This window comes from Novosphingopyxis iocasae (assembly GCF_014334095.1).
Classification (GTDB): Bacteria; Pseudomonadota; Alphaproteobacteria; order Sphingomonadales; family Sphingomonadaceae; genus Novosphingopyxis; species Novosphingopyxis iocasae.
In genome coordinates this window covers 765,926-1,217,965 of record NZ_CP060495.1, presented here as the reverse complement: position 1 = coordinate 1,217,965, position 452,040 = coordinate 765,926, and the positions used below count along the sequence as shown (strand labels likewise).

The following is a 452,040-nucleotide window of genomic DNA, read 5'->3' as shown; positions in this document are numbered from 1 at the left end:
CATGACACCAGAGCCGCAAGCTATTCTCGATGTTGCGCCTAGTGCGTCGTGCGAGCGCGTTCGGGCTGTCCGGCTAATCATGGATGCTTCTTCACTATGTAAAGGGCCGCATTCGCTTTGTAGTGAGGGATGGAACTGGCGGCAGTGGCCCGAATTGGGCGGGCCGTAATGTCTCATTTGAGCCAAGAGACGGAAGGATCCCCATGACGGTAACCATGTTTGGTATAGGTAACTGCGACACGATCAAGAAGGCGCGCAAATGGCTGGAGGCGCGGGGCGTGGAGTATGAATTTCACGACTATAAGAAAGCCGGGATCGACGAGGCGCGGTTGAACCGTTGGATCGGCGAGGTGGGGCATGAGGTGCTGCTGAACCGTCGCGGCACGACCTGGCGTAGGCTCTCCGATGAGGACAAGGCCGATATTGACGATGCCAAGGCGGCGCGGCTGATGGCGGCGCATCCCTCGATGATCAAACGCCCGGTAATCGAAGGCGCGGGCGATCTGATCGTGGGGTTCGACGAGGCCGCCTATGCGGAGCGGATGGGTTAGCCTTTCTGCCGGGCGTTCTGCGCGTTGCGGGCCGAATCGATGAAGCCGAACCTGTCCTACGAACCCGCCTCTGGGCTATGACTTGCGCGATGGATGCCCGCCGATCCTCCCGTCAAGATGCTTCGGACATGATAGTCGCCAGCGGAGGAGAAAACAGGGGGGGACGTATGCGGACCATCGCGACTTTCCAGATGAACGTCGGCGCATGATGGCCCCGAATCTCCTCGCCATCGCGCTCGGCCTGTTTTCCGCGATCACGCTCGCGGCGGCCAATTACAGCGTGAAGGCAGGCAGCGATATTCTGGCCAGCCGCGCGATCCTGCAGGGCAGCGCGTCGCTGCTGATGGTGCCGGTGGTGCTGTTCGTGGTGCCGCCGCCGAGCCCGGCCGTCTGGGGTGCGCTGGCGATCACGGTGCCGGTGCATTTTCTCTACCAGCTCGCCCTGATTTCGGCGCTGTCGCGCGGCGATCTCAGCCTCGTTTTCCCGATCATGCGCGGCGGCGCACCGATGCTGACGGGGATCAGCGCGTTCCTGCTGCTGGGCGAGACGCTGCCGCCAATCGAGATTGCGGGGCTGCTGGTCGCCACTCTTGCCGTGCTCCTGTTCGCCTGGCCGCCCAAGGGGGTGAGGATCGCAGCGCATCCGGATCGACGCGCGCTGGGGTTCGCAGCGCTGACGGCGGTGGGCATCGCGCTCTACAATGTCACCGATGCGCGCGGCGCGCGGCTGGCGGCAGAGCCGTTCACCTTCATCGCCTGGCTGTTCGTGTTTGATTGTGTGGGCATTCTCTGCCTTGCCGCCGTCCGGCGCCGAGGGCAGTGGCGCGAAGCGATCCGCCTGCGCTGGCGCTATGGTGTGGCCGGCGGGGCGCTGTCGATCCTGAGCTATGGCGCGGCGCTTTATGCGTTCACCTTGATGGAAACAGCCAAGGTCTCCGCGCTGCGCGAGACATCGGTGTTGTTCGGCGCGTTGATGGGCGCGATGCTGCTGAAGGAAGGGTTCGGCGCGCGCCGGATCGTCGCTGCGGCGGTGCTCGTTATCGGCCTCGCGCTCATGCAATTGGGATGACGCCGGAGCGGATGCGCCGCGGCGGCGTTGGCTGGTCGGATCGATCGAAGGAGTAGACAATGAAAGCGATGTGGAAGGGCCAGGTTTTGGCCGAAAGCGACGATATCGTGACCGTTGAGGGCAATGCCTATTTTCCGGCCGCGAGCATCAATGAGCGCTATTTCGAAGATAGCGACACCACCAGCGTCTGCCCGTGGAAGGGCACCGCCTCTTACAAGTCGATCACGGTCGACGGCGAAACCAACAAGGATGCCGCCTGGTATTATCTCGACCCGAAGGAGGCCGCTTCGGAGATCGCAGGGCGCTACGCATTCTGGAAAGGCGTAGAGGTGAGCGCTTGAAATGGCAGGGAGTACTCTTGGTGGCGCTGGGCGCGCTATCGCTCGGCAGCTGCGCGACGGTGGAGCCTGTGATGTCGGCTAAACCCGCAGCAATGACCGACTTCGCCATTATCGCGCATCGCGGGGCGAGCGGGGACCGGCCCGAACATACGCTTGCCGCGTACAAGCTGGCGATCGATCAGGGCGCGGACTTTATCGAGCCCGATCTGGTGTTGACCAAGGACGGCGTCCTGGTTGCGCGCCATGAGAACGAGATTTCTGGGACGACCGATGTGGCGGATCATCCCGAATTTGCGGACCGGCGCACCACCAGGACGATCGATGGCGTCGAGACCACTGGCTGGTTCACCGAGGACTTCACGTTGGCCGAACTGAAGACGCTGCGCGCCAAGGAGCGGCTGCCCGAACTGCGGCCCGCCAATACCCGCTATGACGGTCAGTTCGAGATCCCGACCTTCGACGAGATCATCGCCCTCGCGAAGAGCGAAGGCGCGCGGGTGGGCCGCACCGTCGGCGTGTATCCGGAAACCAAGCATTCGGGCTATTTCGCCTCGATCGGTCTGCCGCATCAGGCCCCGCTTCTGGAGGCGCTGGCTAAGGCGGGTTGGAACGCGGCGGATGCACCCGTGTTCGTGCAAAGCTTCGAGGTTGGCAATCTGAAGGCGTTGAACGCGGCAAGCGATGTGCGGCTCGTGCAGCTGGTAGAGGAAGACGGCGGTCCCGCCGATCTGCCCGATATCAGCTATGCCAATATGCTGACCGAGGGCGGCGTCGCGGCGATCGCCTCTTACGCCGATGCCATCGGCCCGCAGAAGTCGCTGGTGATCCCGATCGGCGAGAACGGCCAGCTCGATGAGCCGACCGACCTGGTCGAATGGGCGCATCGGGCGGGTCTACTGGTGCATCCCTGGACCTTTCGGGCCGAGAATGCCTTTCTGCCCGGCAACCTGCGGCGCGGCGACCGGCTGGACCAGCGCGGCGATCTGGCGGGTGAAATCCAGGCTTTCATCGCCGCCGGGATCGACGGGCTGTTTTCCGATCAGCCGGGGCTGGCCGTCCAGGCCCTGGAAGGAGCCGAGCGACCGGACAAGGAATAGCTTACTCCTCCCGGTTGCGCTTTTCCCTCTCGCCGTCGGTGCTTCCGGTCACCTCCTCACGCGCTTCGGTGCGGATGCCCTTTTCGATAATCTCGTTGGCTTCCTTCAGATCTTCGCCTTCGATCGCCTCGGGTTCTTCGTTCACCCGTTCGCCGACGGCAGGTGCCAGGCACATCTGGGCGATGATCGGCAGATGGTCGGAGCCTACTTTGCCGAGCACTTCCAGCCGGTCGATCGAGAACTCCTCGGTGAAGTAAATCTGGTCGAGCGGCCAGCGAAAGGCGGGCAGGCTGGCGGGGAAGGTGGCGTAGAAGCCGCGGCCGATCCGCGGATCGAGATAGGTGCCCACCCGCTTGAAAAGCTCCGATGTGTCCGACCAGGCGACGTCGTTGAAATCGCCCATGGCCAGCACCGGCAGGCCCGCCTTGGCGGCGATGCGCGCGCCCACCGCGATCTCGGCATCGCGCTCCTGCGTGTCCGTGCCCACCTGCGGAGGACGCGGGTGAAGGCCGATATAGCCGAAGCGGCGTCCTGCCGGCGTACGCAGCCGCGCGAAGATGGACGGAATATCGTTCTCGATCAGCCGGTGCACGGTCAGTTCGTCGGTCGGCAGCCGCGTCATGAAGACCAGGCCGTAGGTGTTGTCGATCGGCACGTTGCGAACATGGGGGTAACGCGTGCTCACCGGTTTCAGCGCATCGACCCAGCCCTGATCCGTCTCCAGCAGCAGCACCATGTCGGGATCGTAGCGCCGGATGAGATCGAGCGATCGGCCATATTGCCGGTTGTGCTGCAGCACATTCAACGAAAGAACGGAGAAACATTGGTCGGCCGGGACCTGCGCCCCGGCTTCGATAAACTGCACCTCCGGTTTGGCGATCAGGGTGTAGCGATGGATGCGATAACCCTGCCATAAAGTGACCGCGAGCAATGTTCCCGCGATCACCCAGCGTCGTTTGCCGCGCAGCGTGAAGCCGCTCACCAGAAACAGCAGCCCGGCGATGGTGAAGATCGCGAGTCGAGGATAGTCCCAGAGGCGGATCCACCAGTCGTTGAAATTGGTAAAGCTGGCGATGGTGACGAGCGCCAGAAATACTGTTGCGATGACCAGGAGGCCGAAGGCGATTTTGCGAAACATGCCGGGTCTCCGGGAACGCGAAGGTTAGGGGTGCCCAAAAACCGTGGGCCGGTGCGTCGTTGCGCAGTCGATCCGGAAAGGCAACCCTGCCGCTTGCCGCCGCCGGGTTGCACCGCTAATCGGCTGGCCCATGACCGACCACAGCGCCGCGCCCGCCATCACCCCCGAAATCGTTGCCGAGCACGGCCTCAGCGAAGAGGAGTATCAGCGCGTTCTAGGCGCGCTGGGGCGTGAGCCCAATCTGGTGGAGCTCGGCATTTTTTCGGTGATGTGGTCCGAGCATTGCAGCTACAAAAGCTCCCGCCTTCACCTGAAAAAATTGCCGACCGAGGGACCGCAGGTGATTTGCGGGCCAGGCGAGAATGCCGGCGTGATCGACATCGGGGACGGGCAGGCAGCCATCTTCAAGATGGAGAGCCACAACCACCCCAGCTATATCGAGCCCTATCAGGGCGCGGCGACGGGTGTGGGCGGCATCCTGCGCGACGTTTTTACGATGGGCGCGCGCCCGGTTGCCAATATGAATGCGCTGCGCTTCGGTTCGCCCGATCACCCCAAGATGAAGCATCTGGTGAAGGGCGTGGTCGCCGGCATCGGCGGCTACGGCAATTGCGTGGGCGTTCCCACCGTGGGCGGCGAAACCAACTTCCACCGCGCCTATGACGGCAATATCCTGGTGAACGCGATGACGGTGGGCGTCGCCGACCAGGACAAAATCTTCTATTCGGCGGCATCGGGCGTCGGCAATCCGATCGTTTATGTCGGCGCCAAGACGGGACGCGACGGCATCCATGGCGCTACTATGGCGAGCACCGAATTCGGCGAGGATAGCGAGGAGAAGCGCCCCACCGTGCAGGTCGGCGATCCGTTCACCGAAAAGCTGCTGATCGAAGCTTGTCTGGAATTGATGGCGACCGACGCGATCGTGGCGATCCAGGACATGGGCGCGGCGGGGCTCACCAGCTCCAGCGTCGAGATGGCATCGAACGGCGGCGTCGGCATCCGGCTCGATATGGACGCCGTGCCGCAGCGCGAGGAGGGCATGACGCCCTATGAAATGATGCTGTCGGAAAGCCAGGAGCGCATGCTCATGGTGCTGAAGCCAGGCCGTGAGGCAGAGGCCGAAGCGATCTTCCGCAAATGGGAGCTCGATTTCGCCGTGATCGGCGAAGTGACCGATACCGGCCGCATGGTGCTGGACCATGGGGGGCAAACGGTGTGCGATATCCCGCTCGGGCCGCTCGCCGACGATGCCCCGCTCTATGATCGCCCGCATGAGCCGACCCCGGCTCCCGCGCCGCTGTCCGACATTCCGTCGAGCGGAGATATCGGCGCGGATCTTCTGACGCTTATGGCCTGTCCGGATCTCGCATCACGCGCCTGGATCTGGCGGCAATATGATAGTCAGGTCGGCGGCGATACCGCGCAGCGCTCCGGCGGGGATGCGGCAGTCGTGCGCGTCCACGGCACAAATAAGGCGCTTGCGATCACCACCGATTGCACGCCGCGCTATTGCTTCGCCGATCCTGTCCAAGGCGGGCGTCAGGCGATTGCAGAAGCCTGGCGCAACATTTGCGCGGTGGGCGGCAAGCCGCTGGCAGTAACCAACTGCCTCAATTTCGGCAGCCCACAGAACCCCCGGATCATGGGTCAGATCGTCGGCTGCCTCGAAGGCATGAGCGAGGCCTGCATCGCGCTCGACATGCCGATCGTGAGCGGAAATGTCAGCCTGTATAACGAAAGCAAGGCGACGGGCGGCGGCTCCGCCATCCTGCCCACGCCCGCTATCGGTGCAGTCGGGCTGCTCGACGACGTGACGCGCATGGCGACGATCGCGTTCAAGGCGGAGGGCGAGACGCTGCTGCTGATCGGCCATAGTGCAGGCCATGTCGGCCAGTCTCTATGGCTGCGCGAATGCCATGGACGCGAAGAAGGTCCGCCGCCGCCGGTCGATCTTGATGCCGAGCGCCGCCATGGCGATTTCGTGCGCGATCTGGTGCGTGACGACCTTGTCAGCGCGGTCCACGACGTGTCGGACGGCGGCGCACTGGTCGCGCTTGCGGAGATGGCGCTTGCGGGCGGCATCGGCGTAGAGATCACGCTGCCGGATGTCGAAAACCCTGCAGAAATCCTGTTCGGTGAAGATCAGGCGCGCTATCTGGTTACGGCGAAGGATGCCGATGCGGTGATCGAGCGCGCCCGCGAAGCAGGCATTTTCATCGCGCCGGTGGGTCGCACCGGTGGAGATGCGATTACTGGACCTGAAATGTCAGCGTCTCTGGCGGACCTGCGCGACGCGAACGAGCGCTTCTTCCGCGAATGGATGGAGAACTAAACGGGGGCTGCGATTTCGTGGCCAGCCTCGTGGCCAGCCTCGTGGCCAGCCCGATCGGGTTCGGCAGGCTCTGGAAGACGGGCGGCGATCAGGCCGCCTTTGCCAGCAGATCATAAGGGTCGATCCCGCGGGCCCGAAGGCGCCGATGTGCCTCCTGATAGTAAACCGGCGGCGTAATATTCAGCCGCTTGCGTGCCGATTCCAACGGCTCGGCCAGCAGATCGAGGATCGATTGTTCGCTGATGCGCGGGCATGCGCGTCCCAGCTTGCGCGCCTCTTTGATGGCCTTCAATACGGGCGCGTCGCTCTTGGTCGTTTTCTTGAGGTTGAGTCCACCGGCATAAGCGATGAACAGGTTCGCGGGCGCGGGGTTCTGGCCATAGGTAAACGCCAGCACGCATTGTTCGCCCAGCGCGTCCCGACCATAGCCGGTCAGCACATGCAGAAGATCATGCGTGTCGCGGTTGCGATTGGCGTACCATTCCATCCAATCGCCGTAGGGGCGGCCGCCGGTGAAGCGGTCATATTCCGCCACCAGTCCTGCAGCGGACAGTCCCTCGCTCTCCATAAAATCGCAATAAGCATGCGCGACGCTGCCTTCGGGCATGGCGCGCAGCCGCTCGTGATCGTCAAGGATGTCGGGCAAATAAGGCTCGCGCTCCATCACGGCGCGGCCTGCATCGCTTTCAACGAAGGCTTGCGCTTCCACACGGAAATTGCGCCGAGGCAGCGCCTCGAAAATGTGGAACACCTGACTGGTGTCTTCCTTGTCCGCAATCAGGTTGCGGAAGTGGCGCATGGCCTTGAACGGGCGGAAGCGCGGACGCACACGATCGGGGGCGAACATCGGGCGGGCCGCTCGCGAAAAATCATGGTTCATATCCATCATGCCTAACTGCCTTATACTGACATTAATGTCAATAGAGAAAAACATTCCCGTTGCGCCGCATGTGCGCTTAACAATGTTGCATGAGCGTTCCCGATCCCAAACCCTATGCCGCGTTGCCCGAATATGACGATGAAATGCGCATTGCGATGGCCCGCGGAGCCGCTGAACGCCTGGCGACGCGGCGGACATGCCGGGATTTTGCGAGCGATCCCGTCCCGCGTGGGGTGATAGAACAGGCTATCCTTGCCGCCGGCACCGCACCCTCGGGGGCGAACCATCAGCCCTGGCATTTCGCCGCCATTTCCGATCCTGATATCAAGCGGCGCATCCGCGAGGCTGCGGAAGAGGAGGAGCGCGTCTTTTACGCAGGGAAGGCGGGCGAGGAGTGGCTCGAGGCGCTGACCCCGCTCGGCACCGATCCTTCGAAGCCGTTTCTTGAAGAGGCCCCCTGGCTGATCGCGGTGTTTGGGCAGCGCAAGGGTGGGGCTATGCCGGGCGATGCCAAGCAGAATTATTATGTGACGGAGAGCGTCGGCATCGCCTGCGGGCTGTTGTTGTCGACGCTGCACGAAGCGGGCCTGGCAACGTTGACGCACACACCCAATCCCATGAAGTTTCTTTCTGATATCTGCGGCCGGCCGGCGGACGAAAAACCGATGATGCTGATCGTGACGGGAAAGCCTGCTGCGGGGGCGGTTTATCCCGCCGCCGCGGCCCGCAAGAAGCCGCTGGACGCGATTGCCAGCTGGCTCTAGCGGACGGGGCAGGGGGCTGGGATGGATCGATTGGAAAACGCACCGCGCGGCAGCGCGCTCGACACGCGGTGGATCGAGCTGGACGCGCTTCGCGGCTTCGCGGTGATGGGAATTCTGGCGATGAACATCATCGCCTTTGCGCTACCCGAAGACGCCTATTTTCTGCCGCGCGTTCCCGGTACCGGCCCGGCCACGGCTGCCGATGTCGGTTCCTGGATCGCAGCTTTCCTGCTTTTCGACGGCAAGATGCGCGGGCTGTTCTCGCTGCTGTTCGGCGCGAGCCTCTATCTGGTCGCCGAGCGGGCGGAGGCAGCGGGGCAGAGCGCGGCGCGGGTGCATTACAGCCGGATGTTCTGGCTCGGCCTGTTCGGCGCGGTTCACTTCTTTCTCATCTGGTGGGGCGACATCCTGTTCCTTTACGCGGTGATCGGCTGCTTCGCTTTCCTGATGCGCGGCGCCGCAACGCGAACGCTCATAGTCACGGCGCTGGTCGTCTATGCGGCTGGCTTCGCCATCCTCTGCCTGTCGCTTGGGACGATGTTCTCAATCCAGGCCGCAGCGCAGGCACCCGGGGCCAGTCCGGCCAGCGTGGAGCGGTTCGCAGCGATGATGGAGGGCTTCTCGGCCGCCGCGCAGGCGGAAGAGATCGCGCTGTTCCGCAGCGGATATGGCGCGATCCTGGATTTTAGGCTGTCTCAATGGTGGCGGCCGCTCAACCTGCTGTTCCAGGCGGGCACGGAGACCTTTCCCCTCATGCTGCTCGGCATGGCGGGGTTGCGCAGCGGCTTCATGACGGGAACATGGGATCGGCGGCGCTATAGGCAGCTGCTATGGGCGCTGCTGCTGCCCGGCATGCTGATCTATGCTGTCCTTGCCGCGCTGGACTGGTCGCGCGGGTTCGATCCGATTTTCTCGCTCAACCTGGTCGTCGCCTGGAGCCTGCCGGCGCGGTTGATGACCACCATCGGCTACGTCGCGCTGTTCATGCTGATCATCCGCACGATGCGCAGCGGCGGGGTGCTGCCGTGGATCGCTGCGACAGGGCGGGCGGCGTTCACCAACTATCTCGGCACCAGCATCGTCATGACGACGCTGTTCTACGGCTATGGTTTCGGCTTGTTCGCGCAGGTTCCGCGCGCCACACTCTATGGGATCGTGGCGGCAATGTGCGGCGTGATGTTGCTGTGGTCCAAACCCTGGTTGGACCGATATCGTTATGGACCGCTGGAATGGCTGTGGCGCAGCCTGGCGCGCGGACGACCGCAGCCGATGCGCAAGGCATCGGCCGTTCGTTAATTAGAGGCGGCCAAAGCTCTGGTTCATGCCGAAGCTGCGCTGCCCGAAACCGCGGCGGCGCTCGACCAGTGGGCTGGTCTCGCGCTGCAGAGCCTGCAGCGTCTGTTCGAACAGGCGCCGAAGCTTGGCGACGTCCGGCAGAACCTCGTCCGGATCGATACGATGTTCGATGCACTGGCGGGCCACCATCTCGATGCGCTCTGCCGTGCTGCCCAGCGCCTGTGCGCCGAATTGATAGGCTTCGCCTTTCAGCATGTGAGCGGGATTGACGAGCGCTGTAGCGCTTTTGTCCCGCATGGCGTTTTCGATCAGCGCGATCGACTTTTTACCGTCCTCTTCGAAATAGCCGAGAATACGGACAAATCCCGCGCCCAACTGAGCACGGCAAGCCTGAAACGCCTTCCAGTCCACCAATTCTCCGGTATCGATCGTCATAGCAGTTCTTCGGTCCCCCCAATTTGTCGCAGGACCTTTTATCGCGGGACGGGTAAACGTTCCGTTGACGATTGCCGGACGGATCAGTCGTCGAACGGGTTTTTGGGCGCGCGTAGCGTCAGCCGCACCGGCACGGCTCCGAAATCAAGGTCGCGGCGGATGCCGTTCAGCAGATAACGCTCATAACTTTGCGGCAAATCGTCGACGCGCGTGCCGAAGATAACGAAGGCGGGCGGACGGCTCTTGGCCTGCGTGATATAACGCAGCTTGATCCGCTGGCCGCCGGGCGCGGGCGGCGGGTTGAGGGTGATCGCATGTTCGAACCAGCGGTTTAGCGCGGCGGTGGGCACGCGGCGGCTCCACGCTTCCCGCGCGGCAAAGGCGGCGGTCAGCATCTGGTCCGTGCCCTTGCCGGTAATGGCGGAGACCGCGATGAGCGGCACGCCCTTTAGCTGCGCCAGCCCTTCGTCGAGCGCCGCGCGGATTCCGTTGAACAGCGCGCTCGCGTCTTCCGCGACGTCCCATTTGTTGATCGCGATGACGAGCGCGCGGCCTTCCTGGATCACATGATCGGCGATCTTAAGGTCCTGAAGCTCCAGCCCCTTGGTGGCATCGAGCAGCAGGACGACGACTTCCGCGAAGTCGATGGCACGCCGGGCGTCGGCAACGGAAAGACGTTCCAGCTTCTCCTTCACCTTGGCGCGCTTGCGCATCCCGGCGGTATCGATCAGGCGTACCTTGCGGTCTTCGCCCGGACCGGTGGTCCAGATCCAGTCGATCTCGATCGAGTCGCGCGTAATGCCCGCTTCTGGGCCGGTGATTAGCCGGTTTTCGCCCAGCAGCTTGTTGATCAGCGTGGACTTGCCGGCATTGGGACGCCCGACGATGGCGAGCTTCAGAATCCGGTCGCCTTCCTCATCCTCGTTCCGGGCGGGCGGCTGGAAGTTGTCGATATGCGGGGCCAGTCCTTCGAACAGATCGGCCAAGCCTTCACCATGCTCCGCGCTGATCGCGATAGGTTCACCAAGGCCCAGCGAATAGCTTTCCATGATGCCGCTATCGGCCTGGCTTCCTTCCGCCTTGTTGACGGCGAGGATGACGGGATGGCCTGACGCGCGCAGCCAACGGGCGATTTCTTCGTCCAGCGGCGTGACGCCCGCGCGCCCATCGATGAGGAACAGCGAAACGGCGGACCCGGCCACCGCGGCCTCGGTCTGCATGCGCATCCGGCCGGGCAGGGTCTGTTCGTCCATATCCTCATAACCCGCGGTGTCGACGATGCGGAAGTTCAGATCGAACAGCGTGGCATCGCCCTCGCGCCGGTCACGCGTGACCCCGGGCCGGTCATCGACCAGCGCGATCCGCTTGCCGACAAGGCGGTTGAACAGCGTGGACTTGCCGACGTTCGGACGTCCGACGATGGCGACAGTGGGGAGCACGGGGCGGTTCCTGCGATAAAAGCGAAAGGAAATTGCGCAAAAGCGGCGAAGTCTCCCCGTAGCGTGGCCCGCGACGTGAAACAATATTTCCGACAATCCTACGCGCAGAGCACGCGCGGACTTCCGGTGAATTCGCGATCTTCACCCCGCCGGACCACATGCAGATGCAAGCGACCGGCGAGATCAAGCGAGGCTAAGCGATCGTTGCCAAAACGCCCGCCCTGACGTCATCCCGCCTCGCCATCAGAGCGCGCAGGATACGTTTAGCGATAGGCGGAAATACGCCCGCTATCGTCCAACAGGTACAGCGTCTGGTTGGCAACCACGGGCGAAACCGATACCGATTCGCCCAGATCGAACATTTCCGTCGCCGTGCCGTCCTGCGGATCGACCGACCAGACGCCGCCGCGCGTCGAAGCGACGATCAGGCGGCCGCCGGCGAGCACGGGGCCTTTCCAGTCGATCGGGTCTTCCTTCTTCTTGGCCTTGCGATATTCGGGAAGCTGAGAGACCCAGCGGATCTTGCCGGTGGTCCGTGCGACCGCGAGTAATTTGGCATCGTCGGTAAGGACGAACACCCAGTCCCCTGCAACGACGGGCGTGGCGATCCCTGCAATATTGATTTCCCAGATGCGCTGGCCGCTGATCAGCTCATAGGCCGCCATGCGCCCGCCCTGGCCGATGGCATAGACACGGCCCCGGTCGATCACCGGATCGGCATCAATGTCGGTGAGCGAGGACACCGAGGTGGAGATGCTGGTACGCGACAGCGCGTCGGTCCACAGATCCTGCCCGTTTTCGTACCGATAGGCGGCCAGTTCGCCGGTCGAATAACCGGCGATCACGGTGCCCTGCGCGGCGGCGGGAGCGGCGACACCGAAGATACCCGACTGGCCGATGGTGCCGGACTTATTCCAGTTGGTTTTGCCCGTGGCGGGGTCCAGCGCGTAAATCTGGTTGTCCTGCGTCATGACATAGACGTTGTTGTTGGCGAGCGTCGGCGCGCCGCGCATCGGGCCGGCGGGGCGCACGCGCCATTTCTCGGCACCGGTCGCCATATCGAGGGCGGCAACATCGCCCAGACCGTCGGTCGCATAAACGCTCGATCCATCGACCGAAACGCCGCCGCCGAAGAAGCTGGCGCTTCCGCTGCCGGAACTGGGAAGCTCATGGGTCCACACAGGGCTGCCGGTCGCCGCATCAAAGGCACGGACCTTGGCGTTGGTGTCGACTACGTAGAGACGGCCATCGGCGATCACCGGCGCAGCGGCCAGGCGTTCACGGTTGCTGGCACCCGCGATATTGGCCGTCCAAACGCGCGAAAGGCTTTGCCCCAGCGCAAGCTGAGCAGGGTTCTTGGCCGCGTTGCCACCGGGCTGCGCCCAGCTATCGTTCGCCACGGGCGCGGGAAGCACCACGGGGACGCTGGCCAGCGCGGGATCGACCACCGCGTCGCTTTCCGCGCCCAGAATGGCAACACGGTCGCCCAGCGTGGGGGTGGATTTCTTGTCGCCGCCGCCGCCGAACAGGCTGCAGCCGGATAGCGCCAGCAGCGCGGCGCCGCAGATCAGACTGGTGGTTGCTCGCTTCATCAATTGGCTCCTTCGCCCTTCGCGGGCGCCGTTTCCTGAGGCGCTGCACCAGCGGGACTTTCATCATCCTGAACAGCGTCCACGCCGTAAACCCCGGCGAGCTGGCGGGTGCGCCGCCGCGTGGATTCCGGCAGTGCCTTGTCCTTGGAAAGCGCGGCGAACAGCGTTCCGGCAAGATCGGTCTTGCCTTGCTTGATATAGGCCATCGCCGTCATCTCTCCGGCGGGGCCGAACCAGGGATTGCCCTCGATCGCGAGCGGTTTCAGCCGCGCGACCACCTGATCGGGTGAAATGCTATCGAACTGCAACGCGGTCTGGCGCACCAGCGCCAGATTGCGAAACGGCTCCGGCAAGCTCTCGTCTTCGATCACCGTCTGATAGGCGGCGATGGCAGCTTTCTCATCTTTACGCTCGCTGGCAAGATTGCCTTCCATCATCAGGGAGGCGGCGCGATACCCCTCGTTCGAACCGTCTGCGAGCTTCTGGAGGATGGGCCGCGCCGTCTTGGCGTCGCCCGCCTGCGCTGCATCCATGGCGGTGATGTACTGCTCTGCCAGTTTGCCGTCCGCGGCAGTCTGATTGTTCTGCCAGATGATATAAGCGCCGAACGCTGCGAGGCCGAGGACGATCAGTCCCAGAATCCACCAGCCATAGCGCTTGCCGAACGCTTCCATGTCGGACCGGCGGACGGCGTCATCCACTTCGCGCATGAAGACATCATCGCTCTTGTCGCTGGCATTGCCGCCAGATTTGGTAGGGGTAAGCGCCAAGGCGGCTCTCCGGTCTCGGGATAATCGGCGCTCGCCTTAGCTTCGCGCGTGGGTAGGTGACAAGGGAGGAATAGGGGCCGGAACGGGGAAGGGGGCGGGCGTGCACCCCGCCGATGCGGTTAGACGCTCGCTTTGCGCCGGCGGATCCCGGTCCGCTAATCCTTCGGCTTGTAGACCTGATCGGCCGAGGGAAATTCGCGGGCGCGCACCTCCCGCGCATAATGCTCCACCGCTTCGGTCATCATGCCGGACATGTCGCCATAGCGCTTCACGAAGCGCGGCGTGCGCTCGAACAGGCCGAGCATGTCCTCGGTCACCAGCACCTGCCCATCGCAATTAGCCGAGGCTCCGATACCGATGACGGGAACGTCGAGCGCCTCGACGATCGCATCCGCAAGGGTTTCGACAACGCCTTCCACCACCACGGCGAAGGCACCTGCGTCCGCCACAGCCTTTGCATCGCCGACGATCTTTTCATATTCGGCGTCCGATCGGCCGCGCGCGCCATAGCCACCCAGCGCGTTCACGGCCTGGGGGGTGAGGCCGACATGGCCCATCACCGGAATGCCGCGCTCTGTCAGGAACCGCACGGTTTCGGCCATTGCCGCGCCGCCCTCCATCTTCACCGCCGCCGCGCCGGTATCGGCCATGATGCGGCTGGCGCTTTCGAACGCCTGGACGGGGGATGCTTCATAACTGCCGAAGGGCATGTCGACCACGACTGCGGCGTGATAGCTGCCGCGCGAGACTGCGGCGCCATGCGCGCACATCATATCGAGCGTGACGGGCAGAGTGGAAGGGAGACCGTAAATCACCTGACCCAGCGAATCGCCGACCAGAAGAATGTCGCAATGCGGATCGAGCAGCTGCGCGGTGCGCACGGTGTAAGCCGTCAGCATCACCAGCGGTTCCGCATTATCCTGGCCCTTGCGCGCCATGATCGATGGGATGGTGACGCGTTTCATGGGCTTCGGCGTGGGGGTGGCGCGGCTGGTGGCGCTATCGACGGTGAAGGTCGTGGACATGATGGATGCCTTCCTGAATGAGCCTGAATATGGTCCTGAAAAAGCCGCGGCGGCCTGACGGCTTAGTGGAAGCGACGCCGGCGAAAAGGAACCGGGCGGCGCCCGCGCCCGGCCCAATCGGCCAGAAAGGCGAGCCCGGTGAACACGACCAGCATCAATATCGCGAACATTGTCACATCGCTATCCTCCGGCCCGAACCAGTTGAACAGCTGCAAGGCCAGCATCACGCCGGCAAGAATGTAAACCCGGCTGTGGCCAGCATGCCGCACGGGTGGCCGCGTGGCGCGGATATAGTAAAAGAACGCCGCCCCCGTCAGCACCAGTTCCAGCACAATGGCGTAAGCGGGCGCGTTCCACAGCCCGAAACCGAATTTCGGCGCGCCGCCGGCAAGACTGAGATCCGCGCCGTGGACGAGCAAATCGATGAACCAGTGCGTCAGCACCACCACACCCGCCAGGACCGCGGGGCGCATTTTTCGATGATAGACATAGACGGGAACCGCGAAAAATAAGGCCGCGATGATCGTGCCGAGAAGGCTGTGACTGAGCGGCATGTCATAAAGATCGAACGGAACGAGCTTGGTCGCGCCTTCCAGGAAGCGCATATGTTCCACGTCCATCAGCAAAAAAATCGCGAACAGATAATCGACGAACTGCGCTGCCACGAACAGGATGCCGAGCTTCGGTGATTTGCGCTGCGCAGCAACGACGAGCGCCGGTGCGTAATGACCGATAAAGATAAGCGGACCCCACCCTTCGAGTAAGCGGCATCAATCGCCGCTCGCCCTTAGGGCTGTCAACCCGGATGGACAGATGCGGGCGCTCGTGCGGCTCGGCTCGGCGCGAACGTGGCAGTTCCCAAATTGGGCAAGAAGTCCCCATGAAAAGAAAAGGGCGCCGGATCACCGGCGCCCTTCCTGAAAATTCTTGCTGGCGAGTTCTTAGCTCGACTTGCAGGTCTGCATGTCCTTGCCGGGCAGTTGCACCTCGATGGTCTGGCCGGTGCCCTTCAGCGCGTAGCCGTCACCGCCGGTGAGCGTCAGATCGCCGGTTTCGGAAGTCGCCGCGGCCTCGGGCGTTGCGCCTGTCTCCGGGGTGGCTTCGGACGAAGCCATGTCCGCTTCCGGTGCGTTCAGGATGATCGGCTGGCCGTTCTGTTCGGTACGGATGCCCGCTCGCTTCCCGCCCTGATAGAAGTCCACATAAACCACGGAGCTGTCCGCACAGCGATAAACGCCGCTATCGACGATCGACGGCGGCAGCTCGATCGGCGCTTCAGCGGTGGCGGGGGTCGCTTCGGCTTCAGGCTCGGCGGCATTGTCGCTGTTGTTGCAGGCAGACAGTGCCAGCAGCGCCACGGGGGCAAGGGAGAGGAAAGAAAGACGCATGGAAACTCCGATTGGTTTTTTTTGCGCATTGCACAATGAACCTGCGCGCGCTCGGTTCCAAGTGAATAATCCCGCTTCGGCGCCGCCCTGCTTGACCCCGTCCGTAGCGGCGGCCATGCAGCGACCATGACCGATCAAGCGGAAACGGGCCCCGCCGGGGCAACCGAGAATTTGAGCTTCGAGGAGGCGCTGAAGCGGCTCGAGGAGATCGTGAATCAGCTCGAGCGCGGCGATGTACCGCTCGACAAGTCGATCGACCTTTATGCCGAGGGAGATCGCCTACGCGCCCAGTGCCAGAAGCGCCTCGACGCGGCGCGCGCCAAGATCGACCAGATTCGCGTCAAGGCAGACGGTTCGCCCGGCGGCACGACGCCGTTCGGCGACGCCTGAGCAGGGACCTGATGATGGCGTCCAGCACCGTTCAGCCCATCAGCCTCTATTCCGCGTTCGACCGTATTTCGGCGGAGATCGACACGCTGTTCGAACATCTGCTGAAGGCGCCCGAAGATGCGCGCGCCCGGCTCTATGATGCGATGCGCCACGCTGCAGTGGGCGGAGGCAAGCGGCTGCGGCCTTTGCTGCTTGTGACCATCGCGGGCTTGTTCGGCGTAGAGCGCGGGGCGGCGATCCGCGCTGCAGGCGCGGTGGAGGCGATCCACGTCTATTCGTTGATCCATGATGATCTGCCGGCGATGGACGATGACGATCTTCGGCGGGGCAAACCCACTGTGCACAAGGCCTTTGACGAAGCGACGGCCGTGCTGGCGGGCGACAGCCTGCATGCGCTGGCCTTCGAACTGCTGGCGGATGAGGCCGTGCATGGCGATCCGTTCGTGCGGATCGAGCTCGTCCGTATTCTTGCGGAGGCAAGCGGGCCGGATGGCATGGCCGGCGGCCAGATGATGGACCTGGAGGCGGACAAGCAAGGCTATGATCTGCATACCGTTACCCGGTTGCAGCAGCTGAAAACCGGGGCTCTCATCACCGCATCGGTGGAGATGGGGGCCGCGCTTGGCCGTGCATCGGAGGAAGCGCGCACGGCGCTGCGCGGTTATGCCCGCGATATCGGCCTTGCCTTCCAGATCGCTGACGATCTGATGGATGTGGAGGGGGATGAGGAAAAGGCCGGCAAGGCCCTGCGCAAGGATGAGGCGCAGGGCAAAGAAACGTTCGTCACTCTTCTCGGCCTCGAACGCGCGCGTGAACAGGCGCACATCCTGACAGAACAGGCGGTGGGCCATCTGCATGGTTTTGGCGCGGAGGCCGATCTGCTGCGCGCGCTGGCCCGCTTCATCGTTGAGCGCGATCGTTAAACAAGGGGCATGATATGACGCGAATCGGCATTTATCCGGGCACGTTCGATCCGATCACCCTGGGCCATATGGATATCATCCGCCGCGGCGCGAAGCTGGTCGATAAGCTGGTGATCGGCGTCACCACCAACCCGTCTAAAAACCCGATGTTTGACGTGGAGGAGCGCCTCTCCATGGTGCGTCGCGAAGTGGCGGGCATCGAGGGCACCGAAATCGAGGTGACCAGCTTCGGCAACCTGCTGATGCATTTCGCCGAAGAGACCGGTGCATCCGTCATCGTGCGCGGTCTGCGCGCCGTCGCTGACTTCGAATATGAGTATCAGATGGCTGGCATGAACCAGCAGTTGAACGACAGTATCGAAACCGTTTTCCTGATGGCGGATGTCTCCTTGCAGCCGATCGCATCGCGGCTGGTGAAGGAAATCGCCATCTTCGACGGAGATATCACGAACTTCGTGACGCCCGCCGTGCGCGAAGAAGTGGTGGCGCGTGTGGCACAAGGGCGCGCCTGACGACACGCGCTCCCACGTCCGCCAAACCATTCGTTCATGACAGGGCCAGCCATGTTCGTTAGAGGCGCTGTCCATCCCTTTGTGTCAGGACGATCAGAACCGATGCGTATTGCCAGACTTTTTGCCTTTGTCATCGCGATGCTGCTGGGCGTTGCCGCCCACGCACAATCGGTCGGCACGGTTAACGCGCCGGTGGACGATACCGATCTCAGCAATGTCCTTTATCTCGATCTGTCGAGCGGCGGGCGGGTGACGGTCCGGCTATATCCCACCATTGCGCCCAATCATGTCGAACGCATCAAGACGCTGACGCGCCAGGGCTTCTACGATGGCGTGAAATTTCACCGCGTGATTGAAGGGTTCATGGCGCAGACTGGCGATCCCACCGGCACCGGAACGGGCGGATCGGACCTGCCCGATCTGACGGCGGAATTTAGCAAGCTTCCCCATTTGCGCGGTACGCTGTCCATGGCGCGCGCGCAAAGCGAAGACAGCGCGAACAGCCAGTTTTTCATCGTCTTCCAGCCCAATTTCAAGCTGGACAACAAATATACGATCTTCGGGCGCGTTACCTCCGGCATGGAATATGTCGACGCGATCCAGCGTGGCGAGCCGCCGGCCAATCCGGACATCATCATTCAGGCCTCGCTTGGCGATGCGCCGAAGCCGGAGCCTGATTATGCCGCGGTGCGCGCGCGCCTGAATGCGGCAGCGGGCGCTGTTGCACCGGCTCCCAGCGCCGCCGATCTGAACGCCCCGATCGGCCAGTGAGCCCGGCGGGACGGGAAGGCGCGCCGTGCGCGTAGACCTGTTCGATTTCGAACTGCCGGCCGAGCGGATTGCGCTGCGGCCGGCATCGCCGCGTGATGCCGCGCGCCTGCTGCTGGTTCAGGGCGATACTCTTGTCGATCGCACGATGCGTGATCTTCCCTCGCTCCTGCGGGCGGGCGACATCCTTGTTTTCAACGATACCCGCGTCATTCCGGCGCAGCTGGAGGGGCGGCGCGGAGAGGCCAGCATCGGCGTTACGCTCCACAAGCGGATCGACCTGAGGCGGTGGCAGGCTTTTGTGCGCAATGCCAAGCGGCTGCGGCCCGGCGAGCGCGTAGAATTTCATGAAGGGGTCGCTGCGATCGCTGAGGAGCGGCTGGAGGACGGCAGCTTCATCCTGGCATTCGAAGGCGACGAGCCGGTCGAGACACTGATCGAGCGCGCCGGGAATATGCCGCTGCCGCCCTATATTGCCGCAAAGCGCCCCACCGATGAACGGGACGCCGAAGATTATCAGACGATGTTTGCGCGGGAAAAAGGTGCGGTCGCCGCGCCGACCGCCGCGCTGCATTTCACACCCGATCTCATAAACGCCTTGCATACCTCTGACATTGCAACCGAAACACTGACGTTGCATGTGGGCGCGGGAACGTTTCTGCCGGTGAAAGCCGAGGATACCGATGCTCACCAGATGCATAGCGAGTGGGGCCGGATCGATGCCGAAACGGCGGCACGGCTCAACGCTGTGCGCGCGAAAGGCGGACGGCTGATCGCCGTCGGTACCACGGTCCTGCGGTTGCTGGAGAGCGCGGCTGATGAGGACGGTGTGATCCAGCCGTTCGAAGACGACACTGCCATTTTTATCACGCCGGGTTATCGCTTCCGAGCAATCGACGGTTTGATGACCAATTTTCATCTGCCGCGCTCCACGCTCTTCATGCTGGTCAGCGCGCTGATGGGCCGCGAACGGATGCAGGCGGCCTATGCCCATGCGATTGCCGAGGAATATCGCTTCTACAGCTATGGCGACGGCAGTCTGTTGCTGCCGGACTGATCTCCACCGATCCGCCTCGCCCGAATGCGCTCGCTTGGTGTCCCAGTATCGAAGTTCTAGTATAACCCCGGCGATCTCCGCTAAGCGGGCTTCATGAGCGACTCCCACGGCCATCATCACCACGGACCGGGCGGTCACAGTCATGCGCCGGCAGATTTCGGCCGCGCTTTTGCCATCGGCACCGCGCTCAACATCGCCTTCGTCGCAATCGAGGGGGCTGCGGGGCTGATCACCGGATCGGTCGCGCTTCTGGCCGATGCAGGCCATAATCTGTCCGATGTGCTGGGGCTTCTGATCGCATGGGGCGGATCGGAACTGGCCAAGCGCCCACCGTCCGAACGGTTCACCTATGGCCTTCGCGGATCTTCGATCCTTGCGGCGATTGCCAACGGCCTCGTCCTGATGGTCGCGGTCGGCATGATCACGCTGGAGGCGATCCAGCGTTTTGCCGATCCTCCGCCGATCCCCGGCATCACGGTGATGGTTGTCGCGGGCATTGGCATCCTCGTGAACGGGGCCACGGCGATGCTCTTCGCGCGCGGGCGCAAGGGAGACGTCAATATCCGCGGCGCCTATCTCCACATGGCCGCCGACGCCGCCGTCTCGGCGGGCGTGGTGATTGCGGGCGCGCTAATCCTGTTCACCGGCGCTCGCTGGATCGATCCGCTGGTAAGCCTCGTGATCGTGGCAGTGATCCTCTGGAGCACATGGGGGCTCTTGCGCGAATCCGTTGCCATGGCGCTGAGCGCCGTGCCGCGGGAGATCGATCCGGCGAAGGTCCGCGCGCTACTGGAGGGGCAGCAGGGGGTCGCGCGCGTCCATGATCTGCACATCTGGCCGATGAGCACGACCGAGGCCGCGCTGACCGCGCATCTCGTGATGCCAGACGGCCATCCAGGTGACGAGTTTCTGGTCCGCACGCAGCAAGCTTTGGCGCATGATCACGGTATCGAGCATGTCACCCTGCAGATTGAGATCAGCGAGGACATCCCTTGCCTGCTGCATGACGAGAACTGCGTTTAGTCCGCCTGCTCGCGGCAGACGCGGTAGGGAATCTGGCTCTGATTGGCCGCGCCGACTTCCAGTAATGTCGCAAGAACGGATGCCAAGTTGCTGGCAGGCAAAGGCTCCAGTTGGCGTAACAACCGATCCGTAACCGCGCAGGCCTGTGCGTCCAGTTCGAACGCGATCTTCCCTGCAAGGGCAGGGGCCAGCACCATCTTCGCAAAACCGTCGCCGCTGCTGCCGGGTGCCAGCGGAATGCCTGCGAGCTTGGTGACCACATTGCGCGCGGTCGGCCAAGCGCGATCCGCGCCGGCCTGCCACTTTTGCGAAAGGCGCTGTGCGTTGCTGACCAGATAGCTGCCCTGCCCCAGACTGGGTGCGCATTTGCGAGCCATCTCGGTCGCCAGCGAGGGCATGACATAGGCGGTGACCGCCTCGTTCTGTTCCGGCGTGATGCAGGGGCGGGTGTCGGCGCTCTGCGCCATTGCCGCAGCCGGCAGGGCAAACATGGACGCGGCGAGCGCAAGGCGGGCGATCATGACGGTCAATATCCTGTTCGGTCTAAGGGGATGATGCGTAAGGCGCGCCGAATGAGCGCCAACTGAACCAGTCTTAAAGTCGCCTGTCACGGCGAGACGTCAGCGATCCGCCATAATCGGCGCATTTGCCGTGCGGAACGAAAATCCACGCATCCGTCTGCTTGTCCAGCCGCGCAGTGCCCGGTCCTTTGGCTCCACCGCGATTATGCTGCGACGGGGCGATCCCGTAGCATTTTTCATGTGATGCCGGCTGAGGCATGGGCACCGGCTCCCCGGGCGGGGCCATGCTGTAGGCGGTCGGGATCGGCGAAGGCGGGGTCTGCGGCTGCTTTTCGCAGCCCCAAAGCAGCGCAAGACATGACGTCACGACGCCAATCCGCCATACCGCGCGCTTCCTGTCCATTTGCAATTCCCCCGCCGCGCATTAGGGGATCAATGATGCCACCACGTTTCGAGTTCCACATTGCCGCGCGCGACGGCAAGGCGCGCACCGGCGAAATCCGCATGCGCCGCGGCACCATCGCAACGCCCGCTTTCATGCCCGTCGGCACCGCTGCTACCGTCAAGGCGATGAAGCCCGCCGACGTTCGCAAGGCCGGCGCAGACATCATTCTCGGCAACACCTATCATCTGATGCTGCGTCCCGGCGCGGAGCGCATCGACCGCCTCGGCGGCCTCCATGCCTTCATGGGCTGGGATCGCCCGATCCTGACGGACAGCGGCGGCTATCAGGTCATGAGCCTCGCGGACCTGCGCAAGATCACCGAAGAAGGGGTGAGCTTCAAAAGCCATCTCGATGGATCGAAGCACATGCTCTCGCCCGAACGATCGATGGAAATCCAGGCGCTGCTCGGCTCCGACATCGTCATGGCGTTCGACGAATGCCCGCGCGCCGATCAGCCGCGCGAGGCCATCGAGGCGTCGATGGAGCTCAGCATGCGATGGGCCCGCCGTTCGCGCGAAGCGTTCGACAAAGGGCCGACGGCCGGCACCAGCGCTCTGTTCGGCATTCAGCAAGGCGCGCTGGACGAAGGTCTTCGCGCGCGATCGGCCGAGGCGCTGCGCGAGATCGGCTTCGATGGCTATGCGGTCGGCGGGCTAGCCGTCGGCGAGGGGCAGGAGGCGATGTTCGCCACGCTCGATTTCGCGCCCGACATGCTGCCGGAGGACTCACCGCGCTACCTTATGGGGGTGGGCAAGCCGGATGATCTGGTAGGCGCGGTGGAGCGGGGGATCGACATGTTCGATTGCGTGCTGCCGACGCGTTCCGGCCGTAACGGGCAGGCGTTCACCTGGAACGGCCCTATCAACATTCGCAACGCGAAGTTTGCGGAAGACCTCGCGCCGCTGGACGAACGCTGTGCTTGCCCGGTATGCAAGGGGTGGAGCCGCGCCTATCTGCATCATCTGATCCGGGCCGGGGAAATGCTGGGGGCCATGCTGATGACTGAACATAACCTATACTTTTATCAGCAGCTTATGGCCGCCATGAGAGATTCGATCGCAGCGGGCCAGTTCAATGATTTTGCCGCGCGCTTCCGTGCGGACTATCTGAAGGTTACCGGCTGATGCCTTCCGGTCTCGCCGCGCTGCTCGATGATGTCGCAGGCATTGCGAAGCTGGCTGCCGCCTCGGTTGACGATGTCGGCGCGGCTGCCGGACGGGCAGGTACCAAGGCCGCCGGGCTCGTCATCGATGACACTGCGGTCACCCCGAAATATGTCACGGGACTGAAGCCTGAGCGTGAGCTCCCGATCATCTGGCGCATCGCTAAGGGGTCGATCTTCAACAAGCTGGTCATCCTGGTGCCGGTCGCCATGCTGCTCAGCGCGTTCCTGCCTTGGGCACTCACGCCGATCCTGATGCTCGGCGGCACCTATCTATGTTTTGAAGGTGCGGAAAAGGTTTACGAGGCGCTGTTCGGAGAAGATCATAAGATCGAGAACGCTGCGGCAACGCAGAATTCGAAGGAATTGGAAGACCAAAAGGTCAAGAGCGCCGTGCGGACCGACATGATCTTGTCCGCCGAAATCGTCGCCATTTCGCTGGGCGAGATTACCGATCAGTCGCTGGTGACGCAGGCAATCACGCTGGTTGCCGTATCGATTGCGATTACCGGCGGCGTCTATGGCGCGGTTGGGCTGCTGGTGAAGCTGGACGACATCGGCCTGCATCTTGCCAAGGACGAGGGCGCGTTGGCGGGATTCGGACGAGGTCTCGTTAAAGTGATGCCCACGGTGCTCAAGGTGATCGGCGTCGTCGGGACCGCGGCTATGTTATGGGTTGGTGGCGGAATTATCGTCCACGGTCTGGAGAGCTTCGGTCTGGAGACGATACCGCACATCGTGCATTCGGCGACGCATGTCGTGGAGGAAAGCGCGGGCGGACTGATCGGCTGGGCTGCCGAGGCTGGGTTGTTCGGCGTGGTCGGCATTATCGTCGGCGCGGTCGTGGTGGCTGCGCACCACCTTTGGGTGAAAGCACGCGGCGGACACTGAGCGCGGTTCATGCGGAAATGGTGTTGGGGATGTAAGCTAGCTGCTAACCCCAAAAGGTGACCACGCCAGACTTCCCTTCCGCCCTTGAACGGGCCACCGCCAATAGTCCGTTTCTCGCTAGGCTGATCGAGCAGCGCCCCGCCATCGTTGCGCATCTGCGACAAGGTGATCCCGATGCCGCGCTGGCTCTTGCCCGGCAGGAAGGCGAGGCGTGCGACACGGTTTCCGATGGTTTGCGGGTCGAGCGGGGCGGAGTGGCGCTAGCGGCCGCCATCGCGGACCTAGCCGGGGCGTGGGATCTTACGAAGGTAACGCGCACCCTTTCCGATTTTGCGGACCGGGCGTGTGACCGCGCCATCACCGCCGCTATCATGGAGCGCACGCCGGATGCGCAGCCGCATGGCTTCGCGCTGATCGCGCTGGGCAAACATGGCGGGCGGGAGCTGAACTACAGCTCGGATATCGACCCGATCCTTCTATATGATCGCGAGACGCTGCCGACGAAGGAGGGCGAGGAGCCTGCCAAGGCGGCGGTGCGCATCGGCCGCCGCGTGCTTGAACTGCTGCAGGAACCGACGGCCTGCGGCTATGTCTTTCGCGTTGATCTGCGTTTGCGCCCCACACCGGAGGTCAGCCCCATCGCGCTGCCGATCGCGGGGGCTATTTCGCATTATGAAAGCTCCGCCATGGCGTGGGAGCAGGCGGCTTTCATCCGCGCCCGCGCGGCTGCGGGGGACATCGCGCTGGGAGAGCGCTTTCTGGAAGCGATCCGGCCGTTTGTTTGGCGCCGCTCGCTCGATTTCGGACAGATTCGCAATATCGACACCATGCGCCGCTCGATCCGCGATCATTATTCGGGCGGCCAGGCCATCGGGCCAGGTTATGATTGCAAGCGTGGACGCGGCGGCATTCGCGAATGCGAATTTTTCGTGCAGGCCCAGCAGCTGATCCATGGGGGGCGAGATGAGGCGCTGCGCACCGCCGACACGCGCGCGGCGCTGTTCGCGCTCGCCGCCGCCGGGCATGTGCCGCGCGGGGAGGCGGACGATATCGCCGCCGCCTATGATGTGCTGCGCACCGCTGAGCATCGATTGCAGATGCTGCATGATCGGCAGACGCATGAAATTCCGAAGCGGGAGGAGGAGCGTGACGCGGCGGCGCGGCTACACGGTCTGGCAAATGGGGAGGCGCTAATCGGTTGGATCGCGCCGCATGCCGAGCGGGTGGACGCGATCTACAGCGATTTTGCAAACTGGGAGGAAGCGGAAACGCCGACGCTGCCGCTTGAGGATGATCGATTGGACGAGTCGCTTGTCACCATCGGCTTTGCGGCCCCCGTTAATGCCGCGCGGCTCGTGCGGCGCTGGCGCAGCGGCAAGCTGCGCGCGATCCGCAGCGAGCGGGCGCGCGAGGGCTTTGAGGCGGTTCTGCCCGCTTTGTTGCAGTCGATCGCGCAGGCGCCGGATCCGCTGCGCGCGCTTGCCCGGCTCGATTCGATGTTCGAGCGCCTGCCCAGCGCAATCAATTTCTTCGATCTGCTGCTGGCCCGGCCTGCCCTGATCGCGCTGCTGGGCCGGCTCTTGAGCTACACTCCCGTGCTCGCCGATCAATTGGCGCGCCGCGCAGACCTGGTGGACCGACTGGTGGAGCCGGATGCCAAGCGGCTGCCCGGATCGGTGGAGGAACTCGTTGCCGGGCTGCGTCCACCGGACACGCTTGACTATGAGCGTTATCTGGACCGTGTCCGTGCCGACGTGACGGAGATGCGTTTTCTGCTGGGCGCGCAATTGATCGAAGGGCAGGTGGATCCGTTGGCGGTTGCCGCCGGCTATGCGCGCCTTGCCGAAGCGGCAATCCGGGTGCTGACGGACCGTGCCATCGCCGAATTTCAGGAGACCCATGGCCGCGTGGCCGGTGGGGAACTGGTAATCCTGGCGCTAGGGCGTCTTGGCGGGCGGGCGCTGACCCATAGCAGCGATCTTGATCTGGTTTTCCTGTTCACCGGAGATTTTACCGCGCGTTCCGATGGGGCGCGGGAGCTTGGCGCGACGGATTATTTCAATCGGCTCTCCAAGCGCGTAATCGCCGCGTTGTCGCTGCCCACCGCAACGGGCGCCTTGTACGAAGTCGATACGCGCCTGCGCCCTTCCGGCGCGCAGGGGCCGCCCTGTGTCTCGGTCGCCAGCTTTGCGGAATATCAGCGCGAAAAGGCGTGGACGTGGGAACATATGGCGCTCACGCGCGCGCGCGGGGTTTATGGAAGCAAGCGCGCACGCGAAGGCATTGAGGCGGTTATCGGCGAGGTGCTCCGTCGCCCAGCCGCGGACGATCTCGGCGAGGACGTGCGAAGCATGCGCACGGAGATTGAGGCGCATAAGAAGCCTGTCGGCCCGCTCGACGTGAAGCGCCTCAGCGGAGGGCTGATCGATGCCGAGTTCGTCACTCATTTCCATCAACTCAGCGCCAAGCAGGGCCTCTCGCCCGAACTACCCGTGGCGGCACGTGCGTTGGCGGATGCGGGGCTGGTGGACGAAGACTTCGTAGCCGCGCGTGATTTCCTGACGCGCCTGCTCATTCTGGTGCGGCTTGTATCGCCGGATTGTCAGGAACCGCCGGAACCGGTGCGGGCGCTGATCGCCGAAGGCCTTGAGCTGGCAGACTGGGCGGCGGTAATGCAGGCGTTGAAGCAAGCGCGAGGCGCTGTGACTGCCGCGTGGGAGGCCGCGCTGGGCCCACGCGAACCATCAAAAGCAAAGGACTGAATATGGCCGAAACCATGCCCGACCTCACCCTGACCGATGATCGCGGCGAGCCGAAAGCGCTTGCCGATTATAAGGGCAAACCGCTCGTCCTTTTCTTCTTCCCGCGCGCGAACACGCCGGGCTGCACCAAGGAAAGCATCGCGTTCAGCGAGATGCTGGAGGATTTCAAAAGCTCCGGCGCTGCTGTGGCGGGCGTATCGAAAGACAGCCCGAAAAAGCTTTCGAACTTCCGCGAGAAGCAGGACCTTACCGTCGACCTGCTCTCGGATGCCGAGACCGATCTGTCTGAACGCCTTGGCGTCTGGAAGGAAAAGCAGATGTACGGGAAAAGCTTCATGGGCTTGGAGCGGAGCACCTTTCTCTACGGCGCGGACGGCAAGCTGCTGCGCGAATGGCGCAAGGTGAAGGTGAAGGGCCATGCCGAAGAGGTGCTTGAAGCGCTGCGCGAGGCTGCGTGAGAAGCATCGCTGAAGGATGCGCTGCGGTTCTGCGCACGGCAGATCCGCAGGCAAAGCTGATGACCGCGCGCAAGGTGGCGCGGGATTGGCGCTTGGGCCGGCTCGATTTTCGGTTCGATGATAGCATGCCGGACGCGCCCGGTCGTCCGCCGCAACCAGAGCTATTGCCACCCAACCGCATGCCACGGCGCGGAAGAGCAGGATCGCTGAGAGGGCGAATCGCGCTGCTTCACGCGCTCGCGCATATCGAATTCGCCGCGATTGATCTGGCGTTCGACATGGCGGGACGCTTCGGCGGACAATTTCCCCGCGCGTTCGTTGATGACTGGATGCGCGTGGGGGCGGATGAGGCGATGCATTTCGCCATTCTCGATCGGCGTCTGCGTCAGCTCGGCAGTCGCTATGGCGCGTTGCCTGCGCATGCTGGGCTGTGGGAGGCGGCAAGTGAGACCGCGCACGATGCCATGGCGCGGCTTGCCGTGGTACCGATGGTGTTGGAGGCGCGTGGCCTCGACGTCACCCCGCCTATGGTTGAGCGCTTCCGCGCGGCTGGAGACGAGCCGTCGGCTCGCATCCTGCAACGTATCTATGAGGATGAAATCAACCATGTCGGCTTCGGTACGAAATGGTTCGATTGGGGATTTCGGAACGATGTCGAAACAAGTTGTCAAGGCGAGGAATCGCCCGCAAATCTTTGGGTTTCGTTAATCTCTCGCCACTTTCGTGGGCCGATTAAACCACCGTTCAACGACTCAGCGCGCCGACAGGCCGGTTTAACGCGAGACTTTTATGAGGCTGTTGCTATCCAACACGCTTCTGCGCTTTAAGCTGAACACACAAGGCCGACCGGGGGGTTGGCTATACAAGGAATAAGGAAGCGGAAAGTTCCCGTCGCTTCCGCAGAAAAAGGGTTGGGTCTTTTATGCTTCCTCGTCTTTCGGCCGCTGGCCGCATTGCATCGTTTGCGCTTACCGTTTGTGCCATCGCTATGCCGGCTCATGCCAACAGCAGCGCTGCTGATGCCTTTCAAATAGACGATCAGCTGGAAGGTTCCGAAAAAATCATCACGCCGCTTGGAGAAGCGGATGCGAACTTCAAGCAGATGTTCGATGTCTGGAGCGGCCGCGCCACTGCCGGTAAGCCGCAGCTTGAAGTTTCGGTGCCTTCGATCGAGCCGGTTAGTGGCTATCGTCTTACCAGCTACTTCGGCAATCGCAGCGATCCCTTCAGCGGCGGCCGCGGTAACCATCACGGCATCGATATGGCAGCTCCCACCGGCACGCCGATCTATGCAACCGCAGACGGCCTGATTGAGCGTGCGGGCTGGGTGAACGGCTACGGCAACTTCATCGAGATCGAACATGGTAACCAGGTCGAGACGCGCTACGGGCATCTCTCGCGCCTCAACGTCGAATCCTATCAGCGAGTCAAGAAGGGCGATCTGATCGGTTATGTCGGTTCCACTGGTCGTTCCACCGGGCCGCACCTTCACTATGAAGTCCGCATCGCGGGCAAGCCGGTCAATCCGCTCAGCTTCATGAACCAGATGAACGGCACTTTACTTGCAGATAATTCCGGTGCTACTGACGATATAGGCGGTCCGAACGACTAACCCCGTTCCCGCCTACCAAGGTCACCTTTGGGAGAGGGTGCAAAGACTCCGGGGCGCGCAGGGCCAGACCTTGCCGCCCCTTTTTGTTGGTCCTATCTTGTGTCCATGACCGATGCTCCCATCATTCTCCTCCCCGCCGCGGCCCGCCGCGTCTCCGTGATCGCCGAGAAACAGGGAGTGCCGGCTATCCTGCGTCTGTCCGTGGAGGGCGGGGGCTGTTCCGGCTTCCAATACAAGTTCGGCCTCGCCGACGCGATCGAGCCTGACGATACCGTTGCGGAAGAGCAGGGAGTGCAGCTTGCCGTCGACGCAATCAGTCTCGATCTGGTGCGCGGCAGCGCAGTCGATTTTGTCGAATCGCTCGGCGGCAAGCATTTCGAGGTGAAGAACCCGAACGCGGCGTCGGGCTGCGGTTGCGGGACCAGTTTCTCGGTCTGATTCGGATTGCGATCGCGGCTGCGCGGTTGCAATGTTTGTCGTGATTTCAACCGACGCGGTGTCGTGGCATCTCACGCTGTCCGCAAATCCTCCTGACATCAGCGTCGCGCCGCGCTACCAACGCAGCCATGCTCATAGCCAGTTTCAATATCAACGGCGTGAAGGCGCGCCTTCCGCGACTCGTCGAATGGCTGGAGGAGCGCGCACCCGACATCGTGTGTCTGCAGGAGCTGAAGAGCGCGGACGAGGGCGTGCCGGTCGGCGATCTCGAGAAAGCGGGCTATGGCGTTCTGATCCACGGTCAGAAGGGTTTCAACGGCGTCGCCATCCTCGCGAAAGGGCAGGAGCCGAAGGAGGTCCGCCGCGGCCTGGAAGGCGATCCGGAAGACGAACAGTCCCGCTATCTGGAGGCCGACGCGCACGGCCTACGCATCGCCAGCATCTATTTGCCCAACGGCAATCCGCAGCCTGGCCCGAAATTCGATTACAAGCTGCGTTGGATGGAGCGCCTTCGCGCCCGTGCCGCCGAGATCTGGGCGGAGGAAATCCCGGCGGTTTTAGCCGGCGACTATAATGTCATCCCGCATGATCGGGACACCTTCTCGGTGCGCGCGATGAAGGACGATGCGCTGATGCAGCCCGAATCGCGCGCCGCTTATCGCCGCCTGCTAGCGGATGGCTGGACCGATGCGCTGGCGACGCAGCACCCTGCGGGCGGCATCTGGACCTTCTGGGATTATCAGCGCGGCGCCTGGCAGCAGGATCATGGCTTCCGCATCGACCATCTTCTGTGCTCGCCGGAGGCTGCCGACCGGTTGCGCGCGAGCGGCGTCGATAAGGAATATCGAGGCCGCGAAAAAGCGAGCGATCATGCTCCGACCTGGATCGAGCTGGCCGATTGAAGCCCGTTTCTTGGAACGTGCTTTGCGTCCGCTTTTGGCAATTTGGCTCGAAAGGCCCTGTCATGAAAACATGTTTCCTTGCCGCCGCCGCTTTGATTGCAGGGATTTCTGCTGCTCCGGCAGATGCGCAAAGTGATGGTCCGCGCTTCTGTCCCAACCGCCCGGGCCTTGGCAGCAGTACCTGCACCACGGGCGAGGGGCATGTCAGTGTCGAAATCGGCGCCCTGGGATGGTCGCTGGACGAAAGCGACAACATGCGCAGCGACAGCGTTTCAATCGGCGACAGCTTTTTGCGCTACGGCATCGATGACAAGACCGAGGTGCAGGTCGGCTTCACTGCCTATACGCATAATTACAACCGCGTCGGATCGATGATCACCGAAAATGGGGGTTTTTCCGATGTCCGTCTGGGCGTGCGGCGCAATCTGATCGGCAATGACGGCGGCAATATCGCGCTGGCCATCGAGCCGTACGTTACCGTTCCGGTCGGCGCTTCCTCGGTTTCCGCGGGCGACTGGAGCACGGGCGTGGTAATTCCCAGCAGCTTCTCGCTGGGTTCGGGGCTGAGCTTCGGCGCGACGGGTATTCTTGCGGCAGCAGTGGATTCGGACGGCGACGGCCGACACTTCGCGGCGACTCAATATCTCGGCCTCAGCCAGTCGGTGTCCGACACCGTGGGTGTGACAGGCGAAGTCGGCCTCAGCTATGACAACGATCCTTCCGGCGACGTCTGGGCGCCGGTGGCTTCGGTCAGCGCGGCCTGGACGCCGAAGCCATTGCTGCAATTCGATGCCGGCACCGTGGTGGCGCTGGATAGCGACAGTCCGGACCTGCAGCTCTATATCGGCGTATCGAAGCTGTTCTGACCTAGAGCGCCTTTTCGTAGACGGTGTAGACGCGGTTCACGCGGCTCTCGATCGCATCGGCGATTGCGATCATTCCTTGATTGTCGTCAAGAATCCAGCCGATCTCGCCGCGCGTCGCGCCGTAATGGGCTACCGAGGCGCGGCGGATATATTCGATCATCATGAAAGCGAGCTGGCTGGCAAGACGGGTGCCCTGATATTCCTTCAGTACCCCCATCAGCGGCACGCGCATGGTGCGCACCCGTGGATTGCGCAGCCAAAGCAGCAACTTCGCCCAATTAAACGGCCATAGCGAACCGTTCATGCCCTTCAGCGGCTCATTCAAATCCGGCAGCGTCATCATGAAGGCGACCGGTCGACCCTCCACCTCCGCAATGCGGATAAGGTCTTCCTTCACGATTGGCTTCAGCTTCTTGCCGGCATAGGCGATCTCTCTATCGGTCAGCGGCACGTAGCCCCAATTGTCCGACCAGGCATCGTTAAGGATATTGAGGATGATCCCCGCTTCCTCGTCGAATTTCGACTTATCTACCTTGCGCACATGGATGCGGCTGCTGCGCTCGCCAGACTGAATGATGCGGTCAATCAGTGGCGGGAAGTCCTGGGCAATGTCGAGTTCCCATGTGCTCAGCTGTTTGACGGGGCGGTATCCGGCAGCCTCGACCCATCTTTCATAGGAGGCTTTATGATGGCCCATCATGACCGTGGGGCTATGGTCCTGGCCCTTTGTCAGCAGGCCCGGCTCATCCCAGATCGACAGCGAAAGGGGGCCTAGCGCGCGGCTCATGCCGTGACCGCGCAGCCATTCTTCGGCTGCATGGATCAGCGCATGAGCGGCGGCTTCGTCCTCAACCTCCAGCATGCCGAAATTGCCGACACCCGGTCCCATGCCCTGTTCGGGCGGCTGAGCGAGAGCCAGGTCGTCGATATGCGCGGAAATCCGCCCCACCACTTTGCTGCCCCGCTTGGCCAGAAACAACTGCATGCGGGCATGATCGAAAAACGGGTTCTTCTTGCGGTTCAGCAGTTCGCGAACATCGCTGCGCAGCGGCGGCACCCAGGCCGGATCGTCCTGATAGAGACGATAGGGTAGCTCGATAAAATCATTCTCACCGTGCTTGTCGGTGACGGGGATGATTTGAAGGTCGGTCACGAAAAAGGGCTCCTGCGCATGCAGAAGCCCGGGGTTCGGCGAAGCTCTGAAGGCCCCGGGCTCCAGTTTTCGCAGGAGCACAACGGGACCATTTCAGCAAGCCTCAGGCGTCGCTCTTCACCTGCGAGCGGCGGCGGGGGTGTCCCGACGCAATGCCACCGGACAGCTCCTTCACCCAGGGATAGCTCTTCGCCACTTCCTCGTCATAGCCCAGGTTGAACACCGTCGCGCTGCGCTTGGGAATGTCCTTGCGGTGATAATAAGTGCGGAAAATCTTGTCCCAACCATAGTTGGTGATTCCGTAATTGCCGCTCTCGTGGTGAAAGTGGTGCTCCAGATGCCGCTGCTTCATATAAGAGATGAGCTTGCTCTTCGGCTTGAACGCCAGATGCTGCATGCAGTGCACGAATTCATAATAGCAAGTGGCGAGAAGGCCCGTGGCAAACGCGGCCGCCGCGCCGCCGATGCCGCCAATCAGATAGCCCACCGGCAGCGTCGCCACTGCAATCGTGGGCAACGTGGTGTGAAGGGCGCCGAAAAGCACTTCGAGATGGTTGGGATCCTGATGATGATCGTAATGGATGCGCTTCCAGGTCTTTGCGAACATTTTGCGCTTGTACATCCACTGCCCGTGTAGGACGAAGCGGTGCAGCAGATACCACGCCAGCGGATAGATCACGACTGCTGCAAGCACTGCGCCGGCAGTCGCCAGCGGGCTGGCGGGATAGAAAACGAACACAGCGACGCTGGCCGCGGTCAGCAGCAGATAGGATATGATCGTGTAATGCTGGAAATAGGCCACGATCAGTTCTCGCAGGTTCATGCGATCCAGATAATGCGACCGGTTCCAGAAATTGCTCGATGCGGTGTCCGCGCTGGCCATAGCCTTCGTCCTAATCCCTAGTTCTTCAATGCGCCGCACGGCAGGGCCGGCGACGCCAGTGTTTTTTATAATAAGGCTTTGCGGCGCATTTACGGCCGCATCCTCTATCGATCACCATATTTCTGTCGTGATTGACGTAAGGTGAAGGAGGCATCGATCAGCGATCGGGGCCTCCACCACCGAAGCCTATTCCTCAGAGCGTATCAGTACCGTCTCGCCCAGCAGGAGGAACAGGAAAAACGGCGCCCAGGCGGCGATGAAGGGATCGTAAGCGCCCAGATTGCCCATCGCGAGCGCGAAATTATCGACCACGAAATAGGTGAAGCCCAGTGCCATGCCGATCACGACGCGCACGAAGGTCTTGCCCGCGCGCGCAAGGCCGAAGCCGGCGATCGATCCCAACAGCGGCATGAGGATGGAGGCGAGGGGGCCTGATAGCTTGTGCCACCAGGCAGCCTCTGCGCCCTCAACTGGCCGACCGGCAGCTTTCTGCGCATCGATTGCCTCGCGCAGGGCTGCGAAACCCAGGCTGTCGGCATCGAGCGAACTGATCGTGAACCGGCTGGGCTCCAGTCCTTGCCCGAACCGGACTATCGGTGCGGTGCTGGTGGCGGCGTTCGCCACGGTGAAGGTGGTGGCATCGTTCAGCGTCCAGCCGTCATCGGTCCAGCGCGCAACCGGACCCTGAGTGACGGATGTCAGTTCGCCGTTCACGCGCTCGTTAATCCGTACGTCCTTCAGGATCATGGACGGCCCGCCGCCAATCACCGTCTTGGCAAAGATCAGATCGTCCCCATCGAGCACCCACACTCTGGTGCGGATGTCGCTTTGCCCCGGAACTTGCGCATAATCGACGGCTTGCCAGGCCTTCAGCTTGGCGCTGGTGGGGGCCAGCACATGATCGTTGAAGATGAAGGTGAGAAAGGCGATGCCGATCGCCGTCACCACCAGCGGGGCCAGGATCTGATGCGCCGAAAGGCCCGCTGCCTTCATCGCCACGATCTCGCTGTTCTGGTTCATGCCCGCCAGCATGATCAGCGTGCCCAAAAGTACCGAGAACGGCAGGAACTGCGCTACGACCTGCGGTGTGCGCCAGGCGATATAGGTGATGATCTGACTGCTGCCATTGCCCGGCACCGCCAGAATGTCGCTGCTCTGACGCAGAAGATCCAGGCTCATCAGAATGATGACCAGCATCGCCAGCACGGCGAAGACGCGTTTCAGGAACGTCTTGGCCATGTACCAGGCCATGGAAGAAGACGGAAAGAAGGCGAGCTGCTTCATGCCGCGGCCTCATGCTTCTTGTCCCGCTGCCCGAATTTGAAGCGACGGCGCAACCATTTGCCGAATTTCTCGAACCGCTTTTCGATCGCGCCGATCGGCTGTCCGCCCGGCACATAGGCGAGCACGTAGTACATCCAGATGATCAGCGCGGCGAATGCGAAGAACGGTAGCCACAGCGAAACGAACGGGCTGACACGGCCGAGCGCGGCGACGCCTTCGCCAAATTCGTTCACCTTGTGATAGGTGACGATGAGGACCACCGAGATGACCACGCCAAGCGCGGAACTCGATCGCTTCGGCGGCACCGCGAGCGATAAGGCGAGCAGCGGGATCAGCAGCATCACCGCCAGCTCCACGGCGCGGAAATTAAAATTGGCAAAGGCCGCGTCACGCGTTTCCTTGCTGTAGGTGGGGTCGTTGGCCACGCGCAGCAGCTCGAAAAATGTGTTCTCCTGATTCTCCACGCCGCCGCGCAGGCGGAACTGCTTCATGGCCGGCAGGTCAATCGGCAGATCCTGCATGCGGAACGTCAGGACGCGCGTCCCTTCGAAATTGGGCGATTGCTGGATTGCGGTGCCGTTGCGCAGTCGCAGCAGCAGAAGATTGGGATCGGCTGTGCTGAGGAACTGGCCGCTTTGCGCGGTGGCGGTGAAATGTTCGCCTTTCTTCGTGCCTACATCGACGAAGATCCCGCTGAGATCGGTGCCATTGTCGCGGCTTTGCTCGACGCGCAATGTGATGTCATCGCCCAGCTTGTTGAACTGGCCCACCTTGATCGATGCGCCCAGCGCGCCCGAACGCAGATCGAATTGCAGCTGTTCGTAATAATATTCTGCATAGGGCTGCAGATAGCCGACGATGGTGAGGTTTACCGCGATCAGGCCAAAAGCGTAGAAATACGGCACGCGCAGCAGCCGGCGATAGCTGAAGCCGACGGCGCGCATCACGTCCAGTTCCGAACTGGTGGCAAGCCCGCGAAACGCAAGGAGGATGCCGAGCATCAGCGCCAGCGGGATCGCAACGGAGAAATATTCGGGCAAAAGATTCGCCAGCATCCGGAAAACAATGCCCACCGGCCCGCCCTCCGCCGCGACGAAATCGAACAGCCGCAGCATCTGATCCAGCACCAGCAGCATGGCCGCGATCACCAGCGTGGCGATCAGCGGAATCGCGATCTTCCTGGCGATGTAGCGATCGTTGGCGGTCAGCAACTTCAACTTATTGTCGTCCGATTTCCAAAATTCTGCCGCAATGGGTGCTGATATATGGTGGACAAGAAGGCCTTATCATCAATGCACCCGAGTTCGGGGTGCCGCCGATATAGCCAAGAGGAATGAGATAACCATGAAATATTCCATTGCAGCAGCGGCCGCGTTCGGTGCCGTCCTGCTTGCGGCCGTCCCGGCGCAGGCGCAATATGCCGAGCGAATTTCGAACGACATGTCGAAATGCGACGGTTCGCGTCCGGCGATGCTCGTGACCGTCACGAACTTCAAAGGCGCGGTGAACCGCGTGCGCGTTGTAAGCTATCGCGCTCTGGAAAGCGATTGGCTGAAGAAGGATCGCTGGCTCAACCGGATCGATACGCCGGTAACAGGCAAGACCATGAAGTTCTGTATGCCGATGCCGGCGCCCGGCACATACGCCGTTGGCGTTCGCCACGATTATAACGGCAATGACGACGATGATCCGTTCAAGGATGGCTGGGGTATGTCGAATAACCCGTCGATCGGGCTCGGTGCGCTCCTTGCTGGAGGGTCGTTTGGCAAACCGCCGGTTTCCAAAGCGGCTGTAAAGGTTGGCAGCGGCGTAACGCCGGTTACCATCAAGCTGAAATATCCCTGACAACATAAAAGACCGGGGGCGCCAGATGGTCGCAACCCGGTCTTTTCATATCCCTAGAACGGGATAACAATCAGATCACGCCGACCTTCGTACCGGCGCGCTCGAACATCCCCAGTATCTCATCGACCTGTTCGCTGGAATGCTCGGCGCAGAGCGAACAGCGTAGCAGCGTCATGTTCGCAGGCGTTGCAGGGGGGCGGGCAAGGTTCACATACAGCCCCTCGTTCAACAGCGCTTCCCACATCGCCGCGCCGCGCTCCAGATCGGGCATGATCACGGCGATGATCGCGCTCTGCGGCTCATCCGTGCCCAGCGTGAAGCCGCGTTCCTTCAGCCCCGCATGCAGCTTGCGCGAATTTTCCCACAGATGCGCGCGCTTGTTGCCGCCATGCATCAGCTTGCGGATCGAGGTTGCGGCTGTCGCGACCACGCTGGGGGGCAGTGATGCGGTGAAGACATAGGGGCGGCAGACCAGGCGCATCACCTCGAACTTTGGGTGGTTCGACACGCAGAACCCGCCGACGGTGCCCACCGATTTGCTGAACGTGCCGATGATGAAATCGACGTCGTCGATGACGCCCTGCGCCTCGGCGACGCCGCGGCCGTTCTCGCCGATGAAACCCATGGAATGCGCCTCGTCCACCAGCACCATCGCGCCCGCTTCCTTGGAAACGCGGATCATCTCCTTCAGCGGTGCGACATCGCCCAGCATCGAATAGACGCCTTCGAGCACCACGAGCTTGCCGGCCTCTTCCGGCAGGCGCTTCAGGCGCTTTTCCAGCGCCTCGATATCATTGTGGCGGAAGGGTACGATCTGTGCATTGCCCATCGCGCAGCCGTCATAGATCGACGCATGGCTGTCGATATCCAGAAGGATGTAATCGTCCTTGCCCGCGATGGTCGATATGATGCCCAGATTGGCCTGATAGCCGGTCGAAAAGACCATGGCATGCTCGAAGCCGTAAAATTCCTTCAGCGCCTCCTCGCACTCCTTATGGCCCTGATAGGTGCCGTTGAGCACGCGGCTGCCGGTGGTGCCCGATCCGAATTGCTCGAGTGCGCTCTTGCCCGCCTCGATCACGTCGGGATCGAAGGTCATGCCCATATAATTGTAGGTGCCGAGCAGGATCGTCTCCTTGCCGTTCACCACCGCCACGGTGGGCGATTTCACCTCTTCCATGACGAGCGAGAACGGATCGCGCTGGCCGGTGGAGAGCAACTGCTCGCGCTGTTCGATCAGCGAATCGAATTTGGAAAAGAGATCGGTCATGAAGCCTGCATCCATCCGGACGAAGCCTGTCACGGCCCGGTCCTTTGATCAAAAAGAAGTACGGCCCTTCGACAAGCGCGGGGCGGGGGGCTCGGTCAGTCGTCTTTCAGCTTGGCGACCGCATCGACCAGCTGGCCGACGGTTTCGATTTCGGCCTGCATGTTCATGGTGATGACGATGTCGAACCGGTCTTCGATCGCGGCCACGAAGTCCATCACGGTCAGGCTGTCCCATTCCAGATCCTTCTGGAAGCTGGTTTCGCGCGTCACCTCGACACCCTTGGCGTTGAACGGCTCGATCTCTTCCTTGATCGCATCGAACAATTGGTCGGACATGGATTTTGCCTTCATCGATAAATGTGGGCGGGGATTGGCAAGCGATTGCGGCGCGGTCAAGGCGGCGAGGGGGCAGGGGCCCTCAGAGCCAGCCCTTCCGGCGATACCATTGCGCCGTCGCAGCCAGTCCGTCTTCGGTGCCGAACTGCGGCTGCCAGACGGATGCCGGCGGGCGTCTTGCCGGATCGACGGTCCAGTCCGGATGGGCAAAATAGCGCGCGCGATCGGGCGTCAGCTTGGCGTTGCCGCGCCGGATCAGGCGGTCCGCATAGCCGCCGAGCATCAACAGCGGCTTCGGCATGGAGACACTTTCCACCCTGCGCCCCACCGCCTTGCCGATGGCGCGCGCGAACCCACGATGGGTCCAACCGCCGTCGGTGCCGTCGTCCACCTCGTAAATCTCGCCGATGGTGCGCTCGCCAGCGGGAATCAGCGCGACGAGCAGGCGGGCGAGATCTTCGACATGGACCGCCGAGAGCCTTCCGCGCGGCGGAAGGAACACCAGGCCGCGCTTCGCCATCTTGAACATTTCCAGCATCTCGGTGTCGCCGGGGCCGTAGACGGCGGGCGGCCGCACCGCGGTCCAGTCCAGGATGGAGGTGGCGACCAGCCGCTCGCCTGCCAGCTTGGTTTCTCCATAGACCGAAAGCCTGGGTTCGCGCGCGGCGAGCGAGGAGACGTGGACGAAGCGGCGCACGCCCTGATTTTTGGCCGCCGCGATCATGCGATCGACCGCCGCGACATTGCCTTGCTCGAAGCCCACGCGGCTCGGTGCGTTGGTTGCGCCCGCGATATGGATCACCGCCTCAGCGCCGTCGCACAGCCGGTCCAGCGCGGCATCGTCGGCCAGATCGCCAGCGATCCATGTGACGCCTTCGCGCGGCGGCTGTTCGCGCCGGGTGAGCGCGCGCACGCGGTATCCTTCGTCCAGCGCCGCCTTCAGCGTTGCGCCGCCGACGAACCCGGTGGCGCCGGTCATCGCGATGACTTTTCCCGTGCCTGCTCCCGTCTCTGCAGCCATGTCAGCGCAGCGGAGACCAGTCGATTACATCGCCTTCGCTGTCGAGCTCGTCCACGGCGCGCTTGCGCTCGATCGAGCTGCGCGCGGGCAATTGCTCCAGCACCTTGTCGAGCAGCTTGTCCATGCCCTCGCCGGTCGCGGCGGAGATGGTGAGGAGCTCGATACCCTGATCCTTAAGGCCCGCGGCCACATCGTCCATCAGCTCGTCGCCCAGCAGATCGCCCTTGTTGAGCGCGATCAGTTCGGGCTTGTCGCCAAGCCCCTCGCCGTAATTCTCCAGCTCGGTCCGCACGATGCGGTAGGCTTCCATCGGATCGTCGCCGGTTGCGTCGATCAGGTGGATGAGCAGGCGGCAGCGTTCGATATGGCCCAGGAACCGATCGCCGATCCCGGCGCCTTCCGCCGCGCCCTCGATCAGGCCCGGAATATCGGCCAACACGAATTCGCGCGCCTTGTGCCGCACCACGCCGAGCTGCGGATTGATGGTGGTGAAGGGATAGGCGCCGACCTTGGCGTTCGTGCCGGTCACCTGATTGATGAAGGTGGATTTGCCCGCATTGGGCAGGCCCACCAGGCCGACATCGGCCAGCAGTTTCAGGCGCAGCCAGACATCGCGTTCCTCCGCCGGCCAGCCCATGCCGTGCTGGCGCGGTGCGCGGTTGGTGCTGGACTTGTAGCTGGCATTGCCGCGCCCGCCGTCACCGCCGCGCAGCAGCGTAACGCGCTGCCCCTCCTCGGTCAGATCGGCGAGCAGGCTGCGCTCTTCGTCGTCGGCCAGGATCTGCGTGCCGATGGGCACTTCGATAATCATGTCCTTGCCGCCCGCGCCAGTGCGATCGCGCCCCATGCCGCCATGGCCGCGCTGGGCGCGGAAATGCTGGTTGTAGCGGAAATCGATGAGGGTGTTCAGGCCGGGCACGGCGACGAAGATGACGTCGCCGCCCTTGCCGCCATTGCCACCGTCCGGACCGCCATATTCGACATATTTTTCGCGGCGAAAGCTCACTGCGCCGGGGCCGCCGGCGCCGGATTTCAGATGGATCTTGGCTTGATCGAGGAAATGCATGGCCCCGCCGTTAGAGCAGCCGAGCGGGGAAGGCCAGTTTTGATGACGCTGCGCACGGTAGGCCAATCGGCAAAATTAGCCTTTGCAGCACGCCAACGCGCCCGTTATATCCCCGCGTTCCTGGTGAGGGGCCGTAGCTCAGTTGGGAGAGCGCGTCGTTCGCAATGACGAGGTCAGGGGTTCGATTCCCCTCGGCTCCACCAGATTTCACTGGAAATTGTACTGTCGACGGGCGGACGAAGCTCGCGCTGGCAATGGTTGCTCTGCCGGCGATTAGTCTTGCAAGTCTATCGCGCGCCAGCGCTCGACAATGGCGTCGAGGCGCGCTTCGGCGAGGTCGCGGGCGCGGCTGCGCGGCAGACCCAGTGAGGACGCCAGTGGGCCGCCCATCAGCGCATCGCCCAATGCCATCAGGACCAGTGCCAGCGTGCTTTCCTGAAGCTCTTCGCCGATCAGGGGCGCCAGACTGAGCTGATCGACCAGATCATGGATCGATTCGACGATCGGATCGAGCGCGTCCTCATTGCCTGATGCCAGCATCCACGCGGCCAGTGCACCGCCGCCTTCCTGATCGAACGCATCGAAGGTAAGATCGACAATATCACGCGATGTGGCCGTGCCAGCCCGCGTTTTCAGGACCGTCGCGGCAATGGTCTCGCAGATCGAGCGGGCGTGGAAAGTCGCGAGTGCGCGCTGGAGCCCGGATGCGCTGCCGAAATGGTGGAGCAAATTGGCGTGTGTCTTACCGATCCGCGTCGCCACCGCCTTGAGCGTGACGGCCTGTGGGCCGCTCTCCAGAAGAATTTCTCGGGCCGCTTCCAATGCGACGAGGCGACTTTCCTCCGGGCTCAGACGACGGCGGGGCAGAGAGCTTATTGACACGCTTGTCAGTAATCCTTAATTTTCGTTGGTGTAAATAAGATGCCTGAGCAGTTTCTGGCAATGCCGAAGGAGGTCATTATGGCTCTCGCAGTTTTGAAGAACTTTTTTCGCGGCAGCGATATCGGAGCACCAGCGGATCTTGCGATCACGCCGCGCGATCGACGCTTTGGTCGCCAATCGGTCGATCAGCTAAGGTGGTGGAACGGGGGAGACCCTTTTGGCACGGCGTTCTACAATGCCCTGTCGGCCACGTTCCCGCTGGGCGAAGCGTTCTTCGTGGAAAGCGTCAAGGCGTTCCGCGACGGCGTGCCCGATCGGCTGGCCCGTGAAGTCCGCGCTTTCACCCAGCAGGAGGTGATGCACAGCCGTGAGCATCTGGCCTTCAACCGCCGCGCATCGCAGGCCGGCTATGATCTATCCCGTCTGGAAAAGCGCGTGGAGGATCAGCTGGCTCTTACCGCCGACCGCCCGAAGATCGCGTCGTTGATGGTCACCATCGCGCTGGAGCATTTTACGGCGATCATGGCGCATGAAGCTCTCAAAAATCCGGCGCATTTCGCGGATGCCGAGCAGGAAACGGCAGATTTATGGCGTTGGCATGCGATCGAGGAGATCGAACATAAGGGCGTTGCCTTCGATGTCTGGCGGCACGCGGCGCGCGACTGGTCGCCATTCAAGCGCTGGCGCCTGCGCAGCATTTCGATGCTGCTCACCACCTTCCTGTTTATACGCTATCGCGTGAGCGGAATGCTCGATCTGCTGGCCCAGGATGGTATCACCGGTCCGCGCGCCTGGTGGGGCCTCGCTCGCTTCGCGCTGGTGCGCCCCGGCATGGTCCGTAATATTGCGCTGCCGTGGCTCGCTTATTTCCGGCCCGGCTTTCATCCCTGGCAACAGGACGACCGCGCGTTGATCGATCTGACAGAGAGCGACTATGCCGCCGCGGTTTCCGCGCGGGCTGAGCCCGCTACAAGCATCTGACGTAAAGGCGCGGATCGGTCCGAAACGGATCAATCCGCGCTAACCTTCCAGTGCGTTAACCACAGCCATTATCCCTGTGTTACGCTTGCTATTGTTTAATGCTCCCAGACATTTGTCGATTGGGGGGCGTATTATGACGAAGGAGCAGGAGGCAGCTTGGCCTACGATTAAGCGAAGAACATTTCGCTATGACCGGGACCAGACACCGATGCGCCATTGGCTAGGAGGTGATCCGGTCGCAACGTCATTTTTCAACTCGCTATCGGTAGTTTTTCCGAAGGGCGAGGCGTTCTTCATCGAGTGTATCCGCCCATGGCAGCGGCGCGCGGGCGAAAAGCTTGGTGTGGAAATTCGCGAATTTATCCGTCAGGAGGCGCTCCACGGGCGTGAGCATGTCGCCTTCAACCGCGGGATCATCGCCGGCGGGTATGATGTCAGCGCACTCGAAGCCGTTGTCGACGACGTGATCGATGCCGTGCGCGGCAAGCATGCGATCGCCCGGCTAACCTACACCATGTGCTTTGAACATCTGACGGCGATCCTTTCGTCAGCCACCTTGAAAAACGAGGCAATGATGGAGCGGGCCGAACCGGAAATGCGCCGGATATGGTCCTGGCACGCGGTGGAAGAAATCGAGCATAAGGGCGTCTGCTTCGATACCTGGATGCTGGCGACCGAGGACTGGTCGCCCGCGCGGCGCTATTGGACACGCTGCCTCGCGCTGGCGCTCATTTCCGTCGGCTTCGTGAAAAACCGGATTCGCGGTCAGATTCATCTGCTGCGTCAGGATGGCTGGAGTGCGCGTAAATCGCTGCCTGCCATCCTGCGCTGCGCCTTCGCGAAGAATGGGCTGGGCCGCGCGGCCTTGGGTGACTGGATCAAGTTCTTCAAGCCCGGCTTTCACCCCTGGCAGATCGATGATCGCGATCTGATTCCCATGGGCGAATCCGTGTTTGCCGATGCCGCCAGCCCGGCGCCCGCGGCCCAACCTGTCAAAGAGCACGAACCGCAGCAGATCGCGCACGCAGCCTGACGTTATTCAGGCGGCTTCCGGTCGCTTCTCCAATTCCATGTCGGCTTCGACGTCGCTTGCCAGCCATTCGAAGTGCCGTGCCGGCGCGCGGCTTTGGCGGCCTTCGCTCCACCGTGCCTCGATCCGCCCGGTATCCCGAAAGCCGATCTTGCGCAGAACCGCGCCCGAGGCCGGGTTGTCGACGAAATGGGTGGCCGTCAGACGCCGATAGCCGAGCGCGCGGCCCATCGCGACCAGCGCGCGGCCTGCTTCTGTGGCATAGCCCTTGTTCCAGGCATCGTGCCGGATCCAGTATCCCAGCGCGATCCGGCCTTCCGTTTCATCCAGGCCGCAGGTGCCGATCAACCGCGGACGCTCGATCGTGCGATCGAAGATCAGCAGATGGGGCAGGGGATCGGCAGCAGCCATCTTGCAATAGAAGTCGGCATCGTTGGGGCGATAGGGCCAGGGCAGGCGGGCCAGATTGCGGACCAGCCGCTCGTCATTGGCCGCCTCGAAAATCGCAGCCGCATCTTCCGGCCATGGGGGCCGCAACAAAAGCCTTTCGGTAATCGCAAACATGTCTCTCGCTCCTCCCGCCGCCGGAGCCCCCTAGCGCCGCGATATGACGGCTTCGGGAAACGCGGGCGACGTCCTTGAAGGGAGATGATCTTTCTGTCGGGTCGGCACTTTCGCGCACCGGACACGACAAAAAAGGGAGGCGGGGCGGCCCGTCTCCCTTCCGATTGCGACATCTCGTTTTACCGAGATCTCCGGGCCATCCCATCGGGACAGCCCTTTAACGACTGTCCGCTTATTCTGCCGCTTCGGCGGCCATGTCTACCGACACATATTTGCGGCCAAGCTTGCCGCCATGGAATCGGACTCGGCCCTCGGTAAGGGCGAAAAGCGTGTGATCCTTGCCGAGACCAACATTGGTGCCCGGATAAATCTTGGTGCCGCGCTGGCGCATGATGATGTTGCCGCCGACGACCTGCTCGCCGCCGAACTTCTTCACGCCAAGACGCTTACCTGCTGAGTCGCGACCGTTGCGCGACGAACCGCCTGCTTTCTTATGTGCCATGGCTCAGCCTTCCTTTTCTTCGTTCTTCGCAGCGTTCTCGGACGGCGCCTGCTTGGTCACGGTCTCAGCCTTGCCCTTGCCCTCGGCGGTCGCCTTCTTCGGCGTTGCCTTGTCGGCAGCGGCCTTGGCGGGCTTGGCTTCGTCACTGGACTTGGCAGCAGCGGCCTTCTTCGGCGCGGCCTTCTCATCACCGATCGACAGGATCTCCAGCAGGGTAACCTGCTGACGGTGGCCCTGCTTGCGGCGATAATTGTGCCGGCGGCGCTTCTTGAAAACGATGACCTTGTCGGTCTTGTCCTGCGCAATGATGCGCGCACCGACGCTCAGCTTCGACACATCCTTAAGGTCGGCACCTTCGCCGGCCATCAGGACATCGTCCAGCGTTACGCTGTCACCGGCTTCACCGGACAGCTTTTCGACGGCAATTTTGTCTCCGGCGGCTACGCGATATTGCTTGCCGCCCGTGCGCACGATCGCGAACATGGGCTTTTCACTCGATTCAGGGTTCGATAAATCTGTTACCCAGCGCGAAAACCAAAAAGGCGCGAAGCCACCGGCCTCGCGCTGGAATGGCGTCAGCTAAGGGGAGGGGGCGGGCTTGTCAACGCTTTTCCCGCTTCGGCGCTGCGCTATTGCGGGCGCGGTCGGGCCGTCATAGAGGCTGGACGATGAAAAGGCTATGCTGCCTCCTCCCGCTGCTTCTGTTGCCCGGCTGTGTTCAGGGATCGGAATCGTTCCCCTCGCTGCTACCGCGTCCTTACGAGGTTGATGCGGCCGATCTGGGCAAGCGCCCGGCGTCTGAGCCTGCACCCGCGCCTGCCCCGGTGACGCCGCTTTCCGATGAGCAGCGCCGCACGCTGGATGCCGCTGTTGAACAGGCGCGCTCCGCCAATGCGGCCTTCCGTGCCGCCTTGCCCGACGTGCGCCGCGGCGTTTCCGCGGCTGCGGGGCGCAGCCGGAGCAGCGAGCCGTGGATATATGCGCAGGTCCTCCTCTCACGCCTTGAGATGGCCCGGGCACCCAGCGTGGAGGCTTTGGCCACTATTGACCAGTTGCTCATCGATAGGCTGGCGCAGGAAAGTCAGGGGTCAGCTGGCGCAGGAACGGCGGAGATCAAGGCAGCACGCGCTCCCGTCGCGGAAGCGGTTGAAGAGCAAAGCGCAATCATCGCCGGTTTAGCCGGGCGTATCGGCTGACGGTTCCCGGCGCTGCACGGGCGACGTCAAGGCGGGCACGGCGTCCGCTGCATCCTCTGGCGTGATGCCGGGCGGCGGGGCGGAAGACAGCCGTTCCTCGCGCCGCGCGACGCGGCCTGCGCGCTGCACCGCATCGACCAGGCGCGGATAGACGCCGCAGCGGCACAGGTTCGGCAGCGCCGTCTCGATCTCCTCTCGCGTAGGATTGGACGATTTGCGTAGCAGCACTGCGGCGGCCATCACCATGCCGGGTGTGCAAAAACCGCATTGCACCGCGCCGGTGGCGGCAAAAGCCTGTTGCACCGGATGACCGCGGTCGCGCGACAGGCCTTCGATGGTGGTTACGAAGCGGCCCTCCACCTCACCGATGGTGACAAGGCAGGAGCGGATCGCCTCGCCGTCGATATCCACCATACAGGCACCGCAATCGCCCACGCCGCAGCCATATTTTGTGCCGGTGAGATTGGAAGCATCGCGCAGCGCAAACAGCAGCGGCGTATCCGGATCCATCCGGTACTGGACCGGGCGATCGTTTACGGTGAACTTCGTCATGGAGCAGGGGCCATGGGCTGGAAAGTCGCAATGGTCCGCACACGTCCCCCCCTATTTTCCTCACGGCGCGAAACGGGAGCATGTCGTGGCGGACGGCAATTGGGCAGGTGGATCGTCATCACATTCGGTTTAGCGGAAACGAACCCCCGTAGGACAGCGAAACCGCTTCAGTAAGAAAGCTCTCGACTGGGAACGCAGGCTCTATTCGCGCCAGCTCTGGTCGATCTTGTCCACCTTGCGCACCATCGCCGCGAAATCCGCCGCGCCGGGGCCACCGGGCAGCTGCGTCTGATGCAGATCGCGCTGGTGCACCTTTACCACGTCTTCGGACACGCTCACCGGCTGGCCCATGGAGAGGGTCGCCAGCTGAATCTCGCAGGCGCGCTGCAGCGCCCAGTGGGTGACGAACACTTCCGGTAGCGTCCGACCAAGAATGACGGGGCCATGATTCTTCAGCATCATGATGCGTTTGTCACCGAGGTTCTGGCGCAGCCTGACGCCCTCTTCCTCGCGCACGGTCACGCCCTCGAAATCATGATAGGCGATCTGGCCGATGAAGTTGCACGCGTAAAAGTTGACCGGCTGCAGCCCGCCTTCCAGCGCGCTCACCGCCATGGTGGCGGTGGTGTGGGTGTGGGCGATGGCGTGGGCCCAGTCCAGCTCCCGGTGGAACATCGCATGCTGGACGAAGCCGGCCTTGTTCACGGGATAGGGGTTATCGTCCAGCTTGTTGCCGTCGATGTCGATTTTGACGAGGTTGGACGCCTTCACCTCGCTGAACAGCAGGCCGAAGGGATTGATGAGGAAGGCATTCTGTTCGCCCGGCACCTTCACCGTGATGTGGTTGTAGATCGATTCGGACCAGCCCATCATGTCGAACACGCGGTAGCAGGCGGCCAGCTGCTGGCGGGCTTCCCACTCTTCCTCGCTCATATCGGACGGGGCTTCGCGTTGGGCGTTGACTGCGGTGGCCATGACTGCTCTCCTAAGGTTCCTCTTTGGCGCCCAAGCTAGCGGAATTACGGGGGTGAGGCCAGCGCCCGGGTGATGCTGCCATGCGTTGCCGTGGCGGCCTGAACCGGGAATTTCGGTTGGCCGCTGGCAAAAAGGCTTGTCTTTTGCTATATAGGCTGTAACAGCCCGCAGGATTTTGCCGCCCGCGAGGTGCGGCTTTTTTGTTTTATAAAGGGCCAGGGCAGGCCAGCAACCGGATTTGGAGTGACGGACTTTTATGCAGATCATCGTTCGCGATAATAATGTCGATCAGGCGCTGCGGGCTCTCAAGAAGAAGCTGCAGCGCGAAGGTGTGTATCGCGAAATGAAGCTGCGCCGCCACTATGAGAAGCCTTCGGAAAAGCGCGCTCGCGAAAAGGCTGCTGCCGTGCGCCGCGCCCGCAAGATGGAGCGCAAGCGCGCCGAGCGCGACAGCTGATCGGCTTCGCGTAAGACAAGAAATTCGAGACGGGCGCCTGCGGGCGCCCTTTTCATATCCGCCGCGCTGGCCTATCGCGCTGGCGAAGATCATCCCAGACGAGGATTTCTAATGTCCGTTACCGCCGTTCCGATTCGCCCGGTCACAAAGGGTACGCTTACCACGTTCTGGATCGGCATCGCCGTTCTCGTTGCGGTGGCCGCCCTGTTCGTCTGGATCGGCACCAGCCCGCTGAGCGGTCAGACGCTCGACGGCGGGACGAGCATCGAAACGCTGACGGCGGGCGAGGGGCCGAGCCCCGCCGCCGATGATTTCGTGTTGGTGAATTATACCGGCAAGCTGAAGGACGGCACGGTGTTCGATTCCGGTGAGCGTGCGCCGCTGCAAGTCGACGGCGTCATTCCCGGCTTCTCTGCCGGGCTCCAGCAGATGCAGAAGGGCGGCAAATACCGTCTGACGATCCCCGCTGATCAGGCCTATGGTGCCGAGGAAAAGCGCGATCCGCAGACCGGTGAAGTCGTGATCCCCGCCAACAGCGATCTCGTGTTCGATGTCGAACTGGAAGACTTCAAGTCGAAGGCCGAAGTCATGCAGATGCAGCAGCAGATGATGATGCAGCAGATGATGCAGGGCGGCGGCGCTCCCGGAGGCCCCGGTGCTCCAGCACCGGGCGCGGGTCAGTAAGACTGATTTGATTAAGGGGGCTTTCGGGCCCCCTTCTAGTTTTGGTCGCGCAGCGCGCGCATGCGCGCCGCCACCGCTTCCACTGGATGCGCGGCGGCGCGTTGGCGTGAGGCTTTCAGCGCCGGATATCCTGCGCGTGCATCGGCCATCAGCTTGTTCACGAAGCTGCCATCCTGCACTTCGCCGAGGATGCGCTTCATTTCCGCGCGTGCAGCATCGCCGACGATGCGCCCGTTGCCTTCCGCAGCGCCGAATTCGGCTGTGTTCGAAATTGCCACGCGCATTCCGGCGATGCCGCGTTCGTAGATGAGGTCGGCGAGCAGCTTCACTTCGGTCAGGCATTCGAAATAGGCGATTTCGGGCGCGAAGCCTGCATCGACCAATGTATCGAATCCGGCCTCGATCAGCTCCGGGATAACACCCCACAGCACGCCCTGTTCGTTGAACAGATCGGCCTCGGTTTCCTCCTGAAAGCTCGATTCCAGGATTCCCGCGCGCCCACAGCCGAGCGCGCCGGCATAAGCCAAGGCGGTCGCGCGTGCCGATCCGCTGGCGTCCTGCGCCACGGCGATAAGGCCAATGAGGCCGCTTCCACGCTCAAAATCCGCGCGCAGCGCCTTACCCGGCCCCTTGGGCGCAACGAGAATGATGTCGAGATCGGCGCGCGGCGCGATCAGCCCGTAATGGATGGCAAGGCCGTGAGCGAAGCCGATCGTCGCCCCCCCTCGCACTGCATCCGCCAGGCCGCCGTTCCACAGGTCCGCCTGCACCTCATCGGGCACCAGCAGCATGACGATATCGGCGCGCGCCGCGGCTTCGGTCATCGCCAGCGGCGCGAACCCGTCGTCGCGCGCGGCTTGCTCGCTGGCTGATCCGGGGCGCAGACCGATCAGCACATTCACCCCGCTATCGCGAAGGTTCAGCGCCTGCGCGCGTCCCTGATTGCCATAGCCGATGATGGCGACGGTTTTGTCATGGATCGCCGAGGGATCGATGTCGGCATCGGTAAGGATCGGGTTGGTCATCACCTCGTGTCGCAGGAGCGCGAGGCAGGTTCAAGGGGCGCGCAGCAGCAACTGCAACGCCTCCGCAGGATCGCCCGTCCAGCGCGGCCAGTGCTCGGGCGGCTGGTTACGGAACCAGGTATATTGCCGCTTGGCGTATCGGCGTGTCGCAAGCTGGCCGCGCGCGGCTGCCTCTTCCCGGTCGATTACGCCGCCCAGCATCGCTGCGATCTCCGGCACGCCGATGGCGCGCATCACCGGCAGCGCCGGGTCTAGCCCGCGCGCCAGCAGCGCCTCCACTTCGGCCACCGCGCCGCCCTCCATCATCGCGGCAAAGCGGCGGTCGCAGCGCGCGTAAAGCCATTCGCGATCGGGCAGCAGGATCAGCGGCCGCAGCGCGACGCTGTCTCCAATGCCACCATGCTTTTCGGCGCGCCAAGCGATGGCACTTCGCCCGGTCGAGCGGATGATTTCCAGTGCGCGCGCGATCCGGCTGCTGTCACCGGGATTGAGCCGCGCCGCCATCCCGGCGTCTTCGCGCTCCAGCGCGGCAAAGGCATCACCCACCGGCATCGCGCGGACTTCTTCGCGGACATCGGGGTCGATCGGCGGGATGGGCGCGATACCGTCCAGCAGGGTGCGCAGATAAAGGCCCGTGCCGCCGACCAGGATCGGCAGACGCTGCGCATGCCAGGCCGCCTCGATCTGCGCCGTTGCGTCCGCCGCCCAGCGCGCTGCCGAACAGCTTTGGGTGCCGTCCAGATAGCCGAATAGCCGGTGCGGCACCGCGCCGCGCTCCTCCTTGGATGGCTGCGCGCTGAGAATCGGCAGATCGCGATAGACCTGCGCACTGTCGGCGTTGATCACGGTTGCCGCCTCGTGCGCTGCCAGCGCCAGTGACAGCGCGGTCTTGCCGCTCGCCGTCGGACCTGCGATCAGCGCCAGCGGCCGCTTTGTTTCAGGAGAATCCATGCCCATCATCACGTTGATAGCAGCCGACAGCCTGAAAGGGCACGACATCGATGCCGCCGCCGATCGGCTGCGCGATGCCGGGCTGGCAGTGACGGGGCGCGACTGGATTGAAGAGGGCGTGGCCGCGGATCTTACGAGCGGGGGGGAAGTCTCTGCCGTGCGCGACGCGCTTTCTCCGCTCGAAGAGGCGTTCGACATCGTCGTTCAGCCTGAAGGGCATCGCCGCAAGATGCTGTTGATTTCGGACATGGACAGCACCATGATCACGGTCGAATGCATTGATGAGCTGGCCGATTATGCGGGGCTGAAGGACGAAATCAGCGCTGTGACCGAGCGCGCGATGCGCGGCGAGCTGGATTTCGTCGAGGCGCTGCGCGGCCGGGTGAAGCTGCTGAAAGGACTGGAGGCGGGCGCGATCGAGCAGTGCCGGGAGGAGCGGGTGCGGATCATGCCGGGCGCGCGCGAGCTGGTGCGCACCATGCGCGGCTGGGGCGCGCAGTGCATTTTGGTATCGGGCGGCTTCCATCATTTCGCCGATCCGGTGGCGGCGGAGATCGGCTTTCACCGCGCGGTGGCAAACCGGCTTGCGGTAGAAGACGATCGGCTGACCGGTGCGGTGGCCGGCGACATTGTCGATTCCGCCGCAAAGGCGCGGCTTCTTGCCGACAGCATGGCTGATTTTGGACTGGAAACCGCACACACGCTCGCGGTCGGCGACGGCGCGAACGACATTCCCATGATCGAGGCGGCGGGCCTTGGCATCGCCTATCACGCCAAGCCCAAGGCAGCGGCGGCAGCGGATGCGGCGATCCGGCACGGTGATCTGACTGCGCTTCTCTACGCGCAGGGCGTGCCGCGCAGCGAATGGGCGGCGGGCTAAGCGCTTATTTCTTAACGCTGAAGCAGCCGCTGCCCGCGCGCTTTACCGCGGCGCACATCCGCTCCGCTTCGGCCTTGGTGGCGAAAGGCCCGGCTTGGAGGCGCGTGATCCGCCCCGCATCGACCAGATAGGGCTGCTTGCCCGACAGGGCGGACACTTTCTTTTCCAGCGTGGCGAACTGCTTGCGAGCGCGGGCCTCGGTGCTGAACGCGCCGATCTGGACTCGCCAGTCTCCGCTCGCGACCGGTGCAGGCTTCGTGGCGCGCGGCGCGGGCGCAGCGGAAACGGTGGCGTCCGTCGTGGCACGTAGCGGCGCGGACGGGACATAGCCCGGAATATCGCTGACATCGTCGATGCGCGCGAAATCGCCGCTGGATGGGGCGGCGGCGCGTGCAGACGCGGCAGGTGCCGGAACAGGCGCAGGCCTCGGTGCCTCGGCCATTGCCGGCGCGGGCGTTTCGGCCATGTCCGATGGCGGAGCATAGGTCGCGCCCGCAGGCTGAGAGGGCGGCAGATCAACGGCGCGCGCCGTCGACACGGCGGCAGGCTGCGACGGCGGCAGATCGACAGGACGCGCGGCGGGCGCGGGTTCGGCCTTGGTAATCTGAAACCCTTCGCCGCCATCACCGCTGCCCATGGAGGAAGCCAGTGCAAGCGCCTGCGTCTTTTGGGCGTCGCTAATATAATTATCCATCTGATCCAGGCTGCGCTGTGCGGCGGGGATCCCGGCACTCGCGGCGCGGCTCATCAGCGCATAGCCGCGCACCCAATCCTTGCCCACAAGCTGGCCGTTGAACAGCGCCGTACCCAGCACATATTGCGCACGCGGTTCGCCGCGCTGGGCGGCGGCCTGGATATAGGGCAGGGCCTCGGCCCGCTTGCCGGTCTGGAACAGCGTCAGGCCATACTCGTCGGCCGCCTTCTGATGAATGATGCCGCCATCGCGCGGAGCTGCCGCCTTACGAAACCAGTCGAGCGCAATATCGAGATTGGCCGGAACGCCGCGGCCCAGGCGATAGGCCTGGCCGAGATTGAACTGCGCGTCCGCATCACCGGCCAGCGCAGGCCCCCGCCACTCCTTGACCGCTCCTTCATAATCGCCCGCCGCCCATGCATCGACGCCCGCCTTCACGTCGGCAAGCGCGGGGGCCGCCAACGGGAGCGAGCAGGCGAGGGCGGCGAAAGCAAACAGACGGCGGTTCATGAGGGATTACTCCGTTGGATCGCCCGGCCATGGCAGTTTTCGTTCAAGAAAGGGTTAATCCGGCCCGTCCGCAGCTTAACCAAGCCTTCAAGAAAAGACCATAAACTCCCATGCAAGGCGACGGCGCTCATCAAATAGCGGCAATGTCGCATGTTAACCTGATCTTTAGCCTGTTCTGCAAAACCTGCAGCCCGAAACCATTTCGAAGGGGAATAGGCTTGCGGGTTCTGGCACTTGCATCTCAGAAAGGCGGATCGGGCAAGACCACTCTTTCCGGCCATCTGGCGGTTCAGGCCCAACTGGCCGGTGCCGGACCCGTTGTCCTGATCGATATCGATCCGCAGGGCTCGCTGGCCGACTGGTGGAATGAACGCGATCCGGAATTTCCGGCCTTTGCGCAGACCACCGTCGCGCGCCTTGCGACGGACCTGGCCATCCTGCGCCAGCAAGGTTTCAAGCTTGCCGTCATCGATACCCCGCCTGCCATCACCATGGCGATCCAGAGCGTGATTTCGGTGGCCGAACTGATCGTGGTACCGACGCGCCCCAGCCCGCATGATCTGCGCGCCGTGGGTGCCACCGTCGATTTGTGTGAGCGTGCGGGCAAGCCGCTGATCTTCGTGGTCAACGCCGCCACGCCCAAGGCCAAGATTACCTCCGAAGCCGCCGTGGCGCTGTCACAGCATGGCACGGTGGCGCCTGTAACGCTGCATCACCGCACCGACTTTGCCGCCTCGATGATCGATGGCCGCACGGTGATGGAGGTCGATCCCAATGGCCGCAGCGCGGCCGAAGTGTCCCAGCTGTGGGATTATATGTCCGATCGGCTGGAAAAGAATTTTCGCCGCACCGTATTTTCCGCGCCTGCCGCAACCAGCCAGCACACGATCGCCGCCCGCCCGATGGGCGGTTTCGGCCGCCGCGTGGTCGGAAGCTGAGGGGGCGCGTCCATGGGTGAAGCCAAATCCTTCGCATCGCTCTCGTCCGGTCTGCTCGCGCGCAAGGGCGCGGCCAAACCGGCCATGCGCCGCCCGGTACCGACCAGCCATCCGTCCGCCTTTGATCATGACGATCTGGGCTGGAATGACATGGGCTATGATGTCGATCCCGATCCGGAAGCAGAGACCGGCGATGATGGCCGTTATCGCCACAATCCCCTGATGGGCGCTATTCCCGATACCGATCCGGCAAGCCGGGCGCGCATCGCCGAGCAGTCCGAACGCCTGAACGCGCATGCCCTGCCGTCGGATGAGGAACTGGAAGAAGCAGCGAGCAAGCTGGAAGCCGATCATCCGCTGAACGGCCATTCCTTCGGGCTAGCCGAAGATGAAGATGCAGCTCCGACGGTAGAGACGGAGCCGGAACCTGAAGAGCAGCCGCGCTCGATCCTCGCCGTGAAACCGCGTGCCGTTGAGCCGGAGGCCGCGCCGCTTCCGGCCCCCAAACCCTCTCCTAAACCCGCCAGCCCGAAGAAGGCGAAAATTGCTGCGAAGGACAAAACGGCCTTCACGCTGCGGCTGGATCAGGAACGTCATCTCAAGCTGCGACTGGCCTGCGCGGTGCGCAATGTCAGCGCGCAAAAGCTTGTCACCGGCGCGCTGGACGATCTCCTCGCCGGAATGCCCGAACTGGGCGACATGGCGCGCCACATGCCCTCACGTTCTTCATGAAACCGAGACAGGATCGCATCATGAAAGCCTCTATTTTCGTTCGATTGGCCACATCGGGGGCGCTGTTTGCGCTAACGACGGTGGGCTGTTCGACGGTGACGCCCGGCCAGCTTTCGGCTGCATCGGATGCGCCTCGCCCCGCCAAGAACGCCGCGAAGGCGCAGGCGAGGGCTGAAAAAGCACTGTCCAAGGGTCATAATGATGACGCCATCGACTATGCCGAAGCAGCGGTGCTGACCGACCCCGACAATCCGCAGCTGCGCAGCCTGCTTGGCCAGGCCTATCTGGCCGCCGGGCGCTTCGACTCCGCGGGCGACAGCTTTCGCGAGGCGATGACCCTGGGGCAGAGCGACCCGCGCTCCGTGATCGGCCTGGCGCTCACGCAGACCGCGCGCGGCCAAGTGGGCGCAGCGCGTCAGACGCTCGATCAGAACCGGGCTGTGCTGCCGGATGCCGATTACGGCCTTGCTCTCGCGCTGGCCGGAGACAGCAAACGCGCCGTCGAGGTGCTGACCACCGCGATTCGGACCGATGCCTCCAGCGCCAAGACGCGCCAGAACCTTGCGCTCGCTTATGCGCTGGACGGGCGTTGGCGCGAAGCGCGGATCATGGCCGCGCAGGATATGAGCGCCGATCAGGTGGAAAAGCGTATCGCCAGCTGGGCGCAGATGGCCCGCCCTGGGGCCTACCAGACGCGTGTCGCCGGACTTCTCGGCGTTGCGCCGGTGGCCGATGCCGGCCGCCCGATCGGTCTCGCACTCGATTTCAGCAACCAGCCGCAGGCGGAGATGGTGGCGTCGGTCGCCATTCCGCGCGGCGATGAACCGCTCCCCGCAGTCGGCCCGGCGCCGGCGCAGGGCGGAAAGCAGATTTTCGCCGCGCAAGAGAGTGACGTGTCGGTCTCTCCTGCATCGTCGCGCGCCGCGCCCGAACCGCGCCAGCCGGTCGCCGATCGGCCGGTCAGGACAGCTGCCGCTGCGCCCGTGATCAAGGCACCTGCCGCGCCCGCCAAAGCAGCGCCCATTGCCAAGCCTTCGCCAGCCCCCGTCAAACTGGCCGCTGCCTCGAGTAAGCCCGGCATCGCCGCGCGTTCCAGTGCGCCGCAAACGGGTCTTCGCGGATCGCATCTCGTGCAGATCGGCGCATTCTCTTCGCCTGCCAATGCGGCCAAGGCTTGGGAGATCTACCAGCGGCGCTATCCGGCACTGAAGGGCTATTCCAGCGCCAGCGCAAAGATCGCCGCGGGCGGAAAGACGCTTTATCGCCTTGCCGCGATGGGCTTCGACGATGCGGCCAGCGCGCAGAAGTTCTGCACCTCGCTGAAGTCCGAAGGTGGCCGCTGCATCGTACGCAACATGCGCGGGGGCGGCGCGGTGCAATATGCCGCCGGAACCATGACCGGACGGGTGCTCGCATCGCGCTGAGGCGGTTCGCCCGCTTTATTTGATGAGCGTGCCGCCCTTGATCAGGCGGCGTACGCGCCCCTGAACCGGCAGACCGTCGAACGGCGTGTTGCCGGCCTGCGCCGCCATTTTGGACGAACTGACCTGCCAGGGCGCGTCCGGATCGAACAGGATCAGGTCCGCCTCCAGCCCCGCCTCGATGCGTCCGGCGGGCGCACCGAGAATGCGCGCGGGATTGGCGCTGAGCAGTTCGAACAGGCGCCCCATCGTGATCCGCCCGTCGCGCACCAGATTGAGCGACATGGCCAGCAACGTTTCGGCGCCCGCCATGCCCGGTGCGGCATCGGCGAAGGGAAGGCGCTTGTCCTCCTCACCGCGCGGATCATGGCCTGACGCGATCACGTCGATCGTCCCGTCCGCGACCGCGTCGAGACAGGCCTGGCGATCCTCTTCGCCGCGTAGGGGAGGGGCTAGGCGGGCAAAGGTGAGGAAGCCGGTCACCGCAATATCCGAGAGGAACAGATGCGCGGGCGTAATGCCGCAGGTGACGCGCAGCCCACGCGCCTTGGCATCGCGGATCAGATCGAGCCCGCGTGCCGTCGTAACCTGCCGGAAATGCACATGCGCGCCGCTTTCTTCCGCCAGCATCAGATCGCGCGCGATCGCCAGCGCTTCGGCGGCTGAGGGGGCTTGCGGCAGGCCGAGCCGTGTCGCAGTCTCGCCCGCGGTGGCAACGGCATTGCCGGCCAGCCCGCCATCTTCGCTATGCACGAAGACGGGAAGGTCGAGCGCGGCGGCATAGCTCATCACGCGCAGCATGACGCCGCTGTCGGCGATCCAGCGCCGCCCGGTGGCGACGCCGCGCGCGCCTGCCTCGCGCATCAGCGCATATTCGGCGAGTTCTGTGCCCGCCAAATTCTTGGTCGCGGCGGCAAGCGGGTGGACCCAGAAATCCGGCTTGCCGGAGCGGGTGGCAGAGCGCACCGCGCCCGGATCATCCAGCGGCGGCGTGCGATCCGGCATCAGCGCGGCGCGGGTGACGCCGCCGAAATGGAAGGCCGGCTTGTCGGTCGCGAACACACCCAGATCGACGATGCCGGGCGCTACGATCAGACCCTTCGCGTCCAGCGTTTCAGCCTCCGCCGAGACAGCATCCACGATCCGCCCCTCCGCAACATGGACCGCGACGTCCTTTGGTTCGCTTGCGCCGGGAAGCAGCGCCTTGCCGCCGGTGATCGAGAGGTTCATGCCCAGCCCTCCACCTTGCGCGCCCGGCGCGTCAGAACGTCGAGGCAGGCCATGCGCATGGCCACGCCCATTTCCACCTGCTCGGTAATCGCCGAACGATCGGGATCGTCGGCAATGGTCGAAACGATTTCCACGCCGCGGTTCATCGGGCCGGGGTGCATCACCAGCGCATCCGGCGCGGCCAGCTTGAGCCTTCGTTCGTCGAGGCCGTAGAGATAGGCATATTCGCGTGGGCTGGGGATGAACGGCCCCGCCATCCGCTCATTCTGCAAACGCAGCATCATCACCACGTCGGCGCCGTCCAGTGCGGCATCGAAATCGGTGAAGCCGGTGACGTTCAGCGCATCGAGCCCCGTCGGCAGCAGGGCAGGGGGCGCGGCCACGCGCACTTCCGCGCCGAGCGTGCCGAGGCAGATCATGTTCGATCGCGCGACGCGGCTGTGCAGCACATCGCCGCAGATGGTGACGCGCAGACCCGATATGTCACCCTTGCGACGCCGGATCGTCAGCGCGTCGAGCAGCGCTTGGGTGGGATGTTCATGGCTGCCATCTCCTGCGTTCAGCACCGGGCAGTCCACCTTGTCGCTGATCAGTTGCACCGCGCCGGAACTGGCATGGCGGATCACGATGGCGTCCGCGCGCATGGCATTCAGCGTCACCGCGGTGTCGATCAGCGTTTCACCCTTCTTCACGCTGGATTGGGCGGCGTGCATGTTGACTACGTCCGCGCCCAGGCGCTTTCCCGCAATCTCGAAGCTCAGCAGCGTGCGCGTGGAGTTTTCGAAAAATGCGTTGATCAGCGTCAGACCCGCCAGCCGATCGTCATGCTTGGATGCCTGACGGTTCATCGTCACCCACTGCTCTGCCTCGTCGAGCAGGAACAGGATTTCCCATGGTTGCAGGCCTGCGATCCCGAGGAGATTCGCGTGCGGAAAGGCGGCGCTGCCCGAAGGATAGCGGCTGGCTGTATCGGATGCTGTCATCAAGCGGCAGTTCCTAGCGATGAGGGCTGACAGCGGCAAGCATGTGGCGGCTAGGCAGCACTTCTCCGCGCCGCTGCGGGTCGGTAATATCACCGGAAAAACGCCCCGGATTGGCCGAATTCTCTAGACCGCAAAAGCCAGCAGCATACCGACGATGATCGCCTGGACGAGCGCCACCAGAAATAGCTCATTCTGGAAGCTCTTCTTGGCGGTCTTGTGCCGGAAATAGTGGCAGGCCGCGTAAGCCGCTGGTGTTCCGCCGATCATGGCGAGGAGCAGGAGGTTCGCCTCGGACGTTCGCCATGCCCCGCTGCGCGCACGTGCCTTGTCCATTCCGTATGTCATGAAAGTCAGCAGATTGACCGCGAAGAGGGCGCCCCAGAACCAGCCCGATTGCGCAATCAGCAGAATAGATTCAATCGCCCGCATCGTATCGCCGCTCGCCCAGCCGACAGAGCCGGAACTGAAAATTGCGATACCCGGCTGCCTGTCTGATAGCGGTCAGCTCAGGCTAACCGGTTGCCAGGTCGAGGCTGCCGGGCCGCTCGCAACCGGCTGTTCCGCCGGTTCAGCCGCTTCGACAACCGGTTCTGCGCCTCTCCAGTAACGCTTCAGAATAGCGCGATCGGCTGCGTCGCCGCGGTCCAGTAGATAGTCCGAAAGGCGATCCCAGTCATAAATGTCGTAATCGGAGGGTTGCGCTTCTTCGATCGGCCGATCGAGATTGCTCCCGGCAATCACGACATCGCGCGGAGTAACGATCTGATCGCGGCTCAGATCGTAGAACAGCCGAAGGCGGCAAAGCGTCTCCCGCGCACGCGGCGAGACGATCAAGCCCAGGAAATTGCTGTTGGTGCGGCACAACAGGCCGGTCGGAAAAATTCCGAGAGACTGGCAGAAAGTGAAAAGCAGCTTCGGATCGAAATGGCCGGTAAGCCCATGCATGATGGTCAGCGCCTCGACGGGGGACGCAGCAGCCTTGTAAGCCCGCTCGGACGTTAGCGCATCGTACACATCGCACAATGCGGCCATGCGCGACTCCAGCGAAATCTCGGTCCCTGCAAGCCGGTCCGGATAGCCGGTGCCGTCGAATTTCTCATGATGGTGGCGGCATACCTCGATCGCCACGTCGGGAATGCCTTCGCCCTGGCTGATGATGTCCGCGCCGCGCTCGGCATGCTTGATGACCTGGCGGAATTCGTCCTCGCTCAATCGACCCGGCTTGTTCAGGATCTCCTGCGAAATGGTCAGCTTGCCAATGTCGTGCAGCAGCCCGGCCATACCGATTTCGCGAACGCGCTGCTCGCTTTCACCGATGTGGCGGGCAAGACCGATCATCAGGGCGCAGACGGCAATCGAATGGACGTAGGTATATTCGTCCTTGTTCTTGAGCCGCAGGAGGCCGGTCAGCGCCTTCTGGTTTGAATCCATCGACTCCGTGATTTCATCGACCACGGAGTCGACATCGGTCGCGTGGACGATTTGGCCCAGGCGTGAGCGATCGAAAACGGCGCGCATTACCGTTTTGGAACGGTTGAGAACTAGCTCGGCCCGTTCGCGTGGGCTGCCCGATGACGGCATAGGCGTCGGCATGCGGGCGATCGTCGGGGCCTGTGGATCGCGGGACGATGCGGCCGGCAGTTTGCGGCGGGTTTCGGGGGCGCGGCCTTTGGAGCAGTCGATATAGACTTCCCGGATATCCGCTGCTCGTAGCGTTTCGATCTCGGCTTCTTCCGTTACGAGGAAACGGCGACGCCAGAAGGGATGGGCGAACCAGGACCCTTCGATGGAATGCAGGTACATTCCCACACTCAGGTCATCGATGGCGATCTTCATCTTCATAGCTGATCTGCTATGAATTCAGATCGTAAACTTTTGGTATTCGGATATCGCCGGCCATCTGATCAAAAAGGGTCTGACCGCAGGCCGATCAGCCCAGCATCAACGCGTCGATCGCCCCTTGCAGGATATAGGCCGCAGCGGCCGAATCGATCCGTTCTGCGCGTTTTCCGCGGCTCACATCCTGTTCAATCATTGAGCGTTCCACCGCCTGCGTGCTCCAGCGCTCGTCCCAGAGTAGAATCGGCAGGCCGAGATCGGCGATATTGCGTGCGAAGGCGCGGGTCGACTGGGCGCGCGGACCTTCGCTGCCGTCAAGATTGCGCGGCAGGCCGAGGACAATCCCGCGCACGTTTCGGGAGGCAATGGCGGTGCGTAGCTCTTCGCGGTCCGCCAGGAATTTGCGCCGCTTGATGGTGGTGGCGGGCGTCGCGAAGCTCCAGCCGGCATCGCAGAAGGCGGTGCCGATGGTCTTCGTGCCAAGGTCCAGCCCGATCAGCGCGCCGCCGCTTGGCAGCAGCGCACGCATGCCCGCCGCCGTCTCGACGATTGCGCCGCGTTCACCCTCGCTCACTGCGACTCATAGGCATCGAGGCGCCTTCCCACGTCGGCGCGCACATTGGCCCAGAACAGCGGGTAATCATACACATGGTAGTTGTTCCCCGGCAGCACATAGGGGCCGAGTTGTGGCGGATCGCCGATTAGGAGGAAACCCTTCGGATCGCAGCGTGCAGGCACCGAGGCGGGCACCAGCTCACCCGCGGTCAGATCGTCATTGGGCACGAGCGTGCCGAGATTGGCCTCGATCGGCGCATCGCCATCGGCAGTGCCGGTGAGGGGGTTGGTGCACAGGATCGGCGTACCGTTGCGGCTCGCTCCGTCGAAACCGGTGGTGCCGTTATAAGCTTTTTCGATGAAGCTGAAGTCGGCGGGTTCGGCATAGCTCAGCCAGCTGAGGATGCAGCCCGGCTGGTCCGGGGCCTCGCACTGAGGCAGGCCGAGCGAGGGAAGATCGGTCGTCTCGCTGATCGGCCAGCCGACGACATAAGCCGCGACGACTCGCTTCGCGAGCGGGGTGCCGGCAATGCGATCGCGCAGCAGATGTTCCAGATGAAGCGCGCCCTGGCTGTGCCCGGCAAGCACGATCGGCTGATCCGGCCCGATACCCTCCAGAAAGGCGTCGAACGCCTGATCGACATCCTGATAGGCGGCGTCGAGCGCCATCTGCCCTTCCGGCTTGTCGGTCAGGAACGCGCCGAAGGCGGCCTGGCGGTAGCGCGGTGCCCAGATTTCCCCGGCGGCATTGAAGGCGGATGCCATGCCCTGCAGGAACAGCCCCGCCCGGCGCTGCGATTCCTCATCGTCCAGCGGGGCGTTCCAATGGTCCTTGGCGAGGTAGCTGGTGGGGTGAATGAAGAAGATCGCCGCATCGCCCTTGCCCTGAGGCTGGATGCCGGGGGGCAGCCAATTCACCACCGATTTGCGGCGGCCGGGGCGGGCGAACCACATAGCCGGATCGTCATAGACATTTTGTGCGAGCTTCTCCTGCTTCACGAATGCCACATCGGGCACGCTCGCATATCGCAGGAAACGGTCCCCGAACTGGGACCAGGCCAGGCCAGCACCGAGAACGAGCACGATGCAGATCGCGATGAAATACAGGAACTTGCGAGCCAAGGTTGAGGACTTCCGCGGGAGATTCTGTTTGCCGGACACATAAAGGCCGCGGCGCGAATGTCATCCCGGTAGCGCGCGCGCATGAATATGCGTTGAAGAGTGGCGCATTTCGGCCACGCTCAGATCGCCATCCTTCGCCCTAATATCTTGATGCCCCCCCACGGGGGTGTTAGCGCGCGCAGCATGTCAGTCGATACGCAGACCGTCCTGAAGATCGCCCGCCTCGCGCGGATCGCTATCAGCGAGGACGAAGCCCGGGCGCTGGAGCCCGAACTCAACAACATCCTTGGTTTCGTCGAACAGCTCGGCGAAGTCGATACCAGCGGCGTCGAGCCGATGACGGCGGTGATCCCCAATCATCTGCGCCTGCGCGAGGATGCGGTGACCGATGGGCAGAAACGCGCCGAGGTGCTGGCCAATGCGCCGGTGAGCGAAGAGGGCTTTTTCGGCGTGCCGAAGGTGATCGAATAATGAGCGAACTGACAGAACTGGGCGTTGCCGCCATTCGCGACGGCGTGAAAGACGGCAGCTTCACCGCCGTCGAGGTGGCCGAAGCCTTCAACGCGCGCGTGGAGAAGGCATCCGCGCTCAACGCGTTTCTTGTCACAACGCCGGAGCGCGCGATCAACGCCGCCGAAGCGGTGGACAAGGCGCGGGCTGACGGCGGAGAACTGGGCAGCATGGCCGGCGTGCCGATCGGCATGAAGGACCTGTTTTGCACGGACGGAGTGGAAACCACCGCGGCCAGCGGCATTTTGAAGGGCTTCCACCCGCCTTACGAATCCACCGTATCCGCCAATCTGTGGAAGGCGGGCGCGGGCATGCTGGGCAAGCTCAACATGGACCAGTTCGCCATGGGCTCGTCCAATGAGACCAGCGCGTTCGGCAATGTGATCTCCCCCTGGCGCCGCAATGACGGCGGCAATACCGATCTGTCGCCCGGTGGCAGCTCGGGCGGCAGTTCCGCCGCCGTCGCCGCGCGGCTCTGTCCCGCAGCAACCGGCACCGATACCGGCGGCTCGATCCGCCAGCCCGCCGCCTTTACGGGCATCACCGGCATCAAGCCGACTTATGGTCGCTGCTCACGCTGGGGCGTCGTCGCCTTCGCCTCCAGCCTGGACCAGGCCGGGCCGATGGCGCGCGACGTGACCGATTGCGCGATCATGCTCGGCGCGATGGCGGGTTTCGACCCCAAGGATTCGACGTCGCTGAACGAGCCGGTGCCCGATTGGGCCGGTGCCCTTTCCGGCGATCTCAAAGGCTTGAAGGTCGGTATTCCCAAGGAATATCGCGTCGAGGGCATGGACGGCGAAATCGACGGGCTGTGGCGCGAAGGCGCGAAGCGGCTTGAGGATGCGGGGGCCGAGGTCGTCGAGATTTCGCTGCCGCACACCAAATATGCGCTGCCGGCTTATTATATCGTCGCGCCTGCGGAAGCCTCCTCGAACCTCGCGCGCTATGACGGCGTGCGTTACGGCCTGCGCGATCTGCCGGAAGGCGCGGACCTTCAGGAAATGTACGCCGCCACGCGTGCCGCGGGCTTCGGCGCCGAGGTGAAGCGCCGCATCATGATCGGCACCTATGTGCTGAGCGCGGGTTTCTACGACGCTTATTACACGCAGGCTTCCAAGGTCCGCACGCTGATCAGCCGCGATTTCCAGCAGGCCTGGGGCGAATGCGACGTGATCCTCGCCCCCACCGCGCCGACCGCGGCCTTCGGGCTGGGCGACCTAACCGGCGATCCGCTCACCATGTATCTGAACGACGTGTTCGCCGTGCCCGCATCGATGGCCGGGCTTCCAGCCAGTAGCGTGCCCGCCGGCCTCAACAGCCAAGGCCTGCCGCTGGGGCTGCAGCTGATCGGCAAGCCGCTCGACGAGCAGACCGTGTTGAACGCCAGCCTGGCACTGGAACAGCGCAGCGGCTTCAACGCGCGTCCGGAGGACTGGTGGTGAGTCTCTTCTCTAAGTCTATCGGCGATCTCACGTTCGGAATTTCAACATGAGCGAATCCACTTACCGCATTCAGGGCGCCACCGGAGACTGGGAGGTCGTGATCGGCCTGGAAGTCCACGCGCAGGTGACCAGCGCGTCTAAGCTTTTTTCGGGCGCGGCGACCGATTTCGGGTCCGAGCCGAACAGCCAGGTTTCGCTTGTCGATGCCGCGATGCCCGGCATGTTGCCGGTGCCGAACAAGGAGTGCGTCCGTCAGGCGGTGCGCACCGGGATGGCGATGGGCGCGCAGATCAACAAATTCTCGCGCTTCGACCGCAAGAATTATTTTTATGCCGATCTGCCGCAGGGCTATCAGATTTCGCAGCTCTACCACCCGATCGTGGGCGAGGGCGCGGTCGAGGTCGTGCTGGACGAGAAGGACCCGGACAGCGCCTCCAAGACCATCGGGGTCGAGCGCATTCACATCGAACAGGATGCGGGCAAGCTGATGCACGATCAGCATCCCACCATGAGCTATGTCGATCTGAACCGCTGCGGCGTGGCGCTGATGGAGATCGTCTCCAAGCCCGATATGCGGTCTCCGCAGGAAGCAGGCGCTTATGTGCGCAAGCTCAGAAGTCTTCTGCGCTATGTCGGCTCGTGCGACGGCAATATGGAGCAGGGCTCCATGCGCGCGGACGTCAACGTCTCCGTGCGCCGTCCCGGTGAGGAATTCGGCACGCGGACCGAGACCAAGAACGTGAACTCGATCCGCTTCATCCAGCAGGTGGTCGAGGTCGAGGCGCGCCGGCAGGTCGATCTGATCGAGGATGGCGGCACGGTGGTGCAGGAGACCCGCCTGTTCGACGCCGCGCGCGGCGAGACGCGGTCCATGCGTTCCAAGGAAGACGCGCATGATTATCGCTACTTCCCCGATCCGGACCTGCTGCCGCTGGAGCTGGACGATGAATTTTTGAAGGAATGCGAAGCCTCGCTGCCCGAACTGCCAGACGCCAAGCGCAAGCGGTACGAGAGCGAGCTTGGCCTGAGCGCGTACAACGCCGCCGTGCTCACCGCAGAGGTGGAAACCTATAAGAGCTTCGAACAGCTGCTCTCGGTGGTCGCCGACAAGCTCGGCAAGAGTGAGAAGGACGTCGCCACCCAGACCGCCAACTGGGCACTCTCCATTGCGCCGGGCGTGCGCAACGGCATGGAGGAGGAGTTCGACGCCGCCAATGATACGGCGGAAGCGAATGCCGCAATCATCCGAATGCAGGCTGCGGGCGAAATCTCCGGCGGGCAGGCGAAGGAGATTTACGAAATAGTCCTGAAGACCGGCCGCGAGCCGGGCGAAATCGCCGAAGCCGAAGGGCTGAAGCAGACCAGCGATACCGGCGCGATCGAGGCCGAGATCGACAAGGTGCTCGCCGCCAATCAGGACAAGGTCGAGGAATATCGCGGCGGCAAGGACAAGCTGTTCGGCTTCTTCGTGGGACAGACTATGAAAGCCATGAAGGGGCAGGCGAATCCGCAGGTCGTCAACGATCTCCTGAAGCAGAAGCTAGGCTGACGTAGCGGTGCGCGGCGTCGTTCGCGCGCCGCGCTCACTTCTGTTGGACGGCCAACGCGCCGATTATGGCTTGGTGAAACGCAGCTTCGTCATCAGCGGATAGTGATCCGACGGGCAATGTCCGTCGCGCGCAGCGTCGATGCTGCGGGTGGAGATTGCATCGAAACCGCGTGACAAGATCCAATCGATGCGCCGATCGGGCTCGCCGCCCTTGAAGCCGTGATAGCCCGGCGTGGGCCCGCTGCGGCGCTTTGCCGTCGTCCAGCTGTCCGAAAGCGTCTGAGTGAGCGTGCGATGCGCCTCGCTATCGTCGCCGGTGTTGAAATCGCCGGTCAGAATAGCGGGAATGCCGTCGTCCGCAGAAATCCGCTCGGCAATCAGCCGGGCCGCCTTGGTGCGCGCCGCTTCATCTTCGCTGCGATAGGGGAAGTGAGTGTCGTAGAGCCGAAAACGCCTGCCACTGCGGGTTTCGAACAGGCCCCAGTTCACCATGCGCGGGAAGGGGTGGCCCCAGCTGATGCCGCCGACCACTTCAGGCGTATCGGACAGCCAGAAACTACCCTGTTCGATCAGCCTCAGACGGCCGGTCCGGTAGAAAACGCCCATATGCTCGTCGCCATGCCCACCCCGCCGGTCGATCCCGAACCAGGCATAATGCGGCAGCTTCGCGGTGATGTAATCGCCCTGTGACTGGAACAGCTCCTGCGTTCCGATCAGGTCCGGTGCGGCTTTACGGATCGTATCTACCAGCAGATCGCGGCGATTCTCCCATCGGTCCGCGCCGTCATCGGGGCTGGGATAGCGGACATTAAAAGTCATCACCGTGAGCGTTTCCGCCGCGGCGGACGCCAACGGAGCTACGACCATGGCGAATAGCAGCAATAGGCGAGCGATCATGGAAATCTCCGGGGGCGGGACAGGCTCCGGTTCCTAACAGGCCGTCCCGCCGAATTACAGGCTCGCCACCCCGCCTCCGATCGAGCAATCAGGCCATTGGCTGGCCCGGCGCGGGTGTGCTCGGCGGCGTCTGCGGAGAGGGTATGTCGATGTCCGGCGGCGGAGGGGCGATTTCGGGCGGCGGCTGATCCGGCTGTCCCGGATCGGGCTCGCCCGGCGTTTCCGGCGGCGTGGGTGGCGGGGCAGGGGGCTGTCCGGGCGCCGGTTTGCCGGGCGTTTCGGGTTTGGGAGGCGCGGGCGCCGGGTCCGGTTGCGGCTCGCTGGGCGGGATGGGCGGTTCGACGGGCATGGTTTATGATCTCCTTCTGGCAGTGAAACCGGTGAAAGACCGGACGGCTCCCTCCCTGATGGCTTGCCCCGGCGCTTTTATGTCGCTAGACGCGCGGGCTTCGGCCCGGGCCGCGCGGGCGTGGCGGAATTGGTAGACGCGCTTGGTTTAGGTCCAAGTATCGTACGATGTGGGGGTTCGAGTCCCTTCGCCCGCACCAGAGCCGACACGCAGTGCGCCTTACGGGCCGCTGTAAGAAGACGAATTCACGGACGCGAACCGGCACCCTGTCGGCGGCGCCAGACCCTTGAGACGAAAGAGCATTAGTCCATCATGCAGAGCACCGAAACGCTGAACGAAGGCCTGAAGCGCGCCTACACCATCACCATTCCGGCCAGCGAGATCGAGGCCCGCGTCGACAGCGAGGTGAAGAAGATCGCCCCGCAGGTCCGCATGCCCGGCTTCCGCCCCGGCAAGGTGCCCGCCAACCTGGTGCGCAAGATGCATAATGACGCGCTGATGCAGGACGCGCTGAACGCTTCCATCCAGGACGGCATTCAGAAAACGATCAGCGAAAACAATCTGCGCCCGGCGATCCAGCCCGACGTTTCGCTGCAGGACGGCTATGAGGCCGGCAAGGACGCCAAGCTGGACATGAGCCTTGAAGTGCTGCCCGACGTCGAGGCGCCTTCGATCGAAGGCATTTCGCTCGAGCGTCTGACCGTCGAGCCGACCGATGCAGAGGTGGACGAGGCGTTGTCGCGTCTGGCCGAGAACCAGAAGAATTTCGAACCCGCCGCCAAGAGCTACAAGGCGAAAGACGGCGACATGGTGCTCATCGATTTTGAGGGCAAGGTCGACGGCGTGCCGTTCGAAGGCGGCAAAGGCGAAGGCATGGCCGTTCAGATCGGTTCGGGTCAGCTCATCCCCGGCTTCGAGGATCAGCTCATCGGCGTGAAGGCCAATGACGAGAAGGTGCTGAACGTCACCTTCCCGGAAGATTACGGCAATAAAGATCTCGCCGGCAAGGACGCCACCTTCGACATCGTTGTCGGTGAAGTGCGCAAGCCCGCCGAAGTCGTGGTCAATGACGACTTCGCCAAGTCGCTCGGTCTCGAGAGCGAAGAGCAGCTGCGCGGCCTGATCAAGGGCCAGCTCGAGCAGGAGCTCAACGGCCTTACCCGCACCCACATGAAGCGCCAGCTGCTCGATCAGCTCGCCGGCAGCCATGATTTCGACGTGCCGCCGACCATGGTGGAAGCCGAATTCGACCAGATCTGGCAGCAGCTTCAGGCCGAAGCCGCCAAGGAAGAAGACAGCGAAGCAGCGCTGAAGGAAATGGAAGACGAGAAGGACGAGTATCGCGACATCGCGGTGCGCCGCGTGCGCCTCGGCCTGCTCCTTTCGGCGATCGGCCAGGAAAATGGCGTCGACGTTTCGCAGAACGAGATGAACATGCTGATCCAGCAGGCCGCGCAGCGCTATCCTCAGGAACAGCGCCAGCAGTTCATGCAGTATATGCAGCAGGACCCGATGGCCGCCGCTCAGCTGCGTGCCCCGCTGTACGAAGATAAGGTCGTCGACTTCCTCTTCGACAAGGCCGACGTGACCGAGCGCAGTGTGACGCGTGAGGACATTGAGGCCGCGATCGAGGCCGAGCCGGAAGCAGGCGAGGGCAAGAAGGCCCCCGCCAAGAAGAAGGCGCCGGCAAAGAAGGCTCCTGCGAAGGACGCGGACAAGGACGAAAAGCCCGCAGCGAAGAAAGCGCCTGCCAAGAAGGCCGCTGCCAAGAAGGATGAGGCCGAGGCGAAGCCCGCGGCAAAGAAGGCCCCTGCGAAAAAGGCCGCGGCTGAGAAGGGCGAGGACGCCAAGCCGGCGGCCAAGAAAGCCGCTGCGAAGAAGGCCGACGATGGCGAAAAGCCCGCAGCCAAAAAGCCGGCAGCGAAAAAGCCCGCCGCCAAGAAGGCTCCGGCCAAGAAGTAAGGGGCCGGGAAGCACGGAAAGGGGCACCCCGGTGCCGCTTGCCGAACGTAAGGTTCAGCGCCACTCCGGAGCATATCCGGGGTGGCGTTTTCTTTTGCTCGCGCGACTCGGCGGGTCGTAAGGTCGAAGGAAGTCGCCGCGCGCGTGAGGCACTCTGCCGATCGGCCTTTGGCATGGTTACCGCCCTTGACGCATAGCCACCGGCATCCGATCTAGGATGCAACCTGATAACACCTCCAGCAGCCACGGATATTTTATGCACGATCCCATTACTGATGCCCTGATCCCCGTCGTCATCGAGCAGTCCAATCGGGGCGAGCGCAGCTGGGATATATTCTCCCGTCTGCTGCGCGAACGCATCATCTTCGTGACCGGCCAGGTCGAGGACAATATGGCCTCGGTCATCACCGCGCAGCTCCTGTTCCTGGAATCGGACAATCCGAAGAAGGACATCTGGATGTACATCAACTCGCCCGGCGGCGTGGTGACGGCCGGCATGGCGATCCACGATACCATGCAGTATATCCGCCCCAAAGTGGGTACGGTCTGCATCGGCCAGGCTGCGTCGATGGGCAGCTTCCTGCTCTCCGCCGGTGAGCCGGGCATGCGCGTCGCGCTCTCTAACGCCCGCGTCATGGTGCACCAGCCTTCGGGCGGCGCGCAGGGCATGGCGTCCGATATCGAAATCCAGGCCAAGGAAATTCTGCGCATCCGCCGGCGGATGAACGATCTTTATGCCAAATATACCGGCAAGCCGCTGGAAGAGATTGAAAAGGCGATGGATCGCGACACCTTCCTCGAAGCGGACGAGGCCAAGGCCTTCGGCATCGTTGACGAGGTGTTCGAGAAGCGCCCGTCCACACCGGATAGCGAGACCGGTAACTGATATGAAACGCCGGGCGGACGATGAACGACAAGCACGTGCATGCGTCCCCTTTGTGCGGAATATCTTAATGGAGCCGCGTTAAGGCTCCGCTGATTGCCCTTGCGCGTGCCTCGACCGGCGATAGGATATGTCGCTTAAGGTCAACGGCACGCCCCCGGGCGGAAAGAGTAGTTAGAACATGACCAAATTGAGCGGCTCCGATTCGAAGAACACGCTGTACTGCAGCTTCTGCGGCAAATCGCAGCACGAGGTGCGCAAGCTGATCGCCGGACCGACCGTCTTCATCTGCGATGAATGCGTGGAGCTGTGTAACGACATCATCCGGGAGGAGACCAAGGGTGGTCTCGTCGGCAAGAAGGAGGGCGAAGTTCCCTCCCCGCAGGAAATCTGTGGCGTGCTTGACGATTATGTCATCGGTCAGGCGCGCGCCAAGCGCGTGCTCTCCGTTGCGGTGCACAACCACTATAAGCGCCTGAACCACGCCGCGAAGAACCCGGATGTGGAGCTGGCCAAGTCGAACATCCTGCTCGTCGGTCCTACCGGCTGCGGTAAGACGCTGCTCGCCCAGACGCTGGCGAAGACGTTCGACGTGCCCTTTACCATGGCCGATGCCACGACGCTGACCGAGGCGGGCTATGTCGGTGAGGATGTGGAAAATATCATCCTCAAACTGCTGCAGGCCAGCGACTATAATGTCGAAAAGGCGCAGCGCGGCATCGTCTATATCGACGAGATCGACAAGATCACGCGCAAGACCGAAAATCCCTCGATCACGCGCGATGTTTCGGGCGAAGGCGTGCAGCAGGCCCTGCTGAAGCTGATGGAAGGCACCACCGCCTCCGTCCCGCCGCAGGGTGGGCGCAAACATCCGCAGCAGGAATTCCTTCAGGTGGACACGACGAACATCCTGTTCATCTGCGGCGGCGCGTTTGCCGGTCTGGAAAAGATCATCGGCAACCGCATGGAAGGCAAGTCGATCGGGTTCGGTGCCAATGTGCCTGATCCGGATGAACGCCGGACGGGCGAGGTGCTGGCCAAGCTGGAGCCGGAAGATCTGCTGAAATTCGGCCTGATCCCGGAATTCGTCGGCCGTCTGCCGGTCACCGCGACGCTCGAAGACTTGGATGTGCCCGCGCTCGTCCAGATTCTTTCCGAGCCAAAGAACGCGCTGGTCAAGCAGTATAAGAAGCTGTTCGACATGGAAGAGGTGGAGATCACCTTCACCGACGATGCGCTCCAGGCGATCGCGAAGAAGGCGATCGAACGCAAAACCGGTGCGCGCGGCCTTCGCTCGATCCTGGAGGGTATTCTCCTCGACACCATGTTCGATTTGCCCTCGATGGAGGGTGTTACCGAGATCGTGGTCGACAAGGACGTGGCAGAAGGCCGCAAGGAACCTGTCCGCGTGTTCGGCGACTCGGCGAAGGTCAAAAAGGAAGATGCTGCTTAGAAGAGCTGTGTCTTTCAAGTGACAGTTCGCGCAAATTAAACCGCGGACGATCGGGTAGAACCCTTACAAAAGGGCTTGGTTCCCTAGGGGAATCAAGCTCTTTCCTTTTTTGCATCTGGTGCGTCGCAAAACGTCATCTGCGCTTTTCACAAAGCTGACAAATTCTGCCCCCAAAGGCCGCGCCAACGCGCAGGATCGAGGCCAGGTCACGGTCTCGACCGGCGAGGTTATCTACCGAACGAAGGGGTACCCCATGAACTGCAAAACCTATCTTGCCGCCGGAGTGGCAAGCTTCTCCGTCGCGATCGCGCTGGCCGCGCCCGCGAACGCCCAGTCCGCCGGCTCGACGGACTTCAGCGCTGAAGACATTGTTGTCACCGGCTCGCGCGCCGATGACGGCGTTGCCGGCGTCGTCCTTCCCGAAACGCCCAAAGCGAAGATCGAACTTACCGAAGAGCTGATCCAGCGTCAGCGCCCCGGCCAGGCGATCAACGACGTCATCAATCTGGTCCCTGGCGTCAGCTTCACCAACAACGACCCGTTCGGTTCGCTGGGTGGTAACTTCACGATCCGCGGCTTCAACTCGGACCGTATCTCCCAGACGCTCGATGGTATTCCGTTGAACGATTCGGGTAACTACGCGCTGTACACCAACCAGCAGCCCGATCTCGAAACGCTCTCTTCGGTGAACGTCAATCTGGGTTCGACCGACATCGACAGCCCGACCGCTTCGGCAGTCGGCGGCACCATCAACCTGCGCACGCGCGTGCCCAGCGACACGATGGGTGCGATGGCCAGCGCAACCTACGGTAACATTATCGCCCGCGGTAATTCCGAAGACCGCTACTACACCCGCGTGTTCGGCATGTTCGATACCGGTGACATCACCGGCAGCGGCACGAAGCTGTGGCTGTCCGCTTCCAAGGCCGACAACAAGTCGACCTTCTCCAACTATGGCGGTGTCGACAAGCAGCAGTATAACGGCCGTCTCTATCAGGAACTTGGCGGCGATCAGTATGCATCGATCGCGTTCAACTACAACCAGAACCGTAACAACTTCAACGGTTCGCCTTATCGCAACAGTGTTGAGCTGACGCCGGCCAACCGCTTCTACGAGATCAACTACCCCTGCGCGCCGTCGACGGTTCAGAAGGCTACCCCGGGTGTCGCCGATGGCCGCGGGTCGTGCGGCAGTGAATTCGAGCGTCGCTACAACCCGTCGAACACCGGCAACGTCCGCTTCAGCACCCTGCTTCGCCCGACCGATCGCCTGACGTTCAGCGTGGATGCGGCGTTCCAGTATGTCAAAGCGAATGGCGGCGGCACCAGCTCGGGCATCGAAGGTTTCAGCCCGCGCGGCCTGACCGGCGGCATCAACGGCAATTACTACTTTGGCGGTGTCGATCTGAACGGTGACGGCGACGTGCTCGACACCGTCCGCATTCTTTCGCCTAGCCAGACGCGTACTTATCGTTATGTGGCGATCAGCAACCTTGCTTATGAATTCAGCGACACGCAGCGCGTTCGTTTGAGCTACACCTTTGACTATGCGAACCATCGTCAGACCGGCAAGTCCGGCCTGCTGTACCGCAATGGTGAGCCCTATGACGTTTTCCCGATCAACGATCCGCTGTTCGATTCGCTTGGGTTTGCGCCGCAGAAGCGTAACCGTCAGTCCTATGCTACGCTGAACCAGATCTCGGGCGAATATGTCGGCAAGTTCCTGCAGGATCGTCTGACCGTTCAGCTTGGCGGACGCCTGCCGTTCTTCAAGCGCGAGCTGAACCAGTTCTGCTTCACCACCAATGCAGGCGGCAGCGTCGATTGCGTGGACGGGGCGGCCAACCAAGCAGCTTATGCAGCGGCAAACCCCTATGTGGTGAATCCGACGACCGGCCGTGTTACCGGCGCGTTGGCACCGACCTCGCGGGACTATGACTATGACAAGTTCCTGCCGCAGGCCGGCTTCATCTATGAGCTGACCTCGGCCGCAACGCTGGCCTTCAACTATGCCAAGAACATCTCCGTTCCTGGCACGGATGATCTCTACGGTTCGATCTACTTCCCGGTTGGTGCGCCCGGTTATCGCCCGGTAGCCGAAACCTCGGATTCGTTCGACGTTGCGCTGCGCTACACCACGCCAATCATTCAGGCTGGCGTGTTCCCCTGGTACACCACCTACCAGAACCGTCTGTCCACGGCCTATGACGTGGCAGCGGACAGCACGGTGACCACCAACCTCGGCAAGGTCGAGAAGTGGGGTGTGGACGCAAGCATCGCAGTTCGTCCAATCAAACCGCTGTCGCTCTACGTGTTCGGTTCCTATATCGACTCGAGCATCGGTGCGAATGTGCAGACCGGCCCCAACACCTTCATCAACACCGAGGGTAAGGTCGAGCGTCTGAACCCGTCCTATCTGGCCGGTGGCCGCGCTCAGCTGGACCTCGGTCCGGTTGAACTCGGTGCGCAGATCAAGCGGACCGGTCGTCGCTATCTTGACGATACGAACACGGTTGAACTGCCCGGTTTCACGGTTGTCGATCTCGACTTCCGTTACAGCCTGGCCGATGCGGGCCTGCCCGGCACCTTCTTCCAGGCGAACCTCAACAACCTGTTTGATGAGGTTTACATCGGCTCGGTCACAGGTGGTCTGAACACCACCTCGACCTTCGCGAACATCGGTTCGCCGCGCTCCGTCAGTGTGTCGATGATCGTCGGCTTCTGATCGCTTCGATCAGCACGAAAACAAGAAGGGCGCGGGAGGTAACTCCTGCGCCCTTTTCTTTGCGGCATCGGTCGGAGCGATGACGCAAAGTATTTTCTGAAGCGGGGCAGGGGGCAAGGTATGGTTGATCCGGGGTAGGCTTCACCGGCTCAAACTTGCTTGAAGCTGCAGCGCTGCAGCGGAGTTGAAGGTTCGACAGCGCGGGCGCACTGGCCCTATTGGGTTCCGCTGGCCGACCCGGTCTTATTCGTAAATGCAGCTGTCCAACCCATCCCGCTTCACCACGCCGATGCGCTTGGCAATGCTGTTGCCGTAACGGCGCACGAAGCCGCTGGGGCTGAGGACGGCGCGGCGTTTGGGTAAGGGGAGGGCCGCGGCCATGCGGGCTGCTTCGCTGGGCGTCAGCTCACTGGCGGGCTTGTCGAAATAGCGCTCCGCGCCGGCCTCGGCGCCATAAGTGCCGATGCCGGTTTCCGCGACATTGAGGTAAACCTCCATGATCCGCCGCTTGCCCCAGATCTGCTCGATCAAAAAGGTGAACCAGGCCTCCAGCCCTTTGCGGAAATAGCCGCCGCCCTGCCACAGGAATACGTTCTTCGCGGTCTGCTGGCTGATCGTCGAGCCGCCGCGGATGCGCCCGCCCTGGGCGTTGCGGCGCATGGCCTGTTCGATCGCTTCGGTATCGAAGCCGTCATGGCTGCAGAACTTGCCGTCCTCCGCGCCGATCGCCGCGCGGACCAGATTGGGCGAGATGTTCGATAGTGGCTCCCAATCCTTCGTAATGCCGTTCGGGTCCATCAGCATCGTGGCCGTTACCGGCACCGGCACGAACTTGTATAGGACGACCAGCAGCAGGCTGATGGCGATGAACAGCCCGGCGATCCAGGCGATGAGCTTGATGAAGATGGCCATAGCGTTTGGGGATAGCGGCTACGCCCGATGCGCTCAATTGCGCTGGCGGAAGGGCTTGCCTTTGCAGGCGCGGCTGCGATGCTGGCTCTTGAGGTCAGGGTAACAGGAGGAATTTGGGCCATGCGAAACACCATCAAGGCTTTGGCGCTGGCGGGCGCCGCGATGATCACCATGCCGGCAGCGGCGCAGGATGCTGCCGTATCGAAGGCGGTTGCGGCGGATTATGACGCGCATCTGGAAGAGTTGTTCGTGCACTTTCATGAAAATCCGGAGCTGTCTTTCTTGGAGACGGACACGGCCAAGCGCATGGCCGCGGAATTGCGCGCGGCGGGCGCGGAGGTTACCGAGGGCGTGGGCCGTACGGGCGTGGTCGGCATCATGAAGAATGGCGAAGGTCCGCTCATCCTGCTTCGCGCGGACATGGACGGACTGCCGGTCGAGGAAAAGACCGGGCTGCCTTACGCGTCCGACGCGACGCAGACCGGACGGGACGGCAAGGAATATCCGGTGATGCACGCTTGCGGGCATGATGTGCACATTACGTCGATGGTCGGCACCGCCCGGCGGCTCGCGGCGATGAAGGACCAATGGAAGGGCACGGCGATGTTCGTCGTTCAGCCTGCCGAAGAGGTCGTCGGCGGGGCGGAAGCGATGATGGAAGACGGGCTGTACGAAAAGTTCGGCAAGCCGGATTACGCGCTGGCCTTCCACGTCACCTCGCTGCTGCCGACGGGCGTGCTCTCCGCATCCGAAGGCATCCAATATTCCAGTTCCGATTCGGTCGACATCATGGTGCCGGGCATCGGCGCGCATGGCGCCGCTCCGCATATGGGGCGCGATCCGGTGTATATCGCTTCCCAGATCGTCACCGCGCTGCAGTCGATCGTCAGCCGGGAGATCATGCCGCTCTCGCCCGGCGTCATAACGGTCGGCTCCTTCCACGCGGGTTCCAAGCACAACATCATCTCGGACCGGGCGGACCTGCAGCTGACGGTGCGCTCGAACGACGAGGAAACGCGGGCGCAGCTGCTCGATGCGATCGAGCGGGTGGCGGTGAATGTGGGCCGCGCGCACGGACTGCCGGAAGACAAGCTGCCGGTGGTGACGCGAATCGAGGGCACGCCGGTGACGCATAACGATCCGGAACTGGCGAAACGCCTGAATGCGGTGATGGTGGAGAATTTCGGCACCGAAGGCTTCATGCCGTTCCAGCAGACCACCATGGGCGCGGAGGATTTTGCTTATTTCGTGGGCCGCGATACCGGCGTGCCGGGATATTATTTCGCGGTGGGAGGCACGCCGCCTGAGGTGTTCGAAGCGGCGAAGAATGGCGGTGCGCCGGTGCCGTCGCACCATTCCCCGCTGTTCCAGATCGCACCGCGCCCATCGGTGACGCTGGGCACCGAGGCAATGGTGGTGGCAGTGCTGGAACTGGCACCTGCCGGATAGAATAAAAAAGAACCGCCGCAGGCCCAGTGGGGCCGCGGCGGTTCGTTTAGCCAATCAAAGTTTATCAGGCGGCGGCGGGGAGCAGGCGCTTCTCGCCAGCGATCCGCAGCATTGCCTTCTGCACCTTTTCAAATGCGCGAACCTCGATCTGGCGAACGCGTTCGCGGCTGACATTGTAAACCTGGCTCAGCTGCTCGAGCGTCTGCGGGTTTTCCGTCAGGCGACGCTCGGTCAGGATGTGCTTTTCGCGGTCGTTCAGGCCTTCCATCGCTTCGAGCAGCATGTCGTGGCGTACATCGGCTTCCTGTGCGTCGGCGACGACCTTGTCCTGCAGCGGCGTCTCGTCGGTCAGCCAATCCTGCCACTGGCCCGAGCCTTCCTCGTCCCCGCGCATCGGCGTGTTGAGCGAGGCATCGCCGCCCATCGCCATGCGGCGGTTCATCGAGTGAACCTCGTCCTCGGTCACGCCGAGATCGGTCGCGATCTTGTTGACATCCTCAGGGCGCAGATCGCCGTCCTCGAACGCCTGCAACTGGTTCTTCATGCGGCGCAGGTTGAAGAAGAGCTTTTTCTGAGCGGCTGTGGTGCCGATCTTCACGAGGCTCCAGGACCGCAGGATATATTCCTGGATCGAGGCGCGGATCCACCACATCGCATAGGTGGCGAGGCGGAAACCGCGCTCGGCATCGAATTTCTTCACGCCCTGCATCAGGCCGATATTGCCTTCGCTGATCAGCTCGCTGACCGGCAGGCCGTAGCCGCGGTACCCCATCGCGATTTTGGCGACGAGCCGCAGATGCGAGGTGACGAGCTGCGCGGCCGCATCACTGTCCTGATGTTCGGCATAGCGCTTGGCGAGCATATATTCCTGCTCGGGCTTCAGAATCGGAAATTTGCGTATCTCGCTGAGATAGCGATTCAGGCTGTTTTCCCCCCCAAGGGCAGGAACGACCGCCTTTTTGTTCGTTGTAGTGGCCATGGTAACGTATCCTTCGGTGTCTTTCCGGCGGCCTCATCAAGCACCGCGGAACAGACGGTTTCACTTCGATACTCTTATACGCGAAGAGCCCTGAACAGTTCCTGCATATCTGCGGGAATCGGGCTTTCGAACCGCAGTTTTTCCGCGGTTATGGGATGCGTAAAGCCCAGCACTGCGGCGTGCAAGGCCTGCCGGGAAAAGGCTTTCCTGACGGCCGCCACGCTTTTCTTTTGCCGCCGCCCGTAAAGCGGATCACCGATTAGCGGGTGCCCGATATGCGCCATATGCACGCGCACCTGATGGGTGCGGCCCGTCTCCAACGTGCAATCGACCAACGCCGCCTGGTCCAGCACCTCGCGCACGGCATAATGGGTGACGGCGTGCTTGCCCTGACCGGGCGACACCACCGCCATTTTCTTGCGATCGCCGCTCGCCCGGCCCACCGCGCCTTCGATCCGCCCGGAAAGCGGCATGGGAACGCCGTCCATGATCGCAAGATAGTGCCGGTCAATATCATGGGCCTTGAACAGGGCCGCGAGGCCGCGATGCGCCAGGTCCGATTTTGCCGCGACCATCAGGCCGGATGTGTCCTTGTCGATCCGGTGGACGACGCCGGGGCGGCGCTCTCCGCCAATGCCCGAGAGGGAGCTGGCGCAGTGGTGCAGCAGCGCGTTCACCAGGGTGCCGCCGGGGTGGCCGGGGGCGGGGTGGACCACCAGCCCTGCGGGTTTGTCGATTACGATCAGATGATCGTCCTCGAACACCACATCCAGCGGGATGGCCTCCGGCTTCAGATCGACGTCGACGGGCGGTGGCAGCTGCAGCGTAAAGACGCGTCCTTCATGTTTGCGGCTCGATCCGCTCGTCACTTCTACGCCGTCGATGGTGAGGCGTCCCTCGGCGATCAGTGCCTTCACCCGCTCTCGTGAGAGATCGGGCGTAGCCTCGGCGATCGCGGCATCCAGCCGACCTGCGGGGACTATCCCTTCAATGCTGTTTTTTCCCGCGGACATGGTGCAGGGGGGTGCGCGATGACGGTGCGATTGGCAAGCGATGCGGCTTACGCGATCCTGGCTCATGTGCGCGCGGCGCATCCGGATGAATGCTGCGGACTGCTGCTGGGTACGGATAGTTGGATAGAGGAAGCGCGGCCCGCTGCCAATTTCGCGCCCGATCCGGCGCGCCATTTCGAGATCGACCCCTCCGTCTTGATCGCGGCTGAGCGGGCTGCGCGTGAGGGCGGCCCCGCGGTGCTGGGATATTATCATTCGCACCCCGACGGTCTCCCCGAACCTTCTGCCACGGACAAGGAATTGGCACCGCCGGACGGCAGGCTGTGGCTGATCGTCGCACAGGGGCAGATGGCCTTGTTCCGGGCGCCGGGGAGCGAAGGCGATGAATTTCGGGAGCAGGAGCTTTCCATCGGTAAGCGCGGCCTTGCTTCGCGCACGGGGAGTGGCCATGTGCGGGACCAGTTAGTTTCCGGGAACTTCTCCATGTCAGACACCGATGTCGACCTCGCCGCATTGCTTTGTTCACGCCTCTGTCACGATTTGTTGAGCCCGGTGGGCGCAATGAACAACGGCCTGGAGTTGCTGGCTGATGAGACGGACCCGGCGATGCGTGAACGGTGCATTGATTTGCTCGGCGAGAGCGCGGCTGCGGCGGCGAATAAGCTGAAATTCTTCCGCTTGGCCTTTGGTGCGGCGGGCGGTTTTGGCCCCACCGTTGATCCGTCCGATGCCAAGGCGGTCGCGACCGGGCTGGTGGAGGACGCGCGCACCAAGCTGGTTTGGGATGTGCCCGCATCGCCCTTGCCGAAGGCGGCCGTCAAAATTCTGCTGAACCTGATCCTGATCGCGCGTGAAGCGCTGGTGCGCGGCGGAACGCTGGCGGTGGGCGCGGAAAGCCGTGACGGCGAGACCGAAATGGTGGTCCGTGCGGAAGGGCCCAAGCTGGTGCTGGATGAGCAGGTGAAGAAGGCGTTGGCCGGGGAGCTCGATCCCGCGCAGATCGATTCGCGGACGGCGGCGGCGCACATGGTGCGCAGCCTTTCCACGCGCGGCGGCGGCATGGTGCAGCTGGCCGGCGGGCGCGACGAACCGTTGCTGATGGGCGCGCTCATCAAATCTGCCTGAATTTGTCGTCCCGCTTAGGGTCGGCAAAAAACCGCATCGGAAAGCTAAGCGCTTCTTAACCATGGCGGACTAAGCCGGTCGGGAAACGATCCGGCGGAGCCATGAAAGAACTTCTCGACGACTTTATCGCCGAAACGCGCGAGACGCTGCAGGCCATCGAAGGCGAGCTGATTGCCTGGGAAAGACACCCGGGTGATCGCGAGACGCTCGACGGTATTTTCCGCTTCGTGCACACGGTTAAGGGTAGCTGCGGTTTTCTGGACCTGCCGCGGCTCACGCGCCTCAGCCATGCGGCGGAGGATGCGCTCGATGCCGTTCGGCAAGGGAAGCTGGAGCCGACCAGCGCGTTCGTTACCGCGGTGCTCGCCATTGTCGATCGTATCGCAGCGGTTACCGATGCGCTGGATACTGACGAGGCAGTGATCGATGACGATGCCGAGCTGATAACCGCGCTTAAAATGATTTGCGACGGCACGGTGGACCCCGAAAGCGGTGTGGTGCCGAAATCCCAGCCCAGCAATGTGGCCAGCGAACCGCGCGAGCGGCGCAGCGAGGCGCGGGGCGGGGCAGGGCGGAACCGTTCGGTTCGCCTGTCGCTGGATTTGCTCGATCATCTGATGAGCGGCGTGTCCGACATGGTGCTCGCCCGAAACGAAATGGCCCGCCGCCTGCGCGAAACAGATGCCGGTCTGGAGCTCGACCAGCTGTTCTCACGCCTTTCTTCCAGCATTGCGGAAATGCGCGATTCGATCGGGCTCGTTCGCCTGCAGCCGATGGAGCGCCTGTTCGCCAGCTTCCCGCGCCTGGTGCGCGATCTGGGGCAGGATCTGGATAAGGACATCGTGCTGGAGTTGGAAGGCGGCGATGTGGAGATCGACCGCGAGATGATCGAGCTCGTCCGTGATCCGCTCACCCACATCCTGCGCAACGCGGTGGATCACGGGATCGAGAACAAGGCGGAACGCGCCGCGGCTGGCAAGACGCCGCGCGCGACGATCGCTTTGTCAGCTCAACAAGCCGGCAATCAGATCGTCATCGAAGTGATCGATGACGGGCGCGGCATTGATACCGCCAAACTGGCCGCAAAGGCCATCGCCAGCGGTGTCACCACCGCCGAAGACGTGGCGACGATGAGCCAGCGCCAGAAGCTGGAGCTGATCTTCGCGCCCGGCCTGTCGACCGCGAACAAGGTGACGGATTTGTCCGGCCGCGGCGTCGGCATGGATATTGTGCGCCATGGAATCGAACAGATGGGCGGCACGATCGAACTTCGCAGCCGGCTGGGTCAGGGACTGCGCGTCCAACTGCGTCTGCCGCTTACGCTCAGCATCATGGCCGGACTGATCGTGCGCGCGGCCAACATGCTGTTTGCCATACCGCGAAGCGCGGTCGTGGAAATCCTCAGCGTCAAGAGCGGCCAGGTACGGATCGATGAAAGCGGCGGCGCCGAGACCGCTGCCGTCCGCGGAGCTCGCATGCCCTTCGTGCGCCTGACGCGCGTAATGGGCTGCGCCGAAGAGGACGTGAAATCGGTGATCGTGGTGCGGCCCGCGGCCGGGCGTCGCTATGCACTGGGCATCGGTGCGGTGCTGGATCATGAGGAACTGGTGGTGAAGCCAGCGCCGCCCCTACTGATGGGTAGCGGCATCTTTGCCGGTCTGACCTTGCCCGACAGCGGCCGGCCGATCATGCTTCTCGATGCCGCGGGGATCGCGGAGGTCGCTGGCGTGACCGACCGGTTCGAGGAACATTTGGCCAATGCCGAAGGCGCTGCCGCTGCGCCCGTGACGCGCGCGCTGATATTCCGCTGCCTGACGGGCGTACTGAAGGCGATCCGCCTTTCGGTGCTGGACCGGATGGAGGAGGTGCCGGCGGCGGCCGTCCGCAACCGCGGCGGCGCGATGCGACTTTCGCATAAAGGGCGTCACGGCATCGTGCTGGGGCTTCAAACCGAACCCGATCCCGAAGCCGAACCCGTCAAGCTCCTTCGCCTGACCGACGGGCGACTGGACGCCTATATTGCCGTGGCGGACATGCTCGACATCGTCGATCTGGGCCGCGTCCTGCCGTCACGCGGGGTGGCCAATATCGAAGGTGTCATCGATCATGAAGGCAGCCAGATCGAATTGATCGAGGCCCATGCGTTTCTGGCCGAAGCCGCAGCCTTTGCCGGTGATGCGGACCTGGCCGATGCACCGCTCTGCTATCTGGAACGCGACGAAAGCGGCTGGATGGAAAAGGTCCTGAAACCCTTGATAGAGGCGGCGGGCTACCGCGTCAGCCATGATCCCCAAGACCGCGGACCGGCCATTGCCGAACTGCTCAGTGCCGAGGACGGGCGTTCCGGACGGACGGACCGCGCGATCTATCTGCACGATATGCCGGGTCGGCGCGGCGGCGATAGCGTCTACCGCTATGATAGACAGGCCATATTGGAAGCGCTTGCCCGGCGGCGCGACGCGAAGGAGCAGGCCGCATGAGGGATCTTTACCTTGTCGCGCATATCGCGGGGACGCAGGTCGCTATCTGCACTCAGGAAGTCGAATCGGTCGTCTCCGTCGGGGAAGTCGTGCCGATCCCGGCTGCACCCAGGCGCGTTGCCGGCATGTTTGCGCTGCGCAGCCGTGTCGTGACCCTGATCGATCCCACATGGATGGTGTCGGGTAAGCACAGCCGGGCTGAGGAAGGCGCAACCGCGATCGTCGCCGAAGTCGGTGGCCATGTGTATGGATTCATCGCCGAAGCGGTGGAAGATGTGGTGACGATCCCGACCGATTGGATCCGGGAAGCTGGCGGAATTGCCAGCGGTTGGAGCGATCTTGCCGTCGGCGTTGCGACGATGGAAGACAGAACTCTCCTCGTTGTCCGCCTGGAGAATTTTATCACAGCGCCGCGCCGATTGGCTGCCTGATTTAACCCGGCGCTAACGCCTTCCGGTTACGGAGTAGCCTCCGTTATTCAGGAGAGATTTGTATGCCCACCTGCCTCGTCGTCGATGACAGTAAGGTAATCCGAAAGGTTGCCAGGCACATTCTCGAATCGCTGGAGTTTGAGGTTGCCGAGGCGGTGGACGGGGCCGACGCCCTGGAACAATGCCAGAGTAGCGAGCCCGATGTGGTACTGCTGGACTGGAACATGCCGGTTATGGGCGGCATGGATTTCCTGCGCGCCCTGCGCGGCGAGGGCAAGAAATCCAAGGTCATTTTCTGCACTACCGAAAACGGCATTCCCCAGATTGAAGCAGCAATTGCCGCAGGGGCGGACGAATTCGTGATGAAGCCGTTCGATCGCGACATGCTGCAAAGCAAGCTGCAGATGGTTGGGGCTGTCTGAACGTCGATGAACGCGCCTGCGACCTTTCCATCTACTGAGGTCAGACCGGTCAGGCTGCTGATCGTCGACGACAGTCAGGTCGTCCGTTCGATCTTCGAACGTATCCTGATGCGCCAGGCGAATTTCATCGTATCAGGCACCTGTTCTTCGGTCGATGAGGCGCTACGCTTTCTGGGCCGTGAGACGGTCGATATCGTCCTTCTCGATATTGAAATGCCCGGCCGAAGCGGCCTCGATGCACTGCCCGAGATCCTGCAACGTGCAGATGGCGCGGCGGTAATCGTCGTTTCCTCAACTGTTGAACAGAATAACGCGCGCATGATTGAGGCGGTGTCCTTGGGCGCATGCGATACGCTGGCAAAGCCGGGCGGAGCCGGCGTTGGCGGGCATTTCGCTGAAAATCTCGTCGCGAAAATCGAAACGATCGCCGCACAGCGCGCAAGCGGCTTGGCCCCTTCGCCTGCCCGGCACGGCGACGAACCATGTTCTCCCGATCGGGGGGCGCGCGCACCAATTCCCAGGCCGGGCTGTATCGCGATCGGTGCATCGACCGGCGGGATTGTCGGCATCCAGCAATTCCTCTCCGCTCTTCCCGCCACCATCGATTGTCCGATCCTTATTACCCAGCATCTGCCAAGGACATTCATTCCCTATTTCGCGGGACAGTTGGCGGGCCGGGTTTCGCGCAACGTTCAGGTCTGCACTCCCGGAACCTCGCTGGTGAAAAATCATATCTATCTGGCACCAGGCGATGGCCATCTGGGCTGCACCCGTCAGGGTTCGGCCGTGGTTGCGACGCGAGTGGAAGGAGACTTCGCCGCGCATTACGCGCCTGCCGTTGATCCAATGCTCAGCGCGGCTGCGCAGACTTATGGCGAGGCTGCGGTGGCGATCGTGCTCAGCGGAATGGGTATTGATGGGCTGGAAGGCGCACGCGAAGTACGGCGCCGCGGCGGCACGGTCATCGTCCAGGATGAGGATAGCTCGGTCGTCTGGGGCATGCCGGGCCACATTGCAAAATCCGGCCTTGCAGACGCCATTATGCGGCCTGCCGATATGGGTCTTTATATTTACGAACGGAGCGCAGCTGCATGAACGAAGCCCCGCCCGAGCATATTTTCAGCTTTCTCGCCGATCTTCTGGAGAAGCGTACGGGGCAGGAACTGGCGCCCAACCGCTATTGGCGGATCGAGACGGCGCTGAAGCCGATCATGCGTGTGCATGGCCTGGCGGATCTCAACGCGCTCGTCACCGCGCTGTCGACGGGCGGCAACCGCGTGCTCGAACGGCAGGCGGTCGAGGCGATGCTGAATAACGAGACCAGCTTTTTCCGCGATCAGGCGACCATGTCTCTGCTGACCGGACCGGCATTTGCCGCGCTGCGACAGGCGCGTACAGGCCATCGCCGCCTGCGCATCTGGTCTGCCGCCAGCTCCACGGGGCAGGAGGCCTATTCGATCGCCATGGCGCTGCGCGAGGACCGCGCCAACTGGCAGGGCTGGGATATCGAGATCATCGGCAGCGACATCTCCATGACTGTGGTGGAGCGCGCGCGGGAGGGACGCTATTCGCAGTTCGAGATTCAGCGCGGCATGCCGATCTCGCTGATGCTGCGCTATTTCGGCCGGGATGGCGAGGACTGGGTGGCCAAGGAGGAAATCCGCTCGATGGTGCGTTTCCGCCAGCACAATTTGCTCGATCCGGTGCCGATGACAGGGGAATTCGACGCCATCCTGTGCCGCAATATGATCATGTATCTTCAGGCCGAACACCGCTCCACTGTGTTCGACCATCTCGCCCGGTCGATTGCGGGCGATGGGTTTCTGATGCTGGGCGCCGCCGAGACGGTGATCGGCCAAACCGAGCGGTTCCAGTCTAGCAAGGACTATCGCGGTCTGTATGAGCGCAAGTCCGCGGAGGACATGCGCTCGGCCGCCTGAACCGCGCTTGCTAGGCAAGACCGCACGGCCGGGCTAAAGCGGTTTCCATGCAGTGGAAGCCTTCGCCCAATTTCAACGAGCGCGCCCTGCCGGTCAGCATGCTGGTGCTGCACTATACCGGCATGAAGGATGCGGCCTCTGCGATCGAGCGGATGACGAGCGAGGAGGCCGGAGTATCCGCCCATTATTGCATCGATGAGGACGGCACGATCGTGCAGATGGTGCGCGAGGAAGACCGCGCTTGGCATGCGGGCAAGAGCTATTGGTGCGAGATCACCGATGTGAACAGCGCCAGCATCGGGATCGAGTTGGTCAATCCGGGCCATGAATGGGGCTATCGGCCATTTCCCCAAGCGCAGATCGAGGCGCTGGTGCCGCTGGTTTCCGAAATCGTGCAGCTTTACGGGATCGAGCCGTGCCACGTCGTCGGCCACAGCGACATAGCGCCCGCGCGCAAGGAAGATCCCGGCGAGCTGTTTCCGTGGGAGACACTCGCCAAGCTGGGGCTGGCGATGCCTCGGCCCGATAAAGCGCATGTCGATCCGGGCTGGGCGGATGCGAACTTCCTCCTTGCCCTCAATCGCTACGGCTATGACGTTACCGATGCGCCTGCCGCGATCCGTGCGTTCGAACGGCGCTTCCGGCCGGACCGGATCACCGGAGAGCCGGACGGGCAACTGCGCGCTATCCTGCTCGCATTGCTCTTGGAACGCGGGCCCGAAGCGGCTAGCGCCTAAAATTGTCAGGGGGCCGGGCGACCGCGGGCCGCCGCTCATATGGGCGGAGGCGCGAGGAAAGTCCGGGCTCCACGGAAAACGGTGCCGGATAACGTCCGGCGGGTCCGCCGTTTCGGCGGCGGATCAAGGGACAGTGCAACAGAAAGCAGGTCGCGCAGGCTTCGGTCCCGCGACAGTGAAAGGGTGCGGTAAAAGCGCACCGCGTCGGCCGGCAACGGCCACGGCACGGTAAACCCCACCGGGAGCAAGACCGAATAGGGGCGGCTAAGGGCTTCGAAGCCCGCTTCTTTCCGGAAGGCCGCCCGGGTTGGTCGCTTGAGCGGCGGAGCAATCCGCCGCCTAGAGGAATGGTCGCCCATCCCTTTTCGAAGGGTGGACAAAACCCGGCTTACAGGCCCCCTGACAATTGCCTTTGCGCAGGCGATGAAAGCCCATGAAAAAGGGGGCCGCAGCCCCCTTGATCGTCAGCTTTCTTTTTCCTTCAGCAGCACCGTGTCCGGTGCTTTATCGGGATTGAGATCGGTGTCCTTGTCGATCTCCATCAGCGGCTTCAGCAGGCCGTCGCGAATGTCGTAAACCCAGCCGTGCAGCAGCAGCGGCTGGCCGCGGTCGAACGCCGCCTTCACCGTTTTGGACTGGGCAAGGTCGAACAACTGATCGCGCACATTGCATTCGACCAGGCGGTCGATCCGCGCCGTCATGTCGCCCGCGCCGTCCACTTCGGTCTTGTGGTTGGCGTAAACGCGCCGGGTATCTTCCAGCCATTCGTGGATCGGCCCTTCCGCGCCGCCCTTCAGCGTCGCCTCGATCCCGCCGCAGCCATGATGGCCGCACAGCACGATGTGCTTCACCTGAAGGACGTCCACGGCGAATTGCAGCACGGCCATCAGATTGGTGTCATCCCGATGGACGATATTGGCCACGTTGCGATGGATGAAAATCTCACCGGGATTGGTCTGCGTGATCTGATCGGGGCTCACCCGGCTGTCGGAACAGCCGATCCAGAGGATTTCCGGCTTCTGACCCACGGTCTGCTGCGTGAAGTAATTCTCGTCACGCTCACGCATTTCCTCGCTCCACGCCCGGTTGGACAGGAGCAGTTCCTTGTAGCTTCTCATTGGTAGACCACCTTCTTGCGGGGTGCTTCGATCAGGCTGTCGATCTTGGTGCCGAACTGGCCGCGTATCGAAACATCGATGTCGCGGAACTCGGCGTTGCGGGCAAAAGCGTTGATGATCCCGAAATTGTCCGGATCGACAAATTCCGCGCGGTTGAGGTTGATGACCACGGTGGAGCCTTCGGGAATGTCGCTCAGCTTCTTCTGCAACTCGTACTTATGGATGAAGTACAGGTTGCGCCGTGCGCTCACGAGATAATCCTCGCCGTCATGCGCCACGCTGATCGCGGGGCGGAAGTTGCGGGCAACCACGAAGATGAAGCCGACAATCAGGCCAATCACGATGCCGATCAGAAGATCGGTCAGCAGGATGGCACCGACGGTCACCACGAACGGCACGAACTGGTGGTAACCCTGCTTCCAGCGGTCGCGATACAGCTCGTAGCGGGTCAGCTTGTACCCGATGTGCAGCAGGATGGCGGCCAAAGCGGCGAGCGGGATCAGGTTCAACACAACCGGGATCAACAACACGCTGAGCAGCAGCCAGAAACCGTGCAGGATGGTCGAGGTCTTAGTGACGGCACCCGCTTCCACATTGGCGGAGGAGCGGATGATGACCGAGGTGAGCGGCAGGCCCCCGATCAGACCGGAGACAAGGTTACCGCCGCCCTGCGCGAACAGTTCGCGATTCTTGTCGGTCGTGCGCCGGCGCGGGTCAATCTCGTCGATCGCCTTCACGCTGAGGAGCGATTCCAGACTGGCGACGATGGCGAGCGTCAGGCCCGTGGTCCACACCAGCGGCATGCCGATCACGCTGAAATCGGGCGTGGCGAACTGGCCTGCGAAATCGGCGAGGCCATCGGAGACCGGCACCTGCACCAGGTGGGTCGCGCCGATCGCGAGGTCCGGCGAAACCAGCTTGAACAGCTCGTTCATGACGACGCCGAAGATCACGACCACCAGAGGGCCGGGCACGAAGCGGATGGGGCCTTCCTTCGGCCGGGCCTTGTCCCACCAGAAGAGGAAGACGAGGCTGATCGAGGCAATGATCAGCGGTCCTGCGGTCAGCGAGTTGGCTATCGAATAAGGCAGGGCCGTCAGGGTGTTCAGCCCGTCCTCCTGATTGAAGCTGAGGCTGCCCTCAAAATTGCCGTCATAACCGACGGCGTGCGGGATTTGCTTCAGGATCAGGATCAAACCGATGGCCGCCAGCATGCCGGTGATGACCGACGACGGCACGAACTCCGCAAGCACGCCCGAACGGGTGAGGGAGAACAGCATCTGCATGACACCGCCCAGGCACACAGCCACGAGAAACGCCTCATAGCTTGGCATGCTTTCGATCGCGGCGAGCACGATGACGGTAAGACCGGCCGCAGGTCCGCTGACCGAAAGCTGCGATTTGGATAGGAAACCGACGACGATACCGCCGGCAATACCGGCAATGATGCCGGAGAAAAGCGGAGCGCCGGAAGCGAGCGCAATGCCAAGGCAGAGCGGCAGGGCGACAAGCGCGACCACAATGGACGCGGGGATGTCCTGCCACAAATGGGCAAGGAATTCAGGCTTTTTGGTCACAGATATCCTAACCGAGAGAGAGTTCACGGCGGCTTTGGGTGGCCTGTCATTTGTGACGTTGGCGATGTTCTTACAGAAGTCCGGCCCTTGCCACAAATGCTAAGGCGGGGCGTGCGCGGCGAACGGAGTGTTTCTACCGCTGACCCGATCGGTCCCCGGCTACCCTGTCGACGCTTATGGAAATCGCAACGCCCAGCGCCTAACTAGGGGCACTATGGCCAGAGCAAGACGATCGAACGACTGGGGATTTCCGCGCTGGCGCGGCTATGAAGAGGGGCGCGAGGCTGAGGCAGTGCGTCTTTGCGACCGTGTGGGGTGCGACAAAAAGGGCGATTGTCCGGCACCAAAATCTCCCAATAGTCCGGAGCGCTGGTACTTCTGTGCCGAGCATGCGGCAGAATATAATCGCAATTGGGATTATTTTGCCGGGCTCAGCAAGGAAGAGGCGGCCAAACGCGCCAAGGAAGAGCGGCGTGATAGCTCGGGTTATCAGGAATCGGCGCATTATGCCTGGGCGGGGCCTGGCGATGGCAGCCGTAGCCGCGATGAGATGCGCGCGCTGGAGCTGCTGGGGCTGGAAGCCGATGCAGATTTCGATGCGGTGAAGAAGGCCTGGCGCGATCTTGCCAAGCGCACCCATCCGGACGTGAAGCCCGGCGATGCCGAAGCCGCGGCCGAGTTCCAGGCGGGGCAGGCGGCGTTCGACGTGCTGAAAGCCGCCGAAGAGCGCAAGCAGTGGCAGCCGGGATGAAGCATCATGTGGATGCGAACTGGAGCCATGCCGTCCTCGTCTGCAAGAAGTGCTCAAAGAAGCTGAAGGGCGGTTTTGGCCCGGACGGTTCGCAGAAACTTTCCAAGGAATTGAAGGCCCGGCTCGGCTCCAAAAAGGGGCGCAAGGGCCGCCTCGGCGTGATCGAGGTCGGCTGCCTGGATGTGTGCCCGAAAAAGGCGGTGATGCTGGTCGATAGTCGCCATCCCGGCGTTTGGCGGATCGTCAGGCCCGATGCCGATCTGGATGCGCTGGCAGGGGAGCTGGCAGCGGCCGACTGACGCGCCCGGCTACTCCGCTGCGAGCCGCCCTGCGGTTTCGCGGATCAGCGCTATCATATTGGGAATACCCTGCGTGCGGTTGCTGCTGAGCTGATTCTGCAGATCGAACGGAGCGAGCGCCCCTTCGATGTCGGCCTTGGCGACCGCTTCCGGCTCTCCATCCTGCACCGTCTTCAACACTAAAGCGATAATGCCTTTGGTGATCGCCGCATTGCTGTCCGCCAGAAAATGCAGCCGTCCATCGTCGCGCCGCGTGGGATAGACCCACACCGCCGCCGAACAACCTCGCACCAGGGTGGCATCGGTTTTCAGGGCATCGGGCATGGGCTCAAGATCGCGGCCCAGTTCGATCAATAGGCGATATCGGTCATCGGGGTCGAGAAACTCATATTCCTCGCGGACGTCGGAGAGGCTGCGTTCGGTCATGCCTCGGCCTGTAGCAGCGGGGGCGGGGGCTTTGGAAGCGGGTTGAGCGATCACCTCCATGCCGTTCGCCCTGAGCCTGTCGAAGGGCTGCGCTTCTTAGCGGAAAAGAAGGACGGGGCTTCGACAAGCTCAGCCCCAACGGATTTTGCTGGAACGATCTAAAGCTCGATCCCGCTTGCGATCGCTTCCAGTTTGCGGATGCGTTCCTTCAGGTCCGCCACTTCAATCCGGCTGCCGCCGGCGCGGCTGTCGAGGCCCTCGGGCCGGGCGATTTCTAGTTCGTCGCGCTTCAGTTGAAGCCAGTCGCGCCAGCCGCGCAGGCCGATGAGAGAGAGGGTGAGCAGGGCGGCAAAGGTGAAGCCTGCGATCATCAGGACGGAGGTGGGATCGTTCGGCATGAGCAATCTCCTTAGGCGATAGGCGCGGCGCCGCGGATCAGCGGTCGCGCAGTTTCTCGATCTCGCGGTCCAGCTCGCGGCTGCCGCGCTCGTCGGTAATCACGCGCTCCAGTACGGCGATGCGCTCTTTCAGCTGCTTCACTTCGCCGGAAATGATTTGCTCATTGGGATCGCGCAGGCGGACGTCATTGCCATGTTCGTCCTCGTAAATCCCGTTCTGCGCCTTGTAGCGCGCTTTCATCACGATCGCGAGATTGACGATGAGAATGATGCCGAGCACCATGACGGTAATGCTCCAGGGCATAATGAAATCCTTCTTGGTCTGGAGAATTAGGGAAGAGGGGCGGGGCCGCTCAGTTGGCGCGGCCGCGCAGGCTCTCGATCTCATCACTCAGGCGGTTGCTGCCGTCGGTCACGATACGTTCGACCGTGGCGAGGCGTTCTTTCACGGAACTGAGTTCGGCGCGCAGCTGAGCGTTCTCCTGGCTAATCAGTTTAACGCGCTCCACCGTCTCTTCGTTCTTCTGCGGATAAAGCGCCTTGCCCCAGCCATTTTCCAGCGGATAGCCGTTCTTAACTTTGAGCCAAGTGGTGAATACCCAAGCTCCCATCGAAGCCACGATCGCGATGATCGGGATCCAGAAGAAGCCATCCACGTAAATCAGTTCGTCCATTTTTCATTCCCCTGTTGGATTCTGCCGCGCGTCAGCGCAGGCTCTCAATTTCGTCAGCCAGCCGCGTGTTGTTGCTGGTGTAGTACACTTCCATGTCCGCAAGCCGGCGGTCGATATCGCGGAAGCGTGAGCGGACTTCGCGGGCCGTGCGGGCCGGCGACTGGCGCACGCCCTGCCAGAACTTCTGATCGTCCTGATTGATGTAAAGATCGATCGGCTTCTTCGGCGCGGCCCAGGCGGCGGCGATGTAGGCGATCAACGTCCAGGGAAAGCCGCCAGCAAGGGTCAGGATCACCGTGGCAATGCGAACCCAGACAACGTCCACGCCGGTATAGTCCGCGATCCCCGAGCAAACGCCCTTCCACTTGGCATTTTGCTTGTCGAGATAGAATTTGGTGTGCGTTCCGGCCATGTCAGCGGTTCCTTTCCAGCGAGCGAATGTTGTCGATGGCGCGGCGGGGATCGTCCTCGCCCGGGCGGCTGTCTTCCAGCCGGCTGGGGCGCCATTGGGGATTGTCGGCGGCGATGATGCGCTCGATGGTTTCGATGCGATCTTCAAAGCGGCGGGCGGTCTCATAAAGGTCGGACAGCAGCTTCTCGTCGTCGTTCGTCAGGGTGGCGGTGGATTTCCATTTCGTGACGTAATGGAAGATCAGCCAGGGCAGCCCGATGAAGATGGCCGCGATTGCGAAAATGCCTTCCATGGCTTCAGTCCTCCTTTTTCATCGCGCGCTTCATCGCTTCCAGCTCGTCGTCGACCTGATCGTTGGTCTCCAGGGCGGCGATCTCGTCGCCGAGCGACTTCGGTCCTTCGCTGCCCAGGCGCAGCGCGTCGGCGCGGCCCTCGGCCTCGTCCACGCGGCGCTCCAGGATGTCGAAGCGCGAGAAGGCGTCCTTCACCTTGTCGCCATTGTACATCGAGCGCAGGCGCACGCGGTTTTCGGCGCTTTCCAGCCGCGTCATGATGTTGTTCTGGCGGGCGCGGGCATCCTGCAGCTTGTTCTGCAGGTTCTGGATGTCCTGCTCGGACGCCTTCAGCGCGTCTTCGAGGACGCCGATCTCGGCACGAAGCTGCTCGGCCATGTCGCTGGCCTTGCGCTTTTCGACGAGCGCGGCCTTGGCCAGATCCTCGCGGTCCTTGGACAGCGCGAGCTGCGCCTTTTCCGTCCAGTCCTGCTGCAGCGTATCGAGCTTATCGATATGGCGGCGCAGTTCCTTCTGGTCGGCGATCGTACGGGCCGCAGAGGCGCGCACTTCCACCAGCGTCTCTTCCATCTCCAGGATGATCATGCGGATCATCTTTGCCGGATCTTCCGACCGGTCGAGGATTTCGGTGACGTTCGCGGCGACGATGTCTCTTGTGCGGGAGAAGATGCTCATCAAGGATACTCCGTAGTTACTGTTTCGGGCGGGGGCGCTTACGCCAGAATGCTCGCGGTCGGCCCACCAGCGTGGCTCTGCCCGGCGGCCGCCATCAGCGACGGGCCGAGCGCGTTCAGCAGAAGAACCGACAAGAGCAACATGGCGGCCAGTGCTCCCGCTGCGAGCTGATTGGACTTGCGTCGGCGCATGATACGCTCCCTGAATGTGATTGTTTTCCATCTTGTACCACACATTGCGAGAAGCGTGCCAAACCGCCGGTAATGCCGGAATTCCGGTCTTTTTCGAACCGAGACCGGTACCTGCTGCAGGTTTCTGTTGCCGAGACTTGGTAAAATATGCCAAGTTTTGGGCATGGAGCGCGACAATCAATTTATCGGTCAGTCCGGTGCCTTCCTCGACGCGGTCGAGCGCGCCTCGAAAGCGGCCGAACTCAACCGCCCGGTGCTGGTGATCGGGGAGCGCGGGACGGGCAAGGAACTGATCGCCGAGCGTCTCCACCGCCTGTCCCCGCGCTGGGGCGGGCCGCTGATCGTGATGAACTGCGCCGCGCTCCCCGAAACGCTGATCGAGGCGGAGCTGTTCGGGCATGAGGCCGGTGCCTTCACCGGCGCCACACGCGCGCGGGAAGGACGGTTCGAGGAGGCCGACGGCGGCACCCTGTTCCTGGACGAGCTGGGCACGCTGTCCATGGCCGCACAGGAGCGCCTGCTGCGCGCGGTGGAATATGGCGAGGTGACGCGCATCGGCGCCTCGCGTCCCGTGAAGGTCGATGTGCGCATCGTGGCGGCGACCAACGCGCATCTGCCCTCTATGGTGGAGCGCAACGAGTTTCGTGCCGACTTGCTGGATCGGCTGAGTTTCGAGGTGGTGACGCTGCCGCCGCTGCGCGCGCGCGAAGGCGACATCGGCGTGCTCGCCGATTATTTCGGACGGCGTATGGCCGCGGAAATCGGCTGGGAGAGCTGGCCAGGCTTCGGTGCGCTAGCGAGCGCCGCGCTCGAGCGGCACGAATGGCCCGGCAATGTGCGCGAACTGCGCAATGTGGTCGAGCGCGCGGTCTATCGGTGGAGCGCCGAGGACGGCCCGGTGGACCACATCATCTTCGATCCGTTCGCATCCCCCTGGCGGCCGAAACCGGAAGCAGCGCGCGAGGAAGGGCGTTCGCGCAAGGATCTGGCGGACAGCGTACCCGAACCGCAGGCCTCATCCTCTATCGATTTCGAGGGGATCGACGACCTCAAGGCCGCGACGGAGGCCTATGAGCGCTCGATCGTGGAATATGCGCTGGCCGCCAACCGCTATAATCAGCGGCAGACGGCCAAGGCGCTGGGCCTCAGCTACGATCAGCTCAGGCACTGCATCAAGAAGCACGATCTGGCGGGTTGAGCGGCCCGCCCGCGCGATTTTGGGGCGGCTTATTCGCCGAAGACGCGCTCGAAAATCCGGTCGATGCCCTTGAAGTGATAGTCGAGATCGAAGCGCTCTTCGATTTCCTCGTTGCTCAGCTTCGCGGTCACATCCGGATCTGCCTTGAGCAGATCAAGAAGGCGCTTCTCGCCGTCCGATTCCCACACCTGCATCGCGTTGCGCTGCACGATGCGGTAGGCATCCTCCCGGCTGATGCCCGCCTGCGTCAGCGCCAACAGCACGCGCTGCGAGTGGACGAGGCCACCCATCTTGTCGAGATTGGCCTGCATGCGCGCCGGATACACCACCAGCTTGTCGATCACGCCGGTGAGGCGGGCGAGCGCGAAATCGAGCGTGATGGTCGCGTCCGGCCCGATATAGCGCTCGACCGAGCTGTGCGAGATGTCGCGCTCATGCCACAGCGCGACATTCTCCATCGCGGGCATCGCATAACTGCGTACCATGCGGGCAAGGCCGGTCAGGTTTTCGGTCAGCACGGGATTGCGCTTGTGCGGCATGGCGCTGGAGCCCTTCTGGCCCGGCGAGAAATATTCCTCCGCCTCCAGCACTTCGGTGCGCTGCAGATGGCGCACTTCGGTCGCCAGCCGCTCGATCGAGCTGGCGATGACGGCGAGCGTCGCGAAATACATCGCATGTCGATCGCGCGGGATCACCTGCGTGGAGACGGGCTCGGGCGTCAGACCCATTTTCTCGGCAACATGCTCTTCGACGCGTGGATCGATATTGGCAAAAGTGCCGACCGCGCCAGAAATGGCGCAGGTGGCGATTTCCGCGCGCGCCGCCTTCAGCCGCTCGCGCCCGCGATCGAACTCGGCATAGGCCTGCGCCAGCTTCATGCCGAAGGTAAGCGGTTCGGCATGGATGCCGTGGCTGCGCCCGATGGTGGGCGTGAACTTGTGCTCCAGCGCGCGCCGCTTCAGCGCCTCGAGAAGCGCGTCCATATCTTCCAGCAGAATGTCGGTGGCGCGGGCGAGCTGCACCGCCAGGCAGGTGTCGAGCACGTCCGAGCTGGTCATGCCCTGATGCATGAAGCGCGCTTCGGGGCCGACATGCTCGGCAACGTTCGTCAGGAAGGCGATGACGTCGTGCTTCACCTCGGCCTCGATCGCGTCGATGCGATCGACCTCGAACGCGCCCTTCTCCCAGATTGCCTTCGCCGCTTCCTTCGGCACGACGCCGAGCTCAGCAAGCGCATCGGTGGCGTGCGCCTCAATCTCAAACCAGATCTGGAATTTTGATTCCGGCTCCCAGATCGCGGTCATGGCGGGGCGGGCATAGCGGGGGACCATCGGCTGTCCTTCTGTGTGCGGGGAGGAGTCGCCCGCGCGGCTAGCAGAGGGGTGGGCGAGGGGCAAAGCTTATGACGTGGCGATACCGAAGAGCCTACGCTATAGTGACCGTGGTTCGCAAAGGAGACGCCTTATGAGCGCGTTGTCGCCCCGCAAGTCTATCAATCTCTCGCTCGACGCTGAGTTGGTCGATGAGGCGCAGGAGTTCGGCATCGATTTGCCGGAGGCTGTGGAGGAGGGGCTTCGAAAAGCCGTCGCCGTAGAAAAAGGCCGCCGCTGGCAGGAAGAGAACCGCACGGCGATTGAAAGTTCGAACGAATATGTCCGAAAACACGGCCTTCCGCTCGCGCGCTACCGCCAGTTCTAATGGCTCAGTACGACTTACACCGCAGCGATATTGACGGAACGCTACTGCTCAATATTCAATCGGATTTGATGTCGCACCTGGTCAATCGCGTCGTCATTCCAGTACAGCCGCCCGGACTTGCCCCGCTTCCAGCCCAGCGTCTCAATCCTTCGTTCGATATTCTGGGTGAAGCACAGATCTTGGTCACCCAATTCCTGAGCACGGTACCGGTTGAGGCGCTCGGCGAAGTGGTCGCCAATCTTGCCGAGCATCATTTTCAGATCAGCGGGGCGGTCGATATGTTGCTTCAGGGCGTCTGACCTCAGATCAACCCCGCGCTGCGCAGGCTGGTGTGGCCCTCACGGCCGACGATGATGTGGTCGTGCACCTGAATATTGAGCCGCTTGCCGGCTTCCAAGATTTCGCGGGTCAGTTGGATATCGGCGCGGCTGGGGGTGGCGTCTCCGCTGGGGTGGTTGTGAACAAGGATCAGCGCGGACGTGCCGAGGTCCAGCGCGCGGCGAATAATCTCACGCGTGTATACCGCCGCTTCGTCGATCGACCCTTCGCTCGCCAGTTCGTCGCGGATCAGCCGGTTCTTGCCGTCCAGATGCAGCACGCGAACCCGTTCTGTGGCACGGTGCGCCATGTCGGCATGCAGATAATCGGACAGCGCCTGCCAACTCGACAGAATCGGGCGAGTGCGAGCAGGCTCGCTGACAAGGCGAAGCGCTGCCGCCTGCACGATTTTCAGCGCGGCGGTGCTGGTGTCTCCCATGCCGGGCTGCTTGGCGATGGCTTCGGCATCGGCGGAAAGTAGCGCGGAAAAACCGCCGAATTCGGCGATCAGATCCTTGGCGAGCGCCTTGGTGTCGCGGCGCGGGATGGCGAGTGCCAGCAGATATTCGATCAGCTCATGATCGGCCAGCGCGTCCGGCCCGCCGCGCAGCAAACGCTCTCGCAACCGCTCGCGATGGCCGCGCCCGTGATGCTCTGCTTTCCCGTCCATGATTCGCTTGCCCCCCCCGCGTAGAGGATTAGCGCAAGCCAATATGATTGAAACCCCGGCGGCTTTGCCGCAAAGCGCAGCCCGTGGAAGTCGCGGACGAGCCCATGCCCAGACGCCGGCGTTTTCGGCGTCGCTACATATTCTACGGCGCACTAATCCTGTTCGTCGGATTGCTGGCTTATGTTTGGTTCCAGCGCACGCAGATTGCTGACGGCTTCGTGCGGGATGAGCTGGCAAAGCGCGATGTGCGTGCCAGTTACCGTATCGCCAAAATCGGCCTGAAGACGCAGCGGATCGAGGATGTTGTCATCGGTGATCCGACGCGGCCCGATCTGACCGCCAACTGGGTGGAAATCGATGTGGTGCCGAACGGGCTCGGCGCGCGGGTGGCGCGAATTCGCGCCGACGGGGTTCGTGTCTACGGGAAGCTGACCCCAAACGGCCTCAGTTTCGGGGAAATCGACAAGTTCCGCGATCCCAGCAGCACCGCGCCTTTTTCGCTGCCCGAAATCTTCGCGACGCTCACCGACGCACGCGTGCGGCTGGCGACACCGTACGGCAATGCCGGGATCAAGCTGGTGGGGCAGGGCAATCTCGCCAATGGTTTTGAAGGGCAGGTGGCGGCGGTCACCGATGGCTTGTCACTAGGAGGATGCAGGGCGGCGCAGTCCACCTTCTTCGGAGACATCGCGATCCAGAGCGGCCGGCCGCATCTGGAAGGCCCACTTCGCAGCGGCGGCCATGCCTGTGACGGCTTCTCGGTAGGCGGCACGGAGCAGCGTCTCGACGTCACCTTCTCGGACACGCTAAAGAGCTGGACCGGCAAGAGCGAATTTACCGCCAATGGTGCCAGCGCCTCCGGATATCGCGCAGCGTCGGTGCAAGGCAGTATCGATTTTTACGGTAATGCGCGGCGCAACCAGATCGCCCTTAATATCGCCGCGAACGGACTTCGCGGACCGGACCTTGCCGCGCGCTCGGCGGCGTTCGAAGGTGATCTGCGGCTCGCCCAGACGGCGCAGGGCATGCGGGCGGTGCTGACGGGTGATCCGCAGATTCGCGCGCTTCGGCTGTCCGGCTCCTATCTCGATCCGGTCGATAAAGCTTCGCGCAGCCTTGGTTCGACGCCCCTGAAGCCGGTTCTGGAGAAGCTGGCGGCGGCGGGGCGGCAGGCGCTGCGATCCGTCGATCTGTCTGCCGGGCTGGAGGCGGTTCTGGGCGGAAAGGGCGAGCAATATTTGCGGCTGTCGGGCATTCGCGCGGACGCGGCTTCAGGTGCGGGGGCAAGGCTCGTCAACGATCTGCGCATCGTTAAGGCGCGGGACGGCTGGCGTCCGCAGCTGGACGGAGAAATCCGGCTCGCCGGCGGAGGATTGCCGCAGGCTGTGCTCGATCTGAAACCGTCCGGTGGCGGCTTTGCGGGGCAGCTTCGCCTGGCCGATTACGGCACCGCCGATGCGCGGCTCGCGCTTCCCGAGCTCGCTTTCCGCCCCGTGCGCGGCGGCACTGCGCTGGTTGGCCGGGCGCGGATGACGGGGCCTCTTTTTGGTGGTTATGTCACCGGGCTCGACCTTCCGCTCAGCGGCCTGTGGGGCCGTGGCGGTCAGCTATCTTTATGGAATACATGTCAGGCGGTGGGTTTCGAGGCGTTTCGACTGTCGAGCCTTGAACTGGATAAGGACAGGCTGCGTGTCTGCCCTGCATCAGGCACTCTGCTTACCGTTGGACGGGGCGGGGCCAAAGCGGATGCGCGGGTGATTTCGCCGGACCTTTCCGGGCAGCTCGGCACTACGCCGATCACGATTGCGTCGCAGGCGATCGGTGTGACCCTTGCCGGATTTGATGCGGACAGGCTCAAGGTGCGGCTGGGTACCCCGGAAAGCCGGACGATCTTCGATGCCGATCGCTTCACCGGCCGCTTCGGCGAGGCCGGGCTGTCTGGCACGATGGCGGGCGGTTCGGGCCGCATCGGCAATGTGCCGCTCCTCCTGAGCAAGGCGGAGGGGGATTGGACGCTCAAGGACGGGGTCTTCGATCTTGCCGGCGGGCTGAAGGTTGCCGATGCTGCCACGCCGGATCGGTTCGAGCCGATGGACGCGCGCGATGTCTCGCTGCGCTTCGCGGGCAACCGGATTACCGCCGACGGCCTGTTGTACGAACCGAAGACAGGCACGCGCGTCGCGGCGGTCGATCTTTTTCACAACTTCGCCGATGCCAGTGGCCGGGCCGACCTTACCGTCGACAATCTGACGTTCGGCGACGCCTTGCAGCCCGATGCGCTGACGCGGCTGACGCTGGGCACCGTGGCCAATGTGAAAGGCAGCATTTCCGGCACCGGGCAAATCCGCTGGTCCGGCGATTCGGTGACCAGTGACGGCGCGTTCAGCACGGCTGGGCTCGATCTTGCTGCGCCCTTCGGTCCGGTGCAGAAGTTGTCCGGCACGATCCGCTTCAACGATCTGCTGGGATTGGAAACCGCGCCCGGTCAGCAGCTTGCGATCGGCACGGTCAATCCGGGTTTCGAGGTGTTCGACGGCCTGCTCACCTATCAGCTGCTGCCCGGCCAGCGCGTGAAGATCGAGGGAGCCGACTGGCCTTTTGCGGGCGGCACCATCCATCTCGATCCCACGATCCTCGATCTGGGCGGAGACAATGCCAAGGAATTGCGCTTCGAGGTAACCGGCATGGACATGGCCATTTTCTTGGAACGCTTCGGGTTCGACAATCTGCAGGCGACCGGCGTGTTCGACGGCGTGCTGCCGATGACGTTCGATCAATCAGGCGGCCGCATCGATGGCGGCAGGCTGGTCTCGCGTGAGGGCGGGGGCACCATCGCCTATCTGGGCGAGCTGACCTATAAAGACCTGTCGCCTTTCGCCAATCTCGCCTTCGACATGCTGAAATCGATCCGCTACCGCGAGCTGACAATCGCGCTGGACGGGGATCTGGGAGGCGAGATGGTGACGCAGGTAAAGTTTGCCGGTCTGCAGCAGGGTGAGGGCGCCAAGCGCAACATCATCAGCCGGGAGATCGCCAAGCTGCCGATCCAGTTCAACGTGAATATCCGCGGACCCTTCCTGCAGATCATCAGCTCCATCAAAAGCTATTACGATCCCAGTCTGCTCATCAAACAGAATCTACCCAGCCTGATCGAGCAGCAGCGCAGCCTGAACGAGGTGGAGAACCGGCTCGACACCCAATCCGATCCGGATATCCGGAACGCGCTAAACCCGGCGAAGGCAGCCGATGTTCAGCCCAGCGAAAGCGAGAATGTGCCATGATGATCCCAAAGGTTCACGATCGGTTCGGAGCCATTGCCATGTTAGGCGGTTTATTTTCGTTGGGCGCATGCGTCAGCGTGGAGGCGCCCACCAAGCCGATCGTGATCGAGCTGAATATCAACATTCAGCAGGAAGTAGTATATAGACTGGACAGCGATGCACAGCAGCTGATCCAGAAGCAGGCGGAGATTTTCTAAGATGTTCAAGCGGTTTGCAACGGTGGCGATGACGGCGGCGGCGCTCGTCCTGGTGACGCCCGCCGCGCATGCGCAGCGCGATCCGGCCTATCAGCAGGCCCGCACCCAGGGGCTGATCGGGGAAAAGCCGGACGGTTATCTTGGTTTTGTATCCTCGCCGTCGCCGGCGATCCGCGCACTGGTGGATGACATCAATATCAAGCGCAAGGCGGCCTATACGAGCAGCGCGGCGAGCGCCGGATCAACTGTGGAGCAATTTGCCTTCACCACCGGTTGCCGCCTGATCCTGCAGACCTCGCCTGGCGAGAAATACCAAACGCCCGGCGGCCAGTGGGTCACGCGCGACAGCGGCCCGCCCACGCGCGATCCGCGCTGCCCCTGATCCGGGCGGCATAAAGGCACCCTTCCCTAGGGTAACCCCGCCAGAGGTCTAAAGCGCCTCTGGCACTGTGTTGACTTGCCCCCGCGCCTTTCCTAAACGGCGCCCACTTTTGCGGGGCGTTCCTCGTTACCAATGGACGCGTCCGGTTCTTCTGAGCGGGTGACGCTTCCATGGATGAGAGACGACCCGCCCGAACCAGGCTCGAAGAGGATAAGCGGATCGATTCGCTTCAACAGCGGATCGATGCAGCCGAACGCGAAGAGCTGAACCGGTCGGGGCGGAAAGACACGCATGCTGATGCCAATTATCAGCTCGGCAGCCGTGTCCTTTCCTATCTGGTTGGCGGGATCGGTGGGGGCGGATTGATCGGGTGGACCTTGGACCGGCTGATCGGAACGTCACCTTGGTTGCTGCTTCTATGCCTTTTTCTGGGCATCGGGGTGGCGTTCAGGAATGTATATCGGATCGCGACGCAGAAGCAGCGTTGAGCGGTTCGGGGCAAGCTCGTTTCGCCGGTTCGCCGGCGTGAAGATCGGATAAGGGTTCGCAAGTGGCAGAAGCAGGTACGATCGATCCGATGCACCAGTTCGAGGTGCAGACCATTTTCGATGGTTTCAGCATCGGTGGTCATGAAATCGGGTTCACCAACAGCGCGCTGTGGATGATCGTGGCGCTCGTGTGCCTCGGCCTGTTCATGTGGGGCGGCATGCGCCGTTCGCTAGTGCCCGGTCGCTGGCAGATGGCGGTGGAGAGCTTCACCAGCTTCATCGACAGCATGGTGATGACCAATATCGGCCCCGAAGGCCGCAAATATGCACCCTATATCTTCTCGCTATTCATGTTCATTCTGGTGGCGAACCTGGTCGGCATGGCGCCGGTCGGCGTGCTCGGCCTCCATCCCTTTACCGTTACCAGCCATCTGACGGTCACCGGCATCCTTGCCATCATCAGCTTCTCGATCGTGCTGATCGTGGGCTTTGCCAAGCATGGCTTCAAGTTCTTCGGCCTGTTCGTGCCCACCGGCACGCCGGCCTGGCTGCTGTGGCTCATCCCGCCGATCGAATTCTTCTCTTTCATGGTGCGCCCGTTCAGCCTCGCGCTGCGTCTGTTCGTCGCCATGACCGCCGGTCACATCCTCTTGAAGGTTCTGGCAGGCTTCATCATCAACAGCACCAATGCCGGTGCCGGCTATGGTCTGCTGGTCGGTATTCCCAGCTTCGCTCTGATGCTCGGCATCACCGCGCTGGAACTGCTGGTGGCCGGCGTGCAGGCCTATGTCTTCGCGCTGTTGACCTCGCTTTACATCAACGATGCGGTGCACCTGCACTCGCATGAAACCATCGGCTAAAGGCCGAAATCTAGGGAGTATTATCATGGATCCAGAAGCAGCAAAATTGATCGGTGCCGGCCTTGCGGCGATCGGTGCGGGCCTCGCCTCGCTCGGTGTGGGCAATGTGTTCGCCAAGTTCCTTGAAGGCGCGCTGCGCAATCCGGGTGCGGCCGATCAGGAGCAGGGCCGTCTGTTCATCGGCTTCGCGGCTGCCGAACTTCTCGGCCTGCTGTCGTTCGTCATCGCGATCATCCTGATCTTCGTTGCCTGAACCCAAGTTCTGGCGGGACCGGCCTTCGGGCCGTTCCCGCTGGGTACTGACCGGAGCGTGACATGCCACAGATAGCCCAGATTGCCGCTACCTATGCATCGCAGCTGTTCTGGCTGCTGCTGGTGTTCGGCACGATTTTCGTTGTCATCGGACTTGGCATGTATCCGAAGATCCAGGGCACGGTGATCGCCCGCGATCGCAAGATCGAGGACGATCTGGCCGAGGCCCGCCGTGCCAATGAGGCGGCAGACCAGCTGGAAGAAGATTATCGCAAGAAGATGAACGAAGAGCATGCTGCGGCGCATCAGGCCATCGAAAAGGCCCGCGCCGAAGCCGCCCGCGAAACCGAGCGCAAGCTGGCAGCCGCGGGTGAGGAAAATGATGTTCTTCTTCAGTCCGCAAAGGCCGATCTTGCGGAGCGTCGCAAGAGCGCACGGCAGGAGATCGAGGGTGTCGCCGTCGAAGCGGCTCGCGAGCTCGTGGCCAAGCTTTCCGGCATCCAGCCGGAGCCGGGCGAGGCCGCCCGCGAAGTAAGGGAGATCATGCATGGCACAGACTAATCCCGCTTCGCAGTTCGACGTGTCCGGCAATGACGGCGCGGTCGTGACCGACGGTGGGTCTGCAACCCATTCGGGCAGCCCCATTGCCAGCGAAGGCATGCCGCAGACCGGTATCGAGGCGATCGAGGCCGGACATACGGTTGTTCATGAGGAGCCGTCTGCGCTCGGCATGACAGCCACCGCCTGGGTTTCGGTGGCGATGCTGGTGCTGATCGCGCTGGTACTCTGGAAGAAGGTGCCAGCAGCCCTCGGCAGGTCGCTGGATGGGCGGATCGATGCGATCCGTCGCCAGCTCGCGGAGGCGTCCGAACTGCGGGCCGAGGCAGAAAAGCTGCGCTCTCAGTATGAGAAGCAGCTCGCCGATGCGCAGAAGGAAGCCGCGGACATTCGCGAACTGGCCGAACATCAGGCCGCGGCGATCGTGGAGAAGGCGGAAGAAGACAGCGCTGCGCTGGTTCGCCGCCGCAAGCGCCTCGCCGAAGAGCAGATCGCGGTCGAGGAACGGGCTGCTATCGCTGAACTTCGCGAGACCGCGGCCAAGGCGGCCGTGGAAGCCGCTCGCCGCCTCATCGCGGACAAGCACGATGCGTCGGCCGATCGGGAAATGATCGACCGATCCATTCGCCAGATCGGCGGCAGCGTCCACTAAGACGCGGCTTTCCGAATTTACGATATATGGGCGGCGCGCTCCCTTCCCCGGGGAGCGCGCCGCTCCTATGTTGGCCCCATGCCGCCATCCGACAGCAAAGCCGGCCGCCCGGACCAACCCAATGCGCCGAGCCGGTTTAACGAGGAAAAGTCCGCTTATACCGTTCGCGGTTCCGACCAGCCCGACCTTGAGGCTGGAGTCGACGCGATTCGCACCGTCTGGAAAACGCTTCCCACGCGGCCCGGCGTGTACCGCATGCACGATAGCGGGGGGGAGGTGCTGTATGTCGGCAAGGCGCGCAGTCTGAAATCGCGCGTCGTGAACTACACGCAATGGGCGCAGCTTCCCGCGCGATTGCAGCGCATGGTGTCCCAGACGCGCAGCATGACGATCGTCACCACGCAGAGCGAGGCGGAGGCGCTCCTGCTCGAGGCGCAGCTGATCAAGCGCTATCGCCCGCCCTACAATGTCCTGCTGCGCGACGACAAAAGTTTCCCCTATATCCTGCTGCGGCAGGACCATGCGTTTCCGCGCATCCAGAAGCATCGGGGGGCGCGCAAAGCGAAGGGGCAATATTACGGCCCGTTCGCCAGCGCCGGCTCGGTCGGTCGTACGCTGAACGCGCTGCAGAAGATGTTCCTGCTCAGAAGCTGCACGGACAGTTTCTTCAACAACCGCTCGCGGCCTTGCCTGCTTTACCAAATCCATCGCTGTTCGGCGCCCTGCGTGGGGCGGATCAGCGAAGAGAATTATGCCGAGCTGGTCGGCGATGCCGAAAGCTTCCTCGCCGGTAAATCCACCGGCGTGCAGAAGAAGCTGGGCGAGCAAATGGAGAAAGCCGCAGAAAATCTCGATTTCGAGATGGCCGCGCTTTACCGGGACCGGCTGAAGGCGCTCACCTTCATTCAGGGCAGTCAGGCCATCAGCGCGCAGGGCCTGTCGGACGCGGACATTTTCGCGCTGGCGAGCAAGGGCGGCCAGGTCTGCATCCAGGCCTTCTTCATCCGCGCCGGGCAGAATTGGGGGCATCGCAGTTTCTTCCCGCGGCATGTGAAAGACGTGCCGGAAGAGGAGGTGCTGGCGAGCTTCCTGGCGCAATTTTACGAAGAGGTGCCGCCTTCGCGCCAGTTGCTGCTGGACCGTGAGCTGGCCGAGTCGGAGCTGTTTTGCGAGGCGCTGTCCGAGCGGGCGGGTTTCAAGATATCGATCGCGGTGCCGCAGCGCGGCGACCGGCGGCGGCTCGTCGAGCAGGCAGAACGCAACGCGGTGGAAGCCTTGGATCGCAAGCTCGCCGAGGGAGCCAGCCAGACGCGGCTGCTCGCCGAGGTGGCCGAGTTGTTCGATCTGGAAGGCCCGCCGGAGCGGATCGAAGTTTACGACAACAGCCATATTCAGGGCACCAATGCGCTGGGCGCCATGGTCGTCGCGGGTCCGGAGGGCTTCCGCAAGAACGCCTATCGCAAGTTCAACATCAAGCGGAAGGAGACCGCGCCGGGCGACGACTTCGCGATGATGCGCGAGGTTCTGGAACGCCGCTTCGCGCGCTCGCAGAAGGAAGATCCGGATCGTGAGGGCGGGGGCAAGTTCGCTGAATGGCCGGACCTCGTCCTGATTGATGGCGGCAAGGGGCAGGTTTCCGCCGCGATGGAAGCTTTGGAAGAGCTCGGGATCGAGGATGTGCCGCTGGTGGGTGTCGCCAAAGGCCCACATCACGGGCGCGAAGGGCGTGAGATCTTCCACATGCCCGACGGGCGGGAACTGACGCTGCCGCCCAACGCGCCGGCGATGTTCTATCTGCAACGCCTGCGCGACGAGGCGCACCGCTTCGCCATTGGCGCGCACCGGCAGAAGCGATCCAAGGCGATGGGCACCAGCCCGCTGGACGAGGTTCCGGGCATCGGCCCCGCCCGCAAGCGCGCGCTGCTGATGCATTTCGGCACCGCGCGCGCCGTGAAAAGCGCCAGCCTCGCGGACCTGAAACGTGCGCCCGGCATCAATGACAGTGTGGCGCAGACGGTCTACGATTTCTTCCATGCGCGGTGAACACGTCTATGTGTTTCGGGCAGGCTGAATGCCCCAGCTCTCCACCGAAGCGATCGTCTGTTCCGTGCGCCATCATGGCGAGCATGGCGCGATTGCGCGGCTCTTCACGCCGGATGACGGACTGGTGGCGGGCTATGTCCGCGGCGGGCGATCGCGGCGAATGCGGCCGATCCTGATCCCGGCGAATCTCGTGCAGGCGGAGTTTCGCGCCCGCACCGCCGATCAGCTTGCCTCGCTCTCTGTCGAGCTAATCGCCAGCCGCGCGCCTTGGCTGGCCGAACCGCTGCCCGCCGCGGCGCTGGACTGGGCGACCACGCTGACGGCGGCGACGCTGCCGGAGGAGAACGCCTATCCGCGGCTTTATCTCGCGCTTTCGGGGTTGCTGGAGGCGATCTGCCATGCGCCTTCGGCTCGCGGATGGGCGGCAGCGATGGTGCGTTATGAGCTTTTACTGCTCGCGGAACTCGGCTTCGGGCTGGACTTGGCGAGTTGCGCGGCAACTGGCGAGACCGAAGACCTCATCTATGTCAGCCCGCGCAGCGCCCGCGCTGTCTCCCGCGCGGCAGGCGATGGGTATAAGGCGCAGCTTCTGCCTCTCCCGCGCTTTCTGCTGGTGGACGACCGCCCCGGCTGGGAGGACATAGTGGGCGGCTTCGCGCTCACCGGTCATTTTCTGGAACGGCAGCTGTTCACGGAAAGGCGCGCCGACGTGATGGGCGGACGCCGGCAAATGATTGCGCGGCTCCAGCGGATGCTTGATTGAGCGCGGGTTGCAGGGCAAGGGAGCGCCCATGAATCAGGGGGAACTCCAGCACGAAGACGCGATCGAACTCGCCGTCGTTCTGCCGACCTTCAATGAAGCGTCGAACATCGACCGCGTCATCGCTACGCTGGACCGCGTGCTGCAGGGCATCGTCTGGGAGGCGGTGTTCGTGGACGATAACAGCCCCGATCACACCGCGCAGATGCTGCGCGATCGATCGCGCGAGGACCGGCGCATCCGCGTGATCGAACGGCTCGGGCGGCGCGGCCTCAGCTCTGCTTGTATCGAGGGGATGATGGCCACCGGCGCACCGCTGGTCGCGGTGATGGATGCCGATCTGCAGCATGACGCAAACCTGCTGCTACAGATGGTCGAGAAGCTTCATGCGGAGCCCGAGCTGGACCTCGTCGTCGGTTCCCGCTTCGTCGAAGGCGGGGGCACCGGCGATTGGGACGAGGCGCGCCTGCGCAAATCGCAATTCGCCACGCGCCTGGGCACGAAGCTGCTCAACCTAACGCTGAGCGACCCGATGAGCGGCTTCTTCATGATCCGTTCCGACCGGTTCCGCCGCGTCGCGCCGAAGCTTTCGGGCATCGGCTTCAAGATCCTGCTCGACATCGTCACCGTGGCGCGCGAGCCGATGAATATTGCCGAGCTGCCTTACACCTTCAACGTGCGCGAAGAGGGCGAGAGCAAGCTCGACCGGGTGGTGGCGTTCGAATATCTGCTGGCATTGTATGACCGGCTGTTCGGCCGCATCCTGCCGGTCCGCTTTGCCCTGTTCGCCACCATTGGCGTGCTCGGCATCGCGGTGCATTTCGCGATCCTCACCAGCCTGTTCGAAGGACTGGGAAGCGGCTTCATCGTCGCGCAATCGGCCGCGACCATCGGCGCGATGACGTTCAACTTCTTCCTGAACAACGCGCTGACCTACCGCGACAAGCGGCTCGCCGGCTTCCTGCCGATGCTGCGCGGATGGATCAGCTTCTGCCTGTTCTGCAGCGTCGGCGCGATCGCCAATGTCGGCATTGCCGCCTTCCTGTACGACGAATCCATGGCCGGGCTGACGCTGTCTGCGCTCGCGGGCATTCTGGTCGGCGCGGTATGGAATTTCGCCCTGTCGAGCCGCTTCGTCTGGGGCCGCTACTGAGGCACGGCGGCAGTCACCTGGTTCGACAAGCTCAGGGCTCACGGATTTAAGCGGTTTTGCGTCGCGCAGGGGGCCACCTACCGCCAGCTATCGAGCCACATCCAATGGTTGAACGCCTGCGGTCCATCGAGCGGTAGCGCCGCCAGGATCGGGTAGAAGTCGATAAAGACGCCGACCGCCGCCAGCATGATCAGTGCGGGAGCAAGATATTTGCGGTCGCGCAGCCAGAGATATTCCAGCGTCACCGCCAGCGCGATGATCAGGAAAAAGCTCGGCAGGAAATAATGATGATAGAAGGTCACCTTTTTGGGGACGATGACCCACATCGCCATGCCCGTGACCCATAAGGCGGTGGGCACCGTCAGCGCCCATTTCTTCGTCCGCACGCCCAGCACCACGCTCAGGATCAGAGCAGGCAGGCCTGTCCACATGATGATGGGATTGCCGAGCAGCACCACGCCGCGGATCGCGCCTTCCGCCTGTTCGTAGAGATACCAGATCGGCCGTTCGTCGATGATCCACTGCCACCAATGGCTGGCATAGGGATGCGGGGCCATATACCCTGCTTGATGCTTGGCGATTTCCCATTGATAGACAATCAGATGCTGGATCGGCACCGCCTTCTCGGCGAAGAACGCCATCGGAATGAACGTGGCGAGATAAAGCATTGCGGGCAGCAGCCCGAGGAGCAGTCCCGCCTCCGAAAGCGAAACGCCGCGCACCGGCGCCGCAGCGCGGTCCAGCAGCAAGGTCGCAGGGTTCCAGGCGCGCTTGCCCAATGCCCCCGCGCGCCAGACGAAAAAGCTCAAGCCCGCCACGAGCAGATAGGGTGCGGAGGTCCATTTGCAGGCGACCGACAGCCCCAGCATGGCACCGGCCCAGGCCAGGCGCTTCCATCCATCCTTCTGCGCGCGCACCGCCGCCGCGAGCTGCCACAGCCCCAGCATCAGGAATGCCGCCATGAAGATATCGAGCATCGCGATGCGCGACTGGATGAAGAGCAAATGGCCCGCAATCAGCAGGATGCCGGTAAGGATCATGAGGCGGCCGCTGCGATACAGCTCCCACACGAACATCAGCGCGCCGAACAGCGCCAGGCCGCCGAAGATGGCGCTGAAATCGCGCCAACCCCAGTGATTGTCCCCGAAGATCGTGATGCCAAGCGCAATGATGCACTTGGCAAGAGGCGGATGCTCATCGTTTAGGGGGACGCTGAAATCGATGAAGTGCCGGGCGGCGGGCACATAATAGATTTCATCGAAGAACATCGCCGAAGGATGCTGAATATTGATCAGGAAGAAGCAGGTGGCCAGCGCCCCTGCCAGCGCGGCCCAGCCTTGGACGCTCAGCCGGTCAGCCCACTCGCTCCAACGTCGCATTTGCTCGGCCATTTCGCAAAACTCCCTCGCGCGCCCGATAGGAAATCGCCGTTGAAGCGGCAAGCGCCCGCATTGACGCGGGGCTGCGTAAATCGCAAAGCGGGGCCATGAAAAGAGATAGCGGTCAGAACCCGGACGTTACCAAAAACTGGCACCCCGCAACATTGGCGGTGCGCGGCGGCACGGCGCGCAGCGAATGGGGCGAAACGTCCGAGGCGCTCTTCCTCACCTCCGGCTATTCCTATGATTGCGCGGGCGATGCCGCGGCGCGTTTTGCGGGCGAGCAGGAGGGCATGACCTATTCGCGCCTGCAGAACCCCACCGTGCAGATGCTGGAAAAGCGCCTTGCCCTGATGGAAGGCGCAGACACCTGCCGCACGATGGCGAGCGGCATGGCGGCGATGACCGCGAGCCTGCTCTGCCAACTGGAGGCAGGCGATCATGTGGTGGCGAGCCGGGCGCTTTTCGGCAGCTGTCGCTGGCTCACCGACACGCTGTTGCCCAAATTCGGCATCGCGACGACGGTTGTCGACGGGCGCGATCTCAAAAACTGGGAAGAGGCGATCCGTCCGGAAACCAAGGTGTTCTTCTTCGAAACGCCGGCCAACCCCACGATGGAGGTGCTAGATCTCGCCGCGATATGCGGGCTGGCGAAATCGCGCGGTATTACCAGCGTGGTCGACAACGCTTTTGCCACATCCGTGCTGCAGCGTCCGATGGAATTTGGAGCGGATGTTGTCGCCTACAGCGCCACCAAGATGATGGACGGGCAGGGGCGTGTGATGGCGGGTGCCGTGTGCGGCAGCGAGGAATTTATCGAGGAAACGTTGCTCGCTTTTACGCGCAACACCGGCCCCACGCTCGCCCCCTTCAACGCATGGGTGGTGATGAAATCGCTCGAAACGCTGGACCTGCGGATTCGTCGCCAGAGCGAGAACGCCATGAAGGTCGCCGAATTTCTCGAAGGCCGCGTCGCGCGGGTGAACTATCCCGGCCTCGCCTCCAGCCCCGGCCACGATTTGGCGACAAAGCAGATGGAGGCATGCGGATCGATCATGTCCATCCATGTCGGCGGCGGGCGTGAGCGCGCGCATGCGCTGCTCGATGCACTGCAGCTTGTGGATATCAGCAACAATATCGGCGATTCGCGCAGCCTGATGTGCCACCCGTCCAGCACCACCCATGCCGGCATGACGGCCGAGGCGCGCGAGGAGGTGGGCATCACCGAGGACATGCTGCGCCTGAATGTCGGGTTGGAGGATGTGCGCGATGTCATCGCCGATCTGGACCGGGCCTGCGAGGATGCGGGCCTGTGATCAAACTGATGTTCCCACTGGCCGAAACCACGGACGGAATCACCGTGCGCGTGGCGGTCAACTATCTGGAGGAGCAATCCAGCCCCGATCACAATCGCTGGTTCTGGGCCTATCACATCCGGATCGAGAACCATCGCGACGGGCCGGTTCAGCTTCTGACGCGCCACTGGCAGATCACCGACGGCATGGGCGTCACCAGCACCGTCGAAGGCGCGGGCGTGGTGGGCGAGCAGCCGGTGATCAAGCCGGGCAGCGCGCATGATTATGTGAGCGGCTGTCCGCTGCCGACGCCGGAGGGTTCGATGCAAGGCCATTATATGATGGCGCATGAAGGCGAAGGCTCCATCATGGCCGCGATCCCGCTATTCCGTCTCGAAGCCCCGGCGAGCGCGCGGTGACGATCGATCTGCCTGTGGAATCCGTAGCCCTGAGCCTGTCGAAGGGTGCCTCTCGCCCGAAAACCGTGCTTCCACACGCTCAGCACCCACGCAAATTGGGCGAAAAAGAGCTCTCATGAAACGCACCCTCCTCCCCTTGAATGGTCTGCGCGTGTTCGATGCGGCCGCGCGCCATCTCAGCTTCACCCGCGCCGCGGACGAACTGGCGGTTACGCCCGCCGCCGTCGGCCAGCAGATCCGCGCGCTGGAAGATGTGCTCGGCGTGGTCCTATTCCGCCGCGCGCCCAAGGGGCTGGAACTCACGCCCGAAGGAACGCGCGGGCTCGAAGCGCTGCGCGCCGGTTTCCTGCAGTTCGAGGACAGCGTGCGCGCGATGCAGCAGGGGCAGGGCTCCAAGCGCCTGACCATCGCCGCGCCGCGCGACATCAGCCGTTACTGGCTGCTCCCGCGTCTCGCCGACTATGCGAAGAGCGACGAGGATTTTCGTTTTCAGCTGATCGCCGCGGACGAACCGCTCGATTTCACCGAAGCCAATGTCGACCTCGCGGTGCGCTACACCGCCGATCCCGGCGATATCGAATGCCTGCCGCTGGGTGAGCAGCAGGCCGTATGGGTGGGCGAGGGCGATCGTGTGTGCTGGGAAGGCGGCGCGGGCGGGGATATCCGCCTGTCGGTCGCCGATGCCGGGCTGGCGCTGGAGGCGGCCCGCGCCGGGATTGGCCGGGCACGCATCCCGCATATGCTGGCCGAGGCCGCCGGGGCGGACTGGCATGACGCCGAAACCGCCCGCCGCCGCTACTGGCTGGTCGCACCCTTGCCGCAATGGCGCCAGGCGAAGGTCCGTGCGCTGGTTGAAGCGCTTAACGCTTGAGCGACGCGGCTAACGATCAGTCAGGGTAGGCCAGCTTGAGCAGCCGCTGCATCAGCGAGGCGAATTTCATCTGGTCGATTTCCTTGTCCGGATCGGTCCAGCCGCCGACGACTGCATAGCATTCGGCGTCCTTGGTGCAGGCGAGCCAGTCCATCTGGATCACGCCCGGTTCCGAACCGCCCTTGAACCCGAGATAATCCCAACGGCCGCTGTCCGGAACGCCGTGGTTTACGGCTATGATCTCGCGCGCCAGCGGGGCTTTCACGGTGCGCAGATAATCGAGCAGCGCGACCATATCGCGGGGCGCGGCGGGCCATTCGATGGTATCGACGAAGCGCGGGGCGCCCGCGAGCTGGGTGACGTCGACCTGCGAGATGTCCAGCCGATCGCGGTTCTGTTCCAGAATATCGCGCTGTTCGGCTTCGCTGGCGGCGAGAAATCGATCGCGCAGCTCCGCATTGCCGTCCATCTTCAGCGCGAACGCCTCAACGGTGCTCAGGAAAGGCAGGATCGCGGAGGGATCGCTATGACCGATCTTGGCGAGCCGCGCTTCCACCCGCTCGCGCCCCAGCGTGTGCAGCAGGATATCCGTGGCCGTATTATCGCTGATCGAGATCATCTGCGTGGCGAGTGTGGCGAGCGTCACCGGCATATCTTTCGGCCAGCTTTGCATCACGCCGCTGGGAAAACTGGTGCGGTCCAGCGCCACTATATCGGACCATTGCCGATCCCCGTTGGCGATCTGATCGGCGAGTTCGGCAAGGATGTAGAGCTTGAACGCGGAGCCGAGTGCGAGCAGCCGGTTGCCCTGATAGTCCGCCACGGTGATCGGACCATCGTCGGTAAGACGCGCGATCATATAGCCTGAACGGCCCGGCAGTGCCTCGAACTCCGCGCGGACCTTATCCAGGCTGTCATTCTCGGTACGGAAGCCGGTCAGTAGCAGGCCGATCACGCGGTGCGGCGCATCACTTGCCACCGTCATGCGAATTTCGCCGATTGCCTTGTCGAAGGCCAGATCGAACTGACCCTGATCGGGCGTCGCCATCGCGAAGTTGCTTGCGGCCCCGGCCTCGCCTTGCTGTGCGACGACCTGCGCGAACAGGGCGCGGAGCTGCGCCTCGGGCACCTGCGCCAGAAAGCTTGGGGCGAACATGTCCTCAACGTCGCCGCCGCCATTTACGATCTCGGTCAGCTGAGCGGCGCGTTGCCGGAGACCGTCACTCGGCTCTACACTTTGCGCGCCGGCAGGAGCCGTCACGCAGAACAGCAATGCGGCAAGTACAAGCAATTGCGAAACAATCTTAGGCATCGATCGCATCCTCCTCCAAACTCGAAGCATTTTCCTGAATGAAGGCGAAGCGTTCTTCCGGCTTCTTGCCCATCAGTCGATCGACCAGCTGCGACACGCCCGCGCGCTGTTCATATTCATGCGGCAGCGTGATGCGGATCAGGGAGCGCGTCTTCGGGTCCATCGTCGTTTCGCGCAGCTGCGAGGGGTTCATTTCGCCCAGGCCCTTGAAGCGCCCGACCTCGACCTTTTTGCCCTTGAACACCGTCGCCTCGATTTCGGCGCGGTGCGCATCGTTGGCGGCATACACGCTCGTGCCACCGCTGGTCAGGCGATAGAGCGGCGGACGGGCGAGGAACAGATGCCCCTTTTTCACCACATCCGGCATTTCCTGGAAGAAGAAGGTCATCAGCAGCGTGGCGATATGCGCACCGTCCACATCGGCGTCGGTCATGATGACGATGCGTTCATAGCGCAGATTGTCGGCATCGCAGTCCTTGCGTGTGCCGCAACCGAGCGCCTGGATCAGATCCGCGATCTCTTGGTTGGCGATGATCTTGGCCACGGTGGCCGACGCCACGTTCAGGATTTTGCCTCGGATCGGCAGGATCGCCTGCGTCTTGCGGTCGCGCGCCTGCTTGGCACTGCCGCCGGCGCTGTCGCCCTCGACGATGAACAGTTCGGTGCCGTCCGGGCCGGCCTCGGAACAGTCGGTCAGCTTGCCCGGCAGTCGCAGCTTGCGAGAGCTGGTGGCGGTCTTGCGCTTCACCTCGCGCTCCGCTTTGCGCTTCAGGCGCTCCTCCATCTTTTCCTGGATGAAGCCCAGAAGCGCGCGGCCGCGCTCCATATTGCCGGTCAGATAATGGTCGAAATGATCGCGGACCGCATTCTCGACCAGCTTGGCCGCTTCGGGCGAGGTCAGGCGGTCCTTGGTCTGGGACTGGAACTGAGGCTCGCGGATGAAGACGGACAGCATCAGCTCGCACCCGCCCATCACATCGTCCGCGGTGAGCTGCGAGGCTTTCTTGTTGCCCGCGAGCTCGGCGAAGGCGCGCAGGCCCTTGGTTAGTGCGGCGCGCAGACCCTGCTCATGCGTGCCGCCGGCGGGGGTGGGAATGGTGTTGCAATACCAGTCAGTCGATCCCTCGGACCAGAGCGGCCAGGCGATCGCCCACTCGACGCGGCCCTGGTTGTCCGGAAAATCCTGGCTTCCCGAGAAAGACTCTGAAGTCGCGCACTCACGTCCCTGCAATTGCTCTGAAAGATGATCGGAAAGACCACCCGGAAACTGGAACACCGCTTCCTGGGGCACCTCTTCGCTGGCAAGAGACGCTGCACATTTCCAGCGGATTTCGACGCCTGCGAACAGATAAGCTTTGGACCGCACCAGCTTGAACAGCCGCTTGGGCTTGAACATCGCCGTAGGCCCGAAAATTTCACGATCGGGCACGAAACTGATCGAAGTGCCGCGCCGGTTGGGCGTATTGCCTATTTCCTCGAGCCCGGTTTGCGGCGCACCTTTCGAAAAAGTCTGGCGATATAGCGTGCGGTTGCGGGCCACTTCTACGATCGTTTCGACGGAAAGCGCATTCACCACAGACACGCCGACACCGTGGAGGCCGCCGGAGGTGGCGTAGGCCTTGTCCGAGAACTTGCCGCCGGAATGCAGCGTGGTGAGGATCACCTCCAGCGCGGATTTCTCCGGATATTTCGGATGTGGATCGACGGGAATGCCGCGGCCGTTATCGACGATCGTCAGCCGATTGCCTTCGTCCAGTTCCACCTCGATGCGTGTGGCATGGCCCGCCACCGCCTCGTCCATGGCATTGTCGAGCACTTCGGCGGCGAGGTGGTGCAGCGCGCGCTCGTCCGTCCCGCCGATATACATGCCCGGGCGGCGGCGCACCGGCTCCAGCCCCTCGAGCACTTCGATGGAGCTAGCGTCATATCCGCTGTTGTCGCTGCTTGTGCCTCCCGAGGCACCGAAAAGATCGTCGGCCATAGGAAGCGGTATAGGGGGCCGAAAGTCGCGCTGGCAAGCGGCGCCGGATGGATCGACGATAAATGTTCGTCCTTCGTTCTGTCCTACAGCGCCCGCCATCGGCATAAGCTGTTGGATGACGAACAAACTATCGCTTCACTTCGGCGCGCGCCCTTCGGTGCGCATTCCGTTCCGCCCCGTACGTACGCGTGACCGCCACGATGGCTGGACGCTTGCTCGCCAACGGGCGTTTATCGCTGCCTTGGCCGATCTGGGATCGGTGAGCCGCGCCGCTGCAAGCGTCGGCATCAGCGCACGGTCTGCGTATCGGCTGAAACGCCGGGACGATGCGGCATCTTTTTCCAAGGCGTGGGACCGCGCGCTGGACCATGCCTGCGCGCGCAGGATCGAGGAGCAGCGCGTGCAAGCCGAGTGGCGGCGATCGAAGCCCTATTTCTATGGCAATCTGCAACGCGGGGTGCTGCCGAATGATGATAGCGCTGCGCTCTTGCGGCGCCTCGACCGACTGGAAAAATGTCTCGCGGGGCGCAGCGGTTCATCGACGGGAGAGAACGTTTGAACCGAATTGCGAGGGGGGTGTCCTCGGACCCGTGCGACCTTTCAGATTGCACCCGACGACCGATAGGAGGCACAAAAAAGGCGCGCCCGGGTGGGGGCGCGCCTTCCTCAATTTCGTTTGTAACGGCCTCAGCGCACGCGCGGACCGCCGAAGGGCAGCGGCGGCGGGGGCCGGCGGGCACCGCGCGGCAGCTGTGCCTGATAGGCCCGGCCGCAATGTTCGACGCAATAGGGGAAGCCGGGGTTCACCGGCTCGCCGCAGAAATGGAAGTCCGCTTCGCCCGGATGGCCCATCGGCCAGCGGCAGACGCGCTCATTCAGATCGAGCAGACTGGTCTTGTCGGCGATCTCCGGGCTCGGCTTGGCCGGCACCAGGCGGCGCGGCGGGGCCGGCGGGATCGGTGGCTGCTGATCGCCGGGGCCTTGGCGCATGAAGCCGCCGGGGCCGATCGACACCACCTTCTGCTGCGGCTTGCTGTCGGCCTTCTGTTCCTGCTCCTCGGGCGCGCTATCGGTGGTGGCGGGCGCCTCTTCCTTTGCCTCCGGTGTCGGTGCCGGTGCAGGTTCAGCTGCTTTGGGCGCAGGCTCCGGCTCGGCCTTTTTCTCCGCCTCATTGGATTTTACCGGAGAGGGGCGCGATTTCAGGCCCAGGCGATGCGCCTTGCCGATCACGGCATTGCGGCTGACCTCGCCCAGTTCCTCGGCGATCTGGCTGGCGGTGAGGCCTTTTTCCCAGAGCTTCTTGAGCAGGTCGATCCGATCGTCGGTCCAGGCCATAAAAACTTTCTCGTTGATTTGACAGCGCGCGGGAGAGCGCGGTGGTTGCGGCAATAAGCGGCAGGCGTTAGGCGATTGCCGCATGGCGTCCAACAGCGAATTTAGGAAACAGGCCGGCCCGGCGCAACCGGGCTTCGGCGTTCCCACCATTTCCGGCGTGAATTGGGCGGGGCTCAAGACGCTCTACGTCAAAGAGGTGCGCCGCTTCATGCGCGTGCAACTGCAGACCGTGTGGGCGCCGGGCATCACGACGCTGCTCTACCTGATCATCTTCACCGTGGCGCTGGCGCGCGGCGGCCGCACCGCGCTCGGCATGCCGTTCGTGGACTTTCTGGCGCCCGGCCTCATCGTCATGGGCATGCTGCAAAACAGTTTCGCCAATGCCAGTTTCTCGCTGCTGGTCGGCAAGATTCAGGGTACCATCGTCGATTATCTGATGCCGCCGCTCAGCTATGCGGAGCTGATGTTCGCGCTGATCGCAGGATCGGTGACGCGCGCCTTCGCGGTAGGTTTCGCCGTATGGCTGGCAATGCTGCTGTGGCCGGGTGTGTCGGTTGCGATTCGCGAACCGTGGGCGGTGTTCTGGTTCGGCCTCAACGGCGCGGTCTTTCTCGCGATCCTGGGGCTCGTCACGTCGATCTGGGCGGAAAAGTTCGATCATGCCGCGGCGGTCACCAATTTCGTGATCGCGCCGCTCGCCCTCCTGTCCGGCACCTTCTACTCGGTCGAACGATTGGCGCCGACTTTTCAGGCGATCAGCCATGCGAACCCCTTCTTCTACATCATTTCGGGCTTTCGCTACGGCTTCCTCGGCGTTGCCGATTCGCCGGTGCTGATTGGCGCGCTGGTGGTGTTCGCGCTCAACCTGATCGGCGGCACGCTGGTCTATCTGCTGCTGCGCTCGGGGTGGAAAATCCGCAGTTGAGCGGCCCGCTTAATTGCGGCGGTGCGCGGGAAGGGCGTATTTCTCGCCCGACCATGCCGCAAAGTACTGCCGGATCTCGGGGTGGTCGACCGGACCACCATCATGATCGTCTAGCAGATTGCCCTGGCTGACATAGGCGATGTAGCTGGAATCCTCGTTCTCAGCGAACAGGTGATAGAAGGGCTGATCGCGGGCGGGGCGGATGTCCTCCGGAATGGCTTCGTACCAGTCCTCACTATTGGAGAATTCGGCATCAACGTCGAAAACGACGCCGCGAAAATCGAGGAAACGGTGGCGCACGACATCGCCGATGCCGAAGCGTGCCTGACGGATGGAAACAGTCTGGTTCATGTCAGAACTCATATCGGCCCAATGCGTGGCAAATACAACCGATCCGCTTCGGATACGGGGCTTGGCAAGCCAAAGGGAGTGCGCTAGAGGGCGCGCCTTGCCGAACGGAGCCGGGGCTTTCGCCCTTCGACCATTGCCCCGTTCGCCTCGCGGAGAGGTGCCGGAGTGGTCGAACGGGGCAGTCTCGAAAACTGTTGTGCTCTTACGGGTACCGTGGGTTCGAATCCCACCCTCTCCGCCATTTCGTTTGTTTAAAGTGGTGTAACGCATTGAAGCAGTGGGGGAATTTTTCAGGTTAAGCGGATAGCCGGTCCGATTATCCCATCTGTCCCACATAACCTTTTGCAACGGGATGCAATGGAGGGTCAGCGGATTCGATCTTCATAAACAACCCTCAACCCGATCGGTAATTCTCTGCTTGAGCACGCTACTGCGTCTAATTTCGACGGTGTTCGGATTGCCGTAGCGAATCGTCACGGACGTGTTGTTCATCATTCGCTCGCCAAAATTTAGCGTTCGACTGCCCTCTGCCCTGATAGTGTTGGGGCCTCCTAGTGACGACAGCGCATTGCCAAGACAGCTTTCCAAAGCGTCAGCGCTTTTGTTTGACGCGTATATTCGTTCTGGTTCCTCGGCCATCGTGTCCGCGATCGTGGTGCAGCCACCAGCCAATAGGCATCCGACGATAATTGCCTTGTTCATTTGCTTTGCCTCCTGTTGACTGGTGGAGGTTGGCAAACGATCAACGAAGAGGCAACGGCTCAGGTGCACGTCCGCCCGATCGGTTAAGTCCCATCGCGCCAATCAGCGCCATCGCATCGCGTGCCGCTTCATCGGTATGATCGCGATATGCGAACAGCCTTTCCAACGATCGTTTAGGATCGTTACCCTTGAAACCAGTGCATAGCGCTAAGACAGTTTGAACTGGACCAATCGTTACGATTGGACGGCCAATGTCATCGCGTCCGAATGTAGCCTCTTCAACGTTCGGATCGTACTCAACGTGATCGAGCAGGCGATAGATTCCAGCGTCCCGAACAGACCATATGTGGCGGCGTGGCATTTTGCTAAAGTAGGACGAAGGCAATCGCCACATCCCATTTAAGAAAATTAAAGCCATTGCCGGTTCGCGCAGATCAGCGGCCCAAATACCGCTAGATTTCGCTTGTTTAAGCGTGGAAACGTTATCGGATTGGTCGTTTCGGCCAGGAACAGGGTTAGCCATCTGCCATACCTTCGTAGATTTCTTGAACCGCCCGCAAGTCCATACTGTCGGTTATGCGCGGCCCATCTCCCAGCGCGAAATAGTCTCGCAACACATGGGGCATCGGCGGCAAATGCAGCATGCCGTCCGCTAAAGCCGCGTAGGCTTCACCAGGCCGTGCGGGATCGGATGCAGCAGCAATCGCTCGATCGCGATCAGCCCGCCAATCGTCGAACTTGGCCCGCATGTCCGGCTCCATGCGGTAAATCGCTAACGTCATCGGATCGTGCCGTTCGAGCCTGTCTCTCAAATTAGACAAGCGATTGCTCAGACTAACTCTGCTCATTTGCGCAGTGCCACGACGATTGATTCAAGTTCTTCGACTTGTCGCTTAATTTCAGACAAGTCAGCCGCATCGATCGCAGTTTTCCAGCCCTGTGCTATGCGTGCGAATTCGTCCGGCGATATCTCACCGTTAGTCATCGCTTCGATAATTTCGTGCGGATCAGCGGTCCCGTCAAGATCGATGCAGCGACCGCCTTTTGGTAACACATATGTCAGAACAAGTTCGATTGCCCGCATGTTACCAGAATTGACCTGCTCTTTAAGCTTTAGAACGGTCAATGAGGCCATTTCCTGTACTGCGGCCAATGTGGCGGCGGACGTTTTGTTTTTTGTGCCGCGTTTTCGCCCACCTTGTCCGGGCAAGAACCGGCCAGCGTCGTCCCGCTTTGGACCCCATTCAGTCGCGATTGTCGGTTCAACTGCCATCAGACGAACTCCACTTTTACATTTTTTTGAAGGCACCAGTGGGCCAGCGCCGCCGTGTCGATCCACCTGCGGTCAATCGTGTTAGGAAACCCGTTTGCGGCCCGATGGTACGCGGCAGACTGCCGTGACCAGCCGAGCCGCTGATATGCTTCTCCAGCGGCGATCCTCTCCCGCGTTGGCAGATAGATGGTGTCGGGCAGTTTCACGCGGCCAAAACCGCCGCAAGCGCCTCATCTGGACGCATATCGAGCGCAGCGGCCACGAATGCCAAGTGACTTTGAAGCGAGCGCTCCGCCGCCTCCATCGCAGCCTTCCGATCGTCAAAACGGGCCAACACCTCGTTCGCTGCTCGCTCAGCCGCTTCCCGATCCGGGCCGCTGGCAGTCAAGAGGTCCAGCGAAGGCCGCTGAGCATGGTCTGCCATCATGCCGGTACGCTCGATTTGGGCAAGCGCGACGAATCTCCGCTCGGCCAGTTCGAATGCCGCCGGATCAAGGTACGCCAAGTTGCCGTCCTTTGTTAGCGCGGCCAGATCGGCCAGGCTGGCCCCTTGAACGGCACGGACCTGCGCCGCCGAATCCATTTCCCGGTATCGCGAGCGCCGCTCGGGTGCTGCGCTCATATCCACCGAAGGTGGCACGGTGCGGGCCACTCGGTCCGCTTCCGCTATTGCGCTGCGCTCGGTCCTGCCCGCCTCGATCGCGGACCGCGTGGCCTTGAGCAGCGGTGCTGCGACCTGGCGGACATGCTCAACTGCGGCACCATCGCGATATGTCGCGAAGGCCACCCTGTGTTGCTCGGCAAACGAGCGCAGCGCCGGTGCGAGCGGTGCAAGCGCATCATGGGGCACGATATGCGCAACGGCGCTCGAACCGCTATCGCTGGTGAAGGTAAAAACGGCGCCTCGATCGGTTGCGGTTTCTGAAATGGCAGGCATGTAAAAAACTCCCTCCTTAGGTTTACCTAAAGAATGGGTATTCGAATACGTAAGTCAAGCAAAAATAGAATGATGTAGGAAGTTTCTACCAATTCGAAAACTGCGCCAATTGGACCATTCTTACTAGTCAAAAACTGTAGGACTGCACCAATATCAATTCAGCAATATAACCAACCGACTGTGCAGCAAATCAATATTGGGAGATCGGGTATGTCCCGGTCAAATTGCTACAACTTGTGTAAATTGCTGGACTGCTTGGAATAGTAGGTCGGATCGTTTTTTTATAATCCAGTCCATATTTAACAGATTATCAGGTTCACCGAGCGGGACACCGGGACAGCCCTAAGGCTGCTGTCCCGTCCGTCCCGGCTTCATCGGGTTGAACGGCTAACGGGACAGGGGGCTTCGTCCCGGCATGTCCCGCTGTCCCGTCTGTTAATTGTACAAATTGCTATAATTATCGCTCGACGAGTCCCGGCATCGGCATGCGGCTATAATTTTCGCCAGATTGCACAATTTGCCGCCCGTCAATGAGAGCCGTTCGGGCGCGGTGAAACGCCCTCTTCAATGTCTCTGGCTTTTCTGAGTCGTGGCGCTCATAGAACGCCGCCCGCCAACCTTGCTCGCTTGCCGCGCCGTCCACCGCCACCGCGGCGAACGCTTCCATTCCCATGCGGGCAGTGGGAGTCAGGCCGCCGCCCGACCCATCCGGCTCGCCCGTAAATTCCAGCGCGACCGATCCCGCCGCCTCGACCAGTTCGAACTGCATAGCGCGCGGCGGTGGCGCATCTTTCATCTTACTGTTCGATAGGGTGACAGCCTCGCCCTTCTTTTCGACCCTGTATTCGGTATCCACCGCACCGCGCAGGACGCTCGATCCGCGTCCGCGTGTCTTTTCACCGTGACCGGAGTGATGGACCAAGAGGACGGCGGAGCATGGGTATCGCTCGCGCAGCCGATCGAGCGCCGCAACAAAGGCATTCATATCGGCGGTCGAATTTTCGTCGCCGGGGCCAAAATTGCGGGCAAGCGTGTCGATAACGATCAGCCGGGGCGTTCCGTGCTGCGCGGCTAGCGCATCGATCGCAGCGGTCGCCATGGTGGCGCTAGGGCCGTCGAGAAATTGGACGGCAGCGGTGGACGCGAACAGCGGCGCTTCGGCTATCGAGACGCCGCGCAGTTCTTCCCAACCGGCGAACCGCCTTCGCAGCCCATTTTTGCCCTCTCCCGCGATATAAAACACTGGACCGCTCGCTACCCGGTGCCCGTGGAACGCTTCGCCCGTCGCGACGCATGCCGCCATGTCGATCGCGACCAGCGACTTGCCCGATGCCGGATCGCCGAACAGTGAAGCAAGCGCATCCTCCTCTAAGAGGCCGTCGATCAGGAAAACGGGCGGACGGGCCACCATGTCGGCCACGCGGACGAACAGTGCCGCCGGATCATTCGCAGCTCGCGTCAAACGGGCACCAGGCGGCAAAGGCGGCATGATCCCGCCGAACGCGGCCCAGCCCGCAGCATTGGCATCCTCGCTCATCCGGCCTAGCGTGCGGAAATCGCCCCCGGTGCCATGGCGGGCAAAGTCCGCCCACGCTCGCCGGTTCGCAGCTGGATCGTTCTTCTCCCCATGCCCTTCACACCAGTCGAGCCAATCGGCCAATGCCGTGCAATTGTCCGCAAGGCCCGCCACAGCGGCATAGAAAGCACCGCTGAATAGAAGCCAGACATCCCGGCCCATGTCGCTCGGATCGCGGCTGCGCAGCGCGTCTAGCGCCACTTGATAGGCCGGTGCCCGTTGCCCAGTGCCCGGTGCGATCCGCGCGCTCGTTCGATCCGCGCCAGCGGTCGCCCATTGCGGAGCCGTGGCGCGCGGTGCGGACAGGATCGCGGGATCATAAAGGACCAGGAAACCACCATCGCCGCGCCTGTCCAATCCGCTCGCCAGCGTATCGGTTGGCGCGGGCTGTCCAGCGGGCACGTCCACAAGGATATGCGATCCACCGGACGGCGTGCGCTGCATTGCGCTGGCCGAGATTGTCCACCCCTTCGCGGCCATGCTGGCCGAGCCGCTCTTGCCATCCCGTTCGTCTATGTCGATCGCCAAGCGGCCATCGCCCATTGCCAGCCCGATCCAAGCCCCGGCCCTCTCGCCCGCCCACAGCGCGCGGATCGACGCTTCATCGGATCGAGCGTGATGGACGCCCGCTGGTCCCGTCGGATCGACGCCCAGCGCCGCCGCCGTTGCGGTGGTCGAGTAGGGTATCTTGCGGCCCGGAACGATCGGCAGGACGCGCCAGCCAAAGGATGCAGCGTGGAGCGCCGCATCTACGCCGGACGGCAAATGCGGAGCATCTTGCGCCACCGGCGCAACTGGACTATTTTGCATAGCGTACCTCATTGCCCCGCGCGCCCTTCCCGGCGTTGCGGGGCTTCTAATTTGGGGATTATCGGAAATCGGCGCGCTCGGCGCGGCTGCTCGTTTCCCAAGCGACTAGATCGGCCACCGCCCAGCGCTTGACACCGGACGGCAGCTGAATCGGCATTGGGAACCCGCGATCGTCACGAATCCAGCGATAAATCGAGTGTTTTGAAGTAGCGTAGCGTTCGGCCACGCCGTCGATTGGCAAAAATTGGCTCATGATCGGCCCTTTCGAAATGAGTTGCGGGAGCAGTCATCCGACCGCGGGCACCGGGTCTTTTCCCCGGCATTCGGGCATCCGCCCGCGCGCATCTCAATCCGCCGTAGAGGCCATCCGGCCTGCTCAGTGAGCACTTACCACGGTCCGAAAGGACAGACTCTTTACTTCGCTTTGCAACTCGATAAAGTCAAGTGCAACTCAGCGGTAGGAGACGAAAATGGCCGACAAGTTCCAAAAGGGTGACGTTGTAGTGCTCAAGTCAGGCGGCGTACCAATGACAATTTCAAGATGTCCGAGTGACACCAATGATCGAGGTAAGCCCTACGGAGTCTATTTGTGCGTTTGGCAGAAAGGTGCAACTCATACCCAACATCCGTACGAAGAGCATGTGTTAGAACCATTTACGAAGCCTAATTAAAATGACTGAAGAGGAGGGTGTAAATTGGATGTTGCGTCAACTGGCCAACTTCAACGGCGTGCTTTATCAGGAGTATGTTGCTACTCACCTGTTGCATTATGGCGACCGGTCGCTTGCCTACTACGATGAAGATAGCAACGTCTGTATTTCCAAACCAATATTGGCGGCTTTCCTAAAGCTGACTCCAAATTTAGTCTACGAACGAACTGATAAATTTTGGCGTTATCGACTTCCGACCGATCGGCCGGGCAGGCAGCAATAAACTAAGCTTCCCGCCTCATCGGAATGACGGTCCCCGATGCAGTTCGCGACAAATAATCTGCCCAATCGTCCATCAATCGGACGCGCTTCGGCAAGAGCGATCCGCGCTGATAGGCGGCTTCGGCCTTGTCCGCTAACTGGTGCGCCAGTGCATGTTCGATAACCTCGCGGGGATGGGCGGTCGATTCACCGGCCCATTCACGGAACGTGGAGCGGAAGCCGTGTACCGTGATTCCCGTTCGCTCCATGCGTTTCAGGACCGCCGCCATGGTCATATCCGACATTGGCGCGTCTTCTTTCGCGCCCGGAAAGATTAGGCCGCGCCGGTTCGCTTCCGGGATCGCCAATAGGATCGCCATCGCCGGTTCGGACAGGGGGACCACATGCTCGATCCCGGCCTTCATCCGATCGGCAGGTATGGTCCACAGTGCCCGTTCTAGATCGATTTCTAACCAATTGGCGTTGCGGACTTCGCCGGACCGTGAGGCCGTCAGAATGGTGAATTGCAGCGCATTGGCGGCAACTCCGCTCCGCTTGCGCAGTGCGGCCATGAACGCGGGCGCGTCATGGTGCGGCAATCGAGCGTGATGTTTCGCGCGCTTTTTCGCCTTGGACAGTTTCGGCATGATTGGCTCGAGATTGTCCCTCCACGCTGCTGGATTATCGCCCCTGTGATCGCGCGCGATTGCGTAGGCGAACACCCGCTCCATGCGCTGCCTGACGCGATTGGCAGTTTCGTGCCGAGCGATCCACAAGGGCTTGTCCTTTGCGTTTGGCACCGGCTGCAACAGGACCGCCTCGATAGCGTTCCGATCGATCGTCGCGACCGGCTCTTTACCAATGCGGGGATATATCCAATTCGCCAGCGTCGATTCCCATTGAGCAACGTGCTTCGGATTCTTCCAACCGTCGCGATTGGCAGCAAGGAACGCTTCGGCGCACTGTTGAAATGTGATCGGTTGCTCGGCTCCGCGCCGATCGGCCACCGGATCGCGGCCCGCCCTGATATCCGCCGCAGCCTTTCTCGCTTGGGCAAGCGACACGCTTCGGCTGCGATCGTCGGGATCGTATGGACCTAAGCCTAGATCGCGCCGTTTGCCGCCGATAGTGGCCCGGAAAACCCATGAGGCCGTCCCGTTCGGCGTCACCTGCAACAGCAAGCCAGGCGGACGGCCACCGACCGGGATGCGCCGTGCGCTTCGCTGGCCAGTCTCAGCCTTGATTTCAGCGATCCGGGCGTCCAATTCCTTCGGACCGAGTTGCGCCGCTGTCTTTGGCATTTTCTACCATCTGTCCCACAAAAACCGATGCAGCCTTATGCGGTTTTGTGCAACATGATGCAACTAGGTCATTTTGAGATCGGTTAAATTATCTATGAAAAACCTGTGGTTAGCAGTAAGCGTCCGGCCCGGAAGGGGGGGTAGGGGGGTCCTTTATGGCGGACACCCTCTCCGCCATTTGATCGAGTGACAGCCCTGTGATGAAGACGGCCCGTTTCGCCGCCGCTGCGGCAACCCTCTTAGTTTCGGTTTCAAGTCCGGCAGCGCTTTGGGCGCAATCGGATGTGGGGGAGGGCGAGGGGCTAGCTGAGAAGGCTGAACCGATAATCGTCGTGACGGGCAAAGGGCTTCAGGAAACCCCCGGCACGCCTGCTTACGGCTCTGTCTTGCTGAGCCGCGCAACACTGGTCTCCACGGCGTCCGGGCGGATTGAGGATGCCTTGTCGAACGTCGCGGGGTTTCAGCAGTTTCGCCGATCGGACAGCCGCTCGTCCAATCCCTCGGCGCAGGGCGTGACGCTGCGGGCGCTGGGCGGCAACGCGACGAGCCGGGCGCTGGTGTTGCTTGACGGGGTGCCCATGGCGGATCCGTTCTTCGGCTATATCCCGTTCAACGCCATCGTGCCGGAGCGGCTTGCGTCGGCGCGTATTACCCGCGGCGGCGGCAGCGGTGCCTTCGGGGCCGGCGCGGTCGCAGGCACGATCGAACTGGAAAGTGCCGGTCCGGATATCCTCGGCTTGGCACAGGGCAGCGCGCTGATCGACGATCGTGCGGAAACCCAGCTGACCGGCATTCTTACCCCGCATCTGGGTTCGGGTTTTGCGAGTGTGTCCGCTCGCTGGGACCGGGGCCGGGGGTTCTATACAACGCCGGCCGATCAACGCGTGCCTGCCAGCGCGCGGGCGTCCTTCGATAGCTACTCGGTCGGGCTTCGCGGCGCGGCGCCGCTTTCAAAGAATATCGAACTGCAGGCCCGCGGGCTTGGCTTTGCCGATCATCGCACTTTGCGTTTCGAAGGAGCGGACAGTTCCAGCAGCGGGCAGGATGCAAGCGTTCGGCTCATCGGCCGCGGGCGCTGGCAGTTCGATGTGCTGGCTTATGTCCAGGCGCGCAACTTCTCCAACATTGTGGTCAGCTCCACACGCTTCGTACCGGTGCTCGACCAGCGCAATACTCCATCGACCGGGATTGGAGGAAAGATCGAGCTGCGGCCACCAACCGGCAATGCCAACACACTGCGCATCGGCAGCGACTGGCGCATTTCACAAGGGCAATTGTTCGAGGATGCGATCAGCGCGTTCAGCGGCAAAATTACAGCGCGGCGCAATGCGGGCGGGCGTAATGGCGATGTCGGCTTTTATCTGGAAGATGATCTCGTCCTCGGGCGGCTAACCCTGACCGGAGGAGCGCGCGTCGATCGCTGGAGCATTGCCGACGGCTTTTTCCGTGAACGGAATGCCGCGCAGCAGCTCGTCATCGATAACAGCTATACGGATCGCAGCGGCTGGGAAGGCAGTTTCCGCGCCGGGGCGCTGTTTGATATGGGCGGCGGACTTGCCGTTCGCGGCGCGGCTTATACGGGTTTCCGGGTGCCCACGCTGAACGAACTCTACCGCCCGTTCGTGGTCTTTCCGGTCACGACACAGGCAAACGAGGCGCTCGACAATGAGCATCTGCGCGGAGCCGAGATCGGGTTCGATTTTGCGCCAAGTCCGCAGACGCGTCTTTCGGTGACGGCATTCACCAATGAATTGCGCGATGCGATAGCCAATGTCACGATCGGGCCTGATCTGCGCCAGCGTCGCAACATCGATGCAGTGCGATCGCGCGGTATCGAGGCGACGGGACGGGCACAAATGGGCCTGTTCCAGTTCTTGGGCTCGGCAGCCTATACCGATGCCAGAGTACGCAGCAGAGGCGCCGCAGCTGCGCTCGATGGCTTCCGCCCGGCCCAGACGCCGGAATTTTCGGCTAGCGGTACGGTCGCAGTCCAGCCGTCCGAACGCTTCACCCTATCTGCAACGGTGCGTCACATCGGCGCGCAGTTCGAAGATGATCGCAATAGCGATGTGCTGCCGGCGGCTACGACGGTCGACCTGTTTGCGGAGCTCGGGCTGATGGAAGGGGTGTCGCTGCTCCTTCGCGGCGAGAATATGTTCGATGAAACCATCGTCACGCGCAACCAGGGGGGCTCGATCGACCTGGGCGTACCCCGCACGCTGTGGATCGGTCTGCGCGCGGGATTTGGGCGATAGCGCACGCAAGGGGGGGGGGCGTGCTATTGAAAACCATTCGCATTGACGGCGTGAACTTGGTTCCCTAGGCCGCGACGCGTGACTCGCCGTACAATCCGAATCTGGTTCCTGATCCACAAATGGAGCAGCCTCATTCCGATGGCGTTTCTCCTTATGCTGTGTGTCACTGGCCTGCCGCTGATATTTCATGATGAAATCGACGCGGCGACCGAGAGCGGAGCGCAGGCGTTTGCAGGCCCCCCATCTGCGCAGAGCGGCCTTCCGCTTGATGGCCTTCTTGCCAAGGCGCTCGCCGAACGGCCGGGTGAGGTGCCCTTGTTCATGGCATTCAGTCAGGATGATCCGATCCTGACCATTACCACTGGGCCAACGCCCAATGCGGCGGCGAAAGACATGACATTGCTGCTGTTCGATCGCAGCACCGGCGCGTCGCTTGGTCCGGTGCCGGTCAATCCGGTCATGGACTTCCTTCTGGAACTGCACACCGACATGTTCCTCGGTCTTGCCGGCATGCTGGTCCTCGGCGTCATGGGCCTTGGCTTCGTGCTCGCTCTCATATCCGGGGTCGTGCTTTACACGCCGTTCATGCGGCGGCTGCGCTTCGGCACCGTTCGGCAGAGCCGCAGTGAGCGGGTTCGCCGGCTCGATCAGCACAATCTCTTCGGCATCGTGGCGCTTGCCTGGATGCTGGTGATCGGCGTCACCGGCGCAATCAACGCTTTCGCCGATCCGCTCACCGACAGCTGGCGCGACGGCAAACTGGCGCAGATGACCGCGGCCTATGCCGGACAGCCCCCGCTCGATCCAGCGCGATACAGTTCGATCGATGCGGCGATGGCATCGGCGCAGGCGGCGCTGCCGGGGCGCAGCCCGCAGTTTATCGGCTTCCCCGGCGGCGATTGGTCCACCGGCCATCACTATGCGATCTTCTTTCAGGGCGACACGCCGCTGACGCAGAACCTGCTGACCCCGGCACTGGTCGATGCCGCCACCGGGCAGCTGACCGATGCCGCCACCATGCCAGCGCTCAACCAGGCGCTGATGATGTCGAAGCCGCTACACTTCGGCGATTATGGCGGCCTGCCGCTGAAGATCGTCTGGGCCGTGCTGACCCTTGCGACGATCTGGGTGCTCTGGACGGGCCTGCTGCTGTGGTGGAAGCGGCGGCGCGGCTATGTCGACCGGCGGGTGGAGGAGATCTACCGCAACGGCCTGGAAACGGCACCGGCATGAAGACCGCTCGCCAGTCGCTTCTGCGCATCTTCGCCGCGCCGCTCCTGATTGCACTGGCAACGATTGCCGGCCTCGTTCTCGGGCTGACCGGAGACGGCGGCCGTGATGTCGCGGCCTGGACGCTGACCGGCATCGCCCCGCTCATGATCCTGGCTGCGCTCTGGCGTGCCCGGACCACCGCAAATTCGACGACAACCATCAGAAAAGACAATCCATGATCAGGCCTTTTGCCACCATTTCGCTCGCCGCCCTTTCCCTCGCGCTTGCCGCCGAAGCGCGCGCGCAAACGCAGCCCGACGATTTCGACGACATCGTGGTGACCGCGCAGCGCGAGAACGCGACCCAGATCGTGAACGGCGGCAGCGCGGGCGTGCTCGGCGACAAGCCGGCCGAGGATCTGCCCTTCGCGATCCGTTCCTATGACGAAACGCTGATCCTGAACCAGCAGCCGCAGACGCTGGGCGACGTGCTGGAGAACGACCCGACCATCCGCCTCAGCTACGGCTTCGGCAATGCGGCCGAGCTGTTCGTGATCCGCGGGTTCGCGCTGTTCGGCGACGATATCGGACTGAACGGCCTCTACGGCGTCACCCCGCGTCAGTTGGTCGCGCCCGAGCTGCTCGGCAGCGTGCAGGTGCTGAACGGGGCGAGCGCCTTCCTGAACGGCGCGGCACCGGGCGGATCGGGCCTGGGCGGCAACGTCAACCTGATCCTGAAGCGCGCCGAAGCCAGCGACGTTACCCGCGCCACGGCGAGCTACGAGCAGAAGAGCCGCTTCGGCGGCAGCGTGGACGTCTCGCGCCGCTTCGGGACGAACGGGGAGTGGGGCGTGCGCGTCAACGCCGCCTATCGCGACGGCGAGACGGCCGTGGACCGCGAGAGCCGCCGCACCGCCGTGATCGGCGGCGCAATCGACTATGACGGCGGACCCTTCCGCGCGGCGCTGGACCTTGCCTGGCAGAACATCCGCATCGATCGGCTGCGGCCCAAGGTCACCATCGCCAGCGCCGCCGTGCCCGCCGTGCCGGAGGCCGATGCCAATTACGCGCAGGACTTCACCTATACCGAGCTGCGCGACCTGTTCGGCACGCTGAGCCTGGAGTATGACGTGGCGGACAACGCCATGCTCTACGCCAAGGCGGGCGCGCGCGATGGCCGCGAGGACGGCATCTACGGCAACATCACCGTCAACGACGCCGCGACCGGCGCGGCCAACGGCAATGCGCTGTTCGTACCGCGCACCGACAACAACGAGGCGGTGGAGGCGGGCATCCGCGTGAAGCTGGGCCGGGCGGTGACGCATGAGTTCAACTTCGGCGCCAATGCCAGCTGGCAGGTGAACCGCAACGCCTACGACTTCCGCTATGGGCCGGGCTTTGCGGGTTTCGCCACCAACCTGTACGATCCGGCGCAGGTGCCGCTGCCAAGCTCCACGCTGGTCGGCGGTGATCTGGACGATCCGTTCCCGATCGCGCGCACGCGGCTGTTCAGCGCCTTTGCGTCCGACACCATGGGATTGTGGGAAGACCGCATCCTGCTGACCGGCGGCCTGCGTCTCCAGCGGATCGACGTGGAGAGCTACAGCTACTTCAGCGGCGATCTCGACACCGAGTATCGCGAGGATGCGGTGACGCCCGTCGCCGGACTGGTGGTCAAGCCGATCGCGCGCCTTTCGCTCTACGCCAACCGGATCGAGGCGCTGCAGCAGGGTCCGGTAGCGCCGCTCGATCCGAACCTCGTCACCAACCCCGGCGCCGTGCTCGCCCCGCGCCGTTCGGTTCAGTATGAGCTGGGCGGCAAGCTGCAGGTCGGCACCGTCTTCCTGGGCCTGGCCGCCTACACCATCGAGCGGCCGGGCGAGGGCATTCAGGACGATGGCAGCTTCGGCTATCTGTACGATCAGCGCCATCGCGGCCTGGAGTTCACCGTGAACGGCCAGCTTGCGCCGGGCCTGCGGCTCATCGGCGGCGCGGCCTATACCGATGCCGAGCTGATCGGCGGCAACCAGGTGGCGGGCGTGCCGGAGTGGACCGCCAATGCCGATGTCGAGTGGGACCTCGCCTTCGTGCCGGGCGTGACGTTGACCGGCCGCGTGATCCATACGGGCGAGCAGTGGGTGGACCCGGCCAACACGCTGAAGCTGGACAGCTGGACCCGCTTCGATGCCGGTGCGCGCTACGTGCTGGCCGCCGCCGACGTGCCACTGACGCTGCGGCTCTCGGTCGAGAACGTGGCGAACGAGCGTTACTGGGCGTCCGCGTTCGACAGCTTCTCCAGCGCGCTGCTGCAGGGCGGCCCGCGAACCGTGAAGGCGTCGATCACCGCAGGCTTCTGACCGGGGCAGGCCGGGGCACCAGCAATCGCCGCAGTCCTGGCCAGCTTCACACAGCTTCACACTGTCCAGAGGCGGAAATACGCGCCGCAACGCAGCGCGGCCGGAACGGTGCGTGGCGGCAAGGTGGATGGCCGCCCGGCAGACCGCGCGGCAGCGGCGTACCGGCACGCTTTCGCCCCGGCACCGAGTATAGTTCGTACACGGTACGTTCCTCATCGGATAGCATAGGGCAGCGCATGTCCAACATTGCAAGCCGGGGTGCGGCGAAAGGCCGCACCGAGCCGGCCTGGCCAACCCCGGTGAAAGGATTATACGGCTCTATTGCAACGCACTCGCAATAGCACTAAGGCCTCTTCCGGAACGCGTCAGATATAGCCGCGCACTGGAAAAAATCTGCCAAAAGGGGGCCCTCTTTCATGCCGCTCGATACCGGTCGCACTTGGCTGCGAACGCCGCTCGTCTTTGCCTTGCTGTCCACCGCGGCCATGCCGCTTGCCGCGCAAACGACGTCGCCTGCAAGCGCGCAGGATGCTGCCAGTCAGCTGGATCGAAACGGCGATCAGGATCGAAAAGGGGGCCAAGACGATCGCGGAGCAGGGGCGAAAACTGCCGCCCATCCGGACATCGTCGTCACCGCCCGGCAGGCCAGTGCCAGCATTCTGGGCAGCGACACCGCGCTGCAGCTTTATCCCCAATCGATCCGGATCTTCGACGGTCAGGCGCTCGATGCGCTGAACGCCACGCGCATGAACGACGTGCTCGATCTGGCAGGCGGGGTGACCCGGCAGAATGATTTCGGCGGCCTGTGGGACAAATATGCCATTCGCGGCTTTGCGGGCGACGAGAATGCCGGGCCCGATATCCTGATCAACCGCTTCGGCAGCAATCTGGGCTATAACGCGCCGATCGATTCCGCGACCATCGAGCGCGTCGAGGTGCTGAAAGGCGCCAGCGCCGCGCTTTCCGGCCGGGGAGAGCCGGGCGGATCGATCAATATCGTGACGAAGGCGCCGCTCGATCATGTGCAGGCCGCAACGCAGTTCAGCCTAGGCAGCTTCAACCGCGTGCGGGCGACGGCCGATGTTACGGGGCCGATCACGAACACGCTCGCGGCGCGCCTGATCGGCGTTGCCGAGCGCCATGACAGCTTCCGCGATTTTGTGGATGGTGAGCGCGTGCTGATCGCCCCGTCGCTGTCCTGGACGCCGTCGCCCACGGTGCGCGCGCTGTATCAGGCGCAATATATGCGCAACGACAATGTGCTGGACCGCGGCGTCGTGGGCATAAACGGCGATGCCCGCGCGCTGGACCGCAGCACCTTTCTGGGCGAACCGGCGGACGGCGCGATTACGCAGAAAATCTTCTGGCAGCAGGGCAGCCTGTTCGCCGATCTGGGGGGCGGCATCGGGCTGGAAGTGGGCGGCAGCCACCGCGACGGATCGCTGCGCGGGCTCGGCACGATGGTCGATTTCGGCGGGCGCGGCGTGCAGCCCGGCGGGCAGGTGGCAGGGCGCGACCGGCGTCGTCACAACTTTGCCTGGAACGATCTGTCGCTGCGCGCCGAACTGACGGCCACGCCCTATTGGCTGGGCATCGAACATGATCTGCGCATCGGGGTAGACCGGGTGCGCCACGCGCTCGATTTCCGCCTGGGCCGCGCGCGCGGCACACCCGCCAATCCCATCCTGCTGATCGATCTGTTCGATCCGGTCTACGGCCAGCCGTTGCCCGAACCGCCCATCGCGCTGAGCCGCACCGCTTCCTTCCGCAGTGAGAGCATCTATGCGCAGGACGTGATCCGCGCCGGTGCGTTCACGCTGCTGCTCGGCGCGCGCTGGAACAGCTTTCGTGAGGATGTCGACAACCGGCTGACCGGCAACGACGCGCTCGATACGCGCGACAGCGGCGTGACGCCGCGTGCCGCCTTGTCCTGGCGCGCGTCGGACAACCTCACCCTCTACACCAGCTGGGGCCGCTCGCTGCGCCAGAACCCTTCGGACGGCTTCGCCACCTTCTCGGCGGAGAGGAGCCGTTCGGCGGAGGTGGGCCTGAAGTTCAGCCTGCTGGACGGCGCGCTGACGGGGCAGGGGGCGCTGTTCGATATGGAAAAGCGCAATGTGCTGAACCCCAATGCCGCCGATCCCTTCGTGAAGACGCAGATCGGCCGCCAGCGATCGCGCGGGGCGGAGGTTTCGGCAACCTGGTCCATGCCCGGCAGCCTCTACGCCACCGGCACCTACACCTATATCGATGCCGAAATCCGCAACGATGCCAATGCCGCGCTGATCGGCAGCCCGCTATCGAACGTGCCCGCCCATGCCGGCAGCCTGTTCGTGCTCAAACAGCTCGGGCCCTGGGGCATCGGCGGAGGCGTTACCCATGTCGGCAGCCGTGCGGGCGATCCGTTCGGCACCGATTATCGCCTGCCGGCCTACACCGTGGCGCGCGCCAATCTGAGCTACGATATCGCGCCCGAAGTCACCATCCGCGCCGATTTGGATAATCTGTTCGATACCTATTATATCAGCAGCTCCTACGCCAATGTCTGGACCACCCCGGGCGCGCCCCGCAATTTCAGGATAACGCTCTCCACGCGCTTTCCTTGAACGAGACGTCGGCCCCGCCAGAATCACTCGCCAGAACTGATTGCCATGTCCGTGCATTTGGTCTCCGGTATCGGCGGGGCAGCGAACACAGGAAGCGGGCAAGCATGTCGAGCAAGGATCGGTGGACCAAAAGCAACGAGCGGCGCGAGGCGGAGCGGGGCAACCGGCGGGAGGCTTATGAGCGACTTGCCGAACGCTTCGCCGCCGAAGCCGCGGTGCCGCTGCCGACCTTTCTGACCGGTCAGGCGCGGCGCGAGCATGTGCGCGCCACGATCCTGGAGGACCATGTCGAGCGGATCGATCAGCGCGCGGAAGGGACGCGGGCGAAGTTCGATGCGCTGGCGAAGTCGCTCTTCGCCTTCTTTCGCGGCACGGCGCTTGTCTTCTACCGCGACATGGCGGGCACCGACGGTGCGATGCCCGAGGTGCTGCTGCTGGGCGATGTGCATCCGGAAAATTTCGGGATCATGCCCAATATCGATCATGCGCCGATCTTTTCAGTGAATGATTTCGACGAGGCGGGCTACGGCCCGTTCAGCTGGGACATCAAGCGCGGCGCCACCGGCTTCGTGATCGCCGCGCGCGAGATCGGCGGCTTCGGCGACAAGAAGCGTCGCAAGATCGCGAAGGCTTTCGTCAAAGGCTATGCCGCGGGCATGGAGGAATGTGCGCGCGACGAGATCGAGACGACGCATGTCTACCGTATGGACAACAGCCCCCCGCTGATCGCCCGGCTGTTCGAGAATGCGCTGACCGATCGCAAGAGCTGGCTGAAGGATCGCTATCAGAACGAAAAGGGCGAGGGCTTTCGCACCAGTGATGAGCTGACGCCGATCAGTTCGCGCCGCGACGAGTTCCAGAAGCTGATCGACGATCTGGCCGAGGCGCGGGGGCTGGAGCCGGACGGACTGCATGGATCACTGCACGTCAAGGACGTGGCCATGCGGCACGGGCAAGGCACGGCGTCGCTGGGGCTGGACCGCTATTATGTACTGCTGGAAGGCCCGTCGGAGGACACGACGGACGACTGGATCGTGGAGTTCAAGCGCGCCCGCCGCAGCGCGATGGATGGCCTGGTTCCCTCGCCGCGCCGCGATTTCGATGACGAGGCCGCGCGCATCGTCCACGGCCAGCGGGTGCATCTGCCGGACGGCGATCCGTTCTATGGTAGCGTCACCATCGATGGAATAAGCTTCCTGACGCGCGAGCGCGCTCCCTTCCGCGATGATATCGATCTGGACGATCTCGATTATGGGGAGTGGAAGGATTATGCCGATATCTGCGGCCGCGCACTGGCCCGCGCCCATGCGCGATCGGACGAGGTCGGCGATATCGATTACGATGTCGAGCCCGCGATCCTGGAAGCGATGGAGCCGCGCCATGTCTTCATCGACGACGTCACCTGCTTCGCCTGTGAAGCGGCCGAGCGCCTGCGTCATGACCACAAGGCCTATAAGCGGGATCACAAGCGCGGTGCGTTTGAACGGCTGCCCTACGCACTGGGATAAAGGTGAAATATGGGCTGGCCCTGCTGCGGCGCGGCCTTAGTCCGAAGACCAGGCCACGATCAGCCGCAGGCCGAGCACCAGCGCGTCCTCGATCGATCGATCCGCGCCGGTGTTGACGATATACTGCACGTCCGGCTGTATGGCGACGCCGGGCACGATCTCGTCGCTATAGGTCGCCTCGATCACCGTCTCGGCGTTCAGCAGGGACGGGGCACCCACACGGTAATGATCGGAGAGGATGGCGCTGGCCGCTCCCAGCGAAAAGGCGCTGGCGGGGCGCGATTCCAGGACATGCGTCACCAACACGCCCGCCTGCCAGCCGGCGCTGAACGGCGTGGTTTTGCCGTCGGAAAAGCCGATCCGCAGAAACCCGGTCATATTGCCGGGCCCGCCGGGCGTGCCGAGCAGATCATGTTCCAGCACGGCATAGATGCCGCGCGATGGGACGTCCCTTCCCGTTTCGGTGAGGCCCGGCGGAACCACTTCGGGCTGTTTCTTGCTATATTGCCAGGCCCCGGCGGCGATCTTTCCGTTTCCTTCCGCCCAGCCGCCTTCTCCCACGAACAGCACGCCTTCTCGGCCGGACAGATCGATACCCCCCGCATAGCCCAGCGTGCCCGCTTTCGCATTGATGACGACTGCCTGCGCGTACAGATCGTCGAAATTCCACCGCAACCGGGCGGCCAGTGCGGTGGAGGGGAAGATGGACGGGCCGTTGGTGCCCGTCGCCGCCAGCTCCGATCCGATGCCGAAGGAGGGGGAAATCAGCAGCGCGGCAGATTCGTTGACGTAGAATTCGCTGTTCAGATCGTAGAGGCCGACCCGCAGCGATCCTGCATCGCCGAACCGCTGCTCGATCCACGCCTCGTACAATTTCAGCCGCGGCTGGGGCACTTCGATATTGTCGACGCCCTGCAGCGATCCGGCGAGATCATTGGGCCGCCCGCCCAGATTGTTCAGCACATCCACCTGGAAAACCGCGCCGTCCCAGCCTGCGAGCCGCCCCAGATCGCCGTCCGCGGTGACGAACAGATTGTCGAGATACCGCACGCCGCGCTCCAGCCCACCGCTGGCCACCCCGATGACATCGCCCGTATAGACGACCTCCAGGGTGAGCGGGGCGCCTTCTTCCGCCTGCGGCTCGGGCGGGCGCGGTTGTTCCTGCGCCCGAGCAATGCCCGCACCGCACAACAGAGCGGCAGCGGTAACCATGCCGAGCATGGTGCGAACGAAATATCCCGGCATGGGCGCGGCCTTATGCGTTGAAGCTGCGGCCAGCGTAGCGAGAAGCCCCTCGAACAGAGTTTAGGAGGTTGGTTTAAAAAGGATGAGGGTGCGAGCTCCAAGATCATCCCGGGTGCACCGATCGATCTATGGCCAAGCGGTTGTGATACTGAAAAATTGACGAATTAACTTTACTGATGGCAAGGATCGCAATGCCAGCGAGGCGATTGTGGTCGGAGCGTACATGCAGACAGTCGAAGCAAGACCGGACGGTCGGGGATCGGTCGACGCTGCACTCATCGGCCTATTGCGCTTGGCGCGACTCCTCTTCGACGTTCCTGCCGCGGCCTTCTGGGTCGAGGAGGGGGGTAGGGAGCGCTTGGCCGCTTATGTCGGGGACGAGCAACCGATCCGCACGGCTTATGAAGCAGATTTGCGAGCCAGGTTCGAAGAACGCCAATTTTTCGTGCTCCCTGATCTGCAGGCTGGGGATACATTCAAGGCTGGCACCGAACCAATCGGGTTTGTCGCAGGCATTCGTGAGAAGCTCGCGAGCGAGCATGCGAGTGTCACACTGATTGTCGCTGACACAAAAGCGCGCCCGGCCGGGATCACCGATGAGCAGCACAGCGCATTCGAGGCCATTTGCGCGCAGGCCGTGACGCAGCTTGAACTGCGGCAGTCACAAGCCATGCAGGCCGAGATGATGGACCGGTTGTCCTTCTTCGACCGGCTGGCTACCGCGACGCAAGAGCTTGAAGATGCCTCCGCGATCATGCGGACGGTCGCACGTCTGACTGGCGAATTTCTCGATGTTTCCATCTGTGCCTATGCCGACATGCATGAAGATGAAAACGGCTTCACGATCACGGGAGACTGGACGGCACCCGGATCGGCCAGCATCGTCGGCACGTACGAACTGGCCGATTTCGGCGACACTGCGGTCTCCAATCTCAGTTCGAACCTTCCCCTCGTTGTGGATGATGTGATCGCGCAGCTCCCAACCGCTGCTGCCACGACATTTCAGAGCATCGGGATCGCTGCGACGATCTGCCTGCCACTCGTGAAGGAAGACAGGCTGACTGCCCTGATGGCGGTTCATAGCGCGACACCGCGGATATGGACCGATGTAGAGCTGAGTTTGATCCGTGAGGTGGTGGAACGATCATGGGCGCATATCGAACGCGTCCGGGTTGAGCGCACGCTTCGCGAAACAAGCCGTCGATTGAACGCTATCCTCAGTAACACGCGAGAGGCTGTGTTCCTTATGGATGAGCAGCAGATTTGCATCTACGCCAATATCGCTGCGGAACAATTGACCGGCTATTCCTTCGAGGACATGCGAGGGCGCCCGCTGCACGATGTCGTCCACCATAAAAAGCCGGATGGATCGCATTACCCGATCGAGGAATGCCCCATCGATCGCGCCTTTCCCGAACGCGCGCAGACCAGCGGCGAGGAATTGTTTGTCGCGCCGGACGGGACTTTCTATCCCGTCGGTTTCACGGCGAGCCCGGTTCTCGACGATGATGGAAATCCGATCGGCACGGTAATCGAAGCGCGAAACATAGCGGAAGAGAAGCGTTTCCAAGAGCATCAAGTGCTTTTGATCGACGAGCTAAATCACCGCGCAAAGAACCTGTTGGCGATCGTTCAGGGGATAGTTGCGCAGACGATGACTTCGTCCGATCCCGAAATTCGCAAGGCGCTCGAAGGACGGTTGATGGCGCTGGCCGCGGCGCACAGCCTGCTAACAAAGAAGAATTGGGAGCCTGCTCCGCTGAGGCAGCTCGTGAATGATGCTATCGCTCCGCACGTCGCCGGCCATGTCATCAGCATAGAAGGGCCTGAATTGATGCTCCCTTCCAAGACGGCGATATCGATGGTCTTGGCCATGCACGAGCTCGTGACGAACGCCGTTAAATATGGAAGCCTGTCCGTGCCTGATGGACGCGTAGAAGTGCAATGGGAAGTCGACGGCGATGACCTGAATTTTCAATGGCAGGAATTCGCAGGCCCCGAAGTCGTCGCCCCGACGAAGCGCGGTTTTGGCAGCAAAATGCTGGAGCGCGGGCTGGCGGCGGAACTAGACGGTTCGGTGAGGATTGAGTTTCCCGCTGAGGGAGTAATTTGCAAAGTGCGCGCTTCAATTCCGAAAACTGCGATATGAGTTCGTTCGCAGACAAAACCGTTCTTGTCGTTGAAGATGAGCCGATCGTGGCGATGCACACCGAGGACCTTTTGTCTGCGCTCGGTTTCGTCAATATCGTGGTGGTGGGAGGAGTCCGTCGCGCGGTAGAAGCACTCGCCGCATTCTCAATCGATCTAGCTGTGCTCGATATCAACCTGAACGGCGAGAAAAGCTTTCCGATCGCCGAACGTCTTGCCGAACGATCGATCCCGTTTCTGTTCGCTACGGGTTATTCCGATCAAAAAACGCCGTTTCCCGACGCAATCTTGATCAATAAGCCGTTCAGCTCAGAAAATCTCGAGAGCGGTATTCGCACTATCCTCCCGGTCTGACACGATCAGACGAAATAGGGGCGCGGTAGCGGAAAGCCGATTGGCGGCTCTCCATGTTCGGGAATGCAGAAAGCGTCTGACGGGAACCGGTCAGGGGGTAATCACTACCCCTCAACCCGCATCCGGTGCCCCGTTTCGAAATCACTCGCCAGCAGCTCCGCTACCGCGTCCGCGACGGCTTCGGGAGGTTTGACGCTCTCAGGGTCTTCGCCGGGATAAGCGTTTTCGCGCATTTTTGTGCGCGTGGCGCCGGGGTCCAGGATGGCGGCGCGGACATTGCTGAGGCGTTTGACCTCTTGGGCATAGGCCTGGACCATCACCTCCAGCGCGGCCTTGCTGGCGCCGTAAGCTCCCCAATAGGGGCGCGGGGTCTGGCCGACGCTGCTGGTGACCGCGATCAGGCGGCCGGCGTCGCTCTTCCGTAGCAGCGGATCGAAATTGGCGATCAGCGCCTGCTGCGCCACGATGTTGAGCGTGAGGAGCTTGTTGAACTCCTTGCCATCGATCGCCGTGACGGGGCCCAGATTTCCGAGCATCGCGGCGTTCAGAACCAGCAGGTCCAGCTTGTTCCAGCGCTGCGAGATCGCTGTGGCCAGGCGGGCGATGCTGTCCCCCTCTGTCAGGTCCATCGGCGCAATGGTGGCGTGGCCGCCGCTCTCGAAGATCTCGTCCTCCACCTTCTCCAGCGCGTCGGAGGTGCGGGCGGTGAGCACGACATGATAACCGTCCGCCGCCAGCCGCTTCGCCAGCGCCGCGCCGATGCCGCGGCTTGCCCCGGTAACGAGGGCGGTTTTCTGGGGGGTGTCGGTCATGATGCGCTTCCGTCTTTTCAAATCATGGTGTTTCGTCATTGCGAGGCCGCAGGCCGAAGCAATCCAGAGTGGCTGCAGCGCTGTATCTGCCCTGGATTGCTGCGTCGCTTCGCTTCTCGCAATGACGCTGCCGCTTAATTACTCCGCCGCCTCCACGTTCAGCAGGGTCAGCTGATCGGGCCGTTCCAGCGCGTCGTGATCGGTCAGGCGCGTGGGGTAATCGCCGGTGAAGCACGCATCGCAATATTGCGGGCGCGGATCGTCGCGGCGGGCCTCGCCCAGCGCGCGGTAGAGACCGTCGATGGTGAGAAAATCCAGGCTGTCGGCATGGATGAAGTCGCGCATTTCGTCGATGCCCATGCGGCTGGCGAGCAGCTTGGAGCGTTCTGGCGTATCGACGCCGTAGAAACAGCTGTGGCGCGTGGGCGGGCTGGCGATGCGCATGTGCACTTCGCGCGCGCCGGCATCGCGCATCATCTGGACGATCTTGAGCGACGTGGTGCCGCGCACGATGCTGTCATCCACCAGGATGATGCGCTTGCCGTTGACGAGCGGCTTGTTGGCATTGTGCTTCAGCTTGACGCCCAGATGGCGCACCCCGTCGCCCGGCTGGATGAAGGTGCGCCCGATATAGTGGGATCGGATGATGCCGAGTTCGAACGGAATGCCGCTCTCTTCCGCATAGCCGATGGCTGCGGGCGTGCCGCTGTCCGGCACTGGGATGACGATGTCCGCCTCCACCGGGTTCTCGCGCGCCAGCTCCGCGCCGATCGCCTTGCGCACGGAATAGACCGAGCTGCCGTCGACGATGCTGTCGGGGCGGGAGAAATAGACATGTTCGAAAATGCACGGGCGCGGGCGGTTGTTGCCGAACGGGCGGTGGGAGCGGATCTCGCCATTTTCCACCTCGACCATCTCGCCCGGCTCGACCGAGCGGACATAATCCGCGCCGACGATATCGAGCGCCACGGTTTCGCTCGCGAAGATGATGCTGTCGCCCAGCTTGCCCATGACGAGCGGACGGATGCCCAGCGGATCGCGGCACGCGACCATGCCGCGCGGCGTCATGCAGATGAGCGAATAGGCACCCTCCACCTGCTTCAGCGCGTCGATGAAGCGGTCCAGCATGGTCCGGAACTGCGAGGTGGCGACGAGGTGGATGATGACTTCGGTGTCGGACGTCGACTGGAAGATCGAGCCGTTGCTCACCAGCTCACGCCGCAGCGCCATGGCGTTGGAGATGTTCCCGTTGTGCGCGATGGCGAAGCCGCCGCTCGCCAGCTCCGCGAACAGGGGCTGCACGTTGCGCAGGCCCGATTCGCCATGCGTGGAATAGCGGGTGTGGCCGATCGCCGATCCGCCGGGCAGCGCGGCGATCACGTCCTCCCGGTCGAAATTGCCGGCGATATGGCCGGCGGCGCGGTGGCTGTGGAACTCGGCACCGTCGAAACTGACGATGCCTGCGCCCTCCTGTCCGCGATGTTGCAGCGCGTGGAGGCCGAGCGCGGCCATGGCGGCAGCGTCGTTGGCGCCGGCGACGCCGAAAACGCCGCACTCTTCGCGCAATTTGTCGTCGTCATAGGGGTGGGTCGTCAACATGGGCGATCCTGATCGAAGCGGGGGGCAGGGCCTGATGGGGGCGCATATAGGGGGGCCGGGGCGGCTTGTCTCCCTTTTGTCATCAATCCGGCGGAACACTCCGGCGCGACACGCCGTTTTGCTGGGGAAAAGGAGTGAAGCCATGCCCGCGAAGAACGACCCCGGCCCGTCCGTGAAGGACAAGGAAACCTATGAGGCGCTGCGCGACGACGGCGCGTCCAAGCAGAAGGCCGCGCGCATCGCCAATGCGAAGGCGAACGATTCGATCGATCATGACAGCCGCAAGCTGGAGGATCGCACAAAGGACGAGCTTTACGAAGAAGCGCAGGAGATCGGCATCGAAGGCCGGTCCGATATGACCAAGGAAGAGCTGATCGAGGCGATTCGGAACAATTGAGCAGGCGCTGACAGCGCGACCGAGTGCTTCTGGCGAGCGGGTGGAACGGTGGAGTTTAAGCGGAAAGCTGACTTGCTCAGCCAAACCGCTCAGTTTTGTGAAGCGAACACAGCTGGCAGAAGTCCAAGCACAACTATCGCCCCGCCGATTACGATAATATGGTCCTGCTGTCCGATGATGACGATAATTAAGATCATCGACGCGGCAATAAGATTAAGACCCTTGAACCAGACGGAGCCAGCGAATTTGGCGAATAGACCGTTTGCAAGACACAGTATTGCAAGAGGTGCGAGAATTGCAGCCCAGATTGCTGAAAGCCAGACATCCTCTGGCTCTTCAGAATACTCGCCAATGGAATCCCCGATTGAGACGGCCGCCAAAAATACAGTAAGGCACAAGACCCAACCTAGCAATAGATTGTATCTGCGGATGATCGTCATCGGGCGAGTTTACCCGAATGCATTACTTCCGCAATGGGGTCGATTGCAGACAGACGGCTACTACGGATTTCCGCCTGATCCCTTCAGCGCCCATCGGCAGCTGGGCAGTTGATGCGGAGCGCCCGCGCCGCTAGCCCTCGGTTCATGGACAATGCGCGCGAAACCGGGCTGGTGCTCGATCCCAAATTCGGCCCCGACGGGCTGCTGACGGCGGTAGTGACCGATGTTGCCGATGGCACGGTCCTGATGGTCGGCCATATGAACCGCGAGGCGCTGAACCTGACGCTGGAGACTGGCGAGACCTGGTTCTTTTCGCGCAGCCGTCTGAAGCTGTGGAAGAAGGGCGAGAGCAGCGGCAATGTGCTAAGCGTCGAAGAGGTGCGGATCGATTGCGATCAGGATGCCGTCCAGGTGATCGCGCGGCCCGCGGGCCCGACCTGTCATACCGGCACGCGCAGCTGCTTCTATCGCCGCGTGAAGGCCGACGGGACACTGGAACGTCTGTGAGGCGGTTTGCTCCGGCGCTGCTGCTGCTGGGCCTTCCGGCTTGCGGCTCCGAAACGCAGGCGCCCGAGCCGCCGCCCGATCCCACCGGTGCGGGCGCGGCGCTGGAGAAAAGCGCGATTGCGCGCGGCGTGATACCCGATCCCGAGAGCATCGAGCTGGAAGGGCGGTTCGAGCGTCGCAGCGACCTCGGCACCGATAAGTTCTGCGCGGTGCGCGCGGGCGACGATCGCTACCGCATCGGTATCCTGGCCAGCTTCGGCCCCGGCAGCACCTGCGAAGGGCAGGGCGAGGCGCGGCCCGACGGAGACGGTTTTGCGCTGCGCTTCGAGGAAGCGGAAGGTTGCGAGCTTCACGCCAGCTTCGACGGCGACGAACTGCGCATCGACGGCGCGGTGCCAGAAGCCTGCTCGGCCCTCTGCGATTCTCGCGCTAGCCTAGCGGGGACGAGCTATTATCTCGTCGAGCCGGGCGCGAAGGCGGCGCGGCGAACCGTGGGTGCGCAGGTGGAGCGGTTGTGCGGGTGATAATGCGATAAGCGAACGGTTCGCTTCTAAACCCGTTCGTGCTGAGCTTATCGAAGCATCGTACTGCCTAGCCTGCAAGTGCTGACAAGAAGAACGGCCCGTCGACAAGCTCAGGGCGAACGGAGGTCGCGGGCGCTTGGCAGGTTCCATCCTGCGATGACGCGTCAAACTTGACGTTTACGCAAACGTAAAGTACATTGCTTTTCGTTCCGTGCATCCAAGGAGCCCGTCATGCCGCAGCCCATTTCCGGAAACGCCACGATCGACACGCCGGGCGACGGGCGTGAGCGGTATGGCATCTCCGATCTCAGCCGAGAGTTCGACGTCACGCCGCGCGCGCTCCGGTTCTATGAGGACCAGGGGTTGATCGCGCCCGAGCGTTCGGGCCTGTCGCGCATCTATTCCAAGCGGGATCGCGCCCGCCTTGCGTGGATACTGCGTGCTAAGCGCGTGGGTTTCAGCCTCTCGGAAATTCGTGAGATGATCGATCTCTACGATGTGGACGACGGCCGAAACAAGCAGCGCCGCGTTACCATTGAGAAATGCCGTGAACGGATCGACAGCCTGACCCGCCAGAAGGCGGATATCGAGAGCGCGATCGACGAACTCATCGATTTCGTGGCGCAGGTGGAAGAGGTGGAGCGTGAAGAGATGCGCGAAACCCGCACCGCCCGCCGCGCCTGAATTCATACCGACAAAAACCGACAGCCTAAGGACTCGCAATGCCCCAATATCGTGCCCCCGTCCGCGACACCCGTTTCATCCTGGATCATGTGATCGGCCTCGATCGCTATTCGAACCTGCCCGGTTTCGAGAACGCTTCCTCCGACATGGTCGAGGCGATTCTGAACGAAGGCGGCAAGTTCGTTGCCGAAGTCCTGTTCCCGCTCAACCAGAGCGGCGATCAGGAAGGCTGTACGCGCCATGAGGACGGCAGCGTGACGACGCCCAAGGGCTTCAAGGAAGCCTACGCCCAGTTCCGCGAGGGCGGCTGGGGCACGCTTGCCGCGCCGGAAGAGTTCGGCGGGCAGGAGCTGCCGCACGTCATGGCGATGGCGTTCGAGGAATATATGACCAGCGCGAACATGGCCTTTGCTATGTATCCGGGGCTGACCCACGGTGCCGTTTCCGCAATTCTCGCCAAGGGTTCTCAGGAACAGAAGGAAAAATATGTTCCCAAAATGGTGTCCGGCGAATGGGGCGGCACCATGAACCTGACCGAGCCGCAGTGCGGCACCGATCTTGGCCTAATCCGCACCAAGGCCGTGCCGAACGAAGATGGCAGCTATGCCATCACCGGCACCAAAATCTTCATCTCGTCGGGCGAGCATGACCTGACCGACAACATCATCCACCTCGTCCTCGCCAAGACGCCGGACGCGCCGGACAATGTGAAGGGGATCAGCCTGTTCATCGTGCCCAAGATGATGGTGAACGACGACGGTTCGCTTGGCGATCGGAATGCCGTGACCTGCGGCTCGATCGAGCACAAGATGGGCATCCACGGCAATTCGACCTGCGTCATGAACTATGACGGTGCCACCGGCTATATGGTCGGCGAGGAGAATAAGGGCCTGGCCGCCATGTTCATCATGATGAACGCCGCGCGCCTCGGCGTCGGTCTGCAGGGCTTGGGCGTCGCTGAAGTCGCCTATCAGAACGGCGTGCAATATGCCGCCGATCGCCGCCAGGGCCGCGCGCTCACCGGCCCGAAGGACACTGACGAGAAGGCCGACACGCTGTTCGTTCATCCCGACGTGCGCCGCATGTTGATGGAGGGCAAGGCGCTGACCGAGGGCCTGCGCGCGCTGTGCATCTGGGGCGCCTTGCAGGTGGACCTTACGGTGAAATCCACCGATGACGATGAAAAGCAGATGGCGGACGACCTGATCAGCCTGCTGACCCCCGTCATCAAGGGCTATGGCACCGACAAGGGTTATGACATCGCCACCAATATGCAGCAGGTCTATGGCGGCCATGGCTACATCGCCGAATGGGGCATGGAGCAGTATGTCCGCGATGCGCGTATCGCCATGATCTACGAAGGCACCAACGGCGTGCAGGCGATGGATCTGGTCGGCCGCAAGCTGGCCCAGAACAACGGCCGCGCCATCCAGGCCTTCTTCAAGCTGGTCGACGACGAATGCGCCGATGCCAAGTCGGACGAGAAGGTGAAGGACTTCGCCGAGCGTCTGGAGAAGGCCAATGGCGAGCTGAAGGCGGCGACGATGTGGTTCATGCAGAACGGCATGCAGAACCCCAATAATGTCGGCGCGGGCGCGCACAGCTACATGCATATCATGGGCATCGTGGCGCTGGGCCTGATGTGGCTGCGCATGGCGCGCGCTGCCGCGGGCATGGAAGGCGACAGCTTTGCCGAAGCCAAGCTCGTCACCGCGCGCTTCTTCGCCGAGCGGATCATGCCGGACGCCGGCGCGCTTCGCCGCAAGATCGAAGCGGGCGGCGAAAGCCTGATGGCGCTGGAGCCGGAGATGTTCGCCGCGGCGTAACAGCCGGGAGCATCCGTACCGAACAGGAGTGTGGCGGGCGCAGTCTTGCGCTCGCCCGCCCGCCGTCCTAACCCGCCGCCCAAATTCAACAGCGGACAGGACTTGGCATGCGTGCATTCATTTTTCCCGGACAAGGCAGCCAGAAGGTCGGCATGGGCGCCGATCTTGCCGAAGCGAGCGTGCATGCGCGCGAACTGTTCGAGGAAGTGGACGACGCGCTCGGCCAGAAGCTGTTCCAGCTGATGAAGGACGGCCAGGCCGAGGAACTGACCCTCACCGAGAACGCACAGCCCGCGATCATGGCGCTGTCCATGGCGGTGATCCGCGTGCTGGAGAAGGAAGGCGGCGTGAAGCTGGCCGATGTGGCGGGCTGCGTCGCCGGGCACTCCTTGGGCGAATATAGCGCGCTGCGCGCTGCGGGCGCGATCCCCGTGGCCGAGACGGCGCGCCTTCTGAAGCTGCGCGGCCAGGCGATGCAGCGTGCCGTGCCGGTGGGCGAGGGCGCGATGGCCGCGCTGCTCGGCGCCGATGTCGCCAAGGCCGAAGACTTGGCCGAAGCCGCCGAGGCGGACGGCGAGACCTGCACCGTCGCGAACGACAATGATCCGGGTCAGGTCGTCATTTCCGGCCACAAGGCGGCGATCGACCGCGCCGTGGCGATGGTGAAGGACGATAAGGATTCTTGGGGCATCAAGCGCGGCGTGCTGCTGCCCGTGTCCGCACCATTTCACTGCCCGCTGATGAAACCCGCAGCCGAGGAAATGGAAAAGGCGCTGGCCGAGACCGCGATCCGCGCGCCGTCGGTACCGCTCTACGCCAACGTCACTGCCGAGGCGGTGAGCGATCCGGACGTGATCCGCGAACTGCTGGTCGATCAGGTGACGGGCCGCGTGCGCTGGCGCGAGAGCGTGCTCGCGATGCATCAAGGCGGCGCCGAGCGCTTCGTCGAGATCGGCGGCAAGGTCGTCGGCCCGATGGTCGGCCGCATTGTCTCCGACGCCGAAGTCATGAGCGTACAGTCGATGGACGACATCGAGGCGCTGATCAAAAGCCTTTGAGAGTTAAACAGCCCGGAGACGGGCAAATTGTAATTCATGGAGAGACCAATGTTCGACCTTTCAGGCATGACCGCGCTCGTAACCGGGGCCAGCGGGGGGATCGGGTCCGCGATCGCCGCGGCGCTGGCGGAACAGGGTGCGACGATCGCGCTGTCCGGCACACGCGAGGGCAAGCTGGATGAAGTGAAGGCCACGCTGGCGGGCGAGAACCACGTCTGCCTGCCCTGCAACCTGTCCGATCCGGAAGCGGTGGATGCATTGGTGCCGTCCGCCATCGAAAAGCTCGGCAAGCTCGATATCCTCGTCAACAATGCCGGCATAACCCGCGACAACCTCGCCATGCGGATGAAGGACGAGGAGTGGAACGATGTGATCAAGGTGAACCTGGAGGCCGCTTTTCGCTTATCGCGGGCTGCCGCGCGGCCGATGATGAAGGCGCGTTTCGGGCGTATCGTCTCGATCACCAGCATCGTGGGGGCCACCGGCAATCCGGGCCAGGCGAATTACGCCGCGGCCAAGGCGGGCCTCGTCGGGATGTCCAAGGCGCTGGCGCAGGAACTGGCGAGCCGCGGCATCACCGTGAACTGCGTGGCGCCCGGTTTCATCCGTTCGGACATGACAGACGCGCTGCCGGATGCGCAGAAGGCCGCGCTGCTCGGCCGGATCCCGGCAGGCGATCTGGGCGAGGGCAAGGACATCGCGGCCGCCGTCACCTATCTCGCATCGCGCGAGGCGGGTTATGTGACCGGCGAGACGCTGCACGTGAACGGCGGCATGGCGATGCTCTGACGCCGAGCGTCTCGGCAGCCCGCGCCCGGCGGAGCCGCTGGCGGGTTCAGCCGTTATACAGCCAACACCGCCCGCGCGGGCCCTCTTGCCTATAAGGCAAGGCCCAAGTAGGGCAGCGGACGACAAACAGTTTCTAGACCATAAAAGGGGCTCATCTCATGAGTGATGATATTGCGGAACGCGTAAAGAAGATCGTTGTTGAACATCTCGGCGTGGAATCCGACAAGGTGACTGAGGATGCGAGCTTCATCGACGACCTCGGCGCGGACAGCCTCGATATCGTCGAGCTGGTCATGGCGTTCGAAGAAGAATTCAACGTCGAGATTCCGGACGATGCCGCTGAGAAGATCACGACCGTGAAGGACGCGATCGATTATATCCGGAACGTAAAGGCCGGTTGATCGGACGGCTGGCCGTTAGGGCCGGTGATTGATTTCAGGCGGCCCTCCGGTCCGGTTAGCGGGCGGAGGGCCGTTTGCGTTTGAGGCCCGGAGGCGGGCCGCATGGCAAGATTGAAGGTTGAGGGACAAGACATGCGTCGGATCGTGGTAACGGGGCTCGGGCTGGTGACGCCGCTGGGTGCGGACGTGGAAACCGCCTGGAAGAACATCCTCGCCTCCAAATCGGGCGCGGGGCCGATCACGCGTTTCGACGCGAGCAATCAGAAATGCCAGATCGCGTGCGAGGTAAAACCCAAGGATCACGAATTCGGCTTCGATCCGGACAAGCGCGTTGACCACAAGGTCCAGCGGCAGGTCGATCCTTTCATCGTTTACGGCATCGATGCCGCCGGTCAGGCGCTCGAGGATGCCGGCCTTGCCGATATGGACGATGATCTGAAGCTGCGCACCGGCGTTTCGATTGGTTCGGGCATTGGCGGGCTGCCGGGCATCGAGATCGAATCGGTCAATCTGCACGAACGCGGGCCGGGCCGGGTCAGCCCGCATTTCGTCCACGGCCGCCTTATCAACCTCATCAGCGGTCAGGTTTCGATCAAATATGGGCTGATGGGGCCGAACCATGCGGTTGTCACCGCCTGCTCCACGGGCGCGCACTCGATTGGTGATGCTGCGCGCATGATCCGTGATGGCGATGCCGACGTGATGCTGGCAGGCGGTGCGGAAAGCACGATCAACCCGCTTGGCGTCGCCGGCTTTGCTCAGGCGCGCGCTCTCAACATGAGCATGAACGATCGCCCGACCGAGGCCAGCCGCCCTTATGACAAGGACCGCGACGGCTTCGTGATGGGCGAGGGCGCGGGCGTGGTCTGCCTGGAGGAATATGAGCATGCCAAGGCGCGCGGCGCGAAGATCTACGCCGAAGTCGTCGGTTACGGCCTGTCGGGCGATGCCTATCATGTCACGGCTCCCCATCCCGAAGGCAAGGGCGCCGAGCTTGCGATGCGCATGGCCCTGCGCAAGGCGGGCATGGAGCCTTCGGACATCGATTATATCAACGCCCACGGCACCTCGACCATGGCGGACACGATCGAACTGGCCGCGGCCAAGCGCGTGTTCGGCGACGATTTGTCCGGCGCGTCGATGTCGTCCACCAAGTCGGCGATCGGCCATCTGCTTGGCGGCGCGGGTGCGGTGGAGAGCATCTTCTGCATCCTGGCACTGCGCGACCAGATCGTGCCGCCCACGCTCAATCTGGACAATCCGGACGAAGGCACCGAGGGCGTGGACCTTGTCCCCCATAAGGCGCGTGAGCGCGAAGTGCGCGCGGTTCTGAACAACAGCTTCGGCTTCGGCGGCACCAATGCCAGCCTGGTGATGAAGAAGATCTGATCTTGCGCTGACAAAGAGCAGGCTTCGGCGGGAAGAGCGCATGCGCTCTTCCCGACTGCCAGCTCGCGCGCTAAACCATGCCGATGCGCAAAATCGGTCTCTTCATCCTTGTCATCGCCATCGGCGCGGCGCTCTTCGTGGGCGGAAACTTCGTCTATGGCTGGACCGCAGCGGGACCGGCCCCGAAGGACCTGACGGTCGTGATCAAGGAAGGCTCCACGCTCACCAAGGCGGCGGAGACGTTGCAGGAGGCAGGCGCGATCAAGTCCGCGCAGGCGTTCCTAAACCGCGCGCGCCTGCTGGGCGGCGGTGCCAACATCAAGGCAGGCGAGTTCTTCATTCCCGCGGGGGCCAGCAATTCGGACGTGATCGACATCCTGCAGGGCGGGGATACCATTTCCCGGCTGGTGACCATCCCCGAGGGCATGCCCTCCGTCATGGTGCGCGACACGCTGATGGCCGAGCCGCTGCTGACCGGTAACGTGGAAGTGCCCGCCGAGGGCTCCGTCCTGCCCGAAAGCTACAGCTTCCAGCGCGGCGAAACGCGTCAGGCCGTGCTGGGTCGCATGCAGGCCGCGATGCAAAAGACGATGGCCGAGCTTTGGCCGAAGCGTGATCCCAACATCGTGGTGAAAACACCGCAGGAAGCCCTTGCGCTGGCCTCAATCGTGGAAAAGGAAACGGCTGTGCCGTCCGAGCGTACGACGGTCGCCGCGGTCTATTCCAACCGCCTGCGCCAGAATATGATGCTGCAGGCGGACCCGACGATCATCTACCCGATCACGAAGGGCAAGCCGCTGGGCCGGCGCATCCGCCAGTCCGAGATCGCGGATGTGAACGATTACAACACCTATTCCATGACCGGTCTGCCCAAAGGGCCGATCGCCAATCCCGGCCGTGCCTCCATCGAGGCGGTGCTGCATCCGGCGGACAGTCCGGCGCTTTATTTCGTGGCGAATGGAAAAGGCGGCCACGTCTTCGCCAACACGCTGGCGGAGCACAACGCCAACGTCGCCAAATGGTACGCCATCCGCCGCCAGCGGGGAGAGATGTGAGGAGGCGGGGCCGGTGAGCGATCCCGCACCGATCATCGTTACCGCCCTGATGGGGCCGGAGAGTTTCGCCTGGGCCAACGGCCTGCGCCAGCGACATTTCCCTCCGGAACGCAATTTTCTCGACGCGCATGTGACGCTCTTTCACCACTTGCCGCCATCCTGTACGCGGGAAGTGGAGCAGGCGCTCGCCCGGCTGGCCGCGGATCATCCGCCGCCGCGCGCACAGCTCAGCGAGGTGATGCATCTGGGCAAGGGCGTGGCCTACCGGATCGAAAGCCCGGACCTGCTGGCGATGCGGGACGAACTGGCGGAGCGTTTCCACGGCATGCTGACGCCGCAGGATCAGGCGCGCCCACGGCTCCATGTCACGGTGCAGAACAAGGTGACGCCGGCCGAATCGAAAGAGCTGTTCGCGCAGCTAAAGGAAAGCTTCGAGCCGCGGCCCTTTGCCATCACCGGGCTCGGCAGCTTCTATTATCGCGGCGGGCCGTGGGAAAAGATCGGCCGCCACAGCTTTCGCGGGCGCTAGACGAGCGCAACTTCCTTCAGCGTCAGGTCCGCATCGGCCAGTTGCTCGCGATCGGGATGTGCCTTTGCCGTGATCAGCGCACGCCCCTGCGCATAGTCCTTGGTTTTGTTGACGCAATCGAGCGCGATCAGCTGCCCGTCGCGCAGATAAGCGAGCGAGAAGCTGCGCTCCGCCGGATCGCCGCGCAGCACGCAATCGTCGAAGCCGGTCGATAGTCCCACGGTCTGCAGCTTCAGATCATATTGGTTGGACCAGAACCAGGGCACGGCGTCGTAATCCATCGGCTTGCCCAAGATGTGCATCGCGGCCACGCGCGCCATGTCATTGGCGTTCTGCACCGATTCCAGCCGGATATGCGCGCCGTCGGCATAGGGATTGCCGTGCGCCGCGCAGTCGCCGATTGCGTACACATCGGGCAGGCTGGTGCGGCACTGGCTGTCGATATCGACGCCGTTGCCGCCGGCCGCTCCCGCGCTCACAAGCGGACCGACTTCGGGAACGATTCCGATACCGATCAGCCCCATGTCCATCGGAATGGATTCGCCGCTAGTGAGCACCGCTGAGACGGCACGCCCGCGCTCATCGGTTTCGAACATTTCGACCATCGATTCGAGCCGGATGTCGACGCCCTGATCGCGATGTTCGCCTTCGTAGAAGCGCGACAGCTGCGGCCCGGCGACGCGGGCGAGCACGCGGTCCAGCGCCTCCAGGACGGTGACCTGCTTGCCCATTTTGCGCATTACCGCGGCTGCCTCCAGCCCGATATAACCGCCACCGACGATGACGATCCGCTGCGTTTCGTCCAGCTGCTCGCGGATCAGATCGACATCGCGCTTGCGGCGGATGGCGTGGATGTTCGCTGCGCCCGCGCCGGGGCAGGGCAGCATGCGGGGGCTGCCGCCCGCCGCCCAGATCAGTTTGCCGAACGCCACTTCCCGATCATTTGCAAGCCGCAGCGTTTTCGCCAGCGGGTCGACCGAGGCCACCCGCGCGCCGGACTGAAAATCGATGCCGCGCTCGCCCCAGAAATCCTCCGGACGCAACAAAATGCGCTCGAACGGCTTGTCCCCGGCGAGATATTCCTTGCTGAGGGGCGGGCGTTCATAAGGATGCGCCCGCTCGTCCCCGAAGAGCCCGATCGTGCCTTCAAACTTGCCCTGCCGCAGATTGATCGCTGCCTGCGCCCCGGCATGGCCTGCCCCAACAATGAGGACATCGTACTGTTCGCTCGAATTTTCGCTTTCCATGGGCGCATTGGTGGCTCGTACCGCGGCGCGATGCAATACGGCAGGGGGTTATTGACGCCGCCAGAACCCCGCCTTATAGCGCCGCGATCCGGCGGGCAGACCCGCCGGAAGCCCGATGGGGCGGAGTAGCTCAGGTGGTTAGAGCAGCGGAATCATAATCCGCGTGTCGGGGGTTCAAGTCCCTCCTCCGCTACCATTCTCGAATCCGCATGGGTTCGTTTGGGGCCGTATGCATCCGCAAAATTCAATTAAAACAGAATGATGTGAGCGATTCGCGTCCGCTTGCGTGCGCTTGCATTCGCTTGAAGCCGGATTTGGTGTGGGGGTATTTTGGGGGTATTTTCCGGGGGTAGCGAAAAGGAGCGATACCCCCAATGGCCTTGAGTGAGATTCAGATCAAAAAAGCGAAGGCGGCAGAACGCCCATACAAGCTTGCGGATGGGGAGGGTCTATTCCTTCTTGTTCAAAAGAACGGCTCGAAGCTCTGGCGGCTGAAATACCGGTGCCACGGTAAGGAGAAGCTGCTTTCTTTCGGCGCCTATCCCGAAGTAGGAATAGCGGCAGCAAGAGAACTCAAGAAAGTTGCCAAGGGGGTGTTGGCCGAGGGTAGGGACCCGATGGTCCACAAACCAGGTCGGGATTTCGAACAGGCCAAGACCTTTAGGGCGATCGCCACCATGTGGCATCAGAACAGAGCAGGTAGTCTCGACCCCGCGCATGCGAAGCGTGTCTGGTCGCGCATGGACCAAGATGTGTTTCCTGTCTTGGGCGAACTCATGATGCATGAGATAACTCCACCAGAAGTCCTGAAGGTCATTCGGAAAATCGAGGAACGCGGCGCGCTCGACATCAGTCGGCGGGCAAAGCAATGTATCGGACAGGTATTCCAGTTCGCTATTGCCAGCGGCCTTTGTGATTCCGACCCTACTGCGCATCTTCGCGGGGCATTGAAGCCACGGCCTCGGGTCAAGCATATGGCGAAGCTACCTCTCGCGCAGCTACCCGAGCTGATGATTAAGATCGAGCAATATCAAGAAGAGGGTGAAAGACGCTCCGAGATTACCCGGGCAGCATTGATTTTCGCTCTTCTTACATGGGTGCGGACGAAGGAGCTTCGGTTCGCCAAGAAGCACGAGTTCGAAGATCTGGGTGGACCTTCACCAGCATGGCGCATTGGCGCTGATCGGATGAAAATGGGTCGCGAGCATATTGTGCCATTGTCACGGCAAGCTGCCTCACTAGCCGAAGAAATGATCAGCAAGTCCGAAGGCGAATACGTTTTTCCAGGTCAAAAGCCCAAGATGCCGCTTTCCGAGAATACGATGATCTACGGCCTATATCGGCTTGGGTACCACGGGCGGCAAACTGTTCATGGTTTCAGAGGTCTGGCGAGCACTTGGGCAAACGAGCAGCTTGTCGAAGTTGGCGAACCCCCGATGTGGATCCGGAGATATCATGAGGATTGGGTCGAACTGCAATTGGCGCACAGCGAAGAGAACGAAGTTCGCGGAGCCTACAATGCTGCGGAATATCTCGCTCCTCGTCGTGCAATGTTGCAGGATTGGGCAGATTACCTCGACTGCCTTGGCGGCAAAGCGCAGAACATTGCTGTTTTGAGGGCCGCTTGACCCGCTCCTAACCTGTCGCCTGTCCTAGCCATTCCACCCGAAGGCGGTCGAACCCGACAACGATACCCTCTGCGGTAACTTCAAATCCGAAGTCATCGTTCGAGGGTTCATAGTCTTCGAGAACCCAGTGATCCCCTGCATCAGTCACGATGGCGGCTCCTCGGGGAAGGTGCTCAAGCCGTCCGCTAATCCTTTTCCGATTCGTATTCATGTCGAGCTGTATGCCATCCATCGCGCGATAACGCTCTTTACATATCCAGGTGTTTCTCGATTTTTCGGTATCCCGCCGGCTCGCGACACAGCGCCAGGGCCTGCATTGTAAGCGGCCAGCGCGAGATGGATCGCGCCGAAGCGATCAAGCATCAGCTTCAGATAGCGCGCGCCACCGTCGATGTTCTGAACCGGATCGTGGCGATTGCTGACACCAAGTTCCCTTGCGGTTCCCGGCATGAGTTGAGCGAGCCCCGCCGCGCCAGCCGGACTGATTGCCATGGGGTTGAACCGAGATTCCTGCCACACCAGCGCCTGGAGGAGGCGAGGAGGGAGCGAGTATCGCGCTTCGGCTTGCCGAATGAGTGGCTCATACAAGGCTTCCTTGAAGCTTCGATCGATGTCGGCCGGCTGGTCATCTGGTTTACCGAGATACATCGCAGTTGGGTTGAACCCGGCCTCTTCATCGATCGCAATCTCAACCTTGCCAAGGTCATGATCGAATACCTGAAATTCCTGCGCACGGGCGGATCCCGAGATCGCAACCGTGAGGGCACAGCATGTGCCAGTTACCCAGAACAAGTTCATCACTTTGCCTTTCGCCTTGCCTCGAATCGTTTGAGAACATAAATAGAACAACAAGGTGTAGGAAAGCGCCTTCTGCAGGTTTACCCGAGAGGAGAGGAGCTCGTTTGGAGGGGGCAATTATGCGGCGATGGAGCCAGTATGCCCGTTTCGAATTCGACCCTGTCACGTACCTCGCTTGAGGACACCGCCCGCAAGATCTGCGAAAGCCGGGGCGGCAAGTGGTCCGGCACCAAGGGCATGGCCTGCTGCCCTGCGCATGAAGATCGCACGCCGTCACTCGGTGTGTCGCTCGGCCGACAGGCCATCCTCTTCCACTGTTTCGCGGGATGCGATCAGCAGAGCGTGCTGGCTGCTTTGGCGCGTGAAGGTTTCGAGGCACCGGCGCTTTTTTCAGCTTCTGAGATCACCAACGAACCCGGACCGGCCAGCACCCGCGAACCCTCGGCGGCAGCGCTGAGGATCTGGCGCGATGCACAGCCACTGCGTGCCAGTCCGGCAAAGGCTTATCTTGAGAGCCGCGGCATCCTCGCCGCATCGCCGGTGCTGCGCTTCCATCCACGAACACCGCTTGGTCCGAAGGGACGCACTCGCTTTTTGCCCGCCATGATTGCGGCGGTCAGCCTCGACGAGGGGCCGGTCGCCATCCACCGCACCTTCCTTTCGGGCACTGCCAAGGCCGACTTCGACAAGCCGAAGCGTGCGCTCGGCGCGCTCGGTGAAGCTGCCGTCCGTCTCTTCGTTCCGGCCTCTGGCAAGCTCGGCCTCGCCGAGGGCATCGAGAGCGCGATGTCGGCCTATGCTCTCACCGGCATTCCCGTCTGGGCGACCCTGGGCAATGAGCGCTTCGGCCTCGTGAGCGTGCCCGAAAGCGTCACCGAGCTTCACCTCTTCGTCGATCACGATGCTGGCGGCGAGCTGGCTGCCTCGCGTGGGCTCGCCGCTTATGCCCGCGACGGGCGGACGATCCACGTTCGCAAACCATCCTCACGCGACACCGACTGGAACGATGAACTTACAGCATGGCTGCGCCGCAAGGCGGCGCGGTAGAGGAGAGAGGGCTTCTCGAATTCCTGATCCGGCAGAGGGCCTGTCCCGATGCCCTCATCAGGAGGACGAATTGCCATGTTTCAATCAGACCTGTTTCCCGCCGGCGAGCAATTGTCGTCAGTGCCATTGGCTTACGCTGTCGGTGCCAGGATTGCCGCGCTTCTCGCTTCGGGACGTCATCTTACCCGTGCCGACATTTCCGGGATGTTTGCCGACGAGACCGGCGTCGTGGACTGGGGAAGCGCCTGGACCATCGATGACTACAACAACGCGGTCGAGATCGGGGCGCTGCTCTGGCTTCGCGAGTCTTCGCGCATAGATCTGGCGACCAGCGTGCACGAAGCCGAAGCGCGGTTCGACTGGCTCGAAGCAGCCTTGCCGCCGCGGCACGTTCGCAGCGAAGCACAGGTCGAGCTCCAGCAGTTCTCGACCCCGCCAATGCTGGCCTGGCTGATGGCGAAGGCCGCAGCTGTCTGCGCGCAAGACACGCTCCTCGAACCGTCCGCAGGCAATGGTGCCCTTGCTCTCTGGGGTTGCCTCCAGAACGCTTCGCTGCTTCTCAACGAGATCGATCCGGCAAGACGAGACGGTCTGGCCCACGTCTTCCCCACGGCCACCATCACTGCGCATGACGGGGAACTGATCGCCGACTTGCTTCGCGGCCATGTTCCGTCTGCCGTGCTGACGAACCCGCCGTTCGCTCACAGCCTGGAACGCGGCAAGGACGGTGAGACCGCTATGCGTCACCTACGCGGTGCAATCCGGGCCGCTGCTAATCGGGCGAGGATCGTCGCCATTATGCCTGAAGGCTTCGACGCCTCCACCTTCGCCAAGGAACAGGACGAAGCATCGCTGCTCCTCGATGTTCGGCTGCAGCAGATGTTTCGCCGGACAGGGACGGGGATCGCTGTTCGCCTGGTTGTGTTCGACAAGACGCCGACTGCGTCCTCGCCTGCGATCATCGGAGATACTGCCGACCTCATCTCGCTCCACGAGCTTATCACTGCGCTTCCGCCACGCGTACAGACCTCCGCCAACATCTATCGCCTGCCGCTCGGCAAGCCAGTGCGCCTCGTTGGCAAGACTTCGGCCCAAAGCGCGCCGGTGCGGCCGCTGGCGCCGTTCGCCGCGACACCAGCAGCCACGGCGAATGCGATCGATCTTGCCTATTCTGTTCTCGCCGACCCCGCGCCGGTGCCTGAACAGGCAGGCATCTACCTGCCTTACCGGCCCAGCCGCATCGTGTTCGAAGGTGCGCCGGTTCATCCCACCCCGCTCGTGGAATCGGTCGCCATGGGTTCGGTCGCAGCACCCCAGCCGGACGTCACACCGCGCCTTCCCGCTTGCTGGAAGGCCGAGGGCCTTCTGTCCGAAGCGCAATGCGAGACACTGGTCTACGCTGCCCAGGCATTTGCGCGCGATCTTCCGGGTCAGTTCAAGGTGAGCCAGGAAGGCACCTCGCTGGAACTCTCCGAGGACGGACACTCTTACCGCCAAGGCTTCTTCCTCGGCGACGGAACCGGAGCGGGCAAAGGACGGCAGATCGCCGCGGTCATCATGGACCGATGGCTCGCAGACGAGCGCCGGCATGTCTGGATCACCAAGAACGAGGCGCTGCTCGAAGATGCACGCCGCGACTGGGAAGCGCTTGGCGGGCTGCCGCTCGACATTCAGCCACTCTCACGCTGGAAACTTGGCCACCCCGTAACGATGTCCGAAGGCATTCTCTTCGTCACCTATCCGACGCTGCGCTCGGGCCGCGCCGAAGACACGCGGCTCGACCAGATCCTTGCCTGGGCGGGCGTAGATTTCGACGGCGTGATCGCCTTCGACGAAGCCCATGCGATGGCCAATGCGCTCGGGGGCTCTTCAACCCGCGGCAAGGTCAAAGGATCCGAACAGGGCATGGCGGGCCTACGGCTACAGAACCATCTGCCGCGCGCCCGCGTGCTCTATGCTTCGGCCACTGGCGCCTCGGATATCGCCAACCTCGGTTACACCTCACGGCTTGGCCTCTGGGGACCCGAGACCGCCTTTCCGACCCACGAGGCGTTCATGACCGAGATCCGAGCTGGCGGCGTTGCGGCGATGGAGCTCGTCGCCCGCGACCTCAAGGCCCAGGGGCTCTACCTTGCCCGTGCGCTGTCCTTCGCCGGGGTGGAGTACGAGATCCTCGAACACAGCCTGACCGAAGCACAGGTACGGATCTACGATGCCTATGCCGATGCCTGGGCGATCATTCACGGCAACCTCGAAGCTGCGCTCGAAGCAACCCGCGTGGTCGACGAGGACAGCGGCGACACGCTCAACCGCAATGCCAAAGCTGCGGCGCTGTCGATCTTCGAAGGCACCAAGCAGCGCTTCTTTGCCCAGCTCCTGCTTTCGATGAAACTGCCCAGCCTGATCCCCGCGATGGAAGCAGCGCTTGGCGAAGACCATTCGGTCGTCGTGCAGCTTGTCTCGACCGCCGAGGCTATGCTCGACCGGCGCCTTGCCGACCTTACCGTGGAAGATCGCGAAGCGCTCGATATCGATCTCTCACCGCGTGAATATGTCATCGACTACCTGGTCAAGAGCTTCCCTGTGCGCCTGATGCAGGTCTTCGCCGACGAGGACGGCAATCTTCGCTCCGAGGCGATGAGCGACGAGGAAGGCAATCCCGTTTTCTGCCCCCGCGCGATCGCCGCGCGTGACGCGCTGATCGAACAGCTTTGCGCACTGCCGCCCATCGCCACTGCGCTCGATGCGATTATCGAACATTTCGGAACCGACGCCGTGGCCGAAGTCACGGGCCGGACCCGCAGGCTTGTCCTGGGCCGCGATGGTGACCAGCGCCTCGAACGGCGTAGCCCCAGCGCCAATGTCGCCGAAGCCCAAAGCTTCATGGAAGGCACCAAGCGCATCCTGGTCTTCTCGGATGCGGGCGGCACGGGGCGTTCCTATCATGCCGACTTGGGCGCCAGGAACCAGCAGCGCAGGGTTCACTTCCTGCTTGAACCGGGATGGCGCGCCGACAACGCCATCCAGGGTCTTGGTCGTACGAACCGCACCAATCAGGCCTCGGCCCCGCTGTTCCGCCCGGTCACCACAGATGTGAAGGGCGAGCGCCGGTTCATCTCGACTATTGCGCGAAGGCTCGACGCTTTGGGCGCGCTTACGCGCGGCCAGCGCCAGACGGGCGGACAGAACCTGTTCGACCCGGCAGACAATCTTGAAAGCGACTATGCGCGCGACGCGCTCAGCCGCTGGTTCCAGCTGCTCTATGACGGCAAGCTTGAAGCCACCACCTTTGGCAACTTCGTCGAGCGCACCGGCCTCCGGCTCGAAAACCCCGATGGCGGGCTGACCGACAATCTCCCCACGATCCAGCGCTGGCTCAATCGCATCCTCGCGCTGCCGATTGCGCTCCAGAACGCCATATTCGATGAATATCTCGGCCTCGTCGAAGCGCGGATTGAAGCTGCGCGCGAGGCTGGAACGCTCGACCAGGGACTGGAGACCGTCAAGGTCGATCACTTTACGGTCCTTGCAGATGAACTCCTGCGCACCGACCCCGTGACCGGTGCCGAGACCCGTCTCGTCTCGCTCGAAGTGTCGAGGCACCTTAGGCCTCTACACTTGCAGCACCTGGTGCGGATGCACGAGATCGGCGGCCCGCACGCGATCCCGATGCACAATGCGCGCTCGGGCAAAGTCGCGCTGTCGGTTCCTGCCCGGCGCCTCATCGCTGACGACGGGGCCGTGATCGAACGTCGGCGCCTTCTGCGACCGCTCAAGTCCGCGAACTGGACGCTTGACGCACTCGCTGAGAGCCACTGGGAGGAAATTGGCGTCACCGCGTTCACGAGCGCCTGGCGGGCCGAGGAAGAGGCGGCCGCCGCTTCACCTGTGACCGAGCGCGTCCATCTCGCCACCGGGCTGCTGCTCCCGGTCTGGAAGCGCCTCCCCGGCGATCATGTTCGGGTTACCCGGCTCGTTGCCGAAGATGGCCAGTCGATCATCGGCCGCGAAGTGCTCGATATCGATCTCGCCGCAATCGCCGAGACCTTTGGTCTTTCCGGGATTGCTGGACCAACGGCAGAGCAGATCGGCGAACTCGTCCTCGCCAACGGCAAGCCGCTGGGCCTTGCAAGCCACGATGCCTTGACCGTCAAGCGATCGCTGGTCGGCGGCGAACAGCGCCTTGAACTGACCGGATTCTCGCCGGATCGCCTCGACTGGTACAAGGGCAAGGGCTGCTTCACCGAGATCATCCGCTACCGCACGCGGCTGTTCGTGCCAGTCTCCGCAGCCTCGTCGGTCCTCCCCGCGCTTGCCGCCTGATCCCTCGGGCAGACCCCAATCTCAGAATGAGAGTGGAGGGAGCCCTTTGGGCTTGTGGGCCTCGTGATCCTCACCTGCGCCTTCAATCCATCAGGAGAACACCAATGATCCAGTCGATCCCCTTGAAGAAGCTTGTTCCCAGCCCGCGTAACGTTCGCAAGTCGAACGACGTGCTGGCCGACCTCCAGCTGCGGGCAGACATCGCCGCGCGCGGCCTGCTGCAGAACCTCGTCGTACGCAAAGGAAAGCGCGGCAAGTTCGAGGTCGAGGCCGGCGGTCGCCGTCTCGCCGCGCTGCTGGCGCTGGCCGAAGAGGGCACCTTGCCCGAGAACCACGAGGTCACCTGCCTCGTCATCGAAGGCGAGGAAAGCGAAGTGCGCGAAGCCAGCCTTGCCGAGAATTTCCAGCGTCTCGCAATGAACCCGGCCGACGAGGCGCAGGCCTTCGCCTCCATCATCGAAGCAGGCGCTACCCCTGAAGACGTGGCGCGCCGCTTCGGCCTCACGGTCCGTTTCGTCGAAGGACGTCTGCGCCTCGCAAGCCTCGCGCCTTGCGTTTTCGAAGCGCTCGCCGAAGGCACGATCACGCTCGATATGGCCAAGGCCTACGGCGCGATTTCCGACGTCGAGCGCCAGGCGCATGTCTATGCCGAGCTGCAGGATGCCTGGTACCAGATCACGCCCGATACAATCCGCCGCATGGTGCTCGATGCCACGGTGCGCGGTTCCGATCCACGCGCTGTCCTCGTCGGACGCGATGCCTACATCGCTGCAGGTGGCCGGATCGAGCGCGAACTGTTCGACGATGATGCCAGCGAGAGCTGGATCGATGTCGCGCTGCTCGAAGATCTCGCGCACAAGGCCATGGATGAAGCCGCCGAAAAGGCCGCGCTCGAATATGGCCTTGCCTGGGTGCGCCCGACGCTTGGCAACTACGTCAGCCATGACCTCGTCGAAGGTCTCGGCCGTCTGCCATGCGAGCCTGCGCCGATGACCGAACAGGAAGCGAAGGAACTTGGCAAGCTCGAGGCCGACTACGACCGCGTCGCCGCCGTGCTCGAAGACGAAGACAGCGACGAGGACGAGGTCGCCAAGGCCGAACAGGAACTCGTGGTGATCGACCGCGCCATGCGTGCGCTCAATGACCGGCCGCCGGTACTCGCCGACGAACTGAAACCCGAGGCCGGCGCCTTCCTCGTCCTTTCGCGCAATGGCGAGCCGACCTTGGTCCCGCAGTACTACACCGACACCGAAGTCATCGCTGACGAGGGCGTGGTCGAGGCCATTGAAGAGAACGGTGCGGCGAAGCCAAAGGGGAGCTCATTGTCGCAGCGCCTGCTTGATGAACTCGCGATGCAACGCCGCGACATCCTGGCGATCCATCTCGCGAACGATCCGGCACTCGCGCTCGACTTCATGGTCTTCACGCTTGCCGATGCCGATGGACACGATTGGCGTGCGAAGAAAGCGTCGACGCTTGTCGGCTCGGTGGCTTCCGGGCCGGTCAGTGGGTTCGAAGCCAAGGACGCACCGGCGAGCGCTGCCCTGGCCGAGTTCGCCGGGTCGCTCGATGAAAGCTGGCGTGCTGGCGAAAGCGACGTCGAACGGTTTGCCAAATTCCGGGCGCTGTCCGACGAGGCGCGTTCGGCATGGCTCGGCCATGTCGTCTCGCGCACTTTGGTTGCCAGTCTTGCCTGCGAAGGCGAGCGCTCGGTGCCGATGCACGAGGCGCTCGGCTCCCGTCTCGACATTGAGACGGCGCATTGGTGGCGTCCCACGGCGGCGAACTACTTCGACCGCGTAGCCAAGGCCCGCACGCTCGAAGCACTCGATGCCGCAGGTGGGCCCGAACTGGTCAGTCGCTACGCTGCCTCGAAGAAGGCCGAGCTTGCGAGTGCAGCCGAGCGCATCTTCTCCGGCAACTTCATCGGCGAGACCGACGTCAAGGAGCGGGCGCAGGCTTGGGTTCCGCCGATCATGCGTTTCGCCGGTTCCGATGAAGTCGGATTGGCCGACCACAAAGAAGGCGAGGCGGTCAACGCCGAAGAAACTGACGAGGTTGCCGAGCAGGCTGCCTGACCCCTCCTGACAGGTCCAGGTCACTCGGCAGGCGGTCCGTCCCTCTCGGGACGGGCCGCCTTTTCCGTGTCAAATTTGGGGCCGCTTCGAGACAGTCTGGTTTCGGGCGTTTTCCTAAGGAAACGGACAATCCGTTCGCAACCCAAATCGCATTCAAAGGCAACCCCGTAAAGTTAACGACATAACTCACGTCCCGGCCATTTCGAAGACAATGCCTGTCGCAATGAGGTGCAAGCGATCGCTGCCTTACTGATTTTTATCGGAATGGTTGCGCCTATCCGGTTTCGGCCTGTGCGTTACGGGCAGCAGCAATCGCCGCTGCAAGCTCTTTTGCTGGACCCACTCCCCAGTAGTGGAGGAAGTAAAACATCGGTTCACCGCCGATCATGTGGTTATGCAATGCTACGATATGGATATCCCGCTCGCGCAGTGCGCGGAGCACGGGCTGGACTTCGTCCTCGGTCATGATGAAGTCACCATCCACGGCGGCAAGGTCGTTGGTGCCCGAGAACGCCGCCCAGGTCGTAAGCCCCATCGAACCACCGATCTCAACGCCGTGCATGCGGCCTTGGCGAGCGAAGGTGTATTTCACGACACCATCGGCGATGCTTGGCTCGGTGCCCAAGATTTCGCTCAGCGCCAGGGCTTCGATCGTGCCGTTTGCATCCGGCGTCAAGCCACCGAAACTGCGCTGCGGCGTCGGCGAGGCGGCGCGCACTTCCTTGATGGCATCCCAGACGGCTTTTACACCCGCTGCCATCTTGGCGGTTTCCCCATGCCCGCCGATATGCATAAAATAGACCGGCGGATCGTCGAATATGAAGTGATTGTGCAGCGCGGTGACGGTCAACCCGTTGGCGAGGGCAGCGTCCATCGCGGCTGTTATCTCATCCTCGAATACGACCGTGTCGCCCATGACCATCACTCCGCCATCGACGGGTTTGAAGGCAGCCCATGAGCCGAGACCTGCCGGGGGATCGAGGCGCATGCCGTCGACCATCACCGGCACGTCGGCGCGCGTCCAACCGATGCGTGCGACCCCATCGTCGGTCATGGTGACCTCCGAGTGCGATGCCTCGAAAATTAGCGCCTCGAGATTGCCGAGATTATCCTGCGCGTGAAGAGCCGCCGACATCGCTGATAGCGATAGAGCCAAGCCGCCGACGAACAATGTTCTGCGTAATTGCTTCATCTTAGTTCTCCTTGGATGTGATTTCAGGTGCCAGCCATCGTTGCGAGGTAATACAGCGACCCAATGAGTGCGCTCACGAAGAGAACGAGCAACATCCCGATCTTGAAGCGCAGCATAGCGATCAGGGCCGCAGCGGCAATGACGACGGAGGCGACGTCGATCGTGGCGAAGTCCGGCACGAGCAGGCGTGCGCCGTAACCTCGAACCTCGTCAAGCCGTGCGAAGGCAACGTGCAGCGCAAACCAGATGGCAAGGTTTAGGATCACACCGACGACTGCTGCCGTCACCGCCGAAAGCGCCGCTGTCAGAAGCTTCACGCCGCGCAGTTTTTCGATAAATGGCGCACCAAGGAAAATCCATAGGAAGCACGGCACGAACGTGACCCACGTGACGATGACCGAAGCCGCGATGCCCGAAGCCACCGGGCCTAACATGTCTGCTTCGCGATATCCCCCCATGAACCCCACGAATTGGACGACCTGGATCAGTGGACCCGGCGTGGTCTCCGCCATGCCCAACCCATCGAGTATTTCACCGGGGGCAAGCCAGCCATGCGTCTGCACGGCTTCCTGCGCCATATAGGCCAGCACGGCATACGCGCCCCCGAAAGTCACGACCGCGAGCTTGGAGAAGAAAACCGCCAGTTCCGTGAACACGTGATTTGGGCCAACAAGAAGGATCAGCGCAATTATGGGAGCTGCCCAGATGCTGCCCCAGATCAAGGCCGTGCGGACTGCTCCGCGCCATGTAGGCTGCGCTTTCGCCATGCCACCTGTATGAAGCACGGCTTCCGGCTCGCTCTCCCCGTCCTCGGTCGTTTCACGGGCGCGAATGACCAGAAACCGTGCAGGATCGAAATGCCCTCCAAGAAAACCGACCAGCGCGGCGGCCGCGATAATCAGCGGGAAAGGTGCATCGAATGCGAATATCGCCACGAAGGCTGCGGCGGCAATCAGATACATGGGCCAAGTTTTCAATGCCCTTTTCCCGATGCGCAGCAGGGCCTCGATGACTATGGCGAGCACCGCCGCCTTAATGCCGAAGAAAATCGCCTGGACGAAGCTGGCCTCCTGAAAACTGGCATAGAGCACGCTAAGCGCCATAATGCTGAGGAAGCCGGGAAGGACGAACAGGCATCCTGCGACGAGGCCACCGCGAACGCCGTGGAGCAACCAGCCAATATAGGTGGCAAGCTGCATGGCTTCCGGTCCGGGCAGGAGCATGCAGTAATTGAGCGCATGCAGGAACCGGTTCTCGCCGATCCAGCGCTTTTCATCGACTAGAATGCGGTGCATCACCGCGATCTGGCCGGCTGGCCCACCAAAGCTCAACGCGGCTATGCGCGCCCAGACACGCACCCCATCGGAAAACGGGATCGGAGTTTGTTCTACGGAACCTGAATTAGCGGGAGAATTCATCAACGCGTCCTTCGCACACAGCTCATCGAGCCGGACTTGGGCGCATTGCCTTACCGGGCGCCGGAATAAGTGCCCGAAGTCAAACTGCTAGATCATTGATCTGGTGTTGTCAAAAGCCTTACGCGAACAGTCTGCCTTGCCCTTGGAGAATGTCGGCTTTCGAAATCTGGATCTGTATCTTCAATTTCCGGAATGAGGGCGCATAACGGTCATCATTGAAGGAGAGAGGAGGGAGCTTTGCTCTCCCTGAGCCGGGGCAGGTCCGTCCCGGCGATCAGGAGAGCTTATATGACCAAGTCCCGCCGCACTACTTCGACGTCGCCCGCTCAGCGCATCACCGCCGCCATTATCGAAAAGCTCGAGCAGGGGACAAAGCCCTGGATCAAGCCGTGGCGCGGTGTGCCGGTCTCGCGGCCCTTGCGTTCCTGCGGTACGCCCTATCGCGGCATGAACACCTTCTGGCTGTGGATGGTGGCCGATGGATGCGGCTTCGCCTCGCCGTACTGGATGACATACCTCCAGTGCCAGAAGCTTGGGGGACAGGTCCGCAAGGGTGAGAAATCGACTATTGCGATCTTCTACAAGAGTTACACCAAGGAGGTTGAGACCGCGGAAGGCGAAGCGGACACCGAAAACCGGCGCGTTCTCAAGGCCTATGCCGTGTTCAACGCGGATCAGTGCGACGGCCTTCCCGACTTCTACCATCCCAAGCCACTGGTTGCCGCGCTGGAGCCCGATGGACGAGAAGATCGCCTTGATGCCTTCTTTGCTCATATCGGCGCAGACCTGCGCCACCATGGCGCGCAGGCTTATTACGAACCGCTGCGCGACCGCGTCACCATGCCGCCGGTCGAACTCTTCGAAGCCTATGACCACTACTACGCGACACTCGCACACGAGTTGTCGCACTGGACGGGTCATTCTTCGCGGCTCGACCGCGATCTCAAGAACCGCTTCGGCGGCGACGCCTATGCTGCCGAAGAACTGATCGCAGAGCTGTCCTCAGCCATCCTCGGGGCAGAACTGGGTCTTCCGGTCACCCACCTCGACCATCACGCCAGCTACATCGCATCCTGGCTCAAGATCCTCAAATCGGACGAGCGCGCGATCCTGACAGCTGCGGCCAAGGCCGAGGAAGCGGCCAGCCTGCTCCTCGAACTGGGTGGTCACCAATCTCTGGAAGGCGACGCCGATGTCGACCTTGCTGAAGCTGCCTAAGGAGCGGTGAGATGGGACGTTCCGTCAGCTATCCAACCGGCTCCGTGGTTGCCTTCCGCCTGCTTGATGACGGCGAAGACGAAGATGTCGACTGGGCATACGAGTGCCTAGTCGACGAGATCATCGATACCGCGAAGGTGGCCTTTCCTTCTTTTGAACGCATCGAAGGATGGCGCGGCCGCGAGGACCGCATCCTCCTGCGAAACGCCTTCGCCGATTGCGGCATATCGACCTATTGCGGCCTTGCCGCGATCTGGCTCGCCGAACGCGACGATGCCCGGTACTGGGAGGCCGATTTCTACAACCCACGAACAGCAAGGGCACGGCATTGGCTTGGCCAGGTCTCGGGTAGGTTCATCGACCTGTTCGGTGAACTGCGCCTGGTCGGGCGCTTCTCGAATGGCGAAGCGATCTTCGAGCGCTCCCGATCCGCCTGCGACACCGGGCCCTGATCCTGCCTCACCCCTGACCGCCGGGAGAGGCCCTTGGGCCGGCCGGGGCGTGCCGCAACCTGCGGCCCGTCGGCCCGTGTTGCCCGCGCCAGCCTTAGGGCCGCAGGTTTCCCGCTACGCGGTGCGTCTTGCCCCTTTCCCCGGCCCTGATCGGGCTCCGGCGGACAGGCCCGAGGCAATGGTGCCTCCTCTCCTTGTCCCCGCGATCAGGAGACACCCCATGTACGACAGCTTCATCGATCAGTTGAGCGGCCTCGACCTTTCAGGCCTCAGCATCAGGCCAGCCCCCTTCAACGAGACCGACTTTCCCTGCGAGGATGCGATCGACCAGACGCTTGGTGCCGTATGGTCCGACCTCTTCGCGATGTTTTCCGACACGGCCCTGGAAGCAGATGCCGAGGATATTGCCTGGGGGGTGGTCAATCTCTTTCACCGCGCAGCCAGCCGCAAGTCGGCTCAACTTGATCGGGCCAGCGACGAGATCCGGGTCCTCCTCGCATCGGCCGATGGCTCCGAAGTGCATTCGAGCAATCTGGAAGAGCAGGTCGAGCGCGCGCAGGCCGCCGAGGCCAGCATGCTGGCCTTCGAGCAGATGCGGGAGGCTGCCGCAGCACTTTACCGTGACGAGACCGGTTCCTCGTGGAAGCCTGTTTCTGGCTCGCGTACGAGCCATTCGCGCCACCTTACTTCGGCTGTGATCGATGCCCGCGATTTCCTCCGCGCACGTACTGAGAACCGGCGTCACGCTCTGATTCCGGAAGGAACTCCGGTCGTTTTCGCCGGTGGTCGCCAGAGCTTCGAGAGCGCCGAGGATGCGCGTGTCTACGCCGACAATATCTGGGCGACGCTCGACAAGGTTCGTGATGTGGTTCCCGATCTCTTCCTGGTCCATGGCGGCGACGGCAAGGGAGCCGATCGCCTGGCCGCGAGTTGGGCTGAACGCCGCGAAGTGCAGCAACTGACCTACTCGCTTGATCGTCGGCTTGGTGCCCGCGCCGGGTTCAAGCGCAACGAGCAAATGCTTTCGCTCAAGCCGCGTTATGTCGTCGCCTTTCCGGGCAATGGCGTCACCGAACGACTGGTGATCGATGCCAAGATCCGCCGGATCACCGTGGTCGATCGTCGCGGCCCCTTGGGCACCTCTCCCGGGTCCTGAGGGGCCCTTCGTCATCCATATCTAAAATGCCTGTATGTGCATTCGGCACCGACCCGACTATGGACCGGTCATGCAACTCGACGATCTGCTGCAGCGCTACTTTGCCACCACCTACCTCTCCGGGGTTGCTCCCGACACGTTGTCAGCTGGCATCGAGCACTGCCGGGTCGATCTCGGCCTTGAGGAGGACGGGGGCAAGCGCTTTGCGCTGTGGTCGTTCCTGCACATGTTCGGGTCCGCCCCCGATCTCGACGTGGCGTTCGAGAACGAGGAAGACCGGGAGGCGGCGCGCAACTTCATGGATCTCCTGGCAGCATCGGAAGGCGATGGAGCAGGCTGATTGCGGCAGGTTCCTGGCACCGTCAGGCCCGCACCCGATACCCATCCGGCTTTCTTCGCGAACAGTCCTGAACCAGGTCAGCTGAGGACGGCAACCCGTTCCTTTCCGGCCGTGTTGGCAGCTGCGCTGCCTGCCCGCACCACCCGTCATGAACGGGTTCCCCTTGGAGCTTTGCTCCTGCGGTGCAGTCCCCCCATGCCCTGCTTCTTCTGGATGTTCGCAAGCCGGAGATGGTCTCCGGTTTGAGGAACTGAAGGAATACACCCATGACCAATATCGCAATCCTCACCGGCCGCATCGCCCGCGATCCCGACACCCGCGAGACCAAGGGCGGCACTAACGTCACCGGGATTACCGTCGTCACCGATCGCCCCGCACGCGACAAGGACGGCAAGACCTACAAGGATGAGAACGGCTACACTGCCAAGGAAAGCGAGTTCCACCGGGTGACCTGCTTCAACGGCCTCGCCAAGACCGTCGGCCAGTATTGCTCCAAGGGCCAGCTGGTCAGCGTCCAGGGCCGCATCCACTACACCCAGTGGGAGGACAAGGACGGGGTCACGCGCTACGGTACCGAGATTCTCGCGGACAAGGTCGACTTCCTCTCCCGCGGCAACGGGTCGAGCGACGAGAACGATAACACCGACGCTCCCCAGATCGACTGAACTCTCCCGTCGATCTCACTCCCGAAGGGGTCCTGTCCGAGCCGGACAGGACCCCTTTCTCATGTTTATTCCGATGGCGTTTGTCCGGATCGGGAAGACGACGAAGCAGACGGAACCAGCTTCCGCAGAGCACCCTCTTCCCCGAGCTTGCCCAACTCCATGGCGACCCTGGACAATCCCTTCTTCGAAAAAGTCTCGAGACCTGTTCCGAGGATCACGCGGCCGAGTTCAAGCGCGGCCTGCTCTTCGAGTTGCTGTTTACGCTGGTCGAGAGCCGCCTGGTCGGCTTCGAGCTTCCTGAGGGCGGCAACGGCGCTGCGGTTCGATGGCATTGGAGTTCATCCTTACTCCCCCTTCGCGTTCCTCCCGCTGGTTCAAATGGAACAGGCAACACCCTGTAGGAAAGTCCTTTTGCAGATGACTGGTATGAAGGCTCTTCATCGGACTGGGGAGGGGCCTGGCTCACGGACTTCCAAGGGTGACGGGCCCGGCACCGGCGCGTCAAGGACGGCGGGGCCCCACCATTTTGCCTCCCCTTCGCTTGCGCTGCGGTCCGACAAAATCGTTTCCCCCACCGCCGCTTCGCGGTCGCCCCTGCGGGCGATCCCTGACCCGACGGCACCGCGCCCATCCGCCTTCCTCCTGTCGTCTCACCGACAGACATCAGGAGGAAATCATGACTACACTTTGCAATCTCGGATCGAACTCGAACAGCTACTTCGAAGCACTCGCCACTGCCGAACGGCGGGCCTTGCACAGCTTCTTCGACCAGCACGTCGTGGAAGATGACGATCTCGGATATTTCGCTCTCGACGAGGGCGACTACAACGCCTTGCCGGCACACCTGACGAGCCGGGTGGTTCATACCGTGCACGGGGGCATGCTCGACGAATTCTGACGACCAAGCGAGGGCAGGAGCCGGTTACGGTTCCTGCCTTTTTTTTATGTTCGCCGCTGGAAAGGTCGGACGAACAGAGGAGCGGGACTTGTGACGCGCTCGATCCCGCACCGCCTGCAGCGGTGCTCCTGCGGGCGCGGCGTTCTTGTCCTTGAGTCCCGCACGCACTCCCGCCCGGCGCCGGGTCGAAGCGGCGCGAGGCTGGCGGAACCGACAGCCCCCGGTTCCTGGCCTCGCATGCGCTCCTTTGCCGCCGCTTTAGCGGGGGTGCGGTTCTTGTGTCGGGGCCGTATATCAGCGTGAAGCCAAAGCGCTTTCCTGAGCTTAATGTCTGCTCTCGCTCCGACTGGTCGGGCAGGACACTGCCGCCAGGAATTCAAGTCCCAGCAGCACAGGAAACTCACGCGCAACGGGGAACAATTTTGGCACACCGTACGCAGCGGGTGCTGCAAGGGAAGGCGAGGAATTGCCTCGCGAATTCAACATGAATCGCCAGCGACGTCTTCTGTGCCGGAAGCGGTCCACGTGCTTGCTCGTCCGTGCCGAGTCGGCACAGATACATCTAGCCTGCTGAAAATCTACGCGAATTTTCCGTTTTCCTACACCCTTGGTGGCGGCCTAGAGTGGCACTTGCCTTTCGAAGGGTGAGCCAGGTTCTTTCAACACAAGGAACTTGGAAAAATGCAAAGACACCACCGCTTCGTGACCTATGTCACGCCCCTGATCGCCGAATGGATCAGGAAACAATCCGACGAGCGCAGGGTCAGCGCGAGCATCGTCATTGGCGATTGCATCTTCGATGCTTGGCACCGCGCAACCGAGGCCGATCTGAGGACACCGGCGACCGATCCGGTGCGCCAGAACATCTTCATCACGGTCGCGCTCGATGCCCTGCTGACGCACCATCCGCAGGCCGATCTGCGCGAGAAAACGGTCGCTGCCTACCAGCGCCGGTTGGAGCGCCTCGGGATCATTGCACCCCGTCCACAGGGAGGCGACGATGAAGCATAATCTCGTCAATTTCACCCGCGGCAGCCAGCTCCTTGGCCACTTCGGTTTCATGTTTGCGGCGGGTCTCAAGGGTCCGCTTATCGTCACCGTTCTGGTCGCCATCGGCCTCCTTTACTGGGGAGTGAGCGGCGCGCTCGACGACCATCAGGTCTACCTCCTGTGGATGCATATCTACGCTTCGGCCTATGGCTTCATGGAGTTCGATCCCGACAAGCTCGTGAACCTGAAGCTTGCGGATGGCAGCACGGTTGCCTTCCCGATTTCGGTGGTCACCGACTACCCGCCAATGCGCGAGGCGGTCGCGCTTTTTCGATCGACGGCCGTCGGCGCACTCTGGCTTGCCGCGCTGATCCTCGCCCCCCTTTTCCTGCTCTTCTGGTGGGTCGCCGAACGCTTCGGCGAGCGGTCGAAACAGAAGAAGCACGTGCGCGGCGCGGAACTTGCAACCCTCCCCGAACTGAAGCGCGAGATCGAACGGCACAACCGCAATGCGCGTTCGCGTGAATATGGCGAAGCCATGGGCTGGAAGTGGCGGCTTGCCGGGGCCAGTTACCTTCGGGAAGCAGGCTTCTATGCTCCTGCGCATCTCGCCCGTGTCAGCTGGCCATGGCGGCTCGAGCAGAGCCATGCGATGCTGGTCGGCACGACCGGAACCGGCAAGACGGTGGTGCTTACCGAGCTGGCAGACGAGATCCGTCAACGCGGCGAGCGCGCGGTCATCTTCGACCTCACCGGGGCCTTCATCGAGACTTTCTACGAGCCCGGACGCGACATCATCCTCAACCCGCTCGACGCGCGCTGCCCGGCCTGGAGCGTGTTCAACGATTGCACGACCCGCGCCGAATTCCATGCCGCGGCGGAGTCCTTGGTCCCTCATGACGGTGGCGGCGCAGAACAATTCTGGGTGCTTGCTGCGCGCACGCTGTTCGTCGAGACCTGCCTCAAGCTCGCCGAGGCGGGACGGGGGACCAATGCCGCGCTTGCGCATGAATTGATGAATGCCGATCTCTCCGACCTGCACCAGCTTCTCGAAGACACGATGGCGGGACCGATCAGCACGCCGAGCGCGGCGCGTATGGCGGAATCGGTGCGCGCGGTGTTCAATGTCAATGCCAAGGCGCTGCAGATGCTGCCCGAAGACGGCGTACCCTTTTCGGTTCGCGAATGGGTCAACGGGGCGGGAAAACCCGGCTCGATCCTGTTTCTCTCGGCGCGCTACATCGACATGAGCGTTCTCTCGCAGTTGCTCACCCTGTGGCTCGATACATCGATCAACACGCTGATGGCGGGCGAGCGTTCGCGCGATCTCAGGCTGTGGTTCCTGATCGACGAACTGGGCGCGCTGCATCGCCTTCCATCGCTCGAGAAGGGCCTCCAGACCGCACGCAATTTCGGGGGCGCGATCGTCACTGGCATCCATGCCTTTGCCAAGCTCAAGGACGTCTACGGTGAGAACATGGCGATGACGCTGTCCTCGCTTGCCCGCACCAAGCTGATCCTCGGCACGGCGGACCGCGAGACGGCCACCTGGTGTTCCGACGTCATCGGTCACCGCGAGGTTCGCGAGATGGAAGAAGGCTACAGCTACGGCTACAACAACGCCCGTGATGCGGTCAGTCTGACGCCGCGGCGTCAGGTGGTTCCGCTGCTCCTGCCTGACGAGCTGATGAGGCTCAAGAACCTCCACGGCTTCATCAAATTCCCGGAAGGATTTCCCGCAGCGCCGGTCGTACTCCAGCCACGAAACTGGCCCCGGGTTGCCGAAAGCTTTATCGCCCGGGAGATCCCCAATACGCCCACGAAGGCAGCGTCTGCGAGCGGCGAAGCGGGAACCACGTCAGAGCCGACCGGACCGTCGGAAACGAGCGACAATGACGGCGATCCGCGCCGGATGAAGGACAAACACGAACCATCCACCCGCCCCGAAAAGAGGCCGCGCAAGGACCAGCAAAAGGAACCAAGCCGGGGTCGTCGGACTACCAAGGCCGAGCAGGCGCGACCGGAACGAACCAAGGCGCGAAAACCTCGCGATCGAGGACAAAGGAGCGCGCTTCCTGCCCAACCCCGGCCCGCCCAGTCCGAGCTTCCCCTGTCTAGCAAGGCCGAAGAGGATCGCGACAGCAACCAGATAACTGCACCGTCGCAGCGGTCCGACGTTCCCGATCCTGCGCCCCACCAGCGGGCGCAGGACGCCCACGGCAAGGCCGACCAGAAGATGCAGGAGGAGCAGCAAAGGTCGCTCCTGGGCGGCGCTGCGAAGCAAGGACGGAGCGCCGACCACGATCACGATCACGACCACGATCTCGGCGACTACGATCCCGATATGTAACGCCGACCAGGGGAGGGGCGAGGGCTTGCGAAAGGTGATCCTGCCCCATGCTTTCCGTCGCCAATGTCCGTTCGCCATCGGCGGCGGCAAGCTACTTCGCTTCTGACAATTATTACGCCAGCGCCGACGCCGACCGGTCGGGTCAATGGATCGGTGACGCCGCCAAACGTCTAGGTCTTGAGGGCAAGGTCGAGGCCAAGGCGTTCGACGCGCTGCTGCGCGGTGAGCTGCCCGACGGGAGCAGCGTCGGCAACTCCGGTCAGGCGCACCGGCCGGGGACCGATCTCACCTTCTCGGTACCCAAGAGCTGGTCGTTGCTGGCGCTGGTCGGGAAAGACGAAAGGATCATCGCCGCCTACCGCGAAGCCGTCGTCGAGGCGCTGTACTGGGCCGAGAAGAACGCGGCCGAGACCCGGATAGTCGAGAAAGGCAAGGTGGTCACTCAGGCGACGGGCAATCTCGCTGTCGGCCTGTTCCAGCATGACACCAACCGCAACCAGGAACCCAACCTTCACTTCCACGCTGTCATCGCCAACGTCACGCAGGGGAGGGACGGTAAGTGGCGAACGCTCAAGAACGATCGGCTCTGGCAGCTCAATACCACGCTCAATTCGATCGCAATGGCGCGCTTTCGCGTCGCCGTCGAGAAGCTCGGCTATGAGCCGGGGCCGGTGCTAAAACACGGCAATTTCGAGGCGCGCGGGATAGCGCGCGAGCAGGTGATGGCGTTCTCGACCCGCCGCAAGGAAGTGCTCGAGGCGCGGCGCGGTCCGGGTCTCGAAGCTGGCCGCATCGCCGCACTCGATACCCGCGCGAGCAAGGAGGGGATCGAAGACCGCGAGACCCTCGGCAAACAATGGAGCGAGGCCGCAAAGTCGATTGGCCTCGACCTGGCGCCGCTCGTCGATCGGGCCCGGACCAAGGCGCTCGGGCGAAGCATGGAGGCCACGCGGATCGGCTCGCTGGTCGAGCGTGGGCGGGCATGGCTCAGCCGCTTTGCCGCGCATGTCAGGGGTGATCCCGCCGATCCGCTGGTGCCGGCATCGGTGCTGAGACAGGACCGCCAGACTATCGCCGCAGCGCAGGCTGTTGCATCGGCAGTGCGTCATCTCTCGCAGCGCGAGGCGGCCTTCGAGCGCACGGCGCTTTACAAGGCCGCGCTCGATTTCGGGCTGCCGACCACGATTACCGACGTCGAGAAGCGGACCCGGGCTTTGGTGCGCTCGGGCGATCTGGTTGCGGGCAAGGGCGAGCACAAGGGGTGGCTTGCCTCGCTTGATGCGGTCGCGACCGAACACCGAATCCTGTCCGAAGTCGCGGCCGGGAAGCGCGACAGCTCGCGAGTGATTGACCCGCAAAAGGCCGCCGCATCTGTCCAGGCGGCCGCGCTCACGGGGCAGGGCTTCCGGCTCAACGAGGGGCAATTGGCGGCGGCGCAGTTGATCCTCACGTCGGAGGATCGCACGATCGCGGTCCAGGGCATCGCGGGGGCCGGCAAGAGCAGCGTGTTGAAGCCCGTGGCCGAGGTGCTACGCGAAAAGGGACACCCGGTCATCGGGCTCGCGATCCAGAACACTCTTGTCCAGATGCTCGAACGCGACACCGGGATCGGCTCGCAGACGCTGGCGCGTTTTCTCGGGGGCTGGAATAAGCTACTCGACGATCCAGGCAATGTCGCATTGCGCGCGGAAGCGCAGGCGGGCCTCAAGGATCATGTCCTGGTGCTCGACGAGGCGTCGATGGTCTCGAACGAGGATAAGGAGAAGCTCGTTCGCCTTGCCAATCTCGCAGGCGTTCATCGACTGGTCCTTATGGGAGACCGTAAGCAACTGGGCGCGGTCGACGCGGGCAAGCCCTTCGCGCTGCTCCAGCGGGCAGGCATTGCCCGCGCCGAAATGGCCACGAACCTGCGCGCTCGTGACCCTGTCGTCCGCGAAGCGCAGGCAGCAGCCCAGGTTGGCGACGTGCGCAAGGCACTTCGATATCTTAAGGCGCATACCGTCGAGGCTAAGGGCGATGGCGCGCTGGTCGCCGCTGAGACCTGGCTCGCGCTCGACAAGGAGACCCGCGCGCGGACTTCGATTTACGCTTCTGGCCGCGCAATTCGTTCCGCGGTCAACGCGGCAGTCCAGCAGGGCCTTCTCGCCAATCGCGAGATCGGTCCTGGCATGATGAGGTTTGATGTCCTCGACCGCGTGAACGCGACGCGGGAAGAACTTCGCCATCTCCCGGCCTACCGGGCGGGACGGGTGCTCGAGGTTTCCAGGAAGCAGGAGGCCCTCGGCCTTTCCGTTGGTGAGTACCGTGTCATCGGACAGAACCGGAAGGGGAGGCTGGTCGAGGTCGAGGACCAGCGCGGGAGGCGGTACCGGTTCGATCCGGCGCGGGTCAAAGCGGGGAAGGGTGACGACAACCTCACCTTGCTCGAGACGCGTAAGCTCGAAATCCATGAGGGCGACCGGATCCGCTGGACCCGCAATGATCACCGGCGCGGCCTGTTCAATTCCGACCAGGCCAGGGTGGTCGAAATTGCAGGCGGCAGAGTCACCTTCGAAACATCCAAAGGTGACCAGGTCGAGCTCAGGAAGGGCGATCCGATTCTCAAGCGGATCGACCTCGCCTACGCGCTCAACGCCCATATGGCGCAGGGTCTGACCTCGGATCGCGGTATCGCAGTGATGGACAGCCGCGAACGCAACCTGTCGAACCAGAAGACGTTTTTGGTGACGGTCACGAGGTTGCGCGATCACCTGACGCTGGTGGTCGACAGCTCGGACAAGCTCGGCGCGGCTGTCGCCCGAAACAAGGGCGAGAAGGCATCCGCCATCGAGGTCACGGAACGGCTCAAGCCGACTAGCGAGAAGGGCATGAAGGCCATTGAGCCGAAACCGGAGGAGGCTAGCAAGGCCGAGAAGGAGCTGACCCTGAGCAAGAGCAAGACGCTGGATTTTGGGATCTGAACGGCAAGCTTGCGCCCTCATCTTCGTCATCAATCCGATTGGTGATATACCAAAAGTGGACGATATTCACCCATAGCTCTCGCGTGTTGGTTTGGCATACCGGTTCGACAACTCTCGCCGCGCGTTAGTGTGCTAACCCCCAAAAAGCTAAATTTATTGGGTCGACTTGGCCGTCGGAGGTTTGAGGCAAACTAGTGCAAATAGATCGACTTATGGATGAAGAAATGTTCGAATGGCCTTGGCCGACGGGCGCTGGCGCCGATCATATTCTAAAGCGCCAATGGGAACTCGTCGATTTGCTGTCGAGCAGGTCGCCGATCTTTCTCGACACCAATTTCTGGGTCATGGCGCGCCAAGCGGCATTCGAAGAAAGCGAAGAACCGGAAAAAATTTCTCTCCTCGGCGCGCTGAGGCTGGCGGTCGAGTCCGGAAAATTCTTCTTCCCGATTACAAGCGATCTCATCGCAGAATTCAGCAAGCAAACGCCTGAACGCCTTGAGCGAACGATGCTGCTTGTTGACCGGCTGAGTCTCGGTGTTGTGATGGTGCCGCATCAAGAACGTACTGCGATCGAGATGGAAGCGTTCAACGCAAGGGCGTTTCCGGACCATCCGCCCGCTCCACGCCCTCTATGGACCTGCTACGCCTTTGCGCTTGGCTATGAGGATATGTGTTCCCCTAACGTGGAGGCAAACGACGCGCTCTTGGTTGCGCTCGCTCAAGAGGCCTGGATGGGGCAGCCGTCGATGCTCGCGAAGATGGTGCCGCCCGAGCTCTTCGCGTCTCGGTCGGAGAGTGAACGAATGGCGGCATACTTAAATGAGCAGGAAGCGCTCCACGCTCATGAGATCGACAGCCTCGCGACCGCCTTGCGAATTGAGGTTGCGGGTGCGGCGAGCATGCTCACGGGCATTGCTGCCCGCGAATATCGGCGCATGGCGGCGGCAGTCGGACACGACCGTGAGGCAGGCGACAAAGAAGACAGCATTAGGGTCGGCAGGCGCGTCACCGGCATGCTCGCTCAAGCGCTAGAGAAGGACGAACATCGGCGCGCCTTCGGCAGCCTTTACGTACCCGCAATGTTGCACGCGGCTGTGCGATCGGAAAGGAAACGCAAAATCAAACCTAACGACATCTTCGACTTTCGCCACGCGGCCGCGGCGCTTCCCTACTGCCGCGCCTTCATGACAGACGGTCCGCTGCGTAGTCTGATCACGAGCGGCCATGTCCGTCTCGACCGGCTCTACGGCTGCGAGGTTGTAGCGACGCCCGCTGAGGCGATAGAGCTAATCGGCCGCTTGGCCCTCAGCTGATGCCAAGGCCGCGCCACGCTGAAAATTGCAGTGGTGCAGACCGGGAGGTATAAGGATGTATGACCATACGCACTGGAAAACCTTCCAAGTTCGTTCCATCGGACAAAGCCGCTTTTGTTGAGTTCGTCGCCGCGGCTGGCGAGGTCGATCGGGCCATCCTGCCAAGGTTGGTCGACGATGCAGTGGCGCTAGTCATGCTCTTCGAGCGCGACGAACTGATCGGCACGGCAGCGATCAAAACCCCCTATTCTGCACACCGGCGTGGCGAATTCGCGAAGGCAAACGCCGCGGAAAACGCCGATGCGTTTCCACTCGAGCTTGGCTGGGTCGTCGTGCATTCCGAGTATCGGAAACGTGGTCACGCGCCCGAACTGGTGCGCGCCGCAGTGGGCCTTGTGGCTGATCAGGGAGTCTATGCAACCACCAAGACGCCGCGGATGCTGACGATCCTGAGCGAATGTGGCTTCAAGTCGCTTGGCAAACCTTATCCGTCGTTCCTCAAACCCGATGCGCTCTTGACATTGTTGATCCGGCCCGCGGGCGGCTAATCACGTCAAAAAGGTCAGCGCACCCCGATAGAGCCGGTCGAGTTCTGCATCGGTGAAGACGCGTTGTGGCTGGTAGTCGAGCTGATCGTCGCGGCGTGCGGCGTCGGGTGTGGCGATATAAAGCCTTTGAGTGGGTTTCATTCGCGGCGCTATGTGGCTTGCGAGCAATTTTGGCGCTCCTGGTGAATAGGCGGTCGTCACTAGCGAGACATCGGCGATATATTCGCCAAACCGAACCCAAGCGTGCCCGTCCCAGTCGAGGTCGGTCTTGAGCCTGCCACCCCCTGGAGCGTAGCCGAAGACCGGAGAGCCTGTGACTAACAAGGCGCCGCCAACCAGTATAGCTGAGGTATGGCCGAGATGGCGTAGCCTGCCAGTATAAAGCGCGCTCATCATCACACAAGCACCCGCCTTTCGCGGAAATGCACACAGTACATCGTGGCCCACCGACACAAGAGCGTCGAATTGTTCGTCACTCAAACCGGGTGGGCTTTCCGTCGGCATCAGGTCAGCGTAGCCGCGATCCGGTTGAGTGTCGCAACGAAGCTCTGGAGCAATTGACGACCCTGCATGACGGGAGGCGAGCTATCGTCGACCGCAGCGCGCGCCTTGCCGCTCGCGATCTTGCTTGATCCGATGTGCGCATCGGCGAGACGGAGGTCGTATATGCCGAATAGTGGTGCCATCATTTTTCTTGCGGCGGCGTTGGAGCCGTGATGCGCGGCAAGCTTCTCAAGCGCTTTCAGGGACCCCGGTTTCTTGTCGGTCTTCGGCAGGGCAAGTGCGGCAGTGATCGCGTCGATGTCGATGCGCTCGATGAATAGCCGGGTTAGTTCTTTCGACAACTCGAGCAGTCCGTCCGGCTCGGCGGCAATAAATCGGTGCGCCCGCCGGAGCAGCCCCTGAAGGGAATTGTGCTCACGTAGCAGCCGAGCGCCGTAGCGCGAGGAAAATGCAACATCGAGCGCGTCCATTGCTTGAGACAGTTGCATCTCCGGCGCGATGGTAGCGGCGGGATTGACTTCCATCTGCGCGGAGAAGAGTTCGCGCGAAACGCCGCCGTCGGGCGTGACGTTGTGTGCACTCCACAATCGCTGTTCCCATGGCTGCAAGCCCCCGATGTCCTTGGCGAAAACGGTGATCAGTCCAATGTCATTGATCCCAAAATGCACACCATGGTTGGTCGCACCGAGCGAACCAGTTTCTTCGGTCGCCCAGCGAAGTGTTGCGCTGCGATGCCTAAGCAATGCCGAGGCGATCGTCGGCTCGAAATACAACCACGCCATCGCCCCCGCCAACTGCTCGGCCGCCGCGCGCGTTCCGTCATTTTCGAGCGTGAAAGTGGTGGTATGCGGATCGGCTTCGCCGCGGACGCGCGTGCTAAGCGTTCCCGGTTCAACCCATTCGGTCCGCCAGAGGGCACCCCTCGTCCAATAGTGATCATCTGGATCGGGATAGTCGGTCTCGACGATCATGGCTTCGCGCCGATCTCGGTCTTGCTCATCGGCGAGGCGATCATCGGGCCAATCGTAAGGCGGCTTGTTTACGGTGACGGCAATGCGCTCGCGATAGCTCGAGCAATACAGCGCCATGCCGCGTGCGGCGAGATAGTCGCGCAGGAATTCCGCTTTGATCTCAATGAGGGATGGCTCGCCATCGTCGTTGCGCTTGAGCCGGACGACTTCGATCCATCCCTCTTCGGGGCGAAACCAGCTATCCCCTTCTTGGATCAGCACAAGCGCGACGCACAAATCCGGGTGCAGGTGCCAGATATTGCGATTGCCCTGTTCAAGGTGCTGGTCGATCACGAGATTGATACCGAGTGTCTTGCTCCAGCTTCGGAAGACGTCGGCGGCACTATAGCCCCAACGCTCAACTCCCGAGCGGTGCGGACTCACATCGAGATCCCCGGTCCACCCGAGCTTCTCGGCGGCCCCACGGTGTCCGTCCTCGACCGCTGCAGTAGCGATCCCGATCCATTCCTCGAGACGATAAACATCGGGCTGGTCGGTTTCGAACGAAGCGTCGGTGATCTGGCGCAACGGAATCCAGGACTTGCTCCGCAGCGGCTGAACGTCTCGCAGTTCAAAGTACGATTGAGGTATGGGCACGGTCAGAAACTCCTTGCCGATCCTATACCGGCAAGACCGCCGAATTCACAAAATGGCTCGAGCGCTAGGTCGGGAGCTGCGCTCAATCGGAGTCTGGCCGGTCGCTTTCTCGCCCGCCACTCACAACAGCGGCTCGCGCACAGCCATAGGCAAGGGATCGGCATGACCCCAAAAGAGTATGATCGCGCGGGCGTACCGTTTGAGATCGTCGATCCGGATGCGTAGCGACTCACTGGCGGGGGTGGATCCAGGTGCAAGGTCGAAAAAATCGTTCGTCTCGATGGCCCACAAATCGGGGGCGCGCGCCTGGAGGTCGGCGCTTGATCGGCCTTCGCCATGGCGAACGACATTGGCTGCCAGATGCAATTCGTGAAGATCCTGCGAAATGCCAATATCATCTAGGTCGATAGACGCGATCTGGGCACACGCGGCGAGAAGCTTTTCGAGCCCTTGAGTGTTTCTTCCGTGCGCAACAGCCCAGCGACTGAGCTGCCGCTCGAAGAGACCATCGAGCGTCAGCACGAAGGCCTTGGCGACTTCGTTAGCGGTATGATTGTCGACCTGCGCCGCGCAGTGATCGAGAAACGCATCCATCGAGGCCGCTTCTCCCACTTTCAATACCGCGTGCCAGCGAAGGCCGGCAAGTGTGGGAACGATCACGCGCTGATAGAAGCGATCGATATTCGCCTGAAACACGCGTGGCATTTGATCGTATTCGACCATCATGATCTACTGATAGTCCATCAGGCCGGAAGCGATCGTAACTGCCGCTCGACACAATGATATACTGGCGGCGCCCATTGATATCCCCATCGCTTCGCCTGGACCTTGCGAAAGGCCGCTGCGACGGCATTGCCGTCGATTCCCGGCGAAAGGGCCTCGATACGTCCGCGCAGCTCGTCGCGCGCGGCTTTCGCGGGTTTGTCGTCGGAGCGGATGCTGATCGTGCCGAGCGACATGCCGATGCCCAGCGCGTTGCCTTCGACGACGTTCAGAAATGTCGTCGCGGCACGCACGCGAGTCGCGATCCGCTTGGCATGGTCCTCGACGTGGTCCCAGGATTTGCGATCCTTTGACTTCTTGTTACAGCCGGTACGGATCTTGGCGAGGCTCTGTGCGATCACTGCCCTGTCTGCCTCGTCCAGCAGCTGAAACACGCGCCGCTCGACGATGCGCAGAATGACCTCGAGCTGGTCGGTATCTTCCTGTGCCATCCAGCCGAATTCGCCGTAGAGCAGCTCGACGTAGTCCCACAGAAAGGGCCCGTAATAGCCGAGCTCAAGCGATGCGAGCAGGCGTTCGCGATTGACCGTTGCGGGGGTCGGAAGATGGATTTGCGGATAGAAATTCCGCATGAGCTGCGGGTTCAGGGCAAGCCCCTCGACGATTTCGTCCCAGAAGATCATCGCCACCGCGAACTTGTCCGCCGCCACGCGTTTCTCCGACAGGAGGCGTACTTCCTGCTGAAGCTTCGCGTCATGATCGGCTGAAGTTGCGATGAAAAGGGTATTGAGCTTGCCCTTGTAGTGTTCGGCATTCGCGATTTCGCTTTCGACGAGGGCGAGCTTGGGCGCCTGCGCGAAGTTCTTGCACTGGATCGCGACCGGGCGGCCGATCTCGTCAGCCCCGTAAATGTCGACACCCGACTGCTTCTGCCCCGGGCGGCCGTTTTTCTGGAGATTGGGCGATCGCCAGCGCTGCGCCAAGGCCGCGAGGGTCATGCTCTCGAACTCTTGGAAGTCGTCGGGGCGGGGCAGAGTCATCGAAGAGATTGTTGGCATTGGGATCCTATAGCGATGGATCCGCAGCTTTTTCATTTTTTATCATCTTCGCCGGCCTACGAGAGGTTCTATGCTTCAGCTCACCAATCGCGACTACGCACATTTCTATTTCGAGGACTTTGATCTCGATGCGCAGCTGATCGCTATCCGCGGCGCACTCGCTGCCGCGCGATCCGCGGCGAGCCAGGAAACCGACGAAATCGAAGCGCTTGCCAAACGTGCAAATGAGATCGGCAGCGATCACCTTGTCGGCATGTGGACCGATGAAGTCCATGCCTCCGTCTATCACGATGCAGCGCGGAGTGCCGCCGCTGTCGGCATGCTCGCACCCTTCATCGAGAGTCTCTTCGTCGGTATCTTTCGCGGCATCGGCAAGATGGGTGAGGACGTGTTGGGGCACGATTCAGCATCTGAACGCTCGGTCCGAGCAGTCGCCGGGTTTTGGGATCCGCACTTCGCCTACGCAAGGAGGGAAATCCGCGACGATCTCGTCACGGGCATTCTTCAACTCTCTGTGGCATCGAAACTCGAGCCCCATCTTCCCGCTGATTTGAAGCCTGTGCTTGAGGCTCTCTTTGGTTACCGCAACAAGGTCCTCCATAACGGGTTTGAATGGCCGATCGACGAGCGTGAGTCATTCGCCAATCGAGTCAAAACTTGGCCTGCTGGCTGGTTCGAGTCTGCGACGAGCAACGGCCGGCCTTGGGTCTGGTATTTGTCGGACGCCTTCATCGAACGGGTCGTGGAATTTATCGATGAGGTGCTGGATGCCGCCGGACAGCATGTGCGGCTCCACTTTGCACCAGAGATCGGTTCGAAAGAGAATGACGCTTGAGCCCTTACTATTTTTGACCGTGGCATACCGGCGCAGCAGCTCTGCGTCCGAAGGTCAGATGTGGAGACTAGAGGTCCCGTATGATGGACAGTACGTCAGGTCAGATCTTATCGGGCTCGTCGACCTCATGGCCAATTTGAGGGTCATACTGGTCCGCCCTTACCTGGATATCGAATTTCAAGTCCTCGTTGCGGAGCAGTGTAAGGCGACTGCATCTTGCGGCATTTGCAGGCCAATCGACAGGCGCATCAAGCTCGGGTGCCCGATCGACAAGGGCGTCGCGAAAGGCTTCAATCCAGCTGCTGGCCGGCATGTCAGGGCGAACAATTGTGACAGCGTCGGCAAGTAGCAGCGAAACGCACCCGGCTTCGCCCTCGATCGAGAGTGTGGTCAAGATTCCTTCGGCTCGCCAGCTGATCGAAAGCGCGATCCGTTCAAGTAGACCGGCGTCGTTATCATCGGAAATTGCTCTTGCGAGCGGTTCGGCAACAGCGATCCATTCCGTTTCGCTCGGTGGGTCACCAGGGAGAAAAATTCGCGCAAGGTTGGCTCGCGTGCTCCTTGCGGCAATCCATGAGGTGCTGCTGTCCACCCATTGACGCATCAGGGCTCCTACTTCGCCTTGAGCGACTTCGGCTACTTGCACTGGCCTGCCATCCAGCTCGATAGTTTGATCGGCGACCACTTGCGTCTGAACTGTCGAGAGCGGGGACGCTTTTTCGAGACAAAGGAAAGCGCCAAGTGCAGGTACACTCCTTTGTTTAACGCGACTCGTTGGGGTGTGCGCTTCGGCGAGGTCCTCCTCGGGCGCGCCAAGGTACTCTGGGATCAGACGGTTGCCACGATACCAGTCTGTGAGAACGCGTTTCCACATTGAGACTGGCAGCGCACCATCCAGTCTGAACAGTTTGGTGTAGTCGGAATGTTTGCCGGCACGGTCGATCCTGCGCTCGATTCGCTCCAGGTAGGCCTCGCTCGGATAGGCGCGGATAGCGCCGTCGAAATGGGCTAGGACACATTTCGCTAGGTCATATTCCGCATGCGCATAGCGGCACCCGTACATCCCATCGGGTAGTCCCGGGCTCTCATCTTCGATCAGCTCCTCAATCTCGAACGTGCGAATTTCGGAGAGGGGGCTGGGCGTTGAACGAGTTTCGGGGTCTTTCCACCAGATCTGAGTTTTGTCGATGCGCGAGTAGTGGCGATCGCCGTCACTGCTCTTGTGCTCTGCCACGCCTGCCGGAATAGATCCGAAGTCGTCATCGTATTTGGGACCGTGCCAATATTCGAGTTCAATCCGCGAGTGCGCGCTCTCGGGCAACCCAATTACGTCCGGATCCAAGCGCAGGCGGGCAGTCATGCCTTCCAACGCGGCGGCATCAGAGAAACTTCGCAGCACATACGTGTTGAGGCTGTTGCGGCGCGATAAGCTGCGTCGAAAGTAGCGATGCGCGAACAACAATAGGTCGCGTTCGGGTTCGTGAAAAACTCCCGGCTGTACCTCGCGTGTCCGCTCCCGAAGATAGTTGAAGTCGACCAAGCCGTCCTTGTCGACATGCTCGCTGCCGAGCGCAAAAAATTCGGGAAACATTGCGGACGCAAGGCCGGGCTCGATCGCGCCGGCGGCCTCGCCGTGCCAGAGCCGCATTGCCGAGGTTGCATGATCCGCCACCCTGGCATTGATGCCATCAGCGAAGGGTTCGATCTGGCGGGCCTGGAACCAATTTGCAAAGCCTTGGAGTAGCGCGCCGATCCTTTCGCGATCTTCCTCTGTTTCGGGCAGAAACACGCGACCGAGTTGGCGCGCCATGTCCCGGGATAAATAGATGCCGCGTGGCTCGCTCCAACCGACTGGTCGGCACAGGTCGTGCGCCAGATTAGCGGGCATTCCATACGGGATATTCGACGCGATTGCGGTAGCGAGCGGGGTTTCCATCGACTCTACCAACGTCGCCAGCGGCAACAACATGTTTTGCCGGTTGACGCCGTCGGTGACGAAAACAGCGACGTCGGTCTTCATTTCACTCCCTCTACGAACATTGGAAAAGGGTCACCGCTTCACCCTTACCAAGTCCTGCTGGAGATGCGCAGCGCCCTTGATACCAAGTTCAATCAGAAGGTCTGCCGCCCTGATCACAATCTCCCTATTCTTTCCCACGACCTCTTGTTGTTGGACCAACTTGCGCAGCAAGAGGACTAGTAGCTCGCCGTTCGAATTTCGGTGCCAGAAGTTACCGTCCGACTTGCGCACCTGCAGAACGCGCTCGATCCAAGCCAAACCTGGCTGAGGCAGCAGCTGGGTCGAGCGGCGTTCAAGCATCGACAGCATGGCGGTGAAGGCGGTCCTTTCCGTGGCGAAGGTTTCGGCTGCCCGCTCAATGGAGGGAAGTAGGGCAGGAAGGTTCGGCCAATCGTCATCGATCACGCTGATGAGCCCTTGATGCGGAAAACTGAGGAACGCCGAGATCGCCATTCCGCGATCGTGCTGGCGCGCGTCTTCCGGTGTGAAGGCCCAACCCGGCCGTGCGATGGCCCAGTCTATCAACACGGTCCACTTCTCGAGCGTGTCGGCATCGATAGGTGATTTGTCGATCAGGATATTGAGCATGAAACGCTGCATAATACCGTCGACAAGTTCTGCCGCCGCCTGGGATTCGGCAGCGTCGACACGTGCTATGAGTAGCGCGCGCAGCTCGGCAGGTGAGATGTAAGTAATGAGGTCGCCCAGCCATCGGTATAATGCGAACAGCCACTCATATGGCGTGTCACCACGATTGCGCTTCTCGTCGAGAGACATGAGTGCCCAGTCGATCAGCGATGCCGCATGGTCGATCATAGGCCCCCGCGTTGCCGAGCCCATAAGTGGCCCCACGGGAATTTGCATCGCGTTCTCGTGGAAGTCCGAACGGTAATATCCATCGCCGCGGCGCGTTCCGGCGGTCAAAGGTGCCGGGTGCGCGCTCGGCATGGTTCCATTCGCCATCATTTGCTCAGCCTCGTCGGCCAGGGCCGACTGCTCCTGCGCTTCGGCTGGCGACCAATGCAGGCTGCGCCCGATGGCAGCCGTCCGCGCTGCCCGCTGTGTAGCGAGGCAGAATAACCTCCAGAGCATGTCCGATGTGCAATCGGATAGAAGCGATGCTGACTTGTACACGGCCTCCACAACTCCCTCGATTGGATCGACTGCGAGTTGCAGAAGCGCAGCTTTCCACTCGTGGCGCGCGGGGACCCGGCGGACGAGTGCAACGTAGGCGTGGGCGGCCATGACGGGTGGGTGGCCGTGAACCTTGGAGCCGCGGTAGGACAATCCGTCCTCCTGCTCGACCATGGTGGCTGCGCGCCGAATCACATGCAATACAGCTTCTTCGACTTCTGGCCAGAGTTCGTCGGCATCGCGAGCCAGGACAGCAGCAGTTCCCGCGACACCAGATTGCGTGTATCTGCGCTTCATATCGACTAGAGGTGCCACTTCTTCGAGCAGGTCGCTCTGGTCGAGCGCGATCATCTCCTCGAATGCTGCTTTTAGGGTGAACTCCTCGCCCGGCTGGCCGCTTTCGATGGCCTTCTGCGCCCAGAGATCTAGCTTAAGAACACGATTGAGACTTGCCTGTTCTTCCAGAAACGCCTGGTGTTTCTCGTCGTCGACATATGGTGGGCGCATCGAGATGTACGTCTTGTCATCCACCACCTCGGTCACGAGGTTGGCAGGATCGGCTTGTTGGCGCAGCGGCTCGAATGCAGCGCGGGTGGCGTTCGCCTCATCCGGATCGTCGCGCTGCTCGGCGGTGTTGTACGGCACCCGTTCAAGGAAGGTCGCAATCCGCTCGCTGTAAGCCGCCTTCACCTCATCGCTGGCGATACCTGCAAACAAGACGGAAAGGTCCCGAACCGTATGCTTTCTATGCGGCAGTCGATTGAGGTCTCGCAAGGGGCGCGCGAGTACGGCCCACTTGCCCCAATGGGCGATTTCGTTCGAAAACGATCCCATGTCGCCGACTTGGCGTCCTATATCCCACTGCCAAAGGGCTGGGTGCGTTCCGATCTCGAGCGCCGCCTGACTTGTCGACGCAGCGCGGAGGTCGGACAGGCAAAGTCCGGCGGCTATACCGAGCACCGCGTTACATCTATTGCCGCGGGCAATGCGCAAGCAGAGCTCGTCGAGGGCATCTCCTGCTGCAAGGCGTTCGTGAGCCCACGCATCGAGCGCCAGCAGCGCAGTATCGAGCATGTGGACATGCGATCCGCCTCGAAACCAACGATAGGTTCCCTCATCGCCCCAGTATTCGTTTTCACCGTCGCCAAGGTCGAGCGTAATGGGGATGGGTGTGTGCTTTGGCCCGGTCTGCCTTTGCCGCCACGCCTCCATCGCGTGGTTGCAGAGGTCAGAAATCAATTCCAGTCCGATAGCGGTGCGCGTTCGAAGCAGATGCAAAAAGGGCGGTCGAGCCGGTGAGGCCGGATAGAAGTCGTGGTCGTCATCGAAACCTAACGCTTCGGAGCGTTCGATCGTGCCTGAACGACGACGCTCACGTGGCCGATCCAGATTGAGGAGGTATGCCCGCTTTAGAAAGGCCGTGACCTCAGCTGGAAGCACGCTGGCAAGGACGACGCTTAATTCGAGGATCTGTTTGCGTACTCGCCCGACCCTGTGGTCGGAGATACTCGCGAGATAGTTGCGCACAATGTCGGGCGCCCCGCTGACGCATTTCAGCAAGAGACCGCGGGCTTCGTCTTTGTAATCCGGCGTTCCCCGCAATGCCGGACGGCGGCGTTCATCTGTGCTGTCGGTATCGCCAAGCTTTTCCACCGCCCAAGCGGCGGTTTCCTGAAGCCCGGCATATCGTCCAAATTCGCCTGGGATTGCCGACGCCCAAGTGCTCAGAAAGGTGAAAAGCTCCTTGTCTAGAGAAGCGGGCATCACGCCCAGACGAGGAATCAACCAGGCGATCAGACGCATCCAGCTTACGATCTCAGGGCCGGCGGTCTCTGAAGCAAATTGTTCGCGCTGGTCGTTTGTCAGATCGGGGAAGAGCTTCTGGTCCATGAAACGTAGGTCACGGACCGTCTCGGTGGTACGCACTGACATGATCAGGCGCGCAAGCAGACGCGCATCATCGCGCATCAAAATCGCTTCGATCCTGTCCAGCATGTCCGCGCTGCGGACAGACCGAACCGGAGCGGTGAGCACGACGCGGCGCCAGGTTGTCTGAAGTTCGTCGTCGTCGACGGCTTCAAGCAATGCGGCCCATTCGTTTCCGGTCTCAGACCGCTCAAGCAGATCAGCAGCAAGGAGCTGCAGCGGGCGCGCTAGTTGCGGGTGTTGACCGCCATCGTGGAGCGCCTGAGCAATCTCACTGCGACGCCCGCGCAGGACTTTTGCGAGGATCCACTCCTCGAAAATGTCGTGTGAGAAGGCGACAGACACGCCGAGTTCGACGTGCCGTAGCACGCCAGCCTGCAGGAGCTCGTGAAGGGCCACCGCCTCAATGCCGCGGATCGAGAGCGCAACGCCCGGCCCGAGGAGAAGCGCCTCGCCCAGTGACAACAATGCGTTGCGCCGATCCTGGGCAGGTGCGAAATCCGCTCTGTCCGCACCACCATGCTCCCACCACAGATCGACTAAGTCGACCTCCGAACGCACTTCAGCACCGGAGCGCACTGGTAATCGCGACAGCGCTTCAAGGAAGAATGGCCTACGCAGAACGGCATCATAGCTGCGAGTGTCAACGAGTAATGGTCGCAGCAGCGGCAACGCGGCGGCTGCCTCGTTCGCCTCATCATCGTCGAAGCCTTCGACACGAATTGTCTTAGAGGGCAGCGAAGCGATGTCGGGTTCGAGCCAAGCGTCAACCCGCTGTGCGTTCTCTTCGCGCATCGTCATGACCACGCGCCAGTCTGTAAGATCCGGTGTGTCGACAATGGCTTTCAACAGATCGTTGATTGTGACTTGGGCGGCGGCATCCATTTTATCGGCGCCGTCGATGAACAGCGTGCGCGCGCCGCCAAGTCCGAACTGCCGGAGAAGCGAGGCGATCGGCATTGGTCTGCCAAACTTGGCTGCGTGAGCGGCCCAACCGCCACCGGTTACCCGGAGGTCGCGCAGCAGGAGGATCGGCGCGCCAGCCGGCTCTTCGGATGCCAGGCGCTTCAGCATTGCGGATTTGCCGGTCCCGTGTTGTCCCACAATGCGGAGCACCCGCGCCTCGCCCAACGAGCTTAGCAGGGTCTCGTGAAGCTCGTCGCGGCTGATAGACTTTCCGCCGATGGTTTCGCGGATACTGGCGGCAGCCGCCCACGATTCAGCGTCGAGTGCACCGATCAGCTCAGCATGGGCGCGGTCAGAGCCCAGGGTATAGCCTTCCGTCTTTAGCTCGTGGACGACCCTCGTTCGGTCGGTCCCGCCGCCGTTCGGAATGATACGGCTCGCCATCGCGGCAAGGCTGCTCCAGATACGGCGAGCTTCAGCATTGCTCCCAGCGATCGACGTCAACTGGTCGATCGAGGCGAGTAGGTCCCGGGAAGCTTCCTCCTTGTCGAGGTCGAAAGGGATGACGTCTAGGCATCGCATGAAGCTGACGACGTCGTCGTCGGTGGCCGACACGTCGTGGTTCTTCACAATTTCATCGAGAACCACTTGGAACTCACGCTGCTCCTTGTTGGCTCCGTTTTCTTTCGCAAGGCGTGTGCGGTACTGCCCTGCATCGGGAGCATGACGAGCGCGGGCTAACAAGGGCTGGATACTTCGTTCGAGCTTTGTGGTGGTCTGACTAACTGCGATACCGATGCGCCGTGTCGCAGGATCAAAGCCCGTTTGTCGGAAGGTGTCCCATGCCCTTGGCACCACGTCTAACCACTTCTCATCGCTTCTGGTGAAAGAGAGCGTCGTGGTTACTTGAAGGTCCAGTCTCGTGCGGGTGCCATCGGTAAGGCGCGCTTCGATCACCAAATCGTCCAGCGGTGCATCGATTTCAGACTGCTGAGTTTTTATGGATACAACCGTTCCCAGCACGCCCCGCGCGCCGCCTTCCGCGACCATGGCGGCAAGGTAATGGCTGGCTACGCGGGGTTCGAGGTGGGTGCCGCCCCCTCCTGTGACGTAAACGGACAAGTTAAAGGCCCTGGTTAGTTTGGTTCTGGTTCACGGTCGCGTGGGGGCTGGGATCACTTCCACCCAGGCTCGCATCATCAATGTTCGCGATCGCGCGGAGGGAAGGGGTCTTTGCGCCCGATGGTATCCTTGCTGCGGATCTGTCCGTCGCGCCCCTTTATCGTCAGATCGCCGCCACCAGAATTAAGCAAACGCTGCTTGCCGGCTGCCGCCGCTTCGGCCTGGGTGTCGTAGGCAAAGCCTCGCGAGGCGGAATTGCGCTTGTCGATCCATTTCTGGTCGCTCGCGCGGCGATACACCATGCGGTCATTGTCACTCATAGGTCACCTCCTTCGATCTCGATGTCGGAATGGATCACTGACGGCTCGACGAAGACGCCGAGCTGATCGCGCAGCTGGTTGTAAATGTCGGCGCCGTCGTCGATTCCGCTGAGCGAGAGGACGAAGACGGCGTTGAGCGCCGGGACTTCGTCGGCGCTCGCATAGCCATAGACATAATGATCGCGGGTGTAGACGCGGGCGTAGATGCGCAGCGTATCGCCATCGACCTGATGGCCACGGGCCGAGAAATCCTTGTGATGATGTCGCACGGTGCACCATTTGTAGTGATCCGTGCGCGCGACCTGCTCGCGGATCCGGTCGGTATCCATCGAGCCGAGCAGGTTGGTAAACCCGTCGCCGCGCGGATACTGGACCGCGGTGTTGATCCGGGCGCTGAAATAATTAGGCCCGGCAAATTCATCGACCATCGGATGCGGATTGAGGATCGCGGTCAAACGGCCTTGGCCGCGCAGCCGCCCGTTGTGAAGCAAGGCGGGCGGGATCGGCAGCTCCCAGTAGTAAGACGCGCGGTCGCGCAGCTCAGCTTCCCACTGCAGTGTGACCGTGCCGGGCTGGCACTCCCAGGGTAGGGTAACGAGATCGGGCGTTCCGAAGCCCAGCGCTGGATCATAAACGCCCCCATCGGCGCCATGGATCAACAGCGCGCGCACGAGATCGGGATTGGGATGGCGCAAGCGCTCCATCGTGTGGGCGGCGAGCGGCGAGGTCAGCGCCGTGGCGAAGCTCGATCCGGAAATGACTGCTCCGCCGAGCGCACGGACATGCGAGAAATGCGAGACATCGGGCTTGAGCATGCTGCAGGGGCCGGGACCGGCGAGGCTGACCGGACATTTGTCGCCAGGCTTGCCGGTCTCGGTGTGAAGCCGTCCACCGACGGTCAACGCAGCTTCGCAATCGGCGGGACGTTTGAGCCGGCCGGCTGGCGCGTTGCCGATCGAGTTGACCAGCAGGACATCATGGCGGCGGGCCAGCTCTGCCAGTGCATGGCCCAGATAGGAGACTTCACCGTCGCTGCAGGGAAGGTCTTGGTTGAAGGAGAGGTTCCAGACCTTGGTTTCGGGATGCGCGCCGATCACCGCATCGAGGTAGTCGATCAGATCCTCTTCGGTGGGGCCGCGATGACCGCGCTTGGCGATAGCCGCGGCGGTCCCGACGCGGCAGGTCAACGCCGGAAGCGTGAGATTGTTGTTCCAGTCATAGCCCTGAACGATCAGCGAGGTGACACGATTGCCGTGCATCACCTCGGCCGCGGCGCTCGCGACCAGGGGCGGCGCACGCCAGGCCTCAGCAGGCAGGTAGGAGCTTGCATCGAGGCCGCCATCGACGACGCCGACGATCGGGGCATTGGCCAGATTGGCTGGCAAGGGGCGGTCGGGCTCGCGGCCTTCGCCGGGCTGGGTCGTTACGATCGGCATCACCGGATCGAGGCGTACGACGGTGCCAGATGCAACCAGCCGGGCGAGCGCCTCGCGCGAGGGGACCAATACCGAAGTCCTCGCGCGGCGACGCTGGCGATACTCGCGCAAGGCCCTGCCGACCCGGTCGGTTGGAATGGCGCGCAGCGCATGCGCAACAGCGCGGTCGCCGACAGCATCCGCCGCTGTGGCCAGGTCGGGCAATTGCGGGCGTGTGGGGGCAATGATTCCGTCGCGTAGCCCGGCAAATTGAAGCAGCAACTGTTCGGCGGCATCGCCCGTGCGGAATGGCGTCAGCCAGAGGAAGAAGGCACGGCCGCCTTCCTGCTCGACCGCCTGCTCCCATAGCGAGTCGATCGAGCGATCCTGCAGCACGTCCGACTGATCGTAGAAGCGCACCATTTCCACGCGCGAGATGTCGACCTCGTCGCGAACCGTGCCGAAATTGCGGATAAAGGCCGAGAAGCGGGGCAGGGCGGCCAGTTCAAGTTCAACGAGATAGCCCTGCGCATGCGGCGCGATCAAACGGGCACCATGCGAGGGTTGGAACAGGTCGGACGGTGTCCAGGTCGGCGCCAGCGAGTCTTCGAACATCGCGGCATAGGCCACAGCGCGGCCACCGAAATGCGGATGCCGGGCCCCTTGCTCGGCCATGTCGGCGATGGCCTCCGACAGTCGAGCGCGCTGGGTTGTGAGCCGCTCGGTCTTGATTCCGGCAGCTGACTTGCCGCGACCGGTGATCGCTTCCGGGCGCGGTTCCTTGGTGAATCGAAGGACCGGGTTGAGCAGCGGTCGGCGGGAATCACTCGCCATTTTTCTCCTCCCGCAGATAGCGATGGACCATTTGCCGGCTCACCCCCAGCATCTGGGCGATCTCGGTCTGAGGCAGGTCGCCCTTGTCGACAAGCATGCGCGCCAGGCGCTTGCGCTCCTCGGGCGAGAGTTCGTGACCGGCCGGAATTCGGGGGACACCATCCGACGCCGCATCGATCGCCAGCAGGATGTGAGGCAAATTGGGGGGCTGCTTGTTGATAATCGAACGGCGCCTTGCGGCGAGCGAAAGACCCTCGATCTCCGCGCCGCTCATGGTCTCCGACAGACGCGCCAGCAGCCTTGCATGCGATGCCTCGGTGTCGCGGTCCTGATAGAGAAAATGCAGCCACATGTCAGCGCGGACATCCTCATTGGGCGCGCGCAGTTCGACCTTGTAGGGAAAGCGGCGCCAGATTGCCGGATCGAGCAGGTGAGGATGGTTTGTTGCGCCAATCACGATCACATCATCCGTCAGCGAATCAAGGCCTTGCAGGACAGTATTAACGACCCGCTTGAGCTCGCCGAGTTCGTGGCGATCGTCGCGCAGCTTGGCGACGGCGTCCATCTCGTCGAGGAAGAGCACGGCTTCCTTGGTTGGAATGAAGTCGAACATCGAACGGATGTTCTTCGACGTTTCGCCCAGCCGCGAGGATATGACTGAATCCAGGCGCGCTACGTAGAAGGGACGCGCAAGCTTGGCCGCGATATGGCCAGCGAGAAGCGATTTGCCGGTACCCGGAGCGCCGTAGAGTAGCACGCCCAGGCGCGAGGATACACCTTCCTCCGAAAGCATCGAGATATTCGCCGCATCTTCCAGAAATTGCTCAATTGTGTGGCTCGACTCTTCGTTCAGGAACAGCGGAGTCGTCGGCCATTGTTCTTCCTCGACGAGCGGCAGGCGCGAGCCGGCGTCGCGGGGAAGGGCTTCGACATAACCCGACGCCTGGAGCGGAACCCCGCGCTTGCGCAGCAGCGCCTGGAGTGCCTTGGCGGCCTCGGTATCCTTCTCTTCGGCCAGCTTGCGGGCGAGCTGTCCGCCGATTCGGCGCACGGTTGTGTAATCCGCGGAAATCGCGGCTTCGAAGAGCTTGAAGAGAGTCGAGGCGTCAACGTTCATGCGACATCTGTAACCCTAATTCGGGTCATGTGTCAACCTATAACATGAAAGTGTAAACCTGTTCGATTGGTTCGTCCAAGCCTCTTCTAGCTGAACTTTCGCGTGCCGGAAAGCGCCTCGCGTGCTCTTTTCATCGCTCTCGGCCTTCGCTGAAAAATATCGCGAATACTAGTCGTGCCTGCAAGTTGTCGGTATTCATTCGTTCAACCTGGCAGCTGTCGTTCTGCTATCGGCCCAGATCTTGCAGCTACAGTGCACGGCCAAACCAGATGACGCGGCCGACGACGTGGACCTCCGACCGGTCCATGTCGTGCCAGGTCGGATAGGCCGGATTGTCGCTGGCAATGGTGATCTGGCGACCGCCCGGCTTGATCGCGATACGCTTCACGACGAGGGTATCATCAGAGCGAAGGACGTAGATCCCGTCTCGCAGCCGCGAGCCGTGATCTGACGCATCGACCAGGACCTCGTCACCATCGCTTAGAGTTGGCTCCATCGAGTCACCCTTTACGCCGACTATCGACAGGCTGGCGCTCTTGGCCGACGTCAGGTGCCGCAGCCACCGCTCGTCGAACCCGAAACGAGTATGAGCAGTCTCACTGGCAGCTACCGCTCCGAACCCGGCAGATGCTTCGACATCAAGAACGGGAATCTCGATCATACCATCGGTGACCGGATTGGCGGGGCCACCGAGCACTTGTTCGTCGACGCCGAAGAAACAGGCGAGCGTCTTTCGATCCTCGTCATCGAGCTTCCTCGGTGAGCCGCGCTTGATGAACTGTTGCACATAGGCGGGGTTGCGACCGAGCAGCCGCGATATCGACGCGTAGCCATATCCGCCCTTGAGGATCAGCCGGTCGAGCTCTTCCCTCACATGTTCCATTCGCCTGTCCTTCGAATCTTGATCGTAGGAATTTTCCTAGACTCGCGGATGTGATCCTACTAAGAACAGAACAAGAACACAAGGGATTTGCGAGTCGGAGCGAAAGGGACATGACCTTGCTGGAACGGATCGAAAAGCATCTGAAAGATCATCATATTTCGGCAACGCGCTTCGGACGACGCGCGGTCGGAGATCCTCGATTCGTACTCGACCTGAGGATGGGGCGCAGACCGCGCCGCAGAACCATCGAGCGGCTGGAGGCCTACCTGAAGTCCGTCCAGGCTATCGCTCCCAACTGCATCACGAGGAATGGGAAGGGTGCTCGACCAGCTGCTCATAGCGATGTGCAACGTCCTGCCAAAGTTTCGCCCCGTCCTGCTCTCCGGCCCGGGTCAACTGATCGATCTTCGACGCAATGAATTCATGCCCGGCATCGCCGTGGTGCTTCTCGACCCATAGCGCCATGCCCCAAAGTTCTTGGTCGCGGGTGAGCGTCAAAAGAGTGACCCGATGCCGACAACGAGCATGAGGACCATTGGAATACCCAGAAGCCATGCCTCGAGCTTCAATTTCCATTCCGGCTTGCCCTGCGGAAAGGGATCGTCGCTGTCGGGCCAGTCGCGCATCAGCACCAGGGCTCCCTGCGCCCGGACCAGGTTCGCGCAAGGCCTTCTGCGACCAGCTGGTCGCCGATCGAGCGTCCATCGCGCAGCAGCACGCGCAGCTTGCGACCGTACTGGTCTTCGTCCCTGCTTCCAATCGTCACCGCTTCGAATTCGCCCTGGTTGAGCAAGACAACCAGCCGATCGCGTGCCTTGATGCCGAGGTCGTATTCGTAATCGCACCTAGGCTGCGAGATTTCCGGCGTGTCGATATCTGCGATCCTGATCTTCACACCTTCGAGCCAGATCGTATCGCCGTCGACGACGCAGGTGCGTCTGACCATGCCGCAGACCGCAAAGCTGTGCGTGGTTCGCGCTTCGGCGCTCGCCGACCCAAATGGCCAATAGATTCCAGCGAGACCTCCAAGAATGCCGACGAATAGACCGCCCGTAACAAGAACGGCGAGGCTTCTTTCTCGGGTGCGCTTGCTCCGGTCACGTCCGGTCTGGAAATCAAAGACATTATCCCGGGGTGGTCTCTTGGACATTCCACCTTCTTTCATTTCCGGACCTTCACGCCAAGACACCGTGCTCGCTTTCCCGATGATTTTCAGCTATTTTCGCCGCAACGCGAGGGGCAGTCCAGAGGGGAGGGTGCGGGTTTGCTCCCGAAGGAGAATGAGCAATGAGCGATCCAGACAACACTCCCACCGGCGGCAAGCAGGACTGGGAAGGCTTTCGAGAAGTCGACCGGGCCATCGCCGAGAACCGCCTTACTTCTTACACCTGGAAAAAGATCTGGGCTGATCCTTGGGAGCGGCGCGGAATTTACCTGTTTGCCGTGTTGTTCCTAGCGTTCGTTGTCTACGTGATCATCTATGATGGCTTGATCTGAGCTACCATTCCTTCACGTCATCGGCCGCTTCGGCCGAGGCTCCCTTGGCATCGCGGGTCTTGCCGTCGAGGTATCCTTTCACGGTCCCGACCCGCCGTTCCCCTTGCTGCTGAACCCTATCGACATCGCGGGCGATGTCCTCGCGATCGCTTGAGGGGGCGCCAAGGCTTCCTGGTACCCCGCCGAGCCGTACCGATCCCCGCACGCCATTTGCGCTGCCCACCGAAGGTCGAGCGACGGGCGCAAAGGGCGGCAGTACAAGGTCTTCCGCTATCTCGGCGTTGAGCTGGTCCGCATAGCTTGCGACGAACCGCGCCTGGAGCTGCTGGCCCCGCGCACTCAACTGGAAGTCGATGTCGTCGAAGCGCACTGGCCCGTAGTAATCCCGATTGGCGTCGATCTCGGCCATGCCCCATTCGCGATAGGCTTGGCTGAGATTGAGCGTGCCTGCGGCATTGGCACTCTCGTACCAGCTTGCCTGGTTCTCAAGACGGCTGGCGATCTCCTCGGCGCGGCGCGCTTCGCGGGTATAGCTCTGCGCTTCGGTGATCGACTTGGTGATGCCGGCCGAGCTGCTCGAAACCAGCGCTTCGGAGCTTGAGCTTGTCTCGCGGAGGAATCCTTCGCGCGTGCTCGACCAGCTGCGACTGTCCGAGATCTGGCGCAGCGCGCCCGTTATGCGCGAGCGGTCCTCTGAGGCGATGCCGATATCGCTATCGGTCCAGCTCTGGTTACGACCGCCGCCGAGCCCAAGTGTTCCCTTGGTTCCCTTTCGCTCCACCTTTCCTTCGATCCCTGCGTTTCCGTTGAGGAACCACGACACAGTGATGTCGTCGGCGGCACGGCGCGACAGCCCGAATTGCTGCTGCAGAGTCTTCGAGGCGTTGTCGACCTCGCTGAACGCGCTGCCGATGCTGTTGCTGGTCGAGGTCCCGCTGACACTCTCGTTCGAACGCGAACGCGTGTAGGCATCGCGCAGTTCACTGAACCTTGTAACCGCCGAACTGGTCGACTGCTGGGCAAGATTGGAGAAGGTCTCGCTTTGCCCCCGGCTCTGGCTCGCCATGGTCGCGAGTCTGCTCGAGAAGTCCTGCCCGAGCGTCGGCGTGAACGGGTAGCTCGAGGTCGGCACGGTCGCGAACTCGGCCTGCGGAAAGTTCGTCGTCTGCGTGCCGTTGTCGGCAAACTCGCGCGATTGCGATGCGCCATAGGCGATGTTTGGCGCAAGGCTCGCCTGTGCAAACTGGCGCGAGAAGACGTTCGAGTTCTCGAAACTGGTGTTCCCGAACGAGAGATTGCCCGTGCTCGCCTCGCGGGCCGCTTCCTCGGCGGCATTCTGGCTCGGGTTAAGGTAGCTTGTCGCCTGGCCCGAGATGGCCATGGCTCCGCGCGCGACCCCGCCGGCAAGGAATGGGATCGAGGCGACGAGATAACCTGCGAGAATACCGATATCGTTGTTGACGTCGGTCATGCCGGAGAAGGTCGCGAGGGTCAGCCCGCTCGCGCCGCCCGCTGCCGCCACATCGCCTGCGCCTTTGAGCATCAGGATCATGTGGAGGATGACGAAGAGCGGTCCCCAGGCGGCGAGATAGAAGAAGCCCGTGACATAGCCCCTCAGCGCGATCGGCCCGGTCCTGGGCATCAGGAACAGCGGGAAAAGGACGGGAAAGAGCGCGTAGAAGACGACCGTCAGCACGACGTTGAGGATTGGCACCCATTTCATCGCATTTTGCGCGATCGAGGAATAGGTCCGCTCGGTCTGGATATCGGCGCGGGTCTGCGCGAATACATCGACGCTCGACGCGCCGCTCGCTCCGGCAAAGCCGTGCATTGCCTGGTTCATCGCGTTGATAGTGAGGACCTGGCGAAAAATGCTGCTCGCGTCCTTCGAGACCCCGGTTAGATACTGGTAGGCGATGGGAAGATCGGCGATGAGCTTGGCCTTGGCGAGCGCTTCGGTCTGCTTGGGATAGAGCTGACGGCCGGCAACGAGCGTCATTTCGTCGATCATTCCAGCCCACTGGTTCGAGAGCGCGTTGTAGGCCTCGCGGCAGGTGACGATCGACGCAGTGACGCTGTCATCGGCTTCGCGGGTGAGGAACTTCTGCGCGCGCGCTGCGCTCCCAGGCGCAATGGTCGCCCAGATGTCATTGCTCTCGGACAATTCCTTCATCGAGTAGCGGCCGAGCAGCAGGTCGTAGAATACGCATTGGCGGACATGTTCGTCGAAATTGGCGGCGAACTCGGGATCGGCGATCCGCAAGCTCCTGGTCGCTTCGAGAAGGCGCGCGCCGTAAATCATGCCGTTCTTCGAATAGTTGAGATCGTCGGGCAGCCCGAACACGGTCTCGGCCGAACGCGTCAAATAGTCGCCCGCCTGGCTGGTGAAGCTCGCCATCAGCGCGAGCCCGAGCGGGACATTCGCGACCGTGGACGGAGCAAGGCTCGGATTGACGCGATCTGTGACCTGGACGTCCATCCGCGGCACCATCAGGCACATATAGATGAGCGTCGCTCCGAGGAACCAGTTGAGCCAGGCGCGCCAGTCCTGGTGGAACGCCACCACGATCACCGCGAGCGCGAACCCCATCACCAGCGCGACCTGGATCAGGCTCTTGTAGCCCCCGGCACCTGTCCAGGCGGCAACGGCGTTCAGGACGTTGACGATGTACTCGCCGCCGCCGGTGGTGAAGATCTCGACCATGTGCGCGCCTCAGGGGACGATCGAGCGCGACTGGAGCCCGCGCGACCAGTCGAGTGCGGCGGACATCGAAGGCGACATCGAGGCGGCGAGCGCGTTCTCGATCATCGCGGTCTTCTCGATGATCTGCATGATCGCCGAGACCTTGGCCTGTCCGGTCGCCTGCCGCTGGACGAGGCCCGAGCGCACGTCGGCGACCTGGCCGCGCCAGATCGCGAGTTTGGCTTCGTCGGCGGCGATGAAGCTTGCCATCGAGCGCCCGGCTTCGGACACGATCCGGTCGAGGATGGCATAGAGGAGGTCGATGCTGGCGATCTCGGCGAGCGTGTCGCGGTCGTCGGTCGGCATGCCGCGGCCGTAGGCGGCCTGGACGGTGAGAATCTTGTACAAGGGGACCGAGGCCACCTGCAGCAGTTCCTTCTCGGCATTGCCGATCGCGGTGTCGGCGCGGATCGCATCGACCATATTGCCGATCAGCTGCGCGACGCGTGGGCGGATCGCCTTGGCGTTGGAAAGGCTCATCTGCTCAAAGGTCGGATTGAGGCAAAGGTCAGTCTCGTCGCAGCGGAACACGCGCACCGTCTGGCCTTGCGTCCCGTCGAGCAGCGCGCTCACCAGGGTGGATGAGGCATCGCCGGCGAAAGGCACGAACTTGCCTGCCTCGTCGTCCTTGGGTGGCACGTAGATCACCGTGCCGATGAGCGTCATCGCATATTCGGCAAGCTCGCGGTCGAAGGTCCCGCCGGGATTGAAGAAGGCGCTCTTCTTGAGAACGTGCCAGGTGTAGTTGCGCGCCACGCCCAGATTGACGTCTGCATAATCGGTGCCGGCGCCTTCATTGGTCGAAGCGCGCTGGCCGCGCGTTCCGCAACCATGCTTGGCTGCGGCATAGTCGGTGAAGATGCCTTCGGAATTGCCGATCGCTTCGCAAATTGCCTTGTCGGCGAGATCGCCCTTGGGCCACAGGCCTCCAACCAGCCCCTGCGCCATCTCGCAGGAGTTGATCGAGAGATTATTCATGAGCTGAGCCTTCTGGCTGAACTCCTGCATGATCTTGTTGCACTCGGGGCAAACGGTATCGATCGCGAGGCTGAAGGCGAAACCGACCGCGTTGTTGGCCACCGCTTTCAACAGCGCGACCATCTCGCTTGCATTGATGAACGAGAAAGACCCGGCGAAGATATCGATCCCGCCGCAGCCCGCGCGGGCGCGTGGCAGCTGGAGATTGGCCAAATTGGTCGTTTTCTGGGGGAAGCGCGTCCAGACGTTGCCGAGGCTGTAGTAGCCCGCCGACTGGCCTTCGAAGGCGGTCGGGCCGGTCACGTTCGCCGCCGCGCCCATGTCGTCCATGAAGCGGTCCATGCTGTCGCCGACGTTGGCAGCAAGCGGGGACGCGACCATGCTGGCCGCGGCGAGGGTCAGTGTCGCATTGCGGATGCTAGTAATCATGTCCGGCTTCCTTCGAGGTGAGGAGGTAGATGCGGTCCTGGAGCTCGTCGGCCGAGAGCACGCCGTAACCGATCGGGATCGGGCGTTTGGTCACGCTGTCCCACAGCACCAGCGCCGGGGTGGCCTTGCCTTCAAGACCGAGCCTGGCGCGCTGGTTCGTTTCGACCTTGTAGTCCGGGAAATGGCGCGAGGGACCGCCATCGGTCGAGATCGCGCGTACGGTGATGCGCCAGCGATCAGCGACGCCCTTCACGATCGGGCTCATCACCTCGCAGGGAGCGCAGGTCGAACTGTAAAAATAGAACAGGCCGTAGCGCTGCGACAGCCGTGCCATGACGCTGTCGCGCTCGGCGCTACGCGCATCCTGCCATTGTTTCTTGGCGAGCGCGCCGACCGGCCGCTCGAGCGTGTAGTCGAGTTCGGGGTCCTGCCAGATCGCGCGCTGCCAGACATCGGAGAAGAGCGAGGCGCGGTCGAGCTGTGCGCGCTGGAAGCGGATATAGGCCGCGACATTGGCTTCGGTTGGATAGAGGATTGCGCGCGCCTTCAGCTCGCGCAGCTCGGACGTGATCACATCGAGTTCCTGGGTCGCCGCGACCGGCTCGATTTCGGGCTGTTGCGTTTCTTCCGCGGGAGCGGTTTTGACGCAGTAGAACCAGTAGCCGAGCCTACGCTCCTCGCAGTAGAGCGCGTCTGAAGTGGTGGTCGATGGAGCGTCCTGCCGTTCCTGGGCCAAGGCCGAAGCGGCGGGGAAAGCGGCGAAGCCGAGCGCGAGCGCCGCCATGCGATTGAAATGGGTCATTGGCCGCCCCTTGCGTAATAATCGGCGATCTTCTGCTGGATGAGCACGCTGGTTTCGAGTTCGTCGGGGAGCCGCGCGGCATCGGTGAACTCGGCATAGACTTCGCTGAAATCCATCCGGCTCAAATCGAGCCGGGCGAACTCTTCGAGGGTGAACCCCTCGCACTGCTCTTCCTTGGGCTTGTCCCACGGCTTGGGCAGTTGCTTGCGCCCCTGTTCCTGCAGGATGCGCGAGAGCTTGCTCTCGAAGCAGCAATAGACCTTCTTCTTGGTCAGGCAGACGCCGAGGAACTTGTCCGAGCAATAGGTCCCGACATAGGCGCACAGGCCCTGCGCATCGCGCTGGTGGAGCAGCACTTCCTCGCGGTCGCAGCCGAGCGCGACGAGCAGGCTGATCCCCGGAATGAGCGGGAAACCCTTGCCCTTGCAGCAATTGAGGACACCGAAGACCTTGGACGAGCAGGTGTTGCGCGTGCCGCGGAACAGGGTCAGCGTGTTTGGATCGAACTGGCCGCGCGCCTCGTCCATCGCATGCAACGCGACCGCGGCATCCTTGAACTCGTCGTTCGCGGTGCGCTCGATCGTCTCGCAGCTGCCATCGATGCAGTAGACATCGCCGTCGCAGACATATTGCCTGGTGCTATCGGTTTCGGGGAGCGGGCATTCGTAGATGCGCTCCCAGGTCTCGCACGGGACTTCGTCGGTGAGGCATTCCTCGCGCAAGAAACGGCAGGTGCCCTGGCTCTCGATATCCGAGCAGTCGGTCGCCGCTTCGCGCGCGGTGCAGGCGTAGCTGCGTTGCCATTCCCAGCAGGGCCGTGTCACCGGGACGCCGTTCACGATACGGGTCTGCGGATCGGCGTCAGTGCAGATCTCGGTATCGAGCGTGCAGTCGCCATTGTCGGCAAAGCCTGAGCACTGGCTCTCGTCGGGCGTTGTCGTGACCCTGGTCGCAGTGGTGACCATATAGGGTGTCTGCCCCGGCACTTCTTCGTCGCAGGTGAGTTCGGTGATCGGATCGCCCGGCTCGGAACACCACGGCGGGCCGCCCGAGGAACTCCACTGCAGGCAGGTGTCGCGCCGACCCGTCACGCGGCAGGAATAGCCGTCGAACCCCGCGCATTCGGGCTCGCCCGAGCCGTTGAAATCGCCGAAGCGATTGCAAAGGTAGTGGTACTGCGGAAGCTGGCTCACTGTTGCTAATAGCGGTACCGCGCACTGGCCCGCCGACTGGTCGATCCTTGTTCCGGTGTTGCAGGTCGCGGTGAAGGTCCCGGCCGAGCCCGATCCGGGAGGCAGCGGGACGCAGCTTCCCTGGTCCCCCGAGATCGCCATGCCGCTGGTGTAGTCGAGCGGAGCCTCGTTGATCGCAAGGCTGCGCGCGATGACGTCCTCGATCTCGCTGGGATCGAAGCGTGCGCGGTTGGCTAGGCTGTCGCGCATCGCGCGGTAGCCCTGGTGGCCGCTCGCCGCTGTTGCCGCATTGCTTTCGATCCGGTCGGGATCCTCGGCAAGCGTCTCGAGCCCCCGGACCGCGTTGCGATCGTAGTTCGGGATGGTCGCAGCGTTCGGCTGTTGCTGCGCCGCCTGCTGGGCTTCGCCGCGCAGGCTCTCGGCAAAGGCCTTGCCGTCGGCCTTCGCTTCCTGCTGCTGGGCTGTAGCGCTCGCGGTGAGGAGGAGCGCCGCGAAAGCGGTCGTCGCGAAGTTGAGCGGGTGTTTCATGGTCGCTGCTCCCTCAGGCGGGCGAGGTGGAGACGGGCAAGCTGCGCGCCCGGGCCACCGCCATCAGCGAAGGTCTCGAGCGCGTCCTCGACGCTGACATTGCCCGCGAGCCGGTCGTGCGGCGGCAATGTGTCGGTGCAATCGAACCCGTCGCAGGGGCTGAAATCGCTCGCGATCATCACGAAGCTCGGCGCGACGCCGATATCGAAGGCGCGGAACAGCCGCGGATCGATTCCGAGCGCGCCGGCCTCGCTGCCATCGCGCCAGATCGCTGCGAGCCGCTTCTTGAAGGCGGCGCTGTCGCCTTGCGGAAAACCGCGCAGCACGGTGACCCCGCCGGCGCGGGTGACGTCGCGGACCAGCGCCTTGAGCGATGGTTCGGGCATCGACAGCGAAGCGAAGGCGATGAAGCGCGGCGCATCGCCCATGGCCGCGACCTCGGCGTCGGCTGCGCTGCGGATCATGCCGTCGAGATCGAGCGGACCGGCGCTGGACGTCGCTTGCGCATCCTTCGCATAGGCGGCGCGGTTGTCGAGTGCCGCCTGCTGCGTGGTGCGTGCGTCCTCGGCCAGCGTGTCGGCTCTGGTCCTGACCGAGGTCGCGAGCGCTTCGGCGTCCTGGGCATGCTCGCTCGCGCGCGCCCGGACCTGGGCAAGGTTGAGATCGGGCGGAGTATCCTGCGCCGATGCGGCAGCGAAGGCAGCGGCAGTTGCCAGGCTGATGAGGACGAGGAGAGGGAAGGCGTTTCTCATAGCGCGCAGCAATTCCTCTTGCGCCAGACGAGGTATCCCATGTCTTCGCCGATGGCGGGGATGACCTGTCCGGGGGACTGGAAGGTGGTGGAGGCACCGACGGGCGGGCAGGCGTAGCGGCCCTTGGTCGCCGGATTGGGGTTGGTGGCCTGGAAGCGGTATTGCTGCTTCCTCATCACCGGCATGAGGTACTTGCCGCACAGGCCCTTGGAGCCCATCGTTCCCCACGAGACGAGCTCGCGGTGGAGCTTGTAGGCGAAGCGCGAGAGCACGAGCCGCGAGGCCTGGACGTGGCCTATGCTGGCCGAGACATTGCCGTTCATCGGGTACATCGAACCCTGGCAGCCCGCGCACCAGAACATCTCGTCAAGCGGCAGGTTCGCAGTCGATGCGGCGCAATCCGCCGCGCAGGCGGCGAGCGCCAGCGGGTTGGCGAAGAGCACGGCCTCGGGGTTGATGATCGCGGTGAGTTCGGAATCCTGCCACAGCGGATCGATCTCGGAGATGTAGAGAATGTCGATCGAACCCGGCTCGAGGCAAAGGAAATCGGCGACGATCTCCATCCAGTAGATCAGCGGATAGGCGTACCAATGAACGTGCCAGCTCGAATAATACTGGCTTGCACCGCCCACCGCCGAGGGCCCCGAGATCGAGCGGAAGCCGATATCGAAGCCGGGATCGAGCTTCATCCCGCCAAGGTTGACGAAGCACCACGGCTTCATGCTGACATCGGCAAGCCGGACGGGCTCCCAGAAGCCCATCGCTATGCCGGGCCGAAGACCGCAGAGGCAGAGCGGGAAATCGGGGTTGTCGGGATCGGGCCGATTGCTCGGCCAGATCTCGAGCCCGCCGACCGAGATCGGGAAGAGGCACGACCAGCAGATGTCGGTGATCGGGTTGACGAACTGCCCGGTACATTTGCCCGGCCCGGCATCGGCCGAGGCGGGCGAGGCAAGCGCAAGCGAAAGCGCTGCCGTGAACAGCACGAGGAAGGCGCGGATGCTGTTCATGGCCGTGACTTTCGGGGAGGCAGCGCGATCTCGCTTATCTCGAGCATTCGCCCATTCTGGCGCACAAGCGCGGGGACGGCCCTGATGCCGAATTTCTCGCTGAGTTTGCCGCCCTGGTCGAAATAGAACCTTCGCTGGCGGGCCTTCATCAGCTCAAGCGGCGCGCCCTTCACGAGGATCAGCTTGGCATTGGCCTCTTGCCTGAGTGCCCAGGCGATCTGCGCAGGATCGTCGCCATCGAAAAACAGGAGGTCGCCGCGCAGCTTGACGCTGTCGAGCGGGTTGACGCGTGTTCCAGCCGCATGGATCAGCTCGCCCTTGGCCCCGCGGACATCGGCGGCAAGCGTGATCGTCGGATCGAAGGGCCAGCTGCGACTTTCATGCGCGCGAATGAGACCGACAACCGGATCGGGCCGGTTGACCCGCGCAATGGTCCGACGTTTCAATTCCTGGTTCAGCCGCGCAGTCTCTCCCGACTTTTCCATCTGCGCGAGGCGAGTATGGATCTGTTCGAGGAGGTCGCGCTCGATCACCGGAAACATCGCGCCGCGTTGGCCGTAGTCGCGTGCCTGCACGCTGGCCGGGAGCGCAAGGAGGAGAGGCACGCCAAGCGGAAGAAGGGAGCGCATCACAGGATCGCCCTCCCGCTACCTAGGATCTGTCCACGGCAGACAAAGCCGATTTCGCCGTAGCGACTGTCGAGCCCGCGTGGATGGCTGGTGCCGGTATAGTAGCAGCCCTGAGGGATCATGCCTTCGGGGCCCCGCGTGAGCGGAATACCGAGGCGCGTGACCTTGAGCAGGCTCGCAACCTTCCTGCCGTTGATGAAGACCGCGTCGCCCTCGTGGCGCACGACATCGCCCGGCATGCCCAGCACGCGCTTGCCGAACATCTGCGGCCCTTCACCGAAATGTCTTTCGACGAGTTCGCTTCGCGGCGGCTCGAAGAAAATAAGGCTGCCGCGCTGGATCGGTGCCTTCTTGTCGAGCCAGAATGCCCAGTTGGGAAGGCTCGGGCTCGCATTGATGAGAAAGGCGTGGTCCTTGCTAAAGGCATCGAGCGGCACCCAGGCGAGGGGCAACAGGACGAGGCCCGAAAGCAGCAGTGGACGGCGAAGTGAGAAGGGAAGGCTCATGGCCGCTTCTCCCCGGCGAGCTTGTCCGCGATACGCCGCTCGAGTTCGGGGGTTGCGTCTTCGGCAGCACCTGCGAGCACGGCTTCGGCGACGAGCACCACGCGGCCATCGCGGCCCATGTCGGCGACTGCTGCCTCGGCGGCCTTCAGATAGGCAAGGCTCGCTGCCTGGACGACCGCCGGATCGGCTTCGGCGCGCGCGGTTTCCTCGACGAAGGTGCCGATGGTCTCGGCGAGCCGGACAGTGACGATCCGCTGCTCGGGAGAGCTGGTGACCTGCTGGGTAAGCCATGCGCCCCACAGCAGCGCGGCAACGAGCACCGCTACGGCGAGGAGTTTCGGGCCTAGCTGGCGAAGCGGGAGGTTCAGTCTATCCATGGCGGGGAGATCCTTCGGAAAGGCGGCGGTCGAGGCGGCGCAGGAAGCTTGGCAGCCGCAGAAGCGCGAGCCCGCCAGCGGAGATTAGGAAGGCGATTTGGAGGTCCTGCGCGAAGAAGCGGCGCGCGATCGGTTCGGCGGTGCGGTAGTGGTCGGCGAGATTGCCGAGCTGCGTGAACAGCGCCGTGAGGTCCCAGCCAGCGAGCAGGAGAAACACGAACAGCGGCAGGCCGAGGACCAGCAACAGCGTGCTCACCGCGAAGCTTGCCGCTTCGATGAGGACAACGCAGGTGCCCTGGAACAGTGCCAGCCAGTCGACCTGGCGATGCTTGTCGCGGCCTCGTCTGGCAGACGGAAGCGGCACGCGGTCGACGAGCGTGGTGGTCTCGAGCACCATCATGCGCCTCCCCCAAGAACGTCAGCGCGGCCCGCGACCAGCGCAACCGCGCGTTCGAGCGGCATACCGGTTTCGACATGGCGGCGGATCGCGGCATAGGTGTCGGGATCGGAGGAGAAGATCGTCGCCGACAACGGATCGAGTACCAGGCGTCCGACCGCTTCGACTTCGGGACCCTTCAGGTAGATCTCGCTGTACTCGGTGCCGGAGCGCTTGAGGCTGCGGATCAGCGTCTCGGTGCGGTCGTCCATGTCGAGCCGCGCTTCCTTGCGGAAATCGGCAATGGTCTCGGGCTTTTGCTGGAGCACCAGCATCCAGTCGCTGTTCTCGAGCGCGGCGCGCGCGCCATCCGACTTGTAATAGTCATTCAATGACTGGGTCGCGGTGGCGAGCGCGCCGCCATATTTGCGCGCGGTGCGGGCGTAGGTCTCGACGAACTCGCCCATCGAGCCGCCCTTGAGCATCGCCCAGGCTTCATCGATCAGCAGTAGTTTCTTGGTGCTACGCGAACTGCGCGTCATCGCCTGGCCGGTCATGAACATGATCGCCGAGAGGACGACGCTTCTGAGTTCCTCGCGGCTCGCAAGGTCGCTCATCTCGAAGACGGTGAAATCGTCCTCGAGCGCGAAACTCGCCTTGCCGGCAAAGAACCCGGCATAGCTGCCACCGCGGCAGAAGGGCGCGATCGCGGTCGCCAGGTCCTTGCCCGCCTCGTTCTCGCTTTGCTGGAGTGTATGTGCGACATCGTCGATCGCGCCGCCGCTGCCGAGCGCTTCCCAGACCTGCGTCACTGCCCGGTCGATGAGGCCGCGCTCGGTGTCCGAGGGGGCTGCACTCGGCCGTGCCATCTGGCCGACGATCGCCTTGATCATCGCAAAGCAGTCGAGCCGGTAGTCCTCGTCCTCGTGCGCCCTTGCATCATCGACCATCGAGAACGGGTTCAGCGAAAAGCCCGAGGCAAGGGTGAACTCGACGAAGCGGCCGCCTTGCAGTTTGACCGAGTGCTCGAAACTGCGTCCGTCGTCGATCACCACGACCTTGGCACCCGCTCCGCGCAGCGCCGCGCAGAGTTCCTGGAGCAGCACCGACTTGCCCGAACCCGACTTGCCGCAGATCGCGATATTATGGTTGCCCGCCTTGTTTTCGAAGGGCGACCAGAAGAAGGGCTGGCCGCGTCGTCCCAGGAGCAGCAGATGCGGGATTGCGCCGCCGAGATACTCGCCCTGCAGCGGGGCGATGTTCGCCGCGGTGGTCGAGAGCATGGTGCGGAAGCGCTTGAGGCGCGCAAGGTCGTGGACCAGCCCGTCGGCAAGGCTCAGCGGGAAGGCCGCGACGAGACCCTGCAACTGGAGGAAACGTTCGTCGGCAAGGTCCCAACCGGCGGCCTTGTAGATCGCCTTGACAGTGCGTTCGTGCGCGTCGCCATCCCCCAGTGGCGAGATGGTGGTGAGTCCGTAGAACAGCTTGACCAGCTTCTTGCCCGCCTGGAGCTCGGCCTGGACATGCTTCCATTCGGCCGATTGCTCGGAAAGCCTCGGCAGGAAGCGCGCGCTCTTGGTCTCCGACAAGCTGGTGGTGCGCATGAACTTGTAGCCTGCGCGCGCCGAGGCCGCTTCCTGGTCGGGATAGTGCAGGCACAACATGGTCGTGGCAGGGCAGGGAAAGCGCAGCTTGTCAGTAAACATGTCGCCGATCAGCCGTGCGCATTCCCACGGCGCCCAGCGTTCGGGCGTCGAACGCACACCGTAATGGCGCACATCGAAGCGGTCGGGATAGCAGGTGCCCATCTGGGGAATGCCGTCGCGGGTGCGTCCGGTCTCGCGGAAGCGTTCGGTGCGCAGGATCAGCCGGTCGTCCTCGACCTCGAGTTCGATGTCGCGGCGGATCGCCTGGATGTCGAGCGTGTCCTCGCGGTTCCAGTGTGTGAGGTCGGGTTCGCGAGCGGTCGTCGGCGAGGTCAGTTCGTCGATCAGCGCGAGGAGGCCGGCCGGTTCGAGCCGGTTGGATGCGAGACCGAGCGAGTTCAGCATCCCAGCCATTCCGTCGCGGCATTCGGTGAGCTCGGCATCGGTGATATTGCCGGGTACCGGAACTCCGAGAGAGAGTACGAGGCGAACATGGCGCGCGTGGAACGGCGCATGCGCCGAGCCCGAATGCCAGACGAGGTCGTAGAGCCGGTCGGTACGCGCCTTGGCGATGGCTTCGTAGATCCCGCCCTGCTCGTAACGCGGGGCGAACCAGGGGCCCACGATGGCGCCGATCCTCGGGGAAGCGAAGTTCAGGACCTGGAGGCAGGCGCCTTGCGGCAGGCTCTCGGAGAAGAACTGCCCGAGGATCTCGCCGGTGCGTTCGTCCGCCCCGATCAGCGGGGTCACTTCGAGGACAAAGCCCTTCGAATGCGCGTTGCGGTAGAGACCCGGGCCTTCGTCGTAGACCCGGTAGGGGAGCCAGTCCGACAGCATGTCGAGCGCGAATTGCGGACGGGCATGGTCGGCCTGCCGCGCATCGCCGAAAAGGCCAGAGAGCAGCGCATCCCGCGCAGAAGCGAGCGAGAGGTTCATTGGCGCTCTCCTTCGGGATCACCAGGCGAAACAGGGTGGGGCACCCGGCCGGGGGAGGGGGGACGGCCAGGTGCCCCGGTGACCGGCGCCGAAGCGCCGGGCTGCGCTTCCGTGGCCTGGGAGGGGATTACCAGGACCTCAGGAAGCTGCAGGGGAAGGGGTGTGATGACAGGCGCGTTGTGATGGCCTGTCGGTGGCGGCAGCATCTGAGCATCGTCGCCCGCGCGTCCGAGCGCGCGGAGCACTTCGCCGGTCGAGCGCGGGGCATGCCAGCTCTCGGCGGGATGATCGGGCAGCGCGACATGGACGACCCGCGCTTCGTGGTCCCGGCCCGCCGCGTCGCGATAGGCGGCGATAACGATCCGCAGCGAGCGGGCGTCCGCCTGGCGCAGGCCACCGGTCAAGGGAGGCTGGTTGGTCGAAGTACCCGGTGCCATGCCGGTGCCAGCTTCGCCGAGCGCCGCGCTGTCGATCAGCGTGGTGGGCGCGCAGCTGCCTTCGGGCGCGCGGCAGTCGAAGTCGCCTTTGACGTTGCCGCCGAGCGTGGCGCATCCGGCGATGCTCGCCGCGACACCGGCAGCTGCGAATGCCCTCAAGTGACGCGCGTTCATTGGCCTGCTCCAGCACGCTGATTGGCGAAGCGGTGGAGCGTTGCAGCATCACTGTAGCCGTGCAGCACCGCGCCATCGCTTGCGCGCACGATTACCGGGGTACCGGCAAAGCCATTGGCCTTGGCAAAGGTCTCGTTGGCGTCGAGCGCATTGATAGCCTTGCATGTGGCGGGGCGCGGCACGTGCTTGCCGGAATAGGCATCGTGCAGCGCCGCGACCGGATCGCTGGCGCACAGGACGCTTTCAGAGAGGCGTCGACTCGCCGCGCCGAAGATCGAGATCGGCCGCTCTTCGACCAGTACGCCGGCCTGCTCGAGTGATCCGGTGAGCTTCTTGCAGTAGCCGCACTGAAAATCGGAGAAGACGACGAGCCGCGGACCCTTGGGGTTGCCCCAGCGGATCGCGCCGTCCTTGGGTAGTTGCGAGAGGTCGACCTTTGCCTTGGCCGGTGCGGGCGCGGCTTCGCTGTGCGAGGCTTCGGAGCGGCCCGACGCGCGCGCAGCACCCGCGGCGAGCAAGTCGGGATTGAGCTCAATGAGGCGCGTCGCGGTGACGTCGCGCCGCTCTTCGAGATCGTAGAGCCGTCCGACGAAGAGATAGCGCGCCGCTTCGTCGGTGTAGAACAGCGTCTCGCCCGAGACGACTTCGCACCACGGCGCAAAGCTTGTGCAATCGAGCGCGTCGATCGGAGTTTTCGGGAGCCGCAGCTTGAGCGCCTGGACGACATCGCGGGTGATGGCGGCCTGCGCGGGCATGGCGGTCAGCACGGCAACGCCGCTGGTGAGGAGGGCGGCTGCACTGGCGGCAGCAAGCGAAATGTGCGCCGCGCGGGCTTTCAGGCCCGGCCGGTGGTGGCAGAAATTCATTGGTCTGTGCTCCTGACATGGACGCCGTCGAGAAAGACGATCTCGACCTCGATGCCGGTCGGCATCTCGACGACGGGTTGATATTGTTCTGCGCGTTCGATGAGGTACTTGCTGACCGTGTCGGCGGCTTCGCCCGCGCCCTGGCCGAAGCCGCCCGCAAGGATGTCGGTCGGCGAGAGCGCCTCGCGCTTGCCGTCGCTGCCGACCTGACCGGCGAAGATGCCGTTGGCGTTGGCAGAGAAGCCGCGCCCGAACCCGCCGACGATCCCGGCGAGCAGCGCCTGGCTGACAAGGCTGCCTTCACGGCTGACGACACGGCCGCGCACGCCCGACTTTCCGGCAAAGGCGATGAACCCCTTGACCTCGCTCACCGCGAAGCGCCCGCCGGGCTGCGCGCAGGTCATGCGCACCAGCTTGACGTAGACCTTCTCGGCCGAGAGATCGCCGCGTGCCGCGCCGTTGACGAGGCAACCGGTGAGGTCGGTCGTCAGCAGGCGGTTGCCCTTCAGCACCGAGCGCGCGGGGCCGGTGATGCGCAGCACCACGGGCAGGGGATCGCTCTGGCTGGTAACCCCGGTCGAGGCATCGACCCCGACGATCACGGTTGCCGGCGCGTAGCTGTTGGGCGGCAGATAGTCGCGGCTCGCCTCGAGCAGCAGCTGCGGCGCATTGGCGTCGGCCTTTTTGCCTCCAGCGACGGGCTTGTCGCCGGTGAAGCTCAGCAGGCTCGCTTTCGGCTCGGCCATGGGGCCAGCACTTGGATCGAGGGCGGCGGGTGCGGGGCCCGGTGCGCGGGGATCGAGCGGGGTGACCGGCGCGACCGGAGGATTGGCGCGCTGGGTCTCGAGTTCGGAGCGCAGCGCCGCGTTCTCGGCCGAGATCGCGTCGATCGCCGCCTGGCCGTCGCTCAACATCCGCGCGTTCTCGCCGCGCAGCGTTTCGAGTTCCTGTTCGATCGAGGCCTTGGGGAGCTGGCTTTCCTGCAGGTCTTTGATCGCCTTGCCTTGCGCATCGAGCCGGTTGCCATAGGTGGCGACAAACTCGCGCTGCGAGAGGTTGCGATTGACCAGTGCGCCGGTCTCGATCGTGGTCGAACCCCCGCCCTCTCCATCCTCCGCGTCGTCACCGCCAAAGATGAACATCGAACCGGCAATGAGTGCGACCCCGCCGATGCCTGCGAGGAGCAGCTTCTGGCGCTGCGCGACGGTCTTGTTCAGGTCGCGTCGGGCTTCCGAACGGCTTTCGTCCCGCGGCTGTTCTGTGGGTGCGGCGCGTGTGTCGGTGTCGGCCATTATTCCAGCCCTCCCTTGGCAAATACGAGGAAGGCCCGGGTGGTCTCGCCGGGGGCGAGCGTGTCTCGGCCAAAGGCAAAGGCGAGCGCGCCTGCGGGCGCTTCGCGTTCGCTCGAAAGTTGGATGGGTTCGGGCCCAAGATTGCGCAGCGTGGAGGCCTGGCCGGTAAGCTCGGCGCCCTCGTATTCGGCGACCTGCTGTACTTCGAGACTGTCGCTACGGCGCGGGCGCGAGAGTTCGGCGCGCGCCCGGAAACCAGGCAGCACGGCATCGCTTGCCATCGCCTCGATCAGCCGGATCGCAGCCTCGTCGCGGGTCGGGGCTTGGCATTCCCATTCGGCAGCGTCGGGCCTCGCCAGCGCGGGGTTGGTGACGAAGAGCTGGCTCGCTTCCTCGCCATCGACCTTGCAGGCGAACTTGTAGACATGGCCCGCGCTGCTGGTGGCGAAGAAGCTGACCTTCGCGCTCGCATATTGCAGCGGCACCGAGACATAGATGTCACCGCGGACCGGCTCGTGGGTCACCTCGAAATCGTTGTAGGGATAGCCGCTCGCCATCTTGGAAACATTGGCGAAACCGTCGTTGACCAGCGCTATGCGGGTCAGCGCACCGCGCGCGAGCACGCAGTCGATCGCGGCACCGTCGGCGGCTTCGACGAACTGGTCGGCATGAGCGGCGGTAGCAAAGGCGCAGCTGGCGGCGGCGAGCGCCACGGCGGTCAGCGCGGCAGGGAAGGGGCGGGCAAGGAGACTCATTGGTCTTCCTCCTCGTTCTCATTGGGAAGCTGGCGGAAGCCGGTGAGGCCGAGGCTGAGGCCGCGGCGCTTCCAGCTGAATGCGAAGCTGCGCTGCTGGCTCGCGATCACCTGTGCGCCCACGAAGGTCTTGAGCGTGCCGGTGACGACGGCGGTAAGCGCCTGCGGGTCGACCTCCATTCGCGAAATCACGAAGGCCTGGCTGATGTCCGACCCGCGCTGTTCCTCGACGATCTTGACGAGCTCGGCCTTGAGGCGTCCGTGCGCGGCCGGATCGGCCACTTTCAGGACCTGCTCCATCCAGTAGTCGAGGCTTTCGGGCGCGCGGTTGAGCAGCATCAGCGCCGTGTCGCGGGTGACGAGCTCGAGGTAGTACGCATCGGTTGCATCGCTCCCGAGCGTCAGGCGCTCGGATGTGACGGGGACGAGGATCACAGACTCTTCGCGCGTTGTCGCAGCGCCAACGGCGAGCAGGCTTGTAAGGCCCAGCACGGCGGCGAGCGCGGCGAAGCGGTTGCGTTGGCGCAAGTGCCGCTGCGCTTCCTCGTATGCGAATTCGTGTTTCATGGATGTCCTCCCTCAGCCCGCAAGCAGGCGGCAATGGGAGGGCGGCGTGGCTTTCAGCCCGAGGAAACTCCCCGGCAGATACCAGTAGGCAGCATGGACCAGTTTCGACCCGGCACCTGACGCCTTCGCCTTTCGAAGGGCGAACCAGGTGAGCCCGGACAGGGCTGTGCCGATGATGATGTGCTGCGCAAGGATGCCCCAGGCGAAAGGGACGAGCAGTCCCGCAAACTCGTCGATGGTCCAGAAGCCGATGAGCTCCGGATCGTCGAGCCGCCGTGGAACGAGGTATCTGTCGGCCATGCCGCCCTCCCGTCGCTAACCGCGGCTCAGATGACCGCGGTGACGACCGAGGTGACGATCGGCACGCCCGTGCCGACGCCGATCCCGACGCCCACCGGCACCGCGACCTGACCGAGAGCAAACCGTCCCGAAGCGAGCGCGATCAGGCCGCCGGCGAGGCTGAGGACCGTGATGATCTTGCCGCCCGACCCTTCGAGGAAGTCGGTGAATTTCTGCAGCGCCGGGTCGAAGGTAGTGTCGGCACCGGCATAGGCGGCACCGGCGCAAGCGAGCGCGATCGCGGCAGGAAGAATATAGTCGCGGGCACGAATGCCCTTGGCGGATTGGCGGGGAAGGGTGATTGCCTTGGTCATCGAGGAACTCCGTTTCGAACATGTGCAGCGATGCGTTCGCTGTATGTTCTTTCCTCGATTCCAAGGCCGGGTGTAGGAAAACGGAAACTGCCGCGCGCCGCATTCCGACCAAGAGAATTCGTCGATTTAGGATGAGTTGACCGGGTTTTGCGCGATCGATGCAGATCTTGCAGCCGAGACTACCGATTGTTGCGCCATCAATACCGCCATGTGAGATCGAGGGACCGGAATCTGCGCGAATCACATCGTCCGACGATGTGTCGATTTCCTATAAGTTCCTCATTTGTTCTTTTTACTTTCCTACAGTTTGACGCGTCGCATAGCCTGCTGTCGATTCGCTTGAGACAACCGGAAGCAGGTGCCATGACGCAAAGCAGACAGGACAAATGGGGAGAGGCATCGCGTGGCCTCGCTGCTTTTCTCGACCATGCCGTAGGAGAGAGTGGCAAGTCTCGGCGAACGATCGCCGCACAGACGAAGATCAACAAGGATGCGCTTCGACGCATTCTTGCCGGGACTAGGCCCGCCACGCTACAAGAGGCGCTCACCATACTCGACGCGTGCGGACACGCGCCTCGGACCTCCCTTATGCTGGCTCTCGCAGGCTATTCACAGCAGACGGTTGATTGGCAGAGCTCCGCTGTGCTGCAGTTTCTTGAAACCTTCATCAGCGAGCTGCCGGCCGCGTTGGATCAGGCCCTGGGTGAGCGGCTGCTCGATGTTAGACCGCGCTGGGCAAGGGGGGCCGCGCACCGCACCGCCGGTCTCCTGTCGGACCACCTCGCACAACTGGAGAGGCAGGATGAACAGAGCTTTGCTCTCTGAAACGGCGACCGAAGACCACACGGATGCGGAAGCGGGTGCTGGCGAGGCAGCGCCCGACCGGCTCATCCGTCTTCCCGAGGTCATGGCGCGCGTGGGACTGCGCCGAACTGCAATCTATCAGCGGATGCGCGAAGGTCGCTTTCCGCAGTCTCGCTCGCTTGGTCCGCGTTGCACAGTCTGGCTCGAAGCGGAAATCGACCGCTGGATCGAGCAAGTTTGTAGTCGAGAATGATTCTGCAAACCGAACTGCATTCCGCACCTTTTTTGCAAGCTGTCGAGCCGGCCCAAGAAGGACCGGCCCGCAGCGTGATGATGGAGGCTTTGGCGATCGTCCGGTTCCTCGTTCACCCTCTGCTTTTGGCATAAACGGGGAAGTGACGGGCAGCGCCGTAATTTTCCAAGGGTTTCATGGATTTCAGGACTATCAGTTCAGCATCGCTGATAACGAAATCGACGTCAGAGTTCGTCCGCATGTGCGCAGGCGTCACAGTCTTGGGAAGCGGCAGAAGTCCGAGCTGGAGCAGATATCGGATGGCCAGTTGAGGAACCGAAACGTCTTACTTCTCAGCGAGTTCAGCGATCTCCACACTGTCCAAGATTTCACCATGACCGAAGGGCGAAAAGGCCTCGGTCAGTATGTTTCGCTCCCGTGCATACGCGATCAGGTCGAACGGCGTGTGTAGCCGCATGCGTGCGCATGTGTTCGCCTGAAACCGTGGCATTTTTGGGGTATCGATGGGGGTATTTTCGGCCTCCGCGGAATCGGGCAATACCCCCACCTATGAACTTGCGGCGAGAAAAAGATTTTCATCCAACTGCAACGGCTTGTCGAAGCGATTTCAAGAACGGATCAATCAAAAGGTCCCAAGATCACCGCTGCGTTCGAGTCCCGCCTGAGGGATTCGAACAGCGGTGGCCGACTTTGGGGCAGGGGAGGACACAACCTTTTCATTCCTAGGATGGCCGCTTTGCGCCCCCATCTCGGACGTTCGATCGGGAAATCGAAACTCCCGGAAGCTGCCATTTCTCCAAATACCCGAGCGCACTTTTGCCGCTCAGATCGATCAAGCTGGGCATCCTCATTAAGTTCGCGCTTGCGACCTGTTGAAATGCGCGAAGGACCGTCCAAACTGCACGCTTTGTGGTTCCTTGTGTGTGGCGACATCGATCCGGCATTCGAGGCCAGACGGCAAGAATTCGATATTCACTCCTGCTGTCCCACGAGACCCTAAGCCACGTTCGATCAGGCGCGTGCCAAAGCCCTTGCGTTGCGGCGCCACCGGAACTGGTCCACCGACCTCTTTCCAGATGAGGTGGAGGATATCCTCGTCGCCTCCATCGTCGATAGCCCACCGGATCATGACCTCACCCTTGTCATTCGACAGAGAACCGTACTTGATGGCATTGGTCGCGAGTTCATGGACGAGCATCGTCGTCCCGAGCGCCGTTTCCGGGTCCAGGAGATGATCCGGTCCGTCGATACTAACGCGCTGGTCGATGTCGCCTAGGGCCGCGCCAAGGGTAGACACCAGAATGGCTCGTAGCGACGTCGGACCCCAACTGCCTTCGCTTAGCAGTCCGTGTGCCGCCGAGAGCGCGGAAAGTCTGGCCGAGTAAGTATCCAAGGCCTCCTCGGTTGGGATCATGGGCTTGAAGGTTTGCTTAGCGAGGGATTGGACGACGGCAATCGCGTTCTTCACGCGGTGCTGCAGTTCGCTGATGAGCAACCCCTGCCGTTCCTCAAAGGCGGCTTCGTGAGTGACATCGTTACCTTGAACGATGATGCCGCTAACTCTGCTTTCCGCATTGCGTATCGGTTGGAAGATGAAGTTAAGGACGCGGGTTTCGTCGGTTTGGCCGGGGCCGACGGCCAGAACCACCCGCTCTCTCTGGCCAAAGTAGGGTTCGCCGCTTTCGAAAACCCTGTCCAAGATCTCGACGAAACCCTGATCGACAACCTCGGGAAGCGCATCGGCTACGCGCACGCCGATAATATCGTCCCGCCCGACCAGTCGCAGGTAAGAGGCATTCGCCATCTGGAACACGTGTTGCGGACCTCCCAGAACCGCGACAAAGCCGGGGGCCTGGTCAAAAAACTGATGCAGTCGCCTGCTCTCTCGAGCCAGACTCTCGTTCAGCGACTGAACCTTCTCGGCCCGGCGTATGACGTCGGCCTCCTCGCGAAACTGCCGCAGCTTCTGCATTTCGGTTACGTCGACCGTGTGCTGAAGGATGAACGCAAGTTTGCCCTGATCGTCCAGAATGGGCGTGTGGGTGGCGCTCCAGTATCGAGGTTCAAATGATCCATCCGGAGCGGGGATGTCGTACCGTATAAGGGCGATTTCATCCCTCTGCGCGGTTTCGAGAACCCGACGAAGGGACGTATTCAGAAGACGGAAGCTTTCCGTGTCTGGATCACTCGGAAACGCTTCGAACATCCTCCGTCCGATAATGTCGTCGCGCTCGCGCATGGTGACGGCGAGATAGGCATCGTTCATCCACACGAGCCGTAGATCCGTGTCCATGACGACATAAGGGTTGGGCGCAGAGTCGAAGAGTTGCTGGAAGTCGATTATCAAGGACCCCTGTCCGAGTTGCAAAAATCGCTAGAAGATTATCGCGAACGTGTCACGTAGCGGCGGCGTGTCAAGATAAGCATTGCGTTCTGTAAGCTGAAGCGGGGTGGGTGCGTTCACACCCACCCCACCTGATACTCGCCGACCGATTTCGCTTACGCAGCCTTGTTCTCGGTGAGCTGGAGCGAGTCATCGTTGACATGCTCGCGGCTTCCGATGGCGATCTTGCGCGGCTTCAGCGATTCCGGGACGATCCGCTGGAGCGAGATCGTCAACATGCCGTGCTCATAATCCGCATCGCGCACTTCGACATAGTCGGCCAGCTGGAACCGGCGCTCGAACGCGCGGGCAGCGATACCGCGATGAACGAATTCGACACCGTCTTTGTCCTTCTCGGTCTTCTGACCGGAGATGACGATCTGGTTCTGCTGTGCAGTGATGTCGATTTCGTCCGGACGGAAGCCGGCCACCGCGAGAATGATCCGGTAGCTGTCCTCGTCAGTGCGAACAATGTCGAAGGGTGGGTAGCTGTCCTGCGTTTCTGCGCGGAAGCTGTTTTCTAGCGTATCGAAGAGCCGATCGAAGCCGACCGTCGAGCGGCGATAGGGGGTTAAATCAAATGCAGTTCTCATTTCCAAATCCTCCTTGTTGAGCAATCTGGGCATGAGAGGCGCCGGGAACGAAGAGCCGACGCCCTCTGTCCAACCGGACCCGTTATGGCATCCGGTACTGACAAAATTAGGAAACGCGCAATTGGTTTCAATACCTGATAGACATTTTTTGGTTTGTTTTCAGCGCCTTGTGCGGTAAAACCAAGCACACCGATATAGGTGCGCCTGGCCTTCTTCCAAGAAAGAGTATGCTTGGATCCGGTCCGTTTATGGGGTCAGGCTAACGCTGCTCGCGTGATCGGAAGCCCAGCTTCGCATCTGGTCCTTGAGCGCCAGTTTGAGCTTCTTCAGGCGGGCAATTAGAACTTCGTCAGGCCGGGGTCGTTTGCTTTCCAGCCGGATTTCGTTCTCCAGCCGCTCATGTTCGCGTGAAAGATAGTCCAGATACCTGTCGGTCATCATCTCCTCCTCTCTCGGTCGACCGATTTTTTGACGTCGCCGCTTTCGGAGACTGCCTTGCTCAAGAAAGCGTGTGGAGACGCCCAAGCAACACCGCCGCCAGCCGTGCGCTGGAGGATGGGAGGGCGCAGCTTGATGCCGCGCCCTCCACACCCTTTTAGAAGTCCATTGCCGGCATCGGTGCGGGCGTGTCTTCCTTGGGCAGTTCTGCCACTAGCGCTTCGGTGGTGATCAGCAGCGAGGCGACCGAGGCCGCATCCTGCAGCGCTGTGCGCACCACCTTCGCCGGATCGATGACACCCGACTTCACCAGGTCTTCATAGGTGCCGGTCGCGGCATTGAAGCCGTGGTTGTAGTCGTCGCCTTCGAGCAGCTTGCCGACGATATAGGCACCGTCCTCACCCGCGTTCTCGGCAATCTGACGAGCCGGGGCGCGAAGCGCACGGCGAACGATATCGATACCCGACTGCTGATCGTCATTGGCGGCCTTGAGGCCCTCCAGCGACTTGAGCGCCCGGAGCAGTGCGATACCGCCGCCCGGCAGAATGCCTTCTTCAACGGCTGCGCGGGTTGCATGCAGCGCGTCGTCGACGCGGTCCTTGCGCTCCTTGACCTCGACCTCTGTCGCACCGCCGACGCGGATGACAGCGACGCCGCCAGCCAGCTTGGCTACGCGTTCCTGCAGCTTTTCGCGGTCGTAGTCGCTGGTCGTGGTCTCGATCTGGGCACGGATCTGGCTGACCCGGGCGTCGATGTCGGCCTTGTTGCCGGCACCATCGACGATGGTAGTGTTGTCCTTGTCGATGATGACCTTCTTGGCCCGGCCGAGCATGCCGATCGTGACATTTTCCAGCTTGGTGCCGAGTTCCTCGCTGACCACATTACCGGCGGTGAGGATGGCAATATCCTCCAGCATGGCCTTGCGGCGATCGCCGAAGCCAGGTGCCTTGACCGCCGCGACCTTGAGGCCGCCACGAAGCTTGTTCACCACCAGGGTTGCCAAGGCTTCACCCTCGACATCCTCGGCGATGATGAGCAACGGCTTGCCCGATTGCACAACCTGTTCGAGCAGAGGGATCAGCGCCTGCAGGTTCGACAGCTTCTTTTCGTGGATGAGGATGAAGGGATCCTCGAGTTCGACCTTCAGCTTTTCGGCATTGGTCACGAAATAGGGCGAGAGATAGCCGCGATCGAACTGCATGCCCTCGACCGTCTCCAGCTCTGTCTCGAGGCTCTTGGCTTCCTCGACCGTGATCACGCCTTCATTGCCGACCTTCTCCATCGCTTCGGCAAGGATGCGACCGACGGTCTCATCACCATTGGCTGAAATCGTCGCGACCTGCGCGATCTCGCTGTTGGCGGACACCTTCTTGGCGTGGCTTTCGAGGTCCTTGACCACGGTGCCGACGGCGAGGTCGATACCACGCTTCAGGTCCATCGGGTTCATGCCGGCAGCAACCGCCTTGGCACCTTCGCGCACGATGGCTTGGGCCAGAACGGTGGCGGTGGTCGTGCCGTCACCCGCCTTGTCGTTCTGCTTGCTGGCGACTTCGCGCAGCATCTGCGCGCCCATGTTTTCGAACTTGTCCTTGAGTTCGATTTCCTTGGCAACGGTGACGCCATCCTTGGTGATGCGGGGAGCGCCGAAGCTCTTCTCGATCACCACGTTGCGCCCCTTGGGGCCGAGAGTTACCTTGACCGCATTTGCAAGCGTATCCACGCCGCGCAGCATGCGATCACGCGCGTCAGACGCAAACTTTACTTCCTTCGCAGCCATTTTGGCCTGCTCCTTTCTCTTCTTTCGATTGAACTGAAGATTGGGTTGATTGCTTACGCCGCCTTCTTGAGTTCGGCGGTTGTTTCGATGATGCCGAGAATGTCGCTCTCCTTCATGATGAGCAGGTCCTCGCCATCAATCCGCACTTCGGTGCCGGACCACTTGCCGAACAGGACGCGGTCGCCTGCCTTGACGGCGGGTTCCACCAGCTTCCCGGAATCGTCACGCGCACCAGGGCCCACGGCGACGACTTCGCCTTCCATCGGCTTTTCCTTGGCGGTGTCAGGGATGATGATACCGCCGACCGTCTTTTCTTCGGCCTCGATGCGGCGAACCAGCACGCGATCGTGCAAAGGTCGGAAATGCATGCATAACCTCCATTACAAAGCGAAATGACTTACAGCGCCTCCCCCGGATTATCGGCAGGGGGCATTTCGCGATCTAGTCCTGCCGAAAACGGCTTCAAGAGGTCCAAATCAAACTTTTTGGCTCTCTTTGATCGCGACTGCTAATAGCCACTTTCCGTTCGCGTTATCAGGGTCTTGACGGCCGAAAATCGACTCACAAAATACGCCGAGCGGAGCAATCCGCAGTGAGTGACCAGCGGCAAGGCAGAAAGGAGGATTTTCCTATGTCGCAACCATTCGCACGATATTTGCATCCATTCGATGTAGCGCATCATCCCTCGCTTGAGCCCGAAGTGAAGCGAGCCATCCTGGCTTCCTGGGCGTCCGATCGGCATACCGTCGAAAACCAGCCGGCGATGCGCCAGCCCCCCGAACTCAAAAGTCCGGTTTCCGTTGATGATGTTTTCGCGGCGCTGCGCTCGCTCGACGGCCCGGGCAGCCAGCCAACGCTGCAATGACCGATCGAGCTTTCCTAGTTCAACTGGAGGGGTACGGACTCACCACGGCAGAAATCTGCTATTTCATGCCGGATCACCCCTCGCTCGTGCAGATCTTTGCCTGGCAGGAATACGACGCAGCACCGGATTTTCCGGTGCTGTTCGATTTCCTTGCACATTGGCGACGCGAGATCGAAGCCGAGATAAGGTCAGTCCGTATCGCCCACGAGAAAATGATCAGGCCATCGAGCTGGCGTTCGGCGGAGGGCGTGATCTCGTGGGAGTAGCAGAGCCGGGTGATTGAGCTTGCAGGCCCGTATTCATGCTCATGGAGGTGGACTGCTCACTAGTGAAAATTTGGAAACATTCGCTCAATTGATAGGCAGCTTTTCGGTTATCTCCCGCTGAAAGCTGCCAGTCGGCTCTCGGCCCAACTTCCGCCGTTCAATGAGGCGGTTGAGCTGCCAATTTTCGAACGTTAGTCGGCCGATCGCACCCTTGTAACGGTTTGGCGCAAATTCGGGATTCTGGGGGTATCGGTGGGGGTATTTTCCAAGAGTTGGGCGGAAAAAACGAGCAATGTCAGAACGTTATATGTTCGCTATATGTTCCTCCTCCGCTACCAGGAAATGCGTCCGCATGTGCTCGCTTGCGTCCGTATACATCCGGATTGTTTACCCAAATCGCTGATTTCAATAACAGATGTGCTACCACGCCAATTCGCTTGGGGCCGTATGCGTCCGTATGTGTTCGCTTGAAGCCGGAGCCTTTATGGGGGTATTTTGGGGGTATCCTCGGGCAGTGCGAAATCAGGCGATGTCCCCAGCTGCGATCGGTGGCTCACAGCCGGATTCTCACGCTAGTGCAACGGCGTGCTCCAGCCCTTCCGTAACGGGATTGGTCGGAAAGATCCCATTTATTTAAGGTGAGTTCGAGTCCCGCCTGAGGATTCGAACAGAGGTGGCCGACTTTAGGGCAGGGGAGGACACAACCTTTTCATTCCTAGGATGACCGCTTTGCGCCCCATCCCAGCCATTGAAGGTACGTCGTCGCGGTCCTGAAAACGGACATCAAAAGAGGTGTTTTGTCGTGGGTGATAATGCTTACACGTTGGTAATTCCGTCTCAGGGTCGAGAATTGCCTGAAGCATACGTCCGTTCATCGGAATCGGCACGAAAGCTAGCTATGCTAGGAATTCTTTAGGCTCTTTAGGCTCGAGGATGATTTTCTTGCTGAAGAAATGAGCCAGGTACGCCAAGGGCTGCCGCACGTTTCAAAGTGGGATTGCTCCAGGTTTTGCTCAAGACTCTCGTCTCTCAGTCGTCAGCACTGTTGCCACAAGACCTGCGGGGCCAATTCGGCTCGCTTCGCGGCGCTCTTGGGGCTGGGTTGGCGATCATTCTCTCTGCGCTTGCGACATGGCTGTTGCTGGGGTCGCAGAGTACTGCCTTGCCGTGGCTCGTGGCTCCGCTGGGGGCCTCGGCAGTCCTCGTCTTTGCCGTTCCGGCCAGCCCCTTGGCTCAACCTTGGCCGGTAGTTGGCGGAAACCTTATTTCGGCTGCGATCGGTATCGGCGTCGGAATGTACACAGGCTCCGCGATGCTGGCTCCCGGTTTCGCGGTTGGCGTGGCGATCGTGGTGATGACCTTCACGCGCTGTCTGCATCCCCCGGGAGGTGCCTGCGCCCTCCTGTGCGCGCTCGGCGCGGCCGGGGGAGAAACCTGGACCTGGATCTACCTCTTGCCGATTGCCGCGAACGTGCTGACGCTTGCTCTTGTCGGAATGATCTACAACAACCTCACCGGCCATTCCTGGCCTCACCGCGCGCCGCTTCCCGTCAGCAATCCGACCTTGGTCCACGCTCCTCATACGCGCGGCGATATCGAGGAAGTGCTTGCCGAATGGGATGAGGTCCTCGATGTCGATGTCGACGATCTCGATGCATTCCTGAGAGAAGTAAACCTGCACGTAGTGCGGCGCGAGATCGGGCACCGCTGAAGACTTCGGCCTCCGGCGACGGATTCCGCGAGGGCGGACGGGCAGGCGCTTCGCCCCGCTGTTCATCAGAACGGCCTGACGAACCTGCGAAGCACTTGCTTGAAATTTGCCGCTACGCCGGTAGGCCGCGCAGAAAGCCGCGGGGCGCAGTTGCGGGTATCGAGCGGGCCCGGTGGGGCCGGTTCGCCGCATTCCGGGCACAACATCGTCGTCTCCTCGTTTCTACTATCCCGCGACGGTCAGAACACCAGCGCGGCGATAACGCTGATGGCAATGCCGAAGGCCGCCACGGCGAACGGAACGATCAGAACCTGGGTGTAGACCTCCATGCGGCCAAGCGGCCCGTAAAGGCTCTGGAGCTTGCCGCCCGATCGATCGAGGGGGCTTGTCGGCTGCGGGTTCGCCTGGCCGAGCATGACGCGCGCAATGCCAAAGAACATGGCGATATAAACCGCGGAAATCACGATAGCGAACGCCGCCCTGATTCCGCCTGTCGCGCCCAAGAGAGCCGCGAGGAAAAGCGCATAGCTTCCGACCATCGCGATCCAGATAGCCCGGGGCAGTTCGAACATCCGCGTTTCTGGCTGCTGACGACGGGCAGGGCCTTCGTTGTCGTTCGCCTCGTTCGGAACGCAAAGGACAGAGATGTCCTCCCGAACTTCGGGCTTTTCCTCGAATGCAGGCGTGCGGAGAACGGCATCAGACATGGGGTAGATCCTTTCCTGCGCGCCCTCCGGTCAGGCCGTCGCGGCGCATGGTGATGGCAGTAAGCAAGCTGTCGGCGATCATCCGCGCACGGGTCCCGACCAGCTCGATGGCGGCGGGATGGCTTTCGGCCTCCCGCAGCGTTTCGTAGAAGAGGTTCAGCCAACGCTCGAAGTGCTCGAGGTGAAGCCCCGGTATCGCGAGATGTTTCAGCATGGGATTGCCGGAGAACTCTCCACTGTTGTGAAGCACCGATCGCCAGAACGCTTTCATCCGGGCGAGATGCGGCGGCCAGTTGCTGATACGCGCTGCAAAGATCGGCCCAAGCAAATCGTCCTCGCGGATCTTGCCGTAGAAGGCCTCGACAATGTGATCGATGAAGGCTGCGTCGATGCCGATGCGGTGGGCTTCAGCGCTCTTTTCCTTGCGCTTGCGTTGGACATAGGCCCTGGCATCGGCGGCTGAACTTTCGACGACTGGCTTGCTAGTCATGCCTCGTCTCCCTCGTTCGGGGTTCGGGCCGTGCCCTGGCCATCCGGCGCGCGCAGGAACTCGACGTGAAACTCGACGGGGCCGAGCGGCTCCACACGGTGGACTATCGTGGGTTCGACCACTCCTGCGGGGCTGCCGGGTTCGAGAATGCGCTCCTCATTCTCGCGCCGCGGATCGGTTACGCAGTAGCGCAGCTTCCCATGGGCAACGTGGATCAGGCCCCAGACGCCTTCCTTGGTCGAATGGTCGGCCAGCAGGCCGGCAGGCACGCTATCCTGCGTGAAGGTCGGCGTGGTCTTGTAGCTTTCCAGGGCGGGCATTTGGTCTGGTTTCATGTCATGCGACTTTCAAGGGATTGCAGATGGCTGTGAGCGTCCGGCTGATTTCGTCCCCCATCAGGGGCTTCTCGACGAGAACGGCATCGCAGCTGGCAATGCGGTTACGCAGCTGGCGGCTGGGATGGGTGGCGATGACGATCGCCAGTGCATTGTCCCCATGCGCGCGCATTTCCTCGAGGATCTTTACGCCGTCACCGCCGTATCGCTCGTCGATGACGAAAGCTTCCGGCGTGCTGTCGCCTAGGCGAAATCCCTCGATCGAGAGCGAGAACCTGAGTGCGGCGAGGACAGACGGATCGTCGACCAGCAACTGGATGGTGCAGGTTTCGACCACGATCCGTCCTCCTTCTTGCCAGGCGCCCGAAATCAGGCGGCCTGCTTCCAGTTCGGCTCGAGCGTGACGTGGGGCGGGCATTGCGCGATGTCCCCCATCGGAAGACCGGCGAGTTCGTTCGCGAAGCCATGGTTCACGTCGCGGTGATGCGCCTCGTCAGCGCGAACGACGAGCACCACGTCACGCAGCGTCGCGTTCTCGGGGAGCCCCCAGTACCGCTTGGCGATTTCCGGCGCGGGCACGTTTTCGCTGCGCCCTTCGTCGATCTCGGCGAGGTAGTGCGTGTAGCTGATGACAGCTTCCTCCTCGAAGTAGCCCACCACGCGGTGCGCGGTTTTCGAACTGACGAGATAGAGCGCGAAAAAGAAGAGGTAGAAGACCCACTGCACGCCTATGATCACGGCGCGCTCGAACACCGTCGGCTTCGACACCTCGATGAAGGTCATCAGGTGCATGCGCTCGTTCTCGGCTTCGTCCATGAGCGTCTTGATCCAGCCCTTGTCGTCGCACATGCGGCGCAGGCAGGCGAGGTGATTGATCGTGGCGCCAACCATTCCCGGCACGGCGGCCACGGTTTCGAGCACGACGGCGCGGTGGCCGTAACGTTCGGCAAAGAAGGTGTCGGCTGTCCAGCGCAGGGCCTTGGTAAAACCGAATGCGATCCTGTCCGAAATGCCGCAAGGCTGGTGGTGGACGCCCAGATCGATGAGGGGTGCATTCATTGAAACTTCTCCATCCGGCGGCCATTGATCAGGAAGCGGCGCCGATGCCCTCCATCTATGCCGATGAACGGAAACGCGAAATTTGGATAATCACCCTACGACCACTCCCCTAAGGGCCTCACCGGAGGCGTCCGGTCAGAGCTTTGCCAGTCGCTTCCTCCCGCGGCTGTCCTTCATGCAGGCGACAATGGTGGCTATGCTGGCCATCGGCCTTGCCGTCGCCGTCCGGCTGATCTTCGCCGAGCAACTAGGCCAGCGCGCCACTTTCATCTTCTTCGTCCCCGGCGTCGTCGTCGCCAGCGCGCTGTCGGGTTTTCGCGCAGGAGCCTTTGCCGCCGTAGCCGGCGCACTGGCCGGCCTTGCCTGCGACCGCCTGAGCGGCCCCGTCGAAAGTGGAAGCATGATTGCGGCCGTGACATTCGTGATCATCGGCGTCGCCGTTGCCATCGGGGGCGAGTGGTTCCAGCGCGCGCGGGTGGAGACCGAAGCTGCGGCCCTGGGTCTCGCGAGACGAGAGGCTCACCTGCGTTCGATTCTGGATACCGTTCCCGATGCCATGGTGGTGATCGACGAAGCGGGCCTCATTCGCGAGTTCAGCCCGACCGCGGAAAGAATGTTCGCATGGCAGGCGTCCGAGGTGACGGGCCGGAACGTCAGTGTCCTGATGCCCGATCCCTATCGCACCGCGCATGACGAATACCTGGAACGTTATTACCGAACCGGCGAGCGACGGATCATCGGCAAGGGACGCATCGTGGTGGGCCAGAAGAAGGACGGCTCGACCTTTCCCATCGAACTGGCGGTGGGCGAAATGAAGGCCGAAGGGCAGCGCTATTTCACGGGGTTTATTCGCGACCTGACGGAGCGGCAGGAGGCGGAGGCGCGACTCCAGGAGTTGCAGAGCGAGCTCGTCCATATCTCGCGCCTGACCGCACTCGGCGAAATGGCATCGGCACTCGCGCACGAGATCAACCAGCCGCTGTCCGCCATTGCGAACTACCTGCGCGGCAGCCGGATGTTGCTGGAGCGCGAGGATGCTCCGCTGGACCGGGTGTCGGATGCGATAGGACAGGCTTCGGAGCAGGCGCTACGCGCAGGCGAGATCATCCGCAGGCTTCGCGACTTCGTTTCGCGGGGAGAAACCGAAAGGACGATCGAGAACCTGCCAAAGCTGGTGGAGGAAGCCTCCGCGCTCGCCCTGGTGGGAGCGAAGGAACACGGCATCCGTGTTTCATATGACTTCGATCCCGCAATCGACTTGGTGCTCGTCGACAAGATCCAGGTTCAGCAGGTTGTTCTTAACCTCGTGCGCAACGCTGTCGACGCGATGGCGGAGTCCCCATCCCCGGATCGTGCCCTTACGATCACGATAGGCTCCGCCGAAGACGGACTTGCCAAGGTCGTGGTGAGCGATACGGGACCGGGCATCGACCCAGAGGTGGCCGATCGACTCTTCCAGCCGTTTATCACCACAAAACGGACGGGCATGGGCGTGGGTCTTTCCATATCGCGCACGATCGTCGAGGCTCACGGCGGTAAAATCTTTGCAGCCCCTTCTCCCGCAGGAGGCGCCATGTTCGGCTTCACGGTTCAGGCAGTCACGAAGGAGGAACTCCACGATGGACGATGACGCATTGGAAAGTTCTATCGTCTACGTGATCGACGACGACGAAAGCGCGCGCGGCTCGCTGGCCTTCCTTCTCGACGTTGCGGGCATTCGCGTCCGTTCATTCGCCTCGGGCGACGAGTTCCTCGATACCTCTCCGCCTCTGAAAAGTGCCTGTATCATCACCGATGTCCGCATGCCCGGCATGGGCGGCGTCGATCTGACCCGGCGCGTGAAGCAGACAGCCCCTTCGGTTCCTGTCATCGTGATTACCGGGCACGCCGACGTTCCCATGGCGATCGAGGCCATGAAGGCGGGTGCCTCGGACTTCATCGAGAAGCCGTTCGAGGACGATACCATCATCTCGGCAATCCGCCGTGCAATGTCGGAGAAGGCGGAAGGCGATGCCGCCGCCGAGGAGCGTCGCGAGATCGAGGCGCGCCTTTCGCTCCTGTCCGGACGCGAAACTGACGTTGTGGAGGGCCTGGTGGAGGGCAAGGCCAACAAGATGATCGCGTTCGACCTCGACATCAGTCCGCGAACCGTCGAGGTCTACAGAGCCAACGCCATGATGAAATTGCAGGCGAAGACCCTTTCGGACCTGGTGCGGATGGTAACGATCGCCCGGCTTTCCTGAGTATGCGCCAAGAAGACCGACGCTTCGGGCAGTTGAATGTCCGTTATTTGTGTATCCCAGCCGATTGCTGCCATTCCGCTATCGGCCCAAGCAGCGACATTCTGGGCGTTACCTCATCGGTCATTGGGACCGAGGAGAAATGCAATGGGATACTCACGTTTTGATACAGCCACGCGGCGTCGTCCGGCTTGGAATGCTGGTAAGAATGTCGGCACCAAGCGTCCGCTGACGCAGAAGCAGATCTGGGCGATCCGCTTTCATCTCGATCGCGAAGGCCGATTGAGGGACAAGGCTCTTTTTGATCTTGCGATCGACAGCAAGCTGCGGGGCTGCGATCTGGTGAAAATCAAGATCGGCGACGTGTTTGCGGGTGTCGACATCCGCAATCGAGCAACCGTCATCCAGCAGAAGACCAGCAGGCCGGTGCAGTTCGAAATCACCTGCGACGTTCGAGCCACACTGCTAGCATGGCTCGAACGCCGAGGCGGCTCTACGACCGACTATCTGTTCCCCAGTCGTGTTGACCCAGCGGGCCATATGAGCACGCGACAGTATGCTCGGCTGGTCGATGAGTGGGTCACGGCGATCGGGCTGCGCAAGGCGGAATACGGTACGCACTCGCTTCGCCGAACGAAGGCAGCCATGATCTATCGCGCTACCGGCAACATCCGCGCCATCCAGATCTTGCTTGGTCATTCGAAGATCGAGAACACGGTGCGGTACCTTGGGGTCGATGTCGAGGACGCTTTGCTCTTAGCTGAGCGAACTGAAATCTAGACGACGAAGCGGTCGCTCGGCAGTGCTGATCGACCGCTTTCAGGTTGTCTCGCAAATGCGCTGATTGACCGACGTGTCGGGGGGAGTGGACAGGCCGGCTCCGGCCGAATGCTGTAGATAACAGACGTTCGCTATGGCAGATCGGCGACATGAGCGATCTGCCAGTGTGGCCTGCCAAACTGACGCGGGAACAGCAAAAAGCGGCGAAGCAGCGTGGCAAAGACTTTGACGCCGCGCTGAAAGTTATGTCACGGGCCGCTGGTTGGCGTTTCGCTCGCGGCGAGGTTGTCCAGCAGACTAGGGACTGGTTCATTAGCATACTGCCGTCCCCGCTTTGGGAGCGCGGCGCACTTGTCCGCATGACGGTGAAGCCGATGGCATTGGACCCACTGTTTTGGGAGATCGTGGGCCTGATCGAGAATGAAGCGCTGCCATTATCTTTTCGCGCAACCGGCGCATGGGTGCTGCGTTCGCCATTTACGGAGGATCACGTTGGGCTGGACAAAATGCAAGTGCGGCCGCTTGTGACCGAGGTTGTTGGCTAGTGCAGTCAACGAGCCGCCGAGGTACTTCAAAGCATCTCCACAGCATCGATGCTCGCCATGCTGCCCGACGAAGAGCATCTTCGCGGGCAGCACCGAGCTTTGGCTATTTGTCTTCGCATCATGACGGATGATCTAGATGGAGCCGCTCGTCTTTGCCGGATAGATGATCCTTATACCCACCCTTTGATGCGGGAGGCAGGAGGTTTTACCACTCACAACAGCGACGGCTCAATCTCCACATTTCTCGACCAAGCTCGTGATTGGATTACTCGCAAACGGCGGGAGGGGCTGCGCTTGGCCTAGGCTCAGGTCACTGTGTGGTCTGCTTTGGGAGGGGGCCTCCAGGCTCTCTTGCGTCCGCTATGTTGGGGCTGTTGACCGAGTCATCGACACGATCGAGCGGCAGCTTTTTCAATTTTTCCGGTCGGAACCGGACAGTCAGAAGACGGCCCACTTGCTGTCGGGCAGCTCCTGGGAAAAGCAGTCAGTCGGCAAAGCGCCCCATCTCGGTCATTCGAGACCATTTTGGATTTCCCCAAGAGCAGACGTTTATCCGAATCTGCATTGGCCGAGGGCCTGAAGTCAAATTTTAGTCATCGCAAACCTCGCCTGACGCGGCCCCCAGCGTTCCCCAGTTGGGATTAAAGGCCGACCGCGTTGTTGCGCATCAGCGCGCCATTTCGCGGTTGAGAATTGACAGCCATGGACTTTAGTTCGCTGATTAGACCAAAAACGAACGGCAGCGCTTAGTTTGGCGCAAAGTGTACCGGTAGGTGAGTGGAATCGAGATAGGAGTGTACCGACCGGCCAGGGGGAAAAGCCGGTCGGTACATGCTGGCGTTGGAGTTATTTGATTTTCGCCAGCGCGGCCTTGTATTGCTCGTAATGTACGCCCTCATCGACAGCGATCTGGCGGAACATGGCTGCGACCTTCAGGTCACCCGCTGCCTCCGCCTGATCGGCGAATTCGATGTACATCTTGGTGTTTTCGTAGTGCTCACCGGCCATCGCATCTTCGAGGTTGCTGGCGTCGGAACTGCCAAGCCGCAGCGCTTCGGCTTCGCGATCGAAATGTTCATTTGCTTCGATATTCGCAGTGTCGCGGAACAGCTGGGCAAGTTCCGGCTTACCTGCGGCATCCGCCTGTTCCGCATAGCGCAGGTACTTGAGATTGGCGAAAGCCTCTCCATGCATGGCGGCTTCGAGATTGGCCTTGGTCTGCGGGGCAAGTTCCTTGGAAGGTGTGGCCGGAGCAGCAAGTGCTGCAGCCGCTGCACAGGTAGCAATCAAAAGGCCAGTCCCGAGTTTTGCGTAAGTCTTCATTGTATAGCTCCAAAAGAAAATCTGCGCTTTCTTGCGCCGTGATCCTTTTGAACCTCACTTCTGACGACGAACTGACCAAGGGAAGAAATTGCTTCCTCAGAAACGAAAAACAGGCAGTCCAGGTCAGGAATCGGTCAGAACTGTTGGGCATCAGACAGGGACGGCGCTGCAGTGACAGCCCGATCAACGGAGTATGAATAATGAAGACGAAATATCTGATCCCTGCCGCAGCGGCACTTGCAGCCCTCGGCTTCTCCTCGACGGCCTATGCAAGCCCCGTTTGCACCGCCCAGCCGCAAAGCAAGTGGATGTCGCCGGAAAAGATGAAGGCCAGGATCGCGAAGATGGGTTTCCGTACGATCAAGGTCTTCCAGGTTTCCGGCAGTTGCTACGAAATCTACGCCATCAACAAGGATGGCCGTCGGGCCGAAGTCTATTTCAATCCCGTGACCGGCGCGGTCGTACAGAACAACGTGGATTGATCGATGGAAGAGACCACTTCTCTGTTGCATCCGGCGGCCGATGTGCCGCCGGACTCAGCTTCGACGCGAAGCCACCGGATCAAGGTCTGGGATCCGCTGGTGCGTATCTTTCACTGGACCGTGGCGCTTGGGACCATCGCAAACCTGACGGTACTGCGTCATGTCGAGGACCCGCACATCATCATCGGCTATGTGATGGTCGCCGCATTGCTCATCCGGATTGGGTGGGGATTTGTCGCGAAAGGCCATGCACGGTTTTCAAGTTTCATTCCTGGGCCCAGATCACTCAAATCGTACCTTGCAGCGCTGATCAAGCGGCGCGAACCTCGCTATGTCGGCCACAACCCGGCCGGGGCTGTCATGATGCTTGGCCTCATGGCGCTCATCGCGGGCATGGGCGTGACCGGATGGATGATGGGCAGCGACCAGTTCTGGGGTGAGCCGTGGGTCGAAGAGGTGCATGAAACGCTGGCCAATATCATTGTCGCAGCAGCCATCATCCATGTGCTAGCCGCGGTAATCGAAAGCGTGCGGCACCGGGAAAACATGCCATGGTCGATGATAACAGGCTACAAGCGGCCCGCTAACGGATCGGATGTGGACAATGCGCCTGTTACTGGTTGAGGACAATAGTCGCTTGGCCTCCCTGGTAAGGGATGGACTCGAACGCCAGGGTTTCGCAGTCGATTGGTGCGAAACCCTGGACGGCGCAAACGATGCATACGAAACCTACGACTATGACCTTATCGTACTTGACCTTGGACTTCCGGACGGGGACGGGCTGCAATTTGTCAGCGGATTGCGGGCGCGCAAGAGCCATGTTCCGGTACTTGTTCTGACTGCGCGCAGCGGTCTGGATGATCGTATTCTCGGGCTTGATGCAGGAGCCGATGACTACGTCGTCAAGCCCTTCCACCTTCCGGAGCTGGCAGCACGCTGCCGAGCCCTGCTTCGCCGACCGGGCCATACGCTCGAAGCGGTGTTGACGCTGGCCAATGTTTCGCTCTTCCCATCGGAGCGGGCTGTCAAAGTAGATGGAAAAGCAGCGGAACTTTCTCCGAGAGAAATCGATCTCCTTGAAATTCTCCTGCGCAGAGTGGGACACGTGGTGGCGAAGCAGTCGATAGAAAGCGCCCTTTATTCCATGGACGCCGACATCACTCCGAACGCGATGGAAGCTGCGGTGTCGCGATTGCGGCGGCATTTGAAGGAAGCGGGTGCCGAGGTTCAGATCAAGACAGTGCACGGGGTGGGCTATGCCATCTTCGAGACCGACTTTGCCAAAGGCTGACCACACCTTGCTCGGCCGGACGAGCAAACGACCGACGCTGTTTCGCCAGATTGCCACCCGATTGGCGCTTTTTACCCTTGTCTTTGCCCTGCTCGACATTGCGATCGTTATCACGACATACAGTAGGCAACCGCAATCGCTCGCCGAAGAGCTGCTCACCATGGAGGCAGCCAAGGCCAGCAATTCGGGCGCGGCAGAAACCAATCTGCTCGCGGGTCCGCCGGGCGCATCGAGGTGGTTCGCCAGCTACTTGGCGAGCGACAGTGTTCCTGCACCTTCCGCCTCGGTCCATCAGTCTCCTGTCAAAGGGGATTTGATGGACTGGACCAGACGCGAAAAGCTAGCGGAAGGGTACAGGATTTCCGGAGTACGGACAGTCACCATTGATGGCGAGCGCAAGTGGCTCTTCATGCAATTCGAAGGAAGTGGCATCCGGCCTTACGTACCGGTGATTGCGAATGAACTCTTGCAGCACGTCGCATTGCCCCTGGTCCCGCTTTCGCTGCTCATGCTCCTTTTCAATGTACTCGCCGTGCGGCGGGTGCTCGCGCCTCTCAGAGAAGCGGAAACGCAGGTCGATCAGCTCGATCCCGAGAACATGTCGCTGAGGATTGCCGAACCATCGCAACCGCGCGAAGTCGCAACCCTTGTCAGCGCGGTAAATAGGGCTCTGGCACGCCTCGAACTCGCCATGGGCACGCTGCGTTCATTCACCGCAAATGCCGCGCACGAGTTGCGGACACCACTTTCTATTATGCAACTTTCGCTCGCGGAGCTTCCCCAAGGCGAACAAAGGCAGCAATTGTTGCGTGACAATGCCCAGATGAGCCGGCTGGTGAACCAGCTACTCGATTTGGCACAGGCCGATGCCAGTACGCTTGATCTGGGTGACCGGATTGACCTTGCGGAGATAGCCCAGCGTGCAGTTAGCCAGCTGGCACCGCTCGCGCTTGGAAAGGGACAGGACATCAGCTTCGAAGATTTCGGCAATGCAAAAATTCATGGCCACGATGAGGCGATTTACCGCGTGCTGCGCAACCTAATCGAGAACGCCATTTATCACGGGAGCGGCAATAAACCGATCGAGGTACGGGCCGGGCCCGGCCCCCAGGTGTCGATCCGTGATCACGGGCCCGGCATATGCGAAGAGGACATTCCGTTCATTTTCGACAGATTTTGGCGCAAGAATCGTCAGAATCAGGAGGGATCGGGCCTCGGTCTCGGCATTGTTCATCGCCTGGTCGAAGTCCACGGCGGCACTATCGAGCTCGAAACGCCTCCCGATGGCGGCGCTCAGTTCACCGTGTCGTTTCCGGGGGCCGATCAAGTCTAATTCTTGATCTGGCAATCTCACCGTCAGGTCGTCGTCAGGAATCCGGTGGATGATTGCTTCTCGTGGCAATGAAGTCTGGGGTGATGATTCGCTTCCAGACAGGTTCAGGGGGAGAATTCAATGCGCGCCAAGTCGAAAAAGTTAGCCATTCTGCTGACCGCAAGCGTGGCAGCTATCGGCCTTCCGCCTGCGGTACTTGCGCAAGACTCGGCGCCTCCCGAGCAAAGCAAAAGCATGACGAACCAGGACTGGTGGCCGGAACGTCTCGACCTCAGCCCGCTACGTCAGGAGTCGCCCGAATCAAACCCCTACGGGCCCAACTTTGATTATGTTGCGCAGTTCAATTCGCTCGACCTCGATGCCGTCAAAGCGGACATTGCCGCGACCCTGACCACTTCCCAGCCATGGTGGCCGGCAGACTACGGGAACTATGGCCCGTTCTTCATTCGCATGGCGTGGCACAGTGCGGGGACCTATCGTGTGTCTGACGGAAGAGGGGGAGCTGGCGGCGGGCAGCAGCGTTTCGAGCCGCTCAACAGCTGGCCCGACAACGTCAACCTCGACAAGGCACGGCGCCTCCTGTGGCCCATCAAGCAGAAATACGGACGCAAGATCTCGTGGGCGGACCTGATGGCGCTGACAGGGACCGTCGCGCTTGAACAGATGGGCTTCAAGATGATCGGCTTCGCAGGTGGACGCGTAGACGACTGGGAGCCGGACAATGTCTATTGGGGCCCTGAACGCAAGATGCTTGCCGACCAACGCCGCGACGGGAGCGGTACGATCGAACGGCCTCTCGCCGCCGTCCAGATGGGTCTCATCTACGTCAATCCGGAAGGCCCCAACGGCGTCCCCGACCCCGTCGCGGCTGCGAAGGACATTCGCCAGACATTCGGTCGCATGGCGATGGATGATGAAGAGACAGTCGCACTGATCGCCGGCGGTCATACTTTCGGCAAGGCGCACGGAGCCCATGATCCCGGCAAGTGCGTCGGCGCAGACCCTTCAAGCGCTCCCGTGGAACAGCAGGCAATTGGCTGGCAGAACTCCTGCGGCAAAGGCAATGCCGAAGACACGGTCAGCAGCGGACTTGAGGGTGCCTGGACCTCCAATCCGGTCGCGTTTACGAGCGATTACCTCAACAATCTGTTCGCATTCGATTGGGTCCAGACCCGGAGCCCGGCGGGTGCGGTACAGTGGGTGCCGGCCAACGGGGGCGGCGCAGGCATGGTTCCTGACGCCCACCGCCCAGGTGTGCAGCATCAGCCCATCATGTTCACCACCGATCTTTCGTTGAAGGAGGATCCGGCCTTCAGGGAAATTGCCCTTCGGTTCCAGCGGAACCCGCAGTTGTTCGCGGATGCTTTTGCGCGAGCCTGGTTCAAGCTGACCCATCGCGATATGGGACCGAGTTCGCGCTATCTCGGGAAGGATGTACCGAAGGTTCAGTTCGCCTGGCAGGATCCCCTGCCCAAGGCCAACTACGCGACTATCAGCGACGCGGATATTGCACTGCTCAAATCGCGAATTCTCGCTTCCGGTTTGTCCGTGCCCGACTTAGTCCGAACCGCATGGGCGTCGGCCGCCACCTATCGCAGTACGGACCTTCGCGGTGGTGCGAACGGCGCGCGCATCCGGCTTGAGCCGCAAATCCGCTGGCTGGTAAACGATCCTGAGCGGCTCAAGCCGGTTCTCGACAAGCTGGCCGGGATTCGTGACCAGTTCAACCGCCAGCGACGCGATGGCAAGCAGGTCTCACTCGCAGACCTGATCGTCCTTGGAGGCAGCGTTGGTATCGAGGAGGCCGCTCGAAAGGCCGGGGTTGATGCGCAAGTGCCCTTCAGACCTGGAAGAGTGGATGCGACCCAGGACCAGACAGATGCAGCATCGTTTGCAGTGTTGGAGCCCAAGGCCGACGGCTTCCGCAACTACTTCGCTGCCGATAGCAGCGGCACGCCTGCTGAACAGCTCGTCGAGCGCGCCGATCTGCTCGATCTGACCGTTCCCCAGATGACAGTGTTGGTCGGAGGAATGCGAGCACTCGATGCCAACTCTGGCGGATCGCAAAACGGCGTCCTCACCACGCGCCCTGGAGTTCTGACGAACGATTTCTTCGTGAACCTCCTCGACATGTCGACCATCTGGTCGAAATCGAGCACGAACCCCGGCATATATGAAGGGAAGGATCGCTCCAGCGGCGCAGTCCGATGGACCGCGACACCGGTCGATCTGGCCTTTGGTGCCAATTCGGAATTGCGCGCGGTGGCAGAAGCCTATGCTTCGGACGATGGCCGCGACCAGTTCGTTCACGACTTCATTGCGGCGTGGACAGATGTGATGGAGCGCGATCTTCCCTGATACAGCAACAACCAGCTTCGGAAGCATGGCAACTGCCCCCTAACTGCCCCGTTGCCATGCTTCCGGAGATCCCGTAGGATCAACAAAGGCGCATTAAACAAGGATTGCCATTGAGCCGTTTTCATTTGCATAGTGAACAGCATCTTGTTTCCCGAATAGGCTGGCTCCGCGCGGCCGTCCTGGGCGCCAATGATGGCATTGTCTCAACGGCAAGTCTTATCATAGGAGTGGCTGCAGCAAGTGCTGGGCGAAGCGAAGTGCTTGTAGCAGGCACGGCTGGCCTCGTTGCGGGCGCAATGTCCATGGCAGCTGGAGAATATGTGTCGGTCAGTTCACAAGCCGACACCGAAGCTGCAGATCTCGATAGGGAAAAGCGAGAACTCGAGGCCAATCCCGAGGCCGAATTGGCCGAACTTGCTACAATCTATGAGCGTCGCGGGCTTTCACCTTCGCTGGCGAGGCAAGTCGCTACGGAACTTTCGCAAGAGGACGCGTTGGCGGCGCATACAAGGGACGAACTCGGAATCATCGACCATAGTATCGCCAGACCTGTCCAGGCCGCCTTGACCTCGGCCATAACCTTCACGGTCGGGGCTGCGCTACCGCTTGCTCTGGTTGCGATCATACCGGTTGCGAGACTCGTGCCCGCAGTTGCAATCGCATCGCTGATCTTCCTCGGGGTTCTCGGTGCGATCGGTGCAAGAGCTGGCGGTGCACCAATCGCGCGTGCGACGCTTCGCGTCACATTCTGGGGGGCTTTGGCCATGGCGGCGACTGCCGGAATCGGGAGCCTGGTTGGAGCGGTGGTCTAAGACCTGACTGCTCGATCATCCCTATCGACAGCTAACAAACCATCTCGATCCATAAGCGGACGTTCCGCTCCCGGCCCAACTTCCGCCGTTCAATGAGGCGGTTGAGCTGCCAATTTTCGAACATTAGTCGGCCGATCGCACCCTTGTAACGGTTTGGCGCAAATTCGGGATTCTGGGGGTATCGGTGGGGGTATTTTCCAAGAGTTGGGCGGAAAAAACGAGCAATGTCAGAACGTTATATGTTCGCTATATGTTCCTCCTCCGCTACCAACAGAACCCCGGATTTCGGCCGATATCCGGGGTATTTTTGTGCCTGACGATGACCGCTTCGGGTCTTTCCCCCCTAAGTTCCTTCACTTGATTTTTATCAGATTAGTAGCTGCGCCTGCATCCATTGCGCGCTGCACCCGTTTGCCAAGCTCCCACAGTATGGAGATTTGACATGGCCGATGGACTTTCGCTTCTTGAAACCCTCACCGACACCGCGATCGACAGCGCGCTTGGTTATGAAAAGGCGGCTGAGAAGGCCACCAACGCCGGCCTTAAAGGCACGCTGACTTCGCAGGCGTCCAAGCGTCGCAACACGGTTGAGGCGCTCAATGCAGAAATTCGCCGTCTTGGCGGCGAGGCCCGCACCAATGGCAGCACCGCAGGCGCTGCGCATCGCGCCTTTACTACCCTTGCAGATGCCTTCGGTGATTCGAACGAGCGCGCCGCCGAGCGTGTTGAAGAGGGCGAGGACTATATTGAGAAGAAGTTCCGCGAAGCGCTCGACAAGGATGATTTCACGCCGGAAACGCGCGCCGTTGTGCAAAACGCCCACCGTGAAATCAGCGAAGGCGAAAAGTTGACCGATCGACTGGAAGAGCAGTTCGACTGATCGGACTACCGAAAATGCAATGCGCCCGTCGGTTCTGCGTGGACCGGCGGGCGTTTTTTCATTCTGCCAAAGCCGCCAGCAACTGGTCTCGCAGCCATCTTTGTGCGGCATCGTCCGAAAAACTGTGTGAGTTGGTCCGATGTTCGATCAGCCGGATGCGCGGATTCGCACGTGCTTTTACGAAGGCGGCGGATTTCCAGGCGTCCTGAAAGGCGAGCGCCGTGGCATCGCCTTTCGCGATCAGAATATCGGTAGGCTTAGTCCGCTCGGCTATGGCGGCAGCGGCACGGTCCGCGAGGGCGGATGGCGGCTCGGGCGTACGCAAGCGCGATAGGCCGCGCGCGAACTTTTTGAGGTCGATAGCGCCGCCAAACAGATCGCGCGCGAGGCGACCAGGGTTTTTGAGCCGGGCGATGTACCGCGCCCGGATTGCGGCGCTGGAGGGCAAGGCGTCAGCCTCTCCCTCCTCACCATCGTCTGCAGCTTCGATCAGCCAAGGATTGGCGATGACCAGCCGGTCGATATCGGTTTGCGTGAAGAGCAAGGTGGTGGCGGCGTCACAATTGCCGAAGCCGACGATGCGGCTCAGCTGCGGTGCCTCCCGGCGGAATGCGGCGAGCGCGGCCTTCAATGGCTCGCCGCCATGCAGGAAGCCGCGATTATCCCCTTCGCTGTCACCGATGCCGGGCCGATCGTAACGAAAGGCGGGATAACCCTGGACTGCAGCCCAGGCGGCGAGGCGCGACTGGTTGGCATGGCCGCCCGCGCGGATTTCATTGCCCCCGCTCACGATCAGCAGGCCGGTTTTTCCATCCGCCTCATCGAGCGTCGCGGCCAGCCGGTCGTCACCGCAGGCGAACGAGACGAACCGCCTCATGCCAGCAGTTCCGCCAGATCGTCCGCAATGGCCTGCGCCATGGCGGCGTCCTCGCCCGGCTCGGCGCGCAGCCAGAGCGCGGAGCCGGTGATTGCGCCTTCGCCTTGGCCGGGCTTCACTTCGCGTGCGGGCACCTCCGCTGGACGGGCAGCGTCGAGTTCTGCGACCATCGCAGGGCCAAGCCAATTGCCGGCAAGCTCGATCGGCGCAGAGCTGGCCTGCTCCATCAGTTCGCCGGCGGTCACGATGCGTCCGTCCTCCCGCTCGCCCGCTATACGGGTGCGCAGCAGCGTCTTGAGCAGGCTGGATCCCTTTGCGGGCGACAGACGCCAGCGCAATTCTGCTGACGCTCCGTCGTCGATCAGACAGCCGCCGCGCACCGAGGCGATGCAGCGCGGCTGTATCTGGCCCGCCGCCGCTGCAACGGCCTCGCGCCAGCGCGTTAGGCTCTGTTCTTCCAGCGGCGCCAGGCTTTCATTGGCACCCGGCAGGTCCATGAGCGTGCTCGCAATGTCGCGCACAGCCAGCGCGTGCATGGCCAGCACCAGCGTGCGGCGCATACGGTTCATCTCGTCGAACAGCGGCGGCACGAACAGGATGGCGGGATCGCCGCTGCCGATGGTCAGCAGCTGCTCGGCCCGCCCGTCGAAATGATAGGAGAGGTGGCGCAGCGCGCCGGGCATCAGTCCTGCTTCGCCTCGGCGAAAGCGACCAGATTGCCGAAGGTTTCGAAGATTTCCGCGTCGACGTCATCGTCGTCGATCTCGATATCCAGGCGGTCTTCCAGCTCGGTCAGGAGCCCGGCAACGGCCATCGAATCGAGCTCCGGAATTGCCCCGAAAAGCTCCGTATCCGCATCGAAATGCGCGACGCGCTCTGCGTCCAGGCCGAGTACGTCGACCAGCACGGAACGAACCGCCAGATCGGCTTGCATATTCTCTGCCACCAGCTCGAAATCCCCTGAATTAAGCGCTCACGCCGCCCCTAGACGCTGCTGCGCCGCCGCACAAGCTGTGCGAGCTTTGCTCTGGCGAGGCCTGCCCAGTTGGCGGGATGGCCGGGCCGCCTCGCGATCAATCGGAAACGCGGGCGTATTTCCTCCATCCAGTCGCGCTTATAGGCGTCCGATCCGGTCCCGTAATCGACCAGATCGACACCGTCCTGTTCGATCACATGGCGGAACAAGGCGTGGGTCAGCAGCGTGCCGGCGGATGCCTTGGCATAGCGCTCATCATAAGCCAGCTTGTGGATCAGCGCTTCGCCATGCTCCGAAGTCCAGAACTGCGCGGCGACGCACTGCCCGTCGATATAGGCAAGGCCGAGGCGCAGCGATCCGCCCGCGCCTTCGCTTTGGGCCAGTCCCTTCAGGAAGTCTGGGCTACCCTCTTCGGGTTTCCAGCTGCGTGCATAGACCGTCTGATAATCATTCCATGCGGCTTCGTCATAGTGGTCGAGGATGCGGATTTTGACCGCACCGGACTTGCCCTTGCGTTTGACGGTGCTGCGCAGGCGGCCGGGACGGGCGGCCCAATACTCCTCGAAACCGCGGCCCTTCAGGCGCAGGATGTGGTTTTCGTCGCATTGCTCCACGGTCACGTGCCAGCCTTCGGCGGCCAGAGCGACGCGCAGATCCTGCGCATCGCCTTCTGCGAGCGGCGAAAGCGTGACGGCGCGGGCTTGCTTCCCAAGCGCGCGGGCCGCGGCGCGCATCAGCAGATCACGCTCGATCGCGCCGGGCGCGCCTGTAAATACGGGCGACCAGCGGAAGCTATACCAGTTCGACAGCGCTTTGAGATCGCCTGGGCTTTCCTCCACTAGCGGCAGCCAGAGTTCGGTCTCCCACTCGGCCACGCGGAGCAGCTTCAGCGCCTTGTCTGCGAAGGCGGCGGCGTGGAGCGGGGCGAGATATTCGGCGCGGTCGAACAGGCGCGCCTGGCTCGCCCGGGCAAAGGCACGGGCGGCGCTCGCCTCGGCAAAATTATCGTGATATTCACCTTTCGAAGTCACCACATCCGCCCAATCCCGTTGTTTCAGCGAGTGAGACTTTACCACTTCATGCCGCATCCCGCCGTCCTTCCGCTTGATCATCTGGCGCTTCGCGGCAGGCGCGACGCACCGGCCTTGCGCCTGCGTGGCGGCACGATTAACCACGAGGCGTTAAATCTCCGTATCGGCAGGCTCGCTGCTTGGCTGCTGGCGCAAGGCTTGGTGGCGGGGGACCGCGCGGCGAGCTGGATGGGAAAGACGGAGATCGCCTGCCTGATGCCCTTGGCTGCAGCGCGCGCGGGGTTAGTCCACGTGCCGGTCAATCCGCTGCTGAAGCGCGCACAGGTCGCACACATCCTCTCCGACAGCGGTGCGCGGCTGCTGATCGCGGGCAAGGCGCGGCTCGGGACGCTGGAGCCTGACGACCTTTCGGACGCGAAGGCGATAGACGAGCATGAAGCGGAAGCGGCGCTCGATGCTGGCGAGGCCATGGAGCCTTCGCCGGAGAGCCGCGACACGGACGATCTCGCCGCTATCCTCTATACCTCCGGATCGACTGGTCGCCCCAAGGGTGTGATGCTCAGCCACGCCAATATGTGGCTGGGCGCGCTGAGCGTGGCGGAATATCTGAAGCTCGCCGATGACGACGTGACGCTTGCCGTGCTGCCGCTGAGCTTCGATTATGGACAGAATCAGCTGCTCAGCACCTGGGCGGCGGGCGGATCGGTCGTGCCGCTCGATTATCTGACGCCCAAGGACGTGGTAAAGGCTTGTGCGAAGCATGGTGTCACAACACTCGCCGCGGTGCCGCCATTATGGGTGCAGCTGGTTGAGCAGGCCTGGACCGAAGAGGCGGCAGCGCCGATGCGGCGGCTGACGAACAGCGGGGGTGCGCTGACGCCCGGGCTGGTCGCGAAGCTCCGCGGGATTTTTCCGGACGCCGATCTCTATGCGATGTACGGCCTCACCGAAGCGTTCCGATCGACCTATCTCGATCCGGCGCTGATCGACGGCAATCCGACATCGATGGGCAAGGCCATTCCGCATGCCGAAATCATGGTGGTGGCGCCGGACGGTTCCGAAGCCGCGCCCGATGCACCGGGAGAACTGGTGCATGCCGGGCCGCTCGTTGCGCAGGGTTACTGGCGCGATGCCGAACGGACGGCGCAGCGCTTCAAGCCTGCGCCCGCCTTTTCGCGCTATGGCGGCACCGCCGTCTGGTCCGGCGATACGGTGAAGCGCGGGGCTGACGGCCTGCTGTATTTCGTGGGCCGCGACGATGCGATGATTAAGACGAGCGGGAACCGCGTGTCTCCGCAGGAGATCGAGGAGGCCGCCGACACCAGCGATGCGGTGAACGAAAGCTGCGCCATGGGCCGAAAGGACGCGGCGCTTGGCGAAGCGATCGTGCTGTTCGCGCGCGGTTCCGGGGACGAGGCGGCTTTGCGCATGCATCTGAAAGCGACGCTTCCCAACTTCATGCAGCCGGCGGAGATCATCTGGCTGGACCAATTCCCGAAGAACGCAAACGGCAAGATCGACCGTACCGCGCTGAAGGACCAGCTATGAAACCGATCGGCCCGATCCCACCCGGATGGGTGGCGCTGGACGGCGTGCTCTCGGTTGATGGCGCAAAGCTCACCGATGTGGCGGCTGATGCGGGCGAGACGCCGCTGTTCGTTTATTCGCGCGCGTTGCTGACGCGGAAATTCGAGGACCTTCGGGCCGCGATGCCGGGGCGGCTCGCGATCCATTATGCCATGAAGGCCAATCCGTTCGGTCCGCTGCTGCAGCATATGAATGGCCTGGTCGACGGCTTCGATATCGCCAGCGGCGGCGAACTGGAATTGGCGCTGGCCGCCGGTGTCGATCCCGCCCGCATCAGCTTTGCGGGACCGGGCAAGCGCGATCGCGAGCTGGAAGCGGCCATTCGCCATGGCGTGACCCTCAATTGCGAGTCCGAAGGCGAGGCGGATCGCGCGCTCGCCATCGCGGATCGGTTGGGCAAGACGCTCAGGATTGCGATCCGCGTGAATCCCAGCTTCGATCTTAAGGGATCGGGCATGAAAATGGGCGGCGGTGCCAAACAATTCGGGATCGACGAAGGCCGCGTCCCCGACCTTGTACGCCGCTTGATCGAAGCGGGCGCGGACTGGCGCGGTTTTCACATTTATGCGGGCAGCCAGGCGCTGAAGGCCGAGGCGCTGATCGAGACGCAAGGGCAAACGATCGCGCTGGCCGCCAGGCTGGCGGAAGAAGCCGGTGCGAACCCACCCCATGTCAATTTGGGCGGGGGCTTCGGCATTCCCTATTTTCCGGGCGATGTCGCGCTGGACACCGCCGCCGTGGGCGATGCGCTGGGCAAAGAGCTGGCGAATCTGCCCGCATCGCTGGCGGACACCCATTTCGCGATCGAATTGGGCCGTTATCTGGTGGGCGAGGCAGGGATATATCTCACCCGCATCATCGATCGGAAGGAAAGCCATGGCGAGATATTCCTGATCACCGATGGCGGGCTGCATCATCAGCTCGCCGCCAGCGGCAATTTTGGCACGGTCATCCGCCGCAACTATCCCGTCGGCGTCGCCAACCGCTTCGATGCGCCTGCGGATGAGGTACAGAGCGTGGTCGGGTGCCTTTGCACGCCGCTCGATCGCTTGAGCGACAGCGCAATGTTGCCCCGCGCCGATGTCGGTGATCTGGTCGCGATCTTCTGCGCTGGGGCCTATGGGGCCAGCGCCTCTCCGGCCAATTTCCTGGGGCAGGGTCCTGCGCGAGAGATGTTGATCTAAACGGCCGGTAGCGCCGCTGTATCAAATTGAACCATTGTAATCGGCTGCGCGGTTAAAGCGGCGATAATCGCGATGAGCGCCCGGCATATCATTCAATCCTAACGGTCTGTTCACCCTTTTCCGGCATGCCAGATGCGGAAATTTGTTCGCGCTCCATTTGGACGGCGCGCTTTAAGGTGAACGATCAAATGCGAAGCTCTGAAATCGCGAAGCTGGCGATGCTCTCCGGCCTCACTCTGCTCTCCGCCTGTGCGGGTGGACCGGCTGGGCCGCAGCTGCCGCCGGCAACCTATGTCTCAAAGACGGAAGCACCGAGCGCGCAATATGTGATCGGCCCGCTCGATGAATTGCAGATCTTCGTCTGGCGCAATCCGGAGCTGGGTGCGACGGTGCAGGTAAGGCCGGACGGGCGTATTACCACGCCGCTGATCACGGATCTGCCGGCCGTGGGCAAAACACCCAAGCAGCTGTCCGACGACATTAAGGTACGCCTTGCGGAATATATCAACGATCCCATCGTATCGGTGATCGTGAAGTCCTTCGCCGGCACGTTCAGCCAGCAGATCCGCATCGTTGGCGCGACGGAGAAGCCCGCCTCCATCCCCTACCGCGCGAACATGACGCTGCTCGATGCGATGATCGCGGTCGGCGGCCTCAGCGAATATGCGGCGGGCAACAAGGCGCGCCTCATCCGTGCGGACACGGACTCGGGCGTGCAGCGCGAATATTCGGTGCGGATCGACGATCTGCTGAAGCGCGGAGACAGCAAGGCGAACGTCCTGCTGCAGCCCGGCGATGTGATCATCATCCCCGAAAGCATGTTCTGAAGCGCGCCCCCTCCTCGATGAAGGATATCCAGCCTTGAACGGTCTCTACGACGAAATCCGCATCGCGCTGTACCGCGTCTGGAACCGGCGCTGGCTGGCGCTTGCCGTTGCCTGGGGTATATGTCTTCTGGGCTGGCTGGTAGTCGCGCTGATCCCCAACACTTATGCATCGGAGGCCAAGCTGTTCGTGGGGCAGCAGGCCATGCTGTCCATCAGCATGATCGACGATCGCAACGATCAGCGTCAGCAGATGGACCAAATCCAGCAGACGCTCCTGTCTGCGGACAATCTGGAAAAGGTGATCCGCGCCACCAAGCTGGGCGACAATATTTCCTCGGACCGGGAAATGGCGACCAAGATCGTCTCCCTGCGCGAGAATATCGAGGTTAAGTCGGATCAGCCGAATGTGTTCAACATCACGGTGAAGCAGTCCGGCGCGGGCCGCTCTGACGGCGAGGCGGCGGCACTGGCCCGCGATATCGCGCAGAAGATCATCGACATTTTCCAGGAGGAGAACATCGCCGGCGGTGCCGGGCGCACCAGCCAGGCGCTGCGCTTCTTGGATCAGCAGCTTGCCGATCGGCAAAAGGAATTGCAGGACGCAGAGCAGAAGCGCGTGGCGTTCGAGACGCAGAATCTCGGGCTTTTGCCGGGTGCCGGATCGGCCAGCCAGCAGCTCCTTTCCGCCCGCGCGGAGCTCAGCCAGATCGACAGCCAGCTGGCATCCGCGCAAAGCTCGCTCGCCGCGCTGAACGGCCAGCTTGCCGGTACGCCGGCCATGCTCTCCACGCCCAATCCCAGCGGCGGCGGCAGCCAGATTTCGCAGCTTCAGGGCCAGCTTGCTTCGGCAAGAGCGCGCGGATGGACGGACAGCCATCCGGATGTCATCGCGCTGAAGGAACAGATAGCGAGCCTGCGTGCTTCCGGTGCGGGCGAATCGGGCGGCGGCAGCTTCAAGACGCCGAACCCCGCTTACTCCTCGCTACAGTCGATGCAGGCCGAGCGGGCGGCGACCGTTTCGGCGCTGCGCGCGCGCAAATCCGCGCTGGAGGCTGATGTCAGCCGCCTGATCGGCAAGCAGTCCGCCGAACCCGGCGTACAGGCCGAATATGAGCGCATCAGCCAGGACTACGACGTCCTCAAGCAGCAATATGACAAGCTGCTGGCCGAGCGCGAGAATATGCGCCTGAAGGGTGAGGTCGAGGAAGAAACCGATCTCACGCAGTTCCGTGTGGTCAATCCGCCGAGCATGAGCCGTGTGCCCGCCGCGCCCAACCGTCCACTGCTCCTTGCAGCAGTATTGGTCGTGGGCCTCGCGGGCGGTGCTGGAGCGGCCTTTGCGCTGTCGCAGCTGCGCACCAGCTTCCCGACTGCCGGATCGCTGGAAAAGGCGAGCGGCCTGCCGGTCATCGGCTCGATCTCTGAAATGTTGACCGAGGCGCAGCGCGCCGCGCGCAAACGCAAGCTGAAGCTGTTCTTCGGGGGGACGGGGGCGCTGGCGGGCGTGTTCCTGCTGTTGATGATGGTTGAGTTCATCCAGCGCGGCACGGTCGCCTGAGGGGGATGGCAATGAGCAAGCATGATCCGATTCGCCGGCAGCCATCGCTGCTCGAACGCGCCGCCGAGGTTTATGATTTCGGCGCAGCCTTGCGGCGTCCGGAAGGAGCCCCGCTCGCGTCGCCCCAGGCGGAGCCCGAGCGCGAGTCCGAGGCTTCGCAATCCTTTGCTCCTCAGCCGCAGCGCCCTGCGCCGCAACCGGTGCCGATCCGCGAGACGATGGCGCCCGCTCCGCGCCAGCCCGGCTTCCATGTCGCAATCGATCGGGCGCGATTGCGCGAGAACAATCTGATCGTGCCCGAAGCCGCAGTCGGCATGCTCGTCGAGGAATTTCGCATCGTCAAACGCCAGCTGCTGCTGTCGGCGACGGGCGGCAAGGGCGTCGAGGCCTCTCCGCATGGCCGCCGCATCCTTGTCTGCTCGGCCAATCCGGACGAGGGCAAGACCTTCTGCGCCATCAACCTGGCGCTGGCGCTGGCCAATGAGCGCGACAACCGCGTGCTGCTGGTCGATGCCGATTTCGCGCGCCCCTCGATCCTGCCGACGCTCGGTATTCAGGATGACGAGGGCGAAGACGAAACGCTGCCCGGCTTGATGGACGCGTTGGCCGATCCCGCGCGGGACGTCGAGAGTCTGATTCTGGGCACCGATATTCCCGGCTTCACCATTCTGCCGTCGGGCATGCGGAGCAAATCGGACACCGAATATCTCGCTTCGAACCGAACCGAGACGGTGTTCCAGCGGCTCGAGGCGGCAGACCCCCATCGCATTGTGATCTTCGATAGCCCGCCGGCTCTCGCCGCCTCGCCCGCCAGCGTGCTCGCGCTACATGCCGGGCAGGTTCTGCTTGTCGTGAAGGCGGACGAGACCAGCGAAGCGGCGCTCCGCGATGCGATCGGTCTCTTGAGTGGCTGCGATGACATCAAGCTGCTGCTGAACGGGACGCAATTTTCTCCAACGGGCCGCAAATTCGGCTCCTATTATGGAAATGGAGGGCAGAAATGACTGTCCGTAAATGGCTTCTCGCCGGATTGTCCGTAACCGCACTGACCGCTCCCGCAGCTGCGCAGGATCATGGCGCGAGCTACGATGCGCCGCCGCCGCAGGAAGCGCCGCCGCTCCTGCCGCAGGATGTGCCGGGTGAGGTTCCACCCGCTGCCCGCGCAGGTGGCTCGGCTGTCCGCACCGATATCCAGCCCTATGTCGAGCTTAATCAGGTGGTCTTCACCGGAACGGGCGCGGACAGCGATGTTGTCACCTACACCACCGTTGCGGCGGGCGTGGAAGCACGCATCAGCCAGCGCCGCGTCGAGGCGGGGATCAGTGCCCGGTACGAACGGCTGATTACCTATGACGATAACACCGCCGACAGCGACTATCTGACCGGCCTTGCCGCTGGCAGCGTGCAGCTGGCCCGCGGCCTTTCGGTCGACGCCGGAGCACTGGCCGCGCGCAGCCGGATCAACGCCGGAGGCGCTGCGCCGAGCAATCTGGTCGGCAATCCAGCGAATACCAGCCAGATTTACTCCGTCTACGCCGGGCCGACGCTGGGCATCCAGACTGGCGGCGTCACCATCGGTGCGGCGTACCGCGCGGGCTATACCAAGGTGGAGGATGAGGGCATCGACCCTGCCTTTGCCGGTGTGGGCGCGGTGCCCTTTGATGAAAATACCAGCCATTCGGTCACTGCTTCAGTCGGCCAGCAGCCGGGCGGATATCTGCCGGTGGGCTGGTCGGTCGGCGGCGGGTACGAACGGGCCGACGGCGGGGCGCTCGATAACCGTTTTGAGGACTATTACGGCAGGGTCGATCTTACCGTGCCAGTCAGCCCGACCCTCGCAGCCGTGGGCGGCGCGGGCTATGAGCGCATCCGTATTTCCGAACGCGACGTCGTGCGGGCAGCGGACGGTACGCCGATCACGGGCGATGACGGACGCCTCGTGGTCGATAAATCCAGCCCGCGGCTTCTTGCTTATGAGCAGGACGGGTTCATCTGGGATGTCGGCGTGATGTGGCGGCCGAGCCGCCGTACCTCTCTCGAGGCCCGTTTCGGCCAGCGTTACGGCAGCGAGATCCTGACGGGCAGCTTCTCTTGGCAGCTTGACGATCGCTCCGCCGTAGGCATCGCCGTTTATGACACGGTCACCAATTACGGCAGCCTGCTACGCAACCGTCTGGGCGGCCTGACCCCTGATTTCCAGGCCTACAGCAACCCGCTGACCGGAGACATCGGCAGCTGCGGGTTCACCAGCAAGGGCGGCATCTGTTTCGACGATGTGCTGCAGTCCGCAGACGGCGCCGCCTTCCGCTCGCGCGGCGTGACGGCGAGCTATTCGACCGACATGTCCGGATGGAAGACCGGCATCGCGCTCGGTTACAACCGGCGTACCTTCCTGACGGCGAATGATGGCGTTCAGGCGCAGATCGACGGCATCTCGGACCAGAATTATTTCGCCAACGTCTTCGTCGCGCGTGATCTGGACGAGCTGTCCAGCGTCACCGCCAATCTTTACGCGAATTATTATGATCCGGGCTATGTCGGCGGGGAAGTGTTCGCGGTGGGTGCCAATGCCGGTTACAATCGCAGCCTGTGGCGCGGGCTGGATGCCACGGCAGCCCTCGGCGTGGATTATTTCGATACGAACGATTTCAGTCTGAATAACGAAGATGTCACCGCCTCGGCCCTTTTGGGTCTGCGGTACAGCTTCTGAGCGGCGGGGAGAGGACAGCAAATGTACGATCAATATTATGAGCTTAGCGGCAGGCCCTTTCAGCTCACCCCCGATCCACGTTTTTACTTCGAAAGCGGGACGCACCGAAAGGCGCTCAGCTATCTCGGTTACGGCCTGGCGCAGGGCGAGGGGTTCATCGTCATCACCGGCGAAATCGGCGCGGGCAAGACCACGCTGGTGCGGCATCTTATGGAAACAGTGGACCCCGGCCGGCTGACAGCCGCCAATATCGTCACGACGCAGCTGCAAGGCGGCGATCTGCTCCATATGGTCGCCGAAGCTTTCGGCGTCGCGGTGGCGGGCGATGCCAAGAGTGATGCGCTGAGCGCGATCGAGCAGTTCCTCCATGCCGAGGCGCGCCAAGGCCGCCGCTGCCTGCTGGTGGTGGACGAAGCGCAGAACCTGCCCACGGCAACGCTGGAGGAGCTACGCATGCTCTCCAACTTTCAGCTGGGCAATCAGGCGCTGCTGCAGATTTTCCTGCTAGGCCAGCCCGAATTTCGTGACCAGCTGAAGACCGATCCTGGGCTGGAGCAGCTGCGCCAGCGCGTCATCGCGACGCATCATCTGGAGGCGATGCAGCCTGAGGAGATGGAGCCCTATATTCTGCACCGCCTGGGCAAGGTGGGCTGGAACGGGCGCCCCGACTTCACGATGGAAGCGATCGACAAGCTTTACGAGGCGAGCGGCGGCGTGCCGCGCAAGCTCAATTCGCTGATGACGCGTGTCCTTCTGATGGGCGCGGTAGAGAAGATCGATCGGATCGAGGTTGGGCTGATCGAAGACGTGTTGGCCGACATCGAAGGCGACCGCGAGGTGCCCGTACAGATCGCGGTGCCCGCCACGCCGGCTGAAGCGCCTGGTGCAGAGGATACGCAAGCCGGTGGGCCAGAGCAAACATTGCAGGCCACTCCTGACACGGCCGAACCGGACCCTGCGCCAATGATGACGGAAGCCACTGCTGAAATGGCCGCTGTTGAAGAAGACGAGCCGGAGGCGGAAGTGGCACCCATGGAAAACATTTCCAATTCGATTGTGATCGAAGAGGACGAGCCGGACGCAAAGCCGGAAGATGAGCAGGCCGAGGAGAGCCGTCCGGTGGTCCACGGTTTCTTCCGGCCCGGCACCACGCCCCCCGTTTTCGAAACCGTGCCTGACAGCGCGCCACACAGCGAAGCGACGGACGACGACCGCGTTGCCGAACTGGCCGAGCAGATTGAACGTTTGGAAGAGCGGATTGACACTCAGGAAGCCACGATCAAGCGGCTCGTCGCGATGCTGCTGGACCATGTCGAGCGCGGCGATGAGCTGACCGCCCGCCGCGCCGCCTGAACGGCCAGCCCCAATCGTGAAGCAGGGTCCGATCCTTCCAGGCACCGTCCTCAACGCGATGTCCGTCGACATCGAGGACTGGTTTCAGGTGGGCGCGTTCGAGAATGTGATCGACCGTGCCGACTGGGACGGGCTGGCGCGGCGCGTCGAGCGCAATACCGATGCCGTGATCGATCTGTTCGCACGCGCCGGTGTTTCGGCAACCTTCTTCACCCTCGGCTGGGTGGCCGAGCGCCATCCCGCTTTGATGCGGCGGATCGTCGAGGCGGGCCATGAACTCGCTAGCCACGGCTATGGGCATGAACGGGTGTTCAAGCTGAGCCGCCAGGAATTCGCCGCGAATATCGATCGCGCGAAAAAGCTGCTGGAGGATGCCAGCGGCTCAGCCGTCAACGGATACCGCGCGCCCAGCTTCTCGATCGACAAGCGCACGCCCTGGGCGCACGAAATCCTGGCGGAAAAGGGCTACGCCTATTCCTCCAGCGTCGCGCCGATCCAAAACGATCATTACGGCTGGCCCGAAGCGGGCCGCTTCGCCTTTCGCCCCGTGGCAGGCTCGGACCTGATCGAGCTGCCGGTCACCACTGCGGTCTTCGCAGGCAAACGGCTCGCCGCCGGAGGCGGGGGCTGGTTTCGGATGTTCCCCTATGCTTTCTCCCGCTGGGCGTTCGGTCAGGTCAATCGGGAAAGCCATCCCGGTATTTTCTATTTCCACCCGTGGGAGATTGATCCGGATCAGCCGCGCGTTGCCGATGCCCCGCTGAAATCGAAGCTGCGTCATTATACGAAGCTGTCCGCCATGGAGGGGAAGCTGGAGCGGATGCTGCGCGAATTTTCATGGGGCCGGGTCGATGCGGTGGCTGCTGCCGAAAAGGCGCGGCTGGCATGAGCGCGCCGTTTACCGAGCATGCGCCTAATATTGCGTGCGTCTCGCTGAGTGATCAGCAGGCAGTGGCGCAGATCGATGCGTTTCTTGCTCAGCGTGACGATACGACGCCTTTCCATCGGCCTGCCTGGTTGCAGGCGGTGCAGGGCGGTTGCGGACAGCGCGGCCATTATCTCGTGGCACGCCGGGTGGCTGGGATATGCGGTCTCGTCCCGCTTACCGAGATCCGCTCTGCGCTGTTCGGCAAGGCGCTCGTCTCCTCGGGTTTTGCGGTGGGCGGCGGCATCATCGCGGACGACCATGCCACCCGGCGCGGACTGACCGAGCAAGCGCTGGCGCAGGCTAAAAAAGGCGGATTTGCGACGCTGGAGCTGCGCGGCGGGACCGATCCGGCAGGGCAGGGCTGGTCGATCGATGACAGCACCTATTGCGGATTTTCCGCCGATTTGGCGGATGATGAGGATGCACGGCTGAAGGCGGTGCCGCGCAAGCAGCGGGCGGAAATCCGCAAGGCGCTGGCCTCCGATCTGGTGGTGGAGGTCGGCAGCGCGCGATGCGACCGCGAGTGGCATTACCGCGTCTATTCGGAAAGCGTTCGCAATCTGGGTACGCCCGTATTCCCGCGAAAGCTGTTCGCCGCGATGCTGGACAGGTTTGGCGACGATGCCGACATTCTGACGGTGCTGCACCGTGGCGAGCCGGTGGCGAGCGTGCTCAGCCTCTACCATCGCGGAACGGTGATGCCCTACTGGGGCGGGGGGCTGCATGCCGCCCGCAGCTTACGCGCCAATGAGATGATGTACTTTGCGCTGATGAACCATGCGGCGCAGCGCGGCTGCACCCGTTTTGATTTCGGCCGTTCCAAGACCGGCACCGGCCCGTGGAGCTACAAAAAGAACTGGGGTTTCGAACCGCAGCCGCTGCGCTATGCCAGCTGGAGTGCGGACGGGCAGGGGCGCGATGTGAACCCCACCAGCCCGAAATATCGCATGATGGTGGAGACCTGGCAGAAGCTGCCGCTGCCGGTGGCCAATCTGATCGGACCGTGGATCGCCAAGGGGCTGGGATGAGCGTCCTCTACATCGCGCACCGCATGCCCTGGCCGCCCGATCGCGGTGACAAAATCCGGTCTTACCATATGCTGCGCTGGATGGCGGAGCGTGCGCCCGTCCACGTTGCGGCGTTCGTGGATCAGCTGGACGACTGGAAATATGCCGAAGCGCTGGAGGCAGTGACCGCGTCCACGATTCTCGAACCCCGCACGGTGCCGATGTGGAAGGCGGGATTGCGAGCGTTGGCGGGCGGACGCCCGGTCTCGCTTGCAGCGTTCGATTCGCCGTCGATGAAACGCAGGATCGCGCGGCTGGTGAAACGGGAGCGGATCGAGACGATCTACGTCTTTTCCAGCCAGATGGCGCAATATGTGCCCAAGCGCTTTTCGGGCCGCGTCGTAATGGACTTCGTCGACGTCGATAGCGCGAAGTTTGAGCGTTACGGCGCCGAGGGAAGTGGGCCGATGGCCTGGATCAACAGGCGAGAGGCGCGGCTGCTCGCAGATTATGAGCGAACTGTAGCGCAGCGTGCGGACGCCAGCCTGTTCGTGAGCGCGGCGGAAGCGGCGCTGTTCCGTCGGCGCAGCGGGGCGGAACGTGTGATCGCGGTCGGCAACGGCATCGATCTCGATCGCTTCGATCCGGACGCGGCGGACGTCGCGCCGCTGACCGACCGACCGACCGGCCCGCTGATCGTCTTCACGGGACAGATGGATTACCGGCCGAATATCGAGGCGGTCGAAAGCTTTACGGCGGCCGTGATGCCGCAGTTGCGCGCACAGTTCCCCCATGTCGCCTTCGCCATTGTCGGCCGCGCGCCGTCGCCGGAGGTGAAGGCGCTTGCGAAACATGATGGCGTGATCGTGACGGGCGAAGTGCCCGACACACGCAGCTGGCTTGCCGCCGCCGATCTGGTGGTGGCTCCGCTGCGCATCGCGCGCGGTGTTCAGAACAAGGTGCTGGAGGCGATGGCGATGGGCCGCCCGGTGCTCGCCAGCGCAGCCGCGTTCGAGGGGATCGATGCCGACGCCGGAACGCATCTGGAAGTGGCGAAAACCGCTGCCGAAGAGGAAGAGCTGGCTGCCGCGCTGCTGGCCGATCCTGCGCGCCGCGCCGCGATGGGCCGCGCCGCGCGCGCGCATGTCGAACGGCGCTATCGCTGGGATACGCAGCTCGCGCCGCTGGGCGAACTGCTGGGTCTGTCAGAAGCGCGCGCAGTGGAGGCCGCGGCATGACCGCTCTGAGCGTTTCCCTTCCGCGCGCCGACACCGCCTGGGCCCGCACGCTGCCGCTGCTGGGCGGTGCGTGGCTGGCGATCCTCGCGCTGTTCTGGCGTGATGCGGCGCAAATGTTCGATATCTGGTGGAACATCTCCACTTATAATCACTGCCTGTTGATCTTGCCGATTCTCGGCTGGCTGGTCTGGCAGCGCCAGCAAGAGCTCGCCGCGCTCACCCCCGCCGCCTGGTGGCCGGGCCTCGCCTGGTGTGCGCTCGCTGCGCTTTTCTGGCTGATAGGCGATGCGTTCGATATCAACTTCGCGCGGCATCTTGCGCTGGCGATGATGCTGCAGGGCGCGGTACTGGCATTGTGCGGGCCGATGGTGGCGCGCGGGCTGGCCTTTCCGCTGTTCTTTTCCTTTTTCCTCGTGCCCTTCGGTGATGAGCTGATCTATCCGCTGCAGGTGCTGACCGCGGATATGAGCATGGTGCTGCTCGGTTGGAGCGGCGTCCCCGCGCACCTGAACGGCCTCTACATTTCGACGCCCGCCGGACTGTTTCACGTCGCCGAAGCGTGCTCGGGCGTCAAATTCCTCATCGCGATGCTGGCGCTCGGCGCGCTGGTCGCCAATCTGTGTTTCGAAAGCTGGCGCCGCCGCGCCGTGCTGCTGGCCGCCTGCGTGATCGTGCCGATTATCGCCAACGGCATCCGCGCCTGGGGGACCATGATCATCGCGCATTATCGCGGGCTGGATTTCGCCGCCGGTTTTGATCACATTTTCTACGGCTGGATTTTCTTTGGCATTGTCATCGCACTGATCCTGGCGGCGGCGTGGCCTTTTTTCGACAAAGCTGCCGACGCACCGGCCTTTGATCCGGCGCGATTGCAGGGATCCTTCGCGGGGCGGATCGAGCCGCTTCCGGTGGCCGTTGCAACGGTCGCTATCCCGGCGCTGGCTCTCGCCTTCGCCGCCTTGCTGCTCTAAGGGGCAGCGCCATGTGCGGCATTGCGGGCATCTTCCATATCGGCACGGCCAAGCCGGTCGATCCCGCGCGCGTCCGGGCGATGACCGACGCCATTGCGCATCGCGGACCGGACGGATCGGGCGTTTGGACCGCGCCCGGCGTCGGGTTGGGGCATCGCCGTCTTTCGATCATCGATCTGGAGGGTAGCCCGCAGCCCATGGGCTATGCCGATGGCCGGTTTCAGATCGTATTTAACGGCGAGATCTATAATTTTCAGGCGCTGCGCAGCGAGCTGGAAGCCAAGGGCCATGTCTTCGCAACCGAAGGCGATACCGAGGTGATCCTGGCGGCCTATGCCCAATGGGGCGAGGCGTGCCTATCCAGGCTGAACGGCATGTTTGCCTTCGCGATCTATGATCAGGCCGACCGGCGCCTGTTTCTCGCGCGCGACCGGCTGGGCGTCAAACCACTCTTCTACGCAGCTCTATCCGACGGATCGGTGGCATTCGCATCGGAATTGAAGGCGCTGCTTGTCCACCCGCTGCTACGCCGCGTGCCGGAGGAACGCGCGGTCGAGGATTATCTCGCCTTCGGTTACGTGCCAGACGATCGCTCGATCGTGAAAGGCGTACGTAAGCTTCCCGCGGCGCATCACATTAGCTTGCGCAGCGAGGGCGGGCTGGCCGAGCCGCAGCGCTGGTGGGATGTGGATTTCAGCCAGCGATCGACGGCCGGGCAAGGCGCGCTGGAGGAAGAGCTCCTCGCGATCATGCGCGAGGCGGTTTCCAGCAGGATGGTGGCCGACGTGCCGCTCGGCGCGTTCCTGTCCGGCGGCGTAGACAGCAGCAACGTGGTTGCGCTGATGGCCGAACAGTCCCGCCGCGCGGTCACCACCTGCTCAATCGGCTTCGACGAGGCGGCGCTGGACGAAAGCAGCCATGCGCGCACCATAGCGGACCGTTTTGCCACCGATCACCACAGCCGGACGGTGGGCGCGGACCAGTTTGAACAGATCGACCGGCTGGCCGAAATCTATGACGAGCCCTTCGCCGATGCCTCCGCGCTACCGACGCTCTCGGTTTGCGAACTCGCGCGCGAGCATGTCACCGTGGCGTTGTCCGGCGACGGCGCGGATGAGGCGCTGGCGGGGTATCGGCGGCAGGTGTTTCATGCAGGTGAGGAGCGGATACGCGGGCTGATCCCGCAGACTGTGCGCGGTCCGCTGCTGGGTACGCTGGGCAAGCTTTATCCGAAGGCCGATTGGGCACCGCGACCGCTGCGCGCCAAGACGACGCTGCTCTCCCTCGCAGGAAGCGGGGAGGCGGGCTATGCCGATGCACTCGGCGTCACCGGTCCCGATGCGCGCGGCGCGCTCTATTCGGATGCGATGCGCGGGACGCTCGGCGATTACCGCGCCGAGGATCGGCTGATCGAATTGATGCGGCAGGCTCCGGCGCGCACCGGGCTGGACCGGGCGCAATATGCCGATCTCACTTTCTGGCTGCCGGGCGATATCCTGACCAAGACCGACCGCGCGAGCATGGCAGTGGGTCTGGAAGCGCGCGAACCGCTGCTCGACCATCGCCTTATTGAATTCGCCGCGAAGCTGCCGGACAAATATCGAGTGCGCGGCGGGCAGGGCAAATGGCTGATGAAGCGTGCGATGGAGCCCTATTTGCCGCGCGATATTCTGTACCGCCCCAAAATGGGCTTCGTCACGCCGATCAATGCCTGGTTCCGCGGGCCGCTGGCGGGCGAGGCGAGGGCGATGGGCACGCGCTCGGCGCTGGCGCGCACTGGCTGGTTCGACGGCGAAGCGCTCGGTCTGATCGCCGAGGAGCACATCGCCGGTCGCCGCGATCACGGGCGGCTGATCTGGCAGATGCTGATGCTCGACAAGGCGGTGGGGCGGCTTTTTCCGGTTTGATCGTGAAAAAGTCTGGAGCCCTGAGCTTGTCGAAGGGCGTTTCGCCTCGACGATAAACGTCCTTCGACAAGCTCAGGACTTACGGAGTGAGAATAAACGGTCGCCGCAAGTTCGGGACTTAAGGTGTCTCAGGATAGCTGGCGTTGACAAAATACAGCCCGTCCGGCGGCGCGTTGTAGCCCAGCGCCGCGCGGTCTGCGGCTTTGAGCGCATCGCGCATATCCGCGACGCTCCATTTCCCTTCGCCGACCAGCTTTAGGCAGCCCACCATCGAACGGACCTGATGATGCAGAAAGGAGCGCGCGGCCGCATGAACCTCGATCCGCTCATCCTTCTGAACCACATCGAGCCGGTCCAGCGTCTTCAGCGGGCTGGCGGACTGGCAATGCGCGGACCGAAAGGTGGTGAAATCGTGCTGGCCGACCAGCACTTGTGCCGCCTCGTGCATCGCGGCGGCGTCCAGTTCCGGCACCACGCGCCAGGCCAGCCCCGCCTCGAACGTCAGCGGCGCGCGGCGGTTGACGATGCGATAGACATAGGACCGGCCCGTGCAGCTGAAGCGCGCGTGCCAGTCCTCGTCCACTTCTTCGCAGGCCAGCACCGCCACCGGATCTGGGCGCAGCTTGGCGTTGATGCCTTCCTTCAGCCGGAACGCGGGAATGGCGGTGTCTATATCGGCATGGGCGCGCATGGCGAGCGCGTGGACGCCGGCATCGGTGCGGCCCGCGGCGTGGACGACCGCGTCCTCCCCGGTGATCGCGTGGATCGCGCGCTCCATCGCTTCCTGCACGCTGGGCCCATGGTCCTGCCGCTGCCAGCCCATGAAAGGCCGGCCATCATATTCGATGGTAAAGGCGAAGCGCGGCATGAGGAGAGCTAGAGCTGCGTGCCCGCCGGAATTGCATTGCCGCGCAGGAAATCGTCCAGCGCCATGATCGGCTTGCCTGCGCGCTGGATCAGCGTGGGGCGGATTGCGCCGCTACCGCAGGCGGTGGTCAGGCGATCGTCGAGCACCGTGCCCGGCGCGCCGCCCCGGTCGACCTGCTTGGCGGCATGGACACGGTAGCGCTCGCCCTCATGTTCAAAGAAGGCGCCGGGCACCGGATTGAACGCGCGTACCTGCCGCTCCACGGCATCGGCTGGCGCTGAAAAATCGAGCCGCGCTTCGGCTTTGTCGATCTTGCTGGCATAGGTCGCGCCGTGATCGGGCTGCTTTTCGCGGGGAAAATCGTCCGGTGCGGCGAGAACTTCGGCCATGAGCGCAGCGCCGCGCACGGCGAGTTCGTCGGTCAGTTCGCCCGCAGTGCGATCGGCGATCGGGGTGGCGGCCATGGCCAACATCGGGCCGGTGTCGAGCCCGGCTTCCATCTGCATGATGGTGACGCCGGTTTCTTCATCTCCCGCCAGGATCGCGCGCTGCACAGGGGCAGCGCCGCGCCAGCGCGGCAGCAGCGAGGCGTGGACATTGAGGCAGCCGAGACGCGGCGCATCCAGGATCGCCTGCGGCAGGATCAGCCCATAGGCCGCGACCACCGCGACATCGAGGTCAAGACTTTCGAAATAGGCATGTTCGTCCGCGCTCTTGAGCGAAACGGGCGTGCGCACTTCCAATCCAAGCTCTTGAGCGCGCGAATCCACCGGCGTGGGCGTCAACTTCTTGCCCCGCCCCGCGCGGCGCGGCGGCTGCGAATAGACCATCGCGATTTCATGCCCCGCCTCGTGCAGCGCATTCAGCGTCGGCACCGCGAAATCCGGCGTTCCCATAAAGGCGATGCGCAAAGGCTCTACTCCATCAGGTCGGTGTGGGCGCTTCCAAAAAGCCAAAGCTGCCCCTACCTATCCCCCCATGGCATCGCAAGAAATCGACGCGCTGACGCAGGCGCTGGCGCGGCTTCCGGGGCTTGGCCCCCGTTCGGCCCGGCGCGCGGTGCTGCATTTGATGAAGAAGCGGGAAGGAGCGCTGATGCCGCTGCTGTCCGCGCTCAAGACGGTCAGCGAGCGTCTCGCCACATGCTCGGTCTGCGGCAATGTCGATACCAGCGACCCTTGTGCGATCTGTGCCGATCCGCGACGCGATCCCAAGTCGCTCTGCGTGGTGGAAGAAGTGTCGGACCTGTGGGCGCTCGATCGCTCTCGCTTGTTTCCCGGGCGCTATCATGTGCTCGGCGGGCGCCTCAGCGCGCTGGAGGGCGTGCGGCCGGAGGATCTGTCGATCGACAAGCTGGTCGCCCGCGTGGCCGAAGGGGGGATCGACGAGGTGGTCCTTGCCATGAACGCCACGCTGGAAGGGCAGACGACCGCGCATTTCATCGCCGAGCGGCTGGAGGACAAGCCGGTGCGGCTCACCCAGCTCGCCCATGGCATGCCGGTGGGCGGGGAGATGGACTATCTCGACGAAGGCACGTTGGCGCAGGCGTTGCGCGCCCGGCGGCCGATCGGCTGAGGCAGGCCGCCGCTTGACCGCCATCGCTGCCGATCTTATCTCCGCGCTATGGCTATCAGACCGATCCTCGAAGTGCCGGACCCTCGGCTTAAAACCGTTTCCACGCCCGTGACCGAGTTCGATGACGAACTCCGCACGCTCGTCGAAGACATGTTCGACACGATGTATGACGCGCCGGGCATCGGCCTTGCGGCGATCCAGGTAGGCGTGCCGAAGCGCGTTCTCGTGATCGATTTGCAGGAGCCCGATCCGGACGCGGAGCCGGAGGTGTGCAACCATGGCGGGCATGAACATACGCATCAGCCGGTGAAGCGCGATCCGCGCATCTTCATCAATCCGGAAATTCTGGACCCGTCGGACGATCTCAGCGTCTATCAGGAGGGCTGCCTATCGGTCCCCGAACAGTTTGCCGATGTCGAGCGCCCGGCGACGATCCGCGCTCGCTGGCAGGATCTGGACGGGAACGTGCATGAGGAAGAGATGGAGGGCCTCTGGGCCACTTGCCTTCAGCACGAGATGGATCATCTCGAAGGCATTCTCTTCATCGATCATCTGTCGCGCCTGAAGCGGCAGATGGTGCTGAAGAAGCTCAACAAGATGCGCAAAGAAGCAGCCTAGGCTTCGAATATTGCCACTGCGAGGGCGCCGGCAGGCGCTGTTCTCGCAATGGCCGATGGAATGAAAAGGCGAGCCTGCGAGGCTCGCCTTTTTCTTATCCGTTGTCCTTTTTCATGAACTCGAGCGCCTTGCGGCAATCCTCGATCGTCTCGCGGCACATCTTTGCGCAGCGCTTGCAGTGCGGATCGTCATGCTTTTCGCATTCCTCGGCACATTGCTCGCATGCCTGGATGCACAGTTCGAACATGCCCATGATCAGAAGGACATTGCCCGCGGTGCGGCGGCTTGCCGTGCGGTAGGTGGCGGTGCAGATGTCCGAACAGTCCGAACAACTGCGGATGCACTGGCGCATATCCTCTTCCTCGGCACTGCACGCATCGGCGCAGCTGTTGCAGATGGCCGCGCAATACATGGCATGGCGGACGGCCTGACCCAGCGCGGGGTCTTCTTCTTTGACCTGAGGATGGTCGGCGATCATTTCGGCGATGGACATGCGTCTCTCCTGCTGTTGCGTTCAGGAGGGCAAGCGGGCGGGGCGGGTCTTCGTTCCCCCCGCCGCCCGAAATAGCGCTAAATTGTGGTCCGCTCAGAAACCGCGAGGAGCCGGGTCGATGGTCACGAACTTGCCGTCCTCAACCTCCTGAACCTCCAGATTGCGCTGGTTGAGGCCGTTCGGGAGCAGTCGGAAACTGCCGTCGATGCCGATGAAGCCCTGTGGGTCGGTCAGCCGCTGGACGGGGAAGGGCGTGCCCACGCGCCAGTCCTTGGCGATGTTGGCGACGAGCAGCACGGCATCATAGCCCAGGCTGGAAAGGCGGAACGGCATCTTACCGAAGCGGGTTTGATATTTCTGCGCATATTGACGGTAGAGATCGTCCGAGACGCTGGCGAAGATCGCGCCGCGCATCGGGATCGATCCGGCGAGCGCGCTCTCTGTATTCCACAGCTCGGTGCCGAGAAATTGCGCTGTGCCTGCGCCGTTGCGGCGCAGCAGCGGCGCGGCGGCCATGGCGGCGCGGCCGGTGTCGGCAATCAGCACCGCATCATAAGGTCCAGCCTGGGCCAGCGCCTTGGTGGCGGCGTCGACCGACTGGCTGGTGCGATCATAGGGCTGGATCGCCGTCAACGTACCGCCTGCCGCGCGCACCGCGGACGTGAGCGATCCGGTGGCGCGCTGACCGTAAACATTTTGCGGCACCAGACCGGCAATCCGCTTTTTGCCATGGTTCACAGCGTAACGGACGACGCGGTCGATCGACTGGCTAGGCAAATGGCCCAGGATGAAGACGTTTCGGCCCGCCACGCCCGAATCGTTGGAAAAGCTGATGATCGGTACATTACGCTGCTGCGCGACGCCGGCGACCGTCACGACATTATCGCCTAGCAGCGGGCCGAGGATCAGGCTGTTGCCGTCCGCCACCGCACGCTGCGCCGCGCCGCGCGGGTCGCGCGCGGTATCGTAAGTGGTCATGCGGATGTTGGAGGCGTTGATGTCCAGGAGCGCCAGCGTGGTCGCGTTAGCAATCGACTGTCCGATATCGGCATTCTCGCCCGAAGTCGGCAGCAGCAACGCGATCTTGTGACGGCTGTCGTCCGCACTCACCACATTTTCGGTGGGTGCGGGCGCGGAAACGGGGGCGCTGTCGGTCCGTGGCGGCGGACGCCGTCCGCCACTGGGCAGCAGCGTGTTACACCCTGCCAGCAAGGTCAGTCCAGCGGCAACGCTGCAACGTTTCAGCCATGTCGCCGTGCGACTGCGTGTCCGCCCAAAGTCCAAGGCGGCTTGCCGCGCCGCAACTGCTTCTGTCATGACCTACCCTCATGCAAAACGATTTTCCTTCCGGCATCTATATCGTCGCCACGCCGATCGGCAACCTGGGAGATGTGAGCGCGCGCGCTGCCGCGATCCTGGAAGCTGCCGATCTGATCGCGGTGGAAGACAGCCGCGTCACCGCGAAGCTGCTGCGGCACCTGGGGCTGAAGAAGCCCATGCGGCCCTATCACGATCATAGCGGGGAGGCCGATCGCGATGCGCTGGTGGAGGCGGCGCGGGCCGGGGTGGTGGCGCTGGTCAGCGATGCCGGAACGCCGCTGATCTCCGATCCCGGCTACAAGCTGGTGCGCGCCGCGCGGGAAGCCGGGGTGATGGTGACCAGCGCGCCGGGGCCAAGCGCCGCCGTGATGGCGCTTTCGATCAGCGGCCTGCCGACCGACCGGTTTCTGTTCGCCGGCTTCCTGCCGCCCAAGGAAAAAGCGCGGGGCGATATGCTGGATGAAGTGAGGGCATTGCGCGCCACGCTGGTTTTCTACGAAAGCGGGCCAAGGCTGGGCAAAACGCTGACAACGATGACGGCGCATCTGGGCGGCGCGCGGGAAGCGGTGGTCGCGCGCGAACTGACGAAGCGTCATGAGGAAGTGGTGACCGGCTCAATCGCCGAACTTGCCGATCGCTATGCTGACGAAGCGCCGAAGGGGGAAATCGTGCTGTTGGTCGGTCCGCCCGCGGACGACAAAACACAGGAGGCGGATGAGGGCGCGATCGAAGCCGCGCTGATCGAGGCGATGGAGCGTTTGCCGGCGTCCAAGGCAGCGGGCGAGGTGGCGAAGCGCTTCGGGCGTGATCGCAAGGCGCTGTTCGATCTTGCAACCGAACTGAAGGCGCGGGGATGAACCGCCTTGCCGCCGAAGCACTTGGACGGCGGGCGGAGACGATCGCGGCCTGGTGGCTGCGCTTGCATGGCTATCGCATTCTTGGCCAGCGGGTGCGCAATCCGCGCGGGGAGATCGACATCGTGGCGCGGCGTGGAGGCGTCGTTGCTTTCGTGGAGGTGAAGGCGCGTGCCAGCACGCAAAGGCTGGACAGCGCGATCGACGATTATCGGTTTCGCCGGGTGGCGGCTGCGGCGGAAGTGGCCATTCCCCATTATTGCGGGGAACGCTTCGATGCGCGGTTCGATATCATCCTGGTGGCACCCGGCCGCCTGCCGCGCCATATGCGCAACGTCTGGCACGCCCGCTAGAAGGCTCAAACAGCAAGGAACGCCATGAAAGCCGCCATCCAAATGGATTCGCTCGAAGGAATCAACATCAACGGCGATTCGAGTTTTGCCATCCTCCTGAAGGGGCAGGAACGCGGTTATGAGCAGTTCTATTATGACGTGCGCGATCTGACGTGGCGGGATGGACGGCTGACCACGCGGGCGTTTCCAGTGACGGTGCAGCGCATTGCGGGCGACCATTACAAGCTTGGCGATCCGGTGACGATCGATCTGGGCAGCGATATCGATGTGGTGCTGATGCGGCAGGACCCGCCGTTCGATACAGGCTATCTGACCGGCACCTGGCTGCTGGAGCGCATTGCAGACGAGACGCTGGTGGTGAACGACCCCAAGGCGGTGCGCGATGCGCCGGAGAAGGTCTATGTGCTCGATTATCGGCGCTACATGCCCGAAACGCTCATCACGCGCCGCCTCGACGAAATTCGGGATTTTCATGACCGCCACAAGCGGATCGTCATAAAGCCGCTGCACGGCAATGGCGGCAAGGCGGTGTTCCGGATCGGCGAGGATGGCGACAATCTCTCCGCCCTGGTCGAGATGTTCAACCAGACCTGGAAGGAGCCGCATATGGTGCAGCCTTTCCTTCCGGACATTGAAAAGGGCGACAAGCGCATCGTTCTGATCGATGGCGAGTTTGCCGGCGCGATCAACCGCAAGCCGGGCGAGGGCGAGTTCCGTTCCAACCTGGCGCAGGGCGGCTATGCCGAAGCGGCGGACCTGACTGAAACCGAGCGCGAAATCTGCGATGCGATGGGGCCGGAACTGCGCCGCTTGGGCCTTGTCTTTGTGGGCATCGACGTGATCGGCGGCAAATGGCTGACAGAGATCAACGTGACTTCCCCCACCGGCATTGTCGCAATCGATAAATTCAACGGTACCGACAGTGCCGGGATGATCTGGGATGCTATCGAGCGGCGTCTGAAAGAGCGCAGCCAGAATGATCGTACCGACAGGTGAGCCAATGGATCGTCCATCTGGTCGCCAATGGCGGCTATATCGGCATCGCTTTTCTGATGTTTCTGGAGAATGTGTTTCCGCCAATTCCGTCGGAGATCATCATGGGGCTTGCTGGCATCGAGGTGGGCCAGGGACAGATGAATTTCGAGGCGGTGGTCTTTGCCGGAACGGTCGGTTCGACGCTGGGCAATTACGCCTGGTATCTGCTGGGACGCTTCTACGGATTTCGGCGGCTTGAAGGTTTCGTCAATCGCTGGGGCCGCTGGCTGACGCTGGAGTGGGAGGATATCCAGAAGATCAATCGCCTGTTCACGCGCCATGGCGGGAAGATCGTTTTTGTCCTGCGCTTCATGCCCGCCTTCCGCACTATCGTGTCGCTGCCCGCGGGCCTGTTCCGGATGGGGCATCTCCGCTTTCTGATCGCCACCTTTGCGGGCGCGATGATCTGGAACGTCATCCTGACGGGTGCGGGTTATTATCTGGGCCGCAACTTCAGCAAGATCGACGATTATGTCGGCCCGATATCGACCGCCGCCATCGCCGCAATCGTGCTGTTCTATGTTTATCGCGTCATCACCTGGAAACCGCGCGCACAGCGTTGAGCGATCGCTGGCTCACAGAAATTCCTGCAGCTCTGCGATAAACCGGTCGAACTGGTCATGGTGCACCCAGTGGCCGGCCTTCTCGTAGGAGGAGACGCTGGCATTGCGAAAGAACCTGATCCGCCCGTCTTCTTCGGGGTTTGAAGCCCAACTGTCCTGCCCGTAGATCAGCCGCGTCGGACAGTCGATCTGTCCCCACAGGGTCTCGATCTCCTCATAGGGAAGATCGATCGTCGGCCAGACATGGACATAGGGATCGAACTTCCAGCTGTAACTGCCGTCCTCGTTGCGCATCACGGCATGGAGGGTGAGATGGTGGCCCTGTTCGGCCGATAGATAGGTGTTCGCCTCCATCATCCGGGCATAGGCTTCTTCGAAACTTGCATAGCGTTTGGGCAGCCGCGCCGCCGCCGCGCGCTTGTCGTGGATCCAGCGGCGCATCCGCTCGTCGAACGAGACCTCGAGCCGCTTTTCCTGCATCGCGGGGGACGGGCCGAGGCCTTCGATCGCGACGAGGCGCCGTACTTGATCAGGGTAAAGGCCGGTGAAGCGCAGCGCGATATTGCCGCCCAGCGAATGCGCGACGATGGTGACGGGGGCGAGGCCAAGCTGGTGCACCAACTGCGCCAGATCATAGACATAGCCGGTGATCGGATAATCGCCGGACATGTTCCACTCGCTGTCGCCGTGACCGCGAAGATCGGGACAGATGACATGCCAATCCTCGCGCAGCTGCATCGCCGTCCAATCCCAGCTGCGCGCATGATCGCGCCCGCCATGCAGCAGGATCAGCGGCGGTTTGTCGGGATTTCCCCAGTCGACATAATGCAACCGCGTGCGCTGCGAAATGATACTCTGCGAGGTCGGGCCGGTTAGGTTCATACCTGCAAGCTATCACCGCGTCCGTGCGATCAATCAACCGTCTTGGGCCGATGCGGTAGCGTCCGCATACTCGCTTGTCGCCTGCCGAAAGCGCCGATCGCGATTGCGGCGATCGCCGGGTAAGCCCAGAATCCTTCGGCATATGCATAGGCCTTGGGTGCCAGTCCAGGCGACATGGCGACCGCGATATTTACTGCGGCGCCGACGCAGCAGAACCCGGCCATCCATAATGGCCAGAATCGCGTGCTGAACAAAGCAAGCGTGGCAGCGGCGAGAAAAGTAAGGATGTCCACTATTGCCAGATCGACGTCATGACGGCTCCAGTCTACTCCGCCCAATACCGGATCGAGTGAAAACACTGTCGCGCCGAGAACGATGAGAACCCCCAGCCGCTCGTCCCGGCCTCCAAGCGCCCAAGCGTAAGTGCAGCAGGTGCCGAGGAAGCAGAAGTAGAACGTCTTAAGCAGCATCCCGAGCGCTCAATCACTGCTCGCTCAACGCGTCAACCAAGGAGCGGAGCATTCGTAGGTCTGATCGCCGGATTATCGCAACAGACCTGCTGCGCGCATGGAAAAATTGGAAGCGCCGACAATGATATGGTCGACGAGAGTGATGTCGAGAGAAGCGGCCGCCTCTGCCAATCGGTGAGTGACGCGGATGTCGGCACTGCTTGGGCGGGGGTCGAGCGAGGGGTGATTATGTGCCAGCACCAGGCCGCTGGCGTCGAGCTCAAGTGCCCTGCGTACCAGCTCGCGCGGGAAGATGGCGGATTCGTCCACGGTGCCGTCGCAGACGCATTCATCCGCGATGAGGCGCCCGATCCGGTCGAGGAAGAGCGTACGGATCTGCTCTTTCCCGCGATGAGCGAGGCGTTTGCGCAGGTAGCTATCGAGCCGATCTGGATCAGACATCAGCGGTCGTCTGCCGATCTGGTCTGTTTCCGCGGCAAGATGGGTCGCGCGGGCAGCTAGAATACGATTGGCAATCGCCGGGGAGGCGCAGGCTGTTAGGGCTTCGCAGCTGGCATCCAGCGTGTTGGCGAGCGATCCGAAACGCGTGAGCAATAAGGCCGCGGTCGCTTCAGGATCGGCAGAGAGATCGGCGATCAGGACGCAGAGAGCCCGTAGCCCCGCATCCCGCGCCGATGAGTCCAGGTGCCGATCACCAGCGCCAACATCGCCGGATAGGCCCAGAAACCCTGGCTTAGCGAATAAGCCATCGAAGCGAAATTCGGCATTGCGGCTACGGCCAGATGCGTCATCACTCCGACCAAGCAAAACCCGGCGAACCACATCGGCCAAAACCGATCGCTGCGGATCGCGAGCCATGTCGCCAGAAGAAAGGTGACGAGGTCCACTGCGAACATATTCCAATGGACTGCCCTCCATTCCAACGGTCGGTACCATATCAGCACCGAAACAATGCTGGCCGTAAGCGTCAGCAGGCTGCCTAGCTTTTCGGTGCGCCCACCCGCGATAAAGGCGTAGAGGCAGCATAGGACGAGCGTTACGTCGTAGAGTGTTTGAAGTACCACGGGACCGACCGAACCATTTGGGGTGAGTCCAGTCAATCCCGTGGCCTCCCCCCTCAGGCGGCGTCCGAAACCACCTGAAGTCCGTTGCTGGCGCCGGTGAGAGTTTTCTCTCCACCACGGCCGAAGTTCATGCGCGCCAGCCCGATATCGGTCTGCGCCTCGAAAAGTCCCTCATGCGCCGAAACCATCTCCTGCCGTGCGGCGGCAAGATGCTGCATGCTGCCTGCGGCGCGGGAGAATACATCTTGCGCGACCACTGCCGAAAGATTGGCCGAACGGCGCGCTTCCGGCAGCGCCATGTTCAGCTGGGCCACGCGGGCGAAGGCCTCGTCGATCGCCGCTTCTGCCGCATGCAGTTTTTCGGCCACATCGCGAGCGGCTGCAATCCTCTGGTTCCTCATCGCTTCTACTCCCACCGATGCGCCGCATGGACGCATGATCGATACGCGCCGTTCAGCTGAACAGCGTGGAGAGAGCGCTGAGGCCACCCATGAGACCACCGAAAATGATCACGCTCCCGACAGCGATCGATACGATCCAGCCGAGGCGCTGCAGAGCGGTGAGCTCGTTGCGCTCCCCCCGATGACGCGGGATCGGCAGGTAGGAAGAATGATCTGCCCAGTCCGCCGCGAACGCGCTGTCGCGAAGTCTGGTGGCATCGTTTCCGTCGCCGCCGGCCCCATCGGGTGACGGGAATGCTTGTGGTCCAAAACCCGCGGAATCCGGAAAATCCGGGGTCTGATATACCAAAGTCCGGACCTCTTCTTCAGAGGCATCCGGAGCCTCGAACGCCGCGGCGGAGCGTGCATTCTGGGGTCCGCTGGAATTTTCGGAATCTTCGATCGCCTGGAATATTCTGGCTGCATCGAAGCGATCTGCCGCGCCGAGTTTCGCAATCGCTCGCTTCAACCGCGCATCCACGGTGTGCGACGAGACATCCAGCTCACGCGCGATCTGCTTCGAGCTTTTCAGCTCGGCCACGCCGCGCAGGCAATCGATTTCCTTTTCGCTGAGTCGCGTTGTCATCGCGCGGACATTACCGTCCCCGCCTGCCTAGTCGAGGGGCTTGTCGGCGCGTTCGCGCAGGCGTGCCGCAAGATAATAGAGCATGATGTCCTGTCCGCTGCCGTCGACATGAGCATCCAGCAGATCGGCAAGCTCACGCAGAAGGGCAGGGATATCCTCATCGCGCGCGCGTTGCCGGATCGCGAGCCGCATGGAATGGACCAGCAACTCCCCGGTGCTGTCGAGCAGATCGAACGGATCATAGCGGACGCCGCTGGGAGGGAAATGCGGGGCAGAGTCTTCGATTTTCATCAATCGTGCCATTAGGTGCGCCCCGACCGGCGAACCAGCGCTGTCTGATCCGTTTTGGACCGGCCCTCAGACGATGCCGGGCAGCAGAGCGATCAGCATGGCCGCCATCCCCAGCGCGCTGCCGAGCGGAATTTTCTGCTGCGCCAGTGGCTGCGCGCGGGCGCGCAGCAAGGCAAGCGCGAGACCGAGTCCGCTGGCGAGAAGCAGCAGAAACGGCAGCGCCTGCCAGCCGAGCCATAGGCCCAGCGCCCCGAGCAGCTTGGGATCGCCCTGGCCGAGGCCTTCCTGGCCCCGCGCGCGGCGATAGAGGGCGGCAATCGCGGCGAGCACCGCCCAGCCCGCCACGCCGCCGATGATCCTGTCGGCCAGCCCGAGATTGCTGAGGAAACCGCCTAGTGCAGCCCCTGCGGCAGTGAGAAGCAGCACAAGCGGGTTCGGCAACCAGAGATAGCGATAGTCCAGCCAGATCAGCGGGATCAGCAGCCATGTCATCACCGCCCAGGCAGCAGCGGCCTCGGGAGGGAGTAGCAGAAAGGCTCCCGCGCCCGCTAGGAATGCGGCAAATTCGATCTGCATATGCGTGGTGTCGATGGGCGCGCCGCAGCTTCGGCAGCGCCCGTGGGCGATGAGGGCAGAGAGCAGTGGCACCAGATCCGCCGCTCCCAGAACTCGCCCGCAATGGTCGCATGCCGAACGCCCTGTCAGCACGCTGCGTCCTTGCGGCCAGCGAAGGCAAAGCGTCGCCAGAAAACTGCCGAAAATCGCGCCGAGCACACCGAAGATCAGCGCCCAGATCCAGGGCGGGACCGTGGAAAGCGTCGTGGTAAGGCTGCTCAGAACTGCCCCTCGCTCTCGAGCACGAAGCCGTCCCCATTATCCTGCAATCCGGCAGCGGCCAGGGCGCCGGCCATCGCCGCCCGGTCGCCGCCCAGTTTTAGCCTGGTGGTATAGTTTCCATCGCCAAAAATACGCAGATCCAGCATTTCCATGCCCGTCTGACTGGCCAGCGGGACCAGAAGGGCACCGCCATCGCAGCGCAAGGTGCCGACCATCCCACCGGGCAGGTCGAGCCCCGGCAGTACCGCCGTTACGCTGGCCCGCACGGTGCCTTCCGCGTGGTTGCAACGATTGCCGACAAAGCTGACCTCGACATCCTGAAGGTTGAACTCGCCGAGGGGAAGCGCGCCGAACAGGCTGGCCGCCGGCAGCGTCATGTTCGCATTCTCCACGCCGAAGCGGCCGATGCCGCTGATAAGGTCCGCATTGATGGCCGGGCGTCCGATCGTTCCGGGGCGCTCCAGATGGAAACGCAACTGGCCGATGAACAATGGCAACGGGCGAAGCGCGGCACCGACCCCTCCGATGGTGGTATCACCCACGGTCAGATCGTTGATATAGCCGTTCCACACCAGGCCGCCCGCCTCCCGCGCGCCGATGCCGCGCGACCCCAGATCGGCAGCGCCCAGCGCCGCGCGCAGCGGCATGAAGATGATTAGGAGAAGCAGGAACAGGACGACGGAGGTCAGCACGAGCCTAGGGCGCGCTGGCGCAGCATCGCCCGTTTTCCTCGTCGTTGTTCTGCTCACCAGCCGTGGTAGTTTCACGATGCCCCCCGCAAGGTTGCACTGACGCTGATGGTGCCGGGAGCCCCCTCTACGGGATCGACGGTCAAATTCTGGACGGCGATGCCGCGCGTCTCAAGGCCGCCGAGCCAGCCGAACAGGGCCTCGGGCGTTGCCGACGCGATCCGGATTGATACCTGGCCGGCCCCTGCGGGATCAGCGGCATCAAGGGTGAAGCCCGCAGCCTCGGCGCTTTGCCGGATGAAATCGACCAGCGGACCGCTTGGCGGACGGCCCGTCGCCTCGTCCTCCCCGGCAAGCAGATCGACCTTGGCCGCGATCCGTCCATGGCGGACCACCGCCTCTTCATAGCGGCCCTTCGCGCTGTCGATGCCATTGTTCAGCGGGATCGCGATCAGGAAGACCGCGATCACGATCGCGCAGATCGCACCGGCGGCTGCGAGCAGCACCTGTTCGCGCCGGGTGCGTCCGAGATACCAGTCGCGTGATCGGGTTATCATGGCGCGCGTACGGTGATGTCGATCACCGTTCCTCCCTCGGCGCCCTGATGCGGTGCCTGCGTGATGACATAACCCATGCTGGTCTGCAGCGGGACGAGCACCTGGTTCAACTGATCGGGCTGCGGTGCCGCGAGCGTCGCGCTGAGCGTGCCGTCCGGGCCGTAAGCGACGCGCTGGATGGTGACGTCCGGTGCGCTCTGCACCGCCTGGAACAGCGCAGCGGCGGAGGCGCCGAAGCTGGCTCCGCCGCCGCGTCCGATCAGCAATGCATCAAGCGCGCGTTCGGCACTTTCCAGATCGTTCGCCTCGGGAACGATCGTGCGCGCTTGCGCAAGCGCGGCGGCGTCCTGCTGATCTGCGCCGAAGCTGTATTTGGCGAGCGTGACCAGCGCGATCAGGAGCGTTGCGAGGACGGCCAGCGCCAGGGTGATGGCGATCAGCTGCCATTGCCGCTTGCCCATTCCCTGCGCGCGGCGGCGCTTGGCAAAACGTCCTTGACGAAGGTTGAGCGGCGGATCGGAAAAGGCGATCTCCAGAGCCGCATCCGCCTCCTCATCGTTCAGCACGACGGGCCGGATATCCCCGGCCACCGCGGCAACCAGCGCGTCCTCGGCGGGAAGCACTTGGCGTGAGGAGCGCAGAAAGCGCTCGCCGCCGATTTCGGCCTCCAGCCAGTCGTCCTCGTCACCCGGCTGGACGAGGAGGCCGACGGGCGTCACGAAATCCGGATCGATCCCTATGGCCTGAAGGTGCGCGAGGCCGCCCGACAAGGCTGCGGGCGCGATGGTCGCGGTGAGCACCGTGCCGTCCTCATCCTCCAGCGCGCGGGTGGCGGCGTGATTGGCGTCCGCTCCGCCGATGCCCCGGCGCGCCGCTTCGACCCGTGCAGCGCCCTCGGCCTGCCTCGGTTTGAGATCGGGGAAGGCGAGCCAGTTCACGAAGGTAAGCTCTGTCGGGGCGATTGCCATGATACGCTCGCCAGGCGTGGCGGATGGCAGGCCTGCGGCATCGCGCACGTCCTCGTTCTGGCCGCGCTGCGTAATGATGCCGTCGTCGAGCCGCCACCAATGCAGCGCCTCGTCCCCGCCGAGCGGAAGGGTGACGATCAGGCCGTCAGCGCCGCTCATGCATCTTCCCCCCAATCGCGCCAAAGAACCCGGACGGGTGCCTGCCGCGCATCGATCAGCGCCCGCTCCCTTACCTCGCTATTGCCCAAGGAGATCACGGCGTCGAGGGTAAACCATTCCGTTTTAAGCTTCGTCTGGGTGGTCGCTTCGTTTCGCGGGTCGAGTTCCTTGAGGAAAGGGGCGGACCAGAAATTCGGCAGGCTGCCCCATCCGCCCTCCGGCCGCCGCGCGAGATAGGCGCTCGCGGCACGTAGATCGAGATTGCCTTGCGGGATCAGCATGGCGAGCAAAGGCGCCTGATCGGGCAGCAGGGTGTTGACGTTGATCGGCGACAGCTCGGCCACCGGCAGCGCGCAGACCCAGGGTTTCAGAAGCTGCCAATATTCCGGCGTCACCCCGTTCACCGCGCGCAGTTCGCTGGCGCTCTGCATCAGATGGTTGGGCGGGCGATACGGCGTCTCCAGCCCCTGATAATAGCTGTCCTCCGCGCCGCCGGGGATCGGCGCCTGATCGCTGTCGATCCAGTCGGCGGCAGAGGTGGCGATGACATAAGCCGCGTCGCGTCCGATCCCGACGGTTTCCATTAGCTTCACGAACTGTTGCAAGGCGAAGGGCGCGGAGATGTATGCCCCGCTGCGATCTTCCTTCACCAGGCTGTTGAGGTTGAAGCAATTGCCCCCGTCACGCACGGTGGCCACCGCGGTACCGCCGGGGATCGGTAGCTCGCGCGGGGTGCCCATCCAACCGCCTTGCAGCGTGGTCTGCGCCGCGTCTGCCGCCACCAGATCCTCGATCCGCGCGGTGGCGATCTGTTCGGCGGCGAGCGCGAAGGCGCGGGCCTGCGTCACCGAACCGGCATTGGCGGCAAGCCGGGTGGAAAGCTGCAACCGGTCGAGCGCAGTCGCCGCAATCACCGCCATGACCGCGACGAGCAACAGCACGGTGAGCAGGGCCACGCCATTTTCGGGCGGGCGCGGGGGCGGGGAGCCGGGATCGCTCATCGGAAGAAATCCGCCGGGCTTTCGGGTGTGAAATCAACCCCCTGCTGGTTCGGGTCGGGGCGCCCCTGCGGACCGACCATCAGGCTGAGGCGGATTTCGGCCATGCCGGTGGGCTTGACGATCAACTCCACCGCGCGCGGCATCTCGGCAGGGTCGGCGGGCGTCCAGTCGGTCCGCCAGCTGCCGTCATAGCCGCGATAGCGCAGCGTCGCCGTCTCGACGCCATTCATCAGCGTCGCGGGCGGGCCCGGCGCGGCGCCATCGAGCATCGGCCAGCCCGTGCGACGGAGCGCGCCGTCCTGCAGGCTGTAGGCGACGCGTTGTAATGAGGAGCGCGGGCTCTGATCGTAATTGCTCCACCCTGCGCGCGTAAAGGCAAACAGCTCACCCGGCACCGCGCCGCCGCCCGCGGTGAAGGCGGGCAGGGGATCGCCCAGATCGTTGCGCGCCATGCGCGGCACCGCCTGCAAAAGATCTGCCGACAAGGCGCCGACAGTGCGGTTCACGATCGACAATTGCTCCAGACGGTTCTGCAGCACTTCCTGTCCGGTGGTGCTGGTACGCAGTAGCGTTAGCCCGGCGGCCGACAGCAGCGCGAAGATGAACAGCGCGACAAGAAGCTCGATCAGCGTGAAGCCATTGGGGCGGGCCGGGCGCGCTGTCACAGCTGGAGCGGTCGCACGACCGTAAGGATATAGGGCGATCCGCCGTCCGGACTGGCCACGCCGATATCGATCCGCATGATGCGCGCATCGGCGGTCATGCTGGTCTCGGTCTGCCAAGCCCAGGGAACGCCACCATTGGTTTGCACGCCCTGTTCGGTGCCGAGCGATGGTGGCGACGGATCGGTGAGCAGATCGGTGGCGATGTTCTGCGCGACGATCCGCTCCATGGTCACGCGCTCGACATCGCTTGCCGTACGGATCGTGTAGGCCTGCAGACGGATGAGCGCGAGCGCTGCCAGAGAGAAGACAGCGAGCGCGACCATCATCTCGAGCAGCGTGAAGCCTTGTTCGGAGTTCCGATGAGATGGCTTCGCAGACACTTCGGCTTCTAAGGGGCGGCGCTTACCCACCGACGCTTACCTCTCCGGCGCCATCGATACGCACCAACGTCTCGCGGTCTCCGCGCACCAGTTTGACGTCGAGTGGGCCGCTGGGAAGGCCAGTGCTGTCGAAGCTGATGCGCGCTTGACCGTCGCTCTCGCCAGTAACCGCCTGCGTGCCCGAGCTCCAATTCGTGCTGCGCATCGCGTGATCGTTCACCGGCTCCCACGCCCCGTTCACGCGCTGTTCGAAGCCGTAGCCCGATGGCGCAACCCACACGGCCATGCCGCGCGATTGCAGGATCGCCTCATCGCGAATGGCGGCGACGCGCGCAGCGAACCGGCTGGAATCATCGCTGATGGCACGTTCGTCGCCCGGCAGGTTCAGCACCACCGCGGCGGCGCCGAGACCGATGATGAAGATCACCACCATCAGCTCCACCAGCGTGAAGCCGCGTTCGCTGCCGCTACCGGGCACTGCAGACGGAGCGGTGTTTGTCATGTCCCGGGTTTTCCGGCGCCTGATCACTTCTGATAAATGTCAGCGTCCAGATCGCTGCCGCCCGGCGCGCCGTCTGCGCCGAAGGAGAACACTGCCGGGCCGCCGTCCGGTCCGGGGTTCTGATACTGATAGGGGCGGCCCCAGGGATCTTCCGGCAGACGCTGAATATAGCCGCCGCGGCGGTAGCGCGCGGGCTGGGCGAGGCCGGCGGGGGCGGAAACCAGCGCTTGGAGGCCGTCACCGGCGGACGGATAAGTCAGATTGTCGAGCCGATATTGTTCAAGCGCCTGACCTAGGATCGCGATGTCCGCCTGCGCTTTCGTTACCATGGCGCGGTCCTGGCTGGGCAGCACGTTGATGATGACCACGGTGGCGAGCAGGCCGATGATGAATATCACCACCATCAGCTCCACCAGGGTGAAGCCGTTCGCTTCTGGGCCCAGCAGCTTGCGGCGGCGGGCGGCGAGGGCGCGCTTGAGGAAGGACTTGAACATAAGGGGGACCTCTAGGCTCCGGTAAAATTCTGAAGCTGCAGGATAGGCAGCAGGATGGACAGGATGATGACGGCGACCATGCCGCCCATCACCACGATGATCAGCGGCTCGAGTAGCGATAGCGCGGTAGAGGTGAAGTTGTCGAATTCCCGCTCCAGATAGTCGGCGGCACGCTCCAGCATCGTATCGAGCTGGCCACTGCTTTCGCCGCTCGCCGCGAGGTACACGAGCAGCGGCGGAAATACGCCCGCACTGCGCATGGCGCCCGACAAACTGCCGCCGCCGCGGATCGCCTCGACAATACCCTCGGTCGCTTCCTTAAGGACACTGTTGCGCACGGTTTGCGATGTCAGACGCAGGCCTTCGAGCACGGGGAGGCGGGAGGCGACCATCGTACTCATGGTGCGCGCCATCCGGGCGGCGTGAAGATCGCGCAGCAGACGCCCGAGTAGCGGAAGGCGCAGCAGCATCGCATCGAAACCGTAGCGGAATTTCGGCTCTTTCAGCATGCGCCAGAGGAGCACGCCAAGCGCCACCATGAGGAGCGCAATCACCCACCAATAGGCGGCGAGAAATGCGGATATACCGATCACGATGCGGGTGATCAGCGGCAATTGCTGATCGACATTATCGAACTGCTCGACCACGCGCGGCACGACAGAGACCATCAGCCCGACCACCACCAGCATGGCGACGATCGCGAGTACGATGGGGTAAGCAAGCGCGCCGATCAACTTGCCGCGCATCTCCGCCTGCCGTTCGAGCAGATTGGCCAGGCGCTCCGCAATCTGCGGCAGCGATCCGGACGTTTCGCCGGCGGACACCATGGCACGGTAAAGCGGCGGAAAGCTCTTGGGCTCGTGCTTCATGGCTTCGGACAGTCGCTGGCCTTCGAGTACGCCGGAATGGACGTTACCGAGAATATCGCGGACCTGTTCCTTCTCGTTCTGGCGGCTGATTGTGCGCAGCGCCTCTTCGAGCGGGCTGACCTGGATCAGCGAGCTGAGCTGGCGGGTGAACAGCGTGAGTTGTTTGGTGCCGAGCTTGCGGCCGCCGAAATTGAGATTGAGCGATTGTCCCGCGGTCTTGGCCTGCGCCGGCTCACAGCTGACGACGTAGAAGCTGCGGCCGGTCAGGCGCTCACGCGCGGCATCGTCGTTTGCCGCGCTGATCCGTCCGCGGCGTTCCTTGCCTGCCGGATCGAGCGCGACATAAGCGAAATCAGGCATCCACATCCTCGCGCCGCGAAATGCGGATCGCTTCTTCGGGCGTGGTCTGGCCGCTGGCGACGAGCTTGCGCGCGGCGCTCGACAGATTCGGCTGTTTCAGAAAGGCATGCCGCGCGATGATTGCCTCGTCCCCATTATCGTTGATCAGGCGGCGGATCGTCTCATCGACACGCACCGCCTCGAACACACCGATACGTCCGGCAAAGCCCGTATTGTTGCACGATGGGCAGCCGACAGGCTCATAAACAATCGTGCCGCTGTCGAAGCCGAGCAGTGAGGCCACACTGCCGCTCGCCTCCACAGGCTTGCGGCATTCCGGGCAGAGCCGCCGCACCAGCCGCTGTGCCAGGACGGCGCGCAGGGTGGAGGCAAGGAGGAAAGGCTCCACCTTCATGTCGCGCATACGCGTGATCGCGCCGATCGCGTCATTGGTGTGAACGGTGGAAAGCACGAGATGGCCGGTGAGCGAGGCTTGCACCGCGATGTCCGCCGTCTCGCGGTCGCGAATTTCGCCGATCATCACGACGTCCGGGTCCTGCCGCAGGATGGCGCGCAGCCCCGCGGCAAAGCTCATGCCGACCTTCGGGTTGACCTGCGTCTGACCGACACCATCGACCGCATATTCCACCGGATCCTCCACGGTAAGGATATTGCGGCTGCCGTCGTTCAGCTGCTTCAGGCTGGCGTAGAGCGTGGTCGTCTTGCCCGAACCGGTGGGGCCGGTGACGAGGATGATGCCATTGGGCTCGGCGAGCGCCTCACGCAAGATTTCCTCGGCATTTTCGGACATGCCCAGCAGATCGAGATCGATCCCGGCATTGTCCTTATCGAGAATACGCAGCACCACCCGCTCGCCCGCGCGGCTGGGCAGTGTGGAGACACGCACATCGAGCAGCTTGCCGCCTAGCGTCAGGCCGATGCGGCCGTCCTGCGGGATGCGCCGCTCGGCAATATCGAGCCGCGCCATCACCTTGATGCGGCTGACCACCACGGGCGCGACGTGCGGCGGCATGCGCAGCTTCTCCTGCAACATGCCGTCGATCCGCATGCGAACGACAAGGCCGGTCTCATAGGGCTCGATATGGATGTCCGACACGCCTTGGCGCGCAGCCTCGGCAATGATGCCGTTGATGAGGCGGATCGCGGGGGCATCGTCCGCGCTATCCAGCAGATCGTCGGCGGTGGGCAGATCGCCGATCCCGTCCGAACCGATATCGAGCGATCCCGCCATTTCGGCAGCGCTGCCATCCATCGCGTAATGGTCGCTCAGATGTTTGTCGAAGGTCTGCTGGTTCACGAAATCGACGTCGAACGGCATGGCGAGATGTCGGCGCACCTCGAGGAGAATCATCGGATCGGCACCCTCGCGCAGCGCGACGGAAAGGCGTTTGTCCTCCTGCTTCAGCAGCACCACGCCATGCTCACGCGCAAACCCATAGGGAATGTCGAGCAGCGGCGCGCGCGACGCGGTCTCGCCCGCATTGTCTGTCAGCGGCATATCCGGAATCCCGCTGGCGGGAACGGGTACCGCCGCATCATCCGCAGGTTTGCCACGCCCGATCCTCACTGCCCCGGCTCCGCGGTATAGGTTTCGACCGCAGGCAGTTCGCTGCCCGGCGCGGTCGATGCCGGTACCTCGACCGGAACCACCACTGTGCCCACAGGCGGGGGCGGCAGCGGACCGGCTGCCCCGTAAAGCTGATCGCCCTGCTGATAGAGATAGGGCCCGCCGGGCGGCACCGTATTCAGATAGTCGCGGACCAGCTGATCGAGTGAAGGCTCCTCGTCCGGGCGGCGCAAAAGCTGCTGTGCACGCAGATAGCCGTAACGCTGTGCGGCGATCTTCGCCTGATCCGCGCGGCTGCGCAGAATGGTCGGGCGGATGAACACGAGGAGATTCGTCTTCACCCGCGTGCGCCCGCGCGATTTGAACAGTTCCCCGATGATGGGAATGTCGCCGAGGAAGGGAATCTTCTCGATCGTGCGGCGTTCATTGTCATCGAGCAGGCCGCCCAGCACGGCAATCTCGCCATTGCCGACGGTCAGCGTCGTCTTGATCTCACGCTTGTTGATGATGAGTTCGTTGAAATTGTCGGACACCGGCCCGGCGATCGAGCTGACCTCCTGCTTCAGATCGAGCCGCACCTCGTCGCCCGCATTCACCTGCGGCGTCACGATCAGCTCGATGCCGACATTCTGGCGCTGGATGGTGCGGAAGGCGTTGTCGAAATTGTTGGAGAGCGCTTCGCCGGTGGAAACCGGAATCTCCTGACCGAACAGGATGGAGCCTTCCAAGCCGTCGTTGACGGTAAGGGAGGGGGTTGAGAGCACGTTGGACTCGGTGTCCGCGCGCACCGCGTTGATCAGCGCGCCGAGAATGCCCCCGCCGCCGAGCGGAATGCCGAGGCCGAGGAAGCCGCCGCGTGCGCCCAGCACCGCCTGCGCGGCATTCTGACGCAGCAGATTGCCGGTGGCGCTGCCGTTGCTGGTGGTGACGACATCACCGTTGATGACCGTCGTCTGCTGATCGAGCTGGTTGGCCAGCACGCCGCCCGCGATATCCAGGATGTTGGGATTGATGTTCGAGAAATTGGTGACGCCATAGCCTACATTATTGTCGCCGAAGAGGAACTGGACGCCCAGTTCCTTCGCCAGCGAATCCGAGATTTCCACAATGATCGCTTCGACCTGAATCTGGTCCTGCCGAACGTCGAGCTGGCGGATCACCTCGCCGAGCGTGCGCTGCGTATCGGGATCGGCGGCGACGATGATGGCGTTGGTGCCCTCGTAACGGGTGACGATCGCCGGGCGCCGCCCGGCGACGCCATTGCCGGATGCGCCGCTGCTGGTCGTGACCGTGCTGACCGCTGCTGCGCGGCCGGAAGAGGCGGTGGGAGATCCTTCGGTGACGTTGCGGGCCAAGGCCGGGATATCCGCGCTGGGCGCGGTTACCGTTGCGCTCTGCTGCTGCCCGACGAGCTGTTGCAGCACCGGCAGAAGCGTCTCGGCATCGGCATAATCGAGCCGATAGATCTTCACCTCGCTGTTGCTGCGCGAACGCTGGTCCAGATCCCGCGCGATCCGCACGAACTCGGCGACCGCGGTGGGGTCACCGCGCAGAGCGATCGAATTGCTGGTGGGGAAGGGCACCACCGAAACCGGCGCTACCGCGCCCTCGCCCGATACGCCCTGCGTGGCGAGCGCCTGCAGGGACTGGGCAATTTCATTGGCGTCCGCGTTCTGCAGGTTGACGACGCGCGTGGCGCTATTGTCCCGGTCGATCCGGCCGATCAGTTCGCGCATGCGCCGGACATTATCGGCATAGTCAGCGACGATCAGGCTGTTGGCACTGCGATTGGCGGTGATCGATCCTTCCCGGCTGACCAGCGGCCGGAGCGTCTCGACGGCCTGCGCCGCATCGATTGAGCGCAGGCGGAAGACCTCGGTCACGAACTCGCTGGCCGAACGCGCGCGGCTGCCGACGCGGCTCGGCTGCGTCGCCGCCCCTTCGGACTGCTGGATGCGATAAGCACCGCCGCTGGTCGGCACCGCGACCAACCCGTTGGCGCGCAGTGTGGAGAGGAAGATTTCGAAATATTCGGAACGGCTCAAAGGCCGCTCGGTCACGACCGAGACGGTGCCCTGAACCTTGCTGTCGACGATGAAGGTGCGCCCCGTCACCCGCGCAGCCTCCTGCACGAAGGCGCGGATATCGGCATCGCGCACGTTCATGACATATTGCGCGGAGACCGGCTCGGCGACCACCATCATGAACGCGGCGGCAATCAGGGAAAACTTGCGTAGCAATTACTGCTCCAGATTCAGGGCAACAGGGACGGTCTGCGCGCCGCGCTCAACCATGAGCGAAAGGCGCGCGCCGGGTTTGATCTGCGATTGCGCGAAGGCGGCGTCCGACGCGGAGGTGATCTTGCGGCCGTTGACCGAGGTGATGATGTCGCCTGGCAGAAAGCCCATGGCGCGATATCCGGCGGCGTCACCCTTGGGCGCGGCGACCACGCCGGTAATCTTTCCGTTCACGGTGCGCGGGCTCAGCGCGACGAACTTCTGAAGGTTTTCTGCGGTGCGCGCAGGATTGCCTGCGCCCGATACCGTTGCCCCGGAAGGGCCGGGCTGGGCAGCTGGACTCGCATTGGTGCCGGGCGGATCGCCGGAGCCGACAACCTCCGCCGGCACCGACTGATCGAGATAGACGCGCTCTTGCGCGCCGCCCCGACTGATGATGACATGATCGAATGCAACGCCCGCCAGCGTGACGCCGGGCTGGATTTCCTCGCCTACGGCATAGCTGTTCTGCACGCCGTCGCTTCCCGCGATGATCGCGGAGCCGAGCCCGGAACTGCCGTTCAGCAAGATGCCGAACAGCTCGATCTGTAACGAGGTAATGATGGCGGGGCCCTGATCGGCAGCGCTGGCGCGGGCGAAAGGATTGAAGCCGCTGAACAGCGCCTGGCGCGTGGCGAGCGGTAGCACGACCGCGCTTGCCGGCCTCCAATCGCCGACCGGCGAAACCGGCGTCACGATGGCCCACACGAGCCGCGCAAGCTGGACCAGAAATGCAAGCAGCGCAATACTGAACAACAGCGCGAAAGGACTGGGTCGCGGCAGCGAGCGCAGACGATCTGTGCGAAAACCGGTGTCGAACAAACTTCGCACGGATACTCCCAGCCCGTTTCGAGCAACGCCCCCCGGCATCGCACCCATCCTCCACGCCTTCCGCGCTATGCCTCTAGCATGACAGAGCCATGACAGGCAAAAGTAATGATTGTTACGGCCCGTTGCGTCTTACGGATCCACGCTATGTCGTTTTCTGGCGGCCGGACACGAGGGCCGGCCGCCTTCAGGATCAGAAGCGTGCGGACAGGCTTGCCGCGAAGGTGGTGCCGACTTCATACACGTTGTTCAGCACGGTGTAGCCATCGCCAAACTGTCGTTCGTAGAAATCGCGCCCGGTGATATTGCGCGCCTCGAACTTCATCTCGAACTGCTGGCCCCAGATATCGAAACCCTGACGGGCGACGATGTCCAGGCGCAGGCCGGGGCTCTCCACAATGTCGGGATCGATGCCGCCGCCGGTATTGCGCGGGCCACGATTGCTCACCCGGTCGCTTGCATAGGTTAGCAGGAAGGTGATCTGCTGCAGCATGTCGGTGTCTTCGAAACCGAACTGCACATTGGCCAGATGCTCGGATTGTCCGGTGATCGGCCGGCCATCGACGAACACCTGGTTCGAGGGCAGCGCAAGCGAGTTGTTGGGCGGGCGATAGACCAGCACCGTGTCGCTCTCATTCGCCTGAATGTTCGACTTGCTGTAGGTGTAATTGGCGGACAGCACGAGGCGCTTGGTGGCGAAGATATCGCCGCCGATGAAATCAAGCGGGAAGAATTTCACCAGCTCGAACTCCGCGCCGTAAAGATTGGCGCTCGGTGCGTTGGCGAAGGTCGCGCTCAGCCGGTTTTCGTTCACGTCCGCAATGGTTTCGATCGGGTTGTCGATCTTCTTGTAGAAACCGGCGATCGAGACGCGCTCTCCGCGCCCCGGATAATATTCCACACGCCCTTCGGCGTTGTAGAGCTGGCTGTCGATCAGGAAGGGATTGCCCGAGAAACGGCGATCGGATTCGACATCCTGATAGGGAATGGGTGCCAGTTCACGGAATTGCGGGCGGGCAATGGTCTTCGAACCGCTCAGCCGGAACTGGTAGTTGTCCGCAAAATTCCAAGTCAGCGTCGCGGCGGGCAGGAAGTAATCGTTGTTAAGCTCGCGCACGAAATCGCCGCTGGCATTGGTGCCGAAATAATCGACCAGCGTGATTGCCTGTTTGCCATCTTCATAGCGAACGCCCGCTTCGATGCGCACACCCTGGGCCGGCTCGACCTCCGCCTTTGCATATACGCCATTGACGGTCAGATCGCCGCGATACTGGATGTTGAGCGTATCGACTGACGTCTCGTTCAGATAGATATTGTTGTAATCGATCGAGCCGGGCGAGAGCAGATACTGGATCGGCAATTGCACGAACGGCAGGATCGTCTCGTTCGCGATCTGGTTTCCGCCATCGCGGAACTCCAGGGTGCGATTGACGAAATCACGCTTCGTGTCGGTGTAGTTATATCCCGCGGACAGCACGATGTTCAGTGCGGTCGGTAGCGGATATGAAACGTCGAACCCTCCGTTCCAGACGTCCTCGTTCAGATCGCTGAATCCGATGCTGGGCGGGGACGCGCGCAAATCATTCACATAGGCAAATTGGCTGGCGCGGAAGAAGTAGGGGATGGTCCATTCAAGCGGCGAATTGCGCTTGGAATTGGCGTAGGACGCCCGCGCATCGACTGAGATGTCGCCGAACCGGAATTCGCCGACGATCTGCGAATTGATCAGCTGGCGCTGGATGTAGCTGGTCTGGCTTTCGATCACATCGAACGGATCGCCCACGCGGGTCAGCACATCCCCCGTGTTGAAGGTGTAGGCACCCGAGCGGCGGGTCAGCTTGGACGTGTCGTGGATGTAAAGGTTCGTGAACCGGATCTTGTTGTAGCTGTCGAACTCGGCGCCGATGCCGAGCAGTCCGTTTGCGACAATCCTGTTTTCGGTCCGCACTACCTGCGTGTTTCGATTGAACGTCGGGCCGTCGGCAATCTGCTGCGTTGCTTCCCGCGTGCGCCAGCCATTGCTGAGCCCGGCATTGGCGATCACCCCAATGCGCGTATCACCGGCATAGAAGGAAAAGCCGCCGCTGGCATCGAAGCTCGCATTGGCCGGGATTTCGAAATTGCGCTGCAGTACGCCGGTGGCCGAAACCGGCACCAGCTTGGCAAGCGAGGAAAGGTCCCCCTCGCTATAGGTTTGCTGCGTGATCGGGCTGCGCGTATCGAGCGCGTTGCGCAGCGAACCGAGATCGCGGCTGCGTGTGCCGTCATCATGGCCGATGACGTCCAGATCGCTGCCATAATAGGTATAGCCGAACTGGGCGGTGGTTTCGGTGTCGCCACTGATGCCGGCGCCGATGGTGAAATAATTTTCGTCCGGAATGGCCGGCGTGGTCAGGTTGATTACCCCGCCGCCGAATTCACCGGGATAATTCACCGAATAGCTCTTCTGCACCACCGCGCTGGAGACGACGCTGGTGGGGAACAGATCGAGCGGCACTACGCGGCGCAGCGGCTCGGGAGAGGGAAGGGCAAGGCCATTCAGCAGCGCGAGCGAATAGCGATCGCCCAGGCCGCGAACGAACACGAAGCCGTTATTGGTGACCGAAAGACCCGTCACGCGGCCAAGCGCGCCAGCAATATCGCCGTCGCCTGCGCGGGCAATCTCTTCGGTGGACAGCACGTTCACCACCTGCCCGCTGTCGCGGACCGGCTGCGGGATATAGCGGCCCTGGACGATGATTTCGTTGCCGAAGTCGCTGGAGCCTGGCGCGGAAATATCGACATTGTCATCGCCTGCGTCCTGGGGGGCGCCGGGCGTTGCGCTGTCGATGGTATCCTCATCCGGATCGGGCGCGTCGGCCGCGGTCTCACCCGAGGGCGGCTGCGTGCGCGGCACCGACTGCGTGGTGGACTGGGCGAATGCGGGAACCGCGGAAAGGGCGGTCGAGGCCAGCAGGAGGCAGCCAAGGGTGCGCAGCGTCGGCATAGACATGATCCCTGTTTTACAAATGCTTGTTATTTTTAATGACGGAAGGGCGGCGGCCGCATCGTGCAGCCGCCGCCCCGCATTCGCGTCGGCCGATCAGCTTACGCGGTAGGTCTTGCAGTCCTGCGCGCTGCCGAAGGAAGCGACATCGGTGTTGCAGGTCCAACCCTTGTACCAGGTGTCATTGGCGTCCTTCACCGCGCCGATATAGCCGGGGCTCTGAAGGAAGGCGTCATAGGCCTGGCTGAGGTTGCCGGTTGCCGTCACGCCGTTCTCGTTCGCGCCGTTGATGAACACCGACTGGAGCGAGTTGGTGAAATCGCCGTTGTTGTTGCCATTTCCGGCCGCCGTGAACGCCTGCGCTTCGAAATCGTCGCTATCGGGATCATAGAGCGTCGGGCAATCGAACACGACCGACTGGAACACCGGCGGGCCCTTGTCATTGGCAGACGGAGTATTGTTACCGGTCTGCGTGGAGCCGGACGCCTGCACGGTGAAGCTGTTGTCCACATCGAGGCAGCCCGAATTGCTGGCTGCGGCGGATTGGCCCACGACCACGCCATTGATGAGCGCGATATCCGCGCCGCCGCGCAGCTTGATGACGGGCGAATCCGTTTCCGGACTGATGAGCGTGAAATTGGCGATCACCACATCGGTGCGCGGTGCCTGGTTGGCCGCTGCGGGGTCGCTGGTCGAGCTGTCGATCTCAAAAATCGTGCTGTCGCCGGCTTCACCGGTGTTTGTACCCTGACGACGGATGGCCAGAACGAACTGGATGGCACCCTGGTAACCGGTGTCGAGATCGACCGAATCGTCGGCTACGCCGGTGAAGATCAGATGCGACATGTCCTGACGGCCGCCGAAGCTTTCGATGCCGTCATCGGCGCTGTTGTGGACCTGGACATAGTCGATCTGCGTGTTCGATCCGACGCCGCCGGTGGTGAGGCCCTGCAACTCGTTGCCGCCCGAGCCGACGCCGGTGAAGAGGATCTGCACGAAACGGATGGTGCCGGCATCCCAGGTCGGATCATTGCCGCCGTAGAAGATCGGCTGGCCGACTGGACCTTCGACCGAGCGTTCGCAATTGCCCGCGGCAAGCGAGGTGCCGCTGCCGCAATCGGCGACGGGTGCGCGGCCTAGCAACTGGAGGCCGCCCCACAGACGGTTGGTCGTGTCGGTCACATTGCCGGTCAGCTGGTCGATATGCGTGAAGATGATGGGATCGTCGGAATTGCCCACTGCTTCCAAGCGTGAGCCGCGGTTGGCGACGAGGAACGAGCTGAGATCGGTGGCAACCACGGTGACGCCGGGATTGATGGTCATCACGACTTCAGAATTGGCGGTGCCGTTGAAGCCGCGATCCAAGCCGATTTCGGTCCGGCCGGGCAGGGTGTAGACAAGACCGCTGTCGCGGCGGCCGGACAGGGTAATATTCTGCGTGATCACGCTGCTATTAATACGGCAATTGCGCACCGTACCGGCATCGCCCGCCAAAGTGATGATGCCGTTGTCCACTGTGCCGGTGGTGCAGGCCGAAGCAGCCGCCGCCGTGATCTTGCCGGACGGCGGCGCGGGCGTCGGCGTCGGCGTGGGAGTGGGGGTAGGCGCAGGGGCCGGGCTGGGGGCCGGCGGGGTGATCACGATATCGGGCTGGGCGATGTCATCAGCGCCGCAAGCGCTGAGAACCGCGGCCGCCGCGGTGGCGTAGAGGATGCCGCGAAGCTTGGAGTTGATCATGTAAATTCTCCGCATGGAAATCTGGTGCCCGCCAAAGACGGGCGCTGACATGACGATGCGAAGACGAATCCCTTGCCCCCACCGCCGTGAGGGCAGCCAATAGGCAGGCTTCATGACGGGCAGATGCAGCCGGGAAGGCAGTTTGACGAACGAATTATGACGGGCAGGAGACTCTTGCGCCGAACGCCGCCTGGCGCGCCATCCGCTGTTTATTCCGACCGTTATAAATATGGTGCCAAAGCGTCACAGTTTGAAACTAACGAACAGTTCATTCTTGCACCGCCCGATTTTCTGCTATGCTGAGCCAGCTGGCAGGGGTGGCCGGTTCATGACGATAAACATGACCATCAATGGGGGAATGAACCATGGTACTCCACGCCCGTATTGCCAATGATCAATCGGATGATCGCGGCGATCTAGGCACTGCACCGAACCTGCTGGAGCGGCGGTTCGGGCAGATTTTGCTGCGCCACGATGCCGAGGACGGCATCATATGGTGTTACATGGATCAGAAGGGTCGTCCCAGCTATACCTATGAGTTGGGTGCGGAGATCCAGGAGGTGCATGACTGGATTGCGCGCTGCGCGAAGCCCGGTGCCTCCCCTGAACTGTCCGGCATGCGCTATTTTGTCGGCGCATCGAAGACACCTGGCATCTTCAACCTCGGCGGCGATCTGCGCCATTTCGCCGCCAATATCCGTAACCGCGATCTGCCGGCGATGCGGGCTTACGCGGAAACCTGCACACGGATGCAATATTCGCATGCTACTGGTTTTGGCGCGCCAATCATCACCATGGCGCTGGTGCAGGGTGATGCGCTGGGCGGTGGGTTTGAGCATGCGCTGGCCTTCGATCTGCTGGTGGCCGAACGAAGCGCGCGGCTCGGATTGCCGGAAATCATCTTCAACCTCTTCCCCGGCATGGGTGCCTATAGCTTCCTGCTGCGGCGCGTTGGCCGCAAGATGACGGAAGAGTTCATCCTCGGCGGAAAGATTTACGGGGCCGGGGAACTGTACGACATGGGCATCGTCGATATTCTGGCCGAGGATGGCGAAGGGGAGGCGACCGTGATCGACTATACCCGCCGTAACCGATCACGTTTTCATGCCGAGCGGGCGGTCTATTCGGCGCGCAAGGCTTCGCATCCGGTCAGTCTGGATGAGCTTCTGGAGATCACCAATATCTGGGCCGAGACCGCAATGCATCTGACAGATGCCGACGTGCGGAAGATGGAACGCCTGGCCGATGCGCAGGAGCGCCGGATCGCCAAGCGAATGCCGCGCCCTGTCTGACCGTTTGGAAGCCGCGCGGTTGATTAGGCCGCGCGGATGGCCCCGGCGGTCATGGCGGAAAGTTGCTCCTCTACCAGGCGGGCTTGCTGCTTGACCGTTTTGGCCAGACTTACGCCATTTGCCTGAAATTCTGGCGCTGCAATCGTCTCAAGCCGTCCGCACAGCGTCCGCAAATCGCTCGCGCCGATATTGGCAGCAGAGCTCTTGATGGCATGCGCGGCACAGCAAAAAGCCTCAAGCTCTTGCTGGTTTGCCGCGCGCTCAAGATCGACGATCAACTGCTCGACATCCTCACAATAGCTGAGGCAGAGCGATTCGAGAAATTCGGTGCCGCCCATTTCCAGAAGGCTTTCGATCTGCGCGGGATCGAGGACGTTATCGGACGATGACAGTGCGTCCGGCACCGTTACCAGTTTGCCGGGCGCGGCGGCTGCGTTGCCCAAAGTGCTTTGGGGTTCGGGACAAAATTGTTCCATGGCGCGGATCAGTTCGCCGCGCCGCATGGGCTTTGTGAAACGCGCATCCATGCCCGCATCGAGACATTTCTGCGCGGTCTCATCGGTGGCATCGGCGGTCAGGCCAAGGATCGGCAGGCGCTGGCGCGGGCCTTCGATCTGCCGCCACAGAGCGCAGACTTCGATGCCCGATAGCTTGGGCATGTTCACATCCAGCAAGACGATGTCGAAGTTGAGGTTCTCCAGCGCCTCAAGCGCCTCCTCACCATCGACCGCAAAATGCACTTCGTGGCCGATGGATTCGAGGATGGTTTTCAATACCTCGCGATTGGTACGATTATCGTCGGCGACGAGAACACGGCGCGGCGACATGAGGATCTGCGCGGCTGGTGCCAGCTCCGCCTGCGCATCGGACGGGGGCGTTCCGCGGAACGAGCAGCCGATCCGGATTGCACTGCGGAGCGCGGCAAAGTCCGGCTGGTGCGGGATGACGGTGGCGAACGCCGCGCGCAGAGCAATATCTTCCAGATTGGCGCAGCGGTCTGCGGACTGAAGAACCGCCGGGGTTCGTGCTTCGATGAATAGCTGCCAAAGCGGATCGGCGCTCGAGACCATATTTGCGATCGCTTCGTCGATGACGGCGATGTCATATTTTTGAAGCTCTGCGCTCTTCAGCGCCGCCCGCAGATCGTCGGCATCTGCGCAAGGTTCCAAGTCGATCCGATAGCGGGCGTCGGAATTTTCCAATTCCTTCCCGCCGAAATGGATGATCGCCGCGGCTTCGGTCTCCGCGCTTTCTTCCTCACCATCGCTTTGCTGAACAAAGCTGGCGGGGCCGCGATAGGTGAAGCGGCTGCCAACGCCAGGTTCGCTCTCGACCGAGAGGACACCGCCCATGCGATCAGCGAATTGCCGGCAGATCGCGAGTCCAAGTCCGGTGCCGCCGAACCGATCCAGAACGCTCTCGTCCGCTTGGACAAAGGGTTCGAAAATGCGCTGCTGTGCTTCCGGCGCGATGCCGACCCCGCTGTCTTCCACCGCGAACCACAGCTCCGGGCCGTCCGGCGCCTGTGCGATTCCGCATTCGATGACGACCTGTCCTTCGGCAGTGAATTTGATTGCGTTGCTGGCAAGGTTCAGCATCATGTTGCGGACCATTTCCGCAGGGCCGCAGATCTTCTGGTCACTGCCCGGCGCGGCATGGACGTGCAGATCGATGCCTTTTTCCTGTGCCTGCGGTATCAGGATGTCACGCGTTTGAGCGACCAGATCCGGCAGGGTGTAGGCGCTTTCCGAAACCGGGCCTTGCATGCTTTCGCTGCGCGAGGCGTACAGCAGCTGCTCGATCAGATAGAGCAGATGCTCAGCGGCCTTGTGGCTGCTACCGACCATTGCGGCAATTCGGGGGCTGAGATTTTCCTCCTCGAGCTGCGTCGCGTACCCGATAATCGCATTGAGCGGTGTGCGCAGTTCATGGCTGACGCTGGCGAGAAAGTAACTCTTTGCGCGGTTGGCGGCCGTGGCCTGCTCGGTAGCGCGAGAAAGCTTTGCGATGAGCGTGGAGCAATAGGCCGGCAGCACCAGCAGGCCCGCCAGCAAAGCCGCGGCCAGAACGGGGATGTCATGCCAGAAAGGGGAGACGGCGACTACGGTGGCAAAAGAAACAGCCATCGCTCCTGCTGCCAAGAACAGCCATCTGTTGCCGAAGCGAAACCCGTTGCCCAGAACCGCCCACATCATGATCACCCAGGCGAACGACATCTGCGCAGGCTCGAGAATCTGTGCGACGGCGGCCATCGTGGCATCGAGCAAGATCGAGCTGATCCAGCGAAGTTGCGGCTTCATGCCGGTGCGACGCCCGAGCATTAGCAAAGCATTACAGCTGAGATAGATGCCGAAAGCCGCTATCACATAAGGAGAAATGCCAGCTAGCCAGCAGACGATCAGGGCGAGCGAACCCATGACCAGACGATTGCTCAGAATTTCGCGCTCTCCCTTCCAGCGGCGGTCGCTGGTTGGGATGGGCTCAAAACCGGTGAAGAGCGCGCGAGGGTTCACGGGCGGCTTTGCAGGTGGTTGGTGGAGCCTGCGAGCATGCGCTCGATATCGCTGCTGGCCATAGGTTTGCCCGTCAGCCAGCCCTGGATTTCGTCGCAGCCGGCTGCTCGCAGCAGATCGAACTGTTCCTGCGTCTCGACACCCTCGGCCACCACTTTCATCTGCAAGGCATGGGCCAGATGGGCGATAGTGCTTATGATCGCCCGGTCCGCCGAGCTTTCCGTAATCCGCATGACGAAGGCCCGGTCGATCTTGAGCCGCGTGGCAGGCAGATCGCGCAGATATTGTAGCGAGCTGTATCCGGTTCCAAAGTCATCGATCGAAATGTTGATGCCCGCCTTGCGAAGGGCCTTCAGGGCGCTGATGATCTCGCCATTTCGCTCCAGCAACACCTCTTCGGTAATTTCGATGCATAGGTAGGCAGGGTCCACGCCGAACCGTTCGATGCGGCTGAGGATCTCATGGACCACATCCTGCGTCAGAAATTGGCGCGGCGAGATATTGATGGCAATCCGGGGAACGAACAGGCCGCGATCGCGAAGGTGAACGATCTGGCGGCAGGCCGCTTCGATGACCCAGTTTCCGATCAAATCCATCAGCCCGCTATCGCTGGCGACGGGAAGGAAGTCCTTGGGCAACAGGCGTCCGCGTGTGGGATGGTTCCAGCGGATGAGCGCTTCCATTCCGACAGGATTTCGATCGGCGATTTCGACGACCGGCTGAAATTCCAATTCGAACTGTCCTGCGGCAATCGCTTCGCGCAGTTCGATTTCGGTACGCGCGTTCGCCTGGGCCACCTGATTGAGTTCGGGCGAGAAGAAACAGTAGCCGTTCCGGCCCCGTCCCTTTGCATCGTACATGGCGAGATCGGCCAGCCGCAAAAGCTCGTCCGCATCGTCGCCATCGCCCGGGATCAGCGCAATGCCGATGCTGGCGCCGACAACCTGTTCGACGCCGTTGATCTCGTAAGGACGGTTGATATCCCGCAGCAGGCCAGCGCACCGACGGCTGATTTCGTCCGGCCCTGTCATCCCGCGAAGGACCAGCGCAAACTCATCGCCGCCGATGCGAGCGGCGATCTCTTCCGGCTGAATGATCGCGTTGAGGCGCTCTGCAACCTCGCGCAGCAGGATGTCGCCCGTCTGGTGGCCGCGCGTATCATTGATGATCTTGAACCGGTCGAGATCGAGCAGCAGCAAGGCTGCGCATCCAGGCTTGTCCTCAGCCTCGTCGATGGCCTGTCCCAGCCTTTCCTGGAGCAGAGCGCGGTTCGGCAGGCCAGTGAGCATGTCGTGCAGCGCGAGGTGCGTTCGGTGTTCCTCGGCAAATTTGCGCGCCGTTATATCGACCGCGGTGGTAAGCACGCCCATCGTCTCGCCCTCGCGATTGAGGAGCGGGTTCTTGTTGCAGTGGAAGATCAGCTCGACGCCGTCATTGCTTAGCCGCTCTTCATAATGCGGGAGCGGCTCACCGCTTTCCAAAACGATCGCGTCGCGCCTACGTTCGCGCTCGCCGAACTTCCTCGGGCACAGCGAATACATGTCACGACCGACAAGCTGGTTCGGCTGACGATTGAACATGGCCGCCTGATAAGCGTTCAGGAACAGGCACTTGCCGTCCTTGTCCAACGCGTTGATCATGATCGGGATGGTGTCGATGATCTGTTCGAGCATCGACTTTGCTGCTTCGTCTCCCGGAGTTCCGGTTTTGACGGCATGCGCATGTCGCCCCAGATCGGTTGCGCGCTGAGCGATCTCGCGTTTGCGCGCGCGCTGCTCAAGCAGCTTAAGTGAGCGTTCCTTGAATTCGGGCTGGGAAACCGGGCTTTGCAGAAAATCGGTGGCACCTGCATCCAAGGCTGCGATTCGGCATTCGCGGTCCTGATGCGCGGTGATGATGATGGCCGGAATATCGCCCCCGGCTGGCATTAAGCGCACCTTGCGGATGAATTCGGCGCCGCTCATTTCGGGCATGCGGTAATCGACGATCAGCAGATCGGCACGCTCGGTCTCCAGAAAATCCAGTGCGTGGACCGGATTGCTGAAGCAATGGGTTTCAAAGCCGGTACCCATCATCTTCACAAACTGCGCATAAATGCGCAGATTGGTGGGACGATCATCAATGATGACAACTCTGGCCTGCATAGATATCGCAGCTAGAGGGCGTTGCTATAAATTTAGTTAATTCGCGCTCAATTCTAATCTTGATTAATGTTGCAAGTCGTGACCGCGCTGGCTTTCTGACCCTAAGCGGCGCTAGGCGTGTGGGATGCACGAAACATCCTCTCTATCTGCGTTCGACGCGGCTGCCATCGTTGTCGTAATCGCCGCGGTCCTGTCTTACTGCAATCATCGCTTCATTCGGCTGCCGCATGTCATCGGGCTTACCGTGATGGGTGCCGGGACATCGGTGATCCTGATTCTGATCGACGAGTTCGTGCCCGGCACGGCCATCTCGGACATGGTGGAGGCCTTCCTCACCCGCATCGATTTTTCGCAGACGCTGATGCAGGGCATGCTCAGTTTCCTGCTGTTCGCAGGCGCCCTCCACGTCGATCTGGCGGACTTGCGCAAGGGCTGGTTCGCGGTCTTGCTGCTCAGCACGCTGGGTGTGTTGATATCCACGATCATCGTCGGCGGGGCGTTCTTTCTGCTGACCGGCGCGATGGGCATCGCGATACCGTTTATCTGGTGTCTCGTCTTCGGGGCGCTCATCAGCCCCACAGATCCCGTGTCGGTTCTTGGCATCCTCAAGCGGTTTGCCGTGCCGCCGGCTCTCCAGGCGACCGTGGCGGGAGAGAGCCTGTTCAATGACGGCGTGGGCGTCGTGGTGTTCACGATCCTGCTCAGCGCTGCCGTAACCGGCGCGGACTTTTCATTGTCAGAGGGGCTACGGCTCTTCGCCTTGGAAGCGGGCGGCGGTATCCTGGTGGGCCTAGCCAGCGGATATGTGGCCTTTCGCGCTATGCGCAGCGTCGACGAGTATGCGCTGGAGGTGCTGATCAGCCTGGCCGTGGTCATGGGCGGCTATGCCTTCTGTTCGAATTTCCATCTCGCCGGGCCGGTGGCGATGGCGGTGGCGGGGCTGCTGATTGGCAATCAGGGCGTGACCTATGCGATGAGCGACGTGACGCGCGATTATGTGCTAAAATTCTGGGAGCTGATCGATGAGCTGCTGAACAGCGTCCTGTTCCTGCTGATCGGCTTGGAAATTATCGTGATCGCCATCAGCCCGGAGCTGGCGATACTGGGGCTAGCCGCGATCCCGCTGGTCTTAGCGGGGCGTGCCATTGCGGTCGGCGGCCCGATGCTTCTGCTGCGCCCGCTGGGGCTGGTAGGTGAGGGTGGCTATCGCATTCTCGTCTGGGGCGGCCTGCGCGGCGGCATCTCCATCGCACTGGCGCTGGCTCTGCCTGCGGGCGACATTCGCAACACGCTGCTCGCTGCGACGTTCTTCGTCGTTCTCTTTTCAGTTCTGATCCAGGGTGCAACGGTCGGCCGCATGGTAAAGAGGATCGGCCGGGGCCGCAGCGATGGTTCAGCGGAGGCGGCGCAACAAGCTTCTTCTTAGCGCTTCAGGACGTCAGCGCGCATCGGCGCAAGTTTGGCAAGCAACCGGTTCTGGCTGGCAAAAGGGATATCCTGCTCGCGCATCGCCCGTTGCAGATTCTCCACGAGCGCGTTCATGTCGTTGACCTGTAGCCCCATATCCTTGTGGGCGGCGCGCATGTCGCGGCCCGTATAGTCGCACCCGGCTGCCAGGATGTAGCAGAACTGTTCGAACAGCGTCCGGCGCAGGCGCACCATGTCATGCCCTTCGAAGATCGCGGCCGTACGCGGATCGGCCTGATTGATCTCGATCAACCTGTCGGTCATCCTCCGGATACCGGGCTGCCCGCCGAAGTCGTGGGCAAGGGTGTCGCTTCGCACCGGAGCGGCTCCGGCATTGGCATTGCTCTGCGCATAAGGATCGACCGGAAATTCGCCGGTAACGGGATCGCGCTTCTCCTCCTCGATACCGAGTGCTTTGGCCCAGTCGACAGGTTGCTGCGTTGCGGACGCTGCCGGGTCTTGCAACAGGAGCAGGAGGGGAAGGATGATGGGCATAAACGGTCTCTGATCAAAAGCCTGCTTGAAGCGAAAGGAGGCCGCCGCGCTGATCGTCGGCGATCGCGATCGTGCCAAGGTCGGCATAGGCGGCGGTCAGCGTGAAGTGGTCGCCCAGCGCCAGCGCGGCGAACAGATCCCACCAGTCATCCTCTCGGGCGATGCCGAGATTATTGGGTTTTGTCCGATACTCGCCGCCCACCACGAGGTTGCGCGACAGCATATATCCCAGACTGCCCTCGAACTGCACCGAACGATTGTCCGATCGATCGCCGCCAAAGCCGAGAAGGCCGAGCTGGTTCGCTTTGGTGAAGCGCACGGTGGCATTGGCGAGCAGGCTCTGGCTCAAAAATATCTTGGTGGCCGCCACGTAGAAATCGGTGCCATCGTCGGACGCCGCGCCGACAGCCTGCGTTACCGCATCGTCCAGATTGTTCTTGTACTGCACACCGATCGCGACTTGCGGCAGCAGGGGCGGCCCGTAGACCGCGCTTCCGAACAGCCGAACCTTGGCGCCCCAGACATCCTGATTGAGCACATAGCTGCGCCCGAGGCCGAGCGCAGCACCAACGTCAAGCGTATCGAGGTTCTGGCGCGCATAGCTGAGCTCCAGCCGGTCGAATAATCCGATGGCGGCTCCGTGGCTCTGCCAGTTGTAATCGGGCAGTTCCACATAGGTCACATGCGCTGATCCGCCGATGCCCTGAACGGTCTCCTTGCCCGCGATCAGCCCCCAGCCGGCCAAACCGCCACCCGAAGCGCCGTCCAGCGTGGCGATGCCGTTCGTCAGCCGCAGCTTTCCGCCCCAGCGAAGTCCGCCATAATGACTGCGGCCCGGCACGGCAGGCGCCGAAGCATCGATCGGCGGCGGCGGAGGGGGCGGCACCTCCAGCCTGTCGCCGTTGTAGCTGACGACGGACATCGATCCCGATGGAGCATCTATCGACGCCGCTGTCTCATCGCCCGTCATCATCGCGCCGCCGTCGTCGGTCATGAACCCGCCGCTCTCAACCGGCTGAACGGCTATCGGGTCTGTCCGCCCGTCCGCATAGCTAACCGTCTCGGTCGGCGTGATGGCCGCGAGATCAAGGGCGATTTGCTGGGCATGAACAGCTGTTGCCGGGCCCATGGCGCAGAGGGCGAGAATTACCCTCATGCTTCTTTTGCGCAGACCGGGAGTCGAGGCATTAGTCATCCCGCCGAGAGCTAGTTGGATTGGGTAAAAAAGTTTTTAAGCATCGGAGGAAGCCTATCGGCGCCGCCCGGACTTTTTGGCGGCTCTGGGGAAGGCTGCTTAATCAATTGTCAGCCATTGCGGGCTAGACGGTCGGCCATGATTGCCAAACTCTCCATCGCGGCGGCAGGCCTTTCCGGCGCCGTCGCGCTTGCTTTATCTGCGCAAGGTAGCCCCGGTTCGACGTTAGCGGTTCAGGTGAAAGACGCTCGCGGTCTTCCGATCAAGGATGCCGTTGTCTCTATCTACCCCGCCGCGGGCGTGAGCGTTCCGAAGGGCTTTTCCTGGCCAAACGCGATGGGCCAGAAGGATCTTGCATTTGTTCCGGGAACATTGATCGTCGCTAAAGGATCGAACGTCGCTTTCCCCAATTTCGACCGGGTCAGGCACAGCGTCTACAGCTTTTCAAAGCCGGCCAAGTTCGAGATCAATCTTTACGGCAGCGATCAGACGCGCTCGCAGAGCTTTCCGATCGCCGGTACGGTAGCGGTTGGCTGCAATATCCACGATCAGATGCGCGGCTACATCAAGGTCGTCGATACGCCCTTCGCCGCGAAGACCGACCGCGAGGGGCGCGTCCGGTTCGATGGCTTGCCTGCAGGCGGGGCCAAGGTGCGCATCTGGTATCCAAGCGCAGTGGCCGCGGACAATGAGGCCGAACACGCCACCAGCCTGAACGGCGGGTTCAACAGTCGCTCTGTCGTGCTGCCGCTGCGCGGATGACGTTCGTCATATGAACCTGACGCGTTTACAACACCGTTTCGCTAGCATGAATTTTCGCGTGGGATCGCTGCGCTTGCGCATCGCGGTCATCTATGCGCTGCTGTTCGCGGCAGCATTCGGTGCGGTCATCATGGTGGCGAGCGGAGGGATTGAGGCCTATGCGGCGCGCGTCATCTCGCGCGACATGGCGGCTAATGCTGATGTGTTCGAGGAAATACTCGAACTGCGCGCCAGAGAGATGCGCGCGCAGGCCGACGTCCTTTCAGGCGATTTCGGTTTTCGCAAGGCGGTCGCCCTTGGCGATAATCTCACTATTGAAAGCGCGCTCGATAGCCTGAAAGCCCGTGCCGGTGTGCCGGAGGCTTTTGTGGTGGAGGCCAGCGGCGCAATCATCGGCGATGCCAGGGCCTTGTCCGCAAAGGAACGACGCGGGCTGTTCCAGGCGCTCTCAAATGGAGAGAGCGCGGGCATCGTGACGGTGTCGGACAATCCCGCAAGCGCCGTTGCCGCGCCTATTCAACTTCCGGACCTCGCCGGATGGCTTGTGTTGGCAGAACCGCTAACCAAAAGCGCGCTGACCAGTCTTTCGGAGCTTTCCGCCATTCCGTTGGAAAGCCGGATCGTGGCAGCCAACAAACTGCCGCAGAACATTACGGTTACCAGCGACACGAGCCCGATCGAGCGGTCCGAAGATGGCGAGCGCATCCTTTACCGCGCTTCGGCGCTTCCATCGCTCAGTGGATCGATGAAGCCGGTTCTGCTGCTGCGCCACTCGCTAAGCGAGGCCTTGTCCGAATATCGGCCCCTGATCTGGCTGCTGGCCCTGCTCGGTGTGATCGGCGTTTGTGCCACGATCGTCTTGGGATGGCTTATCGCGCGTGGAATCACGCGTCCGATCGCCAAGTTGGATGCGGCCGCTCAGCGCGTGGCAGACGGGCATCATGCTTTTGTGAACGTGCGCTCACGTGACGAGGTGGGACGCCTCGCGACCAGCTTCAACACCATGATCGAGGCGATCCACGACCGTGAGCGCAAGATATCGCATATCGCGCTACACGACATTTTGACGGATCTACCCAACCGGAAGCTGTTCACCGAACAGCTCAATTCCGCCCTTGCCCGCATGACGAATGGCAAGAGAGTGGCGGTCTGCTATCTTGATCTCGACAATTTCAAACTGATCAACGACACCTCCGGCCATCCGGCGGGCGACGCTGTTTTGAAAGAGATTGCGCGGCGCCTGACCAGCTTCATGCCGGGGGCGGTTGTGTCGCGTCAGGGCGGCGATGAGTTCGCGGTGATGATCGCCGATATCGAAGCGGACGAAGATATGCTGGGCCATGCCGAGCAACTTTTCCACTGCTTCGATGAGCCCGTGATGATCGGGCGGCAGCAGGTGCCGATCAACGCCAGCATCGGCATTTCCTGCTCGCCTGACGACGGCACGGAAGCGGAGACGCTGATCAAGAATGCCGATCTGGCCCTCTATCGGGCGAAGCAGGAAGGCAAGGCCGGCTATCAATTCTTCGAACAGGCGATGGATGATGCAGCCCGCCGGCGCCGCCAGCTGGAACTGGACCTGCGCATCGCGCTCAGCGAAGGTCAGTTCGAGCTGTATTTTCAGCCGCTCTACAGCCTTTCCGAAGAACGGCTGGTCGGTTTCGAATCCCTGTTGCGCTGGCACCACCCCCAGCGCGGCATGGTTTCGCCCGCAGAGTTTATTCCTCTAGCAGAAGAAACGGGGCTCATCATCCCGATCGGCGAGTGGGTGATCCGAGAGGCCTGTCGTCAGGCAGCGCAGTGGCCGGAGCGGCTTCGCGTGGCAGTCAATGTGTCATCGATCCAGTTCAAGAGCACCAATCTCCAAAATGCGATCCTGCAGGCGCTTGCGCAAAGCGGCCTTGAGCCTTCTCTTTTGGAGGTGGAGATCACCGAATCGGTATTCATCGCCGATATCGATCAAACACTCGACCTCTTGCATAAGCTGCGCAGCCTGGGCGTGCGCATCTCGCTCGACGATTTCGGCACGGGCTATAGTTCACTCAGCTATCTGCGCAGCTTCCCGTTCGACAAGATCAAGATCGACCGCAGCTTCGTGACCGATCTCGATCAGGGGACGGGCGCCAGCGCGATCATTCGCGCGATCACAACGCTGGCGGGCGCGCTGGGCATGGAAACGCTGGCCGAGGGTGTAGAAGCGGAAGACCAGATCGAATCGCTGCGCCGTGAAGGATGCCAGCAGGTGCAGGGCTTCTGGTATAGCCGGCCCGTTCCCGGCGGTGAGGTGGGCAGGATCGTGAGCCGTCTCGGCGATCCCGGCGCGCGCATGCAATCCGTCGCCTGACGGCAGAACGCGTCCTCTCATGCTATAGCGGTTGCGCGCTCAGCTCCCGGCGAATTGATCGGTCGCGCGGATCAGCCGGTCGAGGATGCCCGGCTCGTCATAGGCATGGCCTGCGCCCTCCACGATGTGGAGTTCGGACCCCGGCCACGCCTTGTGCAGCTCCCACGCGGTGCGCGCATGGCAGGGCATGTCGTAACGGCCGTGGACGATAACGGCGGGGATGCCGTGCAGCGTGCCAATGTCGCGCAGCAGTTGACCTTCCTCCATCCAGCCGCGGTTTACAAAATAATGCGTCTCGATACGCGCAAAGGCCAGGGCGAAGCGGTCTTCCTCGAACGCGTCCGCCGCTTGTTTGTCCGGCAGCAACCGGATAGTGTTCCCCTCCCATCCGGACCAGCGTTTGGCGGCCTCCAGCCGCTCCTCCATTGCTCCTTCGGTCAGGCGTTGATGGTAGGAAGCGAGCACATCTTCGCGCTCCTCCGGCGATAGCGGGCCGACCAGGGCTTCCCAACGTTCGGGGAACATCTCCGACACGCCGTAGCGATAATACCAGTCCATCTCCGCCTGCGTGAGCAGGTAGATCCCGCGCAGCACCAGTTCGCTCACGCGGTCGGGGTGAGTCTCCGCATAAGCAAGCGCGAGGGTGGACCCCCAGCTCCCGCCAAAGACCTGCCATTTCTCGGCGCCGGCCATGGTCCGCAGCCGCTCGATATCCTCCACCAGATGCCAGGTCGTGTTCGCTTCCAGCTCTGCATGCGGCGTCGAGCGTCCGCAGCCTCTCTGGTCAAACAGCATGATGTCATAGGCTTCCGGATCGAATAGCCGCCGATGGTCGGGCGAGCAGCCTCCGCCAGGTCCGCCGTGAATGAAGACCACCGGTTTTGCGCCGCGCGTGCCGCACCGCTCATAATAGATTTCATGCCCGTCACCGACATCGAGCATGCCGGTTTCATAGGGTTCGATGGGCGGATAGAATGTGCGAAGATCAGTCATGACTGGCACGATATACGGTTGCGCCCCGCGGTAAAGCGGCGCGATCAGTCCCGCCCGAAACCCGATAGAAATGCCGCGACATTTTCTCCCAGTGCATCCACCGCATAGCCGCCTTCCATTACGACGAGTGTTGGCAGATTGACCGCTGCGATCCGACGGCTCATTTCGCGATAATCGTTCTGTGTCAGCGCGAAAAAGGAGATCGGATCGCCATCATAGGTGTCCGCGCCGAAGCTGACGATCAGGGAGCGCGCGCCCCATTCCCTGATCCGCGCCAGCGCAGCGTCCAATGCGGGCATATAGGTCTCGCCCGTCGTACCGCGCGGCAGCGGCCAATTTGCCGTAGCGCCTTTGCCCGCGCCCGCGCCCGTCTCATCAGCATGCCCCCAGAAGAACGGATAGTCCGTTTTGGGGTCAGCATGGATCGAGCAGAACAGGACGCTACCGTCCTCGTAGAAGATGTCCTGCGTGCCGTTTCCGTGATGATAGTCGACATCGAGGATCGCCACCGGGCCAAGACCCTGGGCCGCGGCCGCCCTGGCGGCGATGGCGGGTGTGTTGAGGTAGCAATAGCCGCCCATATAGTCCGCGCCGCAATGATGGCCGGGCGGGCGGCACAGGGCGTAGGCGCTGCGTTCCCCCGCCGCGAGCGCATCGACGCCCGACAGCGCGGTCTGCGCAGACCAGTAGGCGGCGGTCCAGGTGCCCGCCGAGATCGGGGTCGCCGTATCGAAAGCGTGGGCGCCCAGCTTTGCATCGATCCGCGTCAGATCCAGCGGACGCCGCCGGATGACCGGGAGGGCATAGGGAATAGCATCGCCGGGCCGGCCCGCCGCGAGCCACTCGTCATGTGCGGTCTGCAGGAAGGCGACATAGTCCGCATCATGCACTGCCAGGATGGGCTCCAAGCCATGGTCGGTGACTTCCGCCCACTCGGCAAAGTGACTTTTAACAGCAAGCGCGCGTGCCGGGGTTTCGGCAAAGTCGGTCCAGTCGCCGTTGTGAAGTTCACGGGCGGGGGCGTGCGTACACTGACGATCGTCGAAGAACAGCTTCATGACCACGGCGTTTCGGCCATTGTGCCTGGGTGGTCAAGGACGCTGCGGCGTCACGTCTTCCAGCCCCAGAACAGCTCGCACGGAAGCACGTTGCGCCATTCATAGCCGCTATCGATCTGGTCGAAATGCTTTGCCATGAAGTCGCGCGCGCGTTTGCTGAACTGATAGACAAGGAATGCGCCGCCGGGCCTCAGGACGCGGTGGGTGGCCGCTGCGATTGCCGGACCCACGCCGGCAGGCAAGGTGGAGAATGGCAGGCCGGACAGGACATAGTCAGCCGCGTCATGGCCATGTTCGGCCACGATCCGCTCGACATCCGCCGCGCTGCCCAGCACTGCGGTGAAGCGCGGATCATGAATCGTACGGCGCAGATAGTCGATATAGAGCGGGTTGGTATCGATCACGATCAACGCGCCGTCCGCGCGCAGGCGTTCGAGCACCGGTTCGCAAAAGGTGCCCACGCCCGGCCCATATTCCACGAAAAGCTTGCAGCTGTCCCAGTCCACCGGTGCCAGCATCTTCTCGATGGTGAAGCGCGAGGATGGGATGACCGATCCGACCATGCGCGGATGCTCAAGGAAGCCGCGCGCAAACACGCCCCATTGGCCAAGCAAGCGGCCCGTCCGCTCGCGCAAGGACCGATCGCGTCCCGCCGCAAATTGGTTTGTATCGTTCAAAAGGGAATAACCTCATGTCGCGCTCCCGCTCAGGGCAGCGAAGCAAGCGGCTGCGTTGGCAAAAACGCCTTCGGATTGCAACCGCGTAGGGCAAGGTGAGCATTCCGAGGTAGCGTAACCGAAAGCAGACGCAGTCCGGCGGGTCGCGCGCAGACGAGCTTCGTGCGTCGATTGTCCAGAGAGCCTGATGAACGGCGTCGATCACAATGATCGAATTGCCTATTGCGAGTCATTACCATTATCACTAGTCCGGTTGCATAATCGTTCATGCAATTGAAAGCCTAGTCCATGTCTGTCTCCCTCTCCGCGTCCCGCATCGCCCTTGCCGCCGCGATGCTGTTCACCGCTCCCGCGGCCCTTGCGCAGGAGAGCGACGCATCGGATCGTGAAGGGGCCGATTTCGACGAAATCGTAGTGACCGGCTATTTCGACACGGTAACCGCCGGTACCAAAACCGATACGCCGCTGATCGAGGTGCCGCAGCCGATCACGGTGGTGACCGACGATACGTTTAACGATCAGGGCGCGCTCAATATCGCGCAGACGCTCCGCTATGTGTCCGGCGTGCAGCCATCGGCTTATGGCCTCGACAGCCGCGTCGATTCGCAGTTCGTGCGCGGCATCTCACCGGTTCAATATCGCGACGGGATGCGGGAGCTGTTCGGCTTCTACAATTCGATCGCGGCCGACCCTTATGCCTTTTCCCGCGTCGAGCTGGTGCGCGGGCCTGCGTCGGTCCTCTTTGGCCAGGGCAGCATCGGCGGCCTCCTCAACCTCGTTTCCAAGACGCCGCAGTTCGAATTCGGCGGAGAGATTTCGCTTCGCTACGGCTCGTTCGATCGCAAGGAAGTGCTCGCCGATGTCACCGGGCCGCTGTCCGACACCATCGCGGTGCGCCTGACGGGCCGGGCGCGCGATGCCGATACGCAAACCGATTTCGTCCCCGACAACCGGGTCCTATTCGCCCCGTCGGTCACCTGGCAGCCCAGCATGGACACCTCGCTCACGCTGATCGGTAATTATCAGGAAGACGACGGCGGATCGGTTGCGCAATTTCTGCCGCTCGGCACCGTTTTTTCGGACGACGACCGCGAAAGCGCGCGCAATATCGAACGCAATGCCAACGGTTTTCTGCCCTATTCCACCTTCGTCGGAGAGCCGGGCGATCCCTATGACGGGCGCATCCTGTCGGGCACGGCGCTGTTCAATCACCGGTTCAGCGATGTCGTCCGGCTGCAGGCACGGGCGCGCTATATCGACAGCGATATCGATTCGGTCGTGCGCTACACCAACAGCTATTCCAATCCGGTCAATCCGTTCCTCGATGACGATCGGCGTCAAATCCAGCGTTACACGCAGGGCGCGCGCGGCGGCATCGACGTGTTCAGCGCGGACACCGGCCTAGGCTTTCAGTTCGCCACCGGCGCTGCGATCAAGCATGAGGTTCTGGTAGGTGTCGATTACCTCTGGAACGAAACCAACCGGCAAAGCAGTTTCGCGCTCGATACGATCGATCTCTACGCGGATCGTATCAGCAACGGCTTTCCTGCGCCGCCGCTGGGTCCGGTCGCCACGGCATCGCAGGAGCAGATCGGCGTCTATGCGCAGGATCAGATATCGATCGCGGACCGGGTGCATGTCGTCGTCGGAGGGCGTCAGGATTGGGTCGACGACATCAGTACGGCAGCGGTGAAGCAGGACAGCAATGCCTTCACCTGGCGCGCCGGAATCATCGGCGAGCTGGCATTCGATATCCATCCCTTCTTCAGCTACACCGAGAGCTTCCTGCCGATCGCCGGGTTCGATCGGGACGGGGAGGGGTATCGGCCTTCGCGCGGCAAGCAGTTTGAAATCGGCGCGAAATGGCGGCCCGATCGCAGCACACTGGTGACCGTCACCGGCTATGATATCACCGAGCAGAACCGGCTGATCAACGATCCGGCCGATCCCACCAATCGCATACAGGCAGGCGAGCTGAAATCGCGCGGGATCGAGTTCGAAGCGCGCCGTATCCTGCCGCACAACTTCACCGTGCTGGCCAATTACAGCTATAATGAAGCCGAATTGACCGAGGCGAGCGATCCGCGCCAGATCGGCTTCCAGCTCGACAATGTGCCGAAACACAACGCTTCGCTTTGGCTGTCCAAGACGGTCGATATGGGCGAGTGGTCGCTGCAACTGGGCGGGGGCGCGCATTATGCGGGCGAGAATATCTCGCGTGGCAATGTCGCGCTTCCCGGCGGTGGCAGCGGGGTCAACATTGTCCGCACGCCTGATGTGACCACCTTCGATGCCTTCGCCGAAGTGACTTACGGCAAGACGAGCATCGCTCTGAACGCCAACAATCTGACCGATGAGCGCTACCCCGCTGCCTGTCTGGCACGCGGCGACTGCTTCCTCGGCGCGGTCCGTAACGTCTTCGTCACGCTGACGCAGGGGTTCTGATGGAACCTGCGCTCGCCATGCCCGTCGCCGTCTTGCTCGCTTGCTTCGGCGTCCTGCTTTTGCGGAGCGCTTGGCGGCGGCGGCAAGGCGCGCGCGTGCCGCGCACCGCTATGGTGGCAAGCGGTTGGTGCGCCTTGGCGCTCGGTTCCATTCTCGCAGCGATCGGGGCAGGGGCCTGGGGTGTTGCAGTGGCAGCGACAGCTGCAATGATGACGGCCATGGCTCTTCTCGGCTTTGCCGCTTGGTCCGCCCCCGCAGGACCGGATAAGGAACGGCAGCGCAGAGCGCAGGTCGCGCCAACGAAGCCGCATCGCGTCGGCGGCAGGATCACCACCTTTCTGCTCGTTGCCGTCGGAGCGTTTGCAGGTGCCGTCGCGATAGCGCTGGCGCTGCGCTTTCTGGTTCTGTCGGCAGGCTGGAGCGAGGCGGACGCCAATGTAACGATGCTGTTCGTCCAGCCCCTCGCCTGGGCAGTTCTCGCAACCGCACTGCTCGTTACCCCGTCCCGCAAGCGTCAGTTGGGTATCATCGCTTTCTGCGCGGTCCCGGCTCTTCCGGCTTTATTGTAAAGGAGCGTCCTGATGGCGTCCCCGTCCGCAAAATCCGCCCTTTCGGCCCATTCGGCGATCGGCCTTGTCGTCGGCGCGCTGCTCTATATCGTTTGCGTGACGGGTACTCTGTCGGTCTTCTATCCGGAGCTGCAGCGGCTTGAGCAAGTCTCCGCGCCGGAGATGAGCCAAATCGATCCGGCCGCGGCGCAGCGCGGGATGGAGGCGGTGCTGGAGAAAGAGCAGGCGCAGGGCCTCGCGCCCACCACCCATCTTTACATCCACATTCCCACCGAAGACCTGCCCCGCGCCACGATCAGCACCGATACGCAGGCATTCCATCTGGATGCGTCCGGCGCCATCGCGATGCCGGAGCAGATCGCCTGGTCGGATTTCCTGATCGCGCTTCACTACAAACTGAGCTTGCCGAACTTCTGGGGCCTAACGCTGGTCGGCGCCTTGGGCGCGATGCTGCTGGCTTCGGCCTTTACCGGGGTGCTCGCATTGCCGCGGATCTTTCGCGATGCCTTTCGGCTGAATGCGCGCTCTGCCAACACGGCGCTCGCAGACTGGCACAATCGCCTCAGCACATGGACGCTGCCCTTTTCGCTGGCGATCGCATTTACCGGCGCGGCGATCGGTCTCGGCGGCTTGGGGGCGCTAGTCATGGGCAAGACGGCCTATGACGGTGACAGCGCGGCCGTTTATGCCCCGATCTTCGGTGAAGAGATGGAGGGGAAGGAGACAGTAGACGGCCCCCCAGATGTTGCCGGTCCGCTGGCCTATGTGGCCGAGCGATTTCCTGATCTCAAGCCGACCTATGCGATTATCCATGATCCGCTGCAGCCAGGGCAGCATGTGCAGATTCTGGGCGGTTATCCGCGACGGCTGATCTTTGGCGAATATTACAACTTCGATCAATCCGGCCGTTTCCTGGGCTCTGCAGGGCTGGCGGATGGAGACCTCGGTCAACAGGCGGCCGCCTCCACCTATAATCTGCATTTCGGCAATTATGGCGGGCTGCCGGTGAAGATCGTTTATTTCATTCTCGGCATGGCCGTCAGCGTGATCAGCGCAACCGGCTTTTACATATGGCTGGCCAAGCGCCGCCGACGCGGGCACCGTGATGAAGCCCTGCGTGCTTCTTGGCATGCGGTGGTATGGGGTTGCCCGGCCATGATCCTGACGACCTTTGCGGCGCGAATCATCATCGGGAACGATGCGCCGTTCGACGCGATCTTCTGGACCGGACAGCTCTTGCTGGTTTTGGTCGCAGCTCTCTGGGCAAAACGCCGCACACGCTGCGCGCCGCCCCGCAGCGACCACCTGAAAACCAGCGCCGCCTGAGGCAAACGCTGAGGTCGTCAAGAAAGGAAATTGGTCGGGGAGAGAGGATTCGAACCCAGAATAGCTCTTAACCACAACCGCAGATTTCCGCGGGTTTTGCAGAATTGCGTGCCTCTTGTGCAGGGCTTATGTGTGGGTGTCCAGAGTCCGCACATGGTAGTCCACAGCGACCGATAGGAGACCTTGATCTGTTTACCAGATCATGGACTGGGCAACCCGGAAGGTGCTGGCGTGGCGGTTATCGAATACGATGGACGCAGGGTTCTGCGTCGCGGCGTTGAAGGAGGCGCTGGCTCGCTACGGCAAGTCTTAGATTTTCAACACCAACCAAGGCAGCCAGTTCACGTCGCAGGCCTTCACCACTGTGTTGCGCGAGGCTGAGGTTCGCATCAGCATGGACGGGCGGGGTCGGTGGATGGACAATGTCTTCATCGAACGCCCTTGGCGATCCCTGAACTACAAATGCGTTTATCTCCATGCCTTCGACACCGGCTCGGAGTTGATGCCTGGCCTTGGCCGCTGGATCACCTATTACAACACCCAGCGTCCGCACTCGGGCCTGGCCGGAAAAACCCCGGTCGAGGCCTATCGGCGGATCGGGCAATTAAGTCATGGGGGGCATGCCCCCCATGATTTGATGATCAAACAGGCGGCGTGAACGACAACTGGGATTAGCTTAACTTAGCCGCCAAACTGTCCAAGAAGGCGGGACCACCTCACATTGCCGGCGAGGCGATCTCTATCGGTAACGATGTCAAACAGGCAGTTCAAAGCCTAAATTGAATATACCGGCTTGCCCAAAGAACTTACGACAGCCACCGCTGGAATTGGTGATAGTTCGACTGAGTTTTTTCAGCAAGAAATTTTGAATATATAAGCGCAAGCGCAAGATTTTTTTTTAGTAACCCTTTATCATATTTCGAAAGGGCAGAAAGCTGTTCGCGATGACCCTGTCGTTCACGCCGGGCCGGCTAGGCGGCTGACCGCGTTATGCGCCGCGCTAGCGAACAGAATGCCCCAGACATAACCACGGTGCATTTTGCCGCTTGCTCCAAAGCGAACGAGGGCCGTCCTGGCGCGCTCTTCAATGTTTATCTCGTCCTGCCCTATGCCAGCTTTAATCACTGCATCTGCGAAGGCGTGACAGGCTGAAAGCGGCACAGAGATGAAGCCGCGCACACGATCATATCCCTTCAGGAAGCAAGACGTCACGACTTCCATGTCTTGGGGAGAAACGTACCGGAAACCATCGTATAGAGTAGCGAGAACACCAATCTCATCTGGCTGCAATGGTCGCGTAGCCCTTGATCGGTCCATTAGCGGCATCTCAGTAAAGCGCAGGTTCGAACATCCATTCCGACCTCTGGTCGTCACCGCCAGAAAACCTTCCAGTTCTTCGAGCAGACTGCAGCCGTAGGGTGTTACAAGTTGGGGGTGCTGTCGGAGGAGATCGCGCTCTGCGTGTGTTTTGGCCGACATGAAGGCTGCCAACACCTTCCAACCCGGCTCGCTGCCAATCATCAAACTCTGCGCAGCCGGAATACGAGGAGCGTTGCAAGCCGGGCGTTCTGCTGTCTCTAGGAAATCTGTCAGCACGACGGTCCCAATCGAGGGGTTCGCGCTTGCAGGCGCGCCTTGCCCCCGTCGGATCGTCTGACCTTTGTCATTTCGCAGGCGCTTGTTGATTTTCGCAAGCGGGACATCGTCAACTTTGATACCCGGCAGCCGAGCGATTTTGGGTGCGGGCAAGGTGCGTAATAGCTCGGAATGAAGTTCGCATTTCACAGCCCGGCCATTATTCGGCCGCTTCTGCTTACGGCTTGCAGCGCGTGCAACCGATTGCTTGCTCATATCTAACAGTCGGGATGCCAACTCGGTTGGGATGGCCCGCATCGTGTCAGGACGGGACACATAGTTCCCGGCGAGCCAGTCATGCAGGTGAAAATATGATGCAAGCGTCGAATGTTCGCCAGAGTGTCCCAGCAACGCGCCAGCAGCATGAATAGCGTTCCGCCCACGCCTACCGTTGCCGAGCAGCGTGTCTGCGATCTTCTCTCTACGTTCATGGGAAACCAGCGTGCGGTCTATGGGAAGGGCCAGCGCATCGTCTGATACGTCGTAGGGAAGGGTAAGTGTCGCGATGAGATATGAGCCGAAGCTATGGCGAAGGTCGTGATAGACAGCATTATCGTCTTTCGTCACCGCCCGGATTGCATCGACGACCACGCGCGCTACTCGTCGATCGAAGCCGTCGCCGATCGGCTCGAACATTGTGCAATCGCGTTGCCGAGTTCTGACACCCGATTTTGCAATGACCTCCGCGCGCCTGTCGAGCCACCATGATTTGACCTCGTCGAGTTCGGACGCCTCGAGCAGACAGTGCAGGGGGATAACACGACGCCCTGCGAGGGACTTTGTGCGTACGCTAGTATTGTCCCTGATCTGTAATTCAGCGAACGAGCCGACAAACGTCAGATCGGCAATCCGCAGGTAAAGGGCTTCCCGCCACCTGAGCCCCGCGCGAAAGCCGAGGATCGTCAGGATGCGGGCAATAGCTCCATCAGGGTTACTGGCAGCGAAACTATTGAGGATCTGCACATATTCCGGTGCGGTGATAATCGATGCCCGCGGAAGGTCTTTTTTCGAATTTGGTGGGTCAGCAATTTCCAGAGCGAACGACGGGTTCCATCGATTTTGCCAGTCGAGAAAGCACCATACAGCGGCCCGTAACCGCGCGTTATCTTTCTCATCACCGATGGAAGAGGAAAGAGAGGCTGCTAGCTTTTCCGCATCAATGGCTTCGAAGCTGCTGGATTGCATGGTTTGCTGCAGCAAGGGGAATAAAGCACGAGCGCGACTCTTGATTGTGGATGGGGCAAGGCGCCTTTGGCGTTGGCGAGAATCGATCGACGGATCGAGGCGCGTAGCGGCCCAAATAAGGAGGTAACGCTGAAATGGAATCCGTTCATTCTGACGTGCCTTCTCCATGATTTGCGATGCCGCGATCCTAAATTCTCGCGGCCGGCTCGCAGGAGATGAAGGCAGCAGCCTGTTCAGTAAGGCCAGCGCAGGATTGGTGTAAACGGTCCGCGCAGGATCGTTTTGAGACCTGGAGTTGTTGCGAGTACACTCCCTCTTGGGCAAGGGCTTGGGTTCCAGGCCGATCAGACGATCCCAGCATTCCTTCGTGAGGTTGCTGCTTTTTCCCTCCTCAAGAAGGTTCTCGAATAAGAAGCCGGGCATTCGCGTGCGCCATTTGATCTTGGCTGCGGAGTAGAAGCTGTCCGCTAATGCTTGCTGGCGATTGGGCCGCCAATTGTCCGCACCCATGGCGATAGCCAGAGCGTCGACTGAATTCAGTGGGTCTGTATGGTCCAAGTCATCAGAAGACGGGCGGCTGCTTGGTTCGGACTTGAAAGCCCGGTTGAGGTCCCGTCTTGAGTTGGAATGATAAACATCGCCCCAATCCATAGTATCTGACTGCACGATCTCTGGACTGAGGATCCGGTTATGCCGGGCGGCGGACTGATATTTAAGCAGGATCAGATGGGTCAGTGGATCGGCAACCCATCGTCGTGCGTGCGGTTTGCTGCCGACAGTTGGTAAGGCGAAGTCGATCCAAATTCGGTCTGATGTGGGGATGTATCGAAACTGCGCTCCCCGGTCTGGACGAATGGTCTTGAAGTCCAGCACCGGCGAGCAAGCTACGCAGAGGAATTCATCCCACACCCTTTGGTCCAGTAGGGCTCCGAACATGACCGCGCTGGCCAAAGCGAACGATTTAGCTTTGCGCTGTTCAAACGGTCGAGCAAACGCCGAAAGCCGGCCGATCAACACCTTTTCGAACAGGTCTGCGCGTTGCAATTCGACGATCTGCTCCAGCTCGTAGGGGCTCGCTTTTCGTCCTGGCAGATGCTCTCGATCGAGGTATGCCATCGGATTTAGAGGCCGCGCTGCGGCTCAAGGCCGCACTTTGCGCAAAGCAGGGTAATCGCAGTTCGCAGTTCTGCTCGATAGGCGAGCGGATCAAGGCCAGCATATTCGCTCCAAGGCTCCGTGCCTTGGTGCCAATGCCCGAAGAAAGCATGAAGCGTCTCGCTGCTGACCTTTCCGACCAACTCAGATCTGACGAAGTGCCGGGCAAAGTTCGCCGGGTAAACCCAGCCTTCTGCGGTCATTGCCCGACTGAATAAGCGGCGGTCGAGGAGCTCCAGCGATTCACCGTCGGAAATCAGGTAGGGCGAGCCATCCTCATCAGGCAGGGCCAGACTGGGATACCGTTCGCGCATCTTAGCGAGGTGCGCCTGATAATGCCGCAATTGCTCCTGGCAGTCCTCGCTGACCCATACGAGCCGGGCCTTGAAGTTGCCGCTCGCCGGCTTGTCGTCCAAGATCTGATAACCGGTCAGCGTGTCGATGGCGTCCAGCGAAGGCAACATCCTCGACGTCGGGCGTGCGCACGTGGCAATCAAATAGAACAACACGGTGTAGATGGTCATCGCGTTGTGCATCGCGCTGATTGGCTTTTTCCGGCGCCTCCGTGAGATCAGGAGTGGCTGGCGAACCTGGATAAGCAGGTTGATGACTTCCTCTATTAAAGGCGCGTAGCGACTTCCGAGGCGGTAGTCGCTCGCCATTCGGAAGGATGGATCGAGAGCATCGAACCCTTCCAAGGCCTCGACAAGCACACTTACGGCTGTCGATGTGCAGATTGACGTATAGTAGATGATCGTCTTGGCAATGAGCGGGACGTTTCCTGTTATGATAGCGGCCAAAGCCGCATCTCCAGTAGGTATTTCGGTCAGTCGCTGAAAAAGCCAGCGTTCTACCAGGCGCAAGGAACTGGCCACGCCTGCCTTGCGGATCTCGCGGTGTGCCACGCCTTCGACAGCGACAGGCAGGGAGGGAAAGACAGGATAGTTCGGGGTCGGTGGAGTACTCATTTGTTCAAGCAGACGGCGCGTCCGAATTGAGCAGGGGAGAGCGACAAGATCACCTCTCTCCGCGCCGGCAGGCTGGTGGCCAGACTGAAACTTCTGCTGGCTTTCTGGTCGCCCTGGTTCGAGCCACCACACCCAGTGACTGCCGATCTGCAGACATGGTGCTCTCGGAACCGTCCCTGTTCCTGTAACGACTGGAAGGGTCGCAAGTGTCGCTGCGGACCGCCCCGTCGTCAGGATTGCTGATAGGAGCGCCGCTGCAGCGACTTCCGATGGCCTAGCGTTTAGAGCTTGGTCTTCAAGATGTCGTCGCAGCTGTTCTGTTTCGGACTCGGTGATTGACGCGCCAGAGTAGGGCAGCATCTGGTTTTGCCGAGCGTAGGCCCGCCCCCAACCCTCAAGCATTCGCTGGTGTTCGCGAGCCTGAGCCTTTTGCAGATAGGCCGCTGAAGAGGTTGGCGTTATGTATGTCACAGTCAGCATCTCAGGCGCAGCTTGGCAGGCCGATTTATGCTGATTTAGAGCTAACAAAGTCCTAATTCGGACAGCGAGCGCCGCGTTTTATGGCAAAAACAGTGAACTTGTTCGTGTCTTCGCCCTTTTATGAGGTGCTAAGCTGAAAAATTGAGCAGCGATCTAGGAACGGCACCTTTCCGGATCGAATTTTTGGGCGAGAAGCCTATCTGGAGATCACGCTTCGATCGGATCGAAATTGAACGGGAAAACAGAAAACGCCGGAGCCAAGAAGATCGCTCCAATTTTCTGCGATGTGGGCAGCTCTGCGCTGCGCAATTTAGCGGCCAACACATCCCCGCGCCGCTGAGCGAAATTCCTGTAGATTTCGAGAAGGAAGAGAGAGCCGCGCAGCGGCCGCTCCATCAGCAGATTTAGGGGGTGAAGAGATTGCCGGAAGCGAATCGGCAAGGTGAAGGGAAAAGAGCTGAGATGCTCGGCTCCTGCCTCGCCGGTTCGAACACGAACCGAAAGGCAATTTCATGAACGAAAATTATTCAAACGAGGCCAGCGAACAGCTGGCCGAACGACTGAAGCGCGACGAGCGCTATCGCGTGCTGCGAGCGGTCCCTGATCGCTATACCAATATGCCCGAGGACGGCACGCCTCCGGACGGCCGCTGTATCGCGATCGTCGACACCGAGACAACGGGTCTCGATCCCGACAAGGACAGCGTCGTCGAGCTCGCGATCATGCTGCTGTTCGTCGGTGATTACGGGAGGGTGTTGGGGCATCTCGGACCGATTAGCTGGCTGCAAGATCCGAAGGCGGTTCTCGATCACCGGATCAGCTTGATCACGGGGCTGGAGGATGAGGATCTTCGGGGCCAGATGATCGACGACGAATTTGCATGGAAGCTGCTCGCCCGGGCGGACCTCATCCTGGCTCACAACGCCCCATTCGACTTGAGCTTTATCGAGCGGCGCTATCCGCAGATCGCGGGCAAGCCCTGGGCCTGCTCCTGCAGCGAGATCGATTGGCTGGCCCTCGGCTTCGATGGGTATGCGCAGCAGCACCTGCTGATGCAGGCGGGATGGTTCAGCAGGGCGCACCGGGCAGGCGACGATGTCTGGTCGCTGTTCTGGCTTCTGCAGCAGCGCCAGACCGATCCGAACGGCGATCGCGTGCGAACGCATCTCGCGCGGCTGATCGAAGCGTCCGACAGGCTGAGCGTCATGGTCGAAGCACGCAGCGCTCCGTACGACAAGAAAGATGTGCTGAAAGCGCGCGGCTACAGCTGGAACCCCGCCGGGAGGTTCTGGCAAAAAGAGCTGCCTGAAGGCGATGTGCCGTTCGAAGAAGCCTGGGCCTATCGCAACGGCCTGCCGGCGCTCGCAACACGCAGTGTGACCGCCAGCGAACGCCATCGCTGAACCAACGCCTTCAACTACCGATAACCCAGCACAAGCCCGCCTCTGGCGGGCTTTGTGCTTTCTAGGAGACACGACATGCCAAATACCCTCAATATGCTCGAGCAAATGCTGGAGAAGGAAGCGCGCCAGTTCGAAGGCCAGAACGGCGAAAAGGCAGAACCCAAAACCAGTTCGATCACCGTACTCGACCTGGAGTTCCTGTGGGACCGCGATGCCCATGCTGGCTATCGGATTTGCGAGGGCACCACGGCCTGCGATGAGATCCGCTGGCCGTTCCACCAGGTGGCGGCGGCATGCTGGATTACGGCGCGGTTCTCGGCGACGAGCGATGTGCCGGAGATCACCGGGCCGACCGTTCTATCGCTGGAAACCATCGGCGAACGTGACCTGCTCGAAAACCTGTTCGAGGCGCTGCATCAGAACCCGTCATCGATCCTCGTCACCTGGGGCGGGGAAGCACGCGATCTGGCGGTCCTGCGCCACCGCGCCGCGGTCCATGACCTTGTCCTTCCCTTGCAGCTCAGGCCCAGCTCTCCGCATGCACCGCAGCGGCTCGATCTGTGCCGCGATGTCTGCGTCCAGGCGACGCCGGTGCATCTGTCGGAATATGCCGCGGCAAGCTCGATCCCGTGCAAGCCGATCCCCTCGAAGCAGATCGGTCTGCTGGCCGAGCAAGGCGAATGGGGCAAGGTGCGCGAACAGGTGGCAGCGGACGTGCTCACCACCACGATCATCGCGATGCGGCACCTGGCTGCAAGAGAGATGATCACCTGCGACCGCGCCAGGAGCGTGACGGCCGTTGCTGAAGCTGCATCTGGCAGCATCCCCTACAGCAGGTTCGTGAACCGAGATCTTGTGCCCTGGGCTGCCGGACAGGCGGTCAAGGTAGAAGGCCGAACGCGATCGTTGGCCGAAGCGTCGTCGGTTGCAGCGGCGCTTAACTGATCGCCGTTCTCGTCATCGATAACATCAAGCAGGAGGAGATGCCGATGTAGCCATCACAGCATGCCGGAGCGCGTCCGGTAAACCATCACGCGCGCACCTAAATGCTCGCCAGACCGAGCACCCACGAGCCGCCCGTCACGAAGACGGATGCGGCTATTTTTATGCCTAAAGGATATACCCAATGCCGAAGAACAAAACACCATCCCATGCGCTCGCCACGAGCGTCGGCCTTGACAGCTACGCCATCGCGAACACCGCCATTGCGGCAACGCAGCTGTTCAAGATCCCCGCCCGGCATCCGCATGGTGATGGACCATGGGAAGACGAAGCCGACAAGATCGCCTGGATCGACGAGCGCACCGGAACACCCTGCATCATCCTGCGCCAGGCGAACGGAACGCTGAGCGGCTATGCTGCCGTGGAGCCCGGTCATCCGCTCTATGGCTATAATCATGATGCCATTCCATCCGAGCTGCGTGTGGTATCGCATGGCGGCCTGAACTACGCAGAAGCCTGCAACCAGACGATGCCAGAAGCGGTCTCGGTCTGCCATGTAGAGCCGCCGAAGCGCCCTCACAGCGACATGCCGGACCGATTCGCACATGACGGCGACCTGTGGTGGTTCGGGTTCGATACGAACCATGCCTACGACTTCGTGCCGAACGAGCGCATCCCCGAGGGGCAGCGGATCCACGATGGCAAAGTCTATCGCGACCAGGCATACGTCTACCGCGAATGCATCAAGCTAGCCGCACAGCTGCATCGCATCGAGACCGGAATCGACATCCCGATCCCGTCTCACCTGCAGCAGGCCATTCCTCCGATCGGAGGGACCGAGTGATGAGCATGTTCGACGAAGCACCGGATTACGAACATGTCCGCAACCCCAACCTGCCCTGGGGTTACTGGCTGATGCACGACAACCAGGGGGACGAGCGCATCGTGGACGAGGCAGGCGAGCGTTGGCGCTCGGTGCGCGACCACTTCTGGCTGTCCCGGCTCGGCATGGCGCCATTGAGTCCACCGGAGCAGGAAGAGGCGCTGGAGTTCCTGCTTACCATTCTGGCGGTCATCGACCGCCGGACCATGGGGATCGAGGAATATGTCCACGACCTGTTCGACAACGACTGGAACGTCGGTCAGCATTATGGCCAATGGCTGATCACCCAGCGGCTGATCGTTTATGAGAGGCGGGGCCGCCCGCACGGGCCTCTGACCGCTGAAGGCCAGGCGGTGCTGCTCATGCTGGCCTCGACCCGGTCACCGGAGCATGCCTCGATCCCGATCGGTCTGCGTTGGGTGAAAGCCCGGCGCGGTCTGGACCGCGGCAAAACCCATGCCCGCCTGAAGGAACTACTTGCCGAGCAGGAGGCGTTCGCCGACCGGCTCGCCTGCCGGTTCGCGCGAAAGACCATCGCCGATCTTCCGGCCATCGTGCTGGTGGGCGATGGCTTTGGTCCAGCCATTCCGCTGCGCCGTACGATCTGGTCGATGACCTTCCCAGACGATCACGCACGCGACCGCTTCTACCTGTGGCTCCACGAGCGGGTCGACCGCTGGGACGCGTGGGGCGAGATGGCCGGGACCGACGGCGGGCGAGCACTCAGCGAACATCTGATGCAGCTGGCGTTTGCGGATCGGCCGATCGAGACCGGGTAGCTGGTTTTCATGCCGCCTGGAACGATCGTCACCGGCCCGGTTAAAGGTAGAGTGCAGATCAACTGCCCCCTTCTCGCTCAACTACCTCGACCAGAGAGTCATTGAACGGCCGAGCTAGTGTGGTCGCCTCCTCATAGTCGGTGGTCAACCAGGTCTTGTGATCCTCCTCCTTCAGCAGCACGGGCATTGCTTTCGGATGCACTGCTCCGACGGTGTCGTTCGCCTCGGTCGTAAGGAACGCCATCCGTGGTCCTTCTTCGGTAGGGCGCCAAATTCCCGCGAACGAGAACAGCGGCGTGTCGGTCCTACCGAACCACACCTTCCGCTTGGAGCCCTTCTCGCCTTCCCATTCGCAGAATGACGTAACAGGGACGAGGCATCGCCTCTCAGGGGTGTTCAGCATCGAGCGCCAGAACGGGCTTTTAAGATTGCGTACGTTCGTCACCGGTCGGCTGCCCTTCGCCGGGGGCGGAACACCCCATGTCATCGTTTCGAGCGTCAGCTTTCCGTCGACGTTGCGCAAGATTGGCGCTTCACGATTGGGATAGATCGCCTCGAAGCTCGGCAGGTTCGAACGATCGCCGTCGAAGGGGCCGAACAGCTTCGCAATCTCAGCGACGGTCGCGGTCATTCGGTACAGGTTGCACATGGCGGATAGCATGATCGCTATCGATCACCTTGCCAAGATTCTCGATCATGTTCCTGCTTCGTTCTATATCCTGCTACGAATCAAGGAGACGCGAATGTGGCCCGACGCACGATGCCAACAGCGAAGCGAGACGACGCCCTTTTTCCGGTGCGGGTGAAGATCAGGACGCCGGCGCGAGGCTTTGGACAGGCGTTCGATCAGATACTTATCTGGCTCCGAGAAGAGGTCGGAGAGAACGACTGCGCGGTCCACAGTACCACCGCGATCGGATCGGATGCCACGGCGTTCTATTTTCGCGATCCGGTTACGGCGCAGCGTTTCGTCGACCGCTTCCCCGAGCTGGAACTTGCCGATGGCGGCCGAAAGATCCTCAGCTGATACGAAAGGAAGGTAGTCGAGAATGACGGTGGAGAGCATCCGCCGAACATCCACACTAGTCGTCGAACTCCGCATGCGCCCAGCGGTCCATTGCCGCGCTGCCTTTGTCGGTCAGACGTATGTACCTGAATCGCGCATCGGCCTTGTCGCGTCGCTTGGCGACCATACCCTTCGCTTCCAGTGCTGAGATGTGCCGCAGAAGAGTGGTTTCCGGGGCGGAGCTCTCCCGATAGAGATCGGCGATGATCATTGCGCGCTCATCGAGTTTGGCGATGAAGAGAATGAGCAGGATATCCCACGAGTGATCGCCGAACGTGACGTCCGGGAAGGCATTGTTGCGCAAGCGTCGGTCGGCTAAATGGCTGGCGGCACGATCGCGCATTTGCCGCTTCGATAAAAGCACCGGCTTGCCCATTTGTTTTGCTCCCCCCTCGCTTCTAGCCATGCCCCAAATGCCAAGGTTCGATCAATATAAGCTGCTGAAGGCTCACCAACACGTGCTCAAATGACACTTCCCTGTTTTTTGCGCTCATTTCGAGCCTCACTCGCCGCGGGGGGGAGCACCGGCAGCGGCAGCTCCAATGGAAGCTGCTAGGCCGCGCGGACAAATTCTGTTCGCCATCCCCCTGTCCGCTATCGCCGCTTTCCCTACAGAAACCGGCCTTTAGGGGAAACGCTCACTTGTAGACTTTGCTGCTCAACGGCATCACGATCGAGCAAAAAGGAGAGATTGCCTGATGTCAGATGTGCCCTCGATCGGCGCCTTCGCGATTGTGCCGAGCAACGACCTCGAGGCTGCAACGCCCTTCTGGGAACGACTAGGGTTCAATCGGACCGGTGGGACCGACGAATATATCATCATGGAGGGGTGGGGTTGCGAGGTTCACCTGACCCAAGCTGGTCCAGGAGAATGGCAGGTCCCTGATAAGCACAATCCCTTCGGCATCTTCATTCGCACGCCAGACGTGGTGGCGATCGCCGCACGAGCAGACGATCTAATTATAAGACCAGGAGGCCTCCTCCGGCATCGCGAATGGGGTCTCTACGAGGTCGGGATCGCCGGGCCTGATGGTTTGCTCGTGCGGATCGGATGGCCCTCGGCCCTGATGGATTGAGCGTCCGCTGAACACCCCAGTTTCGGTCATCCGCCGTCATTTGTAGGTCGCTCGATAGCTGACAATCGATGTGGGCGATTTTGTGCACGCCGCCAAGGTGACTGAAAGCACCATTGCGGTTGTACCTCCAGAAATTCCGTAAGCTTCTGCCGCATGACAGAAGCTGAGGGCGGCGATATTGAGTGCGAATGAAACTCCCCCTCGTTCTCGCCGCTCTCGTCATGTCCACGCCATCTGCTGCCCTTGCATGGGGTCAGAACGGCCACCGGATCATTGGCCAGATCGCTCAGGATAATATCGATGGCCGATCCCGCGCTGCGATCGAGCAGATTATCGGAAAAGAGGATCTAGCCACGCTGTCCACCTTCGCGGACGAAGAGCGCTCCAACCCGGCGCCCTTCTGGCAGAAGGAAGCGACGCCGTGGCACTATGTCACCATTCCCGATGGCAAAACCTATGCCGACGTCGGCGCACCGCCCGAGGGAGATGCCCATAGTGCTCTGGAACGCTACGCCGCGGTTTTGCGTGATCCAGCGGCCACCCAAGCCGACAAGCGCGTTGCGCTGGCATTCGTGGTCCATCTGGTCGGCGATCTTCACCAGCCGATGCATGTCGGCGATGGCACCGATCGGGGCGGAAACGACCTGCGCGTTACCTTCTTCGGTGACCGGACGAACCTGCACAGCGTCTGGGATACCGCGCTGATCGAAGGGCAGAACCTCAGCTATACCGAATATACTGCGCGCCTGGAACGGGAGAGGACGCCGCAGAACGTCATCGACTGGTGGACGGCCGACCCCCTCGTCTGGATCGCGGAAAGCATCGAGGTGCGGAAGCAGGCTTATCCGGCCGCGCCGGCCGACGGTGGCATGCCTTCACTCAGCTACGAATATCAATATCGGCAGCTGCCTTTCGTTGAGCGGCGATTGATGCAGGGCGGTGTGCGGCTCGCAGCATATCTCGACGACGTCTTCGCATCGAAAACCCAGCGGTAAATCGAGTTGTATGCGGGGCCACTTCGTCACGGCTGAATTTGGGCCGGAACCCGCCATTTCCGCTTCGCGTGAGTGAAGCGGTAGTATCGCTTCCCAATTTCGGCCGTTCAGCCATCGAGTTGAGCTTTCCAAATGCAGCCATCGTTTAACTAGCTCCGCGCCAACCGCGAGGTTCTCATCGATGTGTGGCCGGGACGCTAGTCGCGCTCGATCTCTATCTCCTTGCGTTTCAGGGAGACGGGTATTTCGACCGTTTCCTCGTGCGCTCGCTTAATCAGCCTAATCTCTTCGCGCAGCACGAGCTGGCGCGTGACGATCAGTCGTTCCTCGACCACCGGCACGATGACCACGCCGTCCTCCTCGCGAACAGGCGGCACTTCGTCGATGTCTCGGCCGATCGGCACGCGTTCGACCGAGACGCTCTCGCTCGTCACCGTTTCGCTCAGCACGCTGCGGTCCTCGACGACGCGGCTGTGAACCTGCACACGGCCGGTTTCCACGGCGCGCTTGCCGATGCTGACACGTTCTTCGACGACGGGAATGCGGATCATATCGGCAGACGCCTCTGCGTCCGTTTCTTCATTTACATGAGCGGTCATCACGGGATCCTGATCGCTGAAATTCAATAAAATGGGAGCCGCCAACGGCAGTTGACGGCTCCCAGGCTACGCAACTGCTAAGGGTCAGCGGCGCTTATTCCTCTCACGGTCCTTCTCGACATCGATGTCGGTCCGGCGGGCAGTCTCCTCGACGTGCTCCTTGCGAATTTCCGCATCCTTGGAAACCACGACCTCGTCGGTGACGAAGGCCTGCTTTTGCACGACGGCTTCCTCGTCATGCTCGCGCATTTCGACGGTGCCGTCCTCCATCATCGCGTCGGCCTGGCCGGGGGTGACCGCGCGGTTGACCTCGCGCCTCTCGACCTTGACGGTCTCGTCGCGAAGATTGAGATCCTTGGCGACCTTCTCGCTTACGACGTTCGAGGTGACGCGGATCGCGCCGCCATCGACCATACGCTTGCCGATTGCGACCTTCTCCTCGACCACGGGGATACGCTTTTCCTTGTGGCGTGCATCGCCATGATGGCCCGCGACGGTTCCGGCGGCTACGCCGGCGCCCTTAGGGTGATAGATCACGCGGTCGGCTTCGATCTCGAGCCGTTCGACGGCGCAGATGCGATCGTCTTCAAGCTTGATCGCGCTCACCCGCTCGGCACCCTTTTCGACGAGCAAGTCGTCGATCATGCCGATCTTCACGTTGGTCGGTGTGACGAGCGGCCGTCCGCGAATGTCCTGCTTGCTAATCTCAAGTTTCCAGTCGGATAGCGAGTCCAAATGGGCGAATTGATCTTCATGCCGGAATGTATCGGTGGTCATGATATTGTCCTTTAAATTAACTCTAAGTTGGATTTTTCGGCGATCAGTTCAGCACGTCGACATTCGTCGCATAAATGTACGAGTCTATTCCTGCGGGGAATTCGGCGGTCGCAGCTTCGGGCAGATCGCCCGCTTCGCGCACTGTACCGGTGATGTTGACCCGCGAACCCGGATTGACGTCGAGCGCGCCTTCCTTGGGCGTTCCGGGGGTCGGAACCTGATCGAACACGACCAGCGCGCGGCTATCGGCACTGTCGCCGATGAAGAAAGCCATGTCGCCGCTCAGCGATTCGACCGGGACATCCTGCAGCGCGACTTCGCGACCGTTCATCGCGACGAGGCCCCCGGTTCCGAGCAGTGCCGCCATCGTGGTGATCGGGCCGGCGCTGGTATCGGTTACGGGATCGGCCATCTGCTCGGTGGCAACGGTCTGATCGGCAATGACGTCGTCGTCACCGTCGAACATGCCGATTATGAACCAGGCGATCAACGCCAGGAGCAGCAGTGCCAGAAGCCATCCCCACCGCGGAAAACCCGATTTTTTCTCGATTGGTATTTCGGCCATAAAACATTCTCCAATTTGTGATCGTAATCGGAGGTTAATGTCTTTGGGAGCACGACCCATTGATCTGGATCGACTTGTCGGTTCCACGGCCAATTAAATTTATTTATAAGCTGGTGCTGGCCTAATCTTGCGCGGATCCCGGCCACATCATCGATACGCTCCGCCCCGTCGCTTGGACGCCTAGCCGACGGAATTATGCAATTCGGGTCGAAGCTGTCTGAGTTTGCTTTGCAGATAATGATGATCGAACCCGGCTATTTCCATGAGCTTGTCGACGTCCGCGATCACCAGTTCATCGTCGATCAGCTCCATTACGCCGGCCGATCGGAGCTTGCGCAGGACCCGGCTGACATGCGCCGGCGTCAGGCCGAGCGCGTCGGCCAGGAGGATCTGGCTCAGCGGCATTCGGCATTGCCACTGGCCATCCTCGCTATTGCCGCAGGCGCGGAAGAAAAGCTCGCACATCAGATGCGCCAGGCGCTCGGTGGCGTCGCGGCGGCCCAGGCTCGCGATCCAGGAGCGCGCGACGCCCAGATCGATCAGTTGCTGGAGCCAGCATGCCTTGGCGATGGCGGGGTGGCTTTCGATCAGCGCCTGCATCTCCACCCGGTCGATGATCGCCACCTGCGAGAAGGTCACCGCGGCAATGCTGTGATCCATCTCGTTCAGCAGGCCGGTGTGCATGTCGCAAAAGTCGCCCGGCATCATCACGGCCAGAACCTGCCGCCCGCCCTCGGGCAGCATCTTGTAGCGGCAACCCCACCCTTCGAGAAAGACGTAGAGCGGACCCGGCGGATCGCCTTCGCGGATCAGATCCTGCTGTGCGGGATAGCGCCGGGTGTTGGCGCAAATCCGCTCGAGCGCCGCCACGTCCCGCTCCGACAAGCTAGCGCAACGGCTCAGCCGTTCGACGAACGTGTTCGTAAGCCGCCGCTCTCCTGCTAGAATGATCTCGGCCATTATACGTCCCCATTACCCTCGACCATCGGGGTATGAATTTCATCGCCGGCCATCTCAAGATGGAGGAATGCGATGGCAATAAAACCGAGCCACGACGATCGTTCGGATCGACCGCAAGTTCGCAGTTCGCGATCCCGACGAAGCTCATCGACCACGTTCCATAAAAAAAGGCCCGCAGGGAGTGAGCGGGCCTTTTGATGGAGGATGCCCGTTAGGAGCACCCTCCGATTCGATCTTTAACGCATCAGATACCGTCTGCGGTATCCTCGAGCGTCTCAGCCTGCTGTTCCTTCATGTCGGCCTTCTGCTCCATTTGCGCGGCGCCAACCTGATCGGTGGCAAGGTCGGCCTCCTCTTCGGCCAGATCGCTCTGGGCTTCGGCAACACCGGCCTGCGCGTCCATGACTTCGCCCTGAGCCTCGGTCACGTCGGCCTGCTCTTCGGCGACTTCTTCACCCGGGCTGTCGCAAGCTGCGAGAGTGAACAGGGCGGGAAGCGCAGCGGCCAAAATCATTTTCTTCATATCATATCCTGTTCGATTAGCTGTGACGATCACAATGCCTTAATTATCCACGAGCGAAGGGCGTTTGGCAATGTCGCCATGCAATCCTTAACATTTGTTGCCGGGGCGCGCGTTGCGATCGGCTCCTTCCCATACAGGTTGCTGCGTGAAGGAATGGGCGGGATGAAGCCCCCGTCTTACACGGCGAATCGACAGGCGGAGCGGCATTGCTGACATTTCTGTCAGTATCCATGGAGTGATCGACCATGCCGAGCCCACGCCCACGCACCTGACCATCACACTGCGCGATCTGCGCTTCGGGCGGGGCCGCGCGATGAAGCGCTACTGGTTGAACGACGAAGCCGACGCCAACGCTGCTCTCCCGGTAAGAAAGCTTATAGACAATCGTAAATTGTGAGCCGCCTTTTCGGATCGTCCGAAGAGTCATTCTTTCAGTTGGCACCTTATTAACGTCCGCTTTTGGAATTGCCGACGAGGTCGCCGATGACCGGAATTAGGTCGCATAGCTGACGTCCGCTTAATTCTGAACAAGCGGTGGCTTTCGGGGCGAGTCGGCGACATCTCGAACGTCCAAAACTATAGCACCTCGTTGACCGTCCAGCTTCCGCAGCTCCAAGGCCAAAGCGATTGTTTCCCAGAGAAATTAATGAGGCGCTCCATACCCGCGCAGTGTTCGTTTTCGATTTCTCCGCATTCGTCGACGAGTGATTTAGCGTCTTGGGGTAGCTCTCGATCCCATCTGCCGTAGCACTCATACGGTCGGACAAGATTTGGTCCTGCGCAGCGTCCGCAAAATTGCGAACAAAATTCGTCATCTGATCGGCGACCGACCACAGATCGACAAGTTCTCCTGTATAGTAGTCGGAAAGGTTGAACGGTGCGAACACAAAGTTCTCCATTGCCCTACGGGGGTCTTCTTCCACCAAGTGACGATAGAATACCGATCCAATCTTTTCTCGCTCCCCAATACGAGGCTTTATCCTATTGATAATTTGCGGTTTCTTGTCGCCCAAAATTCTCGAGCCTAGTTTTTCGCTGTCAGATCTACCAATGCGGTAATGGGAAATTCACTTTCCACTCTTTTCTCGATCCGGTCCGCGACCGCGGACGCTTCTCGGTCGTCGAGCGCGGCCTGCACTTGAACCGTGACCCATACCGGATTGTCTCCCCGCTGGCGCGAGCGGGTGAAGTGCGAATTGACAGTTACGAGCCGGATCGTCGGCGACCGGTCGAGCTCTTCCACCACCAAGGCGGAAACCCGCTGCGAGATGGAGGATTGCTGGAATTGGGGGACATTCGAAAACTGTAGGGTCACAAGCGCTGCCATCGCCGCGATGCTGCTGCCAAGCGACACGATCGAAATCCACCCCTTGCCCCGCGGATAGCGCGCGCCTTTGGTTCGCATGCCGTAGATGCGAAAGACCACGCAGCCCGCGAGATTTATTCCGACGATCTGGATCCCAAGCGCCCACAGGCTGGAAAGGACGATGTCCATCTGGTCGATCGCTAATCCCATGCCGATAAGGCCGGCAGGTGGTGCCAAGGCGGCCGCGACCAGCATGCCCGTGGCAGCGCCGCTGACCAGGCTGCTGCGTTCCGACTGAACAAGATTGAGTGCGCCTGCCACGCCTGCCGCGAGGGGAAGCAACAGCGAGACTGTCGACCGCATGCTGGTTTCGATCATGAGCTCGGTCGCAATCTGCTGGTCGAACGCCAGACTGAGCAGGTAGGCGGTCGCAATGCTAGCGGCGAGCGCTGCGACGTAGCGCGAGAGCGAGCGGGCAAGCAAGTTCGCATCTCCGCGAGCAGTCGCGATCGCGAGCGCCATCGCCGGCCCGGCAAAGGGTGCAATTAGCATCGCGGCCACAAGCAGGAATATACTTTCGGTAAATAGACCGATCCAGACGATCACGCCGCCCACGATCGCGTAGCCGAGAAAACCCGGCCACGATCCGATGCTTTGTAACGCACTGAGAAAGACCTCGAGCGGACTGCGCGGCTGTATGTCCAGCATCTGGCTCTCGGGCTCCGATGCTGGCGGGCGCAGCGAAATTATGCCCTGTGGGGCGAACATCGCGCTCAAATCCGTCCTGTCCTCGACTTCGGCGAGAAAGTCTTCGATCCGCCCGTTTGGCGCTTCCAGGATCAGCACCTGCCGCGCCTCGTTTCGCGCGCGAGCATCGAATTGCGCGAACAGGGTCAATCCATGGGCTTGAGCGGCCTTGACGGTTGCAGCAGCCTCATCCGGTGAAACAGTTAAGGCAAGCTGTCGCATTCAGGGTTTGGCCGCCAGCCGGTGCATTTGGGCCAAAATATCGTCAGGCAGGACGCTGGCGAAGGCATGCTGCACCTTGTTCAGCAATCCGCTTACTTTCTGCGTTTCACCTTTCAGCAGAACGTCGTAGCCATCTTTAGCCACTTTCGCTGGATCGGCCTTTGCATCAGACTGACCAACAAAGGTGTCGTCCATATCAGCGCGTTCGAAGAACCGTGTGTCGGTAAGTCCGGGAAGTAAGCAGGAGACGACGACGTCGCTATCCTTCAATTCATTACTTAAACCGGCGCAAAAATCGTCGACGAAGGCTTTGGTTGAATTGTAGACCAGATTGAACGGTCCGGGGATGTCGTCCACGATAGAACCCGTTACCAGAATGCGGCCCGCATCGGCGGCGCGCATTGTCCCGCCGATTTTGTGGATCAGGGAGACGGTGCCGGTGATATTGGTATCGATCGTGCGCTTGATAGCCATCCAATCCTGGTCGAGAAACTCCCCACCTTCGCCTTGACCCGCATTGGCCATCAGCACGTCCACTTGCCGATCGGCGCACTTCTCCAGAACCGCGTCGATCCCGCTTTCTGTCGCGAGGTCGCACTCAAGAATATCGATACTTCCCGTTCCGAGAGATGCATCGCGCAGTGCGGAAGCGACATGGGCGAGATCCCGATCTGCTACGAGCAACAGGTCGCAATTGTCGCGCGCGGCTATTTTCGCGAGTTCTAAACCGATCCCGCTGGATGCACCGGTAATCAAGCAAAAGCCCAACAGCTTATCGACGGGGTTCTTACTCACTTGGTCTGCCCCAATTCCATACCTGGCTTCAGGACCACCTTGGTCCAGCTATCCTGCTCTTCGCGGAAGCATTTGTAGCCGCGGGCCGCGTCTTCGAGCGGCAGGCGGTGCGAAATGAGGAAGGTGGTATCAAGCGTGCCGTCCTCGATCTTTTCCAGCAGATCCTTGGTGTAACGCTGCACATGGGTCTGGCCCCCGCGCACTTGCAGTGCCTTTTCCATCATCGCACCGAGAGGGAACTTGTCGGTCATCCCGCCATAGACGCCGGGAATGGACACCCGCCCGCCCGGCCGAACGGCGAGGATCGCCTGCTTGAGCGCCGCCGCGCGGTCCGCACCCATGCCGATCTTCTGCTTGGCGATGTCGATGACGTTATCGGGCGCGAAGCCGTGCGCTTCCATGCCAACGGCATCGATCACCGCATCGACGCCGATGCCGCCGCTCATTTCCATCAGCGCTTCACGCACATCGGTGCCGCGGAAATCGATAACCTCGGCGCCCAGCTGCCGGGCGAGAGCGAGCCGGTTGGGATAGTGATCGATCGCGATCACCTTGCTCGCGCCCATAACCAGAGCGGACTGGATAGCAAACAGACCTACCGGGCCACAGCCCCAGACCGCGACCGTATCGTCCGGCTGTATGTCGGCATTCTCGGCGCCCATCCAACCAGTCGGCAGAATGTCTGACAGGAACAGGACCCGATCGTCGTCCAGATGGTCCGGGACCACGATCGGCCCGACGTCGGAGAAGGGCACGCGAACATATTCGGCCTGTCCACCGGAATAACCGCCGGTAAGGTGCGAATAACCGAACAGAGCGGACATGGGATGGCCGTACAGCGTGGCGGACATGTCCTGCTTTTCGGCGGGGTTGGAATTGTCGCAGCAGCTATATTGTTGCATCTTGCAGTGGAAGCAGCCGCCGCAGCTGATCGTAAACGGCACCACGACGCGCTGGCCCTTGGTGAGCGTGCTGTCCTTGCCGGTTTCCATCACTTCACCCATGAATTCATGGCCCAGAATGTCGCCGGGCCGAACGGCGGGAATGACGCCGTCGTAGAGATGAAGGTCGCTGCCGCAAATCGCGGTGGAGGTGACTTTTATGATCGCATCGCGGGGATTGATGATTTCGGGATCGTCGACGGTGTCGACGCGTACGTCATGGGTTCCGTGCCAGGTTAGGGCTTTCATCATTCGGTCTCCTGCTGGGCGGCGCGCGTCCGATCGCGGCGATGCGCGGACGTGGCGATCTCGCCGGTTTCCATGAGCATCTTGAAGCGCTTCAAATCGTGGCGCGCCTGAACTTCCGGCTCACGGCGGAAGAGTTTGGCGACCGTCCGGCCCAGGGCGCCGGCGGGGGGATCGTAAGACATGACGAGCGTCACCCTCGTGCCCCGGTCGCCGGGTGCGTCCCGGAAGGTCACTTCGCCGCGGGTATCGATGGAAGAACCTTCCACCGATTCCCATGCGATGCGCTCGCCGGGCACATTCTCGGTGATCCTGGTTTCGACTTGCACGGTGGTCCCACCGGGTGCCCGGATATGCCAGATATCGGTCTCGGCGTTGCGCTCGATCCGCTCAACATTCTCCATCACTTCAGGGAGGTTTTCGATCTTCTCCCAGAAGCCGTGCAGTTTTTCGCGGGAGCGCCCGATCGTAACGGTGCGGCCCACCAGCGCGTTGCCGCCGGGCAAGTTCTTGCGACTTCGCTCCGGTGCGTCGTCCGTGCTGGCCGCGCGGCGACGTGCGATGGCGGCGCCGATTGCGATTCCGCCGACGGCGAGGGCCGCGCTGGCAATTGCTGCGGTGGCCCCGGTCCGGCCGCTCTTCCTATCGCTGCTTTGGGTATTAATGGTCATTGCGTGGCTCCCGTCTCAGTCCTGCTTCACGCTTTCGCGATCCCAGAAGCGCAGCTTTCCGCACGCTTCGATGAATGCATCCGCCGCGCCGTCCTCACCGAGATCGAAGAAGCCGTCGTCCATCCAATCCCAAACTCCGGCAGCCTGAAACAGAGGCTGGACCGCGGGCACGTAGGCGACGAACTTGGCATGAGCGAAAGCATCGTTGACGAAGTCGATCGACGGTTTGTCGCTATTGTAGCGCCGTGCCGATTCCTCGCTCATCAGCACCGCCACCGCATCATAGGCGACGGATGGGCCGCCATCGATCTTCTCATCGGCTTCCATCCGACTTCCATCGGAAAGCTCGGCCCCGCCGACATGTGGCGCGATGATCTCCACCATCGCCCCGGCATTCCCGGCGGCGCGTTTTAGTGCTTCTACCTGCGCTTTTTCCGCGCCCTTTGCGATGTAAATGCCGAGCTTGCGGCCCTTAAAGCTGCCTGGGCCGTTCTTCAGGATCGACAGCGCCGGGCTCTCGGGCAGATCGGTGATCGGCTCGCGGGCGAGCGGAACCTTGTCCGGCAGTTCCGCCATACCAAGGCCGTCCGCCACCCGCTGCGCTAGCCCGGCATCGATATGCCGCAAATGTCCCACCATGCGGGCGCGGATATCGGGACGTTCCACTTTCGACAGTTCGAAGGTGAAGGCATTTGCCATATGCGTCTGCTCGACCGGGGTTTGCGAGACGTAGAACTGGCGCGCCTGGCTGTAGTGATCGGCAAAGGTTTCGCTGCGCACGCGCCGCTTCCGGCCCGCAACTTCGGCCGGATAGCTTTCGAAGCCCTCGGCCGGGCATGCTCTCGGCCCCCGGTCCTCGCCGGTGCCTTCGCCCCAGCTATTGGGTTCGTAATTGGCGCGCCCTTGCGGGTTGGTCATGGCCATATGGCCGTCCTGCTGGAAGTGGCGGACCGGGCATTTGGGGGCGTTGATCGGAATATGCGTGAAGTTCGGGCCGCCGAGGCGCTTCAGCTGCGTATCCAGATAGCTGAAATTGCGCCCCTGCAGCAGCGGGTCGTCGGAAAAGTCGATGCCCGGCACGATGTTCTGCGTGCAGAAGGCCACTTGCTCCGTCTCGGCGAAGAAGTTGCGGACATTGGCATCCAGCGTCAGCGTGCCGACGATCTTTACCGGCACCTGCTCTTCGGGAATGATCTTGGTAGCGTCCAGAACGTCGAATTCGAACTGTTCGGCAAATTCCTCGTCGAAAATTTGCAGGCCCAGATCCCATTGCGGATAATCGCCCGCGTCGATCGCGTCCCACATGTCCCGCCGATGGAAATCGGGGTCCATGCCGTTGAGCTTCAGCGCTTCGTTCCAGATCACCGACTGCATGCCAAGCTTCGGCTTCCAGTGGAATTTGACGAAGTGCGATTTACCCTCCGCATTCACCAGGCGGAAGCTGTGCACGCCGAAGCCTTCCATGAAGCGGAAGCTGCGCGGGATCGTGCGATCGGACATGATCCACATCGCCATGTGCATGGCTTCGGGCGACAGGCCGATGAAGTCCCAGAAATTGTCGTGGGCTGTCTGCGCCTGCGGAAAGCCGCGGTCGGGCGCCGGTTTGGCGGCATGGATCAGATCGGGAAACTTGATGGCGTCCTGAATGAAGAACACCGGAATGTTGTTGCCGACAAGATCCCAATTGCCCTGCTTGGTGTAGAATTTTGTGGCGAAGCCGCGCACGTCGCGCGCCAGATCGGGCGAACCCTTATTCCCCGCCACGGTGGAAAAGCGCGTGAAGGTGGGCGTTTTCACGCCGACTTCGTTGAAAATCGCGGCGCTGGAGAATTCGGGGATCGCCTCGGTCAGTTCGAAATGGCCGTGAACGCCATATCCCCGCGCATGGACCACACGTTCGGGAATGCGCTCATGATCGAAATGGAAGATCTTCTCGCGCGCGATATGATCTTCGAGGAGCTGCGGGCCGCGCGGACCGGCGGTGAGCCAGTTCTGATCGTCCGCCACCGGCGCACCTTGCGCCGTCGTCATTCGGTCTTCGTCCCCACTCGGTTTCTGATGATTTGCTCCGCCAGGTGAAAGCTCAAAATCGTCAGCCATAAATTCCTCCGTCCACTGCTATTCTGTGGACTACGGAAGGCACGAAATAGTGTTTCCCACACAGCACTCATTATTCGGTTGATTTATGATAGCTCGCGATTGACCTCCTAGTTACGCTGTCTTCAATTATCGGTTCGCTGATTGACATATGTCAGACCGAATGTTTCGCTTTGTCTCGGAACGCGGGCAGGCGAATGCTCTTTGAGCATAGAGATGGCCGTGCAGATCAAATCGGCCAATTCATCGAAACAGGAGCATGAAAATGGCAGCCCCGAAAAACCTGCAGGATTGCTACACGGAAGAACTAGCCGACCTTTGGTCTGCCAACGATCAAATGGAGCGCGTGGTGCGCAATCTCGCTAGCAAATCTGGTGACGAGAAACTCGGCGAACGCCTTCGTAACGCCGCCGCGGGCATCGAAGAACATAGTTCCCAAATCCGCCAACTGTTGAAGGATTGCGGCGTCAATGAGAAGGAGCATTGCAAAGGCATGGAGGGCCTTGTCAAAGAGGCGCAAAAACATGCCATCGATGCCGAAATCGACGACCCGGACGTGCGCGATGTCATTATTATCGCGCAATATCAGCGCATGTGCCATTACGGCATCTGCGGCTTCGGCACATCCAAGGCTTTCGCTAAGGCCCTCGGCAAGGACGACCATGTAGAAACGCTCGATAAGATTACCGAGTCGATCTACGACGCCGACGAGAATATGTCGGATCTTGCCGAGCGCAGCGCGAACCTCTCCGCGAAATAGTTCGATGGGAATTCGTCCCGCCGGGCCGGTGATTGAGGGGTCATCGCCTGCCCGGCGGCACTCGGACGGCGGATGCCAAACCATTGGCTCCGCACTCGATCCTGCCAACGCCCCGCCTCGGCTGTCCTGCCTGCTCGCCTCCGCTCCATTTGCGGACGGCGTGCGTTCGGTGAGCTTTCGGCATCACGCCGAAGGGTTTTACGACTATGCGGTGGCGATTCCGGCCCGGAATGAAATCGCACTGCTTCCGCGCGCCCTAGCCGCGCTTGGCCGGACGATGGATGCCTGCCGATCGCAAAGGGGCGTTGTCGTACTGGTCGTCAACGACAGTGACGACGGTAGTGCCGATCTGTTCGGTCGCTGGGCGGAAACGCGTAACGCCGCATTTGCCTTGGCCGAAATCGGCTTCAACAATGCGATCCGCGATGCCCCGCATGCTCGGCGGTTCGCCATGGACATTGCCGCGCAGTTTACGCCGCATGGGGCGATTCTGACCACTGATGCGGACAGCCACGTCGGTCCGAACTGGATCGAAGCTTTCCAGAATGGATTGAAAGCGGGCTACGATCTTCTCTGTGAAGACGTGCGGCTCGACGAAACCGAACTCGGCCGCCTTCCTGATAGCGTTCGCGCCGTCGGGGCGCTTGAGCGACGCTACTTCGAGTTGTGCGAAGAGCTATGGCAGCGCTGGACGGGCCGTGGACCGTTCGCGGTTCGCGCATCGGGCGCGAGCATGGCCATCCGCACGCCCGTTTATCATAGCCTCGGCGGACTTCCCACACCGCGCGTCGGAGAGGACTCAGCCTTAGCTGCCAATGCGCAGAAAGCCGAATACCGGGTCTTCAATTGTGGCGACTTGGGTACGCGCACATCCGCGCGGTTACATGGACGCGCAGCCGGTGGTTGCGGCGAGGCGTTGCGCCAACGCGCGTGTGAGGCGGATCCGGCCTGTGATGGTTCGCTGGTGCCCCTCTCGGTGTTGCGCAGCATGGCTGACGAGGTGACCGAGGGAGTCGAACTCGCCGCATCTTCCCGAGCACCGATGAGGGCAAGCGAAGTCCGCCACCAATTGCAGTTGGCCGAGCGTCTCCTCGCGCCGGAGAGAGCAGCATGATACCCGCGATCGCGCAACAGGTCTGTGCGCCGATCGCGAAGCATGCCGGGCGGGCGGATCGGCGCGACGGCGATCTCGGTCTGGAGATCGATCTGTTGCGTGACGGCGGCTGGTTGAAGGCTTGCCTCCCTGTCGATCAGGGGGGCGCAGGCTGGGGTACAGAGCCGGATGCCACGGAAAGCGCTTTCGATGCGCTTCGGGTACTCGGCGGCGCTAACTTGTCGGTGGCACGTCTGTTCGAAGGACATATGAATGCCGTAAAGCTGTTGGCGCTTTACGGCTCAGCGAGGCAATTAGATGCGCTGGGCGTGGCGGTGCGCGCGGGCACCTTGTTCGGCGTATGGGGCGCCGATGACCCGGCCAGTCCGCTGAAGCAGCAGGACGATCATCTGACCGGCGCCAAACGCTTTGCATCCGGCCTCGAACTAGTCGACGTCGCAATCGTAAGCGTTGCTAGAGAAGACGGCCCACAACTGCTTTTGGTAGCAAGCGACCGGCCTGAGCGCGCGGACGCAAGCGCTTGGAACATGGCCGGGATGCGCGCAACGCGTTCTGGCACTTACGATTTCTCCGGCGTGCACACCGCCCCCCAATGCTTCATCGGTGTGCCGGGCGATTATTTGCGAGAACCGAATTTCGAGGGCGGCATTTGGCGCTACTGCGCGGCCCATTTGGGTGCTGCGGAAGCGCTTTACGATGCCATGCGCCAAGCGCTGACCGAGCGGGGCCGCGCCGGCAGCCCGCATCAGCAGGACCGCATCGTCCGCTGTGCCATCGCGATCGAAACCGCACGGCTGTGGCTGATGCGCGCTGCTAGGGAAGTCGAAGCTGCAGACGCACCGCCACGCAAGGCTGCCCTTTCCCTGGCTGCCCGCGAGGTGACGGAGGACAGTTGCCGGACCGTGATGCAACTTGTCGAACAGTCGCTCGGCATGGCCGCGCATGAAGAGGGTAGCACGGTTGAACGGATCCGGCGCGACCTCTCATTATTCCTTTGTCAGGCCGCACCCGATGCCAAACGCGCCCGCGCTGCACAAACGTTAATCGATAGCCGCCTCAGATTCGAATGCCTGTAGCAAGCATCACAACTGGCGGCACCATGCTGGAAGCCGTATCCGCCGCGCCTGCGGTGGAACTAACAGAGCTCGCGCCTGGCGCTGGGGTTCTTCTGCTTAGTCCCCATCCCGACGACGAAACATTAGGTTGCGGAACCGCGATTGCAGCGCTCGCTGCAAGCGGAAAGAAGCTCTCCCTCGTGCAGATCACCGGTGGCGGCGGATCGCATCCCGGTTCGAAACGGTTCAATGCTGCAGCAATCACCGCAATCCGCGAGCGCGAACTGAATGACGCGCTTCACATTCTGGCGCCCGGGGTGGACGTGCCCGTCCTTCGGCTAGGGCTGCCGGACGGGCGAAGCTCGGTCGATATGATCGACCTGGCGGCCCAGCAGTCGGTTTTAAAATTCGCACAGGATCACGTTATCGGTGCCGTCTGGTCGACTTGGCGCGGCGATCCGCATTGCGACCATCAGACGGCGGCCGCTGCTGCTTTGCGTATCGCCGCGACCCTGAAGGTGCCGCATTGGAGCTTCCCGATCTGGGGGCGCTTCGGCGATCGGTCCGTTCCCCATGCGCTTCGCCGCTTCGTTGCGCCGAAATATCGCGCGCGTAAAATGGCCGCGATCCGCTGTCACCGTTCACAACTGGGCGAGGTAATCGACGACGACCCGGAAGGCTTCCGCCTTACCCCGGAATTAGTGGCGCACTTCTCGGACGATCCCGAGATTTTCATCCGTGAACGATGACCCCTCCCAGCGACGCGCGAAGTTCGACCAGCTCTTTCGCGAGAATCCCGACCCGTGGGAATTTGAAACGAGCACCTATGAGCGAGACAAACGTGATGCGACCATGGCTGCGATCGCGGGGCGGCGTTTCGCGCACGTTCTTGAAATCGGCTGTGCGACGGGTGTTCTGACCGAACGGCTTGCCGAAGTTTGTGACAGCCTCTTGGCGGTCGACGTATCCGAAGTCGCGCTGACCGCGGCGCGGCAGCGGCTCGCCGATCGAAACCACGTGAAGCTCACCCGCGCCGAAATCCCAGCGCAGTGGCCAGCGGGCCGTTACGACCTCATCCTGCTGTCCGAAGTCCTCTATTTCCTCGCGGAGGAGGAAATAACTGAGACATCCCGCCGCTGCCTCGATGCGCTTGAACCGGAGGGATGGGTTCTTTTGGTGAACTGGACGGGAGCCAATGACCTACCCGTCAGCGGCCCGCGCGCTGCCGAGCTTTTCTGCGCTGGTGGTTGGCGCCGGACAGGGCGGATCGTGCGCCCCGGCTATCGCCTAGATCTGCTTGCGCGGCCCAGGGTCTCACAGGTGCCGCGCTGCCGGTAGACTCCGGCCGGGTTAGGCGTCATCTCAATTGCTTAGCGAGCCAGACCAGACCCGGTCAATTCCTTCCGGATCGATCTGACTTGCACAAGTCGACGCTACGTTTAGTCTATCCTCATTAGCTTGAAGTTGAAAGCTACGAGAACCGTGGCGCTGCACGACCTGTTCGTAGAGTACCGCCAAACAGGTGCCTTCGTCTCGTAGTAGATTTTCTGACGATACGACCGCAAACCGCGCCTTACCGTAACGATTCAGCATGAATCCTTTGAGAATGTCCAAACGCATGCCGGAGTAGCCATGGACAGGTGCCCGATAGAAAAATTGGCCGCTGTAAATTCACCGAGACCATCTACGCTGCGCAGATAATTTGGCATCATCAGAGCGCCGATCAAGCGTCTTTCGAAGGGTCCGCGGCGATGTCGTCCGAACCGCTTGGAGCACCGGCCGTTTAGAACTGCCTCTAACGGGCGAACCTGACATGACCGCTTACATCATCACGGATCCGCGTATTGCACCTCGCGCGTATGACTCAGTGTCAGCTCGGACGGGTTCATGAGCATGCGCTATAACCTGTATTGCGGGCACACAGCTTATGTCCAACACTGTCGCCCGCCACGGTCCCGTTTATGCAGGGCCGCGCCTTGCCGGGCGGCTAAGACTAGGCTGGAAGGAGATTGTCAAAGTTCGGAGCTCATTTCGCGAAGTCAGGTCTCTCGCCGGACGTTGCTTCTCTTTGTGGCGGGATTTTAAATTCCAACACCAGTCATCGTAATTTCGGCCCTCAAACTGCGCGCGATAAGGCTAGGTAAAGAACGCTACCAACGGGAAAGACGGTTTGCTACGCACGGAAATCCTTGCGCTTGTGGAATAAGACCTCGCATCTGATGACTGCCAATCCTTCGCACCCTTCTCAGCCCGGCACGAAGGCATATTCGTTCCTTGCGGGCGGCGGAAAAGCTACTGATCTGATCGTCGCGCGAGATTGGAGCAACCACCCCCTCGGACCACCGGAACATTGGTCCGAAGCGCTCAAGTCCACACTCAGCCTGGTCCTGAACTCCCCTGAATCGATGATTCTATGTTGGGGAAAGGAAGAGCTGACGTTTTTCTTCAACGAAGCCTATTTCCCGCTACTTGGTCCGCGGCTCGATTGGGCCATGGGCGCACCCTTTCGTAAAGTCTGGGCTGACGCCTGGGCCCAGGCGGAACCCATCGTCGCAGACGCGTTCGCGGGCCGTTCGCAGCACTATGAAGACTTACCGTGGAAGCTGGCCACAGACCGTGGCCGGGCCGATACTTGGTTTTCATTCTCCTACTCGCGCATTCTCGATCCCGAGGGTGAGGTCGCTGGGCTGTTCATTTTTACGAACGAGACCACCGACCGTGTCCTTGCCGACGAGGCGCTTCGGGCGAGCGAGGAAAAATGGCGCGGCTTGTTCGCGACGTTACAGGAAGGGTTTCTGCTGGGCGAAATCATTCGCGACGACAGCGGAACCCCAATCAATTGGCGATACGCAGAGGTCAACGATGCTTGGCACGAACTCGTAGGTGTGCCGAAAGGGTCGGCGGTCGGACGGTCGGTTCGCGAGGTCATTCCCGGTATCGAAGAAGAATGGATTTCGATCCTCGCCGAAGTGGTGGCCACAGGCGAGACCGCGCGCTTTACGGAACGGGTCGGGCCATTGGGCCGGTGGTACGACTGCGTCGCCCAGCCGGCAGGCGGCGATCGCTTCACGGTAATTTTCAGTGAAGCCACCGAAAGAGTGCAACGATTGAACCGTCAGGCAGCCGTAGTCGCTTTGACCGACGTCCTGCAGAACCAACAGAACGTCGTCGATCTCATCATGACGGCCAGCGCAATTATCGGAGAAACGATGAATGTCGAACTGGTCGGTTACGGCAACGTCGACGATGTCGCCGAAACGATAACTGTTGAACGCGACTGGACCGCGGGTGGCGCAAAATCGTTGGCGGGCTTACGCCACTTCCGCGATTATGGATCATACATCGAAGATTTCAAGCGCGGACAAACCGTTATCGTGGGTGACTGCCGTTTGGACCCACGCACGCGCGACCATGCTGCCGCGCTCGAAGAACGCAGTGCGCGCGCGTTCGTCAACATTCCGATTTTTGAGCGCGGCCGGTTCGTCGCACTTCTGTATGTAAGTTCGGTTCGACCGCGAAACTGGAGCGAAGAGGATCTTCAGTTTTTGCAGGACGCCTCCGCTCGCCTTCGTTCGGCTGTGCAGCGTATTCGTGCGGAAAAACAGCAAGACGTCCTCAATAAGGAAATCGTGCACAGGTTGAAGAACACCTTGGCGATGGTTCAATCCATTGCCAGCCTTACCCTCAAAGATCATCTCGAACCAGGGACACTCACGATTTTTGCCCGTCGTCTAACTGCGCTGGGCGCTGCACAGAACGTTTTGCTGGAGAAGGCTTCGGGCCCGGCCGATTTGAGAGAATTGATCGATCGCGTATTGGGAGCGGTCGGTGTTTTCGACCGGTACGATGCCGATGGACCTGCCGTGTCCTTCGGTCCGCGAGCTGCACTATCGACATCTCTTCTGCTGCACGAGTTGACGACCAATGCGCTCAAATATGGCGCGCTGTCTAACCAAGGGACAATCGATATCGACTGGGATATCGATGGGAGTGGTGACGAGCGGCGCTTCGTCTTGCGCTGGACCGAACGGGGTGGCCCTCCCGCCAAAAGGCCAACTTCAAAGGGTTTTGGATCGCGCCTCATTCAAATGGGCCTCGCCGGCGCTGGGGGTAGCAAGCTCGATTACGGCTCTGACGGATTAGCCGCAACTTTCGAAGCGCCGATTGCTGATCTCACGCGTTCCTGATCTACAATGACATCGTTTGACCCATCTCGTTCCGTTCTCATTCTTGTCGTCGAAGATGATCCGTTGCAGCGCCTCGGAATGATCGATCTTGTCGAAGACGCCGGCTTTCAAGCGATCGAAGCGCGCGATGCGGATCAGGCCATCGAAATACTCGAAAGCCGTTGTGATATTCGCGTCGTATTTACAGACATCGATATGCCCGGTTCTATGGATGGTCTCAAATTGGCAGCAGCAGTGCGCAAACGCTGGCCGCCAATCGAGATCATTGTAACCTCGGGCGGCAGGAAGCCGGTACTCGAAGAGCTACCGGCACGAGCTACGTTTCTTCCGAAGCCCTTGGTGCCGGTAGATGCAATAAACACGCTCCAATCGTTTGCTAGCTAAGAATTTTTACAACCTGTGCTCGAACACGCGTCTTACGACAGAAACTGGGCTGATTTCGGTCTGACCGCTTCTAGTGAAGGGAGTGTAGGCGGACCTTCGGGTTCCGACCGAATCTGTGCTCGTTCACCTTGGCTTTGATCGATCGGTGATAACCTGCCCGCTCATCGGGGGTAGCGCGTGACGTGTGCCCCTGAAATGTGACCGGTTTTTCGTAAAGCCTAATGCAAAGAAGTCGGATGTGAATCAAGCGAAGCAGGTTTAGCGAAGAGCAGATCATCGCGATTATGAAAAAGCAGGACGCTGGGATGGCGACGGAGGAGGTAGGTCGTCGTCACGGGATTAGCTGCGCGACCTTTTACAAGTGGAAGTCGAAGTTCGGCGAACTGGAGGTGTCCGATGCGCGTCGCTTGCGTAGGCTCGAGCAGGAGAACAGTCGGCTAACGAAGCTGCTGGCGGAGGCGATGCTGGACAAAGTCGTGCGGAAGGATTTGGCATCAAAAAATGGTATTACCCGGCGCTAAGCGGGAAGCCGTCGCACATAACCGTGAACAGCACGGGCTTAGCAAGCGTAAGGCGTGCAGTTTGGTCCGCGTGAGCCGCAGGGTGATCCGTTACGATCCCACGAGGCTGGATGACGGGGCGTTGTGGCAACGGTTGCGCGAGCTGGCGGCAGAGCGTCGCCGGTTTGGCTATCACCGACTAGGCTACCTGCTGGCGCGGGAAAGCATGCGACCCAATTACGAGAAGCTGCTGCGCATTTACCGCGAGGAAGGGTTGCGGGTGTGCCTCCGCGGCGGTCACAAAGGGGCACTGGGTACGCACGGGCCAATGGTGCTGCCCGATGGACCGAATTAGCGATGGTCGCTCGACTTCGTCTCCGACAGCCTCGTTTGAGGTCGCCGGATCCGCATCCTTTGCGTTGTCGATGACGTCTCGCGGGAGTGCCTAGCACTGGTGGATTATACGTCGCGGTCAGGCGCGCGGGTGGCTCGGGAACTATTCGGTCTGATCGACCTGCGTGGCAAGACCCGTACGGTGATCAGCAACAATGGCACCGGGCTGACCTCTTCAGCCATCCTGCGCTAGTCGCTAGAGCGGGGGGTCGAGTGGTATTACATCGCACCGGGCAAGCCGATGCAGAACGGCTTCGTGGAGAGCTTAAACGGTCGCTTGGGCGCCGAATGCCTTAATGAGACCCCGTTCACCTCGCTGGCCCATACCCGGTTCGTGTTCGTCGCCTGGCGACACGACTACAACACGGTCAGGCTACACTTTAGACTGGGTGGGAAGACCCCCGCCGAAATCGCCGACGAACGCGTCTGGGGACCATGTTGCCATCCCGTCGAAAATCTATCTTGAAGAAGCGAGATCCTACCTCTGAATGGTAACAATCAGAAGAGCACGTCACGGGGCAGAAGGGACGTGGCAGAACGGCTGGCGATCAAAGAAGTGCCCTTTATTTACACCACCGACTACAACGAGAGCCGTGAACTGTTACGCGACTTCCCTCAAGTCCCGGTCGCGCACAAACCGGCAACTGACAAGAATGTCGCTTGTTCGCGGAAACCGAGGGCGATTTGATCGAGCTTGTTAAAGCAGAAGCGCGTAAGTTCTGACCCATTATTTGGGACTATAAGGGTTTGCCGAAAAGTGGTGTGAAAGTCTTCTCGTTTGTGGCGGGATAGAGGTACGTGCTATCGAATTGTGCAATCCTCTTAAGTAACGCCTCGTTCTTGATTAAAACCTTACCCGCATCTTCAACGTCCAGCGCTCCTCTTTCCCGAAGCGAACGGAAAACTCTGTTGGTGTGAATCGAAGTAATCCCACAGGCTTCGGCGTAGTCGCGTTGTAGTAAGCGGATTGGAAGATGCTGTCCGTCGAACAGCCCGACCATCTTGGCCCGCGCGGCAAGCTCGCAGATGAGATTAGCCAAGCGACTTTCAGCTCTCATGCTCCCCACCCGAATTATCCACTGCCGGTAGACGGCAGCCTCGAGAAGGCTCGCGGTCCAAATACTCTTCTCAAGGCTCGACGATCGCATCATCAGATCTCGCATCGCAGCCACGGGAATGCTTGAAACGACTGCGCCATCGAGAGTGCCAATTGAATAGGGTAGGCGGTCCGTAACGAATGTGTCGTATTCGATGAAGTCGCCAGGCATGTTGAGACCGACAATCTGCCGCTCCCCTCGCTTATCGTCGCGATATTTGAGGGTGACTCCTTCGATTAGATAATAGAATTTATGCGCGCGCTCTCCACGCTCGATGATTGTCTTACGAGGGCCAAAACTCGCCACATCTCCGAGCGAGGCTTCGAGGCAATCCCTGTCCGATTTTCCCAGAGCGCCGCCAATGCGCCCCTTTGAAAAAAGATCGGTAAGCACAGATGACCCAGCTCCCTTTTCGTTTCACGAGCGATACGATCAGCCGTCAAATTCTCGAGAACACTAATGGGTTCCCGTAACGCAAAAAAATCCCTTTCCGTGTGAACTTCGTTCCCAGACAATTTTAAGCCTGCGGTTGGGTTTTCCACAAAGACGTGAACCGCCTATGATCGCCGTTGTCGAAGGCGAAAACGCAAGGGAGAAGGCTGCCACGAACTTGCTCTAAGGGACGCCCAAACCTGGTTACGGCTTACCGAGCCGGACCTTCTGCTAGCGGGCTCGACAGAAGAGAGAAGAATACCGCGATTTTTGGTGCCCATAGCCGTGATGCTTCGAATGTCGGGCTGACCAGCCACTAGCAGGGCTCAATCCGGCTCATGCTTAATCACGGTCGTTGAGCGGACTGGAGGCGAAGCATGGCAGCCCGGCCAATATAGCGCAGTGCCACAGGGCGTGTTCGCGGCATTGCAGTCGAACCGCAATCGGTTTGGATAGTCAGCGATAGCGAAACTAACCCCGGGGTGAAGAAATGCACTCCATCGCCACCCAAGAACCGCTCGAAGAACTCCGACACCACCACAGTCGGTCCCCTTGTTCTTCAACCCAATATTCGAGGACGAGATTATACAGAAGAAACCTGTAGGTTCCTATCACTTTACGCTTCAGCGGCTGTCCTTCCGCAAGCTTTTCGCACGTTATTCCATCCACGCCTGCAGGGAGGCGTACAGGGCAAAGCAATGATGCCTGATCCGTTGTTGGCGGCGGCAATAACTGGAGGGTTCGTTGACTTTGTCGCGCACATGGTGACGAGCGATGCGCGTGATTTAGAAGGGGATTGCTGAGCACGGGTTTAAGAAGCTACGATTTAGGATGCGTTCCCGACAGACAGAGCCCGTCTGTTGCAATATGTCGAACAGCGAGCCACGGTTCGCGACCCGCCGCCGGGGGGGGGCTGAGAATTTATCGCCGCTGGTGACAAAATTATTAAAGCGCGCCCTCAGGAGGGCCATCCTTACTGAGATATCGGGTCGGCCAGGAGATTGCAGCGGTGGATTTCGAGCAGGCCGAAGGCAGGCAATAAGTCATTAAAGACCTGCTTCATCTCGAAGATCCGGCCGCAATTCTCGCGGCCAGCGCATATGCTAAGTTGGCGTCAGGTCAAACGGATGGCGAACCCATGCCCTGTGCATCTGCCGGCTCCGTTCTCTTCCGTTCCCAAGCCAGAACTCGTAAGTTGTGAAGGCCGGAGCGACCTGCATTGAACGGACTGGCATTATCGACATTTGCCGAGATCAATCGCGCTCGTCTCGGACTGGGCCGTCTGCCTACTGTCAGGTTTTGGGCAGCGAACGAAGATAGCTGCCCTTCGTCGCGGCGCCCGAATTAGAACGGCTGCCGACCAGAGAAAGTCACTCAGATTAATCGCTAAGATTGTCTGCCACTATAGAAGCCGCCATAGGTGCTTCCTGAAGCAGTTCGCCAGCGCTGCGCCCCGATCATATGCAAAAGATCGCTTACCGATCTGTCTAGAGGCCTGATACGTGCGTTGTCCATTTGTTCAATGGTAATACCTTATTCTCATAGGAAACGCGCAAGCAGCTTGGAAGTCGCTGGGGGCGAGGGTTCAAATTTCAGCCATAATCAACTTAGCCGCCTAATTCACCGAGAGCCAAGGCCAACAGAAGCCCGAGAGCCGTAGCGATCCCGCTGATGAAACTATCCTCGCGATAGGCCTTCGGAAACACGGCGGTGGCCAAGGATGCTATCACTGCCCCGGCTGCGAAGCACCGTATGGCAGCAAGATAAGACTGGGACACCGATGCCAGCAGCATATTTCCCAGGACTGCCGCTGCCGACAGCAAGACGGATGTAGCGGCCCAGAGCGCGAAAACCTGAACCTTTGATTGTTTTTCAACCATTTCCTTGGCGCCACCGGCCGCTTCGGGCAGATTCGACAATAAGATCGACCCTGCCAGTGCAGCTACTTGCATCGGACCTGCACCGATCAAGGCGACGCCGAGCGCCAAGTTCTCTGGAATACCGTCAAGAGTAATCGATATCAAAAGACCCCCACCGCTGTCCTCGCCGAACTTTTTCGCAACAGACCAATCTAAAGCGGCAAATACCGCTGCGCCGATACCAACAGAAACCGTTACCAAGGTCAGCGATGTTTTTATAAGTGCGGGTTCAATTAGTTCCGAGAGTGACGACACGATCAAAGCTCCACCTGCCAGAGCTATCAGGAACCCCTCAAGTTCCTTGGGTAGTTTCCAGAAGATGCCCCAAGCCGCTCCAAGAAGAAGTGCGCCCGAAACTACGCAGACGACCAGGATGGTTAGCATCACCGAGAAGGCCTCCGCACGGCAAGGGCTCCTACGTTTAGCATCATGCCCCTAGTCCTTCCACGCTTACTGTGCCTGTTCGATTGAAAGCTGACCGGCAAAGATTGAGCATCATCGTCCGAACTAAAGGGCGAGTTCCGGGCCAGCTTTGCAAGCTTTACCGGCATCCGATCATGGTCAGACACTGCTAAAGCTAGTCGGATGGGTTTGCCGGACCCACGGGGACGATGACTATCCTTGGCCTGCGGGATCGGCATGATTAGGTGTTTTTTTACACGTTCCAATATTAACTGAGCGTCGCAGCGATCTCCGCGAGCTTCGCCACGGTATTCATATTTCGGGCCGTTCCGCGTCTGTCACTCGGTATGCGAAGTCGGGTTCTGGCCATGCCGTCGGGGTAAAGAACGAACAGTTCGCGTTTGCCTAACCGTACCTTCTCGTTCGTAATCCCGGTTACGCCGTCGATCGCATCGGTAGGAAGTGTTCCGTCCACGAATAATGCCGTGACGCGACTGCCTGGCGAGTCCGAGAACGGGTTGCGCGCCAATGTATCGGCGAGTTCGGCGGCCGTCCGCACGATCACGCCCACGTCTTTGCCGGTATACGCTCTCAGCCGCTTCTCGAGCGCGTACCGCACCTCGCCCTCCGGCCGATCGCTTTCAAAAACGACATTACCGCTCGCGATGTAGGTTCTCGCATTTTTAAATCCTTCCGCCTCGCTCATCCGAACCAGTTGTGTCATCGGCAGTTTACCGGTCCCGCCGACATTGACGGCACGAAGCAACGCGACATATCCGATCAATTTCGCTCTCCGTATGACAGCTAGTGTTAAACCGCTGCCCAATTACCGACATCCGTAAACCACCTAGTAGCGGCCGAACGGATTTTCCGACGACCGCTACGCTTTTAGCGGTTAAACAGGAAAAAAGCGACTACTTCGCGCTTGCTGGTCGCCCGCCCCAAACATAACTTCTAAAAATAGAAGGCTGGAATGATCCAATAGGGTGACTATTCGCTCCGCAGCATTTTGATCGAAGACGTTGACTCAATCGTACTTAAAAGGCGCAGTCCGTCAAAGTCCGCCGAACCGGCCCGCCTGATAGTCGCGGATCGCCTGTGCGATCTCGGCCTCGCTATTCATGACGAATGGGCCGTGGGCAACAACCGGTTCGCCGATCGGGTCCGCATGGCCGAATAGAATTCGGCAGCCGCCATCGCTGGACAGCTCCATTCCATTGCCGTCGCTCACCTGCGCAAGCGTATGCTCAGGCACGTCCTCGCCGCCGATCTTTGCATTGCCACTGACGGTGTAGAAGAACACGTTGCGCCCGGCAGGGGTTGGAATGGTGGCACTGCCGCCGAAATCGACCGATACGATTGCCAGCATCACATCGGTCAGCGAGTGGATCGGCGCTCCGTCGGTACCGGAGACCGCGCGCACCGACACGCCTTCGCTCGGCTCGAATACGAGAATGTCCGACGCAGGCACCGGAATATAGGCAGGGTCGGTCATCTTCAGCCGACCGGGCAGGTTGACCCATAGCTGGAGGATTTCGAGTGGGCCGCCGGTGCGCTTGAACGCCTCGGGCGACAGCTCGGCGTGAACCAGTCCGCTGCCCGCGGTCATCCACTGCACGCCGCCCGCCTCCACCACGCTCGCACCCGAGCCGCTGTCATGATGAGCGAGGCTGCCTTCAAGGATAAACGTTACCGTCTCGAATCCGCGATGCGGATGCGGGCCGAAGGGAAGGCCGTGATTGTTCGGTGGATAGGTCTGCGGCCCGTGGTGGTTGAGAAACAGGAACGGGTCGACGTGCGGCAGGCTGGGGCCCGGGACGGGCCGGCGCGTCACCAGATCCTGGATATCGTCACGCACTGCCCGGTGAAGGGAGACAAGCTGCCGGGTGCTCATGCACGCATTCCCGGTACTAGCGGCTTCGGTCCGGCGGGTACGATGCCATTCGGATTGATCCGCTCGTGGCTCTCATAATAATGATGTCTGATGTGGCGGAAATTGACCGTCTCCGCGATCCCGTCCAATTCGTAGACCCGCCGGGTCAGCGCGGCGAGGTGGGGGTAGTCCGCAATTCTACGCACATTGCATTTGAAATGCGTATGATAGACCGGATCGAACCGGATCAGCGTGGTCCATAGGCGGATATCGGCTTCGGTCAGACGGTCGCCGACCAACCACTCGTGTCCCTCGAGCCGCTCTTCCAGTTCGTCGAGCATCGCGAATAGCGGTTTCACCGATTTATCGTAGGCATCCTGCGTCGTCGCGAAGCCTGCCTTGTAGACCCCGTTGTTGACTGCACCATAGACCCGGTCATTCAGCGTATCGATTTCGTTGCGCAGATCGGCAGGATAAAGATCGAGGTCCTTGGCGCCGCACCCGTCGAACGCTGTGCCGAGCATGCGCAGGATATCGGCGCTCTCGTTATTGACGATCGTCTCGGTCTTCGTGTCCCACAGCACCGGCACGGTGACATGGCCCGAATAGTCGGACTTCGCGTGGGTGTAGAGCTGGTGGAGGTGGTCAGCGTCGATCGCGGGGTCGCCGGTGACACATTCGCCCTCGCGGAAGGACCAGCCACCCTCCTTCATCAGCCAATGGACCACATTCAGCTCGATCGTGTCGGTCAGCCCCTTGAGGTGCCGCGCGACATTGGCCCTGTGCGCCCAGGGGCAGGCGAGGCTGATGTAGAGGCGGTAGCGGCCCGGTTCGGCGGCGAACCCGCCATCGCCGGTGGGGCCGGGCGATCCGTCGGGCGTGATCCAGTTGCGAAACGCGCTCTCGTCGCGCTCGAACTCGCCGCTGTCCTCATCGTTATGCGCCCACTCGTCGTGCCAGGTGCCGTTCTTGAGAAAGCCCATCGTCTCAAAGATCCTTTGCCGAGAACGGGAATTGACGCTTGCCATGCTGGACCGAGATCCAGTGCGTGGTCATGAATGCATCGATCGCCCAGCGCCCGTTAAACCGGCCGACGCCCGAATTCTTGACCGCGCCGAAGGGGGAGAACGGGCTGTCGTTAACCGGCTGGTCGTTTATATGAGTCATTCCCGCCTCGATCCGCTTGGCAAAAGCCAGCGCGCGGCCCTCGTCACGGCTGAAGACCGAGCTCGACAGGCCCATCTCGGTGTTATTCGCGAGCTCCAGCGCATGGTCTTCGTCCCGCGCGCGCTGGATCGGCGCGACAGGGCCGAAAATCTCGTTCGTGACGAGGCAATTGTCCTCGCCCACATCGGTGAAGACATGGGGCGGGATTACGAGGCCATTGGGTTCTCCGCCCAGCGCACAGGTCGCGCCCTGATCCTTCGCCTTGCCGATCATTTCCATGATCCCGTCAAACTGATCGCGGTTGACGATCGGGCCGATCAGACAGTCCGCCGCATCGCGTTGGCCCACCACCAGCTTGCGGGTACGCGCGACGAACTTCTCGACGAATTCGTCATGGACTGCGTCTTCGACCACAATACGATTGGCAATCATGCAGATCTGGCCCTGGTGCATGAACTTGCCCCAGACGCTTGCCTCCACGGCATAATCGATATCCGCATCGTCAAGCACGACGATCGGCGAATTGCCGCCGAGCTCCAGCTCGAGCGACTTGATACGGTCGCCATCGAGCGCCACCTTGCCGACACTGCGCCCCACCGGGGTAGAGCCGGTGAAGCTGACGACCGAGGGGATGGGGTGGCGCACAAGTGCATCGCCAATATCGGCCCCGCTGCCAGGCAGGACGGAGACGAGGCCTTTAGGCAAGCCCGCTTCCTCGCAGATCGCAGCGAATATCGTGCCGCCGGTTACCGGCGTATCACTGGCAGGTTTTAGGACCACTGCATTGCCCAGCGCCAGTGCCGGGAAAAGCGTCCGTGCGGTTAGCTGGAGCGGGAAGTTCCAGGGGCTGATCAGCGCGACCACGCCGGCCGGCTCGCGATAGGCGCGACTTTCCTTGCCCGGGATGTCTTCGGGCAGGATAGCGCCTTCGACCATGTAGGGCAGGGCCGCCGCTTCCTGCCGGGCGACCTGCGTCACCAGCATCAGTTCGAGCGCGGCCTTCACCTGCGTCCCGCCGACCTCGCGCACGATCCATTCAGCGATCTCTTCCTTGCGCGCCTCAAGGATGTCACCAATGGCGAGCATCTTGGCTGCGCGCGCCGATGGTGGGAAGGTTGCCCATTCGCGCTGGGCCTCCTTCGCGGCATGGCAGGCGTCGTCGATGTCGGCTGGCCGGGCGGCGTTCATCGAGAAGATCTCGCTTTCGTCCCACGGGCAGATGTTTTTCAGGGTGTCGCCTTGGCCTTCACGCCAATCACCGGCGACGAAGAGGCGGTCGAGCTTTTTATAAGGTTTGGACATGCAAGACGAACGACCGCAGCTGACATTCGTTTCGCACGGCATCGATCGAGATCTCCAACCGCACATTTGCGGGCTAAGGGCTGCCCTGTGGCCATGTAAATGACGTTTTGGTTCTCGAAACTAGAGCGTCAGATAGCCTGGCTACTTGGGACGCATTGGCATCTTGAGATGACTATCGACCGTTTGGCAGTTTACGGGCCGACAGCGGTCTGGCTGCTTTTCGTGGCAACGCGAATTATTCGGTTTTTTACGCCGTTATGGCAGCTAAGTTAAATGTCTCGGTACCATTCAGCTCGGCATTTCAGGCCACACCGGAGACGGCGCCCGAAGAAGACGGAAACCATTTTTGAGACTGCTAAGCGATACGGATTTATCGCCGTCTTATCAGGACTAGGCATCGCATACGGGACGAACGCCTCGGATAACGCTCAGAAACGCCAGGCAATCCTCGAAGCGCTACCCGCAGGCTACACTTATTCTGGTTGCGATGAAGTCCGCGCCGCGGGTGTCGCGCCGATCTATAGTTCGGAGCGCGGCTTCTCAGATCGCTTGGATGGCGATGGCGATGGAGTTGGCTGTGAGCCATATCGAGGGCAATAATGGGGCCGGTTGCAGACTGGCAGGTTACAGCTACGAAGTTGGCAGAGCCGCCGTTGCAATGGCAACTAGTCGCTCGGCAAGTCAGAACGTCTATTTGTTGGGCTGATCTTTCTCACCAGCACGTTTCGCGCGCATGCTCTCTATCCAATCGAGGACGCCATCGAACACTTCGTCCTTGATCAAAATCCAGCCATGTGTCCGCACATGGGCAATGAGCTTCTCTAACGTTTGGACAAACGCGTCGTGGGACGCGAAGCGATGGGTGAGCGCATGAAAGGAGTGATAATCCATCACGATGCCACCTCCGGAAAGCCCCGCCATTTTTTTGCATGCCGCAACGTAGGCGGCGCCTTCGTCGTCGAAGAGCTCCTTGACGATCGCGAGGCCGATGACGCGCCGTGTGCTGATGTCGACATCGATATCCCGACCGGCAACTACCAGCTTCGCGACGCTTTCACGTTTGAGGTAGCGGGCGGCGCCGTTGATCTGCCGTATCGCCGCATCGATCTGGCTGTGAGTTGCTAGTCGCTTGCGGTGGAGAGTGCGAGTTATCCCGGCTTCCGTCGTCGGGCTGTCCTTTGCCTGAATTAGAATTGCTAACTCTTCGGTTAGGACCAGGTGATCGAGGATTTCCTTATGATTATCCTTCCGCCTAGGGTTCATCATGATCTGCCCGGGCTCGAAGACCCGTGATAAGCATGACGAAATGTCCCGCTCCTGATAATAACCGGGGTCGGTTCTCGTTAGGGTGTCGTGGCGGAAACCGGAGCCCCCCTGATAGCTGTTCATCTCCGGCGTCATATCGAAGACAAAGAGGTCGCTCGGCGAAAGTGATTCTTTGAAAATGGCGTTGATCGCACGCTCGTCATCCTCGGCCGTCCGAGCACCAAACCAGTCGTTCAGCACGGTATGGACGGACTTTGCCGTTTCGGGATGGTAGCTGAGCAGGTGGATGTCCTCGTCGCCGACGAGGCAGCTTCCGTTATCCTTCAAATCCGCACGGAAGCTGATCCACTCGTAATTGTGTTCGTCGAAGAAATAGACGCTGACTTCATCATATTTCAGGATCTCGATAATGTCTTGCGAGAAGGCATCATCGCCGAACAGCGGGGTGCGAATGGTGAGGGGTTCGTCGTCGTCATCGAAGAACGCGGTGATGAGCGAGGTGGTTGTGCATGAGGACGATGGCAGCGCTGGCAGGTAAAAGGCGAAACCCCTGTGCATCTGGACCGCAAGGATCGCCTCTTTCTGTGTTTTCACGACGAGGGAAAGCTGCTCATCGTCGCCAAGACGAACAGGCATTAGCCCACCGGCGAATTGGGCGATCTGAGCCTTCACTTCTGGGTAGACGACCGTCAGGCGCATGTTGTTAGATCAATCGCGGAGGGAAAGGGCAGATTCGTGGCCACTTGACGCTGCTTTGTCGAGCATAAATCCGCTGATGACGGCCTAGTTCCAATCCCGGCCAAGTCATCTGAACCGGAGAAATGTCTGCTTCTAGGAAATCGGCAACGAAGCCTGAATGACCGATAGTAGGGCGCGAAGCTGCCGTATCGATGATATCCGAGTGGCTGAAAGTCTAGACCGCAATTAAAGCGACGTATTCAATCCGGCCCGCTGAACGCGAACCCGCTCGATCTAGATTGAACTCTTTTTGGAGGTTCCCGCGTCGGAGCGGATGCGCCGATGACGACCCGACCCGACCCTCGACCGTGCCTCGATTGACAGCAAGCGGATGGGGGCGGGCTCAAGGTGCTTCGTAATTTCGGGGACGTACCGGTCGATGAACGCAAGGCGCTCGCGCAAGACGACCTCAAGCCCTTCCGTCTTGATCCGCTTGGAATAGTGCTTGGCGTTCGTGCCGGACCGCGCATGCCCCATAATGTCGGCACGCATAATCTCATTGACCCCGTCCACTTCATAAAATGACGAGCCAAGCGCGCGAATGGAATGAATATCAGGGCCCTTGCCCTTGTCGTTCACCTCGACCTCCATTCGGTCGGTGATCCACTGAACCATGTATCGCCAAGCGCGATCGTAAAATTGCGCACCGCCGCGCTTGCTGTCGAATAGGTAGAGCTCAGGGAATAGCGCAGTGTGGCCTTCAGCGCGGATCGCGGCCACGTAATCGAGGAGCCCTAGACGCAGAATTTCATCATGTAGCGGAATTTTACGCCGCCGCGCGATGCGCTTTTCGCCGGCCTTTACACCGTCCCTGCCGCGCGTGAGGTTTTCACGAATGAAGATATGAGGGACTGGGTGGTCATCAAAGACGTCGCTGACCTCGAGCCCGCAAATTTCTTCCCGGCAGGCGTGGGTGTAATACCAAATCAGCGGCGCCCAGTAGGCCGCGTCATGCCACACTCGTGGGCAGGCGCTTTCAACCCTCAAGCGGTTCTTTCCTGCTCCTCCACCTTCATAAAGCGGCGAGCGGAACAGGCATTCGAGCTCTTCCTTCTTCCATGGTGGTCGAAGCTCAGCGTTCTCGTCCTGCTGAATCGCGACCGTCGCACTCGCGAAATCCATGACCAACGCATTGTGAATGCGCGGCTTCCACGACGTGAGCGCGAGGTGCTTGGCGACTGTGCTCATGGTGCTGAGGTCACGGTTGATCGTCTTTAAGTTTCTTGCCGTGCCGGGACTGATTGGATCGATTTCGCCGATCACTTCCTCGAATGGCCTCGACATGGCGCCCTTGGTCGGTCCCCCGAACCGAAATGTCGTAGGCAGTCGGTTCAGCCCGTTCTTGAAGCGGGCAACGTCGCGGTGGTCATATGAGCCTAGTTCGCGGTCGCCGGTGATCCAGGCGAAAGACTGCATGATCCGCCGCTGCTGTTTCAGGTCACCCTTCCAGATCTTGTCCTGCTTAAGCTCACGTAAGACGTCCTCGATGATATCGCTAAACCGGCGGTTGTCGTAGATCGCGAACGGGCATTCCGTAGGCGCTGCAGGGGAGGGCAGGTTCGTCTGTGCGATCGGCAAAGCGACTCTTTTAGCATCCGCCAACAATGCCGCTACTGCCGGAGACAGTTCGCCCAGATCAGCAGTCATCGCCCGCAATGGATCGGCGGCATCGAGCACGTCATCGTCGAAGACTCGCTGCGCCCGGGTGCAAGCCGACGCGCCGGCTCGGATAAGGTGTGTTCGTGCAGCAGCAATGTTGGCTTCGCTGCGGGGCGCTCCAATCGCCTTCAGGGTCGTGGCAACGTAATCGTCGGAAAGCGTATCTAGTATTTGATCGACCAGCGGGCGCTCCCACCCAGGTGTCATTCCCTTTTGAGTTGATTCTCGCTTGACGGCGTCGAGCTTGTCCCTCTCGAACATATCCATATCGTGCCGCGGATCGGGAAGCCGAAGCTGCCGGTATGCTTCGCCGTGCCGGGCGGCCTCTTCAATAACCGAAGATGACCACGGTGCGTTTTCATAGGCGTCCGATAGCCAGGAACCGAGCTGCTGCTCGAGTTCCCGACGGAAAATAGCTTCGATCTCGACGCCGGTTAGTATGCGCTGGCCTTCCAGCATGGTCTTCACGTCCGCCCTTACAATTACGAAACGCGCCGCCAGGATCGCTACGCGCTCACGCGCGGCGCCGGGATCAGCAGTGTGCAACGCCAAGGTTAGCGGCTTGGAGATAATATTTCGGAAATGGATCCGGCGGCGGAAGGAATAGCGGCCCTCGATCCGGATGGTGAAGGGTATGCGGCTCATCGATAACAACCTTCCCGCATGTGCTCCCGCTATGTGTGTTGGTCGTGTGACCAACACGGGGCGGAAACCCATGCTCAAAGGCGGAAATCTGCGGCTTAGCGCGCTAAAATGGTCGGGGAGAGAGGATTCGAACCTCCGGCCCCTGCCTCCCGAAGACAGTGCTCTACCAGGCTGAGCTACTCCCCGACCGAGCCGGAGACGGGCTCCGGCGCGAGGCAGGCGTGCCCTATAGGGGCGGTGTCGGGACGCTGCAACCATAAAGCGCGTTTGTGTTTGGTCGCTTGAGCGGGCGCAGCCTTCCGCCTAGCATTGCCGCCATGGCCGAGCATTACGAACAGCAATATCTGGACCTGATGCGCCGCATCTGGACGACGGGGGACGAGCGGGTGGATCGCACCGGCGTCGGCACCCGGGCGGTATTCGGCGCTTCCATGCGGTTTTCGCTGGAAGGCGATGCGGTGCCGCTGCTCACCACCAAGCGCGTCTACTGGAAAACCGCGGCGCGCGAATTTCTATGGTTCCTGACCGGCGAGACCAATATCCGTCCGCTGCTCGAGCAGAAGGTGCGTATCTGGACCGACTGGCCGCTCGATCGCTATCGCCGCGAGACGGGCGATGCGATAACGCAGGAGGCGTTTGAGGCGCGCATCGTGGATGATGCCGAATTTGCCGCACGATGGGGCGATCTCGGCCCGGTTTACGGCAAGCAGTGGACCGACTGGCCGATCTATGAGGAAGCAGGCGAGGGGCTGTATCGCCGCCGCGCGCGCGGACATGATCAGGTCGCCGAGATCGTCGACAGCCTGAAGAACAACCCCGGATCGCGCCGTCATATCGTCGAAGGCTGGAACGTCGCCGAACTCGGGCAGATGGCGCTGCCGCCCTGCCACAAGACCTACCAATTCTATGTTGCCGACGGGAAGCTGTCGGGGCTTCTTTATCAGCGCAGCTGCGATCTGGGGCTTGGCTTTGCGTTCAACATTTTTTCGCTGGCGCTGTTTACGCGGATGCTGGCGCAGCAGACCGGCCTGGCGCCCGGTGAGATCGTGTGGAACGGCGGGGACGTGCATCTTTATCTGAACCATCGCGATCTGGTGGAAGAGCAGCTTTCGCGCAAGCCATCGGGGGCACCCACGCTGCACATCGCCCGCACACCGGCCAGCATCTACGACTATCGAATCGAGGATTTCGAGGTGCGCGATTACGCTCCGCAGGAACATATCCGCGCGCCCGTCGCTGTTTGAGCGGGTGCTCTGGCTGCCCGCCGGGTATCTTGCGCTCGCGGCAATAAAATTATAGGGCACAGCAATATTGCAATTGGAGCAGCCGAGTCCGATCGGCCGCCGAGGAGAGAGCTTCGACACGATGGCACCGCCGGACAAATCCAATCTGCCGCCGCTCAAGCTGCACGTTCCCGAACCCAAATTCCGTCCCGGCGACAAAGCCGATTTTAGCGAGCTGGAAATTCCCGCCGCTGGCGCCACGCCGCGCCCCGATGAAGCCGGCGCGCCCGATGGGATGCGCGATCTGGCTTATGGTCTGGTGCGCGTCCTCGACGATGATCACGACGCGGTCGGCCCCTGGGACCCGCGGCTGAGCGATGAGCAACTGCTGCAGATTCTGCGCACCATGGCGCTCACCCGGGCCTTTGACGAACGCATGTTCCGCGCGCAGCGTCAGGGCAAGACCAGCTTTTATATGAAGTGCACCGGCGAAGAGGCGACCTCGGTTGCTGCCGCCTTTGCGCTCGACCGGGAAGACATGTGCTTTCCCAGTTATCGCCAGCAAGGCATTCTGTTTGCGCGTGGCTATCCGATGATCGAGATGATGAACCAGATCTTCTCGAACAGCGGGGACAAGCTGAAGGGCCGTCAGCTGCCCATCATGTATTGTTCGAAAGACGACGGCTTCTTCACCATCTCGGGCAATCTCGCCACGCAATATCCGCAGGCCGTGGGCTGGGCGATGGCGAGCGCGGCCAAGGGCGACACCCGCATCGCTGCCGCCTGGACGGGCGAGGGATCGACGGCAGAGGGCGATTTTCATTCGGCGGCGACATTCGCTGCAGTCTATAACGCGCCCGTAATCCTGAATATCGTGAACAATCAGTGGGCTATCTCCAGCTTCTCCGGTTTTGCCGGAGGAGAGCGTACCACCTTTGCGGCACGCGCGGTCGGCTACGGAATTGCCGGGCTTCGCGTCGACGGCAATGATCCCCTCGCCGTTTATGCCGCGACGCAATGGGCGGCGAACCGCGCGCGGCTGAACGCCGGGCCCACCATCATCGAGCATTTTACCTACCGCTCTGAAGCGCACAGCACGTCGGACGATCCGTCCGGCTATCGCAGTGCGCAGGAACGCGAGGAATGGCCGCTTGGCGATCCGATCAACCGGCTGAAGCAGCATTGCATCAAGAAGGGCATCTGGGACGAGGAACGCCACGCCGAGCAGGACAAGGAGCTTGCAGAAAGCGTGCGCGCGACCGGCAAGGAAGCCGAAAAGCTCGGCGTGCTCGGCCACGGCATGCACCAGCCGTTCCGCACCATGTTCGAGGACGTGTTCGAGGAAATGCCCTGGCATCTGAAGGAACAGGCCGAAATGGCGATATCGGAGCGTAAGGAGAAATTCCCCAAGGGCCTGCCGCGGGGGAACGACTGATGCCCAAGATGAACATGATCCAGGCGATCAACAGCGCGCTCGATTGCGCGATGACCGCCGATCCCGACGTCGTCATCATGGGCGAGGATGTGGGCTATTTCGGCGGCGTGTTCCGTGCCACCGCGGGTCTGCAGGAAAAGCACGGGAAGACGCGCTGCTTCGATACGCCGATTTCCGAATGCGGCATCATCGGCGTTGCCGTAGGCATGGCCGCTTACGGCATGCGGCCCGTACCCGAGATCCAATTCGCGGATTACATATATCCGGGGCTCGACCAGATCATCAGCGAGGCGGCGCGCATGCGTTATCGCTCGGCGGGTGAGTTCACCAGTTCGATGACGATCCGGTCGCCCTTCGGCGGCGGCATCTTCGGCGGGCAGACGCACAGTCAGTCGCCCGAAGCCATTTTTGCGCATGTTTCGGGCCTGAAAACGGTGATCCCGTCCACACCCTATGATGCAAAGGGCCTGCTGATCGCAGCGATCGAGGACAATGATCCCGTCGTCTTTTTCGAGCCGAAGCGTATCTATAACGGCCCGTTCGACGGCTATTACGATCGACCCGTGAAACCTTGGTCCAAGCATCCCGCGTCCGAGGTGCCGGAGGATCATTATCGCATTCCTCTGGGCACTGCGAACGTGGTACGCGAGGGTTCCGACCTTACCATCCTTGCTTATGGCACGATGGTGCATGTGGCGCTGGGCGTGGTGGAAGAGCATAGCATCGATGCCGAAGTGATCGATCTGCGCTCGATCGTACCGGTGGATATCGACACGATCGAGGCGTCGGTGAAGAAGACCGGCCGCTGCATGATTGTGCACGAGGCCACGCGGACCGCCGGTTTTGGCGCCGAACTTAGCGCGCTCGTTCAGGAGCGCTGCTTCTATCATCTCGAAGCGCCGATCGAGCGCGTGACGGGCTTCGACACGCCCTATCCGCACTCGCTGGAATGGGGCTATTTCCCGGGGCCGGTCCGTATCGGCAACGCGCTCGACCGGATCATGAAGGACTGAATTGATGGGACGCTATACGTTCAACCTGCCCGATATCGGTGAAGGCATTGCCGAGGCCGAAATCGTCGAATGGCACGTCTCCGTGGGCGACATGGTCGAGGAAGACCAGCAGATCGCCGATATGATGACCGACAAGGCGACGGTCGAGATGGAAGCGCCGGTGGCCGGCAAGATCGTGGAGGTTGCCGGCGAGGCGGGCGACACTATCCCGATCGGCTCCATGCTGGTGGTGATCGAGACCGAGGGCGAAGTCGAGGATGACGGCCACGGCACCGCCGAGCGGACCGACGATCAGCCAGCGGACAAGGAAGGCGTCGCCGAAGCGGTGGACGCCGGGCCAGGCATGGACGAGAAGACTGTCGCCGCCGAAGATCCCGGTGTGCAGGACAATCAGGTCGATACGTCGCGCACCGAGGTTTCGCCGAAGGACGGCGCGAGCATTCCTGCCAAGGAAGACGGCGCGGCCTCTAAATCCCAATCCAAGCTCAAGGAAGGCGAGGGTGCCGAGACTCCGCGCGGAACCGACGGTGACGAGAAGAAGGTTCTCGCCTCTCCCGCCGTGCGCAAGCGCGCCGAAGAGCTCGGCGTCGACCTTGCCGATGTGAAGCATCAGGGCGAACATATCCGCCACGGCGATCTCGACGCCTATCTGAACTATGGTTCGGGGCAGGGCTATCGTCCCGCCGGCTCCTCCGCCAAGCGCGAGAACGAGACCATCAAGGTCATCGGCATGCGCCGCAAGATCGCGCAAAACATGGCTGCTTCCAAGCGCTCGATCCCGCACTTCACTTATGTCGAAGAGCTGGACGTTACCGAGCTGGAGCATGTCCGGGCCGAGCTGAACACGACGCGCGGCAGCAAGCCGAAGCTTACCGTCTTGCCGCTGCTGATCGTGGCAATCGCGAAGACCATTCCGGATTTTCCGATGATCAACGCGCGCTACGATGACGAGGAAGGCGTGGTGACCCGTCACGGCGCGATCCATCTCGGCATGGCCGCGCAGACCGACAAGGGCCTGACGGTGCCGGTAATCCGCAACGCGCAGGACCGCAATGTCTGGCAGCTGGCGAGCGAGATCGACCGCCTAGCCAACGCCGCGCGCGACGGCAGCATCAAGGCGGACGAGCTTCAGGGCGCGACGCTGACGCTCACCTCTCTGGGGCCGCTCGGCGGCATCGCGACGACGCCGGTGATCAACAAGCCGGAGGTTGCGATCATCGGCCCGAACAAGATCGTTGAGCGTCCGGTGATCGTGGATGGAGAGCTGGAAGCGCGCAAGCTGATGAACCTGTCGATCAGCTGCGATCACCGCGTGGTCGATGGCTGGGATGCGGCGAGCTTCGTTCAAGCTCTCAAGAAGCTGGTCGAGACCCCGGTCCTGCTGTTCGCGGACTGAGCCACCGTTAATCTATAATATCAGCGCACCCGGCCGCGGAAGAGCAGGCTGGGGGCGCTGTCTGCGCGCGCGGTGAGCACCCAGCGAACGTGGGTGACGTCGTCCGGCACGGCGCGGCGGCTTCCCCCATCGGGCGTCGATACCGTCAGATCGACCAACCGGCCCCAATGACGGCCGCCATCGACCGAAACCAGATCTCCGCCCCCGATGAACGCCACGCTGTCCGGAACGGCGCTGGTGAGCATTTTCTGGCTGTCAGCGGCACCATCGCGATAGTTGACGCGGAACAGCAGGCTGTCGCCGCTGCGGACCTGACTTGCTGGCTCCAGCCTTACTCGGCGGCTGCCATCGCCTTCCCGCGCCTGCCGCTCGACATAAACCGTACTGGCGACCGGCTGGGGGCTGCTGGCGCGTGCCGCTGCAGGTACGAGCGCGACGGCACCAAGAATGGTGAGGCGGATAAGGAAGCCTGCGGTGTCGCCGCTAACGCGGCTGCGGAGGATGTTTATCATAGCATCGCCGCTCTACGCGCCGAGGCGTCAACATCTGGTAAACCATAGCGGCCGCGGCCAGGTCACCGCGCGGTCTGCTGGGTGACCAGCCAGATCGCCGCTGCGGCCGCTCTATCAAAACGGCGGAATTTCATAAAAAAACGCGCGATCGCAATTTTTCTGCTCTCTTTGCGTTGACAGTTTCGCGCAGCCCGCTTAGTGGCGCTGCTCCACGATCAAGCGGGTGTAGCTCAGTTGGTTAGAGCGCCGGCCTGTCACGCCGGAGGTCGCGGGTTCAAGTCCCGTCACTCGCGCCATTCGTGGTACATAAAGGCCCGGTTTTCCGGGCCTTTTTTGTGTCTGCAATCCGTGAGGGCGTTTCGCCTTAGCCCCGCCACTTCCCCGTTTCCATCCAGCGCAAAAGTGGACCGAGCGGCAGGATCCAGACAATCCCCAACACGAGATAAATCGGCAGCTGCGCCCACCAGGGCAGCGCTGCGATATGTTCGACCTGAGAGAGCACGAGCGCGGCCCACAGGCCGATGAAGGCGAGGAGGCCTAGGACACCCACCGGCTTGCGCCAGCTGGGCTGCTCTTCGGGGCTCAGGGGGCGGTTGGGGTCGTTGCGCATATCAGGGGGTGATCCATTCGCGTTCGGTGAGGATATGGGTGAGAGGGATGTCCCAGCGCTCGCGCGGCAACTCTGCCGCCTCCTGCGCAGACCAGGCGAGGCCAACGGTAACGGCATCCGGCAAGCCTTCGAGCGCCCGATCATAATGCCCGCCACCATGGCCAAGCCGCGTCCCGCTGCGGTCGAAGGCGACGAGCGGGAGAATCAGCAAGGACGGGGTCAGCTCGGGCGAATCGGGGGCAGGTTGTCCGCCCCCGAACGGCGCCTCATGCAGCGGTTCTCCGGCTTTCCATTGGCGAAACAGCATCGGTGCCTCGCGATCGGCGAACCAGGGCAGGGCAATCGGGCAGTTGCGTGCCTCGGCCGCTCTAAGCAGGCGCGCCGGATCCGCTTCTCGGCCAATGGCGCAGTAACCGGCCACCACCGGCTGATCGCTCAAAAGTGGCGTCATGACGCTGGGCGGGACGGAAAATGCCCGGGCGCGGTCAGCCGGGCGCATTGCATCGCAATAAGCGCGGCGCTTTTCGCGAAAATGTCGGCGCAGGCTGGGTTTGTCGGTCATGGGAGGCATGTCCTGCCATGGCGCGGCGGTTGGCGGAACCACCATGGGTCGTTTGCTGAAATATCCTCTGACGCCAGTAACGTCAGGTGGGCGCCATATGTGCAGGGCCAGGACCCCGCCAGGGACGGCTCCCTAGGATGTTGTATCGCCTCAGGGATATTTGCTCGAGCTCGTGCCGGGCAGTCCCGCCAGTTCTGAATTTAGGAGCTCGCCGATTCTTTCTCAAGGCGCGTTGCGAACGCTTCCACCCGCTCGGCGAGATTTTCGAGCGCCTTAGCCGACCGTTCGTCGTTTTCTGCAGCCGTCGGTGCTTCGGCCGCAGGTGCTTCGCCAATGTCCTTCAGCTTGTCCGCCAGGAACAATGCGGCATACAGCAAGGCGCGCGTTTCGCTCAGCGCGCCGGGATCGGCCCCTTCGCGCAGACTTTCGTCGATGAGCACGCCCAGCGATTCAAGTCGCTCTTCCTCGCCATCGGCGCAGCTCACCACATAATCGCGCCCGCCGATCGCCAGAGATACCTGTGCCATCAGCCCAAACCTTTCAGAAGATCATCGATCTGACCGATGGCCTGCCGCGTCTCCGCCCGCAGCGCCTCATGCTTGCGCGCAAGGTCGGAAGGCTGCGACGCTGCCGGGCGCGCAGCCATCGCGGTCTCGACGCGTGCTAGCGCCCGTTCGATCCGGCCGATGGCCATGATGATGCGTGTTTCGGCGCTTTCTTCGGTCATGGCGTCATCTGCTACGGAGCCGCTCCGCCTGTCAACAGGATGGCGGGCCGCGTCCGGCGGTGGCGGGGAGGACAGGAGTTGAGTGGAGTTGGGGGCGCGCGGGGAGAGGGGCGGGTTGACGCTGCCCGCTCCAGTTCCCAAAGGAAGCCGCATCAATCGACTCGCCGCCACGGGGCGGCATTCACTCGATCCTAATGCGGAGAACCCGATGGCCGTTTCTGAACGCGAACTGGCAAATGCCATCCGGGCGTTATCGATGGACGCGGTGCAAGCGGCCAATAGCGGCCACCCCGGCATGCCGATGGGCATGGCAGACGCTGCGACCGTCCTGTTCAAGGATTTCCTGAAGTTCGACGCGGCCGATCCGCACTGGGCGGACCGGGACCGGTTCATCCTTTCGGCCGGCCATGGATCGATGCTGATCTACTCGCTGCTGCACCTCACCGGCTACGCCAAGCCGACGATCGAGGATATCCGCAATTTCCGCCAGCTCGGCAGCCCTTGCGCCGGCCATCCGGAGAACTTCCTTCTCGACGGCGTGGAATGCACCACCGGGCCGCTGGGGCAGGGCTTTGCCATGTCGGTGGGCTTTGCGCTTGCCGAGCGTCATCTGAATGCGATCTACGGCGATGATCTGGTAAACCACCGCACCTGGGTGATTGCCGGTGACGGCTGCCTGATGGAAGGTGTGAACCATGAGGCGGTGGGCCTCGCGGGCCATTGGAAGCTGGGTCATCTCAACGTTCTGTGGGACGACAACCGCATCACCATCGACGGCTCGACCGAGCTTTCGACAAGCGAGGACATTCCCGCGCGCTACCGTGCCAGCGGTTGGCATGTGGTATCCTGCGACGGCCACGATCATGTTGACATCCGTCGCGCGCTTGCCGAAGCGCAGGACGATCCGCGCCCGAGCCTGATCGCCTGCAGGACGACCATCGGTTTCGGCGCACCGAACAAGCAGGGGACCGCGGCAACGCACGGCTCCCCTCTAGGCCCGGACGAGATCGCCGCGGCGCGCAAGGAACTGGACTGGAGCCATGATCCGTTCGTCATTCCGGCCGAAATCAAATCGGCGTGGGAAGACATCGGCAAGCGCGGCGCCGAAGAGCACGGCCGCTGGAAAGAGCGCCTTGCCAACCATTCCGACAAGGCCGAGTTTCAGCGCCGCATGTCCGGCGAACTGCCGCAGGACTTCTCGGTGGCCGAGCATGTCGGCAATTTGATGAGCGATCCAAAGAAGGTGGCGACGCGCAAGGCATCCGAATGGGCGCTGGAAGCGGTCAACCGCATGCTGCCCGAAACGATCGGCGGCAGCGCGGACCTCACCGGATCGAACAACACGAAAACACCGGATATTGGGCCGCTTACGGCCGATAGTTACGGCAGCCGCTACGTCTATTACGGCATCCGCGAATTCGGCATGGCTGCGGCCATGAACGGCATGGCGCTGCACGGCGGCGTCATTCCTTATGGCGGCACCTTCCTGATCTTCTCCGATTACAGCCGTCCGGCCATCCGGCTCGGCGCGCTGCAGCAGGCGCGTGTCGTGCATGTGATGACGCATGACAGCATCGGCCTGGGCGAAGACGGGCCCACGCATCAGCCGGTGGAGCAGTTGCAGAGCCTTCGCGCGATCCCGAACCTGCACGTCTTCCGCCCAGCGGACGCCGCCGAAACCGCCTGGTGTTGGCAGCTCGCGCTGCAAAATGCCGATGGCCCTTCGCTGATGGCGCTCAGCCGCCAGAACCTTCCCGCCATCGCCACCAACGCGACCGAGCAGGGCTGCGCGCGTGGCGCCTACCGGCTGAAGGCCGCGGAAGCAGACCGCAAGGTTATCCTGATCGCCACCGGTTCCGAAGTCTCGCTCGCGCTTGAAGTCGCTGAGAAGCTGGAAGGCGAGGGCGTGGGCGTTGATGTCGTCTCCATGCCCTGCACAGAGCTGTTCGATGCGCAGGACGACGACTATCGCGCGGATATCCTTCCAAACGTCGATCCTTCGCAAATCCTGCGCGTTTCGATCGAGGCGGGCACGACCTTCGGTTGGGAGCGTTACACGATGGCGAACGGCCTGAATTTCGGGCTCGATCGCTTCGGCGCCTCGGCCCCGGCGGAGGCTCTGTTCGAGAAATTCGGCCTGACGGCCGATGCCATTGCGCCGAAAATTCTCGAAGCGCTAAATCGCTGAGTTAAATACACAAGACGCTCAATCGCTGAGCCAAAAACATGGCGCTGCTGCGCCGGAACACACAGGAGCAAATCCCTATGACGGTCAAAGTAGCGATCAACGGTTTCGGACGCATCGGCCGCCTCGTGGCGCGCGCCATGCTGGAACGGCAGGACACCAATCTTGAGCTGGTGGCGATCAACGACCTTGCCGACGCCAAGGCGAACGCGCTGCTCTTCCAATATGACTCCACCCATGGTCGCTTTCCCGGCGATGTGACCGCCAGCGACGACTCGATCACCGTCAACGGCCACAAGATCGCCGTGACGTCCGAGCGTGATCCCGGCAAGTTGCCGCACAAGGACATGGGCATCGACATCGTGCTGGAATGCACCGGTTTCTTCCAGAGCGACGAGGCGGCCCGTCCGCATCTCGACGCCGGCGCCAAGCGCGTGCTCATTTCTGCGCCTGCCAAGAATGTCAGCAAGACCATCGTGTTCGGTGTGAACCAGGACAGCCTGACTGCTGACGACGTGATCGTCTCCAACGCCAGCTGCACCACCAACTGCCTGGCGCCGGTGGCCAAGGTGCTGAACGACACCGTCGGCATCGAGCGTGGTTTCATGACCACGATCCACAGCTACACCAATGATCAGCGCATGCTCGATCAGATGCACAGCGACATGCGCCGTGCCCGCGGCGGGGCGCAGAACATGATCCCGACCACCACGGGTGCAGCCCGCGCTGTCGGCCTCGTCCTGCCCGAATTGAATGGCAAGCTCGACGGCAGCTCGGTGCGCGTGCCGACGCCGAACGTTTCGCTGATCGACCTCGTCTTCACACCGGGCCGCGACACCACGGCGGAAGAGCTCAACGCCGCGCTGAAGGAAGCCTCGCAAGGCGCCATGAAGGGCGTGCTCGCCTTCACCGACCAGCCGCTGGTCAGCAGCGACTTCAACCATCAGCCGGCAAGCTCCACGGTCGATAGCCTGGAGACCGCCGTGCTAGAGGGCAAGTTGGCACGCGTGGTCAGCTGGTATGACAATGAATGGGGCTTCTCCAACCGCATGCTCGACACTGCGGGCGTCATGGCGAAGCTCCTCTAGGCTAAAGCGCCATCATCCGTTCGGGCTGAGCTTGTCGAGGCCCTGCTTTTTATCTTTCGGCGTCTACAGCTACAAGACGACCCTTCGACAGGCTCAGGACGAACGGAGAATATGCGATGACCCAGTTCAAGACGCTCGACGATCTCGGTGACGTTACCGGAAAGGTCGCGCTGGTGCGCGTCGATCTGAACGTGCCCATGCGCGACGGAGACGTGACCGACGATACGCGTATCCGCGCTTTCCAGCCCACCGTCGAAACGCTCTGCGAAAAAGGTGCCAAGGTGCTGCTCCTCGCGCATTTCGGCCGGCCAAAAGGACAGAAAAGCTCGACCCAGTCGCTTTCCATGGTCGTCGGCGAAGTCGAGGAAGTGCTCGGGCAGGAAATCATGTTCGTGCCGGAAATTGCGGGCGATATCGTTGCGCAATCGATCGGTATCATGCGCGATGGCGAAGTGGCCATTCTGGAGAACAGCCGTTTCTACCCTGGCGAGGAGGCAAACGACGCCGAATTCGCCAAGGCTATTGCCGCCAATGGCGATTTCTACGTAAACGATGCCTTTTCCGCGGCGCATCGCGCCCATGCGACGACCGAGGGGCTTGCTCATCTGCTCCCGGCCTATGCGGGCCGCGCGATGGAAGCTGAGCTGAAGGCGCTCGCAAGCGCGCTCGACAATCCCGAACACCCGGTTGCCGCCGTCGTCGGCGGTGCCAAGGTGTCATCGAAGCTGGACGTGCTGACCCATCTGGTGAGCAAAGTCGATCATCTCATCATCGGCGGAGGCATGGCCAACACTTTTCTGGCGGCGCGGGGCATCGATGTCGGCAAGTCGCTGTGCGAGCATGAGCTGACCGATACCGCGAACGACATCATGGAACGCGCCGATGCATCCGGCTGCACGGTGCATCTGCCTTATGATGTGGTCGTCGCGAAAAAGTTCGAGGCGAACGCCCCTTCGCGCACCGTCAACGTGCACGAAGTCGAAGTGGACGACATGATCCTCGATCTCGGGGCATCGGCGGCCGAAGCGCTGGGCGATGTTCTGAAAACCTGCAGGACGCTGGTGTGGAACGGCCCGCTCGGCGCGTTTGAGACGCCGCCCTTCGATGAGGCCACGGTGGCGCTCGCGAAGACCGCCGCGGCGTTGAGCAAGGACGGCTCGCTCACCTCGGTGGCTGGCGGCGGCGATACGGTCGCGGCGTTGGCCCATGCCGGCGTAACCGAAGATTTTTCTTATATCTCAACCGCTGGTGGGGCATTCCTCGAATGGATGGAAGGTAAGGACCTGCCTGGCGTCGCCGCGCTTTCTGATGCCTGACTTCACAATTCGCGCGGCAACTGACGCGGACCGTTCCGTCATAGCCGCGATCCATGCAGCCAGCTGGCAGGAGCAATATCGCGACGTATTGCCGAGCGATTTTCTCGATCGGGAGATCGAAGGCGCGATGGAGCGCCATTGGCAAGACCAGCCCTTCGGCGAAGGTGATGTGGTGCTGATGGCGGAGCGGGAAGGGGAGGCGATCGGTTTCGCCGCAACCTGGTGCGGCGATTGTGCTTATATCGACAATTTGCATGTCCGCTCCGGCCAGCGATCGGGCGGCGTCGGCCGCGCTCTCTTGGCCGAAACGGCACGGCGGTTGATGGCCCAGGGCCATTCCGCAGCCGATTTGCATGTCGTCACCTCGAACGATCGCGCCCGGAAGCTCTATGGCGCACTCGGCGGCGAATCGGCCGGCTTCGAGAACAAACCGCTTCTCGGCCACGACGTCCCGCACGAACGTATCCGCTGGGCCGATCTCACCTTATTATCAGTGGTCGCATCGGATCAAACTTAGCGCAATTGCCATCGCGCGGCGGCTTGCCTATGGCCCGCGCATTCGTATGCATTCTGCCATCAAATAGGGGTATTTATGTCGATCACGCCGGAAGTGAAAAAGATCCTGGATTGTTACGAGTCCGACAGTCCCGGCGTGAAGGCCAATCTCTATCGCATCCTGATGCAAGGCAAGCTCGGCGGTACGGGCAAGATGATCATTCTGCCGGTCGATCAGGGTTTCGAACATGGTCCCGCGCGCAGCTTTGCTCCCAACGCGGAAGGCTACGATCCCCATTATCACTATCAGCTGGCAATCGATGCAGGCCTGAACGCCTATGCTGCGCCGTTGGGTGCGCTGGAAGCGGGCGCGGACACCTTTGCCGGCCAGATTCCCACCATCCTGAAGTGCAACAACGCCAATAGCTGGGCGTCCGCGCGCGACAGCGCCGTGACAGCAAGCGTGGACGATGCGCTGCGTCTGGGCTGTGCCGCCATCGGCTTCACCATCTATCCGGGCTCCGACGATTTCTTCGAAATGGTCGAGGAAATTCGGGAGCTTCGCGCCGAAGCGGCCGCGGTCGGCATCCCGACCGTGATCTGGTCCTATCCGCGCGGCGGCAATTTGCCCAAGTCGGGCGAGCTTGCGCTCGACGTCGGCGCCTATGCCGCCCACATGGCCGCTCTGGCTGGCGCGCACATCATCAAGGTGAAGCTGCCGAGCGATCATATCGAGCAGGAAGATGCCAAGTCTGCTTATGAAGGCATGGATTTCTCCGCCCAGTCGGACCGTGTCGAGCATGTCGTGAAAAGCTGCTTCAACGGCCGCCGCATTGTTGTCTTCTCCGGCGGGGCCAAGAAGGGTGCGGACCAGGTCTATCAGGACGCCCGTGACATTCGCGACGGCGGCGGTAACGGTTCCATCATCGGCCGCAACAGCTTTCAGCGCAGCCGCGAAGACGCACTGGATATGCTCGGCAAGCTGATCGCTATCTACAAGAACGAGGAAGGCTGAGCCCTTACGTCATGACCGCCTGCCAGCTCTATCTGATCAGCCCGCCCGATGTGGGCGGCGATTTTCCCGATCGGCTGGAGGCGGCTTTGGACGGCGGGCCGGTCGCGGCCTTTCAGCTGCGCGTGAAGGACAAGGCGAGCCATGAGCTGGCCGCCCTTGCTCAGCCGCTGCTTGACCTCTGCCGTGCGCGCGATGTCGCCTTCATCGTGAACGATGACATCGCGATGGCCAAACGGTTGAAAGCCGACGGCGTGCATCTGGGCCAGACCGACGGTGATCCGCGGGAGGCCCGGGCGGAGCTAGGCGCGGACGCACAGATCGGCGTCACCTGCCACAACAGCCGCCATCTCGCCATGGAAGCGGGCGAAAAGGGCGCGGATTATGTCGCCTTCGGTGCCTTTTTCGAAAGTGCTACCAAGGAAGCATCGCACCGCGCCGAGCCGGAGGTCTTGCGCTGGTGGTCCGCGATCATGGAAATCCCTTGCGTCGCGATCGGCGGGATTACGGCGCAAAACGCCGCGCCGCTAATCGAGGCAGGCGCGGATTTTCTGGCCGTCAGCGGCGCGGTTTGGGGCCATCCCGACGGGCCGGGTGCAGCGGTGACTGAATTCGGGAAGCTCTTGCACACGCGCTAGCGGAGCCAATCGCATCTGAAGTCGTTTTGCCTCCGACACAATTGCGAGGATACGACATGCGAGTAGCGTTCACGGCAGTCGCCACTTTGGCCCTGATGGGCTGTAATTTCGCCGACAGCGGCTCTCAGGAGCAGCGGCCCCAGCCTTCCGAAAGCGCGCAGACAGCGCCTGCGCCGGACCAGAATCTGGCCGACAGCATGGCGTCCAATGACCCTCAGCCGCTTGCGAATGACGGTAATGCCATGTTCCCGGCACCCGGCACGCCCGCGGGTGACGCCGTGGCATCAAATGGCGGGGAGCGTGGCCTCCAGATGGCATCGACAACGTCGATGAGCGGGGCCACTCCGCAGGCCCAGCAAACGCCCACCGCCAATGGCAGCGGTACGATGAGCCTTTCCGCCGAAAAAATCGCGAACGAGTTTCCGATGATGCAGGCGCAGGTCGTGCTCGATCGGCTGGGCTTCACGCCCGGCGTCGTCGACGGCAAGATGGGCATGTCCACCAAAAACGCAATTTCCGGATATCAGGAAGCGAACGATCTTCAGGTAACGGGTCAGCTGGATGAAACCACGCGGCGCAAGCTTGCCCCTTATCGCAATATCGCCGCCACACGCACGGTGACGCTGCCGGCGGACATTGCTGACATGAGCTTTACGAAGGTGCCCGATTCGCCCGAAGCGCAATCGAAAATGAAGCGCCTGGGCTATAATGATTTGATCGAGAAATTGGGGGAGCGCTTCCATACCACGCCAGACACGCTGGCTTCGCTTAACGGCGGGAAGCGCAATTTCTCCGCTAACCAGAAATTGGTGGTGCCGAATGTGGGCGGTGACAGCATCGCGCCGGGCTCGATCGATGATCGGGGCTGGCAGCAGACGCTGCAGAGCCTGGGCGTTGGCAGCGAGCAACCGAAGGTCGACAAGGTCGTGGTGGACAAGTCCGACGGCACATTGAAAGCGTTCGACGGCAATGGGAAGCTGGTGGCGCAGTTCACCGCAACCATGGGATCGAGCCATGATCCACTGCCGCTGGGCGACTGGAAGGTTCTTGGCGTCGCGCACAATCCGCCTTTTTCTTACAATCCGGAGCTGTTCTGGGATGCGAACGACAGCAATCCCAAGCTGCAGCTGCCGCCCGGCCCCAATGGCCCGGTGGGCGTGGTCTGGATCGATCTGAGCAAAGAGCATTACGGCATTCACGGCACGCCTGAGCCGCAAACCATTGGCCGCGCGCAGAGCCATGGCTGCATCCGCCTGACGAACTGGGATGCAGCGCGCCTCGCGCAAATGGTGCACAGCGGCACCGAAGCGCATTTTCAAGCCTGACGAGCGGCGCTGACGATGAAGAGCCGCTGGAGGGACGTCAGACTGGTCGCGCAGGCCGTGGTGATTACCTCGGCCGTATGGCTGGTGCTGTTCTATCTGTTCGGCGACCGCCTGCCCACAGCTCCGTCGCCTGCCGAACTGGCCGGTGGCGGGCCGGTGGCGGGGCAGGGGGGAGAGGGCACCCAAATCGATCCGGTGGCCGAGCCGCGATTGACGCAGCCGCGCGGCAAGCGTGTCGCCATGACGCCGCAAAACGGTTCGCCCGATCAGGGAAAGCTGTTCATCCCGGTGGCCGGGGTGCGCAAATCGGACCTCGTGGACAGCTATACCGATGATCGCGGTGGCGGCACGCGGACCCATGAGGCGATCGACATCATGGCGGATAGCGGCACGCCTGTCTTTGCCGCCGCACCTTGCACGGTCGAGAAGCTGTTCTGGAGCGATCTTGGCGGCAATACGATCTATGTCCGCTCTCCCGACGAGCGAACGATCTATTACTATGCCCATCTCGACGCCTATCGAAACGGGCTGAAAGAGGGGCAGCAGGTCCGCGCAGGTGAGCCGCTTGGCACCGTGGGCTCTTCCGGCAATGCCGACCCCGCCGCGCCGCATCTTCATTTCTCGGTGCTCAATACCACGCCGGAAGCGAACTGGAGTGAGGGCACACCGATCAATCCTTATCCGCTCCTCTCCCGCTGAGGCGATGCATCGCTGCGGAGCATGATGACAGTAAAGGGGGGGGGATAGGCAGAGCGCTACAGGCATTGCCCTTGCGCGCCTTGATCGTTAAAGCGCGCCATCTCGCGGATGGGCTTGCCCGTCCCGCTCTTTCCACCGCCAGTCAAGGTAGCGCTTCCCCATGAAGATCAGCGGCGTCGACATCCGTCCCGGCAATATCCTGGAATATGAAAAAGGCCTCTGGAAGGTCGCCAAGATCCAGCACACCCAGCCCGGCAAGGGCGGCGCCTATATGCAGGTGGAAATGAAGAACCTGATCGATGGGCGGAAGACGAACGTACGTTTCCGCTCTGCCGATACGGTGGAAAAGGTGCGCCTCGATACCAAGGAATTCCAGTATCTCTACGCAGATGGCGGGCATCTGGTGTTCATGGACAAGGACACCTACGAACAGATCAATCTCGACGCCGACATGCTCGGCGACGAAGCCCCGTTCCTGACGGACGGGATGGACGTGACGCTGGAACTGTACGAGGAGCGGCCGATTTCGGTGCAGCTGCCCGATCAGGTGGAAGCGGAAATCGTCGAGGCCGATGCCGTAGTCAAGGGACAGACAGCTTCCTCCAGCTACAAGCCGGCCGTGCTCGACAATGGCGTGCGCGTGATGGTGCCGCCGCATATCGCGGCGGGCACGCGCATCATTGTCGATGTGTACGCCAAGGAATATGTGAAGAAGGCAGAGTAACTATGCGCAAGACCATCCTTTTTGCCGCCGCCACGCTGGCCGCCGCCGTCCCCGCTTTCGCGCAGGACGCTGCTCCGGCTGCGCCGAGCGCGAGCGAGCAGGCCGATATCGATCGCGGCGGCATCATCTTCGGTTCGTTCAGCCAGGCCGTGCGTTCCGACCAGATTACCGAGCAGGAAAAGAACGCGCTTTTCGGCTGCATGTACGACAATTCGATCAAGGCGATCGCCGAGCAGACCGGCAAGGTTCTGGCGGCCAATCCGCAGATCGATGCGACCAAGCCGGAGAACGTGTTCAACGTGGCCGCGGTGGTTTGCGGCGCGCGCAAAGCCAAGACGGCAGACGATAGCGCGGCGGCCCCCGCCACGCCGGCTCCGCAGAGCCGCTGATGCCAGCAAAGTCCGGCCTCGTTACGGTAATGGAGCGTGCCGCCCGCAAGGCGGGCACGCGTCTTCGGCGCGACTTTTCCGAAGTCGAGCATCTGCAGGTCTCCAAGAAGGGGCCTTCGGACTTCGTGTCCAAAGCGGATCAGAAGTCCGAACGCACGCTCTACGATGAGCTTACCAAGGCGCGGCCGGGCTGGGGTTTCGAACTGGAAGAGGGCGGAACGATCGAGGGCGAGCCGGGCGAACCGCGCTTCGTGATCGATCCGCTCGACGGCACGTCCAATTTCCTCCACTCGATCCCGCATTTCGCAATTTCCATCGCGGCGCAGGAAGCCAAGCCGGACGGCGGCTGGGGCGAGGTGTTCGCCTGCCTGATCTATCAGCCGCTGACAGACGAGAGCTTCTGGGCCGAACGCAGCCGCGGCGCGTGGCTGCACGATCGCCGCCTGCGCGTATCGGCACGCCGTGATCTTTCCGAATCCCTGATCGCCACCGGCGTTCCGTTCCAGGGCCATGGCGACATGGCGGAGTGGGAAGCGATTTTTGGCAAGATCGGCCCGCAGGTGGCCGGTATCCGCCGCTTCGGCGCTGCCTCGCTCGATCTCGCTTGGCTGGCTGCTGGACGTTATGACGGTTTCTGGGAAAGCGGCCTTTCGCCTTGGGATACTGCTGCGGGCTGCCTGATGGTGCGCGAGGCGGGCGGATTCGTGACCGATTGGCGCGGGCGCAGCCCGGCTATCGCCGATGCGCAGGTGCTTGCCGCCAATGACGCCTTGCACAGCAAGCTGCATAAGCTCCTGGCGCAGGCGCTCAAGGAAAAGCGCGAGGCGGCCTGAGCCGCCCATTCCCGCCCGACTGGTTGCGATTTCGTCACGATGTTTTCCGCCCCCGCACCCTTGCGGGGCGCGGGCAAGCTGCTTAGAAGCGCGGGCATAACTGATAATGGACAAAGCCCCAGTGGTCGATCTCTCCCAATATCTGCCGATCCTTCTGTTTCTCGGCGTCGCGCTCGCAATTTCCTGCGTGTTCGTGTTCCTGCCGATGGGCGTTGCCCGCCTGACCGGGGCGCACAAGCCGACGGCGGCGAAGCTGGCCGAATATGAGTGCGGCTTTCCTGCGTTCGAGGATTCGCGCAGCCAGTTCGACGTGCGCTTCTATCTGGTGGCGATCCTCTTCATCATCTTCGATCTGGAAGCAGCCTTCCTCTTTCCCTGGGCGGTGAGCCTTGAGGAAATCGGCTTTGCTGGCTGGGCAACCATGATGGTCTTCCTGTTCGAACTGGTGATCGGCTTTGTCTACGCCTGGAAAGTGGGAGCACTGGAATGGGAATGAGCGCCGATACCACGCAGGCCACCGAGGGTCAGAATTGGGGTCCGCGCGGGCAGGGCGAAGTGACGCCGCCTGACGAGGATTTCTACAACTCGCTGAACAGCGAAGTGCAGGACAAGGGCTTCCTCGTCACCTCGACCGAGGAGCTGTTCCAGTGGGCCCGCACCGGCTCGCTGTGGTGGATGACCTTCGGTCTGGCGTGCTGCGCAGTGGAGATGATCCACGTAAACATGCCGCGTTATGACATGGAGCGTTTCGGCGCTGCGCCGCGTGCTTCTCCGCGCCAGAGCGACGTCATGATTGTTGCGGGAACGCTGTGCAACAAGATGGCACCGGCGCTGCGCACGGTTTACGATCAGATGTCCGATCCCAAATATGTGATCTCGATGGGCAGCTGCGCCAATGGCGGCGGCTACTATCATTACAGCTATTCCGTGGTGCGCGGATGCGACCGGATTGTACCGGTTGATATCTACGTTCCCGGTTGCCCGCCGACTGCCGAAGCACTGCTTTACGGCGTGATGCAGCTGCAGCGGAAGATCCGCCGCGTCGGAACGATTGAGCGCTGACATGGCCGTTCTCCACTCCGCACCCCGCCACGCCTCCAACGAAGGCGTCCTCAAGGCGCTGACCAGCGCGCTTGGCGACATGTTCGTCGAGGGCAAGGAAAGTCATGGCGAGATCAGCATCACCGTCGCGCGCGACAGCATCGAGGATGCGCTACGGATGCTGCGCGACGAACATAGCTATCAGATGCTCGCGGAGATCGCCGGTGTCGATTATCCGGATCGGCCCGAGCGGTTCGAGGTCTGCTATCATCTGTTGAGTCTCACCAAAAACCATCGCATCCGCGTGAAGGTGACGACGGATGAGGATCATCCTGTACCGACCGCGACGACCGTCTGGCCGAATGCCGACTGGTTGGAGCGCGAGGTTTTCGACATGTACGGCGTATTGTTCTCCGGTCATCCGGACCTGCGCCGCATCCTGACGGATTACGGCTTTCGCGGCCATCCTTTCCGCAAGGACTTCCCGCTTACCGGCTATGTCGAGATGCGCTATTCCGAAGAGCAGCAGCGCGTGGTTTACGAACCCGTTGAGCTGGCGCAGGACTTCCGCAGCTTCGACTTCATGAGCCCTTGGGAAGGCGCGGACTATGTGCTGCCCGGCGATGAGAAGCGCACCACCGGCGCTGACATCGACGATCCTCAGGTGACCGAGAAGAAGAGCGATACCGGTGCCGGTGCCAAGGCGGACAAGAAGGCTGCCGAGGCGAAGTCCGAAGGCAGTCCCGCTGTGAAGGATAGTGGCAAGGAAAAGCCCGATGCGCCCGACCAGACCGAAGGCGGGAACGCCAAGGAGCATGAGGCCGAAAAGACGGTCGATAAGGACGGCCAGGAGAAGGCCGGGGGCAAGGACTGATGGCTGATTTCCTTGAAGAGATGCGTCACGATGCGGATGCCGCCGATCCGACGACCGGCGATCTCGATATCCAGAACTACACGATCAATTTCGGTCCCCAGCATCCCGCAGCGCACGGCGTGCTGCGCATGGTGATGGAACTGGACGGCGAAATCGTGGAGCGCGTCGATCCGCATGTCGGCCTGCTCCACCGCGGCACCGAGAAACTGATCGAGTATAAGACATACCTTCAGGCGCTGCCTTATTTTGACCGGCTCGATTACTGCTCTCCGCTGTGCATGGAGCATAGCTATGTGCTGGCCATCGAGAAGCTGCTGAACCTTGAGGTGCCGCTGCGTGCGCAGTATTTGCGGGTGTTCTTTGCAGAACTGACGCGCATTTCGAACCATCTGCTGAACCTTGGCAGCCATGTCATGGACGTAGGCGCGATGACGCCGAACCTGTGGCTGTTCGAAATTCGTGAGGATTGCCTGCAGTTCTTCGAGCGCGCGTCCGGTGCGCGCATGCACAGCGCCTATTTTCGCCCCGGCGGCGTTCATCAGGACGTTCCGCTGAAGCTGCTGACCGATATCGGTGATTGGCTCGACACGCGGTTCCCGCGCCTGTTCGAAGATGCCATCAGCCTGGTGGCCGACAACCGCATCTTTAAGCAGCGCAATGTCGATATCGCGGTCGTATCGCGCGATGAGGCGATTGCGCGCGGCTTCTCCGGTCCGATGATTCGTGGCTCCGGCATTCCGTGGGATCTGCGCAAGTCGCAGCCTTATGACGTGTATGACCGGATGGAGTTCGACGTACCTGTCGGCACCAATGGTGATTGCTATGACCGCATGATGGTGCGCGTCGAGGAGTGCCGTCAGTCCGCGCGGATCATGAAGCAGTGCCTTGCCGAGATGCCCGAGGGGCCGATCGCGAGCGACGACCGCAAGGTGGTACCGCCCAAGCGCGCAGAGATGAAGCAGACGATGGAAGCGCTGATCCATCACTTCAAGCTCTACACCGAAGGCTTCCATGTGCCCGAGGGTGAGGTTTATGTGGCGACCGAAAGCCCCAAGGGGGAGTTCGGCGTGTATCTGGTAAGCGATGGTTCGAACAAACCTTATCGCTGCAAGATCCGCCCGACCGCCTTCAGCCACCTGCAGGCAATGGATTTTATGACAAAGGGGCACATGCTGCCCGACGCGACCGCCATTCTTGGCGCGATCGACGTCGTTTTCGGGGAGAGCGACCGTTGACCGGCCCCACTTACGCCAATGAAAAGCAGATCGCGGAGCCAACAGCTGCCGACGAGCGGCCTTTCGCGGATTTTGCCTGGACCGCGGAAAATGCGGAAAAGGCAAAGATGTATATCGCTCGCTATCCCGAAGGGCGTCAGCGCAGTGCTGTCATGCCGCTGCTCGATCTCGCGCAGCGCCAGATCGGTGCGCAAACGCAAACGCAGGGATGGCTGCCGGTTCCGGTGATCGAATATGTCGCAGCGCAGCTCGATATGCCGTACATCCGCGCCTATGAGGTCGCGACCTTTTACACCATGTACAATCTGGAGCCGGTCGGCCGCTACCACGTGCAGGTCTGCGGCACCACGCCCTGCATGCTGCGCGGTTCGGACGACGTCATGGCCGCTTGCAAGAACAAGGGCATGGTGAAGGGCAAGACGACCCCCGACGGCATGTTCACGTTGACCGAGGTGGAGTGCATGGGCAATTGCGCCACCGCGCCGATGGTGCAGATCAACGACGATAATTACGAAGATCTTGATTACGATAAGACCGTGCAGATCCTCGATGCGTTGGCAAATGGCGAAAGTCCGAAAACCGGTACGCAGATCGAGGGACGTCACACGTCAGAACCTGTAGGCGGGCCGACAACGCTGAAGGCTATGGTTGATGAAAATCACGATTATCGGGGCGAATGGTGATGGAGCTGGTCGTCCCGATCATTATCGGACTGATCGTCCTGTTCATCGCCCTTAAGTTGCTGAAGGGCGTTGTGAAGACGTTCGGTATTGTCATTGCCATCGCGATTGCCGCGGGCCTGTATTTCGCCATGGGAGGCGGGGCATGAGTTTCGACTTTCTCGCCGACAAGGATCGGATTTTCACCAACGTCTACGGCTTCCAGGACTGGGGCCTGCAGGCGGCGCAGGCGCGCGGCGACTGGGACGATACCAAGGCGCTGATCGCACGTGGTCAGGACAAGATCATCGAGGAGATGAAGGCGTCGGGCCTGCGCGGCCGCGGCGGCGCGGGGTTCCCGACGGGCCTCAAATGGTCCTTCATGCCGAAGGAATCGAAAGACGGTCGCCCAAGCTTCCTCGTCATTAATGCCGACGAATCCGAACCCGGCAGCTGCAAGGATCGCGAGATTCTGCGGCACGATCCGCATAAGCTGATCGAAGGCGCGCTGGTCGCCGGTTTCGCGATGCGCGCGCGTGCGGCTTATATCTATATCCGCGGCGAGTATATCCGCGAGGCTGAAGTGATGGAGGCCGCCATTCAGCAGGCCTATGACGCCGGCCTGCTTGGCAAAAACGCGGCGAAATCCGGCTACGACTTCGACGTTTACCTGCACCGCGGTGCGGGCGCCTATATCTGCGGCGAAGAAACCGCGATGATCGAGAGCCTGGAAGGCAAGAAGGGCCAGCCGCGCCTGAAGCCGCCTTTCCCGGCGGGCGCGGGCCTTTACGGTTGCCCAACGACGGTGAACAATGTCGAGAGCATTGCGGTGGTCCCGACCATCCTGCGGCGCGGGGCAAGCTGGTTCAGCAGCTTCGGCCGCGAGAACAATCACGGCACCAAGCTCTATCAGATCAGCGGCCATGTCGAGCGCCCCTGCGTGGTTGAGGAAGCGATGAGCATCCCCTTCCGCGACCTGATCGAAAAGCATTGCGGCGGCGTGCGCGGCGGGTGGGACAATCTGCTCGCGGTGATCCCGGGCGGCTCGTCTGTTCCACTTGTGCCAGCCGAACAGATCATGGACGCCCCGATGGACTTCGACGGGCTGAAGGAAGTTGGCTCCGGCCTCGGTACGGCAGCGGTCATCGTGATGGACCGCTCGACCGATATCGTCCAGGCGATCAGCCGGATTAGCTACTTCTACAAGCATGAAAGCTGCGGCCAGTGCACGCCCTGCCGCGAAGGCACGGGCTGGATGTGGCGCGTGATGGAAAAGCTACGCACCGGCGATGCCGACATCGCGGACATCGACATGTTGCAGCAGGTGACGAAGCAGATCGAAGGGCACACCATCTGCGCCCTTGGTGATGCGGCCGCCTGGCCGATCCAGGGCCTCATCCGCCACTTCCGCCCGGAAATAGAGCGGCGGATCGAAGAGAAGAACGGCCGCGCGCCGATGATGGAGGCAGCGGAATAATGCCAAAGGTCACCGTAGACGGACAGGAACTCGAGGTTCCGGACGGCGCGACCGTGTTGCAGGCCTGTGAGTTGGCCGGCAAGGAGATCCCGCGCTTCTGTTATCATGAACGGCTGTCGATCGCCGGCAATTGCCGCATGTGCCTGGTTGAAGTGAAGCCCGGACCGCCGAAGCCGCAGGCGAGTTGCGCGCTGCCCGCTACTGAGGGCCAGGAAATTCGCACCGACAGCGAAATGGTGAAGCATGCTCGCGAGGGCGTGATGGAATTCTTGCTGATCAACCATCCGCTTGACTGCCCGATCTGCGATCAGGGCGGCGAGTGCGATCTGCAGGATCAGGCCATGGCATATGGCAAGGGCAAGAGCCGCTATGAGCTGAACAAGCGCGCCGTGACCGAGAAGTATATGGGTCCGATCGTGAAAACGATCATGACCCGCTGCATTCACTGCACGCGCTGCGTCCGTTTTGCCGAGGAAGTTGCCGGCGTCGAGGAAATCGGTGCGATCGGCCGCGGCGAGAACATGCAGATCACCTCTTATCTGGAAGAGGCGGTAAACAGCGAGCTTTCGGGCAATGTGGTCGATCTGTGCCCAGTCGGCGCGCTCACGTCCAAGCCCTATGCTTTCGAGGCGCGGCCTTGGGAGCTGAAAAAGACGCTCGGCATCGATGTGATGGACGCGGTGGGCACGAACATCCGTTTTGATGCGCGCGGGCGCGAAGTTCTGCGCGTACTTCCGCGCGTGAACGACGATGTGAACGAGGAGTGGGCGACCGACAAGGCGCGCTACGTCATCGATGGCCTGATGCATCGCCGTCTCGACAAACCTTATGTGCGCCGTGACGGAAAGTTGCAGGCGGCTAGCTGGAAGGAAGCGTTTCAGGCGATTGCCGATGTAAACGCCGGTTCCTCCGTCGCGGCGATTGCCGGTGATTTGGTCGATTGCGAGACGATGTACGCAGCCAAGGCGCTGGTGAAGGCGCTGGGCTCCGATCATCTCGAAGGGCGCCAGACCGGCCTCGATTATGACGTCACCAGCTATGACGCGGTGCGTTTCAACACGCCGCTCGCCGATCTGGAGCATGCCGATCTGGTGCTGCTCATCGGCAGCAATCCGCGCCACGAAGCGCCGCTGGTCAACACGCGCATCCGCAAGGCGATCAAGCGCGGCGCGAAGGTCTATGCCTTCGGCCCCGAGACGAACCTGACGTATAAGGCCGAGTGGCTTGGCGAAGATCTGGGCGGGCTTGGCAACTTGCCCGATGCGCTGGTTGACGCATTGAAAAATGCCGAGAAGCCCGTCATCATCGTGGGGCCCGCCGCGCTCGGCAGCGAAGGTGCCCATGGTGCCGCGCTTAAGCTGGCGAGCGATCACAAAATTGTTCGCGATGGCTGGAACGGCTTCAACGTCTTGCACACGGCTGCCGCGCGTATGGGTGGACTTCTGCTTGGTTACGCGCAGGCTGGAGGCATCGGCGATATTGTCGGCGCGAAGCCGAAGCTCGCATTCTTCTTGGGGGCGGACGAGGTCGATTTTTCGAAATTCGACGGCACGTTCAAGGTCTATGTCGGTCATCATGGCGATGCGGGCGCGCACGCGGCGGACGTCATTCTGCCGGCGGCGGCCTATCCGGAAAAGGCCGGCACCTATGTCAATATCGAGGGCCGCGTTCAGCGCAGCGCGAAGGCAGTGTTCGCGCCGGGCGACGCGCGCGAGGATTGGGCGATTTTCCGCGCCCTCTCCGACGTGCTGGGCCACACCCTGCCGTTCGACGATTTCGACGGCCTGCGCGCCGCGATGTACATTGACGTTCCCGCGCTGGCCGAAGAAGGGCTGGTCGCTTATGATTGGTCGCCGCCTAAGCTCGCCGACAAGGCGAGCGGTACGGTGTCTTATCCGATCCGTGATTATTATCTGACCAACGCCATCTGCCGCGCGAGCGAGACGATGAACCGCTGTTCGGCCGAACTGGTTCACGGCATCGACATGCTGGAGGCCGCGGAATGAGATATCCTGGCTTGATGCGGAGCGCCGCGAAAATCCTGTTCGTGGTCGCTGTCGTTGTTTCGATTGCCACCCTATCTTTAACCTTGTTCGTCGGCAGTCGGACGGGAGAGCCTGGGGTATTGGTTGCTGGAGTAGTCGGAGCGTTTAATGCGGCGATACCGCCGTTCATTGGTGCGGCGATCATCTGGCGTCTGGACATCTGGCTTTTTGAGCGGGGAGACCGTCCATGACCGCGCAATTTATTTCCTGGGGCATGGACCCCGCCTGGGCGTGGTTCATAGCGACCATTGCTGGCATCTTGCTCATCGCGCTGCCGCTGATGCTGGCGGTCGCGCTGATCATTTACGCCGATCGCAAGATCTGGGCGGCGATGGCGCTGCGCAAGGGTCCCAATGTGGTGGGACCTTTCGGCCTGTTGCAGAGCTTTGCCGATGGCCTGAAGGTCTTCCTGCAGGAGACCATTATTCCGTCTGCGGCGAACCGCGGGCTCTTCCTGATCGCACCGATCATCACCTTTACGGTGGCGCTTCTTGCCTGGGCGGTGATTCCGTTCGGACCGGGCATGGTGCTGGCGGACATCAATGTCGGCCTGCTCTACGTTCTCGCGATCAGTTCGCTCGGCGTTTACGGCGTCGTGATTTCGGGCTGGGCGTCCAATTCCAAATATCCGTTTTTCTCGGCGATGCGCGCCGCCGCGCAGATGATCAGCTACGAAGTCTCCATCGGCTTCATCCTGATCAGCGTCATTCTCTGGGCCGGTACGTCGAACCTCGGCGGCATCATCGATGCACAGCGCGGCACGATCCTGGGGATCATCAGCTTCAACGGCCTGAACCCGCTGCTCTTTCCGATTGCAGTCCTGTTCTTCATCTCCTCGCTTGCGGAAACGGCACGCGCGCCGTTCGACTTGACCGAGGCAGAGTCGGAGCTCGTCGCCGGTTACCAGACCGAATATAGCTCGATGGCGTTCGCGCTGTTCTGGCTGGGCGAATATGCCAATGTCATCCTGATGTGCGCGCTCAACGCGCTGCTGTTCTGGGGCGGATGGCTGCCGCCGATCGATTGGGCTCCGCTTTACTACGTGCCCGGCATCATCTGGTTCTTCCTGAAAATCCTCGTTTTCTTCTTCATGTTCAGCTGGGTAAAGGCCACCGTCCCGCGTTATCGCTATGACCAGCTGATGCGTCTGGGCTGGAAAGTGTTCCTCCCGATCAGCCTGTTCTGGGTGTTCCTGGTCTCCGGCTATCTGATGATTACCCGCTACGGAGTGCTCTCATGAGCTTCGCTGATACCGTCAAAGCCTACACTCTTTCGGAGTTCGTGAAGGCGCATTGGCTGACTCTGAAATATTTCTTCAAGCCCAAGGCGACGATCAACTATCCGTATGAGAAGAACCCGCTCTCCCCGCGCTTCCGCGGTGAGCATGCGCTGCGCCGTTATCCCAATGGGGAAGAGCGCTGCATCGCGTGCAAGCTGTGCGAGGCGGTGTGCCCGGCCCAGGCGATTACGATCGAGGCCGAGCCGCGCGACGATGGAAGCCGTCGCACCACGCGCTACGATATCGACATGACGAAGTGCATCTATTGCGGTTTTTGTCAGGAAGCCTGCCCGGTAGATGCCATCGTCGAGGGGCCGAACTTTGAATATTCGACGGAAACGCGCGAGGAGCTGATCTACGACAAATCGAAGCTTCTCGAAAATGGCGATAAATGGGAGCGCGCGATTGCCGCGAACCTTGCCGCCGATGCGCCCTATCGCTAAGCCGCGGCCATAACGATTCAATAACAGAACAAACCGATCCAGATCCGTCAGGGCTGAGCGTTGCGAAGCCGATATATCCGACAGGCACCTCGTAGGGTGTGAGGGCTGACGACACAGGGGACCATCGAAGCTCTTGATCCAGACACTCGCCTTTTATCTGTTTGCGACAATCGTGCTCCTTTCCGGGGCGTTCACGATTTTCGCGAAAAATCCGGTGCATAGCGTACTGTGGCTCATCCTCGCCTTTTTCAACGCGGCGGGGCTGATGGTGCTTGCGGGCGCTGAGTTCATCGCGATGTTGCTCGTCATCGTCTATGTCGGCGCGGTTGCGGTGCTGTTCCTGTTCGTGGTGATGATGCTGGACATCGATTTCGCGGAATTGCGCGCAGGTTTTGCCAAATATCTGTTTTTTGGCATCATCCTCGCCGCGTTTCTCGCGATTGAGCTGGTGCTGGGGCTGGAAGCGTTTCGTGCCGGTGCGATCAAACTCGGCACGGAAACGAGCGCGCCCATCGATATGAGCGTTTCGAACATTGAGGCGATCGGTGCGCTGCTCTACACCAAATATATCTTCCTTTTCGAAGCTGCGGGCCTCATCCTGCTGGTCGCCATGATCGGCGCGATCGTTTTGACGCACCGCCAGCGCCGCGGCACCCGCCCGCAGAACATTAAGAAGCAGGTCCGCCGCCGTCCTGGCGAAGCGGTCCGAAATCTGAACCCCGAAGTGGGGCAGGGGGTCGAACTGTGATCGGCATCGAACATTATCTCGTCGTCAGCTCGATCCTGTTCGTGATGGGCGTGCTCGGAATCTTTCTGAACCGGAAGAATGTGATCATCATTCTCATGGCTATCGAACTGATCCTGCTTGCAGTGAACATCAACCTGGTGGCCTTCTCGAGCGCCTTGCAGGACCTGACCGGCCAGATTTTCGCCATGTTCGTACTGACCGTCGCCGCGGGCGAGGCGGCTATCGGGTTGGCCATTCTGGTTATCTATTTCCGTGGCCGCGGCACCATCGCGGTCGATGACGTCAACCGGATGAAGGGCTGACGGGCGCCGTGATCCAGATCATCGTTCTTCTGCCGCTGCTTGCGGCGATCGTTGCGGGCCTTTCGAACCGCGCGATCGGTAATGTGCCGGCCAAATTGCTCACCACGGGCGCGCTGTTTGTTTCCTGCGCGTTGAGCTGGGTGATTTTCACCGGTTTTCTGTCAGGCGCGGGCGAAGCTTATGTCGCGCCGGTCATGACCTGGGTCCGCTCGGACGGGTTTGATTTCGATTGGGCCTTGCGCGTCGACACGCTGACCGCGGTGATGCTGGTTGTGATCACCAGCGTCTCGGCGCTCGTTCATCTCTACAGCTGGGGATATATGGACGAGGATCCGGATCAACCGCGTTTCTTCGCTTATCTCTCGCTCTTCACCTTCGCCATGCTCATGCTGGTGACCGCCGATAACCTCGTCCAGATGTTCTTCGGTTGGGAAGGGGTGGGCCTTGCCTCCTATCTCCTCATCGGGTTCTGGTTCCGCAAGCCGAGCGCCAATGCAGCCGCGATCAAGGCCTTCGTGGTCAACCGCGTTGGCGATCTCGGCTTCATGATGGGTATCTTCGGAGTGTTCCTGGTGTTCGGCACCGTTTCAATTCCGGAAATCCTTGCGGCCGCCCCCGCACAGGCAGGCTCCAGCATCGGTTTTGCCGGATTGCGCGTCGATACGATGAGCCTGCTCTGCATCCTTCTTTTCATTGGTGCGATGGGCAAATCAGCCCAGCTCGGCCTGCACACATGGCTTCCGGACGCGATGGAAGGCCCAACGCCGGTTTCTGCGCTGATCCATGCCGCCACGATGGTTACTGCGGGGGTCTTCATGGTCTGCCGTCTGTCGCCGCTGTTCGAAACCAGCCAGTTTGCGCTGAACTTCATCACGATCATCGGGGCAACTACCGCGATGTTCGCCGCCACGGTTGCGCTGGTGCAGACCGACATCAAGCGCGTGATCGCGTATTCCACCTGCTCGCAGCTCGGCTATATGTTCTTCGCCGTCGGTGTGGGTGCCTATGGCGCGGCGATGTTCCACCTGTTCACGCACGCAATCTTCAAGGCACTATTGTTCCTGGGCGCGGGCAGCGTGATCCACTCCATGCATCATGAGCAGGACATGCGCTTCTATGGCGGCCTGCGGAAGAAAATCCCGATTACCTTCTGGGGCATGATGGCCGGCACGCTCGCCATTACGGGCGTGGGTATTTTGGGTCTCGGCGGTTTTGCAGGCTTTTATTCCAAGGATGCGATCATCGAAGTGGCTTACGCCGCGACGGGGCCATATTCCGGCTATGCCTGGTTCATGGGTGTGGCCGCCGCGCTCCTCACCAGCTTCTACAGCTGGCGCCTGATGTTCCTCACCTTCTGGGGTAAACCCCGCTGGGCCGACAGCGAGCATATTCGCCATGCCATGCACGGACATCATGACGACGCCGAGCATGCCACCCATGCGCATGAGGAACCGGATGCCGATAATCCTCCGGCGCAGGAAGATTCCGGTTACGCGCCCGATCCGCGTGGCGCGGATGCGGAAGATCTTCCGCCGGGCACCGCGGGCTATCATCCGCACGAGAGCCCGTGGGTCATGCTGTTGCCGCTGATCATCCTTTCTTTTGGCGCGGTTTTTGCCGGCTTCCTGTTCCACAACTTCTTCGTCGAGCCGGAAACGGCGGGTGAATTCTGGAAGGGCAGCCTCGCGTTCAACGAACATCTGATGCACGCGATGCACGAAGTGCCGCTTTGGGTTAAATTCGGCTCGACCGTGGCCATGCTGATCGGTTTGATCACCGCCGCGCTGATGTACCTGCGCGAAAGCGACGCGCCCAAGGCGTTCGCTGACAATCTGCGCCCGCTCTACCGTTTCCTGCTCAACAAATGGTATTTTGATGAGCTCTACAACCTGATCTTCGTGCGGCCTTCATTCTGGCTCGGGCGGATTTTCTGGAAGGGCGGCGACAAGGGTCTGATCGACCGGTTTGGTCCGGACGGGATTGCCACGCTTGTGCGGTCGGGCTCGGGTTTCGCGGTCCGCTTCCAGTCGGGCTATCTTTATTCTTACGCGCTGGTGATGCTGCTCGGCCTCGTCGGCCTCGTCACCTGGGTGATGGTGCGCTGACATGAGCGATATCGGTTTTCCCATTCTCTCGCTGCTTCTTGCGATTCCGTTCGTCGCGGCGATTGTCTGCCTGTTTGTCGGCGCCAGCGGTGCACGTGCGATTGCACTGGGTGCGACGCTGCTGAACTTCGTCATCGGCATCATCCTCTGGGCGCTCTACGATCCCGCGGGCGCGCAGTGGCAGTTTGTCGAGCGTGCCGATCTATTCGGGCCGTTCTCCTGGGCGCTGGGGATCGATGGCATCGCACTGATGCTGATCGTGCTTACCGTCTTTCTGATGCCGATCTGTATCGGCGCCAGCTGGAACGCGATCGCCAAGCGGGTGCCGGAATATATGGCGGCGTTCCTGTTCATGGAAACGCTGATCATCGGCGTATTCGCCGCACAGGACATCTTCCTGTTTTACATTTTCTTCGAAGCGGGCCTCATCCCGATGTATCTGATCATCGGTATCTGGGGCGGTGCAGATCGAATTTACGCGGCATACAAGTTCTTCCTATATACGCTTCTCGGCTCGGTGCTGATGCTGATTGCGATCCTTTGGATGGTACAGCAGGCAGGCACGGCGATGATCCCCGAGCTGATGGTGACGGACTTCCCGGTTCAGGCGCAGACCTGGCTCTGGCTTGCCTTCTTCGCCAGTTTTGCGGTCAAGATGCCGATGTGGCCGGTCCATACATGGTTGCCCGACGCGCACGTTCAGGCGCCAACCGCCGGCTCTGTCATCCTGGCCGGTGTGCTGCTGAAGCTGGGCGGATACGGTATGCTCCGCTTCTCGTTGCCTATGTTCCCCCAGGCGTCGGCCGAGTTGATGTGGCTGGTCTTCGGGTTGTCCATGGTGGCCGTTGTCTACACTTCGCTGATTGCGCTGGTGCAGCAGGACATGAAGAAGCTGATCGCCTACAGTTCGGTTGCGCATATGGCGATCGTCACCGTTGGCCTGTTTGCTTTCAACCAGCAGGGCCTTGAAGGCTCGATCGTACTGATGCTGAGCCACGGTATCGTCTCGGGCGCGCTGTTCCTGTGCGTTGGTGTGATCTACGATCGCCTGCACACCCGTGAAATCAGCCGCTACGGTGGGCTTGCGATCAACATGCCAACCTACTCGGTATTCTTCCTGCTGTTCACGATGGCCTCGATCGGCCTGCCGGGCACCAGCGGCTTCGTCGGAGAATTCCTGGCGCTCGCCGGTACCTATCAGGCATCGACCTGGGCTGCCCTGATCTGCACCACCGGTATTATCCTAGGCGCGGCTTACATGTTGTACCTCTATCGCCGGGTCGCGTTCGGTGATCAGATCAACGCGGACGCTGCCGCGATGAGCGATGTCGACAAGCGCGAACTGTGGCTGTTGGCACCGCTCGCCGGCGTGGCTCTCTGGATGGGTGTATATCCGGAAAGCTTCCTGGCACCGATCCGTAAGGACGTCTCCGTCCTGGTCGAGCGCCTCGATAGCGCTAAGCCTGCGAGTGACAGCAACATTATCGAAAATGCTCCGTGGACGCAGCGCTACCGCGTTGCGGGCGAAGTTTCCCACGAAGAAGTACCTGCCGCCGGGGAGGCGCACTGATGGATTACGGTCGTTCCCTCCTCATCACGCTGCCGGAGCTCATTCTCAGCGTTGGTGGCCTGGTCCTCCTGTTGTGGTCGGCATGGTCCGGTGCGAAGGCCATGCGCGGCGCGAGCATTGCCGCGGTTGCCCTGCTGGTCGGCGCTGGTTTCGCGGCGCTCGGTTTCACCGGCGATGCTTTCGGCGGACTCTACAGCGGCGATCAGTTCTCCGATTTCGCGCATGTGCTGATCTATATCTCGGCGGCCATTTCCTTGATGATCGCGCCGAAATTCTTTGACCGTCAGGGGCTGGCGCGCGCCGAATATCCGGTGCTGGTGATTTACGCCTGTGTCGGCATGGGCATGATGGTTTCCGCCACGGACTTCCTGACGCTCTATATCGGACTGGAGCTCAACAGCCTTGCTGCCTATGTGCTCGCCAGCTTCCTGCGCACGGACGAGCGTTCGGCCGAGGCAGGCCTCAAATATTTCGTACTCGGCGCTCTTGCCAGCGGCATTCTGCTGTTCGGTATGTCGCTGGTGTACGGCTTCACCGGATCGACCAGCTTCGCTGCAGTTTTCGCCTCGTTGGACGGCGGAATGGAAACGGGCGCGTTGTTCGGCATCGTGTTCGTGCTGGCAGGCCTCGCTTTCAAGATCAGCGCCGTGCCGTTCCACATGTGGACGCCCGACGTCTATGAGGGCGCGCCGACGCCCGTCACCGCCTTTTTCGCCAGCGCCCCTAAAGTAGCGGCAACCGCGCTCACCGTCCGTGTCGCAGTCGATGCATTCGGGGCGCAGACGCTCGCCTGGCAGCAGATCATCATTTTCGTGGCGCTCGCCTCGATCATCCTCGGTGCCGTCGCGGCGATCGGGCAGACCAATCTGAAGCGGCTGCTGGCCTACAGCTCGATCAACAATATCGGCTTCATGCTCATCGGCCTGGCCGCGGGAACCGCGGAGGGTGTTTCCGCCGTGCTCGTCTATCTCACGATTTATGTGGCGATGACGCTGGGTAGCTTTGTCTGCATTATGCAGCTTCGTGGGCCCGATGGTTCGCCGCGGGAGGAGCTGAAGGACATTGCGGGCCTGTCGCAAACCAATAAGGGCCTTGCCTTTGCGCTGGCGATTTTCATGTTCTCGCTCGCCGGTATTCCTCCGCTGTTCGGCTTCTGGGGCAAGGTCGTCGTGTTCAACGCGGCTATCGCAGCCGGTTTGCTGCCGCTCGCGGTGATCGGCATCGCCGCCTCGGTGATCGGCGCGTTCTATTACATCAAGATCGTGAAGCTGATGTATTTCGATGACGCGACGGGCGAGCTTGCGCGCGGTGATAGCCGTGCTCTGGCATGGACCGGGGCGGTGCTCGCGCTGCTCGTGTCGCCTGTGGGGTATTTCGCGATTCCGTGGCTTGGCACCTTTGCCAGCAACGCCTCTTCGGCCCTGTTCTGATCTCGCGCATCGACAGCGTTTCCAGCACCACGTCGACCAATGACGACGTGGCGGCAATGGCCCGTTCGGGTGCGGAAGAAGGCTACTGGCTGCGCGCCGATCGGCAGAGCGGCGGCCGCGGTCGGCTTGGACGGAACTGGCAGAGCCCCGTCGGCAACCTTTATGCCAGCACGCTCATCCCGCTGCGTCCAGATGATCCGCCAGCGCCCAGCCTCGCCTTTGTCGCAGCGGTTGCTGCACATAAGGTGCTGCTGCCGCTTGCCGGAGAGCGCGCTCTTCAACTGAAATGGCCGAATGACCTTCTGCTGGACGGAGGCAAATGCACCGGCATCCTCTTGGAGCGGGAGGGCGATGTGGTGGTCCTTGGCATGGGTGTAAACCTTGCCCATGCGCCGGACATTCCCGGCCGTAAGACTGCCAGCTTCGCGGACGTTGGAACGGTCGCCGAGCCCGCCGCCCTGATGCCTGAGCTGGCCTCTGCGTTCGCCGCGATGCTGGAACGCTGGCGAGCTGACCGGCTCCCAGCCATATTGCAGGAATGGGAATCGCGCGCCCATCCGCGCGGCGCAGAACTATCGGTATCGCTCGGGCCGGAGGAAAAACTTGTCGGACGCTTCGGGGGCCTTGCCGCCGACGGCGCTCTGTTGTTGGAATTGGCTGACGGCAGCTTGCGGGAAATTCGGGCAGCCGATGTTGAGATCGTCAGGGAACGGAGCTGAAGGCCATGCTGCTCGCCATCGATGCCGGTAATACCAATATCGTCTTTGCCGCAATGAAAGCGGGCGAGGTCAAGGCGCGCTGGCGCATCGCCACGGATCCGCGTCGCACGGCGGACGAATATGCCGTTTGGTTGCGGCAGCTGATGGAGCTGGCGGGAATCGATCCGTCAAGCATCGACGCCGTCATCGTTTCCACCGTCGTGCCGCGCGCGCTTCACAACCTGACGCTTCTGGCCGACAAATATCTGGGGTGCGAGGCTCTGGTGGCTGGGCGCGGGGCTGCGGATTACGGTCTTGTCGTTGATGTGGAGGAGCCGCGCTCATTGGGCGCGGATCGCGCGGTTAACGCAGTTGCCGCCCATGCAGCGCATGACGGCGATCTGATTGTCATCGACTTCGGCACGGCCACCACGTTCGATCATATCGATTATACCGGTGCCTATAAGGGCGGCATCATCGCGCCGGGCATCAACCTTTCGCTCGACGCCTTGGTTGCGGCGGCGGCCAAGCTACCCAATATAGCGATCGAAGCGCCCGCCACGGACAGCGTGATCGGGCGTAATACCGAAGACCAGATGCATATCGGCGTCTATTGGGGCTATGTTTCCATGATGGAAGGGATCGTCCAGCGAATGCGGACAGAAATCGGCCGCCCGGCGCGCGTCATCGCGACCGGTGGCCTTGCCCAGCTCTTCGACAAGCATACCGACCTGTTCGACGCCGTCGAACCGGACCTTACATTAAAGGGGCTGGCGCTGATCGCCGCCCGCGCTGAAAGCACATTATGAAACCGAAAAAAGAACTTCTCTTCCTGGCCCTGGGTGGCTCGGGCGAGATTGGCATGAACGTCAACCTTTACGGTTGTAACGGCAAGTGGATCATGGTCGATCTCGGGATCAGCTTTTCCGATCCTTACTATCCCGGCACCGACCTTGTTCTGCCCGACCTGGAATTTATCGAACGCAATGCGGACGATCTGCTCGGTATCGTGCTGACCCACGGTCATGAGGATCATATCGGTGCCATTCCGTGGCTCGCCGAAGAACTGGGTGTGCCGCTTTACGCTACCAAGTTCACCGCGGGCCTGATCGGTTACAAACTGCGCGAGCATGGGCTGGAAAAGGACATTGAGCTTAATGTCATCGAAGATGACGGCCAGTTTCAGCTGGGCGATTTTGGCATCCGCTATGTCCCGCTCGCCCACAGCATCGCGGAAGGCAATGCGCTGCTGATCGAGACGCCTTATGGCAATATTTTCCACACCGGCGACTGGAAAATCGACGAGGAGCCGCAGATCGGCACGCCGTCCACTGCCGAGGAATTGACGGCGATCGGCGATGAGGGCGTTCTTGCGCTCGTTTGCGATTCCACCAATGTATTCAACGAAAGCGCATCCGGTTCGGAAGCGATGGTCCGAGAATCGTTGATGGAAGCATGCCGCGCGATCGACACGCGCATCATGGTGACGACTTTCGCCTCCAATCTTGCCCGGCTCCAAACGCTCGGCGAAGTTGCCAAGGCCACGGGCCGCGAACTGTGTGTCGCGGGGCGATCGCTGGACCGGATGATCGAAAACGCGAAGGCGACCGGCTATCTGAAGAACTTTCCTGAAGTCGTTCGCTTCGATGAGGCGATGCAGCTGCCGCGGAGCAAGGTGCTGATCGTGGCCACCGGCGGGCAGGGCGACCCCCGTGCAGCCTTGGCCCGCGTGGCAGAAGGAAACCACAAGCTTTCGCTGGAGACCGGAGACGTCGTCCTGTTCTCCTCCAAGCAGATCCCCGGCAACGAAATTGCGATCGGTATCATCCAGAACAAGCTGGCCGAGATGGACGTGACGATGGTGACCGAGCGGCAGGCGGATATCCATGTCTCCGGCCATCCCGGTCGCCCCGAGCTGAAGTCCATGTATGACTGGATCCGCCCCGACATCCTGATGCCGGTGCATGGCGAGATGCGCCACATGAAGGAACAGGCGCGTCTCGGTCTGGCCCACGGCATTCCGCGCGCGGTGGTGCAGAAAAACGGCGATGTCGTCCGCCTTGCTCCGGGCGAGCCGAAGATCATCGGTCGTGAGCGGGCAGGGCGTTTGATCGTCGATGGTGATATCATCATCGCCGCGGACGGCGCGACCATGAACGAGCGTCGCCGTATTTCGAACAACGGCCAGATTTCGGTCGCGGTGGCGATCGACGCCGGCGGCAACATTGCCGGCGATCCGGTGATGCAGACGCAGGGTGTGCCGATCGAGGACGAACGCGACGAGTTTTTCGACGATGCTATCGACGCCGCGCGCAAGGCGACGAAGAAGTTTGACGGCGATATCGAGAAGCTTCGCGAGAATGTTCGCCTTGCCGTGCGCCGCACGGCGCGCGAGTGGACCGGCAAGAAGCCGATCGTCGACGTCCTGGTGGTGGAGGCCTGAACACGCCATGCAACTGACCTCGGTCATTGCAATTTATGTTCTGTTCTGGTGCCTGACCCTGTTCGTGGTGCTGCCGTTCGGGCTGCGCACGCATGACGAACTGGGGCATGAAAAGGTGCCCGGACAGGCGGATAGCGCACCCGCCAATGCCTCTGCCTGGAAGATCATCCTGCGCACAACCGTGGTGGCCGGACTGTTGTTCGGTCTGTTTTACCTGAATTATGTGTACGGGTGGATCGAGGCGAAGGACATGGACTTCTTCGCCCCGCTGCGTGAGGGCTGATAGGGCTTCAGGTACGCAGCCGTTCAATCGCCTGCGCCAGCGCCACATAAAGCTTGCCGACATCGGAGCTTAGCAGAGTCACGCTGATGGCGCTGCCGTCGCGCGTGCTCATGAGGCTGCGCATGATGCTCTCGAAATCGTGAATGTAGCGGTTCACCTGGCCGCGGAATTCGGCATCTTCCTCATAATGCTGGGCGACTACGCGCACTTCGCCTGCGTCCAGCAGGCGCACCGCGCGCCGGGTGAACACGCCGCGATCGCCCTTTAGATAAGCCGCCCAGGCCGTGTCGGTCACTTCGTTCGAAAGCAATTTGGCCACGTCGATGGAGGTCGAATTGAGCGATTCGGTCAGCAGCAGCATGCGCCGTGCAAAGGCATCGTCATCGATACCGTCGAACTGCTCATGCGCCCGCTCCAGCCGCACCTCCAGGTTCGATGTCATCAGTTCCAGCTTGGCCAGTCGCGTCTGTAAAAGCTGGGTCGTCTCGTCCGATCGCTCCAGAGCGGCGCGGACCAACGCGTCCCACTGCGCTGCGCCGTCCGCCATTTCCTCTTCTACCGCCGCAGACAGCGTTTCGCCGGTCCGCAGACGTAGGGTTTCGGCGGACTGCTCAACAACACCATCAAGCGCGCTGCGCGCATGGTCCGCCGCTTCGATCGAGCGATCGCGAACCTGCTCGACCGATTGGGAAAGCCGCGTTTCGACATCTTCGGCCAGACGTTGCAGAGCGCCGCGCGCCTCCATCAGCGCGCGTTCCAGAGCTTCGCCGTCTGCGCGCCGCTCGGCAAAGGCTGCGCCGCTGTCTGCAAGCAGCTGTTCGATTTCCTGGCGGTGCTCGGCCAGAAGCGAACCAAATGCAGCCGTCCTCTCTGCAAGCTCGCGGCTCGTGCCATCGATACCGTCTACGGTTCCCGAAAGGTCCTGCGCGCTTTGCTGGGTTTCTTCTATGCGCAGATTGAGCCGCTCGACACTCGGGTGCAGCGCATTTTCGCTCTGCTGCACGACGCCATCCAGAAGCGTTTTCAGCCGCTCCATGTGGTCGCCGAGGCCGCTCAGCGCGCCGTCATTCTGCATGATGCGATTGCTCAGCGCATCGCTATTTTCCAGCGCCGCCGAGATCGCAAAAGCGATCCGCGCCGTGGCATCGCTGCCGGTCTTGTCCAGCTCTGCGATCCTAGCGCGTGCTTTGTCTGCGCTTTCGTCAATTTCCATTGCGAGCCGTGAAATCCGATCGCCTTGCTCGCCGCCGCGTTGTCCGACATCGACGATCGCATCGTCCAGTTTCCCAAGCTGTGTGCGCAGGCTGTCTGCTGTCTCGATAGCGAGCCGCCGCTGCCGGTCCGCGCTGTCGTCCAGGCTCGCGAGCATATCTGCGATGGCCGATTGCATGGCCGCTTTCAGATTGCTGCCGGCGTCTTGCGCGGTTTGCAGGAAGGATTCGATTCGCTGCTCGCTCGACGTGCCATGCTCGCCGATCGCCTCATGCGCTTCTTCGGAGCGCTGCGCCAGCATATCGATCGCCTCACCAAGCCGCGCGCCTGCTTCCTCCACCTCGGCAGACCGGCGGAGCAATTCTTCCACCTGCTGATGGGCGGCGGATCCGGCTGCCGCGATTTGGTTCGTGACATCCTTGGCCGTGCTGGTGACGACGGGCAGATGATTGCGCAGGCGCTCCAGATTGCCATTGGCGTTGTTGCTGACCGCGTCGAGCGCTTCTGCCTGACGAACGCTTTCCCCAAAGGCCGATTGCAGCGTCTCCGCCGCCTCGCGAATATCGCGTGCCCGGGTACGGCCCAGCATGTCGAGCTCGCGCGCTTGTTCGGCAAGGAACTCGCGCGCAAGGCTGATTTCATTGTTGATCGCCTGAACCCGGTTTTGAAGCGCATTGCCCGAGCGATGCATCGCCGTGGATACATCTACGAATCGCTTTGCCTCACGATGGCTGGTGCGCAGCACGAGAAGCCAGATCAGGCCGATCAACAGCAGCGGCACTGTCCAGCCCGTGATCAGCTCACCGACACGGGCCGGGGCGGGCAGGTTGGTTAGCTCGGGCCAATGGGCGAACAGAAAAAATCCGGTCCACGCAACTGAGAGCACGATCAGCAGGATCGGTACGATCGATGTCGAGCGTTCAATCTCCGGTTCGTCCACCCACTGTTCTTCTGGATGGGCCAGCTGCGAATCGGTTGCCGGGGCAGCTTGCGCCTCCTGATCCGCGAAATACTCGTCACGCTCGCCGACTTGCATGTGCTTTTGCCCCACCCGTAAACCGGGGGCGATCATAGTCTCTCGCCATCGAAACGCAAAGTTAACCCTGCCGCGTCTAGGATCATCCTTATGTCCTATGACAATGGAGCATTGGATGCCGCGCTGTCCCAGGCAGCAGGCAACGACCCGGATTTGATGGGTGAGCTGCGCCGCGCTTTCGAGGAGAGTACGCGGAGGCAGATCGACCTGATGTCCCGCGCCCGCTGTGATGCCAACTGGATTTACGCTGCGCTCAGACTGAAGGGCATCGCTGCCAGTTTCGGTGCCAGTGAGGTGCAGCGGCTCGCCGAGGAAGCGGCTGAGGGTGCGCCTGGCGATCCCGTCGTGCTGCGCGAGCTTCGTGATACCATCGAAAGCTGAGACGGTGACCCGTTCGGGCCGCTCGCACGTTGCAAGGCAGCCGCGCGGCATCTAGAGCCGCGGTCGGAGGCCGATATTGGAAAAATTCGCAATCCTGTCGCTCGTCGCGGATCAGGCGAACGCGCGCGCTACGATGTTCGGGCGCTCATTGATCGATCATCTGATATTCGGGCTGGAACGCAGCGGTGTGCGCCGGTTCCTGTTGACCGGAGACGTGCCGGCGACGGAGGCCGCCCGATTGGTGGACCGGATCAAGGCGAAGGGTTTGGGCGCATCCTTTCATCGGTCGCTGGGCGAACTTGATGCCGTCCTCCCGGCGGAAGCGCGCCTCGTCCTCGTCGCTGGGGACGCATGGATCGCGCCGGAGGCCTTCGGGCAACTTCTGCAATACGACAAGGCCGTGTTGGTGACCGAAGGGCGTGGCTGGGAGCGGATCGACCGAGACCATTTCTGGGCAGGGGCCGCAGTGTGCGGTCGGCGCGGGGTTTCCGCCGGTGCCGATCTGCCGGATGGCTGGGATATCGTTTCGACCCTGTTGCGCCAGCTCGCTCAGGATGGCGCGCGGCGGATCCATGTGGATACCGACGACAAGGTGCCAGCGCCCGTCCGCGTCGATTCGGAGGAGATCGCCCGGCGCACTGAGCGCATGGCGCTTAGCCGGAATGAGGCGCCGCATTGGCTGGACCGCTTCGTTACCCACCCGATCGCGTCCGGCCTTCTCGGCTTCGTCAGGAAACAGATACGGTGGCGTAAGCCGCTGGGATGGTTGCCGGTCGCCGTCGGCCTTCTGGGCACCATCGCGGGATATCTCGGTGCGGTTGCAGGCGTGGGCGCTGCAGCCCTTGCTGCGCTGGTCCTGGAGCGGGCGCTAAGGCGGATCGATCCGGATTGGCATCCGGGCGAAGCCGCTGAATGGCGCAGCGGCTTCACCTTCGCGCTGGTGGGGGCATCGCTACTGCTGCTGTCGCGACGTGGGGATATCGGTTGGATACCGTGCGCGGCGCTGCTGCTGTCTGCCGCGATCTGCGCGGCCGCCGATCTCGATGATCGATGGCGCGCGATCGTGCCGAACCTGCCTGTTACGGCGCTAATCCTGCTGGTGCTCAGTCTGGCGCTTGGACCGATGGCGATCGATTATACCGTGCTCGCCTGCCTCGCGGCGCTAACGGCAGAGCGCTGGGCAAGTTTTCGTGCGCGGCGAACAGCCTTAAAGCGAAATTAACGCAAAGTCCCTAGGTCCGGAGCCGGTACCATAAGGGCGATACGAATTTGGCGAACGATCGAGTGCCATCAATTACGCCGCTTCAAGAAGCGGAGCGCATCGATCGCGAGCAGCCGGCCTTGCTCGCGGACCTTGGTGCGCGCTTGTTTCCCCGTTCACAAATCGTGCTGGACGAGGCGACTATTGCCTCGGCACGTGCCATCCTGTTCACGCTGGTCGGCCGGATCGAGGCCGGATTGACCGGCGAGGACCGAAATATCGCCTGGCCGGTAATCGAACGCAACGGACTGCCGCAGGACAGCGCGTTGCTCGCTTTTCTCCTCGCCCATGCAAGCTGGCTGCGGCTTGTACAGCGTGTGGGAGGCGGTGCGGCGCAGCGGTCGAATATCTGGCTGGCGGGCCTTGCGGCGGAAGATGACGGGATGCTTGGCCGGAGCGCACTCGATCTGCTCTCGGCGCGCAGCCGTCCGGTGCCGGAACGGTTGTCCGGTTACCGCGATCTTCCCGCGCCACTTTTTCGACAGCTGGTCAAGCAAGTCGACGCCGCCCTGACACTGGAGCCGGGCAGCGACATGCCATCAAACGCCGCGGATCTGATCGCGGGCTACAATGAGGCCGATGGCCTGCCGTATCTTGCCGTGCGCTCGGCCGCCCAACTCGCTTCGGCCGGAAACACGACCGAAATGCGACAGCCCGAGAAGGCTGGAATGGACCTTTTTGCAGGATGGCTCGCCACAGAACTGGATGCTGGCTGGTATGACGTGGTCCGCATTTTGGGCGAAGGCGGCGTCCGGCTCATGCTCTTGCTTCGCGCTGCCGGCTTCGGGCTGGACGAGGCGGGAGCGCTGATCGACCAATTGGGCGACCCCGATAACGCGCGCGCGCTGCGCTCTTATGCTGAGATCGATCGGCAGGCGGCTCGCCGCGTGCTTTTTGCACGCAATTCTGCGCCGGAGCAGGCGCATGCGTAGTCTCGCGCTGCACGAACCGATTTGCGGCACCTGCGGCCCGGACGGCGAGCTGCTGTCGGCGGATCTTCCGCTGCGCCGCTTGCAGCTGCGCGCCGGCGGGGACGACGGTGGAACGATCGCCTTGCCCGGTCTCCTCGCTCTGTGCCGTGAAGCCGCCCGTCTGGGCATGAAGCTTGCACGGCGGATCGAGGCGAGCGATGCGGACAATGATTATCGCTTTCTTGTCGAAACCGCGCCGGGGGATGACGGGAATGTGGACTTCTGCATCCTTTCTTGGTCCGAAGCCGCACGTGACCAAAGACCGGACGCCGCGCCGCGTTTCACGCTTTCGCCTGCGAACCATGAAGTCGGCTTCCAGCTCGATTCCGGTCTCAATCTAATCTCCTGCGATTTAGGAGCTGTAGAAGAGCTGCCTTCGCCCGAAATTGGTAGCGCGTTGACCGATTGGCTTACTCTGCTTCCCGATGAAGCAAGCCGGATGCCGATGCTTGCGGCGGTGGCCGAGCGGCAAACGTTTCGCGGGCAGGGGGCGAAGATTGCTGATCGGAACGCGCAGCTGTCCGGCCATCCGATGCTTGCAGCAAGGGGTGAATTTGCAGGCTATGTCTGCACGCTGGAATTGCTTGCCGCGGAAGCCAAAGACGAAGAACCGCCATCGCTGGCCCCTTTTCCGGCGCAGCTGGTCGGTCCAAAGCTGCAACGGCCGCTCGACCGCATCGTCGCCAATGCCGAGACCATTCATGCGCAGATCGAAGGCCCGATCCGCGCCAACTATGCGGGCTATGCGCGTGATATCGCGTCCGCTGCCAGCCATCTCAAAGGGCTAGTAGGCGACTTCGGCGATCTGGAGGCGGTTGAAAACGCGCAGTTCGCGCTCGATTGCGAACGCATCGACTGCAGTGAACTCGCTCGGCGCGCTGCCGGATTGCTCTCCGTTCGCGCCGCCGATCATAATATCACCATCCAAGCGCCGTCAGAGTCCGACAGTTTGCAAGCCACGGGCGAATATCGCCGCGTGTTGCAAATCCTCGTAAACCTGATCGGCAACGCCGTACGCTATGCGCCGGACGGCACGCAGGTGACGGTGGAAACTGAGACTTCAGAAAACGACGAGCCTTGCATCGTGGTTGCCGATCAAGGCAGTGGACTGACCGACGAACAGCGCACGAAGGTGTTCGAGAAGTTCGAGCGTCTCGGTCGTTCAGGTGATGGCGGCAGCGGCCTTGGGCTCTACATCTCGCGCCGCTTAGCCCGTGCCATGGGCGGGGATCTGAGGGCAGTAGAAGCGGACGAAGGCGCCCGCTTCGTGCTAAATTTGCCCCCGGCCTGAACCGGGGGCAGGGGGAAAGCGCCTCAGCGCTCTCCCATCATCACATAGTCGCGCTGTGCCGGGCCGGTGTACAGCTGGCGCGGACGACCGATAGTCTGACCGGGATCGGAGATCATCTCGTTCCACTGCGCCACCCAGCCGACCGTACGGGCCAGGGCGAAGAGCGCGGTAAACATGCTGGTCGGGAATCCGATCGCCGAGAGGATGATGCCCGAATAGAAATCGACGTTCGGGAAGAGCTTCTTCTCTTTGAAATAATCGTCGTTCAGCGCCATTTCCTCAAGCTGCAACGCGGTTTCGAACACCGGATCGCTCACATTCATGGCGTGGAAAACCTCGCGCACGGTCTTCTGCATCACCGTCGCGCGCGGATCATAATTCTTGTAGACGCGATGGCCGAAGCCCATCAGGCGGAAGGGGTCGTTCTTATCCTTCGCGCGCTCGATGAATTCCGGGATGCGATCGGGCGTGCCGATCTCATGCAGCATATTAAGCGCTGCCTCGTTCGCGCCGCCATGGGCCGGACCCCACAGGCAAGCTATACCCGCCGCGATGCAGGCGAACGGATTGGCGCCCGAAGAGCCGGCCAGTCGCACCGTCGAAGTCGAAGCGTTCTGCTCATGGTCCGCATGCAGGATGAAGATACGGTCCATGGCGCGCTCGATCACCGGATCGACCTCATAGGGCTCGGCTGGAACGCCGAACGTCATGCGCAGGAAGTTGCCGGTGTAGGAAAGGCTGTTGTCGGGATAGACGAAGGGCTGACCGATCGAATATTTGTACGCCCAAGCCGCGATCGTCGGCATCTTGGCGATCAGGCGATGGCTGGAGATCATCCGATGCTGCGGATCGTGGATGTCCGTGCTGTCATGATAGAACGCACTGAGGGCACCGACGACACCGCACATCACCGCCATCGGATGCGCGTCGCGTCGGAAGCCGCTGAACAGCTGGCGCAGCTGCTCATGCAGCATGGTGTGACGCGTGATCGTCCAGGAGAACTTGTCCAGCTCGTCGCTCTGCGGAAGTTCGCCGTTCAACAGAAGGTAGCAGACCTCCATGAAGTTGGAATGCTCCGCCAACTGGCCGATCGGGTAACCGCGGTGGAGGAGGACGCCCTCCTCGCCATCGATGAAGGTCAGTCCGGATTCGCAGCTTGCGGTCGATTTAAAACCGGGATCGAACGTGAACATGTCCGTCTTGCCGTACAGCGAACGGATGTCGAAAACGCTGGGTCCTTCGGTGCCATGAAGCACGGGGAACTCCTGCGTTTCGCCTTTCAGGTCCAGTTTGGCGACATCGTCGGTCATGCGGTTCTCCGTTAATGATATGATCTGGGCCCAAAAGGTCCCTTCATGAATGTGCGAACGCAGCAGAGGCGCATTGGTGTCATTCGATGGGCCATACCGCTCGCCTGAAAGGCGTTTCGCTTGCCAAGGGAAATGAAGCTTGCGGGGCATCAGGTCAAGAGTGATGCACCGCACAATTCCGCCGGGAATTAGCGCTGCGCGCCATTGATGCTTCGTGCTAGCATTACCGGGCGATGGGGGACGCAGTCAGACAGCATGAGAACGGGCGGTCATTCGGATTGCCTTCATGGCCGCGCGCGTTACGAGCGCGTGTCGAAAGCCTGCTCGAAGCGGAGCGCGAGCAGCTGCCGCTATGGGTAGTGGTCGCTTTCGGCGCGGGCATTGCGGCGTGGTTTGCCTTTGGAGACGCCGTGCTGGCACCAATGCTGCTGGCGGCCGCTGCACTTTTCCTATGGGGATACGGCTTCGGTCTCGACAGCCGGATCGGCGCCGCAATGGCCATCATCGGCTTGTGCCTGAGCCTCGGCGCGGCCGATATCGCCTGGCAGGCCCGCACGGCAGATCCGGAGCCGTTGGCCAAACCTTTTTTCGGACCGATCATGGGAGAGGTGATCGATTCAGAACAATTTCCGGCGCGGCAAATCCTGCGCTGGACGATCCGACCTACCCAACCAACCGGATTGCCGTCCCAGATCAGGCTGAACGCGCCGGCGACGCTTGAAAATGAGGGGGTGCGGGAGGGGGCGATCGTCCGGGCGAAAGCGCGCCTGATGCCGCCACCCGGCCCTGCCATTCCCGGCGCTTACGACTTCGCAGAGCGCGCCTGGTTCGATGGTCTGGGCGCCACTGGCAGCGTCATCAGCGACATCGACATTCTGAAGGGCGGCGCAAAGCAGGGGGTGCTTGCGCAGTGGCGCTCCGCGCTGGCGCGCCATGTGCGTGGACAGATGGAGGGCGGGGCGGGCTCCCTCGGCGCAACGCTGGCTACCGGCGACCGAGGCGCCATCGACGAAACCGATGCGGAGGCGATGCGACGGAGCGGAATGGCGCACCTGCTTTCGATCAGCGGCTTGCACGTGACCGCCGTGGTCGGCGCATTCTATCTGATCGTGAGCCGTTTGCTGGCGCTCATCGCGCCGCTTGCGCTTCGGATTTCGGTGCCGCTCGTCGCGGCAGGCGCGGCTGCAGTGGCAGCGATCGGGTATACGCTGCTGACCGGGGCGGAAGTGCCCACGATCCGCGCCTGCGTGGCCACTTTGCTCGTCCTGATCGCGATGGCCCTGGGCCGACAGCCGATCAGCCTGCGCATGATTGCGGCGGGCGCGCTTCTCGTGCTGTGCCTTTGGCCGGAATCGCTGACGGGTCCAAGCTTCCAGCTGAGTTTTGCTGCGGTGACCGCGATTGTTGCGCTACACGAATGGCCGGTAATGAAGCGCTTCGTGGCCCGCGCGGAACGCGGGCGCTTGTCGCGCGCCGTGCGGTTCGTGGCCGCATTGTTCTTCACGGGACTTGTTGTCGAAATCGTCTTGATGCCAATCGCGATGTATCATTTTCACAAAGCGGGGCTCTACGGGCCATTTGCCAATGTTCTGGCGATCCCGCTCACCACCTTCGTGGTGATGCCGCTGGAAGCGTTGGCCCTGTTTCTGGATATCGCCGGATTGGGCGCCCCGGTCTGGTACTTATGTGAACGGGCGCTCCAACTGCTGCTCGGCATTGCTCATGTCACGGCGAACCAGCCTGGATCGGTCGCGACATTGCCGTCGATGGCACCCTCAGCGTTCGGGCTCATGATCGCCGGGGGCTTGATCCTCTTTCTGTTGAAAACCCAGCTTAGGATAATCGGGATTTTCCCAATTGCTGTGGGAGCTGTAATGGCCCTCACGACGCCGATGCCCGATCTGTTGATTACCGCCGACGGACGACATGTGGCGTTCTCGGATGGGCAGGGCGGCATCGCGCTGCTGCGCGGAAGCGCGGGGGAGTATGTGCGCGGGCTGCTCGGAGAAAATGCCGGATCGGATCGGGAGGCTTCTGCCATCGTGGACGCTCGGAATGCGCGCTGTTCGAATGACATCTGCGTTGTGCAGCTGCGGCGGGGAGGGCGTTTGTGGACGGTCGGGGCGACCCGCAGCGGTTACTTGGTGCCCTCGATGGAATTGGCCGCCTTTTGCAGGCGCGTCGATATCATGATCAGCGATCGGCGATTGCCCTATAATTGCCGGCCGTCCTGGCTGAAGATAGACCGCACGAGTTTGGCCAGGTCGGGCGGGTTGTCGATCGATCTATCCCGCCCCGCTATCCAAACAGTTGCCGAGCGGACCGCTCATCTGCCGTGGAGCACGCTCAAAAGCGGAACCTCGGCACGAATACGGCCGGCAAATCTGCCGGCCGCACCGTCGATCAGGAATTGAGCCACGTCCCAAGACGTGATGATCAGTGATAGCGCCGCAGGAGGCCTGCCAGCTTGCCCTGAATCTCGACCTCGTCATCACGATAATATTGCGGTTCGTAGCTGCTGTTGGCGGGATCCAGTCGGATGCGACCGCCATCATGCTGCAGATATTTGAGCGTCGCGTCCTCACCTCGCACCAGCGCGACCACAATATCGCCGTCGCGGGCGGTCTGCGTGCGCTGGATCAGCGCATAATCGCCATCGAAGATGCCCGCCTCGACCATGGAGTCGCCCGAGACTTCAAGCGCATAATGTTCGCCTGTGCCGAGCAGCGCCAAGGGTACGGAGAGAGAGCTTTGCCCTTCCATCGCCTCGATCGGCACACCCGCTGCAATGCGGCCGTGAAGCGGAATCTCGACGACATCGTTGGCCGCCACCGGGATCGCGCCAGCAGGGCGGCTCGATTTGGCCAAAGGCGAGGCACCGCTCAGCTGCACCGGCGCTGCATTACCGCGCTCTGGAATTTTCAGCACCTCGAGCGCGCGCGCGCGGTTCGGCAAACGGCGGATAAATCCGCGCTCTTCCAAGGCGCTGATGAGGCGATGCACGCCCGACTTGCTCTTGAGATCGAGGGCTTCCTTCATTTCTTCAAAGGACGGGGAAATCCCGCCCTCTTCGAGACGCTGATGGATGAAGGTCAGCAGCTCATGCTGCTTGGCGGTGAGCATCGATCAATCTCCCATTTCCGAACATATGCGGAACGTTTAGGAAACCAACAGGCGCCCGTCAAGCAATTCATTATCCTATCGCAATGTAATCCACGATATCGCCGACCGGCTTCGCCTTCGCACCCACCGGCCATTCGATCAGAGCGTCAGCGATGGCAAGCGAGCTAATCAGGCCGCTCGATTGCTTTGCGAGTGGCATGATACCGTCTTGGGTGAGCCGGGCGCGCAGAAATTCGGTCCGCTTTCCCCCGTCCGCGATCGGCCCGAGGAGACGTGCGCTGCCGGTGCGGGGCAGGGGACTTGCCGCCCCGCTCAGATGACGCAGCAGCGGGAGCAGAAACAGCGTTGCAGTAACGAAAGCCGAGCCGGGATTTCCTGGAAGGCCAAGCAAGACCTGCCGTTTCTTCCGGCCCGCCAAAAGCGGTTTGCCCGGCTTCATCGCCACTTTCCAGAATTCGATGTCGGACCCTTCGGCGATCAGCGAGCCTTTGACATGGTCATGCTCTCCAACCGATGCGCCGCCGACGGTGACGAGCACGTCTGCATCTTTTGCTTCCCGGATCGCGGCGCGGACCGCCTCTTCGCTGTCGGCAACGGCGTGGACCATCCGAATATCGGCGCATAGCCTATCGACCATCGCGGACAGCATCGGGCCATTGCTGTTGTAAATCTGTTCTGCCGCCGCATCGCTGCCGGGCTCGGCCAGTTCATCGCCGGTCGAGAGAATGACGAGTGACGGACGTTTTCCCACGATCACCGAGCCTATGCCTGCGCTGATCGCTAGAGCCAGTGCGCCGGGGGTCAACAGATCGCCCGCTTTCAGAAGGGTTTCCGCTGACCTGAAATCTCCGCCGGCGCGCCGGATGTGACGGCCCTGTTCGCCGGGGCCTTCGCCGTTCAGATGAACCTTGTCGCCATCGCGCTCGGCATCCTCTCGCACGAGCACGGTATCCGCGCCTGCCGGGATGAGAGCGCCGGTCGAGATGGCGACGGCTTGAGAGGCAACGATGGTGCCGTCGAACGGTGATCCGGCCCGCGATTCTCCGATGATATCCAGCGGCCCGGGCAGATCGGCAAAGCGAATGGCGTAGCCGTCCATCGCGCTGTTGTCGGCAGGGGGCTGATCGCGCCGGGCAGCGACCGGCGCTGCGAGATAACGCCCCGCCGCGGCCGCAACCGCCAGTTTCTCCTCACCCAGTGGTTTCCCAAGCGACAGAACACGCCGCTGGGCCTCTTCCACCGTCAGCATCAGGCGGCGTGCCAGTCGCCCGACCGGCCCCCCGACTTGGCAAGCAGGCGCACCCCCTCGATGGTCATGCCCTTGTCGATCGCCTTCACCATGTCGTAGATCGTGAGAAGAGCCGCACTGACCGCGGTCAGCGCCTCCATCTCGACGCCCGTCTGCCCGCCGATCTTGACGGTGGCGCTTGCCCGGACGGCATCGTCTTCCAAGGCGAAATCGACGGTGCAGCCGCTAAGCTGCAGTGGATGGCAGAGCGGGATGATCTCAGACGTCTTCTTTGCCGCCATGATGCCCGCGATCCGCGCTGCCGCGAGAACGTCACCCTTGGGCGCGGCACCGTCGCGGATGGCCGCCAGCGCCCCGGCGCTCATCACGATCCGCCCTTCCGCGGTGGCCTGCCGCACGGTCACGTCCTTGTCGGACACGTCGACCATGCGCGCCCTTCCCGCAGCGTCGAGATGGGTCAGTTCAGCCATGAAGCAGCGCATGGGTGGCGGCCGCGATATCATCATGCCGCATCAGTGATTCGCCAACGAGGAATCGCCGGATCCCGCTGCGGCTGAGCCGTTCCAGATCGGCATGCGCATTGATACCGCTTTCCGCGATCACCACGCGCCCTTCCGGTACTTGTGCGGCAAGCCTCTCGCTGGTGGCGAGATCGGTTTCAAACGTCTTGAGGTTACGGTTGTTGATGCCGATCAGCGGTGACTTCAACTCCAGCGCGCGTTCCAGCTCCGCCTCGTCATGAACTTCGATGATCAGATCGAGCCCGAAGTCGATGGCTTCGTCTTCGATCCGCCGGGCCATGTCATCATCGACGGCCGCCATGATCAGCAGCACCGCATCCGCGCCGATCGCGCGGGCTTCGGCAACTTGCCAGGGATCGATCGTGAAATCCTTCCGCAGCGCCGGAAGCGATGCGGCGTCCCGTGCGATCCGCAGATAATCGTCATGGCCCTGGAAGAAGCGCTCATCAGTCAGCACGGAGAGGCAGGCGGCGCCCGCCTGGGCATAGGCCTCGGCCGCGCCGCGCGGATGAAAGTTCTCACGAATGACGCCCTTCGAAGGGGAGGCCTTCTTCACTTCCGCAATCAGGGCGAACCCGTTTTCGGCAGCGGCATCGAGCGCGCGCGCGAAGCCGCGAGGCTGCGGAGTTTCGCGCGCGATCAAAGCCAGTTCGCGGGCGATCCGCACCGTCTTGCGCGCAGCCACTTCCTTGCGCTTATGCGCTATGATCTCGGCCAGTTTATCGCTCATCGAATTCCTCATTGCCGTGCGATCCAGCAGTCGAGCAGCGCATTGGCAAGGCCCTTGTCGATCGCTTCCGCCGCTTCTTCCACGCCGTCCTTCCAGTTTTCGACCTCGCCGGCGACCATCAGAGCCGCGGCGCTGTTGAGCAGCACTGCATCGCGATATGCCCCGCGATTGCCCTGGAGTAGTCGGCGTAGGGCCGAAGCGTTCTCATGGGCATCTCCGCCCCTCAGCGCCTCCAGCTTGTGCGTGGGAAGGCCGGCGTCTTCAGGATGAACGGCTGCCTTCGTCACCGTGTCGCCGCGAACATGAAAGATCGTGCTGCTGCCGGAAATGGAGAGTTCGTCCAGCCCCTCATCGCCCGAAACGATCATTGCATGCTCATAGCCGAGGCGCGATGCCGCATCAGCATAGGTCGCCGCCAGATCGGGCCGCGCTACACCGATCAGATGGTTGCGGATGCGGGCCGGATTGGCGAGCGGACCCAGCATATTGAAGATCGTACGCCGGCCGATCCGTTTGCGTATGGGGGCGAGCGCTGCCAGCGCCGGATGATGCGTCGGCGCAAAGAAGAAAGCGAGGCCGAGTTCTTCCAGCGATTGCTGTGCTTCTTCGGGCGTGATCGACAGGTTCACACCGATTTCCTCAAGCGTGTCGGCAGCCCCTGTACGGCTGGTTGCAGCGCGGCTGCCATGCTTGGCGACCGGAACACCGCAAGCGGCAACGACGATCGCGACGGCGGTGGAAATGTTGACGCTGTTCGCCCCGTCTCCGCCGGTGCCGCAGACGTCGATCGCGCCGAGCGGCGCGGCGACCGGCGTCATGCGGGCGCGCATTTCACGCGCGGCTCCGGCAATCTCGTTCGCGGTTTCGCCGCGCACGGCCATACCGATCAGGAACTCGGTGATCGCGGCTTCGCCATGCTTTCCATCGAGGATGGAGGCGAAGGCGGCGGAGGCCTCGTCCTGCGAAAGCGGACGTGCGGGATCGGGAAGGGATGTCATCGGATCAGTGGCAAAGCACAGCCGCCCGCCAAATGCCAGCGTGCTATTGGGTCAGAGCTGCCGGGCGCAATCCGGCTAGCGCCATGAAATTGGCGAGAAGCGCATGGCCATGTTCGGTCGCCACGCTTTCAGGGTGGAACTGAACGCCATGGATGGGAAGCTCGGCATGGCGGAAGCCCATGACCGTGCCGTCCGGTCCGCGAGCATTGACGCGCAGCGTATCCGGCAGGCCCTCTTCGGGCACGATAAGCGAATGGTAGCGTGTTGCAGTGAAGGGGGAGGGCAGGCCCTCGAATACTCCGCTGCCGTCATGCGTGACCGGCGATGTCTTGCCGTGCATCAACCCGCCCCGCACTACCTTACCGCCACAGTGCTGGCCGATCGCCTGATGTCCGAGGCAGACGCCGAGGAGAGGGCGTTTCGCGTCAGCGCAGGCAGCGACCAGGCCAAGCGAAATCCCCGCTTGATCCGGCATCTTCGGTCCCGGCGATATCAGGAAAGCGTCCGCACCGCTCGCCATGGCCTCTTCCACCGTCAAGGCGTCGTTGCGCTCCACGCGCACATCGGCCCCCAGCTCCATCAGATAGTGGACCAGATTGAAGGTGAAGCTGTCGTAATTGTCGATGACGAGGATCATGGCAGGCGCTTTAGCCGCCAGCACGACGCGCGCCAAAGCAAAACTGGCACCGGAGGTCTTGCTGTCCTATGGAGACGCGCATGAAACCGGTGCACGCAAACATTCCCCACCAGCTCGGCAAGGCAGACGCGAAAAAGCGGCTGGAAAACGGCATGGGCAAACTTAGCGAAATGATCCCCGGAGGCGACGTGACGTCGCATCATTGGGAGGGCGACCGGCTGTTCTTTACCGCACAAGCCATGGGCCAGACGATTGCCGCCACATGCGATGTGCGCGAGGACGTTGTCGCGGTGGAACTCGATCTGCCGCCGATGCTCGCGATGTTTGCCGGCAAGATCCGCGAGAAACTGGAACGTTCCGGGCCTAAGCTACTGCAATAGAGGTTTCAGCGGTCTTTTGCGAAGACCGCTATGATCGGGCCGAGGGGGGCGCGCTGGTCCATCCGATCGCCTTCGGGGAACCACAGGCTCGATACCGATCCATCGAGATAGAGCGCGTTGCGGCAGTCGAGCCTGTCGCGATAGAGCCTCGCCAGGCGGCCGAACGATACCGCGCTGTTGCTGATCACAAATACAGCGCGGCCTTTCGCGTCGATGCCGACGGCGTTGCGGATGTGGTGGGACTGCCCGTTTGGCGCGATCTTCGGATGGAGCTGGCCGTCGATCAGCAGCATCGGGCCGGATTGGGTCGCGAAGTCGGGCCGCGTTTTCACCTGCTCGGCAAATCCATCGGTCGTCAGGATACGCCACGCGCCGTTCGATCCAAAGAACACGCCATTGGGAAGCAGATGGAAATTGCCCGGCCCCGCAGCCCGGTTCAGCGTCTGCATGCGTTTGCCGTCTTCGACATAATAGCCGATCGGCAGTCCGCTTTCATCGAACATGCCGCCATTGACCGCAAAAAGCAGAGATTTCGCTCGGGAAGCTAAGGCAATTTCGAGGCTGGAGAAGCTGCGATAAGGCACGCCGTCCGGGTCCGCATCGAACATGGCGATGCGCGCATGTGAGGGATCGGCGGTGCAGACTGTGAAGTCGTCGCCTTCAAAGCTTACGCTGTCACAGACGGGGCGGCCGAGATCGGCTGCCGTGGCGGCGGCGTCGCGCGTTCCTTCTTGCGATCCGCAGGCGGCAAGCAGCAGCGTCAGCGCCGCGAATGTCCAGCGCTTCACTGGCCGAAATCGGGCTCGCCCGCGACGCGCACCGCCTCCCTCGCCGCGGCAAGTAGCGCGCTGGCCTTTGCCTCGCATTCGCGCTGTTCATAGGCTGGATCGCTGTCCGCAACTATGCCGGCGCCTGCCTGCACATGCATGAGCCCGTCCTTCACCACCGCCGTGCGCAGGACGATGCAGCTGTCCATCGATCCGTCAGGGGAGAAATAACCCACGCCGCCGGCATAGGCCCCGCGCGTCTCCGGTTCGAGTTCGGCAATGATCTCGCAGGCGCGTACCTTGGGCGCACCGGACACCGTGCCGGCCGGAAAGCCTGCAAACAGCGCGTCCAGCGCGTCCTTGCCGGCCGCCAGCTCACCGGTGACATTGGAGACGATGTGCATCACATGGCTGTAGAATTCCACGAAATGACTGTCGGTGACAGTGACCGATCCCTTGGCAGCAACGCGGCCAACATCGTTGCGGCCTAGATCGAGAAGCATGAGATGTTCGGCCAATTCCTTTGCGTCTGCCAGGAGACTTGCCTTGTTCGCCTGATCTTCGGCAGCCGTCTTTCCACGCGGTCGCGTACCGGCGATCGGCCGGATCGTAACCTCGCCGTCGCGTGCACGCACGAGAATCTCGGGCGAGGACCCGATCAGGGCGAAATCGGGCAGGTCGAGATAATAGAGAAAAGGCGAGGGGTTCACCCGCCGCAGCGCCCGGTAAAGTTCAAACGGGGGCAGCGGGAAGGCAGCGGTGAAGCGCTGGGCGAGCACCACCTGAAAAATGTCCCCCGCCTCGATATAGTCCTTCGCGGCGCGGACCATCTCGGCATAGTCGCCCGGCGGCAGCTGGGGCTCGAACTCGGGATGGGGGATCGTCTCATAACGATAAGCGGGCTTGTGCAGCGGCGCGGTCAGTTTGCGTTCCGCCTCATCCAGCGCATCTTTCGCCGCCGTGATGATATCATCTGCGTTCCGGTCGGCATTCGGCCAGACAGGCGCAATCAGGAACATCTCGTCGCTCAGCCGGTCGAATATCGCGATCACGCTGGGACGGACGAACAGAAGGTCCGGCAGATCGAGCGGATTGTCCGCCGGACGCGGCAGCTTCTCTACAAGGCCGACCGTTTCATAGCCGAAGTAGCCGACAAGACAGGAAAGTGCGCGCGGCAGCTGCTCCGGCACATCCATCGCGCACTCTGCCACGAGCGCACGAAGCTCAGCCAGGGGATCGCCGCCGAGCGGCTGAAAGTCGCTGCGATCCTTGCGCCAATGCCGATTGATCTCCGCGGATCGGCCATGCGCGCGAATGATAAGATCGGGATCGATGCCGATCAGACTGTGCCGACCGCGGACATTGCCGCCCTCCACCGATTCGAGAAGGAAATCACCGCGACCCTTTTCGCAAAGCTTCAGGGCCGCAGAGACCGGCGTTTCTGTGTCGGCAATCCTGCGCCGCCAGAGCAAAGCAGGGCGCCGTTCCGTCAGCGCGGCGCGTGCCGCCTCTTCACCGTGGAGCGAAGCACTTGCCGGCCCTGCTTCTTTTCCGTCGTTGGCCAAGGCGTCAGTTGCCCTGGCCGGTCAACTGCGCGCGAAGCTGATCGAAAGCCTTCTGATTACGCTTCACCCCGACTTCATCGCGCATGGCAGCGATAAAGGCTTCGGAATATTCCTGGCCCAGAGCCTGGCTCAGCTGCTGGTTGGTCGCTGCAAGCAGCGGCTTGTTGTCCTTCGCGCTGTGCGGGATCAGCTCTTCCAGATGGACCAGGAAGAAACCGGCCTGCTGCGGCGCGGGCAGCAGCTTGGTGCTGCCAGGCGACATGGAGAACAGCATCTGCAGCGGCGGGGGAATCTGGCCTTGGTTCTGGGTGAGTTCCTGCCGCGTGCCGGAGATTTTCTCGACCTGCCGTACCGGTGCATCGTTCGCGGCAAGCGCCTGTGCCAGCGACGTGCTCTTATTGACGCTGTCCCGCACCTTCACGGCAAGGGCGCGGGCGGCCTTGGCCGCCTCGGAACGTTTCCAGGCATTCACCACCGCCGGCTTGATCTTGGCAAGCGGCGGGGGGGCGGCGGCATCCGTTTTCGCGATGCCGACAACCGCAAAGCGCTGCTCCTGGCCCAGCTGGATCAGTTGCGGATCGCTGCCAGCATCCATCTGAAATGCTGCCTCGCGGATCGGCGCCAGATTCTCAGGCAATTTGAAGTTCGGATTGTCCGGCGAGCCGCCCTCCGCGAACAGCGGCGGCGTCGTCTGCACGGTCGCGCCAACCGATTTCGCGATTTCAGCAACCGTCGCGCCGTTGGATAGCCGGTCCTCGATGTCGCCGGTCATCTCGTCCAGCGCTTCCTGGCGCCGCTGGGTAAGCAGCTTCTGACGAATATCGGCGGAAACCGCGCTAAGCGGCTTGGCTGCGATCGAGCGCTCGCTTTCCGGCTTCACCACATACCAGCCCAGATCACCCTTTGCAGGGGGCGCGACATTTCCGATTGGCGTGCCGAAGGCGGCGGCGGCCACGGCGTCCGAAGTCTGCGCTGCATAACCGGCCCGGCTCACCTTATCGGCGGTGGAGACTGCGACGCCGATGTCGGATGCGATCGCGGAGAGGCTTTCGCCCTTGCTTGCGCGCTGCTGCACCGCTTTTGCGGCGGCCTCGGTCGGCACGATGATCTGGCTGATCGTGCGCTCTTCGCTCGCAGCGTAATCAGCCTTGTTGGCGTTGTAATATTGGGCGACCTCGGAATCGCTCACCTGCACCTTGTTCGCCATGCTGTCCGCGCCGAATTCGACGTACCGGATCGTGCGGCGTTCCGGCACCACGAAGGTTGCGCGATTGGCCTGATAGAAAGCGGCAAGCTCTTTTTCGCTCGGTTCGCGCTTGGGCACAAAAGCTTCCGAGGGGATGATGCCGAGCTCACCCTTGCGCTCCTCCAGAATCAGCGAAGCATAGGGCACGGTCATGCTGTTGCCAGCTTTGGCGCCTACTCCGGCGGCGCTGAGGATCTGTTCGAGATACAGGCCCCGGCGTACGTCGGTACGAAACTGCTCCTCGGTGAGGTTGTTCTGGCGCAGCACGTTCAGGAAGGTTTCCTGATTGAACTGTCCATCGAGCCCCTGAAAGGCCGATATGTCGCGGATTTCCGCATCGACCATCGCCTTGCTGACGGTGATGCCGTGCTTCCTGGCATATTCCGCCACCGTCACGCGGTTGACCAGGCTGGCGTAGACATCTTCGAGCCCGCCCTGCTCAATGAAAGCCGCCATGGTCAGGCCCGGATTTTCCTGCTGCACCTGTTTGAAGGCGTTGTTCATCGCGTCGTTCAGCTCGGCCACGCCGATATCCTGCGAACCTACCTTGGCGACGTTGCCGCCGCTGACGCCCGATCCGGAGATGCTGCTGGAAACGTCGCCGAGAGCAAAGGCCAGTCCGATCACCGCGACAAAGGCGATCGCGAGGATGGCGCCGATTTTGCTCTCGAACATTCTGCGGATGAAGCTGATCATGGGGTCGTGCGGGCTTCTTGCAATGGAGGTGGATATAAGTCCGGCGTCCTTAGGCGGGCCGGACGAACTCCACAAGACGGGGCGTCTGGCACCTGCGGCCTTCAGCCGCTAGGGGCACGGGCGATAACAAAGCAACAGGGGATGAGCCATGGCTGAACGCCGCAAATTTATCGCAGGTAACTGGAAGATGCACGGGCTGGGATCCAGCGTGAGCGAAATCGGCCCGATCGCGGCAGCTGCCGATGCACTGGATGGTGTCGATGTCGCGCTATGCGTGCCCGCCACATTGATCCACCGCGCCGCGAAGGCCGCGCCTACGCTCTCCATCGGCGCGCAGGATTGCCATCAGGAGGATGCGGGGGCGCACACCGGCTGCATCTCCGCCGCCATGTTGGCCGAAGTGGGGGCAAGCCTCACGATCGTAGGCCATAGCGAACGCCGGCAGGACCAGCATGAAAGCGATGCCGATATCAAGGCCAAGGCCGAAGCAGCCCGCGCGGCTGGCCTGTCGGTCATCCTGTGCTGCGGAGAAACCGAGGCGGAACGGGACGCCGGGCAGGCTGTTTCCCGCGTCACCGATCAGATCGCCGCTTCCATGCCGGACGGTGCGGCGGCAGACTGGCTCACGATCGCTTATGAACCGATCTGGGCGATCGGCACCGGGCGGGTTCCGGGAACCGATGACGTCGCCGAGATGCACAGCGCGATCCGCGCAAAACTGCGCGACCTGATCGGTGATGAGGCGGAAGGCATTCGCATTCTCTATGGCGGCTCCATGAACGGCGGCAATGCTGCGGAGTTGCTGGCGGTGGGCGACGTTGATGGGGGCCTCGTTGGCGGCGCTAGTCTCAGCGCGGACAAGTTCGTGCCCATCATCGAGGCGGCGGCAAAGGCTAGTTGAACGGCGCGCCTGAACCTCAGACTAGCGCAAGCATCCGATGTGCCGCCATCGCTTGCGAAAGCGGCGGCACATCGCTATGTGCGCCCCCTTCCAAGGGACCCCGTGATTTCATGACGCTCTTCCATTTTCTTATCGTGGTGCAGGCCATCGTCGGTGCGGCGCTTGTCGGCATCATCCTCATGCAGCAGAGCGAGGGCGGGGGCCTTGGCATGGGCGGCAGCCCGTCCGGCCTGATGTCGGCGCGCGGGGCGGCGAACTTCCTGACGCGCGGCACCACGGTGCTGGCCATCCTGTTCGTCACGCTGTCGATCGCGCTTGCCGTCGTTGCCGCCAAATCCGGCGCACCGAGCGAGATCGATACCAGCTTCGAACGCCGTGCACCCGCAGCGGATGGATCGGGCGAACTCCCGGTCGGCACGGTTCCGGGCGATCCGGTTCCCGCGAGCGCGCCTCCGGGCGCGACCGATACCGCTCCGGGGCAGGACGCCCCGGCGGGCAACGCAGTCCCGCTCGACCAGTAATCCACAATAAAGCGGGGAGAAGGCCGATCGAGCGCTGGACATCCCGGCGTTTCGATCCCTAAGGCTCTCCTCCCATGGCGCGGTATATTTTCATCACCGGCGGCGTGGTCTCCTCGCTCGGAAAAGGTCTCATGGCGGCATCGCTTGCCGCTCTTCTCCAGGCGCGTGGCTACACCGTCCGCATTCGCAAGTTCGATCCCTATCTGAACGTCGATCCGGGGACGATGAGTCCCTATCAGCATGGCGAGGTCTACGTCACCGACGACGGGGCGGAGACCGATCTCGACCTTGGCCATTACGAGCGCTTTACCGGCGTCTCGGCCCATCAGAGCGACAATGTGACGTCGGGCCGTGTGTACCGGGACATCATCGCCAAGGAACGGCGGGGCGATTATCTCGGCGCTACCGTACAGGTGGTCCCGCACGTCACTGACGCCATCAAGGAATTTGCACTCGCCGATACCGAGGGGCTGGATTTCGTGCTGTGCGAAATCGGCGGCACCGTTGGCGATATCGAATCGCTGCCGTTCATCGAGGCGATTCGCCAGCTGCGCAACGAACTGGAGCCAGAACAGTCTGTCGCGATTCACGTTACGCTGGTGCCGTTCATTGCCGCGGCCGGTGAGCTTAAGACCAAGCCGACTCAGCACAGCGTGCGCGAGCTCGCAGGCCTAGGCATTCAGCCCGATCTGCTGCTGTGCCGCTGCGAACGCCCGCTGCCCGATAGCGAGCGGCGCAAGATCGCGCAGTTCTGCAATGTGCGTAAAGAGGCGGTGATTCCCGCACTCGATGCCAAGAGCATTTACCAGGTGCCGCTCAATTATCATGCTGAGGGCCTCGATACCGAAGTGCTGCGCGCTTTCGGATTGCCGGACGAAGGCACGCCCGATCTGTCGCGCTGGCACGATATCCTCGATCGCTTCGAACATCCCGAGGGCGAGGTGACGATCGGTGTGGTCGGCAAATATGTCGGCCTTCCGGACGCGTACAAGTCGCTCAGCGAGGCGCTGGTTCATGGCGGCATGGCGAACCGTGTTCGCGTGAACATGAAATGGCTCGATGCCGAGATGTTCGAAGAGGACTCGGACGATCTGGCTGCGAAGCTGGAGCCGATGCACGGAATTCTCGTGCCGGGCGGTTTCGGCGAGCGCGGGAGCGAGGGCAAGATCGGCGCGATTCGTTTTGCGCGCGAGACCAAGGTGCCGTTCTTCGGCATTTGTCTCGGCATGCAGATGGCGTGTATCGAGGGGGTCCGCAATCTGGCCGGCAAGGCTGACGCTTCGACCACTGAATTCGGGCCCACCGATGAGCCCGTCGTCGGCCTGATCACCGAGTGGATGAGCGAAAAAGGCCTGGAGGAGCGCCGCGAGGGCGGCGATCTGGGCGGAACCATGCGTCTGGGCGCTTACGAGGCGAAGCTCGACGGCAATAGCCATGTCGCCCGAATTTACGGGTTGGAGACGATTCAGGAGCGCCACCGCCACCGGTATGAGGTGAACACCCATTACATGCCGGCGCTTGAAGACGGCGGGCTCGTCTTTTCCGGCATGAGTCCGGACGGCACGCTGCCCGAAATTATCGAGCGGCCGGACCACCCCTGGTTCATCGGCGTGCAGTTCCACCCGGAGCTGAAGAGCAAGCCTTTCGATCCGCATCCGCTGTTTGCAAGCTTCATCGAAGCCGCTGTGAAGCAGAGCCGGCTGGTCTAGGTCGAAACGAAAAAGGCGGCCGATCGCTCGGCCGCCTCCTCATTCTTGCTTGTGTTGTTTGCGATCAGGCCGCGCGGATATGGCGCTGTTCTTCGCGCGCGTCCTCGGCCGGCTCGTCGTCGACCGTCTTCGCGGTGACGCCGTTGACCGCAATCTTGCGGGGCTTCAGCGCCTCGGGCACTTCGCGGAACAGCTCGACCGTCAGCAGGCCGTTCTCCAGATTCGCGTTCTCCACGCGGATATGGTCGGCAAGCTGGAAGCGGCGTTCGAAATTGCGGTTGGCGATTCCCATGTGCAGGAATTCGCGGTTCTGTTCGCCCTCTTCCTTCGCGCCGCGCACGATCAGCTGATTCTGCTGCGCGGTAATGTCGATCTCGTCCGGTGCGAAACCGGCGACGGCAACCGTGATCATGTACCGATCATCGGCGATGCGTTCGATATTGAAGGGGGGATAGTTGTCGCTCTGCATCGTGCGACCTGCATTTTCGAGCAGGTCGAACAGCCGGTCGAAACCGACGGTGGTGCGGCGATAGGGGGAAAAGTCGTTACGGTTCATTTCTTCATTCTCCATCGAGCAATTCAGAAGATGGAGCCGGACAGGTCCGCGCTCCGTTAATTCGCAGGCCCCGAATGGCGACCCACGAGAAGCAAGATGGTCGTTACGACACCGTTTTCAAGAGGGCTATTGAGCGGCTACCAGGCAAAGAAATTGACACAGACCGTAAGCCCAAACGAAAAGACCCGGGCCGAGGCCCGGGTCTTCACGTGACGATGGTTCGTCCTGTTTATCGGTCGCGCGGTGGACCGGGTCTCCCCTTTGCCCCGACCAGGCCCTGCGCGTGCCCTTCTCCCTGAACCTCAGCCTTATCTGGCTGCGCTCGAAGTGCGTAGTCTTGATGCCGCAAGTTCAGGGGGCGTTCAAATGAATCCGGCTTCAGGCGAACGGAATTGGGCGCTCCCGTTGCAATCCTGCAACAAGTGGTGCGGCCTGTGCCGATCGCTTGCCACCATCGCTGCACGCCCGTAAGGCGGCGGCCATTCGCCGATAGAGGTCCTCCATAATCCCATGATCCTGTCCCGTTCCGAATGGATGGTCGCCAAGCGTTATCTGCTGCCGGGCAAGGGGGAGGGCTTTTTGTTCCTCGTCGCCAGCATCAGCCTGATCGCGGTGATGTTGGGCGTAGCCTCGCTGATCATCGTGATGAGCGTGATGAACGGCTTTCGCGCAGAGCTGTTCGACAAGACGGTGGGCCTCAATGGCCATGCGGTGGTGCAGGGCTATGGCGGGCGCCTGCCCGACTGGCGCGAAATTCTGAAGGACGTGGAGGAAACCCCCGGCGTCACCGAAGCGCAGCCCCTGATCGAGCAACCGCTTCTCACCAGCTTCAACGGCCGGGTGGAGGCGGTGCTCGTTCGCGGAATGCTGCGACAGAACATTCTCGATAACCCCACGCTGGAGGGCAAAACGGTCGCTGGCGATCTGCGCGCTCTGGAGCCAGGACAGGAACGCGTCGCCATCGGCTCGCGGCTCGCCCAAAACCTTGGCGCGACGGTCGGATCGCGCATCACAATCATAAACCCGGCAGGTCGCGCAACGCCGTTCGGCACTGTGCCGCGAGAGATCAGCTACGAAGTCGTCGCGATCTTCGAGGTCGGCATCTACGATTATGACGAAAGCTACATCGTCATGCCTATTCAGGATGCGCAGACGCTGATGCTGATGGGCGACGAAGTCGGCATGATCGAGCTGAAGACGGTCGATGCGGACAGGGTGGGTGAAATCCTGCAGCCGCTCATGCCGAAAATCGCGGGCCGCGCGATCGTCACAGACTGGAAGACGCTCAACAGCTCGCTGTTCGAGGCGCTGGCGGTCGAGCGGGTGGCGATGTTCGTCGTGCTGTCGATGATCGTGCTGGTCGCCGTGTTCAACATTCTCAGTTCGCTGATCATGATGGTGCGGGGCAAGACGCGCGATATCGCGATCCTGCGCACCATGGGCGCGACCCGAAAATCGCTGCTGAAAATCTTCATGACGGTGGGCATTACAATCGGATCGCTCGGCATTCTCGCCGGACTGGTCCTTGGTTTCGTGTTCCTGTTCTTCCGGCAGGGCGTGGTGAACGTGATCCAGGCGATTACGGGCCAGAACTTGTGGGACCCTTCGGTGCGCTTTCTCACCGAACTACCGTCCAAGACCGACCCGTTCGAAGTGACCGCGATTTGCGTTCTCGCCTTCGTGCTCAGCGTGCTCGCCACGCTTTATCCCGCGTTCAAGGCGGCGAATACCGATCCGGTGGAGGTTCTACGCTATGAATGACGTGATCCGCCTGACCGATGTCCGCCGCAGCTTTTCGCAGGGCGGCGTCACAATCGACGTGCTGCGCGGCGTGAACCTTCATGTCGCAGAGGGCGAAATCGTAGCTTTGCTCGGCCCCTCGGGATCGGGCAAATCGACGCTGCTTCAGGCGGTGGGCCTGCTGGAAGGCGGATTCTCGGGTTCGATCCGCATCGACGGCGTTGAAGCGTCCGCGCTCTACAGCAACGATCGCACCACGCTGCGGCGGGAGAAGATCGGTTTCGTTTATCAGTTTCATCACCTTCTCCCCGACTTCGATGCGCGCGAGAATGTGGTGTTGCCGCAGCTGATCGCGGGTTCGCAGAAGGCCGAGGCGGTGGAGCGTGCCGAACGGCTGCTCGTCAAGCTGGGCCTGGAAAAGCGGCTTGATCATCGCCCGTCCAAGCTGTCGGGCGGGGAGCAGCAGCGCGTGGCGGTCGCCCGCGGTCTCGCCAACCGGCCCAAGCTGATCTTGGCGGACGAGCCCACCGGCAATCTTGATGAGAAGACCGCCGATGTCGTTCTGGCCGAGTTTCTTTCGCTGGTGCGTGAGGAAGGCTCCGCAGCGCTGGTGGCGACGCATAATGAGCGTCTCGCGGGCAAGATGGACCGCGTCGTCCGCCTTCACGAAGGCGTGATCGAATAGCGGCCTTAGCCTTCGGGTTTGGCCAGCTTCTTGCGGATGTCCCGCATCGTCGACCAGACGCCGTAAACCAGCATCGCGGCGAGAAAGAACCACACCCAGATCGGGATGTTGCGGCCGACGATTGCCAGATAGACATAGGCTGAAACGAAGAACACGCCTGCGCTGAGCACCGGCAACACAATCGGTTTGCCGCCGCGCTTGTTGCGAACGAGCCAGGCGATCGAGAGCAGAAAGAACGGGATCGCGCCCACATAGATGGCGCCAAACACCAGCGGATCGACGCCGTAATTCGCGCCGAGCGAATAGAACCAGTTCTGCACGTCCTGCCACATCGCCGCTGGCCCCTACCGTCTCATTCATCCACAAGATAAGGGGCCGCGCCCCTCGCCGAATCGGCCTAGCTTCGCTATCTGTTCGAATTATGTCTTACGCCCCGTTCGTACCACTTCGCGTCTTTTCCGCCTACACCATGCTGGAAGGTGCAACGGATGCGAAGGCGATTGGGGGACGCGCGCGCGGCCTTGGATTTCCGGCGGTCGCAGTGGCCGATCGCAACGGTCTTTACGGCGCCATGGCTTTCGAAAAGGGATGCCGCGATGTCGGCGTGCAGCCCATCATCGGCGCGATGCTGGCCGTGTCACGCCCAAGCGGCGATCCGGCGAGCCCGCAGATCGATTGGCTTGCGCTCTATGCGCAGGATGAAGGCGGATACGACAATTTGTGCGCGCTCGTTTCGCAGGCCCATCTTGACCGCCCACTGGAACAGGCGCCCCATGTTGCGTTCGAGGCATTGGAGGGGCGCACCGATGGGCTGATCGCGCTGACGGCGGGCGGCGAAGGAGCGCTCGCCCGTCATTTGGAAGAGCGCCAGCCGGATAAGGCGGCGGCTTATTGCGAGAAGCTGGAGGCGCTTTTCCCCGGTCGCCTCTATATCGAAGTCAGCCGGCGCGACGATCCGGTGGAAAAGGCAGCCGAAGCCGGTCTGCTCGATCTGGCTTATGATCGCGATATTCCGCTGGTTGCCACCAATCCGGTGCTTTTTTCCGAGCCCAGCTTTCACCGCGCTCATGATGCGATGCTGTGTATCGCGGGCGGGCAATATGTGCTCGATGACAATCGCCGCAAAAGCCCCCGCGAGAGCTGGATGAAGCCCGCCGTGCAGATGCAGGAGCTATTTTCGGACTTGCCCGAAGCGCTCAACAACACCTTGGTGGTGGCCAGGCGCTGCGGCATCGGCGCGCCCAAGCGTCCCCCGATCTTGCCCAGCATCGCCGGTGATCTTGAAGGGGAAGCCAAGCAGCTCGCCGACGATGCGCGCGCCGGGTTGGAGGCTCGCCTCGCGCTTTACGACGATCTAAGCGCCGAAGAACGCCAGAGCTATTTCGACCGGCTCGATTTCGAGATCAAGGTTATCGTTGGCATGGGCTTTCCCGGCTACTTCCTGATCGTTGCCGACTTCATCAAATGGGCCAAGGCGAACGACATTCCGGTGGGGCCAGGGCGCGGCTCGGGCGCGGGCTCGGTGGTCGCCTGGGCGCTTACCATTACCGATCTCGATCCGATCCGCTTGGGGCTGCTGTTCGAGCGCTTCCTGAACCCTGAACGCGTGTCGATGCCGGACTTCGATATCGACTTCTGCGAAACGCGGCGCGGCGAGGTGATCCGTTACGTTCAGAAGAAATATGGATCGGACCATGTCGCGCAGATCATCACCTTCGGAAAGCTGAAGGCGCGCGCCGTGCTGCGCGATACCGGCCGCGTGCTGCAGATGAGCTACGGACAGGTCGATCGCCTCTGCAAGCTTGTCCCCAATCACCCGACCGATCCGTGGGATCTGGCGCGGGCGCGCAAAGGCGTTGCCGAATTGCGGCAGGAGATCGAACGCGACAGCAATGTGGCCGAACTGTTCGAATTGGCCGGAAAGCTGGAAGGGCTGCCGCGCCACAGCTCCACCCATGCCGCGGGCGTGGTGATCGGCGATCGTCCGCTCGCCAATCTGGTGCCGCTCTACCGCGATCCACGTTCGGACATTCCGGTCACGCAGTTCGACATGAAGTTCGTGGAGACGGCGGGCCTCGTCAAATTCGACTTTCTTGGCCTGAAGACTCTCTCGGTTCTGCAAAAAGCGGTGCAGTTCATTGCCGAGCGCGGTGAGACGGTGGACCTTTCCACGCTGCCGCTGGACGATCCGGGCGTGTTCGAGCTTCTTAAGCGCGGCGAGACGGTCGGTGTGTTCCAGCTGGAATCGGAGGGGATGCGCCGCACGCTGGCCGCCGTTCGCCCAACCGGGTTCGAAGACATCATCGCGCTCGTCTCACTCTACCGGCCTGGCCCGATGGACAACATCCCGATGTTCGGCCGCCGCAAGAATGGCGAAGAGACGATCGAATATCCGCATCCCCTTCTGGAGCCGATCCTGAAGGAAACCTACGGCATCATCGTCTATCAGGAACAGGTGATGCAGGCCGCGCAGATCCTGGCTGGCTACAGCCTTGGCGAGGCCGATCTGCTGCGCCGCGCGATGGGCAAGAAAATCCAGGCGGAAATGGACAAGCAGCGCACGCGCTTCGTGGAAGGCTGCGCTGCCAACGACATTGACGAGCCGCGCGCCAACCAGCTGTTCGATTTGATCGACAAGTTCGCAGGCTATGGCTTCAACAAGAGCCACGCTGCAGCCTATGCGCTGCTCGCCTATCAGACGGCGTGGCTGAAGGCGCATTATCCGGAAGAGTTCTTCGCCGCCTCCATGTGCTTCGACATGCACCAGACCGACAAGCTCGGCATTTTCGTGGACGATATGCGGCGTCTGGATATCACTTGTCTGCCGCCGACGCTTAACGAGAGCGAGGCGGAGTTTTCCGTCGAGACCACGGAGGAGGGCAACCGTGCGGTGCGTTATGCGCTCGCCGGCCTCAAGAATGTCGGTGAAAAGGCGATGGAGACGGTGGTAGCCGAGCGGCGGGCCAAGGGCGCCTTCAAGTCGCTCGACGATCTAACCGGGCGGATTGATCCCACCCTGCTCAACAAGCGCAGCATCGAAACGCTGGCTGCCGCCGGTGCCTTTGATGCGCTGAACCCTGATCGCGCCGCCGTGCAGGCGGGGGCGGAAACCATTCTTGCCGCCGCCCAGTCGGCCAAGGCTATGCGCGACAGCGGGCAGGGCGGACTTTTCGGCGGCGAGGAAAGCGACATTCCGGCCCTGCGTCTCCCAACCGCAGAAGCATGGTCTCCCGGTGAGATCATGACGCGCGAAAAAGATGCGTTCGGTTTCTATTTCTCGGCGCACCCCGTGACGCAATATCGGGCGCAGCTGATGGCGAATGGCGTCAAGACGCAGGCCGATCTCGCCGCCCTCCCACCGATTGCCGAGGGCGAGCGGCGGCAGGTGAAAATGGCGGCGCTGGTGGAGAATGTGCGGTGGCGCGAATCCCGCCGCGGCAGTCGTTTCTGCATGGCCGAACTGTCGGATACCAGCGGGCAATTCAGTGCGAGCTGCTTCGAAGAGGACGTCGGCAAAGTGCTGTCCCAGGCGGCTGATGAGAGCGCGTGCCTGCTCCTTGATGTCGAGCTGGATATGCGGCCGGGCGACGACAATGCGCGCCTGACCGTGCGCGCCGCCAGACCGCTCACCGCCAATGCCGGATCACTGGCGGAAGCGCGGCTGTGCCTTGAACTTCAGGTCGATTGCGAAATTGCCCTGCGCGAGGTGGCGAACATAACCTTGCCGCTATCGGGCGGGCGCAGTGAGTTGATCATTGACGTACCGGGACCACGAGGGCGCACGCGAATCTCGCTAGGAAGGACATTCCGGGTTGACGAAGCCCTGCGCGAACGGCTCATGTCGCTGGAGGGGATCAGCCATGTTGCGGAGTTGAGGCCGGCCGGCCCGCCGCCTTTGCGCTTGGTCTCCTGAAAAAGCGCCCGAACAGGGCGGTTCGATAGGAGAGAGATATGCTCGGAGCGATGCAGGACTTCCCGCTGCTCGTCACCAACCTGATCGATCATGCGGAGCGTGAGCACGGCCCGCGGGAGATCGTAACCCATTGGTCCGATGGTGAGCTCAGCCGCAGCAACTGGGCCACAGTTGCCTTGGAGGCGCGCAAGTTTGCGCAGATGCTCGAGCGTCTAGGCATGAAGCGCGGTGACCGCGTGGCAACCATCGCCATGAACCATGCCCATCACATTTCGAGCTGGTACGGCACGGCGGGCATGGGCGGCATTCTGCATACGATCAATCCGCGCCTTCACGCCGATCAGCTGGTCTATGTCCTGAACCATGCGGGCGACCGGCTGCTGTTTGTCGATGCGATGTTCCTGCCGCTGGTCGAAGCGATCCGCGATCGGCTGGAGACGGTGGAGCAGGTCATCCTGTTCGATAATGCCAAGCCCGGCGGCGAACTCAAAACCTATCGCGAGCTGATCGATGCCGAAGACGGCGATTACGCCTGGGTTTCTGCGGACGAGCGCGATCCGGTGGGGCTGTGCTATACCTCCGGCACCACGGGCAATCCCAAAGGCGTGCTCTATGAGCATCGCTCGAACGTCCTGCACGCCATGACGGCGCTGCAACCTGCTGTGATGGACCTTTCCTCCCGCTCCGTGATGCTGCCGATCGTGCCGATGTTTCATGCCAATGCCTGGGGCATCCCCTTTGCGGCCGCCGCGGTGGGCGCGAAGATGGTTTGTTCCTGCTCCAATGACGGCGGCGTCCTGTGGAAGCTTTTCCGCGAAGAAAAAGTCACGTTCAGCGCAGGTGTGCCGACCGTCTGGCTCGCCATGTTTGCCGATATGGACGCCAATGGCGGCGACTACGGCGCGCTCGAGCGTGTCGTGATCGGCGGTTCCGCCGCTCCGCGTGCGATGATCGAGCGGCTCAAGAAGGCGGGTATCACGGTTGCCCATGCCTGGGGCATGACCGAAACCTCGCCCATCGGCACGACCGGCGCGCGGCCCCACAACTGGGCCGAGCTGGATTTCGATGCGCAGGTGGACATCATCACCAAGCAGGGCCGCCCGCCCTTTGGCGTGGAGCTGCGCGTCGTGGACGAGGATGGGCAGGAGTTGCCGCGCGACGGGGAGAGCAGCGGGCGGCTTCATGTGCGCGGGCCCTGGGTGCTGCGGCGCTATTTCCGCGCCGAGGAGGACACCGTGGATGCGGACGGCTGGTTCGATACCGGCGACGTCTCCGTTCTCTACCCTGATGGCACCATGCAAATCACCGACCGCGCCAAGGACGTCATCAAATCAGGCGGCGAGTGGATCAGCTCGATCGAGCTGGAGAATGAGGCGCTGGGTTGCGACGGAGTGGCCGAGGCGGCGGCGGTGGGCGTGCACCATCCCAAATGGGACGAGCGCCCGCTGCTGCTGATCGTGCGCAAACCCGGTTCCGGCATCGGGGCGGAAGATATTCTCGATCATCTGCAGGGGCGCGTCGCGAAGTGGTGGCTGCCCGATGAGATCAAGTTTGTCGAGGAGCTTCCGCACACCGCAACGGGCAAGATTTTGAAGCGCGCAATTCGCGACGAATATGCCGACTACAAGCTGGAGACGATCGATGAGTGATTCCCATATCGATCCGCAGCGCGAGCAGTTCGAGATATTCAAAAGCCTGCCGCGCGACCAACCGATTGAAATGCTGAACCTGGTGCGCTTCCGGGAAGCAGCGGATTATCCGGCCGATCATGCGCTGGCGGGTGAAAAACTTTCGGGTGCCGATGCCTATCGCAACTATGGCAAGGAGAGCGGCCCCATATTCTCGCGTGTCGGTGGGACGATCGTCTATCGTGGCGGTTTCGAGACCGTGCTGATAGGGCCAACGGACGAGCGCTGGGATGCGGTCTTCATCGCGCGTTACCCGAATGCCGGTGCTTTCCTGGAGCTGGTGACTGACGAGGACTATCGCAAAGCGGTGGTTCACCGTCAGGCCGCGGTCGAGACCAGCCGGCTCGTTCGCCTTTCGCCGGCAGACGGTGGCAAGGGCTTCGGCTGATCCGGCCAATGCCCGCCATCCGATGCTTGAGTCATCAAATCAGCCGTAGCTGACCATTGATTTCCGGCCTGCGGAAAAGATCGCAGCGCAGATCGAACTTGCCCTTCACGAAGCCGTGGCGGCGGCGTGCTATATCCATTCGGGTCCGTAGCAGCTCGGCCCATGGTCCCTTGCCGCGCATCCTGGCGAAGAAGGCAGGGTCATTGTCTTTGCCGCCGCGCAGCTCGCCCACGATCCGCATGACGCGGGCGGCGCGGTCCGGATAATACACGTCCAGCCAATCGCGGAAAAGGGGCGCAAGCTCGTGCGGCAGGCGAAGCGGGATCGCGGACACGCCTTTGGCTCCGGCACTGGCAGCGGCCTGCGTAATGGCTTCGATTTCGTGGTCAGTAATCGCAGGAATGATGGGCGCTATGTTGACATAGGTCGGTACGCCCTTGGCCACGAGCGTCTCGACGGCCTTCAGCCGCCGAGAGGGATGCGCGGCACGCGGCTCCATGATGCGAGCCAGCGCCGGATCGAGCGTGGTCACCGAGATCGCCACTGCCGTCAGGCCGTCCTGCGCCAGATCGACGAGCAGATCGAGATCGTCCAGCACACGGTCTGATTTGGTGGTGACGCAGATGGGATGCCGCGTTTCCACCATGAGTTCGAGCACGGCGCGGCTGATGCGATAGCGCCGTTCTATCGGTTGATAGGGATCGGTGTTCGTGCCGATAGCGATAGGCCGGACGGCATAAGTCGGCTTGGCCAGCGTCGCACGCAAGAGTTCCGCGGCCTGCGGCTTCGCAAACAGCTTCGTTTCGAAATCCAGGCCGGGCGAGAGATCGTGAAAGGCGTGGCTGGGCCGCGCAAAGCAATAGACGCAGCCATGCTCGCAGCCGTTAAAAGGGTTAATGGATTGGGTAAACGGAATGTCAGGTGATTGATTATACGAGATAATCGTCTTCGGGCGGAGTTCTGTTACCGCAGTAGATACCGCCATGCTCGGCCCATCCAACGCTTCGACCTGATCCAGCCAGTCGCCGTCAATTTCGCGCTCCGGCAAACCATAGCGAGCGCTTACATCGTTAGCGATCGCGCCTCTTCCTTTGACGTAACCCATAATGCGAACATAGAAAGAACATGGATCGATGTCGATTCAGATTCCTATGCTGTGGAAAGCTGCCGCTCGCGATTCATCCAGTCGCGACACTCCAGCAGAGCCAGATAAAGGTCAGCAGAACGCCGCTGTAAAGAGCATTCGTGAGCCAGAACCAAGTCGGTTCCTTAGCCCGCAATTCAGACGCTCCATATGCTGATGGGATCCGTCCTGTTCGAAAACCTACGAAGATGAACCAAGCGATCATTTGCGGGATCGAAAGGAGCGCCGTTCCTCCGATGAATGCTCCCATTTGTCCCGGCAGCCAGCCAAGAAGAAGCCAGGGTGTGGCCGCGATGATCAGTATCGCCGCCAATAAAGCGAGCTTCTGTTTCGCCTTCCAATCCCACCAAAGCACTCGTCTTATCCCACCAGAGCATCTACCGTGTTGTAAGCAACGAACGTCCGCAAAGCGTCGTAGGCCTAAAGGGAGCGGTGTAGCAATCTGATCGGAAGATGACAGCTCACATCTGCTCAACATATTGAGTTGTTTGTCCGCAACCGTTACGGCGTTGGTCGCAGCCCCGATAGGCGTTCACGGATCGATCGAAAGGCACATCGGGAGAGCGATTGAAGGTGAGGATGCTTTTGGCATGTTCCTCGGTAACCTGCGTGCGCAAGACGGGTGCTTCGCCATCGATTGCGCAGCGGGCATCGCGCCAATCGCCGTCCATCTCGCGCACCGCCAGCCCGAACCGCTGCGAGACGTCCGAGCGCGTAGCCCCGCGCCCCTTGGCAACATTTCGATCCGCCGACTCTGCCATGGAAGCGGAGTAGCACGAGAACATATTGGGAACAATAAGCTGAGAAAGCAGCTTTGACGCTCGACTGGATTCAGGACTCAGTCGGACCGAAAGCCATTATCGCTCCGAAAGACGGGGCATCAGCTCCACGAAGTTGCAGGGCTTGTTGGTGCTGTCCAGCTGATCGCGTAAGATCCCGTCCCAGCCATCCTTAACCGCGCCATTGGAGCCGGGCAGGGCGAAGATGTAGGTCGTCTTGGCGAGGACCGCGCAGGCGCGCGACTGGATGGTGGACGTACCGATGGTCTTGAAGCTGAGCCAGCGGAACAGTTCGCCAAAACCTGGGATGTCCTTTGATTTCACGCGCTCCAGTGCCTCGGGCGTGACATCGCGGCCGGTCAGTCCCGTCCCACCTGTCGAAATGATACAATCGATCTGCGGATCGTCGATCCATTCTTCCAATTTTAAGACCAGTGCATCGGCGTCATCGCGGCAGATGGTGCGCGCCACCAGCTTGTGGCCCTCGTCCGATATGCGCGCCGCCAGAATATCCCCGGAGGTATCATCGGCTTCGGTGCGGGTGTCGGAGACCGTCAGCAGTGCGATGTTGACGGGTTTGCCGGCCATCAGCGCTGCGCCATGGCGCGGCTATCGTTCTTGCGCACCCATGCGGGCCCGCTCATGCCCGGAAAGCGCGGCCAAGCATTCTGTGACAGCCCTTCCAAGCTCTTCGATTCTTCGCCCGCCATGGTTTGGTACATCCAGTAATTGCGCAGGATTATCCCGACATAAGCGCGCGTTTCCCAATAAGGGATCGATTCGATGAAGAGCAGCGGATCACCCTGATCACGCACGTCATATTTCCAGCGGCCGACCGTGGAGGGGCCTGCGTTGAACGCTGCAATGACTTTTGGCAGCAGGCCTTCGGTCTGGTCCATGTCGCGAAGCTGTTCCAGATAGCTTTGGCCATATTCCAGATTGACTTCGGGTCGCTTCAGATCGGCCGCGGAGAAATAGCTCCCGCGCGCGCGCGCCATGTCCGCCGCGGTTCCAGGGCGCACCTGCATCAGTCCGCGTGCATCGGCCGGGCTTACCGCGTCGGCCTGAAAACGCGATTCCTGCAAGGTGTGGGCAAAGACCAGCCAGGGATCGACCCGCCAGCCTTCTTTCGGCGCCCATTTGGGGGCGGGATAGCGATCGAACGGGTTAGCGCTCGACCCACTGGGTCCATAATGCGCAAGATAAAGCTGCGTGGAAGGCAGGCTGAGCTGGTGCGCAAGCGCCAGCAGATCGGCGCGCTCCTCATCGCCGCCGATCTTCGCTTCATGCCGCAACACCTGATCCGCCAGGCCGCTTTCACCGAAGCTGGCAAGCGCGGTCGCAATGCGGACATTGGCGTTGCTCGCAATGCGGCCGGATACCGCCTGACTGCGGTTCTTCGGCGAAGCGCGGGTCATGCCGAGCTGTTCCTGAGCAAGGATGCCGTAGAAAGTCTCACCATATTGCGCGGCGGTCTGCAAACGCGGCTGCGCTTCCCCAGGACGGCGGGCGGCGACGCTTGCGCGCGCGCTCCAGTAAAACCCAGCGGCGCGCGTTTCTTCATTGGCGGCGAATTTGCCGACCCGGTCGAACGCCTGTGCCGCATCGGCATAATTTTTCATGCGCCAACTGGAAAGGCCGCGCACCCAATCGGCCTGCGGAGCCCACTCGCCGGTTCCGGTGCTCGCGACCTCGGCCATGCGGCGCGCGTTGGCGTCGTCATTTTCGATATAATAGCCCCAGGCCACGCGCTGCTGCATTTCGGTAAGTGCGGAGGGCGAGAGTCCGTCGAGGCCTGCAAGCAGCGCGGTTTCCGCGCCAGCGGGATCGTCTGCCTTAATCCGGTCCACAATGGCGTTGCGGGTTGCGGTCGCGGCTGCATCGGAAACCTCACTGGGGTCCGCACGGCGTGGGCTGGAGCCGAGATAGGCCAGGCGCCGAACCTGGGGCGTATCGGGAAGAAACTGTGCGCCGCGCTTTTGCGCCAGGCGGCTCAGCTGCTCGGCCTGCGGCAGATAGGGCGCGGTGTTGATCAGCGAGAGTAGCGGCCCCAGCTCGACGCGTGGGCTTCCTGCTGCAAGATACAGCTCCGCGCGCGCCATGTTGGCGAGCGGACCCGCAGGTGCATTGGCCAGCATGGCTTGTGCCTCCGCCCAGCGCTGCTGCTGGATCGCGGTGAAGACGAGGGCGAAATCGTCATCATTGCGGATCGCGGGAACTTGAATGGCGGGCGTAGCGGGGACCGGTGCCTCGATTCCCGTAATCAGATCGGCGGGTACAGCATTGCTGACCGCTGCCTCGTCACCACCGGCAAAGGCCGGCGCGGCAAGAGCGGTTGTCGCGATAAGGAAAGGGAGGAACTTTGCTTTCACCAGGTACCTTCTTTCAGCAGCAATTGCAGATCATCCCAGGCAGGCCGCTTGCAATGCGGACGCCTCAGGAGCGTGCGCGGATGGTATGTCGCTACCAGCACCTTTCTGCCGCCATCATGGTTAAATTCGTGTAAATGCGCGCGGGCCCCGGCGATCGGCTGCGCAACGAGGGCCTCGCTCGCAGCCGTACCCAGAATCAGGAGATTATCGGGTGCCGCCAACGCGATATGACTGCGCATCAGATCGGCCAACTGGGGCAGGTCGCCGGCAGGCAAACGTCCGCTCGGCGGACGCGTGACCGACAGGCTGGCACGGTAGCAGGCAGCCACATCAATCCCGATGGCCGACAGCATATTGCGTAGAAGCGTTCCGGTGGAGCCGGAAAGGATGGTGCCGGACGCAAGATCATCCTCGTCCGGGCAGTCGGATATGATCATGAGCGGCGCCTGCAATGCGCCATGCGGCAATGCGCGCATCTGGCCATAATGCGTGCCTGGCAGATCGTCCGTGCGGCGCAGGCGCTCATGCAACGCCTCCAGCGTCGCCGGGAACGGCGGCGCGGGCGTTGCAGCGGGCGTGTGGCCGGGCACGGGGGCGTTCCCCGGTTGAGGAGCATTCGCAGGTGTGAGCGCCGGCTTCACGCGCGGTGCCAGCTTTAGCGCAGCGGGCGGCGCCTCCAGCCAATTTACGGGCTGATCGGCGCACCAATCCTCGACACCCGCCAGCTGCCACCAGCTGATGAGCGATTCGACCGCCGCCTCTTGTGTTGTCATCCCGCCCGTCATCGGACGCGTGAAGCCACAGCAAGGGGGCGCGCGTCAATTGCCACGGAACGAAAAACCTGCAAAACGCCTTGGATGTAGGATGTAATGAGACGCGCCGGATGAGGCGCGGCGCCAGATAAGGGGATGCCGGGTGAGCGAACGCGAAGCCATGCCATATGACGTTGTGATTGTAGGCGGGGGGCCTGCAGGCCTGTCAGCTGCAATCCGTTTCAAACAACTTGCGGATGAGGCAGGCGCTGATCTGAGCGTCTGCGTGCTCGAAAAAGGGTCTGAAATCGGGGCCCACATCCTGTCGGGCGCCACCGTCGATCCGCGCGCGCTCGACGAATTGCTGCCGAATTGGAAAGAAGACGGCTGCCCGATGGCGCAGACCCCCGTCACCGAAAACCTGCATCTCGTGCTCTCCAAAAACGGTTGCTTCTCCATTCCGGAGATCGCGCTGCCCCCGCTCATGGGCAATGACGGCTGCTATACCGGTTCGCTCGGCAATATGTGCCGTTGGCTTGGCGAACAGGCCGAAGGCATGGGTGTGGAAATCTTCCCGGGCTTCGCAGCGTCCGAGGTTCTCTATAATGAAGACGGGTCGGTGCGCGGCGTCGTCGCCGGCGTCATGGGCATCGGCCGCGATGGAGAGCATAAGCCGGATTATGAGCCGGGCGTGGAACTCACCGCGAAATACACTTTTTTCGCGGAGGGCGTGCGCGGCGGGCTGACCAAGGGGCTGAAGGCTGAGTTCAATCTGGAGGCGGATTGTCAGCCGCAAGTCTACGGCCTTGGCCTGAAGGAACTGTGGGACATCGATCCGGCCAAGCATGAACCGGGCAAGGTTGTTCACACGCAAGGCTGGCCGCTTGATGAGGCATGGGGCGGGGGCTTCCTGTATCATCAGGCCGATGGTCAGGTTGCGCTCGGCTTCGTGGTGGCGCTGAGCTATCGCAACCCGCATCTGTCGCCGTTCCAGGAATTTCAACGCTGGAAGCAGCACCCCGAAATTCGCAAATATCTGGAGGGCGGCAAGCGCGTGGCTTATGGCGCTCGGGCGATCAATGAGGGCGGTTGGCAGTCCGTGCCCAAGCTCGCATTTTCGGGCGGCGCGCTGATCGGCTGTTCCGCGGGCTTTGTGAACGTGCCGCGCATCAAGGGTACGCACACCGCCATGAAGAGCGGCATGCTGGCTGCCGAAGCCGCGTTCGAGGCGATCCAGGCTGGACGCGAAGCGGATGAGCTGTCTGCTTACCAGCACAATCTCGACCATAGCTGGATCGCCACCGAGCTGAAAAAGGTACAGAATGCAGAGCCTTGCGTCGACAAGTTCGGCGGGACCTGGGGCACGCTTCTGGGCGGCATCGACATGTGGATGCGCACGCTGAAGATCGGCCTGCCTATCTCAATGAAGCACGAGCCCGATTACACGAAATTGTGGCCCGCCGAAGCTTGCAAGAAGATCGAATATCCCAAGCCCGATGGGGTGATCAGCTTTGACAGGCTATCTTCGGTCTATCTTTCGAATACCAATCATGAGGAAGACCAACCGGTTCATCTTCAGCTCAAGGATCCAAGCCTGCCGGTTGAAAAGAACCTGCCTATCTTCGACGGCCCGTCGCAGCGCTATTGTCCTGCAGGTGTCTACGAGTTTGTGGAGGAAGGAGGCGAAGAGCGCTTCCAGATCAACGCGCAGAACTGCGTCCATTGCAAGACCTGCGACATCAAGGACCCTTATCAGAATATCAATTGGGTGGTGCCGGAGGGCGGGGGCGGCCCCAATTATCCCAATATGTAAGCCCTGAAAGCTCACATGACTTCGGAAACGGAAATCGCTTACGCCAAGCTCAACCTGGCGCTGCATGTGCGCGGCCGGATGGCTGGCGGTTATCATGCGCTGGAGACGGTTTTCGCGTTCTGCGGCGACGGAGACCACTTGAGCGGTGTCGACGCAAAAAGCTTGTCCTTGACGGTGACGGGACCGTTCAAGGATGCGCTGGAAGACGAGGATGAGAATAATCTCGTCCTGCGCGCCGCCCGAGCGGTAGCGGATGCGTTTGCCCCGGAACGCGGCGCCTCGCTGCGCTTGGACAAGCGTTTGCCGGTGGCGTCGGGTATCGGCGGGGGCTCAGCCGACGCCGCCGCGGCAATCAGGCTGCTGAACCGGCTCTGGCGGCTTGAACGACCGCTCTATGATTTCGAGGCGATAGCAGGCGAATTGGGAGCGGACGTTCCGGCCTGCCTCTTCAGTTGCAGCGCTTTTGGCACGGGCAAGGGTGATGAGCTGCGCTTCGTCTCGATCGGTGGTCTGGAAGGTCGGCATTTGCTGCTCGCCAATCCGGGCAAAGCGGTCTCGACTGCCGACATTTTTCGCAGATGGCATGGCCGGGACGGCGGCGCGCTTGCGGGGTTGGAGCTCTCTTCGCTGCAAAAGTCAGCGCGCAACGATCTGGAGGCGGCTGCGGTCGCGCTTGTCCCCGATATAGGTGAGCTGCTGTCCGCTTTGGGTCGGCACAGTGACTTTGCGCGGATGTCGGGCTCGGGGGCGACCTGCTTCGCCCTGTTCGATAGCGCCGATGCGGCCGCGACGGCGCGGGACGATCTGCGCGCGCAATTCGGCGATCACTGGCCGGGATTTTGGACCATGACGGCACAACCGCGCATCGAAGCTTGCGATGATGCCGCGTCCGCGCCAGAGCGAGCGACGTCATGACCCGTCCCCTTGCCATCATTTCCATATTTCTGCTCGCCGCCTGCAGTGGACAGCCGGACAACGAAACGCTGGCTAAGGCTGAGGCAGAGCAGGGCGCGATGCAGGCAGACAATGGACGGATCGATTGTGCGCTGGACGGTGCCGAGACCTTTTCGCGAGAGTGTACGACCGATCGTATTTCCGGGCCGGATCGCGAACTCCTGATTATCCAACATCCGGATGGCGGATTCCAGCGCTTCGAAATCGTGACCGACGGACGAGGGCTGATAGCGGCTGACGGGTTCGACGATACGGAAATCCGGCTGCTCGACAATGACGAGATCGAGGTGACCGCCGGCGAAGATCGTTACAAACTGCCTGCGCGGATCCAGTCGGGCGCCGGCGCCAGCGATGCCCAGTGAGCGTAGATGGCAGCCTCGTTCTGCGCGTCGCCGCTTTGGGCGACGGGCTTACCGAAGACGGCCGCCATGTGGCACTGGCGGCACCCGGAGACCGCGTCGATACAGACGGCACGATCCACTTCGGTCCGCACCATCAAGAGCCACCGTGTCGGCATTTTCCCGAATGCGGGGGATGCCAGCTGCAGCATCTGGATGATGCGACAATCGCAGACTTTGTCAGAGACCGCGTTCTCAACGCGCTGGAAGCCAATGAGATTGTTCCGGACGATGTAGCGCCGGTTCATCTTTCTCCACCGCAGAGCCGTCGCCGCGCAGTGTTGCATGCCATCAACGGTCCCAAGGGGCCGCGCATCGGCTTTACGAAAGAACGCAGTCACCATGTGATCGACATGTCCGAATGCCATGTCCTCGATCCGCGACTGTTCGCAATGGTGGCCCCGCTCCGCGCCCTTCTCGGCAATCGATTGGCCAAGGGCGGCGCGGCAGAAATAACGCTGGCGATTGTCGATCAGGGCGTCGACGTGGCGATCAAGGGCGCGCGGTTCGAAGGTCTTGAGGGCCATGACGCCATCATCGATTTTGCCGAGCAGCATGGTCTCGCACGTCTCAGCCTGGACGATGGCTACGGTCCCGAACCGCGCTGGGAGCCGCGCCCGGTTACGATCAGCTTTGGTGGTATTGCGGTACCGTTGCCGCCGGGCGCTTTCTTGCAGGCAACGGCAGATGGGGAGGCCGCGCTGATCGAAGCTGCGCGGGGAGGCATCGGCGATGCTGCAACAATTGCCGATCTGTTCGCCGGGCTCGGCACCTTTGCGCTTTCGTTGGGGCAGGGAAGGCGCGTGTACGCCGCAGAGGGCGAGCGTGCCTTGGTGGAAAGCCTGAAGGCCGGTGCAAATGCAGCGCGGCTTCATGCCGTGTGCGAGCATCGCGATCTGTTTCGCCGTCCGCTGGAGACCGCGGAACTGGACCGGTTCGAAGCGGTGATCCTCGATCCGCCGCGGGCCGGTGCGCGGGAACAATCCATCCGTCTCGCCGAGGCGAAGACCCCGCATATCGCCTATGTCAGCTGCAATCCGGCAAGTTTTGCGAAAGATGCTGCGCGGCTCGTAGCGGGGGGCTATCGGCTGCGCAGAGTAACGCCGGTGGGCCAGTTTCGCTGGTCCACCCATGTCGAGCTGGTTGGAACTTTCGAGCGCTAAATCGTCTGGAATAGCGCGATAACGGCCAGGCCGATCAGGCAGAGGGTCGAAAGAAAGAACAGCACGAAACGCACCGGCACCTTATTGACCGTCGCCTGCCAAACACTGTGCAGGACGCGCAGGCCAACATACCCCCAGGCCAGCCCGACGCTGAGATCATTCACGCCTCCGGCAAGGCTGAGGATCACAATCACTGCATAGAAGAGTACGGGCTGTTCCAGAAGGTGATTGTAATTATGCGCCTTCCATTGCGTGCGATCATCGATGACGCCGTCCAGATCCTGCCCACGGCCGCCCGCGCGCGCTGAGAGATCGATCTTAGCTTTCGCCATGGCGGGAAACCGCGTGGCGACCATCCAGAGTAGCATCACCAGCGTCCAGCAGATGAGCACTGCGCCGGGCGCAAGAATGGCGGTATCGAGCATGTTTTTCTCCCTGTTTCACGCAAGGGAGACTGGGCGAGGGACGCCGCAGCGTCAATCGCGGATGAGCGTGGCACTCAAGCCACGATAGGTCCTTCCCCGTGAAGCACGGGGAAGGACAAATGGCTAGCGTTTGCCGATAGCGAAGACGTTGTCGGCGGGTTCGGGCGACTTTTGGCCAGTGTACAGGCTAGCCATCGGTTCGTCGGTTACCACATGGCATCCGCTGGTGCCGAAGCCGTTGAACTGCGTCCGCATGGCCGAGCCATAGGCGCCGAGCATGCCGATTTCGATATAATCGCCTACCTTCACGTCCTCCGGCAGAAGGAAGGGACCGGTCATATGGTCCAGATCATCGCAGGTCGGGCCGTAGAAGCTGTATTCTGCCAGCGGTGCCTCTTCGCCGCCCTGACGCAGCAACTGCACCGGGAAACGCCAGCCGATATGCGCGGCGTCGAACAGCGCGCCATAGGCACCGTCGTTGATGTAGAGTTCCTGACCGCGGCGGCGCTCCACCTTCACGATTAGCGAGTTATATTCGGCACACAATGCCCGGCCCGGTTCGCACCATAGTTCGGCCGAGTAGCTGATCGGAAGATCCCAATAGGCGCGGTAGATCGTCTCGAAATATTGCTCCATGGCCGGAGGCTCGAGCCCTGGATAGATCGACGGGAAACCGCCGCCAACATCGATGTAATCTACCAGCACCGAAGCCTCGACGATCGCGGCGCGCACGCGCTCCAGAGCCGTCACATAGGCATGCGGTGTCATCGCCTGACTGCCGACGTGGAAGCAAATGCCCAAACCGTCCGCGGCCTGGCGCGTTGCCATCAGGAGCTTCGCAGTTTCATGCGGTTGCGCGCCGAACTTCGCAGCGAGGCTCAACTGGGCATGATCGCTGGGAACGCGGATGCGCACGAACAGATCCAAGTCGGCGGCGTTGTCAGTCGCGCGCAGGATCTTTTCCAGCTCTTCATGGCTGTCGAGCGAGAAGGTGCGCACACCGTGGCGCTCATAAGCTTCGCGGATTGCGCTCTCGGCCTTGACCGGGTGCATGAAGCACAGTTTCGCTTGCGGCAGCGCCGAACGCGCGGCGCGCACTTCCGCGATCGAGGCCACGTCATAATGGGTCACGCCCGCGCGCCACAGCGTGCGCAGTAAGGCCGGCGAAGGATTGGCCTTCACGGCATAGAGCGTCTTGCCACGGAAGTTTTCCGTGAAAAAACGCGCGGCGCGCTCCGCCGCATGGGGGCGGACCAGCGTCACGGGTTCGTCGGGCGCGGTGGCCTGAACTACAGCGAGAGCGTCAGGAAATTCGTGCAATTCAAGGGACCCCCAAAGGATTAGATTCAGTCGAAGCTGCCTTGCGGTATGGAAGGTCCCATGGGGCAGCGGAGGCGCGATATATGGACGCGCCGGGGCGCTGTAAAGTGGTTTCGGTATGGATGAACGGCATAGCCCGAAATGAACGGACGCCCCGGACCGATCGTTCCGACATTCGTCGCGGAAGAGAGGCCTTCTACGGAAGAATGCCCCGTCAACTCAGGCGGTCGCGGAAGGTGGTCCAGTCAAACCGGCGCACCTCACGCAGCTCGTCGGTTTCGCTATCCCACAGCCAGATCGATGGCAGCGGCACGCCGTTGAACGTGGTCGTTTTGACCATCGAATAATGGGCCTGGTCCAGGAAAGCGAAGCGCATGCCGGGCTCCATCGGCCCGGGAAGCCGATAATCGCCGATAATGTCTCCAGCGAGGCAAGAGGGGCCTCCCAAGCGGATGACCGGTCCCTCGCGCGGTTCGCCGAGCATAGCGGGCCGATAAGGCGCCTCGATCACATCGGGCATGTGGCAGGTTGCGCTAATATCGGTGATGCCGACGGGCATGCCGTTGTCGATCACATCGAGCAGTTCGCCCACCAGGATGCCGGCATCGAGTGCGATGGCTTCGCCAGGCTCCAAATAGACTTCGCAGCCGGTGGTTTCGGCGACATCGTCGAGGAACGCGATCAGCTCTTCGCGGTCGTAATCGTCGCGGGTGATATGATGTCCACCGCCGAAATTCAGCCATTTGAGGTCGTCGATGAACGGTTCGATATAGGGAACGATCGCTTCCCAGGTACGATAGAGCGGTTCGAATCCCTGTTCGCACAGACTGTGGAAATGAAGGCCGTCGACCGGCTCCAGATGGGCCTCGGTCAGCTGATCGACCGGGAAGCCGAGGCGGCTATGCGGTTGGCAAGGATCATATTTCTCGACTTCGCCCTCCCGGTGCATCGGATTGATGCGCAGACCGATATCGAACTGCTCACCGCCGTCGCGCAGACCGATGATCGCCTTGGAATGGCGGGCAATCTGGGAAGGCGAGTTGAAGATGATGTGGTCGCTAATCGCTGCGATTTCGGCAAGGTCTTCGGCCTTGAATGCAGGCGAATAGGTCGCGATCTCACCTTCATATTTGTCGAAGGCGAGGCGTGCTTCCCAAAGGCCGCTGGTGGCGACGCCGTCCAGATATTCGCCGATCAGCGGGGCGACTTCCCACATCGAGAATGCTTTCAGCGCGGACAGGATCTTTGCGCCCGATCGCTGTTTCACCTCGGCCAGAATTTCCAGGTTCGCGCGCAGCTTGGCCGCATCCACCACAAAGGAGGGGGAGGGCACGCGGCTTAGGTCGAATTGGGTAAAGGCGCCGGGATCGCCGGCTTGCGTGTTCATCATCTTGGGCTCCATAGGGCGGCGTCATAGACTTGCTGCGCCGCCCACGCCAAAGGAAACCTGCTTTGTCCGAAGACACCGTTTATTTGACACGGCCACAGCTTTACGCCCTGGCTTTGGCGACCGCGGTGGTGGTGGCGAACGCCTATTACATTCACCCGATCGTGGCGCCGGTGGCGGACAGTTTTGGGGTGAGCCATGCGATGATCGGCGCCGTACCGGCGCTCAACCAAATCGCACTGGCCATCGGCATTTTCCTGTTTCTGCCGCTCGGCGACCGAGTGCGCAACTCGCGCCTGGCAGCCGTGTTTACCGTCGGCCAGTTCGCCGCGATCGCCTGTATGGCCCTGGCCAAGGATTTTGCGCTGTTCACCGCGGCCTCCACGATCCTGGGGCTGTTCACCATCACCCCCTATCTTATCCCCGCCTATGTTTCGAAGCGCGTCGATCCTGCGCAGCTCGGCCACGCGATCGCGATCGTCACGACAGGTGTCGTCTTCGGCATCCTGCTTGCCCGCGTGGGCGCGGGGTTGATCGGCGAATATTGGGGCTGGCGACCGGTCTACTGGATCGCAGCGGGATTGCTCGCGATTACTTCGGTGGCGTTGCCCTGGCTGATGCGAGAGCCGAAGCCGCTGCGCGCGGCCGAAGACGAGGTGACTTATGCGGCCCTCCTCGGCTCAACGCTGAAGCTCATGCGCGGGCATCCGCACGTTCTCCTGTCGGGCGCGATCCAGGGGATGAACTTCGGGATCTTCCTGTCGGTATGGCTCGCGATCGGGCTTTATCTTCCGGACATCGGCTATGGCGTCGATATTGTTGGTTATCTTGCCGGTATTTCGATCGTCAATCTGGCAATCACACCGCCCTTGGGGAAATGGACGGACCGGGTGGGGCCGCGAAAGGCGCGTCTCATCGTCGCTGTGGTGCAGCTTTGCGCGGTCGGGTTGCTGTTTCTGGGCGGCGGCAACCTGTTCCTCCTCGCCATTCCCCTGCTGGTCATGACAGGCGCTGGTCCGATCATCGACATCTGCGGACGGGCGACGTTCCTGATCGAGGAACCGTCGATCCGCACGCGGTTGATGACGATCTATATCATGCTGATGTTCATCGGTGGCGGTATCGGCAGCTGGGCAGGGACCGCTGCCTACGAATTTGCCGGATGGACCGGAAGCTGCTTTTTCGTGCTGACATTATCGCTCGGCGTGACGGCGGCTTCTGCCTATGCGCGGCGGGTGCCGAAGGCGGGGCATTAACGCCACTTGTCAGTGCTATCACGCGCAAAACAGTCCGGAGTGACTGGACGGCTCCGAACTGTTTTGTTGCCCTAAGGGCGACCTAGAATGGCTGTGAGTTTGCCCGGCGCTCAGAACTCTACCGCGCCGTCCAGTTCCTTCACCTGCCAGGGCAAACCGTGCTCGTTCAGCATGTCCATGAAGGGATCGGGATCGAATTCTTCCATGTTGAACACACCGTCGCCGGACCATTTGCCGGTCAGGATCATGGCCGCGCCGATCATCGCGGGCACCCCCGTGGTGTAGCTCACGGCCTGATTGCCGGTCTCGGCATAGGCGTCTTCATGATCGCAGATATTGTTGATGTAGAAGGTGCGCCGCTCACCATCCTTGGCGATGCCCGTGGCGATATCGCCGATATTGGTTTTTCCCTTGGTGGTCTCGCCCAGACTGGACGGTTCGGGCAGTACGGCCTTCAGGAATTGCAGCGGCACGATCTCCTTGCCCTCGTACAGGACCGGATCAATCCGCGTCATGCCGACATTCTGAAGGACGGTGAGATGCTTGATATACTCTTCACCGAAGGTCATCCAGAAACGCGCGCGCTTCAGTTCGGGCAGAAACTTGGCGAGGCTTTCCAACTCCTCATGATACATCATGTACATGGTTTTTTCGCCCACGCCCTCAAACTCGAACTTTTGTGAGACCTGCATCGCAGGCGTCTCTACAAATTCACCATTCTCCCAATGGCGGGCGGGCGAAGTCACCTCGCGGATATTGATCTCCGGGTTGAAGTTGGTGGCGAAAGCCTGGCCATGGTCGCCACCATTGCAATCCAGGATGTCGAGCTGCTCGATCGTGTCGAGCTTGTGCTTCTTCAGCCATGCCGCGAACACGCTGGTAACGCCCGGATCGAAGCCGGAGCCGAGCAGCGCCATCAGGCCTGCGTCCTTGAACCGGTCCTGATAGGCCCATTGCCAGTGATATTCGAACTTCGCCTGGTCGCGCGGTTCGTAATTCGCCGTGTCCATATAGTGCACGCCCGTTTCCAGGCAGGCATCCATGATGTTGAGGTCCTGATAAGGCAGCGCCAGATTGACGACCAGTTTGGGCTGCACCTCGCGGATCAACGCGGCGGTGGCAGGCACGTCGTCCGCATCGATCTGATAGGTGGCAATGTCGACGCCGGTACGTTCCTTCACCGAAGCGGCAATGGCGTCACATTTCGATTTCGTGCGGCTGGCGAGCGCGATCTTGGTGAAGATATCGCTGTTCATCGCCATCTTGTGGACCGCGACCGAGCCGACGCCGCCTGCGCCGATTACCAGAACTGTGCTCATGCCTTATGCTCTCCGCGATTGGGGTTGGGGAAGGTTCGGGCATCGCATATAGCCCGTGTCCATGACCGGACAAGACGATCCCGACCGCAAGCCCAGTTCCGAAGGCGTGGCGCTGGCCGCTGAGCGCGTGGCGGCGCTGCTACCTCCGACGCCGCTCCTTCCGCTGGAGATCGACGGGATCACGATCTGGTGCAAGGCAGAATGCGATCAGCCTGTAGGCGCGTTCAAGATCCGCGGCGGCATTCACCGTATCGCCGATCTGACGGAGCAGCAGGCGGCGCGAGGCGTCGTCGCCTTCTCCAGCGGAAATCACGCGCAAGGGGTAGCCTGGGCGGCCCGCAAGCGCGACGTATCCGCCACCATCGTTATGCCGTCCGATGCGCCTGCCGCCAAGGTGAACGGCACACGGAAGCTCGGCGCCGAGATTATCTTTTACGACCGTTCCACCGAATCGCGCGAAGAAATTGCGGCCGGAATCGCGGCTGAGTCCGGTGCCGTGCTGATCCCGAGTTTCGCCGATCCGTGGATCGTTGAGGGGCAGGGCAGTTGCGGGCACGAAATCCGGCAGCAATTGCTGGATGGGGCGGGTTACGCACCGGATCAGATCGTCACCTGCTGCGGGGGCGGCGGTCTGTCTGCGGGCATCACGCTCGCCAATCCGGATGCGCGGATCGTCATCGTGGAGCCGGTGGGCTGGGATGATATGGGGGCGTCTTTGCGCCATGGCGTCATCGAGCCGGTTGGACCCAACCCGCCGCCCACCGCTTGCGATGCCCTGCAAACGCTCAAGGTCTCACCGATCACCTTCGATATTCTTCGCGATCGCGGTGCCGTCGGTGTGGCGGTGACCGAGGGGGAAGTGGCTGCCGCCATGAAGCTGGCATTTGAAAAGCTGAGCAGGCGATTGGAACCGGGCGGTGCTGTGGCATTGGCGTCGGTGCTGTCTGGCAAGGTTGCGCCGACGGATCGAACCGCAGTCACCTTGTCCGGTGGGAATGTCGATCCAGCGATTTTTGCGCGCATGACCGGCCTGCCGGCGTCATGATCGCGTAATCCTAGCGCCATAATGCGCGATCGCGCGTCCTCGGCGGATTGAGAGCCCTCACCCGGTCCTCCGAAGACATCTGATCTTCGATCGCTAAACTCCTGAACGGAAATTCGAATGGCCGAGAAAAATCGCAAGATCGAGCAGGCTGTTCTCGGGCATGACGGGGGCGGAAAGCTGTGGGATCGCGCCTTCGCCTTTGCATTCAAGGGCCTTGTCTACGCGCAGATCTGGGAAGACCCGGTGGTCGACATGGAGGCCCTGGCGATCAAGCCTGGTCACCGCGTCGCCACTATCGCCAGCGGCGGCTGCAATGTCTTGTCCTATCTCACCGCAGACTCGGCGGCGATCGACGCGGTTGATCTCAACACAGCCCATGTTGCGCTGGGGCGGCTGAAGCTCGCAGCCGCACAACACTTACCCGATTACGCCGCCTTCCGGCGCTTTTTCGCGGAGGCTGATCGCAAGGAAAATATTGCGGCATACGAGGCTCATGTTCGCCCGTATTTGGACGAAACCAGCCGGGCTTATTGGGAAGGGCGCGATCTAACCGGGCGTCGCCGCATTCGCGGCTTCGCGCGCGGCGTCTACAAGCGCGGCTTGCTCGGCGGGTTCATCGGCATGGCGCACCTCGTCGCCAAGCTTTACCGGATCGATCCCAAGGAATTGCTCGAGGCGAAGGATATCGAGGAGCAGCGCGCAATCTTCGAGAAGCGCCTGGCGCCCATCTTCGACAAGCGCTTCATCCGCTGGCTGACCGATCAACCGGCTTCCCTCTTCGGGCTCGGCATCCCCCCGGCCCAGTTCGAAGCGCTGGCGGGTGACGCCAAGATGTCCGATGTGCTGCGCGCGCGGCTCGAAAAGCTGGCGTGCGATTTCGCATTGGAAGACAATTATTTCGCCTGGCAGGCCTTCGGCCGTGGCTATGGCAAGGCTGACGACGCACCATTGCCACCTTATTTGCAGGAAACGAATTTCGAGGCGGTCCGCGGGCGCGCCGACCGCGTTACCGTTCAACACATCAGCATGACCGAACATCTGGCGTCATCCGATGATCAGAGCCATGACCGTTACATCCTGCTCGACGCGCAGGATTGGATGAGCGACACGCAGTTGACCGAACTGTGGACGGAGATCACGCGGACCGCACGACCTGGCGCGCGCGTGCTGTTTCGCACGGCGGCGGAGGAGAGCCTGCTGCCGGGACGTTTGCCGGACGCATTGTTGTCGCGCTGGGACTATCGCGGAGAAGCCTCGAAGGACTTCACGAAGCGAGACCGCAGTTCGATCTACGGAGGTGTACACCTCTACGTGCTGAAGTGAAGGTCAGCGCCTTTCGACGCGCGCCATATTCAACCGACAGGCCCCATTTCATGACCACTCATGCTGAGCAGATGGACGCGATCTACAAGGTGCAGCGCCACATTTATGACCTGACGAGGAAATACTACCTCCTCGGCCGCGATCGTTTGATCGAGCGTCTGCAACCCCCCCGCGGCGGCAGCGTGCTGGAGATCGCGTGCGGGACGGGACGCAATCTGGTGGCCGCCGCGCGGGCCTATCCCGACGTGCATTTCTTTGGCCTCGATATCAGCGAGGAGATGCTTATCAGCGCCCGCCTAGCGGTACGCCGGGCGGGATTGGAGAACCGGGTAACGCTCGCGCGTGCCGATGCCACCGCATTTGATGCGCAGGCATTGTTCGGCGTCGCAAAGATGGACCGCGCATATATCAGCTACGCCCTCTCGATGATCCCGGACTGGCGCGCCGCAATCGGTCAGGGCGTCGATGTGCTGAGCCCTGACGGATGCCTTCATGTCGTCGATTTCGGACAGCAGGAGCGCCTACCGAAGCTGTTTCGTAGCGGGCTGCATGCGTGGCTCGCGCGCTTCCATGTGGCGCCACGTGCCGAGCTACCGGAGCTGGTCGATCGTTACTATCGGGACGGTCATGACGTCGACTTTACCCGTCTCTATGGCGGTTATGCCTGGGCGGCGGAAATCGCTCCTGCTTAGGTAATCATCGCCTTCAGCGTGGCGATCCGATCTGCCTCATCGGCTGGCTTATCCTTCCGGATCCGCGATATGCGCGGGAATCGCATGGCAAGGCCGGATTTATGCCGTTTGCTGTCATGGATCGAATCGAATGCCACCTCCAGAACCAGCGTCTTCTCCACCTCGCGCACCGGTCCGAAGCGGTTGACCGTGTTCTGGCGCACGAAGCGGTCCAGCATCTTCAGCTCCTCGTCGGTGAAGCCCGAATAGGCCTTGCCGACCGGCAGCAGTTCTTCATCCTCCGTCCAGCAACCAAAGGTGTAGTCGGAGTAGAAAGAGCTGCGCTTGCCCGAGCCGCGCTGAGCGTACATCATCACGCAATCGGCGACGAGCGGATCGCGCTTCCACTTGTACCACAGCCCGGTCTTGCGCCCCGCGATATAGGGGCTGTCCTTGCGCTTCAGCATCACGCCCTCGATCGCGGCGTCGCGCGCGCCTTCGCGGACGTCTGCCAGGTCATCGTAGCTGTCCGAGGGGACCAGCTGACTGATGTCGAAACGGCTTTGGTCCAGTTTCGGAACGAACGCCTCCAACCGCTCCCGCCGCTCGCTCCAGGGCAGCGGGCGCAAATCATCGTCGCCCTCGATCAGGATATCGTACAGCCGCACGAAAGCAGGCGAATCGCGCAGCATCTTTGCTGTCACCGTCTTGCGGCCGAGGCGCTGTTGCAGGGCGTTGAAACTGGCCGCCTGGCCGCCCTGCACATCGCCGCGCACGAGCAGCTCTCCATCCACCACCGCATCGGCATCGAACGCGCCGGCAATATCCGGAAAGGAGTCGCTGATCTCTTCGCCGCCCCGGCTGTAGAGCTTTACCGCGCCTCCGGTCCCGACGATCTGCACGCGGATGCCGTCCCACTTCCATTCGGCGGCGTAGTCGGTCAAATCGACGCGCGTGTCCTCGAGCGGATGGGCGAGCATGAAGGGGCGGAAATAGGGTGTGCCTTCGGGATCGGGGCGCTCGGCCTTGCCTTCGCCCCAGGCGAACAGCTCGGCATAAGGCGGGGAGAGCGCGTGCCACACTTCCTCGACATCGTCGACATCAAGCCCGAAACCTTGCGCCACCGCGGTTTTGGCGAGCCGGGCCGAGACACCCACGCGCATGCCACCGCTCGCCAGCTTCAATAGCGCATAACGGCCGTTCGCATCCAGCCGATCCATCATCGAGGCAAGCAATTCGGGTGCCTTGGCGCGCGTGGTCGCCCCCAGCTGATCAACCACGGCTGAGATCGACAGGTTGTCCTGTTCGCGCATGCCGCCCTCCGGCTCCGACCACATCAGCGCGACGGTTTCGGCGGTGTCACCGACATAATCGCGGCTCATGCGGAATAGCAGCGGATCGAAGCGCCCGTCCGCCATGGCCCGGATTTGCGAGCTTTTCACGGCCTTGAGATCGAGGTCGCCGGTCAGCGCGGCCAGTGCCCATCCGCGATCCGGATCGGGCGTTGCCACCAGATAGTCGGCGATAAGGGTCAGCTTCGCATTGCGCGAGCGGGTGTAGATCAGGCGATCAATGAGTTCGGCAAAGGCTTGCATGTCCGCCCCTTCAACCCGCGCCAGGCAGATCGGTTCACTCGCCCTCGCGCCGCTCCAGCGTACACAGGAAGCATGCACCGCCGCTGGTACTTTTACTTTCAAGCGTTCCGCCCGCCTGAGCGGCAAAAGCGCGGATCAGGCGCTGGCCCAGGCTGGACGGTTTCGGCTGCTCGGCCGGAAGGCCCACTCCATCATCCTGTACAGCCAGGCAGAGCGCATCCTTCGTGCGTGTCAGCTCCACCTCAACCTTGCCGCTCTCGCGTCCGGGGAACGCGTGCTTGGCCGCATTGGTAACCAGCTCATTGACGAGCAGCCCCAGCGCCACGGCGCGGTCGCGCTCCAGGCGCATGGGCTCCACCGTCAGCAGCAGTTCGATCGAGCGTCTTTCCAAGAGGCCGGTGCGCAGCGCCTCGCACAGCTCGTTCATATAGTCCGCCATCTCTACCCGGCCCGGCGTTCCGTCCCCGCGGTAGAGCGCCCGGTGCGCGCGGGCAATGGAATCGACCCGTCCCAGCGCCTCTGACAGGGCTTCTTGCGCAGGGCCAGGCTCCATCTGCCGTCGCTGCATGTCCAGCATCGCGGTGACCTGCGCGAAGTTGTTGCGCACGCGGTGGTCGAATTCGCGCAAATACAGGTCCCGCTCTGCCACATCGGCTTCCCGCTGCTCGACGGCACGGCGCACCGCCCGGCGGAAGATCTCGGCCAGCGCCACAATGGCAAAGCCGGACAGCACATTCACAATCACGCGCGGCCCGTCGCCATCGACGATAAGGCGGAAGCTGCCGTGTACGGGTAGGACGAAATACCACGCGAACAGCGCGGACAGCACCATGGTCAGTACGCCCGCCTGCCAGCGGCCCACCAGCGTTGCGATCAGAACGAACGGGAAGATCAGCGCAAACGGCCCCGCCCCCGGCAGAAGCAGATCGAGCAATGCGCGTGTTCCGAAGCTTGCCGCCGTGCAGCCGATCCCAACCAACGCCTGACTGACCGGAAGCGGCAGGCGTGATCCTACCCGGTCCGGAAAATCCAGCTCTGCAAGGCGGTTGGGCATGGGTGAAGCCTAAAGGCATCCACCGGCCAGTCAATCCGTACGCTTCGGCAACGATCTGACGATGCCGGTCAGTCGTCTTCATCCTCCCGGCCCACCATCGCCAGCGCACGCGCCTTGCGCTGACGCATCGTGCACCAGTGGACGAGCGCATCTTCGCGCCCGTGCGTAACCCACACTTCTTTGGGCGAGACTTCCTCGATCGTGCGGGTCAGCTCGTTCCAGTCGGCATGGTCTGAGATGACGAGCGGCAGTTCCACATTGCGTTGCCGGGCGCGCTGGCGCACGCGCATCCAGCCCGATGCCATGGCGGTGATCGGATCGGGCAGACGGCGGCTCCAGCGGTCGTTCATCGCGCCGGGCGGGGCGAGCACGATGGCGCCCTTCAGCTCTTCCTGGGGCAGATCGCCGACCAGCTCGAGCGAGCCCAGGTTCACGCCCAGCTCCTCGTAGAGGCGGCACATCTTCTCCAGCGCACCGTGGAGGTAGATCGTCTCTTCATACCCTGCATCGCGCAGTTCGCCGATCACACGCTGCGCCTTGCCCAGCGCATAGGCGCCCACCAGGATGCAGCGTTCGGGATTGGCCGCGCGCGCCTCCAGCAGCTTGGCCACTTCCTCGCTCGTATCGGGGTGCGTGAACACCGGAAGACCGAAGGTCGCTTCGGTGATGAACACATCGCACGGTACGACTTCGAAAGGCGGGCAGGTGGGGTCCGGCCGGCGCTTGTAATCGCCCGTCACCACCACCCGTTCGCCCTGATACTGCAGCAGGATTTGCGCGCTGCCGAGCACATGGCCCGCCGGGTGGAAGCTGACGGTGACGCCGCAGCCAAGATCCAGCTCCTCGCAATAGGGCACGGCATTGCCCTCCGCCTCCACGCCGTAGCGCAGGCCCATGATGGAGAGCGTCTCGGGCGTCGCCCACACCGCTCCATGCCCGCCGCGCGCATGGTCGGCATGGCCATGGGTCACGAGCGCGCGGGGCCGGGCGACCGACGGGTCGATCCAGGCGTCGCAAGGCTTCACGTAGATGCCGGTGGGGTGCGGTTCGATCCAGTCTTGGGCAGGCATCGATGGAAGATAGGGCGGCGCCCCCCGGCTTCCAAGCCGTGCGCGGCACCAGCTTCACACAGCTTCACACTGTTCAGAGCGGGAATCTTTTTAGTGCAGACCAGCGGCTTCGAATACGGGGTCGCCGGGCGAATCGAGGCTGCGCGCGGGGCTGGCATCGACCAGTCTATGCGCGATCAAGCGCGCTGTAGGACAGCGATAAATGGCGCCGATGCGGGTTATCCAAGGCCGTCAGCCCGTGGAAGGGCGCTTATCGGGCAAGGGAGGTACCCGGTCGATAGACGTCCTTCGACAGTCTCAGGACTTGCGGCCCTTGGTGATAGTGCGCTGGACCGCACCCCCCTCAGAACGGGTTCAGCGTGTATCCGTCCTGCTGAAGCAGCGCATGGGCTGTCATCGCGGACAGCGCCATTTCTACACCCGGCAGCAAATCGTCCCGCGCGATGCCCGAAGCCGCCGCGCTCTGTCCGCACAGGATTATGCGCACGCCGTGCTTCTGCAATTGCGCGATCAGGTCCGCATTCGGATTGGCCGCGCCCTGGTGCCGCTCGCCGTAGAAGACATTTTTCGTCAGATCGACGCCCGCCGGGCCGTGCACCACGACGGCAAGCCCGATCCGCTCCGCAGGCACACCCGCGGCCACATGCATGTTGAGAAAGCGCGCCAGCGACACCAGCCCGCGATTGGGCGCATCCGGCTTGCCCGCCGCCGCGAGATCGAATGCCACCTTGAACGATGCATCGGCGGGCAGGCGGTCGCTGACATCGACATCGGCAATCGGTCCGTAATCGGCGATCAGCGGGCTGGGATGTAATGGCGAGGACGGTTCCTGGGCGCAAACCGGAACGGCAAAAGCGAACGCGGCGAGGACGAGGGGAAAGCGGATCATCTCCGCAGGATAATAGTCAGGGAGAACCCTGAATAGAGCGATTTTTAGGCAGCGCTGAGAACACCGACAACGACGAAAAAACTTAATGCAGTTGTTGCGCGAGCCAGGTTCTGGCGTCGGCCTCGCTCAAGAAAACCTGGATTCCGTCGTCGGTCAGAACCCTCTGTACTTGCAGCTTGTGCAGAACGGACCCGACGATGATTGCGGTGGGTACGGGAAAGCGCCGGCGTGCTTCCAAAGCGAGGCAGGCAAAGCGTTCAGCCATTACGGCACTCTGGACAGGAAGGCCGGACGAATCGGACAGTACGCCGAAAGGCTGCCGCACGGCTCGCAATGGAGCGATGTGCTGCTGCATATCTGCGACGAACCGGCCAAAGGCAGCCTCGTCCCAGAAACCGCTTAGCTTCAGATGCAAAATGCTCTCGCTGTCGCTGAATGCGATTTCGTGCATCCCGAAACGATAGCGTCCTCAAGTTAAAAGGACGTTATCAAAGCGACTTAGCCCAAATACTAAGCCGCTTGCACCGTCTCCATTTCCAGTCGGCCCCAGATTTCGGACAGCGCATCGGTCAGGCCGCGCATCATCGCTTCGTCATGGTCCGGACCGGGGGTGAAGCGCAGCCGCTCGGTGCCGCGGGGCACGGTGGGGAAATTGATCGGCTGCACGTAGATGCCATATTCGGCGAGCAGAATGTCGCTGATCCGCTTGGCCTTTACCGGATCGCCCACGATCAGCGGCACGATATGCGTTTCGCTTTCCAAGAGCGGCAGGCCGGCGTCCAGGAACATGTCCTTCAGCATGCGCGCGTGGCGCTGCTGCGCGGCGCGTTCCTCGCAGCTGGCCTTCAGATGGCGGACCGAGGCGAGCACGCCTGCAACCAAGACGGGGCTGAGCGAGGTGGTGAAGATGAAGCCGGGCGCATAGCTGCGAATTACGTCGACGATCGTCTTGTCCGCCGCGATATAGCCGCCCATCACGCCGAACGCCTTGCCCAGCGTGCCTTCGATGATGGTAACGCGGCCTGCCGCCTCATCCCGCTCGGTAATGCCGCCGCCGCGCGCGCCGTACATGCCGACGGCGTGCACTTCGTCGCAATAGGTGAGGGCATTGTACTTGTCGGCAAGGTCGCAGATCGCATGGATCGGCGCCACGTCCCCGTCCATCGAATAGACGCTTTCGAACGCGATGAGCTTGGGCACTTCCGGATCGGTCTGCGCCAACAACTCTTCCAGATGCGCCAGATCATTATGGCGCCAGACGCGCTTTTCGCAGCCCGAATTGCGGATGCCTGCGATCATCGAGGCGTGGTTGAGTTCGTCCGAAAAGATCACGCAGCCGGGTAAAATCTTGGCCAGCGTGCTGAGCGTCGCCTCGTTCGAGACATAGCCGGAGGTGAAGAGCAGCGCGCCTTCCTTGTCGTGAAGGTCTGCCAGCTCGTGCTCCAGATCCACATGATAATGCGTGTTGCCGCCGATATTGCGCGTGCCGCCGGAGCCTGCGCCGACATCGTGCAGCGCTTCTTCCATCGCCGCAACCACCTTGGGGTGCTGGCCCATGCCGAGATAGTCGTTCGAACACCACACGGTGATCGGCTGCGGCCCGTTATGGTGGGCAAAGCAGCGGGCGTTGGGATAGGCACCCTTGTTACGCAGGATGTCGATAAAAACGCGGTACCGCCCCTCCTCGTGCAGCCGGTCGATGGCTTGGGAGAAGATGTGGTCGTAATTAAGGCTCATGAAATTCGTGCCGTCAATCGCTGTCGGTTCCCGGTGGACATAGGACCGCAAGTCGCGGAAATCCAGCGCGAACGGGTTGCAATAAGCTCCTAGAGAGTTTCGAAACGGGTCAGACCATATTCGGCCAGCGCCGGTTTGTAACCTTCGGCCAGCGCTGCCGGGCCGGTGGAAACGAACAGGCCGGACGTGGGGGCGGCTTCCGCGAAATCGGTTTCGGCAAGGTAGAGAATGCGCCGGGCGATCCCCGCCGCGCCGTCGATGAAGCGAAGGCCCGTGGAAGCGGCGGTGAGTTCTTCTTCCACCAGTGGGAAATGCGTGCAGGCGAGCACGGCGACGTCCATCCCGGCGGCTTCGGCGCGGGCGGTCAGGCGTTCGATCACGCCCGCAAAAATCGCCGGATCATTATCCTCACCCCGCAGCTTGCGCTCGGCGGCGGCTACCAGTTCGGGTGCGGCGACGCGGATCAGCGATGCGCCATTGCCATGTTCGGCGAGCAGATTGTCGACATAGGGCTGGCGGATCGTGGCGGCGGTGCCGATCAGGCCGATGACGCCGCTCTTCGTTGCCAGCGCTGCGGGCTTGACCGCGGGCACGGTGCCCACAACCGGAATATCGAGCGCCGCGCGCACCGCGGGCAGCGCGATGGTGGAGGCGGTGTTGCAAGCGATGGTGACGAGCCGCGGGCGATATCGCTCCACCAGCCGCCCGAGCAGCGCGGGGACGCGAGCGGCAATTTCGCTTTCCGTCTTCTCGCCATAAGGCAGCCCTGCGAAATCCGCGGCATAGACGATCGGCGCAGCCGGCGCGGCGCCTTGCAGCGCGCGCAGGATTGAAAGCCCGCCCACACCGGAATCGAACAGGAGGATGGGGGCGTCGTTGGATTGTAAGATGGGGGCAGGCGGCGGCATGATGGATCAGGCTGCTAACCGTCTTGTTGCCGCAATGCAAAGCGGTTAGGCCGAGGACATGGATCGGATCAGGCGCACGTCATGAGCATCTATTGGGCGGTACTGTTGGGCTATCTGCTCGGCTCCATTCCCTTCGGCATTTTGCTGACGCGGATGTTCGGGGCGGGCGATTTGCGCTCCATCGGTTCGGGCAATATTGGCGCAACGAATGTGCTACGCACGGGCCGCAAGGGGCTGGCGGCGGCGACGCTGCTGCTCGATCTGCTGAAGGGCCTCGCCGCGGTGCTGATCGCCCGCGCGATCTATGCCGAAGGGGCGGACTATGCCGCGCAGGCCGCGGCGGCGGGCGCGTTCATCGGGCATCTTTACCCTGTTTGGCTGCGCTTCAATGGTGGTAAGGGCATCGCCACCTTGGGCGGCATCATGTTCGGCCTCTTTTGGGAGGGCGGGCTGATCTATGCCGTGATCTGGCTGGGCTCGCTGGCGCTGCTGCGCATCAGCTCGCTCGCCGGGCTGCTGGCCGCGGCTTCCGCGCCGATCGCCGCGCTGATCTTCGGCCATGCCGAGCTGGTTCCGCTGCTGATCGCCTTCCTCGTGCTCACGATCTGGAAGCATAAGGAGAATGTTGCGCGGTTGCTTAAGGGACAGGAACCCAAGGTGGGGCAGCGCTAGACGGATATAATCTCCGGGGGGAGGGATCATGGAAGATGCATTCGATCGGCTGCGGCTGATCCGTTCGGCCAATGTCGGGCCGGTGGGCTTCGTGCAGTTGCTCGCGCGCTTCGGCAGCGCGGGCGCGGCGATCGCGGCGCTGCCCGATCTTGCGCGGCGTGGCGGGGGCAGGGCGCCGCGCCTCGCTGAACCCCGTGCTGTCGAAGCCGAGCTGCGGCGCGTGGAGGCGCTCGGCGCATCGCTGCTGTTCCTCGGCAGTCCGGACTATCCCGCGCTGCTGGCCCAGATCGACAACCCCCCGCCGGTGCTGAGCTACCGCGGACGACGCGATCTGATGGAGGCGCGCGTTGTGGCCATGGTCGGCGCGCGCAACGCCAGCGCCTCGGCCTGCCGTTTCGCGCGCGGGCTGGCGGCGGAACTGGGCCGCGAGGGCTTCGCCGTCGTCTCCGGCCTCGCCCGCGGCATCGACACCGCGGCCCATGCCGGATCGATCGAGGACGGCACGATCGGTATTGTCGCGGGCGGCATCGACATCCACTATCCGCCCGAAAACCGCGACCTTCAGGAGGCGATTGCCGCCCGGGGCCTGCTGATCGCCGAACAGCCGCCCGGCACCGAACCGCGGGCACGCCATTTCCCCTTCCGTAACCGGATCATCGCAGGGCTGGCGCTCGGCACGGTGGTGGTGGAGGCCGCGCCGCGCTCCGGCTCCCTGATCACTGCGCGGCTGGCGGGCGAGGCGGGTCGGGAGGTGATGGCGATCCCCGGCAGCCCACTCGATCCCCGTTCGCGGGGCTGCAACCAGTTGATCCGCGACGGCGCGATCCTGGTACAGTCAGCCGCCGACATCGCAGAGCAGCTCGGGCCGATCGACGCCCGCGCTGTCCGCGCGCCATCGCAGCCCTTCGCGCCGCAGCCGATCGATGCCGAAGACGGCGCCCGGCAGCGGGTGCAGGACCTCCTCAGCCATGATTTCGTCAGCGTGGACGAACTGGTTCGCCAGTCCGGCGAGCCACCCGGCGCGGTGCAGACGGTGCTGCTGGAACTGGAACTGGCCGGAAGGCTGGAGCGCGGGGCGGGCGGACGGGCGCGGCGGGGATAAGGGGCTCATGTTCTGCTTCGGAAGCAGCCGGCTGCAGCCGCTCCACCCCATCCAACTGCGCCTAGTTCGCTTCGCTCTCAAGGCTTCGTATCTTTCCCCCATCCAGGGGGAAGAATTGCAGGGCGCCACTCCAATCCCTCCCCCTTGATGGGGCAGGAGCGAGACTTGGGAGCTTGCTCCCTAGTCGCAGCGGTGGGGGGCTCCCTCCGGTTCGCGCTGCGCCGCAGACAGCGGAAACCATTGTGCCCGATCATCGCCCACCCATCTTGACCGCGCCCGAAAATCCCGCTTGACGGGCGGGCCGGTTCGCCACCAGCCTCGCGTGTACATACGAGACCCAACAGAAAAGCAAATCACCTCATGCAATTAGTCATCGTGGAATCGCCGGCCAAGGCGAAGACGATCGAGAAATATCTGGGCAAGGACTACAAGGTCCTGGCGAGCTACGGCCATATACGCGATCTGCCGCCCAAGGACGGCTCGGTGGACCCCGATCATGATTTCGCGATGACCTGGCAGGCCTATGCCGACAAGTCGAAGCGCATCAAGGAAATCGCGGACAACGCCAAAAAGGCGGACCGATTGATCCTGGCGACCGACCCTGACCGCGAAGGGGAAGCGATCAGCTGGCATGTGCAGGAATTGCTGGCGCAGAAAAAGGCGCTGCCGAAGGATGTTAGCCGCGTTACCTTCAATGCCATCACCAAAAAGGCGGTGACGGACGCGATGGCCGCGCCGCGCGGGCTCGACACCGATCTGATCGACGCCTACCGGGCGCGCCGGGCGCTGGATTATCTCGTCGGCTTCACGCTTTCACCGGTGCTGTGGCGCAAGCTGCCGGGCGCGAAATCGGCGGGCCGCGTCCAGTCGGTCGCGCTGCGCCTTATTGCTGAGCGCGAGCGGGAGATCGAGGCGTTCAAACCGCAGGAATACTGGTCCGTCACCGCGCGGATGCAGCATGACGGGCAGGCGTTCGATGCGCGTCTGACGCAGTTCGATGGCGAGAAGCTGGACAAGCTGGCGCTCGGCAATGAAGGCACAGCCATGAAGGCCAAAGCCGCGGTGGAAGCGGCCAGCCTGATCGTCTCCAAGGTCGAGACCAAGCCGGTCACGCGCCGCCCAGCGCCGCCCTTCACCACCTCCACGCTGCAGCAGGAGGCCGCACGCAAGCTCGGCTTCTCCGCCAGCCACACCATGCGGATCGCGCAGCAGCTCTACGAAGACGGCGCGATCACCTATATGCGTACCGACGGCGTGCAGATGGACGGCAGCGCCATTTCGGATGCGCGCAAGGCCATCGCGGATAAGTTCGACGGCGGCTATCTTCCCGAAAAGCCGAATTTCTATTCGACGAAGGCGAAGAACGCACAGGAAGCGCACGAAGCCATCCGGCCCACCGATTTCCGCAAGGATCGCGCCGGCTCGGGCGATCACGCCAAGCTCTACGACCTCGTCTACAAGCGCGCGATGGCCAGCCAGATGGCGCCTGCGCAGATGGAGCGCACCGCGGTGGATTTCGCGGACGGCACCGGCCAGATCGTGCTGCGCGCCAACGGCCAGGTGGTAAAATTCCCCGGCTTCCTCGCGGTCTATCAGGAAGGCCGCGACGATAAGGATGATGACGACGGCAAGCTGCTGCCGATGATGCGCGAGGGCGATCGGCCCGCGGTCAACGCCGTCGATGCCGAGCAGCATTTCACCCAGCCGCCGCCGCGTTATTCGGAGGCCAGCCTGGTCAAGCGGATGGAAGAGCTGGGCATCGGGCGTCCGTCTACCTACGCTTCGATCATCCAGGTGCTGAAGGATCGCGGCTATGTCCGCACCGAGGGCAACCGCTTCTGGGCGGAAGAGACCGGGCGTCTGCTGACTGGTTTTCTGGAACGGTTCTTTGAGCGCTATGTCGCCTATGACTATACCGCCGGGTTAGAGGATGAGCTCGACGAAGTGTCCGGCGGCCGGGCGGATTGGCAAAAGGTGCTCGCCGCGTTCTGGCGCGACTTCAAGCCCAAGACCGAAGAAGTGATGGAGCAGAAGCCGAGCGATATCACGGCGGAGCTCGACCAGTTCCTGGCGCCTTATCTGTTCCCGGAAACCGAAGACGGCAGCGATCCGCGCGTCTGCCCGCGTTGCGGCGACGGCAAGCTGTCCCTGCGCGGCGGCCGCTTCGGCGCGTTCGTGGCCTGCTCCAACTATCCGGAGTGCAAATATACGCGACAGTTCGCGCAAGGAGGGGGCAAGGACCAGGCCGATGTCGAACCGGAGGAGCTGGGCGTGGACCCGGCGACCGGCGAGACAGTGGAGACCAAGACCGGGCGCTTCGGCCCCTATATCCAGTCCGGCGAAGGCAAGGAGGCGCGCCGTGCCTCCATACCCAAGGATCTGCCGGGTGAGCTGGATCTGGAAATGGCGCTGAAGCTGCTCTCGCTACCGCGCGTCGTCGGTCCGCATCCGGAAACGGGGCAGGATATTGAGGCGGGGATCGGCCGTTACGGCCCCTTCCTGCGGCACGACAAGAAATATGCGAAGCTGGAGAACACGGCGGAGGTGTTCGAAATCGGCATGAACGCCGCCGTCACGAAGCTCGCCGAAGCCGCGGCCAACAAGGGCAAAGGCCGCGGCGCGCGCGAGCCGCTGAAAGTGCTCGGCAAGCATCCGCGCACCGAGGAAGAGATCAAGCTGATGGACGGGCGCTACGGCCCCTATGTCACCGACGGCAGCACCAACGCGACGATCCCCAAGACGGTCGACAAGGACGCGCTGACGCTGGAGGAGGCCGCCCAGCTGATCGACGAACGCGCCGCCAAGGCCCCGCCGAAAAAGAAGAAGGCCGCGCCGAAGAAGAAGGCGGCCGCGAAAAAGCCTGCTGCGAAGAAAGCGACAGCGAAAAAGGCTCCGGCCAAGAAGGCTCCGGCGAAGAAAGCAGCTGCAAAGAAGGCCGAAGCGGAGGGTTGAGGGAATTAATCGCTGTTTGGGGAGAGAGACATGAGTGTAATTCTATTGGGTTTGCTCGGAACGGGGCTGGTCTCGGTTACCCCTGATACGAAGCTGTTCATCGCGGCCTCGCAAGCCTTCCAGCAAGCGGTGGGAGGCGCCGACCACTCAGTGCGCGCGCTCTTTGAAGTTTCTGTCGATCCCCACGGGCGAAGCTATGACTGCCGTCTGCTGGAAAGCGACAATGCGGTGCGGGCAATAAAAGCCTGCCCGCGGCTGAAGCGTCTGAAACTCGCGCCGGCGCGCTCTGGCGACGGGAGCAAAACCTACGGCACGCTGCTCCTTCCGCTGCGCTTCAGCTCCGCCGAAATTGAACGCAAGGAGGGCCCCGGCAAGCCGATGTATCAGCAGACCGTGATGGCCACCGTCTCTGAAATGCCAGAAGACGTAAGCGATCCCTATCCGGTACATCTGTCGGTTGCATTCGATACCAGCGGCGCCGTCACTGATTGCGAAGCGAAAGAGGACGGCATTGATGAACGGTTCATACGAGCGGCTTGCACGATGGTATCGGGCGCGACAGCTCAGGTGCTGAAGGATGCAAGTGGTGAGCCGGTCGCTTATGTTGCGACTCGCAGTTTCGTCTTCGGAAGCGATAGGGCCGAGCCGATGGCAATCACTACTGCGCCTTTGCGTCACTAGCCGCGAACAGGGCTCGCGCCGCGGCCCGCCAGAATTGCCATTTTAATCCGGCGCGACGCGTGAAGATATTGCCAAAAAGTGGTGCCGGATCACTCCGACTTCGTTAGACAGCAACCATGGCATCCCCGCTCCTCCTTCTGATCCTCTCCGGCCTTGTCGCCCCCACGAAAACAAATAATTTCTCTCGAGCTTTACTACCGGAATATCCCTCTGACGCGTTACGTGACGGTAAGTCGGCGGCGGCGCTGGTCGATCTCTTGGTGGACCCTCGAGGCAGGGTTCGTGGGTGTACGACCTTAAGTGTAGTAGGCGATGAGAAGCTCGGCGAAGCGATTTGCGGCATTGCCATCGGCAAGAAATTGGAACCCGCAAAGGATGCTTCAGGGAACTCCGTATATGGTGTGGCCCGGACATTGTTGAGCTTCACAATCCCAGACACGGAGATGGGAGACAAAATTCAAGACAATGTTCGCCCTCCGAAGTTGGCGCTTCAGGTGGAAGCGCTGCCGAAGGGCATTGACGATCCTTATGACATGACCGTCAATTTTCTGGTGACGCAAGAGGGTGTGGTCGCCCAGTGCGAAGGCGCATCCGGAAGTGATCCCAGATTTGCCAAAGCTGCCTGCGACCAATTCTTAGGCATTGAATATGGAGTGCAGAAGATCCGCAAGGACCAGCCTGTCAGCTATGTGACTTCGCGGCTGGTGAGCTTTACTACTTTCGCTAAAAACGATGCGCCGGCAACCGACGAGGGAAATAGCACCGCCCCTGTCCGTTGAGCGCCTAATGCCATTTTTTCTGAACATGTTCGGTCGCGCAAACCGCGATGCGGGGCCGGTCGGCGCGCAGGATGCGGGCGGCGATGGCGATGGATTGCCGATGCCGCGGCGGCTGTGGGCGATCGCGGCGATCTCCTTCGGCAGCGCGCTGTTCGTGATCGACGGCACCGTCGCCAATGTGGCGCTGCCCACCATCGCGCGCGATCTGAACGTGGCGGACGGCGTCGTGACCAATGTGGTCACCATCTATCAGCTCGTCATGGTGATGGTGCTGCTGCCCTTCTCCACGCTCGCCGACCGGCTGGGGCACCGCAATCTGTATCAGCTCGGCCAGTGTGTGTTCCTGGCCGCCTCGGCGATGAGTTTCTTCGTAGACAGCCTGCCGGGATTGCTCATCCTGCGCGCCGGCCAGGCGCTGGGCGCGGGCATGGCGCTCAGTGTTTCCGCGGCCATGCTGCGCAGCATTTATCCCGAACGCAGCCTCGGCAGCGGGCTCGGCATCAACAGCGTGATCGTGGCCAGCTCCAACGCCATCGCGCCCACTTTGGGCGGATTTCTGGTGTCTCAGCTCGACTGGCGCTGGGTGTTCTTCGCCGCTGCGCCGCTTGCCGTAATCTCCCTGATCATCGGCCACTCGCTGCCCGATCCGGTGAAGGAGCATCGGCGGTTTGACTGGATCGGCGGCCTGCTGAGCGCGGCCGTGCTCGCGCTCATCATCGGCGGCGTGCAGGTGGCGACGCATGATCGCAGCGGGTTCGGGTTCGGCGCGATCGCGCTCGGCGCGCTGCTGGCGGTAGTCTGGGTGCGCCGATCGCTGGGGCAGGAGCGGCCGATCCTGCCGGTCGATCTGCTGAAGCGTCCCGCGCTCGGCCTCTCCGCGATGGCGGCGGTGGCGGGCTTCATCGGATCGGCGCTGTTGATCGTGGCGCTGCCGTTCAAGCTGGAACAGGGCCTCGGCTATGCCCCGGACGAGGTGGGCCTGCTGATCGCGCCCTTTCCGCTGACGCTGCTGTTCGTGGCGCCTGCTGCGGGTTGGCTATCGGATCGCGTCTCGCCCTCCGTCATGGGCTGCGTCGGGATGGTGATTGCCATCGGCGGACTGATCCTGATCGGGTTGATCCCCGCCAACGCGCACCCCTTTGCCATCGCCTGGCGGCTCAGCCTCTGCGCGCTGGGCTTCGGTCTGTTCTTCGCACCCAATTCGCGGCTGCTGATCGGCAGCGCGCCCAAGGAGCGCTCGGCGGCGGCGGGCGGCCTCCTCTCAACCTCGCGCCTGCTCGGCCAGACGCTGGGCGCGTCCATCGTTGGCGTGCTGCTGGCGATGAACCTGGGGCTGGGCGTCGCGCCCGCCTTCGTGGCCGCGGGTTTTGCACTGCTGGCAATGATCGGCAGCGCCTATCGCTTTAGGGTGACGGGTTCGAACCTGATGCGCAAGCGCCCGGCTTAATCCACCCAATCTAGGCCGATATTTTCGAACAGTTCGCGGCTGTCATCCCAGTTTTCCTTCACCTTCACATGCAGATACAGGTGCACGGGCACGCCGAGCAGCTTCGATAGCTCCTTGCGCGAAGCCTCGCCGATCGCTTTGATGCGGGTGCCTTGCTTGCCCAGCATGATGGCCTTCTGGCTGTCCCGAGCCACCAGGATTTGCTGGTGGATTTCCACCGATCCGTCGGGCCGTTCCTTGTACTGCTCGCTGTCCACCGCGCTGGCATAGGGCAGCTCTGCATGAAGCTGGCGGTAGATCTGCTCGCGCGTGATTTCGGTGGCGAGCAGGCGCTGCGACACGTCGGAAACCTGATCTTCCGGGAAGTGCCAGGGTCCCTCCGGCATTGCTTCGGCCAGCGCGGTCTTGAGGTCGGGCAGGCCGTCGCCCGTTTCGGCGCTGACGAACCAGGTGTGTTCGAACGTCACCGCGCCGTTCAACTTCTCGGTAAGGACGAGGAGCTTGTCCTTGGCCGCGATATCCACCTTGTTCATGACGAGCCATTTGCGGCCGGGACGGTCCTTCAGCGCCTCGATGAGCGGTTCCAGCTTCGGCCCCGCACCTGCTTTCGCGTCGACCACGAACAGCAGCACGTCGGCATCGCTCGCGCCTTCCCAGGCCGCGCTGACCATCGCACGGTCCAGGCGGCGGCGGGGGGCGAAGATGCCGGGCGTGTCCACCAGCATGATCTGCGCCGCCCCCTCCAGCGCAACGCCGATCAGGCGGGTGCGCGAGGTTTGCGGCTTGGCGCTGGTGATCGCCACCTTCTGCCCGACGAGCGCATTGGTGAGGGTGGACTTGCCGGCATTGGGCGCACCCAGCAGCGCGGCGACGCCGCAGCGGGTGGCGGCATCGGCGCCAACCATATCGGTTTGATCGTTCACTGATATTTCTCCAGAAATTCGCGTGCGGCGCGGGTTTCCGCTTCCTGCTTGCTGGGCGCTTCGGCGGTGACGGGATCGAGGCCCTTGATGCCCACCTCCACCTGAAAGACGCGCGCATGCGGCGGGCCGCTTTTCTTGACGACGGTGTAGACAGGCGGGCGGCGGTTCGTGCTGGCCGCCCACTCCTGCAGCACGGATTTGGGGTGGCGCGGCGCCTTGGCGGCCCCGTCCACCAGATCGGACCAGTGGCGCTGCACGAAGGCACGCGCCGCATCGATGCCGCGATCGACGAACAGGGCGCCGATCAGCGATTCCATGACATCGCCCAGCACATTGTCGCTCTCCGCTGCGCCGTCGCTGCGCGCCTGCTTGCCCAGCATGATGAGCGGACCCGCGCCGAGCGAGCGGGCCACGACGGCGCAGGTCGCGCCGGACACCAGCGCGTTGAGACGATGCGAGAGCTTGCCCTCGCTTTCGTCCGGAAAGCGATCATACAGCATTTCGGCGACTGCAAGGCCGAGCACCCGGTCACCCAGAAATTCCAGCCGCTGATAATCGGGCCGTCCGGTGCTACCATGCGTCATCGCCTGCTCGTACAGCGAAAGATCGCCGGTCGGCTCGATGCCGATCCCGGCCAGCCATGCAGGAAACTGGCTCAAAACCCTTCTCCGATCCGGTCCCAGCGCGTGGCGGAAATCCAGGTCCACGGCTCCCACCACTCAGCCGACCCGTCGGTGGAGAAGATGGTGACGAGAGCGCGACCGATGAGGTCCGATTGCGGCACGATGCCGATCGCACCGCCCACTTCGGCGGGAAACCGGCTGTCCGCGCTGCGATCCCGGTTGTCGCCCATCAGGAAGAGCGATCCTTCGGGTACGGTAAACGTCATCGTATCGTCGCCCATGCTGCCCTGCACCAGATCGAGAATTTCATAGCTTTTGCCCGACGGCAATGTTTCGCGGTAGCGCGGATAGCGGCAAAAATCCTTGCCATCGATGGTCTCCGCGAATTGCGGCGAATAGCAGGGAAAAGGCGATCCGGCCGCTGCGGCCGCGCTCACCATGTTAGGCGTGACGGGTAGCAGCAGGTCCGCGACGCGCTGTTTGGGCAGTGCCTTGCCGTTCAGATAGACGACGCCTTCCTGCACGCGCACCGTATCGCCGGGCAGACCGATGACGCGCTTGATATAATCGGTGCGCTCGTCCGGCGGTGCCTTGAACACAACCACGTCGCCGCGCTCCGGCTGATGCGCGAAAATGCGGCCCGGGATCAGCGGCACATCGCCCGGCAGGCTGTAACGCGAATAGCCATAGGGCCATTTGGCCACGAGCAAATAATCGCCCACCAGAAGGCGCGGCTGCATCGATTCGGACGGAATGTTGAATGGGGCGACGATGAAGCTGCGGATCACTAGGACGATCAGCAGGACTTTCAGAAGATAAAGGCCAAGATCGATCCATTCGGAGCGGCCCGATCCGCCGCTTTTGGAAGCGCGCCGCGCCTTTTCTTGCGATCCGGCCGTATCGAGCGGCTCGCCCGCTTCGTCGTCGCGCGCGCTGTTGATCATAAGAGGGGCCGGGCGATAGGAACAGACAAGGCTGGCCCCATAAGCGCGCTTGCGACTAAAGACCAGCTTCAACCCGGCAGCGAGAAGGCATGAGATTATGAGCGGTGAGTGGCAGTTTCTGGACGAAGACGAGAGCCCGGCACTGACCGATCTGTTTGCGGACGATCCGCAGGGGCGGGTGAAGCGCCTCACCATCGAAGAGGCGGGCATCCGGTTCGATCTGTCCAAGACGCATCTGACGGACGCGCTGGTCGATAATTTCGTGACCGCGGCCGAAGAGGCGGGCCTTGCTGATCAGCGCCAGAAACTGCTGAGCGGCGAGGTGGTGAACCCCACCGAAGGCCGCGCCGCCGAACATACTGCCGAGCGTGGCACGGGCGCGCCGGAATCGGTGGAGCTGGCGCGCCAGTTCCATGCGCGGATGCGCGGGCTGGTCGAGGTGATCGAGGCGGGCGCGTTCGGCAAAATCGAGACGCTGATCCATATCGGCATCGGCGGCAGCGCGCTGGGGCCGAAGCTGCTGATCGATGCGCTGGGCCGCAACAGCGGCGGCATCGAAGTGCGCGTCGTCTCCAATGTCGACGGCGCGGCGATGGCCGAGGCGGTGAAGGGTATCGATCCGCAAACCACCATGCTCGCCGCTGCTTCCAAGACCTTCACCACCGCCGAAACGCTACTCAATCTGGAAAGCGCGATGCAGTGGCTGCGCGAGGGCGCGGTAGACGATCCCTATGGCCGCGTGGTTGCGCTCACCGCCAATCCGGACAAGGCGGTGGAATGGGGCGTCGACGAAACGCGCATTCTGCCCTTTTCGGAAAGCGTCGGCGGCCGCTATTCGCTGTGGAGCTCCATCGGCTTTCCCGCGGCGCTCGGCCTCGGTTGGGCGGCCTATGAAGAGATGCTGGAAGGGGCAGGGGCGATGGACCGCCATTTCGCCCATGCCGATTGGCGCGAAAACGCGCCCGTCATGGCCGCCTTCGCAGACCTTTATTACACGCAAGCCCGCGGCGCAGAAACGCGCGCGATCTTCGCCTATGACGAACGCCTGCGGTTGCTGCCGAGCTATCTGCAACAGCTGGAGATGGAATCGAACGGCAAATCGGTGACGGCAGATGGCGAGCCGGTCGATTGGCCGACCGCGCCCATCACCTGGGGCGGCGTGGGAACCGATGCGCAGCATGCCGTGTTCCAACTGCTCCATCAGGGCACGGTGCTGGTGCCGGTCGAATTCATCGCGGCGAAAGAGCCGGGGCATGATTTCGACGACGCTCATCATGAGGCGCTGCTCGCCAATTGCTTCGCGCAGGGTGCGGCGCTGATGGCGGGCAAGGAGGCGGACGATCCGGCGCGCAGCTATCCGGGAGACCGGCCTTCGACCACGCTGCTGATCGAGGACGTCACGCCCGCGATCCTGGGCGCGCTCATCGCCTTTTACGAGCATCGCACGTTCGTGAATGCGGTGCTGCTCGGCATCAATCCGTTCGACCAATTCGGCGTGGAGTTGGGCAAGGACATGGCCCGCGCCATCGAGGAAGGCGGCATGGACGAATTCGATGCAAGCACCAAGGCGCTGATGGAAGCCGCGCTTGGCGATCCGGCTTGAGGCCGGGCCGCGCAGCCCTAGATTGAAAGCCGATCCTCCTTTTTCCCCGATGAAAGCATCCCATGGCCCAATATGATTACGACCTCTTCACCATCGGCGCGGGATCGGGCGGGGTACGCGCGAGCCGCGTGGCCGCCAGCCACGGCGCAAAGGTGGCGATTGCCGAAGAACACCGCGTCGGCGGCACCTGCGTCATCCGCGGCTGCGTGCCCAAGAAGCTGCTCGTCTACGGAGCGCAGTTCGCCGAGGATTTGAAGGATGCGCGCTGCTTCGGCTGGGATGTGCCGGACGAATGCAATTTCGATTGGCAGCGGCTGCGCGACAATGTGATGAAGGAAGTGGACCGGATCAATTCGGTCTATCGCGAGACGCTGACCAATCACGGCGCCGAGATCATCGACGAACGCGCCGAACTGGTCGGCCCGAACGAGGTGAAGCTGGCGAGCGGCAGGACGGTGAGCGCCAAGCACATCCTGATCGCCACCGGCGCAACACCCCATGTGCCCGACTGCCCGGGCCACGAACTCGGCATTACTTCGAACGAGGCCTTCCATCTGGACGCCGTGCCGAAGCGCATCCTGATCGCCGGAGCGGGCTATATCGCCAACGAGTTTGCGGGCATCTTCCACGAATTCGGCGCCAAGGTGACGCTGATCAACCGCACCGATGTGATCCTGCGGCAATATGACCATCAGATCCGCGATCGGCTGCTGCAGATATCCATGATGAAGGGCATCGATTTCCGCTTCCATGCGGAGTTCCGCGGGATCGAGAAGACCGAGAATGGCTGCCTCAACGTCTCGATGACCAATCATGAGGATATCGAGGTGGATTGCGTGCTGTTTGCCACTGGGCGCGTGCCCAATACGGGCGGTCTGGGCCTGGAAGCGGCGGGCGTGGAATATGACGAGAAGGGCGCCGTACGCGTCGACGAATGGTCCAAGACCAATGTGCCCAGCATCTATGCGGTGGGCGATGTGACCAACCGCATGCAGCTGACGCCCGTCGCGATCCGCGAGGGGCAGGCCTTTGCCGACACGCTGTTCGGGGACAATCCGCACCAAGTGGACTATGAAAACGTCCCCTCCGCGGTGTTCAGCCACCCGCCCATGGCGGGTGTCGGCATGACCGAGAGCGAAGCCAAGGAAACGCTGGGATCGGTGAAGATCTACCAGTCCGATTTCCGCGCGATGAAGAACGTGCTCGCCAATCGCAACGAACGCGGCCTCTACAAGATGATCTGCGATGGCGAGAACGGCAAGATCGTCGGCCTGCACATGATCGGGCCCGAAGCGCCCGAAATCCTTCAGGCGGCGGCCATCGCGGTGAAGGCGGGCCTGACCAAGCAGGCGTTCGACGATACCGTGGCGCTGCACCCCAGCATGGCCGAAGAACTGGTGCTGATGAAATAGGGCGCGGGGGTTAACGGGCGGCGCGCTTTCCGTTAGGGAAGGGGGCATGCCCACCCCCCGTTTCGTCCGTTCGCTCGCCGTCCTCGGCGGGCTCCTGCTGCCGTCCGCGGCTTACGCGCATGGAGACGAGGTGCATCCCGGCCAGGGTTTCTGGTCGCTCTGGCACTGGTCGCCCGAAATGATCGCCGCGCTGCTGCTGGCGGGCTTGGTTTACGCCCGCGGCCTCGGCGGCGGACGGCGGCCCTCGGCGTGGCGCATCGCCAGCTTCTATGCCGCCTTGATCGCCTTTTTCGTGGCGCTGATTTCGCCGGTCGAGCGGCTCGCCGACCATATCTTCGCGGTGCATCAGGTGGAGCATATGCTGCTGCGCACGATCGGGCCGCTGTTTCTGTTCCTCGCCATCCCGCAGGGCGCGCTGATGCGGGGGCTCCCCAAGGGACTGCGCTCCTCGCTGGTGGGCCCCGTGGCGCGCACCGGCTGGCTGCACAAGCTACTTCAGTTTCTGCGCCGTCCTCTGGTGGCGACGCTGCTGTTCGTCGGCACGAGCTGGGTGTGGATGGTGCCGGAGTGGCACGATCTCGCGATCCTGAACGAGGCGGTGCATTATAGCTGGCACATCTCGCTGATCGTCACCGGGCTGCTGTTCTTTTCCGTGCTGCTCGATCCGCATCCCGCGCCCGCCGGGCCCGGCATCGGCACGCGCATGGCGATGTTCGTTGCCGCCGCCTTCGGCAATATCAGCCTGGGCGCGACGCTCAGCTTCAAGACCCAAGTGCTCTACACCGCCTACGACCATCTCGGGCGGATGTGGGACGTGGCGCCGATCACCGATGAGCGGATCGGAGGCCTCGTCATGTGGATCCCCGGCTGCATGATGTTCGGTCTGGCCGCGGGTATCATGCTGTTCCGCTTCGGCGAGGAAGAGAAGCGCACGGTCGAGCGCCGACAGCGCGAGGGCCGCATGACCGCGCGCGATCCCGCCGCGACCAAGGCCAACAACCGCCGCCTGGGCTGGTCGCTCGCCGGCTTTGCCGCGATGGTGCTGATGCTGGCCGTGGCAGTGGTGAGTTTTCTCATCCAGATGGAGCACAGCGCCGCGCCGGATGCGGTGGCGCATGTCGGCGCGGCGGAGCACCAAGCGGGGTGAGCTTCAATGTCACTGCGAGGAGCCGCAGGTGACGAAGCCTGTCCTGAGCGACTGCTGCAAGCAGTCAGTCGAAGGGCAATGCAGCGCGGATGCAGCGCCCTAATCGCCCTGGATTGCCGCGCTTCGGGCTACGCCTTCCGCTCGCAATGACGTCGGCTCCTACCTCCTCTGTTGCCAAACGTCCCCACGTCTGGAATGACCGCCGGCAAGGCTCAATTTCCGTAAAGGCACCCCATGCAGCACATTCTCGAACAGCTGAAAGAAAAACGCGCGCAGGCCGAACTGGGGGGCGGGCAGAAGCGCATCGATGCGCAGCATGCCAAGGGCAAGCTGACCGCGCGCGAGCGGCTGGACGTTCTGCTCGATCCCGGCAGCTTCGAGGAATATGATCGCTACGTCGAACATAATTGCACCGATTTCGGCATGGATGAGCAGCATATTCCGGGCGACGGCGTCGTGACCGGATCGGGCACCGTCAACGGGCGCCTGGTGTTCGTCTT

At 62.1% G+C, this 452,040-nt stretch carries 443 protein-coding genes, 6 tRNA genes, 2 other RNA genes and 5 pseudogenes (1 of these 456 running past the window's edge); 237 read left to right on the top strand and 219 right to left on the bottom strand.

Annotated features, from left to right (window positions below):
* Positions 1 to 203 precede the first annotated feature (203 nt).
* The 4 genes from H7X45_RS05855 (at position 204) to H7X45_RS05840 (ending at position 3,058) form a co-directional block, all read left to right on the top strand.
* Entirely contained in the window at positions 204 to 551 is a 348-nt protein-coding gene (locus tag H7X45_RS05855) for an ArsC family reductase (RefSeq protein ID WP_187336576.1), read from the top strand.
* Between the two features lie 205 nt (positions 552 to 756).
* Complete coding sequence (locus H7X45_RS05850) at positions 757 to 1,620, top strand: DMT family transporter (protein ID WP_187336575.1); 864 nt, start codon at positions 757 to 759, stop codon at positions 1,618 to 1,620.
* Between the two features lie 59 nt (positions 1,621 to 1,679).
* Positions 1,680 to 1,961 carry a DUF427 domain-containing protein gene (locus tag H7X45_RS05845; protein ID WP_187336574.1) on the top strand — a complete coding sequence of 94 codons (282 nt, stop codon included), beginning with the start codon at positions 1,680 to 1,682 and terminating at the stop codon, positions 1,959 to 1,961.
* A 71-nt stretch (positions 1,962 to 2,032) separates the two neighbouring features.
* A complete protein-coding gene (locus H7X45_RS05840; protein ID WP_187337004.1) occupies positions 2,033 to 3,058 on the top strand; it encodes a glycerophosphodiester phosphodiesterase in 1,026 nt (341 codons plus the stop codon).
* Position 3,059: 1 nt separating this feature from the next.
* Here H7X45_RS05840 and H7X45_RS05835 read toward each other — a convergent pair whose 3' ends face one another.
* Positions 3,060 to 4,196, bottom strand: a complete 1,137-nt coding sequence (locus H7X45_RS05835) for an endonuclease/exonuclease/phosphatase family protein (RefSeq protein ID WP_187336573.1) — start codon at positions 4,194 to 4,196, stop codon at positions 3,060 to 3,062.
* Between the two features lie 130 nt (positions 4,197 to 4,326).
* Here H7X45_RS05835 and purL point away from each other — a divergent pair, with 130 nt between their 5' ends.
* A complete protein-coding gene (gene purL / locus H7X45_RS05830; RefSeq protein ID WP_187336572.1) occupies positions 4,327 to 6,531 on the top strand; it encodes a phosphoribosylformylglycinamidine synthase subunit PurL in 2,205 nt (734 codons plus the stop codon).
* Positions 6,532 to 6,619: 88 nt separating this feature from the next.
* On the opposite strand, the gene H7X45_RS05825 is transcribed toward purL, so the two are convergent.
* Positions 6,620 to 7,420, bottom strand: a complete 801-nt coding sequence (locus H7X45_RS05825; RefSeq protein WP_246449733.1) for a Coq4 family protein — start codon at positions 7,418 to 7,420, stop codon at positions 6,620 to 6,622.
* 80 nt (positions 7,421 to 7,500) lie between these two features.
* On the opposite strand from H7X45_RS05825, the gene H7X45_RS05820 reads away from it, so the two are divergent.
* Positions 7,501 to 8,175: a nitroreductase family protein gene (locus tag H7X45_RS05820; protein WP_187336571.1), complete on the top strand. Its 675-nt coding sequence runs from the start codon at positions 7,501 to 7,503 to the stop codon at positions 8,173 to 8,175.
* 21 nt (positions 8,176 to 8,196) lie between these two features.
* Positions 8,197 to 9,471 carry a DUF418 domain-containing protein gene (locus H7X45_RS05815; RefSeq protein WP_187336570.1) on the top strand — a complete coding sequence of 425 codons (1,275 nt, stop codon included), beginning with the start codon at positions 8,197 to 8,199 and terminating at the stop codon, positions 9,469 to 9,471.
* On the opposite strand, the gene H7X45_RS05810 is transcribed toward H7X45_RS05815, so the two are convergent.
* The 7 genes from H7X45_RS05810 to H7X45_RS05780 form a co-directional block, all read right to left on the bottom strand.
* Positions 9,472 to 9,906: an Hpt domain-containing protein gene (locus H7X45_RS05810; protein WP_187336569.1), complete on the bottom strand. Its 435-nt coding sequence runs from the start codon at positions 9,904 to 9,906 to the stop codon at positions 9,472 to 9,474.
* Positions 9,907 to 9,989: 83 nt separating this feature from the next.
* Positions 9,990 to 11,345 (bottom strand): ribosome biogenesis GTPase Der, encoded by a 1,356-nt coding sequence (gene der, locus H7X45_RS05805; protein WP_187336568.1) that lies wholly within the window; start codon positions 11,343 to 11,345, stop codon positions 9,990 to 9,992.
* Positions 11,346 to 11,608: 263 nt separating this feature from the next.
* Complete coding sequence (locus H7X45_RS05800; protein WP_187336567.1) at positions 11,609 to 12,937, bottom strand: outer membrane protein assembly factor BamB family protein; 1,329 nt, start codon at positions 12,935 to 12,937, stop codon at positions 11,609 to 11,611.
* Entirely contained in the window at positions 12,937 to 13,707 is a 771-nt protein-coding gene (locus tag H7X45_RS05795) for a tetratricopeptide repeat protein (protein ID WP_246449729.1), read from the bottom strand. Before H7X45_RS05795 ends, H7X45_RS05800 begins: the two co-directional genes overlap by 1 nt.
* A 155-nt stretch (positions 13,708 to 13,862) precedes the next feature.
* Complete coding sequence (panB, locus tag H7X45_RS05790) at positions 13,863 to 14,732, bottom strand: 3-methyl-2-oxobutanoate hydroxymethyltransferase (RefSeq protein ID WP_187336566.1); 870 nt, start codon at positions 14,730 to 14,732, stop codon at positions 13,863 to 13,865.
* 62 nt (positions 14,733 to 14,794) lie between these two features.
* Entirely contained in the window at positions 14,795 to 15,397 is a 603-nt protein-coding gene (locus H7X45_RS05785) for a hypothetical protein (RefSeq protein WP_187336565.1), read from the bottom strand.
* 276 nt (positions 15,398 to 15,673) lie between these two features.
* The gene (locus tag H7X45_RS05780) at positions 15,674 to 16,120 is read right to left on the bottom strand and encodes a hypothetical protein (RefSeq protein WP_187336564.1); all 447 of its coding nucleotides are present in this window, start codon (positions 16,118 to 16,120) and stop codon (positions 15,674 to 15,676) included.
* A gap of 126 nt (positions 16,121 to 16,246) precedes the next feature.
* Between H7X45_RS05780 and H7X45_RS05775 the strand changes: the two genes are divergently transcribed.
* The 6 genes from H7X45_RS05775 to H7X45_RS05750 all read left to right on the top strand — a co-directional run bounded on the left by H7X45_RS05775 (position 16,247) and on the right by H7X45_RS05750 (position 20,793).
* Entirely contained in the window at positions 16,247 to 16,510 is a 264-nt protein-coding gene (locus tag H7X45_RS05775; protein WP_187336563.1) for an exodeoxyribonuclease VII small subunit, read from the top strand.
* Between the two features lie 14 nt (positions 16,511 to 16,524).
* Positions 16,525 to 17,433, top strand: coding sequence for a polyprenyl synthetase family protein (locus H7X45_RS05770; protein ID WP_187337000.1), 909 nt, complete (start codon positions 16,525 to 16,527; stop codon positions 17,431 to 17,433).
* 14 nt (positions 17,434 to 17,447) lie between these two features.
* On the top strand, positions 17,448 to 17,945 hold the full coding sequence (coaD, locus tag H7X45_RS05765; protein ID WP_187336562.1) for a pantetheine-phosphate adenylyltransferase: 498 nt from the start codon (positions 17,448 to 17,450) through the stop codon (positions 17,943 to 17,945).
* 102 nt (positions 17,946 to 18,047) lie between these two features.
* Positions 18,048 to 18,716 (top strand): peptidylprolyl isomerase, encoded by a 669-nt coding sequence (locus H7X45_RS05760; protein ID WP_187336561.1) that lies wholly within the window; start codon positions 18,048 to 18,050, stop codon positions 18,714 to 18,716.
* 25 nt (positions 18,717 to 18,741) lie between these two features.
* Positions 18,742 to 19,770, top strand: coding sequence for a tRNA preQ1(34) S-adenosylmethionine ribosyltransferase-isomerase QueA (gene queA / locus H7X45_RS05755; protein WP_187336560.1), 1,029 nt, complete (start codon positions 18,742 to 18,744; stop codon positions 19,768 to 19,770).
* A gap of 93 nt (positions 19,771 to 19,863) precedes the next feature.
* Positions 19,864 to 20,793, top strand: coding sequence for a cation diffusion facilitator family transporter (locus H7X45_RS05750; RefSeq protein ID WP_187336559.1), 930 nt, complete (start codon positions 19,864 to 19,866; stop codon positions 20,791 to 20,793).
* On the opposite strand, the gene H7X45_RS05745 is transcribed toward H7X45_RS05750, so the two are convergent.
* Both H7X45_RS05745 and bufA1 read right to left on the bottom strand, forming a co-directional pair.
* The gene (locus tag H7X45_RS05745) at positions 20,790 to 21,314 is read right to left on the bottom strand and encodes a hypothetical protein (RefSeq protein WP_187336558.1); all 525 of its coding nucleotides are present in this window, start codon (positions 21,312 to 21,314) and stop codon (positions 20,790 to 20,792) included. The two genes, H7X45_RS05750 and H7X45_RS05745, sit on opposite strands and share 4 nt — an antisense overlap.
* Positions 21,315 to 21,387: 73 nt before the next feature.
* Positions 21,388 to 21,573, bottom strand: a complete 186-nt coding sequence (gene bufA1, locus H7X45_RS15345) for a BufA1 family periplasmic bufferin-type metallophore (RefSeq protein WP_425498190.1) — start codon at positions 21,571 to 21,573, stop codon at positions 21,388 to 21,390.
* 179 nt (positions 21,574 to 21,752) lie between these two features.
* Between bufA1 and tgt the strand changes: the two genes are divergently transcribed.
* The 9 genes from tgt to H7X45_RS05695 all read left to right on the top strand — a co-directional run bounded on the left by tgt (position 21,753) and on the right by H7X45_RS05695 (position 30,850).
* Positions 21,753 to 22,883 carry a tRNA guanosine(34) transglycosylase Tgt gene (gene tgt, locus H7X45_RS05735; protein ID WP_187336556.1) on the top strand — a complete coding sequence of 377 codons (1,131 nt, stop codon included), beginning with the start codon at positions 21,753 to 21,755 and terminating at the stop codon, positions 22,881 to 22,883.
* Positions 22,883 to 23,812, top strand: a complete 930-nt coding sequence (locus tag H7X45_RS05730) for a DUF808 domain-containing protein (protein WP_187336555.1) — start codon at positions 22,883 to 22,885, stop codon at positions 23,810 to 23,812. Before tgt ends, H7X45_RS05730 begins: the two co-directional genes overlap by 1 nt.
* A 56-nt stretch (positions 23,813 to 23,868) precedes the next feature.
* Complete coding sequence (glnE, locus tag H7X45_RS05725) at positions 23,869 to 26,574, top strand: bifunctional [glutamate--ammonia ligase]-adenylyl-L-tyrosine phosphorylase/[glutamate--ammonia-ligase] adenylyltransferase (RefSeq protein ID WP_187336554.1); 2,706 nt, start codon at positions 23,869 to 23,871, stop codon at positions 26,572 to 26,574.
* A 2-nt stretch (positions 26,575 to 26,576) separates the two neighbouring features.
* Positions 26,577 to 27,032: a peroxiredoxin gene (locus tag H7X45_RS05720; RefSeq protein ID WP_187336553.1), complete on the top strand. Its 456-nt coding sequence runs from the start codon at positions 26,577 to 26,579 to the stop codon at positions 27,030 to 27,032.
* Between the two features lie 59 nt (positions 27,033 to 27,091).
* The gene (locus H7X45_RS05715; RefSeq protein WP_246449725.1) at positions 27,092 to 27,859 is read left to right on the top strand and encodes a ferritin-like domain-containing protein; all 768 of its coding nucleotides are present in this window, start codon (positions 27,092 to 27,094) and stop codon (positions 27,857 to 27,859) included.
* A gap of 95 nt (positions 27,860 to 27,954) precedes the next feature.
* Positions 27,955 to 28,644 carry a M23 family metallopeptidase gene (locus H7X45_RS05710; protein ID WP_187336551.1) on the top strand — a complete coding sequence of 230 codons (690 nt, stop codon included), beginning with the start codon at positions 27,955 to 27,957 and terminating at the stop codon, positions 28,642 to 28,644.
* A gap of 105 nt (positions 28,645 to 28,749) precedes the next feature.
* The gene (locus tag H7X45_RS05705; protein ID WP_187336550.1) at positions 28,750 to 29,082 is read left to right on the top strand and encodes a HesB/IscA family protein; all 333 of its coding nucleotides are present in this window, start codon (positions 28,750 to 28,752) and stop codon (positions 29,080 to 29,082) included.
* Between the two features lie 128 nt (positions 29,083 to 29,210).
* Complete coding sequence (xth, locus tag H7X45_RS05700; RefSeq protein ID WP_187336549.1) at positions 29,211 to 29,984, top strand: exodeoxyribonuclease III; 774 nt, start codon at positions 29,211 to 29,213, stop codon at positions 29,982 to 29,984.
* Between the two features lie 62 nt (positions 29,985 to 30,046).
* A complete protein-coding gene (locus H7X45_RS05695; RefSeq protein WP_187336548.1) occupies positions 30,047 to 30,850 on the top strand; it encodes a transporter in 804 nt (267 codons plus the stop codon).
* 1 nt (position 30,851) lies between these two features.
* Here the strand turns inward: H7X45_RS05695 and H7X45_RS05690 are convergent, their stop codons facing one another.
* From H7X45_RS05690 to H7X45_RS05675, 4 genes are all read right to left on the bottom strand, one after another.
* On the bottom strand, positions 30,852 to 32,003 hold the full coding sequence (locus H7X45_RS05690; RefSeq protein WP_187336547.1) for an N-acetyltransferase: 1,152 nt from the start codon (positions 32,001 to 32,003) through the stop codon (positions 30,852 to 30,854).
* Between the two features lie 103 nt (positions 32,004 to 32,106).
* The gene (locus H7X45_RS05685; protein WP_187336546.1) at positions 32,107 to 32,886 is read right to left on the bottom strand and encodes a sterol desaturase family protein; all 780 of its coding nucleotides are present in this window, start codon (positions 32,884 to 32,886) and stop codon (positions 32,107 to 32,109) included.
* Between the two features lie 186 nt (positions 32,887 to 33,072).
* Positions 33,073 to 34,170, bottom strand: coding sequence for an LPS export ABC transporter permease LptG (gene lptG, locus H7X45_RS05680; RefSeq protein WP_187336545.1), 1,098 nt, complete (start codon positions 34,168 to 34,170; stop codon positions 33,073 to 33,075).
* Complete coding sequence (locus H7X45_RS05675) at positions 34,167 to 35,387, bottom strand: LptF/LptG family permease (protein ID WP_187336544.1); 1,221 nt, start codon at positions 35,385 to 35,387, stop codon at positions 34,167 to 34,169. The genes lptG and H7X45_RS05675 overlap by 4 nt, the downstream gene beginning before the upstream one ends.
* Before the next feature lie 127 nt (positions 35,388 to 35,514).
* Between H7X45_RS05675 and H7X45_RS05670 the strand changes: the two genes are divergently transcribed.
* Positions 35,515 to 36,015, top strand: coding sequence for a DUF2141 domain-containing protein (locus H7X45_RS05670; protein ID WP_187336543.1), 501 nt, complete (start codon positions 35,515 to 35,517; stop codon positions 36,013 to 36,015).
* Between the two features lie 70 nt (positions 36,016 to 36,085).
* Here the strand turns inward: H7X45_RS05670 and spt are convergent, their stop codons facing one another.
* The 4 genes from spt to obgE form a co-directional block, all read right to left on the bottom strand.
* Positions 36,086 to 37,285 (bottom strand): serine palmitoyltransferase, encoded by a 1,200-nt coding sequence (gene spt / locus H7X45_RS05665; protein WP_187336999.1) that lies wholly within the window; start codon positions 37,283 to 37,285, stop codon positions 36,086 to 36,088.
* 95 nt (positions 37,286 to 37,380) lie between these two features.
* The gene (locus H7X45_RS05660) at positions 37,381 to 37,620 is read right to left on the bottom strand and encodes an acyl carrier protein (protein ID WP_187336542.1); all 240 of its coding nucleotides are present in this window, start codon (positions 37,618 to 37,620) and stop codon (positions 37,381 to 37,383) included.
* Between the two features lie 82 nt (positions 37,621 to 37,702).
* Entirely contained in the window at positions 37,703 to 38,599 is an 897-nt protein-coding gene (locus tag H7X45_RS05655) for an NAD-dependent epimerase/dehydratase family protein (RefSeq protein WP_187336541.1), read from the bottom strand.
* 43 nt (positions 38,600 to 38,642) lie between these two features.
* The gene (obgE, locus tag H7X45_RS05650) at positions 38,643 to 39,707 is read right to left on the bottom strand and encodes a GTPase ObgE (protein ID WP_187336540.1); all 1,065 of its coding nucleotides are present in this window, start codon (positions 39,705 to 39,707) and stop codon (positions 38,643 to 38,645) included.
* Positions 39,708 to 39,834: 127 nt separating this feature from the next.
* Between obgE and H7X45_RS05645 the strand changes: the two genes are divergently transcribed.
* A tRNA-Ala gene (locus H7X45_RS05645) sits at positions 39,835 to 39,910 on the top strand.
* A gap of 70 nt (positions 39,911 to 39,980) precedes the next feature.
* Here the strand turns inward: H7X45_RS05645 and H7X45_RS05640 are convergent.
* Positions 39,981 to 40,583 carry a TetR/AcrR family transcriptional regulator gene (locus H7X45_RS05640; protein ID WP_187336998.1) on the bottom strand — a complete coding sequence of 201 codons (603 nt, stop codon included), beginning with the start codon at positions 40,581 to 40,583 and terminating at the stop codon, positions 39,981 to 39,983.
* Between the two features lie 84 nt (positions 40,584 to 40,667).
* Between H7X45_RS05640 and H7X45_RS05635 the strand changes: the two genes are divergently transcribed.
* Positions 40,668 to 41,570 carry a metal-dependent hydrolase gene (locus H7X45_RS05635; RefSeq protein ID WP_187336539.1) on the top strand — a complete coding sequence of 301 codons (903 nt, stop codon included), beginning with the start codon at positions 40,668 to 40,670 and terminating at the stop codon, positions 41,568 to 41,570.
* A gap of 208 nt (positions 41,571 to 41,778) precedes the next feature.
* Positions 41,779 to 42,603: a metal-dependent hydrolase gene (locus H7X45_RS05630; RefSeq protein WP_187336538.1), complete on the top strand. Its 825-nt coding sequence runs from the start codon at positions 41,779 to 41,781 to the stop codon at positions 42,601 to 42,603.
* A 6-nt stretch (positions 42,604 to 42,609) separates the two neighbouring features.
* On the opposite strand, the gene H7X45_RS05625 is transcribed toward H7X45_RS05630, so the two are convergent.
* The 3 genes from H7X45_RS05625 to rplU form a co-directional block, all read right to left on the bottom strand.
* The gene (locus H7X45_RS05625; RefSeq protein WP_246449722.1) at positions 42,610 to 43,164 is read right to left on the bottom strand and encodes a GNAT family N-acetyltransferase; all 555 of its coding nucleotides are present in this window, start codon (positions 43,162 to 43,164) and stop codon (positions 42,610 to 42,612) included.
* 232 nt (positions 43,165 to 43,396) lie between these two features.
* Positions 43,397 to 43,666 (bottom strand): 50S ribosomal protein L27, encoded by a 270-nt coding sequence (gene rpmA / locus H7X45_RS05620; protein ID WP_187336537.1) that lies wholly within the window; start codon positions 43,664 to 43,666, stop codon positions 43,397 to 43,399.
* 3 nt (positions 43,667 to 43,669) lie between these two features.
* Entirely contained in the window at positions 43,670 to 44,149 is a 480-nt protein-coding gene (rplU, locus tag H7X45_RS05615) for a 50S ribosomal protein L21 (RefSeq protein ID WP_187336536.1), read from the bottom strand.
* Between the two features lie 185 nt (positions 44,150 to 44,334).
* On the opposite strand from rplU, the gene H7X45_RS05610 reads away from it, so the two are divergent.
* On the top strand, positions 44,335 to 44,862 hold the full coding sequence (locus H7X45_RS05610; RefSeq protein ID WP_187336535.1) for a hypothetical protein: 528 nt from the start codon (positions 44,335 to 44,337) through the stop codon (positions 44,860 to 44,862).
* Here H7X45_RS05610 and H7X45_RS05605 read toward each other — a convergent pair.
* Together H7X45_RS05605 and H7X45_RS05600 are read right to left on the bottom strand one after the other, a co-directional pair.
* The gene (locus tag H7X45_RS05605) at positions 44,842 to 45,414 is read right to left on the bottom strand and encodes a (2Fe-2S)-binding protein (protein WP_187336534.1); all 573 of its coding nucleotides are present in this window, start codon (positions 45,412 to 45,414) and stop codon (positions 44,842 to 44,844) included. The two genes, H7X45_RS05610 and H7X45_RS05605, sit on opposite strands and share 21 nt — an antisense overlap.
* Positions 45,415 to 45,615: 201 nt before the next feature.
* Complete coding sequence (locus tag H7X45_RS05600; RefSeq protein WP_187336533.1) at positions 45,616 to 46,389, bottom strand: class II aldolase/adducin family protein; 774 nt, start codon at positions 46,387 to 46,389, stop codon at positions 45,616 to 45,618.
* Between the two features lie 256 nt (positions 46,390 to 46,645).
* Here H7X45_RS05600 and rpsU point away from each other — a divergent pair, with 256 nt between their 5' ends.
* Both rpsU and H7X45_RS05590 read left to right on the top strand, forming a co-directional pair.
* Positions 46,646 to 46,846 carry a 30S ribosomal protein S21 gene (rpsU, locus tag H7X45_RS05595; RefSeq protein WP_187336532.1) on the top strand — a complete coding sequence of 67 codons (201 nt, stop codon included), beginning with the start codon at positions 46,646 to 46,648 and terminating at the stop codon, positions 46,844 to 46,846.
* Positions 46,847 to 46,957: 111 nt separating this feature from the next.
* Positions 46,958 to 47,530 (top strand): FKBP-type peptidyl-prolyl cis-trans isomerase, encoded by a 573-nt coding sequence (locus tag H7X45_RS05590; RefSeq protein ID WP_187336531.1) that lies wholly within the window; start codon positions 46,958 to 46,960, stop codon positions 47,528 to 47,530.
* Between the two features lie 35 nt (positions 47,531 to 47,565).
* On the opposite strand, the gene ilvC is transcribed toward H7X45_RS05590, so the two are convergent.
* Entirely contained in the window at positions 47,566 to 48,555 is a 990-nt protein-coding gene (gene ilvC, locus H7X45_RS05585) for a ketol-acid reductoisomerase (RefSeq protein WP_187336530.1), read from the bottom strand.
* A gap of 30 nt (positions 48,556 to 48,585) precedes the next feature.
* A complete protein-coding gene (miaA, locus tag H7X45_RS05580; protein WP_187336529.1) occupies positions 48,586 to 49,506 on the bottom strand; it encodes a tRNA (adenosine(37)-N6)-dimethylallyltransferase MiaA in 921 nt (306 codons plus the stop codon).
* Between miaA and serB the strand changes: the two genes are divergently transcribed.
* The gene (serB, locus tag H7X45_RS05575) at positions 49,505 to 50,386 is read left to right on the top strand and encodes a phosphoserine phosphatase SerB (protein WP_187336528.1); all 882 of its coding nucleotides are present in this window, start codon (positions 49,505 to 49,507) and stop codon (positions 50,384 to 50,386) included. The two genes, miaA and serB, sit on opposite strands and share 2 nt — an antisense overlap.
* Before the next feature lie 4 nt (positions 50,387 to 50,390).
* Here serB and H7X45_RS05570 read toward each other — a convergent pair whose 3' ends face one another.
* Entirely contained in the window at positions 50,391 to 51,590 is a 1,200-nt protein-coding gene (locus H7X45_RS05570) for an SPOR domain-containing protein (RefSeq protein WP_187336527.1), read from the bottom strand.
* A gap of 218 nt (positions 51,591 to 51,808) precedes the next feature.
* Here H7X45_RS05570 and H7X45_RS05565 point away from each other — a divergent pair, with 218 nt between their 5' ends.
* From H7X45_RS05565 to H7X45_RS05555, 3 genes are read left to right on the top strand one after another with little or no spacing between them, the layout of a single operon-like run.
* On the top strand, positions 51,809 to 52,528 hold the full coding sequence (locus tag H7X45_RS05565) for a ParA family protein (RefSeq protein WP_187336526.1): 720 nt from the start codon (positions 51,809 to 51,811) through the stop codon (positions 52,526 to 52,528).
* Between the two features lie 12 nt (positions 52,529 to 52,540).
* Positions 52,541 to 53,260 (top strand): hypothetical protein, encoded by a 720-nt coding sequence (locus H7X45_RS05560; protein ID WP_187336525.1) that lies wholly within the window; start codon positions 52,541 to 52,543, stop codon positions 53,258 to 53,260.
* Positions 53,261 to 53,280: 20 nt separating this feature from the next.
* Positions 53,281 to 54,684 carry an SPOR domain-containing protein gene (locus H7X45_RS05555; protein WP_187336524.1) on the top strand — a complete coding sequence of 468 codons (1,404 nt, stop codon included), beginning with the start codon at positions 53,281 to 53,283 and terminating at the stop codon, positions 54,682 to 54,684.
* Between the two features lie 15 nt (positions 54,685 to 54,699).
* On the opposite strand, the gene H7X45_RS05550 is transcribed toward H7X45_RS05555, so the two are convergent.
* From H7X45_RS05550 to H7X45_RS05525, 6 genes are all read right to left on the bottom strand, one after another.
* A complete protein-coding gene (locus H7X45_RS05550; protein WP_187336523.1) occupies positions 54,700 to 55,911 on the bottom strand; it encodes a dihydroorotase in 1,212 nt (403 codons plus the stop codon).
* Positions 55,908 to 56,894: an aspartate carbamoyltransferase catalytic subunit gene (locus H7X45_RS05545; RefSeq protein WP_187336522.1), complete on the bottom strand. Its 987-nt coding sequence runs from the start codon at positions 56,892 to 56,894 to the stop codon at positions 55,908 to 55,910. Before H7X45_RS05545 ends, H7X45_RS05550 begins: the two co-directional genes overlap by 4 nt.
* 123 nt (positions 56,895 to 57,017) lie before the next feature.
* Positions 57,018 to 57,323: a DUF1294 domain-containing protein gene (locus H7X45_RS05540; protein ID WP_187336521.1), complete on the bottom strand. Its 306-nt coding sequence runs from the start codon at positions 57,321 to 57,323 to the stop codon at positions 57,018 to 57,020.
* 72 nt (positions 57,324 to 57,395) lie between these two features.
* Entirely contained in the window at positions 57,396 to 58,736 is a 1,341-nt protein-coding gene (locus tag H7X45_RS05535) for an HD-GYP domain-containing protein (RefSeq protein WP_187336520.1), read from the bottom strand.
* 88 nt (positions 58,737 to 58,824) lie between these two features.
* A complete protein-coding gene (gene ruvX / locus H7X45_RS05530) occupies positions 58,825 to 59,262 on the bottom strand; it encodes a Holliday junction resolvase RuvX (RefSeq protein ID WP_187336996.1) in 438 nt (145 codons plus the stop codon).
* 41 nt (positions 59,263 to 59,303) lie between these two features.
* A complete protein-coding gene (locus H7X45_RS05525; RefSeq protein WP_187336519.1) occupies positions 59,304 to 60,410 on the bottom strand; it encodes a DUF3089 domain-containing protein in 1,107 nt (368 codons plus the stop codon).
* Between the two features lie 183 nt (positions 60,411 to 60,593).
* Here H7X45_RS05525 and gatC point away from each other — a divergent pair, with 183 nt between their 5' ends.
* The 3 genes from gatC to gatB are packed head-to-tail and all read left to right on the top strand — an operon-like array spanning position 60,594 to position 63,914.
* A complete protein-coding gene (gene gatC / locus H7X45_RS05520) occupies positions 60,594 to 60,881 on the top strand; it encodes an Asp-tRNA(Asn)/Glu-tRNA(Gln) amidotransferase subunit GatC (protein WP_187336518.1) in 288 nt (95 codons plus the stop codon).
* Positions 60,881 to 62,365: an Asp-tRNA(Asn)/Glu-tRNA(Gln) amidotransferase subunit GatA gene (gatA, locus tag H7X45_RS05515; RefSeq protein WP_187336517.1), complete on the top strand. Its 1,485-nt coding sequence runs from the start codon at positions 60,881 to 60,883 to the stop codon at positions 62,363 to 62,365. Before gatC ends, gatA begins: the two co-directional genes overlap by 1 nt.
* Before the next feature lie 46 nt (positions 62,366 to 62,411).
* Entirely contained in the window at positions 62,412 to 63,914 is a 1,503-nt protein-coding gene (gene gatB / locus H7X45_RS05510) for an Asp-tRNA(Asn)/Glu-tRNA(Gln) amidotransferase subunit GatB (RefSeq protein ID WP_187336516.1), read from the top strand.
* A 63-nt stretch (positions 63,915 to 63,977) separates the two neighbouring features.
* Here gatB and H7X45_RS05505 read toward each other — a convergent pair whose 3' ends face one another.
* The gene (locus tag H7X45_RS05505) at positions 63,978 to 64,811 is read right to left on the bottom strand and encodes an endonuclease/exonuclease/phosphatase family protein (RefSeq protein WP_187336515.1); all 834 of its coding nucleotides are present in this window, start codon (positions 64,809 to 64,811) and stop codon (positions 63,978 to 63,980) included.
* Between the two features lie 88 nt (positions 64,812 to 64,899).
* The gene (locus H7X45_RS05500) at positions 64,900 to 65,160 is read right to left on the bottom strand and encodes a hypothetical protein (RefSeq protein WP_187336514.1); all 261 of its coding nucleotides are present in this window, start codon (positions 65,158 to 65,160) and stop codon (positions 64,900 to 64,902) included.
* Between the two features lie 114 nt (positions 65,161 to 65,274).
* Here H7X45_RS05500 and H7X45_RS05495 point away from each other — a divergent pair.
* The 5 genes from H7X45_RS05495 (at position 65,275) to H7X45_RS05475 (ending at position 72,183) form a co-directional block, all read left to right on the top strand.
* Positions 65,275 to 65,359: transfer RNA gene (locus H7X45_RS05495), tRNA-Leu, on the top strand.
* 113 nt (positions 65,360 to 65,472) lie between these two features.
* Positions 65,473 to 67,122 carry a trigger factor gene (gene tig / locus H7X45_RS05490; RefSeq protein WP_187336513.1) on the top strand — a complete coding sequence of 550 codons (1,650 nt, stop codon included), beginning with the start codon at positions 65,473 to 65,475 and terminating at the stop codon, positions 67,120 to 67,122.
* A gap of 256 nt (positions 67,123 to 67,378) precedes the next feature.
* Positions 67,379 to 68,008: an ATP-dependent Clp protease proteolytic subunit gene (locus H7X45_RS05485; protein ID WP_187336512.1), complete on the top strand. Its 630-nt coding sequence runs from the start codon at positions 67,379 to 67,381 to the stop codon at positions 68,006 to 68,008.
* Positions 68,009 to 68,186: 178 nt separating this feature from the next.
* Positions 68,187 to 69,458 carry an ATP-dependent Clp protease ATP-binding subunit ClpX gene (gene clpX / locus H7X45_RS05480; RefSeq protein WP_187336511.1) on the top strand — a complete coding sequence of 424 codons (1,272 nt, stop codon included), beginning with the start codon at positions 68,187 to 68,189 and terminating at the stop codon, positions 69,456 to 69,458.
* Positions 69,459 to 69,711: 253 nt separating this feature from the next.
* Positions 69,712 to 72,183: a TonB-dependent receptor gene (locus H7X45_RS05475; protein ID WP_187336510.1), complete on the top strand. Its 2,472-nt coding sequence runs from the start codon at positions 69,712 to 69,714 to the stop codon at positions 72,181 to 72,183.
* A gap of 243 nt (positions 72,184 to 72,426) precedes the next feature.
* Here the strand turns inward: H7X45_RS05475 and mtgA are convergent, their stop codons facing one another.
* Positions 72,427 to 73,095, bottom strand: a complete 669-nt coding sequence (gene mtgA, locus H7X45_RS05470) for a monofunctional biosynthetic peptidoglycan transglycosylase (protein WP_187336509.1) — start codon at positions 73,093 to 73,095, stop codon at positions 72,427 to 72,429.
* Positions 73,096 to 73,215: 120 nt separating this feature from the next.
* Between mtgA and H7X45_RS05465 the strand changes: the two genes are divergently transcribed.
* Entirely contained in the window at positions 73,216 to 74,544 is a 1,329-nt protein-coding gene (locus H7X45_RS05465) for an amidohydrolase (protein WP_187336508.1), read from the top strand.
* Between the two features lie 64 nt (positions 74,545 to 74,608).
* On the opposite strand, the gene rpoH is transcribed toward H7X45_RS05465, so the two are convergent.
* Both rpoH and H7X45_RS05455 read right to left on the bottom strand, forming a co-directional pair.
* A complete protein-coding gene (gene rpoH / locus H7X45_RS05460; protein ID WP_187336507.1) occupies positions 74,609 to 75,523 on the bottom strand; it encodes an RNA polymerase sigma factor RpoH in 915 nt (304 codons plus the stop codon).
* A gap of 74 nt (positions 75,524 to 75,597) precedes the next feature.
* Entirely contained in the window at positions 75,598 to 76,536 is a 939-nt protein-coding gene (locus tag H7X45_RS05455; protein WP_187336506.1) for an RluA family pseudouridine synthase, read from the bottom strand.
* A gap of 18 nt (positions 76,537 to 76,554) precedes the next feature.
* Between H7X45_RS05455 and H7X45_RS15175 the strand changes: the two are divergent.
* The 9 genes and pseudogenes from H7X45_RS15175 to rnpB form a co-directional block, all read left to right on the top strand.
* Positions 76,555 to 76,821, top strand: a pseudogene (locus H7X45_RS15175) (M67 family metallopeptidase); the annotation flags it as partial.
* Positions 76,822 to 77,019: 198 nt separating this feature from the next.
* Positions 77,020 to 77,661, top strand: coding sequence for a histidine phosphotransferase family protein (locus tag H7X45_RS15170; RefSeq protein WP_214645534.1), 642 nt, complete (start codon positions 77,020 to 77,022; stop codon positions 77,659 to 77,661).
* Positions 77,662 to 77,762: 101 nt separating this feature from the next.
* Positions 77,763 to 80,141, top strand: a complete 2,379-nt coding sequence (locus tag H7X45_RS05445) for a chemotaxis protein CheA (protein WP_187336504.1) — start codon at positions 77,763 to 77,765, stop codon at positions 80,139 to 80,141.
* On the top strand, positions 80,138 to 80,572 hold the full coding sequence (locus tag H7X45_RS05440) for a chemotaxis protein CheW (protein ID WP_187336503.1): 435 nt from the start codon (positions 80,138 to 80,140) through the stop codon (positions 80,570 to 80,572). Before H7X45_RS05445 ends, H7X45_RS05440 begins: the two co-directional genes overlap by 4 nt.
* Before the next feature lie 62 nt (positions 80,573 to 80,634).
* Positions 80,635 to 80,994, top strand: a complete 360-nt coding sequence (locus tag H7X45_RS05435) for a response regulator (protein WP_187336502.1) — start codon at positions 80,635 to 80,637, stop codon at positions 80,992 to 80,994.
* Between the two features lie 6 nt (positions 80,995 to 81,000).
* Entirely contained in the window at positions 81,001 to 82,089 is a 1,089-nt protein-coding gene (locus tag H7X45_RS05430) for a chemotaxis protein CheB (protein WP_187336501.1), read from the top strand.
* Positions 82,086 to 82,934, top strand: a complete 849-nt coding sequence (locus H7X45_RS05425; RefSeq protein ID WP_187336500.1) for a CheR family methyltransferase — start codon at positions 82,086 to 82,088, stop codon at positions 82,932 to 82,934. Before H7X45_RS05430 ends, H7X45_RS05425 begins: the two co-directional genes overlap by 4 nt.
* 47 nt (positions 82,935 to 82,981) lie before the next feature.
* Positions 82,982 to 83,671, top strand: a complete 690-nt coding sequence (locus H7X45_RS05420; RefSeq protein WP_187336499.1) for an N-acetylmuramoyl-L-alanine amidase — start codon at positions 82,982 to 82,984, stop codon at positions 83,669 to 83,671.
* 5 nt (positions 83,672 to 83,676) lie between these two features.
* Positions 83,677 to 84,078, top strand: an RNA gene (gene rnpB / locus H7X45_RS05415) — RNase P RNA component class A.
* A gap of 57 nt (positions 84,079 to 84,135) precedes the next feature.
* Here the strand turns inward: rnpB and H7X45_RS05410 are convergent.
* Together H7X45_RS05410 and H7X45_RS05405 are read right to left on the bottom strand one after the other, a co-directional pair.
* Positions 84,136 to 84,789: a carbonic anhydrase gene (locus H7X45_RS05410; RefSeq protein ID WP_187336498.1), complete on the bottom strand. Its 654-nt coding sequence runs from the start codon at positions 84,787 to 84,789 to the stop codon at positions 84,136 to 84,138.
* Positions 84,786 to 86,366: a SulP family inorganic anion transporter gene (locus H7X45_RS05405; protein ID WP_187336497.1), complete on the bottom strand. Its 1,581-nt coding sequence runs from the start codon at positions 86,364 to 86,366 to the stop codon at positions 84,786 to 84,788. The genes H7X45_RS05410 and H7X45_RS05405 overlap by 4 nt, the downstream gene beginning before the upstream one ends.
* A gap of 214 nt (positions 86,367 to 86,580) precedes the next feature.
* Here H7X45_RS05405 and H7X45_RS05400 point away from each other — a divergent pair, with 214 nt between their 5' ends.
* Entirely contained in the window at positions 86,581 to 87,117 is a 537-nt protein-coding gene (locus H7X45_RS05400; RefSeq protein WP_187336496.1) for a J domain-containing protein, read from the top strand.
* The gene (locus tag H7X45_RS05395; protein WP_187336495.1) at positions 87,114 to 87,416 is read left to right on the top strand and encodes a (2Fe-2S) ferredoxin domain-containing protein; all 303 of its coding nucleotides are present in this window, start codon (positions 87,114 to 87,116) and stop codon (positions 87,414 to 87,416) included. Before H7X45_RS05400 ends, H7X45_RS05395 begins: the two co-directional genes overlap by 4 nt.
* A 9-nt stretch (positions 87,417 to 87,425) precedes the next feature.
* On the opposite strand, the gene H7X45_RS05390 is transcribed toward H7X45_RS05395, so the two are convergent.
* The 8 genes from H7X45_RS05390 to H7X45_RS05355 all read right to left on the bottom strand — a co-directional run bounded on the left by H7X45_RS05390 (position 87,426) and on the right by H7X45_RS05355 (position 90,485).
* A complete protein-coding gene (locus H7X45_RS05390; RefSeq protein ID WP_187336494.1) occupies positions 87,426 to 87,842 on the bottom strand; it encodes a SufE family protein in 417 nt (138 codons plus the stop codon).
* Between the two features lie 158 nt (positions 87,843 to 88,000).
* On the bottom strand, positions 88,001 to 88,240 hold the full coding sequence (locus H7X45_RS05385) for a hypothetical protein (protein ID WP_246449719.1): 240 nt from the start codon (positions 88,238 to 88,240) through the stop codon (positions 88,001 to 88,003).
* A 37-nt stretch (positions 88,241 to 88,277) separates the two neighbouring features.
* The gene (locus H7X45_RS05380; protein ID WP_187336493.1) at positions 88,278 to 88,544 is read right to left on the bottom strand and encodes a hypothetical protein; all 267 of its coding nucleotides are present in this window, start codon (positions 88,542 to 88,544) and stop codon (positions 88,278 to 88,280) included.
* Between the two features lie 49 nt (positions 88,545 to 88,593).
* A complete protein-coding gene (locus H7X45_RS05375) occupies positions 88,594 to 88,851 on the bottom strand; it encodes a hypothetical protein (protein WP_425498189.1) in 258 nt (85 codons plus the stop codon).
* A 94-nt stretch (positions 88,852 to 88,945) separates the two neighbouring features.
* The gene (gene pspC / locus H7X45_RS05370; protein ID WP_187336491.1) at positions 88,946 to 89,326 is read right to left on the bottom strand and encodes an envelope stress response membrane protein PspC; all 381 of its coding nucleotides are present in this window, start codon (positions 89,324 to 89,326) and stop codon (positions 88,946 to 88,948) included.
* Between the two features lies 1 nt (position 89,327).
* Complete coding sequence (pspB, locus tag H7X45_RS05365; RefSeq protein WP_187336490.1) at positions 89,328 to 89,618, bottom strand: envelope stress response membrane protein PspB; 291 nt, start codon at positions 89,616 to 89,618, stop codon at positions 89,328 to 89,330.
* Positions 89,619 to 89,622: 4 nt separating this feature from the next.
* Complete coding sequence (gene pspA, locus H7X45_RS05360) at positions 89,623 to 90,294, bottom strand: phage shock protein PspA (RefSeq protein WP_187336489.1); 672 nt, start codon at positions 90,292 to 90,294, stop codon at positions 89,623 to 89,625.
* Positions 90,295 to 90,332: 38 nt separating this feature from the next.
* Positions 90,333 to 90,485, bottom strand: coding sequence for a hypothetical protein (locus tag H7X45_RS05355; protein ID WP_187336488.1), 153 nt, complete (start codon positions 90,483 to 90,485; stop codon positions 90,333 to 90,335).
* Between the two features lie 163 nt (positions 90,486 to 90,648).
* Here H7X45_RS05355 and pspF point away from each other — a divergent pair, with 163 nt between their 5' ends.
* The gene (pspF, locus tag H7X45_RS05350) at positions 90,649 to 91,683 is read left to right on the top strand and encodes a phage shock protein operon transcriptional activator (protein WP_187336487.1); all 1,035 of its coding nucleotides are present in this window, start codon (positions 90,649 to 90,651) and stop codon (positions 91,681 to 91,683) included.
* Positions 91,684 to 91,712: 29 nt separating this feature from the next.
* Here the strand turns inward: pspF and purB are convergent, their stop codons facing one another.
* Entirely contained in the window at positions 91,713 to 93,014 is a 1,302-nt protein-coding gene (gene purB / locus H7X45_RS05345) for an adenylosuccinate lyase (protein ID WP_187336486.1), read from the bottom strand.
* Positions 93,015 to 93,147: 133 nt separating this feature from the next.
* Here purB and H7X45_RS05340 point away from each other — a divergent pair, with 133 nt between their 5' ends.
* Both H7X45_RS05340 and H7X45_RS05335 read left to right on the top strand, forming a co-directional pair.
* Positions 93,148 to 93,381, top strand: coding sequence for a type II toxin-antitoxin system CcdA family antitoxin (locus H7X45_RS05340; protein WP_187336485.1), 234 nt, complete (start codon positions 93,148 to 93,150; stop codon positions 93,379 to 93,381).
* Positions 93,381 to 93,680 (top strand): CcdB family protein, encoded by a 300-nt coding sequence (locus H7X45_RS05335; protein ID WP_187336484.1) that lies wholly within the window; start codon positions 93,381 to 93,383, stop codon positions 93,678 to 93,680. The genes H7X45_RS05340 and H7X45_RS05335 overlap by 1 nt, the downstream gene beginning before the upstream one ends.
* 2 nt (positions 93,681 to 93,682) lie before the next feature.
* On the opposite strand, the gene radC is transcribed toward H7X45_RS05335, so the two are convergent.
* On the bottom strand, positions 93,683 to 94,369 hold the full coding sequence (gene radC / locus H7X45_RS05330; protein ID WP_187336483.1) for a RadC family protein: 687 nt from the start codon (positions 94,367 to 94,369) through the stop codon (positions 93,683 to 93,685).
* Positions 94,370 to 94,473: 104 nt separating this feature from the next.
* Between radC and H7X45_RS05325 the strand changes: the two genes are divergently transcribed.
* The 11 genes from H7X45_RS05325 to H7X45_RS05275 all read left to right on the top strand — a co-directional run bounded on the left by H7X45_RS05325 (position 94,474) and on the right by H7X45_RS05275 (position 104,995).
* A complete protein-coding gene (locus H7X45_RS05325; protein WP_187336482.1) occupies positions 94,474 to 97,650 on the top strand; it encodes an intermembrane phospholipid transport protein YdbH family protein in 3,177 nt (1,058 codons plus the stop codon).
* The gene (locus tag H7X45_RS05320; protein ID WP_246449716.1) at positions 97,647 to 97,847 is read left to right on the top strand and encodes a YnbE family lipoprotein; all 201 of its coding nucleotides are present in this window, start codon (positions 97,647 to 97,649) and stop codon (positions 97,845 to 97,847) included. Before H7X45_RS05325 ends, H7X45_RS05320 begins: the two co-directional genes overlap by 4 nt.
* A gap of 1 nt (position 97,848) precedes the next feature.
* The gene (locus tag H7X45_RS05315) at positions 97,849 to 98,229 is read left to right on the top strand and encodes a YdbL family probable chaperone protein (protein WP_187336481.1); all 381 of its coding nucleotides are present in this window, start codon (positions 97,849 to 97,851) and stop codon (positions 98,227 to 98,229) included.
* A gap of 170 nt (positions 98,230 to 98,399) precedes the next feature.
* Positions 98,400 to 98,717, top strand: a complete 318-nt coding sequence (locus H7X45_RS05310) for an AtpZ/AtpI family protein (RefSeq protein ID WP_187336480.1) — start codon at positions 98,400 to 98,402, stop codon at positions 98,715 to 98,717.
* A gap of 89 nt (positions 98,718 to 98,806) precedes the next feature.
* Positions 98,807 to 99,577 (top strand): F0F1 ATP synthase subunit A, encoded by a 771-nt coding sequence (locus H7X45_RS05305; protein ID WP_187336993.1) that lies wholly within the window; start codon positions 98,807 to 98,809, stop codon positions 99,575 to 99,577.
* Between the two features lie 25 nt (positions 99,578 to 99,602).
* The gene (locus H7X45_RS05300) at positions 99,603 to 99,830 is read left to right on the top strand and encodes a F0F1 ATP synthase subunit C (RefSeq protein WP_022672292.1); all 228 of its coding nucleotides are present in this window, start codon (positions 99,603 to 99,605) and stop codon (positions 99,828 to 99,830) included.
* Positions 99,831 to 99,892: 62 nt separating this feature from the next.
* Positions 99,893 to 100,390 carry a F0F1 ATP synthase subunit B gene (locus H7X45_RS05295; RefSeq protein WP_187336479.1) on the top strand — a complete coding sequence of 166 codons (498 nt, stop codon included), beginning with the start codon at positions 99,893 to 99,895 and terminating at the stop codon, positions 100,388 to 100,390.
* The gene (locus H7X45_RS05290) at positions 100,377 to 101,039 is read left to right on the top strand and encodes a F0F1 ATP synthase subunit B family protein (protein WP_246449713.1); all 663 of its coding nucleotides are present in this window, start codon (positions 100,377 to 100,379) and stop codon (positions 101,037 to 101,039) included. The genes H7X45_RS05295 and H7X45_RS05290 overlap by 14 nt, the downstream gene beginning before the upstream one ends.
* 78 nt (positions 101,040 to 101,117) lie before the next feature.
* Complete coding sequence (gene uvrC, locus H7X45_RS05285) at positions 101,118 to 103,082, top strand: excinuclease ABC subunit UvrC (RefSeq protein ID WP_187336478.1); 1,965 nt, start codon at positions 101,118 to 101,120, stop codon at positions 103,080 to 103,082.
* A 28-nt stretch (positions 103,083 to 103,110) separates the two neighbouring features.
* Positions 103,111 to 103,845, top strand: coding sequence for a DNA repair protein RecO (recO, locus tag H7X45_RS05280; RefSeq protein WP_187336477.1), 735 nt, complete (start codon positions 103,111 to 103,113; stop codon positions 103,843 to 103,845).
* 28 nt (positions 103,846 to 103,873) lie between these two features.
* Positions 103,874 to 104,995 (top strand): glycosyltransferase family 2 protein, encoded by a 1,122-nt coding sequence (locus H7X45_RS05275; RefSeq protein WP_187336476.1) that lies wholly within the window; start codon positions 103,874 to 103,876, stop codon positions 104,993 to 104,995.
* Positions 104,996 to 105,072: 77 nt separating this feature from the next.
* Here the strand turns inward: H7X45_RS05275 and H7X45_RS05270 are convergent, their stop codons facing one another.
* Positions 105,073 to 106,386 (bottom strand): glycosyltransferase family 39 protein, encoded by a 1,314-nt coding sequence (locus H7X45_RS05270; RefSeq protein ID WP_187336475.1) that lies wholly within the window; start codon positions 106,384 to 106,386, stop codon positions 105,073 to 105,075.
* A 95-nt stretch (positions 106,387 to 106,481) separates the two neighbouring features.
* On the opposite strand from H7X45_RS05270, the gene H7X45_RS05265 reads away from it, so the two are divergent.
* From H7X45_RS05265 to H7X45_RS05255, 3 genes are all read left to right on the top strand, one after another.
* A complete protein-coding gene (locus tag H7X45_RS05265; RefSeq protein ID WP_187336474.1) occupies positions 106,482 to 107,690 on the top strand; it encodes a trans-sulfuration enzyme family protein in 1,209 nt (402 codons plus the stop codon).
* Positions 107,690 to 108,088 (top strand): Co2+/Mg2+ efflux protein ApaG, encoded by a 399-nt coding sequence (gene apaG, locus H7X45_RS05260; RefSeq protein WP_187336991.1) that lies wholly within the window; start codon positions 107,690 to 107,692, stop codon positions 108,086 to 108,088. Before H7X45_RS05265 ends, apaG begins: the two co-directional genes overlap by 1 nt.
* A gap of 115 nt (positions 108,089 to 108,203) precedes the next feature.
* A complete protein-coding gene (locus H7X45_RS05255) occupies positions 108,204 to 108,959 on the top strand; it encodes a LysR family transcriptional regulator (RefSeq protein ID WP_187336473.1) in 756 nt (251 codons plus the stop codon).
* Positions 108,960 to 108,975: 16 nt separating this feature from the next.
* Here the strand turns inward: H7X45_RS05255 and H7X45_RS05250 are convergent, their stop codons facing one another.
* Positions 108,976 to 110,271 (bottom strand): serine hydrolase, encoded by a 1,296-nt coding sequence (locus H7X45_RS05250; protein WP_187336472.1) that lies wholly within the window; start codon positions 110,269 to 110,271, stop codon positions 108,976 to 108,978.
* Entirely contained in the window at positions 110,264 to 112,252 is a 1,989-nt protein-coding gene (parE, locus tag H7X45_RS05245) for a DNA topoisomerase IV subunit B (protein ID WP_187336471.1), read from the bottom strand. The genes H7X45_RS05250 and parE overlap by 8 nt, the downstream gene beginning before the upstream one ends.
* Positions 112,253 to 112,367: 115 nt before the next feature.
* Here parE and H7X45_RS05240 point away from each other — a divergent pair, with 115 nt between their 5' ends.
* Positions 112,368 to 112,811: a hypothetical protein gene (locus tag H7X45_RS05240; RefSeq protein WP_187336470.1), complete on the top strand. Its 444-nt coding sequence runs from the start codon at positions 112,368 to 112,370 to the stop codon at positions 112,809 to 112,811.
* Between the two features lie 128 nt (positions 112,812 to 112,939).
* Here H7X45_RS05240 and H7X45_RS05235 read toward each other — a convergent pair whose 3' ends face one another.
* Entirely contained in the window at positions 112,940 to 113,587 is a 648-nt protein-coding gene (locus H7X45_RS05235; protein WP_187336469.1) for a GcrA family cell cycle regulator, read from the bottom strand.
* Between the two features lie 82 nt (positions 113,588 to 113,669).
* Here H7X45_RS05235 and H7X45_RS05230 point away from each other — a divergent pair, with 82 nt between their 5' ends.
* Positions 113,670 to 114,512, top strand: coding sequence for an ABC transporter permease (locus H7X45_RS05230; protein WP_187336468.1), 843 nt, complete (start codon positions 113,670 to 113,672; stop codon positions 114,510 to 114,512).
* A 9-nt stretch (positions 114,513 to 114,521) separates the two neighbouring features.
* Here H7X45_RS05230 and hspQ read toward each other — a convergent pair whose 3' ends face one another.
* Complete coding sequence (gene hspQ, locus H7X45_RS05225; protein WP_246449710.1) at positions 114,522 to 114,863, bottom strand: heat shock protein HspQ; 342 nt, start codon at positions 114,861 to 114,863, stop codon at positions 114,522 to 114,524.
* A 151-nt stretch (positions 114,864 to 115,014) separates the two neighbouring features.
* On the opposite strand from hspQ, the gene H7X45_RS05220 reads away from it, so the two are divergent.
* Positions 115,015 to 115,104: transfer RNA gene (locus tag H7X45_RS05220), tRNA-Ser, on the top strand.
* 140 nt (positions 115,105 to 115,244) lie between these two features.
* On the opposite strand, the gene H7X45_RS05215 is transcribed toward H7X45_RS05220, so the two are convergent.
* The 7 genes from H7X45_RS05215 to H7X45_RS05185 all read right to left on the bottom strand — a co-directional run bounded on the left by H7X45_RS05215 (position 115,245) and on the right by H7X45_RS05185 (position 120,414).
* Positions 115,245 to 115,565: a hypothetical protein gene (locus H7X45_RS05215; RefSeq protein ID WP_187336466.1), complete on the bottom strand. Its 321-nt coding sequence runs from the start codon at positions 115,563 to 115,565 to the stop codon at positions 115,245 to 115,247.
* 40 nt (positions 115,566 to 115,605) lie between these two features.
* A complete protein-coding gene (locus H7X45_RS05210) occupies positions 115,606 to 116,088 on the bottom strand; it encodes a hypothetical protein (protein ID WP_187336465.1) in 483 nt (160 codons plus the stop codon).
* Positions 116,081 to 116,314: a hypothetical protein gene (locus H7X45_RS05205; protein ID WP_187336464.1), complete on the bottom strand. Its 234-nt coding sequence runs from the start codon at positions 116,312 to 116,314 to the stop codon at positions 116,081 to 116,083. The genes H7X45_RS05210 and H7X45_RS05205 overlap by 8 nt, the downstream gene beginning before the upstream one ends.
* 95 nt (positions 116,315 to 116,409) lie before the next feature.
* A complete protein-coding gene (locus H7X45_RS05200) occupies positions 116,410 to 116,838 on the bottom strand; it encodes a hypothetical protein (RefSeq protein WP_187336463.1) in 429 nt (142 codons plus the stop codon).
* Positions 116,839 to 117,040: 202 nt separating this feature from the next.
* A complete protein-coding gene (locus H7X45_RS05195; protein WP_187336462.1) occupies positions 117,041 to 117,775 on the bottom strand; it encodes an acyl-CoA synthetase family protein in 735 nt (244 codons plus the stop codon).
* Positions 117,776 to 118,232: 457 nt separating this feature from the next.
* A complete protein-coding gene (locus H7X45_RS05190) occupies positions 118,233 to 120,161 on the bottom strand; it encodes an AAA family ATPase (protein WP_187336461.1) in 1,929 nt (642 codons plus the stop codon).
* Positions 120,162 to 120,219: 58 nt separating this feature from the next.
* Positions 120,220 to 120,414, bottom strand: a complete 195-nt coding sequence (locus H7X45_RS05185) for a helix-turn-helix transcriptional regulator (RefSeq protein WP_187336460.1) — start codon at positions 120,412 to 120,414, stop codon at positions 120,220 to 120,222.
* Positions 120,415 to 120,631: 217 nt separating this feature from the next.
* On the opposite strand from H7X45_RS05185, the gene H7X45_RS15340 reads away from it, so the two are divergent.
* Both H7X45_RS15340 and H7X45_RS05175 read left to right on the top strand, forming a co-directional pair.
* On the top strand, positions 120,632 to 120,832 hold the full coding sequence (locus tag H7X45_RS15340; RefSeq protein ID WP_187336459.1) for a DUF2158 domain-containing protein: 201 nt from the start codon (positions 120,632 to 120,634) through the stop codon (positions 120,830 to 120,832).
* A 1-nt stretch (position 120,833) separates the two neighbouring features.
* The gene (locus tag H7X45_RS05175; RefSeq protein WP_187336458.1) at positions 120,834 to 121,094 is read left to right on the top strand and encodes a DUF6953 family protein; all 261 of its coding nucleotides are present in this window, start codon (positions 120,834 to 120,836) and stop codon (positions 121,092 to 121,094) included.
* A 1-nt stretch (position 121,095) separates the two neighbouring features.
* Here the strand turns inward: H7X45_RS05175 and H7X45_RS05170 are convergent, their stop codons facing one another.
* Complete coding sequence (locus H7X45_RS05170; protein ID WP_246449706.1) at positions 121,096 to 122,079, bottom strand: tyrosine-type recombinase/integrase; 984 nt, start codon at positions 122,077 to 122,079, stop codon at positions 121,096 to 121,098.
* 45 nt (positions 122,080 to 122,124) lie between these two features.
* Positions 122,125 to 122,373, bottom strand: a pseudogene (locus H7X45_RS15335) (Arm DNA-binding domain-containing protein); the annotation flags it as partial.
* Between the two features lie 200 nt (positions 122,374 to 122,573).
* Between H7X45_RS15335 and H7X45_RS05165 the strand changes: the two are divergent.
* The 6 genes from H7X45_RS05165 (at position 122,574) to H7X45_RS05140 (ending at position 132,310) form a co-directional block, all read left to right on the top strand.
* Positions 122,574 to 124,628: a TonB-dependent receptor plug domain-containing protein gene (locus H7X45_RS05165; RefSeq protein WP_187336456.1), complete on the top strand. Its 2,055-nt coding sequence runs from the start codon at positions 122,574 to 122,576 to the stop codon at positions 124,626 to 124,628.
* A gap of 78 nt (positions 124,629 to 124,706) precedes the next feature.
* Positions 124,707 to 125,861, top strand: coding sequence for a PepSY-associated TM helix domain-containing protein (locus H7X45_RS05160; protein WP_187336455.1), 1,155 nt, complete (start codon positions 124,707 to 124,709; stop codon positions 125,859 to 125,861).
* On the top strand, positions 125,858 to 126,079 hold the full coding sequence (locus tag H7X45_RS05155; protein ID WP_187336454.1) for a hypothetical protein: 222 nt from the start codon (positions 125,858 to 125,860) through the stop codon (positions 126,077 to 126,079). Before H7X45_RS05160 ends, H7X45_RS05155 begins: the two co-directional genes overlap by 4 nt.
* Entirely contained in the window at positions 126,076 to 128,196 is a 2,121-nt protein-coding gene (locus tag H7X45_RS05150) for a TonB-dependent receptor (RefSeq protein WP_187336453.1), read from the top strand. The genes H7X45_RS05155 and H7X45_RS05150 overlap by 4 nt, the downstream gene beginning before the upstream one ends.
* Before the next feature lie 416 nt (positions 128,197 to 128,612).
* Positions 128,613 to 130,802, top strand: coding sequence for a TonB-dependent siderophore receptor (locus H7X45_RS05145; protein ID WP_246449704.1), 2,190 nt, complete (start codon positions 128,613 to 128,615; stop codon positions 130,800 to 130,802).
* 104 nt (positions 130,803 to 130,906) lie between these two features.
* Complete coding sequence (locus H7X45_RS05140) at positions 130,907 to 132,310, top strand: DUF2252 domain-containing protein (RefSeq protein WP_187336452.1); 1,404 nt, start codon at positions 130,907 to 130,909, stop codon at positions 132,308 to 132,310.
* Between the two features lie 36 nt (positions 132,311 to 132,346).
* Here H7X45_RS05140 and H7X45_RS05135 read toward each other — a convergent pair whose 3' ends face one another.
* The gene (locus tag H7X45_RS05135; RefSeq protein ID WP_246449701.1) at positions 132,347 to 133,555 is read right to left on the bottom strand and encodes a carbohydrate porin; all 1,209 of its coding nucleotides are present in this window, start codon (positions 133,553 to 133,555) and stop codon (positions 132,347 to 132,349) included.
* Between the two features lie 223 nt (positions 133,556 to 133,778).
* On the opposite strand from H7X45_RS05135, the gene H7X45_RS15165 reads away from it, so the two are divergent.
* Both H7X45_RS15165 and H7X45_RS05125 read left to right on the top strand, forming a co-directional pair.
* The gene (locus tag H7X45_RS15165) at positions 133,779 to 135,704 is read left to right on the top strand and encodes a sensor histidine kinase (protein ID WP_214645516.1); all 1,926 of its coding nucleotides are present in this window, start codon (positions 133,779 to 133,781) and stop codon (positions 135,702 to 135,704) included.
* Complete coding sequence (locus H7X45_RS05125; protein ID WP_187336451.1) at positions 135,701 to 136,057, top strand: response regulator; 357 nt, start codon at positions 135,701 to 135,703, stop codon at positions 136,055 to 136,057. The genes H7X45_RS15165 and H7X45_RS05125 overlap by 4 nt, the downstream gene beginning before the upstream one ends.
* Before the next feature lie 104 nt (positions 136,058 to 136,161).
* Here the strand turns inward: H7X45_RS05125 and H7X45_RS05120 are convergent, their stop codons facing one another.
* Together H7X45_RS05120 and purF are read right to left on the bottom strand one after the other, a co-directional pair.
* Positions 136,162 to 136,869, bottom strand: a complete 708-nt coding sequence (locus tag H7X45_RS05120; protein ID WP_187336450.1) for an SDR family NAD(P)-dependent oxidoreductase — start codon at positions 136,867 to 136,869, stop codon at positions 136,162 to 136,164.
* Positions 136,870 to 137,007: 138 nt separating this feature from the next.
* Positions 137,008 to 138,468, bottom strand: coding sequence for an amidophosphoribosyltransferase (gene purF, locus H7X45_RS05115; RefSeq protein WP_187336449.1), 1,461 nt, complete (start codon positions 138,466 to 138,468; stop codon positions 137,008 to 137,010).
* Positions 138,469 to 138,610: 142 nt separating this feature from the next.
* Between purF and H7X45_RS05110 the strand changes: the two genes are divergently transcribed.
* Complete coding sequence (locus H7X45_RS05110) at positions 138,611 to 138,865, top strand: Rho termination factor N-terminal domain-containing protein (RefSeq protein ID WP_187336448.1); 255 nt, start codon at positions 138,611 to 138,613, stop codon at positions 138,863 to 138,865.
* Positions 138,866 to 138,954: 89 nt separating this feature from the next.
* Here the strand turns inward: H7X45_RS05110 and H7X45_RS05105 are convergent, their stop codons facing one another.
* On the bottom strand, positions 138,955 to 139,305 hold the full coding sequence (locus tag H7X45_RS05105; RefSeq protein WP_187336447.1) for a hypothetical protein: 351 nt from the start codon (positions 139,303 to 139,305) through the stop codon (positions 138,955 to 138,957).
* A 144-nt stretch (positions 139,306 to 139,449) separates the two neighbouring features.
* Between H7X45_RS05105 and hisI the strand changes: the two genes are divergently transcribed.
* From hisI to H7X45_RS05055, 10 genes are all read left to right on the top strand, one after another.
* Positions 139,450 to 139,812, top strand: a complete 363-nt coding sequence (gene hisI / locus H7X45_RS05100) for a phosphoribosyl-AMP cyclohydrolase (RefSeq protein WP_187336446.1) — start codon at positions 139,450 to 139,452, stop codon at positions 139,810 to 139,812.
* Complete coding sequence (locus tag H7X45_RS05095) at positions 139,809 to 140,336, top strand: hypothetical protein (RefSeq protein ID WP_187336445.1); 528 nt, start codon at positions 139,809 to 139,811, stop codon at positions 140,334 to 140,336. Before hisI ends, H7X45_RS05095 begins: the two co-directional genes overlap by 4 nt.
* Before the next feature lie 231 nt (positions 140,337 to 140,567).
* Complete coding sequence (locus H7X45_RS05090) at positions 140,568 to 141,020, top strand: MerR family transcriptional regulator (protein WP_187336444.1); 453 nt, start codon at positions 140,568 to 140,570, stop codon at positions 141,018 to 141,020.
* Between the two features lie 38 nt (positions 141,021 to 141,058).
* The gene (locus tag H7X45_RS05085) at positions 141,059 to 142,846 is read left to right on the top strand and encodes an acyl-CoA dehydrogenase C-terminal domain-containing protein (protein WP_187336443.1); all 1,788 of its coding nucleotides are present in this window, start codon (positions 141,059 to 141,061) and stop codon (positions 142,844 to 142,846) included.
* Between the two features lie 107 nt (positions 142,847 to 142,953).
* Positions 142,954 to 143,904: an ACP S-malonyltransferase gene (gene fabD / locus H7X45_RS05080; protein WP_187336442.1), complete on the top strand. Its 951-nt coding sequence runs from the start codon at positions 142,954 to 142,956 to the stop codon at positions 143,902 to 143,904.
* 48 nt (positions 143,905 to 143,952) lie between these two features.
* Positions 143,953 to 144,693: a 3-oxoacyl-ACP reductase FabG gene (gene fabG, locus H7X45_RS05075; RefSeq protein ID WP_187336441.1), complete on the top strand. Its 741-nt coding sequence runs from the start codon at positions 143,953 to 143,955 to the stop codon at positions 144,691 to 144,693.
* A 158-nt stretch (positions 144,694 to 144,851) separates the two neighbouring features.
* A complete protein-coding gene (locus tag H7X45_RS05070; protein WP_187336440.1) occupies positions 144,852 to 145,094 on the top strand; it encodes an acyl carrier protein in 243 nt (80 codons plus the stop codon).
* Positions 145,095 to 145,226: 132 nt separating this feature from the next.
* Positions 145,227 to 146,483: a beta-ketoacyl-ACP synthase II gene (fabF, locus tag H7X45_RS05065; protein ID WP_187336987.1), complete on the top strand. Its 1,257-nt coding sequence runs from the start codon at positions 145,227 to 145,229 to the stop codon at positions 146,481 to 146,483.
* Between the two features lie 83 nt (positions 146,484 to 146,566).
* Positions 146,567 to 147,538, top strand: a complete 972-nt coding sequence (gene mltG, locus H7X45_RS05060) for an endolytic transglycosylase MltG (RefSeq protein WP_187336986.1) — start codon at positions 146,567 to 146,569, stop codon at positions 147,536 to 147,538.
* A 49-nt stretch (positions 147,539 to 147,587) separates the two neighbouring features.
* Positions 147,588 to 148,067, top strand: a complete 480-nt coding sequence (locus H7X45_RS05055; RefSeq protein WP_187336985.1) for a 2'-5' RNA ligase family protein — start codon at positions 147,588 to 147,590, stop codon at positions 148,065 to 148,067.
* Here the strand turns inward: H7X45_RS05055 and H7X45_RS05050 are convergent.
* Positions 148,064 to 149,314, bottom strand: coding sequence for an NAD(P)/FAD-dependent oxidoreductase (locus H7X45_RS05050; protein WP_187336439.1), 1,251 nt, complete (start codon positions 149,312 to 149,314; stop codon positions 148,064 to 148,066). The genes H7X45_RS05055 and H7X45_RS05050 overlap by 4 nt on opposite strands.
* 119 nt (positions 149,315 to 149,433) lie before the next feature.
* Here H7X45_RS05050 and H7X45_RS05045 point away from each other — a divergent pair.
* Positions 149,434 to 149,510 (top strand) — tRNA-Met (locus tag H7X45_RS05045).
* Between the two features lie 178 nt (positions 149,511 to 149,688).
* Positions 149,689 to 150,942 carry a tyrosine-type recombinase/integrase gene (locus H7X45_RS05040; RefSeq protein WP_187336438.1) on the top strand — a complete coding sequence of 418 codons (1,254 nt, stop codon included), beginning with the start codon at positions 149,689 to 149,691 and terminating at the stop codon, positions 150,940 to 150,942.
* A 7-nt stretch (positions 150,943 to 150,949) separates the two neighbouring features.
* On the opposite strand, the gene H7X45_RS15215 is transcribed toward H7X45_RS05040, so the two are convergent.
* On the bottom strand, positions 150,950 to 151,153 hold the full coding sequence (locus tag H7X45_RS15215) for a DUF5818 domain-containing protein (RefSeq protein WP_246449829.1): 204 nt from the start codon (positions 151,151 to 151,153) through the stop codon (positions 150,950 to 150,952).
* On the bottom strand, positions 151,150 to 151,740 hold the full coding sequence (locus tag H7X45_RS05035) for a lytic transglycosylase domain-containing protein (RefSeq protein WP_187336437.1): 591 nt from the start codon (positions 151,738 to 151,740) through the stop codon (positions 151,150 to 151,152). Before H7X45_RS05035 ends, H7X45_RS15215 begins: the two co-directional genes overlap by 4 nt.
* A gap of 138 nt (positions 151,741 to 151,878) precedes the next feature.
* On the opposite strand from H7X45_RS05035, the gene H7X45_RS05030 reads away from it, so the two are divergent.
* The 3 genes from H7X45_RS05030 to H7X45_RS05020 all read left to right on the top strand — a co-directional run bounded on the left by H7X45_RS05030 (position 151,879) and on the right by H7X45_RS05020 (position 159,188).
* Positions 151,879 to 152,787 (top strand): DUF7146 domain-containing protein, encoded by a 909-nt coding sequence (locus H7X45_RS05030; RefSeq protein WP_187336436.1) that lies wholly within the window; start codon positions 151,879 to 151,881, stop codon positions 152,785 to 152,787.
* Positions 152,788 to 152,862: 75 nt separating this feature from the next.
* Positions 152,863 to 157,110 carry a strawberry notch family protein gene (locus H7X45_RS05025; protein ID WP_187336435.1) on the top strand — a complete coding sequence of 1,416 codons (4,248 nt, stop codon included), beginning with the start codon at positions 152,863 to 152,865 and terminating at the stop codon, positions 157,108 to 157,110.
* Positions 157,111 to 157,214: 104 nt separating this feature from the next.
* Complete coding sequence (locus H7X45_RS05020; protein WP_187336434.1) at positions 157,215 to 159,188, top strand: ParB/RepB/Spo0J family partition protein; 1,974 nt, start codon at positions 157,215 to 157,217, stop codon at positions 159,186 to 159,188.
* A gap of 274 nt (positions 159,189 to 159,462) precedes the next feature.
* Here the strand turns inward: H7X45_RS05020 and H7X45_RS05015 are convergent, their stop codons facing one another.
* Together H7X45_RS05015 and chrA are read right to left on the bottom strand one after the other, a co-directional pair.
* Positions 159,463 to 160,380, bottom strand: a complete 918-nt coding sequence (locus tag H7X45_RS05015; protein ID WP_228243362.1) for a DUF1259 domain-containing protein — start codon at positions 160,378 to 160,380, stop codon at positions 159,463 to 159,465.
* 23 nt (positions 160,381 to 160,403) lie between these two features.
* Complete coding sequence (gene chrA / locus H7X45_RS05010; RefSeq protein ID WP_067673225.1) at positions 160,404 to 161,798, bottom strand: chromate efflux transporter; 1,395 nt, start codon at positions 161,796 to 161,798, stop codon at positions 160,404 to 160,406.
* A gap of 288 nt (positions 161,799 to 162,086) precedes the next feature.
* Between chrA and H7X45_RS05005 the strand changes: the two genes are divergently transcribed.
* From H7X45_RS05005 to H7X45_RS04985, 5 genes are all read left to right on the top strand, one after another.
* Positions 162,087 to 163,016 (top strand): ArdC family protein, encoded by a 930-nt coding sequence (locus tag H7X45_RS05005; RefSeq protein ID WP_187336433.1) that lies wholly within the window; start codon positions 162,087 to 162,089, stop codon positions 163,014 to 163,016.
* Between the two features lie 11 nt (positions 163,017 to 163,027).
* Positions 163,028 to 163,468, top strand: a complete 441-nt coding sequence (locus tag H7X45_RS05000) for a hypothetical protein (RefSeq protein WP_187336432.1) — start codon at positions 163,028 to 163,030, stop codon at positions 163,466 to 163,468.
* 220 nt (positions 163,469 to 163,688) lie between these two features.
* Positions 163,689 to 164,624 carry a DUF2493 domain-containing protein gene (locus H7X45_RS04995; protein WP_187336431.1) on the top strand — a complete coding sequence of 312 codons (936 nt, stop codon included), beginning with the start codon at positions 163,689 to 163,691 and terminating at the stop codon, positions 164,622 to 164,624.
* A 70-nt stretch (positions 164,625 to 164,694) separates the two neighbouring features.
* Entirely contained in the window at positions 164,695 to 164,964 is a 270-nt protein-coding gene (locus tag H7X45_RS04990; RefSeq protein ID WP_187336430.1) for a hypothetical protein, read from the top strand.
* Between the two features lie 266 nt (positions 164,965 to 165,230).
* Positions 165,231 to 165,629, top strand: coding sequence for a single-stranded DNA-binding protein (locus H7X45_RS04985; RefSeq protein ID WP_187336429.1), 399 nt, complete (start codon positions 165,231 to 165,233; stop codon positions 165,627 to 165,629).
* A gap of 65 nt (positions 165,630 to 165,694) precedes the next feature.
* On the opposite strand, the gene H7X45_RS04980 is transcribed toward H7X45_RS04985, so the two are convergent.
* Positions 165,695 to 165,961 (bottom strand): DUF6437 family protein, encoded by a 267-nt coding sequence (locus tag H7X45_RS04980; RefSeq protein WP_187336428.1) that lies wholly within the window; start codon positions 165,959 to 165,961, stop codon positions 165,695 to 165,697.
* A gap of 344 nt (positions 165,962 to 166,305) precedes the next feature.
* On the opposite strand from H7X45_RS04980, the gene H7X45_RS04975 reads away from it, so the two are divergent.
* The 6 genes from H7X45_RS04975 (at position 166,306) to H7X45_RS04950 (ending at position 174,688) form a co-directional block, all read left to right on the top strand.
* Complete coding sequence (locus H7X45_RS04975) at positions 166,306 to 166,527, top strand: hypothetical protein (protein ID WP_187336427.1); 222 nt, start codon at positions 166,306 to 166,308, stop codon at positions 166,525 to 166,527.
* A 681-nt stretch (positions 166,528 to 167,208) separates the two neighbouring features.
* The gene (locus H7X45_RS04970) at positions 167,209 to 167,538 is read left to right on the top strand and encodes a hypothetical protein (RefSeq protein ID WP_187336426.1); all 330 of its coding nucleotides are present in this window, start codon (positions 167,209 to 167,211) and stop codon (positions 167,536 to 167,538) included.
* Positions 167,528 to 169,867, top strand: coding sequence for a type IV secretion system DNA-binding domain-containing protein (locus H7X45_RS04965; RefSeq protein WP_187336425.1), 2,340 nt, complete (start codon positions 167,528 to 167,530; stop codon positions 169,865 to 169,867). The genes H7X45_RS04970 and H7X45_RS04965 overlap by 11 nt, the downstream gene beginning before the upstream one ends.
* Before the next feature lie 47 nt (positions 169,868 to 169,914).
* On the top strand, positions 169,915 to 172,827 hold the full coding sequence (gene mobF, locus H7X45_RS04960; protein ID WP_187336424.1) for a MobF family relaxase: 2,913 nt from the start codon (positions 169,915 to 169,917) through the stop codon (positions 172,825 to 172,827).
* Between the two features lie 212 nt (positions 172,828 to 173,039).
* Positions 173,040 to 174,140: a hypothetical protein gene (locus H7X45_RS04955; RefSeq protein ID WP_187336423.1), complete on the top strand. Its 1,101-nt coding sequence runs from the start codon at positions 173,040 to 173,042 to the stop codon at positions 174,138 to 174,140.
* A 59-nt stretch (positions 174,141 to 174,199) separates the two neighbouring features.
* Positions 174,200 to 174,688 carry a GNAT family N-acetyltransferase gene (locus H7X45_RS04950; RefSeq protein ID WP_187336422.1) on the top strand — a complete coding sequence of 163 codons (489 nt, stop codon included), beginning with the start codon at positions 174,200 to 174,202 and terminating at the stop codon, positions 174,686 to 174,688.
* Here H7X45_RS04950 and H7X45_RS04945 read toward each other — a convergent pair whose 3' ends face one another.
* The 4 genes from H7X45_RS04945 to H7X45_RS04930 all read right to left on the bottom strand — a co-directional run bounded on the left by H7X45_RS04945 (position 174,689) and on the right by H7X45_RS04930 (position 178,520).
* The gene (locus H7X45_RS04945; protein ID WP_214645515.1) at positions 174,689 to 175,192 is read right to left on the bottom strand and encodes a hypothetical protein; all 504 of its coding nucleotides are present in this window, start codon (positions 175,190 to 175,192) and stop codon (positions 174,689 to 174,691) included.
* Complete coding sequence (locus H7X45_RS04940) at positions 175,192 to 176,730, bottom strand: hypothetical protein (RefSeq protein WP_246449699.1); 1,539 nt, start codon at positions 176,728 to 176,730, stop codon at positions 175,192 to 175,194. The genes H7X45_RS04945 and H7X45_RS04940 overlap by 1 nt, the downstream gene beginning before the upstream one ends.
* Before the next feature lie 189 nt (positions 176,731 to 176,919).
* Positions 176,920 to 177,525 carry a hypothetical protein gene (locus H7X45_RS04935; RefSeq protein WP_187336419.1) on the bottom strand — a complete coding sequence of 202 codons (606 nt, stop codon included), beginning with the start codon at positions 177,523 to 177,525 and terminating at the stop codon, positions 176,920 to 176,922.
* Positions 177,526 to 177,542: 17 nt separating this feature from the next.
* On the bottom strand, positions 177,543 to 178,520 hold the full coding sequence (locus H7X45_RS04930) for a hypothetical protein (RefSeq protein WP_187336418.1): 978 nt from the start codon (positions 178,518 to 178,520) through the stop codon (positions 177,543 to 177,545).
* A gap of 130 nt (positions 178,521 to 178,650) precedes the next feature.
* Here H7X45_RS04930 and H7X45_RS04925 point away from each other — a divergent pair, with 130 nt between their 5' ends.
* On the top strand, positions 178,651 to 179,415 hold the full coding sequence (locus tag H7X45_RS04925) for a hypothetical protein (protein ID WP_187336417.1): 765 nt from the start codon (positions 178,651 to 178,653) through the stop codon (positions 179,413 to 179,415).
* A 100-nt stretch (positions 179,416 to 179,515) separates the two neighbouring features.
* On the opposite strand, the gene H7X45_RS04920 is transcribed toward H7X45_RS04925, so the two are convergent.
* From H7X45_RS04920 to H7X45_RS15210, 9 genes are all read right to left on the bottom strand, one after another.
* On the bottom strand, positions 179,516 to 181,435 hold the full coding sequence (locus H7X45_RS04920; RefSeq protein ID WP_187336416.1) for a hypothetical protein: 1,920 nt from the start codon (positions 181,433 to 181,435) through the stop codon (positions 179,516 to 179,518).
* Positions 181,436 to 181,465: 30 nt separating this feature from the next.
* A complete protein-coding gene (locus tag H7X45_RS04915) occupies positions 181,466 to 186,523 on the bottom strand; it encodes an NACHT domain-containing protein (RefSeq protein ID WP_187336415.1) in 5,058 nt (1,685 codons plus the stop codon).
* 77 nt (positions 186,524 to 186,600) lie between these two features.
* Complete coding sequence (locus tag H7X45_RS04910) at positions 186,601 to 186,843, bottom strand: DUF2188 domain-containing protein (protein ID WP_187336414.1); 243 nt, start codon at positions 186,841 to 186,843, stop codon at positions 186,601 to 186,603.
* Positions 186,840 to 189,092 (bottom strand): S8 family peptidase, encoded by a 2,253-nt coding sequence (locus H7X45_RS04905; RefSeq protein WP_187336413.1) that lies wholly within the window; start codon positions 189,090 to 189,092, stop codon positions 186,840 to 186,842. Before H7X45_RS04905 ends, H7X45_RS04910 begins: the two co-directional genes overlap by 4 nt.
* Positions 189,082 to 190,209: an AAA family ATPase gene (locus H7X45_RS04900; protein ID WP_187336412.1), complete on the bottom strand. Its 1,128-nt coding sequence runs from the start codon at positions 190,207 to 190,209 to the stop codon at positions 189,082 to 189,084. Before H7X45_RS04900 ends, H7X45_RS04905 begins: the two co-directional genes overlap by 11 nt.
* A gap of 247 nt (positions 190,210 to 190,456) precedes the next feature.
* Entirely contained in the window at positions 190,457 to 191,092 is a 636-nt protein-coding gene (locus tag H7X45_RS04895) for a S24 family peptidase (protein ID WP_187336411.1), read from the bottom strand.
* Positions 191,093 to 191,392: 300 nt separating this feature from the next.
* Positions 191,393 to 191,590: a DUF6961 family protein gene (locus H7X45_RS04890; RefSeq protein WP_187336984.1), complete on the bottom strand. Its 198-nt coding sequence runs from the start codon at positions 191,588 to 191,590 to the stop codon at positions 191,393 to 191,395.
* Positions 191,587 to 191,724 (bottom strand): hypothetical protein, encoded by a 138-nt coding sequence (locus H7X45_RS04885; protein ID WP_187337201.1) that lies wholly within the window; start codon positions 191,722 to 191,724, stop codon positions 191,587 to 191,589. The genes H7X45_RS04890 and H7X45_RS04885 overlap by 4 nt, the downstream gene beginning before the upstream one ends.
* The gene (locus H7X45_RS15210) at positions 191,718 to 192,257 is read right to left on the bottom strand and encodes a thermonuclease family protein (protein WP_246449697.1); all 540 of its coding nucleotides are present in this window, start codon (positions 192,255 to 192,257) and stop codon (positions 191,718 to 191,720) included. The genes H7X45_RS04885 and H7X45_RS15210 overlap by 7 nt, the downstream gene beginning before the upstream one ends.
* 122 nt (positions 192,258 to 192,379) lie before the next feature.
* Here H7X45_RS15210 and H7X45_RS04875 point away from each other — a divergent pair, with 122 nt between their 5' ends.
* Positions 192,380 to 192,589: a hypothetical protein gene (locus tag H7X45_RS04875; protein ID WP_187336410.1), complete on the top strand. Its 210-nt coding sequence runs from the start codon at positions 192,380 to 192,382 to the stop codon at positions 192,587 to 192,589.
* Between the two features lies 1 nt (position 192,590).
* On the opposite strand, the gene H7X45_RS04870 is transcribed toward H7X45_RS04875, so the two are convergent.
* The 18 genes from H7X45_RS04870 to H7X45_RS04785 are packed head-to-tail and all read right to left on the bottom strand — an operon-like array spanning position 192,591 to position 210,237.
* Positions 192,591 to 195,293 (bottom strand): conjugal transfer protein TraG N-terminal domain-containing protein, encoded by a 2,703-nt coding sequence (locus H7X45_RS04870; RefSeq protein WP_187336409.1) that lies wholly within the window; start codon positions 195,291 to 195,293, stop codon positions 192,591 to 192,593.
* Positions 195,294 to 195,302: 9 nt separating this feature from the next.
* Entirely contained in the window at positions 195,303 to 196,739 is a 1,437-nt protein-coding gene (locus H7X45_RS04865) for a conjugal transfer protein TraH (protein WP_187336408.1), read from the bottom strand.
* A complete protein-coding gene (locus tag H7X45_RS04860; RefSeq protein WP_187336407.1) occupies positions 196,729 to 197,541 on the bottom strand; it encodes a conjugal transfer protein TraF in 813 nt (270 codons plus the stop codon). Before H7X45_RS04860 ends, H7X45_RS04865 begins: the two co-directional genes overlap by 11 nt.
* The gene (locus H7X45_RS04855) at positions 197,538 to 199,262 is read right to left on the bottom strand and encodes a conjugal transfer protein TraN (protein WP_187336406.1); all 1,725 of its coding nucleotides are present in this window, start codon (positions 199,260 to 199,262) and stop codon (positions 197,538 to 197,540) included. The genes H7X45_RS04860 and H7X45_RS04855 overlap by 4 nt, the downstream gene beginning before the upstream one ends.
* The gene (gene trbC, locus H7X45_RS04850) at positions 199,259 to 200,014 is read right to left on the bottom strand and encodes a type-F conjugative transfer system pilin assembly protein TrbC (RefSeq protein ID WP_187336405.1); all 756 of its coding nucleotides are present in this window, start codon (positions 200,012 to 200,014) and stop codon (positions 199,259 to 199,261) included. Before trbC ends, H7X45_RS04855 begins: the two co-directional genes overlap by 4 nt.
* Positions 200,011 to 201,024 carry a conjugal transfer pilus assembly protein TraU gene (traU, locus tag H7X45_RS04845; protein WP_187336404.1) on the bottom strand — a complete coding sequence of 338 codons (1,014 nt, stop codon included), beginning with the start codon at positions 201,022 to 201,024 and terminating at the stop codon, positions 200,011 to 200,013. Before traU ends, trbC begins: the two co-directional genes overlap by 4 nt.
* On the bottom strand, positions 201,021 to 201,653 hold the full coding sequence (gene traW, locus H7X45_RS04840) for a type-F conjugative transfer system protein TraW (protein WP_187336403.1): 633 nt from the start codon (positions 201,651 to 201,653) through the stop codon (positions 201,021 to 201,023). The genes traU and traW overlap by 4 nt, the downstream gene beginning before the upstream one ends.
* On the bottom strand, positions 201,653 to 202,159 hold the full coding sequence (locus H7X45_RS04835) for a S26 family signal peptidase (protein WP_187336402.1): 507 nt from the start codon (positions 202,157 to 202,159) through the stop codon (positions 201,653 to 201,655). Before H7X45_RS04835 ends, traW begins: the two co-directional genes overlap by 1 nt.
* Positions 202,156 to 202,536 carry a TrbI F-type domain-containing protein gene (locus H7X45_RS04830; protein WP_187336401.1) on the bottom strand — a complete coding sequence of 127 codons (381 nt, stop codon included), beginning with the start codon at positions 202,534 to 202,536 and terminating at the stop codon, positions 202,156 to 202,158. The genes H7X45_RS04835 and H7X45_RS04830 overlap by 4 nt, the downstream gene beginning before the upstream one ends.
* Positions 202,529 to 202,936, bottom strand: coding sequence for a hypothetical protein (locus tag H7X45_RS04825; protein WP_187336400.1), 408 nt, complete (start codon positions 202,934 to 202,936; stop codon positions 202,529 to 202,531). The genes H7X45_RS04830 and H7X45_RS04825 overlap by 8 nt, the downstream gene beginning before the upstream one ends.
* Entirely contained in the window at positions 202,933 to 205,494 is a 2,562-nt protein-coding gene (traC, locus tag H7X45_RS04820) for a type IV secretion system protein TraC (protein WP_187336399.1), read from the bottom strand. The genes H7X45_RS04825 and traC overlap by 4 nt, the downstream gene beginning before the upstream one ends.
* Positions 205,491 to 206,105 (bottom strand): hypothetical protein, encoded by a 615-nt coding sequence (locus H7X45_RS04815; RefSeq protein WP_187336398.1) that lies wholly within the window; start codon positions 206,103 to 206,105, stop codon positions 205,491 to 205,493. The genes traC and H7X45_RS04815 overlap by 4 nt, the downstream gene beginning before the upstream one ends.
* A complete protein-coding gene (locus H7X45_RS04810) occupies positions 206,102 to 206,971 on the bottom strand; it encodes a DsbC family protein (protein ID WP_187336397.1) in 870 nt (289 codons plus the stop codon). The genes H7X45_RS04815 and H7X45_RS04810 overlap by 4 nt, the downstream gene beginning before the upstream one ends.
* Entirely contained in the window at positions 206,968 to 208,263 is a 1,296-nt protein-coding gene (locus H7X45_RS04805; RefSeq protein WP_187336396.1) for a TraB/VirB10 family protein, read from the bottom strand. The genes H7X45_RS04810 and H7X45_RS04805 overlap by 4 nt, the downstream gene beginning before the upstream one ends.
* Positions 208,263 to 209,018 carry a type-F conjugative transfer system secretin TraK gene (locus H7X45_RS04800; RefSeq protein ID WP_187336395.1) on the bottom strand — a complete coding sequence of 252 codons (756 nt, stop codon included), beginning with the start codon at positions 209,016 to 209,018 and terminating at the stop codon, positions 208,263 to 208,265. Before H7X45_RS04800 ends, H7X45_RS04805 begins: the two co-directional genes overlap by 1 nt.
* Complete coding sequence (locus tag H7X45_RS04795) at positions 209,015 to 209,584, bottom strand: type IV conjugative transfer system protein TraE (protein WP_187336394.1); 570 nt, start codon at positions 209,582 to 209,584, stop codon at positions 209,015 to 209,017. Before H7X45_RS04795 ends, H7X45_RS04800 begins: the two co-directional genes overlap by 4 nt.
* 12 nt (positions 209,585 to 209,596) lie before the next feature.
* Positions 209,597 to 209,884: a type IV conjugative transfer system protein TraL gene (traL, locus tag H7X45_RS04790; protein ID WP_011413152.1), complete on the bottom strand. Its 288-nt coding sequence runs from the start codon at positions 209,882 to 209,884 to the stop codon at positions 209,597 to 209,599.
* A 26-nt stretch (positions 209,885 to 209,910) separates the two neighbouring features.
* Positions 209,911 to 210,237: a hypothetical protein gene (locus H7X45_RS04785; protein WP_011413153.1), complete on the bottom strand. Its 327-nt coding sequence runs from the start codon at positions 210,235 to 210,237 to the stop codon at positions 209,911 to 209,913.
* 588 nt (positions 210,238 to 210,825) lie between these two features.
* Here H7X45_RS04785 and H7X45_RS15205 point away from each other — a divergent pair.
* Both H7X45_RS15205 and H7X45_RS04775 read left to right on the top strand, forming a co-directional pair.
* Positions 210,826 to 211,062 (top strand): hypothetical protein, encoded by a 237-nt coding sequence (locus tag H7X45_RS15205; RefSeq protein WP_246449693.1) that lies wholly within the window; start codon positions 210,826 to 210,828, stop codon positions 211,060 to 211,062.
* Entirely contained in the window at positions 211,040 to 211,294 is a 255-nt protein-coding gene (locus H7X45_RS04775; protein ID WP_187336392.1) for a helix-turn-helix transcriptional regulator, read from the top strand. The genes H7X45_RS15205 and H7X45_RS04775 overlap by 23 nt, the downstream gene beginning before the upstream one ends.
* A gap of 850 nt (positions 211,295 to 212,144) precedes the next feature.
* Here H7X45_RS04775 and H7X45_RS04770 read toward each other — a convergent pair.
* From H7X45_RS04770 to groES, 5 genes are all read right to left on the bottom strand, one after another.
* A complete protein-coding gene (locus H7X45_RS04770; protein ID WP_187336982.1) occupies positions 212,145 to 213,587 on the bottom strand; it encodes a sensor histidine kinase in 1,443 nt (480 codons plus the stop codon).
* A 206-nt stretch (positions 213,588 to 213,793) separates the two neighbouring features.
* A complete protein-coding gene (locus tag H7X45_RS04765; RefSeq protein ID WP_246449690.1) occupies positions 213,794 to 214,270 on the bottom strand; it encodes an Hsp20 family protein in 477 nt (158 codons plus the stop codon).
* A 246-nt stretch (positions 214,271 to 214,516) separates the two neighbouring features.
* Complete coding sequence (locus tag H7X45_RS04760; RefSeq protein WP_425498181.1) at positions 214,517 to 214,711, bottom strand: DUF465 domain-containing protein; 195 nt, start codon at positions 214,709 to 214,711, stop codon at positions 214,517 to 214,519.
* Between the two features lie 154 nt (positions 214,712 to 214,865).
* A complete protein-coding gene (gene groL, locus H7X45_RS04755) occupies positions 214,866 to 216,485 on the bottom strand; it encodes a chaperonin GroEL (RefSeq protein ID WP_187336389.1) in 1,620 nt (539 codons plus the stop codon).
* Positions 216,486 to 216,538: 53 nt separating this feature from the next.
* Positions 216,539 to 216,853 carry a co-chaperone GroES gene (gene groES, locus H7X45_RS04750; RefSeq protein ID WP_187336388.1) on the bottom strand — a complete coding sequence of 105 codons (315 nt, stop codon included), beginning with the start codon at positions 216,851 to 216,853 and terminating at the stop codon, positions 216,539 to 216,541.
* A 263-nt stretch (positions 216,854 to 217,116) separates the two neighbouring features.
* On the opposite strand from groES, the gene H7X45_RS04745 reads away from it, so the two are divergent.
* The 3 genes from H7X45_RS04745 (at position 217,117) to H7X45_RS04735 (ending at position 219,327) form a co-directional block, all read left to right on the top strand.
* Positions 217,117 to 217,350, top strand: coding sequence for a hypothetical protein (locus H7X45_RS04745; RefSeq protein WP_187336981.1), 234 nt, complete (start codon positions 217,117 to 217,119; stop codon positions 217,348 to 217,350).
* Positions 217,347 to 217,616 (top strand): usg protein, encoded by a 270-nt coding sequence (locus tag H7X45_RS04740; protein WP_187336387.1) that lies wholly within the window; start codon positions 217,347 to 217,349, stop codon positions 217,614 to 217,616. The genes H7X45_RS04745 and H7X45_RS04740 overlap by 4 nt, the downstream gene beginning before the upstream one ends.
* Before the next feature lie 1,102 nt (positions 217,617 to 218,718).
* On the top strand, positions 218,719 to 219,327 hold the full coding sequence (locus H7X45_RS04735) for an HPP family protein (protein ID WP_246449687.1): 609 nt from the start codon (positions 218,719 to 218,721) through the stop codon (positions 219,325 to 219,327).
* 239 nt (positions 219,328 to 219,566) lie between these two features.
* On the opposite strand, the gene H7X45_RS04730 is transcribed toward H7X45_RS04735, so the two are convergent.
* From H7X45_RS04730 to H7X45_RS04710, 5 genes are read right to left on the bottom strand one after another with little or no spacing between them, the layout of a single operon-like run.
* Positions 219,567 to 220,034, bottom strand: a complete 468-nt coding sequence (locus tag H7X45_RS04730; protein ID WP_187336385.1) for a hypothetical protein — start codon at positions 220,032 to 220,034, stop codon at positions 219,567 to 219,569.
* Entirely contained in the window at positions 220,027 to 220,524 is a 498-nt protein-coding gene (locus tag H7X45_RS04725; protein WP_187336384.1) for a group III truncated hemoglobin, read from the bottom strand. The genes H7X45_RS04730 and H7X45_RS04725 overlap by 8 nt, the downstream gene beginning before the upstream one ends.
* Entirely contained in the window at positions 220,521 to 220,859 is a 339-nt protein-coding gene (locus tag H7X45_RS04720) for a TehB family protein (protein WP_187336383.1), read from the bottom strand. Before H7X45_RS04720 ends, H7X45_RS04725 begins: the two co-directional genes overlap by 4 nt.
* A 1-nt stretch (position 220,860) precedes the next feature.
* Positions 220,861 to 221,196 carry a DNA-binding transcriptional response regulator gene (locus H7X45_RS04715; RefSeq protein WP_187336382.1) on the bottom strand — a complete coding sequence of 112 codons (336 nt, stop codon included), beginning with the start codon at positions 221,194 to 221,196 and terminating at the stop codon, positions 220,861 to 220,863.
* Positions 221,197 to 221,228: 32 nt separating this feature from the next.
* Positions 221,229 to 221,918: an alternative oxidase gene (locus tag H7X45_RS04710; protein WP_187336381.1), complete on the bottom strand. Its 690-nt coding sequence runs from the start codon at positions 221,916 to 221,918 to the stop codon at positions 221,229 to 221,231.
* Positions 221,919 to 222,114: 196 nt separating this feature from the next.
* On the opposite strand from H7X45_RS04710, the gene H7X45_RS04705 reads away from it, so the two are divergent.
* The 4 genes from H7X45_RS04705 to H7X45_RS04690 all read left to right on the top strand — a co-directional run bounded on the left by H7X45_RS04705 (position 222,115) and on the right by H7X45_RS04690 (position 225,483).
* Positions 222,115 to 223,548 (top strand): sensor histidine kinase, encoded by a 1,434-nt coding sequence (locus tag H7X45_RS04705; RefSeq protein WP_246449684.1) that lies wholly within the window; start codon positions 222,115 to 222,117, stop codon positions 223,546 to 223,548.
* Complete coding sequence (fixJ, locus tag H7X45_RS04700) at positions 223,538 to 224,161, top strand: response regulator FixJ (protein WP_187336379.1); 624 nt, start codon at positions 223,538 to 223,540, stop codon at positions 224,159 to 224,161. The genes H7X45_RS04705 and fixJ overlap by 11 nt, the downstream gene beginning before the upstream one ends.
* Before the next feature lie 144 nt (positions 224,162 to 224,305).
* A complete protein-coding gene (locus H7X45_RS04695; RefSeq protein WP_160752773.1) occupies positions 224,306 to 224,938 on the top strand; it encodes a tyrosine-type recombinase/integrase in 633 nt (210 codons plus the stop codon).
* 149 nt (positions 224,939 to 225,087) lie between these two features.
* Positions 225,088 to 225,483 carry a hypothetical protein gene (locus H7X45_RS04690; protein ID WP_160752772.1) on the top strand — a complete coding sequence of 132 codons (396 nt, stop codon included), beginning with the start codon at positions 225,088 to 225,090 and terminating at the stop codon, positions 225,481 to 225,483.
* Positions 225,484 to 226,329: 846 nt separating this feature from the next.
* On the opposite strand, the gene H7X45_RS04685 is transcribed toward H7X45_RS04690, so the two are convergent.
* The gene (locus H7X45_RS04685) at positions 226,330 to 226,806 is read right to left on the bottom strand and encodes a rubrerythrin family protein (protein WP_187336378.1); all 477 of its coding nucleotides are present in this window, start codon (positions 226,804 to 226,806) and stop codon (positions 226,330 to 226,332) included.
* Between the two features lie 200 nt (positions 226,807 to 227,006).
* Between H7X45_RS04685 and H7X45_RS04680 the strand changes: the two genes are divergently transcribed.
* The 7 genes from H7X45_RS04680 to H7X45_RS04650 all read left to right on the top strand — a co-directional run bounded on the left by H7X45_RS04680 (position 227,007) and on the right by H7X45_RS04650 (position 233,962).
* Positions 227,007 to 227,288, top strand: coding sequence for a PepSY domain-containing protein (locus H7X45_RS04680; protein ID WP_187336377.1), 282 nt, complete (start codon positions 227,007 to 227,009; stop codon positions 227,286 to 227,288).
* Positions 227,289 to 227,291: 3 nt separating this feature from the next.
* Complete coding sequence (locus H7X45_RS04675) at positions 227,292 to 227,912, top strand: cytochrome b/b6 domain-containing protein (protein WP_187336376.1); 621 nt, start codon at positions 227,292 to 227,294, stop codon at positions 227,910 to 227,912.
* Complete coding sequence (locus H7X45_RS04670) at positions 227,893 to 228,579, top strand: response regulator transcription factor (RefSeq protein ID WP_187336375.1); 687 nt, start codon at positions 227,893 to 227,895, stop codon at positions 228,577 to 228,579. Before H7X45_RS04675 ends, H7X45_RS04670 begins: the two co-directional genes overlap by 20 nt.
* Positions 228,566 to 229,912, top strand: coding sequence for a HAMP domain-containing sensor histidine kinase (locus tag H7X45_RS04665; RefSeq protein WP_246449681.1), 1,347 nt, complete (start codon positions 228,566 to 228,568; stop codon positions 229,910 to 229,912). Before H7X45_RS04670 ends, H7X45_RS04665 begins: the two co-directional genes overlap by 14 nt.
* 120 nt (positions 229,913 to 230,032) lie before the next feature.
* Positions 230,033 to 232,270, top strand: a complete 2,238-nt coding sequence (gene katG, locus H7X45_RS04660) for a catalase/peroxidase HPI (RefSeq protein ID WP_187336374.1) — start codon at positions 230,033 to 230,035, stop codon at positions 232,268 to 232,270.
* A 110-nt stretch (positions 232,271 to 232,380) separates the two neighbouring features.
* A complete protein-coding gene (locus H7X45_RS04655; RefSeq protein WP_187336373.1) occupies positions 232,381 to 233,082 on the top strand; it encodes a VIT1/CCC1 transporter family protein in 702 nt (233 codons plus the stop codon).
* A 442-nt stretch (positions 233,083 to 233,524) separates the two neighbouring features.
* Entirely contained in the window at positions 233,525 to 233,962 is a 438-nt protein-coding gene (locus tag H7X45_RS04650; RefSeq protein ID WP_187336372.1) for a PA2169 family four-helix-bundle protein, read from the top strand.
* Positions 233,963 to 234,020: 58 nt separating this feature from the next.
* Here the strand turns inward: H7X45_RS04650 and H7X45_RS04645 are convergent, their stop codons facing one another.
* Genes H7X45_RS04645 through H7X45_RS04630 form a run of 4 tightly spaced genes read right to left on the bottom strand, consistent with a single transcriptional unit; the run spans position 234,021 to position 236,846 of the window.
* On the bottom strand, positions 234,021 to 234,839 hold the full coding sequence (locus H7X45_RS04645) for a hydrolase 1, exosortase A system-associated (protein WP_187336371.1): 819 nt from the start codon (positions 234,837 to 234,839) through the stop codon (positions 234,021 to 234,023).
* Positions 234,836 to 235,522, bottom strand: a complete 687-nt coding sequence (locus H7X45_RS04640; protein WP_246449679.1) for an alpha/beta hydrolase family protein — start codon at positions 235,520 to 235,522, stop codon at positions 234,836 to 234,838. The genes H7X45_RS04645 and H7X45_RS04640 overlap by 4 nt, the downstream gene beginning before the upstream one ends.
* Positions 235,522 to 235,773 (bottom strand): phosphopantetheine-binding protein, encoded by a 252-nt coding sequence (locus H7X45_RS04635; protein ID WP_187336978.1) that lies wholly within the window; start codon positions 235,771 to 235,773, stop codon positions 235,522 to 235,524. Before H7X45_RS04635 ends, H7X45_RS04640 begins: the two co-directional genes overlap by 1 nt.
* Positions 235,774 to 235,823: 50 nt before the next feature.
* The gene (locus H7X45_RS04630; RefSeq protein WP_187336370.1) at positions 235,824 to 236,846 is read right to left on the bottom strand and encodes a GNAT family N-acetyltransferase; all 1,023 of its coding nucleotides are present in this window, start codon (positions 236,844 to 236,846) and stop codon (positions 235,824 to 235,826) included.
* Between the two features lie 48 nt (positions 236,847 to 236,894).
* Between H7X45_RS04630 and H7X45_RS04625 the strand changes: the two genes are divergently transcribed.
* The 12 genes from H7X45_RS04625 (at position 236,895) to H7X45_RS04570 (ending at position 252,116) form a co-directional block, all read left to right on the top strand.
* On the top strand, positions 236,895 to 238,394 hold the full coding sequence (locus tag H7X45_RS04625) for an acyl-CoA ligase (AMP-forming), exosortase A system-associated (RefSeq protein ID WP_187336369.1): 1,500 nt from the start codon (positions 236,895 to 236,897) through the stop codon (positions 238,392 to 238,394).
* Entirely contained in the window at positions 238,391 to 239,617 is a 1,227-nt protein-coding gene (locus tag H7X45_RS04620) for a pyridoxal-dependent decarboxylase, exosortase A system-associated (RefSeq protein ID WP_187336368.1), read from the top strand. Before H7X45_RS04625 ends, H7X45_RS04620 begins: the two co-directional genes overlap by 4 nt.
* 188 nt (positions 239,618 to 239,805) lie before the next feature.
* On the top strand, positions 239,806 to 240,444 hold the full coding sequence (locus H7X45_RS04615; protein ID WP_187336367.1) for an XrtA/PEP-CTERM system exopolysaccharide export protein: 639 nt from the start codon (positions 239,806 to 239,808) through the stop codon (positions 240,442 to 240,444).
* Positions 240,445 to 240,478: 34 nt separating this feature from the next.
* Positions 240,479 to 242,002 carry an XrtA system polysaccharide chain length determinant gene (locus H7X45_RS04610; protein WP_187336366.1) on the top strand — a complete coding sequence of 508 codons (1,524 nt, stop codon included), beginning with the start codon at positions 240,479 to 240,481 and terminating at the stop codon, positions 242,000 to 242,002.
* Between the two features lie 11 nt (positions 242,003 to 242,013).
* Entirely contained in the window at positions 242,014 to 243,006 is a 993-nt protein-coding gene (locus tag H7X45_RS04605) for an AAA family ATPase (RefSeq protein ID WP_187336365.1), read from the top strand.
* Positions 243,003 to 244,712 carry a TonB-dependent receptor gene (locus tag H7X45_RS04600; protein WP_187336364.1) on the top strand — a complete coding sequence of 570 codons (1,710 nt, stop codon included), beginning with the start codon at positions 243,003 to 243,005 and terminating at the stop codon, positions 244,710 to 244,712. Before H7X45_RS04605 ends, H7X45_RS04600 begins: the two co-directional genes overlap by 4 nt.
* A gap of 21 nt (positions 244,713 to 244,733) precedes the next feature.
* Positions 244,734 to 246,065, top strand: coding sequence for an XrtA/PEP-CTERM system-associated ATPase (locus H7X45_RS04595; RefSeq protein ID WP_187336363.1), 1,332 nt, complete (start codon positions 244,734 to 244,736; stop codon positions 246,063 to 246,065).
* A gap of 58 nt (positions 246,066 to 246,123) precedes the next feature.
* Entirely contained in the window at positions 246,124 to 246,954 is an 831-nt protein-coding gene (locus H7X45_RS04590; RefSeq protein ID WP_187336977.1) for an XrtA system polysaccharide deacetylase, read from the top strand.
* A complete protein-coding gene (locus H7X45_RS04585) occupies positions 246,951 to 248,021 on the top strand; it encodes a FemAB family XrtA/PEP-CTERM system-associated protein (RefSeq protein ID WP_187336362.1) in 1,071 nt (356 codons plus the stop codon). The genes H7X45_RS04590 and H7X45_RS04585 overlap by 4 nt, the downstream gene beginning before the upstream one ends.
* Complete coding sequence (locus H7X45_RS04580) at positions 248,018 to 249,238, top strand: TIGR03087 family PEP-CTERM/XrtA system glycosyltransferase (RefSeq protein WP_187336361.1); 1,221 nt, start codon at positions 248,018 to 248,020, stop codon at positions 249,236 to 249,238. Before H7X45_RS04585 ends, H7X45_RS04580 begins: the two co-directional genes overlap by 4 nt.
* Entirely contained in the window at positions 249,235 to 250,209 is a 975-nt protein-coding gene (xrtA, locus tag H7X45_RS04575; protein WP_187336360.1) for an exosortase A, read from the top strand. The genes H7X45_RS04580 and xrtA overlap by 4 nt, the downstream gene beginning before the upstream one ends.
* Before the next feature lie 11 nt (positions 250,210 to 250,220).
* Complete coding sequence (locus H7X45_RS04570; protein WP_187336359.1) at positions 250,221 to 252,116, top strand: XrtA/PEP-CTERM system amidotransferase; 1,896 nt, start codon at positions 250,221 to 250,223, stop codon at positions 252,114 to 252,116.
* A gap of 118 nt (positions 252,117 to 252,234) precedes the next feature.
* Here H7X45_RS04570 and truA read toward each other — a convergent pair whose 3' ends face one another.
* Both truA and fmt read right to left on the bottom strand, forming a co-directional pair.
* On the bottom strand, positions 252,235 to 252,984 hold the full coding sequence (gene truA / locus H7X45_RS04565) for a tRNA pseudouridine(38-40) synthase TruA (RefSeq protein WP_187336358.1): 750 nt from the start codon (positions 252,982 to 252,984) through the stop codon (positions 252,235 to 252,237).
* Between the two features lie 8 nt (positions 252,985 to 252,992).
* Complete coding sequence (gene fmt / locus H7X45_RS04560) at positions 252,993 to 253,895, bottom strand: methionyl-tRNA formyltransferase (protein ID WP_187336357.1); 903 nt, start codon at positions 253,893 to 253,895, stop codon at positions 252,993 to 252,995.
* Between the two features lie 67 nt (positions 253,896 to 253,962).
* Here fmt and recR point away from each other — a divergent pair, with 67 nt between their 5' ends.
* Both recR and H7X45_RS04550 read left to right on the top strand, forming a co-directional pair.
* Entirely contained in the window at positions 253,963 to 254,559 is a 597-nt protein-coding gene (recR, locus tag H7X45_RS04555) for a recombination mediator RecR (RefSeq protein WP_187336356.1), read from the top strand.
* A gap of 48 nt (positions 254,560 to 254,607) precedes the next feature.
* Positions 254,608 to 255,177 (top strand): peptide deformylase, encoded by a 570-nt coding sequence (locus H7X45_RS04550; RefSeq protein WP_187336355.1) that lies wholly within the window; start codon positions 254,608 to 254,610, stop codon positions 255,175 to 255,177.
* Between the two features lie 94 nt (positions 255,178 to 255,271).
* Here the strand turns inward: H7X45_RS04550 and H7X45_RS04545 are convergent, their stop codons facing one another.
* Positions 255,272 to 255,670: a four-helix bundle copper-binding protein gene (locus H7X45_RS04545; RefSeq protein WP_187336354.1), complete on the bottom strand. Its 399-nt coding sequence runs from the start codon at positions 255,668 to 255,670 to the stop codon at positions 255,272 to 255,274.
* Positions 255,671 to 255,763: 93 nt separating this feature from the next.
* Positions 255,764 to 256,987, bottom strand: coding sequence for a penicillin-binding protein activator (locus tag H7X45_RS04540; protein WP_187336353.1), 1,224 nt, complete (start codon positions 256,985 to 256,987; stop codon positions 255,764 to 255,766).
* A gap of 11 nt (positions 256,988 to 256,998) precedes the next feature.
* Between H7X45_RS04540 and rsmI the strand changes: the two genes are divergently transcribed.
* From rsmI to H7X45_RS04520, 4 genes are read left to right on the top strand one after another with little or no spacing between them, the layout of a single operon-like run.
* Positions 256,999 to 257,847, top strand: coding sequence for a 16S rRNA (cytidine(1402)-2'-O)-methyltransferase (gene rsmI / locus H7X45_RS04535; protein ID WP_187336352.1), 849 nt, complete (start codon positions 256,999 to 257,001; stop codon positions 257,845 to 257,847).
* Positions 257,844 to 258,197 carry a YraN family protein gene (locus H7X45_RS04530; protein WP_187336351.1) on the top strand — a complete coding sequence of 118 codons (354 nt, stop codon included), beginning with the start codon at positions 257,844 to 257,846 and terminating at the stop codon, positions 258,195 to 258,197. Before rsmI ends, H7X45_RS04530 begins: the two co-directional genes overlap by 4 nt.
* 24 nt (positions 258,198 to 258,221) lie before the next feature.
* Complete coding sequence (gene gshB / locus H7X45_RS04525; RefSeq protein WP_187336350.1) at positions 258,222 to 259,193, top strand: glutathione synthase; 972 nt, start codon at positions 258,222 to 258,224, stop codon at positions 259,191 to 259,193.
* Complete coding sequence (locus H7X45_RS04520) at positions 259,190 to 259,795, top strand: DedA family protein (RefSeq protein WP_187336349.1); 606 nt, start codon at positions 259,190 to 259,192, stop codon at positions 259,793 to 259,795. Before gshB ends, H7X45_RS04520 begins: the two co-directional genes overlap by 4 nt.
* A 12-nt stretch (positions 259,796 to 259,807) precedes the next feature.
* Here H7X45_RS04520 and H7X45_RS04515 read toward each other — a convergent pair whose 3' ends face one another.
* The 22 genes from H7X45_RS04515 to H7X45_RS04410 all read right to left on the bottom strand — a co-directional run bounded on the left by H7X45_RS04515 (position 259,808) and on the right by H7X45_RS04410 (position 280,403).
* The gene (locus H7X45_RS04515) at positions 259,808 to 260,677 is read right to left on the bottom strand and encodes an alpha/beta fold hydrolase (protein ID WP_187336348.1); all 870 of its coding nucleotides are present in this window, start codon (positions 260,675 to 260,677) and stop codon (positions 259,808 to 259,810) included.
* Between the two features lie 29 nt (positions 260,678 to 260,706).
* The gene (locus tag H7X45_RS04510) at positions 260,707 to 261,147 is read right to left on the bottom strand and encodes a hypothetical protein (protein ID WP_187336347.1); all 441 of its coding nucleotides are present in this window, start codon (positions 261,145 to 261,147) and stop codon (positions 260,707 to 260,709) included.
* A 72-nt stretch (positions 261,148 to 261,219) separates the two neighbouring features.
* Positions 261,220 to 261,741 carry a JAB domain-containing protein gene (locus H7X45_RS04505; RefSeq protein ID WP_187336346.1) on the bottom strand — a complete coding sequence of 174 codons (522 nt, stop codon included), beginning with the start codon at positions 261,739 to 261,741 and terminating at the stop codon, positions 261,220 to 261,222.
* 41 nt (positions 261,742 to 261,782) lie between these two features.
* On the bottom strand, positions 261,783 to 262,211 hold the full coding sequence (locus H7X45_RS04500) for a hypothetical protein (protein ID WP_187336345.1): 429 nt from the start codon (positions 262,209 to 262,211) through the stop codon (positions 261,783 to 261,785).
* Between the two features lie 53 nt (positions 262,212 to 262,264).
* The gene (locus H7X45_RS04495; RefSeq protein ID WP_187336344.1) at positions 262,265 to 262,612 is read right to left on the bottom strand and encodes a hypothetical protein; all 348 of its coding nucleotides are present in this window, start codon (positions 262,610 to 262,612) and stop codon (positions 262,265 to 262,267) included.
* A 52-nt stretch (positions 262,613 to 262,664) separates the two neighbouring features.
* A complete protein-coding gene (locus tag H7X45_RS04490) occupies positions 262,665 to 263,192 on the bottom strand; it encodes a response regulator transcription factor (protein WP_187336343.1) in 528 nt (175 codons plus the stop codon).
* Between the two features lie 72 nt (positions 263,193 to 263,264).
* Positions 263,265 to 263,528 carry a hypothetical protein gene (locus H7X45_RS04485; RefSeq protein ID WP_187336342.1) on the bottom strand — a complete coding sequence of 88 codons (264 nt, stop codon included), beginning with the start codon at positions 263,526 to 263,528 and terminating at the stop codon, positions 263,265 to 263,267.
* 66 nt (positions 263,529 to 263,594) lie between these two features.
* Entirely contained in the window at positions 263,595 to 264,302 is a 708-nt protein-coding gene (locus H7X45_RS04480; RefSeq protein WP_343061117.1) for a prepilin peptidase, read from the bottom strand.
* A gap of 59 nt (positions 264,303 to 264,361) precedes the next feature.
* Positions 264,362 to 265,057 (bottom strand): type II secretion system protein N, encoded by a 696-nt coding sequence (gspN, locus tag H7X45_RS04475; RefSeq protein WP_187336341.1) that lies wholly within the window; start codon positions 265,055 to 265,057, stop codon positions 264,362 to 264,364.
* A gap of 71 nt (positions 265,058 to 265,128) precedes the next feature.
* Positions 265,129 to 265,611: a type II secretion system protein GspM gene (gspM, locus tag H7X45_RS04470; protein WP_187336340.1), complete on the bottom strand. Its 483-nt coding sequence runs from the start codon at positions 265,609 to 265,611 to the stop codon at positions 265,129 to 265,131.
* Positions 265,608 to 266,738 (bottom strand): type II secretion system protein GspL, encoded by a 1,131-nt coding sequence (gene gspL, locus H7X45_RS04465; RefSeq protein WP_187336339.1) that lies wholly within the window; start codon positions 266,736 to 266,738, stop codon positions 265,608 to 265,610. Before gspL ends, gspM begins: the two co-directional genes overlap by 4 nt.
* Positions 266,735 to 267,739, bottom strand: a complete 1,005-nt coding sequence (gspK, locus tag H7X45_RS04460; RefSeq protein ID WP_187336338.1) for a type II secretion system minor pseudopilin GspK — start codon at positions 267,737 to 267,739, stop codon at positions 266,735 to 266,737. Before gspK ends, gspL begins: the two co-directional genes overlap by 4 nt.
* Entirely contained in the window at positions 267,736 to 268,404 is a 669-nt protein-coding gene (gene gspJ, locus H7X45_RS04455; RefSeq protein WP_187336337.1) for a type II secretion system minor pseudopilin GspJ, read from the bottom strand. The genes gspK and gspJ overlap by 4 nt, the downstream gene beginning before the upstream one ends.
* Positions 268,401 to 268,814 carry a type II secretion system minor pseudopilin GspI gene (gspI, locus tag H7X45_RS04450; RefSeq protein WP_246449677.1) on the bottom strand — a complete coding sequence of 138 codons (414 nt, stop codon included), beginning with the start codon at positions 268,812 to 268,814 and terminating at the stop codon, positions 268,401 to 268,403. Before gspI ends, gspJ begins: the two co-directional genes overlap by 4 nt.
* Positions 268,807 to 269,286 (bottom strand): GspH/FimT family pseudopilin, encoded by a 480-nt coding sequence (locus H7X45_RS04445; RefSeq protein ID WP_187336336.1) that lies wholly within the window; start codon positions 269,284 to 269,286, stop codon positions 268,807 to 268,809. The genes gspI and H7X45_RS04445 overlap by 8 nt, the downstream gene beginning before the upstream one ends.
* A gap of 23 nt (positions 269,287 to 269,309) precedes the next feature.
* Positions 269,310 to 269,780, bottom strand: coding sequence for a type II secretion system major pseudopilin GspG (gspG, locus tag H7X45_RS04440; protein WP_187336335.1), 471 nt, complete (start codon positions 269,778 to 269,780; stop codon positions 269,310 to 269,312).
* An 11-nt stretch (positions 269,781 to 269,791) separates the two neighbouring features.
* Entirely contained in the window at positions 269,792 to 271,009 is a 1,218-nt protein-coding gene (gene gspF / locus H7X45_RS04435) for a type II secretion system inner membrane protein GspF (RefSeq protein ID WP_187336334.1), read from the bottom strand.
* Entirely contained in the window at positions 271,002 to 272,507 is a 1,506-nt protein-coding gene (gspE, locus tag H7X45_RS04430) for a type II secretion system ATPase GspE (protein ID WP_187336333.1), read from the bottom strand. Before gspE ends, gspF begins: the two co-directional genes overlap by 8 nt.
* A gap of 65 nt (positions 272,508 to 272,572) precedes the next feature.
* Positions 272,573 to 274,816: a type II secretion system secretin GspD gene (gene gspD, locus H7X45_RS04425; protein ID WP_343061116.1), complete on the bottom strand. Its 2,244-nt coding sequence runs from the start codon at positions 274,814 to 274,816 to the stop codon at positions 272,573 to 272,575.
* Positions 274,817 to 275,683, bottom strand: coding sequence for a type II secretion system protein N (locus tag H7X45_RS04420; RefSeq protein ID WP_187336332.1), 867 nt, complete (start codon positions 275,681 to 275,683; stop codon positions 274,817 to 274,819).
* 190 nt (positions 275,684 to 275,873) lie between these two features.
* On the bottom strand, positions 275,874 to 278,666 hold the full coding sequence (locus H7X45_RS04415; RefSeq protein ID WP_246449674.1) for a TonB-dependent receptor domain-containing protein: 2,793 nt from the start codon (positions 278,664 to 278,666) through the stop codon (positions 275,874 to 275,876).
* A gap of 96 nt (positions 278,667 to 278,762) precedes the next feature.
* Positions 278,763 to 280,403 carry a hypothetical protein gene (locus tag H7X45_RS04410; protein ID WP_187336330.1) on the bottom strand — a complete coding sequence of 547 codons (1,641 nt, stop codon included), beginning with the start codon at positions 280,401 to 280,403 and terminating at the stop codon, positions 278,763 to 278,765.
* A gap of 365 nt (positions 280,404 to 280,768) precedes the next feature.
* Here H7X45_RS04410 and H7X45_RS04405 point away from each other — a divergent pair, with 365 nt between their 5' ends.
* Complete coding sequence (locus tag H7X45_RS04405; RefSeq protein ID WP_187336329.1) at positions 280,769 to 281,695, top strand: crotonase/enoyl-CoA hydratase family protein; 927 nt, start codon at positions 280,769 to 280,771, stop codon at positions 281,693 to 281,695.
* Between the two features lie 23 nt (positions 281,696 to 281,718).
* Here H7X45_RS04405 and H7X45_RS04400 read toward each other — a convergent pair whose 3' ends face one another.
* Positions 281,719 to 284,208: a response regulator gene (locus H7X45_RS04400; protein WP_187336328.1), complete on the bottom strand. Its 2,490-nt coding sequence runs from the start codon at positions 284,206 to 284,208 to the stop codon at positions 281,719 to 281,721.
* A complete protein-coding gene (locus H7X45_RS04395) occupies positions 284,205 to 286,352 on the bottom strand; it encodes an EAL domain-containing response regulator (RefSeq protein ID WP_187336327.1) in 2,148 nt (715 codons plus the stop codon). Before H7X45_RS04395 ends, H7X45_RS04400 begins: the two co-directional genes overlap by 4 nt.
* A gap of 124 nt (positions 286,353 to 286,476) precedes the next feature.
* Here H7X45_RS04395 and H7X45_RS04390 point away from each other — a divergent pair, with 124 nt between their 5' ends.
* On the top strand, positions 286,477 to 287,778 hold the full coding sequence (locus tag H7X45_RS04390) for a cation:proton antiporter (protein ID WP_187336326.1): 1,302 nt from the start codon (positions 286,477 to 286,479) through the stop codon (positions 287,776 to 287,778).
* Here the strand turns inward: H7X45_RS04390 and H7X45_RS04385 are convergent.
* Both H7X45_RS04385 and H7X45_RS04380 read right to left on the bottom strand, forming a co-directional pair.
* Complete coding sequence (locus H7X45_RS04385; protein ID WP_187336325.1) at positions 287,775 to 288,314, bottom strand: group I truncated hemoglobin; 540 nt, start codon at positions 288,312 to 288,314, stop codon at positions 287,775 to 287,777. The two genes, H7X45_RS04390 and H7X45_RS04385, sit on opposite strands and share 4 nt — an antisense overlap.
* A gap of 13 nt (positions 288,315 to 288,327) precedes the next feature.
* Positions 288,328 to 289,470, bottom strand: a complete 1,143-nt coding sequence (locus H7X45_RS04380) for a DUF3034 family protein (RefSeq protein WP_246449672.1) — start codon at positions 289,468 to 289,470, stop codon at positions 288,328 to 288,330.
* A gap of 177 nt (positions 289,471 to 289,647) precedes the next feature.
* Between H7X45_RS04380 and H7X45_RS04375 the strand changes: the two genes are divergently transcribed.
* Together H7X45_RS04375 and H7X45_RS04370 are read left to right on the top strand one after the other, a co-directional pair.
* Entirely contained in the window at positions 289,648 to 290,271 is a 624-nt protein-coding gene (locus tag H7X45_RS04375) for a cupredoxin domain-containing protein (protein ID WP_187336324.1), read from the top strand.
* Between the two features lie 46 nt (positions 290,272 to 290,317).
* Complete coding sequence (locus tag H7X45_RS04370; protein WP_187336323.1) at positions 290,318 to 292,615, top strand: putative bifunctional diguanylate cyclase/phosphodiesterase; 2,298 nt, start codon at positions 290,318 to 290,320, stop codon at positions 292,613 to 292,615.
* Between the two features lie 39 nt (positions 292,616 to 292,654).
* On the opposite strand, the gene pip is transcribed toward H7X45_RS04370, so the two are convergent.
* The 3 genes from pip to H7X45_RS04355 are packed head-to-tail and all read right to left on the bottom strand — an operon-like array spanning position 292,655 to position 295,343.
* Positions 292,655 to 293,608, bottom strand: coding sequence for a prolyl aminopeptidase (gene pip, locus H7X45_RS04365; protein WP_187336322.1), 954 nt, complete (start codon positions 293,606 to 293,608; stop codon positions 292,655 to 292,657).
* Between the two features lie 44 nt (positions 293,609 to 293,652).
* Positions 293,653 to 294,666 (bottom strand): histone deacetylase family protein, encoded by a 1,014-nt coding sequence (locus H7X45_RS04360; protein WP_187336321.1) that lies wholly within the window; start codon positions 294,664 to 294,666, stop codon positions 293,653 to 293,655.
* 50 nt (positions 294,667 to 294,716) lie between these two features.
* Positions 294,717 to 295,343 carry a class I SAM-dependent methyltransferase gene (locus H7X45_RS04355; RefSeq protein WP_246449670.1) on the bottom strand — a complete coding sequence of 209 codons (627 nt, stop codon included), beginning with the start codon at positions 295,341 to 295,343 and terminating at the stop codon, positions 294,717 to 294,719.
* Between the two features lie 288 nt (positions 295,344 to 295,631).
* Between H7X45_RS04355 and H7X45_RS04350 the strand changes: the two genes are divergently transcribed.
* The 4 genes and pseudogenes from H7X45_RS04350 to H7X45_RS04335 all read left to right on the top strand — a co-directional run.
* Positions 295,632 to 297,788 (top strand): TonB-dependent siderophore receptor, encoded by a 2,157-nt coding sequence (locus tag H7X45_RS04350; protein WP_187336320.1) that lies wholly within the window; start codon positions 295,632 to 295,634, stop codon positions 297,786 to 297,788.
* On the top strand, positions 297,788 to 298,357 hold the full coding sequence (locus H7X45_RS04345; RefSeq protein ID WP_187336319.1) for a hypothetical protein: 570 nt from the start codon (positions 297,788 to 297,790) through the stop codon (positions 298,355 to 298,357). The genes H7X45_RS04350 and H7X45_RS04345 overlap by 1 nt, the downstream gene beginning before the upstream one ends.
* Positions 298,358 to 298,369: 12 nt before the next feature.
* On the top strand, positions 298,370 to 299,683 hold the full coding sequence (locus tag H7X45_RS04340) for a PepSY-associated TM helix domain-containing protein (protein WP_187336318.1): 1,314 nt from the start codon (positions 298,370 to 298,372) through the stop codon (positions 299,681 to 299,683).
* A gap of 199 nt (positions 299,684 to 299,882) precedes the next feature.
* Positions 299,883 to 300,341 (top strand): annotated as a pseudogene (locus H7X45_RS04335) (transposase); the annotation flags it as partial.
* 299 nt (positions 300,342 to 300,640) lie between these two features.
* On the opposite strand, the gene H7X45_RS04330 reads toward H7X45_RS04335, so the two are convergent.
* The 3 genes from H7X45_RS04330 to H7X45_RS04320 form a co-directional block, all read right to left on the bottom strand.
* Entirely contained in the window at positions 300,641 to 303,619 is a 2,979-nt protein-coding gene (locus tag H7X45_RS04330; protein ID WP_187336317.1) for a site-specific integrase, read from the bottom strand.
* A 5-nt stretch (positions 303,620 to 303,624) separates the two neighbouring features.
* Positions 303,625 to 304,626, bottom strand: a complete 1,002-nt coding sequence (locus tag H7X45_RS04325) for a hypothetical protein (protein WP_187336316.1) — start codon at positions 304,624 to 304,626, stop codon at positions 303,625 to 303,627.
* Between the two features lie 687 nt (positions 304,627 to 305,313).
* On the bottom strand, positions 305,314 to 305,547 hold the full coding sequence (locus tag H7X45_RS04320; protein WP_187336315.1) for a hypothetical protein: 234 nt from the start codon (positions 305,545 to 305,547) through the stop codon (positions 305,314 to 305,316).
* 71 nt (positions 305,548 to 305,618) lie between these two features.
* Between H7X45_RS04320 and H7X45_RS04315 the strand changes: the two genes are divergently transcribed.
* The 4 genes from H7X45_RS04315 (at position 305,619) to H7X45_RS04300 (ending at position 309,113) form a co-directional block, all read left to right on the top strand.
* The gene (locus tag H7X45_RS04315) at positions 305,619 to 306,509 is read left to right on the top strand and encodes a 3'-5' exonuclease (RefSeq protein ID WP_187336314.1); all 891 of its coding nucleotides are present in this window, start codon (positions 305,619 to 305,621) and stop codon (positions 306,507 to 306,509) included.
* Between the two features lie 75 nt (positions 306,510 to 306,584).
* Complete coding sequence (locus H7X45_RS04310) at positions 306,585 to 307,454, top strand: hypothetical protein (protein ID WP_187336313.1); 870 nt, start codon at positions 306,585 to 306,587, stop codon at positions 307,452 to 307,454.
* A gap of 181 nt (positions 307,455 to 307,635) precedes the next feature.
* On the top strand, positions 307,636 to 308,295 hold the full coding sequence (locus H7X45_RS04305) for a hypothetical protein (protein ID WP_187336312.1): 660 nt from the start codon (positions 307,636 to 307,638) through the stop codon (positions 308,293 to 308,295).
* Entirely contained in the window at positions 308,295 to 309,113 is an 819-nt protein-coding gene (locus H7X45_RS04300; protein ID WP_187336311.1) for a hypothetical protein, read from the top strand. Before H7X45_RS04305 ends, H7X45_RS04300 begins: the two co-directional genes overlap by 1 nt.
* A 58-nt stretch (positions 309,114 to 309,171) precedes the next feature.
* Here H7X45_RS04300 and H7X45_RS04295 read toward each other — a convergent pair whose 3' ends face one another.
* The 3 genes from H7X45_RS04295 to H7X45_RS04285 all read right to left on the bottom strand — a co-directional run bounded on the left by H7X45_RS04295 (position 309,172) and on the right by H7X45_RS04285 (position 310,555).
* Positions 309,172 to 309,744, bottom strand: coding sequence for an SOS response-associated peptidase (locus tag H7X45_RS04295; RefSeq protein ID WP_246449667.1), 573 nt, complete (start codon positions 309,742 to 309,744; stop codon positions 309,172 to 309,174).
* Positions 309,745 to 309,825: 81 nt separating this feature from the next.
* On the bottom strand, positions 309,826 to 310,179 hold the full coding sequence (locus H7X45_RS04290) for a hypothetical protein (protein WP_187336310.1): 354 nt from the start codon (positions 310,177 to 310,179) through the stop codon (positions 309,826 to 309,828).
* A 16-nt stretch (positions 310,180 to 310,195) separates the two neighbouring features.
* A complete protein-coding gene (locus tag H7X45_RS04285) occupies positions 310,196 to 310,555 on the bottom strand; it encodes a winged helix DNA-binding protein (RefSeq protein WP_187336309.1) in 360 nt (119 codons plus the stop codon).
* A 322-nt stretch (positions 310,556 to 310,877) separates the two neighbouring features.
* Here H7X45_RS04285 and H7X45_RS04280 point away from each other — a divergent pair, with 322 nt between their 5' ends.
* Together H7X45_RS04280 and H7X45_RS04275 are read left to right on the top strand one after the other, a co-directional pair.
* Positions 310,878 to 311,255, top strand: a complete 378-nt coding sequence (locus H7X45_RS04280) for a VOC family protein (protein ID WP_187336308.1) — start codon at positions 310,878 to 310,880, stop codon at positions 311,253 to 311,255.
* A gap of 188 nt (positions 311,256 to 311,443) precedes the next feature.
* A complete protein-coding gene (locus tag H7X45_RS04275) occupies positions 311,444 to 312,250 on the top strand; it encodes a S1/P1 nuclease (protein WP_187336307.1) in 807 nt (268 codons plus the stop codon).
* Between the two features lie 197 nt (positions 312,251 to 312,447).
* Here H7X45_RS04275 and H7X45_RS04270 read toward each other — a convergent pair whose 3' ends face one another.
* The 5 genes from H7X45_RS04270 to H7X45_RS04250 form a co-directional block, all read right to left on the bottom strand.
* A complete protein-coding gene (locus H7X45_RS04270) occupies positions 312,448 to 312,849 on the bottom strand; it encodes a YsnF/AvaK domain-containing protein (protein WP_187336306.1) in 402 nt (133 codons plus the stop codon).
* An 84-nt stretch (positions 312,850 to 312,933) separates the two neighbouring features.
* Positions 312,934 to 313,626 carry a YsnF/AvaK domain-containing protein gene (locus H7X45_RS04265; protein ID WP_187336305.1) on the bottom strand — a complete coding sequence of 231 codons (693 nt, stop codon included), beginning with the start codon at positions 313,624 to 313,626 and terminating at the stop codon, positions 312,934 to 312,936.
* A 43-nt stretch (positions 313,627 to 313,669) separates the two neighbouring features.
* On the bottom strand, positions 313,670 to 314,191 hold the full coding sequence (locus tag H7X45_RS04260; protein WP_187336304.1) for a hypothetical protein: 522 nt from the start codon (positions 314,189 to 314,191) through the stop codon (positions 313,670 to 313,672).
* 180 nt (positions 314,192 to 314,371) lie between these two features.
* Positions 314,372 to 315,151 carry a Crp/Fnr family transcriptional regulator gene (locus H7X45_RS04255; protein WP_187336303.1) on the bottom strand — a complete coding sequence of 260 codons (780 nt, stop codon included), beginning with the start codon at positions 315,149 to 315,151 and terminating at the stop codon, positions 314,372 to 314,374.
* A 244-nt stretch (positions 315,152 to 315,395) separates the two neighbouring features.
* Positions 315,396 to 315,674, bottom strand: coding sequence for a hypothetical protein (locus H7X45_RS04250; protein WP_187336302.1), 279 nt, complete (start codon positions 315,672 to 315,674; stop codon positions 315,396 to 315,398).
* Between the two features lie 235 nt (positions 315,675 to 315,909).
* Here H7X45_RS04250 and H7X45_RS15200 point away from each other — a divergent pair, with 235 nt between their 5' ends.
* Positions 315,910 to 316,071, top strand: coding sequence for a hypothetical protein (locus tag H7X45_RS15200; protein WP_246449663.1), 162 nt, complete (start codon positions 315,910 to 315,912; stop codon positions 316,069 to 316,071).
* A gap of 49 nt (positions 316,072 to 316,120) precedes the next feature.
* Here H7X45_RS15200 and H7X45_RS04240 read toward each other — a convergent pair whose 3' ends face one another.
* The 6 genes from H7X45_RS04240 to H7X45_RS04215 are packed head-to-tail and all read right to left on the bottom strand — an operon-like array spanning position 316,121 to position 322,702.
* Positions 316,121 to 316,687 (bottom strand): hypothetical protein, encoded by a 567-nt coding sequence (locus tag H7X45_RS04240; protein ID WP_187336301.1) that lies wholly within the window; start codon positions 316,685 to 316,687, stop codon positions 316,121 to 316,123.
* A gap of 11 nt (positions 316,688 to 316,698) precedes the next feature.
* Positions 316,699 to 317,949: a DUF389 domain-containing protein gene (locus H7X45_RS04235; RefSeq protein ID WP_187336300.1), complete on the bottom strand. Its 1,251-nt coding sequence runs from the start codon at positions 317,947 to 317,949 to the stop codon at positions 316,699 to 316,701.
* On the bottom strand, positions 317,950 to 318,744 hold the full coding sequence (locus H7X45_RS04230; RefSeq protein ID WP_187336299.1) for an SDR family NAD(P)-dependent oxidoreductase: 795 nt from the start codon (positions 318,742 to 318,744) through the stop codon (positions 317,950 to 317,952).
* Positions 318,741 to 319,934 carry a zinc-dependent alcohol dehydrogenase gene (locus tag H7X45_RS04225; RefSeq protein ID WP_187336970.1) on the bottom strand — a complete coding sequence of 398 codons (1,194 nt, stop codon included), beginning with the start codon at positions 319,932 to 319,934 and terminating at the stop codon, positions 318,741 to 318,743. The genes H7X45_RS04230 and H7X45_RS04225 overlap by 4 nt, the downstream gene beginning before the upstream one ends.
* A complete protein-coding gene (locus tag H7X45_RS04220; protein ID WP_187336298.1) occupies positions 319,934 to 320,602 on the bottom strand; it encodes an SRPBCC family protein in 669 nt (222 codons plus the stop codon). The genes H7X45_RS04225 and H7X45_RS04220 overlap by 1 nt, the downstream gene beginning before the upstream one ends.
* 15 nt (positions 320,603 to 320,617) lie before the next feature.
* Complete coding sequence (locus H7X45_RS04215; RefSeq protein WP_187336297.1) at positions 320,618 to 322,702, bottom strand: catalase; 2,085 nt, start codon at positions 322,700 to 322,702, stop codon at positions 320,618 to 320,620.
* Between the two features lie 262 nt (positions 322,703 to 322,964).
* On the opposite strand from H7X45_RS04215, the gene H7X45_RS04210 reads away from it, so the two are divergent.
* The 8 genes and pseudogenes from H7X45_RS04210 (at position 322,965) to H7X45_RS04175 (ending at position 331,558) form a co-directional block, all read left to right on the top strand.
* Positions 322,965 to 323,459, top strand: coding sequence for a YciE/YciF ferroxidase family protein (locus tag H7X45_RS04210; RefSeq protein ID WP_187336296.1), 495 nt, complete (start codon positions 322,965 to 322,967; stop codon positions 323,457 to 323,459).
* A gap of 4 nt (positions 323,460 to 323,463) precedes the next feature.
* The gene (locus tag H7X45_RS04205; RefSeq protein ID WP_187336295.1) at positions 323,464 to 324,573 is read left to right on the top strand and encodes a glycosyltransferase family 2 protein; all 1,110 of its coding nucleotides are present in this window, start codon (positions 323,464 to 323,466) and stop codon (positions 324,571 to 324,573) included.
* Positions 324,570 to 325,649, top strand: coding sequence for an acyl-CoA dehydrogenase family protein (locus H7X45_RS04200; RefSeq protein WP_246449659.1), 1,080 nt, complete (start codon positions 324,570 to 324,572; stop codon positions 325,647 to 325,649). Before H7X45_RS04205 ends, H7X45_RS04200 begins: the two co-directional genes overlap by 4 nt.
* Positions 325,640 to 326,377 carry a PIG-L deacetylase family protein gene (locus H7X45_RS04195; RefSeq protein ID WP_187336294.1) on the top strand — a complete coding sequence of 246 codons (738 nt, stop codon included), beginning with the start codon at positions 325,640 to 325,642 and terminating at the stop codon, positions 326,375 to 326,377. Before H7X45_RS04200 ends, H7X45_RS04195 begins: the two co-directional genes overlap by 10 nt.
* Positions 326,367 to 326,966, top strand: coding sequence for a class I SAM-dependent DNA methyltransferase (locus H7X45_RS04190; protein ID WP_187336293.1), 600 nt, complete (start codon positions 326,367 to 326,369; stop codon positions 326,964 to 326,966). Before H7X45_RS04195 ends, H7X45_RS04190 begins: the two co-directional genes overlap by 11 nt.
* Positions 326,967 to 327,847: 881 nt before the next feature.
* Positions 327,848 to 329,815 (top strand): PAS domain-containing sensor histidine kinase, encoded by a 1,968-nt coding sequence (locus H7X45_RS04185; RefSeq protein ID WP_187336292.1) that lies wholly within the window; start codon positions 327,848 to 327,850, stop codon positions 329,813 to 329,815.
* A 6-nt stretch (positions 329,816 to 329,821) separates the two neighbouring features.
* Positions 329,822 to 330,199 (top strand): response regulator, encoded by a 378-nt coding sequence (locus H7X45_RS04180; RefSeq protein ID WP_187336291.1) that lies wholly within the window; start codon positions 329,822 to 329,824, stop codon positions 330,197 to 330,199.
* 242 nt (positions 330,200 to 330,441) lie between these two features.
* A pseudogene (locus H7X45_RS04175) lies at positions 330,442 to 331,558 on the top strand (IS3 family transposase).
* 271 nt (positions 331,559 to 331,829) lie between these two features.
* Here the strand turns inward: H7X45_RS04175 and H7X45_RS04170 are convergent.
* The 6 genes from H7X45_RS04170 to H7X45_RS04145 all read right to left on the bottom strand — a co-directional run bounded on the left by H7X45_RS04170 (position 331,830) and on the right by H7X45_RS04145 (position 339,284).
* The gene (locus tag H7X45_RS04170; protein ID WP_187336290.1) at positions 331,830 to 332,582 is read right to left on the bottom strand and encodes a Crp/Fnr family transcriptional regulator; all 753 of its coding nucleotides are present in this window, start codon (positions 332,580 to 332,582) and stop codon (positions 331,830 to 331,832) included.
* 1,646 nt (positions 332,583 to 334,228) lie between these two features.
* A complete protein-coding gene (locus H7X45_RS04165; RefSeq protein WP_187336289.1) occupies positions 334,229 to 334,924 on the bottom strand; it encodes a ZIP family metal transporter in 696 nt (231 codons plus the stop codon).
* Positions 334,925 to 335,210: 286 nt separating this feature from the next.
* Positions 335,211 to 335,726 (bottom strand): DUF1697 domain-containing protein, encoded by a 516-nt coding sequence (locus H7X45_RS04160; protein WP_187336288.1) that lies wholly within the window; start codon positions 335,724 to 335,726, stop codon positions 335,211 to 335,213.
* 270 nt (positions 335,727 to 335,996) lie between these two features.
* Positions 335,997 to 336,836, bottom strand: a complete 840-nt coding sequence (locus H7X45_RS04155; RefSeq protein ID WP_187336287.1) for a pirin family protein — start codon at positions 336,834 to 336,836, stop codon at positions 335,997 to 335,999.
* Positions 336,833 to 337,798, bottom strand: coding sequence for a glutathione S-transferase family protein (locus H7X45_RS04150; RefSeq protein WP_187336286.1), 966 nt, complete (start codon positions 337,796 to 337,798; stop codon positions 336,833 to 336,835). The genes H7X45_RS04155 and H7X45_RS04150 overlap by 4 nt, the downstream gene beginning before the upstream one ends.
* Positions 337,799 to 337,802: 4 nt before the next feature.
* On the bottom strand, positions 337,803 to 339,284 hold the full coding sequence (locus H7X45_RS04145) for an aldehyde dehydrogenase family protein (protein WP_187336285.1): 1,482 nt from the start codon (positions 339,282 to 339,284) through the stop codon (positions 337,803 to 337,805).
* 273 nt (positions 339,285 to 339,557) lie between these two features.
* Here H7X45_RS04145 and H7X45_RS15330 point away from each other — a divergent pair, with 273 nt between their 5' ends.
* Complete coding sequence (locus tag H7X45_RS15330) at positions 339,558 to 339,884, top strand: excalibur calcium-binding domain-containing protein (protein WP_187336284.1); 327 nt, start codon at positions 339,558 to 339,560, stop codon at positions 339,882 to 339,884.
* A gap of 90 nt (positions 339,885 to 339,974) precedes the next feature.
* On the opposite strand, the gene H7X45_RS04135 is transcribed toward H7X45_RS15330, so the two are convergent.
* The 3 genes from H7X45_RS04135 to H7X45_RS04125 all read right to left on the bottom strand — a co-directional run bounded on the left by H7X45_RS04135 (position 339,975) and on the right by H7X45_RS04125 (position 343,778).
* Positions 339,975 to 341,249, bottom strand: a complete 1,275-nt coding sequence (locus tag H7X45_RS04135; protein WP_187336283.1) for a hypothetical protein — start codon at positions 341,247 to 341,249, stop codon at positions 339,975 to 339,977.
* A 273-nt stretch (positions 341,250 to 341,522) separates the two neighbouring features.
* Positions 341,523 to 343,592 (bottom strand): site-specific integrase, encoded by a 2,070-nt coding sequence (locus H7X45_RS04130; protein ID WP_187336282.1) that lies wholly within the window; start codon positions 343,590 to 343,592, stop codon positions 341,523 to 341,525.
* A 109-nt stretch (positions 343,593 to 343,701) separates the two neighbouring features.
* Positions 343,702 to 343,778 (bottom strand) — tRNA-Pro (locus H7X45_RS04125).
* A gap of 131 nt (positions 343,779 to 343,909) precedes the next feature.
* Here H7X45_RS04125 and H7X45_RS04120 point away from each other — a divergent pair.
* From H7X45_RS04120 to H7X45_RS04105, 4 genes are all read left to right on the top strand, one after another.
* On the top strand, positions 343,910 to 344,836 hold the full coding sequence (locus tag H7X45_RS04120) for a thymidylate synthase (protein WP_187336281.1): 927 nt from the start codon (positions 343,910 to 343,912) through the stop codon (positions 344,834 to 344,836).
* A gap of 121 nt (positions 344,837 to 344,957) precedes the next feature.
* A complete protein-coding gene (locus H7X45_RS04115) occupies positions 344,958 to 346,250 on the top strand; it encodes a 3-methyl-2-oxobutanoate dehydrogenase (2-methylpropanoyl-transferring) subunit alpha (protein WP_187336280.1) in 1,293 nt (430 codons plus the stop codon).
* Between the two features lie 8 nt (positions 346,251 to 346,258).
* The gene (locus tag H7X45_RS04110) at positions 346,259 to 347,263 is read left to right on the top strand and encodes an alpha-ketoacid dehydrogenase subunit beta (RefSeq protein ID WP_187336968.1); all 1,005 of its coding nucleotides are present in this window, start codon (positions 346,259 to 346,261) and stop codon (positions 347,261 to 347,263) included.
* 4 nt (positions 347,264 to 347,267) lie between these two features.
* Complete coding sequence (locus tag H7X45_RS04105; RefSeq protein ID WP_187336279.1) at positions 347,268 to 348,659, top strand: dihydrolipoamide acetyltransferase family protein; 1,392 nt, start codon at positions 347,268 to 347,270, stop codon at positions 348,657 to 348,659.
* 20 nt (positions 348,660 to 348,679) lie between these two features.
* Here the strand turns inward: H7X45_RS04105 and H7X45_RS04100 are convergent, their stop codons facing one another.
* Positions 348,680 to 349,171 (bottom strand): hypothetical protein, encoded by a 492-nt coding sequence (locus H7X45_RS04100; protein WP_187336278.1) that lies wholly within the window; start codon positions 349,169 to 349,171, stop codon positions 348,680 to 348,682.
* A gap of 219 nt (positions 349,172 to 349,390) precedes the next feature.
* Between H7X45_RS04100 and H7X45_RS04095 the strand changes: the two genes are divergently transcribed.
* Positions 349,391 to 349,467 (top strand) — tRNA-Asp (locus H7X45_RS04095).
* 68 nt (positions 349,468 to 349,535) lie between these two features.
* Here H7X45_RS04095 and H7X45_RS04090 read toward each other — a convergent pair.
* The 5 genes from H7X45_RS04090 to H7X45_RS04070 all read right to left on the bottom strand — a co-directional run bounded on the left by H7X45_RS04090 (position 349,536) and on the right by H7X45_RS04070 (position 351,070).
* Positions 349,536 to 349,781 carry a DUF2842 domain-containing protein gene (locus tag H7X45_RS04090; protein WP_187336277.1) on the bottom strand — a complete coding sequence of 82 codons (246 nt, stop codon included), beginning with the start codon at positions 349,779 to 349,781 and terminating at the stop codon, positions 349,536 to 349,538.
* 1 nt (position 349,782) lies between these two features.
* Positions 349,783 to 350,343, bottom strand: a complete 561-nt coding sequence (locus H7X45_RS04085; protein ID WP_187336276.1) for a 5-formyltetrahydrofolate cyclo-ligase — start codon at positions 350,341 to 350,343, stop codon at positions 349,783 to 349,785.
* 31 nt (positions 350,344 to 350,374) lie between these two features.
* A non-coding RNA gene (gene ssrS / locus H7X45_RS04080) (6S RNA) lies at positions 350,375 to 350,532 on the bottom strand.
* Positions 350,533 to 350,543: 11 nt separating this feature from the next.
* Complete coding sequence (gene zapA / locus H7X45_RS04075) at positions 350,544 to 350,870, bottom strand: cell division protein ZapA (RefSeq protein WP_187336275.1); 327 nt, start codon at positions 350,868 to 350,870, stop codon at positions 350,544 to 350,546.
* Positions 350,870 to 351,070, bottom strand: coding sequence for a hypothetical protein (locus H7X45_RS04070; RefSeq protein WP_187336274.1), 201 nt, complete (start codon positions 351,068 to 351,070; stop codon positions 350,870 to 350,872). Before H7X45_RS04070 ends, zapA begins: the two co-directional genes overlap by 1 nt.
* 208 nt (positions 351,071 to 351,278) lie before the next feature.
* Here H7X45_RS04070 and tkt point away from each other — a divergent pair, with 208 nt between their 5' ends.
* The 30 genes from tkt to H7X45_RS03920 all read left to right on the top strand — a co-directional run bounded on the left by tkt (position 351,279) and on the right by H7X45_RS03920 (position 380,406).
* Positions 351,279 to 353,258, top strand: a complete 1,980-nt coding sequence (tkt, locus tag H7X45_RS04065; RefSeq protein ID WP_187336273.1) for a transketolase — start codon at positions 351,279 to 351,281, stop codon at positions 353,256 to 353,258.
* Positions 353,259 to 353,335: 77 nt separating this feature from the next.
* Complete coding sequence (gene gap, locus H7X45_RS04060; RefSeq protein WP_187336272.1) at positions 353,336 to 354,343, top strand: type I glyceraldehyde-3-phosphate dehydrogenase; 1,008 nt, start codon at positions 353,336 to 353,338, stop codon at positions 354,341 to 354,343.
* 116 nt (positions 354,344 to 354,459) lie between these two features.
* Positions 354,460 to 355,659 (top strand): phosphoglycerate kinase, encoded by a 1,200-nt coding sequence (locus H7X45_RS04055; RefSeq protein WP_187336271.1) that lies wholly within the window; start codon positions 354,460 to 354,462, stop codon positions 355,657 to 355,659.
* Positions 355,652 to 356,176 (top strand): GNAT family N-acetyltransferase, encoded by a 525-nt coding sequence (locus tag H7X45_RS04050; RefSeq protein WP_187336270.1) that lies wholly within the window; start codon positions 355,652 to 355,654, stop codon positions 356,174 to 356,176. The genes H7X45_RS04055 and H7X45_RS04050 overlap by 8 nt, the downstream gene beginning before the upstream one ends.
* Positions 356,177 to 356,251: 75 nt before the next feature.
* A complete protein-coding gene (locus H7X45_RS04045) occupies positions 356,252 to 357,169 on the top strand; it encodes a class I fructose-bisphosphate aldolase (RefSeq protein ID WP_187336269.1) in 918 nt (305 codons plus the stop codon).
* Positions 357,170 to 357,180: 11 nt separating this feature from the next.
* Positions 357,181 to 357,804, top strand: coding sequence for a thiamine phosphate synthase (gene thiE, locus H7X45_RS04040; protein WP_187336268.1), 624 nt, complete (start codon positions 357,181 to 357,183; stop codon positions 357,802 to 357,804).
* Positions 357,805 to 357,860: 56 nt separating this feature from the next.
* A complete protein-coding gene (locus H7X45_RS04035; protein WP_246449654.1) occupies positions 357,861 to 359,129 on the top strand; it encodes a L,D-transpeptidase family protein in 1,269 nt (422 codons plus the stop codon).
* Between the two features lie 15 nt (positions 359,130 to 359,144).
* A complete protein-coding gene (locus H7X45_RS04030) occupies positions 359,145 to 359,828 on the top strand; it encodes a M23 family metallopeptidase (protein WP_187336267.1) in 684 nt (227 codons plus the stop codon).
* Positions 359,829 to 359,988: 160 nt separating this feature from the next.
* Entirely contained in the window at positions 359,989 to 360,552 is a 564-nt protein-coding gene (gene efp, locus H7X45_RS04025; protein WP_187336266.1) for an elongation factor P, read from the top strand.
* A 2-nt stretch (positions 360,553 to 360,554) separates the two neighbouring features.
* Positions 360,555 to 360,941 carry a hypothetical protein gene (locus tag H7X45_RS04020; protein WP_187336265.1) on the top strand — a complete coding sequence of 129 codons (387 nt, stop codon included), beginning with the start codon at positions 360,555 to 360,557 and terminating at the stop codon, positions 360,939 to 360,941.
* Complete coding sequence (locus tag H7X45_RS04015) at positions 360,941 to 361,774, top strand: inositol monophosphatase family protein (RefSeq protein ID WP_187336264.1); 834 nt, start codon at positions 360,941 to 360,943, stop codon at positions 361,772 to 361,774. The genes H7X45_RS04020 and H7X45_RS04015 overlap by 1 nt, the downstream gene beginning before the upstream one ends.
* Before the next feature lie 121 nt (positions 361,775 to 361,895).
* A complete protein-coding gene (gene ndhC, locus H7X45_RS04010; protein WP_187336966.1) occupies positions 361,896 to 362,270 on the top strand; it encodes an NADH-quinone oxidoreductase subunit A in 375 nt (124 codons plus the stop codon).
* A complete protein-coding gene (locus H7X45_RS04005; protein ID WP_187336263.1) occupies positions 362,267 to 362,836 on the top strand; it encodes a NuoB/complex I 20 kDa subunit family protein in 570 nt (189 codons plus the stop codon). The genes ndhC and H7X45_RS04005 overlap by 4 nt, the downstream gene beginning before the upstream one ends.
* Position 362,837: 1 nt before the next feature.
* Positions 362,838 to 363,689, top strand: a complete 852-nt coding sequence (locus tag H7X45_RS04000) for an NADH-quinone oxidoreductase subunit C (RefSeq protein ID WP_187336262.1) — start codon at positions 362,838 to 362,840, stop codon at positions 363,687 to 363,689.
* Entirely contained in the window at positions 363,689 to 364,924 is a 1,236-nt protein-coding gene (locus H7X45_RS03995; protein WP_187336261.1) for an NADH-quinone oxidoreductase subunit D, read from the top strand. The genes H7X45_RS04000 and H7X45_RS03995 overlap by 1 nt, the downstream gene beginning before the upstream one ends.
* Before the next feature lie 29 nt (positions 364,925 to 364,953).
* Positions 364,954 to 365,607 (top strand): complex I 24 kDa subunit family protein, encoded by a 654-nt coding sequence (locus H7X45_RS03990; protein ID WP_246449825.1) that lies wholly within the window; start codon positions 364,954 to 364,956, stop codon positions 365,605 to 365,607.
* Complete coding sequence (locus tag H7X45_RS03985) at positions 365,607 to 365,753, top strand: hypothetical protein (protein ID WP_187336260.1); 147 nt, start codon at positions 365,607 to 365,609, stop codon at positions 365,751 to 365,753. Before H7X45_RS03990 ends, H7X45_RS03985 begins: the two co-directional genes overlap by 1 nt.
* A complete protein-coding gene (gene nuoF / locus H7X45_RS03980) occupies positions 365,750 to 367,060 on the top strand; it encodes an NADH-quinone oxidoreductase subunit NuoF (RefSeq protein ID WP_187336259.1) in 1,311 nt (436 codons plus the stop codon). Before H7X45_RS03985 ends, nuoF begins: the two co-directional genes overlap by 4 nt.
* Positions 367,060 to 369,066, top strand: coding sequence for an NADH-quinone oxidoreductase subunit NuoG (gene nuoG, locus H7X45_RS03975; RefSeq protein ID WP_187336258.1), 2,007 nt, complete (start codon positions 367,060 to 367,062; stop codon positions 369,064 to 369,066). The genes nuoF and nuoG overlap by 1 nt, the downstream gene beginning before the upstream one ends.
* A gap of 226 nt (positions 369,067 to 369,292) precedes the next feature.
* Entirely contained in the window at positions 369,293 to 370,345 is a 1,053-nt protein-coding gene (gene nuoH, locus H7X45_RS03970) for an NADH-quinone oxidoreductase subunit NuoH (RefSeq protein ID WP_187336257.1), read from the top strand.
* Positions 370,342 to 370,827: an NADH-quinone oxidoreductase subunit NuoI gene (nuoI, locus tag H7X45_RS03965; protein ID WP_187336256.1), complete on the top strand. Its 486-nt coding sequence runs from the start codon at positions 370,342 to 370,344 to the stop codon at positions 370,825 to 370,827. The genes nuoH and nuoI overlap by 4 nt, the downstream gene beginning before the upstream one ends.
* 133 nt (positions 370,828 to 370,960) lie before the next feature.
* The gene (locus H7X45_RS03960) at positions 370,961 to 371,575 is read left to right on the top strand and encodes an NADH-quinone oxidoreductase subunit J (RefSeq protein WP_187336255.1); all 615 of its coding nucleotides are present in this window, start codon (positions 370,961 to 370,963) and stop codon (positions 371,573 to 371,575) included.
* Positions 371,572 to 371,877, top strand: a complete 306-nt coding sequence (gene nuoK, locus H7X45_RS03955; RefSeq protein ID WP_022672406.1) for an NADH-quinone oxidoreductase subunit NuoK — start codon at positions 371,572 to 371,574, stop codon at positions 371,875 to 371,877. The genes H7X45_RS03960 and nuoK overlap by 4 nt, the downstream gene beginning before the upstream one ends.
* Before the next feature lie 8 nt (positions 371,878 to 371,885).
* On the top strand, positions 371,886 to 373,982 hold the full coding sequence (nuoL, locus tag H7X45_RS03950; protein ID WP_187336254.1) for an NADH-quinone oxidoreductase subunit L: 2,097 nt from the start codon (positions 371,886 to 371,888) through the stop codon (positions 373,980 to 373,982).
* A gap of 1 nt (position 373,983) precedes the next feature.
* The gene (locus H7X45_RS03945; RefSeq protein WP_187336253.1) at positions 373,984 to 375,552 is read left to right on the top strand and encodes an NADH-quinone oxidoreductase subunit M; all 1,569 of its coding nucleotides are present in this window, start codon (positions 373,984 to 373,986) and stop codon (positions 375,550 to 375,552) included.
* A complete protein-coding gene (gene nuoN / locus H7X45_RS03940) occupies positions 375,552 to 376,982 on the top strand; it encodes an NADH-quinone oxidoreductase subunit NuoN (protein WP_187336252.1) in 1,431 nt (476 codons plus the stop codon). Before H7X45_RS03945 ends, nuoN begins: the two co-directional genes overlap by 1 nt.
* The gene (locus H7X45_RS03935; protein WP_246449652.1) at positions 376,937 to 377,701 is read left to right on the top strand and encodes a biotin--[acetyl-CoA-carboxylase] ligase; all 765 of its coding nucleotides are present in this window, start codon (positions 376,937 to 376,939) and stop codon (positions 377,699 to 377,701) included. The genes nuoN and H7X45_RS03935 overlap by 46 nt, the downstream gene beginning before the upstream one ends.
* Positions 377,702 to 377,706: 5 nt before the next feature.
* Positions 377,707 to 378,489 carry a type III pantothenate kinase gene (locus H7X45_RS03930; protein WP_187336250.1) on the top strand — a complete coding sequence of 261 codons (783 nt, stop codon included), beginning with the start codon at positions 377,707 to 377,709 and terminating at the stop codon, positions 378,487 to 378,489.
* Positions 378,486 to 380,123, top strand: coding sequence for a ribonuclease J (locus H7X45_RS03925; protein ID WP_187336249.1), 1,638 nt, complete (start codon positions 378,486 to 378,488; stop codon positions 380,121 to 380,123). The genes H7X45_RS03930 and H7X45_RS03925 overlap by 4 nt, the downstream gene beginning before the upstream one ends.
* 7 nt (positions 380,124 to 380,130) lie before the next feature.
* Positions 380,131 to 380,406, top strand: a complete 276-nt coding sequence (locus H7X45_RS03920; protein ID WP_187336248.1) for a DUF1467 family protein — start codon at positions 380,131 to 380,133, stop codon at positions 380,404 to 380,406.
* Positions 380,407 to 380,413: 7 nt separating this feature from the next.
* On the opposite strand, the gene H7X45_RS03915 is transcribed toward H7X45_RS03920, so the two are convergent.
* Entirely contained in the window at positions 380,414 to 382,690 is a 2,277-nt protein-coding gene (locus H7X45_RS03915) for a coiled-coil domain-containing protein (RefSeq protein WP_187336247.1), read from the bottom strand.
* A gap of 54 nt (positions 382,691 to 382,744) precedes the next feature.
* On the opposite strand from H7X45_RS03915, the gene H7X45_RS03910 reads away from it, so the two are divergent.
* The 4 genes from H7X45_RS03910 (at position 382,745) to H7X45_RS03895 (ending at position 386,558) form a co-directional block, all read left to right on the top strand.
* The gene (locus tag H7X45_RS03910; protein WP_187336246.1) at positions 382,745 to 383,035 is read left to right on the top strand and encodes an Hpt domain-containing protein; all 291 of its coding nucleotides are present in this window, start codon (positions 382,745 to 382,747) and stop codon (positions 383,033 to 383,035) included.
* 76 nt (positions 383,036 to 383,111) lie between these two features.
* Entirely contained in the window at positions 383,112 to 384,257 is a 1,146-nt protein-coding gene (locus H7X45_RS03905) for a hypothetical protein (RefSeq protein ID WP_187336245.1), read from the top strand.
* Positions 384,258 to 384,304: 47 nt separating this feature from the next.
* Positions 384,305 to 385,228: a hypothetical protein gene (locus H7X45_RS03900; protein WP_187336244.1), complete on the top strand. Its 924-nt coding sequence runs from the start codon at positions 384,305 to 384,307 to the stop codon at positions 385,226 to 385,228.
* A complete protein-coding gene (locus H7X45_RS03895; RefSeq protein WP_187336243.1) occupies positions 385,221 to 386,558 on the top strand; it encodes a sensor histidine kinase in 1,338 nt (445 codons plus the stop codon). Before H7X45_RS03900 ends, H7X45_RS03895 begins: the two co-directional genes overlap by 8 nt.
* A 23-nt stretch (positions 386,559 to 386,581) precedes the next feature.
* On the opposite strand, the gene H7X45_RS03890 is transcribed toward H7X45_RS03895, so the two are convergent.
* Positions 386,582 to 387,868, bottom strand: a complete 1,287-nt coding sequence (locus H7X45_RS03890) for a citrate synthase (RefSeq protein ID WP_187336242.1) — start codon at positions 387,866 to 387,868, stop codon at positions 386,582 to 386,584.
* A gap of 422 nt (positions 387,869 to 388,290) precedes the next feature.
* On the opposite strand from H7X45_RS03890, the gene H7X45_RS03885 reads away from it, so the two are divergent.
* Positions 388,291 to 390,282, top strand: a complete 1,992-nt coding sequence (locus tag H7X45_RS03885) for a ComEC/Rec2 family competence protein (protein WP_246449650.1) — start codon at positions 388,291 to 388,293, stop codon at positions 390,280 to 390,282.
* Between the two features lie 22 nt (positions 390,283 to 390,304).
* Here the strand turns inward: H7X45_RS03885 and lexA are convergent, their stop codons facing one another.
* The 6 genes from lexA to H7X45_RS03855 all read right to left on the bottom strand — a co-directional run bounded on the left by lexA (position 390,305) and on the right by H7X45_RS03855 (position 395,126).
* The gene (lexA, locus tag H7X45_RS03880; RefSeq protein ID WP_187336240.1) at positions 390,305 to 390,991 is read right to left on the bottom strand and encodes a transcriptional repressor LexA; all 687 of its coding nucleotides are present in this window, start codon (positions 390,989 to 390,991) and stop codon (positions 390,305 to 390,307) included.
* A gap of 70 nt (positions 390,992 to 391,061) precedes the next feature.
* Positions 391,062 to 392,240, bottom strand: a complete 1,179-nt coding sequence (locus tag H7X45_RS03875; protein ID WP_187336239.1) for a molybdopterin molybdotransferase MoeA — start codon at positions 392,238 to 392,240, stop codon at positions 391,062 to 391,064.
* On the bottom strand, positions 392,240 to 392,710 hold the full coding sequence (moaC, locus tag H7X45_RS03870) for a cyclic pyranopterin monophosphate synthase MoaC (RefSeq protein ID WP_187336238.1): 471 nt from the start codon (positions 392,708 to 392,710) through the stop codon (positions 392,240 to 392,242). The genes H7X45_RS03875 and moaC overlap by 1 nt, the downstream gene beginning before the upstream one ends.
* Complete coding sequence (gene trpC, locus H7X45_RS03865) at positions 392,703 to 393,491, bottom strand: indole-3-glycerol phosphate synthase TrpC (protein ID WP_187336237.1); 789 nt, start codon at positions 393,489 to 393,491, stop codon at positions 392,703 to 392,705. Before trpC ends, moaC begins: the two co-directional genes overlap by 8 nt.
* An 8-nt stretch (positions 393,492 to 393,499) precedes the next feature.
* Positions 393,500 to 394,489, bottom strand: a complete 990-nt coding sequence (gene trpD, locus H7X45_RS03860) for an anthranilate phosphoribosyltransferase (RefSeq protein ID WP_187336236.1) — start codon at positions 394,487 to 394,489, stop codon at positions 393,500 to 393,502.
* 43 nt (positions 394,490 to 394,532) lie between these two features.
* Positions 394,533 to 395,126: an anthranilate synthase component II gene (locus H7X45_RS03855; protein WP_187336235.1), complete on the bottom strand. Its 594-nt coding sequence runs from the start codon at positions 395,124 to 395,126 to the stop codon at positions 394,533 to 394,535.
* 80 nt (positions 395,127 to 395,206) lie between these two features.
* Here H7X45_RS03855 and H7X45_RS03850 point away from each other — a divergent pair, with 80 nt between their 5' ends.
* Entirely contained in the window at positions 395,207 to 395,506 is a 300-nt protein-coding gene (locus H7X45_RS03850; RefSeq protein ID WP_187336234.1) for a polyhydroxyalkanoic acid system family protein, read from the top strand.
* 5 nt (positions 395,507 to 395,511) lie between these two features.
* Here H7X45_RS03850 and H7X45_RS03845 read toward each other — a convergent pair whose 3' ends face one another.
* From H7X45_RS03845 to H7X45_RS03835, 3 genes are read right to left on the bottom strand one after another with little or no spacing between them, the layout of a single operon-like run.
* Complete coding sequence (locus tag H7X45_RS03845; protein WP_246449647.1) at positions 395,512 to 396,294, bottom strand: phosphodiester glycosidase family protein; 783 nt, start codon at positions 396,292 to 396,294, stop codon at positions 395,512 to 395,514.
* Positions 396,291 to 397,838 (bottom strand): anthranilate synthase component I, encoded by a 1,548-nt coding sequence (trpE, locus tag H7X45_RS03840; RefSeq protein WP_187336232.1) that lies wholly within the window; start codon positions 397,836 to 397,838, stop codon positions 396,291 to 396,293. Before trpE ends, H7X45_RS03845 begins: the two co-directional genes overlap by 4 nt.
* 4 nt (positions 397,839 to 397,842) lie before the next feature.
* Complete coding sequence (locus tag H7X45_RS03835; protein WP_187336231.1) at positions 397,843 to 399,780, bottom strand: SurA N-terminal domain-containing protein; 1,938 nt, start codon at positions 399,778 to 399,780, stop codon at positions 397,843 to 397,845.
* Positions 399,781 to 399,928: 148 nt separating this feature from the next.
* Between H7X45_RS03835 and tpiA the strand changes: the two genes are divergently transcribed.
* The 3 genes from tpiA (at position 399,929) to pyrG (ending at position 402,911) form a co-directional block, all read left to right on the top strand.
* Positions 399,929 to 400,681 (top strand): triose-phosphate isomerase, encoded by a 753-nt coding sequence (gene tpiA / locus H7X45_RS03830; protein ID WP_187336230.1) that lies wholly within the window; start codon positions 399,929 to 399,931, stop codon positions 400,679 to 400,681.
* Between the two features lie 110 nt (positions 400,682 to 400,791).
* Complete coding sequence (gene secG, locus H7X45_RS03825) at positions 400,792 to 401,202, top strand: preprotein translocase subunit SecG (RefSeq protein ID WP_187336229.1); 411 nt, start codon at positions 400,792 to 400,794, stop codon at positions 401,200 to 401,202.
* A gap of 74 nt (positions 401,203 to 401,276) precedes the next feature.
* Complete coding sequence (gene pyrG, locus H7X45_RS03820; RefSeq protein ID WP_187336228.1) at positions 401,277 to 402,911, top strand: CTP synthase; 1,635 nt, start codon at positions 401,277 to 401,279, stop codon at positions 402,909 to 402,911.
* A gap of 64 nt (positions 402,912 to 402,975) precedes the next feature.
* Here pyrG and H7X45_RS03815 read toward each other — a convergent pair whose 3' ends face one another.
* Entirely contained in the window at positions 402,976 to 403,467 is a 492-nt protein-coding gene (locus tag H7X45_RS03815) for an Hsp20 family protein (protein WP_187336227.1), read from the bottom strand.
* A 510-nt stretch (positions 403,468 to 403,977) separates the two neighbouring features.
* On the opposite strand from H7X45_RS03815, the gene H7X45_RS03810 reads away from it, so the two are divergent.
* Both H7X45_RS03810 and H7X45_RS03805 read left to right on the top strand, forming a co-directional pair.
* Positions 403,978 to 405,228: a lipoprotein-releasing ABC transporter permease subunit gene (locus H7X45_RS03810; protein ID WP_187336226.1), complete on the top strand. Its 1,251-nt coding sequence runs from the start codon at positions 403,978 to 403,980 to the stop codon at positions 405,226 to 405,228.
* Positions 405,221 to 405,892 carry an ABC transporter ATP-binding protein gene (locus H7X45_RS03805; protein WP_187336225.1) on the top strand — a complete coding sequence of 224 codons (672 nt, stop codon included), beginning with the start codon at positions 405,221 to 405,223 and terminating at the stop codon, positions 405,890 to 405,892. The genes H7X45_RS03810 and H7X45_RS03805 overlap by 8 nt, the downstream gene beginning before the upstream one ends.
* A gap of 5 nt (positions 405,893 to 405,897) precedes the next feature.
* Here the strand turns inward: H7X45_RS03805 and H7X45_RS03800 are convergent, their stop codons facing one another.
* A complete protein-coding gene (locus H7X45_RS03800; protein ID WP_187336224.1) occupies positions 405,898 to 406,224 on the bottom strand; it encodes a hypothetical protein in 327 nt (108 codons plus the stop codon).
* An 89-nt stretch (positions 406,225 to 406,313) separates the two neighbouring features.
* On the opposite strand from H7X45_RS03800, the gene dnaE reads away from it, so the two are divergent.
* From dnaE to H7X45_RS03785, 3 genes are read left to right on the top strand one after another with little or no spacing between them, the layout of a single operon-like run.
* Positions 406,314 to 409,805: a DNA polymerase III subunit alpha gene (gene dnaE / locus H7X45_RS03795; RefSeq protein WP_187336223.1), complete on the top strand. Its 3,492-nt coding sequence runs from the start codon at positions 406,314 to 406,316 to the stop codon at positions 409,803 to 409,805.
* 38 nt (positions 409,806 to 409,843) lie between these two features.
* Positions 409,844 to 411,454 (top strand): long-chain fatty acid--CoA ligase, encoded by a 1,611-nt coding sequence (locus H7X45_RS03790; RefSeq protein WP_187336222.1) that lies wholly within the window; start codon positions 409,844 to 409,846, stop codon positions 411,452 to 411,454.
* On the top strand, positions 411,447 to 411,881 hold the full coding sequence (locus H7X45_RS03785; RefSeq protein WP_187336221.1) for a DUF1330 domain-containing protein: 435 nt from the start codon (positions 411,447 to 411,449) through the stop codon (positions 411,879 to 411,881). The genes H7X45_RS03790 and H7X45_RS03785 overlap by 8 nt, the downstream gene beginning before the upstream one ends.
* Before the next feature lie 34 nt (positions 411,882 to 411,915).
* On the opposite strand, the gene H7X45_RS03780 is transcribed toward H7X45_RS03785, so the two are convergent.
* From H7X45_RS03780 to H7X45_RS03755, 6 genes and pseudogenes are all read right to left on the bottom strand, one after another.
* Entirely contained in the window at positions 411,916 to 412,986 is a 1,071-nt protein-coding gene (locus tag H7X45_RS03780; RefSeq protein ID WP_187336220.1) for a PA0069 family radical SAM protein, read from the bottom strand.
* 73 nt (positions 412,987 to 413,059) lie between these two features.
* A complete protein-coding gene (locus tag H7X45_RS03775; RefSeq protein WP_187336219.1) occupies positions 413,060 to 413,380 on the bottom strand; it encodes a hypothetical protein in 321 nt (106 codons plus the stop codon).
* Positions 413,381 to 413,519: 139 nt separating this feature from the next.
* Positions 413,520 to 413,786 (bottom strand): annotated as a pseudogene (locus tag H7X45_RS03770) (PA0069 family radical SAM protein); the annotation flags it as partial.
* A gap of 96 nt (positions 413,787 to 413,882) precedes the next feature.
* A complete protein-coding gene (moaB, locus tag H7X45_RS03765) occupies positions 413,883 to 414,392 on the bottom strand; it encodes a molybdenum cofactor biosynthesis protein B (protein ID WP_187336217.1) in 510 nt (169 codons plus the stop codon).
* A complete protein-coding gene (locus H7X45_RS03760; RefSeq protein WP_187336216.1) occupies positions 414,392 to 416,176 on the bottom strand; it encodes a lytic transglycosylase domain-containing protein in 1,785 nt (594 codons plus the stop codon). Before H7X45_RS03760 ends, moaB begins: the two co-directional genes overlap by 1 nt.
* Positions 416,173 to 416,949 carry a uracil-DNA glycosylase family protein gene (locus H7X45_RS03755; protein WP_187336215.1) on the bottom strand — a complete coding sequence of 259 codons (777 nt, stop codon included), beginning with the start codon at positions 416,947 to 416,949 and terminating at the stop codon, positions 416,173 to 416,175. Before H7X45_RS03755 ends, H7X45_RS03760 begins: the two co-directional genes overlap by 4 nt.
* 142 nt (positions 416,950 to 417,091) lie before the next feature.
* Between H7X45_RS03755 and H7X45_RS03750 the strand changes: the two genes are divergently transcribed.
* From H7X45_RS03750 to H7X45_RS03735, 4 genes are read left to right on the top strand one after another with little or no spacing between them, the layout of a single operon-like run.
* A complete protein-coding gene (locus H7X45_RS03750; protein WP_187336214.1) occupies positions 417,092 to 418,741 on the top strand; it encodes an electron transfer flavoprotein-ubiquinone oxidoreductase in 1,650 nt (549 codons plus the stop codon).
* 15 nt (positions 418,742 to 418,756) lie between these two features.
* Positions 418,757 to 419,656 (top strand): 4-(cytidine 5'-diphospho)-2-C-methyl-D-erythritol kinase, encoded by a 900-nt coding sequence (locus H7X45_RS03745; protein WP_187336213.1) that lies wholly within the window; start codon positions 418,757 to 418,759, stop codon positions 419,654 to 419,656.
* Positions 419,653 to 420,057: a hypothetical protein gene (locus H7X45_RS03740; protein WP_187336212.1), complete on the top strand. Its 405-nt coding sequence runs from the start codon at positions 419,653 to 419,655 to the stop codon at positions 420,055 to 420,057. Before H7X45_RS03745 ends, H7X45_RS03740 begins: the two co-directional genes overlap by 4 nt.
* Entirely contained in the window at positions 420,054 to 421,256 is a 1,203-nt protein-coding gene (locus H7X45_RS03735; protein ID WP_187336211.1) for a class I SAM-dependent RNA methyltransferase, read from the top strand. The genes H7X45_RS03740 and H7X45_RS03735 overlap by 4 nt, the downstream gene beginning before the upstream one ends.
* Here H7X45_RS03735 and H7X45_RS03730 read toward each other — a convergent pair.
* The 3 genes from H7X45_RS03730 to H7X45_RS03720 all read right to left on the bottom strand — a co-directional run bounded on the left by H7X45_RS03730 (position 421,253) and on the right by H7X45_RS03720 (position 424,388).
* Positions 421,253 to 421,681, bottom strand: a complete 429-nt coding sequence (locus H7X45_RS03730) for an MAPEG family protein (RefSeq protein WP_187336210.1) — start codon at positions 421,679 to 421,681, stop codon at positions 421,253 to 421,255. The genes H7X45_RS03735 and H7X45_RS03730 overlap by 4 nt on opposite strands.
* 123 nt (positions 421,682 to 421,804) lie before the next feature.
* The gene (locus H7X45_RS03725; RefSeq protein ID WP_187336209.1) at positions 421,805 to 423,001 is read right to left on the bottom strand and encodes a type III PLP-dependent enzyme; all 1,197 of its coding nucleotides are present in this window, start codon (positions 422,999 to 423,001) and stop codon (positions 421,805 to 421,807) included.
* Positions 423,002 to 423,215: 214 nt separating this feature from the next.
* A complete protein-coding gene (locus H7X45_RS03720) occupies positions 423,216 to 424,388 on the bottom strand; it encodes a carboxynorspermidine decarboxylase (RefSeq protein WP_187336208.1) in 1,173 nt (390 codons plus the stop codon).
* Between the two features lie 65 nt (positions 424,389 to 424,453).
* On the opposite strand from H7X45_RS03720, the gene H7X45_RS03715 reads away from it, so the two are divergent.
* Positions 424,454 to 425,644, top strand: coding sequence for an MFS transporter (locus H7X45_RS03715; RefSeq protein WP_246449644.1), 1,191 nt, complete (start codon positions 424,454 to 424,456; stop codon positions 425,642 to 425,644).
* Between the two features lie 110 nt (positions 425,645 to 425,754).
* Here the strand turns inward: H7X45_RS03715 and H7X45_RS03710 are convergent, their stop codons facing one another.
* On the bottom strand, positions 425,755 to 426,963 hold the full coding sequence (locus H7X45_RS03710) for a saccharopine dehydrogenase family protein (protein ID WP_187336207.1): 1,209 nt from the start codon (positions 426,961 to 426,963) through the stop codon (positions 425,755 to 425,757).
* A 61-nt stretch (positions 426,964 to 427,024) separates the two neighbouring features.
* Here H7X45_RS03710 and H7X45_RS03705 point away from each other — a divergent pair, with 61 nt between their 5' ends.
* The 3 genes from H7X45_RS03705 (at position 427,025) to H7X45_RS03695 (ending at position 430,023) form a co-directional block, all read left to right on the top strand.
* Positions 427,025 to 428,008 carry a threonine ammonia-lyase gene (locus H7X45_RS03705; protein ID WP_187336206.1) on the top strand — a complete coding sequence of 328 codons (984 nt, stop codon included), beginning with the start codon at positions 427,025 to 427,027 and terminating at the stop codon, positions 428,006 to 428,008.
* Positions 428,009 to 428,125: 117 nt separating this feature from the next.
* Positions 428,126 to 429,331 (top strand): BtaA family protein, encoded by a 1,206-nt coding sequence (locus tag H7X45_RS03700; protein ID WP_187336205.1) that lies wholly within the window; start codon positions 428,126 to 428,128, stop codon positions 429,329 to 429,331.
* A 50-nt stretch (positions 429,332 to 429,381) separates the two neighbouring features.
* The gene (locus tag H7X45_RS03695; protein WP_187336204.1) at positions 429,382 to 430,023 is read left to right on the top strand and encodes a class I SAM-dependent methyltransferase; all 642 of its coding nucleotides are present in this window, start codon (positions 429,382 to 429,384) and stop codon (positions 430,021 to 430,023) included.
* On the opposite strand, the gene H7X45_RS03690 is transcribed toward H7X45_RS03695, so the two are convergent.
* The 7 genes from H7X45_RS03690 to murI form a co-directional block, all read right to left on the bottom strand.
* Entirely contained in the window at positions 430,020 to 431,597 is a 1,578-nt protein-coding gene (locus tag H7X45_RS03690) for a cisplatin damage response ATP-dependent DNA ligase (RefSeq protein WP_187336203.1), read from the bottom strand. The two genes, H7X45_RS03695 and H7X45_RS03690, sit on opposite strands and share 4 nt — an antisense overlap.
* Before the next feature lie 34 nt (positions 431,598 to 431,631).
* Positions 431,632 to 432,651, bottom strand: a complete 1,020-nt coding sequence (locus H7X45_RS03685) for a sensor histidine kinase (RefSeq protein ID WP_187336202.1) — start codon at positions 432,649 to 432,651, stop codon at positions 431,632 to 431,634.
* A gap of 68 nt (positions 432,652 to 432,719) precedes the next feature.
* Entirely contained in the window at positions 432,720 to 433,721 is a 1,002-nt protein-coding gene (locus H7X45_RS03680; protein ID WP_187336201.1) for a ligase-associated DNA damage response exonuclease, read from the bottom strand.
* Between the two features lie 343 nt (positions 433,722 to 434,064).
* Positions 434,065 to 434,610, bottom strand: coding sequence for a DsrE family protein (locus tag H7X45_RS03675; protein WP_187336200.1), 546 nt, complete (start codon positions 434,608 to 434,610; stop codon positions 434,065 to 434,067).
* Between the two features lie 82 nt (positions 434,611 to 434,692).
* Positions 434,693 to 435,061: a hypothetical protein gene (locus H7X45_RS03670; protein WP_187336199.1), complete on the bottom strand. Its 369-nt coding sequence runs from the start codon at positions 435,059 to 435,061 to the stop codon at positions 434,693 to 434,695.
* 59 nt (positions 435,062 to 435,120) lie between these two features.
* Entirely contained in the window at positions 435,121 to 436,347 is a 1,227-nt protein-coding gene (gene hemA / locus H7X45_RS03665; RefSeq protein WP_187336198.1) for a 5-aminolevulinate synthase, read from the bottom strand.
* Between the two features lie 89 nt (positions 436,348 to 436,436).
* Positions 436,437 to 437,237, bottom strand: coding sequence for a glutamate racemase (gene murI, locus H7X45_RS03660; protein WP_425498188.1), 801 nt, complete (start codon positions 437,235 to 437,237; stop codon positions 436,437 to 436,439).
* A 99-nt stretch (positions 437,238 to 437,336) separates the two neighbouring features.
* Between murI and plsY the strand changes: the two genes are divergently transcribed.
* The 6 genes from plsY (at position 437,337) to H7X45_RS03630 (ending at position 444,888) form a co-directional block, all read left to right on the top strand.
* Positions 437,337 to 437,927, top strand: coding sequence for a glycerol-3-phosphate 1-O-acyltransferase PlsY (gene plsY / locus H7X45_RS03655; RefSeq protein WP_187336196.1), 591 nt, complete (start codon positions 437,337 to 437,339; stop codon positions 437,925 to 437,927).
* 28 nt (positions 437,928 to 437,955) lie between these two features.
* Entirely contained in the window at positions 437,956 to 439,029 is a 1,074-nt protein-coding gene (gene dprA / locus H7X45_RS03650; protein WP_187336195.1) for a DNA-processing protein DprA, read from the top strand.
* A gap of 360 nt (positions 439,030 to 439,389) precedes the next feature.
* A complete protein-coding gene (topA, locus tag H7X45_RS03645; protein ID WP_187336194.1) occupies positions 439,390 to 441,981 on the top strand; it encodes a type I DNA topoisomerase in 2,592 nt (863 codons plus the stop codon).
* Between the two features lie 30 nt (positions 441,982 to 442,011).
* Positions 442,012 to 442,662 (top strand): hypothetical protein, encoded by a 651-nt coding sequence (locus tag H7X45_RS03640; RefSeq protein ID WP_187336193.1) that lies wholly within the window; start codon positions 442,012 to 442,014, stop codon positions 442,660 to 442,662.
* Positions 442,663 to 442,778: 116 nt separating this feature from the next.
* Positions 442,779 to 443,441, top strand: coding sequence for an energy transducer TonB (locus tag H7X45_RS03635; RefSeq protein WP_187336192.1), 663 nt, complete (start codon positions 442,779 to 442,781; stop codon positions 443,439 to 443,441).
* Between the two features lie 7 nt (positions 443,442 to 443,448).
* Positions 443,449 to 444,888, top strand: coding sequence for an MFS transporter (locus tag H7X45_RS03630; RefSeq protein ID WP_187336191.1), 1,440 nt, complete (start codon positions 443,449 to 443,451; stop codon positions 444,886 to 444,888).
* Here the strand turns inward: H7X45_RS03630 and era are convergent.
* The 3 genes from era to lepB are packed head-to-tail and all read right to left on the bottom strand — an operon-like array spanning position 444,885 to position 447,378.
* Entirely contained in the window at positions 444,885 to 445,793 is a 909-nt protein-coding gene (era, locus tag H7X45_RS03625) for a GTPase Era (protein WP_187336963.1), read from the bottom strand. The genes H7X45_RS03630 and era overlap by 4 nt on opposite strands.
* A 14-nt stretch (positions 445,794 to 445,807) precedes the next feature.
* Positions 445,808 to 446,470, bottom strand: a complete 663-nt coding sequence (gene rnc, locus H7X45_RS03620) for a ribonuclease III (RefSeq protein WP_246449641.1) — start codon at positions 446,468 to 446,470, stop codon at positions 445,808 to 445,810.
* On the bottom strand, positions 446,467 to 447,378 hold the full coding sequence (gene lepB / locus H7X45_RS03615; protein WP_187336190.1) for a signal peptidase I: 912 nt from the start codon (positions 447,376 to 447,378) through the stop codon (positions 446,467 to 446,469). The genes rnc and lepB overlap by 4 nt, the downstream gene beginning before the upstream one ends.
* 97 nt (positions 447,379 to 447,475) lie before the next feature.
* On the opposite strand from lepB, the gene pgi reads away from it, so the two are divergent.
* From pgi to H7X45_RS03595, 4 genes are all read left to right on the top strand, one after another.
* Positions 447,476 to 448,981 carry a glucose-6-phosphate isomerase gene (gene pgi, locus H7X45_RS03610; RefSeq protein ID WP_187336189.1) on the top strand — a complete coding sequence of 502 codons (1,506 nt, stop codon included), beginning with the start codon at positions 447,476 to 447,478 and terminating at the stop codon, positions 448,979 to 448,981.
* A 62-nt stretch (positions 448,982 to 449,043) separates the two neighbouring features.
* Positions 449,044 to 450,393, top strand: coding sequence for a glutathione-disulfide reductase (gene gor / locus H7X45_RS03605; protein ID WP_187336188.1), 1,350 nt, complete (start codon positions 449,044 to 449,046; stop codon positions 450,391 to 450,393).
* Positions 450,394 to 450,439: 46 nt separating this feature from the next.
* A complete protein-coding gene (locus H7X45_RS03600; protein WP_187336187.1) occupies positions 450,440 to 451,540 on the top strand; it encodes a cytochrome c oxidase assembly protein in 1,101 nt (366 codons plus the stop codon).
* Positions 451,541 to 451,774: 234 nt separating this feature from the next.
* A protein-coding gene (locus H7X45_RS03595; protein WP_187336186.1) for an acyl-CoA carboxylase subunit beta crosses the window boundary here: on the top strand, positions 451,775 to 452,040 show its beginning. It continues 1,261 nt past the right edge of the window; only the first 266 of its 1,527 coding nucleotides appear in the window; the start codon lies at positions 451,775 to 451,777; the stop codon falls past the right edge of the window.

Coding starts and splice junctions, on each gene's coding strand:
- H7X45_RS04390 (WP_187336326.1), top strand. CDS start 286,477: ATGCACGAAACATCCTCTCTATCTGCGTTCGACGCGGCTGCCATCGTT.
- H7X45_RS04000 (WP_187336262.1), top strand. CDS start 362,838: ATGGCCGTTCTCCACTCCGCACCCCGCCACGCCTCCAACGAAGGCGTC.
- H7X45_RS03755 (WP_187336215.1), bottom strand. CDS start 416,949: ATGACAACACAAGAGGCGGCGGTCGAATCGCTCATCAGCTGGTGGCAG.
- rpmA (WP_187336537.1), bottom strand. CDS start 43,666: ATGGCACATAAGAAAGCAGGCGGTTCGTCGCGCAACGGTCGCGACTCA.
- H7X45_RS05780 (WP_187336564.1), bottom strand. CDS start 16,120: ATGCGTCTTTCTTTCCTCTCCCTTGCCCCCGTGGCGCTGCTGGCACTG.
- H7X45_RS04620 (WP_187336368.1), top strand. CDS start 238,391: ATGAAACCGATCGGCCCGATCCCACCCGGATGGGTGGCGCTGGACGGC.
- H7X45_RS15340 (WP_187336459.1), top strand. CDS start 120,632: ATGGCCGACAAGTTCCAAAAGGGTGACGTTGTAGTGCTCAAGTCAGGC.
- gshB (WP_187336350.1), top strand. CDS start 258,222: ATGAAAGCCGCCATCCAAATGGATTCGCTCGAAGGAATCAACATCAAC.
- H7X45_RS03685 (WP_187336202.1), bottom strand. CDS start 432,651: ATGCCCAACCGCCTTGCAGAGCTGGATTTTCCGGACCGGGTAGGATCA.
- H7X45_RS03835 (WP_187336231.1), bottom strand. CDS start 399,780: ATGATCAGCTTCATCCGCAGAATGTTCGAGAGCAAAATCGGCGCCATC.
- H7X45_RS05500 (WP_187336514.1), bottom strand. CDS start 65,160: ATGCCCGTCGAACCGCCCATCCCGCCCAGCGAGCCGCAACCGGACCCG.
- H7X45_RS05540 (WP_187336521.1), bottom strand. CDS start 57,323: ATGCGGGCGATTGAATCTATTCTGCTGATTGCGCAATCGGGCTGGTTC.
- H7X45_RS04195 (WP_187336294.1), top strand. CDS start 325,640: ATGCCTGTAGCAAGCATCACAACTGGCGGCACCATGCTGGAAGCCGTA.
- H7X45_RS04370 (WP_187336323.1), top strand. CDS start 290,318: ATGAATTTTCGCGTGGGATCGCTGCGCTTGCGCATCGCGGTCATCTAT.
- H7X45_RS04855 (WP_187336406.1), bottom strand. CDS start 199,262: ATGAAACACCCGCTCAACTTCGCGACGACCGCTTTCGCGGCGCTCCTC.
- gatA (WP_187336517.1), top strand. CDS start 60,881: ATGAGCGAACTGACAGAACTGGGCGTTGCCGCCATTCGCGACGGCGTG.
- H7X45_RS15205 (WP_246449693.1), top strand. CDS start 210,826: ATGCTGGCTCTCGCAGGCTATTCACAGCAGACGGTTGATTGGCAGAGC.
- H7X45_RS05185 (WP_187336460.1), bottom strand. CDS start 120,414: ATGAGCCAATTTTTGCCAATCGACGGCGTGGCCGAACGCTACGCTACT.
- H7X45_RS04150 (WP_187336286.1), bottom strand. CDS start 337,798: ATGGGCTTTCTCAAGAACGGCACCTGGCACGACGAGTGGGCGCATAAC.
- H7X45_RS05810 (WP_187336569.1), bottom strand. CDS start 9,906: ATGACGATCGATACCGGAGAATTGGTGGACTGGAAGGCGTTTCAGGCT.
- H7X45_RS04900 (WP_187336412.1), bottom strand. CDS start 190,209: ATGAACGTTGACGCCTCGACTCTCTTCAAGCTCTTCGAAGCCGCGATT.
- H7X45_RS04260 (WP_187336304.1), bottom strand. CDS start 314,191: ATGGCCGAAATACCAATCGAGAAAAAATCGGGTTTTCCGCGGTGGGGA.
- H7X45_RS04020 (WP_187336265.1), top strand. CDS start 360,555: ATGCGCAAGACCATCCTTTTTGCCGCCGCCACGCTGGCCGCCGCCGTC.
- mobF (WP_187336424.1), top strand. CDS start 169,915: ATGCTTTCCGTCGCCAATGTCCGTTCGCCATCGGCGGCGGCAAGCTAC.
- H7X45_RS03995 (WP_187336261.1), top strand. CDS start 363,689: ATGGCTGATTTCCTTGAAGAGATGCGTCACGATGCGGATGCCGCCGAT.
- efp (WP_187336266.1), top strand. CDS start 359,989: ATGAAGATCAGCGGCGTCGACATCCGTCCCGGCAATATCCTGGAATAT.
- H7X45_RS05155 (WP_187336454.1), top strand. CDS start 125,858: ATGAAGACCGCTCGCCAGTCGCTTCTGCGCATCTTCGCCGCGCCGCTC.
- traL (WP_011413152.1), bottom strand. CDS start 209,884: ATGGCCGACAGATACCTCGTTCCACGGCGGCTCGACGATCCGGAGCTC.
- H7X45_RS05205 (WP_187336464.1), bottom strand. CDS start 116,314: ATGCGGGCCAAGTTCGACGATTGGCGGGCTGATCGCGATCGAGCGATT.
- H7X45_RS04795 (WP_187336394.1), bottom strand. CDS start 209,584: ATGAAACACGAATTCGCATACGAGGAAGCGCAGCGGCACTTGCGCCAA.
- H7X45_RS03790 (WP_187336222.1), top strand. CDS start 409,844: ATGCTCGGAGCGATGCAGGACTTCCCGCTGCTCGTCACCAACCTGATC.
- H7X45_RS05425 (WP_187336500.1), top strand. CDS start 82,086: ATGAACGAAGCCCCGCCCGAGCATATTTTCAGCTTTCTCGCCGATCTT.
- tig (WP_187336513.1), top strand. CDS start 65,473: ATGCAGAGCACCGAAACGCTGAACGAAGGCCTGAAGCGCGCCTACACC.
- H7X45_RS05660 (WP_187336542.1), bottom strand. CDS start 37,620: ATGTCCGACCAATTGTTCGATGCGATCAAGGAAGAGATCGAGCCGTTC.
- gspF (WP_187336334.1), bottom strand. CDS start 271,009: ATGCCTGATTTCGCTTATGTCGCGCTCGATCCGGCAGGCAAGGAACGC.
- truA (WP_187336358.1), bottom strand. CDS start 252,984: ATGCCGCGCTTCGCCTTTACCATCGAATATGATGGCCGGCCTTTCATG.
- xrtA (WP_187336360.1), top strand. CDS start 249,235: ATGACCGCTCTGAGCGTTTCCCTTCCGCGCGCCGACACCGCCTGGGCC.
- H7X45_RS05070 (WP_187336440.1), top strand. CDS start 144,852: ATGAGTGATGATATTGCGGAACGCGTAAAGAAGATCGTTGTTGAACAT.
- H7X45_RS05590 (WP_187336531.1), top strand. CDS start 46,958: ATGTCCGTTACCGCCGTTCCGATTCGCCCGGTCACAAAGGGTACGCTT.
- H7X45_RS04220 (WP_187336298.1), bottom strand. CDS start 320,602: ATGACCATTAATACCCAAAGCAGCGATAGGAAGAGCGGCCGGACCGGG.
- H7X45_RS15215 (WP_246449829.1), bottom strand. CDS start 151,153: ATGAATACGAATCGGAAAAGGATTAGCGGACGGCTTGAGCACCTTCCC.
- H7X45_RS05635 (WP_187336539.1), top strand. CDS start 40,668: ATGGCTCTCGCAGTTTTGAAGAACTTTTTTCGCGGCAGCGATATCGGA.
- H7X45_RS03815 (WP_187336227.1), bottom strand. CDS start 403,467: ATGAACCGTAACGACTTTTCCCCCTATCGCCGCACCACCGTCGGTTTC.
- H7X45_RS04090 (WP_187336277.1), bottom strand. CDS start 349,781: ATGCGCAACGACCCCAACCGCCCCCTGAGCCCCGAAGAGCAGCCCAGC.
- H7X45_RS04135 (WP_187336283.1), bottom strand. CDS start 341,249: ATGCGCCTGACGGTCGTCTACCCAGAAGTGAAGGCTCAGATCGCCCAA.
- H7X45_RS04950 (WP_187336422.1), top strand. CDS start 174,200: ATGACCATACGCACTGGAAAACCTTCCAAGTTCGTTCCATCGGACAAA.
- H7X45_RS03910 (WP_187336246.1), top strand. CDS start 382,745: ATGTCCTATGACAATGGAGCATTGGATGCCGCGCTGTCCCAGGCAGCA.
- H7X45_RS04725 (WP_187336384.1), bottom strand. CDS start 220,524: ATGACTAGCAAGCCAGTCGTCGAAAGTTCAGCCGCCGATGCCAGGGCC.
- H7X45_RS05355 (WP_187336488.1), bottom strand. CDS start 90,485: ATGCGCCGACGCAAGTCCAATCAGCTCGCAGCGGGAGCACTGGCCGCC.
- H7X45_RS05475 (WP_187336510.1), top strand. CDS start 69,712: ATGAACTGCAAAACCTATCTTGCCGCCGGAGTGGCAAGCTTCTCCGTC.
- H7X45_RS05085 (WP_187336443.1), top strand. CDS start 141,059: ATGCCCCAATATCGTGCCCCCGTCCGCGACACCCGTTTCATCCTGGAT.
- uvrC (WP_187336478.1), top strand. CDS start 101,118: ATGCCGCCATCCGACAGCAAAGCCGGCCGCCCGGACCAACCCAATGCG.
- H7X45_RS04205 (WP_187336295.1), top strand. CDS start 323,464: ATGGGAATTCGTCCCGCCGGGCCGGTGATTGAGGGGTCATCGCCTGCC.
- era (WP_187336963.1), bottom strand. CDS start 445,793: ATGGTTGGCGCCGATGCCGCCACCCGCTGCGGCGTCGCCGCGCTGCTG.
- H7X45_RS04625 (WP_187336369.1), top strand. CDS start 236,895: ATGCCGCATCCCGCCGTCCTTCCGCTTGATCATCTGGCGCTTCGCGGC.
- H7X45_RS04815 (WP_187336398.1), bottom strand. CDS start 206,105: ATGAACGCGCGTCACTTGAGGGCATTCGCAGCTGCCGGTGTCGCGGCG.
- ilvC (WP_187336530.1), bottom strand. CDS start 48,555: ATGACCAACCCGATCCTTACCGATGCCGACATCGATCCCTCGGCGATC.
- plsY (WP_187336196.1), top strand. CDS start 437,337: ATGAGCATCTATTGGGCGGTACTGTTGGGCTATCTGCTCGGCTCCATT.
- purL (WP_187336572.1), top strand. CDS start 4,327: ATGACCGACCACAGCGCCGCGCCCGCCATCACCCCCGAAATCGTTGCC.
- H7X45_RS05440 (WP_187336503.1), top strand. CDS start 80,138: ATGAGGGATCTTTACCTTGTCGCGCATATCGCGGGGACGCAGGTCGCT.
- H7X45_RS03700 (WP_187336205.1), top strand. CDS start 428,126: ATGGCCGAGAAAAATCGCAAGATCGAGCAGGCTGTTCTCGGGCATGAC.
- H7X45_RS04935 (WP_187336419.1), bottom strand. CDS start 177,525: ATGATGGTCGAATACGATCAAATGCCACGCGTGTTTCAGGCGAATATC.
- H7X45_RS05455 (WP_187336506.1), bottom strand. CDS start 76,536: ATGTCCGCGGGAAAAAACAGCATTGAAGGGATAGTCCCCGCAGGTCGG.
- H7X45_RS03805 (WP_187336225.1), top strand. CDS start 405,221: ATGAATGACGTGATCCGCCTGACCGATGTCCGCCGCAGCTTTTCGCAG.
- traW (WP_187336403.1), bottom strand. CDS start 201,653: ATGCGCTCCCTTCTTCCGCTTGGCGTGCCTCTCCTCCTTGCGCTCCCG.
- H7X45_RS04745 (WP_187336981.1), top strand. CDS start 217,117: ATGTCGCAACCATTCGCACGATATTTGCATCCATTCGATGTAGCGCAT.
- gspK (WP_187336338.1), bottom strand. CDS start 267,739: ATGAGCGATCCCGGCTCCCCGCCCCCGCGCCCGCCCGAAAATGGCGTG.
- H7X45_RS04680 (WP_187336377.1), top strand. CDS start 227,007: ATGAAGACGAAATATCTGATCCCTGCCGCAGCGGCACTTGCAGCCCTC.
- gatB (WP_187336516.1), top strand. CDS start 62,412: ATGAGCGAATCCACTTACCGCATTCAGGGCGCCACCGGAGACTGGGAG.
- H7X45_RS04315 (WP_187336314.1), top strand. CDS start 305,619: ATGAACGAAAATTATTCAAACGAGGCCAGCGAACAGCTGGCCGAACGA.
- H7X45_RS03985 (WP_187336260.1), top strand. CDS start 365,607: ATGGAGCTGGTCGTCCCGATCATTATCGGACTGATCGTCCTGTTCATC.
- H7X45_RS03740 (WP_187336212.1), top strand. CDS start 419,653: ATGACCCGTCCCCTTGCCATCATTTCCATATTTCTGCTCGCCGCCTGC.
- tgt (WP_187336556.1), top strand. CDS start 21,753: ATGCCACCACGTTTCGAGTTCCACATTGCCGCGCGCGACGGCAAGGCG.
- H7X45_RS04265 (WP_187336305.1), bottom strand. CDS start 313,626: ATGACCACCGATACATTCCGGCATGAAGATCAATTCGCCCATTTGGAC.
- H7X45_RS05695 (WP_187336548.1), top strand. CDS start 30,047: ATGAAAACATGTTTCCTTGCCGCCGCCGCTTTGATTGCAGGGATTTCT.
- H7X45_RS04805 (WP_187336396.1), bottom strand. CDS start 208,263: ATGGCCGACACCGACACACGCGCCGCACCCACAGAACAGCCGCGGGAC.
- H7X45_RS04005 (WP_187336263.1), top strand. CDS start 362,267: ATGAGCGCCGATACCACGCAGGCCACCGAGGGTCAGAATTGGGGTCCG.
- traC (WP_187336399.1), bottom strand. CDS start 205,494: ATGAACCTCTCGCTCGCTTCTGCGCGGGATGCGCTGCTCTCTGGCCTT.
- H7X45_RS15210 (WP_246449697.1), bottom strand. CDS start 192,257: ATGAAAGAAGGTGGAATGTCCAAGAGACCACCCCGGGATAATGTCTTT.
- serB (WP_187336528.1), top strand. CDS start 49,505: ATGCCCATCATCACGTTGATAGCAGCCGACAGCCTGAAAGGGCACGAC.
- H7X45_RS04015 (WP_187336264.1), top strand. CDS start 360,941: ATGCCAGCAAAGTCCGGCCTCGTTACGGTAATGGAGCGTGCCGCCCGC.
- H7X45_RS03600 (WP_187336187.1), top strand. CDS start 450,440: ATGCCCACCCCCCGTTTCGTCCGTTCGCTCGCCGTCCTCGGCGGGCTC.
- xth (WP_187336549.1), top strand. CDS start 29,211: ATGCTCATAGCCAGTTTCAATATCAACGGCGTGAAGGCGCGCCTTCCG.
- H7X45_RS04645 (WP_187336371.1), bottom strand. CDS start 234,839: ATGAGGCGGTTCGTCTCGTTCGCCTGCGGTGACGACCGGCTGGCCGCG.
- H7X45_RS04590 (WP_187336977.1), top strand. CDS start 246,124: ATGTCCGTCGACATCGAGGACTGGTTTCAGGTGGGCGCGTTCGAGAAT.
- chrA (WP_067673225.1), bottom strand. CDS start 161,798: ATGAATTCTCCCGCTAATTCAGGTTCCGTAGAACAAACTCCGATCCCG.
- H7X45_RS05040 (WP_187336438.1), top strand. CDS start 149,689: ATGGCCTTGAGTGAGATTCAGATCAAAAAAGCGAAGGCGGCAGAACGC.
- groL (WP_187336389.1), bottom strand. CDS start 216,485: ATGGCTGCGAAGGAAGTAAAGTTTGCGTCTGACGCGCGTGATCGCATG.
- H7X45_RS05685 (WP_187336546.1), bottom strand. CDS start 32,886: ATGGCCAGCGCGGACACCGCATCGAGCAATTTCTGGAACCGGTCGCAT.
- H7X45_RS05020 (WP_187336434.1), top strand. CDS start 157,215: ATGATCCAGTCGATCCCCTTGAAGAAGCTTGTTCCCAGCCCGCGTAAC.
- H7X45_RS05050 (WP_187336439.1), bottom strand. CDS start 149,314: ATGGAAAGCGAAAATTCGAGCGAACAGTACGATGTCCTCATTGTTGGG.
- miaA (WP_187336529.1), bottom strand. CDS start 49,506: ATGGATTCTCCTGAAACAAAGCGGCCGCTGGCGCTGATCGCAGGTCCG.
- H7X45_RS05750 (WP_187336559.1), top strand. CDS start 19,864: ATGAGCGACTCCCACGGCCATCATCACCACGGACCGGGCGGTCACAGT.
- nuoF (WP_187336259.1), top strand. CDS start 365,750: ATGAGTTTCGACTTTCTCGCCGACAAGGATCGGATTTTCACCAACGTC.
- H7X45_RS04765 (WP_246449690.1), bottom strand. CDS start 214,270: ATGAGAACTGCATTTGATTTAACCCCCTATCGCCGCTCGACGGTCGGC.
- nuoN (WP_187336252.1), top strand. CDS start 375,552: ATGGATTACGGTCGTTCCCTCCTCATCACGCTGCCGGAGCTCATTCTC.
- H7X45_RS05400 (WP_187336496.1), top strand. CDS start 86,581: ATGGCCAGAGCAAGACGATCGAACGACTGGGGATTTCCGCGCTGGCGC.
- H7X45_RS05190 (WP_187336461.1), bottom strand. CDS start 120,161: ATGCAAAATAGTCCAGTTGCGCCGGTGGCGCAAGATGCTCCGCATTTG.
- H7X45_RS05055 (WP_187336985.1), top strand. CDS start 147,588: ATGGGGCCGGAGAGTTTCGCCTGGGCCAACGGCCTGCGCCAGCGACAT.
- H7X45_RS04120 (WP_187336281.1), top strand. CDS start 343,910: ATGGCCGAGCATTACGAACAGCAATATCTGGACCTGATGCGCCGCATC.
- coaD (WP_187336562.1), top strand. CDS start 17,448: ATGACGCGAATCGGCATTTATCCGGGCACGTTCGATCCGATCACCCTG.
- hspQ (WP_246449710.1), bottom strand. CDS start 114,863: ATGAACCAGACTGTTTCCATCCGTCAGGCACGCTTCGGCATCGGCGAT.
- H7X45_RS05655 (WP_187336541.1), bottom strand. CDS start 38,599: ATGACCGGCGCCACCGGGTTCGTCGGCGGCGCAACGCTGAAGGCGGCG.
- H7X45_RS03915 (WP_187336247.1), bottom strand. CDS start 382,690: ATGATCGCCCCCGGTTTACGGGTGGGGCAAAAGCACATGCAAGTCGGC.
- fixJ (WP_187336379.1), top strand. CDS start 223,538: ATGGACGATGACGCATTGGAAAGTTCTATCGTCTACGTGATCGACGAC.
- H7X45_RS05630 (WP_187336538.1), top strand. CDS start 41,779: ATGCGCCATTGGCTAGGAGGTGATCCGGTCGCAACGTCATTTTTCAAC.
- H7X45_RS04990 (WP_187336430.1), top strand. CDS start 164,695: ATGCAACTCGACGATCTGCTGCAGCGCTACTTTGCCACCACCTACCTC.
- H7X45_RS05445 (WP_187336504.1), top strand. CDS start 77,763: ATGAAAGAACTTCTCGACGACTTTATCGCCGAAACGCGCGAGACGCTG.
- H7X45_RS04810 (WP_187336397.1), bottom strand. CDS start 206,971: ATGAATTTCTGCCACCACCGGCCGGGCCTGAAAGCCCGCGCGGCGCAC.
- H7X45_RS04860 (WP_187336407.1), bottom strand. CDS start 197,541: ATGACCCATTTCAATCGCATGGCGGCGCTCGCGCTCGGCTTCGCCGCT.
- H7X45_RS15170 (WP_214645534.1), top strand. CDS start 77,020: ATGTCAGACACCGATGTCGACCTCGCCGCATTGCTTTGTTCACGCCTC.
- H7X45_RS04100 (WP_187336278.1), bottom strand. CDS start 349,171: ATGATAAACATCCTCCGCAGCCGCGTTAGCGGCGACACCGCAGGCTTC.
- H7X45_RS15165 (WP_214645516.1), top strand. CDS start 133,779: ATGCAGACAGTCGAAGCAAGACCGGACGGTCGGGGATCGGTCGACGCT.
- H7X45_RS05465 (WP_187336508.1), top strand. CDS start 73,216: ATGCGAAACACCATCAAGGCTTTGGCGCTGGCGGGCGCCGCGATGATC.
- H7X45_RS04385 (WP_187336325.1), bottom strand. CDS start 288,314: ATGCCCATCATCCTTCCCCTCCTGCTCCTGTTGCAAGACCCGGCAGCG.
- H7X45_RS04540 (WP_187336353.1), bottom strand. CDS start 256,987: ATGACAGAAGCAGTTGCGGCGCGGCAAGCCGCCTTGGACTTTGGGCGG.
- H7X45_RS05140 (WP_187336452.1), top strand. CDS start 130,907: ATGTCGAGCAAGGATCGGTGGACCAAAAGCAACGAGCGGCGCGAGGCG.
- lexA (WP_187336240.1), bottom strand. CDS start 390,991: ATGCTCACCGCCAAGCAGCATGAGCTGCTGACCTTCATCCATCAGCGT.
- H7X45_RS04485 (WP_187336342.1), bottom strand. CDS start 263,528: ATGAAAATCGAAGACTCTGCCCCGCATTTCCCTCCCAGCGGCGTCCGC.
- H7X45_RS04045 (WP_187336269.1), top strand. CDS start 356,252: ATGTCGATCACGCCGGAAGTGAAAAAGATCCTGGATTGTTACGAGTCC.
- gspG (WP_187336335.1), bottom strand. CDS start 269,780: ATGTTCAAGTCCTTCCTCAAGCGCGCCCTCGCCGCCCGCCGCCGCAAG.
- H7X45_RS05235 (WP_187336469.1), bottom strand. CDS start 113,587: ATGGCCTGGACCGACGATCGGATCGACCTGCTCAAGAAGCTCTGGGAA.
- traU (WP_187336404.1), bottom strand. CDS start 201,024: ATGAACAGCATCCGCGCCTTCCTCGTGCTGTTCACGGCAGCGCTTTCG.
- hemA (WP_187336198.1), bottom strand. CDS start 436,347: ATGAGCCTTAATTACGACCACATCTTCTCCCAAGCCATCGACCGGCTG.
- H7X45_RS05150 (WP_187336453.1), top strand. CDS start 126,076: ATGATCAGGCCTTTTGCCACCATTTCGCTCGCCGCCCTTTCCCTCGCG.
- H7X45_RS03695 (WP_187336204.1), top strand. CDS start 429,382: ATGACCACTCATGCTGAGCAGATGGACGCGATCTACAAGGTGCAGCGC.
- rplU (WP_187336536.1), bottom strand. CDS start 44,149: ATGTTCGCGATCGTGCGCACGGGCGGCAAGCAATATCGCGTAGCCGCC.
- H7X45_RS04300 (WP_187336311.1), top strand. CDS start 308,295: ATGAGCATGTTCGACGAAGCACCGGATTACGAACATGTCCGCAACCCC.
- katG (WP_187336374.1), top strand. CDS start 230,033: ATGCGCGCCAAGTCGAAAAAGTTAGCCATTCTGCTGACCGCAAGCGTG.
- H7X45_RS05195 (WP_187336462.1), bottom strand. CDS start 117,775: ATGCCTGCCATTTCAGAAACCGCAACCGATCGAGGCGCCGTTTTTACC.
- moaB (WP_187336217.1), bottom strand. CDS start 414,392: ATGGCCGGCAAACCCGTCAACATCGCACTGCTGACGGTCTCCGACACC.
- H7X45_RS05600 (WP_187336533.1), bottom strand. CDS start 46,389: ATGGCCACCGCAGTCAACGCCCAACGCGAAGCCCCGTCCGATATGAGC.
- dnaE (WP_187336223.1), top strand. CDS start 406,314: ATGTCTTACGCCCCGTTCGTACCACTTCGCGTCTTTTCCGCCTACACC.
- pgi (WP_187336189.1), top strand. CDS start 447,476: ATGAGCGGTGAGTGGCAGTTTCTGGACGAAGACGAGAGCCCGGCACTG.
- gatC (WP_187336518.1), top strand. CDS start 60,594: ATGTCAGTCGATACGCAGACCGTCCTGAAGATCGCCCGCCTCGCGCGG.
- H7X45_RS03630 (WP_187336191.1), top strand. CDS start 443,449: ATGCCATTTTTTCTGAACATGTTCGGTCGCGCAAACCGCGATGCGGGG.
- H7X45_RS05120 (WP_187336450.1), bottom strand. CDS start 136,869: ATGACCGACACCCCCCAGAAAACCGCCCTCGTTACCGGGGCAAGCCGC.
- H7X45_RS05215 (WP_187336466.1), bottom strand. CDS start 115,565: ATGAACAAGGCAATTATCGTCGGATGCCTATTGGCTGGTGGCTGCACC.
- clpX (WP_187336511.1), top strand. CDS start 68,187: ATGACCAAATTGAGCGGCTCCGATTCGAAGAACACGCTGTACTGCAGC.
- panB (WP_187336566.1), bottom strand. CDS start 14,732: ATGTCCACGACCTTCACCGTCGATAGCGCCACCAGCCGCGCCACCCCC.
- H7X45_RS05715 (WP_246449725.1), top strand. CDS start 27,092: ATGACCGCGCGCAAGGTGGCGCGGGATTGGCGCTTGGGCCGGCTCGAT.
- H7X45_RS05390 (WP_187336494.1), bottom strand. CDS start 87,842: ATGACCGAACGCAGCCTCTCCGACGTCCGCGAGGAATATGAGTTTCTC.
- H7X45_RS04825 (WP_187336400.1), bottom strand. CDS start 202,936: ATGATGGTGCTCGAGACCACCACGCTCGTCGACCGCGTGCCGCTTCCG.
- moaC (WP_187336238.1), bottom strand. CDS start 392,710: ATGGCTGAACTGACCCATCTCGACGCTGCGGGAAGGGCGCGCATGGTC.
- H7X45_RS04295 (WP_246449667.1), bottom strand. CDS start 309,744: ATGACCGCGACCGTCGCTGAGATTGCGAAGCTGTTCGGCCCCTTCGAC.
- H7X45_RS03875 (WP_187336239.1), bottom strand. CDS start 392,240: ATGCTGACGGTGGAAGAGGCCCAGCGGCGTGTTCTGTCGCTTGGGAAA.
- H7X45_RS04650 (WP_187336372.1), top strand. CDS start 233,525: ATGGCCGATGGACTTTCGCTTCTTGAAACCCTCACCGACACCGCGATC.
- lptG (WP_187336545.1), bottom strand. CDS start 34,170: ATGAAGCAGCTCGCCTTCTTTCCGTCTTCTTCCATGGCCTGGTACATG.
- H7X45_RS04445 (WP_187336336.1), bottom strand. CDS start 269,286: ATGACAAACACCGCTCCGTCTGCAGTGCCCGGTAGCGGCAGCGAACGC.
- H7X45_RS04605 (WP_187336365.1), top strand. CDS start 242,014: ATGAGCAAGCATGATCCGATTCGCCGGCAGCCATCGCTGCTCGAACGC.
- H7X45_RS04545 (WP_187336354.1), bottom strand. CDS start 255,670: ATGTCCATCGCCGAAATGATCGCCGACCATCCTCAGGTCAAAGAAGAA.
- rpoH (WP_187336507.1), bottom strand. CDS start 75,523: ATGGCCACTACAACGAACAAAAAGGCGGTCGTTCCTGCCCTTGGGGGG.
- ruvX (WP_187336996.1), bottom strand. CDS start 59,262: ATGCGTGCGCTGCTGCCAAGCGGCGGCGCGCTGATCGGGCTGGACCTT.
- H7X45_RS04760 (WP_425498181.1), bottom strand. CDS start 214,711: ATGATGACCGACAGGTATCTGGACTATCTTTCACGCGAACATGAGCGG.
- H7X45_RS03930 (WP_187336250.1), top strand. CDS start 377,707: ATGCTGCTCGCCATCGATGCCGGTAATACCAATATCGTCTTTGCCGCA.
- H7X45_RS05200 (WP_187336463.1), bottom strand. CDS start 116,838: ATGGCAGTTGAACCGACAATCGCGACTGAATGGGGTCCAAAGCGGGAC.
- nuoH (WP_187336257.1), top strand. CDS start 369,293: ATGACCGCGCAATTTATTTCCTGGGGCATGGACCCCGCCTGGGCGTGG.
- H7X45_RS03800 (WP_187336224.1), bottom strand. CDS start 406,224: ATGTGGCAGGACGTGCAGAACTGGTTCTATTCGCTCGGCGCGAATTAC.
- H7X45_RS03745 (WP_187336213.1), top strand. CDS start 418,757: ATGACTTCGGAAACGGAAATCGCTTACGCCAAGCTCAACCTGGCGCTG.
- H7X45_RS05135 (WP_246449701.1), bottom strand. CDS start 133,555: ATGCCGGGATATTTCGTTCGCACCATGCTCGGCATGGTTACCGCTGCC.
- H7X45_RS03890 (WP_187336242.1), bottom strand. CDS start 387,868: ATGACCGACGATGTCGCCAAACTGGACCTGAAAGGCGAAACGCAGGAG.
- trpD (WP_187336236.1), bottom strand. CDS start 394,489: ATGACATCCCTTCCCGATCCCGCACGTCCGCTTTCGCAGGACGAGGCC.
- H7X45_RS05145 (WP_246449704.1), top strand. CDS start 128,613: ATGCCGCTCGATACCGGTCGCACTTGGCTGCGAACGCCGCTCGTCTTT.
- H7X45_RS04310 (WP_187336313.1), top strand. CDS start 306,585: ATGCCAAATACCCTCAATATGCTCGAGCAAATGCTGGAGAAGGAAGCG.
- pyrG (WP_187336228.1), top strand. CDS start 401,277: ATGGCGCGGTATATTTTCATCACCGGCGGCGTGGTCTCCTCGCTCGGA.
- rsmI (WP_187336352.1), top strand. CDS start 256,999: ATGCAAAACGATTTTCCTTCCGGCATCTATATCGTCGCCACGCCGATC.
- H7X45_RS04110 (WP_187336968.1), top strand. CDS start 346,259: ATGAACATGATCCAGGCGATCAACAGCGCGCTCGATTGCGCGATGACC.
- H7X45_RS03720 (WP_187336208.1), bottom strand. CDS start 424,388: ATGAACACGCAAGCCGGCGATCCCGGCGCCTTTACCCAATTCGACCTA.
- H7X45_RS03810 (WP_187336226.1), top strand. CDS start 403,978: ATGATCCTGTCCCGTTCCGAATGGATGGTCGCCAAGCGTTATCTGCTG.
- H7X45_RS05240 (WP_187336470.1), top strand. CDS start 112,368: ATGACGAACAAACTATCGCTTCACTTCGGCGCGCGCCCTTCGGTGCGC.
- H7X45_RS05090 (WP_187336444.1), top strand. CDS start 140,568: ATGCCGCAGCCCATTTCCGGAAACGCCACGATCGACACGCCGGGCGAC.
- H7X45_RS05385 (WP_246449719.1), bottom strand. CDS start 88,240: ATGCCGAACGATCCCACCTCCGTCCTGATGATCGCAGGCTTCACCTTT.
- H7X45_RS04980 (WP_187336428.1), bottom strand. CDS start 165,961: ATGCCATCGAACCGCAGCGCCGTTGCCGCCCTCAGGAAGCTCGAAGCC.
- H7X45_RS03945 (WP_187336253.1), top strand. CDS start 373,984: ATGAGCGATATCGGTTTTCCCATTCTCTCGCTGCTTCTTGCGATTCCG.
- H7X45_RS04350 (WP_187336320.1), top strand. CDS start 295,632: ATGTCTGTCTCCCTCTCCGCGTCCCGCATCGCCCTTGCCGCCGCGATG.
- H7X45_RS04510 (WP_187336347.1), bottom strand. CDS start 261,147: ATGCTGCTTAAGACGTTCTACTTCTGCTTCCTCGGCACCTGCTGCACT.
- purB (WP_187336486.1), bottom strand. CDS start 93,014: ATGGTCCCCCGCTATGCCCGCCCCGCCATGACCGCGATCTGGGAGCCG.
- H7X45_RS03920 (WP_187336248.1), top strand. CDS start 380,131: ATGCAACTGACCTCGGTCATTGCAATTTATGTTCTGTTCTGGTGCCTG.
- H7X45_RS04865 (WP_187336408.1), bottom strand. CDS start 196,739: ATGATTACTAGCATCCGCAATGCGACACTGACCCTCGCCGCGGCCAGC.
- obgE (WP_187336540.1), bottom strand. CDS start 39,707: ATGCATTTCCTCGATCAAGCCAAGATCCATCTGAAATCCGGCGCCGGC.
- H7X45_RS05015 (WP_228243362.1), bottom strand. CDS start 160,380: ATGAAGCAATTACGCAGAACATTGTTCGTCGGCGGCTTGGCTCTATCG.
- lepB (WP_187336190.1), bottom strand. CDS start 447,378: ATGATCAACAGCGCGCGCGACGACGAAGCGGGCGAGCCGCTCGATACG.
- H7X45_RS05745 (WP_187336558.1), bottom strand. CDS start 21,314: ATGATCGCCCGCCTTGCGCTCGCCGCGTCCATGTTTGCCCTGCCGGCT.
- H7X45_RS04675 (WP_187336376.1), top strand. CDS start 227,292: ATGGAAGAGACCACTTCTCTGTTGCATCCGGCGGCCGATGTGCCGCCG.
- H7X45_RS05710 (WP_187336551.1), top strand. CDS start 27,955: ATGCTTCCTCGTCTTTCGGCCGCTGGCCGCATTGCATCGTTTGCGCTT.
- gap (WP_187336272.1), top strand. CDS start 353,336: ATGACGGTCAAAGTAGCGATCAACGGTTTCGGACGCATCGGCCGCCTC.
- parE (WP_187336471.1), bottom strand. CDS start 112,252: ATGGCCGACGATCTTTTCGGTGCCTCGGGAGGCACAAGCAGCGACAAC.
- secG (WP_187336229.1), top strand. CDS start 400,792: ATGACGCTCTTCCATTTTCTTATCGTGGTGCAGGCCATCGTCGGTGCG.
- H7X45_RS04275 (WP_187336307.1), top strand. CDS start 311,444: ATGAAACTCCCCCTCGTTCTCGCCGCTCTCGTCATGTCCACGCCATCT.
- H7X45_RS04325 (WP_187336316.1), bottom strand. CDS start 304,626: ATGAGTACTCCACCGACCCCGAACTATCCTGTCTTTCCCTCCCTGCCT.
- H7X45_RS05410 (WP_187336498.1), bottom strand. CDS start 84,789: ATGAGAAGCTACAAGGAACTGCTCCTGTCCAACCGGGCGTGGAGCGAG.
- H7X45_RS04615 (WP_187336367.1), top strand. CDS start 239,806: ATGCGAAGCTCTGAAATCGCGAAGCTGGCGATGCTCTCCGGCCTCACT.
- H7X45_RS04515 (WP_187336348.1), bottom strand. CDS start 260,677: ATGAACCTAACCGGCCCGACCTCGCAGAGTATCATTTCGCAGCGCACG.
- H7X45_RS04955 (WP_187336423.1), top strand. CDS start 173,040: ATGGATGAAGAAATGTTCGAATGGCCTTGGCCGACGGGCGCTGGCGCC.
- H7X45_RS04405 (WP_187336329.1), top strand. CDS start 280,769: ATGGTACTCCACGCCCGTATTGCCAATGATCAATCGGATGATCGCGGC.
- nuoI (WP_187336256.1), top strand. CDS start 370,342: ATGAGCTTCGCTGATACCGTCAAAGCCTACACTCTTTCGGAGTTCGTG.
- H7X45_RS05555 (WP_187336524.1), top strand. CDS start 53,281: ATGAAAGCCTCTATTTTCGTTCGATTGGCCACATCGGGGGCGCTGTTT.
- H7X45_RS05230 (WP_187336468.1), top strand. CDS start 113,670: ATGGCGTCCAACAGCGAATTTAGGAAACAGGCCGGCCCGGCGCAACCG.
- nuoG (WP_187336258.1), top strand. CDS start 367,060: ATGCCAAAGGTCACCGTAGACGGACAGGAACTCGAGGTTCCGGACGGC.
- H7X45_RS03640 (WP_187336193.1), top strand. CDS start 442,012: ATGAGTGTAATTCTATTGGGTTTGCTCGGAACGGGGCTGGTCTCGGTT.
- H7X45_RS05670 (WP_187336543.1), top strand. CDS start 35,515: ATGAAATATTCCATTGCAGCAGCGGCCGCGTTCGGTGCCGTCCTGCTT.
- H7X45_RS04985 (WP_187336429.1), top strand. CDS start 165,231: ATGACCAATATCGCAATCCTCACCGGCCGCATCGCCCGCGATCCCGAC.
- H7X45_RS03855 (WP_187336235.1), bottom strand. CDS start 395,126: ATGATCCTCGTCATCGACAATTACGACAGCTTCACCTTCAATCTGGTC.
- H7X45_RS05760 (WP_187336561.1), top strand. CDS start 18,048: ATGCGTATTGCCAGACTTTTTGCCTTTGTCATCGCGATGCTGCTGGGC.
- H7X45_RS05320 (WP_246449716.1), top strand. CDS start 97,647: ATGATGATCCCAAAGGTTCACGATCGGTTCGGAGCCATTGCCATGTTA.
- H7X45_RS04570 (WP_187336359.1), top strand. CDS start 250,221: ATGTGCGGCATTGCGGGCATCTTCCATATCGGCACGGCCAAGCCGGTC.
- H7X45_RS05435 (WP_187336502.1), top strand. CDS start 80,635: ATGCCCACCTGCCTCGTCGTCGATGACAGTAAGGTAATCCGAAAGGTT.
- H7X45_RS05825 (WP_246449733.1), bottom strand. CDS start 7,420: ATGATGGATATGAACCATGATTTTTCGCGAGCGGCCCGCCCGATGTTC.
- H7X45_RS04255 (WP_187336303.1), bottom strand. CDS start 315,151: ATGGCCGAGATCATTCTAGCAGGAGAGCGGCGGCTTACGAACACGTTC.
- H7X45_RS04360 (WP_187336321.1), bottom strand. CDS start 294,666: ATGAAGCTGTTCTTCGACGATCGTCAGTGTACGCACGCCCCCGCCCGT.
- H7X45_RS04105 (WP_187336279.1), top strand. CDS start 347,268: ATGGGACGCTATACGTTCAACCTGCCCGATATCGGTGAAGGCATTGCC.
- H7X45_RS04340 (WP_187336318.1), top strand. CDS start 298,370: ATGGCGTCCCCGTCCGCAAAATCCGCCCTTTCGGCCCATTCGGCGATC.
- H7X45_RS04635 (WP_187336978.1), bottom strand. CDS start 235,773: ATGCAAGCCGATCTGGCGGTTCGTTCCGTGCTGGTCGACGTACTCGGC.
- H7X45_RS04380 (WP_246449672.1), bottom strand. CDS start 289,470: ATGAGGGTAATTCTCGCCCTCTGCGCCATGGGCCCGGCAACAGCTGTT.
- H7X45_RS05210 (WP_187336465.1), bottom strand. CDS start 116,088: ATGGCTAACCCTGTTCCTGGCCGAAACGACCAATCCGATAACGTTTCC.
- H7X45_RS05605 (WP_187336534.1), bottom strand. CDS start 45,414: ATGACGAAGTTCACCGTAAACGATCGCCCGGTCCAGTACCGGATGGAT.
- H7X45_RS04410 (WP_187336330.1), bottom strand. CDS start 280,403: ATGATCAACTCCAAGCTTCGCGGCATCCTCTACGCCACCGCGGCGGCC.
- H7X45_RS04670 (WP_187336375.1), top strand. CDS start 227,893: ATGCGCCTGTTACTGGTTGAGGACAATAGTCGCTTGGCCTCCCTGGTA.
- H7X45_RS05290 (WP_246449713.1), top strand. CDS start 100,377: ATGGCACAGACTAATCCCGCTTCGCAGTTCGACGTGTCCGGCAATGAC.
- pspF (WP_187336487.1), top strand. CDS start 90,649: ATGGAGCGCGACAATCAATTTATCGGTCAGTCCGGTGCCTTCCTCGAC.
- H7X45_RS04695 (WP_160752773.1), top strand. CDS start 224,306: ATGGGATACTCACGTTTTGATACAGCCACGCGGCGTCGTCCGGCTTGG.
- H7X45_RS03710 (WP_187336207.1), bottom strand. CDS start 426,963: ATGAGCACAGTTCTGGTAATCGGCGCAGGCGGCGTCGGCTCGGTCGCG.
- H7X45_RS05270 (WP_187336475.1), bottom strand. CDS start 106,386: ATGGCCGAGCAAATGCGACGTTGGAGCGAGTGGGCTGACCGGCTGAGC.
- H7X45_RS05275 (WP_187336476.1), top strand. CDS start 103,874: ATGAATCAGGGGGAACTCCAGCACGAAGACGCGATCGAACTCGCCGTC.
- H7X45_RS05000 (WP_187336432.1), top strand. CDS start 163,028: ATGGGACGTTCCGTCAGCTATCCAACCGGCTCCGTGGTTGCCTTCCGC.
- topA (WP_187336194.1), top strand. CDS start 439,390: ATGCAATTAGTCATCGTGGAATCGCCGGCCAAGGCGAAGACGATCGAG.
- H7X45_RS04225 (WP_187336970.1), bottom strand. CDS start 319,934: ATGAAAGCCCTAACCTGGCACGGAACCCATGACGTACGCGTCGACACC.
- hisI (WP_187336446.1), top strand. CDS start 139,450: ATGGACAATGCGCGCGAAACCGGGCTGGTGCTCGATCCCAAATTCGGC.
- H7X45_RS04975 (WP_187336427.1), top strand. CDS start 166,306: ATGACTACACTTTGCAATCTCGGATCGAACTCGAACAGCTACTTCGAA.
- H7X45_RS04720 (WP_187336383.1), bottom strand. CDS start 220,859: ATGAAACCAGACCAAATGCCCGCCCTGGAAAGCTACAAGACCACGCCG.
- H7X45_RS04585 (WP_187336362.1), top strand. CDS start 246,951: ATGAGCGCGCCGTTTACCGAGCATGCGCCTAATATTGCGTGCGTCTCG.
- mtgA (WP_187336509.1), bottom strand. CDS start 73,095: ATGGCCATCTTCATCAAGCTCATCGCCTGGATCGCCGGGCTGTTCATC.
- rpsU (WP_187336532.1), top strand. CDS start 46,646: ATGCAGATCATCGTTCGCGATAATAATGTCGATCAGGCGCTGCGGGCT.
- H7X45_RS04965 (WP_187336425.1), top strand. CDS start 167,528: ATGAAGCATAATCTCGTCAATTTCACCCGCGGCAGCCAGCTCCTTGGC.
- H7X45_RS04395 (WP_187336327.1), bottom strand. CDS start 286,352: ATGCAGGCCAGAGTTGTCATCATTGATGATCGTCCCACCAATCTGCGC.
- H7X45_RS04685 (WP_187336378.1), bottom strand. CDS start 226,806: ATGAAGACTTACGCAAAACTCGGGACTGGCCTTTTGATTGCTACCTGT.
- gspE (WP_187336333.1), bottom strand. CDS start 272,507: ATGCCGCTGACAGACAATGCGGGCGAGACCGCGTCGCGCGCGCCGCTG.
- recO (WP_187336477.1), top strand. CDS start 103,111: ATGCCCCAGCTCTCCACCGAAGCGATCGTCTGTTCCGTGCGCCATCAT.
- H7X45_RS03635 (WP_187336192.1), top strand. CDS start 442,779: ATGGCATCCCCGCTCCTCCTTCTGATCCTCTCCGGCCTTGTCGCCCCC.
- H7X45_RS04775 (WP_187336392.1), top strand. CDS start 211,040: ATGAACAGAGCTTTGCTCTCTGAAACGGCGACCGAAGACCACACGGAT.
- H7X45_RS04165 (WP_187336289.1), bottom strand. CDS start 334,924: ATGCTAACCATCCTGGTCGTCTGCGTAGTTTCGGGCGCACTTCTTCTT.
- bufA1 (WP_425498190.1), bottom strand. CDS start 21,573: ATGCCTCAGCCGGCATCACATGAAAAATGCTACGGGATCGCCCCGTCG.
- groES (WP_187336388.1), bottom strand. CDS start 216,853: ATGCATTTCCGACCTTTGCACGATCGCGTGCTGGTTCGCCGCATCGAG.
- H7X45_RS05625 (WP_246449722.1), bottom strand. CDS start 43,164: ATGTTTGCGATTACCGAAAGGCTTTTGTTGCGGCCCCCATGGCCGGAA.
- H7X45_RS04185 (WP_187336292.1), top strand. CDS start 327,848: ATGACTGCCAATCCTTCGCACCCTTCTCAGCCCGGCACGAAGGCATAT.
- fabD (WP_187336442.1), top strand. CDS start 142,954: ATGCGTGCATTCATTTTTCCCGGACAAGGCAGCCAGAAGGTCGGCATG.
- dprA (WP_187336195.1), top strand. CDS start 437,956: ATGGAAGATGCATTCGATCGGCTGCGGCTGATCCGTTCGGCCAATGTC.
- pspB (WP_187336490.1), bottom strand. CDS start 89,618: ATGGAAGGCATTTTCGCAATCGCGGCCATCTTCATCGGGCTGCCCTGG.
- H7X45_RS04085 (WP_187336276.1), bottom strand. CDS start 350,343: ATGACCGACAAACCCAGCCTGCGCCGACATTTTCGCGAAAAGCGCCGC.
- H7X45_RS03885 (WP_246449650.1), top strand. CDS start 388,291: ATGCTGCTGGCGGCCGCTGCACTTTTCCTATGGGGATACGGCTTCGGT.
- H7X45_RS05295 (WP_187336479.1), top strand. CDS start 99,893: ATGCCACAGATAGCCCAGATTGCCGCTACCTATGCATCGCAGCTGTTC.
- H7X45_RS04115 (WP_187336280.1), top strand. CDS start 344,958: ATGGCACCGCCGGACAAATCCAATCTGCCGCCGCTCAAGCTGCACGTT.
- H7X45_RS04345 (WP_187336319.1), top strand. CDS start 297,788: ATGGAACCTGCGCTCGCCATGCCCGTCGCCGTCTTGCTCGCTTGCTTC.
- H7X45_RS05335 (WP_187336484.1), top strand. CDS start 93,381: ATGGCTCAGTACGACTTACACCGCAGCGATATTGACGGAACGCTACTG.
- H7X45_RS04995 (WP_187336431.1), top strand. CDS start 163,689: ATGTACGACAGCTTCATCGATCAGTTGAGCGGCCTCGACCTTTCAGGC.
- H7X45_RS05505 (WP_187336515.1), bottom strand. CDS start 64,811: ATGATCGCTCGCCTATTGCTGCTATTCGCCATGGTCGTAGCTCCGTTG.
- H7X45_RS05730 (WP_187336555.1), top strand. CDS start 22,883: ATGCCTTCCGGTCTCGCCGCGCTGCTCGATGATGTCGCAGGCATTGCG.
- H7X45_RS05705 (WP_187336550.1), top strand. CDS start 28,750: ATGACCGATGCTCCCATCATTCTCCTCCCCGCCGCGGCCCGCCGCGTC.
- H7X45_RS04270 (WP_187336306.1), bottom strand. CDS start 312,849: ATGACCGCTCATGTAAATGAAGAAACGGACGCAGAGGCGTCTGCCGAT.
- H7X45_RS04305 (WP_187336312.1), top strand. CDS start 307,636: ATGCCGAAGAACAAAACACCATCCCATGCGCTCGCCACGAGCGTCGGC.
- H7X45_RS05845 (WP_187336574.1), top strand. CDS start 1,680: ATGAAAGCGATGTGGAAGGGCCAGGTTTTGGCCGAAAGCGACGATATC.
- H7X45_RS04055 (WP_187336271.1), top strand. CDS start 354,460: ATGACCCAGTTCAAGACGCTCGACGATCTCGGTGACGTTACCGGAAAG.
- H7X45_RS04910 (WP_187336414.1), bottom strand. CDS start 186,843: ATGAGTGACAATGACCGCATGGTGTATCGCCGCGCGAGCGACCAGAAA.
- spt (WP_187336999.1), bottom strand. CDS start 37,285: ATGACCGATCTCTTTTCCAAATTCGATTCGCTGATCGAACAGCGCGAG.
- H7X45_RS04180 (WP_187336291.1), top strand. CDS start 329,822: ATGACATCGTTTGACCCATCTCGTTCCGTTCTCATTCTTGTCGTCGAA.
- H7X45_RS04785 (WP_011413153.1), bottom strand. CDS start 210,237: ATGACCAAGGCAATCACCCTTCCCCGCCAATCCGCCAAGGGCATTCGT.
- recR (WP_187336356.1), top strand. CDS start 253,963: ATGGCATCGCAAGAAATCGACGCGCTGACGCAGGCGCTGGCGCGGCTT.
- fabF (WP_187336987.1), top strand. CDS start 145,227: ATGCGTCGGATCGTGGTAACGGGGCTCGGGCTGGTGACGCCGCTGGGT.
- H7X45_RS03850 (WP_187336234.1), top strand. CDS start 395,207: ATGAAACCGGTGCACGCAAACATTCCCCACCAGCTCGGCAAGGCAGAC.
- H7X45_RS05375 (WP_425498189.1), bottom strand. CDS start 88,851: ATGGGAGCTTGGGTATTCACCACTTGGCTCAAAGTTAAGAACGGCTAT.
- H7X45_RS05005 (WP_187336433.1), top strand. CDS start 162,087: ATGACCAAGTCCCGCCGCACTACTTCGACGTCGCCCGCTCAGCGCATC.
- H7X45_RS04835 (WP_187336402.1), bottom strand. CDS start 202,159: ATGAGCCTTCCCTTCTCACTTCGCCGTCCACTGCTGCTTTCGGGCCTC.
- H7X45_RS05305 (WP_187336993.1), top strand. CDS start 98,807: ATGCACCAGTTCGAGGTGCAGACCATTTTCGATGGTTTCAGCATCGGT.
- H7X45_RS05430 (WP_187336501.1), top strand. CDS start 81,001: ATGAACGCGCCTGCGACCTTTCCATCTACTGAGGTCAGACCGGTCAGG.
- H7X45_RS05485 (WP_187336512.1), top strand. CDS start 67,379: ATGCACGATCCCATTACTGATGCCCTGATCCCCGTCGTCATCGAGCAG.
- H7X45_RS05545 (WP_187336522.1), bottom strand. CDS start 56,894: ATGACAGCATCCGATACAGCCAGCCGCTATCCTTCGGGCAGCGCCGCC.
- H7X45_RS04050 (WP_187336270.1), top strand. CDS start 355,652: ATGCCTGACTTCACAATTCGCGCGGCAACTGACGCGGACCGTTCCGTC.
- H7X45_RS05815 (WP_187336570.1), top strand. CDS start 8,197: ATGGATCGATTGGAAAACGCACCGCGCGGCAGCGCGCTCGACACGCGG.
- H7X45_RS04155 (WP_187336287.1), bottom strand. CDS start 336,836: ATGAGCACCCGGCAGCTTGTCTCCCTTCACCGGGCAGTGCGTGACGAT.
- H7X45_RS04770 (WP_187336982.1), bottom strand. CDS start 213,587: ATGGACACGGATCTACGGCTCGTGTGGATGAACGATGCCTATCTCGCC.
- tkt (WP_187336273.1), top strand. CDS start 351,279: ATGGCCGTTTCTGAACGCGAACTGGCAAATGCCATCCGGGCGTTATCG.
- H7X45_RS05855 (WP_187336576.1), top strand. CDS start 204: ATGACGGTAACCATGTTTGGTATAGGTAACTGCGACACGATCAAGAAG.
- H7X45_RS04530 (WP_187336351.1), top strand. CDS start 257,844: ATGAACCGCCTTGCCGCCGAAGCACTTGGACGGCGGGCGGAGACGATC.
- H7X45_RS03690 (WP_187336203.1), bottom strand. CDS start 431,597: ATGCAAGCCTTTGCCGAACTCATTGATCGCCTGATCTACACCCGCTCG.
- H7X45_RS04870 (WP_187336409.1), bottom strand. CDS start 195,293: ATGGTCGAGATCTTCACCACCGGCGGCGGCGAGTACATCGTCAACGTC.
- H7X45_RS04030 (WP_187336267.1), top strand. CDS start 359,145: ATGAAGAGCCGCTGGAGGGACGTCAGACTGGTCGCGCAGGCCGTGGTG.
- H7X45_RS05125 (WP_187336451.1), top strand. CDS start 135,701: ATGAGTTCGTTCGCAGACAAAACCGTTCTTGTCGTTGAAGATGAGCCG.
- H7X45_RS03925 (WP_187336249.1), top strand. CDS start 378,486: ATGAAACCGAAAAAAGAACTTCTCTTCCTGGCCCTGGGTGGCTCGGGC.
- gspL (WP_187336339.1), bottom strand. CDS start 266,738: ATGAGCGGCGCTGACGGCCTGATCGTCACCCTTCCGCTCGGCGGGGAC.
- H7X45_RS04710 (WP_187336381.1), bottom strand. CDS start 221,918: ATGAATGCACCCCTCATCGATCTGGGCGTCCACCACCAGCCTTGCGGC.
- H7X45_RS04330 (WP_187336317.1), bottom strand. CDS start 303,619: ATGGCATACCTCGATCGAGAGCATCTGCCAGGACGAAAAGCGAGCCCC.
- gor (WP_187336188.1), top strand. CDS start 449,044: ATGGCCCAATATGATTACGACCTCTTCACCATCGGCGCGGGATCGGGC.
- H7X45_RS04070 (WP_187336274.1), bottom strand. CDS start 351,070: ATGACCGAAGAAAGCGCCGAAACACGCATCATCATGGCCATCGGCCGG.
- H7X45_RS04920 (WP_187336416.1), bottom strand. CDS start 181,435: ATGAAGACCGACGTCGCTGTTTTCGTCACCGACGGCGTCAACCGGCAA.
- H7X45_RS04925 (WP_187336417.1), top strand. CDS start 178,651: ATGCTTCAGCTCACCAATCGCGACTACGCACATTTCTATTTCGAGGAC.
- H7X45_RS04235 (WP_187336300.1), bottom strand. CDS start 317,949: ATGCGACAGCTTGCCTTAACTGTTTCACCGGATGAGGCTGCTGCAACC.
- H7X45_RS04600 (WP_187336364.1), top strand. CDS start 243,003: ATGACTGTCCGTAAATGGCTTCTCGCCGGATTGTCCGTAACCGCACTG.
- H7X45_RS05850 (WP_187336575.1), top strand. CDS start 757: ATGATGGCCCCGAATCTCCTCGCCATCGCGCTCGGCCTGTTTTCCGCG.
- H7X45_RS05110 (WP_187336448.1), top strand. CDS start 138,611: ATGCCCGCGAAGAACGACCCCGGCCCGTCCGTGAAGGACAAGGAAACC.
- H7X45_RS04210 (WP_187336296.1), top strand. CDS start 322,965: ATGGCAGCCCCGAAAAACCTGCAGGATTGCTACACGGAAGAACTAGCC.
- H7X45_RS05035 (WP_187336437.1), bottom strand. CDS start 151,740: ATGAACTTGTTCTGGGTAACTGGCACATGCTGTGCCCTCACGGTTGCG.
- H7X45_RS04945 (WP_214645515.1), bottom strand. CDS start 175,192: ATGCCGACGGAAAGCCCACCCGGTTTGAGTGACGAACAATTCGACGCT.
- H7X45_RS05255 (WP_187336473.1), top strand. CDS start 108,204: ATGAAACGCACCCTCCTCCCCTTGAATGGTCTGCGCGTGTTCGATGCG.
- zapA (WP_187336275.1), bottom strand. CDS start 350,870: ATGGCACAGGTATCTCTGGCGATCGGCGGGCGCGATTATGTGGTGAGC.
- H7X45_RS03680 (WP_187336201.1), bottom strand. CDS start 433,721: ATGCCTGCCCAAGACTGGATCGAACCGCACCCCACCGGCATCTACGTG.
- H7X45_RS04415 (WP_246449674.1), bottom strand. CDS start 278,666: ATGCCGACGCTGCGCACCCTTGGCTGCCTCCTGCTGGCCTCGACCGCC.
- H7X45_RS03780 (WP_187336220.1), bottom strand. CDS start 412,986: ATGGGTTACGTCAAAGGAAGAGGCGCGATCGCTAACGATGTAAGCGCT.
- H7X45_RS05265 (WP_187336474.1), top strand. CDS start 106,482: ATGAAAAGAGATAGCGGTCAGAACCCGGACGTTACCAAAAACTGGCAC.
- H7X45_RS05250 (WP_187336472.1), bottom strand. CDS start 110,271: ATGCCTAAGATTGTTTCGCAATTGCTTGTACTTGCCGCATTGCTGTTC.
- H7X45_RS05325 (WP_187336482.1), top strand. CDS start 94,474: ATGCCCAGACGCCGGCGTTTTCGGCGTCGCTACATATTCTACGGCGCA.
- pspA (WP_187336489.1), bottom strand. CDS start 90,294: ATGAGCATCTTCTCCCGCACAAGAGACATCGTCGCCGCGAACGTCACC.
- H7X45_RS04875 (WP_187336410.1), top strand. CDS start 192,380: ATGAGCGATCCAGACAACACTCCCACCGGCGGCAAGCAGGACTGGGAA.
- fabG (WP_187336441.1), top strand. CDS start 143,953: ATGTTCGACCTTTCAGGCATGACCGCGCTCGTAACCGGGGCCAGCGGG.
- H7X45_RS03705 (WP_187336206.1), top strand. CDS start 427,025: ATGACCGGACAAGACGATCCCGACCGCAAGCCCAGTTCCGAAGGCGTG.
- H7X45_RS05800 (WP_187336567.1), bottom strand. CDS start 12,937: ATGAAGCGAGCAACCACCAGTCTGATCTGCGGCGCCGCGCTGCTGGCG.
- H7X45_RS04800 (WP_187336395.1), bottom strand. CDS start 209,018: ATGAGTCTCCTTGCCCGCCCCTTCCCTGCCGCGCTGACCGCCGTGGCG.
- pspC (WP_187336491.1), bottom strand. CDS start 89,326: ATGGCCGGAACGCACACCAAATTCTATCTCGACAAGCAAAATGCCAAG.
- H7X45_RS04970 (WP_187336426.1), top strand. CDS start 167,209: ATGCAAAGACACCACCGCTTCGTGACCTATGTCACGCCCCTGATCGCC.
- H7X45_RS05835 (WP_187336573.1), bottom strand. CDS start 4,196: ATGTTTCGCAAAATCGCCTTCGGCCTCCTGGTCATCGCAACAGTATTT.
- H7X45_RS04130 (WP_187336282.1), bottom strand. CDS start 343,592: ATGAGCCGCATACCCTTCACCATCCGGATCGAGGGCCGCTATTCCTTC.
- H7X45_RS04640 (WP_246449679.1), bottom strand. CDS start 235,522: ATGCCCGGCGCGCTGCGCCACCTCTCCTATCATTTCGACGGGCGGGCC.
- tpiA (WP_187336230.1), top strand. CDS start 399,929: ATGGCTGAACGCCGCAAATTTATCGCAGGTAACTGGAAGATGCACGGG.
- H7X45_RS03785 (WP_187336221.1), top strand. CDS start 411,447: ATGAGTGATTCCCATATCGATCCGCAGCGCGAGCAGTTCGAGATATTC.
- H7X45_RS04580 (WP_187336361.1), top strand. CDS start 248,018: ATGAGCGTCCTCTACATCGCGCACCGCATGCCCTGGCCGCCCGATCGC.
- H7X45_RS03670 (WP_187336199.1), bottom strand. CDS start 435,061: ATGCACGAAATCGCATTCAGCGACAGCGAGAGCATTTTGCATCTGAAG.
- H7X45_RS05380 (WP_187336493.1), bottom strand. CDS start 88,544: ATGCCCTGGAGCATTACCGTCATGGTGCTCGGCATCATTCTCATCGTC.
- H7X45_RS05535 (WP_187336520.1), bottom strand. CDS start 58,736: ATGAAGATGAAGATCGCCATCGATGACCTGAGTGTGGGAATGTACCTG.
- H7X45_RS04895 (WP_187336411.1), bottom strand. CDS start 191,092: ATGGAACATGTGAGGGAAGAGCTCGACCGGCTGATCCTCAAGGGCGGA.
- trpC (WP_187336237.1), bottom strand. CDS start 393,491: ATGAGCGATAAACTGGCCGAGATCATAGCGCATAAGCGCAAGGAAGTG.
- H7X45_RS05840 (WP_187337004.1), top strand. CDS start 2,033: ATGTCGGCTAAACCCGCAGCAATGACCGACTTCGCCATTATCGCGCAT.
- H7X45_RS05315 (WP_187336481.1), top strand. CDS start 97,849: ATGTTCAAGCGGTTTGCAACGGTGGCGATGACGGCGGCGGCGCTCGTC.
- H7X45_RS04730 (WP_187336385.1), bottom strand. CDS start 220,034: ATGTCTGATGCCGTTCTCCGCACGCCTGCATTCGAGGAAAAGCCCGAA.
- H7X45_RS05175 (WP_187336458.1), top strand. CDS start 120,834: ATGACTGAAGAGGAGGGTGTAAATTGGATGTTGCGTCAACTGGCCAAC.
- H7X45_RS03675 (WP_187336200.1), bottom strand. CDS start 434,610: ATGATCCGCTTTCCCCTCGTCCTCGCCGCGTTCGCTTTTGCCGTTCCG.
- thiE (WP_187336268.1), top strand. CDS start 357,181: ATGACCGCCTGCCAGCTCTATCTGATCAGCCCGCCCGATGTGGGCGGC.
- H7X45_RS04290 (WP_187336310.1), bottom strand. CDS start 310,179: ATGCTCTCCACCGTCATTCTCGACTACCTTCCTTTCGTATCAGCTGAG.
- H7X45_RS05610 (WP_187336535.1), top strand. CDS start 44,335: ATGAAAAGGCTATGCTGCCTCCTCCCGCTGCTTCTGTTGCCCGGCTGT.
- H7X45_RS05560 (WP_187336525.1), top strand. CDS start 52,541: ATGGGTGAAGCCAAATCCTTCGCATCGCTCTCGTCCGGTCTGCTCGCG.
- H7X45_RS05720 (WP_187336553.1), top strand. CDS start 26,577: ATGGCCGAAACCATGCCCGACCTCACCCTGACCGATGATCGCGGCGAG.
- H7X45_RS04740 (WP_187336387.1), top strand. CDS start 217,347: ATGACCGATCGAGCTTTCCTAGTTCAACTGGAGGGGTACGGACTCACC.
- H7X45_RS03730 (WP_187336210.1), bottom strand. CDS start 421,681: ATGCTCGATACCGCCATTCTTGCGCCCGGCGCAGTGCTCATCTGCTGG.
- H7X45_RS05395 (WP_187336495.1), top strand. CDS start 87,114: ATGAAGCATCATGTGGATGCGAACTGGAGCCATGCCGTCCTCGTCTGC.
- H7X45_RS04375 (WP_187336324.1), top strand. CDS start 289,648: ATGATTGCCAAACTCTCCATCGCGGCGGCAGGCCTTTCCGGCGCCGTC.
- H7X45_RS04035 (WP_246449654.1), top strand. CDS start 357,861: ATGCGAGTAGCGTTCACGGCAGTCGCCACTTTGGCCCTGATGGGCTGT.
- H7X45_RS04550 (WP_187336355.1), top strand. CDS start 254,608: ATGGCTATCAGACCGATCCTCGAAGTGCCGGACCCTCGGCTTAAAACC.
- H7X45_RS05310 (WP_187336480.1), top strand. CDS start 98,400: ATGGATGAGAGACGACCCGCCCGAACCAGGCTCGAAGAGGATAAGCGG.
- H7X45_RS05025 (WP_187336435.1), top strand. CDS start 152,863: ATGTTTCAATCAGACCTGTTTCCCGCCGGCGAGCAATTGTCGTCAGTG.
- H7X45_RS03895 (WP_187336243.1), top strand. CDS start 385,221: ATGCGTAGTCTCGCGCTGCACGAACCGATTTGCGGCACCTGCGGCCCG.
- H7X45_RS05030 (WP_187336436.1), top strand. CDS start 151,879: ATGCCCGTTTCGAATTCGACCCTGTCACGTACCTCGCTTGAGGACACC.
- H7X45_RS04145 (WP_187336285.1), bottom strand. CDS start 339,284: ATGTCCAAACCTTATAAAAAGCTCGACCGCCTCTTCGTCGCCGGTGAT.
- H7X45_RS04705 (WP_246449684.1), top strand. CDS start 222,115: ATGCTGGCCATCGGCCTTGCCGTCGCCGTCCGGCTGATCTTCGCCGAG.
- H7X45_RS05550 (WP_187336523.1), bottom strand. CDS start 55,911: ATGAACCTCTCGATCACCGGCGGCAAGGCGCTGCTTCCCGGCGCAAGC.
- H7X45_RS05165 (WP_187336456.1), top strand. CDS start 122,574: ATGAAGACGGCCCGTTTCGCCGCCGCTGCGGCAACCCTCTTAGTTTCG.
- radC (WP_187336483.1), bottom strand. CDS start 94,369: ATGGACGGGAAAGCAGAGCATCACGGGCGCGGCCATCGCGAGCGGTTG.
- pip (WP_187336322.1), bottom strand. CDS start 293,608: ATGACTGATCTTCGCACATTCTATCCGCCCATCGAACCCTATGAAACC.
- trbC (WP_187336405.1), bottom strand. CDS start 200,014: ATGAGAAACGCCTTCCCTCTCCTCGTCCTCATCAGCCTGGCAACTGCC.
- mltG (WP_187336986.1), top strand. CDS start 146,567: ATGCGCAAAATCGGTCTCTTCATCCTTGTCATCGCCATCGGCGCGGCG.
- H7X45_RS04905 (WP_187336413.1), bottom strand. CDS start 189,092: ATGGCGAGTGATTCCCGCCGACCGCTGCTCAACCCGGTCCTTCGATTC.
- H7X45_RS05340 (WP_187336485.1), top strand. CDS start 93,148: ATGAGCGCGTTGTCGCCCCGCAAGTCTATCAATCTCTCGCTCGACGCT.
- H7X45_RS04690 (WP_160752772.1), top strand. CDS start 225,088: ATGAGCGATCTGCCAGTGTGGCCTGCCAAACTGACGCGGGAACAGCAA.
- H7X45_RS04250 (WP_187336302.1), bottom strand. CDS start 315,674: ATGAAGAAAATGATTTTGGCCGCTGCGCTTCCCGCCCTGTTCACTCTC.
- H7X45_RS05300 (WP_022672292.1), top strand. CDS start 99,603: ATGGATCCAGAAGCAGCAAAATTGATCGGTGCCGGCCTTGCGGCGATC.
- H7X45_RS04280 (WP_187336308.1), top strand. CDS start 310,878: ATGTCAGATGTGCCCTCGATCGGCGCCTTCGCGATTGTGCCGAGCAAC.
- H7X45_RS04285 (WP_187336309.1), bottom strand. CDS start 310,555: ATGGGCAAGCCGGTGCTTTTATCGAAGCGGCAAATGCGCGATCGTGCC.
- H7X45_RS04830 (WP_187336401.1), bottom strand. CDS start 202,536: ATGGATAGACTGAACCTCCCGCTTCGCCAGCTAGGCCCGAAACTCCTC.
- H7X45_RS05770 (WP_187337000.1), top strand. CDS start 16,525: ATGGCGTCCAGCACCGTTCAGCCCATCAGCCTCTATTCCGCGTTCGAC.
- H7X45_RS05820 (WP_187336571.1), top strand. CDS start 7,501: ATGAGCGTTCCCGATCCCAAACCCTATGCCGCGTTGCCCGAATATGAC.
- H7X45_RS05105 (WP_187336447.1), bottom strand. CDS start 139,305: ATGACGATCATCCGCAGATACAATCTATTGCTAGGTTGGGTCTTGTGC.
- H7X45_RS05420 (WP_187336499.1), top strand. CDS start 82,982: ATGCAGTGGAAGCCTTCGCCCAATTTCAACGAGCGCGCCCTGCCGGTC.
- H7X45_RS04215 (WP_187336297.1), bottom strand. CDS start 322,702: ATGGCTGACGATTTTGAGCTTTCACCTGGCGGAGCAAATCATCAGAAA.
- H7X45_RS04200 (WP_246449659.1), top strand. CDS start 324,570: ATGATACCCGCGATCGCGCAACAGGTCTGTGCGCCGATCGCGAAGCAT.
- purF (WP_187336449.1), bottom strand. CDS start 138,468: ATGTTGACGACCCACCCCTATGACGACGACAAATTGCGCGAAGAGTGC.
- H7X45_RS05570 (WP_187336527.1), bottom strand. CDS start 51,590: ATGAACCGCCGTCTGTTTGCTTTCGCCGCCCTCGCCTGCTCGCTCCCG.
- H7X45_RS04930 (WP_187336418.1), bottom strand. CDS start 178,520: ATGACCCTCGCGGCCTTGGCGCAGCGCTGGCGATCGCCCAATCTCCAG.
- H7X45_RS04595 (WP_187336363.1), top strand. CDS start 244,734: ATGTACGATCAATATTATGAGCTTAGCGGCAGGCCCTTTCAGCTCACC.
- H7X45_RS04495 (WP_187336344.1), bottom strand. CDS start 262,612: ATGAGGAACCAGAGGATTGCAGCCGCTCGCGATGTGGCCGAAAAACTG.
- H7X45_RS15330 (WP_187336284.1), top strand. CDS start 339,558: ATGTCTCGGTACCATTCAGCTCGGCATTTCAGGCCACACCGGAGACGG.
- gspM (WP_187336340.1), bottom strand. CDS start 265,611: ATGATAACCCGATCACGCGACTGGTATCTCGGACGCACCCGGCGCGAA.
- H7X45_RS05775 (WP_187336563.1), top strand. CDS start 16,247: ATGACCGATCAAGCGGAAACGGGCCCCGCCGGGGCAACCGAGAATTTG.